General features: G+C 71.7%; 370 protein-coding genes, 3 tRNA genes and 2 pseudogenes (2 of these 375 running past the window's edge). 200 read left to right on the forward strand and 175 right to left on the reverse strand.

Annotated features, from left to right (window positions below; translation table 11 throughout):
• The 10 genes from OV090_RS36365 to OV090_RS36410 form a co-directional block, all read left to right on the forward strand.
• On the forward strand, positions 1–1,374 hold the 3' portion of the coding sequence (locus OV090_RS36365) for a hypothetical protein (RefSeq protein ID WP_267709312.1). 723 nt of this gene lie to the left of the window's left edge; the window shows 1,374 of its 2,097 coding nt (coding positions 724–2,097); its start codon lies off the left edge, out of view; the stop codon is at positions 1,372–1,374.
• Positions 1,375–1,627: 253 nt separating this feature from the next.
• Entirely contained in the window at positions 1,628–2,377 is a 750-nt protein-coding gene (locus OV090_RS36370; RefSeq protein WP_267709313.1) for a MerR family transcriptional regulator, read from the forward strand.
• Positions 2,374–3,600, forward strand: a complete 1,227-nt coding sequence (locus OV090_RS36375; RefSeq protein ID WP_267709314.1) for an IscS subfamily cysteine desulfurase — start codon at positions 2,374–2,376, stop codon at positions 3,598–3,600. Before OV090_RS36370 ends, OV090_RS36375 begins: the two co-directional genes overlap by 4 nt.
• A 67-nt stretch (positions 3,601–3,667) precedes the next feature.
• Complete coding sequence (gene iscU / locus OV090_RS36380; protein WP_267709315.1) at positions 3,668–4,075, forward strand: Fe-S cluster assembly scaffold IscU; 408 nt, start codon at positions 3,668–3,670, stop codon at positions 4,073–4,075.
• Positions 4,076–4,080: 5 nt separating this feature from the next.
• The gene (locus OV090_RS36385; protein WP_267709316.1) at positions 4,081–4,413 is read left to right on the forward strand and encodes an iron-sulfur cluster assembly accessory protein; all 333 of its coding nucleotides are present in this window, start codon (positions 4,081–4,083) and stop codon (positions 4,411–4,413) included.
• Between the two features lie 126 nt (positions 4,414–4,539).
• Positions 4,540–5,052 (forward strand): Fe-S protein assembly co-chaperone HscB, encoded by a 513-nt coding sequence (gene hscB, locus OV090_RS36390; RefSeq protein ID WP_267709317.1) that lies wholly within the window; start codon positions 4,540–4,542, stop codon positions 5,050–5,052.
• The gene (gene hscA / locus OV090_RS36395) at positions 5,049–7,067 is read left to right on the forward strand and encodes a Fe-S protein assembly chaperone HscA (RefSeq protein ID WP_267709318.1); all 2,019 of its coding nucleotides are present in this window, start codon (positions 5,049–5,051) and stop codon (positions 7,065–7,067) included. Before hscB ends, hscA begins: the two co-directional genes overlap by 4 nt.
• Before the next feature lie 6 nt (positions 7,068–7,073).
• Complete coding sequence (locus OV090_RS36400) at positions 7,074–7,418, forward strand: 2Fe-2S iron-sulfur cluster-binding protein (protein ID WP_267709319.1); 345 nt, start codon at positions 7,074–7,076, stop codon at positions 7,416–7,418.
• Positions 7,419–7,857: 439 nt separating this feature from the next.
• Complete coding sequence (locus OV090_RS36405) at positions 7,858–9,111, forward strand: Xaa-Pro peptidase family protein (RefSeq protein WP_267709320.1); 1,254 nt, start codon at positions 7,858–7,860, stop codon at positions 9,109–9,111.
• 109 nt (positions 9,112–9,220) lie between these two features.
• Positions 9,221–9,397: a helix-turn-helix domain-containing protein gene (locus OV090_RS36410; RefSeq protein WP_267709321.1), complete on the forward strand. Its 177-nt coding sequence runs from the start codon at positions 9,221–9,223 to the stop codon at positions 9,395–9,397.
• Between the two features lie 130 nt (positions 9,398–9,527).
• On the opposite strand, the gene OV090_RS36415 is transcribed toward OV090_RS36410, so the two are convergent.
• Complete coding sequence (locus tag OV090_RS36415) at positions 9,528–10,319, reverse strand: enoyl-CoA hydratase/isomerase family protein (RefSeq protein ID WP_267709322.1); 792 nt, start codon at positions 10,317–10,319, stop codon at positions 9,528–9,530.
• A 22-nt stretch (positions 10,320–10,341) separates the two neighbouring features.
• On the opposite strand from OV090_RS36415, the gene OV090_RS36420 reads away from it, so the two are divergent.
• Positions 10,342–10,779 (forward strand): thioesterase family protein, encoded by a 438-nt coding sequence (locus OV090_RS36420; protein WP_267709323.1) that lies wholly within the window; start codon positions 10,342–10,344, stop codon positions 10,777–10,779.
• An 81-nt stretch (positions 10,780–10,860) separates the two neighbouring features.
• Here OV090_RS36420 and OV090_RS51175 read toward each other — a convergent pair whose 3' ends face one another.
• Genes OV090_RS51175 through OV090_RS36445 form a run of 5 tightly spaced genes read right to left on the reverse strand, consistent with a single transcriptional unit; the run spans position 10,861 to position 15,857 of the window.
• Positions 10,861–12,225, reverse strand: a complete 1,365-nt coding sequence (locus OV090_RS51175; RefSeq protein ID WP_267709324.1) for an ATP-binding protein — start codon at positions 12,223–12,225, stop codon at positions 10,861–10,863.
• Positions 12,222–13,589, reverse strand: coding sequence for a sigma-54 dependent transcriptional regulator (locus OV090_RS36430; RefSeq protein WP_267709325.1), 1,368 nt, complete (start codon positions 13,587–13,589; stop codon positions 12,222–12,224). The genes OV090_RS51175 and OV090_RS36430 overlap by 4 nt, the downstream gene beginning before the upstream one ends.
• A gap of 7 nt (positions 13,590–13,596) precedes the next feature.
• Positions 13,597–13,815, reverse strand: a complete 219-nt coding sequence (locus OV090_RS36435; RefSeq protein WP_267709326.1) for a hypothetical protein — start codon at positions 13,813–13,815, stop codon at positions 13,597–13,599.
• Positions 13,816–13,862: 47 nt separating this feature from the next.
• On the reverse strand, positions 13,863–14,582 hold the full coding sequence (locus tag OV090_RS36440; RefSeq protein WP_276604802.1) for an ABC transporter ATP-binding protein: 720 nt from the start codon (positions 14,580–14,582) through the stop codon (positions 13,863–13,865).
• 18 nt (positions 14,583–14,600) lie between these two features.
• Entirely contained in the window at positions 14,601–15,857 is a 1,257-nt protein-coding gene (locus OV090_RS36445) for an HlyD family efflux transporter periplasmic adaptor subunit (protein ID WP_267709328.1), read from the reverse strand.
• Between the two features lie 215 nt (positions 15,858–16,072).
• Between OV090_RS36445 and OV090_RS36450 the strand changes: the two genes are divergently transcribed.
• The 4 genes from OV090_RS36450 to OV090_RS36465 all read left to right on the forward strand — a co-directional run bounded on the left by OV090_RS36450 (position 16,073) and on the right by OV090_RS36465 (position 20,957).
• A complete protein-coding gene (locus OV090_RS36450) occupies positions 16,073–16,759 on the forward strand; it encodes a DUF2293 domain-containing protein (protein ID WP_267709329.1) in 687 nt (228 codons plus the stop codon).
• A 318-nt stretch (positions 16,760–17,077) separates the two neighbouring features.
• Positions 17,078–18,487 carry a TIGR00366 family protein gene (locus OV090_RS36455; protein WP_267709330.1) on the forward strand — a complete coding sequence of 470 codons (1,410 nt, stop codon included), beginning with the start codon at positions 17,078–17,080 and terminating at the stop codon, positions 18,485–18,487.
• 155 nt (positions 18,488–18,642) lie between these two features.
• A complete protein-coding gene (locus OV090_RS36460; RefSeq protein WP_267709331.1) occupies positions 18,643–19,971 on the forward strand; it encodes a radical SAM protein in 1,329 nt (442 codons plus the stop codon).
• On the forward strand, positions 19,968–20,957 hold the full coding sequence (locus OV090_RS36465; RefSeq protein WP_267709332.1) for a pyridoxal phosphate-dependent aminotransferase: 990 nt from the start codon (positions 19,968–19,970) through the stop codon (positions 20,955–20,957). The genes OV090_RS36460 and OV090_RS36465 overlap by 4 nt, the downstream gene beginning before the upstream one ends.
• A gap of 96 nt (positions 20,958–21,053) precedes the next feature.
• Here OV090_RS36465 and OV090_RS36470 read toward each other — a convergent pair whose 3' ends face one another.
• Complete coding sequence (locus tag OV090_RS36470) at positions 21,054–22,385, reverse strand: radical SAM protein (RefSeq protein WP_267709333.1); 1,332 nt, start codon at positions 22,383–22,385, stop codon at positions 21,054–21,056.
• A 206-nt stretch (positions 22,386–22,591) separates the two neighbouring features.
• Here OV090_RS36470 and OV090_RS36475 point away from each other — a divergent pair, with 206 nt between their 5' ends.
• Entirely contained in the window at positions 22,592–23,335 is a 744-nt protein-coding gene (locus tag OV090_RS36475; RefSeq protein WP_267709334.1) for a hypothetical protein, read from the forward strand.
• A 44-nt stretch (positions 23,336–23,379) separates the two neighbouring features.
• Here the strand turns inward: OV090_RS36475 and OV090_RS36480 are convergent, their stop codons facing one another.
• The 3 genes from OV090_RS36480 to OV090_RS36490 form a co-directional block, all read right to left on the reverse strand.
• Positions 23,380–24,033 carry a glycerophosphodiester phosphodiesterase gene (locus tag OV090_RS36480; protein ID WP_267709335.1) on the reverse strand — a complete coding sequence of 218 codons (654 nt, stop codon included), beginning with the start codon at positions 24,031–24,033 and terminating at the stop codon, positions 23,380–23,382.
• 96 nt (positions 24,034–24,129) lie between these two features.
• Positions 24,130–25,359, reverse strand: a complete 1,230-nt coding sequence (locus tag OV090_RS36485) for a DUF4215 domain-containing protein (RefSeq protein ID WP_267709336.1) — start codon at positions 25,357–25,359, stop codon at positions 24,130–24,132.
• A gap of 13 nt (positions 25,360–25,372) precedes the next feature.
• Positions 25,373–26,041: a hypothetical protein gene (locus OV090_RS36490; RefSeq protein ID WP_267709337.1), complete on the reverse strand. Its 669-nt coding sequence runs from the start codon at positions 26,039–26,041 to the stop codon at positions 25,373–25,375.
• Between the two features lie 106 nt (positions 26,042–26,147).
• On the opposite strand from OV090_RS36490, the gene OV090_RS36495 reads away from it, so the two are divergent.
• The 7 genes from OV090_RS36495 to OV090_RS36525 all read left to right on the forward strand — a co-directional run bounded on the left by OV090_RS36495 (position 26,148) and on the right by OV090_RS36525 (position 34,606).
• On the forward strand, positions 26,148–28,478 hold the full coding sequence (locus tag OV090_RS36495) for a hypothetical protein (protein WP_267709338.1): 2,331 nt from the start codon (positions 26,148–26,150) through the stop codon (positions 28,476–28,478).
• A gap of 82 nt (positions 28,479–28,560) precedes the next feature.
• The gene (locus OV090_RS36500) at positions 28,561–29,034 is read left to right on the forward strand and encodes a hypothetical protein (RefSeq protein WP_267709339.1); all 474 of its coding nucleotides are present in this window, start codon (positions 28,561–28,563) and stop codon (positions 29,032–29,034) included.
• Between the two features lie 47 nt (positions 29,035–29,081).
• Positions 29,082–29,987, forward strand: a complete 906-nt coding sequence (locus tag OV090_RS36505) for an HTTM domain-containing protein (RefSeq protein WP_267709340.1) — start codon at positions 29,082–29,084, stop codon at positions 29,985–29,987.
• 532 nt (positions 29,988–30,519) lie between these two features.
• A complete protein-coding gene (locus tag OV090_RS36510; RefSeq protein ID WP_267709341.1) occupies positions 30,520–31,095 on the forward strand; it encodes a hypothetical protein in 576 nt (191 codons plus the stop codon).
• A 567-nt stretch (positions 31,096–31,662) separates the two neighbouring features.
• Positions 31,663–32,508, forward strand: coding sequence for a dienelactone hydrolase family protein (locus OV090_RS36515; RefSeq protein WP_267709342.1), 846 nt, complete (start codon positions 31,663–31,665; stop codon positions 32,506–32,508).
• Complete coding sequence (locus tag OV090_RS36520; RefSeq protein ID WP_267709343.1) at positions 32,505–33,380, forward strand: M48 family metallopeptidase; 876 nt, start codon at positions 32,505–32,507, stop codon at positions 33,378–33,380. Before OV090_RS36515 ends, OV090_RS36520 begins: the two co-directional genes overlap by 4 nt.
• A 14-nt stretch (positions 33,381–33,394) precedes the next feature.
• Positions 33,395–34,606, forward strand: a complete 1,212-nt coding sequence (locus OV090_RS36525) for a hypothetical protein (protein ID WP_267709344.1) — start codon at positions 33,395–33,397, stop codon at positions 34,604–34,606.
• An 87-nt stretch (positions 34,607–34,693) separates the two neighbouring features.
• On the opposite strand, the gene OV090_RS36530 is transcribed toward OV090_RS36525, so the two are convergent.
• A complete protein-coding gene (locus OV090_RS36530; protein ID WP_267709345.1) occupies positions 34,694–35,554 on the reverse strand; it encodes a hypothetical protein in 861 nt (286 codons plus the stop codon).
• Positions 35,555–35,781: 227 nt separating this feature from the next.
• On the opposite strand from OV090_RS36530, the gene OV090_RS36535 reads away from it, so the two are divergent.
• From OV090_RS36535 to OV090_RS36570, 8 genes are all read left to right on the forward strand, one after another.
• Positions 35,782–36,810: a hypothetical protein gene (locus OV090_RS36535; protein WP_267709346.1), complete on the forward strand. Its 1,029-nt coding sequence runs from the start codon at positions 35,782–35,784 to the stop codon at positions 36,808–36,810.
• Positions 36,811–36,849: 39 nt separating this feature from the next.
• A complete protein-coding gene (gene msrA, locus OV090_RS36540; protein ID WP_267709347.1) occupies positions 36,850–37,473 on the forward strand; it encodes a peptide-methionine (S)-S-oxide reductase MsrA in 624 nt (207 codons plus the stop codon).
• 164 nt (positions 37,474–37,637) lie between these two features.
• Positions 37,638–38,285: a sigma-70 family RNA polymerase sigma factor gene (locus tag OV090_RS36545; RefSeq protein WP_267709348.1), complete on the forward strand. Its 648-nt coding sequence runs from the start codon at positions 37,638–37,640 to the stop codon at positions 38,283–38,285.
• Positions 38,282–39,685 carry a hypothetical protein gene (locus OV090_RS36550; protein ID WP_267709349.1) on the forward strand — a complete coding sequence of 468 codons (1,404 nt, stop codon included), beginning with the start codon at positions 38,282–38,284 and terminating at the stop codon, positions 39,683–39,685. Before OV090_RS36545 ends, OV090_RS36550 begins: the two co-directional genes overlap by 4 nt.
• Positions 39,682–40,497, forward strand: a complete 816-nt coding sequence (locus tag OV090_RS36555) for a hypothetical protein (protein WP_267709350.1) — start codon at positions 39,682–39,684, stop codon at positions 40,495–40,497. Before OV090_RS36550 ends, OV090_RS36555 begins: the two co-directional genes overlap by 4 nt.
• 79 nt (positions 40,498–40,576) lie before the next feature.
• Complete coding sequence (locus OV090_RS36560) at positions 40,577–41,893, forward strand: hypothetical protein (RefSeq protein ID WP_267709351.1); 1,317 nt, start codon at positions 40,577–40,579, stop codon at positions 41,891–41,893.
• A gap of 33 nt (positions 41,894–41,926) precedes the next feature.
• Positions 41,927–43,123 carry a hypothetical protein gene (locus OV090_RS36565; RefSeq protein WP_267709352.1) on the forward strand — a complete coding sequence of 399 codons (1,197 nt, stop codon included), beginning with the start codon at positions 41,927–41,929 and terminating at the stop codon, positions 43,121–43,123.
• Between the two features lie 220 nt (positions 43,124–43,343).
• The gene (locus OV090_RS36570) at positions 43,344–45,068 is read left to right on the forward strand and encodes an N-acetylmuramoyl-L-alanine amidase (RefSeq protein WP_267709353.1); all 1,725 of its coding nucleotides are present in this window, start codon (positions 43,344–43,346) and stop codon (positions 45,066–45,068) included.
• 55 nt (positions 45,069–45,123) lie between these two features.
• Here the strand turns inward: OV090_RS36570 and OV090_RS36575 are convergent, their stop codons facing one another.
• Positions 45,124–46,026: a hypothetical protein gene (locus OV090_RS36575; protein ID WP_267709354.1), complete on the reverse strand. Its 903-nt coding sequence runs from the start codon at positions 46,024–46,026 to the stop codon at positions 45,124–45,126.
• Between the two features lie 329 nt (positions 46,027–46,355).
• Here OV090_RS36575 and OV090_RS36580 point away from each other — a divergent pair, with 329 nt between their 5' ends.
• Positions 46,356–47,009, forward strand: a complete 654-nt coding sequence (locus OV090_RS36580) for a 2-hydroxychromene-2-carboxylate isomerase (protein WP_267709355.1) — start codon at positions 46,356–46,358, stop codon at positions 47,007–47,009.
• A gap of 1 nt (position 47,010) precedes the next feature.
• Here the strand turns inward: OV090_RS36580 and OV090_RS36585 are convergent, their stop codons facing one another.
• Complete coding sequence (locus OV090_RS36585) at positions 47,011–50,241, reverse strand: efflux RND transporter permease subunit (protein WP_267709356.1); 3,231 nt, start codon at positions 50,239–50,241, stop codon at positions 47,011–47,013.
• A gap of 33 nt (positions 50,242–50,274) precedes the next feature.
• Positions 50,275–51,528, reverse strand: coding sequence for an HlyD family efflux transporter periplasmic adaptor subunit (locus OV090_RS36590; RefSeq protein WP_267709357.1), 1,254 nt, complete (start codon positions 51,526–51,528; stop codon positions 50,275–50,277).
• 246 nt (positions 51,529–51,774) lie between these two features.
• Here OV090_RS36590 and OV090_RS36595 point away from each other — a divergent pair, with 246 nt between their 5' ends.
• Complete coding sequence (locus OV090_RS36595) at positions 51,775–53,496, forward strand: serine/threonine-protein kinase (RefSeq protein WP_267709358.1); 1,722 nt, start codon at positions 51,775–51,777, stop codon at positions 53,494–53,496.
• A gap of 8 nt (positions 53,497–53,504) precedes the next feature.
• Positions 53,505–55,538: a carotenoid oxygenase family protein gene (locus OV090_RS36600; RefSeq protein WP_267709359.1), complete on the forward strand. Its 2,034-nt coding sequence runs from the start codon at positions 53,505–53,507 to the stop codon at positions 55,536–55,538.
• Between the two features lie 469 nt (positions 55,539–56,007).
• Here OV090_RS36600 and OV090_RS36605 read toward each other — a convergent pair whose 3' ends face one another.
• Positions 56,008–56,184, reverse strand: coding sequence for a hypothetical protein (locus OV090_RS36605; RefSeq protein WP_267709360.1), 177 nt, complete (start codon positions 56,182–56,184; stop codon positions 56,008–56,010).
• Between OV090_RS36605 and OV090_RS36610 the strand changes: the two genes are divergently transcribed.
• Together OV090_RS36610 and OV090_RS36615 are read left to right on the forward strand one after the other, a co-directional pair.
• Complete coding sequence (locus OV090_RS36610) at positions 56,165–56,851, forward strand: hypothetical protein (protein ID WP_267709361.1); 687 nt, start codon at positions 56,165–56,167, stop codon at positions 56,849–56,851. The two genes, OV090_RS36605 and OV090_RS36610, sit on opposite strands and share 20 nt — an antisense overlap.
• Before the next feature lie 544 nt (positions 56,852–57,395).
• Complete coding sequence (locus OV090_RS36615) at positions 57,396–58,496, forward strand: hypothetical protein (RefSeq protein ID WP_267709362.1); 1,101 nt, start codon at positions 57,396–57,398, stop codon at positions 58,494–58,496.
• A 4-nt stretch (positions 58,497–58,500) separates the two neighbouring features.
• On the opposite strand, the gene OV090_RS36620 is transcribed toward OV090_RS36615, so the two are convergent.
• The 3 genes from OV090_RS36620 to OV090_RS36630 all read right to left on the reverse strand — a co-directional run bounded on the left by OV090_RS36620 (position 58,501) and on the right by OV090_RS36630 (position 61,405).
• Positions 58,501–58,857, reverse strand: coding sequence for a hypothetical protein (locus tag OV090_RS36620; RefSeq protein WP_267709363.1), 357 nt, complete (start codon positions 58,855–58,857; stop codon positions 58,501–58,503).
• Between the two features lie 43 nt (positions 58,858–58,900).
• A protein-coding gene (locus OV090_RS36625; RefSeq protein WP_267704949.1) for an IS3 family transposase occupies positions 58,901–60,081 on the reverse strand; the annotation gives its coding sequence in 2 pieces (ribosomal slippage) (positions 58,901–59,826 and positions 59,826–60,081; 1,182 coding nt in all).
• 58 nt (positions 60,082–60,139) lie between these two features.
• Entirely contained in the window at positions 60,140–61,405 is a 1,266-nt protein-coding gene (locus OV090_RS36630; protein ID WP_267709364.1) for a hypothetical protein, read from the reverse strand.
• Positions 61,406–61,742: 337 nt separating this feature from the next.
• Here OV090_RS36630 and OV090_RS36635 point away from each other — a divergent pair, with 337 nt between their 5' ends.
• The gene (locus OV090_RS36635) at positions 61,743–62,114 is read left to right on the forward strand and encodes a hypothetical protein (protein WP_267709365.1); all 372 of its coding nucleotides are present in this window, start codon (positions 61,743–61,745) and stop codon (positions 62,112–62,114) included.
• A gap of 210 nt (positions 62,115–62,324) precedes the next feature.
• The gene (locus OV090_RS36640) at positions 62,325–63,110 is read left to right on the forward strand and encodes an SDR family NAD(P)-dependent oxidoreductase (RefSeq protein ID WP_267709366.1); all 786 of its coding nucleotides are present in this window, start codon (positions 62,325–62,327) and stop codon (positions 63,108–63,110) included.
• A 167-nt stretch (positions 63,111–63,277) separates the two neighbouring features.
• On the opposite strand, the gene OV090_RS36645 is transcribed toward OV090_RS36640, so the two are convergent.
• Positions 63,278–64,651 (reverse strand): MFS transporter, encoded by a 1,374-nt coding sequence (locus OV090_RS36645; protein WP_267709367.1) that lies wholly within the window; start codon positions 64,649–64,651, stop codon positions 63,278–63,280.
• A gap of 358 nt (positions 64,652–65,009) precedes the next feature.
• Here OV090_RS36645 and OV090_RS36650 point away from each other — a divergent pair, with 358 nt between their 5' ends.
• Positions 65,010–66,110, forward strand: coding sequence for a hypothetical protein (locus OV090_RS36650; RefSeq protein WP_267709368.1), 1,101 nt, complete (start codon positions 65,010–65,012; stop codon positions 66,108–66,110).
• A 195-nt stretch (positions 66,111–66,305) separates the two neighbouring features.
• Here OV090_RS36650 and OV090_RS36655 read toward each other — a convergent pair whose 3' ends face one another.
• From OV090_RS36655 to OV090_RS36690, 8 genes and pseudogenes are all read right to left on the reverse strand, one after another.
• Complete coding sequence (locus OV090_RS36655; RefSeq protein ID WP_267709369.1) at positions 66,306–67,214, reverse strand: hypothetical protein; 909 nt, start codon at positions 67,212–67,214, stop codon at positions 66,306–66,308.
• A 214-nt stretch (positions 67,215–67,428) separates the two neighbouring features.
• The gene (locus tag OV090_RS36660) at positions 67,429–68,526 is read right to left on the reverse strand and encodes a DNA ligase (protein WP_267709370.1); all 1,098 of its coding nucleotides are present in this window, start codon (positions 68,524–68,526) and stop codon (positions 67,429–67,431) included.
• Positions 68,527–68,621: 95 nt separating this feature from the next.
• The gene (locus OV090_RS36665) at positions 68,622–69,809 is read right to left on the reverse strand and encodes a hypothetical protein (RefSeq protein WP_267709371.1); all 1,188 of its coding nucleotides are present in this window, start codon (positions 69,807–69,809) and stop codon (positions 68,622–68,624) included.
• A 50-nt stretch (positions 69,810–69,859) separates the two neighbouring features.
• A complete protein-coding gene (locus OV090_RS51180; RefSeq protein ID WP_346660435.1) occupies positions 69,860–70,813 on the reverse strand; it encodes a cyclic nucleotide-binding domain-containing protein in 954 nt (317 codons plus the stop codon).
• Between the two features lie 149 nt (positions 70,814–70,962).
• Positions 70,963–71,934 (reverse strand): annotated as a pseudogene (locus tag OV090_RS36675) (serine/threonine-protein kinase); the annotation flags it as partial.
• Between the two features lie 155 nt (positions 71,935–72,089).
• Positions 72,090–72,461, reverse strand: a complete 372-nt coding sequence (locus OV090_RS36680; RefSeq protein WP_267709373.1) for a response regulator — start codon at positions 72,459–72,461, stop codon at positions 72,090–72,092.
• Complete coding sequence (locus OV090_RS36685) at positions 72,458–73,768, reverse strand: ATP-binding protein (RefSeq protein WP_267709374.1); 1,311 nt, start codon at positions 73,766–73,768, stop codon at positions 72,458–72,460. Before OV090_RS36685 ends, OV090_RS36680 begins: the two co-directional genes overlap by 4 nt.
• A gap of 207 nt (positions 73,769–73,975) precedes the next feature.
• Positions 73,976–74,437, reverse strand: a complete 462-nt coding sequence (locus tag OV090_RS36690) for a hypothetical protein (RefSeq protein ID WP_267709375.1) — start codon at positions 74,435–74,437, stop codon at positions 73,976–73,978.
• 270 nt (positions 74,438–74,707) lie between these two features.
• Here OV090_RS36690 and OV090_RS36695 point away from each other — a divergent pair, with 270 nt between their 5' ends.
• Complete coding sequence (locus OV090_RS36695) at positions 74,708–77,047, forward strand: S9 family peptidase (RefSeq protein ID WP_267709376.1); 2,340 nt, start codon at positions 74,708–74,710, stop codon at positions 77,045–77,047.
• Positions 77,044–79,059, forward strand: a complete 2,016-nt coding sequence (locus tag OV090_RS36700) for an ATP-dependent helicase (protein WP_267709377.1) — start codon at positions 77,044–77,046, stop codon at positions 79,057–79,059. The genes OV090_RS36695 and OV090_RS36700 overlap by 4 nt, the downstream gene beginning before the upstream one ends.
• 247 nt (positions 79,060–79,306) lie before the next feature.
• Here OV090_RS36700 and OV090_RS36705 read toward each other — a convergent pair whose 3' ends face one another.
• Together OV090_RS36705 and OV090_RS36710 are read right to left on the reverse strand one after the other, a co-directional pair.
• Positions 79,307–79,504 carry a hypothetical protein gene (locus tag OV090_RS36705; RefSeq protein WP_096326703.1) on the reverse strand — a complete coding sequence of 66 codons (198 nt, stop codon included), beginning with the start codon at positions 79,502–79,504 and terminating at the stop codon, positions 79,307–79,309.
• 464 nt (positions 79,505–79,968) lie between these two features.
• Positions 79,969–80,523, reverse strand: coding sequence for a tRNA (adenosine(37)-N6)-threonylcarbamoyltransferase complex ATPase subunit type 1 TsaE (locus OV090_RS36710; RefSeq protein WP_346660436.1), 555 nt, complete (start codon positions 80,521–80,523; stop codon positions 79,969–79,971).
• Between the two features lie 133 nt (positions 80,524–80,656).
• Here OV090_RS36710 and OV090_RS36715 point away from each other — a divergent pair, with 133 nt between their 5' ends.
• The 7 genes from OV090_RS36715 (at position 80,657) to OV090_RS36745 (ending at position 90,901) form a co-directional block, all read left to right on the forward strand.
• Entirely contained in the window at positions 80,657–82,789 is a 2,133-nt protein-coding gene (locus OV090_RS36715) for a M1 family metallopeptidase (RefSeq protein WP_267709379.1), read from the forward strand.
• The gene (locus tag OV090_RS36720) at positions 82,786–83,559 is read left to right on the forward strand and encodes a hypothetical protein (RefSeq protein ID WP_267709380.1); all 774 of its coding nucleotides are present in this window, start codon (positions 82,786–82,788) and stop codon (positions 83,557–83,559) included. Before OV090_RS36715 ends, OV090_RS36720 begins: the two co-directional genes overlap by 4 nt.
• Before the next feature lie 399 nt (positions 83,560–83,958).
• Entirely contained in the window at positions 83,959–85,788 is a 1,830-nt protein-coding gene (locus OV090_RS36725) for a TlpA disulfide reductase family protein (RefSeq protein WP_267709381.1), read from the forward strand.
• Between the two features lie 326 nt (positions 85,789–86,114).
• Complete coding sequence (locus OV090_RS36730; RefSeq protein WP_267709382.1) at positions 86,115–87,899, forward strand: TlpA disulfide reductase family protein; 1,785 nt, start codon at positions 86,115–86,117, stop codon at positions 87,897–87,899.
• A gap of 291 nt (positions 87,900–88,190) precedes the next feature.
• Entirely contained in the window at positions 88,191–88,640 is a 450-nt protein-coding gene (locus OV090_RS36735) for a hypothetical protein (protein ID WP_267709383.1), read from the forward strand.
• A gap of 492 nt (positions 88,641–89,132) precedes the next feature.
• Positions 89,133–89,765 (forward strand): cobalamin-dependent protein, encoded by a 633-nt coding sequence (locus tag OV090_RS36740; RefSeq protein ID WP_267709384.1) that lies wholly within the window; start codon positions 89,133–89,135, stop codon positions 89,763–89,765.
• Positions 89,762–90,901 (forward strand): HAMP domain-containing sensor histidine kinase, encoded by a 1,140-nt coding sequence (locus OV090_RS36745; protein WP_267709385.1) that lies wholly within the window; start codon positions 89,762–89,764, stop codon positions 90,899–90,901. Before OV090_RS36740 ends, OV090_RS36745 begins: the two co-directional genes overlap by 4 nt.
• Positions 90,902–90,952: 51 nt before the next feature.
• Here the strand turns inward: OV090_RS36745 and OV090_RS36750 are convergent, their stop codons facing one another.
• The 5 genes from OV090_RS36750 to OV090_RS36770 all read right to left on the reverse strand — a co-directional run bounded on the left by OV090_RS36750 (position 90,953) and on the right by OV090_RS36770 (position 98,157).
• Positions 90,953–94,069: an efflux RND transporter permease subunit gene (locus OV090_RS36750; RefSeq protein WP_267709386.1), complete on the reverse strand. Its 3,117-nt coding sequence runs from the start codon at positions 94,067–94,069 to the stop codon at positions 90,953–90,955.
• The gene (locus tag OV090_RS36755) at positions 94,066–95,433 is read right to left on the reverse strand and encodes a hypothetical protein (RefSeq protein WP_267709387.1); all 1,368 of its coding nucleotides are present in this window, start codon (positions 95,431–95,433) and stop codon (positions 94,066–94,068) included. Before OV090_RS36755 ends, OV090_RS36750 begins: the two co-directional genes overlap by 4 nt.
• Before the next feature lie 137 nt (positions 95,434–95,570).
• Positions 95,571–95,771: a hypothetical protein gene (locus OV090_RS36760; protein WP_267709388.1), complete on the reverse strand. Its 201-nt coding sequence runs from the start codon at positions 95,769–95,771 to the stop codon at positions 95,571–95,573.
• 139 nt (positions 95,772–95,910) lie between these two features.
• The gene (locus OV090_RS36765; RefSeq protein WP_267709389.1) at positions 95,911–96,957 is read right to left on the reverse strand and encodes a hypothetical protein; all 1,047 of its coding nucleotides are present in this window, start codon (positions 96,955–96,957) and stop codon (positions 95,911–95,913) included.
• A 270-nt stretch (positions 96,958–97,227) separates the two neighbouring features.
• Positions 97,228–98,157: a hypothetical protein gene (locus tag OV090_RS36770; protein ID WP_267709390.1), complete on the reverse strand. Its 930-nt coding sequence runs from the start codon at positions 98,155–98,157 to the stop codon at positions 97,228–97,230.
• Positions 98,158–98,289: 132 nt separating this feature from the next.
• On the opposite strand from OV090_RS36770, the gene OV090_RS36775 reads away from it, so the two are divergent.
• The 4 genes from OV090_RS36775 to OV090_RS36790 all read left to right on the forward strand — a co-directional run bounded on the left by OV090_RS36775 (position 98,290) and on the right by OV090_RS36790 (position 102,035).
• On the forward strand, positions 98,290–98,706 hold the full coding sequence (locus tag OV090_RS36775; RefSeq protein ID WP_267709391.1) for a CBS domain-containing protein: 417 nt from the start codon (positions 98,290–98,292) through the stop codon (positions 98,704–98,706).
• Positions 98,707–98,864: 158 nt separating this feature from the next.
• Positions 98,865–99,095, forward strand: coding sequence for a hypothetical protein (locus tag OV090_RS36780; protein ID WP_267709392.1), 231 nt, complete (start codon positions 98,865–98,867; stop codon positions 99,093–99,095).
• Positions 99,092–100,705: a hypothetical protein gene (locus tag OV090_RS36785; RefSeq protein WP_267709393.1), complete on the forward strand. Its 1,614-nt coding sequence runs from the start codon at positions 99,092–99,094 to the stop codon at positions 100,703–100,705. Before OV090_RS36780 ends, OV090_RS36785 begins: the two co-directional genes overlap by 4 nt.
• A 115-nt stretch (positions 100,706–100,820) precedes the next feature.
• Complete coding sequence (locus OV090_RS36790) at positions 100,821–102,035, forward strand: FHA domain-containing protein (protein WP_267709394.1); 1,215 nt, start codon at positions 100,821–100,823, stop codon at positions 102,033–102,035.
• Between the two features lie 63 nt (positions 102,036–102,098).
• Here the strand turns inward: OV090_RS36790 and OV090_RS36795 are convergent, their stop codons facing one another.
• Positions 102,099–102,644: a hypothetical protein gene (locus OV090_RS36795; protein ID WP_267709395.1), complete on the reverse strand. Its 546-nt coding sequence runs from the start codon at positions 102,642–102,644 to the stop codon at positions 102,099–102,101.
• An 82-nt stretch (positions 102,645–102,726) separates the two neighbouring features.
• Entirely contained in the window at positions 102,727–103,719 is a 993-nt protein-coding gene (locus OV090_RS36800) for an NDP-sugar synthase (RefSeq protein WP_267709396.1), read from the reverse strand.
• 255 nt (positions 103,720–103,974) lie between these two features.
• On the opposite strand from OV090_RS36800, the gene OV090_RS36805 reads away from it, so the two are divergent.
• Positions 103,975–104,325: an Hpt domain-containing protein gene (locus OV090_RS36805; RefSeq protein ID WP_267709397.1), complete on the forward strand. Its 351-nt coding sequence runs from the start codon at positions 103,975–103,977 to the stop codon at positions 104,323–104,325.
• A 146-nt stretch (positions 104,326–104,471) separates the two neighbouring features.
• On the opposite strand, the gene OV090_RS36810 is transcribed toward OV090_RS36805, so the two are convergent.
• On the reverse strand, positions 104,472–106,469 hold the full coding sequence (locus OV090_RS36810) for a hypothetical protein (protein WP_267709398.1): 1,998 nt from the start codon (positions 106,467–106,469) through the stop codon (positions 104,472–104,474).
• 56 nt (positions 106,470–106,525) lie between these two features.
• Between OV090_RS36810 and OV090_RS36815 the strand changes: the two genes are divergently transcribed.
• The 7 genes from OV090_RS36815 to OV090_RS36845 all read left to right on the forward strand — a co-directional run bounded on the left by OV090_RS36815 (position 106,526) and on the right by OV090_RS36845 (position 118,686).
• Positions 106,526–107,836: a UDP-glucose/GDP-mannose dehydrogenase family protein gene (locus OV090_RS36815; RefSeq protein ID WP_267709399.1), complete on the forward strand. Its 1,311-nt coding sequence runs from the start codon at positions 106,526–106,528 to the stop codon at positions 107,834–107,836.
• Between the two features lie 495 nt (positions 107,837–108,331).
• Positions 108,332–109,738, forward strand: a complete 1,407-nt coding sequence (locus OV090_RS36820; protein ID WP_267709400.1) for a hypothetical protein — start codon at positions 108,332–108,334, stop codon at positions 109,736–109,738.
• Between the two features lie 478 nt (positions 109,739–110,216).
• Positions 110,217–110,774 (forward strand): hypothetical protein, encoded by a 558-nt coding sequence (locus OV090_RS36825; RefSeq protein ID WP_267709401.1) that lies wholly within the window; start codon positions 110,217–110,219, stop codon positions 110,772–110,774.
• A 158-nt stretch (positions 110,775–110,932) separates the two neighbouring features.
• Entirely contained in the window at positions 110,933–111,781 is an 849-nt protein-coding gene (locus OV090_RS36830) for a hypothetical protein (protein WP_267709402.1), read from the forward strand.
• Between the two features lie 4 nt (positions 111,782–111,785).
• The gene (locus tag OV090_RS36835; protein WP_267709403.1) at positions 111,786–112,265 is read left to right on the forward strand and encodes an SRPBCC domain-containing protein; all 480 of its coding nucleotides are present in this window, start codon (positions 111,786–111,788) and stop codon (positions 112,263–112,265) included.
• Positions 112,266–112,600: 335 nt separating this feature from the next.
• Positions 112,601–114,163 carry a hypothetical protein gene (locus tag OV090_RS36840; RefSeq protein ID WP_267709404.1) on the forward strand — a complete coding sequence of 521 codons (1,563 nt, stop codon included), beginning with the start codon at positions 112,601–112,603 and terminating at the stop codon, positions 114,161–114,163.
• A gap of 128 nt (positions 114,164–114,291) precedes the next feature.
• Complete coding sequence (locus OV090_RS36845; RefSeq protein ID WP_267709405.1) at positions 114,292–118,686, forward strand: DEAD/DEAH box helicase; 4,395 nt, start codon at positions 114,292–114,294, stop codon at positions 118,684–118,686.
• Between the two features lie 130 nt (positions 118,687–118,816).
• On the opposite strand, the gene OV090_RS36850 is transcribed toward OV090_RS36845, so the two are convergent.
• Together OV090_RS36850 and OV090_RS36855 are read right to left on the reverse strand one after the other, a co-directional pair.
• Positions 118,817–119,506 (reverse strand): hypothetical protein, encoded by a 690-nt coding sequence (locus OV090_RS36850; RefSeq protein ID WP_267709406.1) that lies wholly within the window; start codon positions 119,504–119,506, stop codon positions 118,817–118,819.
• A 193-nt stretch (positions 119,507–119,699) separates the two neighbouring features.
• The gene (locus OV090_RS36855) at positions 119,700–120,656 is read right to left on the reverse strand and encodes a hypothetical protein (RefSeq protein ID WP_267709407.1); all 957 of its coding nucleotides are present in this window, start codon (positions 120,654–120,656) and stop codon (positions 119,700–119,702) included.
• Positions 120,657–121,015: 359 nt separating this feature from the next.
• Here OV090_RS36855 and OV090_RS36860 point away from each other — a divergent pair, with 359 nt between their 5' ends.
• The 4 genes from OV090_RS36860 (at position 121,016) to OV090_RS36875 (ending at position 124,754) form a co-directional block, all read left to right on the forward strand.
• Positions 121,016–121,849: an MbnP family copper-binding protein gene (locus tag OV090_RS36860; protein WP_267709408.1), complete on the forward strand. Its 834-nt coding sequence runs from the start codon at positions 121,016–121,018 to the stop codon at positions 121,847–121,849.
• Between the two features lie 10 nt (positions 121,850–121,859).
• Positions 121,860–122,360, forward strand: a complete 501-nt coding sequence (locus OV090_RS36865; RefSeq protein ID WP_267709409.1) for a hypothetical protein — start codon at positions 121,860–121,862, stop codon at positions 122,358–122,360.
• A gap of 1 nt (position 122,361) precedes the next feature.
• A complete protein-coding gene (locus OV090_RS36870) occupies positions 122,362–123,486 on the forward strand; it encodes a methanobactin export MATE transporter MbnM (protein WP_267709410.1) in 1,125 nt (374 codons plus the stop codon).
• A 194-nt stretch (positions 123,487–123,680) separates the two neighbouring features.
• Positions 123,681–124,754 carry a hypothetical protein gene (locus OV090_RS36875; protein ID WP_267709411.1) on the forward strand — a complete coding sequence of 358 codons (1,074 nt, stop codon included), beginning with the start codon at positions 123,681–123,683 and terminating at the stop codon, positions 124,752–124,754.
• Here the strand turns inward: OV090_RS36875 and OV090_RS36880 are convergent.
• The 4 genes from OV090_RS36880 to OV090_RS36895 all read right to left on the reverse strand — a co-directional run bounded on the left by OV090_RS36880 (position 124,723) and on the right by OV090_RS36895 (position 130,649).
• Entirely contained in the window at positions 124,723–125,097 is a 375-nt protein-coding gene (locus tag OV090_RS36880; RefSeq protein WP_267709412.1) for a hypothetical protein, read from the reverse strand. The two genes, OV090_RS36875 and OV090_RS36880, sit on opposite strands and share 32 nt — an antisense overlap.
• 219 nt (positions 125,098–125,316) lie before the next feature.
• The gene (locus tag OV090_RS36885; protein WP_267709413.1) at positions 125,317–126,291 is read right to left on the reverse strand and encodes an NADPH:quinone oxidoreductase family protein; all 975 of its coding nucleotides are present in this window, start codon (positions 126,289–126,291) and stop codon (positions 125,317–125,319) included.
• A gap of 280 nt (positions 126,292–126,571) precedes the next feature.
• Positions 126,572–128,521 (reverse strand): serine/threonine-protein kinase, encoded by a 1,950-nt coding sequence (locus OV090_RS36890; protein WP_267709414.1) that lies wholly within the window; start codon positions 128,519–128,521, stop codon positions 126,572–126,574.
• A gap of 277 nt (positions 128,522–128,798) precedes the next feature.
• The gene (locus tag OV090_RS36895; RefSeq protein WP_267709415.1) at positions 128,799–130,649 is read right to left on the reverse strand and encodes a serine/threonine-protein kinase; all 1,851 of its coding nucleotides are present in this window, start codon (positions 130,647–130,649) and stop codon (positions 128,799–128,801) included.
• Between the two features lie 524 nt (positions 130,650–131,173).
• On the opposite strand from OV090_RS36895, the gene OV090_RS36900 reads away from it, so the two are divergent.
• The 4 genes from OV090_RS36900 to OV090_RS36915 all read left to right on the forward strand — a co-directional run bounded on the left by OV090_RS36900 (position 131,174) and on the right by OV090_RS36915 (position 136,828).
• Positions 131,174–132,952: an SUMF1/EgtB/PvdO family nonheme iron enzyme gene (locus OV090_RS36900; protein ID WP_267709416.1), complete on the forward strand. Its 1,779-nt coding sequence runs from the start codon at positions 131,174–131,176 to the stop codon at positions 132,950–132,952.
• 256 nt (positions 132,953–133,208) lie between these two features.
• Positions 133,209–134,186, forward strand: coding sequence for an archaemetzincin (locus tag OV090_RS36905; RefSeq protein ID WP_267709417.1), 978 nt, complete (start codon positions 133,209–133,211; stop codon positions 134,184–134,186).
• 449 nt (positions 134,187–134,635) lie between these two features.
• The gene (locus OV090_RS36910; protein ID WP_267709418.1) at positions 134,636–135,928 is read left to right on the forward strand and encodes a DNRLRE domain-containing protein; all 1,293 of its coding nucleotides are present in this window, start codon (positions 134,636–134,638) and stop codon (positions 135,926–135,928) included.
• 168 nt (positions 135,929–136,096) lie between these two features.
• Positions 136,097–136,828, forward strand: coding sequence for an alpha/beta hydrolase-fold protein (locus OV090_RS36915; RefSeq protein ID WP_267709419.1), 732 nt, complete (start codon positions 136,097–136,099; stop codon positions 136,826–136,828).
• A 50-nt stretch (positions 136,829–136,878) separates the two neighbouring features.
• Here OV090_RS36915 and OV090_RS36920 read toward each other — a convergent pair whose 3' ends face one another.
• Positions 136,879–137,793, reverse strand: coding sequence for a hypothetical protein (locus tag OV090_RS36920; protein ID WP_267709420.1), 915 nt, complete (start codon positions 137,791–137,793; stop codon positions 136,879–136,881).
• A gap of 676 nt (positions 137,794–138,469) precedes the next feature.
• On the opposite strand from OV090_RS36920, the gene OV090_RS36925 reads away from it, so the two are divergent.
• Positions 138,470–139,690 (forward strand): hypothetical protein, encoded by a 1,221-nt coding sequence (locus OV090_RS36925; protein ID WP_267709421.1) that lies wholly within the window; start codon positions 138,470–138,472, stop codon positions 139,688–139,690.
• 28 nt (positions 139,691–139,718) lie between these two features.
• Positions 139,719–140,267 (forward strand): hypothetical protein, encoded by a 549-nt coding sequence (locus OV090_RS36930; RefSeq protein ID WP_267709422.1) that lies wholly within the window; start codon positions 139,719–139,721, stop codon positions 140,265–140,267.
• 33 nt (positions 140,268–140,300) lie between these two features.
• On the opposite strand, the gene OV090_RS36935 is transcribed toward OV090_RS36930, so the two are convergent.
• The 3 genes from OV090_RS36935 to OV090_RS36945 all read right to left on the reverse strand — a co-directional run bounded on the left by OV090_RS36935 (position 140,301) and on the right by OV090_RS36945 (position 145,449).
• On the reverse strand, positions 140,301–141,092 hold the full coding sequence (locus tag OV090_RS36935; RefSeq protein WP_267709423.1) for a thioesterase family protein: 792 nt from the start codon (positions 141,090–141,092) through the stop codon (positions 140,301–140,303).
• A gap of 163 nt (positions 141,093–141,255) precedes the next feature.
• Complete coding sequence (locus tag OV090_RS36940; protein ID WP_267709424.1) at positions 141,256–142,437, reverse strand: lipid-transfer protein; 1,182 nt, start codon at positions 142,435–142,437, stop codon at positions 141,256–141,258.
• A gap of 33 nt (positions 142,438–142,470) precedes the next feature.
• Positions 142,471–145,449 carry a peroxisomal multifunctional enzyme type 2 gene (locus OV090_RS36945; RefSeq protein WP_267709425.1) on the reverse strand — a complete coding sequence of 993 codons (2,979 nt, stop codon included), beginning with the start codon at positions 145,447–145,449 and terminating at the stop codon, positions 142,471–142,473.
• 175 nt (positions 145,450–145,624) lie between these two features.
• Between OV090_RS36945 and OV090_RS36950 the strand changes: the two genes are divergently transcribed.
• From OV090_RS36950 to OV090_RS36970, 5 genes are all read left to right on the forward strand, one after another.
• Positions 145,625–146,818, forward strand: coding sequence for a hypothetical protein (locus OV090_RS36950; protein ID WP_267709426.1), 1,194 nt, complete (start codon positions 145,625–145,627; stop codon positions 146,816–146,818).
• A gap of 66 nt (positions 146,819–146,884) precedes the next feature.
• Positions 146,885–147,367: a hypothetical protein gene (locus OV090_RS36955; protein ID WP_267709427.1), complete on the forward strand. Its 483-nt coding sequence runs from the start codon at positions 146,885–146,887 to the stop codon at positions 147,365–147,367.
• Positions 147,368–147,729: 362 nt separating this feature from the next.
• Positions 147,730–147,803 (forward strand) — tRNA-Glu (locus tag OV090_RS36960).
• Positions 147,804–147,810: 7 nt separating this feature from the next.
• A tRNA-Glu gene (locus OV090_RS36965) sits at positions 147,811–147,883 on the forward strand.
• An 11-nt stretch (positions 147,884–147,894) separates the two neighbouring features.
• Positions 147,895–147,966 (forward strand) — tRNA-Asn (locus tag OV090_RS36970).
• Positions 147,967–148,023: 57 nt separating this feature from the next.
• Here the strand turns inward: OV090_RS36970 and OV090_RS36975 are convergent.
• Positions 148,024–149,514, reverse strand: a complete 1,491-nt coding sequence (locus OV090_RS36975) for an ankyrin repeat domain-containing protein (protein WP_267709428.1) — start codon at positions 149,512–149,514, stop codon at positions 148,024–148,026.
• 399 nt (positions 149,515–149,913) lie between these two features.
• Between OV090_RS36975 and OV090_RS36980 the strand changes: the two genes are divergently transcribed.
• Entirely contained in the window at positions 149,914–150,540 is a 627-nt protein-coding gene (locus OV090_RS36980; RefSeq protein ID WP_267709429.1) for a hypothetical protein, read from the forward strand.
• A gap of 13 nt (positions 150,541–150,553) precedes the next feature.
• On the opposite strand, the gene OV090_RS36985 is transcribed toward OV090_RS36980, so the two are convergent.
• From OV090_RS36985 to OV090_RS37005, 5 genes are all read right to left on the reverse strand, one after another.
• Positions 150,554–151,537 carry a glutathione S-transferase family protein gene (locus OV090_RS36985; protein WP_267709430.1) on the reverse strand — a complete coding sequence of 328 codons (984 nt, stop codon included), beginning with the start codon at positions 151,535–151,537 and terminating at the stop codon, positions 150,554–150,556.
• Positions 151,538–151,628: 91 nt separating this feature from the next.
• A complete protein-coding gene (locus tag OV090_RS36990) occupies positions 151,629–153,482 on the reverse strand; it encodes a hypothetical protein (RefSeq protein ID WP_267709431.1) in 1,854 nt (617 codons plus the stop codon).
• Between the two features lie 246 nt (positions 153,483–153,728).
• On the reverse strand, positions 153,729–155,237 hold the full coding sequence (locus tag OV090_RS36995) for a hypothetical protein (protein ID WP_267709432.1): 1,509 nt from the start codon (positions 155,235–155,237) through the stop codon (positions 153,729–153,731).
• 282 nt (positions 155,238–155,519) lie between these two features.
• On the reverse strand, positions 155,520–156,284 hold the full coding sequence (locus tag OV090_RS37000; protein ID WP_267709433.1) for an SDR family oxidoreductase: 765 nt from the start codon (positions 156,282–156,284) through the stop codon (positions 155,520–155,522).
• Entirely contained in the window at positions 156,281–157,177 is an 897-nt protein-coding gene (locus OV090_RS37005; RefSeq protein WP_267709434.1) for an NAD(P)-binding domain-containing protein, read from the reverse strand. Before OV090_RS37005 ends, OV090_RS37000 begins: the two co-directional genes overlap by 4 nt.
• A 118-nt stretch (positions 157,178–157,295) precedes the next feature.
• Here OV090_RS37005 and OV090_RS37010 point away from each other — a divergent pair, with 118 nt between their 5' ends.
• A complete protein-coding gene (locus OV090_RS37010; protein ID WP_267709435.1) occupies positions 157,296–158,162 on the forward strand; it encodes an AraC family transcriptional regulator in 867 nt (288 codons plus the stop codon).
• Positions 158,163–158,180: 18 nt separating this feature from the next.
• Here OV090_RS37010 and OV090_RS37015 read toward each other — a convergent pair whose 3' ends face one another.
• The gene (locus OV090_RS37015) at positions 158,181–159,911 is read right to left on the reverse strand and encodes a cytochrome c (RefSeq protein WP_346660408.1); all 1,731 of its coding nucleotides are present in this window, start codon (positions 159,909–159,911) and stop codon (positions 158,181–158,183) included.
• A 129-nt stretch (positions 159,912–160,040) separates the two neighbouring features.
• Entirely contained in the window at positions 160,041–160,691 is a 651-nt protein-coding gene (locus OV090_RS37020; protein WP_267709436.1) for a hypothetical protein, read from the reverse strand.
• Between the two features lie 119 nt (positions 160,692–160,810).
• Here OV090_RS37020 and OV090_RS37025 point away from each other — a divergent pair, with 119 nt between their 5' ends.
• A complete protein-coding gene (locus OV090_RS37025; RefSeq protein ID WP_267709437.1) occupies positions 160,811–161,542 on the forward strand; it encodes a VOC family protein in 732 nt (243 codons plus the stop codon).
• 109 nt (positions 161,543–161,651) lie between these two features.
• Here the strand turns inward: OV090_RS37025 and OV090_RS37030 are convergent, their stop codons facing one another.
• On the reverse strand, positions 161,652–162,110 hold the full coding sequence (locus OV090_RS37030; RefSeq protein ID WP_267709438.1) for a UPF0158 family protein: 459 nt from the start codon (positions 162,108–162,110) through the stop codon (positions 161,652–161,654).
• Between the two features lie 92 nt (positions 162,111–162,202).
• Entirely contained in the window at positions 162,203–163,849 is a 1,647-nt protein-coding gene (locus OV090_RS37035) for a hypothetical protein (RefSeq protein ID WP_267709439.1), read from the reverse strand.
• Between the two features lie 139 nt (positions 163,850–163,988).
• Here OV090_RS37035 and OV090_RS37040 point away from each other — a divergent pair, with 139 nt between their 5' ends.
• The 4 genes from OV090_RS37040 to OV090_RS37055 are packed head-to-tail and all read left to right on the forward strand — an operon-like array spanning position 163,989 to position 168,109.
• Positions 163,989–165,212: a hypothetical protein gene (locus OV090_RS37040; RefSeq protein WP_267709440.1), complete on the forward strand. Its 1,224-nt coding sequence runs from the start codon at positions 163,989–163,991 to the stop codon at positions 165,210–165,212.
• Positions 165,209–165,817: a sigma-70 family RNA polymerase sigma factor gene (locus OV090_RS37045; RefSeq protein WP_267709441.1), complete on the forward strand. Its 609-nt coding sequence runs from the start codon at positions 165,209–165,211 to the stop codon at positions 165,815–165,817. The genes OV090_RS37040 and OV090_RS37045 overlap by 4 nt, the downstream gene beginning before the upstream one ends.
• Positions 165,814–166,593: a hypothetical protein gene (locus tag OV090_RS37050; protein WP_267709442.1), complete on the forward strand. Its 780-nt coding sequence runs from the start codon at positions 165,814–165,816 to the stop codon at positions 166,591–166,593. Before OV090_RS37045 ends, OV090_RS37050 begins: the two co-directional genes overlap by 4 nt.
• Before the next feature lie 40 nt (positions 166,594–166,633).
• Positions 166,634–168,109 carry an RCC1 domain-containing protein gene (locus OV090_RS37055; RefSeq protein WP_267709443.1) on the forward strand — a complete coding sequence of 492 codons (1,476 nt, stop codon included), beginning with the start codon at positions 166,634–166,636 and terminating at the stop codon, positions 168,107–168,109.
• Here the strand turns inward: OV090_RS37055 and OV090_RS37060 are convergent, their stop codons facing one another.
• A complete protein-coding gene (locus OV090_RS37060; RefSeq protein WP_267709444.1) occupies positions 168,110–169,723 on the reverse strand; it encodes a hypothetical protein in 1,614 nt (537 codons plus the stop codon). It abuts the gene before it with no gap.
• Between the two features lie 426 nt (positions 169,724–170,149).
• Between OV090_RS37060 and OV090_RS37065 the strand changes: the two genes are divergently transcribed.
• Positions 170,150–170,716, forward strand: a complete 567-nt coding sequence (locus OV090_RS37065; RefSeq protein ID WP_267709445.1) for a type 1 glutamine amidotransferase domain-containing protein — start codon at positions 170,150–170,152, stop codon at positions 170,714–170,716.
• 7 nt (positions 170,717–170,723) lie between these two features.
• Here the strand turns inward: OV090_RS37065 and OV090_RS37070 are convergent, their stop codons facing one another.
• A complete protein-coding gene (locus tag OV090_RS37070; protein ID WP_267709446.1) occupies positions 170,724–172,385 on the reverse strand; it encodes a hypothetical protein in 1,662 nt (553 codons plus the stop codon).
• A 74-nt stretch (positions 172,386–172,459) separates the two neighbouring features.
• Between OV090_RS37070 and OV090_RS37075 the strand changes: the two genes are divergently transcribed.
• The 5 genes from OV090_RS37075 to OV090_RS37095 all read left to right on the forward strand — a co-directional run bounded on the left by OV090_RS37075 (position 172,460) and on the right by OV090_RS37095 (position 175,688).
• On the forward strand, positions 172,460–173,761 hold the full coding sequence (locus OV090_RS37075) for a hypothetical protein (protein WP_267709447.1): 1,302 nt from the start codon (positions 172,460–172,462) through the stop codon (positions 173,759–173,761).
• Positions 173,762–173,871: 110 nt separating this feature from the next.
• Positions 173,872–174,339, forward strand: coding sequence for a VOC family protein (locus OV090_RS37080; protein WP_267709448.1), 468 nt, complete (start codon positions 173,872–173,874; stop codon positions 174,337–174,339).
• The gene (locus tag OV090_RS37085; RefSeq protein ID WP_267709449.1) at positions 174,329–174,670 is read left to right on the forward strand and encodes a metalloregulator ArsR/SmtB family transcription factor; all 342 of its coding nucleotides are present in this window, start codon (positions 174,329–174,331) and stop codon (positions 174,668–174,670) included. The genes OV090_RS37080 and OV090_RS37085 overlap by 11 nt, the downstream gene beginning before the upstream one ends.
• On the forward strand, positions 174,667–175,176 hold the full coding sequence (locus tag OV090_RS37090; RefSeq protein ID WP_267709450.1) for an SRPBCC domain-containing protein: 510 nt from the start codon (positions 174,667–174,669) through the stop codon (positions 175,174–175,176). Before OV090_RS37085 ends, OV090_RS37090 begins: the two co-directional genes overlap by 4 nt.
• Before the next feature lie 14 nt (positions 175,177–175,190).
• Positions 175,191–175,688 (forward strand): hypothetical protein, encoded by a 498-nt coding sequence (locus OV090_RS37095; RefSeq protein ID WP_267709451.1) that lies wholly within the window; start codon positions 175,191–175,193, stop codon positions 175,686–175,688.
• Here OV090_RS37095 and OV090_RS37100 read toward each other — a convergent pair.
• A complete protein-coding gene (locus tag OV090_RS37100; protein ID WP_267709452.1) occupies positions 175,675–176,325 on the reverse strand; it encodes an SIMPL domain-containing protein in 651 nt (216 codons plus the stop codon). The two genes, OV090_RS37095 and OV090_RS37100, sit on opposite strands and share 14 nt — an antisense overlap.
• A 284-nt stretch (positions 176,326–176,609) precedes the next feature.
• Between OV090_RS37100 and OV090_RS37105 the strand changes: the two genes are divergently transcribed.
• The 3 genes from OV090_RS37105 (at position 176,610) to OV090_RS37115 (ending at position 180,684) form a co-directional block, all read left to right on the forward strand.
• Entirely contained in the window at positions 176,610–178,295 is a 1,686-nt protein-coding gene (locus tag OV090_RS37105) for an MXAN_6577-like cysteine-rich protein (protein ID WP_267709453.1), read from the forward strand.
• Between the two features lie 152 nt (positions 178,296–178,447).
• Positions 178,448–179,224, forward strand: coding sequence for a response regulator transcription factor (locus OV090_RS37110; RefSeq protein ID WP_267709454.1), 777 nt, complete (start codon positions 178,448–178,450; stop codon positions 179,222–179,224).
• A gap of 14 nt (positions 179,225–179,238) precedes the next feature.
• Positions 179,239–180,684, forward strand: a complete 1,446-nt coding sequence (locus OV090_RS37115; RefSeq protein ID WP_267709455.1) for a HAMP domain-containing sensor histidine kinase — start codon at positions 179,239–179,241, stop codon at positions 180,682–180,684.
• A 111-nt stretch (positions 180,685–180,795) separates the two neighbouring features.
• Here the strand turns inward: OV090_RS37115 and OV090_RS37120 are convergent, their stop codons facing one another.
• The 3 genes from OV090_RS37120 to OV090_RS37130 form a co-directional block, all read right to left on the reverse strand.
• Positions 180,796–181,446 (reverse strand): alpha-ketoglutarate-dependent dioxygenase AlkB, encoded by a 651-nt coding sequence (locus OV090_RS37120; RefSeq protein ID WP_267709456.1) that lies wholly within the window; start codon positions 181,444–181,446, stop codon positions 180,796–180,798.
• The gene (locus tag OV090_RS37125) at positions 181,443–182,264 is read right to left on the reverse strand and encodes a GNAT family N-acetyltransferase (RefSeq protein ID WP_267709457.1); all 822 of its coding nucleotides are present in this window, start codon (positions 182,262–182,264) and stop codon (positions 181,443–181,445) included. Before OV090_RS37125 ends, OV090_RS37120 begins: the two co-directional genes overlap by 4 nt.
• 245 nt (positions 182,265–182,509) lie before the next feature.
• Entirely contained in the window at positions 182,510–182,839 is a 330-nt protein-coding gene (locus OV090_RS37130) for a hypothetical protein (protein ID WP_267709458.1), read from the reverse strand.
• A 602-nt stretch (positions 182,840–183,441) separates the two neighbouring features.
• Here OV090_RS37130 and OV090_RS37135 point away from each other — a divergent pair.
• The gene (locus OV090_RS37135; protein ID WP_267709459.1) at positions 183,442–183,888 is read left to right on the forward strand and encodes an NADAR family protein; all 447 of its coding nucleotides are present in this window, start codon (positions 183,442–183,444) and stop codon (positions 183,886–183,888) included.
• Between the two features lie 112 nt (positions 183,889–184,000).
• Here the strand turns inward: OV090_RS37135 and OV090_RS37140 are convergent, their stop codons facing one another.
• On the reverse strand, positions 184,001–184,687 hold the full coding sequence (locus tag OV090_RS37140) for a hypothetical protein (protein WP_267709460.1): 687 nt from the start codon (positions 184,685–184,687) through the stop codon (positions 184,001–184,003).
• A gap of 506 nt (positions 184,688–185,193) precedes the next feature.
• Between OV090_RS37140 and OV090_RS37145 the strand changes: the two genes are divergently transcribed.
• Positions 185,194–185,709 (forward strand): NADAR family protein, encoded by a 516-nt coding sequence (locus OV090_RS37145; protein ID WP_267709461.1) that lies wholly within the window; start codon positions 185,194–185,196, stop codon positions 185,707–185,709.
• Between the two features lie 43 nt (positions 185,710–185,752).
• Here OV090_RS37145 and OV090_RS37150 read toward each other — a convergent pair whose 3' ends face one another.
• The 3 genes from OV090_RS37150 to OV090_RS37160 all read right to left on the reverse strand — a co-directional run bounded on the left by OV090_RS37150 (position 185,753) and on the right by OV090_RS37160 (position 188,393).
• Complete coding sequence (locus OV090_RS37150) at positions 185,753–186,487, reverse strand: hypothetical protein (protein WP_267709462.1); 735 nt, start codon at positions 186,485–186,487, stop codon at positions 185,753–185,755.
• A gap of 14 nt (positions 186,488–186,501) precedes the next feature.
• Positions 186,502–187,140 carry a hypothetical protein gene (locus tag OV090_RS37155; protein ID WP_267709463.1) on the reverse strand — a complete coding sequence of 213 codons (639 nt, stop codon included), beginning with the start codon at positions 187,138–187,140 and terminating at the stop codon, positions 186,502–186,504.
• Positions 187,141–187,613: 473 nt separating this feature from the next.
• Positions 187,614–188,393: an SDR family oxidoreductase gene (locus OV090_RS37160; protein ID WP_267709464.1), complete on the reverse strand. Its 780-nt coding sequence runs from the start codon at positions 188,391–188,393 to the stop codon at positions 187,614–187,616.
• Positions 188,394–188,464: 71 nt separating this feature from the next.
• On the opposite strand from OV090_RS37160, the gene OV090_RS37165 reads away from it, so the two are divergent.
• Entirely contained in the window at positions 188,465–188,839 is a 375-nt protein-coding gene (locus OV090_RS37165) for a helix-turn-helix domain-containing protein (protein WP_267709465.1), read from the forward strand.
• Between the two features lie 45 nt (positions 188,840–188,884).
• On the opposite strand, the gene OV090_RS37170 is transcribed toward OV090_RS37165, so the two are convergent.
• The 3 genes from OV090_RS37170 to OV090_RS37180 form a co-directional block, all read right to left on the reverse strand.
• Positions 188,885–189,700, reverse strand: a complete 816-nt coding sequence (locus tag OV090_RS37170) for a hypothetical protein (RefSeq protein ID WP_267709466.1) — start codon at positions 189,698–189,700, stop codon at positions 188,885–188,887.
• A gap of 109 nt (positions 189,701–189,809) precedes the next feature.
• Positions 189,810–192,356 carry a polynucleotide kinase-phosphatase gene (locus tag OV090_RS37175; RefSeq protein WP_267709467.1) on the reverse strand — a complete coding sequence of 849 codons (2,547 nt, stop codon included), beginning with the start codon at positions 192,354–192,356 and terminating at the stop codon, positions 189,810–189,812.
• On the reverse strand, positions 192,353–193,753 hold the full coding sequence (locus OV090_RS37180; protein ID WP_267709468.1) for a 3' terminal RNA ribose 2'-O-methyltransferase Hen1: 1,401 nt from the start codon (positions 193,751–193,753) through the stop codon (positions 192,353–192,355). Before OV090_RS37180 ends, OV090_RS37175 begins: the two co-directional genes overlap by 4 nt.
• A gap of 432 nt (positions 193,754–194,185) precedes the next feature.
• Here OV090_RS37180 and OV090_RS37185 point away from each other — a divergent pair, with 432 nt between their 5' ends.
• From OV090_RS37185 to OV090_RS37195, 3 genes are all read left to right on the forward strand, one after another.
• Positions 194,186–196,156: an ATP-binding domain-containing protein gene (locus OV090_RS37185; protein WP_267709469.1), complete on the forward strand. Its 1,971-nt coding sequence runs from the start codon at positions 194,186–194,188 to the stop codon at positions 196,154–196,156.
• A gap of 481 nt (positions 196,157–196,637) precedes the next feature.
• Entirely contained in the window at positions 196,638–198,005 is a 1,368-nt protein-coding gene (locus OV090_RS37190; RefSeq protein WP_267709470.1) for a cytochrome P450, read from the forward strand.
• 35 nt (positions 198,006–198,040) lie between these two features.
• On the forward strand, positions 198,041–198,661 hold the full coding sequence (locus OV090_RS37195; RefSeq protein ID WP_267709471.1) for a hypothetical protein: 621 nt from the start codon (positions 198,041–198,043) through the stop codon (positions 198,659–198,661).
• 180 nt (positions 198,662–198,841) lie between these two features.
• Here OV090_RS37195 and OV090_RS37200 read toward each other — a convergent pair whose 3' ends face one another.
• A complete protein-coding gene (locus tag OV090_RS37200; protein ID WP_267709472.1) occupies positions 198,842–200,551 on the reverse strand; it encodes an ankyrin repeat domain-containing protein in 1,710 nt (569 codons plus the stop codon).
• 761 nt (positions 200,552–201,312) lie between these two features.
• On the opposite strand from OV090_RS37200, the gene OV090_RS37205 reads away from it, so the two are divergent.
• On the forward strand, positions 201,313–201,846 hold the full coding sequence (locus OV090_RS37205; RefSeq protein WP_267709473.1) for a hypothetical protein: 534 nt from the start codon (positions 201,313–201,315) through the stop codon (positions 201,844–201,846).
• A 205-nt stretch (positions 201,847–202,051) separates the two neighbouring features.
• On the opposite strand, the gene OV090_RS37210 is transcribed toward OV090_RS37205, so the two are convergent.
• The 3 genes from OV090_RS37210 to OV090_RS37220 form a co-directional block, all read right to left on the reverse strand.
• Entirely contained in the window at positions 202,052–203,794 is a 1,743-nt protein-coding gene (locus OV090_RS37210) for a hypothetical protein (RefSeq protein ID WP_267709474.1), read from the reverse strand.
• A gap of 288 nt (positions 203,795–204,082) precedes the next feature.
• On the reverse strand, positions 204,083–204,544 hold the full coding sequence (locus tag OV090_RS37215) for a hypothetical protein (RefSeq protein ID WP_267709475.1): 462 nt from the start codon (positions 204,542–204,544) through the stop codon (positions 204,083–204,085).
• A 59-nt stretch (positions 204,545–204,603) separates the two neighbouring features.
• Positions 204,604–205,437: an alpha/beta hydrolase gene (locus tag OV090_RS37220; protein WP_267709476.1), complete on the reverse strand. Its 834-nt coding sequence runs from the start codon at positions 205,435–205,437 to the stop codon at positions 204,604–204,606.
• 211 nt (positions 205,438–205,648) lie between these two features.
• On the opposite strand from OV090_RS37220, the gene OV090_RS37225 reads away from it, so the two are divergent.
• Both OV090_RS37225 and OV090_RS37230 read left to right on the forward strand, forming a co-directional pair.
• Positions 205,649–206,236 (forward strand): hypothetical protein, encoded by a 588-nt coding sequence (locus OV090_RS37225; RefSeq protein WP_267709477.1) that lies wholly within the window; start codon positions 205,649–205,651, stop codon positions 206,234–206,236.
• 274 nt (positions 206,237–206,510) lie between these two features.
• Positions 206,511–208,043 (forward strand): hypothetical protein, encoded by a 1,533-nt coding sequence (locus OV090_RS37230; protein ID WP_267709478.1) that lies wholly within the window; start codon positions 206,511–206,513, stop codon positions 208,041–208,043.
• Between the two features lie 108 nt (positions 208,044–208,151).
• Here the strand turns inward: OV090_RS37230 and OV090_RS37235 are convergent, their stop codons facing one another.
• From OV090_RS37235 to OV090_RS37245, 3 genes are all read right to left on the reverse strand, one after another.
• Positions 208,152–209,579 carry a serine hydrolase domain-containing protein gene (locus OV090_RS37235; protein ID WP_267709479.1) on the reverse strand — a complete coding sequence of 476 codons (1,428 nt, stop codon included), beginning with the start codon at positions 209,577–209,579 and terminating at the stop codon, positions 208,152–208,154.
• A gap of 176 nt (positions 209,580–209,755) precedes the next feature.
• The gene (locus OV090_RS37240) at positions 209,756–211,057 is read right to left on the reverse strand and encodes an Hsp70 family protein (RefSeq protein WP_267709480.1); all 1,302 of its coding nucleotides are present in this window, start codon (positions 211,055–211,057) and stop codon (positions 209,756–209,758) included.
• 294 nt (positions 211,058–211,351) lie between these two features.
• The gene (locus tag OV090_RS37245; protein ID WP_267709481.1) at positions 211,352–212,287 is read right to left on the reverse strand and encodes a LysR family transcriptional regulator; all 936 of its coding nucleotides are present in this window, start codon (positions 212,285–212,287) and stop codon (positions 211,352–211,354) included.
• Between the two features lie 94 nt (positions 212,288–212,381).
• Here OV090_RS37245 and OV090_RS37250 point away from each other — a divergent pair, with 94 nt between their 5' ends.
• On the forward strand, positions 212,382–213,440 hold the full coding sequence (locus OV090_RS37250) for an NAD(P)-dependent alcohol dehydrogenase (RefSeq protein WP_267709482.1): 1,059 nt from the start codon (positions 212,382–212,384) through the stop codon (positions 213,438–213,440).
• A gap of 91 nt (positions 213,441–213,531) precedes the next feature.
• On the opposite strand, the gene OV090_RS37255 is transcribed toward OV090_RS37250, so the two are convergent.
• Complete coding sequence (locus OV090_RS37255) at positions 213,532–215,100, reverse strand: proprotein convertase P-domain-containing protein (RefSeq protein ID WP_267709483.1); 1,569 nt, start codon at positions 215,098–215,100, stop codon at positions 213,532–213,534.
• A gap of 455 nt (positions 215,101–215,555) precedes the next feature.
• On the reverse strand, positions 215,556–217,112 hold the full coding sequence (locus OV090_RS37260; RefSeq protein WP_267709484.1) for a hypothetical protein: 1,557 nt from the start codon (positions 217,110–217,112) through the stop codon (positions 215,556–215,558).
• A 944-nt stretch (positions 217,113–218,056) separates the two neighbouring features.
• Between OV090_RS37260 and OV090_RS37265 the strand changes: the two genes are divergently transcribed.
• Positions 218,057–219,544: a hypothetical protein gene (locus OV090_RS37265; protein ID WP_267709485.1), complete on the forward strand. Its 1,488-nt coding sequence runs from the start codon at positions 218,057–218,059 to the stop codon at positions 219,542–219,544.
• A gap of 2 nt (positions 219,545–219,546) precedes the next feature.
• On the opposite strand, the gene OV090_RS37270 is transcribed toward OV090_RS37265, so the two are convergent.
• Both OV090_RS37270 and OV090_RS37275 read right to left on the reverse strand, forming a co-directional pair.
• The gene (locus tag OV090_RS37270; protein WP_267709486.1) at positions 219,547–221,361 is read right to left on the reverse strand and encodes a DUF4157 domain-containing protein; all 1,815 of its coding nucleotides are present in this window, start codon (positions 221,359–221,361) and stop codon (positions 219,547–219,549) included.
• Positions 221,362–222,267: 906 nt separating this feature from the next.
• Positions 222,268–222,489, reverse strand: a complete 222-nt coding sequence (locus OV090_RS37275; protein WP_267709487.1) for a hypothetical protein — start codon at positions 222,487–222,489, stop codon at positions 222,268–222,270.
• A 528-nt stretch (positions 222,490–223,017) separates the two neighbouring features.
• On the opposite strand from OV090_RS37275, the gene OV090_RS37280 reads away from it, so the two are divergent.
• The 3 genes from OV090_RS37280 to OV090_RS37290 all read left to right on the forward strand — a co-directional run bounded on the left by OV090_RS37280 (position 223,018) and on the right by OV090_RS37290 (position 227,464).
• Positions 223,018–225,951, forward strand: a complete 2,934-nt coding sequence (locus OV090_RS37280) for a serine/threonine-protein kinase (protein WP_267709488.1) — start codon at positions 223,018–223,020, stop codon at positions 225,949–225,951.
• Positions 225,952–226,446: 495 nt separating this feature from the next.
• Positions 226,447–226,590, forward strand: coding sequence for a hypothetical protein (locus OV090_RS37285; RefSeq protein WP_267709489.1), 144 nt, complete (start codon positions 226,447–226,449; stop codon positions 226,588–226,590).
• Positions 226,591–226,840: 250 nt separating this feature from the next.
• A complete protein-coding gene (locus OV090_RS37290; RefSeq protein WP_267709490.1) occupies positions 226,841–227,464 on the forward strand; it encodes a hypothetical protein in 624 nt (207 codons plus the stop codon).
• 117 nt (positions 227,465–227,581) lie between these two features.
• Here OV090_RS37290 and OV090_RS37295 read toward each other — a convergent pair whose 3' ends face one another.
• The gene (locus OV090_RS37295; RefSeq protein WP_267709491.1) at positions 227,582–228,115 is read right to left on the reverse strand and encodes a hypothetical protein; all 534 of its coding nucleotides are present in this window, start codon (positions 228,113–228,115) and stop codon (positions 227,582–227,584) included.
• A gap of 275 nt (positions 228,116–228,390) precedes the next feature.
• Between OV090_RS37295 and OV090_RS37300 the strand changes: the two genes are divergently transcribed.
• The 3 genes from OV090_RS37300 to OV090_RS37310 all read left to right on the forward strand — a co-directional run bounded on the left by OV090_RS37300 (position 228,391) and on the right by OV090_RS37310 (position 231,300).
• Positions 228,391–229,380: an alpha/beta hydrolase gene (locus OV090_RS37300; RefSeq protein WP_267709492.1), complete on the forward strand. Its 990-nt coding sequence runs from the start codon at positions 228,391–228,393 to the stop codon at positions 229,378–229,380.
• Positions 229,381–229,510: 130 nt separating this feature from the next.
• The gene (locus OV090_RS37305) at positions 229,511–230,053 is read left to right on the forward strand and encodes a hypothetical protein (RefSeq protein WP_267709493.1); all 543 of its coding nucleotides are present in this window, start codon (positions 229,511–229,513) and stop codon (positions 230,051–230,053) included.
• A gap of 113 nt (positions 230,054–230,166) precedes the next feature.
• A complete protein-coding gene (locus OV090_RS37310; RefSeq protein ID WP_267709494.1) occupies positions 230,167–231,300 on the forward strand; it encodes a radical SAM protein in 1,134 nt (377 codons plus the stop codon).
• A gap of 126 nt (positions 231,301–231,426) precedes the next feature.
• On the opposite strand, the gene OV090_RS37315 is transcribed toward OV090_RS37310, so the two are convergent.
• The 5 genes from OV090_RS37315 to OV090_RS37335 form a co-directional block, all read right to left on the reverse strand.
• Positions 231,427–231,846: a DUF6508 domain-containing protein gene (locus OV090_RS37315; RefSeq protein ID WP_267709495.1), complete on the reverse strand. Its 420-nt coding sequence runs from the start codon at positions 231,844–231,846 to the stop codon at positions 231,427–231,429.
• A 52-nt stretch (positions 231,847–231,898) separates the two neighbouring features.
• Positions 231,899–232,894, reverse strand: coding sequence for a hypothetical protein (locus OV090_RS37320; RefSeq protein ID WP_267709496.1), 996 nt, complete (start codon positions 232,892–232,894; stop codon positions 231,899–231,901).
• 112 nt (positions 232,895–233,006) lie between these two features.
• Entirely contained in the window at positions 233,007–233,564 is a 558-nt protein-coding gene (locus OV090_RS37325) for a hypothetical protein (protein ID WP_267709497.1), read from the reverse strand.
• The gene (locus OV090_RS37330) at positions 233,557–235,041 is read right to left on the reverse strand and encodes a hypothetical protein (protein ID WP_267709498.1); all 1,485 of its coding nucleotides are present in this window, start codon (positions 235,039–235,041) and stop codon (positions 233,557–233,559) included. The genes OV090_RS37325 and OV090_RS37330 overlap by 8 nt, the downstream gene beginning before the upstream one ends.
• An 86-nt stretch (positions 235,042–235,127) precedes the next feature.
• Positions 235,128–236,057, reverse strand: a complete 930-nt coding sequence (locus OV090_RS37335; RefSeq protein ID WP_267709499.1) for a LysR family transcriptional regulator — start codon at positions 236,055–236,057, stop codon at positions 235,128–235,130.
• A gap of 66 nt (positions 236,058–236,123) precedes the next feature.
• Here OV090_RS37335 and OV090_RS37340 point away from each other — a divergent pair, with 66 nt between their 5' ends.
• Positions 236,124–236,744 (forward strand): glutathione binding-like protein, encoded by a 621-nt coding sequence (locus OV090_RS37340; protein ID WP_267709500.1) that lies wholly within the window; start codon positions 236,124–236,126, stop codon positions 236,742–236,744.
• A gap of 102 nt (positions 236,745–236,846) precedes the next feature.
• Here OV090_RS37340 and OV090_RS37345 read toward each other — a convergent pair whose 3' ends face one another.
• Positions 236,847–237,971 (reverse strand): tetratricopeptide repeat protein, encoded by a 1,125-nt coding sequence (locus OV090_RS37345; RefSeq protein WP_267709501.1) that lies wholly within the window; start codon positions 237,969–237,971, stop codon positions 236,847–236,849.
• A gap of 135 nt (positions 237,972–238,106) precedes the next feature.
• Here OV090_RS37345 and OV090_RS37350 point away from each other — a divergent pair, with 135 nt between their 5' ends.
• Positions 238,107–238,712, forward strand: a complete 606-nt coding sequence (locus tag OV090_RS37350; RefSeq protein WP_267709502.1) for a hypothetical protein — start codon at positions 238,107–238,109, stop codon at positions 238,710–238,712.
• Between the two features lie 119 nt (positions 238,713–238,831).
• On the opposite strand, the gene OV090_RS37355 is transcribed toward OV090_RS37350, so the two are convergent.
• Both OV090_RS37355 and OV090_RS37360 read right to left on the reverse strand, forming a co-directional pair.
• A complete protein-coding gene (locus OV090_RS37355) occupies positions 238,832–240,961 on the reverse strand; it encodes a sulfatase (RefSeq protein WP_267709503.1) in 2,130 nt (709 codons plus the stop codon).
• 499 nt (positions 240,962–241,460) lie between these two features.
• Positions 241,461–242,408, reverse strand: coding sequence for a hypothetical protein (locus OV090_RS37360; protein WP_267709504.1), 948 nt, complete (start codon positions 242,406–242,408; stop codon positions 241,461–241,463).
• A gap of 456 nt (positions 242,409–242,864) precedes the next feature.
• Here OV090_RS37360 and OV090_RS37365 point away from each other — a divergent pair, with 456 nt between their 5' ends.
• From OV090_RS37365 to OV090_RS37395, 7 genes are all read left to right on the forward strand, one after another.
• Positions 242,865–243,386, forward strand: coding sequence for a hypothetical protein (locus tag OV090_RS37365; protein WP_267709505.1), 522 nt, complete (start codon positions 242,865–242,867; stop codon positions 243,384–243,386).
• Positions 243,383–244,609 (forward strand): collagen-like protein, encoded by a 1,227-nt coding sequence (locus OV090_RS37370; RefSeq protein WP_267709506.1) that lies wholly within the window; start codon positions 243,383–243,385, stop codon positions 244,607–244,609. Before OV090_RS37365 ends, OV090_RS37370 begins: the two co-directional genes overlap by 4 nt.
• Positions 244,610–245,116: 507 nt before the next feature.
• The gene (locus OV090_RS37375) at positions 245,117–245,659 is read left to right on the forward strand and encodes a hypothetical protein (protein ID WP_267709507.1); all 543 of its coding nucleotides are present in this window, start codon (positions 245,117–245,119) and stop codon (positions 245,657–245,659) included.
• The gene (locus OV090_RS37380) at positions 245,656–247,374 is read left to right on the forward strand and encodes a collagen-like protein (protein WP_267709508.1); all 1,719 of its coding nucleotides are present in this window, start codon (positions 245,656–245,658) and stop codon (positions 247,372–247,374) included. The genes OV090_RS37375 and OV090_RS37380 overlap by 4 nt, the downstream gene beginning before the upstream one ends.
• Before the next feature lie 70 nt (positions 247,375–247,444).
• Positions 247,445–247,897 carry a hypothetical protein gene (locus OV090_RS37385; protein WP_267709509.1) on the forward strand — a complete coding sequence of 151 codons (453 nt, stop codon included), beginning with the start codon at positions 247,445–247,447 and terminating at the stop codon, positions 247,895–247,897.
• Positions 247,898–247,930: 33 nt separating this feature from the next.
• Complete coding sequence (locus tag OV090_RS37390) at positions 247,931–248,611, forward strand: hypothetical protein (protein WP_267709510.1); 681 nt, start codon at positions 247,931–247,933, stop codon at positions 248,609–248,611.
• Between the two features lie 529 nt (positions 248,612–249,140).
• Positions 249,141–250,337, forward strand: coding sequence for an acyl-CoA dehydrogenase family protein (locus tag OV090_RS37395; RefSeq protein WP_267709511.1), 1,197 nt, complete (start codon positions 249,141–249,143; stop codon positions 250,335–250,337).
• Positions 250,338–250,431: 94 nt separating this feature from the next.
• Here OV090_RS37395 and OV090_RS37400 read toward each other — a convergent pair whose 3' ends face one another.
• Positions 250,432–251,634, reverse strand: a complete 1,203-nt coding sequence (locus tag OV090_RS37400) for a DUF1552 domain-containing protein (protein WP_267709512.1) — start codon at positions 251,632–251,634, stop codon at positions 250,432–250,434.
• A gap of 1,624 nt (positions 251,635–253,258) precedes the next feature.
• On the opposite strand from OV090_RS37400, the gene OV090_RS37405 reads away from it, so the two are divergent.
• The gene (locus OV090_RS37405; RefSeq protein WP_267709513.1) at positions 253,259–253,849 is read left to right on the forward strand and encodes a hypothetical protein; all 591 of its coding nucleotides are present in this window, start codon (positions 253,259–253,261) and stop codon (positions 253,847–253,849) included.
• Complete coding sequence (locus tag OV090_RS37410) at positions 253,813–255,435, forward strand: M4 family metallopeptidase (RefSeq protein ID WP_267712116.1); 1,623 nt, start codon at positions 253,813–253,815, stop codon at positions 255,433–255,435. Before OV090_RS37405 ends, OV090_RS37410 begins: the two co-directional genes overlap by 37 nt.
• Positions 255,436–255,537: 102 nt before the next feature.
• On the opposite strand, the gene OV090_RS37415 is transcribed toward OV090_RS37410, so the two are convergent.
• A complete protein-coding gene (locus OV090_RS37415) occupies positions 255,538–256,386 on the reverse strand; it encodes a hypothetical protein (protein ID WP_267709514.1) in 849 nt (282 codons plus the stop codon).
• 166 nt (positions 256,387–256,552) lie between these two features.
• Positions 256,553–257,896: a PQQ-binding-like beta-propeller repeat protein gene (locus OV090_RS37420; protein WP_267709515.1), complete on the reverse strand. Its 1,344-nt coding sequence runs from the start codon at positions 257,894–257,896 to the stop codon at positions 256,553–256,555.
• 370 nt (positions 257,897–258,266) lie between these two features.
• Between OV090_RS37420 and OV090_RS37425 the strand changes: the two genes are divergently transcribed.
• The 6 genes from OV090_RS37425 (at position 258,267) to OV090_RS37450 (ending at position 266,340) form a co-directional block, all read left to right on the forward strand.
• Entirely contained in the window at positions 258,267–259,697 is a 1,431-nt protein-coding gene (locus OV090_RS37425) for a hypothetical protein (protein WP_267709516.1), read from the forward strand.
• Between the two features lie 107 nt (positions 259,698–259,804).
• Positions 259,805–260,464 (forward strand): glutathione S-transferase family protein, encoded by a 660-nt coding sequence (locus tag OV090_RS37430; protein WP_267709517.1) that lies wholly within the window; start codon positions 259,805–259,807, stop codon positions 260,462–260,464.
• 179 nt (positions 260,465–260,643) lie between these two features.
• Entirely contained in the window at positions 260,644–261,570 is a 927-nt protein-coding gene (locus OV090_RS37435; protein ID WP_267709518.1) for a DUF808 domain-containing protein, read from the forward strand.
• A gap of 96 nt (positions 261,571–261,666) precedes the next feature.
• The gene (locus OV090_RS37440) at positions 261,667–262,140 is read left to right on the forward strand and encodes a hypothetical protein (protein ID WP_267709519.1); all 474 of its coding nucleotides are present in this window, start codon (positions 261,667–261,669) and stop codon (positions 262,138–262,140) included.
• Positions 262,141–262,377: 237 nt separating this feature from the next.
• The gene (locus OV090_RS37445) at positions 262,378–264,519 is read left to right on the forward strand and encodes a hypothetical protein (RefSeq protein WP_267709520.1); all 2,142 of its coding nucleotides are present in this window, start codon (positions 262,378–262,380) and stop codon (positions 264,517–264,519) included.
• A 168-nt stretch (positions 264,520–264,687) separates the two neighbouring features.
• Positions 264,688–266,340, forward strand: a complete 1,653-nt coding sequence (locus OV090_RS37450; RefSeq protein ID WP_267709521.1) for an MFS transporter — start codon at positions 264,688–264,690, stop codon at positions 266,338–266,340.
• Positions 266,341–266,400: 60 nt separating this feature from the next.
• Here the strand turns inward: OV090_RS37450 and OV090_RS37455 are convergent, their stop codons facing one another.
• Both OV090_RS37455 and OV090_RS37460 read right to left on the reverse strand, forming a co-directional pair.
• Positions 266,401–266,598 (reverse strand): hypothetical protein, encoded by a 198-nt coding sequence (locus OV090_RS37455; RefSeq protein ID WP_267709522.1) that lies wholly within the window; start codon positions 266,596–266,598, stop codon positions 266,401–266,403.
• Positions 266,598–268,001, reverse strand: coding sequence for a hypothetical protein (locus tag OV090_RS37460; RefSeq protein WP_267709523.1), 1,404 nt, complete (start codon positions 267,999–268,001; stop codon positions 266,598–266,600). Before OV090_RS37460 ends, OV090_RS37455 begins: the two co-directional genes overlap by 1 nt.
• 501 nt (positions 268,002–268,502) lie before the next feature.
• Between OV090_RS37460 and OV090_RS37465 the strand changes: the two genes are divergently transcribed.
• Positions 268,503–269,624, forward strand: coding sequence for a 3-oxoacyl-[acyl-carrier-protein] synthase III C-terminal domain-containing protein (locus tag OV090_RS37465; RefSeq protein WP_267709524.1), 1,122 nt, complete (start codon positions 268,503–268,505; stop codon positions 269,622–269,624).
• 587 nt (positions 269,625–270,211) lie between these two features.
• The gene (hflX, locus tag OV090_RS37470; RefSeq protein WP_267709525.1) at positions 270,212–272,383 is read left to right on the forward strand and encodes a GTPase HflX; all 2,172 of its coding nucleotides are present in this window, start codon (positions 270,212–270,214) and stop codon (positions 272,381–272,383) included.
• A gap of 121 nt (positions 272,384–272,504) precedes the next feature.
• Here the strand turns inward: hflX and OV090_RS37475 are convergent, their stop codons facing one another.
• Complete coding sequence (locus tag OV090_RS37475; protein WP_267709526.1) at positions 272,505–273,023, reverse strand: SIR2 family protein; 519 nt, start codon at positions 273,021–273,023, stop codon at positions 272,505–272,507.
• A 659-nt stretch (positions 273,024–273,682) separates the two neighbouring features.
• On the opposite strand from OV090_RS37475, the gene OV090_RS37480 reads away from it, so the two are divergent.
• The 5 genes from OV090_RS37480 (at position 273,683) to OV090_RS37500 (ending at position 279,886) form a co-directional block, all read left to right on the forward strand.
• On the forward strand, positions 273,683–274,738 hold the full coding sequence (locus OV090_RS37480; protein ID WP_267709527.1) for a hypothetical protein: 1,056 nt from the start codon (positions 273,683–273,685) through the stop codon (positions 274,736–274,738).
• A 242-nt stretch (positions 274,739–274,980) separates the two neighbouring features.
• Positions 274,981–275,622, forward strand: coding sequence for a hypothetical protein (locus OV090_RS37485; protein WP_267709528.1), 642 nt, complete (start codon positions 274,981–274,983; stop codon positions 275,620–275,622).
• A gap of 26 nt (positions 275,623–275,648) precedes the next feature.
• Positions 275,649–276,770 carry a serine hydrolase gene (locus OV090_RS37490; protein ID WP_267709529.1) on the forward strand — a complete coding sequence of 374 codons (1,122 nt, stop codon included), beginning with the start codon at positions 275,649–275,651 and terminating at the stop codon, positions 276,768–276,770.
• Positions 276,767–277,060, forward strand: a complete 294-nt coding sequence (locus OV090_RS37495; protein ID WP_267709530.1) for a hypothetical protein — start codon at positions 276,767–276,769, stop codon at positions 277,058–277,060. The genes OV090_RS37490 and OV090_RS37495 overlap by 4 nt, the downstream gene beginning before the upstream one ends.
• Positions 277,061–277,579: 519 nt before the next feature.
• Entirely contained in the window at positions 277,580–279,886 is a 2,307-nt protein-coding gene (locus OV090_RS37500; protein WP_267709531.1) for an ATP-binding protein, read from the forward strand.
• 199 nt (positions 279,887–280,085) lie between these two features.
• Here the strand turns inward: OV090_RS37500 and OV090_RS37505 are convergent, their stop codons facing one another.
• Positions 280,086–281,261 carry a GNAT family N-acetyltransferase gene (locus tag OV090_RS37505; RefSeq protein WP_267709532.1) on the reverse strand — a complete coding sequence of 392 codons (1,176 nt, stop codon included), beginning with the start codon at positions 281,259–281,261 and terminating at the stop codon, positions 280,086–280,088.
• A 331-nt stretch (positions 281,262–281,592) separates the two neighbouring features.
• On the opposite strand from OV090_RS37505, the gene OV090_RS37510 reads away from it, so the two are divergent.
• Positions 281,593–282,141 carry a hypothetical protein gene (locus tag OV090_RS37510; protein WP_267709533.1) on the forward strand — a complete coding sequence of 183 codons (549 nt, stop codon included), beginning with the start codon at positions 281,593–281,595 and terminating at the stop codon, positions 282,139–282,141.
• Between the two features lie 376 nt (positions 282,142–282,517).
• Positions 282,518–284,041 (forward strand): hypothetical protein, encoded by a 1,524-nt coding sequence (locus OV090_RS37515; RefSeq protein ID WP_267709534.1) that lies wholly within the window; start codon positions 282,518–282,520, stop codon positions 284,039–284,041.
• Positions 284,042–284,168: 127 nt separating this feature from the next.
• Here OV090_RS37515 and OV090_RS37520 read toward each other — a convergent pair whose 3' ends face one another.
• From OV090_RS37520 to OV090_RS37535, 4 genes are all read right to left on the reverse strand, one after another.
• Positions 284,169–285,872, reverse strand: coding sequence for a serine hydrolase domain-containing protein (locus OV090_RS37520; RefSeq protein ID WP_267709535.1), 1,704 nt, complete (start codon positions 285,870–285,872; stop codon positions 284,169–284,171).
• Positions 285,873–285,934: 62 nt separating this feature from the next.
• Entirely contained in the window at positions 285,935–286,189 is a 255-nt protein-coding gene (locus tag OV090_RS37525) for a DNA-directed RNA polymerase subunit alpha C-terminal domain-containing protein (RefSeq protein WP_267709536.1), read from the reverse strand.
• A 278-nt stretch (positions 286,190–286,467) separates the two neighbouring features.
• The gene (locus tag OV090_RS37530; protein WP_267709537.1) at positions 286,468–287,988 is read right to left on the reverse strand and encodes a cytochrome-c peroxidase; all 1,521 of its coding nucleotides are present in this window, start codon (positions 287,986–287,988) and stop codon (positions 286,468–286,470) included.
• A 716-nt stretch (positions 287,989–288,704) separates the two neighbouring features.
• Positions 288,705–289,928 (reverse strand): hypothetical protein, encoded by a 1,224-nt coding sequence (locus OV090_RS37535; protein WP_267709538.1) that lies wholly within the window; start codon positions 289,926–289,928, stop codon positions 288,705–288,707.
• Positions 289,929–290,478: 550 nt separating this feature from the next.
• Between OV090_RS37535 and OV090_RS37540 the strand changes: the two genes are divergently transcribed.
• The gene (locus OV090_RS37540) at positions 290,479–290,931 is read left to right on the forward strand and encodes a hypothetical protein (protein ID WP_267709539.1); all 453 of its coding nucleotides are present in this window, start codon (positions 290,479–290,481) and stop codon (positions 290,929–290,931) included.
• 114 nt (positions 290,932–291,045) lie between these two features.
• Here OV090_RS37540 and OV090_RS37545 read toward each other — a convergent pair whose 3' ends face one another.
• The gene (locus OV090_RS37545) at positions 291,046–292,125 is read right to left on the reverse strand and encodes a hypothetical protein (RefSeq protein ID WP_267709540.1); all 1,080 of its coding nucleotides are present in this window, start codon (positions 292,123–292,125) and stop codon (positions 291,046–291,048) included.
• A 495-nt stretch (positions 292,126–292,620) separates the two neighbouring features.
• Between OV090_RS37545 and OV090_RS37550 the strand changes: the two genes are divergently transcribed.
• The gene (locus OV090_RS37550) at positions 292,621–292,749 is read left to right on the forward strand and encodes a hypothetical protein (protein ID WP_256254071.1); all 129 of its coding nucleotides are present in this window, start codon (positions 292,621–292,623) and stop codon (positions 292,747–292,749) included.
• Positions 292,750–292,936: 187 nt separating this feature from the next.
• On the opposite strand, the gene OV090_RS37555 is transcribed toward OV090_RS37550, so the two are convergent.
• Positions 292,937–293,284 carry a hypothetical protein gene (locus OV090_RS37555; RefSeq protein ID WP_267709541.1) on the reverse strand — a complete coding sequence of 116 codons (348 nt, stop codon included), beginning with the start codon at positions 293,282–293,284 and terminating at the stop codon, positions 292,937–292,939.
• Between the two features lie 368 nt (positions 293,285–293,652).
• Here OV090_RS37555 and OV090_RS37560 point away from each other — a divergent pair, with 368 nt between their 5' ends.
• Positions 293,653–297,375 carry an ATP-binding protein gene (locus tag OV090_RS37560; protein ID WP_267709542.1) on the forward strand — a complete coding sequence of 1,241 codons (3,723 nt, stop codon included), beginning with the start codon at positions 293,653–293,655 and terminating at the stop codon, positions 297,373–297,375.
• Positions 297,376–297,443: 68 nt separating this feature from the next.
• Here OV090_RS37560 and OV090_RS37565 read toward each other — a convergent pair whose 3' ends face one another.
• Positions 297,444–298,535, reverse strand: a complete 1,092-nt coding sequence (locus OV090_RS37565; RefSeq protein ID WP_267709543.1) for an STAS domain-containing protein — start codon at positions 298,533–298,535, stop codon at positions 297,444–297,446.
• 209 nt (positions 298,536–298,744) lie between these two features.
• Complete coding sequence (locus OV090_RS37570; protein ID WP_267709544.1) at positions 298,745–299,611, reverse strand: hypothetical protein; 867 nt, start codon at positions 299,609–299,611, stop codon at positions 298,745–298,747.
• A gap of 135 nt (positions 299,612–299,746) precedes the next feature.
• Between OV090_RS37570 and OV090_RS37575 the strand changes: the two genes are divergently transcribed.
• From OV090_RS37575 to OV090_RS37590, 4 genes are all read left to right on the forward strand, one after another.
• Complete coding sequence (locus tag OV090_RS37575; RefSeq protein ID WP_267709545.1) at positions 299,747–301,492, forward strand: UvrD-helicase domain-containing protein; 1,746 nt, start codon at positions 299,747–299,749, stop codon at positions 301,490–301,492.
• A gap of 29 nt (positions 301,493–301,521) precedes the next feature.
• Complete coding sequence (locus OV090_RS37580) at positions 301,522–301,821, forward strand: hypothetical protein (RefSeq protein WP_267709546.1); 300 nt, start codon at positions 301,522–301,524, stop codon at positions 301,819–301,821.
• Between the two features lie 75 nt (positions 301,822–301,896).
• Positions 301,897–302,589, forward strand: a complete 693-nt coding sequence (locus tag OV090_RS37585) for a trypsin-like serine protease (RefSeq protein WP_267709547.1) — start codon at positions 301,897–301,899, stop codon at positions 302,587–302,589.
• A 7-nt stretch (positions 302,590–302,596) separates the two neighbouring features.
• Complete coding sequence (locus tag OV090_RS37590) at positions 302,597–303,313, forward strand: hypothetical protein (protein WP_267709548.1); 717 nt, start codon at positions 302,597–302,599, stop codon at positions 303,311–303,313.
• Between the two features lie 723 nt (positions 303,314–304,036).
• Here the strand turns inward: OV090_RS37590 and OV090_RS37595 are convergent.
• On the reverse strand, positions 304,037–304,369 hold the full coding sequence (locus OV090_RS37595) for a hypothetical protein (protein WP_267709549.1): 333 nt from the start codon (positions 304,367–304,369) through the stop codon (positions 304,037–304,039).
• Between the two features lie 679 nt (positions 304,370–305,048).
• Here OV090_RS37595 and OV090_RS37600 point away from each other — a divergent pair.
• Positions 305,049–305,447, forward strand: coding sequence for a hypothetical protein (locus OV090_RS37600; RefSeq protein ID WP_267709550.1), 399 nt, complete (start codon positions 305,049–305,051; stop codon positions 305,445–305,447).
• Between the two features lie 550 nt (positions 305,448–305,997).
• Positions 305,998–308,142: a hypothetical protein gene (locus OV090_RS37605; protein WP_267709551.1), complete on the forward strand. Its 2,145-nt coding sequence runs from the start codon at positions 305,998–306,000 to the stop codon at positions 308,140–308,142.
• A gap of 24 nt (positions 308,143–308,166) precedes the next feature.
• On the opposite strand, the gene OV090_RS37610 is transcribed toward OV090_RS37605, so the two are convergent.
• The 3 genes from OV090_RS37610 to OV090_RS37620 form a co-directional block, all read right to left on the reverse strand.
• Positions 308,167–308,922 (reverse strand): ferritin-like domain-containing protein, encoded by a 756-nt coding sequence (locus OV090_RS37610; protein WP_267709552.1) that lies wholly within the window; start codon positions 308,920–308,922, stop codon positions 308,167–308,169.
• Positions 308,919–310,127, reverse strand: coding sequence for a hypothetical protein (locus OV090_RS37615; protein ID WP_267709554.1), 1,209 nt, complete (start codon positions 310,125–310,127; stop codon positions 308,919–308,921). The genes OV090_RS37610 and OV090_RS37615 overlap by 4 nt, the downstream gene beginning before the upstream one ends.
• Positions 310,128–310,579: 452 nt before the next feature.
• Positions 310,580–311,299 carry a hypothetical protein gene (locus OV090_RS37620; protein WP_267709555.1) on the reverse strand — a complete coding sequence of 240 codons (720 nt, stop codon included), beginning with the start codon at positions 311,297–311,299 and terminating at the stop codon, positions 310,580–310,582.
• A gap of 449 nt (positions 311,300–311,748) precedes the next feature.
• Between OV090_RS37620 and OV090_RS37625 the strand changes: the two genes are divergently transcribed.
• Together OV090_RS37625 and OV090_RS37630 are read left to right on the forward strand one after the other, a co-directional pair.
• A complete protein-coding gene (locus OV090_RS37625) occupies positions 311,749–312,468 on the forward strand; it encodes a hypothetical protein (RefSeq protein ID WP_267709556.1) in 720 nt (239 codons plus the stop codon).
• A gap of 163 nt (positions 312,469–312,631) precedes the next feature.
• Positions 312,632–313,723 carry a CehA/McbA family metallohydrolase gene (locus OV090_RS37630; protein WP_267709558.1) on the forward strand — a complete coding sequence of 364 codons (1,092 nt, stop codon included), beginning with the start codon at positions 312,632–312,634 and terminating at the stop codon, positions 313,721–313,723.
• 257 nt (positions 313,724–313,980) lie between these two features.
• On the opposite strand, the gene OV090_RS37635 is transcribed toward OV090_RS37630, so the two are convergent.
• Positions 313,981–315,531, reverse strand: coding sequence for a benzoate-CoA ligase family protein (locus tag OV090_RS37635; RefSeq protein WP_267709559.1), 1,551 nt, complete (start codon positions 315,529–315,531; stop codon positions 313,981–313,983).
• Positions 315,532–316,110: 579 nt separating this feature from the next.
• On the opposite strand from OV090_RS37635, the gene coaA reads away from it, so the two are divergent.
• Positions 316,111–317,052, forward strand: coding sequence for a type I pantothenate kinase (gene coaA, locus OV090_RS37640; protein WP_267709560.1), 942 nt, complete (start codon positions 316,111–316,113; stop codon positions 317,050–317,052).
• Here coaA and OV090_RS37645 read toward each other — a convergent pair.
• The 3 genes from OV090_RS37645 to OV090_RS37655 form a co-directional block, all read right to left on the reverse strand.
• Positions 317,049–318,299, reverse strand: coding sequence for a hypothetical protein (locus OV090_RS37645; protein WP_267709561.1), 1,251 nt, complete (start codon positions 318,297–318,299; stop codon positions 317,049–317,051). The genes coaA and OV090_RS37645 overlap by 4 nt on opposite strands.
• Complete coding sequence (locus OV090_RS37650; RefSeq protein ID WP_267709562.1) at positions 318,296–320,155, reverse strand: ABC transporter ATP-binding protein; 1,860 nt, start codon at positions 320,153–320,155, stop codon at positions 318,296–318,298. Before OV090_RS37650 ends, OV090_RS37645 begins: the two co-directional genes overlap by 4 nt.
• Positions 320,156–320,608: 453 nt before the next feature.
• A complete protein-coding gene (locus OV090_RS37655) occupies positions 320,609–323,497 on the reverse strand; it encodes a serine/threonine-protein kinase (RefSeq protein WP_267709564.1) in 2,889 nt (962 codons plus the stop codon).
• Between the two features lie 387 nt (positions 323,498–323,884).
• On the opposite strand from OV090_RS37655, the gene OV090_RS37660 reads away from it, so the two are divergent.
• The gene (locus tag OV090_RS37660) at positions 323,885–325,033 is read left to right on the forward strand and encodes a serine/threonine-protein kinase (protein ID WP_267709565.1); all 1,149 of its coding nucleotides are present in this window, start codon (positions 323,885–323,887) and stop codon (positions 325,031–325,033) included.
• 226 nt (positions 325,034–325,259) lie between these two features.
• A complete protein-coding gene (locus OV090_RS37665) occupies positions 325,260–327,245 on the forward strand; it encodes a BRCT domain-containing protein (RefSeq protein ID WP_267709566.1) in 1,986 nt (661 codons plus the stop codon).
• Positions 327,246–327,477: 232 nt separating this feature from the next.
• On the opposite strand, the gene OV090_RS37670 is transcribed toward OV090_RS37665, so the two are convergent.
• The 5 genes from OV090_RS37670 to OV090_RS37690 all read right to left on the reverse strand — a co-directional run bounded on the left by OV090_RS37670 (position 327,478) and on the right by OV090_RS37690 (position 333,836).
• Entirely contained in the window at positions 327,478–328,830 is a 1,353-nt protein-coding gene (locus OV090_RS37670; protein ID WP_267709567.1) for a hypothetical protein, read from the reverse strand.
• Positions 328,831–329,057: 227 nt separating this feature from the next.
• Entirely contained in the window at positions 329,058–329,525 is a 468-nt protein-coding gene (locus tag OV090_RS37675; protein WP_267709568.1) for a hypothetical protein, read from the reverse strand.
• Between the two features lie 114 nt (positions 329,526–329,639).
• Positions 329,640–330,575, reverse strand: coding sequence for a hypothetical protein (locus OV090_RS37680; protein ID WP_267709569.1), 936 nt, complete (start codon positions 330,573–330,575; stop codon positions 329,640–329,642).
• A 70-nt stretch (positions 330,576–330,645) separates the two neighbouring features.
• Positions 330,646–330,861: a hypothetical protein gene (locus tag OV090_RS37685; protein ID WP_267709570.1), complete on the reverse strand. Its 216-nt coding sequence runs from the start codon at positions 330,859–330,861 to the stop codon at positions 330,646–330,648.
• Positions 330,862–330,911: 50 nt separating this feature from the next.
• The gene (locus OV090_RS37690; RefSeq protein ID WP_267709571.1) at positions 330,912–333,836 is read right to left on the reverse strand and encodes a serine/threonine-protein kinase; all 2,925 of its coding nucleotides are present in this window, start codon (positions 333,834–333,836) and stop codon (positions 330,912–330,914) included.
• Positions 333,837–334,529: 693 nt separating this feature from the next.
• On the opposite strand from OV090_RS37690, the gene OV090_RS37695 reads away from it, so the two are divergent.
• The 4 genes from OV090_RS37695 to OV090_RS37710 all read left to right on the forward strand — a co-directional run bounded on the left by OV090_RS37695 (position 334,530) and on the right by OV090_RS37710 (position 338,551).
• Positions 334,530–335,636, forward strand: a complete 1,107-nt coding sequence (locus OV090_RS37695; RefSeq protein ID WP_267709572.1) for a hypothetical protein — start codon at positions 334,530–334,532, stop codon at positions 335,634–335,636.
• A gap of 163 nt (positions 335,637–335,799) precedes the next feature.
• Positions 335,800–336,516 (forward strand): MYXO-CTERM sorting domain-containing protein, encoded by a 717-nt coding sequence (locus tag OV090_RS37700; protein WP_267709573.1) that lies wholly within the window; start codon positions 335,800–335,802, stop codon positions 336,514–336,516.
• A gap of 104 nt (positions 336,517–336,620) precedes the next feature.
• Positions 336,621–338,411: a carboxypeptidase-like regulatory domain-containing protein gene (locus OV090_RS37705; protein ID WP_267709574.1), complete on the forward strand. Its 1,791-nt coding sequence runs from the start codon at positions 336,621–336,623 to the stop codon at positions 338,409–338,411.
• Between the two features lie 2 nt (positions 338,412–338,413).
• A complete protein-coding gene (locus tag OV090_RS37710; RefSeq protein ID WP_267709575.1) occupies positions 338,414–338,551 on the forward strand; it encodes a hypothetical protein in 138 nt (45 codons plus the stop codon).
• Positions 338,552–338,556: 5 nt separating this feature from the next.
• Here the strand turns inward: OV090_RS37710 and OV090_RS37715 are convergent, their stop codons facing one another.
• Both OV090_RS37715 and OV090_RS37720 read right to left on the reverse strand, forming a co-directional pair.
• The gene (locus OV090_RS37715) at positions 338,557–340,011 is read right to left on the reverse strand and encodes a hypothetical protein (RefSeq protein ID WP_267709576.1); all 1,455 of its coding nucleotides are present in this window, start codon (positions 340,009–340,011) and stop codon (positions 338,557–338,559) included.
• Between the two features lie 246 nt (positions 340,012–340,257).
• A complete protein-coding gene (locus tag OV090_RS37720) occupies positions 340,258–341,376 on the reverse strand; it encodes a hypothetical protein (RefSeq protein WP_267709577.1) in 1,119 nt (372 codons plus the stop codon).
• A 260-nt stretch (positions 341,377–341,636) separates the two neighbouring features.
• Here OV090_RS37720 and OV090_RS37725 point away from each other — a divergent pair, with 260 nt between their 5' ends.
• Positions 341,637–343,388, forward strand: a complete 1,752-nt coding sequence (locus tag OV090_RS37725; RefSeq protein ID WP_267709578.1) for a VCBS repeat-containing protein — start codon at positions 341,637–341,639, stop codon at positions 343,386–343,388.
• A 55-nt stretch (positions 343,389–343,443) separates the two neighbouring features.
• On the opposite strand, the gene OV090_RS37730 is transcribed toward OV090_RS37725, so the two are convergent.
• Positions 343,444–343,725: a hypothetical protein gene (locus OV090_RS37730; RefSeq protein WP_267709579.1), complete on the reverse strand. Its 282-nt coding sequence runs from the start codon at positions 343,723–343,725 to the stop codon at positions 343,444–343,446.
• A 141-nt stretch (positions 343,726–343,866) separates the two neighbouring features.
• Here OV090_RS37730 and OV090_RS37735 point away from each other — a divergent pair, with 141 nt between their 5' ends.
• From OV090_RS37735 to OV090_RS37745, 3 genes are all read left to right on the forward strand, one after another.
• On the forward strand, positions 343,867–344,136 hold the full coding sequence (locus OV090_RS37735; protein WP_267709580.1) for a hypothetical protein: 270 nt from the start codon (positions 343,867–343,869) through the stop codon (positions 344,134–344,136).
• A 127-nt stretch (positions 344,137–344,263) separates the two neighbouring features.
• A complete protein-coding gene (locus OV090_RS37740) occupies positions 344,264–345,157 on the forward strand; it encodes an MbnP family copper-binding protein (protein WP_267709581.1) in 894 nt (297 codons plus the stop codon).
• The gene (locus OV090_RS37745; protein WP_267709582.1) at positions 345,157–346,278 is read left to right on the forward strand and encodes a methanobactin export MATE transporter MbnM; all 1,122 of its coding nucleotides are present in this window, start codon (positions 345,157–345,159) and stop codon (positions 346,276–346,278) included. Before OV090_RS37740 ends, OV090_RS37745 begins: the two co-directional genes overlap by 1 nt.
• A 405-nt stretch (positions 346,279–346,683) precedes the next feature.
• Here OV090_RS37745 and OV090_RS37750 read toward each other — a convergent pair whose 3' ends face one another.
• From OV090_RS37750 to OV090_RS37760, 3 genes are all read right to left on the reverse strand, one after another.
• Complete coding sequence (locus OV090_RS37750) at positions 346,684–347,310, reverse strand: carbonic anhydrase (protein WP_267709583.1); 627 nt, start codon at positions 347,308–347,310, stop codon at positions 346,684–346,686.
• Positions 347,311–347,735: 425 nt separating this feature from the next.
• Complete coding sequence (locus tag OV090_RS37755) at positions 347,736–349,247, reverse strand: DUF488 family protein (protein ID WP_267709584.1); 1,512 nt, start codon at positions 349,245–349,247, stop codon at positions 347,736–347,738.
• 275 nt (positions 349,248–349,522) lie between these two features.
• Positions 349,523–350,614, reverse strand: coding sequence for a hypothetical protein (locus OV090_RS37760; RefSeq protein ID WP_267709585.1), 1,092 nt, complete (start codon positions 350,612–350,614; stop codon positions 349,523–349,525).
• Positions 350,615–350,914: 300 nt separating this feature from the next.
• Between OV090_RS37760 and OV090_RS37765 the strand changes: the two genes are divergently transcribed.
• A complete protein-coding gene (locus OV090_RS37765) occupies positions 350,915–352,132 on the forward strand; it encodes a cytochrome P450 (protein ID WP_267709586.1) in 1,218 nt (405 codons plus the stop codon).
• Positions 352,133–352,294: 162 nt separating this feature from the next.
• Here OV090_RS37765 and OV090_RS37770 read toward each other — a convergent pair whose 3' ends face one another.
• Positions 352,295–353,641: a multiheme c-type cytochrome gene (locus OV090_RS37770; RefSeq protein WP_267709587.1), complete on the reverse strand. Its 1,347-nt coding sequence runs from the start codon at positions 353,639–353,641 to the stop codon at positions 352,295–352,297.
• 630 nt (positions 353,642–354,271) lie between these two features.
• Between OV090_RS37770 and OV090_RS51185 the strand changes: the two genes are divergently transcribed.
• Positions 354,272–354,433 carry a hypothetical protein gene (locus tag OV090_RS51185; RefSeq protein WP_346660409.1) on the forward strand — a complete coding sequence of 54 codons (162 nt, stop codon included), beginning with the start codon at positions 354,272–354,274 and terminating at the stop codon, positions 354,431–354,433.
• Positions 354,434–354,773: 340 nt separating this feature from the next.
• Complete coding sequence (locus tag OV090_RS37780; protein ID WP_267709588.1) at positions 354,774–355,019, forward strand: hypothetical protein; 246 nt, start codon at positions 354,774–354,776, stop codon at positions 355,017–355,019.
• A 125-nt stretch (positions 355,020–355,144) separates the two neighbouring features.
• Here OV090_RS37780 and OV090_RS37785 read toward each other — a convergent pair whose 3' ends face one another.
• A complete protein-coding gene (locus OV090_RS37785) occupies positions 355,145–355,903 on the reverse strand; it encodes a lysophospholipid acyltransferase family protein (RefSeq protein ID WP_267709589.1) in 759 nt (252 codons plus the stop codon).
• 815 nt (positions 355,904–356,718) lie between these two features.
• Between OV090_RS37785 and dbpA the strand changes: the two genes are divergently transcribed.
• Positions 356,719–358,143 carry an ATP-dependent RNA helicase DbpA gene (dbpA, locus tag OV090_RS37790; protein ID WP_267709590.1) on the forward strand — a complete coding sequence of 475 codons (1,425 nt, stop codon included), beginning with the start codon at positions 356,719–356,721 and terminating at the stop codon, positions 358,141–358,143.
• Positions 358,140–358,382, forward strand: coding sequence for a VF530 family protein (locus OV090_RS37795; protein ID WP_267709591.1), 243 nt, complete (start codon positions 358,140–358,142; stop codon positions 358,380–358,382). The genes dbpA and OV090_RS37795 overlap by 4 nt, the downstream gene beginning before the upstream one ends.
• A 13-nt stretch (positions 358,383–358,395) precedes the next feature.
• Here OV090_RS37795 and OV090_RS37800 read toward each other — a convergent pair whose 3' ends face one another.
• Positions 358,396–358,611: a hypothetical protein gene (locus OV090_RS37800; RefSeq protein ID WP_267709592.1), complete on the reverse strand. Its 216-nt coding sequence runs from the start codon at positions 358,609–358,611 to the stop codon at positions 358,396–358,398.
• Positions 358,612–359,407: 796 nt separating this feature from the next.
• Here OV090_RS37800 and OV090_RS37805 point away from each other — a divergent pair.
• Entirely contained in the window at positions 359,408–359,608 is a 201-nt protein-coding gene (locus tag OV090_RS37805; protein ID WP_267709593.1) for a hypothetical protein, read from the forward strand.
• An 18-nt stretch (positions 359,609–359,626) separates the two neighbouring features.
• On the opposite strand, the gene OV090_RS37810 is transcribed toward OV090_RS37805, so the two are convergent.
• Positions 359,627–360,181 (reverse strand): isochorismatase family cysteine hydrolase, encoded by a 555-nt coding sequence (locus tag OV090_RS37810; RefSeq protein ID WP_267709594.1) that lies wholly within the window; start codon positions 360,179–360,181, stop codon positions 359,627–359,629.
• A 111-nt stretch (positions 360,182–360,292) separates the two neighbouring features.
• Positions 360,293–360,880, reverse strand: a complete 588-nt coding sequence (locus OV090_RS37815) for a hypothetical protein (protein ID WP_267709595.1) — start codon at positions 360,878–360,880, stop codon at positions 360,293–360,295.
• A 393-nt stretch (positions 360,881–361,273) separates the two neighbouring features.
• Here OV090_RS37815 and OV090_RS37820 point away from each other — a divergent pair, with 393 nt between their 5' ends.
• Positions 361,274–362,563, forward strand: a complete 1,290-nt coding sequence (locus tag OV090_RS37820; RefSeq protein ID WP_267709596.1) for a hypothetical protein — start codon at positions 361,274–361,276, stop codon at positions 362,561–362,563.
• A gap of 100 nt (positions 362,564–362,663) precedes the next feature.
• On the opposite strand, the gene OV090_RS37825 is transcribed toward OV090_RS37820, so the two are convergent.
• Positions 362,664–363,122, reverse strand: coding sequence for an Lrp/AsnC family transcriptional regulator (locus OV090_RS37825; protein WP_267709597.1), 459 nt, complete (start codon positions 363,120–363,122; stop codon positions 362,664–362,666).
• Between the two features lie 156 nt (positions 363,123–363,278).
• Here OV090_RS37825 and OV090_RS37830 point away from each other — a divergent pair, with 156 nt between their 5' ends.
• Positions 363,279–364,673 carry an alpha/beta fold hydrolase gene (locus OV090_RS37830; RefSeq protein WP_267709598.1) on the forward strand — a complete coding sequence of 465 codons (1,395 nt, stop codon included), beginning with the start codon at positions 363,279–363,281 and terminating at the stop codon, positions 364,671–364,673.
• A gap of 279 nt (positions 364,674–364,952) precedes the next feature.
• On the forward strand, positions 364,953–367,199 hold the full coding sequence (locus OV090_RS37835) for a hypothetical protein (protein WP_267709599.1): 2,247 nt from the start codon (positions 364,953–364,955) through the stop codon (positions 367,197–367,199).
• Positions 367,200–367,262: 63 nt separating this feature from the next.
• Here the strand turns inward: OV090_RS37835 and OV090_RS37840 are convergent, their stop codons facing one another.
• The 3 genes from OV090_RS37840 to OV090_RS37850 all read right to left on the reverse strand — a co-directional run bounded on the left by OV090_RS37840 (position 367,263) and on the right by OV090_RS37850 (position 369,350).
• The gene (locus OV090_RS37840; protein ID WP_267709600.1) at positions 367,263–367,601 is read right to left on the reverse strand and encodes a hypothetical protein; all 339 of its coding nucleotides are present in this window, start codon (positions 367,599–367,601) and stop codon (positions 367,263–367,265) included.
• 45 nt (positions 367,602–367,646) lie between these two features.
• Entirely contained in the window at positions 367,647–368,051 is a 405-nt protein-coding gene (locus OV090_RS37845) for a hypothetical protein (protein WP_267709601.1), read from the reverse strand.
• Positions 368,052–368,135: 84 nt separating this feature from the next.
• Positions 368,136–369,350 (reverse strand): 2-dehydropantoate 2-reductase N-terminal domain-containing protein, encoded by a 1,215-nt coding sequence (locus tag OV090_RS37850; protein ID WP_267709602.1) that lies wholly within the window; start codon positions 369,348–369,350, stop codon positions 368,136–368,138.
• A gap of 238 nt (positions 369,351–369,588) precedes the next feature.
• Between OV090_RS37850 and OV090_RS37855 the strand changes: the two genes are divergently transcribed.
• The 3 genes from OV090_RS37855 to OV090_RS37865 all read left to right on the forward strand — a co-directional run bounded on the left by OV090_RS37855 (position 369,589) and on the right by OV090_RS37865 (position 372,391).
• Positions 369,589–371,007 carry a hypothetical protein gene (locus OV090_RS37855; protein ID WP_267709603.1) on the forward strand — a complete coding sequence of 473 codons (1,419 nt, stop codon included), beginning with the start codon at positions 369,589–369,591 and terminating at the stop codon, positions 371,005–371,007.
• A 330-nt stretch (positions 371,008–371,337) separates the two neighbouring features.
• Positions 371,338–371,889 carry an NAD(P)H-dependent oxidoreductase gene (locus OV090_RS37860; protein ID WP_267709604.1) on the forward strand — a complete coding sequence of 184 codons (552 nt, stop codon included), beginning with the start codon at positions 371,338–371,340 and terminating at the stop codon, positions 371,887–371,889.
• A gap of 142 nt (positions 371,890–372,031) precedes the next feature.
• Positions 372,032–372,391, forward strand: a complete 360-nt coding sequence (locus tag OV090_RS37865; protein WP_267709605.1) for a hypothetical protein — start codon at positions 372,032–372,034, stop codon at positions 372,389–372,391.
• Positions 372,392–372,475: 84 nt separating this feature from the next.
• On the opposite strand, the gene OV090_RS37870 is transcribed toward OV090_RS37865, so the two are convergent.
• The 6 genes from OV090_RS37870 to OV090_RS37895 all read right to left on the reverse strand — a co-directional run bounded on the left by OV090_RS37870 (position 372,476) and on the right by OV090_RS37895 (position 378,336).
• Positions 372,476–373,282: a hypothetical protein gene (locus tag OV090_RS37870; protein WP_267709606.1), complete on the reverse strand. Its 807-nt coding sequence runs from the start codon at positions 373,280–373,282 to the stop codon at positions 372,476–372,478.
• Positions 373,279–373,842, reverse strand: coding sequence for a sigma-70 family RNA polymerase sigma factor (locus OV090_RS37875; RefSeq protein ID WP_267709607.1), 564 nt, complete (start codon positions 373,840–373,842; stop codon positions 373,279–373,281). The genes OV090_RS37870 and OV090_RS37875 overlap by 4 nt, the downstream gene beginning before the upstream one ends.
• 33 nt (positions 373,843–373,875) lie before the next feature.
• Positions 373,876–375,081 carry a hypothetical protein gene (locus tag OV090_RS37880; RefSeq protein ID WP_267709608.1) on the reverse strand — a complete coding sequence of 402 codons (1,206 nt, stop codon included), beginning with the start codon at positions 375,079–375,081 and terminating at the stop codon, positions 373,876–373,878.
• 106 nt (positions 375,082–375,187) lie between these two features.
• Positions 375,188–376,000 (reverse strand): hypothetical protein, encoded by an 813-nt coding sequence (locus OV090_RS37885; RefSeq protein WP_267709609.1) that lies wholly within the window; start codon positions 375,998–376,000, stop codon positions 375,188–375,190.
• A 108-nt stretch (positions 376,001–376,108) separates the two neighbouring features.
• Positions 376,109–377,074 (reverse strand): hypothetical protein, encoded by a 966-nt coding sequence (locus OV090_RS37890; RefSeq protein WP_267709610.1) that lies wholly within the window; start codon positions 377,072–377,074, stop codon positions 376,109–376,111.
• A gap of 245 nt (positions 377,075–377,319) precedes the next feature.
• The gene (locus OV090_RS37895; protein ID WP_267709611.1) at positions 377,320–378,336 is read right to left on the reverse strand and encodes a rhomboid family intramembrane serine protease; all 1,017 of its coding nucleotides are present in this window, start codon (positions 378,334–378,336) and stop codon (positions 377,320–377,322) included.
• Between the two features lie 208 nt (positions 378,337–378,544).
• Between OV090_RS37895 and OV090_RS37900 the strand changes: the two genes are divergently transcribed.
• The gene (locus OV090_RS37900; protein ID WP_267709612.1) at positions 378,545–379,213 is read left to right on the forward strand and encodes a hypothetical protein; all 669 of its coding nucleotides are present in this window, start codon (positions 378,545–378,547) and stop codon (positions 379,211–379,213) included.
• Positions 379,214–379,432: 219 nt separating this feature from the next.
• On the opposite strand, the gene OV090_RS37905 is transcribed toward OV090_RS37900, so the two are convergent.
• Positions 379,433–379,867 (reverse strand): YciI family protein, encoded by a 435-nt coding sequence (locus OV090_RS37905; protein ID WP_267709613.1) that lies wholly within the window; start codon positions 379,865–379,867, stop codon positions 379,433–379,435.
• A gap of 390 nt (positions 379,868–380,257) precedes the next feature.
• Here OV090_RS37905 and OV090_RS37910 point away from each other — a divergent pair, with 390 nt between their 5' ends.
• The gene (locus OV090_RS37910) at positions 380,258–381,757 is read left to right on the forward strand and encodes a CocE/NonD family hydrolase (protein WP_267709614.1); all 1,500 of its coding nucleotides are present in this window, start codon (positions 380,258–380,260) and stop codon (positions 381,755–381,757) included.
• A gap of 31 nt (positions 381,758–381,788) precedes the next feature.
• Here OV090_RS37910 and OV090_RS51190 read toward each other — a convergent pair whose 3' ends face one another.
• The 3 genes and pseudogenes from OV090_RS51190 to OV090_RS37920 form a co-directional block, all read right to left on the reverse strand.
• Entirely contained in the window at positions 381,789–382,175 is a 387-nt protein-coding gene (locus OV090_RS51190; RefSeq protein WP_346660437.1) for an ester cyclase, read from the reverse strand.
• A gap of 21 nt (positions 382,176–382,196) precedes the next feature.
• A pseudogene (locus OV090_RS51195) lies at positions 382,197–382,865 on the reverse strand (isochorismatase family cysteine hydrolase); the annotation flags it as partial.
• A 275-nt stretch (positions 382,866–383,140) separates the two neighbouring features.
• Entirely contained in the window at positions 383,141–385,003 is a 1,863-nt protein-coding gene (locus OV090_RS37920; protein WP_267709616.1) for a S8 family serine peptidase, read from the reverse strand.
• A 522-nt stretch (positions 385,004–385,525) separates the two neighbouring features.
• On the opposite strand from OV090_RS37920, the gene OV090_RS37925 reads away from it, so the two are divergent.
• Entirely contained in the window at positions 385,526–386,815 is a 1,290-nt protein-coding gene (locus OV090_RS37925) for a hemolysin family protein (RefSeq protein ID WP_267709617.1), read from the forward strand.
• A 182-nt stretch (positions 386,816–386,997) separates the two neighbouring features.
• Positions 386,998–387,717, forward strand: coding sequence for a hypothetical protein (locus OV090_RS37930; RefSeq protein WP_267709619.1), 720 nt, complete (start codon positions 386,998–387,000; stop codon positions 387,715–387,717).
• Between the two features lie 157 nt (positions 387,718–387,874).
• Here OV090_RS37930 and OV090_RS37935 read toward each other — a convergent pair whose 3' ends face one another.
• On the reverse strand, positions 387,875–388,708 hold the full coding sequence (locus OV090_RS37935; RefSeq protein ID WP_267709620.1) for an oxidoreductase: 834 nt from the start codon (positions 388,706–388,708) through the stop codon (positions 387,875–387,877).
• A gap of 117 nt (positions 388,709–388,825) precedes the next feature.
• Here OV090_RS37935 and OV090_RS37940 point away from each other — a divergent pair, with 117 nt between their 5' ends.
• Positions 388,826–389,749, forward strand: a complete 924-nt coding sequence (locus OV090_RS37940) for a LysR family transcriptional regulator (RefSeq protein ID WP_267709621.1) — start codon at positions 388,826–388,828, stop codon at positions 389,747–389,749.
• 75 nt (positions 389,750–389,824) lie between these two features.
• Here OV090_RS37940 and OV090_RS37945 read toward each other — a convergent pair whose 3' ends face one another.
• On the reverse strand, positions 389,825–390,667 hold the full coding sequence (locus OV090_RS37945; RefSeq protein ID WP_267709622.1) for a hypothetical protein: 843 nt from the start codon (positions 390,665–390,667) through the stop codon (positions 389,825–389,827).
• Positions 390,668–391,588: 921 nt separating this feature from the next.
• On the opposite strand from OV090_RS37945, the gene OV090_RS37950 reads away from it, so the two are divergent.
• Positions 391,589–391,966 (forward strand): hypothetical protein, encoded by a 378-nt coding sequence (locus OV090_RS37950; protein ID WP_267709623.1) that lies wholly within the window; start codon positions 391,589–391,591, stop codon positions 391,964–391,966.
• 59 nt (positions 391,967–392,025) lie between these two features.
• Here OV090_RS37950 and OV090_RS37955 read toward each other — a convergent pair whose 3' ends face one another.
• On the reverse strand, positions 392,026–392,427 hold the full coding sequence (locus tag OV090_RS37955) for a hypothetical protein (protein WP_267709624.1): 402 nt from the start codon (positions 392,425–392,427) through the stop codon (positions 392,026–392,028).
• Between the two features lie 785 nt (positions 392,428–393,212).
• Here OV090_RS37955 and OV090_RS37960 point away from each other — a divergent pair.
• Entirely contained in the window at positions 393,213–393,932 is a 720-nt protein-coding gene (locus OV090_RS37960) for a hypothetical protein (protein ID WP_267709625.1), read from the forward strand.
• A gap of 256 nt (positions 393,933–394,188) precedes the next feature.
• Here OV090_RS37960 and OV090_RS37965 read toward each other — a convergent pair whose 3' ends face one another.
• On the reverse strand, positions 394,189–394,830 hold the full coding sequence (locus OV090_RS37965; protein WP_267709626.1) for a hypothetical protein: 642 nt from the start codon (positions 394,828–394,830) through the stop codon (positions 394,189–394,191).
• A gap of 97 nt (positions 394,831–394,927) precedes the next feature.
• On the reverse strand, positions 394,928–395,854 hold the full coding sequence (locus OV090_RS37970; RefSeq protein WP_267709627.1) for an NAD(P)/FAD-dependent oxidoreductase: 927 nt from the start codon (positions 395,852–395,854) through the stop codon (positions 394,928–394,930).
• Between the two features lie 503 nt (positions 395,855–396,357).
• On the opposite strand from OV090_RS37970, the gene OV090_RS37975 reads away from it, so the two are divergent.
• Positions 396,358–398,052, forward strand: a complete 1,695-nt coding sequence (locus OV090_RS37975; RefSeq protein WP_267709628.1) for a DEAD/DEAH box helicase — start codon at positions 396,358–396,360, stop codon at positions 398,050–398,052.
• A gap of 61 nt (positions 398,053–398,113) precedes the next feature.
• Here the strand turns inward: OV090_RS37975 and OV090_RS37980 are convergent, their stop codons facing one another.
• The 5 genes from OV090_RS37980 to OV090_RS38000 all read right to left on the reverse strand — a co-directional run bounded on the left by OV090_RS37980 (position 398,114) and on the right by OV090_RS38000 (position 401,660).
• Complete coding sequence (locus OV090_RS37980; RefSeq protein WP_267709629.1) at positions 398,114–398,680, reverse strand: hypothetical protein; 567 nt, start codon at positions 398,678–398,680, stop codon at positions 398,114–398,116.
• A gap of 77 nt (positions 398,681–398,757) precedes the next feature.
• Positions 398,758–398,958 carry a hypothetical protein gene (locus OV090_RS37985; protein WP_267709630.1) on the reverse strand — a complete coding sequence of 67 codons (201 nt, stop codon included), beginning with the start codon at positions 398,956–398,958 and terminating at the stop codon, positions 398,758–398,760.
• Positions 398,955–399,350 carry a hypothetical protein gene (locus tag OV090_RS37990; protein ID WP_267709631.1) on the reverse strand — a complete coding sequence of 132 codons (396 nt, stop codon included), beginning with the start codon at positions 399,348–399,350 and terminating at the stop codon, positions 398,955–398,957. Before OV090_RS37990 ends, OV090_RS37985 begins: the two co-directional genes overlap by 4 nt.
• Before the next feature lie 149 nt (positions 399,351–399,499).
• Positions 399,500–400,816, reverse strand: a complete 1,317-nt coding sequence (locus tag OV090_RS37995) for a PQQ-binding-like beta-propeller repeat protein (RefSeq protein WP_267709632.1) — start codon at positions 400,814–400,816, stop codon at positions 399,500–399,502.
• A 301-nt stretch (positions 400,817–401,117) separates the two neighbouring features.
• Positions 401,118–401,660 (reverse strand): hypothetical protein, encoded by a 543-nt coding sequence (locus tag OV090_RS38000; RefSeq protein ID WP_267709634.1) that lies wholly within the window; start codon positions 401,658–401,660, stop codon positions 401,118–401,120.
• A gap of 535 nt (positions 401,661–402,195) precedes the next feature.
• Between OV090_RS38000 and OV090_RS38005 the strand changes: the two genes are divergently transcribed.
• Complete coding sequence (locus OV090_RS38005; RefSeq protein WP_267709635.1) at positions 402,196–403,305, forward strand: hypothetical protein; 1,110 nt, start codon at positions 402,196–402,198, stop codon at positions 403,303–403,305.
• Positions 403,306–403,320: 15 nt separating this feature from the next.
• Here the strand turns inward: OV090_RS38005 and OV090_RS38010 are convergent, their stop codons facing one another.
• Positions 403,321–405,009, reverse strand: a complete 1,689-nt coding sequence (locus tag OV090_RS38010) for a hypothetical protein (RefSeq protein WP_267709636.1) — start codon at positions 405,007–405,009, stop codon at positions 403,321–403,323.
• A gap of 39 nt (positions 405,010–405,048) precedes the next feature.
• Positions 405,049–405,828, reverse strand: a complete 780-nt coding sequence (locus tag OV090_RS38015) for a hypothetical protein (protein WP_267709638.1) — start codon at positions 405,826–405,828, stop codon at positions 405,049–405,051.
• Between the two features lie 372 nt (positions 405,829–406,200).
• Here OV090_RS38015 and OV090_RS38020 point away from each other — a divergent pair, with 372 nt between their 5' ends.
• A complete protein-coding gene (locus tag OV090_RS38020; protein ID WP_267709639.1) occupies positions 406,201–407,205 on the forward strand; it encodes a hypothetical protein in 1,005 nt (334 codons plus the stop codon).
• A gap of 51 nt (positions 407,206–407,256) precedes the next feature.
• Here OV090_RS38020 and OV090_RS38025 read toward each other — a convergent pair whose 3' ends face one another.
• Positions 407,257–407,808 carry a hypothetical protein gene (locus tag OV090_RS38025; protein ID WP_267709640.1) on the reverse strand — a complete coding sequence of 184 codons (552 nt, stop codon included), beginning with the start codon at positions 407,806–407,808 and terminating at the stop codon, positions 407,257–407,259.
• 810 nt (positions 407,809–408,618) lie between these two features.
• Here OV090_RS38025 and OV090_RS38030 point away from each other — a divergent pair.
• Positions 408,619–409,704, forward strand: a complete 1,086-nt coding sequence (locus OV090_RS38030; RefSeq protein WP_267709642.1) for a Gfo/Idh/MocA family oxidoreductase — start codon at positions 408,619–408,621, stop codon at positions 409,702–409,704.
• A gap of 55 nt (positions 409,705–409,759) precedes the next feature.
• The gene (locus tag OV090_RS38035) at positions 409,760–410,473 is read left to right on the forward strand and encodes an MIP/aquaporin family protein (protein WP_267709645.1); all 714 of its coding nucleotides are present in this window, start codon (positions 409,760–409,762) and stop codon (positions 410,471–410,473) included.
• A gap of 49 nt (positions 410,474–410,522) precedes the next feature.
• Here OV090_RS38035 and OV090_RS38040 read toward each other — a convergent pair whose 3' ends face one another.
• Positions 410,523–410,981 (reverse strand): hypothetical protein, encoded by a 459-nt coding sequence (locus OV090_RS38040; protein WP_267709661.1) that lies wholly within the window; start codon positions 410,979–410,981, stop codon positions 410,523–410,525.
• Between the two features lie 149 nt (positions 410,982–411,130).
• Positions 411,131–413,068, reverse strand: coding sequence for a hypothetical protein (locus tag OV090_RS38045; protein WP_267709663.1), 1,938 nt, complete (start codon positions 413,066–413,068; stop codon positions 411,131–411,133).
• A gap of 421 nt (positions 413,069–413,489) precedes the next feature.
• Here OV090_RS38045 and OV090_RS38050 point away from each other — a divergent pair, with 421 nt between their 5' ends.
• Positions 413,490–413,954 carry a hypothetical protein gene (locus OV090_RS38050; protein ID WP_267709665.1) on the forward strand — a complete coding sequence of 155 codons (465 nt, stop codon included), beginning with the start codon at positions 413,490–413,492 and terminating at the stop codon, positions 413,952–413,954.
• 107 nt (positions 413,955–414,061) lie between these two features.
• Here the strand turns inward: OV090_RS38050 and OV090_RS38055 are convergent, their stop codons facing one another.
• Both OV090_RS38055 and OV090_RS38060 read right to left on the reverse strand, forming a co-directional pair.
• Positions 414,062–414,544, reverse strand: coding sequence for a hypothetical protein (locus tag OV090_RS38055; protein WP_267709667.1), 483 nt, complete (start codon positions 414,542–414,544; stop codon positions 414,062–414,064).
• Between the two features lie 181 nt (positions 414,545–414,725).
• The gene (locus tag OV090_RS38060) at positions 414,726–415,868 is read right to left on the reverse strand and encodes an SMP-30/gluconolactonase/LRE family protein (protein ID WP_267709669.1); all 1,143 of its coding nucleotides are present in this window, start codon (positions 415,866–415,868) and stop codon (positions 414,726–414,728) included.
• A 77-nt stretch (positions 415,869–415,945) separates the two neighbouring features.
• On the opposite strand from OV090_RS38060, the gene OV090_RS38065 reads away from it, so the two are divergent.
• Positions 415,946–416,509, forward strand: coding sequence for a hypothetical protein (locus OV090_RS38065; RefSeq protein ID WP_267709671.1), 564 nt, complete (start codon positions 415,946–415,948; stop codon positions 416,507–416,509).
• A gap of 271 nt (positions 416,510–416,780) precedes the next feature.
• Positions 416,781–418,583: a DNA mismatch repair protein MutS gene (locus OV090_RS51200; protein WP_267709673.1), complete on the forward strand. Its 1,803-nt coding sequence runs from the start codon at positions 416,781–416,783 to the stop codon at positions 418,581–418,583.
• 16 nt (positions 418,584–418,599) lie between these two features.
• Here the strand turns inward: OV090_RS51200 and OV090_RS38075 are convergent, their stop codons facing one another.
• Entirely contained in the window at positions 418,600–419,352 is a 753-nt protein-coding gene (locus OV090_RS38075; RefSeq protein ID WP_267709675.1) for a hypothetical protein, read from the reverse strand.
• On the opposite strand from OV090_RS38075, the gene OV090_RS38080 reads away from it, so the two are divergent.
• From OV090_RS38080 to OV090_RS38095, 4 genes are all read left to right on the forward strand, one after another.
• The gene (locus OV090_RS38080; protein ID WP_267709677.1) at positions 419,347–419,874 is read left to right on the forward strand and encodes a hypothetical protein; all 528 of its coding nucleotides are present in this window, start codon (positions 419,347–419,349) and stop codon (positions 419,872–419,874) included. The genes OV090_RS38075 and OV090_RS38080 overlap by 6 nt on opposite strands.
• A gap of 467 nt (positions 419,875–420,341) precedes the next feature.
• On the forward strand, positions 420,342–420,764 hold the full coding sequence (locus tag OV090_RS38085; RefSeq protein ID WP_267709679.1) for a hypothetical protein: 423 nt from the start codon (positions 420,342–420,344) through the stop codon (positions 420,762–420,764).
• Positions 420,765–421,502: 738 nt separating this feature from the next.
• The gene (locus OV090_RS38090; protein ID WP_267709680.1) at positions 421,503–422,315 is read left to right on the forward strand and encodes a hypothetical protein; all 813 of its coding nucleotides are present in this window, start codon (positions 421,503–421,505) and stop codon (positions 422,313–422,315) included.
• 13 nt (positions 422,316–422,328) lie between these two features.
• Entirely contained in the window at positions 422,329–424,209 is a 1,881-nt protein-coding gene (locus OV090_RS38095; RefSeq protein ID WP_267709686.1) for a serine/threonine protein kinase, read from the forward strand.
• A gap of 60 nt (positions 424,210–424,269) precedes the next feature.
• Here the strand turns inward: OV090_RS38095 and OV090_RS38100 are convergent, their stop codons facing one another.
• Complete coding sequence (locus OV090_RS38100) at positions 424,270–425,988, reverse strand: hypothetical protein (protein ID WP_267709688.1); 1,719 nt, start codon at positions 425,986–425,988, stop codon at positions 424,270–424,272.
• A gap of 109 nt (positions 425,989–426,097) precedes the next feature.
• On the opposite strand from OV090_RS38100, the gene OV090_RS38105 reads away from it, so the two are divergent.
• Positions 426,098–427,960: an amidohydrolase family protein gene (locus tag OV090_RS38105; protein WP_267709690.1), complete on the forward strand. Its 1,863-nt coding sequence runs from the start codon at positions 426,098–426,100 to the stop codon at positions 427,958–427,960.
• A 77-nt stretch (positions 427,961–428,037) separates the two neighbouring features.
• On the opposite strand, the gene OV090_RS38110 is transcribed toward OV090_RS38105, so the two are convergent.
• The gene (locus OV090_RS38110; protein ID WP_267709692.1) at positions 428,038–428,640 is read right to left on the reverse strand and encodes a hypothetical protein; all 603 of its coding nucleotides are present in this window, start codon (positions 428,638–428,640) and stop codon (positions 428,038–428,040) included.
• A 213-nt stretch (positions 428,641–428,853) separates the two neighbouring features.
• Positions 428,854–429,135, reverse strand: a complete 282-nt coding sequence (locus OV090_RS38115; protein WP_267709694.1) for a helix-turn-helix domain-containing protein — start codon at positions 429,133–429,135, stop codon at positions 428,854–428,856.
• Positions 429,136–429,330: 195 nt separating this feature from the next.
• On the opposite strand from OV090_RS38115, the gene OV090_RS38120 reads away from it, so the two are divergent.
• A complete protein-coding gene (locus OV090_RS38120; RefSeq protein ID WP_267709696.1) occupies positions 429,331–430,083 on the forward strand; it encodes a glucose 1-dehydrogenase in 753 nt (250 codons plus the stop codon).
• A 236-nt stretch (positions 430,084–430,319) separates the two neighbouring features.
• Positions 430,320–432,146: an SBBP repeat-containing protein gene (locus OV090_RS38125; RefSeq protein WP_267709698.1), complete on the forward strand. Its 1,827-nt coding sequence runs from the start codon at positions 430,320–430,322 to the stop codon at positions 432,144–432,146.
• A gap of 55 nt (positions 432,147–432,201) precedes the next feature.
• Here the strand turns inward: OV090_RS38125 and OV090_RS38130 are convergent, their stop codons facing one another.
• The 4 genes from OV090_RS38130 to OV090_RS38145 all read right to left on the reverse strand — a co-directional run bounded on the left by OV090_RS38130 (position 432,202) and on the right by OV090_RS38145 (position 436,531).
• Entirely contained in the window at positions 432,202–434,016 is a 1,815-nt protein-coding gene (locus OV090_RS38130; protein ID WP_267709700.1) for a serine/threonine protein kinase, read from the reverse strand.
• Between the two features lie 431 nt (positions 434,017–434,447).
• Complete coding sequence (locus OV090_RS38135; RefSeq protein WP_267709702.1) at positions 434,448–434,822, reverse strand: VOC family protein; 375 nt, start codon at positions 434,820–434,822, stop codon at positions 434,448–434,450.
• Positions 434,823–434,913: 91 nt separating this feature from the next.
• Positions 434,914–435,360 (reverse strand): NUDIX domain-containing protein, encoded by a 447-nt coding sequence (locus OV090_RS38140; RefSeq protein WP_267709704.1) that lies wholly within the window; start codon positions 435,358–435,360, stop codon positions 434,914–434,916.
• A 217-nt stretch (positions 435,361–435,577) separates the two neighbouring features.
• Positions 435,578–436,531 carry a LysR family transcriptional regulator gene (locus tag OV090_RS38145; protein WP_267709706.1) on the reverse strand — a complete coding sequence of 318 codons (954 nt, stop codon included), beginning with the start codon at positions 436,529–436,531 and terminating at the stop codon, positions 435,578–435,580.
• Between the two features lie 92 nt (positions 436,532–436,623).
• Between OV090_RS38145 and OV090_RS38150 the strand changes: the two genes are divergently transcribed.
• Complete coding sequence (locus OV090_RS38150; RefSeq protein WP_267709708.1) at positions 436,624–437,811, forward strand: NAD(P)/FAD-dependent oxidoreductase; 1,188 nt, start codon at positions 436,624–436,626, stop codon at positions 437,809–437,811.
• A gap of 403 nt (positions 437,812–438,214) precedes the next feature.
• Here the strand turns inward: OV090_RS38150 and OV090_RS38155 are convergent, their stop codons facing one another.
• Positions 438,215–439,120: an AraC family transcriptional regulator gene (locus OV090_RS38155; RefSeq protein ID WP_267709710.1), complete on the reverse strand. Its 906-nt coding sequence runs from the start codon at positions 439,118–439,120 to the stop codon at positions 438,215–438,217.
• Positions 439,121–439,250: 130 nt separating this feature from the next.
• Here OV090_RS38155 and OV090_RS38160 point away from each other — a divergent pair, with 130 nt between their 5' ends.
• The 5 genes from OV090_RS38160 (at position 439,251) to OV090_RS38180 (ending at position 444,869) form a co-directional block, all read left to right on the forward strand.
• Positions 439,251–439,697, forward strand: coding sequence for a nuclear transport factor 2 family protein (locus OV090_RS38160; protein ID WP_267709713.1), 447 nt, complete (start codon positions 439,251–439,253; stop codon positions 439,695–439,697).
• On the forward strand, positions 439,697–440,518 hold the full coding sequence (locus tag OV090_RS38165) for an NAD(P)H-binding protein (protein WP_267709714.1): 822 nt from the start codon (positions 439,697–439,699) through the stop codon (positions 440,516–440,518). The genes OV090_RS38160 and OV090_RS38165 overlap by 1 nt, the downstream gene beginning before the upstream one ends.
• A 134-nt stretch (positions 440,519–440,652) precedes the next feature.
• A complete protein-coding gene (locus OV090_RS38170) occupies positions 440,653–442,479 on the forward strand; it encodes a hypothetical protein (RefSeq protein ID WP_267709715.1) in 1,827 nt (608 codons plus the stop codon).
• Complete coding sequence (locus OV090_RS38175; RefSeq protein ID WP_267709716.1) at positions 442,446–442,574, forward strand: hypothetical protein; 129 nt, start codon at positions 442,446–442,448, stop codon at positions 442,572–442,574. The genes OV090_RS38170 and OV090_RS38175 overlap by 34 nt, the downstream gene beginning before the upstream one ends.
• A 357-nt stretch (positions 442,575–442,931) precedes the next feature.
• Entirely contained in the window at positions 442,932–444,869 is a 1,938-nt protein-coding gene (locus tag OV090_RS38180; RefSeq protein WP_267709717.1) for an FG-GAP repeat protein, read from the forward strand.
• 52 nt (positions 444,870–444,921) lie between these two features.
• Here the strand turns inward: OV090_RS38180 and OV090_RS38185 are convergent, their stop codons facing one another.
• From OV090_RS38185 to OV090_RS38195, 3 genes are all read right to left on the reverse strand, one after another.
• Complete coding sequence (locus OV090_RS38185; RefSeq protein ID WP_267709719.1) at positions 444,922–445,677, reverse strand: hypothetical protein; 756 nt, start codon at positions 445,675–445,677, stop codon at positions 444,922–444,924.
• Positions 445,678–445,771: 94 nt separating this feature from the next.
• The gene (locus OV090_RS38190) at positions 445,772–447,286 is read right to left on the reverse strand and encodes a hypothetical protein (RefSeq protein ID WP_267709721.1); all 1,515 of its coding nucleotides are present in this window, start codon (positions 447,284–447,286) and stop codon (positions 445,772–445,774) included.
• A 335-nt stretch (positions 447,287–447,621) separates the two neighbouring features.
• Entirely contained in the window at positions 447,622–449,127 is a 1,506-nt protein-coding gene (locus tag OV090_RS38195; protein WP_267709723.1) for a VWA domain-containing protein, read from the reverse strand.
• A gap of 192 nt (positions 449,128–449,319) precedes the next feature.
• On the opposite strand from OV090_RS38195, the gene OV090_RS38200 reads away from it, so the two are divergent.
• The 3 genes from OV090_RS38200 to OV090_RS38210 all read left to right on the forward strand — a co-directional run bounded on the left by OV090_RS38200 (position 449,320) and on the right by OV090_RS38210 (position 454,713).
• Entirely contained in the window at positions 449,320–449,931 is a 612-nt protein-coding gene (locus OV090_RS38200) for an RNA polymerase sigma factor (RefSeq protein WP_267709725.1), read from the forward strand.
• A gap of 6 nt (positions 449,932–449,937) precedes the next feature.
• Positions 449,938–453,405 (forward strand): serine/threonine-protein kinase, encoded by a 3,468-nt coding sequence (locus OV090_RS38205; protein WP_267709727.1) that lies wholly within the window; start codon positions 449,938–449,940, stop codon positions 453,403–453,405.
• A 366-nt stretch (positions 453,406–453,771) separates the two neighbouring features.
• Positions 453,772–454,713 (forward strand): hypothetical protein, encoded by a 942-nt coding sequence (locus OV090_RS38210; protein WP_267709729.1) that lies wholly within the window; start codon positions 453,772–453,774, stop codon positions 454,711–454,713.
• 3 nt (positions 454,714–454,716) lie between these two features.
• Here OV090_RS38210 and OV090_RS38215 read toward each other — a convergent pair whose 3' ends face one another.
• Positions 454,717–455,430, reverse strand: coding sequence for a serine/threonine-protein kinase (locus tag OV090_RS38215; protein ID WP_267709731.1), 714 nt, complete (start codon positions 455,428–455,430; stop codon positions 454,717–454,719).
• 305 nt (positions 455,431–455,735) lie between these two features.
• Positions 455,736–459,059 (reverse strand): serine/threonine-protein kinase, encoded by a 3,324-nt coding sequence (locus OV090_RS38220; protein ID WP_267709733.1) that lies wholly within the window; start codon positions 459,057–459,059, stop codon positions 455,736–455,738.
• Between the two features lie 142 nt (positions 459,060–459,201).
• On the opposite strand from OV090_RS38220, the gene OV090_RS38225 reads away from it, so the two are divergent.
• Complete coding sequence (locus OV090_RS38225; RefSeq protein WP_267709735.1) at positions 459,202–459,363, forward strand: hypothetical protein; 162 nt, start codon at positions 459,202–459,204, stop codon at positions 459,361–459,363.
• A 277-nt stretch (positions 459,364–459,640) separates the two neighbouring features.
• Here the strand turns inward: OV090_RS38225 and OV090_RS38230 are convergent, their stop codons facing one another.
• Positions 459,641–461,373, reverse strand: partial view of a c-type cytochrome domain-containing protein gene (locus tag OV090_RS38230; protein WP_267709737.1) — the 3' portion only. It continues 160 nt past the right edge of the window; only the last 1,733 of its 1,893 coding nucleotides appear in the window; its start codon lies beyond the right edge, outside the window; it ends in the stop codon at positions 459,641–459,643.

Here is a 461,373-nt window from a genome sequence, read left to right on the forward strand (position 1 = left end):
TTCGGGCTCGACAAGCCGGCCGGCGGCGCGACGCTCCACATCAGCGCCCCGCCGGACGCCAAGGAGATGGTCACCACCCTCGCCCCGGGCCAGGCCGACCTTCTGAAGTTCGCCCCGGCCGGCACCGGCTTCCTGTGGATGAAGCTCGACCTCGACGAGCTCAAGAAGAAGGGCCTGAACGAGGTTCCCCCGCCGTTCAGCGCCACAGTGGGCGCCTTCACCGGCGAGGTCCTGTTCGGCGGCAGCGCCGATCCGGCGGCCCTGCAGGCCCGCTTTGGCTTCAGCGACACCAGCTCGCTGGCCCCGCTGGCCGATCTCGCGGTCGCGTTCGGCGGTCCGATGATCCACAACAAGCCGATCCCCGACGTCCCCGGCAGCAAGGTCTCTTTCAAGGCCGAGAACGTGTCTTTCGGGACAGACAAGATCAAGGCGCTGCACCTCGGCGCCAGCGGCGTGCCGCAGGCCAAGGCCCTGGCCGACCAGCTCGGCCTCTCGCTCGACGCCTGGGTGTTCCCGGCCGAGGGCACCCTCGCCGCGGTCGTCGGCGTCGACGCCGGCAAGGTCGGCCTGGTCAAGGCCGCCGCCAACAACGAGGCCACCATCGCCGCGCTGCCGCCGGCCCTGGCCGCCTCGCTGCGCGCCGGCGAAGTCGGCTTCGTCACTCACGTCCCGCTCGACGGCCTGCAGAGCCCCGCCCTGCTCAAGCTCCTCGACGGCGCGCTCGCCAGCCTGCCCGGCTACTCGTCGAGCACCGCCCGCTCGGCCCTCAACGTGCTGGCCCCGCTGTCGAGCACGACGATGTGGATCAGCGAGCACCAGAACGCCGGCGTGATCCACTTCGCCGTCCAGACCATCGGCAACACCACCGACGAGGAGGGCAAGGCGGCCCTCGCCGCGGCCGCCAGCCCCGACCCGGCCAAGGCCTTCAGCGACCTCGCCGCCAAGTACCCGAGCTCGCCGCGGATCGCCGCTTACCAGACCCGCGCGGGCCAGGGCGGCGCGGGCGCGCTGGTCGGCGGCTCGGCCCCGGCGCTGCTGCTCGCCGCCGGTGGCATGGCCGCCTTCCTCCGCCCGGCGATCGACGCGCCGACGGCCCCGCCCGTGGTGGCCGAGGTCCCGGCGGAGGAGAAGAAGGTCGAGGAGAAGAAGGTCGAGGAGAAGAAGGTCGAGGAGAAGAAGGTCGAGGAGAAGAAGGTCGAGGAGAAGAAGACCGAGACTCCGAAGACCGAGACCCCGAAGACCGAGACCCCCAAGACCGAGACCCCGAAGACCGACGAGACCCCGAAGACCGAGACCCCGAAGACCGGCGGGCTCAAGATCGACTCGTCGAAGGTGGAGCGGGTGCCGCCCAAGCGCGTCGGCCGCTCGGAGTGACGGCGGGGCGCGCGCGAGTCCGCGCAGAATTTTCCCGGCCTCGTACTCGCACGTAAGCTTCTGCCCTGAGACCTCGGGCGATCGCGGACCGGCCCCGGCCATTCCGCGGTCGCCCTTGGCCTTTTTAACCGCGTTTCCTCGCAGGGAACGGCGGTTGACAGCGAAGCGCGCGCGTGTCAGTTTTTGTCCACCGCCTCAACTCTTACGTGTACGTAAGAGATACTTTCCTCCCGACGGACAGCTTGAGGGCCCCATGAGCATCAGCGAAGCCAAGTCCACGCTCGCACCCACGGCCGGCGTGACGCGGCCCGGCCGGATCAAGATCGGCGAGCTCGCGCGCAAGACCGGAAAGACCCCGCGGGCGCTGCACCTTTACGAGGAGATGGGCCTGCTCGTCCCGAGCGCGCGGACCGAAGGCGGCTTCCGCCTGTACGGCCCCGACGAGGTCGCGCGGGTCTACTGGATCACCAAGCTGCAGGACATCGGCTTCAGCTTGCCGCAGATCCAGAGCCTCCTGGGCACCGTGGCCGCCTCGCAGACCGCCCCCGAGGCGATGAACAGCGTGCGCGAACTGTTCCGGGGCAAGCTCGACGACACGCGGGCGCAGGTCACCCGGCTCTTGCAGCTCGAGCGCGACCTGTCCGAATCTCTCGCCTACCTCGAGGGTTGCCGCCTCTGCCAGGAGCCTGCCAAGCCGGACGCCTGCACCAACTGCATCAGCGAGCGCCGCAGCGACGAGCCGACCCCGTCGCTGGTGGTCGGCATCCACCGCAAGCCTGGCGCCGAGCCGGTCGCGCGCCCGTGCGCGATCGAGACCGCGGCCTCCGGCGGCCGGCTCGCCGACCTGTCCTCGAGGACATCCGACCTGTCCCCGCGGACATCCGCTCCCGACCTGTCCGCGCGGACATCCGGCCCCGAGCTGGCCGCGCGGCCCGGCGAGTTCGCCGCCCGCCCCGCCGAGCGATCTGCCGCCCCCACCGAGCCCGAGGGGACCTTCCCATGACCGACACCAAGCGCCCGATCTACCTCGACTACGCCGCGACCTGCCCCGTGGACCCGCGTGTCCTCGAGGCCATGTTGCCGTACTTCAGCGACCGCTACGGCAACGCCGCCAGCCGCACCCACGTGTTCGGCTGGCAGGCCGAGGAGGCCGTCGAGGCCGCGCGCCGCGAGATCGCCACCTCGCTCAACGCCGACCCGAAGGAGATCACCTTCACGAGCGGCGCCACCGAGTCGAACAACCTCGCGATCAAGGGAGTCGTCGAGTACCTGGCCGAGACCGGCAAGAAGCACATCGTCACCGCGGTCACCGAGCACAAGGCCGTCCTCGACACCTGCAAGCACCTCGAGCGCCACGGCTGCGAGGTCACCTACTTGCCGGTCGCGGTCGACGGCCGCATCACGCCGGAGCAGGTCGCCGCGGCGCTCCGCCCCGACACCGCCATCGTCTCGCTGATGTTCGCCAACAACGAGACCGGCGTGCTCCACCCGATCACCGAGATCGGCGCCGCCTGCCGGGCCGCCGGCGTCCTGTTCCACACCGACGCGGTGCAGGCCTTCGGCAAGATCCCGGTCGACGTCGAGGCGATGAACATCGACCTCGCCAGCCTCAGCGCCCACAAGCTCTACGGGCCCAAGGGCGTCGGCGCGCTCTACATCCGCCGCCGCAAGCCGCGCGTCCGGATCGCCCCGCAGATCCACGGCGGCGGCCACGAGCGCGGCACCCGCTCGGGCACCCTCAACGTCCCGGGCATCGTCGGCTTCGGCTACGCGGCCAAGCTGGCGCGCGAGGAGCTCGCCAGTGAGTCGGCCCGCGTGTTCGAGCTGCGCGAGCACTTGCGCCGGCGCCTGGTCACGGAGATCCCGCACGCGATCGTCAACGGTTCGCTCGAGCATCGCCTGCCCGGAACCCTCAACATCAGCTTCGCCTACGTCGAGGGCGAGAGCCTGCTCATGGGACTCAAGGACATCGCCGTCTCCTCGGGCTCGGCCTGCACCTCGGCCAGCCTGGAGCCCAGCTACGTCCTGCGAGCCATGGGCCTCGACGACGAGCTGGCGCACTCCAGCCTGCGCATCACGATCGGTCGGTTCACCACCCGCGAGGAACTCGACTTCGTGGCCGACCTCATCGGGCGCGAGGTCGCTCGCCTGCGCGACATGTCCCCGCTGTGGGAGATGGTGCAGGAGGGCATCGACCTGCGCACCATCGAGTGGACCCCGCACTGATTGACTTTACTGGCCTCCGGGCCCAAATCCCTACCCGGTCCCGCCCGGGTCCGCGAAGAGAACCGCCATGGCGTACAGCAACAAAGTCATCGACCACTACGAGCACCCGCGCAACGTCGGCAGCCTCGACAAGGGCGACGCGAGCGTCGGCACCGGCATCGTCGGCGCGCCCGCCTGCGGCGACGTCATGAAGCTCCAGATCAAGGTCGAGAACGGCGTCATCACCGACGCCAAGTTCAAGACCTATGGCTGTGGATCGGCCATCGCCAGCTCGAGCCTCGTCACCGAGTGGGTCAAGGGCATGAGCGTCGACCAGGCCATGCAGATCAAGAACAGCCAGATCGCCGAGGAGCTGTCGCTGCCGCCGGTGAAGATCCACTGCTCCGTCCTCGCCGAGGACGCGATCAAGGCCGCGATCCGCGACTTCCAGCAGAAGCAAGGCGCCCCCGGCTCCGAGGGCGAGTCCAAGCACTGACCGTCATGCCCAGCGTCACCGTCACCTCGCGCGCCGCCAAGGTCATGCGCGACCAGCTCGCCCGCCGCGGCACCCCGCAGGCGTCCATCCGCCTCGGCATCCGCGGCGGCGGCTGCACCGGCTACTCCTACCTGTTCGAGTTCGAGGACAAGCCGCCGCGGGCGAACGACCTGGTCGTCGAGCAGGACGGCGTGCGCGTCGTCGTCGACCCCAAGAGCCTGTTCTACCTCGACGGCACCGAGGTCGACTTCGAGACCGGCATGCGCGGCCACGGCTTCAAGTTCAAGAACCCGAACACCAAGGACTCGTGCGGCTGCGGCGAGTCGATCTCCTTCTAGCCCGCCGCCCGGCAACCGCCCAGGCCGCGCCCACTGCCCGTTCGGGCCTGTTCCTTCGGCCCTGTCCAAACGGCCCTGTCTGAACGGGCCTGTCCTTTCGGACCTGCTCTCTCCGACCCTTCGGCCATGTCCGTCGACACCGACCCCTTCGCCCTGTTCGACCTGCCGCGCCGGCACGCCGCCTCGCGGGACGTGATCGAGCAGCGTTACCTCGAGCTGTCGCGGGCGGCCCACCCCGACAACGTCGTCGGCGAGGGCACCGCCGCCCGCCGCGCCGCGGTCGAGCGCGCCAGCGCCGTCAACGCCGCCTACCGGGTCTTGCGAGATCCGGTCCTGCGCGCCGAGGCCCTGGTGAAGCTCGGCGGCATCGACCTCGACAGCACCGACCCCGAGCGCGGCGCCCCGCACCCGACCCAGGCCTTCCTGCTCGAGATGATCGACCTGCGCGAGCGCCTCGACGACGGCGGCCCGGACGGCGTCGCCGCCCTGCGTGACGACGTCGAGGCTCGCTGCGACGCGGCCCTCGACGCCGCGGTCGACGCCCTCGACGCCGGCGAGTTCCGCCGCGCCGCCGAGCACCTGGTGGCCCGCCGCTACTTCCAGCGCTTCCTCGACGAGACGGACAGCAGCGCCCCATGACCAGCGTCCCCATCCACGACACCGGCGCGCTGTTCCAGATCGCCGAGCCGACCGACCAGCGCCGCGCCCAGCGCCGCCCCGGCCGCGGGATCGGCATCGACCTCGGCACCACCAACAGCCTCGTCGCCCTCGCCCCGCACGGCGCCGCTCCGCGTGTCCTTCGGGACAGCTCCGGCAGCGGCCTGGTCCCCTCGGTGGTCGCCTACACGGTCGACCCGCCGCTGGTCGGCCGCGCCGCCCAGGCGCTGCAGGCCGAGCACCCGTCGCAGGTGCTGAGCAGCGTCAAGCGGCTGATGGGCCGCGGCCTGTCCGACATCAATTTCGCCCACCCGTATCACCTGTCCGAAGAGACAGCCGGACTTTTGCGCATCGATGTCGGCTCGCCTCCCGGCTCGCAGGTGGGCTCGCAGGTCGGCGCACCGACCGGCGCGTCGCGGCGCGTGACCCCGACGGAGGTCTCGGCGGCGATCTTGCGCGAGCTCAAGCTGCGCGCCGAGGCCGAGCTGGGCGAGCCGTGCGACGGCGCGGTGATCACGGTGCCCGCCTACTTCGACGACGCCCAGCGCCAGGCCACCCGCGACGCCGGGCGGATCGCCGGCCTCCAGGTCTACCGCCTGCTCGCCGAGCCGACCGCGGCCGCCCTCGCCTACGGCCTCGACCGCGGCGGCGAAGGTCTGTTCGCCGTCTACGACCTCGGCGGCGGCACCTTCGACGTCTCGATCCTCCGCCTGCACAAGGGCGTGTTCCAGGTGCTGGCGACCGGTGGCGACAGCGCCCTCGGCGGCGACGACTTCGACCGCGCGCTCGCGGCCCGGCTGCTCCAGCGGTCCGACGTCGGCGAGCCCACGCGCAACCAGCTCGACGCCGCCCGCCTGGCCGCCCGCGCGGCCAAGGAGCGCCTGACCGAAGAGACAGCCACGCGCGTCGCCCTGCCCGGCCTGCCCGAGCTCGAGGTCACGCGCGCCGAGTTCGAGGCGCTGGTCGAGCCGCTGGCCCAGCGGACCCTCCGCGCCTGCCGCCAGGCGCTCAAGGACGCCGGCCTGCGGGCGCCCGAGCTCGACGGCGTGGTGCTCGTCGGTGGTTCGACGCGGGTGCCGAAGATCCGTGAGCTCGTGGCCGAGACCTTCAAGCGCCCGCCGCTGGCCGACATCGACCCCGACGAGGTCGTCGCCTGGGGCGCGGCGATCCAGGCCGACATCCTCAGCGGCTCCGCGCGCGAGGGCGTGACCCTGCTCGACGTCGTCCCGCTCTCGCTCGGCCTCGAGACGATGGGCGGCATCGTCGAGAAGATCATCCCGCGCAACGCGACGATCCCGATCGCCGCGCGCCAGGTGTTCACCAACTACGCCGAGCACCAGACCGGCATGGTCATCCACGTGGTCCAGGGCGAGCGCGAGCTGGCCCGCGACTGCCGCAGCCTGGCCCGCTTCGACCTCAAGGGCATCCCGCGGCTGCCGCCGTCGATGGCGCGCGTCGAGGTCACCTTCCAGCTCGACGCCGACGCCCTCCTCACCGTGTCGGCGCGCGAGCTGATGACCGGCGTGCGCCAGTCGGTCGAGGTCAAGCCGACTTACGGCCTGTCCGAAGAGGAAGTCGACCGGCTGGTGATGGACAGCCTCGACCACGCCGGCGACGACTACGCCCGCCGCAACGCCGCCGAGGCCCGCGTCGAGCTGGGCCGCGTCGTCCTGGCCCTGCGGACAGCCGTGGCCGAGGTCGGCCACCTGCGCGAGCTGCTGCCCGACGACGAGCGCGCCCGCCTCGAGGCCGCGCTGGCCGACGCCGACGCAGTCATGGCCGACGCCGACGCCGTCGCCGAACCGATGAACCGCGCCCGCACTGCGCTCGAGAAGGTCAGCGAGCCGTTCGCCCGCCGCCGCATGGAGCGGGCCCTCAACGCCGGCATGGCCGGCAAGAGCCTCCACGACATCGAGCGGGCGCTGGCCGACGAAGACGCGCTGCAAGAGAAGCGCGCCGGCCACACCCCCGAGCTGCTCGAACCCGAAGAGCCCTGAGAACGCATGCCGAACGTCACCTTCATCGGCCCCCATGGCACCACGGTCGTCGAGGCCGCGCCCGGCGAGTCCCTGCTCGACGTCGCCGAGCGCCACGACATCATGATGGGCTCCGCCTGCGGAGGCGTGTGCGCCTGCTCGTCGTGCCACTGCTACGTCCGCCAGGGCCTCGGCACCCTGCCCGAGATGTCCGACGCCGAGAGCGACCGCCTCGACATGGGCTTCGACGTCCGCCCCTACAGCCGCCTCGGCTGCCAGGTCAAGGTCGGCACCGCCGACCTCGTCGTCGAGCTCACCCAGGAGTCGATCCGCACCTGGTACGACGAGCACCCCCAGGCCCGCAAACCCTGAGCCGCCTGCGATCCCGAGCGAGTCGAGCTTCACGCGCGGCGGCGCGGCGCGCTCCACGATGCACGGTCATGCATCGCCGGTGCGCCGAGCTCGCCGCCTTTGACGTTCGACGATCTCGCGGCGCTGCGGGCCAGGTGCCGCCACCCCTTGCCACCACGCTGGGGGCGCTCTCGACGAACGATGTTCGTGCCGGCGCTGACCCGCGCACGTTCTTCGTTCTTCGATTTTTTAAAAAACCTCGCGGGCGCTGCGGGCGAGGAGCCGCCATCTGTCGCTTCCGCTGGGGGCACGGAGATCGGGCCCCGACTTTCGAGGACAAGAGCGGTGTTGTCGGCCGCGGCGCCCGCGAGGTCTGGCGATCGTAGGTCGCGTGCGTGATCTGAAGAAGACCACCGCGTGACGGCGCACGCGCCTGCGGGCCGGGGGCTATAGTCGACGCGTGCATCGTCGCGCGTTCGTCACCGGCACGCTCGCCGCTCTGTCTCTTGGGTCATGTCGCGCCACACGCTCGACGACGCCTCCGGCCGTCGACCCGCGCTTCGCCGCGCTGGCGGGTCTCTGCGACGGCGTCGCCCCGATCGGCGACGACGAGCGGGCGCGCCGGCGCGAGCGGGCCCAGGAGCTCATGCAGGAGCATGGCTTTTCAGCCATGCTCTTCGAGCCAGGTGACTCCCTCATCTACTTCGCCGGCATCCGCTGGGGGCGGAGCGAGCGGCCCATGCTGTACCTGTTGCCGGCGCGCGGGCCTGCGGCCCTCGTCGCGCCCGCGTTCGAGACCCGGACCTTGCGCGAGCGGGCCGGCGACGCGCTCGCGCAGCACCTGTGGCACGAGCACGAGTCGCCGTTCGCTAAGCTGGCCGAGGCGCTGCGGGCCGCGGGGATCGAGCACGGCAAGCTCGGCGTCGATCCGTGGACGCGCGCTTTCATCGTCGACGGCGCGCGCGCGGCCTGCGAGGTCGAGATCGCTCCGGCCACGTCGGTGCTCCGCGCCTGTCGCATGGTCAAGAGCGCGAGCGAACTCGCGCTTCTCCGCCGCGCCAACGAGGCCACCAAGGCCGCGCTCAGGGCCGTTTCCGCGCATGTCTCCGAGGGCATGTCCGAAGGTGAACTCGCCGGGCTCGTGCATGCCGCCCAGACCGCAGCTGGCCTGACGGACACCTGGGCGCTGGCGCTGTTCGGCGCCAACGCCTCCTACCCCCACGGCACCCAGGGCGAGAAGCGGCTCGTCCGCGGCGAGCTCGTGCTCGTCGACGCCGGCGGGGCGCTCCACGGCTATCAGTCGGACGTCACGCGCACATGGCCCTTCGGACCTGTCTCTTCGGCGCAGTCGCGCGCGTGGCAGGCGGTCCATCGCGCCCAGACGGCGGCGCTCGCCGAGCTGCGACCGGGTCGCACGTGCGAGGCCGCCGACGCCGCCGCGCGCGCGGCGGTCGCCGCGGCCGGCTACGCCGCCGACTACGGCAACTTCACGCATCGACTCGGCCACGGCATCGGCCTGCAGACCCACGAGGACCCCTACCTCGTGCGCGGCAACCAGGACCTGCTGCGACCCGGCATGACCATGTCCGACGAGCCAGGTGTCTACTTGATTGGTGAGCTCGGCGTCCGCCTCGAGGACATCGTCGCCATCACCGAGGGCGAGCCCGAGATATTCGGCCCGCGGGCCGGTTCGATCGACGCGCCGTTCGGGTGATGAGCCTCGCTGCCACGTGCGCGACCTTGATCTCCAAGAGCGTTAGCCAGGGTGGTATAGGCCCTGACACACCGGAGAGAGGAAATTGCCGCAGCTCATCCTTGAAGACTTGAACCTCGAGACCGCGGAGCGGCGCCTGTGCTCCGAGGCGCTCAACACCGCCGGCAACATCGTCGGCGCTGCGGACCTGCTGGGCATCACCCGTCACGCCTTGAAGCGGCGGATCATCAAGCTCGGCATCGAGTGGCCGCCCGCCCGTGGCAGCCGTCCCGAGCCCAGCACCTAGGTCATGAAGCGCGGAACGGCGGCGCGTGCGACATGGCTTTTGGGCCAGGTGAGCACGGGCGCCGACGCTCCGCGAACGACGAGCGCGCGGACGCGGGCGCCCGCGCGCGCGGACCGGTTCAGCGACCGGTTCAGCGTCCGGTGAAGTTCGCCGTCCGCTTCTCCACGTACGCTGCCAGGCCCTCGATCGCGTCGTTGCTCTGGAACAGTCGCTGCTGCAGCTCGCGCTCGAGCGCCAGCCCGTCGAGCAGGCTGAGCTCGCCGCCCGTCTGACAGGCGCGCTTGAGCAGGCCGACCGCCAGCGACGCCTTGGCCGGCGGCACGAAGCGCTTCGCGTACTCGCGGACCTGACCGACGAAGTCGGCGGCGCTCGGGGCGTCGAACACCTTGTTGACGACGCCGAGCTTCTGCGCCTCGTCGAAGTCCATCGTCCGGCCCTCGGCCATCAGCTCGATCGCCGCCGACTTGCCGATCAGCCGCGTCAGTCGCTGCGTGCCACCCGTCCCCGGCAGCACGCCGAGCGCCACCTCGGGCAGGCCGCACTGACCGGCGCCGCGGCGGGCGATGCGGATGTCGGCGGCCAACGCGATCTCGAGGCCGCCGCCGACGCAGTGGCCGTTGAGCGCCGCGATGACCAGCTTCGGCGTCTGCTCGAGCCGCGCGATCGTCTCGTTGGCGTGCAGGCAGAAGTTGTACTTGAACGTCGGGTCGGCGCCCTTGAGCATGCGGATGTCGGCGCCGGCGCAGAAGAACTTCTCGCCCGCGCCGACGACCACGATCACGTGCGCCTCGGCGTCGAAGCGGGCGCGCAGGATCGCCGCGTCGAGGTCCTGCATCATCGCGTACGAGTAGCAGTTGGCGGGCGGGACGTTGATCGTGAGCTGGGCGACGCCGCCCTCGGCGTGGTATTCGACGTGAGGCATGCCCGGGCTTATACCCGATCCTGTGCACGTCCACCGCGTCCGCGTCGGCTTCGGCGATTGCGATCCCGCCGGCATCGTCTACTTCCCGCGCTTCTTCCACTTCTTCCACGAGGCGATGGAGACGTGGTTCGACGAGGTGCTGGGCCTCCCCTACGCCGAGATGATCCGCGGCCGCGGCCTCGGCTTCCCCGCCGTCCACACCGAGGCCGACTTCGCCATTCCCTGCGCCTTCGGCGACGAGATCGCGGTCGAACAACGCGTCGTCGGCCTCGGCCGCACGTCGATCCGCTTCGCCTACCGCGTGCGCACCCACGGCGAGCCCGACTCGCCGACCCGCCTCACCGGCGCCACGGTGTCGGTCGTCATGGACCTCGACCCGCGCCGCCCGACCTTCCGCCGCCCCGTCGAGCTGCCGCCCGACCTGCGCGCCCGCATCGAGCCGCTGGTCGTCGCGCCGTGACGACGTGTCGCTACCGCGGCGATGCGAGCGATCGTCACTGCTCGCATCGTCGAGTCGTCGCGCCTTGCGAGCGGGTCGCAGCTACGCCGACTGTGACAGCGGCCGCGCCGCGCTCGTGCCGATCGTGACGCACGCCTCGCAACCGCGGCGGCCGTCGCCGCGGTTGGTCAGCGACAGCGCGCCGTCGTGAGCCTCGGCGATCTGGCGCGCCAGCACCAGGCCGATGCCGCTGCCGTCCGGCTTGGTGGTGAAGAAGGGGACGAACAGGTTGGCGGTCTCGGCCAGGCCCATGCCGTCGTCGACCACCACCAGCGCGAGCTGACCGGCATCGACGCGCCAGCGCACCCGCACCTCGCCCGCCCCGGCCTGAAGCACCGCGTCGGCGGCGTTGCGCAGAAGATTGATCAGCAGCTGATCGAGCTGATCACCGTCGGCCTGCAGCACCGCGTCGGGCCCCGGCTCGACGATCACCCGCACGCGTCGCTCGAGCGCCGCCACCCGACCGGCCCACGCCGCCACCTCGACCGCGGCGAACGTCGGCGGCGGCAGCCGGGCCAGGCGCGCGTATGCGGCGAGGAACCGGGTCAGGCTGGCCGAGCGGCGGGCGATGACCTCGAGCCCGCCCGTCAGATCCTCCTCGAGGTCACTCGCCCGCTCGCCGGGCGGCCGCGCCAGCTGCTCCCGCAGGTGCTCCGCGATCGAGCGGATCGGCGCCAGCGAGTTGTTGATCTCGTGGCCCAGCACCCGCACCAGCCGCTGCCACGCCAGCCGCTCCTCCTCGCGCAGCGCCCGGCGCAGGTCGGTCAACACCACCAGAGTGTGCGGCAGGCCGCGCTGGCGAAACTGACTGCGCCGCAGCTCCCACGGCCCGGCGCCGCCGGGAAACACGGTCATCAGGGTGCGCGGCACCTGTCCTTCGAGACATGCCGAAAGTCCGAGAGTCCCCGCCGCGCGCCCGAGCACGCCACCTGTCCCGGAGAGCAGGCGCTCCGCCGAGCGGTTGGCCAGCCGCACCGTGCCCTGCGCGTCGAAGGCCAGCACCGCGACGTCGATCTCCGTCATCACGGTGCGCAGCAGCGCGTCGGCCTCGAACGCGCCCAGCCGTTGCTCGCGCAGGGTGTCGGCGAGCCCGTTGATCTCGCGCATCACCCCGGTCAGCGCGTCGTCGCCTCCGTCGTCGCGCGGCACTCGCCCGCGCAGCGAGAAGTCCTCCTCGCGCAGCGCCGCCAGCAGCGCCGACACCAGGTGCAGCGAGCGCGTCACCCTGGCGTACAGCGCCGCAGCGCCGCCGAGCCACGCCGCCAGCGACAGCGACGCCAGAGTCCAGCGCACCTTCGGCGAGTGCTCGTCGATCACCAGCAGCGTCAGCGCCACCACCAGCGCCGGGGCCCCGGCCGCGAGGGCGAGCAGCACGACGCGCGTTTCGTGCCGCCGCGTCCAGCTCACGGCTCGAGCCCGTAGCGCGCCAGCCGGCGGTAGAGCGCGCTGCGCGACAGGCCGAGCCGCTGCGCCGCCTCGCTGACGTTGTTGTTGGCGCGGGCCAGCGCCCGCACGATGAGGTAGCGCTCCGCGTCGTCGAGCGTCATGTCGTCGAGCGCAGTGGCGCGCTCGCTCCCGCCGGCGCGCAGCACCAGGTCCTCCTCGCGGATCGCCGGGCCCGACGCCAGCAGCAGCGCCCGCTCGACCACGTGCTCGAGCTCGCGGACGTTGCCCGGCCAGCGGTGCCCCAGCAGCGCCTTCTCGGCCTCCGGCGTGAACTCGACCACCTTGCCGCCGTAACGCGGGCTGCGGACCTGCAGGAAGTGCTGCGCCAGCCGCAGGATGTCGTCCTTGCGCTCGCGCAGCGGCGGCAGGTGGATCTCGACCGTGTTGAGGCGGTACAGCAGGTCCTCGCGGAACGCCCCGCTGCCCGTCAGCTGAGCCAGCGGCGCGTTGGTGGCCGCCAGCGCCCGCACGTCGACCTTGCGCAGCTTCGACGAGCCGACCCGGTGCAGCTCGCCGGTCTGCAGCACGCGCAACAGCTTGGCCTGCTGACCCGCCGGCATGTTGGCGATCTCGTCGAGGAACAGGGTGCCGCCGTCGGCCAGCTCGAAGCAGCCGATGCGGTCGGCGCGGGCGTCGGTGAACGCCCCCTTCACGTGGCCGAACAGCTCGCTCTCGAACACCCCGTCGCCGAGCGCCCCCGCGTTGACGGCGATGAACGGCCGGCTCGCGCGCAGCGACCCCGCGTGCAGCCAGCGCGCCACCACTTCCTTGCCGGTGCCGTGCTCGCCGGTGATGAGCACGCTCGCGTCCGACGGCGCCACGCGCTCGACGATCCGCAGCACCGACTCCATCGCCCGCGAGCCGGCGACGAGCCGCGGCAGCTCGCCGCCGGCCGCCAGCCGCTCGTTGGCCTCGGCCAGCTTGCCGCTGCGTCGCAGCGCTCGCGCCAGATCGATCTGCGTGCGCAGCGTCAGCAGCAGCCGCCCGTTGTCCCACGGCTTCTGGATGTAGTCCCGCGCGCCGCGGCGGATCGCCTCCACCGCCCCGTCGACGCTGCCCCACGCCGTCATCACCAGGATCGGCAGCGTCGCGTCGACTGCCGCGATGGTGGCGATCAGGTCGAGGCCCTCGCGCCCCGACGTAGTGTCGCGCGTGTAGTTGAGGTCCATCAGCAGCGCGTCGAACTCGTGCGTCTCGACGGCCGCCACGATCTCCGCCGGCGAGCGGGCCAGGTGGAGCTGGAAGCCCTGACCCTTGAGCAACAGCCGCAGCGCCTCGAGCACGTCGGCCTGGTCGTCGGCGATCAGCACCCTGGCTTCTGGCATCGGCGGCTCATTCGTGGCGCAGCGCCACCCTCGGATCGATGCGCGTGGCGCGTCGCGCAGGAATATACGCCGCCCGCAGGCCGACCACCACGAGGTCCAGCGTCACGCCGGCGTGGGTCGAGGGGTCGGTCGCGCCGCTCTGGCCGGCAAGCAGCGCGATCGCCACCCGCGACAGCGCCACCGCCCCGCGGCTGCCGAGCCTCACGCCGGCCAGCACCAGCGTCATGCCCCGGCGGACCCCCCGGGCGCGCCGGCGCTCCCACCGCCATGCCCCTAAGCAGGCCGCGCATGCAGCTGCTCCTCGACCACGCGGCCGTCGAACAGGTGGATCGTCCGCTGGGCCTGGCGCGCGTACTCGGGGTTGTGGGTCACCATCACGATCGTCGTCCCGGCGCGGTGGAGGTCTTGCAGCAGCGCCATCACTGCGTCGCCGTTCTTCGAGTCGAGGTTGCCGGTCGGCTCGTCGGCCAGCAGCAGCGGCGGCTCGCCCGCGACCGCCCGCGCGACTGCCACGCGCTGCTGCTGCCCGCCCGACAGCTGCGCGGGCAAGTGGCGCTGGCGATGGGCCATGCCGACGCGCTCGAGCGCCGCCTCGACCCGCCGGCGCCGCTCCGTCGCCGCCATCGCGCGGTACGTCAGCGGCAGCTCGACGTTCTCCGCCACCGTCAGGTCACCGATCAGGTTGAAGCTCTGGAACACGAAGCCGATCTGCTCGTTGCGCACGCGGGCGCGCTCGGTCCCGGACAGGTTCGACACCTGGCGGCCGGCGAGCGCGTACGTCCCCGACGTCGGCGTGTCGAGCAGCCCGATCAGCGACAGCAGCGTCGTCTTGCCCGAGCCCGACGGCCCGGCGATGCACACGTATTGCCCGCGCGGGATCTCGCAGTGGACATCGGCGACCGCGTGCGTCTCGAGCTCGTCGGTGTGGAACACCTTGCGGATCGCCTCGAGACAGATGAGCGGCGCGGCGTGCGTCGGACTCGGTGCATTCATCGGAGCCATCCCTTCGCGCTATTCGAATTTGACGCGGTCGGTCGCGTCCCATTGAGTCATGTCGGACAGGATGACGCGGTCGCCGACCGACAGCCCGGCCACCACCTCGACGGTCGTCGCCGACAGCCGACCGATCTGCACCGGCACCCGCGTCGCGTAAGCGCCGTCGGCGTCGACCACGAACAGGCCCATCGTCGCGTCGGGCTGCACGAACGCCGGCCGGCGCACGTGCACGACCTCGGGCAGTCGCTCGAGCTCGACGCGGCCGACCACGTTCAGATCGGGTCGCGCCCCGCGGGGCAGCGCGCCGGTCAGCGCCACGTCGACGGTCACCGTCCCGCCCGACGCCGCCGGGTCGACCCGCACCACCTCGCCGTCGACGATCCCGTTGCGCGTGTCGACGCGAGCGACTTGCCCGGTCGCCACGTCCTTCGCCAGAGTCTCCGGGATCGCCAGGCGCGCCTTCAAGCGATCGGGGCGGGCCACCTTCGCCAGCAGGCCGCCCGGCTGGACCCACTGGCCCGGCTCGAGCGGCAGCTCTTGCAGCACCCCGGCCACGCCGGCGCGGATCGCCAGCCCCGCCAGCTGCTCGCGGCGGAACTCCGCGATCGCCACCAGCCGATCGATCTGGGCCGCGTGCGCCGCGATCCGCTGCTTCAGCCCGTCGCCCAGCACCGCGACCCGCTCGGCCTCGAGGCCCATGCGGCGGTCGATCGACTCGAGCTGCGCCTGCGCCGCGTGCTCGTCGTCGCGGGACACATAGCCGCGGCCGCCGAGCTCCGCGCTCGCGACTGCCTTGCGCTGCGCAGTCGATTGCTCGATCTGCAGCGCAGTCACTGCGACCTCCTGCTGCAGCTTCTGCCCGCGCATCGTCGCCCGGATGTTGGCCAGCTCGGCCCGCGCCGCCGCGACCTGCCGCTCCGCCTCGAGCGCCTGCAGCTCGAGCTCCGGGTTGCGCAGCTCGAGGATCACCGTGTCCGCCGCGACCTCCGTGCCCGGTCTGACGAAGATCTGCTCGACCCGCGCCGCCGACAGCGCGGTGATCCACTGGATGTGCTCGGGCACCAGCTTCCCGTTGCCCTGGACCTCGCGCAGCATCTCGCCGCGCTCGACCGTCCCGAACCACAGGCTCGCGCGCGTGACCGTCGGCGGCTCGGCGCGCAGCTGACCGATCGCCACGGTCGTGATCACCAGGCCGCCCGCGATCACGAGCCCTGCGAGCAGCTTGCCGCCGTGCCGCGCGAGCCATCCGCGCCGACTGCGAGGGATGTCCACGCCACCTCTCTCGCAAGCCCCGCGCCACCAACGATTTCACGAGCTTCGCCCGCGGCAGCACCCCACCCTGTCCGGATCTGGCACTCCGTCGTCCCACTTCCGAACACGGCGAGCGCCCCGAGAATCGTGCCGCAGCGGCCTCCCCGCCGCCGACGCGACGCGCGGGCGCTTGACCCTCGACAGCCCGCGCGCGGATTGGCACAGTCCGCCGCACGATGAGCGAGTCGCTGACCCTCGCCCCGACCGCCGATCCGCGGGTCTTCGTCGCCCCCGACGGCCGCCGTCTGTCGCCGCCGCCGGGCTGGGCCTGCCTGCCGCCGGGCGACGCAGCCCTGACCCGACGGGTCAAGCTCGCCGGCCCGTCGTGGGCAGTGGTCGAGAAGAAGGGCCGCAAGGCGTTCTCCAAGGGCCTGTGGGCGCCCGCCGCCACCATCGAGTCCTTGCGCGCCGCCCTCGAGGCCGAGCGCTCGACCGAGTCCCACGCCAAGAAGCGCGCCGCCGACGTCGCCCGCCGCGAGCGGACCCAGGCCACCTACGTCGTCACCTTCGAGCAGTCCGTGCTCGAGTTCCTGCGCTTCTCTCCGCGCTGGGACGCGCTCGCGCAGACCGTCGCCGCTCGCGTCACCCAACACGCCACGCCGGTCGGCAGCGGCACCGTCGCCCGCACCGAGCGGATCCCCGTCGAGGAACGGGCCCGCGCCGCAGTCATCGCCTGGATGCGCCACCAGACCACCGGCTACGACGACATGCAGATCGCCCGGGTCAAGGGCGCCCGCCGCGAGGTCCGCCGCGAGCTGGCCGAGATCTCCCGCGCAGTGCTCGACCTCCACCGCCGCGACGAGCCCCACGCCGCCCGCGCCTGTCCCCTGTGCCAGGCCGCCGCCGCGCCCGCGACCGCCTGACCTTCGAGGCATGCCCGAAAGCGCATGCCCTAAAGGACATGGCTCGGAGGGCATGCCCCCGGGGCCATGTCCTCCGGACCACGTTCACGCGGTGAGGCCGAGCGCCGCCGCGAACGCGGTGAAGTCGGGCGGCGCGACGATCCACCGGTTGCCCTCGCGTCGCCGCGGTCGACAGCCCAGCCTGCCGTGCCGACGCCGCCCGGGTGGCTGCAGCGACGCCACCTGCGTGGGGCATGGCTGCCCCGCTCCTCGCTAGGCCACCGAGGTCGCCGGCCCGCGGGTCCCACAAATTGCCGCCCGGCGCTACCATCACGGGTGGTGCCTCGTCTCCCTCCGCTCGTCCGCCTCGGGCTCGCAATGCGTCGCGGCTTCGGTCGCTTCACGCCTGACCCGTTCGTCGTCGCGGTCGGCATGACCCTCGTCACCCTCGTCGCCGGCGCCCTCGCCGTCGGCGACGGCGGCCTCGTCCGCGCGGTGCGGCTGTGGAGCGCCGCCGGCGGCCTGTGGTCGCTGCTCGCCTTCGCCGGGCAGATGGCGCTGATGCTCACCCTCGGCACCGCCCTCGCCGCCGCGCCGCCGGTGCGCCGCGGCCTGGAGGCCCTGGCTCGCCTCGCACCCGGCCCGCGCCGGCTCGTCGGCCTCGTCGCCTTCGTCTCCTGCACCCTCTGCCTCTTCAACTGGTCTCTCGGCCTCGTCTGCGGGGCCATGTTCGCCCGCACTGCCGGCGACGAGGCCCGGCGGCGCGGCCTTCCGCTGCACTACCCGCTGCTGTGCGCCGCCGGCTACGCCGGCATGATGGTGTGGCACGGCGGCCTGTCCGGCACCGCCCCGCTCAAGGCCACCACCCTCGCCGACCTCACCGAGGTCCTCGGCCCCGAGCTCGCCGCCCGCGTCGGCCCGATCGGCTTGAGCGACAGCCTGCTCGGCGGACTCAACCTCGCGGTCACCATCGGCCTGTGGCTGCTCGCCCCGCTCGTGTTCATGGCCCTCACCCCGGCCGCCGGCGCCGACCCCGACCCGCACCCGGCCCCGCCTTCGGGACATGTTCTAAACGACATGCCCCCCGAGACCGGTCCCGAAGCACATGCCCCTTCGGACACCACCGGCCTCGACCGCCTCGAGCGCTCGCCGCTGGTCGTGTGGTCGCTGGCGCTGCCGGCCGCCGCCGCGCTGGTGTTCGCCGTCGGCGACACCGCCGGCGCCGCCATCGACCTCAACGCCATCAACCTCGCCCTGTGGGTGCTCGCGCTGGTCCTGCACGGCCGCCCCGACGCCTTCGTGCGCGCCTGCGACGCGGGCGCTCGGGCCTCCGCCGGCATCTTGCTGCTGTTCCCGCTCTACGGCGGCATCATGGGCGTCATGAAGGGCACCGGCCTGGCCGCCGCGCTGGCGGGCCTGTTCGCCGCCGCCGATCCGCGCGTGTTCACCACCCTCACCTTCGTCTCGGCCGGCTTCCTCAACCTCTTCGTCCCCTCGGGCGGCGGGCAGTGGGCCGTGCAGGGCCCGATCGTCATGAGCGCCGCGCTGGGGCGCGGCGTCGACCCGACCCACGCGATGCTGGCGATCGCCTACGGCGATCAATGGACCAACATGCTCCAGCCGTTCTGGGCCGTCCCGCTGCTCGCTATCACCGGCGTGCGCGCGCGCGACATCATCGGCTATTGCACGCTGTGGATGTTCGCCGGCGGCCTGTGGATCGCCGCCTGCCTGCTGCTCGCCTCGCTGTGATCCCGCGATTCATGCACCAGGGGTGGTGAACGCTCCCCCTCGTCCCCGTTCGCGCGAATGCCCGCACGTGGACCCAAATCGCGCCGAACCGCGCCGATTTCGCGGCCTGCGCGCGGCTGCCGGCCTGCGATCGCCGTGGTAGATTGGCGCCGGTCATGGACAGCGGCTTCCCCCGGGCGACGGTGTATCACGTCGTCACGCTCAGCAATTTCGCGCGCGGCTTCGACAAGTACCAGCGGCGCTACCGCAAATCGCTGATCTCCGAGAGCACCTATCCCGACGTCGTGCACGTCCTCGCCGCCGACGAGCTGGCGATCGGCGTACGCAAGGCTCGGGGCCTGCTCGCGCGGCTGGCCCTGCCCGGCGACGCGTTGGTCGCCCTCGAGGCGCGGCTCCCCGCCGGCGAGCTGCGCGTCAACGAGCGCAACGGCCTCGGCCGCGTGTGGCCCTCGGGCGACCTCCCGATCCAGCGGGTCTACGCCATCGACAGCGACGGTCAGCTCGGCGCCGCCATCCCGCTCGAGGACGCCACCGCCCGCGCCCTCGCCCTGCACGCCGCCAGCTTCGCCCCTTATCCGCGCATCGCTCCGCGATCGATCTCCTTCCTCCCGATCGCGCGCGGTTGTCAGGCCAGCTGCCCGTTCTGCTTCTCCGAGGCCTCGGCCTCCGCCGAGCAGGCCGGCGGACGCCTCGACCTCGAGCTCGCCGCGCGCTGGCTGGCCGCGGCCCGCCGCCGCGGCGCCGAGCGGGCAGTCATCACCGGCGGCGGCGAGCCGACCCTGCTCGCGCGCGATCGTCTGCTCGGCCTCGTCGGCACCTGCCGCGAGTTCTTCGCCAAGGTCGTGCTCATCACCAACGGCGTGCGCTTCGCCGGCGCCGACCCGGGCGAGCGGCGGGCGTGGATCCTCGACCTCGCGGCCGCGGGCCTCGGCGTGCTGGCCGTCTCGCGGCACCACTGGGACGAGGCCGTCAACGCCACGCGCATGAACCTCGAGACCCACACCGAGCGCGTCCTCGAGGCCGCGCGCGGCTCTTCCTTGCGCACGCGCCTGATCTGCGTCCTTCAGCGCGGCGGCGTCGAATCGGTGGCCGACATCGACGCCTATGTGCAATGGGCCGCCGCCCGCGGCGCCCACGAGGTCTGCTTCAAGGAGCTCTACGTCTCCACCAGCCGCGAGTCGGTCTATCACTCTCTGGCCGCCAATCAGTACAGCGCCGATCACCAGGTCCCGCTGTCGCGCGTCCACGAGTGGGCCCGCACCCGCGACTTCGCCGAGCGCGAGCGCCTCCCCTGGGGCGCGCCGATCTACGCCGGCACGCTCGCCGGCAGCCCGATGCGCGTGGCCGCCTACACCGAGCCCAGCCTGTTCTGGGAGCGCACCCACGGCCTCGCGCGCAGCTGGAACGTCATGGCCGATCACACCTGCCTCGTCTCGCTCGAGGATCGGGCCAGCGCGATCGGCCTCGACGAGGCCGCGGCATGAACTTCCAGGAATTCCTCGCCTGGAGCGGCGGCGTGCGCGAGCCCTGCGTCTTGCGGGCCTGCGAGACGCGGATCTCCGCCGCCTTCGCCGACCTGCGTCCGCCGCTCGTGCGCGCCGAGCCGCCGCGCATCGTACATCGCTGCGACCTCGCCCGCGCCTGGTGCGAGCTGCGCGGCCTTCCGCCCGCTGCAGCCCGCGGCGCCATGATCTGCGCCGGTGTCCGCCACGCGCTCTCGCTGTTGTTCACCCACATGGCGGCCGCCGGCCGGCGCGTCGCTTTGCCGACCGACGTCTACCCCGTCTACTGGGAGCTCGCGCGCGCCGCCGGGGTGGACGCGGTCGGCGTCGCCACCTTCCCCGAGCTCGCTATCGACGACCTCCTCGAGCGCGCCACCGGTGCCGACGTCGCCGCGCTCGTCTTGCCCGATCCGCTCAAGCTGCACGGCCGTGGCCTCGGCGCCGACGAGCGCGCCGCCCTGCTCGCCTGGCTCGCCCGCGATCCGCACCGCCGTCTCGTCCTCGACGGCGTCTACAGCTTCGGCCGCCGCCTCTCGCCCGCCACTCTCGAGCTGCTCGCCAGCGGCCAGGTGCTCTACCTCGATTCGCTGTCGAAGGGCTGGCTGTACGCGAGGGTGTTCGGCGTGGCCCACCTGCCGGCTCGCGACTTCGACCACCTCGGTCCGCTGTTTCGCGCCGCCGCCCCGCCGCAGGCCGACCTGTGGCTCGCCGCGCGCCTGCTCGCCGACCACGCCGAGCTCCCGGCCGCGCTCGTGGCCGCGATCGACGAGCGCCGCGTCAGGCTCGTCGACGACCTGCGCGCCCGCGGCCTCGCGCCGTTCCCCGTCGAGCGCGGCTACCTCGTCGGCGTCGACGGCGACGCCCGCGAGCTGTTGCGCACCCACCGGGTCCTGCTGATCCCCGGCAGCGTGTTCGGCGAGCCGCAGCGCCCCGTCGCGCTCGCCAGCGCGCTCCCGCCGGCCCCGTGACGTCGCGCCGCCGAGCTGTCCCCGAGGACAGCTCGCAACCAGGTCCGCAGGCTCAGCCGTGCAGCGCTTCGGGACATGTCCCTTCGCACATGTCCCTCACGACAAGGTCTCGCCCGCCCGCTCGAGCGGCGTTCCGGCGCCGAAGAACGCCACCTCGCGGCCCGTGCGCGGCCCCTCGATCGTCACCGGCAGCGCGCCCGCGACCTTCGGCTCGCGCACGATCTGGAACAGCCCGTGCGCGAACGCCTCGTCGTCCGCGCCGGCCACCTGCTCCACGCGCTCGCGCAGCCCCATGCGGTCCATCTCGAGCGCGCGGTGGTGACAATACGGGTTGTTGCCTGGCCGCCCGAGCAGCGGCTCGCTCATCGCGGTGCAGCCGCCCATGCACGTCTCCGCGTAGTAGCAATCGCGGCAGTAGCCCCACAGCGAATCGACGCCGCGGTCCTCGACGTAGCGGATCTCCGGCGCCCGCTCCCACAGCGCGCGCAGGCCGTGGTCGCGCCAGTTGCCGCCGGCGTTGACCGCTCCGCCGAGGCTCGGGCACGACTTGATGGTCCCGTCGGCCTCGATCCCGAGCCCCGTGCGGCCGGCCGAGCAGCCCTTGTAGTGGCCGTCTTCCTGCTGCAGGCGCCGCAGCTTGCCCTCGAGCGGGCCGAAGTAGCCGAGGTTGTTGCCGGGCCAGAACCTCATCCTGCGCGCCGCGCAGCGGGCGATCACGCGGTCGAGCGCGGGGAACAGCTCGAGCAGCTCGAATGGTTGCAGCAGCAGCTCGGGGTGGTCGGCCGCGTTGCCGTGCGGCATCGTCAAGAACATCTGCCACACCTCGACCCCGGCGTCGGCCAGCAGGTCGCACAGCGGCAGCAGCTCGCGCCAGGACAGGCGATTGATCTGGGTGTTGGCGGCGATCCGCGCGCCTGCCTTGCGGCTGTGCGCCAGCGCCTCGAAGCAGCGGCGCCAGCCGCCGGGCGTCCCGCGCAGCGCGTCGTGGCTGGCCTCGAGCCCGTCGATCGACACCGACACCAGCTGCAGCCCGGCCTCGACCAGCGCATCGGCGCGCGTCTGCGTCAGCCCGAGCCCGCCGGTCGTCATCGAGCAGCTCATCCCGCGCTCGCGGATCCGCCGGATGACCCAAAGGACATCCGCGCGCAGGTACGCCTCGCCGCCGATCAGCGCCACCTCGCCGACGCCGAGCTCGGCCAGCTCGTCGACCAGGCGAAGCGCCTCGTCGGTCGACAGCTCGTCGGGCCGCGCGACTCCCGCACGGGGTCCGCAAGCCTTGCAGCGCTGGTCGCAGGCGCGCGTGAACTCCCAGACCGCCAGCGCCGGCCGCTGCACCGCGCCCCGCGGCGGCGGCAGCACGCGGCGGCCGCGACCTGGCGGCAACGACTCCACCACGGGCAAGCGCCGGCGCGCCTCACGGAGCTTCACCAGAGCCAGGCTAGCACGGCGCAGACGCGGCTCTGCGGGGTGTGACCCAAGTCGGCCCCGGCGAGCTGCGAACGTTCTTGCACACCCGCCTCCTCGCCCTCACGTTCCAGGAAAGCATGGCCATGCGAGCGACCGAGCCTCCCCCGCGACCCGAGACGACGACTTCCCGTCTTCGAGAGCCACCCTTCACGTTACTCCGCAGGGCGATGGGCGACGGTCCGACGCGGCGCCGCAAGCTCTTCAACCTGGCCCTGGCGCTCCGCAGTTATGGCGACGAGCGGCAGGTCGTGCCGCGGCTGCAGCGCCTCAAGGAGCTGGGGTGGGTCGAAGAGATCCCGACGCGGCTCCAGCGGATGCTCGGGGCGATCGACATGCTGCGCTTCTTCATCGTCCCTTGCGCGGCCGACTATTACCGGTCGAAGGGCATCAACTTCTATTTTCACACCCTGCTGCGCTTCCTCGACGACCCGGCGTCGCTGATCGACCCGACGGGCCTCAACAGCGCGCGCGACACCATCATCGGCCACGTCCTCCAGGTCGTCCACGCCAACCCCGACTACGACCTGCAGCTGCTCGAGTCCTTCCCCGACGGCCTGCACGCGATGGAGGAGCAGATCGTGGCGATCCTCGGCGGCACCCACCCGCGGGCCGCCTCGCTGCTCGCCACGGTCGAGGACCCCGAGTACCACGACCGCCTGCTCGCCTACGTGCGCGAGTTCCGGCGCCGCCAGCCGATGACCGCCTCGCTGGTGCGCGAGAACATCCTCGACGACGACCACTTCCGCGTGCTCGAGCGGACCTTCGGCGAGCTGCCGCGGGCCATGCGGTACTTCACCAAGCTGCCCAAGAGCCCGCTCGGCGCGGCGCGCCACCTGCTGTCGGTCCGCCGGTTCCCGCTGCACCTGGCCGAGGCGCTCTACACCGAGCGGCCGGCGCGGGTCGGTACATGACCCTCACGCCATGCGCGTAGGGCCATGTCCCGGGCGACATGTCCTCACGGACAGTCGGTGATGATGCGGTCGACGCCCCAGGCGGCGACCTCTTGCTTGCGCAGCAGGCTGTTGACGGTCCACACGCCGACGACCAGGCCCTGCGCGTGGTAGCGGGCGACCGTGGCGGCGGTGGTGAGGCGGTGGTCGAGGTGGACCGCGCCGCAGCCGAACGCCTGGGCGCTGACGTAAAGGAACGGCGGGCTCTGGGCCGCGAGCAGCAGCGCGTGCTCGTAGGCGCTGCCGGCCGCGCGGGCGGCCAGCAGCAGGCGCGGGTCGAAGCTCGACAGGATCACCTTCGGGCGGCCGGCCAGCAGCGCGACGGTCTTCTGGGCCACCGCCGGGCCGCCGGCCTTGAGCTCGACGTTGAGCCAGCGGTCGGTCGGCCACACGTCGAGAAGGTCGGTGAGCCGGGGGATCCGCTGGTTGCGGTGGAGCTGCACCTGCGCCAGCTCGTCCCACGTGGTGTGCTCGATCCGCTGCTGGCGGCCGGCCAGGCGCGCGAGCTCGGGGTCGTGGAACACCACCACCTCACCGTCGCGGGACAGCTGCACGTCGAGCTCGACGCCGTCGGCGCCGCGCTCCAGCGCGTGGAGAAACGCGGGCAGCGTGTTCTCGAGGTGGGTATCGCTGGCGCCGCGGTGCGCGAGGATCATCATGGCCGGGTTATGGCACGACTTCAGCGCGCGCTGTAGCCCTCGCCCGCCCCCGAGAGCGCGTCGTCGACTCACGGCGATCGGCCGCCCGGCCGCGGCTCACGGGTGCTTGTCGCCGATGTCGCAGAGGAAGCGGTAGCTGCTCGCGCCCTCGCCGAAGCTCACGGTCGTGTAGCTCTTGGCGGTGCCGTCGGGGTTCCACTTGTAGAACATCGAGCAGCCGGCGCAGTGGTCGGCGTCGGGCTGGTCGGCGTAGGGCGTGTCGCGGACCCAGTACGGTTGGTCGTCGCCGGCGCGCCAGCCCGGGCAGTCGGTCGAGTTGAGGGCCTTCAGCTCGCACGTGGCCCCCGGCGTCGTCGGATAGATCGCCAGGATCGCCAGGTAGTCGATCCCCGCGGGCACCGTGCCGCCGCCGACCGGGGCGACGTTGGCGGTGGTCGCTACCTCGTAGGACGACATCACGTGCGCCGGCGTGCGCGTGACGAGCAGGTGCATCCCGTACTTCTTGCACACCTCCTCGGCCTTCTTGGCGCCCTTGTCGCTCTCGAGCCCGAACTCGGTGTCGACCTTGAGGAACGTGTAGCCGCCGCCGTCGCTGTCCATGTCGCACCACACGTCGACGCTGTTCTCGCTGCCCAGCGCCTCGGGCCAGATGCGGTACTGGCCGGTGCTCGCCTCGGGCAGCGCCGTCTTGACCTGCAGGCAGCTCTTGGCCTCGACGCACGACGACATGCAGCCGTCGGTCTCGTCGGTGTTGTTGTCGTCGCAGTCCTCGTCGCCGTTGACGAGCGCGTCGCCGCAGCGGGGCCCGCGGACGCAGCCGGTGGTGCAGCCCTCGTAGGCCTGGTTGTCGTTGGCCGGGCCGTCGTCGCACTCCTCGCTGGCCGCGTGGACGAAGCCGTCGCCGCAGCGGGCCCACCGGCACGTGCCGACGCACGCGTCGGAGTCGTCGGCGTTGCCGTCGTCGCACTCCTCGCCGGCCTGGACCACCCCGTCGCCGCAGGCCGTCGGCGTGCAGTCCGACTTGCAGGCGTCGAGGTCGTCGGCGTTGCCGTCGTCGCACAGCTCGTCGCCGGCGACCACCCCGTCGCCGCAGGTCGGCGGCGGCTCGGTCGTCGAGGTCGGCTCCGTCGACGTCGTCAGCGGCGGCGTCGACGTCGTCGTCTCGGTGGTGGTCGTGTCCGGCTCGCCGCTGGTGTGGGTGTCGGCCAGCGCGGCGCAGGCGTAGTCGCTGTCGCGACAGCCGGACGAGTGACAGCCGGGCGCCGTCGCGGCCGCCAGCGCGGCGGCGACGAGGCCGGGGAGGAGTACGCGGGACGCAGCGGCCATGGCGAGTCGAAAGTCAGAAGCGCGCCACCAGCCCGACGCCCAGCGGCGCGCCGGCGAGCGACGCGCGGCCCGGGCGGACCAGCCGACGGGCGACGAGATAGCGGGTCAGCAGCGCCACACCTGCCCCGAAGGCCAGGCCGACGCCGGCGCCGATGAAGGCCGCCGCCGCGGCTTCGCGCCGCATCGGCGTCAGGTCGAGCGCCGCGTCATCTTTGCCGCCGTCGTAGAGCATCTTCTGCACGCGCTGCCACTCGGTGACGTACCACGCCACCCCGGCGATGGCGAGCGTCCCCCCGATCGCGACCTCGCTCCACAGCGCCCGGTCGCGCGCCCCGAGCCCCGCGGTGAGCGCACTCGCCCCGAGCCCGAGGCCCGCGCCGATCATCCCCGAGCCGGTGTTGGTCGCGGTCACGGCCGCGACATAAGCAGCGTTGTTCGGCGCCGGCACGAACGCCCGATACACGTGACGGTCGCGCAAGGCGAGGCCGATCCCCGTCCCCATCATCAGGCCGCCGGTCAGGCCGAGGCCCATCCCGAGCCCCAGCCGCGCGTCCGGCGACAGGCGCACCTCCGCCGCGTCCCCGCGGCGCGGCGCGCGACCGGGCGGCGCGGCTGCCTGCGGGACAGCGGGAGACACGGCGACCACGAGCGACAGCGCCGACGCGACGACCGAACCGACCATCCGCTCTCGGCAATAGCACCCTTCCTCGCCGCTTGCACCCCCGACGCCGACGCGCGGGCGCGGACAAGCGAAGCAGGACATCGCCTGCATGTGGTACACGCCTCGTATGGTCTCGCCCCAGGACCCGAGCGCGCCGGGTCTGTCCACGTCGCCCCGTCCTGTCCCGCGCTGGTCGCTCGCCGCCCTCGCGCTCGTCCACGCGTGCATCTTCGCCTGGGCCGCGAGCGTGCTCCCGTGGCAGCGCTGGACCGCGTTCGCGGCGATGACCGCCGTCCTCGCGCTCGCCCACGCAATCACTGCCGCGTTCGCGCTCGTGGGCAGCCGCCGGCGCGGCCTCGTGTGGCGGATCGGCTCCGCCCTGTCGCTGCTCTATCTCGCCATCCAGACCCTCATTGCCGCGCGCGCCGGCACCTACGTCGCCGCGCTCTACGGTGGCCTCGGCAAGGGCGTGTTCGCGGCCCTGGCCGCCGTGTGGGGCGTCCTCGTCCTCCTCACCCTGCCCTTCGCGGTGTGGGGTCTGGCCGCCACCGGTGGCCTCGGCTCCGGCCCCGGCCTGCGCCGGCGCGTCACCGGCGGCCTCGCGGTGGCGATCGCCTTCGTCACCTTCTCGCTGTGGCGCGCCGCCTCCGCGGCTGCCCCCGAGCCGATCGCCGTGATCGATCACGACCCCGCGGCCCTCGCCGCCGCGATCCAGGACGTCCTCCCGCGTCCGCGCCCGCGGCCCGACGGCGACCTGTCCTTGTGGACACGTGCGCCGATCACCTGCGACTTCCCAATCGATCGCCCCACCGCCTTCGTCGTCTACCCCGTCGCCGACAGGCCGGCGCAGAAGGGCAAGCCGGCCAAGCTGCGCCCGGCCGCGCGTTGCGTGCAGGCCGAAAGCGCCGCCGAGCTGGTCACCGCGCTCGGGGCCGTGGTCGCCGACGCCGGCGCGCCCGGGCCGATGAAGATCGACGTGGTCAGCGGCGCCCAGCCGCTGCGCGACGGCTTGCCCGGCCCGTTGCCGCTGCTCCTGCGGCCCGGCCTCGACGGCGCCTGCGACGGCGCGCGCTGCCTGCTCCCGTGGCAGCTGCTCGGCCTCAATCAATTCCTCACCTACACCCCGCTGCCGTTCATCGAGGACCTGCGGTTCGGCGCCGCGCCGGCGGCCCTGCGCAAGGCCCTCGCGCGCAAGGCCGACCCGGCTCCCGAGCCCGACGTCGGCGTCGACGGCCTCACGCGCCTCGCCACGGTCAGCCTGCTCGTCGATCGCACCGGCCGCGTGCGCCCGCTGCCGCGCCAGCGCGACCCGATCGAGCGCCTCGACGCCGAGCGCCTCGCCGCCTCCGTCGCCGGCGCCGAGGCCCACATCCTCGCCGCCCAGGCCGACGACGGCCGCTTCCGCTACCTCCTGCACCCGTTCACCGGCAAGGTCACCTGGCGCGGCTTCGCCGTCCCGCGCCAGGCCGGCACCACCCTCGCGCTGTGCGAGCTCGGCAGCAAAGCCGCGGTGCCGGCCGCCCGCAGCTCGCTCGCCATGCTCGCCGGCCTGCGCAAGGACTACCCGCAAGCTGGCTATTCGGTCCTGTCCTATCAGGAAGGTCGCCCGCCCGTCCTCGGTGACCTCGGCAGCACCGCCTTGCCGCTGATCGCCTTCCTCACCTGCCGCGACCGCACCGGCCCGCAGCACGACGAGCTGATCGGCGCGCTCGGCCGCTACCTGCTGGCGATGCAGCGGCCCGACGGCGGCTTCCATGCCCGCGTCACCCTCGCCACCGGCGAGGCCCACGTCGGCCCCGACCTCCTCTACGCCGCCGGCCAGGCCGTGTACGCCCTGGTCCTGCTCGAGCAGCTGAGCGCGAGCGCGCCGAGCGAGCTGTTGCCGCCGCACGCCGAGGTCCAGGCCGCGGTCCAGCGGGCCATGGACTACTTCGCCGACGACTACTGGGCCCACGGCCTCTACGGCTTCTTCTTCCTCGAGGAGAACTGGCACTGCCTGGCCGCCCGCGCCGCCCTCGGCGTCCACCGCCACGCGGGTTACGAGCGCTTCTGCCTCGACTACGTCGACTTCAAGCGGCGCCTGATCATGGACGAGTCGAGCGGCGTGGCCCCCGAGCTGGTCGGCTCGTACGGGTTCGGCAACGTGCTCGTGCCGCACAACACCCCGTCGGCCGGCTTCGGCGAGGCCCTCGCCGCGGCGATGGCCGTGCGCGCCGCGGACGACCAGCAGCGCCCCGAAGACGCCGCGCTGATGACGAAGGTCCTGACCTTCCTCGTCGAGCAGCAGTGGTCCGCCGCCAACTGCTTCGCCTGCTCGCGCGAACAGAAGGTCGCCGGCGGCTGGTCGGAGTCGGTCGGCTCGCTCGACGTGCGCATCGACTACACCCAGCACGCCTGGTCGGCCCTCGGCCACGGCGGCCGCGAGCTCGGCCTGCTGCCGCGGAGCCAGGGTGGCTGACCCCCGCGGCGCCGACGAGCGAGCCTCGCCCCCGCCCGGCGGCGACGCCTCCTCGCGCCCGCCCTCACATGTCCCCGAAGACATGTCCTCTGCGCCACCCCCGACCAGAGGCCCTGCTCCCTGGCCGTGGCTGGTCGGCCTCGTCCTGCTCGGCCTGTCGCTGTCGCCGATGCTGCGCCCGCTCGGCTACGACTCCTTCCCGTTCTCGAGCTTCCCGATGTTCGCCCACGGCCGCAAGGACGCGGTCACCACCGTCCACCGCGCCGTCGCCGTCCTGCCCGACGGCACCCACGTCGCCCTGCCCCCGCGCGCGCTCGGCAGCGACGAGGTGCTGCAAGCCGACGTCACCCTGCGCCACGCGATCCGCCGCGGCAAGAAGGCCAGCGCCGCGCTGTGCAAGGCGGTCGCCCGCCGCGTCGCCGCCGACCCCGCCCACGCCGAGGCCGTCGCGGTCGAGCTGCTGACGGAACGCCACGACGCCCTCGCCTACTTCGCCGGCGACCTCACCCCGCTGGCTCCGCCCAAGCGGCAGGCCCGCTGCAAGCTCCCGCGATGAATGACATGTCCCATGCGACAGGTCCGCAAGGACATGGCCTCTCCGACATGCTCTCACGGGCAGCCCGGGCCGTGGACCGCTGGTACCGCCCGGTCGCCCCGCCCGAGCGCCTCGCGGCCCTGCGCCTGCTCGTCGGCGGCTTCGCGGTCGTCTACCTGGCCGCGCGGATGCCCAACCTGCTCGGCCTGCACGGCCTCGGCGGCTTCCGCCCGGTCGGCGTCGTCTCGCTCCTCGGGGCCCCGCTCCCGCCGGCCGCGGTGCTCGTCCAGGCCCTCGTCGCCCTGCTCCTCGGCCTCGCCTTCGCCCTCGGCCTCGCCTTCCGGATCACCGGCCCCGCGTTCGCCCTGGTCCTGCTGTGGGTCCTGAGCTACCGCAACGCCTGGGGCATGATCTTCCACACCGAGAACCTGCTGGTCATGCACGTGCTCGCGCTCGGCTGCTCGCGGGCCGCCGACGCCTGGTCGCTCGACGCCCGCCGCGCCCGTCGCCGCGGCGCTCCCCCACCTGTCCCTTCGACCACGTACGGCTGGCCGGTGCGCCTGCTCGCCCTGCTCACCGTCGGCTCCTACTTCGTCGCCGGCGTCGCCAAGCTGCGCCTGTCCGGCCTCGGCTGGGCCACCTCCGACCTGCTGCGCAACTACATCGCCTACGACAACCTGCGCAAGCACCTGCTCGGCGACTGGTACTCGCCTCTGGGCGCCTGGCTGGTCGGCCACGCCTGGCTGTTCCCGCCGCTGGCCACCGCCAGCCTGCTGCTCGAGCTGCTGGCCCCCGTCGCCCTGCTCGGCCCGAAGTTCGCCCGCGTGTGGTCCCTGCTCGCCTGGGCCTTCCACTTCGGCGTGTGGGCGATCATGGCGATCTTCTTCCCCTACCCGCTGCTCGGCCTCGCCTTCGCCCCGCTGTTCGCCGTCGAGCGCCTGTTCCTGTTCCGCCGCCTCGCCCGCCCCGCCTGACGCGCCCCGCGAGCCAGAAGGCCCTGTCACGTCGCCCTGTGGTCAGGCATCGCAGTCACACCGTCGATCCCTCGCGGCCCTGTTCATGACGCTGCACGAGCAGCTCATGGCCCGCGGCATGGTCGGCCTGTTCGCCGGCCCGCCGTCGAATCGCTGCGCGAGCCAGGCACCCCGGTCACACCGTCGGCTTCCGCGGGCCCTGCTCCAATGGCCGCGCGAGCCGGCATCGCAGTCACACCCGCGGCCCCTCGATGGCCCCTGTTCATGTCGCTGCGCAAGCCGAGCATCACCGCCGCGTTCGCGTCGCCGCGCGGGCCGACCTCGCAGCCCGCATTCGGTCTGCTCGGAAGCCCTCATCATTCGGCGGCCGCGAGCCCCCACGCACCGCCTGCGTGCCCCCATTCTTAAAAACATGTCCCTTCGGACAGCAGCCGTCCGCACCGCTGGAGCGACGTCCTGGCGCCGCGACCGCCGCGCCTGAGGCCCTCCAGCCCTCGACCTGCGAGCTGCGCACGGATATCTTCCTCCGGCTTTGCGACCGCTGCTCGAGACCGAGCCGGCCTTCAAGGCCAGCGTGCTCAAGATGATGCTCGAGCACGTCGACGAGCTGCCCGAGGCGCCCGAGGTGCGGCGGCACATCGAGCCGCAGGTCCAGCGCGAGATCGCCGAGGCCTCGCGGACGCAGTGGCTGCCCGGCGCGTGGGGGCCCGCCATCTACGAGGCAGTCGCCGCCGTCCTCGGCGAGACCGGCGTCTACGAGCTCGCCGCCGAGATGGTCACCGCCGCCCCCGCGATGCCGATGTTCCAGCCGCTGCTGCGCGGCGTGATCCACATCTTCGGCCGCGAGCCCGTCGAGCTGCTGCGGGCCTACCCACACGCGCAGAAGTTCACCGCCCGCAACTGCGGCACCTGCGAGGTCCTGTTCGCCCGCCCGACCACCGTCCGCTTCCAGCACGTGCCCGAGCTGCTGCGCCGGCGCGTGTGGCAGGTCGGTCAGCTGGCCGTGATCGAGGCGATGCTGGTCCTCGCCGGCGGCAGCGGCAAGGTCGAGATCGACGCCGCCGAGTTCGCCACCACCGGCACCATCGACTTCCTCGTCCACACCTGACCTCGGGGACAGGCTCGCACGAGCGCCCCCTGACGAGCGCGGCTTGCCGCTTCGCTCATCCATCACCTGTCGCTTCGGGCGCCCGCGACCGGCGCTCCCTTGTCGCGCACATGTCCCTTCGGACAGCGTGATCTTCACCTCTCGGCCCAGCAGCACCATCGCACCCTCCACACCTCGCTCATGTACCTCCAGACAGCCTGAGCATCGCCGGCGGGCGCATCAAACATGGTCCTCAGGACAGCTTGTCCCGCTCGCGCCCGCTCTCTCGGGCCCCGCGCCGGCCGGCATCGCCCGCACCTGCCTCTTCGGCCAGCTAGCAGCCGCCCCTCCGCCCCGGCCTCGGACATGTCCCTTCGGACATCCTGATCCACACCGTCGCTCATCTCCACCTGACCCTTCGGCCATCTTGTTCGGGCGCGCGCGCGTCGGCTCCGCCACCATCAGCCTCACACCTGCCCCTTCGACCAGCCGCGCCGTCCGGCTCTTGCGCCCGCCCGTTTTCCTACCTGTCCGCCGGCCGCGCGCCCCTGGACCGGGCCCGCGCGGTGTGCCACGCTACGCGCGCCGATGTCCCTGCGCTTGCGCGTCCGTCACCTCCTCCTCGCCGCGCTGGCCGCCTGCGACCCGCCAGTGGCGCCAGCGGCCGCCAGCGTCCCGTCCCCGGCGCCGGCCCCTGCTCCTGCCCCCTCTCCGGCCCCGACTCCCGCCCCCGCTCCGGCTCCCGCTCCGCCCGCCACCGCCCCCGCGCCCGCCTACCGCGCGCTCGCCGGCGTCGAGTACGTCGAGTTCGTCACCGGCAAGGCTGACCCGGAGGCCAGGTTGCCGCTGGTCATCGCCATCCACGGCCTCGGCGATCGTCCCGAGCGCTTCTCCGTCCTCGTCGACGACCTCCCGATCGCCGCTCGCGTGATCCTCCCCCGGGGCATCGACCCGCTCCCCGAGGGCGGCTACTCGTGGTTCCCGATCCGCGCGCGCAGCCCCGATGTCAGCGGCCTGTCCGGCGGCATCGCCCGCGCCGGCGACGCCCTCGTCCCGTTCGTGCGCGAGCTCGTGGCGACGCGGCCCACCGTCGGCAAGCCGGTCGTCACCGGCTTCTCGCAGGGCGGCATGCTCTCGTTCTATTTGGCAGTCCGCGCGCCCGAGCTGTTCGCGGCGGCCTTCCCGGTCGGCGGTTGGCTCCCGCCGCCGCTGTGGCCGCGGCAGAAGCCGGCCGGCGCCCCGCCGATCGCCGCCCTTCACGGCGCCGTCGATCAGGCAGTCAAGCTCGCGCCCACCGAGCAGGCCGTCGAGCACCTGCAAGACCTCGGCTGGCCGGTCACGATCAAGGTGTGGCCGGACGTCGGCCACGCCGTCCCCCCCAACATGCGCCGCGATCTGCACCAGCGCATCGAGAAGACCCTGCGATCGCCATGAACGACCCCAACCTCAACCAGGGTGCGGCCAGGAAGCAGCGCAAGCTGCGGACCTACCCCGGCCTCGGCCCCCGCGACTTCATGCACCCGTGGGACATCAAGGCCACCGCCGCGCTCCACCGCGTGCCCGGCTTCGACCGCCTGATCGCCAAGGTCATGGAGTACGGCCTCGAGCGGATCCTCTACCTCGAGAACATCGCCGACAACGTGCGCGTGACCGAGAAGATGTTCCCGCGGCTGTACCGCTACCTCAAGTGGAGCTGCGCGATCCTCGGGGTCGAAGAGCCCGAGATGTACGTCAGCCTCGATCCGGTGCCCAACGCCTACACCTACGGCCACACGCGGCCCTTCATCGTCCTGACCTCCGGCCTCGTCGACGTGCTCGGCGAGCAGGAGCAGTTCTACGCGGTGGCGCACGAGGTCGGCCACATCAAGTGCGAGCACTCGCTCTACACCACGGTGGCCCGCAACATCGCCGCGGTGATCGAGATCTTCAGCCAGGCCACGCTCGGCCTCGGCTCGCTGCTGGGCAAGGGCATCGAGCTGCCGCTCTATGATTGGATGCGCAAGAGCGAGCTGTCGGCCGACCGCGCCGCGCTGATGTGCGTACAGGACAAGGACGTCGCCCTCCGCACGTTCATGAAGCTGGCAGGCGGGGCCCAGAAGCTCTACGCCGAGATGGACCAGGACGAGTTCCTGCGGCAGATCCGCGCCTACGAAGAGGCCGACGAGTCGACCCTCAACAAGGTCTACAAGTTCCTCATCACCGCCATGCGCACCCACCCGTTCCCGATCCTCCGCGCCAAGCACCTCGACGAGTGGATCACGAGCGGCGACTACGACAAGCTCGCGCGCACCGCCGGCGCCGAGTGACGCCCCTTCGCATCGTGAACCCCGAGCTCGAGCGCGACGGCTGGACGGTCACGCGTGCGGCCGGGTCGCTCGTCCTGACCCACCATGAGCGCGGCGAGGTCGTCCTGCTCGGCCTCGCCGCGAGCCTGTTCGACCTCGTCGACGGCCGGCGCAGCCCGACCGAGCTGGCGCGGCTGCTCTCGGCTGTCCCCGAGGACATCTTCTGCGCCCTCGACGAGCTTGCCGATCACGGCCTCTTGCGCGCTCGCGTCAGCCCACCCGCTGCAGTCCGCCCCCTCGGCCGCCGCGAGGTCCTCGGCGCCCTCGTCGGCGCCGCCGCGGCCGGCGTCGTCCTCACCGAAGCCGTCGCCACGCCGATGCTGGATCAGCCAAACATCCCGCCACCGATCGACGCCGCCTCCCAGCGCCCGCCACACGAGCACGTCGACAAGGAGCACCGCAATAAGGCCGAGCAGCACCGCAAGCTCGGCGCCTCCAACCTCGCCGCGCCGCTGCAGCTCGTCACCGCCGAGGAGCACGTGAAGGCCGAAGCCGACCTGCTCGGCGCCTACGAGTCCGCGGCCAAGCGGGCAGACTCCCCCGCCGAGGCGGCCGACAAGCAGCGCGTCGAGCTCGCGCCCGGACTCGCCGCGGCCCACGAGGCCGACCGCAAGCAATCCGTCGCCCCGCTGCTCGCCGAAGAGCAGGCCGCCAAGACCGAGGTCGACCGCCTCACCCGCGACCTCGTCGGCCCTGCCGCCGCGCTGTCCGCCCGCGAGCAGCACGCCAAGCTGGCCGGCGAGTTCGGCCCGGCCCACGAGCAGACCCACAAGGCCCTCGTCGCCGCCCTCGCCGAGCGCCGCCTGCAACCCGGCGAACAGCGCGACAAGCAGGCCCAGGCGGCCCAGGACGCCCGCTGGCGGGCCGACGTCGCCGGGCCCCGATCCGACGAGCAGGACGACAAGGCCGTCCTCCGCGCCGCCACGACCCCCGGCCCCTCGCGGGACCAGGATCGCCAGCGAGCCGAGGCCGCGCGCGAGCAACACCGCGCCGACCGCCTCGCCGAGTTCCAGCAGCGCCAGACCACCCTCGTCCTCGAAGCCCGCGAACGCTCCGCGCAAGCCGCCCGCAGCGAGTCCGCCGAGCAGTCGCTCAAGACCCGCGCCGTCGAAGAAACCACCAAGCGCGACACAGTCCGCGTCGAGCTGCGAGCCCGCGAGCACGCCGCCAAGTCGCGCCCACGCTGAAATTTCGGACATGCCTCAAAGAGCATTCTCTGAAGAACATGCCCGAAAGAGCATGCCCACCAGAACATGTCCGAAGGGAAATTTTATTTAAATCTCGAGGAGGTGCCTCGATTTCTCCAGCAGGTGCCCCAGCATCGCCCCCGCGACGTCGATCCCGCCGACCACCTGCGCCTGCGGGAAGTAGCACGGGAAGTTGGCCTCGAGCAGGTACAAGCGGCCGCTCGCGTGGGCGAGGATGTCGACCCCCGCGAACTCGCGCCGGATCGCCCGCGTCGCGGCCACTGCCAGCTCCGTCAGCGGCGACGGCGGTGGCACCTCGTAGTCCGCGGGGTCGTTCGACGGCCCGCTGCGGAAGTCGTCGGGATACGGATGATTGCGATAGGCCGCGACCGCCCGCGACCCGACCACCACTACCCGCCAGTGGACCGCGTCGGCCACGTACGTCATCAGCTGCGGCGTGCGCCCGGCCGCGAACAAATGGTCGAGCACCGACACCAGCGACGCCCAGCTCTCGAGCAGCATCACCCCCACGCCGCCCTCGCCGCCCGGCACCTTCACCACGAGCGGCAGCCCGCCGAGCAGCTCGACCGCGCGGCGCTGCTGCGCGCGATCGTTGCGCAGCAGCGTGACCGTGCGGGGGATCGGCAGACCGCGGCGCGCGAACAGCAGCGGCGCCGCCGCGCCGTCGAAGCACAGCGCCTCGCCGCTCGCGTAGAACGTCGCCACCGAATCGGCGAACAGCGCCTGCTCGACCCGCACCGCCGCGTACGACACCGCCGGGCGGAACAGCAGATCGCCGGCCCGCAGCCAGGCCTCCTCGCACGGGTCGAAGCGCCCGACGTCGACCGGCACGTACGCCACGCCCCGCGCCGCGCAGGCTCCCGCCAGCAGCTCGGTCGTCGTCGCCGGCACGGTCGCGTCGGTGACGCAGTACAGCGGCGGCGGCATGACCCGAAGGACAGTAGGCCGCGAGGCCCCGCGACTCAAGGCCCCGCCTCGCGCGCGCTCCCATCCGCGCCATCACAAGTCCGTGAGCCCCGCCGCGCCGCCACCGTCGCAAAAGCACCGAAGCCAGGCTGCACCTGCGACCACGCTCTGCGAACAGCTCGGCGCAGCAGTCACCGAAACCACCTCCCGGGCCTGCGCGCCGCGCGGGTGCGCTACCATGCGCAGCGATGGCCCGGCGCGAGCTCTCGCTCTGCACCTCCTGCGGCGCCTGGTCGCCCGGCGGCCCTCGTTGCGGCCACCCCCGCGACCCTCGCCTCGTCTGGCTGCGCCCGCCGTGGTGGGACGGTCTCGGCGACCTGCTGCTCATGGCCCTCTTCGCCGTCCTGCTCGCCGCAGTGCTCATGGGCATAGGTCCGCTCTTGTGGTGGCTGTATCCTTTCTGGCCGCCCGAATCGCCTCTTCACATCGCCGGCGCGCTCTGCATCGGCCTCGTCGCCCTCCCGAGCTCGATCTTCGGCATCGGCGTCATCCTCGCCATCCCCGAGCTCTACCGCGGCCGCTGCTGGCACCTGCGCGACGCCGCGGCCAGCGACGACGACCGCGTCGTCGGCCAAATCTTCGTCCGCGTCCGCGCCCCCGTAAGCGGCGGCGTCGTCCACACCGTCCGCTCGCCAGTGCCTGCGCCTGACTGTTCCGACATGTCCTCCGAGTCAGCCGCGCGGCTCACCGGCGACCCGTCGCTGGTCCTCGCCGCCGCGCTCGCCGGGCTGGCCGCGCGCGGACGGATCGCCCTCACCCGCGTCGACACCAGCGGCTGGAACCTGCACCGACGAGGCCCCCCGCTGGCGATCCGCAGCTCTGCAGTCCATATAAGAAGCCTGTCCCCGAGGACAGCCGACGACCCATGGCTCGAGGGCGTCCTGCTCGATCGGCTCGCCGACGATCGACCCGTCGAGCTGCGCCCGGTCCTGCGCGCCCTGCTGCTCCGTCTCGGCGCCGACGACCACCCGCGCCTGGTCTGGCCCGTCGACGCCGACACCCCGCCCGACGTGGCCCTGCGCGCCGTCCCCCTCGGCGCCCCACCTCGCCCCGACGATCCCGCCGCCGTGCGCGCCGTCCTCGCCGCCTGGCGCGCCCGCGATCCCGAGCGCGTCGCGCCCGTCCTCGAGCTCGTCGCCAGCCTCACCGCCGAGCTCCTGCCCGCCCCCGCGCCTGAATCGCGCCCGGGCGCTTTTCCGCCCACCTCGCCCGTGTAACCTCGTCGCCCCCGCCCGCGTAGCCCAGAAGCGCTCGCCATGCTCACCACCACGCGAAGACTGTTCATCGGCCTGATCGCCCTCGCCGCCGCCTGCGGCACCACCGAGTCCAACCACAAGAAGCCCGCGCCCGCCGCCGCGCCGACGCAGACCGCCAGCGGCGCCACCGAGCTCGGCTACTTCGCCGGCGGCTGCTTCTGGGGCGTCGAGCACTTCCTCGAGCAGCTGCCGGGCGTGATCGACGTCGAGTCGGGCTACATGGGCGGCCCCGTCGACGCCCCGACCTACGAGCAGGTCTCGAGCGGCGTCACCGGCCACGCCGAGACCGTGCGCGTCACCTTCGATCCGCAGCAGATCGGCTACGAAGCGGTGGCCAAGCGCTTCTTCGAGATCCACGACCCCACCGAGGTCGATCGCCAGGGCCCCGACATCGGCCCGCAGTACCGCACTGCAGTGTTCGTCACCGGCCCCGAGCAGCGCGCGATCGTCGACTCGCTGATCGCCCGCCTCAAGGCCAACGGCTACGCCGTCGCCACCACCGTCGAGGACGCCGGCAAGTTCTGGTCCGCCGAGGAGTACCATCAAAATTATTATGTGCGCACCCGCAAGACCCCGTATTGCCACATGCCGGTGCCACGATTCGACCAGCGCGCCAGCTCCTGATCGCCGCCGCGATCCTCCATCGCACTGACGCGAGCGCCCGCGCGATCGCAGCCGCGCGACCCCTTCGCTACCGCGCTCCCACGCGCGTCCGCGCGCCCCTCGGTTTTCTGCACCTCGCGTGTAATGCCCCCGCGGCTCGCGGTAAGACGCCATGAAGCCCTCGCATGAGCGTCCCGAGCCCACGCGCTGCCCGTCTGGCGGCCAGTCACCTCCGCGCGGTCGAGCCCGCCGCGGGTGATTTCGCCGCCCCGACGCCCGCGCTCGTCACGCGCGCCTGCGAGGGCGACGTCGGCGCCTGGGCCCACCTCTACCAGCTCTGTTATCCGGCCGTCTTTCGCCAGCTCCGCTACTACACCGGCGACACCTGCGTCGCCGAGGAGCTCGCGCAGGAGGCCTTCGCCCAGGCCATGGCCAGCCGCGAGCGCTTCGACCCCGCGCGCTCCTTCCAGGGCTGGCTGCACGGCGTCGCCCTCAACGTCGTGCGCAAGTACTGGCGACGGCAACGCAACACCTCCGCCGCGCACGCCCGGCTCGAGGCCATGGGCCGCAGCTGTCCGCCTGCCGGCGTCGGCCCCGACGACGCCCACCTCCAGCGCGAGCGCAGCCGCGTCCTCTACGCCGTCCTCGCCGAGCTGCCCGAGCGGCTGCGCGAGGCCTTCCTCGTGCGCGAGCTGCAGGGCCTCCCGAGCGAAGAGGCCGCCGCGCTCCTCGGCATCACCACCGGCAACCTCCACGTCCGGGTCTGCCGCGCGCGCGCCCAGATCCACGCCGAGCTGCGCCGTCTGGGCTGGCTCCCCGGAGGTGAGCCGTGACCGACGAGCGCCGCCTCGATCCCTTCCTCGACGCCGCCGTCGCCGAGGCCGAGCGCGCCACCACGCGCCCGCCGCCCAGCTTCGCCGCAGTCCTCGCCCGCGCCCACCGCCTCGCCCCCGGCACCGTACCCCCGCCGGCCGTCGCCCCCGCGCTCACCGCCTTGCCCTCCGGACATGCCCCATCCGCCATGCCCGATCGGCCAGGTTCATCAGCCATCGCCGCCACGCCGCCCCCGACCGCGCGCACGGCCCTGCCCTCCGGACATGCCCCATCCGCCATGTCCGATCGGCCAGGCATCGCCTCCGCACCCTCCGGCCAGGCCCCCATCGCCGCGCTCGATCGACCTGCCGGGGCTCCCCCGCGCTCGGCCGCGTCTTCCGGGCATACCCCCCCCGGCGGCCCCGCTCGGCCCGCATCCGGCCCCGCGCGCACCGCCGCCTCCGGCCGTGGCTCCTTCGACATGTCCGATCGGCCAGACACCGATCGACACGCCGCCGACCTCGCGCCCTTCCTCGTCGCCGCGCGCGCCCTCGCCGACGTCGACGTGGCCGTGCAGCTGCGCCGTCCGCCTCCGCCGCTCCCGCGCCCTCGCTCGCGCATGCCTCTCATCGTGTTCGCCGCCGCCGCCGCGCTGCTGCTCGTCGCCGGCGCCGGAGCCTGGCGCCGCCTCGCCGATCCCGCCCAAGGCGCGCTCACCGGCGCCCAGGCCGACGACACCCTGAATGACCGTCCGCAGCAGCACCAGCCCCGATCCCGCGGATCTCTGCCATATGTCCATGTGGACATGTCCTCGAGGACCTTGTCTGAAGGCCACATCGAGCAATCGTCGGCTGGCGACCTCGCGGCTCGCCCCTCCGCCGGCGCCGACTCGAGCCCGGCCGAGGCAGCACCCGCGCGACCCGCCGTCAGCGGTCGCTCCCCTGAGCAATCCTTCCCCGCTCCCGAGTCGCCCGTCCCTGCTTCACCTGTTCCTTCGACCAGCAAGCACTCCTCCGCTTCGCCTGTCCCATCGACTCGCAAGCCTCCCGGCGACTCGCTGGCGGAAGAGCTCGCGCGCCTCGACGACGAGGCCGAGGCCTTGCTGCTGGCCGGCGCGCTCGACGAGGCCGACGCGCGCTACCGCCAGATGATCGCCATCGGGGGCCGGCGAGCCGCGGTCGAGCACGCCTTCGCCGACCGCTGGCTGCTCGCCCGGCGCCGCGGCGACGACGCCAATCACCGCGAACTCCTGCAGACCTATCTCAAAAAATTTCCGCGCGGTCGGTTCGCCGACGAGGCCAGCGCTGGCGTCTGTCGGCTCGCCGACGCCGACGCGCGCCCCGACTGCTGGCGGGCCTACAGCGAGCGTTTCCCGGGCGGCGCTTACCGGCGCGAGGCCGACGAGGCCACTGTCCCATGAACCTCCCCTGTCCTCGCCTCTTGCCGTGGCTCCCGCTGCTCTTCGCCTGCGGCATCGACACCTACGTGCTCGAGCTCGAGAGCGCCGGCGGCGATCCGCTCACCACCTCGTCTGCCACCACCGTCGATCCGCAGACCACGGGCGAGCCGACCACCACCTCCGACCTCCCGCTCACCACCACTGGCACGGAAGACAGCACCACCTCCGCCAGCACCGACGACAGCACCACCTGCGCCATTCCCGGCTGCGGCCCCGGACCGGACGGCGCCTGCGATCCGGACGACCCGCTCGACCCCGACTGCGACGACGATCTGTGCAACTTCGGCGATCCGCTCGACCTCGACTGTGACGACGGCTGGTGCCCCGCCGACAACCCCATGGATCCCGACTGTCACGACGGCGATTGCAACCCGCAGAACATGGGCGACGGCGACTGCGACGACGACATCTGCGACATCGTCGACCTCGACGACCTCGACTGCGACGACGGCATCTGCAACCTCATGCTGGACCCCACCGACCTCGACTGCATGGACGGGGTGTGCGACGGCATGGGCGACCCCGATTGCAACGACAACGTCTGCAACCCGATGGATCCCAGCGACCCGGACTGCCAGTGCAACTCCGACGCCGACTGCGCGATGGGCCAGCTGTGCGTGAACGGCGTCTGCGCCAGCGACGGCATGTGCGATCCCAACACCCCCGGCGATCCCGACTGCATGGACGGCGTCTGCGATCCCATGAACCCGCTCGATCCCGATTGCACCGACGGCGAATGCGACCCGATGAACCCCTCCGACCCCGACTGTTGAGAGTTCCCCTTTCTTAGAAATTCGTCTGCGGACCCTGTGAGGCGTCCGCCTCTCGAAAAAAGAAACTTGGAGAAGTCCCATGCGTACCTTCTTGCGCCTTCCATCGTCCGTTTTCTCGCTCACCCTGCTCGTCGGCCTCGCCTGCCAATTCGACATCAAGGGCGGCGACACTGCCGGCCTCGACGAGGACACCGGCGGCGACCAGCCCGTCTGCGATCCCAATCAGGCCATGGACCCCGATTGTTGGGACGGCGAGTGCGACCCGAACAACGCCGACAACGACCCCGACTGCTGGGCCCCGCCCGGCGACGGCGTCTGCTCCATGGAGCCTGGCGATCCGGACTGCCAGCCCCCCTGCCCCGATGACAGCCCCGATTGCCCTGACAACGTCTGCGACCCGATGAACCCCGGCGACCCCGATTGTCCGAACGGCGGCGGCGACGGCTGGTGCGACGACAAGATCATGGGCGACCCCGACTGCAACGACGGTCAGTGCAACCCGATGAACCCCGAGGATCCGGACTGCCAGAGCTGCGACCCGAACCTCCCCGGGTGCAGCGACGGTGTCTGCAATCCCATGGACCCCGCGGATCCCGACTGCCAGAACCAGTGCAACGCCGACGCCGACTGCCCCGAAGGACAGGCTTGCATCAACGGCGCCTGCCAGTGCACCGATCCGATGGGTCCGAACTGCAACGGCAGCGGCGACGGCTGGTGCGACATCGACGTCATGGGCGACCTCGACTGCGGGGACGGCCTGTGCAACCCGATGAACCTCGAGGATCCGGACTGCCAGAACCAGTGCGACGACCCCTCCGATCCCGGCTGCCCCGACGGCATGTGCGACCCCAACGTCCCCGGCGATCCCGACTGCGGCAACTGCCCGCCCGGCGACCCCAATTGCCCCGACAACTGGTGCGATCCGATGAATCCGATGGATCCGGACTGCTTCTGGACCTGCTACACCGACGCCGACTGCCTCATGGGGCAGGTGTGCACGGACGGCTTCTGCTCCTGCACCGACCCCTACGACCCGCTCTGCAACGGCTGCCAGCCTGGCGATCCCGACTGCCCCGACGGCGCGTGCGATCCGATGAACCCGGCCGATCCGGACTGCAACCAGTGCGATCCGAACGTCGACCCGATGTGCCTCGACGGCTTCTGCAACCCCATGCTCCCGTTCGACCCCGACTGCGGCTTCGTCTGCACCAGCGACGCCGACTGCGGCCCCGGCAGCCTGTGCGAAAACGGAGTGTGCGTGTGCGACGGCGACTCCTGCCCCGACAACGTCTGCGATCCCAACGCCCCGCAGGACCCGGACTGCGGGCCCGCGCCGTGCAACACCGACGCCGACTGCGCCCCCGCCCAGGCGTGCATCATGGGCCTGTGCCTGTGACCGCGCCGCGCTGCTAACATCCGCCGCCCTCGCATGACGCAGGCGGCGCTCCTCCTCGCGGCGCTCCTCGCCGCTCCCGCTCCTCCGGCGGCCACCTCGGCGCCGCCGGCCGCGGCTGCGCGCGCCCCCACGCTCGTCGTGCGCGCGCGCGGCCTCGACGAGCGGGCCCTCGCCGACGCCTTGCGACCGCGCTCCGGCGGCGCCGACGTCGTCTTGCTGCGCGACGTCGCCAGCGTCGACCCCGATCATACCTTCGTCGACGTCGAGCTCCAGGCCGGCGAGCTGGCCGTCACGGTCATCCTCCGCGACGGCCGCGTGTTCGTCCGTCGCGGCCCCCGCGGCGGTCCGCGGGACGCCGCCCGCCTGTGCGCCTCGATGTTGGCCGCCATCGCCGACGACGCCCTCGCCCCGCTGCCCGAGCGGGCCGCCAGCCCGGCTCTTGCCGCAGCGCCTTCGGGACAGGTCGCCGAGGACATGTCCCCGGAGACTGCCGAGCCGACCGCCGACCCGTCCGTCCCGCCGCCCGCCGACGATCCCGTCGTCCCGCAGCCCGCCCCGATCCCGATCGCTCCTGTCCCGAAGGACATGTCATCCCCCCCAGCGACCGACGACCTCGTCGAGCCGCCGCCCGGCGCTCCGCCATCACCTGTCCTCGAAGACAGGCGCCCGATCCTCAGCCTCGCGCTCGCCGGCGGCCCGCTGTTCGGCTTACGGCCCGACCCCGGCGTGCGGGGGGGCGGCGGCGAGGTCCGCGTCGATCTCCGCGGTTCGCGGGTCTGGCTGGCCACCGCCGGGGTGCGCGCGGCTGGCCACACGGCTGCCGGCATGGGTCCGGAAAATCGTGAAGAGCGCTTCGGGCTCGCGCGCGTGCGCCTCAGCCTCGGGGCGGGTGCGTGGCTGACTCGCGGCCGGTTCGAGCTGCGCGCGACCGCGAACCTCTCGGTCGAGCCGTGGTTCGTGACTCGCGCAGGTCGTCGCGTCGAGTTCGGTGCATCGACCGATCCGGCGCCGCTCCTCGGCGGGCACATCCGTATCGCCCCGACCTACGCCGTCACGCGTCGCCTCGACCTGGGTGCGTTCGCCGAGGTGGCTGCCAGCGCGACCCCGACCGGCAACGCCGTACGCGTCCGCTTCGGCGAACCGCGAATCTTCACTTTGGGCGGCGTCGAGGTGAGCCTCGGCGTGGAGCTGCGCGTGCGAGCGTGGCCGAAACCGACAAAACAGCGCTAGCCGGCCCGCGCTTGCGAACGTCCTGCGGGCATCTGCATTCGTGATCCATCCGCGAAGTCCGGCGACGGTGAAAGTCGACGAAGGCCGGTGAAGGAAGTGTGACGTGGACTACGGCCCCCGCGCATTGCGGGGTCGTCAGGGCTTCGCCACCCTCTTGTTCTTGCGGAGACATTGGCCTATAGCGGCGATGATGCTGCGGACCGTCTGTACACGCACCCTCATGATACTTCCCCTGCTCGCGGTCGCCTGTGAAGGCGACGACGGCGGGCGCTTCGGGGACGAGACCGGCAATCAGGGCATCGACGTGCCCGATCCCGTCGACCCGCCGGAGGCCGACCCGGGCGAGTACCTCGAGGGCATCGACGGTGAATTCATCCGCGCGTCCGAAGAGTTCGGCGTCCCGGTCTCGCTCCTCAAGGCCGTCGGCTTCGTCGAGTCGCGCTGGGAGATGGTCGAGGGCCAGGTCGAGTTCGAGGGCCGCGACGCCGCCTTCGGCACCATGGCGCTGCGCGGCGTCAACCTCGAGCGCGCGGCCAAGCTGCTCGGCGTCGAGGTCGAGGACATCAAGGCCGACCGCGAGACCAACATCCGCGCCGCAGCAGCTGTCCTTCGGGACATGGCCGACGCCGAGGGCATCGACCGCGACGACCTCGGCGCGTGGGCCCCGTCGATCGCCGCCATGGCCGACATCGGTGACAAGGCCGCCTCGATCGCCTACATCCACTACGACGTCTACGGCGTCATCAAGAACGGCCTCGTCGTCACCGACAACGACGGCAACGTGATCTCGGAGATCCAGCCCGAGCCGACCGTCGAGCCCAACTACGACGGCACGGGCGGCCCGGTGCTCGCCACCAACCCCGACTACCCGGGCGCGATCTTCCGCGCCTCGCCGTCCTCGAACTACGGCAGCCGCGCCGCCAACAGCACCGGCAAGGTGCGGATGGTCATCATCCACTCGTGCGAGGGCGCCTACTCGGGCTGCTGGGGCTGGCTGGTCAACTCGCAGTCCAAGGTCAGCGCCCACTACGTGGTCAAGGAGGACGGCTCGGAGATCTCCCAGCTCGTCAAGGAGGACAAGCGGGCCTTCCACATCGCCGCGGCCTACAAGAAGAGCCTCAACGGCGGCCAGGAGCCGCAGCTCGAGGGCGTCAGCAGCAACCACTTCACCGTCGGCATCGAGCACGCCGGCTTCGCCAAGCAGGCCAACTGGAACGCCAACCTGATCGAGCAGTCGGCCAAGCTGGTCTGCAACATCACCAAGCGCCAGGGCGTCCCGATCGACAAGTACCACATCGTCGCGCACGGCCAGCTGCAGCCCAACAACCGCATCGACCCCGGCCCGAACTGGCCGTGGGCGACCTACTTCAACAAGATCACCGCCGCGTGCGGCGGCCAGCCCGCGGACCCGCCCCCGGTGGAGCCGGATCCGAACGACCCGGTGCCCGACCCGATGCCGGATCCCGAGCCCGATCCCGAGCCGGACCCGATGGATCCGCCGCCGCAGGGCACCGACCCGGCCGAGATCATCATCGACAGCGCCAACGGCAACAACAACGCCGCGCTCGCCAAGTTCAACGCCTCGGCCAACTGGGCCGCCACCGCCTCCACGCCCGGCTTCTACGGCAGCAACTACCTGTTCGCCTCGGTCTCGCCGATCAGCGACGCCGCCGAGTTCTCGTTCTTCCTCAACAAGGCCGGCAGCAAGAAGGTCGAGATCTGGTACACGGCCGGGGCCAACCGCGCCCCGGACGCTCCGGTCGTCGCCTTCGACGCTCAGGGCAAGAACCTCGGCACCGTGAAGGTCAACCAGCAGGCGGGCGGCAAGCAGTGGGTCGCCGTCGGCACCTTCAACTTCACCGCCGGCTGGAACAAGGTCGCGGTGTCGCGCTGGACCACCGGTAACTTCGTCGTCATCGCCGACGCCATCCGGATCAGCAACTGATCCGGGCGGCGCTCGCCGTCAGAGGCCCGCCTGCGCCGCGCGCAGGCGGGTCTTCTCATGTGTCGTAGTCGTAGTTGACCGAGTACTCGACGCACGCGTCGGCCAGCGCCTGGTCGACGCGGATGAACAGTCGCGCGTTGTTGGGGTTGAGGAGCCCGCAGCCGAAGTTGAAGTTGAGGTTCATGACGCCCTCGCCGCAGCAGCCCGGGTGGCCGCCGCTCGGCGAGTCGGTCTCGGTGGTGCCGTTCGGGCAGTTGAAGTCGGCGGTGCCCTGGTCGCAGTCGGTGAACACGCACAGGCGCACGTCGTCGCTGGCGGTCAGCGTGTGGCGCGTGTTCGGGCCGACGATGCAGAGCCCGTTCCACACCCCGTGGTACGAGAACCAGTCGATGTCGTCTTCGCCGTCGAGCACGCCCTCGACCGTCTCCGCCATCGCCCCGCAGCCCTGATCGCCGAGGTCGATCGCGTTGGCCTCGCTGCCGTTCGGCTCCGGCCCCGGATCGTCGCACGTCGCCCCCTCGGTGGTCGTGTCCTCGCCGGTCTCCGTGCTGCTCGTGCTCGTCCCCTCCGTCGCCGTCCCCTCCGTCGTCGTCCCCTCCGTCGTCGTCGTCGTCGTCACCCCGTCCGTGCTCGTCGAGGTCGGCTCCAGCGTCCCGTCGCTGTTGGAGTTCGAGCCGCCGCCCTCGCACTCGCACTGCCCGTAGCTCTTGCCGTCGGCGTTGCACTCCTGCGAGCCCATGTTGCCGTTCGGGCACGTACACCCGGCGCTCGACCCCGGCACGCACAGGTTGTCGCTCTGGGTCGTGGTCGGCGTCGCCGTCGTCGACGTGTCGGTGTCGGTGCCGGTGCCGGTCTCGGTGCCGGTTTCGCTGGCCCCGTCGGTGACGCTCGGCAAGGGGTCGGCGTTGCACGCCGCGGCCGTCAGCGCAGAGAGAAGGACGAAGGGAGAGATCCGCATGCTCTCTCGATTATCACAGCGGCACCGCGCCCACGAGCGCGTTCGTGCGAGCCCCCGGCCCACACGTCATTCGTGGGCCTCAGGGCCGCCTCGGTGCGACGAGTTCGGCCGCCCGAATAGCTGTACTCGACTTCGTAGTCGACGCAGCCGCACGGCGCGGCCGCGAAGAAAACGAAGGAGACACACTCGCCTCTTCGCCGACTGCCACCCCGCGCGCAGCGCCTGAAGGCCCGCGGGCCCGCGCAGCCGCGTTCGCGGCCTCGCCGGAGCGTCCGCATTCGCTGCGCGCGGGGGCTCCCCACCGCATTCGCAATTGCTAACCTCGCTGCATGGCCGACACGATCGAGTTCTTCTTCGACGTCATCTCGCCCTACGTGTACCTCGCCGACGCCATGCTGCCCGGGCTGCGCGCGCGTCATCCGGACGTCGTGATCGTCCATCGACCGGTCCTGTTCGCCGGCCTGCTCAAGCATTGGGGCCAGCTCGGTCCGGCCGAGATCCCGAGCAAGCGCGTGTTCATGTTCAAGGACATCCTGCGCCGCGCCGCCGAGCAGGGCGTGCCGCTCCGCGGGCCCGCCTCGCACCCGTTCAATCCACTCACCGCGCAGCGGGCCATCCTCGCCGCCGCGCCGGAGCAGCGGGCCGCGGCCACCACCGCGATCGCCCGCGCCGGCTGGGGCGAGGGCGCGGAGCTCGGAGATCCGGCAGTCCTCGTCGCCGCCTTGGGCCGCGCCGGCCTGCCTGGCGCCGCCCTCGTCGCTCGCGCCGGCGATCCGGACATCAAGGCCGGCCTCGTCGCCGCGACCGAGCAGGCGATCGCGCTCGGCGTATTCGGCGTGCCGAGCTTCCTCGTCCGCGGCGAGCTCGTGTGGGGCCAGGACCGCCTGCGCGACGTCGAGGCGGTCCTCGCAGGCCGCGACCCGGTCACGCCCGAGGCGGCGGCGCAGCTGCTGACCCGCCCCGCCTCGGCGAACCGCCGCTGATTCACACGTCGAGCGGGTAGTTCTCGAGCGACTCGGGCCCGCGCGGCGGCGGCGGCTTCTTGCCCTTCACCAGGTCCCACCACGCGCCGATGCCCGCGCGCAGGTCCTCGACCGCGAGGTACAGCGCGGGCACCAGGACCAGAGTGATCCCGGTCGCGAACATCACGCCGAAGCCGAGGCTGATGGCCATCGGGATGAGGAAGCGGGCCTGCACCGACGGCTCGAGGATCATCGGCATGAGGCCGAAGAAGGTCGTCACCGACGTCAGCAAGATCGGCCGGAACCGGCGCACGCCGGCGGAGATGACCGCTTCGAAGTGGCTGAGGTTGCGGGTGCGGCGGAACTCGTTGGTCGCGTCGATGAGCACCAGCGAGTCGTTCACGACCACGCCGGACAGCGCCACCATGCCCATCATGCTCATCATGCTCAGCTCGTAGCCGAGCAGGACGTGGCCGCCGATCGCCCCGACCAGGCCGAACGGGATCGCCGCCATGACGATGAGCGGCTGCACGTAGCTGCGGAACGGGATCGCCAGCAGGGCGTAGATCGCCAGCAGGGCCATCAGCGCGCCGGTCTTCAGGCTGCCGAACGACTCGGCCTGCTCGCGGTTCTCGCCGCCCATCTGCCACGACAGCCCGGGGTACTTCTGCGGCAGCTGGTCGAGCAGCTCGCTCTTCAGCTTGCCGTTGACCATGCCCGGCGTGGCCTCGCCCTCGCGCAGCTCGGCGGTGACGTGGACGATGCGCTTGCCGTCGGCGCGCTCGATCGACGGCCAGCTGCGGCCGCGCTCGATCACGGCCGCCTCGTGGAGCGGCACCTCGCCGCCCTGCGGCGTGCGGATCAGCAGCTCCTCGATGTCGTGCTCGCTGCGCCGCTCGTCGAGCGGCAGGCGGGCGATCACCCGCACCTCGTCGCGGCCGTCCTGCTGACGCAGCGCCTCGGCGCCGAAGAACGCCCCGCGGACCTGGCGGGCGATGTCCGTCGACGTGAGCCCGAGAGTGCGCGCCTCGGCGGTCAGCGTCAGGTCGAGCTGCGGCTTGCCGAGCGCGACCCCGTTCTCGACGTCGTGCACGCCCGCGTAGCCGCGCAGCACCGTCGTGACCTCTTCGGCGGCCCGCTCGAGCACGTCCTCGTCGGCGTGGCTGAGCTCGATGTCGACCGGCTTGCCGGCGCTCGGGCCCATGTTGGCGCTGAAGTTGATCGTCTTGGCCTCGGGCACCGGCCCGACGCGCCTCCGCCACTCGGCCGCGAAGTCACCCGTCTTGAAGTCGCGCAGGTCGCTGGGCACGAAGAACACGCGCACGTTGGCGACGTGCCCGCCCGACGCGCCGCTCGAGCCGCCGGGGCCCATCACCGGCCCGCGCGAGCCGACCTGGGCGAACACCCCGCGCAGCACCGGGTCGCCGCCGTACTCCTTCACCACCTCCTGGGCGGTGCGGACCAGCCGCTCCTGCACGCGGCGGGTCTGCTCGACCGACGAGCCGTAGGGCAGCTCGACCGCCGCGGTGACGACGTCGCCCTCGATGCCAGGCAGGAAGCGGAACCCGATCAGGCCCGACGCGACGTAGGTCAGCGTCAGCACCAGCGTGGCGAAGCCGAGCGTCAACGTGAAGTAGCGGAACCGCAGCGCGGCGCGGGCGAGCGGCGCGTAGACCTTCTCGATGAAGCGGTCGAGGGCGACCACGAAGCGCTGCTGAAACTTGAAGATCGCGCCGTAGATGCCGCCCTCGGGCTTGGTGAGGTGGCCGAGGTGGGCCGGCAAGATGAACAGCGACTCGACCAGCGAGAAGATCAGGACCGTGATCACGATGATCGGGATCACGTTCATGAACTTGCCCATGAACCCGGGCAGGAAGAAAAGCGGCGTGAACGCGGCGACCGTGGTGAGCACCGAGAACACCACCGGGATGCCGACCTCGCGCGTGCCGCCGATCGCCGCCTCGATGTACGTCTCGCCGCGCTGGGCCCGCTCGAAGATGTTCTCGCCGATGACGATCGCGTCGTCGACCACCATGCCGAGCACGACGATGAACGCGAACAGCGAGATCATGTTCACCGACACCCCGAGCAGCGGCATCAGGAACAGCGCGCCGAGGAACGACGTCGGGATGCCCCACGCGACCCACAGCGCCACGCGGATCTCGAGGAACAGGCTGAGGCACAGGATCACCAGGATGAGCCCGCTCTGCGCGTTGCGCATCAGCAGGTCCATGCGCTGGGCGTAGATCTCGGACATGTCCTGCCACTGGGCGATCTTCACGCCCTCGGGCAGCTGCGCCGTGAACTTGCCGGTCAGCTCGCGCACCGCCTCCGCGACCTCGAGCGGCTTCTGCGAGCCGATCCGGTACACGCGGATCATCACCGCCGACATGCCGGCGAAGCTGGCCGACTCGTCGGTCTCGGCGAACGTCTCGCGCACGCGGGCGATGTCGCCGAGGCGGACCTCGGTGCCGGCGGTGCCGGTGACCACCGGGATCTCGGAGAAGCCGCGCTCGTCCTCGCGGCGCTCGTCGGTGCGGACCAGGACCTCGCCGGTGGCCGTCTTGACCCCGCCGCCGGGCAGCTGCAGCGACGTCTGGCTGACCTTCTGGGCGATCTGCTCGAGCGTCAGGTTGTGCACCCGCAGCTGCTCGCGCGGGACTTCGATCGAGATCTCTTTCTTCGGCGCGCCGGCGAGGTCGGCCTGGGTGATCCGCGGATCGGAGAGATACGCGTCGCGGGCCTGCTCGGCGATCCGGCGCAGCACCCGCAGGTCCTGCTCGCCGTAGACCACCATCGAGATCACCTCGGAGCGGTTCGTGACCAGGCTGACGACCGGGCGCTCGGCGTCCTTCGGCAGCGACGTGATGCGGTCGACCGCGCTCTTCACGTCGGCCAGCACCTTCTCGTCGTCGGCGTCGATCGTCAGCTCGGCGTTGATGCGGGCCGAGCCCTCCGACGCGACCGCGACCACGCGCTTGACCCCGTCGATGCCGCGGACCGCCTCTTCGACCGCGAGGACGATGCCCTGCTCGACCTCGGCCGGGCTCGCGCCGGGGTACGGCACGCTGATCGAGACCATGTCGAGCTCGGTCTCGGGGAACACCTCCTGCTTGACGCGGCCGGCCATCAAGAGGCCGCCGACCAGCAGGAGGATCATCAGAAGGTTGGCGGCGACCGGGTTCTTCGCCATCCACGCGATCGGACCGGTGCCTGCGACCATGCCGGACGAACCTGACGAATTCGAGTCCATGGCGCTCCTCGCTGCGTCCGCAGTGTCTCGGGTCTAGAGCTTCTTCGCGGGGGGTTGGTTCGCCGCGATCAGCTCCGGCGAGTCGCCCTCGATCGTCACTTGCATGCCCTCGGTCGGGGTCGCCAGCGGCGTGGTCACGACCGCCTCGCCGGCCGCGAGGCCGCGCGCCAGCACCGTGGTCGCCGAGCGCCACACCACCTCGATCGCGCGCAGCGTCAGCTTGCCGTCGACCACCAGCCACACCTTGTCGTCGTCGACCAGCGCCACCCGCGGGACCTCGGTGGTGTCGGCCAGCGGCTGGCCGGCGAGCTCGACCCGCACCGAGCTGCCGAGCAGCAGCGGCAGCCGCGGCGCCGGCACGGCCGCGGCCGGAGCGTCGCTGACCTTTGGGACCTGTCCGTAGAGACCTGTCCCGAGGGGATCGGGCACCGCCACCAGCAGCCGGGCCATGCGGCCGCGGGCGTCGACCTGGCCGAGCAGGCGCTCGACGTAGCCCTCGCGCTCGATGATCACGCCGGCGCCGGCGTCGTGGATGACCCTGGCCGGCGAGCCGCGCAGGCCCGTGCTGTTGACGCCGGGGATCTCCAGGTGCACGAGCTGGGACACCGGCACCGCGATCTCGACCCAGTAGCGATCGATCGCCACCAGAGTGGCGAGCTGGGTCTGCGTCGTGACCACCTGTCCGAGCTCGACGGTCGCGTCGGTCACCATCGCGTCGAACGGCGCGCGGACCATCGTCCGCCCGAGGTCACGCCTGGCCCGGCCGAACTGCTCGCGGGCGGCTTCGACGTTGGCCTGGGCGCTGCGCACGTGGACGTCTCGCAGCGCGAACTCGCGCGCGTGATCGGCCAGCGCGTCGGAGCGGCCCTGCCACTCGTATTCGGCGACCGACTTGCGCCCGCGCTCGTCGGCGAGGGCGACCGAGGCCTGCTCGAGCGCGGCCCGCTGCGACGCGACCTGGGCCGACACGTCGCGGGCGTCGATGCGGATCAGCGGGTCGCCGCGGTGGAGCAGGCCGCCCGGCGCGAGGCCGTCGCTGCGCTCGACGACGCGGCCGTTGACCTCGGAGGTGACGCGCAACTGGTGGACCGGCTTGACCTCGCCGAGGCCGCGGACGGTCACCGGATGGGCCCCGGGCTGCGCCCGTCGCACGACCACCGGCACCGAGCGGCGCTCGCTGGCCACCGCCTTGACCTCGGGCTTCATGCCGCGGATGACGCCCATCATCACGAACGCGACGACGATGACGATGACGATCAGGACACCTTGAGCCAGCGCTCGCTTCATCGTCGGGGGGGCTCCCTTTGCCCGTGGGGCATAGCGCGGGCGCCTCTGGAAGTACATCGTTTCCTAAAAGCCGGTGACGTCGGAAACCTCCGGTCCCGGCGGCGAAACCGGCGCCGTGTCCGGCGGACGCCTTCGCGTGGGCACCGGGGGTTTTCTCTTGCGACCGCGGGACGATCTCGCGCCGCCCGGCGCCGCGCTGCGGTAGTCTCGGCGAGCACGCCGAGGCGTCGGGCTCGGGCGACGGACATGACGCGAGACCACGGCGACAACAAGCGCGGCCCCCTCGCCTCCGGGACAAAGTCCGAGCCCGGCGACTGGCGCGACAGCTACGCGGCCGCGTTCCCCGGCAGCTCGGCCGAGGAAGTCACGGTCGACACGCTGGCCAACATGTCGGCGCTGCCGGACTCGTCGCACGGCCCCGACACCGACGCCGAGGACGAGCTGTCGGAGCCGACGCGGCGGCCCGGCTACCTCGGCGAGTCGGCGCGGATCGGCAAGTACGCCGTCCTGCGCCAGCTCGGCGAGGGCGGCATGGGCGTCGTCTACTCGGCCTACGACGAGGAGCTCGACCGTCGCGTCGCCCTCAAGCTCATCCGCCCCGGCCGCGACAACAGCCCGGCCAACCAGGCCCGCATGCAACGAGAGGCGCGGGCGATGGCCCGCCTCTCCCACCCCAACGTCGTTCAGGTCTACGAGGTCGGCCGCTGGGAGCAGCAGGTCTACCTCGCCATGGAGTTCGTGCAGGGCCGCACGCTCGGCAGCTGGCTCAAGGCCCAGCCGCGCACCTGGCAGCAGGTCCTCGACGTGATGGTGCAGGCAGGCCGTGGTCTGTCGGCCGCACACCAGGCCGACATCGTCCACGGCGACTTCAAGCCCGACAACATCCTCATCGACGAGCACGAGCACGCGCGGGTCATGGACTTCGGCCTCGCGCGCGCGGCCCCGCGGTCGGAGCCGGGCCTCAGCGCGTCGGGCCTGCGACGCGACGCCGCAGCGGCAGATCCCGGGGCGAGCGGCCGCGCCAGCCTGACCGGCGGCGCCGTCGGGGCCGTCGGCGGCGAGCCGGAGCACCGCCACACCTCCGAGCCGGACGAAGGCGTGCCGCTGCCCGACCCGAACCGCACCCACGGCGGGCGGGTCGCCGGTACGCCCGCGTACATGGCGGCCGAGCAGCACGCCGGCCGCCAGCCCGACGACCGCACCGATCAATTCAGCTACGCGGTCACCCTCTACACCGCGCTCTACGGCCACCACCCGTTCGCCGGCGGCAGCCTGCTCGAGCTGGTGATCAACGTCAGCGACGGCAAGATCCGCCCGCCGCCCGCCGACTCGCCGGTGCCCGCGGGCGTCCACGCCGCCATCGTCCGCGCCCTCGACCGCGACCCCGAGTACCGCTTCGCCAGCATGGCCGAGCTGCTCGACGCGCTGAACCGCGGCTCCGGCCGCGCCCGCGACCCCGAGTTCGACCTCTCGGTCGCTCGCCCGCAGCGCGTCATGCTGTCGATGATCATCCCCGCCAGCATCCTGGCGATCACGGTCGTCCTGATCATGTACAGCCCCGAGGGCAGCCTCCTGCCCTCCGCGGCCAGCAACGCGATCGCCGGCGCCGTCATCAACGTGGTCCTGTTCGGCCTCATCTTCGCGTTCCGCGGCTCCTTCTTCAAGAACACGATCAACCGGCGCGTCATGGCCTGGCTGGTCGTCTCCTCGCTGGCGATGCTGGTCCACCGGACGGCCGCGGTCGTGCTCGCCACGCCGGTGGCGACCACCATGGTCAACGACCTCCTGATGCTCGGCGCCATCGCCACCATGGCGGGGATCGCCATCGAGCGCTGGATCTGGTACGCCGCGGGGGTCATGCTCGCCGGCGCCCTGCTGTGCGCCGCCTTCCCGGCGGTCTCCTCGCTGATCCTGGTCGGCTCGCTGGTGGCGGTGTTCCTCCTCGCCTTCCGCTTCTGGAGCCGCTAGTCCGCGCCATGTCCATCAGCGCCCAAACCTTCACCGAGCAGGTCGAGCGGGGCCTCCTGCACGCCTACCACGGCGACGTCGTCGACCACGCCGCGCGCTACGCCGTGCGCACCGGACATTACCCTTCGGACCTGTCCGGAAGGACATTCACCACCGTCTTCCCGTACCAGGCGATCCACGAGCACCACGAGCTCAACGTCAACCCGCACATGCTCACCGCCAGCGGGCGGCTCCTGATCCTCGACCTCGAGCCCCACCGCGACGGCGGCAACGTGTTCATCCGCGCCGCCACCCGCTTCATCGAGAACCAGAGCTGGCACCTGCGCAAGCTGGCCCCCGAGGCGTTCGTCCGCACCGACTTCGCCGAGTTCTCGTGGTTCGGCACCTCGAACCTCACCAACACCTCGCCGATCCCGACCTTCCCGGTCGGCGCGCTCGACGGCAAGGCCGGGCGCCGCCTGCTGCTGTCGTACGACGCCGGCCGCCCGGTCGAGGTCTCGCCGAAGACGCTCGAGCACATCACCCCGGTCGGCCGCCCCGGCGACTACCACACCGCCGTCGGCAGCTCGTTCAGCCCGATGATCATGACCACCGGGCACCCGGTCTACGACCCCGACTTCGAACCGGGCAAGCCGCGCCTCCTCTACACCAACATCGTCCCGCGCGTCGCCGACTTCGTCCACGTCAACAAGCCGATCCGCGCCGACCTGTACATCACCACCTGGGACGGCGGCCCCGCCCCGCCGACCCCGCCGCTGCGCGTCACCGTCGACGGCCAGGGCGTGATCCTCGGCCACGCCAGCGTCCACCAGATCTGCCTCACCCGCAATTACCTGGTGGTCTTCAACGCCAACCTGGTGCTCAACACGTCGTCGCTGGTCGAACCACTCACGCCGCTGCTGTGGAAGTGGCTGGTCGAGAGCCGCACGATCGAGGTGCCCCGCAACCTGCGGGTGCTGTACCGCTGGCTGCGGATCCGCCTGCGCGAGGCCACGCCCGACCACGTCTGCCCGGTCTACTTCATCCACAAGGACGACATCCGCCGCGCCCTCAAGTCCGGCGCGCGCGAGCTGCCCGCGAAGCGCGTCGACCTGATGTGGGAGCTGACGCATGCGCTGACCGACTACGACGACGACGACGACGTCGTCACGATCTTCGCCCAGCACAACGTCGGCGCCGACCCGGCCGATCAGATGGAGGCCGGCGACCGACTGATCGGCGGCGGCATCGTCCCCGACAGCCTGCTCGGGATGTTCTCGTCGGCGACCGACCTCAACCAGGTCCGCCGCCACGTGGTCGACCTGCGCCGCGGCACGGTCGAGACCCGCGCGTTCCCCCACCCCGACGACCGCGAACACTTCCCGCTCGGCCTCAACATCCTGCCGCCGCTGCAGATCTCGCCGTACCTCTCGGAGCACGACACGTCGGCGACGCCGAACCTGCTCCGCACGTGCCGACGCCTCGACGCGACCTACTGGGTAGCCGGCGGCTGGCTGCCGCAGACGATGAGCGCGCGAGTGTTCGCCAACTTCCGCCGCGGCCGCCCCGACGACAACTGGCCGCCCCGCCGCCTGATCCCGGTGCCGGAGTTCATCGAGCGGATCTCCGACCCGCAAAACACGGTCCGCTTCTACCGCCTCGACCACGAGATGCGCCTCGACAGCGCCTACGCGTTCGAGCCCGGGTGGTTCATGGCGGCGCCGATCTTCGTGCCGCGCCCGAACAGCCAGAGCACGCGCGACGGCTACATCGTGGCGCTGGTGTGGGGCCCCGACCACCCCGACATGGAGATCTGGATCTGGGACGCGGCCCAGCCGCTCGACAACGGTCCTATCTGCACGCTCGGGCCGGGGCCGCACGAGCAAGGCATCCGCCCCGGGTTCCCGCTCCACAGCGCTTGGGTGGACCGCGGCGGCATCGACGAATGGGAGCGGCCGCCCTACGAGGTGCCGACGATCGAGATGCCGACGTACCTCAAGCTGCTAGAGCTCGGGACGATCGGCGCAGGGGTGCTGCGCCGGCTGTGGCAGCAGGGGCGCTGACCTGGTCTTCGGGACAGGCTGCGTGAAATCGGCATGAGTGCGAGCTCTTGCTGGTGCTTCGCGAATTGCCGACTGCGCCTCGCGGGGGGTCCGGGGAAGGGCGGTCGGCGAATCCCGCCGCTCGAAGCGAGCGCGCTCCGCCGCCGCCGCGAACAGGGCCCGCGGTCTCTCCCACCGCGACCACGCGGCCATCGTCTCGGCGAGCGCCACGCGGCCGACGCCGATCCTCGCAAGGGTTCGCGTGCTGCTACTGGCCAACGTTCGGCCTCCCTGCGGACAGAAGTGGCGGTAGGGCGTCAGCTCGCTGGCGCTGGGCCGGGCAGCCGTCACTCAGGCGCGATGACGGCACTGGAGCGATGGCGCTGTGCTGGCGGCAGGGCTGTGCCAAGATGCCCGCCATGAAGTACAGGCGCACGATATCGAGCCTTTTCATCCTGGCGGTGGCTTGCGGAGACGACGGGTCGATGACTCAGACCTCGGCCACCACTGCACCGACGACGAACCCAGCGACCACGAATAACCCGCCGACCTCCGACACGGACGACGACACCAGCTCGAACGCGACTGCGACGGACGCGACCAGCTCGACGCCGACGACCGGCACGACACCCGTCGAGGGAGCGCCGATGTTCCTCAGCTTCGGCACGAACGTCGCCACGCTCACGCAGGACGAATCGGTGACGTTCAACGCAATCCTGACCGACCCCGACGGCGTCGCGGACATCGTCGGCGGGACCCTCCGCAGCGCCGACGAGTCGCTCGAGTTCGGGGTCTTCGTCGCCGCAGGACAGCCGGGCGCCTACTCGCTCTCGCTGTCGTGGGCGCAGATCCACCAGACGCAGCCAATCGAGTTCGACAGCGGCGAGAGCCCGCGGGGGTTTCGCGCAGTGTTCTTCGATCAGGGCGGGCTCAAGGCGACCGACGACCTCACGCTCGATCTGGTCTGCGCCGGTGGTGCGGCCTGTGACGGCAACTGCACCGACCTCGCGCTGGATGGCCTCAACTGCGGTACTTGTGGCCGCACGTGCGACGCTGGCGAGGACGGCTGTGAATCGGGAGCTTGTGTCCCGAATTGGAGCCGGTGCGTGAACTACAACGAAGGGTTGGAGACGTGCATGGTCATCTGTCAAGAAATTGGCGAAACTTGCGTGGAGGACGGCTGTCTTGGTGAGAACACTGCCGTATATTTTGATTCCCTCGACCAGTGTGAGGAGAACGGCGGGCCTGCGAATATCCCGGTTATGTGCAATGAGATGCACGAATGGGACATCAGCTCATATGCCGTCAAGTGCTGCTGTACCGATACGAAGTGAGTGCACCGCGCTGCTTAACGCCCGATCGCCCTCGGCCGTTGAGACAAACAGGACGCGCCGTGGGGCCATCGACTCGGCGAGACTGAGGCCGAGCCACGCGAGGGTCCGTGGGTTCTTGCTGGCCATCGTTCGGCCTCACTTCCAGGTAGGGCTCATGCCCTTCATGCCCTCGACCACGGCTTTGAGGCCGGGCCGGCGGTAGGTCGGTGATCTTGAGGCCCAGCTCGGCGAGATCCTCGTCCATGTGGCCCTTCACAGCCTGAAGCAGCTTGCCGCCCGGGTCCTTCTTCAGCTCGTTGGGCTCGCCCATCCGAGGCGGACACGGTAGTTGTCCTCGGGCGCCGGGTGCCGCTCGCGAACACGGTCGGGTAGGTAGGTCACGCTCCGTTGGTCGTCCGCCCGCGGGCACGAGCCCGCATCCCACCACCACGATGAAGGATGCGCCGACCGGAAAGCGGCTCCTGGCCTCCAAATCAGGGGCGTGGCCGCTCAGTCTGCGCGCTGTCGGCTGTTTCCAGCCCCAGACTGCGCTATTCTGCGCGTCGTGGGGCGCCCCGCCACCCTCGCCGCCGCCGTCGGCCTGGTCGCCACCGCCTGCAACGGCGGCAGCGGCCAGGAGACGGGCTTCAGCTCGAGCATCACCACGGCGCCGCCGGGGACCAGCTCGAGCGGCTCGGGCACATCGAGCTCGACGTCGACCTCCACCAGCGCGGGCGAGGACTCGGCGGCCGCCAGCTCGGCTGGCTCGACCAGCTCGACTAGCTCGGCGAGCTCGAGCGGCATCCCCGACGTCGGGATGATCCCGGACGGCGGCGACGGCCCCCCGCCGGGCTGCAAGGGCAAGGTCGACATCGTGTTCACGATCAGCTCCGCGAAGACGATGGAGGTCGTGCAAACGCGGCTGAAGGCGAGTTTTCCAGGCTTCGTCACCACGCTCGAGAGCGAGTTCGGGGACTTCGACTATCACATCCTGTCCGCGAACACGTCCGCGCTGTGGGGCCATCCTGTTCTCTGCGCCGACTGCAAGGACGTATGTCCCGAGGTGCCCGAATACCCCTGCGGAGTCACTCCCGAGCCGTGCGACACCGTCCAGGGCGCCGGCGTCACCTACCCGATCGGCAAGAACGCGAGCAACAAGCGCTGCGACCTCGCCAGCGGCCTCCGCTACATCACCCCCGGCCAGCCCGAGCTCGAAGAGGCTTTCACCTGCGTCGCGTCGATGGGGACGAACGGCGCTGACCAGGTCGCAGAAGCGACCGTCAAGGCCCTCGCGGACGGCATCAACGGCCCCGGCGGCTGCAACGAGGGCTTTCTTCGGGATGACGCGCTCCTCGTCGTCGTAGCCATTCAGGACACCTACGACCAGGAGAGTGAGGGCACGCCAGAAGATTGGCGAGACGCGCTTGTCGTCGCCAAAGGCGGCGATGCGGACGCGGTCGTGCTCCTCGTGATCTCGACCGACAAGGACGATCCCGCCGGACTGTGCGGCTACAAGCCGAGCAGCGAACACGCGCTCCGTACCTGGACCGAGCTCATGCAGCCGAACGCGAAGTTCGGCTCCGCGTGCGCGATGGACTACGTGTCGTTCTTCGATACGGCGGCAACGATGATCAAGTCGCAGTGCGACGTGTTCGTGCCTCAGTGAAGGGCTACGGATAGAGGCGCAGCGCGAACGCCCGCGGCTGCAACGCCTCGAACTCGCTGCCGGCGATGTACGTGTAGCCCCACGCGTCGATCGCCAGGCCCGCGGCCTCGTCGGGACCTTGACCGGGCCCGTTGCGGACCACCTCCCACGCGGTGGCGCCGACCGGCCCGGGGACAGCGAAGATCCAGGCGTTCGCGTCGGTCATCGGCTGCTGGAGTGCTCCCGCGATGACGATCTTGCCCTCGCGATCCTCGCCGACCGCGAAGCCGATCGCGTCGTTCGATGGTGTCGGCTCGACCCGCGCAGCACCCGCCTCGCCCGCGGCGGAAAACCATCGCGTCAGCACCTGACGGACGGACAAGGTGTCGCGCCCTGGGATTGCCCCGAAAAAGTGGACACTTTGCTTATGCCGCTCGAGTCTGCGCCTGCTCGGCGTAGAAGCTCTCCTCGTAGGCGATCGGGGTCGAGTAGCCGATCGACGAGTGGCGACGCTGGCGATTATAGAACACTTCGATCCACTCCGATATGGTCGTCCTCGCATTCTCGCGGGTGAGGAAGATCGTGCGGTGGACGAGCTCGGTCTTCAGCGTGCTGTTGAAGCTCTCGGCGACCGCGTTGTCCCAGCAGTTGCCCTTGCGGCTCATGCTGCACGTCATGCCTGCCTGGCGTAGGGCCTCGCGGTAGTCGTCTGCGGCGTACTGGGAGCCGCGATCGGAGTGGAAGACCAGCCCCTCGTCGGACGGCTCACGGTGTCCCAGAGCGGCCCTCAGCGCGCCGAGGACCAGCTCCGTGCGCATGTGGTCGGCCATCGACCAGCCGACCACGCGGCGCGAGAACAGGTCGATGATCACCGCGAGGTAGAGCCAGCCCTCGAGGGTCCACACGTACGTGATGTCGGCGACCCAGGCCTTGTCGGGCTTGCTGGCGGTGAAGTTGCGATCCAGGACGTTGTCGGCCACGGGGAGTCTGTGGTTCGAGTCGGTCGTCCTCGTGAATTTCGGCCTACGACGGCCCTGGATCCCCTCTTCGCGCATGATCCGGGCGACTCGCTTACGACTGACCTTGCGGCCACGTCCTCGTAGTTCGCTGCGGACTCGCGGGCTCCCGTAGGTCCGCCTGCTCGCGGCATGGATCTCCGCGACCTCCTGGGCGAGCGCCGCGTTCTCCTGCGCTCTCGCCGATGGTTCACGTGTCTTCCATGCATAGTAGCCGCTCCGCGAGACCTCGAGGCTCTCACACATCATACTGACCGGGAAACTGGCCTCCTCCGCCGCGATGACCTGGAAGACGGTCACGTCTCCCTGGCGAAGAAGGCCGCCGCTTTTTTTAAAAAATCGCGCTCCATCTCGACCCGCTTCAATTCCTTGCGCAACCGGACGAGCTCGGCCCGCTCATCCGTCGTCAGCGGTCCTCGCGGGGCCGGGCTCTGGTTGATCTCTTCCTGCCTTGTCCAGTTCCTCAGCGCGCTCACCGTCAGGCCCATCTCTTGGGCCACCTGCGTGACCGATTTGCCTGAATTCTTCACGATCTTGACCGCTTCCGCCTTCTGCTCCGGCGTGAATGCTCTTCGCTTCTTCTTGCTCATGCCCTTCAACCCTCTCTACTCCGGACTCATCGAGGGTGTCCACGAGATCGGGGCAGCTTCACCCCCATCCGGTCACGACAAAACCACCTGCCCGCAGCGGCGCAACGGCCATCCCCCCGTCGTGGTCCAGCAACTCGCCCGGCGAGGTCCACTCGGCCAGTGCTTCGCCGTCCAGGCTGTAGCGCAGCACCACGGTCCGCGGGACGAGTTCGTCAAGGTCGTTCTTGGTCTCGCGCTCACCGACCGCGACGACCTCGCCGCCCACGATCGCCACGCCGCGCGCGACCTCGTCCCACATGTTCGTCTGATCTTCCACTAACGACGCCGCGAACGTCGCTTCGTGCAGGAGCTCGCCGCTCACCGCCGAGACCCACCAGACCTTGAGGTCATGTGTGCCCGGGCTGACCTCGACCGCACCAGGGAGGATCAGCACCTCGCCAGCGACGGCGAGCGCGTGGACCGAGGTCCCGAGCGGCCCCGTCCACGTCGGTCCCTTCCCCTCGCCGAACGTCACACGCGACACGGCCCACCGCCTCGACCCGTTGTCCGGCCGCGTCCAGGCCACGAACGCTGTGTCGTCGCCCGCGACGGCGATCGCCGGCCCGCGGCCTCCGCCCGTCACTGCGACAGGGCCGAGCAGGATCGGAACCCCCTCGGGCTGACCCTTGGTTCCATCGATGCGCACCGCCACCGCCTCGAGCGCCTGGTTCGTCTCGAAGTACCCCCCGACGGCGATGCCGTTGCCGAGCATCGCGGCGCTGGTGAAGCCGTTGATCGGCCCGGCCTTCACGTAGGGCGGCCAGACGTCGGTCCCGCCGGGCTGGACGTCGATCAGCAGCTCCTCCGCGTCCTCGCCGCTGACGCCGTCGGCCGCGCGCGCGACGGCGCGGATCATGTGCATGCCGTCCCCGGGGATGTCGTCGGACGTCACCTCGAAGACGTGGACGGGGAGCGCCGGCGCAGCGCCGAGCACCAGCGGCGTATCGCCGTCGAAGATGTCGATCGACGCGACCGGCCGCGACGTCCACACCGAGACCTGCACCTCGCCGACGTCGATCATCGGCGAGGGGGTCAGGACCACCTCGACCTCGACCGGCAGCGCCTCCTCACCGCCCGCTCCCGACCCGCCGCTCCCGTCGCCCGCAGTGGTGCTCGAGCCGCCGCTGTCGCTGTGTCCGGTCACGGTCTGGATCCCGTCGCCGCTGCTCGGAGGGTCCAGGCTCGACGACCCCGTCATGCAGGCATCGACCTCGGCGCAGCCCACCAGCGGGGGCCACGGCGCTGTGCATGCCGCGACCAGGACGAGCACGAGGGGGAGCAACACGGGGACAGCGGTGGACATCTGGGGCCTCACGGGCATTGGCTCAAAAACGAGCACGGAAAGCAACTCCGCCGGGAACGGGGACGAGGGCCGTTTGCGACGACCCCCGAGCCATGCGGTGGCCGCCCACTCCCAGCAACACCGCGCCGACGACCACCGATGTGCCACCCGCGAGCGCGAGTGCGAGGCTCGGCGGCCCCAGACGCCGTAGTCCTGCCCCAACGCGGCGTCCTGGGCGAGTCGGTCGGCCGAGGCGCCGAGGCATCCGGAGCCGGCTCGCCCCCATTCTGCGACACAAGTCTGCGGCCTGGTCGACGGCACCATCGACCACGACGCGTTCATGGCCTTCGACCGCCAGCGCCGGGCGCTCTACCGCGACGGCTCGGACGACGAGACGCCGGACGAGCCGCTGTTCGCGTTCCTGTCCGAGACCTCGCTGCTGCTCGGCGGCACCGACTTCGCCGGCGACCACTGGATCGAGTTCCCGGGCGGCGCGCTCTGCTCATGGACGCAACGCGCGTGGGGCGAGTGTTTGCGCCACTGGGCCCGCGCGGCCAGGAAGCGGGGCGAGCTGCACGGGGCATGGCTCGCCCGCATGGACCACGTGTTCTTCACCTACTACGCCTATACGGCTGAGCCTCGCTATGAGGCGTGGTGCCAGGCGGCGCTCGAGGTCATCCGTCGCAAGTGTGAACGCCAGCTCGACGAGTGACGATCACAGAGCAGCCCCGGCGACCCGCGCACTCACATGACCTTAAAGACATGTGAGCAATGAGATTGTGAAGTCATGCTCATCCGTGCGACCCGCGGCTACCGCGCGAACCGGCTGACGGCCGAGCCCGCTCGCGGCCGGTCCGCCGCGGATGTCGGGCGCGCGGCGACCCCTGTCAGATAGACCCGAGCGTCGAGTTAGCCTGGCCGCATGACCGCACGTCAGCCGCTCGCCCTCGTCACCGGGGCCAACCGGGGCCTCGGCCTCGAAGTTTGCCGCCAGCTCCGCGACCGGGGCTACCGCGTCGTCCTGACCGCTCGCCAGGCGGAGCACGGCCGCGCGGCGGCCCAGGAGCTCGGGGTCGAGTTCGTGGCGCTCGACGTCCGCGACCCGGTCAGCGTCGACCGCCTGGTCGCCGAGCTGAAGCGCGTCCACCCGGAGGGCCTCGATGTCGTGATCGCCAACGCCGGCGTGGCCCTCAACGGCTTCGACGGCCAGGTGGCGGAGACCACGATCGACACCAACTACTTTGGCGTCCTGCGGGTGGTCGAGGGCGTGCTCCCGCTGCTGCGGCCCGATGCGCACCTCGTCCTGGTCTCGAGCGGCGTCGGCCAGCGCGACCTGTTGTCGGCCGAGCTGCGCGCGCGCCTCGACCTCGACTCGCTCACGCGCACCGAGCTGTCGGCGCTGATGCGCCAGTTCGTGACCGACGTGAAGGACGGTCGCCACCGCGAGGCCGGCTGGCCGGGCACCGCCTACGGGACCTCGAAGATCGGCGTCACCGCGCTGGCCCACCTGCTCGCGCGCGACCTCGCCGACGACCCGCGCCGGCTCGACACCGTGGCAGTGTGCCCCGGCTGGGTCCGCACCGACATGGGCGGCCCCAACGGCGAGCGCGACGTCGAGACCGGCGCCGGCAGCATCCTCGGCGGCCTCGACGTCCCCCGCGACGCCCCCCACCGGTTCTACCGCGACGGCGCCCCCGCGAACTGGTAGCCCGAGCGACGGCATGTCCCTCGGAGCATGTCCCGAGGGTCATGTCCTGTTTCAGGGCCGTTCGGCGTCGTCGACGACGCTCGTGGACATGTCCGAATGAGCCTGTCCCCGAGGACAGGCTCATGTCGATCATGCGCGTGATCTTTCCATGAGCCCCGCGCCACCGATCAAGCAGGCCGGTGCCCCGCCGCCGTGATCCCCGCCCAGATTCCGGGCCGGCGGATGTGGCCGCGGTCGCCGGGCTTGAGGTCGTCGATCTCCGGGGTGCGCCAGATCAGCAGCACCGCGCCGGCGAGCAGCAGGATCAGCGTGAACACGCCGACGCCGAGCTGCACCGCCAGGCCCGGGCCGCCACCGAGCTGCGCCGCCAGCCAGTCGCCGAGCAGCGCCGACAGCACGCTGCCGACCGGCATCGCGCCGAACATCGCCATGTTGAACAGCGACAGCACACGCCCACGCATCGCGTCGGGGGTCAGGAGCTGGACCGAGGTCATCAGGCTCGAGAAGGCCCAGATCCAGAAGAATCCCGACACGAGCAGGCACGCGGCCGCCCACGCCGGCTCGGTCAGCGCGCAGTAGAGCGTCATCGACGCCCCGGACATCAGGAGCGCCAGCGGGATGATGTGGTGCCGCGGGTACCACGACGGCAGGCGGCCCAGGGTCAACCCGCCGAGCACCGCCCCGGCGCCGACGGCCGACAGCATCACGCCGTAGGTGGCCTCCTCGGCGTGGTACACCTCCGACACGAACAGCGGCAGCATCCGCTGCAGCGGCGCCGCCAGCATGCTGAGGAGCAACAGGCCCAGCATCACCCGGCGCGCGCCGACGTGGTCGCGGACGAACCGCAGCGCCTCGCCGACCTCGCGCCACGGCTTGTGCGCGCCCGTGCTGGCCGGGGGCGCCGGCGCGGTCGAGCGCACCGCCCACATCACGCTGACGAAGCTGAGCGCGTTGAGGGTGAACAGCAGGGTCGCGCCCCACCTGGCCATCAGGACACCTGCGAGCGCCGGCCCGGCCACGCGCGCGAGGTTGAACTGCATGCCCATCAGCGCGATCGCCTGCGGCAGCTCCTCGCGCGGCACCAGGCGCGGGCTCAGCGTCTGCCACGCCGGCGTGTTGAAGGCCATGGCGATCCCGTTGACGAGGCCCAGCCCGATCAGCACCGGCGGCGTGGCCCAGCCGAGCGCGTGGGCCACCGCCAGCAGCGCGGCGATCGCCATCATCGCCACCTGCGTGATGAGCAACATCTTGCGCCGATCGACCCAGTCGACGAGCAGCCCGGCCGGCAGCCCGAGGAGAAGCATCGGCCCCAGCTGCGCGACCGCGAGCGCGCCGAGCATCAGGGTCGAGGCTGTCTGTTCGGCCATGAGCCACTGGACGCCGACGCCCTCCATCCAGGTGCCGAGCGACGAACCCATGGCCCCCAGCCAGACCCGGCGGAAGCCGACGTGGCGCAGGACCCCGCGCCACGCCAGGCCCGGGGCCTCGACGCCCATGTCGACCTGCGACGCGCTCGGATCGACCTGCAGGTGCTGGACCACGGCGCGAGCATAGCCCGTCGCCCGAGCCCGCGCCGCATCGCCGCCCCGCATGAACTTTCGGACATTTTTCACACGAGCGCGCTCCGGCGCCCGTCACGTCGTGGTCGCAGCGGCGGCGATGTGCCACGCTGTCGCTCGCGGCCTCGCCGCCGCGGACGCGCTCCGCGCAGCGACCTTCGCCCGCGGAGCGCCCACGCGCTCATGACTCTCCAGACATGTCCCTCGGGCCATATACGAAGTCGGTCCCGCTCGCGCGACTCGCCCCGCCATACACGCGTCCATGACCATCCGGACATGTCCTCTCGACCAGCACGCCCCTGATTCAATGTCCCCGTCCCGCCGACCGCGGTCCTGACCGATGACCCGCCCCGCCCGCGCGCTCGCTCTCCTCCCGCTCGTGGCTGCCACGGCGGCGCTGGCGGTCCCGCGCCCGGTGCACGCCTGCGACTGCGCCCTGCTCGGCCCGACCTTTCACCCGCCGTACGTGCCCGAGGCGTTCGCCGCCGCCGTCACGACCTCCGAGGAGGTCGCCGGCCTCACCTGCCGTCCGGCCAGGCGCGGCCGGCTCGCCTGCACGTGGGCCGCCCGCTACGTGCTCACCCGCGCAGTCGCCGGCGACATCCCGCTGACCTTCGCCTACCCGATCGGCGCCGACGTCGTCGTCCGCCTCGATGGCGAGGTCGTCGCCGACTCTGTAGCGAGCCTCGATCCGCGGTTCGGCGTCGCCCAGCGCGAGCTGTTCGTCACCTGGCCCGCGGGACAGGCCAGCCGCGCCGTCGTCGAGCTCCGCGCCGACCTGCTCGTCGGCCCGGCGGTGTGTGGCTGCGACGCCGGCAAGACGACCAACCGCCGCCGCCACCCGAAAGTCTCGCCGGCAGGCCTCCCCCACTACGCCGTCGTCTACCAGCCGCAGGCGCAGCCCGAGCGCGTGCGCCTCAGCCTCGAATTCCGCCGCCCGTGGCGCGAGCACCGGCCGTCGCTGTTCCCGGGAGGCAAGGGCCGCCGGATCACCCGCGACATCGCCAAGGACGGCGACGACCCGGTGAGCATCGGCTTCAAGGCCCCGTTCCGCCTCGACCCCGGCGGCCCGATCGCCGGCGTCGGCCTCGGCTTCTCGCCCGAAGGCCTGCGCCCGCGCCTGCGTCTCGGCTGGGAGCTCGCGTGGCCTCAAATTTGGGTCCACAGCCTGGTGGTCGAGACCGACGCGCGCGCCCGCGTGGCAGTGATCCCGGCGTGGGAGCTGACGTATCCCCGCGTCCCGCACCCGCTCGTCCCCGACAGCGGCATCGGCGTCGGCGCGCCGATCCAGCTGGCCCCGCTGGCCCGCCCCGGCGTCCGCGTGTTCGCCCGCCTCGGATGGTTCTGGTGCCACCTGCTCGGCACCCTCGACGTCTACCCGGCCTTCCGCGGCGCCCCGCCCGAGCGCCTCGGCTCGCTGATGCTGCAGTTCGGGATCTGACCCGCGCTGTTACATGTCCGAAAGGACATGCTCTTCAAGACCGGTGCGATCCCAAACTTCAACGTCTTCAGACATGCTCTTCAGCGCATGTCCTTCGCGCCCGCTCGCGACGACGCCCGCCGCACTCGGGGGAGTGGGCGGGCGCTATCGGGCCGTCAGGCCGCCGTCAGGCGTGGTTGGGGGGTCGGAAACCGCTCACTTGGAGCCGGCGCACTTGGCGTCGGCCTTGGTGATCCAGCCGTCGAGCTCGGCGTCCTTCAGGTTGTACTTCTTGACGGCCTTGTAGACCTGCTCCACCTGGTACTCGCAGATGAGCATCTTGTCGACCTGAGCCGGCAGGATCTTCTTGCCGAGGTCGACGTAGCAGCCCTTGGCGACCTCCTGCAGCTTGTTCTTGGCCCAGTCCGAGGTCAGCTTCTCGAGGTCCTCGACCGCCATGCTGCACTGGAAGGGCACCTCGTTGGTGCCACCGTCGAGGTTCTTCTTGGCCTCGTCGAGGGCCTCCTTCGCGCGCTTGCCGGCCTCGACCTCCTTGCACAGGGCGTCGGCCTTGGTCTTCTCCTCGGGCGACACCTTCTCGGCGGTCGCCTGCAGGTCGAAGCACTTGCTCAGGCCGTCGCCGCCGCTGTCGCGGATGCCCTCGAGCTCCTTGATCGCGGCGTCGATCGACTTCTTGAACAGGTCAGCGCACAGCTTCTTGACCTCTTCGTCCTTGATGTCGCTGTACTTACAGGACGACAGGGCGTCCTCCATCTTCTCGCCGGTCTTGAGCGCGCCCTCGACTTCCTTCTTGATCCGGATGGCCTGCTTCTTGTCGCTGAGCTCCTGCTGGCACTTCTTGTACTCGTCGCAGGCGCTCTTCTTGGCGCACTCGAGGTCGGCCTTCTCCTCCTCGGGGTCGCGGTCCTTCTTCTCGCGACAGTCCTTCATCACCAGGTCCTTCAGGCCCTCGACGAGCGCCTTCTCCTCGGGCGAAGCACACTCCACGGCCTTGTTGAAGACCGTCGAGCAGTAGTCGCCGCCGCCGCACCCGGAGGTGGAAGACATGCCGAGACCGAAGGCCACCAGGCCCGAGGCGAAAAACATGCGATTGAACGTGTTCATGGAGTGTCCGTGGGGTCTTTCGTGCTGATGGGTCGACGAATTCGCAGGTACGCGGCGGCGAAAGTCAAAACCTGGGGGGAGTGGATCAATTCGACGGACGGCCTTTTGTTCAGTGCGAATTCGCGCTGCGCAAGTACCATATTTGCGCGCGCGAGACAACTACGGCCGCATCCCCCCGAGCCCGCTCACGCCCCGGAGACCGCCCTGAACAGCGTCATCGGCTCGCCTTCTTGGCCGGGGCCGCGCCCGGCGTCCACGCCACGTCGTGGCGCACCCCGACGAACGACGGGAAGCGCGGCACCCCGCCGTCCGACAGCTCTTGATAGCGGAACGTGACGATCGTGCCGACCACGGGCGGGTCGTTGCGGTCGGCGTCGGACATGCCGGTGCCGAGGGCGAACCGCGTGCCGTCGCGGAGCTCGACCAGCAGCGCCCCGAGCCGCCCCTTGTGCTTGCCGGTGCCCGGCTGGTGCCCGACCACCCGCGCCTCGTCGTCGTGGAACGTCTTGACCTTGAGCAGCGAGTGCGAGCGGCCGGCCTCGTAGCGCGAGCCGGGCCGGCGCAGCATCAGGCCCTCGCCGCCGAGCGCTTCCACCCGCATAAGCTCACGCTGCAGGTGCTCCGCGCCGGTACAGATCTCGTGCGCGAGCGCGCTGGCGAACGCCGGTCGGCGCCGCTCGAGCTCCCCGTGGTAGTGGCGCATCCGCGCCTCGAAGTCGCCCTCGTGCCCCGGCGCGTCGAACACCAGGAACCGGATCTGCCGCCACGCGTCGCCGCCGTCCTGCCGCCGCACCACGCTCACGGTGCGCTGGAACGCCTTGCGATCGAGCCACAGCTCGCCGTCCAGCGTGAAGTCGGGCAGCCCGGCCGTGAACCACTCGGGCGCGTGATAGACGTTGCCCAGCCGCGACACGAACCGCTTGCCGTCCCAGTAGGCCCGCACGCCGTCGAGCTTCTCGCTCATCCACCAGCCGGTCGGGTCGACGTCGGGCTCGTACACGTGCGCCAGCAGCAGCGGCGGCGCCTGCTCGCCCGCCTCGTCGCCGTCCTCCGAGCTGGTCTTGGGGCCAGCCTTGCTGGCCTTCGGGACAGCCGACTTCGGAGCCCCGGCAGGCGCGCCGATCCGCGCCAGCTCGACCGCCTCGCCGCGCAGCCCCTTGAGGTGCTTGCACGTGCGCCGATCGATCGGCCCGCCCGCGTTACGCCACGCCGGGCAGCTGCACGAGTACACCCCGCCCACGTTCTTCAGCACGTACGGCTTCGCGCCGGACCCCTTGACCTCGACCGAGTCCCCATCTGCCAGATCGGGCATGTCCCATCCTTCGCCTTCGCGGCCGGCCGAGACTACCCGCTCGCGGCGATCCGCGGCAGATCGGGCCGGCGCGGGCGCTCGGTCGATATCGAGCGCTACGGCGTCAGCAGGTCGAGCATCTTCGGCGCCAGCTGATCGCCGGAGAGCAGCGCGCGCTGCAGCACGAGCACCTGGAACCGCGGCGGCGGCCGGCCGCACACGCGGAACGCCCTGGTCATGATCGCGCGCTCGGCCTGGCGCACCCGCCCGTCGAGCACGCACGCGATCACCAGCGTGTGCAGGGCCGACTTCTGCTCGGCGGGCAGCAGCCGGCGCAGGCACTCGATGAAGCGCGGCACGTCGTCGAGCGCCTCCGCGTCTGTCTCTCCGATCCTGCTCTTCAGGTCATCCAGCAATTCGATCAGGTTCGGGTGGAAGTCGCGCGAGCGGACCACCGCGGTCCCGATCGCCCGCATCAGCGCCTCGCGCAGCCCCGGCGACGGCTCGGGGTGCGGCGCCAGCACGAAGCCGAGCAGCTCGTTCGCCGCCGACGGCCCGATCGCCCGCAACCTCGCCTCGCGCAGCGCCCGGCGGCACACCAGCGCGTCCCACAGCGCGGTGATCGGCACGGCGACGAACGGGATCCAGGCCCGCAGCGCCGCGCGGCCGAAGATCCGCGTCAGCAGGGTGCGGGCGACGAACTTCGTCAGGCTGACCTTCGCCTTGTAGACCAGCGTCGCCATCAAGATCCGCAGGCGCGACGCCTCGCGCCGCGGATCGATGCCGAACATCGGCCGCGGCGGGTTCGGGATCTCGAGCGCCGCGCGGGCCAGCACCGCGGCGAAGATCTCGTCCTCGTCGTCGACGATGTCGCCCGCGTGGCGGACCACGTCCTGCCCGACCTCCTTGGCGCGGAACAGCGGCAGCCCGGCCGCGGCCGCCAGCTGGTGCACCGAGTCGATCGCGTTCCAGTAGATCAGCGACAGCTCGATCGCCACCAGCGGCAGCGCGGCCAGCAGCGTGAGCAGCATGAACTCGGCCCACCGGCCCCAGCTCGCGCTGCTCGGGTCGTCGCCGAGCAGCGGCTGCAGGGCGACGTTGGCGATCGCCCCGAGCCCCGCGCACACCGCCCCGACGATCGCCGCGCGGCCGACCGCCAGGTACTCGATGCGGCGCAGCGCCCGGCGCTCGTCCGGGTTGAGGAAGTGGACCGCGTCGCGGGCGTCGGGGTGCGCCGCCTTGCCCGCGCGGCGCTTGAAGTACCGCACGGCGAGCGCCTCGACCACGCGCCGCTTCTGCGTCACAGGCCCGAGATGCTAGCGCATCTGCGGCGGCCGGTGCGGCGCGCTGGCGCTCACGGCAGGGCCAGGTCGACCTTCTTGGCCAGGATCGTCTTGGCCAGCGAGCGCAGGGCCGCCTCGCGCTCGGTCGCCACGCGCAGGCGCTCGGACAGCACCTCGATGACCGCGAGGCCGATGTCGCCGCTCTCGCGCACGATCTTGCGGAAGCGGTCGGCCCCCAGCATCAGCGCCCGCACTGGCTCCTCGGTGGCGAACACCCCGGCAGTGCGCGCCGACTGGCTGAGCACCGCGACCTCGCCGCACACATCGCCGGGCTTGAGGCGGTTGATGACGGCGCCGTCACGCACGACTTCGACCGTGCCCTCGAGCAGGATGCACAGCGCGTCGCCTGGCGCCCCCTGTTCGAACACCGCCTGCAGCGGCGCGAACGCGACCTCGTGGCAGGCCTCCGCGATGGCAGCAGCGCGGCCGTCGGCACCGCGTTGAACAGGCTGATCTTGCGCAGGAACATGATGCGGCCGATCAGCGTGCGCAGGCTGTGCGGCGCGCGCGAGGCGTCGATCTCCTCCTCGTCGTCGCCGCACAGGGTGCTGACCACGTTGAGCCACGGGTCGTCGATCGCCGGCCCCGGCCGCTGCAGCTCGGACGTCGTGATCGGCGACAGCTCGCGCGAGCGGGTCAACCTCCGCCCGGCGCGCACGATCCCGCTGAAGCACTTCTGGCTCAGCGTCAGCAGCAGCTCCATCGCCACCTCGCGCGTCGGGCCCGACGTCGGCGTCGACGACGGGTAGATGCGCATGAACACCCGCCAGTACACGTCGCCGCCGGCGTCGCCGAGGCTGTCGACATCGCTGTCGCTCTCGAGCCCGCGCAGGATCAGCAGCGCCGCCTCGCGGTAGACCGCCATCAGCTCGCGGCGCAGGTCGGCCAGGCCCCGCTCGTCCATCATCCCAGTGCCCGCCACCGCGTCCTCGTCGCGCGGGCGCCCGGCCAGCCAGTAGTCGCACTCCTCCTCGAGCGGCCGCAGGCGGTCGATCAGCAGGTGGGCCGCGTCGAGCGAGCGGCGGGCCAGCTCCGACCGGCGCATGCGCTCGCGCGAGCCCTCGAGGTACGCGTCGAGGTCGGCCAGCAGCTCGACCACCGAGCCGTAGCGGTGCTCGCGGTTCTTGCTCAGCGCGCGGCGGCAGATGTCCTCGACGCCCGGGGGGATCGGCCGGTTCGGCGCGCGCCTCGACGGCGGCTCGAGCTGCTCGACCATCACGCGCATCAACACCTCCTTGGCGTTGGCGCCCTGGAAGGGCTGCGTGAGCGTGAGGATCTCGTAGAGGATCACCCCGAGCGACCAGATGTCGCTGCGGACGTCGAGGTCGTGGCCGGCCTTGGTGATCTGCTCCGGCGCCATGTACTCCGGCGTGCCGGCGTGCATGTGCGCCCGCGCCTGCCTGCGCCCCTGCGGACCCATCACCTGCGCCAGGCCCCAGTCGACCAGCACGACCTCGCCGTACTCGCCGATGAGCACGTTCTCCGGCTTGAGGTCGCAGTGCAGCACCCCGCGCGCGTGGGCGTAGGCGACCGCGCGGCACAGCTCGATGAAGCAGCCGAGCAGGCGGTACATGCCGAAGCTGTGCGTCGTCGCCGGGTCGCCCTCGTGCAGCGCGTCGATGATCTGCGACAGCGGCCGCCCGGTCAGCCGCTTCATCGTGTAGTAGAGCCCGAGCGTCGGGCTGCAGCCGAGGTCGTAGGCCGGCACGATGTTCGGGTGCTCGAGGCCGCCGGTGATGATCGCCTCCTCGACGAACGCCTGCACCCGCACTGGGTCGTTGACGTGGTGCGGCGACAACACCTTGACCGCCACCGTGCGCCGCATGCTGCGGTCGGCCCCCAGGTAGACCACCCCGCCCCCGCCGCGGCCGAGCTGATCGCCGACGGCGTAGCGACCGTCACCGATGCCGTCGATCGGCGGCCCGAGCTCGTCGAGGCCCGGGCTCACCTGCGGCTCGACCTCGATGTCGCGCAGGTAACGGACGATCTGCGGTTCGGTCCCGGTCACCGTCGGGCGGAGCTCCGCCATGACCGGCTCGTCCTCGTGGTCCGGCTTGTCCCACGGCCATCGCTTCGTCCCGCTCATGCGCGGACCGCAGCATAACAAAGGACGCGGGCGCGCGATCGCGCTCCATGCCGCCGAGGGCCGCGGCGACCCGCCCGCGCAGGTGTCCGCTCGCGGCGCGCACCGCTGGCTCCGGGCCGTCTGCAGCCTTCGCTGCCCGCGCAGTCACGCCGCGGTCACGCCTCCGCTCGCGGCGCCGCCTCGGCCACCGCCGCCAGCAGGTCGCTGATCTCGAACGGCTTGGCGATGCAGGCCGCCGCCTGCAGCTGCGCCGTCCGCTGTGACGCCCGGGTGTCGCCCGTGATCACGATGGTCGGGATGGCCGCCATCGACGGGTCGCGCAACATCTGCTCGCGCAGCTCCCAGCCGCTCATCACCGGCATCATGAGGTCGAGCAGGATGAGGCTCGGTCGCAAGCCGCCTTGCAACAGGAGCAGCGCCTCCTTGCCGTTGGGCGCCGTGACGACCTCGTAGCCCTCGCCCTCGAGGACCAGGCCCATCGTCTCGCGGATGTCCCTGTCGTCCTCGACCACCAGCACCGGGCTCACGACGAGGTCTCCCGGCGCAGAGCTGTCCCCTCCACCACCAACCCCTGGACGGCCGGCGGCGCCAGCGGGAGGTCGACGGTGAACGTCGCCCCGACGCCGGGCCGCGACTCGACCGCGATCCGGCCGCCGTGCATCTCGACGAAGCGGCGGGCGATGTAGAGCCCGAGCCCGAGCCCGCCGTGGGTCTCGACCGGGGCCGCGCGCTCGAACGGGTCGAAGATCCGCTCGAGCGCCTCGGCGGCGATGCCGATCCCGCGGTCGATCACCTGCAGCCGTGCGCCCTCGCCGTGGAGCGTGATCGTCACGTCGATCGGCCGCCCCTCGCCGTACTTGATCGCGTTCGTCAGCAGGTTCGTGACGATCTGATCGAGGCGCGCCGGATCCCACTCACCCACCGCCGTCTCGGCCCCGTGCAGGCGGATCTGCCCCGGCGCGCCGGTCTCGCTGGCCGACAGCAGATCGATCACCGCGTCGGTCACCGCCACCAGATCGACCTGCGACCGCTCGAGGCGGAGGCGACCGATCTGCAGGCGCGTCGCGTCGAGCATCTCCGACACCAGAAGCTCGAGCCGGCGGAGCTGGCGGTGCAGCACCCCGACCGAGCGCTGCGCCGCCTCCGGCAGCTCCGCGCTCTCGAGCCGGCGCAGCGCCAGCTTGGTCGCGGTCAGCGGCGTCGACAGCTCGTGCGAGGCGATGCGGATGAACTCGTCGCGCACCCGCAGCTGCCGGCTCTGCTCGCGCTCGATCGTCAGCACCCGCTCCGCGTCGAGCGACAGCGGCAGCGGCGTGCGCTCGGTCGGCAAGTCGACCACCGCCTCCCAGCTCTCGACGTCGCCTCTGGCGAGGTCGAACTTGTGCTGCAGCGTCTCGAACGACTTGCCGAATTCGGCCAGGCCGTCATGCACGACCGCGTTGAGCGGGCACGAGATGAACGGCTCGCTGCCGGCGGCGACCAGCCGCTCGTACGCGCGGAGCCCGAGCAAGCGGTGCCAGCGGGCCTGGATCAGGTCGTTTTCCCACCTCACCACCTCGAGGTCGACGAACCCGTGCTCGACGAAGAAGCCGATCGTCTTCTCGAGCACCTCGTGGAGCGTGCGCGGCCCGCCGAAGTCGTAGCCGACCTCCTCGAGGTATTCGCGGATCCGCCGGCCCATCTCGCGCACCAGCACGCGCACCGACGCCGGGTCGTAGAGCGACAGCGTGCGCCCGAGGCCGTACACGTACGCCTCGTAGAGCGACCGGCGGAACTCGGCCTCGCGCGACGCCTGGGCCTCGCGGGCCGCCAGCGCCTGCTCGAGCTCGGCCACTCGCTGACGGAGCGCACGAACCTCGTTCTCCGTGTCCCCGGATGCAGCAGCGTCAGCAGGAGCCGGAGTCGCCACTTCGTCTCTCCCTGAGGCTCACGGTATCACGACCCACCGGGGCCGCAAGCGATGCGCGCGCGGGGCCGAACGCGCCGCCAGGGCCTGCCGCGCGCGCCCGCTCGTCCGGGAAGCAGCGGCCGAGTCCGGCGCTCAGCCGACGAACGGCGCCAGAGTGCGCGCCAGCCCCGGCACCGCGATGCGCACGTGAGCCTCGGCCGAGTCGCGCAGGCGGTCGTAGGTCTTGCGCAGGGGGCCGCTGGCCTTGGCCGCGCGGCGGTCGGTGACCGTGAGCAGCGCCTGGGCGACGCGGGGCGCCTCGGTGGTGACGTGGGCGGCGAACACCTCGGGCAGCGGCGCGCCGGCGCGGGCGGCCTGCTCGCGGCTCTCGACGTACGCGGGCTCGAGCGCCACCGCGAACTCGGGCAGCAGGCGATCGACGACGTCGGCCACCATCGACGGGCGGATCGCCGCGACCAGCTTGTAACCTGCCTTGATGGCCAGGGCCGAAAGGCCAGTCTTGCTCTTCACCTCGGCGTCGATCAGCGAGGCGCACGCGCGGACCACCTGCGGACGAACCTCTTCTCGGGTCAAGATCTCGACTAAGGTGGCCATGGGCACGCTTTATGGCCGATTTCCCGCGGCCGCGCAAGCCGACGCGCGCGCAACATCGTCGCCTCGCGCCTCGCTTTACACCCGTCCGAGGCGCCCGCGTCAAAGTGGCACGCACCCGCTTCGCCTCGCGGCTCCACACGCGCCCCGCCGCGGCGACTCGGTGCTTCCGCACACGCCGCCGCGAAACCGCGGCAGCGGGCGCCTCGGCGGGCCACGGCGCTCGCCGCGACCGCGTTCACGGCGGGCGCGAGTGTGCCAAGATGCACGCGCGTGCCGTCCCCCCTGAACTTCGACGCACCGTTCGTCCGCGGCCTCGCGCTCGCATGCCTCGCGCTGACCGGCGCGTGCGGTCGCGACGACGCGCGTCACGAGCCGCCGCCTCGCCCCGTCATGACCACGCCTTCCACCTTCAAAGCCCCGCTCCCGCTCGAGGAGGCCGCCGCCTATCCGCTGCCCGGCCTCGTCGGTCCGCAGTCGATCACCTTCACCCCCGACGGCAGCGCGCTCGCCTACTTGCGCAGCCCCGAGCGCACGCTGGTGCGCCAGCTCTACCGCCGCGACCTGAAGACCGGCGAGGAGAGCCTGCTCGTCGCCCCGCCCGGCGGCGGCGCGACCGAGGCCAACCTCTCGCTCGAGGAGAAGCTGCGGCGCGAGCGGTCGCGCCAGCGCGAGCTCGGCGTCACCTCGTACGCGTGGGCCGAGGACGGCGACACCATGCTCGTCCCGCTCATCGGCAAGATCTACGTCAAGCGGCCCGCGGACAGCGAGCTGCGCCTGCTCGTCGATCCCGGCCCCGGCGCCCCGCCGGCGCTCGACGCCAAGCTCTCGCCCGACGGCGAGCGCGTCGCCTATGTCCACGACGACGAGCTGTACGTCGTCGACGTCGCCGGCGGCCAGCCGAAGCAGCTCACCCGCGGCGCGCGCGGGACCGGCAAGACGAACGGCCTCGCCGAGTACATCGCCCAGGAGGAGATGCACCGCAGCCACGGCTTCTGGTGGTCCGACGACGGCCAGCAGCTCGCGTTCGTCGAGGTCGACGAGACGCACATCCCGGTCTACCGCATCGTCCACCAGGGCAAGGACCAGGTCGGCGACGGCGCGCAGGAGGACCACCGCTACCCGTTCGCCGGCAGCCCCAACGCGCGCGTGCGCCTCGGCGTGGTCCCGGTCGCCGGCGGCCGCGTCACCTGGATGGACCTCGGCGAGTTCGAGTACCTCGCGCGCGTCAAGTGGTTCCCCGACGGCAGCCTCAGCGCGCAGTTGCAGGACCGCAGCCAGCAGCACCACCGCTTCGTGCGCCTCGACCCGCGCACCGGCAAGCGGACGCTCCTGGTCGAAGAGACAGCCGCCCCCTGGTACAACCTGCACGACGACCTGCGCCCGCTCGAGAAGGGCGCGGGCGAGCTGGCCGGCGCCTTCCTGTGGTCGAGCGAGCGGACCGGCTTCCGCCAGCTCGAGCTGCGCGCCGGCGACGGCCGACTGATCCGCGATCTGACCTCGGGGACATGGCCCATCGACCATGTCGTGACCGTCGACGAGGAGCGCGGCCGGGTCTACTTCACCGGCTGGCGCGAGCGCCCGACCGAGCAGCACCTGTTCATGGTCCCGCTGGCCGGCGGCGACGTCGTCCAGCTGACGCAGGAGCCCGGCGTCCACGGCGTCGTCGTCGACCGGGCCAAGCGGCGCTTCGTCGACGTCCACAGCAGCGTGCGCCACCCGACCCGCCTGTCGCTGCGCAGCCTCGACGACGGCGCGCTGATCGAGGAGCTGCCGACCGAGGACGACCCGCGCCTGGCCAGCCTCGATCTCCCGCCGCCGGAGCTGGTCAGCTTTCGCAACCGCCACGGCGACGAGCTGTGGGCCGCCGTCTACCGACCTGACCCTTCGGCCATCCGCGCCGACGCCCGCGGCGCCCCGGTCCCCGCCGGCCCGCCCTACCCGACGCTCGTCGCGGTCTACGGCGGCCCGCACGCCCAGCGCGTCGTCGACACCTGGGGCACCACCGTCGACATGCGCGCGCAGGCGCTGCGCAGCCGCGGCTATCTGGTGATCAAGATCGACAACCGCGGCAGCGCCCGCCGCGGCCTCGCCTTCGAGGGCGCGATTCACCGCGACCTCGGCCGCGTCGAGCTCGAGGACCAGGTCGACGGCGTCCGCCACTTCACCAACCTCGGCCTCGTCGACCCGGCGCGCGTCGGCATCTACGGCTGGAGCTACGGCGGCTACCTGTCGGCGATGGCGATGGTGCGCCACCCCGACGTGTTCCGCCTCGCCGTCGCCGGCGCCCCGGTCACCCACTGGGACGGCTACGACACCCATTACACCGAGCGCTACATGGGCACCCCGGCGGACAACCCCGAGGGTTACCGCGAGAGCAGCGTCATGGCCCACGCCGGCGAGCTGCGCGGCGCCTTGATGCTCGTCCACGGCCTCATCGACGAGAACGTCCACTTCCGCCACACCTCGCGGCTCATCGGCGCCCTCATCCGCGCGCGCAAGCCCTACGAGCTGCTGCTGTTCCCCGACGAGCGGCACATGCCGCGCGGCCTCGAGGACCGCGTGCACATGGAAGAACAGATCCTCGCGTTCCTGCAGAAGCACCTCGGATGAAGTACGTCCTCAAGTCGAGCGCCCCGACGCGCGTACCCTTCGACCTGTCGCGCGAGCTCAACCCGCAGCAGCTCGCGGTCGTCGAGGCCGATCCGGGCGAGATCCTCGTGCTCGCCGGGGCCGGCACCGGCAAGACCCGCACGCTGACCTACCGCGTCGCCCGCCTGGTCGCCGGCGGCTGCCACCCTGAGCGGATCCTCCTGTGCACATTCACCAATCGCGCCGCGCGCGAGATGGTGGCGCGGGTCGAGTCGCTGCTCGGCGTCGAGATGCGGCGCTGCTCGGCCGGCACCTTCCACCACGTCGGCAACCGGATCCTCCGCCGCTACGGCGCCGCGATCGGCCTCTCGCCCGACTTCGGCATCCTCGACCCCGAGGACGCGCGCACCCTGCTGAGCGCCGTGGTCGCCGAGTTCGGCCTGCAGACCCTGACCGCGCGCCGCTTCCCGCAGCCCAAGGTGCTGGCCAACCTGATCAGCCTGGCCGCCAACACCCGCAAGCCGCTGCTGCAGGTGGTCGAGGAGCACGGCCTGCGCCTGCTCGATCAGGCAGTCATGGTCGAGGAGGTCGCGGTCCGCTTCGCCGAGCGCAAGCGGCACATGAACGTGTGCGACTTCGACGACCTGCTGATCCACTGGCTGCGCCTGCTCGAGGACCCGCGCCTGTCCGAGGTCGCCGCGCTGGTGCGCTCGGCCTACGACCACGTGCTCGTCGACGAGTACCAGGACGTCAGCGCGATCCAGGGCGCGCTGGTCGACGCCATGGCCAAGGAGCACGGCAGCCTGGTGTGCGTCGGCGACGACGCCCAGTCGATCTACGGCTTCCGCGGCGCCGACTTCGCTCAGATCGCCGAGTTCCGCGGCCGCCACCCGCAGGCCCGGCTGTATCCGCTGACCATCAATTACCGCTCGACGCCCGAGGTGCTCGCGCTCGCCAATCGCAGCATCGCCCGCAACGTCAAGCAATACCCCAAGGAATTGGTGGCGGTGAAGAAGTCGGGGCCGAAGCCGGCAGTGATCCCGCTGCGCGACGTGTTCCAGCAGGCCGAGTTCATCGCCCAGCGCGTGCTCGAGCTGCACCACGAGTACGACCTGCCGCTGTCGCGCATGGCCGTGCTCTACCGCAACCACTCGCACAGCCTCGAGCTGCAGGTCGAGCTGACGCGGCGGCAGATCCCGTACACCGTGCGCAGCGGCCTCCGCTTCTTCGAGCAGGCCCACATCAAGGACGTGGTCGCCTACCTGCGCGCGCGCCAGAACCCGCAGGACAGCCTGTCGTGGATCCGCCTGCTGCGCCTGTGGCCGGGGGTCGGCGCGCAGACGGCCGAGCAGCTGGCGGTGCTCCTGGCCAAAGAGACAGCCGCGGGCACCGCCTCCGCCGGTCAGGTGCTGGCGGAGCAGGCGGGTCAGGCGCGCGGGCGGGCCCGGCCGGCGCTCGAGCGGCTGGCCGAGCTGTGGGCGATCCTCGAGAACCCCGAGCTGCGCAGCCCCGGGGCGATGATCCGCGAGGTCGTCGCCCGCCACTACGGCGAATACACCGAGCGCAACTTCCCCAACGCCGCCGCCCGCAAGGACGACCTCGAGCACCTCGCCGGCTATGCCGAGCGCTACGACGGCGCCAACGAGTTCCTCAGCGAGCTCGCGCTGGTCCAGGGCATGAGCGCCGAGAACGTCCTCGGCGCCGAGGAGCCCGACGACATGCTGGTGCTGTCGACCGTCCACCAGGCCAAGGGCCTCGAGTGGCCGATCTGCTTCATCTTGTGGCTGGCCGAGGGCCGCTTCCCGATGGCCACCGCGGTGCGCGACCCGGCCGACCTCGAGGAGGAGCGGCGCCTGTTCTACGTCGCCGCCACCCGCGCCGCCGACGAGCTGTACTGCTGCTATCCGGTGATCGAGGAGACCCGCGACGGGCCGTCGCACATCATGCGCCCGAGCCGCTTCCTGGTCGAGATCGACCACAACCCGGCGGTGTTCGAGCGCTGGCAGATCGAAGAGTCCCCGGCGACCGGCTGACCTCGCGGGCATGTCCGCGCGGACATGTGCCCAGGAGCATGTCCGCTCGCACATGCCCCCTCGGACACACCGAGGATTTGCCGCCCGCTCCGCGGCCGATCTCGCCGCAAGAATTGCCGGAGCGTACGAGTCGGCGGGGCAATCGTCGATCGCCCGTCCGGCGAATCGCCGAACGCACAAAAAAAGGCCGCTCCGGACAGGAGCGGCCTTTTTATTCGCTGCGTGCGACCCTGGAGGGTCGAACGGCCTACAGGTCGTAGGGGCGAACGGTGCTGCGGTTGTTGCTCTTGCAGCGCTCGATCGCGGCGCCGAGCAGCTCGTGGACCTTGTCGGACACGGCCTGGATCAGCTCGCCATCGCTGCGGAGACCCGCGTCACGGATGACGTCCTTGACCTTGCTGCCGACGACGAGGATTTCCTTGGGTGCCTTGTTCTTGGTTGCCATTGTTGGTTCTTTCGCTCGTACGTCCGTGCGGACGAGAATGTGGAGGAGGTCGCGGTAGATCGGAGAAGCCCGACCTCGTTGCTCGGCAAGGACCATAATCCGGAACATCTGCTCTGCAAAGGCAAATTTGCAGCGTAGGAGCCAACTTTTTTCGGGGAGGGCCAGCGGGGAGGGGGTAGCGGCCCGTGTACCTTAGGTGTCGCGGACCTGTCGGCGCCGCCCGATCGCACCTTCGACGACGCGCTTGCGAGCTCGCTAAATCGGCGAAATTCCATGAATCTGGCCGCCTACGCGCCGCCGCGGCCGCCGAATTGCTCGACGTCGGCGCGCCGCATGTCGATGCTGCGAGCAGAGTCCGATCTCCCTGAAGCCCGCGTCACAGCCCGTGAGGCCCAGAAGATCGCATCTGCCCCGACGGCCGTGTACTCGCCGGCCAGGTCTCTCGCGACCTTGCCTTCCTTCCTTTAAGAGGAGGAAGAGAGGCCCTCGCAGGCGACCGACCATGCGGACAGCAGCGCAGCCGCACGGGGGCCAGTGGCCGCGGCGAACAGGGATCTGCGGTCCGCGGACGGACGCGTCAGCGTGATCGCCAGGTGATCCGCAGGTGGTGTACGCCACCGAGATCCCCACTCGACGATCATCGCCGCCCCGCGCGAGAGGCTCGGCTGTTCGGCCGCTTCGCCGAACGCACCGGCCTCGAGGAGCAGCTCCTCGAGGTCGAGGGAATCGAAGCCTGCGCCGCCGCCGAGGCCCTCGTCGCCGTCGCCGCCGAGGCGGAACAGATCGACGTGGACGAGGCTCGGGCCGCGGCCGTGGTGGACCATGCAGAGCGTGAAGGTCGGGCTCTGGACCCGAGCGGGATGAGACACGCCGAGGCCGACGGCGATCGCACGCGTGAGCGTCGTCTTGCCGGCGCCCATGGGGCCGTGGAGCAGCACCGAGTCGCCGGCCTGCAGACACGCCCCGAGCGCGCGCCCGCGCAGAGCCAGGGCCTCCTGGTCGAGGTCGGTGAATTCCAGCGATCGTCCGCCGCCGTCGTCGGCACCTGCGCCCCTGTCAGTCGGCCCTGCGCTCACGCCGCGAGTGTACACGCCGTGCGCCGAAGGAGCGGCCTTGTGCGCCGCGAAACTCCGGTGGTACAGGGCTGGTCCGATGCTCGCAGTGGGCTCTCGTCTCCTCCGTCGCGCCGCCGCGTGCGCCCTCGCGGGCGTCGTCGCGTGCGAGCCGGGGGCGGCGCCGGAGCGGCGGGTGCCGGACCCGGCCGATCCGCTGCGACCGCAAGACGTCCGCGGCCCGATCCCCGCGGGCATCAAGCTCGCCGACTACGTCCTCGACGCCAGCCTCGACGCCGACAAGCACACCGTCAGCGGCACCGCGCGGATCACCTGGCGTAACCACACGCGCGCGCCCGTCGACTCGCTGGTGCTCCACCTCTATATGAACGGCTTCCGCGCCGAGGACACCGCGTGGATGGCCGAGGCCCGCGGAGCGCACCGCGGCGCGCGCCAGGACAAGGGCGAGGGCAAGTGGGGCTACATCGACGTCCGCGCCGCTCGCCTGCTCGCCCACGGCCCCGCCGTCGACTTCAAGGCGCCCGAGCAGCGCGACGCCGCCGCCACGCCGCTCGCGCTGGTCGAGGGCGCCGACCCCAGCCTCGGCACGATCGCCCTGCCCCGCCCGGTCGGCCCCGACGAGGCGGTCACCGTCGAGCTCGACTTCTTCACCCAGCTCCCGCGGGTGTTCGCGCGCACCGGCTACGACGGCGACTTCCACATGGTCGGCCAGTGGTACCCGAAGCTGGCGGTGCGCCACGACGCCGGCTGGCAGGCCCACGTGTTCACCCTGCACAGCGAGTTCTACGCCGACTTCGGTGACTACGAGGTCCACCTGGATGTCCCCGAGGACATGGTCGTCGGGGCGACCGGCGTGCTGGTCGAGGAGCGGCCGCCGGAGGGCGGGCGCAAGCGGCTGCACTACCGCGCCGACACCGTGCACGACTTCGCGTGGGCGGCCTCGCCCGACTTCCTCGAGTACGACGACATGTGGCACGACGTCAGGATCCGCCAGCTCATCCCGCGCGCGCTGGCGGCCGACGCCCAGCGCCACCTCGAGGCCCAGGTCGCCGCGCTCGAGAGCATGGACGCGCGCTTCGGGCCCTATCCGTGGTCGACGATCACGATCGTCCACCCGCCGGAGTCCGCCGGCGGGGCCCAGGGCATGGAGTACCCGACGCTCTACACCACCTCGGACATCCTGCGCCTGCCGCTGCCGCTGCGCCTGCTCGGCATCCACGAGCTGCTCACCGGCGAGTTCACCACCATCCACGAGTTCGGCCACCAGTACTTCCAGGGCCTGCTCGCCTCCGACGAGGCGACCCAACCGTGGCTCGACGAGGGCATCAACTCGTTCTCCAACACCCTCGTGCTCGACGACTGGTTCGGCGGCGACGCCACGATCGCGCGGATCGGCAACCAGCGCGTCTCGACGGTCGACATGATCCGCGTCGCCCTCTCGAGCAGCGCCGAGCTCGACGCCGTCGACCGCCCCGCCGAGGCGTACCGCGACTTCACCGGCACCTTCGGCGGCACCGTCTACCGCAAGACCGCCGCCGTGTTCCACACCCTGCGCGCGCTGGTCGGCCCCGAAAAATTCGACCGCGCCTTCCGCGTCTACTGCGACACCTGGCGCTTCCGCCACCCGACCGGCGCCGACCTGCGGGCCGTGCTCCTGCGCGAGTTGGGCCCGAAGGTCAGGATCTCCGAGACAGGTCCCGACGGACAGCCGGTCGACCTCGACGTCGCCGACTTCCTCGCCCAGGGCCTCGAGACCACCGCCTCCGTCGACTTCACCGTGGCCAGGATCGCCAACCGGCGGGCCGTCGGCGGCGGCGGTTGGCGCCGCGGCCAGGACGGCGCGCTGGCCCTGATCCAGCCGGAGGCCGAGCCCGCGGGCGAGGAGCTGGCGGACGAGGCCAGCGAGGGCTTCGCGCTGATCGTGCGCGAGGGCGAGTTCCGCCTGCCGGTCGAGCTCGAGTTCGAGTTCAAGGACGGCGAGCGCGAGCGGCTGTGGTGGGACGGCCAGGCCCGCTACCGCGTGTTCACCTTCCCCGGGCGCAAGCTGGCCGGCGTCACCGTCGACCCCGACGACAAGCTCCTGCTCGAGGGCGAGCGCCTCGACGATCACCTGCGCGCCCCCGGCTCGCGCAAGCCCGACGGCATCAGCGACCCGCTCTCGCGCTTCAGCGAGGCCGTCGACCTCGCCCTGCTCGGAGGCATCGGCCTATGAGGTCGCTGCGCCGCGTGCTCCGCGTGCCCGGCCTGTGGCTCGGCCTGTGCGCCCTGCACCTCGGCCTCGCGTGGGGCCTGGCCCTGCCGGTCGCCGGGGCCGTGCGCACCGTCATGGGCGGGCGCGTGTGGACCGACCCGCACCGCCTGATCGCCGCGCTCGCCGAGCTGCTGGCCCAGAGCCCCGCGATCGTCGCCGTGTTCGCGGCCGCCACCCTCGCCAGCGGCCTGCTCGGCGCCGCGATCGCCCTGCTCGTCCGCGGCGGCGCGCTGCTCCGCCTCGACGACGCCAGCGACCGGGGCACCCGCGCCTGGGCCGAGTTCGGCCGCGCCAGCCTCGGCAACCTCCCGGTGCTGGCCCTGATCGGCCTCTACGGCCTGGTCCTCCGCCTCGTCCTCAGCTTCGTCACCAACGTATTGGCCGCCTCGCACGCCCTCGTCGAGCTGGTCGTGCTGATCCTCGTCCTGACCTTCGCCACCTGCGTCGGCGACCTGGCGGCCGCCCGCCGGGTGCTCCGCGGCGAGCGCGGCGTCCACCCCCGCGAATACGTCCGCGCCTGCGTCGACGTGGCCAAGAGCCCGCTTTTGTGGCTGAGCTCCGGCGCGCTCACCCTCGCCCGCTGGGCCGTCGCCGCCGCGATCGTCCTGGTCGCCGTCCACGGCACCGGCGAGGCCTGGGCGTCCTGGTCCGCCCGCGGCCTCGCCTGCGTCGCGGTGTTCCTCGCGCTGTGGCGCATGGCCGTCGCGGTCGAGGCCAGCCGCCGCGCCTGAGCCGGGCTCGCCTGTCCCTCGAGGCAGCTTCTCACGCGCGCAGATCGGCCTGTCTCTCGGGACAGCCATCGCACCGCCACGCGCGCGAGACATCGCCGAAGCATGTCCAAAAGAACATGTCCTCATGGACACATGTTCCATTTCCCGCGGTCCTCATGTGTCCCCCTGAGCCAGCGCGTCACTCGGAACGTGTCCCGCGAAACATGTCCTTATAGACATCCTCTAAACCACGCAGCCATGACAAAATGTCCGGCCGCGCCGCCTCGCCCCGACGCAATGCCCCTCGCGCCAGCCCTCTCGCGTCGCTTACGGCGTGCTTACGGTCTGACGGACGCGCCGATCTTTCTGACCGTCGGACACCTCGGCTCGCGCCGCCGCGGCGTGCTAGCCTTCGCCTTCATGCGCGTTGGTATCCTCCCCTGGTTGTTCGTGCTCGCGGCCTGCGGCGCCGCGGCCGACGCACCGGCCCCGGCGGCCCCGTCTCCCGTCATAGCCACGACGACGCCCCTATCGACCCCGGCGCCCGCACCGGCAGTGAGCGCCGTCGGCGGCCGCCTCCGGGCCCACGACGGCTCCCCCCTGCGCACGGGCAGCTTCGCCCTCCAGCGCAACGGCTTCATGAAGCCGGTCGTCAGCGGCTCGCTCGCCGCCGACGGCAGCTTCCGCGTCGAGGTCGAGCCCGGCCTCTACACGCTCGTCATCGGCGCCGTCGATCACGCCCAGATCTCGCGCCCCCTCCTGCTCGCGGGCGCCGTCGAGGTCGAGGGCGAGCTCGGCACCTATCCCCGCCCCGAGCCGGGCGAGGTCCTGCAGCTGCGCCTGCAGTGGCTCGACGCCGAGGACAAGCCGCTGGCCGAGGAATGGCGGCCGGCCGCCCGTACGCCTGCCGGCACCTATCGCCTCGGCCTCGCCGACCGGCCCCAGCGCGCCGCCAAGCTGCGCTACCAGCTCAGCCGCGAGTATGGCACCCACAACGGCCCGGTCGCCGACAGCTACGAGAGCGACGGCGGCGGCGACTTCTGGTCGGTCCTCGCCCTCGCCGGGCGCGACGCGCTCGAGCTCGACCTCGCAGCGCTCCCGCCGGCGGGCAAGCCGGCGCGCATCGAGTGGCGCGGCGAGCCGCCGGACCAGCGAGCAGTTCGGCTCTACCGCGAGACCTGGGAGCCGCGGAGCGCCGCGCTCCAGCGCAGCATGATGGCCCCGGACGGCAAGCTCCTCGAGCCGACCGCGGCGCAGCGGGCGACCCTGGCCGCGCTGGCGGCCGAGGCGCGCGCCGAGGCCGACGCCGCCGGCGACGACGACACGCGCATGTTGCTGCGCCTCGCCTACCTCGACGTGTTCCCCGTCCTCGACGACCCCGCGGACGCGCGCGAGCAGGCCGACTGGGTGCTGGCGCGCGTCGATCCGCTCGACCCGCGGCTCGGCCTGTTCTCGTCGGTCCCCTTCCACCTCGGCCGCGTGCTCGACACCGCCGACGAGAGCTTCGCCGCGCGAGCGGAGGCGTGGCTCGGCCACGCAACCGACCACCCCGACGCCGAGCTCGCGCTCGCGGCCCTCCAGCAGCTCCTCTTTCGCGCCGACGCGCGCGGCCTCGACGACCGCGTCGCCGCGCTGTACACCCGCGTCCGCGAGCCGCGGTTCGCCGGCAACCTCACCGCCGGGTTCGTCACCAAGCAGTTCGACCCGGACCGCGCGCTCCAGCCGGGCAAGCTGTTCCCCGACTTCGAGTTCCCTGCGCTCGCCGCCGGCGCTCCTGCGGTCAAGGGCGCCGATCGCCGCGGTCGGCCCTACTTCATCGAGTTCTGGGCGACCTGGTGCGGCCCGTGCGTCGCCGGCATGCCCGAGCTCCACGCCGCCTACGCCGCGGTCAACAACCTGCAGGCCGGGCCCGGCGAGGACGCCCTGCGCAAGCTCGGTCCGGCCGAGCGCCCCGACATCGAGTTCGTGTTCGTCTCCCTCGATCAGAAGCCCGGCGACGTCGAGGCGTTCCGCGCCCAGCAATGGTCGATGCCGTGGACGCACGCGATCGTCGGGCCGGAGGACGCCGGCGGCGTCTGGGAGCGCTTCGGCTTCATGGGCATCCCCATGGGCGTCCTCGTCGACGGGGCCGGCACCATCGTCGCGCTCAGCAACGACCTCCGCGATCACGAGCTGCTGCCCACCCTCCAGCAGGCGGCCCGGGCGACCCCGGCCGCAGCGCTCCCGGCGCGAGCGATCGGCCGCCCGTGAGCGTGAACATGGCCTTATCGACATGCCCTGAAAGACATGTCTTCATGCCCATGCCCTTATGAGCATGCCCTGAAGGCCATCCTATGCGATCGCAGCGGCCTGCCGCGGGAGGATCCCTCCCTCTGCTCCAGCCGCCCCCGACCTGCGCCTCGTGCCGGGGCCATGCTCCGCGCACCAGGCGTCGATCCCTGCCTCTCGCGACGGGCCCATCCGCCATCTCGCGGATCCTCCGAGTCGGCGACAGCCCCCCATTGCCCGGACCGGAGCACGCCCTCCGATCGCGGCGCATCGCCTCCCGTGTTATGGTCCACCGCATGCGTATTGGCATGATCTCCTGGCTATTCGTGCTCGCTGCCTGCGACTCTGCAGGCCACGCTCCGGCCCCTCCGGCCGCGGCGCCCGTCGCCACCGCGGCCACGCCGGAGCCGGCGCCCGCCCCGGCCGCGAGCACGATCGCCGGGCGCCTCCGCGCTCACGACGGCTCTCCGCTGCGAGCAGGCGTTTTCACCGTCTCCCGCAACGGCTTCATGAAGCCGGTCGCCAGTGGGGCGCTGGCCGCCGACGGCAGCTTCCGCGTCGACGTCGAGCCCGGCTTTTACTGGCTCAGCGTCGCCGCGGTCGATCACGCCCAGGCCGGGCAGCACCTGCTGGTGAACGGCCCCGTCGAGGTCGAGGGCAACCTCGGCACCTACGCCCGGCCGCAGTCCCCCGAGGCGCTGCAATTGAACCTGCAGTTCCTGGGCCCCGATCACCGCCCGCTCGCAGTCGAGTCGAAGACCGTCGCGCGCACTCCGGCCGGCACCTACCGGCTCGACCTCGCCGGCCGGCCGAAGCAGGCCGTGCAGCTGCGCTACCAGCTCGCCGGCGGCGGCGGGCGCACCTACAACGGCCCGCTCGCCGACAGCTACGAGCCCGACGGCGGCGGCGACTACTGGTCGGTCGTCGACCTCGCACGCCGCGACGCGCTCGAGCTCGACCTCGCCGCCCTGCCGCCCGCGGGCAAGCCGGCGCAGCTCGAGTGGCGCGGCGAACCGCCCGGGCTGCGCGCCGTCCGGCTCTACCGCGACGCCTGGGAGTCCCGGGTCTACGCGCTGCAGCGCAGCATGATGCGCAAGGACGGGAAGATGCTCGCCCCCGACGCGGCCCAGAAAGCGACCTTCGCCGCGCTGGCCGCGGAGGCGCTCGCCGAGGCCGACGCCGCCGCCAGCGACGACGAGCGCATGCTGTTGCGCCTCGCCCACCTCGATCTGTTCTTCGGCCACGACGACCCCGCCGACGCCCGCGAGCGCGCCGACTGGCTGCTGGCGCGCGTCGATCCGCTCGACCCACGGCTCGGCGTGTTCTTGAACATCCACAACCTCTTCGCCTACGTGCTAGGCACCGCCGACGAGACCTTCGCCGCGCGGGCCGAGGCGTGGTTCGCCCGCTCCGAGGCCCATCCCGACCCCGAGATCGCCCTCGGCGGCCTGTCGCAGCTCCTCTACCGCGCCCGCGATCGCGGCCTCGACGCCCGCGTCGCCGAGCTGTACGCCCGCGTCCGCGAGCCGCGGTTCGCCGGCACGTTCACCGCCAAGCACCTCGCCGAGCAGTTCGACCCCGACCGCGCGCTCCAGCGCGGCAAGCCGTTCCCCGACTTCGAGTTCCCCGCGCTCGCCGCCGGTGCGCCGCCGGTGGTGCAGGCCGATCGCCGGGGCCGGATGTACTTCGTCGAATTCTGGGCGACCTGGTGCGGCCCCTGCGTCGCCGACATGCATGACCTCCACGCCGCCTACGCCGCCATCCACGGCCTCGAGGCCGGCTCGGGCGCCGACGGCCTGCGCAAGCTGGGCCCGGCGGAGCGGCCCCGGATCGAGTTCGTGTTCGTCTCCACCGACCAGCGCCCCGGCGACGTCCAGGCCTTCCGCGACAAGCACTGGTCGATGCCGTGGACGCACGCGTTCGTCGGCCGCGGCGGCGAGGCCGCCACCATGGCCCGCTTCGGCTTCTCCGGCATCCCCACCGGCGTCCTCGTCGACGGCACCGGCACCATCGTCGAGGTCGGCGCGGCCCTCCGCGGCGAACAGCTGCTGCCCACCCTCGAGCGGGTGCTCGCGGCCACGACGCCCGGATGACCCCGCTCGAGGCATGGCTCTCCGGGCATGTGCCAAGAGACATGTTCTATCAGACATGCTCTTTCAAACATGCTCTTACGAGCATGTCGAATCCACCCCCATGCGAGTGAGCGGGCCCGAGGTCCGCGGCCGACTCGTCCGCTCCTCCCCATGCGCGCCCCCACTCTGCGCGCGGCTGGCGGCTCGAAGCCGACCGGACCGCGCGGCGCCGACCCTCCCGCGCGACATGCCCTCCATCCGCGTGCGGTCGTGCGCCCATTCCGGCATCCAGATTTCTCTATGCTCGGCGCCATGCCTGCGCCGAAGTTCGCCCTCTTCCTGCCGCTCCTGCTGGCCCTCCAGTCGGCCTGCGGCGGTCCTGCGAGCGGGGACACCGGCACCCCCGGCGACGCCACCAGCGGCGGCGAGAGCAGCGACAGCAGTGGCTCCGCCACCGCGGACGGCACCACCACCGGCGCCGCGACCGACGCCACCACCACCGCGACCCCCACGACCTCGACCCCTGCACCCGGCACCACCGACGCCGACCCGACCACCGGCACCACCGGCGACGAGGCCGAGGACATCGCCATCGGTGAGTGGACCGACCTCCCCGGCGCCTGCCCCGACGGCACCACCCGCGTCGATCTGACCCGGTCGACGCACCGATCGTGTTCGTCGGCGAGAGCCGCGACGGCGTGCGCCTGCGCGGCCGCGTCACCTTCGCCGAGCAGGGCAGCCACGTCGTCCTCCGCAACATGACCTTCGACATCGGCGGCTTCGCCAAGGCCCCGTCGTCGAGGCCGCCCCTTGTTCGCCGACCCCGCCGCAGGTGACTTCCACACCGCCGCCCTCGAAGTCACCGCCTACGGCGCCTATGCCGACTGACGGCGCTGGACCTTCAGCGTCGGGTCGAGGGCCGAGGCTCCCCTGACGCACACATGATCTTTTCGCCATGTCCTCCAAGACATGTTCAAAAGGTATGTTCCAGGCTGGACCTCCTGCCGAGCGCCGCGTGACCTCGACGCGGCCTCGTCCTCGCCGCCCGGCCGCGACCGCCGCCGTGGTTGCAGCGGGCTCGGCGATTCATGCGCTCCGCTCGAACCAGTTCGGCGCCCCTCGCCGGCAGGGGCTCGGCGGCTGAACCGCCGACGTCGGGCTCGCCGGGAGCGCCGGCGGCCGGATGCTACGCTCACCCGTGGCCGTCTACGGCGAGGGCGAGCGCTGCATCCTCCACGGCGCAGGGGTGCTTTCGTGACTCTTGAACCCACCCAGGGTGACCGCTTCGCGTTCGCGCTGCTGGCCGGCGATCGACCGGGCGCCCTCGCCTGCGCGCGCGAGGCGTTCGCGCGCGGCGTCGGGCACTTGTACGAAGACGTCGTGCGGCCCGCGCTCGCGCGAATCGGGGACATGTGGATGCGCAACGAGATCACGATCGCCGATCAGCAGGTGGCCACCGCCTTCGCACAGTCGGTGCTGGGCGCGCTCTACCCCGAGTTTCCGTGGCCGCCGCCGGGGCCGCGGGCGGTCATCGCCTGCGTCGCGGGCGAGCGCCACGAGCTGGGCGCGCGCATGGTCGCCGACCTGCTGACGCTCGACGGCTGGGACGGCATGTTCCTCGGCGCCGACGTCGCGGACGACGCGCTGCTCGAGGCAGTGGCGCAAACGCGGCCCGGGCTGGTGGTCCTGTCGTTGACCATGCCCACCCGTCGCCGCGCCCTCGCGCCGCTCGTCGCCGGCTTGCGGCGCCAGCCTTCGAGCCCGAAGATCCTCGTCGGCGGCTCGGCGATGCTCGGCAGGGAGCTCGCCGATCTGCCCGAGAGCGAGGGCACGGTGCTGTCGTCGGCGCGCGCGGCTGTCGAGTGGGCGCGGAGGTGGAAGTCATGAGCGACGGCTCGCTGCTCGCCGCGCTCCTCGACCACCCCCACGGCCTCGTCGTGCTCCACCTCGTCGACGGCCGGATCGCCGCCGCCAGCCCCGCCGTGATCGCCCTGCTCGGCGCACGCGCACGCGTCGGCGAGCGCATGGACGCGCTGGTCGAAGCGACGTCGCGCCGCAAGCTGACCGCCGCGTTGACCGCCGACGCGGCCGCCGTCTACGAGCTGCAGGTGATGCCGGACGACGGAGACTCGCGGCCGCTGCGATTCCTGGTCGTGCCGCTGCGGGCGCGCGAGCACCTCCTCGTCGCCGCGCCGCTCGATCCGCGCTACGGCGTGGCCCTCGAGGCGCGGCTGTTCGCCAGCAACACCGAGCTGGCCAACCTGACCCGCGACCTCAGCCGCCGGGCCTCCGAGCTCGAGGCCGCGCGGGCCGGGCTCGAGGCGCTCGGCTCGTTGCGCGACGACTTCATGGCCGCGATGGCCCATGACCTGCGCGCCCCGCTGACGACGATCGGGCTCCAGGCCGACATGCTGGCGCGGGCCGCCGATCGCCCGTCTCCGGCCGAGGTCGGCCGGCGCAGCGGCCTCATCGCCCGCAACGTCGCGCGGATGGACGCCTTGATGACGCGGGTCCTCGAGGCCGCGCGGCTGGGCGGCGGCGTCGTCGCGCTCGAGCGCAGCCTGGTCTCGCTGGTCGACCTCGTCCACGAGGCCATGGAGGCGGTCCAGGGCGCCGCCGAGCGGGCCAGAGTCGCCCTCGAGCTGCGCTGCCCGGCCGCCGATCCGCGGCTGGTCGTCGACCCCGTGCGGATCGGCCAGGTCCTCGGCAACGTGCTCGAGAACTCGGTGCGACACACGCCGCCGGGCAGCACGATCACCGTGACGGTCACCGACGCGTCCGCTCGCGTGCGCTGCACCGTGTGCGATCAGGGCCCCGGCGTCCGGCCCGAGCTGCGCGACCAGATCTTCGAGCGCTTCGGTCGCGGCGAGCACGCCGGGATCGCCGGCCTCGGGCTGTACATCGCCCGCAAGACCGCCCGGCTCCACGGCGGCGATCTGTGGGTCGAGGACGCATCACCCGTCGGCGCCGCGTTCGTCCTCGAGCTACCGCGCGGCCCGCCGGACGCGCCTCAAAAGACATGACCCTCCGGACATGCCCATGCGAGCATGCCCTGAAGGCCCTGTTCTTTCGACCTACTCTTCTTCGTCGCCCGCGAACGGCTTCGGCGCCAGGCCGACGTCGGCCAGGACCGCGTACGCCGCGGGGATGACGACCAGCACCAGCACCGTCGACGCCGCCAGGCCGAACACGATCGACGCCGCCACCGGCACCAGCGACTGCGCGTGGCGGCTGGTCTCGAACATGATCGGGAACAGGCCGGCGATGGTCGTCGCCGACGTCAGCAGCACCGCGCGGAAGCGGTCGCGGCTGGCCTGGCCGGCGGCGACCGCGGGCGAGTCGCCGCGGACGCGGGCCATGTTGATGAACTCCATCAACAAGATCGAGTCGTTGACCACCACCCCCGAGATGGCGATGAGGCCGAAGATGCTCTGCGACGACAGCGGCATGCCCATCAGCAGGTGGCCCCAGATCACCCCGACGAACGCGAACGGGATCGCCAGCATCACGATGAGCGGCGCCACGAAGCTGCGGAACTGCAGGCTCAGCAGGGCGAACACCGCGAACAGCCCGATCATCATCCGCGTCAGCATCGAGTTCAGCGCCTCGGCCGACTGCTTGGCCGCCCCGCCGGCCGCCAGGCGGACCTCCGGGAACTCGCGCTCGATCTCCGGCGCCGCCTCGGCCATGAAGCGGCTCATCACCTCCGACGCGTTGGCCTCCTCCGCCGACACGCTGCCCGTCACCGTCACCGTGCGCACGCTGTCGCGGCGGTTGAGGCGGGCGAAGCTGCTCGTCAGCTCGATGGTGGCGATCGACCCGAGCGGCATGTTGACGCCGGGCGCGACCGTGACCGGCATCAGCTCGAGGTCGGCCATGGTGTCGCGACCGCGGTGCTCGAGCTCGACGTAGAGCTCGTAGTCTTCGCCGTGGGTGTGGAACGTCTGGACCGACACGCCCGTCAGCGCCGAGCGGACCTGTTGGGCCACCGCGCTGCCGGTCAGCCCGTGGGAGCCCGCGCCCGGGCGCAGGCGCACGCGCACCTGCTCGCTGCCCGGGTCGAGGTTGTCGCCGACGTCGAACACCCCGGGGTTCTGCATGAACCACGCCTGGATCCGCTGCGACGCCTCCTTCGCGCGGTCGAGGTCCTCGCACTGGATCTCGACCTCGATCGCGTTGCCGGCCGGGCCGCCCTTGGTGCCCTCGGCGAACTTCGTCACCGCCGCGCTCGGCAGCGGCCCCGTCTCCTCGCGCCACGCCTTCGAAAACCCGTCGAGCGTGGTCGAGCGCGCCTCGATGCTCAGCAGGTCGACCGACACCGTCGCCAGGTGCGGCCCCGACTCGTCGGTCACGTCGGCGTTGTAGTTGAAGCGGGCCGACACGTTGCGGACCAGCGGCTGCTGCTCCGGCTGCTCCGGCGTCAGCTTGTCGTTGACACGCCAGGCCGCGGCCACCACCCGGTCGACCTCCTGCTGCGTGCGCTCGAGCGGGGCTCCGGGCGGCAGCGCCAGCCGGAATTCCGCCACGTCGCCCTCCGCCGCCGGGAACGCCACGTAGCGCAGGCGCCCGCTCGACAGCATCCCGACCGAGCCGAGCAGCAGCGCCACGATCAGCCCGAGAGTCGCCCAGCGGTGGCGGATGGCGAAGTCGACCGCCCCGCCGAGCCGGCGCTCGCGGAAGCGGGCGAACCCTTCGTCGAACCACGCGCGCGCCTTGCTCTTCGCGTTGGGGTCGACGTCGCGGAACGTGTGCGCGAGGTGGTTCGGCAGGATGAAGAACGCCTCGATCAGGCTGACCGCCAGCACCGCCACCAGCACGATCGGGATCACCTGCAGCACGCGGCCGATCCGGCCCTCGATGCCCATCAGCGGCACGAACACCGCCACAGTCGTCAGGAACGACGAGATCACCCCCGACGCGACCTCCTTGACCGAGTCGACCGCCGCGCGCATCGCCGAGGCCCCGCGCTCGCGGTGGGCCGCGAAGTTCTCGGCGAACACGATCGCGTCGTCCATCACCAGGCCGAGCGCGACCAGCATTCCCATCATCGTCATCATGTTGACGGTCTGCCCGAGCTGCCCGAGCACCCACAGCGAGCCGAGCACCGACACCGGCAGGCCGGCCGCGACCCAGAACGCCAGGCGCACGTGGAAGAACAGCCACAGCGTCACGAACACCAGCAGGAGCCCCTGCCACGCGTTGGTGAACAAGAGCCCGATCTGGTCGGCCACCGCCGAGGCCACGTTCTGCGTCAGGGTCAGCTTGACCCCGGTCGGCTTGCGCAGCTCCTGGTCGGCGAGGAACGCCTCGATCGAGCCGAGCACGTCGAGGCTGTCCTGCCAGGCCGTCTTGGTGATCCCGAGCGTGCACGCGCGCTCGCCGTTGAACTGAGTCTGCTCCTCCTCGACCGCGAACGTGTCCTCGATCCGGGCCACGTCGGCCAGCCGGATCTCCGCGCCTCCGGCCGCGCCCTTGACCACCAGCTCGGCCAGCGCCGACACGTCGGTGCGCTTGTCCGAGTAGCGGACCAGGATGTCGCCGCCGGCGCGCTCGATCGTCCCGATCGGGCTGTCGACGCTCTGGGCCTGCACCGCGGCCGCCACGTCGGCGACCGACAGACCGTGACGGGCCAGCGCCGACTGCTTGAGCTGGATCAGGATCTGATGCGTCGAGAAGCCCGCGATCGTCACCTGGGCGATGTGCTCGTCGCGCAGCAATTCGCGGCGGAGCTGCTCGCAGTACAGCTTGAGGTCCTGGGCCGACATCGGCCCGGTCACCGCGATCGAGGCCACCGCCGCGCGGCGGGTCGCCGCCGCCACCACCGGCGGGTCGAGGTCGGGCGGCAGGTCGCGCAGGCCGTCGACCGCCGACTTGACGTCGGCCAGGACGTCGGCGAGCGGCACCTTGTCCTCGACGTCGATCGTGATCGACGCCGAGCCCTCGCGGGCCTGCGACGTCATCACCGCCACCCCGTCGAGCCCCGCGATCGCCTCCTCGATGCTCTGGACCAGCGTCTCGTCGACGATCTCCGCGTCCGCGCCGGGGTAGGCCGCGCTGATGCGGATCTGCGACGGCTCGAACTCCGGGTACGACTCGCGGCGCAGCCCCGGCAGCGCCACCACGCCGAGGATCACGAACACCAACATCAACAGGTTTGCGGCCGTCGGGTGCCGCGCGAAGTAGACGATCACGACGCCTCCCCGCGGGCCGCCCGCTGCAGCGCGGCGGTCCCCTCGTCATCGACGCGCGGCGCCAGCAGCATCCCTGCCAGCGCCGGCACCAGGTCGGTCAGCACGATCTTGTCGCCGGCCTGCACCTCGCCGGTCACGCACACGTACTCCTCCTGCACCAGCGTCGCCTCGACCTTGCGCAGCTCGAGCTTGTCCTCCGCGCCGACCACGTACAGCGTCCCGTCGTGGTAGGCCGCGCGCGGCACCGCCAGGCAGTCGGCGCGCGGCGGCCCGCGCAGCTCGACCTCGACGTACAGCCCGCGGTTGAGCCGCGGCCCCTGCGGCTGCGACCCGGGCTCGCGGTTCTCGTCGACCTGGACCACCGCGATCATCATCCGCGTGTTCGGGTCGATCCCGCCGAACCGGCGGAACTTGCCCTTCCACGCCCGCTGCACCCCCTGGCCCTCGAGGCGCACGATCGCCTCGATCGACTCCATCCGCGACGGCGCCCCCGGCTCCGGCCGCGGCTCGTCGGGCTTGCGCGGCGGCAGCAGCGAGCCGAGGCTGCCGACCGGCACCTGCGCCGGGATCTCGAACACGTCGATGCCGTCGCCGACGATCAGCGCCTGCCCCCCGGTCACCACCTGCTCGAGCGCCGCGTTGACCTCGCGCAGGCGCATCGTGAACGGCGCCACGATCTCCGTCTTCGCCAGCTCGAGCTTGGTCGTCGCCACCCCGGCCTGCTGCTGCTCGAGCTGCGCCTCGAGCACGCGGCGGGTCGCCGGCAGCTCGCCGAGCGTGTTGCGGAACGTCTGCACCGTCTTCTCGGCGACGATCACCGCCTTCTCCGCCACCTCGACGTCGGTCAGCGGCGCCGCTCCTTGCTCGTACAACGAGCGCACGCGCCCTAACTCGCCGCGGGCCAGCTCGAGCGAGCGCTCGTCGATCTTCAGGTTCGACGCCGCGCTGGCCTCGCGCGCCTTGATCTCGGCGATCTGGGCCCGCACCGCCTTCACCACCGCCTCCGAGCGGCCCTGCTCGATCGCGTAGCTGCCGGGGTCGATCTTCAGCAGCACCGTCCCCTCCTGCACGATCCGCCCGCTCTCGAGCCGGTCCGCCACCTCGACCACCGTGCCCGACACCTGCGCCAGCGCTTGCCACTCGCGCTGGGCCTCGACCGCGCCGTAACCGACCACCCGCGGCACCACCTCGAGCGGCGCCAGGTCGAGCACCCGCACCGGGCGGCCTTGCTCGACCGCGGTGCGTTGGCGGGGCGCCGCGCGGGTCGCTTGCAGCCAGCCGTACACGCCGACGCCGACCAGGACGAAGGCGACGAAGGTGGCGACGCTGCGGAACAGGGGCTTGTCGTTGCTGGGATTCGACATGCGTCGACGCCGACTTTACACCGCCGCCCTCGCCGTCGAGCGCAGCCGCGCCGCCGCCGCCGCCGCGATTACGATCCCGTTACAACATGTCCGAAGAATCATGTAGTCTCCTACACGCAGCCGCCGCGGAGATTCCCCTACGACGCCGCACGGGCCAGCGCCGAGAACTCGTCCCGGTGGTACGGGTGGACAGCCGGGTCGTCGCGCTCCGCGTCGCGCGCCATCGCCCGGCCGAAATCGGCCCCAAGGAGCCCGCGGAACCGCCGCAGCCGCCCTGCCAGCAACCAGTCGAGCCGCGGCCCCGACTTCAAGATCCACGCGCAGCAGAAGGGCATCACCGCCGGCCCGAGCGGCGGCCTCCCGGTGCGCGTGGCCCCGATCTCGTAGGTCCGCGCGGCACCGACGCGAGGGCGCCGAGTGCACCTCGAGACATGCCTCTTCAAACATGTCCTCGAGGTCATCTCATGACGGCGGGCGTCACAGGCACTTGGCGCCGGTGAGGGTGCCGAGGTCGAGGTCCACCTGCGACTCGCTGCAGATCTCGCCGGGGCCGCAGTCGCCGTCGCTGGAGCACTCGCCGCACACGCCGAGCTCGAGCAGCCCCATGACGGTCGCGGCGCCGCAGTGACCGGAGCTGCAGGCCGCCTCGCCGCCGGGGGCGAGCGAGCAGCCTTCGTCGTTCCCCACCGTCCCTTCGGGGACGCAGCCGTTCAAGCCGGTGAAGTTGGGGATGTCGTAGGCGGGGGTGCAGATCTGCGAGTTGCTGCAATCGGCGTCGGTCGTGCAGTGACCGCAGGTCTTGACGGTGAGGATGCCGGGGATGTCGAAGATCTCGCCGCAGACGGCGTCACCGTTCTGGCAGACAGCGTCGGTCTCGCAGCCCTGCCCGTAGCCGCCCTGATTGCATTTGGACCCGAGCCCCGCGATCGGGTTGGGGACGGTGCAGCCGAAGCCTTCGCAGTCGGCGTCGCCGTTGCACTCGCCGCAGAGGCCGCCCAGCACGGGGATGACGAAGCAGCGGCCGGAGCTGCAACCGCAGCCCGACTCGTCGGTGCACGCGGCGTGGTTGGCCTGGTTCGGCGGGTCGCTGCAGAGGCCGGGGTCGGTGGTGGTCTGCGGCGAATCGGTCGTGCTCGTGCTCGTGCTCGTGCTCGTACTCGTGCTCTCGCCGGTGCTCGTGCTCTCGCCGTCGGTGCTCGTTTCGGGGTCGGCGGTGCTCGTGGTACCGACGCCACCGCTGCCGCACGCGGGCTCGCCGGGGAACAACATCGCGAGGGTGGCCAGGGCCGACGCGCACGCTTCGAGGCATTGCTCGCCGGTGCTGCTCTGCCAGCAGGTGCCTGAGGGACCGAAGCTCGCCTCGGCCTCGGGCAACGCCGCGGGAGTGACGACGCCGATGCACGCGAGATACTGCTCGCACGCTGCCTGCCCCTGTCCCCCCGTGGTGCCGCTCTCGCTGGCGTTGCCGTCGGTCGGCTCGCCGCTCGGGCCGCCGCTCGGCCCACCGCTCGGCCCACCGCTCATGCCGGTGGCCGATTCGAGCGGGTCCTTGTCGTTGCCGCAGGCCGCGAAGAGGTGCGCGGACAGAAATGCACACGCGAGGATACGGAGAGGGCGAGCTAGTGGGCCACGGTTCGGGAGCCGCGGTGCCGATATTTCCGGGCCCGACGCGCGAGGGACGACGATAGTACGCACGGGCGGACGCTATCAAAGGCGTCTACCCCTCGCAAGGCGACGCCCGGAACCTGTCCTTATGGGCAGATCTGGCGCGCCGCCCCCACGAAAGCCTGCGACCTAGCGCTCGAAGCGGTGGCCGCAGTTGGCCGGCGTCATCCCGTTCTGCGGCGAGCCGAGCCACATGTCCTCGAGGACAAGTTGACTGCCCTCGATCGAGAATTTGCCGACCCCCTCGACGTCGGCCGGCACGTAGTTGCCGCCCGTCGGCGTGATCGTCAGGTCGCCGGTCTGCAGGTCGTAGGTGTAGTCGGACCAGTAGTCGAAGTAGACCTCGAACGGCGACCACGTCACCTGGACCTCGCCGCTGGCGCGGAACCACAGCTCCTGGATCGCCTGCTCCGGCGCCACCTCGGCCCCGCCGCCGCACGGCAGCTGCGCCACCTCGTGCCAGATGCCCACGAACGGGTTCGTCTCGGGCGTGTACACGAACACCTCCGTCGTCAGCACCTTGCGGCCGGCCTCGACGTCCGCAGTCACCGTGAACACCGTGCCCGGCGCCACGTCGCCCGCGATCGTCAGCGCCCCGACGGCGTTGATGGTGGCGCCCTCGGCGGGGCTGACCGAGTAGGTCACGCAGGCCTCGACCGTCTGCTTGATGTAGCAGCACTCGATCGCGCCGACCGACAGGTCCAGCATCGCGCCCGGCTTCGCCTCGTAGCTCTGGCCGAACACGTTGAAGCCGAGCGCGTTGACGGTCTCCTCGGGCAGCGGCGGCAGCGCGCACACGCCCTCGGTCGGATCCTCGGTGGTCGAGGTGCCTGCAGTCTCGTCGGTGGTCTCGCCGGTGGTGGGGCCAGTCGTGGGACCGGTCGTGTCCGTCGTCGTCGTCGTCGCCGTCGCCGAGGTCGTCGTCGACGCCGAGCCGTCGCTCGTCTCGGAGGTCGTCGTCGTCGGGTCCGAGGTCTCGGTCCCCCCGGTCTCGTCGCCGGAGTCTTGCGGGCAGGCAGTCAGGGCCAGCGCCGCCATAAGGGTCGTAAGTCTCTGCATGGCGCGCACCCTACCACACGCGATCTTCGCAGTCGCCGGCGACCTCTCCCATACCGGCCCGCAGGCCCCCCTGCGGGCCATTTTGGCGCGATCGCACGATCCAGGTCAGACTGTCGCCAGGAGGACTTCGCAATGCGCCGGTCTCAGCTCACTGTCGGCCAGTTCATGACCCGCAATCCGGCCGTCATCGACGGCGGCCTCAACCTCGTCGACACGTACACGCGCATGTTTCAGCTGCAGGTCCGGCACCTCCCGGTCTACAGCCAGGGTCACCTCGTCGGCATCGTCTCGGACCGCGACATCGGCCACACCCTGGGCGTCCAGGGCCTCGACGCGCAGCACACCACCGTCGAGTCGGTGTGCACGCCCGACCCCTACGTCTGCGACCCCGACAGCCCCCTGGCGAGCGTCGTCGCGGACATGTCCGAGCGCAAGATCGGCGCCGCCCTCGTCATGCGCGGCGGCGTTCTGCAGGGCATCTTCACCGTCGTCGACGCCCTCGAGGTCCTGCTGGTGCTCCTCAACGAGGAAGCGCCGGCGGCCGCCTGACCTGTCCCTGCGGACATCTCGAGCGCGGCGGACTCGCGGGCGCGCAGCCGCGCCCGACCTGTCCTTCGGACCACCTGGTCCGGAGGACATCTCTCGCGCGTCCGCGCGCTCTGCCACGCCGGCTTGAGGGCTCGCCGCGCCCTCGCTACTCTCCGGCCATGCTCCGGTCGAGCTCGCTCGCCCTCGCCCTCTTCGCCTGGCCCACGCTCGCCGCCGCCGACGTCTTGCCCGACGCCGAGCGGCCGCACGACTGGGAGCCGCGCGATCCACCGACCCCCGCGCCGCCGCCCGAGAAGGAGCTCCCTGCCCTCGCGCTGTGGCTCGCGGCGCTGGCTGCCGCTGCCCTCGTGACGGGCACGCGCACGCGCCTGCAGGAGCGGCCGCGATGACGTCGCCGCGCGTGATCGCCGACCGCTTCGAGGTCGTCACCAGCGGGCGCAGCCTCAAGTCGCTGTGGTGGGAGCAGCACTACAACGACCGGCCCTACGGCGAGGACGACCTGTGGACCCTCGCCGTCGACCGCCGCACCGGCGCGCGCGTCCGCGTCCTCGAGCCGCCGGACGGGCCCGTCTGGTCGTGGGCCGCCGACATGTGGACCGAGTCCGTCGCGCACCACGTCATCGCCGCTGCGATGCCGCACACCGTGCCGATCCTCCACGTCGGCCCGGGCGTCGTGTTCGCCGAGCCTCCGCCCGCCGTTCCGCGGCCGCGGCTGCGGCCCGCGCAGGCGGCCGCGTGCGCGCTCGCGGCCTGCGAGGTCGTGGCCCGCCTGCACGCGATCGGCTGCGGCGGCGAGTGCGGTCGCACCGCGCGAGGTTTTCCCGCCCACGACCTGACGACGCCGATCGGCTTCGGCCGACACAATCTCCGCATGACCCAAGAGTCAGGTGAGTGGAAGATCGCCTGGCTCGTCCCCGGTCACCTCGCCCTCGCCGATCTCGACGATGACCCGCCGGCCAGCGAGCCCGACGCATTGGCGCGCGACCTCCAGGACCGCCTCGCCGGATCGATCCTCGACGAACCGCCGGGCGACTTGCCGCCGAAGTACGACCCGCACTGCGACCCAATCGCCCGCGACCTCGCGCGCCTGGCCGGCTTCTACCTCTCGCTCGCTCCGCCCGCGCGCGGGCAACCTGCGGCCGTCGACGCCATCCGCCGCCTGGCAGCGGGCGAGCCCGTCGTCCGCGACGTCGCCGGCCTCGCGCGCCTGCTCGTCGAGCTCGGGCCCGCGGGCGCCTGGGACGCCCGGCTGTCCGCGCTCCCGGTCGTCGACGTCCTGCCGCCGCCCGTGCTCGACTGGGACCACGTGATCGCGGCCGGCGAGGCGCGCCTGCCCGACCTCGTGCCGCGGCAGCGCCCCTACGTCGTCTTGCCGCTGGCCGTCGCCTACCACCGCCGCGCCAGCCTCCGCGCCGCGCTCGCGCCGGACGACGCCCTCCGCGACGTCGATCGCGCCGTCGAGCTCGACCCGATCGCGCCGCATCACGTCACCCGCGCCGTCCTCCTCGATCGCCTCGGCCGCCGCGACGAGGCCCGCGCGGCGATCGCCGCCGCCTTCGCCGCGCCCGAGTACACCGGCGCGCCCACCGAGGATGTCGACGGGTTCCGCCTCCTCGACGCACCCGCCGTCGTCCTCGGCGATCGCGAGCGCGCGCGGGCCCACGCCACGCGCGGGACGATCGCCCTCCGCGACGGCGACCTCGCCCTCGCCGAGCACGACCTGCGCCGCGCAGTCGACCTCGAGCCCACCGCGGCCCACCTCCACGCGCTCGCGGCGGCGGTCTACGCCCGCGGCGACCTCGCCGGAGCGGCGGCGCTCGAGGCCCGCGCAGTCGAGCTCGAGCCGACCAGCGCCCGCTATCGCTGGGATCTCGTCGTCAGTCTGCATCGGCTCGGGCGGCGCGACGAGGCTCTCTTCCACGCGCGAAAGCTCGAGGCGATGGAGGCCGGAGACCCCAACGGTCGAGCTCGGCGAATTCGCCTGCTCGGCGGCGCGTGAACATGTTTCTGCGGCCTCGCACCACGGTCGCGCGAGCGCTCGTGATTCGCCGCGGTGTCGCCGTTTTTCCCCGCACCTGTTGACTCTGCAAGCGAATGCGGTTGCCATGCGGGGCATGCAGAAGGTCAAGCTCCAGCTCGGCAGCGCCTCCGTTCAGCTCGACGTCGGCAACCCGCGCGTCCTCCTCGGCCGCGATCCGACCTGCGGCCTCCCCACCAGCGAGGTCAGCGTCTCGCGGCGCCACGCCGAGGTCGCGTTCGTCGGCGACCGGCTCGTCATCCGCGACATGGGCTCGTCGAACGGTACGTGGATCAACGGCGAGCCGGTGGGGGCCGACCCGCAGCCGCTGGAGCCCGGGCAGCAGGTGTTCCTCGGCCACATCCCGCTGCTGGTCGAGTGGCAGGGCGGCGGCCAGGGCGGCGCCACGGTGCTGGGCGAGATGCCGGCCGAGCTCAAGGCGCTGATCGAGTCGCGCAAGGCCGCCAAGATGGCCCCTGCGAGCCCGGTCGCGGCCGTCGCGGCGGCCTTCCAGGATCCGCCCTCGCAGGGCGGGCCGATGAAGACGATGCTGGGGATCGGCGGCACCACTGCGCCGAAGGCGGCCGACTACGCCTACCGGCGCCAGGGCTCGAACAACAACGGCGTGCTGCTGATCGCGCTGCGCGGCGACACCTTCACCAACGCCGCGGTCATCGACGGCTACCTCGAGTTCACCGCGCTCGACAACGAGACCGTCGCCTCGATCTTCGTCGAGCTGGTCGAGCACCACAAGCGCGGGCCCAAGAACGGCCACGTCTGGGATCGCGTGCTGGTGCGCCAGGGCCCGTGGCGGACCGCCAAGAACGAGGTCCTGCCGCTCACCTTCCAGCTGCGCGTGCCGCCGGGCACCTCGCCGTCGGGCCGCGACGTCCACTGGGAGGTCCGCGGCTACGTCGACATCGAGTGGGCCTACGACATCGCCGCGGCCAGCCAGATCACCGTCCGCAACCTCGACATCGAGAAGATCCGCGACGCCCTCGGCGCCCTCGATTATCGCCTCGCCGAGCTCGACCCCGAGCCGCTCGGGCAGCGCTTCACCGGCAAGTTTCAGCCGCCGGTCCAGCTGCGCAAGGACTTCGGCGTCACCGACATCAACCTCGCCGTCGAGTACCTCGGCGCCAACCTCCAGCTGAGCATGGAGGTCGAGAAGACCAGCCTGTTCAAGTTCGACAAGCAGACCAAGCTGGTGTTCGAGCTGGCGCAGTTCCGGGTGTCGAGCACGCAGCAGCTGTCGGAGTTCCTGCGCGCCAAGATCGACGAGCTCATGGGCCGCACCGAGGCGCAGTCCTGAATTGCGCGAGCCCCCCGCGAGCGAACGCGCGGGGGGCCCTGTCCGCGGGACGCGGGTCGTCGCTCAGCTGCAGGACGCGAGCACGACGATCTGCATCTCGTTCTCTTCGCCGCAGTACCAGTTGTCGCCGTTCTCGTCGCAGCAGCCCTCGCCGGTGAGGCCGGTGGTGGCGCACGGGTCGCCCTCGACCAGGCCCGTGGGGCACGCGATCGGGTGGGTGCCCTCCGGATCCTCGCCCTCGAAGTTGCAGCTGTAGTAGTTGTCGCGCGGGCTCCAGCCGCACAGGGCGCCACCGGTGTCGGTGGTCGTCGAGGTGGTCGTGGTCGTCGTGGTCGTCGTCGCGTCGGTCGTCGTCGGGGCGGTCGTCGTCGTCGGCGTGGTCGCCGTGCCATCGGTCCCGTCGGAGTCGGTCGCGGTGCCGTCGGTGCTGTCGGTGCCGGCGGTGGTGTCGGTCGTCTCGGTCCCGGCCGTGCTGTCAGTGGCGGCGGTCACGGTGGAATCGCTGCCGAGGCTGGTGATGTTCGTGTCGGTGCCGCCGGTGCCGATCACGCAGCCGGACAGCGAACCGGCGACCAGCGCCGCGCCCAGGGTCATTTTGAAAAGATGCATCGGCCGGACATAGCGGACCGGCGCGAACATCGTCAAGGTATCGGCCGAAGCGCGCGCGCTCGCGACCGCCCGCGGTCCCCGCTCAGCCTGTCCCTTCGGACAGCACTGCGCACTCGACATCGCGCGTCACGTCGAGCCCGTCCCACACGATCGCGTCGCGCAGGCGCACCCCGGGCGCGATCACGGCCCTGTCACCGATCTGCACTCGCGGTCCCACGTGCGCCCCCGCGCCGATCACCGCCCCTTCGCCGATCCACGCCGCCGGGTCGACGTGCGCCCCCGCACCGATCGTCGCGCTGGCGGCCACGCCTCGCAGATGCCGCTCCGCGTACGGCAGGCGCACCCGGCCCTCGAGCACGTTGGCCACGCCTTGCAGGTAGCGCTGCACCGTCGAGTGCTCCCACCAGTAATCGCGGGTCACCACCCCGGCGAGCCCTGTGCCGCTGTGGAACAGCTCGGTGTACGCCGTGCGGATCACGCACTGCGGGCCTTGCGGGGGGATGCGGTCCAAGAACCGCGGCTCGAGGACATGAACCCCCGTGAACATCAGCGGCTCGGCTGCCTCGGCGCCGGGCCTGTGCGCCCCGAGCAAACCCACGACCTGTCCGGACGCGTCGACGCGCAAGCTCCCCCAGCGCTCGGCCTCGGGGTCGGGGCGCAGCACCATCGTCGCCTCCGCCTTCGCCGCACGGTGGGTCGCGAGCACGCGGTCCAGCTCGAGCTCGAGCAAGATCTTGCCGTTGACGACCACGATCGGCGCGCCGCTGCCGTCGTCGAGCAGGTGCCGCGCGTGACGGAGCGCGCCACCTGTCCCGAGGATCTCGCCGTCCTCGCGCGAGTAGGCGATCGCCATCCCGAGCTTCGACCCGTCGCCGAGCTCGGCCTCGATCTGGTCGCCGAGGTGATGCAGGTTGACCACCACCTCGCGCACCCCTTGCGAGCGCAGCCACAGCGCCACCCAGCGCACCAGAGGCGTGCCGCACACCGGCAACATCGGCTTCGGGCGCTGGGCACTGAGATCGCCGAGACGCGTGCCGAGGCCGGCGGCGAGGATCATCGCGCGCGGAGCGTTCATGGCGCCGCACCATAGCACGCCCGATCCGGCGCCCAAGGAATCGGCCGGAACCGCGTCCCGGCCCCCCGCAGCTCGCGCACGCCGCCGCCGATCGGCCATCGCCGAGCTCGCCGCGATCGCGAGCAACAACGTTCTCACGGGCAAACCACGCGTCGTCGACGTCGGCGCGATTGCAGCGCCGCGAGCCGGGCTGTAGCTCGCCTCGCCACGCGCCGCGAGCTTGCGCCGCGCGCCGAGATCCGCGAGGATGAACACGTGCAAGCGCCGCCTCCTGTAGAGGTCGACGAGGCTGAACTGCTCGCGCGTCTCGGCGGTCGTCGCGACCTGCTGGCGATGCTCGTCGGCCTCTTCTCCGCCGATCTGCCGCAGATCCACGAAGAATTCACCGCCGCGCTCGCGGCCGGCGACGCCGCCGGGGTGCGACGGATCGCCCACCGCGTGGTCGGCACGCTGGCCAATCTGTCGGGCGGCCCGCTGCTCGAATACGGCCGCGACATCGAGGAGCTGTCGGTCCCCGAGAACCTGCCCATCCTCGGCCCGCGGATCGACGCCTTCCGCGCCGCCCTCGACGAGCTCGAGCAGCTCCTGCGCAAGGCCTTCGCCTGACGTTCTCTTCTCTTTAAAAACTGTCCGAACGGGCATGCCCGTCGGGACATCTTATAAAAAGATGCGCAGGCGCATGTCCGCAGGGACATGCTCCGACGAGCAGGCCGCGCCGGCGCTCGCCGCCTCGATCGAACATGACCCTTCGGTCATGTCTGCCAGAACAGCTTGTCGAGCACCGCCACCGTCAATATCAGCCCGAAGGCCATCGACGCCAGCAGCCCGAGCGCGCGCCACAGCACCGCGCGCTGGGCCTTGCGGACCTCGGCGGCCACCTCCGGGCCTTGCCCGAGCATCTCGCGGGCCAGGCGTTCGGCCGCGCCGCGATGGCTGACGACGATCAGCAGCGTCGTCACCGCGAGGAACAGCCCCCCGCCGCCGAGCAGCAACAGGCGCACGCGATCGGCCCACAGCCGGCGCTGCGCCGCCATGTCCGCGTCTTCGCGGCTGCGGGTGGACAGCGCCGTCGGCGGCCCGTGGATCTCCACCGGCAGCGTCCCGATCAGCCACGCCTCCGCCAGCTTCTGCGCCTCCGGGTCGAGGCTCACCGCCGCCAGCGCGTCGAGGTACTTGCCCTCGAGCCCGGCGTCGAAGTCCTTCTCGACCCGCGGCATCGCCAGACGCTCGCGCTGCAGCGCGACCAGGCTCGACAGCGGCGGCCCCTGCCCCGGCGCCGGCCCGAGGACCACCCGCGCCAGCGCCGACGATTCGCCCGGCGCATTCGTGAAGTGATACGCCTCGACCTGCACGAGCCCGGGCTGTAGCCCCGCCGACGACCACGTCCGCGGCGGCTCCGGCCCCACCACCGGCGGCTCGAGAGTGTCGACCCACGCCCCGTCGGGCCCGCGCACGTCGACGAACACCGCCCGCTTGGGCCGCAGCCCGCGCGCCTTGATCGTCAGCGCGTCGCCGGCCCCCGCCGTCCACGGCGCCACGTCGACCGTCACGGCCCCCGCGAAGCTGACCATGCGAAACTTCCGCGCCGCGATCGCCGACTCCGAACCCGCCCCGGCCGCCTCGCCCTCCTTCGCACCCGCCGCCTCGCCCTTCGCTGCGTCCGAGCCCTTCGCCCCCGCTGCGCCCGCGTCGCCCCCAGCGTCCTTCGCTCCCGCGTCCTTCGCTTCTGCGCTCGCGTCCTTCGCTTCTGCGCCCGCGTCCTTCGCACCTGCGCTCGCGCCCTTCGCACCTGCGCTCGCGCCCTTCGCTCCGCCGCTCGCGTCCTTCGCTCCCGCTCCGTCCGCCCCGCTCGCGTCCTTCGCTCCGCCGCCCGTCGCCTTCCCCTTCGCACCTGCCCCCACGGCCATGTCCTTCGCGCCAGGCTCCTTCGCACCTGCCGCTTGAGACATGTCCTCTGGACCAGCCAGCGCCCGCACCTCGAAGCGGACCACGTCGGTGGCCAGCAGCCCGTCGACGCGGACCAGCCCGGCCGCGTCCGTCTCCCCGCGGCTGACCACCGCGGGCACCTCTCTCGTCGCCTTGTGGTGGCCGAACTCGCCGTCGAGCAGGCGGACCTCCACCGGCCCGCGGCGCGGCTTGCCCTCGGCGTCGGTCACCCGGGCGACCAGCGCGTTCTCGAAGCCGGCCGCCAGCCGGCCCAGCGGGCGCAGCACGATGCGCAGCTTCTCGGGCTGCGGTTCGGTGTCATCTGCGTAATTTTTCGTCGAACCGGACACCGTCGGCGTCCCGCGGCGGGGCGCGCGGGACGCGACCAGCTCGACCTCGACCGTCTCGCGGAACTGCTCGTGCCCCGCGATCGCCAGCTCGAGCGTCGCCGGGCCCGGAGCCCACGCCGGGGCCGTCAGGCGGCCCTGCGCCGTCCCCACCGCCGCCGCGTCGCGCAGCGTCCCGAGCGCCGCGCGCTCTTCGCCGCGGCGCAGCGTCGCCTCGACTCGCGCGTCCGGCACCGCCTGACCGCCGCCGTCCAGCACTTGCACGCGCGCCGCCACCGGCTCGCCTGCCACCCACTGCGGCTCGACCTGCACGATCGCCGAGTGCGTCACGTGCCACCCTGCGATCGCGAACGACGCGAAGATCGCCGCGCCCATCCCGAGCGGCGCGCCGATCACGGGCAGCAAGTACACGAGCCGCGACAACGCGGCGGCGCGAGTGATCTCGGCGGGTTCGCTCGGCTCGCTCGGCGTCGCCACGGGTAACGGCCACCGTAGCAGACGCGGCGGCGTTTCGGTATCCTCCCGCGCGCCTCATGAAGCTCAGCGTCATCGGTACAGGGTACGTCGGCCTCGTCGCCGCCGCGGTGTTCGCCGACTACGGCAACGATGTTCTGTGCGCGGACATCGACGCCGCCAAGATCGACTCGATCAAGGCCGGCAAGCTGCCCATCTTCGAGCCCGGGCTCGAGCCGCTGGTCGAGCACAACATCCAGGCCGGGCGCCTGCGCTTCACCACCAGCAACGCCGAGGCCGCCGTGCACGGCGACGTCATCTTCCTCGCCGTCGGCACGCCGACCGCCGCCGACGGCAGCGCCGACCTCTCGTACCTCTACCAGGCCGCGAGCGAGATCGGGCGTCACATCACCCGGCCGACGATCATCGTCGACAAGAGCACCGTGCCGGTCGGCACCGCCGAGCGGATCGCCCGCATCGTCGGCGAGCAGACGCGCGTCCCGTTCACCGTCGTCTCGAACCCCGAGTTCCTCAAGGAGGGCGCCGCGGTCGACGACTTCATGCACCCCGACCGCGTCATCGTCGGCACCGACGACCCCCACGCGCGCGAGGTCCTGCACCGGCTCTACCAGCCGTTCTGCCGCACCAGCGACCGCATCCTGTTCATGGACGCGCGCTCGGCCGAGCTCACCAAGTACGCCTGCAACGCCTACCTCGCCGCGCGCATCAGCTTCATGAACGACATGGCCAACCTCGCCGACGCGCTCGGGGCCGACATCGAGCTCGTGCGCCGCGGCATGGGCTCCGACCCGCGGATCGGCAACAAGTTCCTCTACCCCGGCGTCGGCTACGGCGGCTCCTGCTTCCCCAAGGACATCCGCGCCCTCCTCACCACCGCCCGCGAGTTCGGCCACTCGCTCGAGATCGTCGCCAGCGCCGAGCGGATCAACGAGGCGCAGAAGCTCGTCATCGTCCGCAAGCTGCGGCAGCGGCTCGGCAGCGACCTCGCCGGCAAGACCTTCGCCGTGTGGGGCCTGTCGTTCAAGCCCAACACCGACGACGTGCGCGAGGCCCCGGCGCTGAAGATCGTCCGCACCCTCGTCGGCGACGGCGCCCGCCTGCGCCTGCACGACCCCGAGGCCGGCAAGAACTTCGTCGCCAGCCTGCCCCCGCACGTCGCCGCCGCCTGCACCCTCGCCGCCGACCCCTACGACGCCGCCGAGGGCGCGCACGCCCTCGTCCTCGCCACCGAGTGGCGAGAGTACCGCAGCCCCGACTTCGAGCGCCTGAAGCGGATCATGGCCGGCTCCCTGCTGCTCGACGGTCGCAACCAGTGGGACCGCCAGCACGTCGAGGCCCTCGGCTTCGAGTACGCCGGCATCGGCCGCTGAGCCGCCCGCTCCGCACCAGCCCGAACGGACATGCTCGATCGAGCATGTCCCGAAGCACCGGTCCTCTCGGACCTGCCCGAAAGGCCACCCGCGCCGCGAGCCGCCGCCTGCGCCTGACGCCGGCCCGGCCGCGTCGCCCGGCCCGACCGTGATAGCGACCCTCCGCGGGCCTCGCTCGCCCCGCCGCGGCCGCGCGCGAGCGGACGGCCGCCGGGTCTGCGCGGCGAGACGCCACGGCCGCCCGCGATCGAGCCGAGGCGCGCGAGCATCCGCCGGGGCGAAGCCGCGAACCCCGGGCGCCTCGCCGACGCGTCGCGGCCCGTGAATCACGGCAGCGCCGGTCATACATGTCGGATTGTTCGCCGCGGACAATCGCCCCATACGGGATCGAACTTCGACCCGCCCGCAGCCACGCCTGCGGGCTCTGCCGCGATTGCGACGACACGCTCGATGCAATGCGCTCGCCGTGCTCGTCGCGCTCGCAAGGAGAACCTCATGATCCTGCAAGCGACCCTCGTGACCACCCTGCTCCTGCACGCGACGGCCCCCGCGGACCCCGGCGCGCCCACGGCCCGCGCCCGCCTGTCGAGCCTCCTGGCCGCGCAGCGCGACGCGATCCTCGCCAGCGAGCCGGCCCTCGCCGCCGCCGACGAGCCCGCGGCCGCCGACCCGAGCATCAGCGCCGTCTACCCCAACCGGGCCTTCCTCGAGCGCACCCTCGACGTCACGATCAGCGGCGACGACACCGAGTGGACCGACGCCGTCGCGGTCGACTTCGGTGACGGCATCCGCGTCGACAGCGTGCGCGTCGCCAGCCCCACCGGCCTGGTCGCGCGCATCACCATCGACGAGGACGCCGCGCTCGGCGCCCGCGACGTCACCGTCCGCGAGGGCGAGGTCGAGGCCGTCTACGCCGGCGCCTTCACGCTCCAGGCCCCGCTCGCCTTCAAGGTCCTCAACGGCACCCGCGCGCCCGGATCGATCCTCAACGGCAAGCTCGTCCAGCACGACATCTCGACCCCGTTCGATCCGGTCGAGAACACCCTCTACGTCGACGAGCCCGGCTTCACCGTCGATTACTTCTACGCCCAGCAGTACGGCGCAGAGTTCGCCCTCCTCGTCGACGTCCCCGTCACCCCCGGCACCTACGACCTCCACGTCGTCAGCGGCGCCACCGGCTCGCAGGTGCGTTCGACTGGGCCGGACATCCTCCCGATCGCCGCTCGCACCCCGCTCCCGCTGAAAGAGGGCGACAACGTCGGCACGCTCAAGGAGCCGTACGGCACCGTCCTCTACACCTTCACCCCGCCCGTCGAGCCGACCCGGCTCACGCTCACCGTCACCGCCAGTGTCCAGGGCGCCACCCCGATCCTCGCGGTCCTGCCCGCCAGCGGTCGCTTCGCCGACCTGCTCGGCGCCGAAGCCCGCGTCGTCGTCGACACCGACGCCGCCGAGCCGATCTACGTCATCTACTGGGATGCCGCCGGCGCCGAGAAGCACGACTACACCATCAACCTCGTCGCCGCTCCGCCGCCCCCGCCCGAGACCGAGCCGAACGACGAGTGCAGCGCCGCCAACCGCGTCGCTGCCTCGTCGTCGACCCTCGGCTCGCTGCGCGACGTAAACGACGTCGACTGGTTCGTCTTCACCGTCGAGGAGGCCGACGTCGGCAAGACCGTCCACGTCCTCACTCAGCCCGGCGAGCCGACCACCGACACCGTCGTCGAGGTGTTCGCCAGCGACTGCACCACCTCGCTCGGCGGCCCGTCGCCTGATTACGCCTACCACGAGGACTTCACCAGCAGCCCGGTCACGGCCGCCGGCGACGTCTACGTCAAGGTCAGCCACAGCCCCGACGCCTCCGAGGCGGCGGATTACGAGCTGGTGATCGCCCTCGAGTGATTCGCCTGCCGGCCGTCCGCCGCCGCGCCGACCGCGAGCACCCGCGCGTGCCCGTGGCCGGCGCGGCCGTTTGTGATACTCCGGCCTGTCTCACGCGCCAGCCCGGCCTTCGTGGCGGGCGAGCGGCGGTCCGCGACGGCGGCGGTCCGGGCGCGCCGGCCCGCGCGAGCCCGGCGGACGGGCGCCGGGGCGATGGCGGTCAATCGTCACTGTCGCGCGACGACAATGTCGCCACGCGATCGCCGGCCACGCGCACGCACATGTCAGTTTGTGCCGGCCCGGGAATCGGCACATACAGCGAATCGACCCCCGGCATGCCCGCAGGAGACACACGTGTCCGCTCGATCCGTCGTCCGGCGCGGGCGACCTCGGCCGCCAATGGTGACACTTGCGCCCGCCGGGCTCGACCTCGATTGCGACGGCATGGTCAGCCCAATGCGATCGATTTTCTCGCCCTCACGGCAAGGAGACTGAAACCATGTTGGTCCGTACTGTCCTGACCCTGCTCCTCTTCACCACCTCGACGGTCGCGGCCGCCCGCGAGCCCGCGCCGGTCCGCGGCTACTCCGGCGGCCTCGCGCCGGGCCTGCTGGCCGCGCGCGCGGCTCAATCGCCGGCCACCGGCGAGCCCGTCCTCACCGAGCCGAGCACCCCCTCGTCGGTCAGCCCGCCGAGCGCCACCCCGCCGCCGCAGAGCATCCGTCCGCCGCGGATGCAGGCCAGCGAGTGGGAGCGCGAGGGGCGGAAGCTCAAGGCCCAGACCGCGGTCTCGTGGGTGCTCACCACCGTCGGTGTGGTCGGTACGGCCGTCCCGCTGGCGATGCTGCGCCGCTGCGACGAGGCCGACCGCACGCGCGTGATGGACTGCAGCGACGAGCGGCGGACCGCCGCGATCGCGGCCCCGATCTTCGGCGCCCTCACGCTCGCCTCGATCATCCCGGCGATCATCTACTCGACCCGCCTCTCGCGCCACAACCGCTACAGCGGCATGGCCCGCTTCAACGTCACCCCCGGCGGCGTCCAGCTCCGCTTCTAGACCGCCGCCGCGCCCGGGTTTGCGCCCGCGGCGCGGCGCCGGGGTCACCAGGCCCCGCCCGATCGGCCTCGGAGGAGCCGCCCGGGCCGCGGCGGACCGCATACACTACGCAGGTCCGCCGCGCCGCCCGGTGTCCGGCGGCGAGCGCCTCCTGTCCCATGCGACATGTCTTTTTCAACCTGTCCCTGAGCACATTGCTCGCCTGCGGCGGCGGCGACCCGCCGGGCGAGGACGGCAGCACCACCGCCGGCGAGCCCGCGACCACCGACGCCGCGACCGCGACCGGCACCACCACCGACGAGCCGCCCGGCACCACCGGCACCACCACCGACGTCGGGCCGACCACCGGTCTGCCATGGCCCGACCCCACCGCCACGAGCGGCACCGACGGCCCCGTCGACAACGGCCCGTGCCCCAACTACGCCCTCGTGCTCGACCGGCCCGGGCCGATCTTGTGGGCCACCACCGACGGCAGCGTCTGGGAGTCCGCGTTCCTCCAGCCCGGCCAGGGCTTCAACTGCGTGCGCGTCGAGTTCGACCTGCAGACCCTCGACAACCTCGACGAGATCGTCGCCATGGATCCCGAGGGCTGCCCCGAGTACTTCGGCATCGCCTCCGTGTTCGGCACCCAGCCCGCAGGCAAGGTCCTGGCCACCGCCTTCTATCACCCGATGGATCGCGTCCGCGGCGAGTGCATGCTCGGCGCCAGCCGCCTCGAGGTCGGCAACCACCTCGCGTACACCGCCGACACCGCCGGTCCGTGGGCGCCGGGGCAGGTGTGGCACGTCATCCTCGAGGCCAAGCCGTGGCTCACGCGAGTCACCGTGTTCAGCGGCGGTCAGCAGGTCGGCCCGACGATCGCCGCCGCCCTCGACCCGCTCGACGTCGCGGTCACCCGCGATCCTCTGATCCGCCTCGGCCTGCCCGGCACGGTCGAAGATCGCTTCTACCCGTGGTACGGCGCTACCTGGGCCAATTTGCAAGTCTGGGCCGACGTGGTCCCGTGAACCCATGCCGCGACCTTTCGCCGAAGCAAGCATCGACATCGACGCCCCGCCCGCGCACGTGTGGGCGGTCATGCTCGACCTGGCCCGCTACCACGAATGGAACCCCTTCATCGTGGCCATCGATCACGTCGGTTCCCCCGCGCTCGGCGGCGCGCTGCGCCTCCACGTGCGCTGGAATGACGGCACCGGCGCCAGCTCGGGCGAAGAGATCACCGAGCTCGTCGCCCCCGACGGCGAGCGAGCGGGCCGCCTCGCCTATCGCTTCACCGGTCTACTACCCACATTCGGCCTGGTCCGCGCCACCCGGGTGCAGCAGGTCGCCTCGCTGCCCCGCGATCGCACCCGCTATTTCACCCGCGAAGAATTTACCGGCCTTTTGACCCGCTTCCTCCCGCTGGCCAAGGTCCAGGACGGCTTCGACCGCCACGCCCGCGCCCTCAAGGCCCGCGCCGAGGCCCTCGCCGCCGCGCAAGACGGTCGCTGACGGCCCCGGCGGCCGCCGGGCCGCACATGGGGGATGTGTCTCTCAAGACATGTCCTGAACACCATCTCTCTCGCGCGCCGCATCGGCGCGAGAGATTCGCCTCGCGCCTGAAGCGCAATCTGACGTGGGCGCAGTCGATTGTCATGTTTTTCCAGACCTGTCCCAATGATCATTGGGCGTCCATCTCGCGCGCGCGCGCGCGGCGGTCACGTGACCGCAGGGCGGCTCCGCGCGGCGATATGGCTGGCCCCAGCGGCGCTGGAGCGGCGAGACCATCGGACCTCCGGCGGAATGCGTCACCTGCGCGTGGAGATTTCGTTACCATCGCGTTCCACATGATGACTACACGCAATAGGGATAGGCACCTGGATTGGCTCGTCGCGGCAGTGGCCGTGATGCCGGTGATGGCCGTGGGTTGCGGCGACTCGACCGCGAGCAGCGGCACCGACAGCGACACCGATGGGACTGGCTCCGAGTCGGACACCGAGACTCTGCCGACCACCACGGCGGGCCCGCCCGGCCCGCCCGGAGAGCCCGGCGAGCCCGGCGAGCCCGGCGAGCCCGGCGAGCCCGGCCCCGAGGGTCCGCCCGGACCGCCCGGAGACCCCGGCCCGGGCAGCGACCCGAGCATCAGCAGCATCGTGCCCGGCAAGGTCTATCTCGAGCGCACGCTCGACGTGGCGATCAGCGGCTTCGGCACCCAGTGGACCGACGCGGTCGCCGTCGACTTCGGCGAGGGCGTCACCGTCAACGGCCTGACCGTGGCCAGCCCGACCGGCATCCAGGCCAACATCACCGTCGACGTCGGCGCCAGCATCGGCGCGCGCGACGTGACGATCAGCGAGGGCGGCACCGATCTGGTCTATACCGGCGCCTTCAAGATCGAGGCCCCGCTGGCGCTCGGCCCGATCGCCGGCACCCTCGCGCAGGGCTCGATCCTCGTCGGCGACGCCAAGCAGCTCGACGTCTCGACCCCGTTCGACACGACCCAGGCCGGCGACGGTCTGTTCGAGCCGATCACCTACCCGAACCTCCTCGTCGGCGGCAGCGACCCCGGCCTCTACGGCGACATCAACACCGCCAACCTCTACGGCCTCAACTACCTGCTGTTCGTCGACGTGCCGGTGGCCGCCGGCTCCTACGACCTCAGCGTGCTGAGCGGCCCGCAGGGCTCCGAGATCTCGTCGACCGCGCCTGGCTCGCTCGCTATCGAGGCCCGCGATCCGGTCGCGCTGGTCGAGGGCACCGAGGAGGTCGGCTCGATCGCCGAGGCGCTCGAGTCCAAGCTGTACACCTTCGTCCCGCCGCCCGAGCCGAAGAAGGTCACCTTCGTCATCGCCTCGGCCGACGCCGAGGCCAGCGCGCGGGCGATCGCCCTGCCCGCGAGCGGCAGCTTCGCCGACCTGATCAAGTTCGACGACGAGATCTCGGTCTACACCAGCTCGGAGGACCCGCTGTACCTGGTCTACTGGGACAACAGCGGCTACTCGGGCTACGACTACACCATCAACGTCACGGTCGCCGACCCGCCGCCGCCGGAGACCGAGCCGAACAACGATTGCGCCCAGGCCAACGAGCTCACGCTGCCGTCGACCACTCTCGCCTCGCTGCCCGAGCAGACCGACGTCGACTGGTTCAAGTTCACCGCCGGCGACGCTGACGTGGGCAAGGTCATCCACGTCGTCACCGCCGCGGGCGACGCCACCACCGACACCGTCGTCGAGGTGTTCGAGGCCGATTGCACCACCTCGCTCGGCGGCCCGTCGAGCGACGACGACTACCACGAGGACTTCACCAGCGACGCGATCCCGGCCGCCGGTGAGTACTTCGTCAAGGTCAGCTACTCCGACTTCGGCTTCTCCACGCCGAACTACGAGCTGCTGGTCGCGATCGAGTAGTCGCGCGCGTAACCGGCTCGGCGCTCGCTCCGCGGCCCGCGGACGAGCGCCGCGTCGCGAGCCGATTCGCTGTCTTACCGCGGCCTGGCGCACTGTACATCCAATCAGCCCCGGGCTATCCTGCGCCCATGACGGACGGTTCCGCGCCTCTCGGCTTCGATCCTGTCGACGTCGCCGGCCCGCTGCCTGCATCTTCGGACATGCCCTTCGGGACAGCCTTCTCGGCCCCGGTGGCGCGGTGGTTCGGCGAGCGGTTCAGCGGTCCGACCGAGGCCCAGCGGCGCGGCTGGGCCGCGATCACGCGCGGCGAGGACACCCTCGTCATGGCCCCGACCGGCTCGGGCAAGACCCTCGCCGCCTTCCTCGCCGGCGTCGACGCCCTGGTCCGCCGCGGCCTCGCCGGCGCCCTGCCGGACGGCGTCGCCATCCTCTACATCTCCCCGCTCAAGGCGCTCGGCGCCGACGTCGAGCGCAACCTGCAGCAGCCGCTGCGCGGCATCGAGGCCGCCGCCGCCGCCCTCGGCACTCCCCTGCCGAAGATCCGCACCGCCCTGCGCACCGGCGACTCGACCTCCAGCGAGCGCGCGCGGATCTTGAAGCAGCCGCCGCACCTCCTCATCACCACCCCCGAGTCGCTCTACCTCCTCCTCACCTCCGACCGCGGGCGGGCCATCCTCGGCGGCTGCGAGCAGGTCATCGTCGACGAGATCCACGCCCTCGTCGGCAACAAGCGCGGCGCCCACCTGGCCCTCTCGCTCGAGCGCCTCGACGCCCTGTGCGGCCGCAAGCTGCAGCGGATCGGCCTGTCCGCTACCGTCGAGCCGCCCGCCGAGGCCGCCCGCTTCCTCGTCGGCCACGACCTCGCCGGTCTATCGGGACATGTCTCCGTGGACATGCCTGTCGAGACATGCCCCGAAGCGCATGTCCCGGAGTTCATCCCGCGCGCGCGCCCGTGCCACCTGGTCGACGCCGGCCGGCGCCAGCCGCTCGACGTCGCGGTCGAGGTGCCGCAGGAGACGCTGTCGGCGGTGGCCTCACGGACCGCCTGGGACGACCTCTATACGCGCATCGAGGCCTACCTCGGCGAGCACCGCACCACCCTGATCTTCGTCCCGAGCCGGCGCCTGGCCGAGCGGATCGCCCACGACCTCGAGCAGCGGCTCGGCGAGGGCGTGGTCGCGGCCCACCACGGCGCGCTGGCCAAGCGGACCCGGCAGATGGTCGAGCTCAAGCTGCAGACCGGCGCGCTCAAGGCGGTGGTCGCCACCGCCTCGCTCGAGCTCGGCATCGACATCGGCGACGTCGAGCTCGTGGTCCAGGTCGGCTCGCCGCGCTCGATCAGCGTCCTGCGCCAGCGCATCGGCCGGGCCTGCCACGCCGTCGGCGGCACCCCCAAGGGGCGGATCTTCGCCACCACCCGCGACGACCTGATCGAGTGCGCCGCCGCGGTGCGGGCGATGAAGGCCGGCCGCATCGACCGCCCGGTCCAGCGCGAGGCCCCGCTCGACATCCTCGCCCAGCAGCTCGTCGCCACCTGCAGCGCCGAGGAGTGGGACGTCGAGGCGCTGTGGGCCCTCGCCCGTCGCGCCGCTCCCTACGCCCTGCTCACGCGCCGCGACTTCGACCAGGTCGTCGCCATGCTCGGCGACGGCATCGCCACCCGCCGCGGCCGCGCCGGCGCGCTGCTCCACCTCGACCGGATCCACGGCCGCGCCCGCGGCCGCCGCGGCGCCCAGCTGGCGGCGCTCACCTCCGGCGGGGCGATCCCCGACAAGGCCGACTACACCGTCGTCGAGGACGCCAGCGAGGCCGTGGTCGGCACCGTCGACGAGGACTTCGCCATCGACAGCATGGTCGGCGACGTGTTCCGCCTCGGCTCGCACGCGTGGAAGATCCGCCGCGTCGAGGCCGGCCGCGTGCGCGTCGAGGACGCCCGCGGCCAGTCGCCGGCGATCCCGTTCTGGAACGGCGAGGGCCTGGCCCGCAGCGAGGCGCTGTCGGCCGAGGTCGCCGGCCTTCGACATGAACTTTGGGACATGCTCGAAGGGCAATCCGACGACCGCGCCCGCGCCGTCCTGGCCGGCGACTGCGGCCTGTCGCAGCCGGCCATCGACCAGGCGATCGCCTACGTCGCCGAGGGTGCGCGCGCCCTGGGGGCCGTGCCGACCCAGGAGTGCCTGGTCGCCGAGCGCTTCTTCGACGAGTCGGGCGGCATGCAGCTCATCATCCACGCCCCGTTCGGCGCCCGCATCAACCGCGCGTTCGGCATGGGCCTGCGCAAGAAGTTCTGCCGCACCTTCGACTTCGAGCTGCAGGCCGCCGCCACCGACGACGCGGTGCTGCTGTCGCTCGGCCCGCAGCACTCGTTCCCGCTCGAGGCGATCTTCCACTTCCTGCACGAGGAGGCGGTCGACGAGGCGCTGACGCAGGCCGCCCTGCAGTCGCCGATGTGGGAGACGCGCTGGCGGTGGAACGTCACCCGCGCGCTGGCGGTGCTGCGTCACCAGGGCAGCCGCCGCACCCCGCCGCCGATCCTTCGCATGAAGGCTGCCGACCTGCTGGCCGCGGTGTTCCCGGCCCAGGCCGGCTGCCAGGACAACCACGGCGGCGAGACGATCGAGCCGCCCGACCACCCGCTGGTCCACGAGACCACCCGCGACTGCCTGCACGAGGCCATGGACGCCGACGGCCTCAAGGCCGTGCTGCGGCGCCTGCACGGCGGCGAGATCCGGGCCCTCGCCCGCGACACCGTCGCCCCCTCGCCGTTCTCGCACGGGATCCTGGCCGCCAACCCGTTCGCCTTCCTCGACGACGCCCCGCTCGAGGAGCGCTGGGCCCGGCAGGTCAAGACGGCCCGCCCCGGCGAGCTCGCCCTCCGCGGCGGCGACCTGCTCGGCCTCGACCCGCGCGCGATCGAGTCGGTCGTCGCCGCGGTCGCCATCGACGGCCCCGCCGGCCCGCGCGACGCCGACGAGCTGCACGACCTGCTGTGCGCCCCGCGGCTCTTGCCCCCGCGCCCCGAGTGGGCCGAGCAATTCGCCGCCCTGGTCCGCGCCGGCCGGGCCGCCCTGCTCCGCCGGCCCGCAGCAGATGTCCCGGAGGACATGTCCTCTGCGCCATTGTACATAGCGGCCGAGGTCGTCCCGCTGGCGCGCGCGCTGTGGCCGGCCGCCGCGATCGAGCCGAGCATCGCCCTCCCGCCCGCGCTCGCCGGCCCCGTCGACCCCGAGGAGGCGGCGCTGCGGCTGGTCCGCGCGTTCGTGCAGACCGCGGCGCCGCTGACCGCCGCCGCCCTCGCTACCGCCCTCGGCCTGGCGCGCGCCGACACCGAGGGCGCCCTGGCCCGCCTCGAGCTCGACGGCATCGTCCTCCAGGGCCAGTTCACCCGGCCCACCACGCCCGAGCCCGAGTGGTGCGAGCGCCGGCTGCTGCAGCGGATCCACCGGCTCACTCTCGGCCGCCTGCGCGAGGAGGTGCGGGCGGTCGCGCCGGCCGAGCTGGTCCGCTTCCTCGCCCGCTGGCAGCACGTCCAGCCCGGCACCCAGCTCCACGGCCCCGAGGGCCTGCTCCGCGTCATCGAGCAGCTCGAGGGTCTCGAGCTGCCGGCGCAATCATGGGAGCGCGATGTCCTGCCGCGACGGGTCCACGGCTACGACCCCGCCTGGCTCGACGAGCTGTGCCTCGCCGGCGAGGTCGCCTGGGGCCGCCTCACGCCCTTGCCGGCCGAGGGCCTCGAGCCCGGCGAGCTGCCGCGCGGGGCCGGCAAGGTCGCCCTGTTCCTCCGCGCCCACGCGCCGACCCTCGTCGCCCCGAGCCCCACCCCGGCCCACGAGTGGCCGCACCTGTCGCAGCTCGCCCGCGAGGTCGCCCGCGTGCTCGAACGCGGGGCCGCCTTCGCCGCCGACCTGCGCGCGGCCACCAGCGCCGGCCACGATGACCTCGAGGAGGCGCTGTGGGAGCTCGCCCGCGCCGGCGCGATCACCAGCGACGGCTTCGCCGGCCTGCGCGCCTTGTGCGAGACCGTCGACCCGCGCAAGGGCCCGCGCCGGCTGCTGCGCGGCCGCTGGTCGCTGCTGGCCCGCGACCTGTCCGAGCGGCCAGATCCGTTCGGCGACGGCAGCCCGGTCGAGCTGGCCCGCCTGTACCTGCGCCGCTACGGCGTCGTCGCCCGCCCGCTGCTCACCCGCGAGACCGGCGCGCCGCCGTGGCGCGCCCTGCTCGACGTCTACCGCCGCCTCGAGGCGCGCGGGGAGATCCGCGGCGGCCGCTTCGTCGCCGGCCAGCAGGGCGAGCAATTCGCCCTGCCCGAGGCCATCGAGGCCCTGGGCGCCCTACGCCGCGTCCCGGCCGACGCCGAGGAGCTCGAGGTCGCCGCAGTCGACCCGCTCAACCTCGTCGGCATCATCACCCCCGGCCCGCGCGTCCCCGCCGTCCGCGGCCAGCTGCTGCGCTACCGCGACGGCGCCCCGGTCGCAGTCACCCGCCCGCTCGCCGGCGCCAGCCTCTCAGGACTTGTTTATTAAAACATGCCCGATCGGGCATGCCCGCTTCGACATGTCCCCGAAGCATCGGCCGCCGTGGCCTCGGCGCCGGTGCACCCGACAAGCTCGGCGCTACCTGTCCCCTGGGACATCCACCGCGCGGCCCCGTCGCTCACCCGCCGACGCGGATCCGCCGCAACAGCACCTCCTGCGACACCGGAAAATTGTTGGAGCCCCCGACCGCGACCTCGCCGACGTCGACCGCATACGCGTGCTCCGCGTCGATCGGCAAGCTCCCACGGTGGTGCGCGCCCAAGTGCAGCTCCGCCTCGCCTGGACCGCCGAGATCGATCTGCCCCGGCGCCCCGCCCTCGGTGTCGCCGGCCTCGCAGGCCTGCGAGTAGCCGTAGCTCAGCGGCAAGAACGCGTCGGCGTAGCCTGAATTGTTGTCGGTCCCGCCCGACACCGCCACCACCAGGATCTCGTCGTCTGCCGCCGCGCGCAGCTGCACGATCCGCTTGGTCGCGAACTCGAAGTTCTTCTCGATCCGCAGGCGCACCGCCAGCCCCGCCTCCCAGTCGACCGGACCTTCCGCCGCCACCGCGAAGCGCAGCGACGCCGGCTCCGACGCCCCGTCGACCTCGCAGGTCATGGCCGTCGTCACCGCGTCGCCCGCCACCGTCACCGCATCGATCGCGCACGGGACGTCGACGTCGGCGAACTGACCGGCGTCCCACTCCTGAAAGCTCAGCTCGAACCCCGCGTCCGCGGACGGATCGGCCTCCTCGCATCCCGCCGGCGACCCGTCGCGGTCGGTCTCCCCGTCCTTCGGGGCGCATGCAGCCAGCGTCGCCGCCACCATTCCGTAATGATAATAAGAATAAGAAGCTCTTCTCACACCTCGAGTGTGTATCACGTTTGCGTCCGCGTCAATCGAGCGCGCACCTCGTCATGACACCGTGATGCCCCATGGGACATGTTTATACAAACATGTCCCATGGGGCATCGATCGCCCACCGCGATCGATGCCTCCGCACGGCCACCCTCGCGCCGGCTCACTCGCCGACGCGGACCCGTCGCAGCAGCACCTCCTGCCACAACGGGTAGTGCGGGGACCCGTCGTTCCCCACCTGGCCGGCGTCGACCGCATACGCGTGCTCGGCGTCGATCGGCAGGCTGCCACGGTGGTGCGAGATCAGGTGCAGCTCCGCCTTGCCCGGGTCGGAGAGATCGATCTGCGCCGGCGTCCCGTCGCCACCCGTGTCCCCTGCCCCCTCGCACACCAGCGAATAGCCGTAGATCAGCGGCAAGAACGCCTCGGGATACCCCGAATTGTTGTCCATGCCGCCCGAGGTCACCACCGCGAGGATCGCGTCGTCCTGGGCCGCGCGCAGCTGCACGATGCGCTTGGCCGCGAAGTCGTAGTCCTGCTCGACCTTCAGGCGCACCGCCAGCCCCGGATCCCAGTCGACCGCGCCCTCGGGCGCGACCGCGAAGCGCAGCGACGCCGGCTCGGACACGCCGTCGACCTCGCAGGTCATCGCAGTCGTCACCGCCGCGTCGGCCACAGTCACCGCGTCGACGACGCATTGCACGTCGTACTCGAAGGTAAAAAAATTGTCCTCGTCCCAATCCTTGAACACGAGCTCGAACGCCGCGTCCGCGGCCGGATCGGCCTGCTCGCACTCCGCCGGGGACTCGCCCTCCGTCTCGCCCTCCGACTCGCCCACAGTCGTCGGGCCCTCCGTCTCCGTCTCGCCCGCCGTGACCGGGCCCTCCGTCTCCGTCTCGCCCTCCGTCTCCGAGCCTTCCGTCGCCGGCCCCTCCGTCGCCTGGCCTTCCGTCGCCGGGCCCTCCGTCGCCGGGCCTTCCGTCGCCGGGCCCTCCGTCTCGCCCGCCGTCGCCCCGCCTTCGGTCTCGCCCGGCTCGCCGGTCTCTTTTCCGCCGCCCGGGCACGCCGGGAGCGCCAATACCATCGTCCATGCCATCAATTGATTAAGGCTAATCTGCATGAACACAGTCTACGGGCGGCCGACCCCGTTTCAAGCCCGACCTGTTGGTTCGTCCGGCTCGCGCAGTGCGTGGTCCGGCCGGCGAATACGACCTGTCTCTTCGGACATCTCGAACGCACCGCGCCCCGCGGCACCGCGACAGACACGTCATACCGCGGTCGACCTCGCCCGGATCCGACGCGCGCAATCGCCCTTCGGCTGTCGTCCGCTGCGCAGGCTGCAGGCCACATGTCCCGAAAGACATGTTTTCGCCAGCCCCCGCCGGCGAAAGTGTCCTGCGACACCGGGTCGCACGCCCTGCGCGCTGCGACCGCCCGTCGCATCGGCGGCCCGCGCCACCTTTTGCTATTCGAGTGCGAGTGAAGCTCCGCGCGCTGTCTCTCCTCCTCCTCCTCGCCCCGGCCTGCGCCGCCGGTGACCGTGAAGTCACCCTGCGCTTCGACCCGCGGTTCGGCAGCGAGCCGTTCGCCTGCGGCCGCGACTTCGCCGGCATCGGCACCACGGGCGCCAGCGTCACCCCGCTCGACTTCCGCGTCTACGTCCACGACGTCGCGCTCGTGCGCGCCGGCGGCGAGCGCGTGCCGCTGACCATCACCGATGACGACACCTGGCAGCACGACGGCCTCGTCCTGCTCGACTTCGAGGACGGCAGCGGCGCCTGCATGACCGGCAGCCCGGGCACCAACAATGAGGTCCGCGGCACCGCGCCCGATCACGACGACTACACCGGCGTCGAGTTCATCGTCGGCGTGCCCGACGAGCAGAACCACCTCGACGGCGCCACCGCCCCGGCCCCGCTCAACGCCCAGGGCCTGTGGTGGAGCTGGGCCGGCGGCTACAAGTACGTCCGCCTCGACGTTCGCCCCACCACTCAGACCGAGTTCTTCTACCACCTCGGCGCCACCGCCTGCGCCGGCGACGTCGCCCAGGGCTTCACCTGTCAGTACGACAACCTCGCCACCGTCCGCCTCGACGGCTTCGATCCCGACAGCGACACCATCAAGGTCGACGCTGCGGCGATCCTCGCCGGCGTCGACGTCGACAAGATCCCCGACGGCATGCCCGACACCCTGCCCGGCTGCATGGCCTTCCCCGGCGACCCCGAGTGCCCGGCCATGATGGCCCCGCTCGGCCTGCGCTTCGAGAGCGACGATGCCGGGGCCGCCCAGACCGTCTTCTCCGTCGTCGACTGAGGTTCAAGTCATGTACCGCGCCCTGCTCACCCTCGCCCTCGCCGCCCCGCTCGCCTGCGACGAGCCCGCCGACCCCGCCCCGTTCATGGGTGACGACGAATTCGTCCGCGACCCCGCGCTCGACGTCGAGCTCGTCAGCGCCCACGGCGACGCGATCAGCCACGCCACTGGCGACAACTGCATGCGCTGTCACCAGGAGAACGGCCCCGGGCCCGGCCGCTTCACCGCCGCCGGCACCCTCCACGACGAGGCCGGCGCGCCCTACCCCGACGGCCTCGTCGAGCTGCGCAGCGCCCCTGACGGCATGGGCGACCTCGTCGCCGCGCTCGAGGTCGACGGCCTCGGCAACTTCTACACCACCGAGGTCCTGCCGCTGCCGGCCTCGGCGCTGTTCCCCACGGTGTACAGTGCCGATGGTGCGCGCAAGAACTTCATGCCGTTCCCCACGAGTTCGGGCGCCTGCAACGTCTGCCACGCGGGCAGCTTCGGCGTGCGCCTCCCGGAGGGCTGACGTGCGCCGCGTCGTCGCTGTCTGTTTCGCCATGCTCCTCGGGGCATGTCCCGAAGACCAGGCGCCGGACGAGGCACCGTGGGAGTGGCAGCTGCCGCCGGGCTTCCCCGAGCCGTTCGTGCCCGAGGACGACCCGATGAGCGCCGCCAAGGTCGAGCTCGGCCGGCACATCTTCTACGACGAGCGCCTGTCGTACAACGAGACCATGGCGTGCGCCACCTGCCACGAGCAGGCGCGGGCCTTCACCGACGGCAAGGCCACCCCGATCGGCTCGACCGGCCACGCCCTCCCGCGCAACGTCATGAGCCTGACCAACGTCGCCTTCCAGTCGATCTACACCTGGGCCAACCCCAAGCTGTCGACCCTCGAGGAGCAGGCGCTGGTGCCGATGTTCGCCGACTTCCCGCTCGAGCTCGGCGTCCAGCAGGACACCGACGCGATCGTCCGGCGATTCGCCGACGACCCCGAATATCAAGAGTTGTTCGCCGCCGCCTGGCCCGCCGACGACGACCCGTTCACCGTCGAGCGCGTCGTCCAGGCCCTCGCCTCGTTCCAGCGCACGCTGATCTCCGGCGACAGCGCCTACGACCGCTTCATCTACGGCGGCGACAGCACCGCGATGTCCGAGTCGGCCCAGCGCGGCATGGCCCTGTTCTTCTCCGAGACCGGCGAGTGCTATCATTGCCACGCCGGCGCCAACTTCTCGACGTCGTTCCGCAGCGCCGGCACCGAGCCCGGCCCGCCCGACTTCCAGAACAACGGCCTCTACAACCTCGACGACGCGGGCGCCTATCCCCCCGGCAACGGCGGCCTCTACGAGTTCACCGGCGACCCGCGCGACCAGGGCAAGTTCCGCGTGCCCACCCTGCGCAACATCGCAGTCACCGCGCCGTACATGCACGACGGCAGCATGGCCACCCTCGCCGAGGTCATCGACCACTACGCCGCCGGCGGCCGCCAGACCGCCGATGGCCCGCTCGCCGGTGACGGCCGCCAGAACCCCAACAAGAGCCCGCTGGTGCGCCAGGTCGAGCTGTCCCCGCAGGACCGCGCCGACCTGGTCGCCTTCCTCGAGAGCCTCACCGACGAGGCGTTCCTGACCGACCCGAAGTTCGGCCCGCCCTGACTCGGCACCGCGCGAATGCGTCGGACCGGCCGCGGCGGACGAATCATAGGAGTCGGCGCGCCGATCGATGGCGGTCGATCGGCGCAGGCGGCTCCGTCTGCGCCCATGACCGGGACCGCGCGCCGCCGAGGACGGACAGGACCGAGCCGCATCGCGCGGTTGACGGCCCCGGACGCGCGTGGTGAAGTCGCATCATGCGTCTCACGCCGACGGCGCTGCTGCTGAGCGTGGCGCTGGCCATCGTCGCCGAGGCCGAGGCCCGGGCCTGTTCGTGCGGGCGAGAGATCGTCGGCGCCGGTCGCCTCTACCTCGGAGCCGGCGGCGTGCTCCCGCCCGACGCCCCGGGGTTCCCGTGGACGGGCCCGGAGCCCCTCGCCGGCGCGGCCGATCGCGTGAAGGTGACGCGCATCGCGGGCGCGCGACGCGTGCCCGTGAAGTTCACCATCACTGGCGACGGCGGGCCCGAGTTCATCACCCCGGCGCAGAAGTTCGCGCCGGGCCAGGTCTACGAGGTGACGATCCGCGAGAGCGCCAGGGCCGGCGAAGCGCGCCAGTACTACACCGACAAGAGCTCGCTGCCGCCGGCGGAGGTCACGACGCGCGTGACGATCGGCGCCGGGCCGCTGCGGCTCACGCAGGCGAGCCTGCGCGCTGGCCCGCAGACGCACGAGGACGCGAAGGTGGCGGCCGCCGGGTCGTGCTGGGAGGATTTCGCCGCGGCCAAGGTGCCGATTCGCGTCGAGCTGCCGCCGGAGGTCGAGCCGCTGCGCGACTACCTGCTCTACGTGACGCGCTTCGACGGCCACACGTGGCGCCGCAGCTCCAGCCTGTGCTCGTGGCTCGACCCCGGCCGCACGTGGACGGGCGAGGCCGGCACGGACATGGTCTTCGCGGTGTGCGGCCCGCGAGACGCCGACGCGGTGCGGAGGACGGAGCGCTACGGTCCACGCTCCGACTTCCCGGAGCCCGGCCGGCACAGCGTGGAGGTGATCGTGGTCACGCCGGACGGGTCGCAGTCGATCAAGACGCCGGCGATCACCATCGACCTCTCTTGCGCGCCGCCCCCGGCGCAGCCGACCGCCCCGCTCGAAGCACCCGCGGCTTCGGGGCCGCTCGCGCCGCTCGAACAGCCCGAACCGCCGACCGGCGAACCTCGCGGCTGCGCGATCGGTGAGCCCGGCTTCGCGTGGCTGCTCGGCGCGGCGTGGTGGCTCCGGCGTCGCTCTGCGCGACGGGCTAGGAGCGCCGGGTGCTCCGCACCGCCATGACGGTGAACATCAGGAACGCGAGGAGGCCGCCGCCCACGAATGGATAGACGTTCGGCACCTGGGCCCGCGAACCCCGGATCGAGTCCGTGTGGATCTGCATCATCGACATCGCACGCTGGTACCGCGAGCGATCGGCGTCGACCACGTTCCCCTGCTCGTCGTACTTCACCTTGGCGAGGGACGCCTCCGCCTCCACGAGCTGGTCGCGTGAATTGGCGATGTTGTTCTGGATGCGCAGGTAATCGCTGAAACCGACCCAGGCGACGCCGAGAGCGACGAGCGCGAGCAACGCAGAGAGGAGGGTGTTCAACGTGAAGGAGCGACGGGCTTGGGACGAGGACATCTCGTGGAGGAAGGACGACCGCTTTCGTCCCAGGTCGCACCGAAAAGCCCGGTGAATTGTTTTGAGGGTTCATCTGCAGATGCAGAACCGGCGCTCCCGGACGAAGGCTCCCCCCTCCGCGTGCTCGGCACACGCGAGCCGATGAGACAAGCAGCCGATGTTTTCGACATCCCATGTCTCAAGGGACATGTCTTTATAGACATGTCCATAGAACCACCCTTACGGCACCAGCACCAGCTTGCCCAGCACCTCGCGCCGCTCCATGCGCGCCAGCGCCTCGCCGGCGCGGGCGAACGGCAGCGACGCGTCGACGTGGGGGTGGAGCTGGCCGGCGGCCACGGCCGCGAGGATCCGCTCGGCGTTCGCATGGTTCCTGGCCGGATCGCGGGCCGCGAACGCGCCCCAGAACACGCCGACGATCTGGCAGCCCTTGAGCAGCACGAGGTTGAGCGGGATCTTGGGGATCTCGCCGGCCGCGAAGCCGACCACCAGATAGCGCCCTTGCCACGCGATCGCCCGCAGGGCCGGCTCGGCGAACGGGCCGCCGACGGCGTCGTAGACCACGTCGACGCCCTCCCCGTCGGTCAGCTGCTTGCTGCGCTCCTTGAGGTCTTCGCGGGCGTACTCGATGCCCTCGTCGGCCCCGTGTGTGCGGCAGAACGCCAGCTTCTCCGCCGTCGATGCCGCCGCGATCACCCGCGCTCCCAGCAGCTTGCCGATCTCGACCGCCGCGATGCCGACCCCGCCGGCCGCGCCGAGCACCAGCAGCGTCTCGCCCGCCTTCAGGTCGGCGCGGTCGACCAGCGCGTGCCAGGTCGTCCCGTACGTCAGCAGCGTCGCCGCGGCCACCTCGAAGCCGACCCCGGCCGGCACCTTCACGACCGCCGCCGCGGGCACCACAATCCGCTCGGCGAACGCCCCGTGGACCAGCGTCGTCGCCACCCGATCGCCGATGCCGACCGCGGTGACGCCCTCGCCGACCGCAGTCACCACGCCCGCCGCCTCGCCGCCCGGCACGAACGGCGGCGCCGGCTTGAACTGATACTTGCCGTATGACAGCAGCACGTCGGGGAAGTTGACCCCCGCGGCCCGCACCTCGATCAGCACCTCGCCGGGGCCCGGCACCGGCTCCGGCACTTCATCGACGCGGAGGCCCGAGGGCCCGACGAGCTCGTGAACACGGACTGCGCGCATGCGCCCGGCACTCTAGCAAGCGCCGCTCCCCCCGTCGAGCAGCCGCGCTACACGGCCGCCCGCCCCCGCCAGCAGGAGGCCGCATGTCCCCGAGGACAGGATGAGACCAAGCTCCCCCGCGCTGCCATGTCCCAAAGGACAGGGCGCGCAGCCCGTCGCGCTCACCCTGCCCCGAAGACTCGTGCCCCTCGCGGCGCCGCGCACCGTCGCCGGCGGTCTCACCACATGACCCGATGGACATGCCCCGATGGACATGTCCCTTCATGCATTCTCAACCCTGTCACTCCGCCCCGAGCTCGTGCAGCGCCTGGGCCACGCGGCGCTCGTGTTCGGCGGCGTCGTCGCGCACCTCGAGGCCGAGCTCGACCGCGCGGCGCAGCAGGTGCTCTGCCTCGAGCAGGCGGTGGAACGACTGCGCGCGCTCGTCCTCGAGCGCGCGCAGGCGGTCGAGCCCGACCAGCAGCTCCTCGCGGCGCTCGGGGGACTCGCGGCGGGCCTCGCTGGCGGCCAGCGCTCGCACCAGGGCGCCCTCGTCGAGCCTGGCCAGGTCGGCGTCGATGCTGCGCAGGCGCTCCACCTGCCGCGCGATCAGCTCGACCAGCGGCTTCAGCGAGCCGGCGATCATGTCGAGCTCGGCGCGCGCCCCCGGGGCCGCCGCGCGGTGGTCGACGAGTCGCTGGACCGCCAGCGCCAGCTCGCCGACGATCTCGCGCACCTCGGCCGGCGTCTCCGGCGTGAGCAGCCCGGCCAGGCGGGCCACCAGCGGGTCGGAGGCCGGCAGCGCCGCCGGGGCCGCGCGCAGGCGCAGGAACGTCGGCCGCTGCTTCTTGTGCGCGGCCGAGACGGCGAGGAACACGATCAGCGCGATCAGCAGGCCGAGCGAGCCGAACACGATCGGCACGAACACCGGCGCGCTCACGGCCACAGTCAGCGCCACGATCGCCCCGGTGATCCCGCCGGTCCAGCCGAACGTGCGCACGGCCAGGCGCCGGCGTTCGCGCGGCGAGCGGTCGACCACCGCGACCTGCAGCTTGGCCGCGGCCAGGCGCGCGCGCAGGCGCTCGGCTGTCTCCGGGGACAGGTCGGTGAACAGCCGCAGCGGCAGCGCGTGGCGCCGCTCGAGCTCGGCCTTCGAGTACATGCGGGCGTCGCCGATCACCAGGTTGAGCGCCGGCACCTCGCCCTCGGCCAGGGTCTGCAGCTCGCCGGACAGGCGGGCGAAGAACTCGGCGTCCTCCTTGGCCGCGCGCAGATCGACCGAGCAGGTGCCCGCCGCCGTGTGCTCGAACTGCACGCCGACGCGGCCGCAGGCGAGGCACAGCCGCTGGCCGAGGCGCAGCCGCGCGCCGCAGTGCTGGCAGATCGTGCGCGCCCCGCTGGCCCCGGCCGGGCCATCGCCGGCCAGCGCGGCCGCCAGCTCGCGCGCCGAGGCCGGGCGCGCACCTGGCTCGAGGGACAGGCAGCGCATCACCAGCGCGTCGAGCTCGGGCGGCACCTCGGCCCGCAGGGCGCGCGGCGGCGCGGGCGAGGCCTCGCCGAGGAACGCGGGCCCCTCGCCGCGCGGCAGCAGCCCCGTGAGCCCGCGATAGAGGATCACGCCGACGGCGTAGAGGTCGGCCCGCGGGTCGAGGGCGGTGCGCGCCAGCTGCTCCGGCGCCGCGTAGGGCGAGCCCTCGAGCAGCAGGCTCGAGGCGGTGCGCGTCGACAGGATGTCGACCCGCGCCAGCCCGACGTCGGTGAGCCACAGGCCGTCGTCGCCGCGCACCACCAGGCGCGGGTGCAGGTCGCGGATGACCACGCCGCGCGCGTGCAGCCCGGCCAGCAGCTCGCACAGCGCGATCGCCAGCGCCACCACCTCGTCGACCGGCGCCGGCGCCCGCCGCCGCAGCCACTGCTCGAGCGTCTCGCCGCGCGGGTCGAGCCGCAGCCGCCACGGCGGCGGCGCCCCCGGTGCGCGCGGGTCGTCCGGGCCGGCCGCCAGCACGGGCGCGACCCCGGGCGCGTCGAGCTCGCGCAGGCGAGCCACGTCGCGCACGTAACGGCGCCGCATCGCCGGCTCGCGCGCCAGCTCCGGCGCCAGCCAGGCCAGCACCGCGTCGCGCCCGTCGCCGAGCCGGATCCGGCACCGCAGCTCGGAGCCGGCCCGCTCGGCCGCACCGACGACCTCGGCCCTCAGCTCCGCCGGCAACGCCGGGATCGCGGGCACGCTCATGCCTGCCCCTTTCGCCATGCTCTATCGGACATGCTGGAATGAACATGCTCCGAGCGACATGCTCGGAAGAGCATGCCCGAGAGGACATGCCCGTCGCCCGCCGCCTCACGCGCGACGCTCGTCGCACGCTGCCCGCTCGCTCGCGCGACGCTCGTCGCCCGCCCACCGCTCGCCGGCGCAACGATCACCACCTGCTCGCCGCTCATCCTCATCCGCGCGCCGGTCATCCCCGCGCCAGGCCCGAAGCATGCCCGAAGAGACATGTCCCTTCTCCCATGTCCCTGAAGCCAGGCCATCACGCCCCTCGCCCTCCGCGCTGGACCTCTTCGAGCGCCTCGACGCGGGCCCGCAGGTCGGCCAGCGCCTCGCCGTCGCCTGCCCCGCCGCCGGCCCGCGAGCGCGCCACCCGGGCGGCCAGGCCGTCGAGCGCGGCCGTCAGGGACAGGAGCCGCGCGGCCCACGTGTCGCGCTCGTGGAGGGTCGCGCGCACGGCCTCGTCGCCGCCCTGAATCCCGCGGGCCGCCAGCTCGCGGTCGAGGGCATCGAGGCGGGCCGCCGCCGCCGTCGCGGCAGTGACCGCCTGCGCCAGCTCCTCGACGGGCGCCTCCGGGTCGCCGGTGGCCGGCCCGAGCGCGGGCGCCAGCGCCAGCGCTCGCCCGACCACCGCGCGCAGGCTGTGACGGTGACGCGCCTCGTCGATGGTCGGCCCGACCCGCTCGACCTCGGTCAGCGCGCGCTGCAGCGGCGGCGGCAGGGCGGCCGGGCGCTCGCCCTTGCCCGTCACCTGGCGCAGCGACGACCACGTCGCGCCCACGGTCACCCCGACCAGCAGCAGCGGCGCGAGCACGAGGATCGCCTTGCTGCTCATCACCCCGACCGACGACGCCACCGCCACCGCGAGGCTGCGACCGACCAGCGCGCGCGCCTTCTTGCGCATCGCCGGCGACTTCAGCGGCCCGCCGCGCACCACCTCGACCTCGACCCCGATCTGCCGCAGCGCCTCGCCCACGCCCCGCGCAGTCGCCTCGGACACCCCGCGCAGCAGCGTGAACGGCACCCGCGGGATCCGCTTGTCGAGCAGCCCCGGCGTGACCCGAAGACCAGGATTGCCGGCCACCCACCGCCGCAGCGCCTCCCGCAGGGCCACGTCGAGCTGGTCGCCCGGCTCGCCCGGCCCCGCCACCAACACCGTGTACGGCCCCGACTCGGCCCGCGCCGCCCGCAGCCCGCAGTGCAGGCACACCGCCAGCGCCGCCGGCCGCGGCTGCCCGCAGCCGGCGCACGGCGGGTCACCGCCGCCGCGCTCGCCCGTGAACACCGCCAGCGCCGAGGTGCTCCCGGCCGCCAGCTGCTCGAGCAGCGCCGCCACCTGCGCGGCCCCCTGCGGCCGATCGCCGGGCGCCTTGGCCAGCAGGCTCTGCACCAGCGCGCGCAGCGGCGGAGAGAAGCTGTCCGGAAGGACAGGTACCGGCGCGCGCCGGTGGGCCTCGATCACCCCGAACGCGGTCGCCCCGGCGAACGGTGGCCCGCCGGTGGCCATCTCGTACAGGATGCAGCCGAGCGCGTAGAGGTCGCTGCGGACGTCGACCGCGAGAGGGTCGAGGCACTCGGGCGCCATGTAGTCGGGCGTGCCGAGCACGGTGAGCGCGCTGCGATCGACCCCGGCCAGCGACGTCGCGCGGGCCATGCCGAAGTCGCCGATCTTCGGCGTGTGCCCGCCGGCGACCAGGATGTTCGCGGGCTTGAGATCGCGGTGGACCACCCCGGCCGCGTGCGCGCGCGCCAGCCCGCGGGCGATGCCGGCCCCGAGCGCGGCCAGCCGCGCCTCGCCGAGCGGCGCCTCGCGGGCGATCAGCTCGGCCAGCGTCGGCCCCTCGACCAGCTCGAGCAGCAGCACCCGCTCGCCGTCGATCTCGACCACGCCGAACACCTCGACGATGTGCGCGTCGCAGACCCCCCGCAGCAGCTCGGCCTCCTGGGCGAAGCGCGACTGCGCCGCCGCGTCCTGCCGGTGCGACGCGTGCAAGATCTTGCCCGCGAACTGCCGCCCGTCGCTCGCCTGGACGCGCACCACCGTGGCCACCGCGCCGCTCCCGAGCGCTTCGCCGAGGCGCAGATCGGCGGGGTTCGGAGGCGCGGCCTGCATGCGAGTAGAGCACTCTAGCACGAGCAGCCGCCCGCCTGCCACGCCCGCCCGGGCGCAGGCGCCGCGAGCCGTGGCCGCGACTGCGCACGGCCGGCGATCTCCTCGCCGCGCCTCTTCAGGGCCCGGGCGCCGCCTGCGGCTTACCTGTCCTTCAGGCCATATTATTTCTGTCTCACACATCGCCTCCCCTCCGGCTCGCGCGCGCACGCGCGACACTCCGACCGAACCTCCTCGCATCGCGTCAGAAGGTGCGGCTCTCCGGATCTGATCGGCGCAAGGTGACAGCGACCGCCACTCGCGAGCAAAATCGGTCGCATGACCGCGAGCGTGACGAGGATCGCCGCGACGAGCGGACCTCCGCTCACGACAGACATGTCTCTTGGACCATGCCATCGCCCGCGCTCCGCACCGACCGCGGAGGCGGCGAGCCAGGCGATCAGGGCGGGCCTGGGCAGCTCATGCATCGCCGGGGTCCCGCTCGCGCACGGGCCCGAGCTGGAGCGGAGCGCCCTGTGAGACGAGCGATGAGGATGAGCCTCGCCGGCCTGGGCACTGCCGCGGTCTTGCTCGCGTGCGGACCGGAGCTGCCGCGGAGCGTGAAGCCGGTCGGCCAGAGCGGGGTAGACGTGTGGCCGGACGTGGCCGCGCCGCTGCCGGCGCGCCACGACGGCCGGCGCGACGCGGCCTTGATCGTCAGCGTCGAGGATTACACTCACCTGCCCGATCGGCCAGGCGCGCACGCCGTCGCGGGCGCCTGGTACCGCTACCTGCACGACGTCCGCGGCCTGCCGCACCGGCGGATCCGCTGGCTGCGCGCTCCTGGCGGACCGGAAGCGGTCGGCGCTGCGCTTTCAAAAATGCACTGGCGAGTCAAGCGCGACGCCACCCTCTGGCTGATCGTCATCGGCCACGCGGGCACGCCGATCGGCGGCTCCCCGGTGCTGCTCGGCCCCTCGGCGAGCGCGAGCGACTGGCGCGGCGGGATCCCCCTGGGCCCGGTGCTGCGCTTCGCCGGCCACGGCATGCACCGCGAGCTCGTCGCGGTGCTCGACGGATGCCTGCCCGAAGGGACAGCTCACCGCGGCAGCTCCGGCCTCGCGGCGCCCGGCCTGCCGTCTCCGCCGGACTACGCGGCCCCGCAGCGCATGACGGTCTCCGAGGTGTCCGCCGGCCTCATCGCCATGGTCGAGGAGACGCTGATGCGCGTGATGGAGGACACCGTCCAGCGCGGCCGCGAGCCGGCCGACGCGGTGATGTTCACCCCGGGGCTCGGGGCGCACTGCCGCGAGCGCCTGCCGGGGACCGACACCCCCGCCCTGTCCTATCTGCTGCTGGGGGCGCTGCGCGGGTGGGCCGACGCCGATCGCAACACCCGGGTGAGCGCGGTCGAGGCCCTGCGGCACATCGACCTGCTCCTTCGGGCAGGTGCCCACAAAGATCCCGAGCGGCCGCGGCCGCAGGCGCGCGGCTCCGACCTGACCCTCGCCCGCGGGGTCAGCGAGCGCGGGCCGTCGCCGACGGGCGGTCACTCGCCGGTCGACGAGGCGACCCTGCTGGCCGACGGCGGCCAATTCATCGACGAGCGCATGCAGAAGATCGATCGCGGGCGCTTCACTCTCGGCTGCCGCAGCCGCCGCGACCCCGACTGCGAGGCCGACGAGCAGCCGGCGCGGCAGGTCCACCTCGACAGCTTCATGATCGATCGCCACGAGGTCACGTGGAAGGACTACGCGGCTTGCGTGGCCGGCGGCGGGTGCTCGACGATCGCCACCGCGCGCTGCGAGGTCTGGACCGGCGACGCGTTCGTCCGCGGGGCCGCGCTCGCGCCGGCGTTCCTCGGCGAGGATCATCCGGTCGTGTGCGCGACCTGGCAGCAAGCCGGCGATTATTGCGCGTGGAAGGGCAAGCGCCTGCCGACCGAGGCCGAGTGGGAGCGCGCGGCCCGGGGCCCCGAAGCGCGCGCCCAGTACCCGTGGGGCGACTCACCGCCGACCTGCGCGCGCGCCCACACCCACGAGTGCGGCGCGACCACTGCGCCGATCGGTCAACACCCCGCCGGTGCCAGCCCCGACGGGGTCCACGACCTCGCCGGCAACGCCTCGGAGTGGGTCGCAGACTGGTATGACAAGAGGGCGTACCGTCACGACTCCCGCCGCAACCCGGCCGGGCCGCAGCGCGGCGAGGTCCGGGTCGTGCGCGGCGGCAGTTATTATGATGGCCTGGGCAACCTGCGGACCTCGTACCGCTACGGCCTGTCGCCGCAGTGGGGCTACGGGACGGTCGGCTTCCGCTGCGCGCGCTGATGCCATCGCGCCCAGGTGTAGACAATTCGCGTCTTGGCTACCGCGCGAAGGCAGCAGGCCCAGCGGCAACCCGCGAAGTCAGTCCTCGGCCCGCCGCCACAGCGACTTCAACCTGTCCTTCAAGACATCCACGTCGCCACGCCACCGCCTGTCTCAACGACCAGGTTGACTCAGGACCCCCCCGCGCGCCTCCGCCCCGCGACGACCTGACCGCCGCGTGGAACACCGCCGCCGGCCTCGCGCGTAGCAGGCAGGCATGCCAATCCCGCGTCGCTCGCTCTTGCGGGCCCTGCTCGCCGCACCCGTCGCCCTCGCGCCCTCGCTGGCGCAGGCCCGCAAGTTCAGCCCGCCCGACCGGACCGCTCGATGGGCGGCCCTCGGCGCCCTCGACCAGCTCCCGCCCGACCTCCGCGCCGCCTTCACGCCCGGCGACGACGATCGCCCCATCCCGCGGCCGGGGCCGCAGGACTGGCTGGCCGAGCACGGCGAGCCCGGCCAGACCTTCGCCCAGTTCGTCGGCCAGCGCCACAATCGGCCGACCGAGTCACGGCGCAAGCTGAGCTTCTTGCCGATCGGCGCGCTCACGGGCAGCGAATGGCCGGCGCTGGCCGTCGTCGGCGACTTCGCCGCCCGGTACCTTCAAATACCCGTCGAGCGCCTCGATCCCACCACCATGGCCGCCCTCGAGGCGCGTGGGCGCGACCGCGGCGACTATTATCAATACGACACCCGCACCATCCTCTCCGGCATGAAGCGCCGCGTGCCCGCCGACGCCTACGCCCTGGTCGCGGTCACCACCGCCGACCTCTACCCCGCCCCCGGGTGGAACTTCGTGTTCGGCTACGCCAGCTTCGACGAGCGCGTCGGCGTCTACAGCTTCGCCCGCTTCGACCCCGCCTTCTACGGCCAGACGCGCGGCCCCGGCGTGAGGGCGAAGATCTTGCGCCGCTGCCTCGGCCTGCTGGTCCACGAGGTCGGGCACATGTACGGCCTTTACCACTGCGTGCACTTTCACTGCATCATGAACGGCTGTAACCACCTCGACGAGAGCGACCGCGCGCCGCTGCACCTCTGTCCGGTGTGCCGGCGCAAGCTGCAGTACGCGATCGCCTTCGACCCCGCCGTCCGCGAGCGCCAGCTCGCCGAGTTCTTCCGCGCCCACGACATGGCCGACGACGCCGCCCGCAGCGAGCGCCTCCTGGCCGCGATCGTCGCCGCCGCGCCCGCGCCGTGACGCGGTTCGAGCGCCGATTCTCGATGCCGCCATTCCTGGTTCACGGGACATAACATCATACCGGCGCGCGTCCGCAGACGACCGCATCATCGTCGGCCGAGGTCTCGCGCTGGCCTCATTCATCGGTCCCGCCGCCTCGGCAGCGGCGAATCGCTCCTGATCTGTGATCCGCACCGCACGATCGGCGGACCTGCCCCGGAACCTGCCCGCGAGGCCTGGAATCACCCGTTCTGCCGCCGCCGCGGCCCGACGAACGCCGCTCCGTCGCCGCACCGCCCGACCCCGCGGCCTCCAGGAGCAATGATTCGTGGTCCGCGTCACTGGCGCCGCAAACGACCCGCCCGCTCCCGCGCTTGACCCGACGATTCGTTGCGTCATCGTGCGAGTGCCGGCACCTATTCACGCTGGCTGGGAGCAGACCGATGTCACGTCATTCGTTCGTATCGCTATTGTCCACAGTCGCGACCTTCGTCACCGGCGCCTGCGACGGGCCCGATGCAGTCGACGCCGGCGCGCCTGCGGCCGCCGACGTCATGGCCGAGACTGCGCAGACCGACCTCGAGGCCGACGAGCCCCCCGCCGAGGGCCCGCCGCCGTTCCCGCAGGCGCTGCTCGTGTCGCCCGCCGCCGCCTGGACGTACCTCGTGCAGCCGGCCGAGGGCTCGGGCGACGAATGTCGCGTGCCGGCCGGCGGCGACGACTGGCGCAACCTGGTCGGCTTCGACGACAGCGACGACGCCGGCTGGGCCGAGGGCCTCGCCGAACTCGGCTACGGCGACGGTGACGAGCGCACCGTGATCCCGTTCGGCGACGACCCGGACGCCAAGTGTATCACCCAGTACTTCCGCCACGAGTTCACAGTCACCGACCCGACCCTCTATGCCTCTCTGGTGGTGCGGATGATCCGCGACGACGGCGCGGCCGTGTACCTCAACGGCACCCGGGTCGTGCGCAGCAACCTGCCCGTCGTTTTCGGCCCGGACACCGTCGCGCAGACCACCGTCGAGGGCAGCGACGAGGACCGCTTCTTCCAGTTCTCGGGCATCAGCAACCTCCTCGTCGCCGGCGCCAACCTGATCGCGGTCGAGGTCCACCAGCGCTCCGACTCCAACCCCGACGTGTCGTTCGCGCTCGAGCTCGCCGCCGCCCTCGCGCCGCCGGCCGTCGGCGTCGACCGCAGCACCGTCAGCTTCGCCTCGATCGAGGCGACCATCGACGAGTCGAGCCGCAACACCAACTTCGGCACCCACGCGCAGTGCCGCATCGACGGCGCCTCCGGCGAGGACAACAGCAGCACTCTCGAGCAGGTGTGCCTGGCCCGCTGGGACGTCGCCGCCATCCCGGCCGGCGCGATCGTCCGCGCCGCCCACCTCGACACCAACGTCACCAACAGCACCCCCGATCGCTACGGCCTGCACGTCCTGACGACCGAGTGGACCGAGGCCGGCGTGACCTGGGAGGACCGCAACGGCGCGGCCGCGACCGACTGGCAGACCCCGGGCGGGGTGGTCGGCGGCGAGTTCGGCGCCGACGATTTCGAAGACGCGCCGCTGACCGTGGTCAACGCGCTGGCGACCGGCGAGCGGATCGTCACCCTCCCGCCCGAGCTCGTCGCGGACTGGCGCGCCGCCCCGGCGAGCAACTTCGGCCTGGCGTTCCTCGACTTCGCCAACGAGAACGGCCTCGATTTCTCGACCGCGGGCGCGGGGATCGAGCTGGTCGTCACCTACGACGTGCCGTGAATGCCCCTTCGGGCATGCTCTACAGGGCATGCCCGAAGGGACATGTCATGTTTGCGAGCGAAACCTGCCGGAAGCATGGCGCGCGCGTCAAGGGCCCGCGACGGCCGCGTCGGCGAAGTCACGTCCGGGCCCACGCGACGCGCGGCCTGCTATCCTCCGCGCGTCCGCGTGCACGACCGCATCCACATCTTCGGGGTGTTCCAGATCCCCTGGCTCAAGGGGCCCCGGCCGGTCCGCGTCTACGTCCCCCCCGACACCGGCGCGCCGCCGCCGGTGCTCTACATGTTCGACGGCCAGAACATTTTTGATGACGAGCCCTCGCACAGCGGCGGCTGGTACCTGCACCACGCCGCGCGCGATCTATGCGCGGCAGGCGGGACTGCCCCGCTGATCGTCGGCATCGATCATGGCGGGATCTACCGCATGCGCGAGCTGTCGCCGTTCCGGATGCGCCAGCGCGGTCAGGCGCCGCACCTCGTGCGCTGGATGGTCGACGAGCTGCAGCCGCAGATCCGCCGCGCCTTCCACGTGCGACACGACCTGGCAGGCACGGCCGTCGGTGGCTCCTCGCTCGGCGGCCTGGCGGCCCTCTACGCCCACTGGCACCGCCCCGACGTGTTCGGCGCGGCCCTGTGCATGTCGCCGTCCCTGTGGGTGGCGCGCGAGAAGATGCTGAAGTTCGTGTCCGAGCGAAAAAACCCCCTGGTGTCGCGCCTCTACCTCGACGCCGGCGGCAACGAGCCGCGCGTGCGCCCCGCCACCGAGCGCATGGTCAAGCTGCTGCGCAGCCGCGGCTACGGCCCCGACCGGATGCGCTGGGTGTTCGACCCCGGCGCCGTCCACCACGAGAGCGCCTGGCGCCGCCGCGCCCCCGAGGCGCTCGCGTTCCTGTTCGGGTGAACACGCCCTCCGTGACACGGCCGTAGAGCAGCCGATTCCTTCCGGCGTCCTCACCACTTCTCTAGCCGCACGGTGACGTCGGGCGACAGATCAGAATGCGAGCCGATCCGAACGTAATGCTTGCCCGCCGCCAGCTGCACAGCCTTGCCGTGGACCTCATCGTCGAGAAAGATGCCCTCGTCCTCCCACGGGCAGCCAAAGCACGGACCGACGCGTAGCCACGCATCGCTCGTCTCGTTGATGTAGAGGAAGTACGTCCCGCCCTCTGGGACTTCGACTGTGACGGCGCGAGAGCTGGGCCACGCATAGCCTGGCTCGATCCCGCCGACGACCTCTGGATCTTCGCAATCCATCGAGCCCTCGAACCGCCAAAATCCCTCGCTCTGCCAAGGGATCGTCGGGCCGGTGCACTCGGCCACGAGGAGCGGGAAACTGTCGTCACCGCACTCTGGGACGCCCTGCAAGAACGTTTCGATCTCTTCCTCGAGCTCAAGTCCATACGCATCGCGGAACTGCGCAGCGATCCAGGACATGGTCGCAGGACCTCCGAGGCGACGGTAAAACTCGCCGAATCGCTCGGGCCCGTGCTGCACTAGGAGGTAGGTGACGAACACGGCGGCGGTCGCAAATTGTACCTCCTGGCTGCGGATCGCCGTCATCGTCGACCGCGGATCAACGCTCCCATAGGCAAACGCCTCCTCGCTGAAGTACCTCGGCCCCCGGCCATCCCCGAGGACCTCCATGGCGACGGCGGCGCCTTCTGTGAAGAATCTCACAGGCATGCCCCCGGTGACAAGATGCGTCAATTCATGAATCGAGAGGGGTGAGCCACTCCATCCGTGCCGTCCGACGGTGAGTCCGCTGCTCTCTGCGAAGTCAGCTAGCGGTTGATCCTGCGGCCTCAGCCACGACAGTCTTAGTGATTCAGGCGCGGAGACGCCAAGCTGATCCTCCAGGAACGGCACCCACCGATCAGCGTACGTTGCGTTGCCAGCGCACGCATGCAGATTCGCGCTATATTCGTAAAGGATATGCTCTCCTTGCACCTGTTCAAATCCAGGCAGGCAACTGAGCAACATCAAGTTCCCCCCGATCCCTGGTAGGCAGAGCCACGACCGTCGCATGCGTAGCCTGAATCATATCGAAGGCTGTTCTCGGGACCCGCTCTCCAACGTTTGGCCAGACGGGAGATTCCTCACCCACCACCACCCGAGCGGAGGCATCGCAGTGCCACGATTGTGGTATCTACCTTCTAGCAGGACGCTGAAAAATCGCTCCGGAACCCGCGAGGCCGCCTGCACGATCATCCAAAAGTGCCGTGGCGGAATAGGGCTATGTTCTGTCCAAAAAGGCATGACGATCCCGGCCGGTCGGGACCTTTCAGCGACCTGCCAGATTATTAAGTGACAATCCAGACAACCGACGATTTGAGGAGAGCATCATGAGAAGTTCTACCCATCATTCGCGTTCATCACGTCCTCCATTCTGTTTGGTCCCGGCTGCATCACGGAAGGGAAATATCAGAAGCACATCACTTGTCAGTACCCCAACCCGAATCACGATCCAGCAGATCCGAATTCGGAGGAGCATGAGACGCGGGACTTCTGCGTGGTCGCCGGCCCCTTGTGCTGGAATGACCCGATGCCGAACGATACCGAGTTGTGTTCGTGGAACTGGTTCGGCGACAACGATCACTTGGGAATGATGGAGGTTCTCCATTCTGAAAGGGTCGCCAGTTGCATCGGCGATGGGGGTTACCCGCAAGGGAACTTCCCCGAGTGGTACAGCCCGCCGCACGACGAGGGCTGCGTGGGCCAGGCGCCCGGCGGCGGCGACGAGGGCGGTCAGTCGTCAGCCACGAGCGGCACCGAACCGACCACCGGCGCGCCGACCACGACCGAGGCATCGAGCAGCACCACCGGTGAGGACGATGACGGCCCCGGGGACTACTACTGCAGCCTCCTGTCCCGGTACAAATGCGCCGATATCACTCCCGACGACGCGCTCGGCACTGACCTTCACTACAATCGCGACCTTGCCCAATATCCGAGCGATGCGCTCTACGACGCCTGTTGGACAAGCAAAATCACGTACAGCGGAGCTCCGCAATGGACAAAATGCGTGTACAACGCGCTTGACGTCGACGACGCGAGATCGAAATGTCAGGATGCGTGCGAAGCTTTGAATACAGATCTGGATGATAAATGCGATAATGTTGGATGTAGTTTCCAACCGATCGATTGTGTCCTAGATGGAAATTGGACCGATGAATTCGGCACCCCCCATGCAAACGACAATTTTGAGAAGCCTAAGAAAATCGGCACCATCGACGGCTATGAGTGCGACGGCGAGGTGCTCGTCATCGGCGAGGGCCCGTTCACGCAATTCGAGGGTAGCGGCACCATCATCACCCCCGACGGCCACTCGGCGGGCATGACCGACGTTCGGGGTTTCCTGAGCTACTCGCTCTCGAGTTGTTCTTCGACCACCTGCACGATCACCATCGACACCCTTGTCGGTCTCACCAGCCATGCCGAGGGCGGATACACGGACGCGGCCGGCAGCGGCGGCACGTACGAGTTGCAGCAGATCGGGTTCCAGATCCGCGCCCCCTTCTCGGGCACCTGGGACAAGATCCGCAAAAATATCACGTTCCCGACCGACGTGATGCAGGCCCAGTTCTGGGGCGGGCCGGTCTTGATTGACGGCGTCACGGTCACCGACAACGCCGGGGTCCTCAACGCCGAGATCGATCAGATCGTCGGCAGCCTCCAGAGCACGACGGGCCCCCTCACGTTGAACTTGACCTACCAGATGTCGCTGTTCGGCACGGCCTCCGCGTCGTTGCAGACGGTACCGTAGCTCTGCCGTCTGCTAGGCTAGCGACGCCATGCTCCTCCCGATGGCCTTCGCCCTGCTGCTGCAGGCGCCATCTCCGCCCACGACGACGGAAGCCTTCCGTCGGCTCGTCTTCGCCAACCACTACAGCCTCGAGTGGAGCGTCGTCTCGGGCACGCCATCGGGCCAGGTCTCGCTTTTCCTCGGCTCCTCGCTGCGCCCCCGCAGGGACCGCAAGGGACAGCTGTGGAAGTTGGCCCTGGGTTACGAGCTTGGCGTGGCCGTCGGCGGAGCCGAGCGCGGGACGGCCTTCCTGAGTTGGGGTGGCAACTATGGAATCGCCTACCACCGGCACCACCTCGCCGCGCTCGGTTACGGCGGTCCGAAAGATCGCCTCTACTATCAGTTCGGCGGCGGTGTGCTGATGTGGCGCAGCACGCCGGTCGCGCTCGAGGCGGACGTGCGGCTGGGCGTCGTGCTCGGCGTGCAGCGCTCCACGCGAGTCAAGGGCGTCGTGGGCGGCGAGGCGCGCATCGTCGGCATCCTCGACGGCGTGCCGCTGCCGCACTTCGGCGTGTTCGCCGGTCTCTTCTTGTTTTGAACAGCGCCTCCACTCGAGGCCGGCCGACCCGCTTCAGCGGATCACCGCGAACGTCTGCTGGTTGAGCGCCAGCAGCTCGCCGGCGGGCGACCACAGCTCGCGGAACTCCACCGAGTAGCCCGCGCGCATCGCCACCGCGCGGGCGCGGTGGTACACCGGCTGCGTCGGGTCGAGCTGCGCCACGTCGGCCAGCGGCTGGAACGTGAACGTCAGCGTCGCGGTCGGCCGCGGCGCGGTCAGGCGCGAGAACGCGGCCGGCCACCAGCCGTCGCACAGCATCGCCAGGTAGGCCGCGTCGCGCACGCTGGGCGGCCGCTTGAAGCGGAACCAGCCCTCGGCCCGCGCCTCGTCGCCGCCGGTGAACAGCGGCGCGTGGACCGGGCGGAACTCGCAGTGCTGGGCGAACACCGGCCCCTCCTCGGGCGCGCCGAACGGCAGCCCGCTCGGCGCCGTGAACTCGGGCGGCCGCAGCTCGGTCCACTGCAGGCCGGCGTCGCGCGTGCGCGCGTGCACGGCCACCGCGTGGGCCTGGACCTCGCCGGCCTGGACCAGGCGGACCGCCAGAGTCGTCACCCCGGTGCCGGTGCGCAGGGCGTCGACGAAGATGTCCGCCGGGCCAGGTTGAGTCGGCCCGCACAGCTCGGCGCCGAGCGACCGCAGCGGCCGCGTCGGGTCGGCCGCCACCGCCGCCGCCGCGCGGACCAGCAGTGCGATGACCAGGCCGCCGAACGCCCCACGGCCCTGCTGCCAGCCGTCGGGCACCTCGGCCCGGAATTGGCCGGGGCCCGTGGGGGTGAGCGCGAGGAGGGCGTCGAGGTCGGACATCGCCGCGACCTTAGCAAATGCGGCCCCCGCCGCCCGCCGCCCGCTCGTGAGTCGCCGCGCCGGCGCCCGCCCCGATCTGCCCAAAAAAACATGGCGCAGAGGGCAGGTCCCTTCGGACCTGTCCCGCGCGCCATGCCTTATAAAGCCTGTCCTGGCGGTCAGCTCAGTCGCGGCGGTACATCGTCACCACGCAGGCGCCGCCGAGGCCGAGGTTGTGCTGCAGGGCGACCTTGGCGCCCTCGACCTGGCGCTTGTCGGCCTGGCCACGCAGCTGCCACACCAGCTCGGTGCACTGCGCGAGGCCGGTGGCGCCGAGCGGGTGGCCCTTCGACAGCAGGCCGCCGGACGGGTTGGTGACGAACTTGCCGCCGTAGGTGTTGTCGCCGTCCCACACGAACTTCTCGGCGCCGCCCTCGGGGCACAGGCCGAGCGCCTCGTACGTGAGCAGCTCGTTGGCGGTGAAGCAGTCGTGCAGCTCGACCACCTGGACGTCCTGCGGCCCGAGGCCGGCCTTGTCGTAGACCGCCTCGGCGGTCTTCTTGGCCATGTCGTAGCCGACCATCTTGATCATGCTGTTCTCTTCGAACGTGCTGGGGAAGTCGGTGCGCATCGCCTGGGCGGCGATGTACACCGAATTGGCGATCCCCTTCTTCTTGGCGAACGCGTCCGAGCACAGCACCGCCGCCGCCGCGCCGCAGGTCGGCGGGCAGCACTGGTAGCGGGTCAGCGGGTCGAACACCTCGGGCGAGGCGAGGATCTCCTCGACGCTGAGGAGCTCGCCGAACAGCGCGTACGGGTTGCGGTTGGCGTGCTTGCGCGCCTTCTCCGACACCTTGGCGAACGTCTCGCGGCGGGTGCCGTACTTCCAGCGGTACTCGCGGCCGGCGCCGCCGAACATCTGCGCCGCGGGCGGGGCCTGGTTGAAGCCCTGCACGCGGTCCATCGTGCCGGCGAAGTTGTCGAGCGGCCCCGGCCGGTCGTTGAACTTGCTGCCGAGCGCGCCCTTCTCCATCTGCTCGAAGCCGACGACCAGCACGCACTCGGCCTCGCCGGCGAGGATCGCCTGGCGGCCGAGCCACAGCGCGGTCGACCCGGTCGAGCAGTTGTTGTTGACGTTGACGACCGGGATGCCGGTGAGGCCGAGCTCGTAGACCGCCCGCTGGCCGCAGGTGCTGTCGCCGTCGACGTAGCCGGCGAACGCCTGCTCGATGTCCTTGTAATCGACGCCCGCGTCCTGCAGCGCAGTGCGGGCCGCGTTGGCCGCCATCACGTGGTAATCGTCGCTCGCGCCGGGCTTGGCGAACTTCACCATGCCGACGCCGATCACGTTGACTTTGTTGCTCATGGCTGTGATTCCTCGCTTGGTTCCGTTCGTCCGTCAGTTGCTCTGCTCGAGCGCCGCGAGCAGGTGCGCTGCCGCGACGTCGCCGTCGACGCGCAGCTTGCCGCGCTGGTAGAGGGTGGCGAGCTTGGCCTTGCCCTGCGCGAGCGCGGCCAGGTCCTCGTCGGCCACGGTGACCGTGGTGGTCGCCGGGCCCGCGGCCTTGTCGACCAGCTTGCCGCCCTGCGGCCCGACCTGCACGAAGAACACCGCGTCGGGGCTCTTCACGCGCAGCTCGATCGTGACCTCCTGGGCCGACTTGAGCCCCGCCAGCTTCGCAGCCGCCTGGTCGAGCACCGCCGGCGCCTGCGCGGTCTTGGGAGCCGCGGCGGCGGCCGCCGGAGCCGCCGCCTTGGGCGCGCTGCCGGCCTTCACCTTGCTCATGTCGATCTTCTTGAGGAAGCCGAGCTTCATCGACGCCATCAGGTCGCCGCCGATCTTCAGCTTGCCCTCGCCGAACAGCTTCTGCGGGTCGGCCTTGCCGGTGGTCATCAGGATGAAGTCGCTGTCGCTGAGCTCGAGCGTGCAATTCGCCCCCTCGACCTCGCCGGCGTAGACCTTGCCCGGGTTCGACTTGAGGTCGAACACGTAGCTCGAGTCGGGGTTCTTGAGGCGGAACTGGAACACCGTGGCGACCTTGCCCGGCAGCTCGGCGTTGCCCTTCACGAACTCACCGATCGCCGCCATGTAGTCGGCGCTGGTCGGCGCCGACGGGGCCTCCGGCGCCGCCGCGGCCGCACCACCGCCGCCCGCGCCTGCCCGCGCCCGCGCGGCCGCCATCACCGTGGCCGGGTCGAGCTTGGTCAGGAAGTTGAGCTTGGTCGACGCCATCAGGTTGCCGGCGATCTTCATCTTCCCGCCCATGTACAGCTTCTGCGGGTCGGCCTTGCCGGAGCACATGTCCATGAAGTCGGCGTCGGTCAGCTCGAGCGTGCACTCGGGCGTCGCCGCCTCGCCGGCCGCCAGCTTGCCGTTCTTGAGGTCGAGCGTCCACACGCTCTCGGGGTCCTTCAGCTTGAACTGGAACACCACACCTGCCTTCTTGGCCAGGTCGGGGTTCTTGCCCAGGAACTGCTCGATCGCGGTGAACACGTCCGCGCTGGTCGGCGTGACCTCGGCGCTCGCGCTGGCAGCGGCGGCCACCGGCTTGGCCTTCGGCTTCGGCTGCGGGATCTCCGAATAGAACTCGATCGCCGCCTGCGACAGCACCACCTTGTCGCGCTCCTTCAGCTTGCAGCGCAGGATCACCCGGTTGTCCGCCTCCTTCCACATCTCGGTGACCAGCGTCTCGCCGGGGAACACGCTCTCGCTGAAGCGGACCTTGATGCTCTTGAACTTGCGCGGGTCGCCGGCGGCGAAGTGCTTGATCACGTGGCGGGCGGCCACGCCGAGGGTGCACAGGCCGTGGAGGATCGGCTTGGGGAAGCCGAACGCGCCGGCGAACGCGGGGTCGACGTGGAGCGGGTTCCAGTCGCCCGAGAGGCGGTAGAGCAGCGCCTGGTTGGGCCGGATCTGCTCCTCGGCCACGGCGTCGGGCTTGCGGTCGGGCGGGGTGTTGCTGTCGCCCGACGGGCCGCGGTCGCCGCCCCAGCCGCCCGCGCCGCGGATGACCGCGCCGAGCTCGTTGTAGGCGATGACCTCGCCGGACTCGTCGGAGCTCTCGGTGGCGAACACGATGAACGCGTTCTTGCCCTTGTCGAAGATGTCCTTCACCCATGTCCGATGGGTCAGCTTGGCGTGCGGCGGCAGCGGGCGCTTGAGCTCGGTGTACTGCTCGCCGTGGAGCAGGCGGTCGAGGCCGAAGTTGAAGCCGGGCGCGGTGTGGCCGTCCTTGAACGCCTGCATGATGCCGGTCTGGGCCGGGATCACGGCGAAGGTCGGCAGCGGCCAGAAGCCCTTGCCGTGCATCTCGTAGACGTAGCGCAGCTCGGTGTCGTCGAGCGGGTCCGCGGCCGCGCCGACGCCGAGCGCGTACATCGACAGGTCGCGCTCGTCGTACTCGGTGGTGACCTTCGGCATCTCGTAGCCGAGCGCCTGGTCGACGTCGACGAACTCGTTGCCGCCCTTGCTCGCGCCGGCGTTGACGTTGTCCATCACCGGGCTGAGCGCGGCGGCGACGTCGGCCGGGTGGGTGGCCTTGGCGAAGTCGACGATCGTGCTCCACTTCGACTTGACCAGCTCGGGGGTGATCGCGCGGCCGAGGCGGACCGTGTGGCCCTGCGTGCGCTCCCACCGGAGCTTGCTGAAGAAGCCGCCGCCGACCTCGAACAGGCCGCCGGTGTCCTCGCACGACTCGTGCGACAGCCACGCGACCAGCGGGCTGACGTACTCCGGCCGCAGCGCGTCGATGAGCTCCTTCGGCAGGATCGTCTCGGTCATGCGCGAGCCGGCGATCGGCGCGATCGTGTTGGCGCGGACGTTGTACTTGCGGCCCTCGAGCGCGAGCGTGTTGCTGAAGCCGACCAGCGCCAGCTTGGCGGCGCTGTAGTTGGCCTGGCCGAAGTTGCCGTAGATGCCGGCGGCGCTGGCCGTGAAGATGATGCGGCCGTAGCCCTGGTCGCGCATCTTCGGCCACGCGGCGTGCGTCACCTTGAACGCGCCGTTGACGTGGACCCGCTGGATGATGTCCCAGTCGCCGTCCGTCATCTTGTGGAACGACACGTCGCGGAGGATGCCGGCGTTGTTGACGACGATGTCGACGCGGCCGAACGCGTCGATCGCCGTCTGCACGATCTTGGCGCCGTCCTCGACGCTGTCGTAGTTGGCGACCGCCTCGCCGCCCGCGGCGCGGATCTCCTCCACCACCTTGTCGGCGGCGGTCGAGCTGCTGCCGTCGCCGCGCGTGCTGCCGCCGAGGTCGTTGACGACGACCTTGGCGCCCCGCGAGGCGAACAGGAGGGCGTGGGCGCGACCGAGCCCGTTGCCGGCCCCGGTGATGATGGCGACTCTTCCGTCGTAGCGAAGCTCGTTGGACATGATGGCACACGCGGCATATCGAGCCGCGCGAGCGTCGTCAACCGCCCGCCCGGGCCGCGGACGAACCGCCGATCCGCGATGCCCCCGGCACGCGACGGGCAGCCGCGCGCGCTCGCGGAAGGCGCGGCTGCGGGCCCCCGGCCCGCCCTTCGCCGGCCTCGTGTTACGCTCGCGTATGATGCGGACCGACGAGCTGCGACGCCTGCGAGACCTGCTGGCTCGCGGCGGCGGACCCGAAGTCGTGTTCATGTCGCTGCGCGACCGCTCGCTGCAGGGCCCCGCGCTGACGCGGGCCCTCGGCGACGAGCTGCGCCGTTGGCTCACCGTCGCCTCGCCCGAGCGCTACGGCGGCAACCCCGACGCGCAGGACCTGGCCAAGCAGTTGCAACGCGCGCTCCACCAGCACCACGCCGAGGCGCTGCAGCGGCTGCAGGACTTGCCGCCCGGCCCGCCTGCAACGCTGCAGTCCGGCCCTGCGATGCTGCAGCAGGATCATCCCCCGGCGGCCGCGCCGGCGCATCCCTCTGCGGACCCGGGGCCCTACCGAGCGGCGGCCCCTCCGCCGGCTGGTCTGCGAGTCGAGGTCGCGGGCGTGGCGCGGGAGTTCACCGACCACCTCGGCGACGGCGACCTCGCCGCGATCTGGCGCGCCCCCGGCGAGGACGGCGAGGCGTGCGTCGCCAAGGTCGCGCTCGCGGCCGCCGACAACGACCTGCTGTTCAACGAGGCCGAGGTGCTGCAGCGGCTGCACGCCGGCGAGGCCCGCCAGCGCGACCTGCTGCCGCGCCTGCACGGCCGCTTCTTCACCGCCGACGGCCGCGCCGGCAACCTGCTCGGCCTCGTCGAGGGCCTCGACGGCGCCGCCCTGCGCGCCCGCCTGCCCGCCGGCGTGCCGCCCGAGCACATCGTCTGGATCGCCCGCCGCACCCTCAGCGCCCTCGGCCACGCGCACAGCCTCGGCATCCTGCACGGCAACATCGAGCCGGCGCACCTCATCGTCCGCCCGCGCGATCACCGGGTCGTGCTCCTCGACTGGTGCTACGCGATCGTCGAGCCGGCCCGCACCGGCCAGGGCTTCCGCGCCGTCCACGACGAGTACAGCGCCCCCGAGGTGGCCCAGCGCGGCCCGCCGACGCCCGCGGCCGACCTGCTGTCGGTCGGCCGCACTCTGGCGTTCCTGCTCGGCGGCGACCCGCAGAGCCTCGAGCTGCCGGCGCACGTGCCCGAGCCGATCCAGCGCTTCGTCCGCTACCTGGCCCGCCCGAGCCGCCTGCAGCGGGCCCAGGACGCCTGGGACATGTACGCCGAGCTCGAGCGGATCCGCGAGACCGTCTACGGGCCCCACGTGTTCCGCGAGTTCGTCGCATGAGCGTGAGGACATGTCCTTGATGACCTGTCCTATATGACCTGTCGCTTCAAACATTCTTTAAAAAACATGTCCATTCGCGCAACCTGCCTGCTCCTCGTCGTCGCCGCCTGCACCAGCGCGGAGCCGCGGCTGCTGCGGCCGCTCGACACCGCCGACGCGACGAGCCCGTGGCAGGAGCGCTGCGGCCGGCGCGTGTGGTCGGCGGCGGCCGAGGCCGGCGAGCCCGGGCTGGCCGACGCCGCGGTGAGCTTCGCGGAGCTGCACGGCGACAACTTCGTCTACTACGCCGTGACGCTGCGCGGCGCGGGGCCGGAGGGCCTCGTGCTGCACATCGATCGCAAGCACCTGCCGCTCGCCGACGAGCACGCGGACGGCTGGCGCCACGAGGTCACTGCGGCGCGGGTCCGCTGGCGCCGCGAGGACGGCATCACCCGCGCCGAGCTCGACGTTCCCGCGAGCGGGCCATGGGCCGAACGGACCCGCGAGCGCCTGCTCGCCGCGGCCGACGCCTGCATCGCCGACGCCTTCGACCCGCCCGCCGCGAAGTGACGGGCGCCGCCGGGACTCCCCGCCCCCGCGAACCTCAGCGCTGATGCCCAGGCCGTCGCGGCTCGCCTGTCCTGCGGGACATCCTCCATGCGGTCACCGGACCGCGAGCCGGAATGTCCACACCCCGCGCGCTTCTGACCTCATACGAATTATCGACGTACCACCACGAATGGACTTGACGCCGCGCCGGACCTCGCGGATACTCCCGATCGCCATGTCGCGCCTCAATCCCAATTCGAGCAATCCTGCTCGCTTCCGCGTCCTCAACGAGGAACGGGAGCTGGAGCGGGTCCTGCGCGGGGTTTGAGAGTGATGGGCCCGCGCAGGAGAATCTCCTCCTCTCTTCATTGAGAGAAACAGACGCGGGCGTCGTCCAACCGGCCAGGATTCGGGAACCTCACTCCCGAGACGCAGGGTTCGAGTCCCTCCGCCCGCGCATCGTCGCTCTGTTCGGCCAGCGGTCAGGCCACCTCGCTTTCACCGAGGTCCGCAGGGGTTCGAATCCCCTACAGAGCAGCACTCCTCCCGGGTCGGTAGCTCAGCGGGAGAGCGATGGATTGTTAATCCATCGGTCGTGGGTTCGATCCCCACCCGGCCCTCTCCGCGGATCCGCGAATCGCATGCTCATGCGATTCGCGGGTCGCAGCATTGGCGCATCACGCCGGCGCCACGAATTTCGCCAGCAGCACCCGGCGGGTCCCGCCGAAGTCGATCGTCAATTTGCGCTGGTCGCCCGCCGCGGCCTCGACTGCGACGATCGTCCCGAGGCCGAACTTGGCGTGGGTCACGCGCTCGCCGACGGCGTGCGGATCGACGGGCTTCGGCGGCGGCGCCTTCGGCCGCGACTCGGCGGCCAGCATCGTGCTACAGGCGCGCGAGTCGGGGGCCGACGAGCGCCGCGCCAGCGCCAGCGCGGTCTTGCCCTCGGGGCCGCGGCGATCGGTCGCGCCGCGGGCCAGCAGGACGCGCACCGCGTCGGCGTTGCCCTGCGAGGCGGCCACGTGCAGAGCGGTCCAACCGTCGACGCCGCCGAGCGAGTGCGTGCGGTCGATGTCGGCCCCGGCGTCGAGCAGCGCGATGATCTCCTCCGCCGACGCGGTCCCGGCCGTGCGCACCAGGCCTTCGGTGATCGCCATCGGCTCGGCGCGCGCGGCCAGCCAGGCGAAGATCGCCACGCCGACCTGCGAGCGCGTGCCCCAGAACGTCGACGCGTCGATCGGCGCGCCTGCGGCCACGATCGCCTCCACCGCGCGACGATCGCCGGAGCGCACCGCGGTGGTCAGCGCCGACATGTGGCCGTTCGGCTCGGCGTCGCGCGGATCGGCCCCTGCAGCCAGGAGCGCCTCGACCAGCTCGGGCCGCCCGCAGCTCGCGGCGAAGAACAGCGCGCCCGGGGTCGCCCGCGCCCCGCGAGCGAGCCGCAGCAGCGCCAGGTCGACCTGCCGGCCCGCGACCTGGGCCGTCAGCCGCCGACGGTGCTCGACCCGCGACAGCCGGGCGCCGCTGAAGAAGCGGTCGAGCGGGCCCTCCTCGGGCGCGTGGCCGTCCGGATCGGCGCCCGCGTCGAGCAGCACCTCCGCGAAGCCGACGTCGCTGGCGTGGTCGAGCGCCGACCAGCCGGCCCGGTCGACCGCGTCGGCAGCGACGCCCGCGGCCAGCATCGCCCGCGCGACCTCGGCCTGCTTGCCGATGCGGGCCGCGTGGTGCAGCGCAGTCGCCCCGTTCTCGTCCCGCGCCGTCGCGTCCGCGCCCGCGGCCAGCAGCATCGCCACGATCGCCAGGGTGCGCCGCGACCGTTCGTCGGCGTCGACGTGATACACCTGGGCCCCCGCGGCCACGAGGACCAGCGAGCCCGGGCCGGCCGGCGCGGCCGCGAACGCCGGCGACAGCGTGCGCCAGAACGACGCCCGCAGCAGCGCCGGCGGGGTGCTGTCGACCCGGGCCCCGCGCGCCAGCAGCAGGCGCACCACCTCGACCTGCAGGTGCCGCACCGCCTCGTACAGCGCGGTCCGGGGGTCGACCACGCCGTGGCGGTTGAGCTGGGCGATGCCGTCGACGTGGGCGCCGCGGGTCAGAGCCGCTGCGATCGCGTCGAGGAGGCCGTCGGCCGCCGCCTCGACCAGCGCGAGCTGCGGATCGATGGGCACCCAGCCTCTGTATCACAGCCCGTCGCACCCGACACAGACATGCTCTTTCGGACATGCTCCTTCGAGCATGCGCGGCGCGTGGCCGCCTTCGCGCTCGCGGCCCGGTCCGCGGATGACTGGCGACGGCAAGCACTCCGAGCGCGGCGGCCACGTCCATCGCCCGGTCGAGGCGTGGATCGACACGGGACCCCGACCGGCAGGGCTCGAAAAAGCGCTCGCAGGCCGATGACCGGAAGGATCCGCGACAGCGTGCTCAGCAGCAGCGAAGTCGACTCACCGAGCCGACACGACGGCGCAGACGTGAGGCGACGAGCGACGCGAGGCGTGCGGGCAGCCCCTCACATGGCGCTCCGAGGCTCGCCGATCGCGGGCCCAGGCGACCGGGTGTTAGGGTTCGCCATGCTCCGCCGATCGCCGCTCCTGCTGCTCCTCATGGCCGCAGCCTGCTTCTCCGACGCGCCGCCCTCGGGCCTGTCGACGAGCGGCAGCGTCAGCGCGAGCTCGACCGGCACGACCGCGCCCGGGCTCGACGCGACCGGCCCCGACTCGACCTCGACCTCGACCTCGACCTCGGGCACGCCGGTGACGACCTCGGCGACGACGACCACCACCGAGGCCCTGACCACCACCGAGGCGACGACGGGCGAGCTGACGACGGACGAATCGACCATGGGCGCGACGGTGACGAGCACGAGCGGCCCGGGCACCACCGACGCCGACCCGTACGCCACCTGCGGGGCCGCGCCGACGAAGTTCGAGTGCTTCGACTGCTGCCGCAGCGAGGGCGACTGGGAGGTGTTCCGCGGCAACCTGGCAGGTTGCGTGTGCCCGGACGCCGAGCACCCGTGCTTCGCCGGTTGCTTCGACTCGCTGTGCAACACCGACACCCTGGCGGAAGCGTGCTTCGGCTGCTTCACCGCGAACGACGCCTGCGTCGCGGAGGCGGTCGACCAGTGCGTGAACTACCCCGAGTGCGCGGCCTACGTCGGCTGCCTCGACGGCGCGGCCTGCTACGACAAGCCGTGAGCCGGCGCCGCGCTCACGACTTCGCCGCGAACGGCTCGCCGCCGAAGCGGCCGCGGTCGTGCTTCTGCTCGAGCGTCGAGATCGGGCCGAGCGGGACGATGCGCGTCGGGTTCACGTGCGGGTGGCTGCGGTAGTAGTGCTCCTTGATGTGGTCGAGCCGGCACAGCTCGGCCACCCCGGGCAATTGATAGAGGTCGCGCAGGTACCCGGACAGCTGCGGGTAGTCGACGATCCGCCGCAGGTTGCACTTGAAGTGCCCGTGATAGACCGGGTCGAAGCGCAGCAGCGTGGTGAACAGGCACAGGTCGGCCTCGGTGACGACCTCGCCGCACAGGAACCGCTGGTCGGCGAGCACGCCCTCCCAGCGGTCGAGCGCCGCGAACAGCTCGCGCACCGCCTCCTCGTACGCGGCCTGCTCGGTGGCGAAGCCGGCCCGGTACACCCCGTTGTTGATGGGCTCGTAGATCTGGTCGATGGTGCGGTCGATGCGGCGCTGCAGCGGCTTCGGGTACAGCGTGATCCGCCGGGTGTGCAGCGCCGCGAACTCGACGTCGAGCATGCGCAGCACCTCGCGCGACTCGTTGCACACGATCGTCGCGCGCTCGCGGTCCCACAGCACCGGCACCGTGGTGCGGCCGCTGTAGCCCGGGTCGGCGCGGAGGTAGATCGAGCGCAGGAAGCGAGCGCCGAAGATCGGGTCGGGGACGCAGCCGTCGCGCTCGGTGAACGCCCAGCCGTCGTCGCCCATGAAGGGGTCGACCACCGAGATCGAGATCGCCTGCTCGAGGCCGAGCAGGCCGCGGGCCAGCAGGGTCCGGTGGGCCCACGGGCACGCGTGGGCGACGTAGAGGTGGTAGCGGCCCGCCACCGCCGGGTGCCCCGAGCTGCCGTCGGCGGTCACGCGCTCGCGGAACTGCGACTCGGAGCGCACGAAGTTGCCGGCCTCGTCCGGCTCGTACCACTTCGTCGTCCACACCCCGTCGATGAGCATGCCCATGGCCCCGGTCCTCCGCGGCCGCAAGCATGATCGAATTCGTCGGCCGGGCCAGCGCCGCGGCCATGCTCGCGGCCCGGCGACGCATGCAGCGTCAGGGCTTGTACCGCCGGAGGCCGGCGAGGATCCCGGGCCCGACGACGAGCTCGCCGCTGACCAGCCCGACCTCCGGCTCGCTGAAGTGCATGTACACGTCGTCGAGGCCGCGCCCGAACGACCGCGGCAGGCTGCCCGCCTCGAGCACGCCGAAGTGGACCAACACGCGCTCGAACCAATCGACGGAGCGGGCGAAGTCGGAGGCCATCAGCACGTTGGCCCCCGAGGCGCGGCGGAGGAGGCCGGTCAACCTCGCGTCGTCGCGCAGCGACGCGCCGCCCTCGCGGGCCGCGAGCGTGCGACGCAGCAGCAGTTCCTCGGCGCCCGGGGCGATGACGAAGTGGACCTGGCCGCCGACCTCGAGCCGGTCGATGTTCAGGCCCTCGGTGACCAGGGACGGCGCGACGGCGCCGAGGTCGTCCGCGGCCTCGGACCCGAGCAGGCGAGACAGGCGGATCGTCCAGCGATCGACCGGGACCCCGTCGATCGCATACGCGCCCGGGGTGAACGACCACGGCAGGAACTTGCTCGCAGCGGCCCCGAGGACCACCTCGGCGGAGAACCGGCGCGTCCACGCCAGCCAGGCGGCGCGCGCGTCGGCGCCGGGGAGCAGCCGGTGCGTCGACAGGATCCCGAGCCCGAGCGGCGAGCCCGGCTGCTCGAGCAGCAGGTGAGCGACGTGCCCGTCGTACAGGGCCGCCTCCTCGGCGACCTCGCGCCCGACGCTCTCCGGGCTCACCCGTGAGCCGCGCAGCGCCGACATGGCCTCGGCGACGGCGCGCTGGCGCAGCTGCACCTCCGGCTCGGTCGCACCGCCGGCGCTGTACATGCTCCACGCCCGCACGGCCCGCAGATCGAGGTTCTGGGCCAGCAGCATGAGCGCACCGTCCGGCAGCGCCTCGACGAACCCCGCGTCGAGCTTGCGCCCGCGCGACACGCTGGCGCCGGGGAAGCGCCCGCCGGCGACCGGCACGAACTGCCACGCCAGCGCCGCGCCGTGGTCGCCGATCGTGAGCGCGAAGCTCACCTGCTCGTGCTCGGCGAGCTCGCGCACGTTGAGGGCGTCGAACTCGCGGTCGGCCAGCTGGAGGATCTCGAACCCGCGGCGGATCGACGCCGGCGCGCTCGCCAGCGTCTCCTCGATGCGCGCCTGCTTGCGCGCGTCGGGCGTGGCCGCGGCGGCCTCGATCACCGCGCCGTAGCGGCCGAACACGTCGTGGCTGAACACCACCACCTCGACGTCGGCGCGGACCTCCGGCGCGCGGGCGACGATGTTGCTCGCCAGGTACGCCTGCGCGCGCGGGAAGAAGTCGCGGGCCCCGCTGATCGCCACGTTCTGGCCGAGCGCGTCGAGGTACAGCGCGGTCCCGCCGGTCACGAGGCCCGCGTGCCCCTCGACGTCCGTGCTCGCGCCGAGATCGCGGACCAGCGCCGCCGCCCCGCCGACGTAGCCGAACGTACAGACGAAGTCGCCCGGATCCTGACCGAGGTCGCCGAAGACGCAGGCGAGTGGGCGCTGCAGGTCGACGCGCGCGGCCACGACGGGGTTCAGCCCGGCGCGTCGCACGATCCGCTCGGTCAGCGCCTCGAGCCGCAGCTTTGGCGCCGAGTACTCCGGGAACACGCGCTCCCGCAGGTCGGCGAACAGCGCGGTCCCGCTCGGGATCAGCACGTGGCCGAGCACCGGGGCGCCGTCGCGCGCGAGGGCGCGAGCGGCCGGTGGTTCGGACGGGCGGGCGGCTTCGGACGCCGCGGACCGAGCCGCCGGCGCGACCGAGGCGCTGTCGTGGCGGCTACAGGAGGGACAGGCGAGCGCTACGAGGACCGGCAGCCCGGCGAGGAAGCGCGACATGTACGGCGGGATCCTTTCAGGGCCGGGCGCGGAGCAGCCAGCCCGAACGATCGCGTAGCGACGGGCCGCGCCGGATCACGCCCCGGCGCATGCGCAAACCCGTGTCAGCGCCTGTCATCGCGTGTGCGACGCCAGCGCACGAGAGTCGGGCGTGAACCACGAGGCGCAGCCTCATCGTCGATCCGCACCTGTCCCTTGGTGCAGATCGCGGCAAGCGGCCCTGCGATGCGAATCGGCGCGGACGCGTCACGGGGTGTAGCTGGTGACGGCGTTCTTGCTGAGGACGTGGAGGCGAGCGTCGGGGCCGAACAGGGCGTCGTAGACGTGCTCCCCGGGCGCCAGCCGGGTCCACACCGGCTCGCCGTCGGGGTCGAGGCGGGCGATGGAATGGGCTTTCTGGTCGCCGAAGACAGCGCTGGCGACGAGGAAGGCGCCGCCGCCGGACGCGGGCACAAGGAGGCCGGGATAGACCCGCCACGGAGCCGGCACGCTCCATTCCTTCCACCACAGCTCGTCGCCGTCGAGGTCGATGGCCAGCAGGTCGTGTTCGGGGCTGCCGGGCTCCTCGAGCCCCTCGATCGAATAGCGCGTGACGGAGACCATGAGCCGATCGCCGGTGAGGACGATGTCGCCGACCTCGACGCCGGCGGGCTCGCCGGGCGAGCGATCGAGCTGCCACAGCGGGGTGCCGTCGCTCGCGAATGCACGCACATGCACGCGAAAGTCGAGCGGCAGATCGTCGGTCGCCTGATAGCGGGGGCCGGCGAGGTAGACCGCGTCGGCGTCGGCGGTGACGCCGGCGTATCGCGTGATCTGCGGGAACTCGAGGGAGTCCTCGGCGAACGACCACAGCAGGTCGCCGTCGCCGTCGAAGCGGTGGACCTGGGCGGTGGTGATACCGCCGGTGAAGCCGACGGAATTGCCGACGAGCACGAAGTCGCCGTTCGGCGCGATCTCGAGGTCGTTCGGGGCGATGCCGATGTCGGGGAGGCGATGATCCCAGACGGGGGCGCCGTCGGGTGAGAACCGGGCGATCCACAGATAGCCGCCGGTGTCGGGCTTGACGATCTCGGTCCACACGACGCCGGCGACGATGATGTCGCCGTTGCTCGCGGTGACGGCGTGCCACGGATCGAGGCCGTTGGGCGCGGCGTCGCCGGTCCACGTCCACTCGGGCTCGCCGGCGGGCAGGTTCAAACGGCGGATTTGCGCGATGTACTGCTGGCCTTGCCAACCGGACGAGCCGAGCACGAGCGCGTGCTCGGAGCCGGGCAACAGGGCCTCGTCGATCGCGGTGAAGCAGTACCAGGCCTGCTGCTGCGGCAGCGCGGGCAGCGGCAAGAGTTCACCCTGATGGCCCGGACCGAGGATGCAGGACGAGAGGCACAGGTCGTCCTCGTCGCGGTCGCCGTCGTCGCAAGCCTCGCCGGGATCGAGGACGCCGTTGCCGCACAGGTCGTCGCCGGTGGTGCCGGTGGTGGTCGTCGTCGTTTCGCCGAGCGTGGTACCGGTGGTCGTGGTCGTCTGCCCGGTCGCCGTGGTCGTGGTCGTGCTCGTGGTGTCGAGCGTATCGCCGACGCCCGCGGTGGTCGTGGGCGCGACCGTGGTGCCGGTGGTGCTGTCGCCGATCGTGCCAGCGGTGCCGTCGGTCGCGTCGCTGCTGCTGCCTGGCGCCTGGTCGGTGGTGGTGGCGCCCGAACCGGGACAGGCCAGGAGGAGCTGCGCGAGGGCGAGGATGCAGGCGCGAGAAGCCATAAAAACCTAGCAGAGCCGCCAGGATACCCCGATGGGAAGGCCCGGCCAAGCGCGCGTGCGCCGTGCCGGTGGCCGATGGCAGCCGTCGCTAGGGTCGCCGGGTTCGTCGCCCACGCGAGGGTCGAGCGTCGCGGCCGATGCCGGCAACGTTCGTCCTTGCGGCCAGCTCGCTGCCGAGCGCCGCCGCGTGGACACCGGCGCGCCGACGAGCACGCAAGGACATGCTCGAATGGGCATGTCCTTTAAAACATGCCCATTGGGGCATTACCTAAAGAGCATGCCCTAAGGTGCATGCTGCTGCGGCGGCGACAGCTGCTGGCCCAGGCCGCCGTCGACGTACAGCTCGGTGCCCGTCGTGAAAGTCGCCGCGAAGGCGAGGAACAGCACCGCGCGGGCCACCTCCTCGGGCGTGCCGATCCGGCCCATCGGCGTGATCGCGTCGCCCTCGCGCTCGAAGGCCGCGCGCTCCTCGGGCGTGCTGCTGGCGGTGCCCATCGTCGGCGTGCGGATGAAGCCGGGGCTGACGGTGTTGACGCGCACGCCTCGCGCCAGCAGCTCGGCCGCCATCACCCGCGCGAACGCGCCGATGGCCGCCTTGCTGGCCGAGTAGACCGCCATGCCCGCGGTCCCGCTGGTGCTGGCGATCGAGGTCGTGAACACGATCGCCCCGCCCTCGCGCACCAGCGGCGCCAGCCGTTGCGCGGTGAAGAACGCCCCGCGGGTGTTGACCGCGAACGTGCGGTCGTACGACGCCGCGGTCACGCGGTCGAACGGCTCGAGCTCGGCCACCCCGGCGTTGATGAACAGCAGGTCGATCGCCCCGAGGCGCGCCCGCACCTGCTCCACCAGGGCGTCGATCGCCTCGAGGTCGGCGATGTCCGACGCCACCACCCGCTCGCCGAGCTCGCGCCTCGCCGCCGCAGCGCTCGCCTCGCGGCCGGTGACCAGCGCCTCGGCCCCGCCGGCGAGCAGCAGCTCCGCCGTCGCCAGCCCGATCCCGTGCGTCCCGCCGACGATCACCGCCTGCTTGCCCGCGTACGCGCTCATCGCTCCGCTCCTTCCGCGGCCGACGCCGCCCGCAGCACCTTGATCATCGCCGCCGGCGCCTCCTGGCCGAGGCCCGCCGCCATCCCGCGCTGGAACATCGCCGCCGCGAAACCGGGGAAGCTGGCGTCGATCGCCGCCTCGCGGGCGTGTCGTCCGAGCAGATCCATGCTGCGCCAGCAGATCTCGAGCGAGGCCTCGGGCGCCTCGTAGCGGCCGTGGTGGATCGCCTCGGCGTCGATGCGGATCATCTCGCCCATCGCCGGTGCGGTCGCGGCCATCACTTCGCCGAGGCTGTCGACCGGCAGCCCCTCCGACTCCATCAGTCGGGCCCCGTGGTAGAAGCCGAGCAGCGCCCCGAACAGGCTGGCGAGCACGCCGAAGTCGAGCGCCGCCGCGGCGCCCGGCGGCTCGCCGGCGAAGCGGACCGCGCCCATGTCGGCGAGCAGCGCCTGCGCGGCCGCGAACGCCTCCGGCGCGCCCGACGTCATGATGTTCGCGTGCGGTCCGCCGATCTGGCTCGGCACCGCCAGGATCGCGCCGTCGAGGTAGCGCGCGCCTCGGGCAGTCGCCCACCCCGCGAGCTCGCGCGCCTCCTGCGGCGTGCCGGTGCTGAGCTGCACCAGAGTCTTGCCGGCGAGCTCGACCGACTCGAGCAGCGAGCGGGTCGCCGGGTAGTCGGTGACGCACACGATCACGACCGGGCTGGCCGCCACCGCCGCGGCCACGCTCCCGGCCACCGTGACGCCGGCGGCCTCGAGCGGCGCCGCCTTGGCCGAAGTCCGATTCCAGACAATGATGCGGCGGCCCTTCGTCGCCGCCGCGCGAGCGAGGGCCACGCCCATCGCTCCCAGGCCGATCAGGGCGGCCTCGTGGGTTGTGGAGTGCGAATGCATGCCCCCAGAGATAGGCCGCCCGCCCTCCGTCGTCGCGCACGTTCGGACGCGACCCCGACACGATCGGACACCGATCCGCGGGTCAGGTCGCCCGCGCCCTCGGGTAGGATCGTCCCCCATGCCCGGGACCGAGACGATCGCGGCGCGCACCTCCCTCACTCCGAGCCTCGGCCTCGAGACCTTCGCGGCCGGGTTGGCCGTCCTCGCCGAGTCCGCCGACCACCGCGTGCGCATGCACGTCGGTCGGCCCGCGCGCGGCCAATGCAAGCACCATCGATTCGTCCACACCGCCGGCGAGATCGACGTGTTCCCCGCCGGCGTCGCCGACGAATGGCATCAGGCCGAGGCCAGCACCGCGCTCGTCGTGTCGCTGACGCAGTCGCTGCTCGGCCGCGCCGCCGCGGAGACCGGCCGCGATCCGGCACACCTCGAGGTGCCCCAGCGCCACCAGATCCGCGATCCGCAGATCGAGCACATCGTCCGGGCCCTCGACGCCGAACACGCGGCCGGCCGCCCGGGCGGCGCGCTGTTCAGCGAGAGCCTCGGCCTGGCGCTGGCCGTGCGCTTGCTCGATCCGGTGGCCGCCCCGCCCCGCCCCGCCCGCGGCCTGACCCCGCAGCAGCTGCGGACCATCACCTCTTACATCGAGGAGCACCTCGATCACGACCTGTCCCTGGCGACCCTCGCCGACGTCGCAGGCATCAGCGCCTCGCACCTCAAGACCCTGTTCCGCCGCTCGCTCGGCCTGCCGGTCCACACCTACGTGATCCACCGCCGGGTCGACCGCGCCCGCGCCCTGCTGCTGCGCGGGCGCATGGCCGCCAGCCAGGTCGCGCTCGAGGTCGGCTTCTCGCACCAGAGCCACATGGCCCGCTGCATGCGCCGCGTGCTCGGCGTGACGCCGACCTCGCTCACCCGCGCGACCGGCGAATTGAAGTCGGCCAATTCGAGCCCCTCGCTCGCCGCCTCGAAGCACGAGCTGTGAGCGCGTCGCGGCGAGCCGTCACAGCGTCTTCAAGTATTCGACCAGCGCCCGGCGGTCGTCCTCGGCCAGCTGGGTCCCGTACTCGTGGCCGCGGTTCGAGTTGCCCTTCACCGCAGTGTCGACCACGAACGGGCCCTCGCCGTCGCTCACGTAGCCGACCTTGTGCGGGTCGAACTCCCAGCGACCGACGGCGAAGCGCGCGGGTCGCTGCGCCGCCGGCAGCAGCAGGTCGTGCAACGTCGGCACCGAGCCGTTGTGAAGGTACGGCGACGACGCCCAGATCCCGTTGAGCGGGCGGGCCTTGTACGCCTGCAGCGACACCGTCGGGTCGCTGTCGCTGCGCGGGTGGTCGCCCTGCTTCGGCGTCTTCACGAGCTCGTGCCGCTTCGCGTTGACGATCGCCCGCCCCACCGCCACGGGGTTTTTCGCCAGCGAGCGCGCGACCAGGTCGCCGAGCAGCGTCAGCGCGGTCAGCTTCGCCCCGTAGCGCTCGCCCTGCGGCGACACTGCGCCCTCGAGCATGCCCGCGGGCACGCGCGCGTCGGCGACGTTGCGCGCGCTGGTCGGGTCGGTGCCGACGACCTCGAGGCCGGTGATCTGCGCGACCACCCGCCGGTCCGGGTCGGCGCGATCGATCAGCGCGTGGCACGACACGCACTGCTGCTCGTACAGCTCCGCCCCGCGGGCTGCCAGCGCGCGGTCGATCGCCGGCAGCACCTCCTCCGGCCACACCGGCGACTGCAGCCGGCGCAGGCTCTCCTCCATCGCCACCAGCGCGTTCATGTCGATCGTCGATTCATAGCCGCGCCGCGCCTCCTTCTCCGTCTCGTAGTGCCGCGGCTCGACGCGCCCGAACACCCCGATCACCTCGCCCGCGTTGCGCCCGAGCGAGCCGGCCTCGGCGTTGGCGGCGAAGCCGATCCATTGCACATAGTCGTGGCGCGGCGCGTCCCACAGCAGCGGGTAGCTGGTCGGCGCGTTCGGCTCGAGGCTGTTCTGCGCCCCGCTGGTGAAGCGGATCGCCTGATTGATGATCCTGCCGATGGCGTCCATGCGGCCGAAGCCCTCGGTCGTGGTCGAGTGATTGGCGGCGTTGTAATCGGAGAACCACGCCAGAGTCGCCTGCAGGCTGGTGCGAGCCGCCGCGCGGGCCGCCTCGTCGGCGCCGCCGCCCGTCCGCGCCGCGGCGAAGCGCGCCAGCTTGGCCTCGTCGGCCAGCGTCGCCCGCAGCGCCGCCTCGACCTCGCGCAGGAACCCGGCCACGTCGGCCAGCGCCGGCGCCCCGTCGATGCGGATCGCGGTGCCGCGGTAGTTGACCTGCGACGTGTGACAGGCCGCGCAGGTCAGGCCGACCTGGTCGTCGTGGCGCGCGAACCCGACCGGCAGGCCGTCGGGGTTGTTCGGCGTCGCGTACTGATTCAGGAAGCGAAACCGCGTCATGTGCTCGGGGCTGACGAACGGCTGCTCGCTGCCGACCTGCTCGAGGTGGAGCAGCGTGTCGTACGGCATCAAGACCGAGCCCTGATCGGCGTGGTAGAACCACAGCGTCTCGGCCGGGCCCCAGCCCTGCTCGAGGTACACCAGCTCGGTCGCCCCGTCGCCGTACGCGTCGTGCGCGAGCACCCGGGCCGAGCGCTCGCGGAGGCCCTCCAGCAGCCCCGGCGGGCCCTCGTCGGCCGAATCGGCCGCCCCGCGCGAACACGCCAGCGATAACACCAAAGGAATGACTTTGACGATCCATCGCGCCACGACACGCTCCTCGATACGGACCGTGAAGGGGTAACATGCCGGCCCCGGCGCGAAAATGGCGGAAGATCGGTCAACCGGTGGCACATTCCGGCCACCTCGCCGGACGGCGCCGCGGCCGGCCTGCGCGGCTCATTTCGGCACGAACTTGGGCCGGGCGCCGACGCCCTCGATGCGCGTGTAGCCGGTGGGCTTGCCATCCTCGTCGGTGCGCACGCAGACCTTCTTCAATCCGAGCAGGTACTCCTGCAAGCCGACCTCCGGATCGATGAGGAAGCGGCAGCAGCCCTGCTTGCAGTCGATCTGCTCGCCGAAGTCCCACAGGCCGAGGATCGCGCCCTTGCGCAGGTCACGGTCGAGGGCGATGAGGCCGTCGAGGCCGATCACCTTGGTGGTCTTGCCCGGCTCCGTGCCGTCGCACACCCCGCAGTCCATGGCCACCTCGATCTCCGACGTCTGGTCGAGCAGCGCCGGCACCGGCGCGTCGCGTTCGGACAGCCACGCCGCGAGCTGGCGCGCCGCCGCCTCCGCGGTCGCCGGCACGGGCGCTCGCGGCACGATGTCCGCCTCCGTCACCGCAACTGCCTCCACCTCTGCATCCGGAGCGGGCGCCTCGTCGACGGCGGGCTTCGCTGCGGAATCCTCCTCGACCGCGACTTTCGCCTCCTCCGCCCGGACGACGACGGTGCCCTCGGTCACGACATTGCCGCGAACGGCGGGCTCGCCGCAACTCACGAGTACGAGCAGCGCCGAGAACATCCACGACAGGTTCGGTGATCGCATTGCTTTGAAAACGGCCCCGTCGAGGTTCGTACCACCGGCCTCCCGCGCCGCAATCGTGGCGGGGCGACGCCGTGGCCCGCGCTTCTGCTACCCTGCGCGCCGCCCCCAGGAGCCCCGCGATGCACACGTTCTGCTGGTACGAGCTCAGGACCACCGACCCGGCCGCCGCGCGAGCCTTCTACGTCGACGCAGTCGGCCTCGTCGTCGCCGCGGGCGACGCCCGCTGGCGCCTGCGTTCGGACGGGCCCGAGCTGGGCGAGTTTGCCACCCTGCCGGCGCAGGCGGCCGCTCGCGGCGCCCCGGCGCACTGGCTCGGCCACGTCGCAGTCGCCGACGTCCCCGCCGCGGTCCAGCGATTCGTCGCTCTCGGCGCGAGCCCTCTGGGACCTGTGCAGACGCGTCCCGGGGGTCACCTCGTCGCCGCGCTGCGCGACCCGCTCGGCGCAGTGCTGGCCGTCACGTCGCGGCCCGCGACCCCCGCGAAGCTCGCCTGGTGTGATCTACACACCCGCGATTCCGCCCCGGCCGCGGCGATCTATGCATCGATGTTCGGCTGGGCGTCGGGTCCATCGCACGACCTCGGGCCGCTCGGCACCTACCGCGAATTCGCGTGGCAGCCCGGCGGCCCCGGCGTCGGCGGCATGTCCGACGCGGCCCGGCGCCCCGAGGTCCACACTCACTGGTTGTACCACTTCGCGGTCGCCGACCTCGACGCGGCCCTGGAACGCGTGCGCAGCGGCGGCGGCCGAGCGCCGGGCGAGCCGATGCGAACCCCTGACGGCGCGCGCGTGGCCGCCTGCGAGGACCCGCAGGGCGCCGCGTTCGCGCTGCACGAGGCCGCTCCGGGCTGAGCCGCATCCGCTGCCTCGAAGCAGCGGCTGCGATGCCGCAGATGCATCAAGCACGCTGCGTCGTCGCTCTCGCGGAAATATAGCGAGTGATTCGCGCCGGCGCCCGCCTTCAATCGCGCCGGGCCCACGGCGGCGCTGCGCGGACCGGCAGGTCGCGCGCCGCGAACCATTGCTCGATCGCCCGGCGCAGCGCCCTCGCGTGATACGCGAACCACCGCTCGCGCTCCTGCGGCGCCGTCAGCAGCGCGTCCTTGAAGCGGCGGAACGGCGCGCGGCCCTCCAGCGCGCGCAGCAGCCGCTCGCGCAGCAGCACGTCGCCGACCTCCTCCGTGGCGAAGCGGGCCATCCACTGGTATTGCTCGTGCGACGGCAGGCGATCGATCTCGAGGTAGCGCTGCGGGTCGGAGTCGATCCGCTCCCGCTCGCCGGGGTCGTCCTCGAACGGCCCGGTCACGCACACCTCGCCCGTCATCGTATCGTAGTAGGAGCGCGACTCGAGGTCCGCGCATTCGAACGCGAACTCGAAGGAGTCCCAGTCGGGCGTGGGGGCGTCGGCGGCGAGGCGCATGCCCTCGCATTTGGCGCGAAACCGCGCGCGGCGTCAAGCATTTTGCGCGAATCCGCGCCAAAAGGCGCGAACTCGCCCGTCTGCGCGACAATTCAGCGATCGGTCTCCGGGTGGACGAAGGCCCGGCGGCGGCCGTGATCGGCGCGGCGGAGGGTGTGCATTTCGGGGGGCGGCGCCGGGGCACCATTGGCTCCGCCGGCGTCGGCCGGGCACAACCACGGCAGGCCGCCCTCGCCCTTGGCCTCCTCGACCGCGAGGCCGGCGAATCGCACCTGCGGGTCGGTCGACGTCGCCGAGCCGAGCGCCACGGTCAGCGCCGCGTTCGGCACCGTCAGCACGATCGAATAGTCCTGGGGGAACGCGCACGGCGTCGCCACCGCGGCCAGCGCGGTCTGCTCGGAGACCTCGATCGTCACCATCGACGGCGGGTCCAGCACGGCCGACAGGTTCAGCAGCACCTCCGATTGCTGCGGCTCGGCGGCCAAATAATAGAACCCGCCGACCCCGAACGAGCCGATGATCCAGTCGAAGCGGACCGCGATGCGCGTGTAGTCCGGGTCCTTCATGTGGGCCAGCATCGGCTCGATCTGCTCCCCCACAGTCGCGTTGCGCTCGGCCACCGCCGCCTGCGCGGCGGCCTGCGCCGCGGGGTCGTCGACCTGCGGCGTGCCGGCCAGCTTCCCCAGCAATTGATCGGCCGGACCGGCGCCCTTCTCGACCGCCAGCTCCCAGTCGGGCACGCCGGCGCGGCGCAGCAGCAGGCCGGCGACCACGCCGAGCTCGTAGGGCTCGAGGTCGCTGCCATAACCCGCGCCGCTGCTGAGGAACAGCCCGTCCGGCAGGTGCGACAGCGCCAGGGCCAGCACCTCCGCGTCGGAGGCGTCGCACCCGAGCTCGGCGATCGCGCTCATGATCAGGCTGACGTACTCGGCCGAGCCCTCGGTGCAATCATAGCTGCGGATCGTCTTCATCTCGGCCGCGTACTCGGTCTGCAGGCGCGTGTACCAGTGCGCCGCCGCGTCCATGCCGGCGCCCTCGGCCAGCACCTCCGCCGCCAGCGCCCCGATCAGCTGCCGCCGCAGGTAACGCGGCTCCCACGGCTCCGGGTAGGGCGCCGAGCGGCTGCCCGCGCCGGTGCTCCAGTCGTCCTGATCGCCGAGGAAGTGGAAGCCCTCGTGGAACATCAGCGACGCGGCGAAATCGGGCCACAGCGTGCCGCCGTTGTTCACCCACCACTCGTTCTGCGCCTGCGTCTGGTCGAGCGAGATGCCCAGCGACTTGACGCCGTCGAGCTCGCTCACGTTGAAGTACGACGTCCACTCCGGCGGCAGCTCGTCGAGCGGGCGCTCGCTGACCACCGGCGGCGCCCCGTCCCCGCTCTGGTCGTTCCACACCCACGCGAGGTCGTCGAGCTCCGACGTCAGCACCACCTGGCGCTGGCGGTAGTTGGCCGCGACGTCCGGCCACGCGCGCTCGGGGCAGCGGTACATCGCCTCGTCGAGGGCCGCCAGCAGCCGCTCGACCCGGGTCTGCGGCTCGCTCTCGGGCCTGTCCTCGGGGACAGGCACGTCGACGCTGGTCGCCCCGGTGTCGTCATCGCCGCCGAGTGTCGCCGCGCCGCTGCTCGTGGTCCCCGAATCGGTGGGGTCGGCCATCGGCGCGCCGGAGTCGCCCGGACAGCCGGCGAGCGCGGCGCTGGCGACGAGCACGACGCGGGCGGTTCGAATCGATGCGGTCATACGATTTCAAGCGTCACACCACTCGCAATGTTGTCCAGGCGACGCGGCGCCGCCGAGACGACCGCTGTCGGATCCACCACAACACCGGCCGCGCGGCGGTCGCAGCTCGCCGCGCCGGTCCTGATGTAGGATGGCGACGGTGACGGATCGATCCGGCACAGCGAGACCGGCGACCCGCAGGTCGTCGATCGTGGCGCTCGCGGCCGCGGTGCTCGTGCTGCCGGCGACGGCCGCCGGCGCCGACGACTCGTGGCAATTGTCGTGGCAGGCGCCGCCCGAGTGCCCGCGCGCGGCCGAGATCGAGGCGCGGGTGACGGCGCTGCTCGGCGGCTCACCCGGCGGACCGCAGCTGCGGGTGCGCGCCGCGGTCGAGCGCACCGGCGACGAGTGGCGGCTCCGCCTGCTCGCGCGCCGCGGCGGCGCCAGCCAGCGCCGGGTCCTCCGCCACCGCGACTGCGCCACCCTCGGCGAAGCGACCGCGTTGCTCGTCGCGCTCGCCGTCGACCCGGTGGGCACGAAGATCGACCCGCGGCTCATGGCCCTGCTGCGCGCCCCCGCCGGCCCCGCAACCCCGCCGCGGACTGCGACGCCGGTGCAGCCGGCCACGCGTGAACCTGAACCTTGGGTCAGCCAGCTCGTGATCGATGTACCCGTCGAGCGACGATCGCCCGCCGCGTCGACGCCGAGCCCCACACCGTCGCTCACCCCGGCCCCGTCGCCCGCGACCGCTGCCGCTCCCACACCGTCGCCCACACCCGTCAGGCCCGCGACCGCGACACCTGCGGCCGTCGCGAGCCCCGCGCCTGCGCCCGCACGCGCTGCGCTCGAGCGGTGGGCCGCGCTGCGGATCGGCGGCGGCGCGGCCCTCGGGGCGACCCCCGGCGTCAGCGGCGGCTTCGTCGGCGCCGCGGGCCTCGGCCTCGGCCGACGCGGCCGCCTCGAGCTGACCGCGAGCTGGTGGGCGCCGACGCGGACCCGCCTCGCGGCGAGCCCCGGGGCCGGCGCCGACGTCTCGCTCGCCACCGGGGGCCTGCGCGGCTGCTTCGCCCCCGGCCGCGCATGGCTCGAGGTCCCGCTGTGCCTCGGGGTCGAGTTCGGCAGCATGCGGGCCCGCGGCTTCGGCGTGGCGGACGCTCGCGTCGAGCGCAGCCTGTGGTCGGCGCTGACGCTCGGGGCCGCGGTCGCGCTGGTGCCGGCGCCGCGCTGGGCGGTGTGGTTGGCGGTCGACGGCCACCTGGCCCTTAACCGGCCGCAGTTCTTGATCGACGGCGGCGGCGAGGTGTGGCGCGGCGGCCGGGCCGGCGTGCGCGCGACGCTCGCGCTCGAGGTGAGGTTCCGCGCCATGAAGTCGCGACTGCCGTGACGGAATCCCTCGAGCGGCGGACACAGGGCGGCGTGATGGCCGACGCGCTGCTGCCCGCGACCGCCGCCGAGCCCGCGGAGCCCGACCGCACCCCGGTCGCCCCCGCGGCCGCCCCGCGGATCGACGAGGTCTTCCGCGCCCACCACGACTTCGTGTGGCGCTCGGCCCGGCGCCTCGGATGTCCCTCGGGACAGGTCGACGACGCCGTCCAGGAGGTGTTCCTGATCGCCGCGCGCAAGCTCGCCGAGCTCGCGCGGCCCGAGGTCGTGCGCGCCTGGCTGTTCCGGGTCGTCGTCCACGTCGTGCGCAACCATCGGCGCAGCCACCAGCGCCGCGAGCAGCGCCAGGCCGTCGCCGTCGGCTTCCAGCCCGACTGCGCCCCCGACCCGTCGCGCCGCTACGAGGCCGCCAGCGAGCTGTTCGAGCTGCTCGAGCGGCTCGACGACGACCGCCGGGCCGTGTTCGTGCTCGCCACCTTCGAGCAGATGACCGCCCCCGAGATCGCCGCCGCCCTCGACGTCAAGCTCAACACCGTCTACTCGCGGCTCCGCAGCGCCCGCGAGACGCTCGAGCAGGCCGTCACCGCCCGCCGGAGGACGCCGTGAACGATCCGAAGCAGCTGCTCGAGCAGTGGATCGACGCCGAGCGGGCCGCCGAACCCTCGCCCGCCACCCGCGCGGCCAACTGGGACGGCCTCCAGAGCCGCCTCGCGGCTGCAGCGGCCCCGACCGCGACCGCCGCCGGCGGCTTCGGCAAGCTGTTGGCCGCCGTCCTCGCCGTCGGCGGCGCCGGTCTCGTCGCCCTCGCGCTGACCCGCGGGCCCGCGCCGGACGCGGCGACGACGGATGCACATGTCCTCGAGGACAGGGATACGCCTCCGGCGGAAGAACCTGTCTCCGAGGACATGCATGCTTCCGCTGCATCTGTCCCGCAGGACATCCAAGCCCCGCACCTCGCACCCGTCCAGGCTCGCACCCCACATGTCCCGGAGGACATGCTGATCCCACCAACACCTTCGCCCGAGCCTCACACACCACATGTCCCCGAGGACATGCCCGAATCAACACTCGGATGGGACGCCGAGCTCGCCCTGCTGCAGCGGACGCAATCTGCCCTGCGCGACGGCCGGGCCGCCGAGGCCGTCGCCCACGCCGACGAATACCGCCAGCGCTGGCCGCGAGGCGTGTTCATCGAGGAGATCGAGGCCGCGCGGGTGCTCGGCCTGTGCGCTCAGGACGACCCCGCCGCCGCGCGCAAGGCCGCCGCCGGCTTTCACCGCGCCCGGCCGCACTCGCTGTACGCCGCCAAGATCGACCAGAGTTGCCCCGGCTCGCGCGCCCGCGCGCGACGGACCGACGAAGCAGCGGACACCACGCATTAGAGGACGCCGCATGCGTATCCACTGTATCCCCGCCTTCGCCTTGTCCCTCCCCCTCGCCGCCTGCGGCCCCAAGCTGCTCGGCAGCCTCGACACCGACAGCGCCTCCGAGCCCGCGAGCACCGGCGAGACCACGCAGGCGCCCGGCGACGCGAGCACGACCACTGCCGCCCCCCCGAGCACCACCGGTAGCGACGACACAACCACCACCACCGCCCCGCCCGACACGACCCTCGCCACCGACACGACCGAGAGCACCTCGACCTCCGGTGGTTCCTCCTGCGAGGATTGCCCGGCGGTCCTGCAGGTCGCAGGCTCCGGCAATCACACCTGCGCCCTGGTGGAGGGCGGCCGCCTGCGCTGCTGGGGCCTCGGCCAGTACGGCGCGCTCGGTTTCGGCAATACGCAGAACATCGGCGACGACGAGCTCCCCGCCGGGGTCCCCGACGTCGACGTCGGCGGCGAGGTCGTCGAGGTCGTCGCGTACGGCGGCGGCGCGGTCACCTGCGCCCGCCTCGCCACCGGCGACGTCCGCTGCTGGGGCGGCGAGACGCTCTTCGAGGGGCTCCTCGGGCGCAAAGACCCGGCGTGGATCGGCGACGACGAGCTGCCGTCCTCGATCGCCCCGATCGACATCGGCGGCCCCGTCGTTCAGCTCACCCTCGGCAGCTCGCACGCGTGCGCCCGACTCGAGGGCGGCGCAGTCCGTTGCTGGGGTGCCGGGACCGACGGGCGCCTCGGCTACGGTAATCCTCAAAACATCGGCGACGACGAAGATCCGGCCGACGCGGGCGACGTCGACGTCGGCGAGCCGGTGCTTCATATCGCCGCCGGCGGCGTCCAGACCTGCGCCCTGCTCGCAGGCGGCCGCGTCCGCTGTTGGGGCAATGGTGCCAACGGCGCCCTCGGCTACGGCATCTTCGATCCCGAGGGCCCGCCTCAGGACGCGTGGATCGGCGACGACGAGACGCCCGCGTCGATGGGCGACGTGCCGGTCGGCGGCTTCGTCACCCAGATCGTCACCGGCGTCGCGCACACCTGCGCCCTGCTCGACACCGGCGGCGTGCGCTGCTGGGGCGAGCACGACTTCGGCGGCCTCGGCTACGGCCCGGCGATCGAGGGCGAGCCCGCGATCGGCGACGACGAGACGCCGGCGTCCCTCGGCGACATCCCGCTCGACCACCCCGCGATCCAGATCGGGGCCGGCTACGACCGCACCTGCGCGCTGCTCGACACCGGCGCCCTGCGCTGCTGGGGTTACAATTGGTACGGCGCGCTCGGGATCGCCAGCTCACTGACCGACACCAAGTTCATGACCCCGCTCGAATTGCCCGACGTCCTGGTCGGCGGCGACGTCGCCTCGATCGACCTGTCGTTCGAACAGACCTGCGCGATCCTGACGACCGGCGCCTTGCGCTGCTGGGGGCGCAACTTCTGGGGCGAGCTCGGCTACGGCCACACGCAAGACATCGGCGACGACGAGCACCCCGCCGACGCCGGTGACGTGCAGTACCTCTGATCACCAGCTCTCGAACGGCAGGATCGCGTCCTTCGTCAGCGCGTAGACCCGCTCGGGCGGGCCGAAGAACAGCAGGTCGCGCACGTCGCCGCCCGGCCGCTTCGTCGTCCACAGCACCGCCCCGTCCTCGTCGATGCGGAACACCCGCGTGCGCGACTCGTCGCCGTCGTGCTCGCCTGTGCCGATGAACATCCCGCCGAACGGCTCGCTGTCGACCGGCCCGGCGTGGACCGCCCAGCCGTCGGGCGGCGCCCACTCATTCCACCACTGCTGCGCGCCGTCGGCCGCCGCGAACTTCGCGTAGCCGAGCACGCTGTCCTCGGGGACATCTCCGTCGAATTGCGTCATCGCCACCGCCAGCGCAGTCTGGCCCGTCACGGTCACGTCGGACGGCAGCGCGTGCGCGTGCGTCGGCGACGGCAGGGTCGCCTCCCACAGCACCAGGCCGTCGGGCGTCAGCGCCTCGAGGAACACCTGATCGGAGGACGCGTCGTCGGCGTGGCGCTCGCCCACCGCGTAGATCATGCCGCTGTTGTCCTCGATCGCCACCCCGCGGTAACGGACGCTCCAGCCGACCCCGACCGGCGCGTCGTGCTGCCACATCAACGCCCCCGCGCCGTCGAAGCGGAGCACCCACGCCCCGGCCGTGCCGGCCGCATGATTGCCGACCAGCGCGATGTCCCCGCCCGACCAGTTCATGTCGGTCACCGCGATCGGCAGCTCGGGGAACTCCAGCGACCACTCGGTCGAGCCGTCGCCGCCGACGCTGGTCTGCCACAGGTGCCCGCCCGAGCCCGGCTCCTGCGCCTCGGTGTCGATCATCCCGGCGACCACCACGTGCCCCTGGACCCCCTGCGCCTGCAGCGGCACACGCCCGTGCTCGCCGGCCCACTCGGTGATGTCCCAGAACGCCGGATCGTCGCCGCCGGGCAGCGACACCTCGAACAGCTGCGACGCGGTCTGCTCTTCGGGCCCGAAGTCCGCCAGGGCGCGGCCGACGATCATCGCCGACGCGTCGAGGAACCACCCCGGCAGCGGCGCCATGCAGCGCAGGTCGTCGGCCTGCGCGGGCTTCGGCAGCACCAGCGGATCGACCGGCGCGCCCATGCCGAGCTCGCAGGTCGGCAGGCAGCCGTCGTCGTCGTCGGCGTTGCCGTCGTCGCACGCCTCGCCGGGCTGGACGACCCCGTCGCCGCAGCCCGGCGGCCCGCCCGAGGTCGACGTGTCCGGCCCGGTGCTCGTCGACGTGTCCTCGCCCGTCGTGCTCGTCGACGTCGTGTCCTCGCCCGTCGTGCTCGTCGACGTCGTGTCCGTCGTGCTCGTCGTCGTCGTGTCCTCGCCCGTCGTGCTCGTCGACGTGTCGGTCGCGCTCACGCCCTCGGTGGTCGTGCTCTCGCCCGTCGTCGTGCTCTCGCTGGTGTCGCCGGTGGAGCTCGTCGTGCCGGTCGGCAGGCTGGTGGTCGGCGGGTCGCCGCCCGTCGACGGATCGGTCTCGCTGCCCGAATCGGTCGCGGTCGCGCCGTCGGTCTCGGTGTCCCCGGGGACAGGTTGCGAAGGACAGGCCGTCAGCAGCCCGCCGACGAGGATCGCGGTCGAACGATAAACAATCGCCATTCTTCATAAAGTACGCGCGGGCCCTGCCGCCGACAAGCCGCGGGCCATACGCGCCCGCCACGCGATCCGCCCGATCGACGAATACGCGTACGGTCATGCCTGCCCCTATTTCGATTCGCCGGCCTCAATGACCACAGCGCGGTTCATCGCTGCGACTTCGCCGATCCGTCACACCGGGGCGACAACGCCCCGTGAGTTCGCCGGTCGCGTCGGGCCCCCCGCACGCCATCGCCGCTCGCCCGCGTCATCGTCGAGCTCGCCGGAGTTCGAAGCACCGAGGTCTCGCGCACCGACGTCCCCGCGGCGCCGAGCTCTCCACGGCTCGCGGCGCTGAACCGGTGACGGCCGAGCCCGCCGCGCCGCCCCCGCGCGCTTGCGGATCGCCGGAACTGCCGCATGCCATGGCCGGGAGAAAAAATTTCAAACATGGGTTCCACACCGCTGCAGGGCAAGAAGGTCGCGATCCTGGTCACCTCGGGGTTCGAGCAGGTCGAGCTGGTCAAGCCGCGCGAGGCGCTCGACGCCGCGGGCGCGGAGACAGTGCTGGTCTCGCCGGAGTCGAAGCGCGTGCGCGGGTGGGAGTTCAAGGACTGGGGCGATTGGTTCCCCGTCGATCTCGAGCTGAGCGAGGCGAAGGCGGTCGAATTCGACGCCCTGCTGCTGCCGGGCGGCGTCATCAACCCCGACAAGCTGCGCATCGACGAGGCCGCGATCAAGTTCATCCGTCACTTCGTCGCCAGCGACAAGCCGATCGCCGCCATCTGCCACGGGCCGTGGCCGCTGATCGAGTCGGGCGGGGTGCGCGGGCGCAAGCTGACCTCGTGGCCGTCGCTGCGCAGCGACCTCCGCAACGCCGGCGCCACCTGGGTCGACGAGGAGGTCGTGCACGACCGCGGCCTCGTCACCAGCCGCAAGCCGGACGACATCCCCGCGTTCGTCCGCACCCTCCTCGACGTGTTCGCCGCCGCCGGGCCGGCCACCCACGCCGCCTGAGCCGCGCTCACGGGTAGTCGGCGCGCACCACGATCCCGTTCGGCCCGCGCAGGAAGCTGCGCCCGGCCCCGTCGACGCGGATCGTCAGGCCCTCGTCGAGGTTCACCTCGGTCTCGCCCTCGCCGAGCAGCTCGCCGAGCGGCGAGTAGGCGAAGTGGTGGACCACGCGGTTCTGCTGCGGCGTGATCCAGTTGTAGACCTCGCCGAGCACGAAGTCGTCGCCGCGCACCGGGATCTCCTGGTGCCGGCGGCGGAACGAATCATAGCAGTGCCCGCCGTCCCAGCCCTCGAAGTCGATCGTGGTCCGCTGCACGTCGGCCACGTCCGTGCCGTCGGCCGCGAAGAACCGCATGTCGAGCGTCGTGCCGCCCGAGCGCCACAGGAACACGAACTCGCTCTCGTCGTTCATGCCCACGGTGTAGCCGTCGTACCAGTAGTGGTAGTTGACGGGCAGCTGCACCGGCCCGGGGTCGATCCAGCCGGCGCCGCCGGCCTGGAAGCGGCGGTAGTAGATCCCGTTGCCGCTGTGCTTCTGCGCCGCGACGATGCCCTCGCCCGTGGCCTGGTTGAGCGCCACGTGGTCGCCGTAGGAGGCGTCGATGTCGAACGCCTCCTGCTGCGCGCCCGCCAGCCCGTCGGCGTCGACGAAGTTGATCAGGGTCTGGTTCGGCGAGGCAGTGATCACGCTGTTGCCGACGGCGTCGATCGCAGCGTCGTGGAACTCGAAGTAGCCATCGGCCAGGGCGAGCGCGGTCTCGCCGGTGACGATCGGCTGGCACTCGTTCGACAGCAGCGAGTAAGCGATGCGGTGGTTGGCCGGGTTGCCGCCGGCGTCGAACCACGTCACCAGCACCTTCTGCGCGTCGCGGGCGATGTGGATCTCCGGCTTCGCCCCCAGCCCCTGGCCGGCGTCGTAGCTGCCGGCCGTGAACTCCGGCCGGCGCACCGTGCCGTCGCCGTTCCAGCACGTCACCTTGAGCGCGCCCGCGTCGCCGCGCACGACCACCAGCGCCCCGTCGGCCGCCACGTCGTAGTCGTCGATCGGGGTGTCGATGCCGAGGTCGACCTCGTCGTCGCACGCGTCGGGGGTGCCGTCGTTGTCGACGTCGACGTCGTCGGGCCCCGCGAGACAGAGGTCCTCGCCGTCGCACACCCCGTCCATGTCGCTGTCGTCCGCGGGGTCGTCCGGGCAGACGTCGCACGCGTCGGCGACCCCGTCGCCGTCGCCGTCGAGCGCGTCGTCGCCGCCCTGGCACGCGTCGCACGCGTCCGGCACGCCGTCGCCGTCGCCGTCGGGCCCGTCGTCGCACAGACCGCCCGTGGTGGTGTCCGTGGTCGAGCTCGTGTCCTCGGTGGTGCTGGAGCTCGTCTCCGCGGTCGTGCTCGGATCGGTCGTCGTCGTCTCGCCCGTCGTCGTCGTCGTCTCACCGGTCGTCGTCGTCGTCTCGCCCGTCGTCGTCGTGCCGGTCTCGCTGTCGCTCACTGCGCTGGTGGTCGGCGCGCCGGTCGTCGGCGCCTCGGAGGTCGGCGCGCCGGTCGTCGCGTCCTCGGTCGTGCTCGTCCCGGGATCGGTGGTCGAGACCGACTCGGTGGTCGCGGTGGTGTCGTCGCCGCAGGCGACGCAGGGCAGGAGCACGGACAAGAACCAAGACGTACGGCCACGCATCATCGCGGCACTATAGCCCGCGGCCGCGTGTGCATGCGCGCGTCCCCGCGCCCCGGGCGTGTGGCATAGTCGCCCGCATGCGCCGATCTCCCGCCGTCTCCCGCGGCTTATTATCTGTCCTTTTAGCCCTGTCTCTCGGGGCATGTGAAAAGTCGACCACGAGCCCCCCCGAAGCTGGCGGCGGGGCCGGCCCGAGCAGCGCCGCCCCGGCCGGCAAGCCGGCGAAGAAGGGCAGCTACGCGGACCTCGCGGGGCAGTTCGAGCAGGCCGCGGCCCAGCCGGGCGGGGCCGGCAAGCCCGAGCTCGACCGGCTCACGCCGCCGCTGCTCGACGCCGCCTCCAAGCGGCTCAGCGAATTGGCGATCGTCCACGAGGTCGAGCGCGGCGACAAGGTCGCGGCGCTGTGGATCAGCGCCGAGAGCGGCTCGCCGCTCGGGCGCCTGTCGGAGCAGCTGCGCGCAGGCGGCGACACCCGCATGGTCTACGACCTCGGGTACTTCCGCGATCACCCCGGGCAGCCGGGAGGTTACGACGCGCCGGCCAACGTCCTGCGCCTCGAGCACGCGGCGATCCAGCGCGGCGGCGATCCCGACGAGCCGCGCCTGCGCCACGAGCAGGCCCGTGCCGAGGTGTGGGGCCTGCTCCGCCGCGGCGAGCCGTCGCCGTATCACTTCCGCCTGCTCGCCGGCAGCGGCGCCGACGAGGTCGTGCGCGGCGACGAGGTCCACGCCCGCGCCCGTGACCTCGTGCGCGAGCTGCAGGGCGTGCAGGACCTGCTGATCAGCCCCGACGACGCGCCGGTCACCCAGGCCGACCTGGCCGCGGTGCTCACCGCGAGCGAGGGCGGCCCTGCGATCGCCCGCCCGCTCACCGAGCTCGAGCTCCGCTTCGGCCGCCTCGCCACCGCCGCCGCGCGCGCGGCCGCCGACACCGCCAAGCTGCAGCCGCAGCTCAAGCAGGCCCAGGCCAAGGCCAAGGCCAAGAACGCGGCCCAGGCCCAGACCGGCCCGCGCGGCGCGGCGCTGCTGCTGCAGCTCGACCCGGTCAAGGGCGACCCCTCGGGCATCGCCCACGCGCTGATCGTCGACCTGGCCGAAAGTACAGGTCCAGAGGACCCCAAGAACGCGGCGCTGCTGCGCACGCGCCTCGGCGACGTCACCAAGGCGGTCGACCGCCACGCGGCCCACTTCGCCGCCGTCGTCGAGCTGCTGCGGCGGATCGCCGGCACCCCGTCCGGCAGCGAGCGGCGGGCGCTGTTCAAGGCGCTGGCGACCGTGATCGAGCCGGTCGCCGAGGACGCGCCGGCCAAGACGAAGGCCCAGGCCGCCTACGTCAAGCGCTTCGACGAGGCCCTCGCCGGGCCCACGCCCGCCAAGTGATTCGGGCTCCTGCGTGAATTCCAGGCCTCTTGGCCCTGGAGTTCACGCGCTTGACAATGGTTCTCTCTCGGGTTAACTATTTCTCGAACCCGCAACGAACGGAGCACCTCATGAAGAGCACGCCGGCCGGATGGCCCCGCATCTCCTCCTGCATCTTTTACGAAGAACCCGCCGCCGCCATCGACTGGCTGTGCCGCGCGTTCGGCTTCGAGGTCCGCCTCAAGGTCGAGGGCGAGGACGGCGACATCGCCCACTCGGAGCTGGTGTTCGGCGAGGGCCTCATCATGGTCGGCGGCACCAAGCGGCGCGACCCGGGCCGCGAGGGCTACCAGCAGAAGCACGTCAGCCCGCGCTCGCTCGCCGGCGGCAACACGCAGACCCTGTGCGTCTTCGTCGACGACGTCGACGCCCACTGCGCGCGCGCCCGGGCCAGCGGGGCCGAGGTGTTCCGCGAGCCCAGCACCGAGGACTACGGCGACGACTTCTGGGCCGACCGCAGCTACGGCGCGCTCGACCCCGAAGGCCACCAGTGGTGGTTCATGCAGCGCGTGCGCGACCCGAGGCCGAGTGGCAGCTGACCTCGACCGCACCCTCGCGGCGCTCGCCGACCCGACGCGCCGCGGCGTCGTCGACCTGCTGCGCCGCGCCCCCCGCCGCGCCAGCGAGATCGCCGAAGCGCTCGACATGACCCGCCCGGCCATGAGCCGCCACCTCCGGGTGCTGCGCAAGGCCGGGCTGGTCCGCGAGGACGCCCAGGACGACGACGCCCGCGTCCGCGTGTACCGCCTCGAGCGCGAACCGTTCGCCGACCTGCGCGGCTGGCTCGACGAGGTCGAGGCGTTCTGGGCCGACCAACTGCAAGCATTCAAGGCCCACGCCGAACGCCGGGCCCGCGGGAGAAAAGCATGAGCACGCAGCTGCGCGGCGACGCGGCCAATGTGTCGGTGTCGGTGGCGGTGCCGCCGGCGCTGGCGTTCGAGATCTTCACCGAGGAGATCGATCAATGGTGGCGCCGCGGCAGCAAGTACCGGGTGGCCGGCAAGCACCGCGGGATCATCCGCATCGAGCCGCAGGCCGGCGGCCGCCTGTTCGAGTCGTTCACCACGGAGGACGGCACCCGCGTGGTCGAGACCGGCCGCGTGCTGGTGTGGGAGCCGCCGACCCGCCTGGTGTTCGAGTGGCGCGCAGCCAACTTCGCCCCCGGCGAATCGACCGAGGTCGAGGTCGAGTTCACCCCCAGCGGCGACGGCACCCTGGTCCGCGTCCAGCACCGCGGCTGGGCCAGTATCCGCCCCGACCACCCCGTCCGCCACGGCCAACCCGTCCCGGCGTTCCTCCGCGGCATCGGCCTGTGGTGGGGCGAACTGATGACCTCGCTGCGCGAACACGCGGCCGCGCGCCCGCCCACGCCCTGAGCTATCCTCGCCGCGTGCGCTCGCTCGCGATCGTCCTCGTCGCCCTCGCCGGCTGCGCCCCCCAAGCCGCCGGCTCCACAGTGACCCCGCTGCTGGGCCCCGCCGAGCCGCCCGCCGCCGACGGCAAGCCGGACGAGGAACCTGCCCCTTCGGACATGACGCCGCCCGCCGCGGCCCCCGGCGGGGTCGAGCCGCCCGTCGACGATCCTCCGGGAGAGGTTCCTTCGGACATGCCCGCGCGGACAGGTACTCCGGGACAGGCGCAGAACGACCTGCGCGACCACCTGCCGATCGGCATCCCCGCCTGCGACGCGTACATCATCCGCTACGCCGCCTGCGAGCCGCAGCTGAAGCCCGAGATCATGAGCGGCCGGCGCCGCTTCCCCGTCAACGAGGCCGCCTGGCTCAAGCACATGCGCACGGAGGTCAAGGACCCCGGCCTCGCCGATTCGTGCAGGCGGATTCTCGAGGAGCTGCAGGTCGCGTGCAAGCCTTCGATCAAGTCGCCTTGATCTCGTAGATCACGCGCACGCGCGAGGTGATCTCGACCCGGCCGGGGATGATCGGCGTGGCCGCCCCGATCTCGTCGGCCGCGGCGAAGTGGTACTCGATGAGCGGCGGCGGCACGACCTCCATCACCTCCGCCATCAGCGGTCCGTCGAGCTTGGTCCCGAGCGCCTTGGCGACCGTGTGGATCTCGTCGATCGCCATCTTGGTCGCCTGCGCCAGCCCCTCGCGGCGGTACTTCTTGTCGTCGTCGACGACGTAGCGCAGCCCGCTGGCGGTGTTGACCCCGGCCGCCACGCTGGTGTCGTAGACCGCCACCGCCTTGCCGATCGGCGTCGTCACGGTGATCACGTTGGTGGCGCGGTAGCCGACCAGGATCTCGGTCTGCGAGTCCTCGTCCCACTTCGTCACCGACTCGAGCTGCAGCTCGGCGGTCTGGATCGCCGATTCGGGGATCTTCTGCTTCTTCACCGCCGCGATCACCTTCACCATGCGATCTGCGTTCTGCTGCACCGCCTCGGCCGGCAGCTCGGCCTGCGTGGTCACGCCGAGGCGCAGGACCGCCGCGTCCGGCTCCGCGCGCACGACGCTGTTCCCGATCGCCTCGATCTTCTTCGTGTTCACGAACTCTCGTGGTTGCATAAGCGGGAGCGTGGGACGTGCCGCCGCCGCCGGCGGGCGATCGACGATTGGCCGCCGCTCGTCGCAGCGCGCGGCGACGCCTGGGACATCGCCTTCAAACTGCGGACGGGGCGCCCCGGGGCACGCGCAGCCACGCGCACGGCCACGCGCGCGGGCGCTCAGTCGGCCCCGGGGCCGGCGCCCGGATGGCCCCCATGACATGTCCGTCGAGACATTCACCAGAGCGCACGAGCGCCTGCGCGCGGTCGGCTTGCGCCCGCCGCCCAACCGATCGATCGTGGGCCGTGCCCGCCCGCCCTCTGCTCCTGTTCGCGCTCCTGTGCGCCTGCTCCTCCGCCTCCGGCACCACCAGCGAGGACAGCACCGGCTCGACCGGCAGCGCCACCGCGGCGGCCACCGGCGAGCCGACGTCGACCGTGACGAGCTCCGACGACCCGACCGGCGCGGGCGGCTGCTCCGCGCCGCTGGCGGTCTGCGGCGACGCCTGCGTCGACCTGGCCCACGACCCGGCCCACTGCGGCGGCTGCGACCAGCCGTGCGACCCGGGGCTCGCCTGTCTCGCGGGCCAGTGCAGCGTCGCCTGCGGCTCCGGCTCGCAGGTCTGCGACGGCGCCTGCGTCGACGTCGACGTCGACCCGGCCCACTGCGGCGAGTGCGGCCACGCCTGCCCTGACGGCGTCGCCTGCGTCGCCGGCGCGTGCGCCCCCGACTGCGAGGCCGCCCAGACCCTGTGCGGCGAGGCCTGCGTCGACGCCGGCAACGACGAGGCCCACTGCGGCGGCTGTGACAGTCCCTGTCCTTCGGGACAGCCGTGCGTCTACGGCCAGTGCGTCGGCGTCGGCCTGCACCACCTGCTCATCAGCGGCCAGAGCCTGTCGACCGGCTCCGGCTCGGTGGTCGTGAGCATGGAGCAGCCGTTCACCAACGTCTCCTTCAACACCGGCGTGCGGGCCGGCGGCGCCAACCTCACCAGCTTCATCCCGCTGGTCGAGACGTGGAACGGCGGCGAGGGCGAGACCATCGCCTCGGGCGCCGCCAACCTCGTCAGCCAGCTCGAGCAGGATCGCGGCGCTGCTCACAAGCTCCTCGCCTCCGCCCACGGCGTCGGCGGTCAGCCCTACGCCGCGCTCAAGAAGGGCACCGCGCCGTACGCCAACGGCCTGGCCCAGGTCACCGCCGGCGCGGCCCTGGCCGCCATGAGCGGCGAGGCCTACGCGGTGCGGGCGGTCGCCATCGTCCACGGCGAGAGCGACCACCTCGGCGGCAACCTGGCCTACGCCGAGGACCTGCTGGCCTGGCAGAGCGACTACGAGGCCGACGTGCAGGCCATCACCGGCCAGTCACTCCCGGTGCCGATGTTCCTGTGCCAGATGTCGAGCTGGACCATGTACGGCAGCAGCGTCTCGCGGATCCCCGGCGAGCAGCTGGCGGCGGCGCGGGCCCGGCCCGACCGGATCTTCGTCGTCGGCCCCAAGTACATGCTGCCCTACGTCGACGGCGTCCACCTCACCGGCGAGGGCTCGCGCTGGCTCGGCGAGTACTACGCCAAGGCCTATCGCACCGTGCTGATCGACGGCCTGCCGTGGCGACCGCTGGCCCCGCGGTCGATCACCCGCGCCGGCGCCGTCGTCACCGTCGACTTCGACGTGCCCGTCCCGCCGCTCGTGCTCGACGAGGTCCTCGTCACCAACCCCGGCAACTACGGCTTCGAGTTCACCGACACCAGCGGCGCCCCGCCGGCCATCGCCGCGGTCGCGCTGGTCGGGCCCACCACGGTGCAGCTCACCCTCGCCGCCGAGCCGGTCGGCGGCAACCAGCGCGTCCGCTACGCCGCCACCGGCACCCCCGGCGTGTGGGGCGGCCCGACCACCGGCGCGCGCGGCAACCTGCGCGACTCCGACGCCACGGTCAGCCGCCACGGTTACGGCCTTCAGAACTGGGCCGTCCACTTCGACGAACCGGTCGAGTGACCGGTGCGCTCCTACCGCCAAGCCCTCGCGCAGTTCGCACACGGCGTCGACCTCGGCCGAAATGGCCCCGAAGGGCCCTCTCTCCGCGCCGAGCCTGGCCGAACCCGCATACCTCACCTTGCGCAGGTGCGCGAGCCGCCTATGCCCCCCATATGCCGCGAGTCCTCATAGTCGACGACGAAGAGCCGCTGCGCGCCAGCCTCAGCTATGCGCTCACGCGCGAGGGCTACAGCGTCACCACCGCCGAGGACGGCGCCAGCGCGCTCGAGCAGACGCGCCATCGCCTCCCGGACGTCGTCATCCTCGACCTCATGCTGCCCGGTATCGACGGCATGGAGGTCTGCCGCCGCCTGCGGGCCGTCTCGGACGTCCCCGTCGTCATGCTCACCGCCCGCGACCGCGGCCAGGACAAGGTCGACGGCCTCACCGTCGGCGCCGACGACTACGTCACCAAGCCGTTCGACACCCCCGAGCTGATCGCGCGGGTCGGCGCCGTGCTGCGGCGGCGGGCCAGCGCCCAGCGCCTCCTCGACGAGGACCGCATGCTCGTCCAGCGCATGGAGGAGCTGCTGCGCCACGCCCCGATCCCGCGCATCGCCGCCCAGGAGCGCCCGCAGGCCCGCGGGCGCCTCGACGGCGGCCGCGTCGTCGTCGACCTCGACAGCGCCACCGTCCTGGTGCGGGGCCGGCCGATCACCACCTCGGCCGCCGAGTACGCGCTGCTGCGGATCCTCCTCTCCTACCCCGGCCGCGTCGTCACCCGCACCGAGCTCATCGAGCGCACCTGGGGCCCCGGCGCGCCCGACGGCCACACCCTGCTCGCAGTGCACATCCGTTGCCTGCGCGAGAAGATCGAGGAGGACCCGGCCGAGCCGCGCCTCGTCATCACCGTCCCCGGCATCGGCTTCCGCTACGACCTGCCGTCCTGAGCCCGCCCAGCACCATGCCGGCCACCCCGCGCGCGCAGCCCCGCTTGGGGCGGCTCAACGTCCGCCAGCGGCTGTTCGTCACCACTCTCGGCCTGCTGGTGCTGTGCGCCGGCGCGCTGGTGTCGGTCGTCTTGTGGTCGTTCGAGCGCTTCTACCTCGCCTCGGCCGCGACCGACCTCGGCGCTCGCACCCACGCGATCGCCCAGACCGCCGGCGACCTGCTCGAGCAGGGCGACCTGGTGCGCCTGCGCGTCCTCATCGAGCGCTACGGCGCGCCCGACGACATCGCCTTGCGGGTGATCGCGCCGGACGGCCGCCTGCTCGCCACCTCGCAGCACGAGCCGGCCGAGAACGCGATCGTCTGGCCGACCGTCCCCGGCATGGCCGAGGCGCTCGCCGGGCGGGCCGTCACCGGCATCGCGCCCGGCCTCGTCGACGTCCAGGACCGCATCTATCACGCGGTCCCGATCGTCCGCGGCGACCGCCAGCTCGGCGTCGTCCGCATGTCGCGCTCGCTCGCCCAGCTGCAGGCGCACACGCGGGCGACCGTCATCAGCGTGCTGGCCGCGCTGGCCGTCATCCTCGCCGTCGGCGCCGGCCTCGTCGCCTGGTTCGCGCGCGGCCTGGCGTGGCCCATCCAGCAGATGCGCGACTTCGCGGTCGCCCTCGGCCGCGGCGAGTTCGGCACCCGCCTGGCGATCGCCCGCCCCGACGAGCTCGGCGACCTCGCGGCCGAGCTCAATCGCATGGCCGAGCGGCTCGCCGCGCTCGAGGGCGAGCGGCGCTCCTTCCTCGCCAACGCCTCGCACGAGCTGCGCACCCCGGTCTCCAACCTCCACGTCACCTTGCAGGCGCTCGACGGCGGCGCCGGCGACGACCCCGAGCTGCGCACCCGATTCTTGCGCACCGCCGTCGACGAGACCACGCGGCTGCGCACCCTGATCCAGGACCTCCTCGACCTCGGGCACCTCGAGGCCGGCTCGACCCGGCTGGCGTGCGTCGACTCCCCGCTGCGCGCGGTCCTCGAGCGGGCCACGCGGGCCGTCGAGGGCCGCGCGCTCGACCGCGGCGTCTCGCTCGTCGTCGACCTCGACGAGGAGCTCACCGTCTGCATCGACCCCGAGCGGATCGCCCAGGCCCTGCTGTGCGTCCTCGACAACGCCCTCAAGTTCTCCCCGCGCGGCGGCGGCATCGAGGTCATCGCCCGCCGCCGCGGCCATCGCGTCGAGGTCGTCGTCCGCGACCAGGGCCCCGGCATCGCCGACAGCGACCGCCCGCACGTGTTCGAGCAGTTCTACACCGCCGACCCGGCCCGCCGCCGCGGCGGCTCCGGCCTCGGCCTGGCGATCGCCCGCCGGATCGTCGACGCCCACGGCGGCACGATCCACGTGGGCGCATCCCCGGGCCGCGGCGCCGCCCTCGTCATCACCTTGCCGCTCGCCGCACCGGTCCCGGGGTGATTCCTGTCGCCGGACTGTCGAGCCTGTCCCGAAGGACATGCTGTGATTCGGCCGTTCACGGGCCGACCTTGGCTGCGGACGATGTCCGAAAGGTCAGGTCGACCGCCGCGCTCAGTCGTCGGCGCCGTCGGGCCAGCGCACCCCCCGGCTCGCGTGCGCCACCGCCGGCTGCGGCGCCGGACCGGACAATGTCCGAAAGGTCAGGTTGATCCGCGGCTCCGTCACCCCCGGCTCGCGCGGCACCTTGTGCTGGTGCGTGTGCTGCAGGTCGCCGCGCATCACCAGCAGGTCGCCCGCCTGCAGCTCGAGCGTCAGGCACGGCGCGCTCGCGCCCCGCGGCCGCACCAGGAACGTGCGCGTCGCCCCGAACGACAGCGACGCGATGATCGGGTCGCGGCCCACGCCCGGGCTGTCGTCGGCGTGCCAGTTCACCCCGTCCTCCCCGTCGCGGTACAGCTGCACGATCAGCGCGTTGAAGCGCGCCTCCGCCTGCGCCTCCGCCTGCGCGCGCAGCTCGGCCAGCAGTGGCGTCCACGGCAGCGGCGTGAACACCAGCCCCGAATAATCATAGGACCGCTCGCCGTAGTTGACGGTCAGCCGCGGCAGCTCGCGCGGGCGCCCCTCGTTCTCGTAGCGCACCGCCAGCCACGGCGTCTCGCGCAGCAGCGTCGCCATCAGCTCCGCCGCGCGCGCCTGCGCCACGAACCCGCGGGTCAGGCGGATCCGGTCGTCGAGCAGGCGCTCGCATGCCGGCGCGCTCACGGCGACGGCTCCAGCCCCGGCCCCGGCCGCACCAGCGCCACCTTGTGATAGACCAGCGCGAACCCCATGCGCGCCGCGTTGCGCTCGGTCGGGATGCCCGGACGCGAATGGATGCACACCACCGCGCAGCCGCGGGCCTGGGCCGCGCGCAGCCGCAGGGCGATCAGCGCCTGCTGGATGCCGCGCCCGCGGTGGCTCGCGCGCACCGACGTCCCGAGCAGCGCCGCCACCCCCTCGCCGACGTCGAGCGTGCCGCCGCCGACCGCGACCTCCCCGTCGAGCGCCAGGATGCACTCCGTGCGCGCCTGCGCGATCATCCGCCGCGACGCCTCCGCCAGCTCCTGCGGCACCGGCGAACCCTCGGGGCGGAAGCCGCAGGTCGACGCGTCGATGAACGCCTCGACCTGGGCCGCGTCCCGCGGGTCGACGCGGACGAAGGTGATGCCCGGCGGCCAGCCCTGCGCCGGCGCGAATGCCTCGCCGGGGGCCAGCTGTCGGGCCAGCACCGCCTCGAACTCGCGCAGCACGAACCCTCGCGCCGCCAGGCCAGCGAGCAGCGTCTCGTCGGCGAACGCGCTCACCTCGATCTTCGGCTCGATGCCGCGGCTCGCGTAGAACTCGACCAATCGATCGACCTCCGCCGTCTCGACGGGCCCGGCCAGACCGAGCCCGCAGGCCTGATTGGTCCACGAGCCCACGCCGCTGACCGACATGAAGCCGCCGGCGATCGGCTCCGACACGAGCGCGGCCGCCACGGTGCATTCGGCCTGCCGACGCTCTTCGAGCGCGGCGATGTCCCTCGGCGTCAGGTTCGACATGACGCGCGCGAGGGTACGCCAACTCGCGCCGCGCGCCAAGCGGGCCCCGGCACATGACCCTCGGGACAGGCTGTCCTCCCCTCCGCGTGACGGGGACCGGCATCACCCGTCCCGAGGCATGTCCCTTCGGACAGCTCACGGACGCGCGCCCGGCCAAAGTCTGTCATGGTCGATGAACGGCGCGGTCGCGTGGGGCTGACGCGCGGCGGAGCTGGGGTGCGCGAGGACCGGCCGCGCGAGCCGCGTCACGCGTCGACTTCGCGGCCGTAGAACAGGTGCATGCCACCGTTGACCATGTTGCCGTCGATCGTCTGTCCCGCGGTGAAGACGATGCCGTCGGGGTACACTTGATGCCCGGACCCACCGCCTACGGTCCGCATGAAGGCCACGAGCGAACCGTTGCGGTACAGGCTGATGTCGCCGACGCTCCAGGCGTACACGGTCCACGCCGTCAGTACGAACAGCTTGCCGACGGGCACGGTATACATCGGCGTCTGCGCCGCCGGCCACGGGCCCTCGAAGGCGATGACGCGCGAGTCATCCGGGTCGACGCAGCAATTGTCTTTCTTCCCCATGGCACAAATCCAATGCGCACGAATTCGCGGCTCGAAATGAGCGTAGCGATCGCCGCCCCGTCACGGTAGCCGAGCGGACGCACGATTTCAAAGGCCGACTGCGCGCCTACCAGAGCGGCGTCTCGGCCGTGCGGCCGCAGCCAGGACCGCACGGCGGGACGGACGCCGCACGCGCGGACTTTGCCGCGAGCGCAGAGCGGATTGATAGGAGAGCACCGAAGCACGACAGGCCCGAACGGTCGCCGAGGAGGCGATCGCCCGCTGCGGAGCGGGCCGTGAGCACGCCTTCGACACGACGGCCGAGCTCACCCGTTGGACGATCATCATCGAGCTGGACGCTCTCGCCGGGATGGATCGTGATCTCGATCCGGGCGTGGGGTGCGGCTCGCACTTCGCCAGGGCGCGGCGGAGGCTCGATCTTGCTGCGGAGCATCAGGGCCGAGCCCGCAGGCTCCGGCCCGCGAGTCGAGGCTTCCGCCGGCACCGGCACGGCCGTCTCCGCGCCCCCGAGCTCGCAGCTGGAAACGGGCCGTTCGGAGGCCCGCGGGCGAGCTCGAAGGCTGGCGCCGCGCCCCGGTCTCGGCGATCCTCCGGCCACCGCCATGCCCGACGTGATCGAGTTCTACCTGCCCGCAGATCCGTACGGCGAGCTGTCCAACTTCGCCCCGTTCCCGATCAAGCTCGGCGGCAAGAGGTGGCCGACCAGCGAGCACTACTTCCAGGCGCAGAAGTTCGCGGGCACGTCGCACGAGGAGGAGATCCGTCGCGCCAAGAAGCCCAAGCTCGCGGCCGAGATGGGCCGCGACCGCAAGCGACCGCTGCGGCGCGACTGGGAGTCGGTCAAGGAGCGGGTCATGCTCGACGCCCTGCGCGCCAAGTTCACCCAGCACTCCGACCTGCGCGAGCTCCTGCTCGGCACCGGCGACGCGCGCCTCGTCGAGCACACGGCCAACGACGCCTACTGGGGCGACGGCGGCGACGGCAGCGGCAAGAATCGCCTCGGTCAATTGCTCATGCAGCTCCGCGCCGAGCTGCGAGAGAGTCGATAGCCCGCCCCGCGCCCGCGCCGCGAGCGTGAGGGTCGAGCCTCTTACCGTATGACCTGCAGCGGGCGACTCGCAACGCAGTCACGCGAATCGCCCGCCTCGATCGAATCGGGCTTCAGAACTCGAAGCCGCAGCACTCGAACGCGATGTCCGCCTTCTCGTACGGCTCGAGGTCGCAGAACCCTTCGGAGGCGCCGCACGTGCCCATCGCCTCGCCGTCGACGAGGCAGGTGCAGGTGTCGCCCTCGCACGCGATCTCCTCCGCCGGCGCGTTCGGGCACACGTAGCCGTACGAGCACGAGTCCGGGCCCGCGCTCGAGCTGAGGTTCTGGCAGTCCGGCTCCCCGCACGCCTCCGGGAGCGCGTCCTCCTCCGCGGCGCAGCTGGGCCACTCCTCGGCCACCAGCTCCTCGCACGTCAGCCCGCCGACGCACTGGTAGAGCGCGACCGAGGGCGCGATGCACATGCCGCCGGGGGTGTTGTCGGCGCAGTCGAGCTTGCAGGAGGCGACGTCGCGGTACTGGGGCTCCCAATCACAGGCGATGAACTTCTCGCACAGCGACTCGCAGGCCGCGTCGAGCTCGGGCGGGACCACGTCGCCGGTGGTGGTGTCAGGATCCTCGGTGGTCGCGTCGGTGTCGCCGTCGGTCATGGCCTCGGTCGCTCCCTCCGTCACGCCGTCCGTCGAGGTCGGCGCAGTCGTCTCCGTGGGCGACGTCGGCTCGGCGCTCGTCGTGTCGGTCGTGGCGTCGCTGCCCGCCGTGGCGTCGGTGCCTGCAGTGGCGTCCGTGTCGGTCGTCACCGGCTCTCCCGCGGGGCACGCAGTGAGTGCGAACACTCCGGCGAGCAGGGAAGCGCGAGCGAAAGAAAGAGAAGGCGTGTTCATGCCGGGCGGAGTAGCCGGACCCGCGAGAAAAATTGCGGCGTCCTTCGCGCAAGCGAAAACGAAGACGCAACGCCCGTGGACGCCACGCAGCGCCCTTCGCCGCGCATCACGAGCGGCGGCGAGCGAGATGAGCTTCCTCCCGCAGATCGCGGCATCATCCCGGGAAATTGCGTAAGCCCGGTCCCTGGCGCCGAGCGAACTCTCCGGTCCTCCCACGAAGTGGCACGAATCGCGCTGCGCGTCGTGAGCTCGCGTCACGTCCGCTCGCGCGCTCGCTCACGACGACGGACACCCGCTCCCCGTCGAGTTCTTTCATCCGGGCACGAGTACCGCGCCAGACGCGGCCCTCCGGTCAAAGGGCGCACCGTCATCGGGGCTGCGCCCTCGACCTCGCGCGAACGTCGCTGCTATGGTCGCCGCGCATGCGACACGACGAATTCGACGGCTCGCAGGTGATCGAGACCGAGACGATGGTGCTGTTCTGGCAGCCGCCGGCCGCGTTCGGCCAGTGGACCCCGTCGCGGTTCGAGGTCGACGGCGTGACCTACGGCTGCGCCGAGCAATTCATGATGGCCGAGAAGGCGCGGCTGTTCGGCGACGAGGCCACGCGCGCCAAGATCCTCGCCACCGACTCGCCCAGGCAGCACAAGGCCCTCGGGCGCGAGGTCGCCGGCTTCGTGCAGGCGGTGTGGGACCGCGAGTGCCTCGAGATCGTGGTGCGCGGCAACCGGGCGAAGTTCACGCAAAACCCGGACCTGCGCGCCGCCCTGCTGGCCACCGGCGACAAGCTGCTCGTCGAGGCCAGCCCGCTGGACCGCTTGTGGGGCGTCGGCCTGCGCGCCGACGACCCGCGGATCCACGACCCCGGCCAGTGGCGCGGCAAGAACCTGCTCGGCGAGGCGCTGATGCGCGTGCGCGCCGAGCTCTCGACCGCGTGACCGCGACACCGAGCGGCCCGCGGGGGTTGCTCATGCTCTTGATTCACGGACTCGCCCTGCTCTCTGAATTTCGCGGGGGCCGTGTCTCACACGACATTGTCAGGTAGGGAGGTCCGCTCGGGCGGCTACTCGCTAGCGGGTGGCCACGCCGGGTCTTCTGTGCAGGCCGAGCTCCGGCGCGGCAGGCGACTGGTCGCCGCCCGAGGCGATGCCGTCGCGCATCAGCGCCACCTTGGGGAGCGTCAAGTGCTCGCGCCGCAGTCTGGCGCCGAGCGGATGCGCGGACGAGCTTGGTAAGGCCGATGATCCCCAGGACGCCCAGGGCCTTCGTCCACCAGCCTGGGTAGAAGATGAAGAAGAGGAACGCGAGATTGACGACGTGATGTACCAGGCGGTCGTACCTTCCGAACCACCGGGTCATGAATTCCTCGTAGTCATCGAGGCCGCTCAAACGAGAGACGGGCGCAGGTACTTCCTCTGGCGAGGAGGACTCTATATCCGCATCAGCAACCAGCATGCGCCGATGCCGCTGGGCGAGCCGCTTGCGGGTGAGCCGCTCCACGAGCCCCCCCCAGAGTTGATGGTATAGGTAGAAGCCCAGCGCGGTCTGCCACCAAACCACCTTGAAATGCAGCGTGAGCGGAAAGATAATGCCGAAGAAAGGCAGCCAGAAGATGAGCGCGATGGGCGTCAGCAATGCCCGCGCCCAGAATTGGTCAGTCGGCAACCAGCCCCACGGCTGGGGAGGAAGCGGCGTATGAACCTTGAGCACAGGCATGGTCCCGTCTTGGGCTAGTTCTGCGCACTCGTGCATTTGTTATGCACGATGGCCCCGGTTTCCTTCCCCAGCCCACCGCCCAGACCGAGACAGGCGGCGGTGCCAAGACCCACCGTCCCCAATTCACAGCCAGCGAACACGCCGGCGGCGATTGCGAGGCCGCTGATTCCGGCCGCGATACTGCAAAGGAGCCCTCGCGACTGCGCCAGGACCGTGATGACCACATCGTGGCCCCAGACTTGATAGACGCTCGCGGCCAGGAGATACGCTTCCTCACCGGAGAGAGCACCGAACGCCGTGGTCACCGTGGAGACTTCGCCCTCCACGAATTGCTGCTCGGCGAGCACGCGCTGGTCGAGAGTCAGCCGCGCCACGCCGGTACCATCCTGGTCCATGCGCGTGGCGATGGTCACGTGACCGAGCGCGAGGTGATAGTCGACCTGCATGTGGAGTTCGTCCGCGGTCTCCACGAAGGCGTCGACCTGATGAACATCGATCGGCAATTCGAGCCTACTCAACACCGTCTCCACGTCAGCCTCGGCGGCAGCGTCCCCTGTGGGCGCCCTGTCCGAAACCTCAGCCAGCTCGCGCGGCGGGGGACTGGCCGCGGGCGCCGCGAGGAGCGAAACGGTGATGACGAGCTCAGTGAGCATAGCCCGCCATGGCAAAGGCTGGGCCGATCACAAGCGGACGGCAACAGATTCCCGGCCGCGAGCGCCGAGCGCCGCGCTCTACAGGCTCTTCCGGTATTTACGGCGGCCCTCCCTTTTCCTACTCGGAGCCAGCCGCGCGCCGACCCCGGCCGGTGCGCCCACCGTCGCGCTCAGGACTCTTCGAGACGCGCCGCGGCAACTCCGCTCGCTGGGGGTTGCTGCTCCGGGCTGCCGTCCAGGCGATGCGCGCGCGCTCGAACGGGCTCGGAGCGCAACCCAAGACGCCTGCGCCGACCGAGCCTACAGAGTCGACCACGTGACGCGAGAGTCGGGCGGCCGTCAGCGCACTGAGGAAAGGGCCGGGTCCGCTCGTGCTCAGAAAAGAGCTTGGCTCTTGATGAGCTTTTGATAGAGCGGTTATCGACTGTCACACGACAACCGCACGTCGAGACCCCGCAGCCGCCGCGCTGCGCTCACAGCCGATAGCCGCCGGTGACCTCGATGCGTTGCCCGGTGATCCAGCGGCTCTCGGGCGCGAGCAGCATCGCCACCGCGCCCGCGACGTCCTCCGGCTCGCCGAGGCGCCCGAGCGGCGTCTCGGCGGCGACCACCTTCTGCAGCTCGGGGTCCCGCATCACCCCGCCGCCGAAGTCCGTGGCGATGCCGCCCGGCGCGACGACGTTCACCGCGATCCGCCGCGGCCCGAGCTCGACCGCGAGCGCGCGCGTGATCACCTCGATCGCGCCCTTCACCGCGCCGTACACGGAGAAACCCGGGGACACGAAGCGGGCCAGCCCGGTCGACATGTTGACGATGCGCCCCCCGTCGGCGAGCAGCGGGAGCAGCTTCTGCGTCAGGAAGAACGGCCCCTTGAAATGGACCGCGACGAGCTCGTCGAACACCGCCTCGCTCGTCTGCGCGATCGGCGTGTAGCCGCCGATCCCGGCGTTGTGGACCAAGAAGTCGAACGCTTCGCGGTCCCACGCTCGCCGCAGCTCGCCGCGCACCGCCGCCGCGAACGCCTCGAACGTGCCGGACCTGCCGACGTCGAGCTGGAGCGCGACTGCGCGGCGACCCCTGGCCTCGACTGCGCCGACGACCTCGTGCGCCTCGCGCTCAGCGGACAGGTACGTGAGGATGACATCGACGCCGCGCTCGGCGAGCAGGAGGGCCGTGGCGCGACCGATACCGCGGCTGCCGCCGGTGACGAGCGCGATCGGGGGGACGGCGTGAGGGACGGGCTGAGCTTTCATGCCCTGGTGATGCCGTACGGCCTACGTGGCGGCTAGAGACGCTTTCGTCCTATAGTGACCAAAAGGTAACCATGCCCGTCTTCAAGGAGCTGCCTCTCGTACCGGCCGAGCGCGCGATCAAGGTGCTCGGCGGGCGCTGGAAGGTGTTCGTCCTGTATTTTTTGTTCGACGGCCCCAGGCGGCTCTCCGAGCTGCGTCGCCTGATCCCCGGAGTCAGCCAGAAGGTCCTCGTGCAGGCGCTGCGCGAGCTGGAGGAGCACGGCATCGTCCACCGCGAGGTGTTCGCAGAGGTGCCGCCGCGCGTCGTCTACAGCGCGACCGACCTCGGCCTCACCTTGCGCCCGATCGTCGGCTCGCTGTGCGAATGGGGCCGCCTTCACGCTGCCGAGCTCACCGGGCTCGACGAGCCCGCGTCCGCCGCTCGACGTCGCCGGCCCTCGTCGTGACCGGCGCTCGAGAGCCGTCGCGGTCCCCGCTCCTCGGCGCCTCGATCACGCCTCGTCGTCGCCATCCTCGCTCACGTCGTAATCGTCGTCGAGGTCCTCGACCGCGCCGCGCAGCCCCGCCGCGGTGAACGCCAGGCGCGACGCCTCACCCGAGCCGTTGCCGGTGAGCACGATCCGCTGCAGCTGCCGCGCCTCCGGACAGGCCGCCAGGGCGATCAGCGCCGCCTCCCCGAGGTCGTTGTGCGACAGATCGATCCATCGCAGCGCCGGCGCACGGCGCAGCAGCTCGATCAGCGCCGCCGCGGGATCGTCCCAGCTCGCCAGCGCGTGCGACAGGTTCAGCGCGTGCAACCCCGCGAGGAACGGCGCAGCCAACAGCAGCTCCGGGCTCTCGAGCCAGACCATCGGGCCCGGCGAATAGGGGTTGTCGTCGGAGAAGAACTCCATGTCGAGGCTGCGGAGCGCGCCGAGCTCCCGCGCCTGGAACACCCGCTCCTGCTCGGTGCGCGCGTCGGCGACCAGGTCGTCGTATTCGTCGCCGAGGATGTCGTGCGCGTCGTCGTCGCGCTGCGTCAGCGGCCGGAACTCCTCGAAATGCGTCATCGCCCAGCGGTCGCTCAGCAGCAGCGCGTTCGCCAGCGCCGCCTCCGGCAAGCTGCCGCGCGCCGCCAGGCGATACGTCCACTGCAACGGCAGCAGCCGCCGCACCGAGTCGGGCCAGCGCGCCAGCGCGGGGGCCAGCGCCTCGGCCCACGCCGCCAGGTCCTCGCCGGCCGCCCGCCGGGCCTCCAGCGCCGCGGTGAGCTCGTCCCACGCCGCTACGCTCGCCTCCCCGCGCACCAGTTCGAATTCGCGCTCCATCCCCGACGGCATGCTGCACGCTGCCAGCGATCGTCACGCGCCGTCAACGAGCCATACACCGACGCCGGCGCGAATCACCGCAGTCCGCGGCTCCCGTGATTGCGACGCATCACAATCGCGGATCGACCGGCTCGCTCTCGAGCGCCAGCACCGCGAACACGCACTCGTGCACGCGGCGCAGCGGCTCGCGGCGGACGAACCGCTCGAGCGCCTCGAGCCCCAGCGCGAACTCGCGGATCGCCAGCGAGCGCTTGCTCCCGAGCCCGCGGGCGCGCAGGCGCCCGAGGTGCTCCGGCGCCGTGTACTCGGGCCCGTAGATGATGCGCAGGTACTCCGGCCCACGGCACTTGATCGCCGGCTGCATCAGCCCCTTCGGCCCCTTCGCCACGAAGTCGAACGGCTTGACCACCATCCCCTCGCCGCCCGCCGCGGTGAGCTCTTCCCACCAGGCGATCACCGCCGCGCAGCCCTCCTCGTCCTCCGTATCCACCACCCGATACGGCGTCGCCAGCAGCATCTCCGGCGCCGGCGCGCACAGCCGGGCCAGCGTCTCCATGTGCCACACGTGATCGCGGTCGACGTGGACCCGGCCCTCGCTCGCCAGCAGGTGGAACGGCGCGATCTTGTAGTCGCCCGGGCCCTGCACCGGCCAGCAATAGCGGCGATACGCCTGCCTGTACTTGCGGACATCTTCGAGCCGGCGCTCGTGCGCCGCCAGCAGCCCCGCCACCTCGGTCCCGCGCTCCGCCGCCGCTCGCAGCGCCGCCACGCTCGCCTGCAATCCCGCCTCGCCGGCCGCCCCGGTCGGCGCGTACTGCTCGCGCAGCAGCGCCTGCGCCTTGGCCGACCACGGCAAGATCTCGCAGTCGAGGCACAGCCAGTCCGTGTCGAGCTCGCCCCACAGATCGATCTGCGTCGCGCTGCTCGCCACGCGCTCCAGCAGCGCCGCCTCGAGCGCCGCGTCCGCGAAGAACGGCCGCCCCGTGCGGCTGTAGATCACCCCGTGCGCGGCCGTCTGCGCCCCGAAGCGCCGCGCCAGCGCCCCTGGCGAGCGGCCCACGATCATCACCGCCCGCGAGCCCATGTGCTTCTGCTCGCACACCACCGCGCCGACGCCCGCCTCGCGGTAGTACGCCAGCGCCTCGGCCGGGTGCTCGAGCAGGCCCTCGCGCTGCGACGTCTCGCTCGGCGACATCGTCGGCGGCAGATAGATCAGCCACCGCGGATCGACCGCGAACCGGCTCATCACCTCGAGCGCCGCCGCGCTGTGCTCCGCGGAGATCGTCAGGCTCGGCCGCAGCCGCGTCGACAGGTTGCGCTTGCCGAGCAGGTCGGCCAGGTCGAGCAACGCGTCGTGCTCTTGCTGGGCCGAGCGCTCCGGCGGCGGCTGCAGCGGCTTCACCGATTCGCAGTAGACCCTCCGCGCCGGCTCTGCCACCACTTCCAATTCGGGGTACCGCAGCGCCGTCAACGCCCCGCCGTAGACGCAGCCGGTGTCGACGCAGATCGTGCGATTGAGCCACTCGGCGACCGGCACCGGCGTGTGGCCGTAGACCACGATCGCCCGCCCGCGGTACTCGCGGGCCCAGTCGTGGCGGACCGGCAGCCCGAATTCGTCGGTCTCCCCGGTGGTCTCGCCGAACAGCGCGAACTGCCGCACCGCCCCCGACGCCCGCCCCTGCAGCGACTCCTTCAGCCCGGCGTGGGCCACCACCAGGCGCTCGCCGTCGAGCGTGTAATGGCTGACCAGCGAATCGATGAAGCGCTCGACCCTGCGGCCGAACTCCGGCGGCGCCGCGGCCAGCTGCGCCGCCGTCTCCGCGAACCCGTGGTTCGGCTTCACGTCCGAGCCGCGCAGGTATCTGTGCAGCTTCATCTCGTGGTTCCCAGGCACGCACAACGCCGCCCCCGCCGCGACCATGTCCATCACCAGCCGCAGCACCTCCACGATCTTCGGCCCGCGGTCGACCAGGTCGCCGAGGAAGATCGGCCGCCGGCCCTGCGGATGCGTCACCCGCAGCGCCTCGCCCTCGCCCTCGATCGCGTAGCCCAGCCGACCGAGCAGCGCCACCAGCTCGTCGAAGCAGCCGTGGATGTCGCCGATGATGTCGAACGGCCCGCGGTCCTCGCGGCGGTCGCTCCACAGCCGCGCCCGCTCGATCGTCGCCGCCTCGATCTCCTCGCCGCGCAGCACGTACACGTAGCGGAAGCCCTCGCGCTTCAGCTCGCGCAACGACTGGCGCAGCAGGCTGCACTGCTGGCGAATCAATGGCGCCCCGAGCGAGCGGTCGCTGCGCTGCTGCGACCGCTCGAGGCACACCTTCGTCGGCACGTCGAGCACGATCGCCACCGGCATCGCGTGCTTCTCGCGGGCCAGCGCCAGCACCGACTTGCGCGCCTCGGTCTTCACGTTCGTCGCGTCGATCACCGTCAGCAGCCGGCGGTCGAGCCGCTTGCGGGCGATCGTGAACAGCAGGTCGAACGCGTCGCCGGTCGCCTGCTGATCGTTCTCGTCGTCGGACACCAGCCCGCGGCAGAAGTCGGACGACAGCACCTCGGTCGGCTTGAAGTGCTTGCGCGCGAACGTGGTCTTGCCCGAGCCGCTGGCGCCGATCATCGCCACCACCGCGAGCTCGGGGATCACGAGCGCAGTCATCGCCGGAACACTCCCATCTGCGTCGGCGCCCCCAGCTCCGGATCGACCGGACCGACCGGCCGCAGCTCGACCGCGTAGCCGTGGCGCTCGCCGACCGCGCTGGCCCACGTCGCGAACTCGGCCCGCGTCCATTCGAACCGGTGGTCCGCGTGGCGGAGCTGCCCTGCCGCCAGCTCGGCGAACTTCGCGTTGTACTCCGCGTTCGGCGTCGTGATCACCACCACCCGCGGCCGCGCCCCGGCGAACAGCGCCCGCTCGAAGCTCGCCAGGCGCGACGGCTCGACGTGCTCGATCACCTCGACCGCCGCCGCCGCGTCGAAACCGTCGAGCCGCGCGTCGCGGTACACCAGCGAGCCGTGCAGCAGCGTCACCCGATCGCGTGTCCTTTCGGACATGTCCTCGAGGTGCAGCCGCTGCGCCGCCCGCTCGAGCACCGTGTGCGCCACGTCGACCCCGACCAGCCGCGTGAACTGGCGCAGCTTGAGCAGCCGGGCCAGCAGCTTGCCGCTGCCGCACCCGAGGTCGAGCACCTGCGCCGCCCCGCTGTCGACTAGCACCTCGGTGACCGCCCGCATGCGCTCCTCGTCGAGCGACAGCGGCCGCTCGAGCGCCTCCTCCGCACGGTCGCGGCTGGCCAGCGCCGCCTCCTCGGCCGCCGCGTCGGCCTCGCCCTCGGCCAGCCGCTCGAGCGCGCGGCGGGTCAGGCTGGCGCGGTGCTTGAGGTAGCGGCGGGCGATAGCCTCGCGCTCGGGGTGGCCCGCGAGCCAGCCCTCGCCGAAGCGCAGCAGCTTGTCGACCTCGTCGTCGCCGATGTAATAGTGCTTGTCGTCGTCGAGCACCGGGATCAGCACGTACAGGTGCGTCAACAGCTCGCGCAGCGGCGCGGTGCGACGCAGCTCGACCGCGAAATACGGCGTCCGCCCCCACGCCGCGTCCTCGTCCGCGCTCGGCAGCGGCTCGGCCCGCACCTCGTAGCCGAGCGGCTCGAACAGCGCCCGCAAGAGCCCCTCGCCGCCGCGGCACGCCAGCACCGGCAGCGCGGCAGTCAGCGCCAGCGGCTTGTCGACCAGCTCCGGCCGCGCCTTCGCCTGCCCGGTCAGCGCGCTGCGCAGCACCTGGGCGATCGCCACGCTCATGAACGACGACGCCGCGTACGGCCGATCGTTGACGTACTGCGCCAGCAGCCCCTCGGCCTGCTCCGACCCGCCTCGCACCAGCCGCACCGGATCGATGTCGAGCAACATCGCCGCGGTGCAGGCCGCCTCGCTCACCTCCGGGTAGAACACGTGGACCTGGCCGAAGCTGACCTCGAAGCTCTGCACCTTCTCGGGGTGCTTGTGCAGCAGCCACCCGAGCTCGTCCGCCGGCGCCTGGGTGTTGCGGATCGTCAGCAGCACCCGGCCAGGGTACCAGAGCCGCGCCGCAGGGCGGTGACGCGCGCCCTCGCCCGCAGCCTCTGCCTGTCCCGCGAACCGCGAGTCGCCCACATTCGACGAAAACCTCGAGCCTGAGCCGGCCGCTCGACCCTCCCCGCACGAGCGACCGCTCGGATCACCATTCGCCCCCGCCGACGCGATCTCCGAGCAATCCGCCTCGCCCAGCAACCCGCCGCCGCCGCGATCTCCGGCCCCCTGCTCGCTCACCCGCGCCAACGCGCCGCGAATCCGCCGAATACGCCGCCTCGCTCACCCCACATTCGAACGATATCACATTCCCTCCCGCCGACCAGCCCGCGCATCGTCCTGCCCGCCGCGGCGCCGCGGAGGATCCGCACCTGTCCTGCCCCTGCCCTCGCTCGCGCGGACCGGCCGCGGTGTCATGTTTCGCCCATGAACAGGCCGCTCGCGCCGCCGGAGTCCGACCTCCTCGCCGAGGAGCGCCGCGTCCTTCACGACCTCGCCGCCGCGCTGCCGGACGCCCGCTACTTCGGCCGCCTGCGCGTGCGCACCTCCGCGGGCGAGCGCGACGTCCTCCTCGCAGATCGGTCGTGGGTCGGCGACGAGCTCGCGCTGGTCGACTGGCGCACCGCCCCGCTCGCCGAGGTCTTCTTCACCTGCGACGTCGGCGACGACTACGAGCTCGAGCGCGACGATCGCCTGCTCCGCGGCGTCGTCGTGCGCCGCCACCTCGTCCACCTCCGCGCCGGCGAGCTCGTCGGCATCGACCTCGCCGATCGTCGCCTCCGCCGCGACACCGGCGACCACTGGCTCGCCGACGACCGCCCCGGCCCGCGCGTCGCCCCGCGCCCGCCTGCGAGCCGCACCCGCCCGCTGTCGCCCGCGCGTGTCGAGCTCGACCCCAATCAGCGCGCCGCAGTCGAGCTCGCAGCCCGGCGCTCGCTGCTCGTGCTCGGTGAGGCCGGCTTCGGCAAGACCACGGTCGCCCTGCACCGCCTCGCCTTCCTCTCCCGCGCCGCCCACGAGGCGCGCCGGCCGTTCCGCGCCCTCATGCTCGTACCGACCCCCGGCCTGCAGCGCCTGGCCGTCCGCATGCTCGCCGAGCTGGGCGTCCCGCGCGTGCAAGTCGACACCTTCGAGCGGTGGGTCACCGCCCAGGCCCGACGCCTGTTCCCTCAATTGCCGCGCCGCCTCAGCGAGCACGCCGGCCCCGGGGTGCGCACATTCAAGCGCCACCCCGCATTGCGCGACATCCTGCCGCGGATCGTCGCCGGCACCGCCGCCATGCGCGAGGTCGAGGCCGGCTACCGCGAGCACGCCACCGGCCTGCGCGACCTCCTGCTGCACCTCTACGGCGACCGCGAATTGCTGGCCGAGGCCGCCGCGAGCGCCCCCGACGAGCTCGGCCCGACCGTCCTGCGCGACGTCCTCGCCCACACCAAGATCCAGTTCAGCGCCACCACCGAGCGGGCCATGAGCCACGTCGACGCCGAGCGCCTGCAGACCCTCGACGGCCGCCCGATCGACGCCGGCACCCCGCTCGCCGACGCCGACAGCATCGACGTCGAGGACTTCGCGGTCCTGTTCGCCCTGCACCATCGATTCACCGGCGGCGACCGCACCCCGCACGGCGCCCTCTCGCATTATCAACACATCCTGCTCGACGAGGCGCAGGAGCTGGCGCCGATCGAGCTCGAGCTGCTGGCCCGCGCGGTCGCCCCCGACGGCACCGTCACCGTCGCCGGCGACGAGCGGCAGCAGGTCGACGCCTCGACCGCCTTCGCCGGCTGGCCCGCGGTCCTCGCCGAGCTCGGCCGCGACGACGCCACCACCGCCGCGCTCACCGTCAGCTATCGCTGCCCGCCGGCCATCGAGGACGTCGCCCGCGCAGTGCTCGACCCGACCCGGCGGCCCCGCGACATCGCCCACCGCGACCACCTCCTCGTCACCCGCCACGACAGCCCCTGCCACCAGGTCGCTGCCCTCATCGACGCGCTCCTGACCCTCACGCGCGACGACCCGCACGTCCACGTCGCGGTCGTCTGCCGCCACGTCGAGACCGCCCTGGCCCTCCACGGCGCCCTCGCCCGCGCCCTCCCGGCCCGCCTGGTCGTCGACGACGGCGAGTTCCGCTTCGCCCCCGGCGTCGAGGTCACCACCGTCCAGGACGTCAAGGGCCTCGAGTTCGACGTAGTCGTCGTCCCCGACCTCGACGCCGCCACCTACCCCGACCGCCCCGACGCCCGCCGCGCCCTCTACGTCGCCACCACCCGCCCGCTCCACCGCCTGTGGCTGGCCAGCGCCGGCCCGTGGTCGCCGCTGCTACCTACATGGCTTTCTGACCATGTCCGACAGGACATGTCTCAAACGAACATCGCATTGTCCGAGCGCCGAGCCTCGTGAGGCCTGTCCTCGAGGACAACTCATTCCATACGCGGCGACCGAGGGCAACCGACCTCGCGACGCCTGTCCCCAAGGCCATCTCATTCCCTGCTCGGCGACCGAGGACAACCGGCCTCGCGACGCCTGTCCCCGAGGACATCTCATTCCATGCGCACCCGGCGGTCGAGGACAACCGGCCTCACCTGGCTCCGGGGACATCTCGTTCTCGGGAGGACGCGTCGCCCCGACCACCGCGAACCCTGTCATCCTGTCCCGGGCGCGTCGCGCCCGCGCTACCGCAGCCAGGGACGCGCGGCCGCGATCGAAGCCCGCGCGCTCCCGCCTCGGCGGGCGAGCGCGGTGGATCGAGTTCACCCTCAGGGCTTGACGAAACGCACGGTATCGGCGGGACACCGTCCCCGTGCCGACGCGGCCCGCCGCGCCCCTCGTGGGGTGGGTCCGCCCCGCACGCGGCCCGGCGCGCGGTGCTACGTTTGCTCGCGTGCCGCAGCCCGACGCCCTCCCGCCCCGCACTTTCGGCCTGCCGCTCGTCGGCAACACTCTCGGGATCATGCGCGATCCGATCGACTTTCAGCGCCGCGGGCATCGCCGCCACGGCCCGGTCTTCTCCGCGCGGATCTTCGGCACCACCCTGACCTTCGTCGACCCGGTCGGCGCGCCCCAGCTGTTCGAGCAGGTCATTCGCACGCCCACCGATCAGCTCAGCCTCGTCGCCGCCTACAAGCACCTGGTCGGGCGGATCCTCGAGCCCGAGCTGTTCACCGAGATCGACAAGTCGATGCGCGAGGGCCTCTCGGTCAAGTACATCGGCAAGCACGTCGCGCCCACGGTCGCCTTCGTGCCGCAGGTGCTCGCGCAGCGGCTGCCCGGCGATCACGGCACCCTCGACGGCCTGCGCATGGCCAACGACGTCGTGCTCCACGTCGTCGCCCACTACGTCCTCGGCCACGGCGGCGCCGAGCGGCACGCCGACGAATTGGCGGAGGCCATGCACGTGCTCGAGAGCGACTTTAGCATCCTCGGCATGATGCTGCCGATCGAGACCGCCTCCGCGCGCCGCCGTCGCGCCGCCTTCGACCGCATGATGGGCCTCATCGAGGCCGAGGTGCGCGCGCGCCGGGCCGACCGCGGCGAGCACGACGACTTCCTGCAATTCGCCATCGATCACATGTCCTCCGAGGGTGCCGAGAAGGACGACATCCGCTGGCTCGGCCTGCGCGTCCTCGGCACCATCTTCGGCGCCCACACCAACACCGCGATGTCGGTCGCCTCGACGCTGTCCGACCTGGTCGAGCACCCCGAGGCCCTCGCCCGCGTGCGGGCCGAGATCGCCGCGCTCCCCGCCGACGCGCCGATGGACCTCGCGGCCATGCGCACTCTGGTCCACCTGCACCGCGCGATCAACGAGAGCATGCGCCTGCGCAGCAACGGCGGCCTGTGGCGCATGGCCATGTGCGACCTCGACCTCGGCGGCTACAAGCTGCCGAAGGGCACCGTCGTCGGCGCCAGCATGGGCCTCGTCAACCTCGACCCCGCGCGCTACGACGGCTCGCACGACTATCGGCCCGCGCGCTTCGAGGCGATGTCCACCGATCATTACCAGAGCCCGTCGGTCGGCTCGACGCCGCTGCAATTCGGCGCCTTCGGCACCGGCCGCAACCTGTGCTCGGGCCGGCCGCTCGCCTACGCGATGCTGGCCGCCATCCTCGTGCCGCTGCTGCGCGACTACGAATGGGAGGTCGTCGCCCGGCCGCGTCGGTGGTTCACGCTGCTCACCGGCGGCCTGTCGCGCCCGATCGGCGGCCTCACCCTGCGCTATCGTCGGCGCGTCTCGCCGCCCCGCGCTTGACCGCGCGCGCGGGGCCGTGACACCGTCGTCGCCGCATGCGCACGGCCCCATCGCTGCTCCTCCTCGTCGCCTCTGCGGCCTGCGCCAGGCCGGCGCAATCCGGCACCGCCGCCCCCGCCAATCCACCGAACGCGCCGCCCGACTACACCACCGCGCGCACCGGCGACGTCCACGACTTCGACTACTTCGCCGGCGGCTGGACGACGGTGCAGCGGCGCCTGAAGGCCCGCGGGGTCGGCAGCGACGAATGGGAGGAGTTCCCGGCCACCCTGTGCATGACCCCGTACCTCGGCGGCATGGCCACGGTCGACGAGCTGTACTTCCCGACCAAGGGCTGGGCCGGCCTGACCCTGCGGACCTTCGACCTCGCCAAACGCCAATGGTCGATCTACTGGGTCAGCAGCGAGACCGGCCTGCTCGGCACCCCGGTGGTCGGCGGCTTCCAGGGCGACCGCGGCGAGTTCTACGGCCCCGACGAGGACGCCGGCCGCCCCGTCGCAGTCCGCTACCGCTGGACCCGGCTCGACGCCGACCACGCCCGCTGGGAGCAGGCCTTCTCGTACGACGGCGGCGCCTGGGAGACCAACTGGACCGCCGACTTCACCCGCGCCGACCCGGCGAGCGTGTGCGAGGCCGGCCGTCCGAAGCGCCTGTGAACCGCCTGCGCTCGCGCTGCGACGGCCTGTCCTTTGCTGAGTCGGCCGCGCGGAGCGATCCCGCGTCGGGCCGACGACGCTTCGCCACGCTCGACGCGCCACGCTCCGAAGGTCTCATCGGATCGATCGCGGCGACCTCGACCCGACGACGCTGCGCTCGCCGACGACGCGTCGCCTCGCTCACCGCGACTTCGTCAGCTCGGCCAGGGCCGTGCGCCCGTCGCTGCGGTACACCCGGCCGGCCTCGCCGTCATAGCGGAAGCGGTCGCGGAACGGCGCCAGCGGCGAGATCGTGAGCAGCTCGCGGAACCCCGCCACGACGCGTTCACGGAGCCCCGCATCGGGATGCACCGCGAGCGCCACCGCGACCTCGCGCGCCTTCCAGTCGCACACGTGCAGCGCCAGGCTCACGCCGTCGACCGCGCCCACGAACCAATATTCGAATGTCGACTTGTACTCGTCCCCGCGCTCGTGCGGCGGGCCGACCAGGTGCTCGAGCTTCGCGCGGACCACCGCGATCGCATCGCTGCCGAGCCCGCCCCACCCCGGGCCGGGCACCTGCGTCATCTCGGCCCGGACCCCGCCCGGCTGCGGCGTGAAGCAGATCCCCGCCACCTCGTAGTGGCTCGCGCGCGCCAGCGTCTCGTCGATCCGCGCCTGCCACACCGGCAGCGCCGGCGCCTTCTCCGGCGCGACGACGACGGCGACGGCGTCCACGTCCTCGACCGCCACCGCGCCGACCTCCTCGAGCCATTGGGAGATCCAGCGCTCGCCGCGGTCCGCACCCGGGTCATGAGTCACCACGCGGGCGAGCGCCAGCGGATTGCGCCCGTTCAGACGCCCCGCGTTCGCGTCGGCCCCCGCGCGCAGCAGGTCCTTGATGAAGAACGTCGACGCGCCGCTGTTCATCGCCAGGGCGATCGCGTGCAGCAGCAACGTCGACCCGTCGGGGTAGCCTGCGTTCACGTCGGCCCCCGCCGCGATGGCCGACGCGAGCATCGCGTATTGCCGGTTGCGGCCGAGCGCCAAAATTAGCGGGTCGCCGTGGCGGTCGCGCGCGCTCACGTCGAGCCCCGCCGCGATCAGGAGCTCGAAGACGACGTCGTCCGGCGCAGCGATCGCCGCCCACGTCAGCGCTGCGCTGTCCGTCACGCGGGCCCCGGCCGCGAGCAGCCGGCGGACCACGCTACGGTGCCCCTGCGCCACCGCATGATAGAGCACCGAGCGCACCTCGCCCGACGAGTACCGGGCGCCCGGCTCGAGCGCCGCCGCAGCGTCGACGTTCGCCCCCGCGGCCAGCAGCGCCGCCACGCTGTGCAGCTTGCCCTTCGCAGCCGCGCGCGCGAGCAGCCAGTCGCGGTCGACCTCTGCTCCCGCGAGCAATACCGCGAGCACCTCGCCGGACCCCGCCTCGGTCGCCTCGAGCACGAGCCGCGAGCGGGCCTCGCCGTCGAGGCGCTGGACCGCCGCTGCCAGCCCCTTCGTGGCCCCGGCCGCGATCGCCAGCTGCACCCCGGCCCTCGCCCCATCGCTCGAGTCGGCCGCCGCGAGCGCCGCCTCGGCGCGCTTCACCGCCGCCGCCGTCGTCTTCGGCCCGAGCTCGACCGGCCACTCGATCGCCTTGCGCAGCTTCTCGCCGTCCGGCGCCGCCGCGAGCGCATCGACCCGCCCGGCGTCGACCAGTTGATTCATCGCCACGCGCAGCACCTCGGGCACGAACTCGCCGAAGCTCACTGCGAACCCGGTCGGCTCGATCACCGCCACGTGCTTCGGCTTGTGCTCCCACCGGAGCAACCGCGCGTCGAACGTCACTCCGCTCCTGGTCGTCAGGCGGACCCGGCCGTCGGCCGCGCTGAAGATGATGATTTTCGTCGAGACATCGCGGCCCATCGCGTCGACTCCGTGTGGCCTCCGTGCTCGCACGGCCGCCCGCCGCAGGCAAGCACGTCTTCCCTGCGAGGCAGCGAGCGTCACTCCGGCCGAGACGTCGCGCAGCGGCCCGGACGGCCTTCTCACCGGGCCTCTCCGACGGCCCACTCATGGCTCCTGACGATCGCCGCGGAGATCGTCCAGAGCGACCGCGAGCCGGCGCGCGTCGGCAATGACTTCGAGCGCCCCAGAGCTACCGCGAGTGACTCGGCGCGCCGGCGTGCCGGCTCTGCGGGCGGCTGGCGAAGCCGGCGGGTCCGCGACTCGAGCGCGGCGCCACCCCACATCCTTGGACTCTGGTGATTCGCGGCTCGGCCGGATCTATACACAACGAGCGCATGGCAAGATCGCCGGCCCCGTCGTGCCGGTCACCGCTGACGCGCGGTCACGACGGCGCGCCGGCGACTGCCGCGCCGCAACCGGGCGAGCACTCGATGGATTTTAGTTGGAAAAGACCCGCGAACTCGAGTTCGCGGGCGGGAGGAGGGACGACGACACGGGCGCAGCGTCGGCGTCGACGGGTTCATGGTAGGGCAGTCGGCGCCCCGGCACGATCCGAATGCTCACCGCCGCGTCCGTTCCCCACCGCACCCGCTCGTAGAACACACCGCCTGGGCTTCCAATCGACGGAGCGTCGCCGGTGACTGGCATCGAACTGCCGGCCGGATCACCCGGAGCCGCCGCGAACCTCGGACACAGTGTTCAGCGTGATGGTACATGACATGCGGAACAAGATCATTGCGCTCGCCTCCACCCTTTCGCTCACCGGCATGCTGGCGACCTCGGTGGCCCTGGCGGCCAGCGTGCACTTCAAGGGCGGCCCGAACGCCGGGCCGAGCTTTCGTGACACCGGCCTGGCGCTGCGGGCCAGCGGGGCCCTCGCGGGGCTCGGCAACGAGGACATCTTGATCCGGCTGGTGGCCACCGGGGACGCGACAGCGACCTGCACCAACCCGTCGGGCACCACCCAGCCGCCGGGCCAGAACCCCGCCGAGGTCGTCCTGACCGGCCTCCAGCCGATCCCCGCGTCGGAGATCAAGAACGGCAACGTGTCCTTCAATGTCAGCACCGCGGCGCCCGATACTCCGGTCCCGGGCGCCCCCGACTGCCCCAATTCGAAATGGCGCGAGGACATCCTGGACGTCAGCTTCACCAGCGCCGTGCTCACCGTGGAGCAGCCCGTGGGCACCGTCGTGCTGGAGGTCGACTGCACCTTCCCCGGCGGCACCGACGACGGGGCCGTGATCTGCGGGTGAGCACACCGGCGCCGATTCGATGACCGGCGAACCGTCGCGCCTGCGCGACGGTTCGCGCTCCCGAGCCAGCCGTCGCGCGATCAGGGGCCAGATGCCCCTGGTCGTCGGTCACGGCGCCTCGCCCGCCGCGGAGCTGCCCACGGCCGATTCATCGTCGCCGACTCACAGTCACGCGCATCATCCCCGGCCTATCGCGCCTCGGGCCTCATTGCGGCCAGTCGCGACCGGTCGGGATCGTGAACTCGATCCCGCCCGACACCCCGCCGACGAAGAACGGCCTGGCCGTCATCGCCCCTGCGAAGCCCTGGGCCACCAAAGACAGCCACGGCGTCAACGACACTCGCGCCCCGCCGTTCACCGTCATCACGCCGGCCGGCGCCGCGCACGGCTGCAGCACCTGGGCGCACGTCATCGGCCCGATCGGGATCAGCGCCCCGAACGACGCCCCGATGTACGGGCGGAACACCTTGTGCGGGCGGTAGACCCGCTCGTAGCGGGCCATCGCCAAGATGTAGCGCCAGCGCGGACCGTAGCCGGCGTATTGCGCATAGGCCACCTCGAAGCCGACCTCGTGCACATAATTGACGCGACCGAGCACCGACCCGCCGAGCCCGTAGCCCTGGGGGATCCACCGCGGCTGGAAGCCGACGCTGATCGCCTTGCGATACGAGCGGCGGTCGATGAGGCTCCGGCCGATCTGGCTGTCGACCGGCGGTGGTTCCCCCGCGGCCGCGGTCGAGAACGACGGCAGGCTGGTGCGGTCGCCGCGGCCCAGCCGCCGTTTGGCTCGTTCGACCGCGCGGATCCGCGGATACGCGTCCGCCGTCAGGCCCTGGTGCGTCACCAGGAAGCTGGCCGCCGCGCGCTCCTGGGCCGCGACCGGCACCCCGCGCAGCTCGAGCAGCACCCGCAGGTTGTCGTAATCGTGGATCATCCGCGCCTCGCTCTGGCGCAGCGCCGAGGCGTGGTCGCGCCAGCGGTCACACAGCTCGCGCGCCTGCGCCAGGTACGGATTGTCCTGCTCGATCGCCGCCAGGGCGCACCACGCCTCGGTGTGGCGCTCCGGCGTCGCTCGCCGGTCGGCCTGCACCTTGACCGCGACGTCGTAGGCTTGATGGGCCGCCAGGCTGCCCGACAGGTCCGTCGATTGCACCTCGCGCTTGTCGAGGTCGGGCGGCCGGAGGAATTGCTGCGACCCCGCCAGCGCCTCGGCGTGGGCCGAGATCGGCGCCACCTCGAGGCGGATCGGCGCGGTACAGACATTGCGGCGCGGATCGTCGGCCGCCGCCACCTGGGCGCACGCCTCGAGCATGTTCGGCGGCGACTCCTTGAGCACCTCGATCGTGTCCTCCGACGACCCCGAGAACCCGGCGCCGCCGCCGTTGCGCGCGCTGTCCTCGACCGACGACAGACGAAACGCACCCAGGCTCACGCCCGTGACCACGTGCGTCGCGCGGGCGCACTCGGGCCCGCCGCTCAGCTCCGCCGCCGTGTACGCCGGTCGCGGCGCCTCGTAGCGGCCGACCACCACCATGTCGAGCTCGAGCGCCTCGCCGCGCTCGACCCGCCCGCCGAGCTGCGCCAGCCCGAGCGGAATGTTTATTAAAAGTTCGTCGAGCGAGCCGATGTGAATGCTCTGCGAGCCGGTCGTGGTCTGCGCATACGAGTATTGCCCGGGCGCAGTACAGCCGCGCAGCACCTCCATCTCACAATCCTCGTAGCGCACCGCGACCACGCCGCGCAGCAGCCTGGCCTCGAGCTCGGCCGCGTCCATGCCCGACCACTCGACGATGAGCGGCTTGTCCGGGTCCTTCACCACGCTACACCGCGACTGCCCGGCCGCCTCGAGCTGCGACGCGGTCAGATCGCCGGCGTCGCGCAGGCCGCTCCGCGAACACCCGACTGCTAGGAGGTGCAGGACTGCGAGAAGACAGCCGGAGCGTCTCATGGCGGGGTACGGCAGTATTCACGATGCCCCGGCCGCGCGCACCTCGAACCTCGCGGGCCCGCGGCCGGCCCCGCACCGCCGCCAGGGCAACGTTCCTCACGGTTCGCCCCGCGCGCGTTTTCGCCCTCTTCCCGATTCGGGCACCTGCGCAGGCGCCGGGCGAGCCCGCCGTCCCACTTCGCCCCTGTCTCAGCCCCGCGAGCGCCTCGCGGTGCGCCTCGCCGTCACGCCTCGCCCCGACGAGCCGCCCGGACATGCGCCCGCGCCTCATCGCTCGCACGACCCCCTTCATTCCCACGGGTCGCCCATGATCACCCGCTCCCCCTTCGTCGGCTTCTTCGGCCCCTCGAGCGGCTTCGGCGGGCACGGTTCGGGCGCTGACGCCACGCGCGACGCCGCCTCCGGAATCACCGGCGCCGGCCGCTCGATCGGCGCCGGCTCCCGCTCCCCCTCGATCGCAGGCGCGAGCCGCTGCGCCTCGGGCGTGTGCGGAGCGCAGGCGACCAGGGCCATCGCCGCCGCCGCAGGACCGAGGCGCGGCGGTTCGCGCCGGAACAGCGGGAGGCCGTCGTCGCCCACGCGCATGCGGACGCACGATCGCCGCCCCGCCAGCAGGCGCCTGGCCTGCCGCTCGGTGAGGCCCGACAGATCGATCACCTCACGGCTGCAGGCCTGGCAGCGCCGCCCGACCTCCGTCGGTTCCATCGTGTCCCAATTCTCGTGACAGGGCGCGAGGACGCGGAGGCGCATGCGATCGCCTTGTACGCTCCGCCCGCGCCCCCGCTCTACCCGCGCGCAGCCGGCGAGGCTCACGAGCGAGCCGCGGACAGCAGCCCCGCAGCGCGCAAGAACGCCACCAGGGCCGCGTCGTAGGCGGCGCGGTCGCGCGGGAAGTCGTTGTGACGACCCGGCAGCTCCACGTACGTCGACCCCGGCGCGCTCGCGTGCAGACCGCGGCCGTGCGCCACCGGAATCACCTCGTCCTCGCTGCCGTGGAGGATCAGCACCGGCCGCTGCAGACCGGGCAGCACTCGATCGGTGCGGAACGGGTGACGGCACAGCGCCTCCGGCAGCCCCTGCGAGCGCGCCAGCGCGGCCAGGCTGGTGAACGTCGACTCGAGGATCAACGCGGCAGGCGGGCGGACGGCCGCGAGCGCCGAGGCCACCCCGCCGCCGAGCGAGCGCCCGTGAAACACGATGCGAGCAGGGTCGATCTCGGGCCGCGCCGCCAAATCATCGTAGAACCGCACCATGTCGCCGACGATCGCCGCCTGCGACGGCGTCCCCTCCGAACGCCCGTACCCGCGGTACTCCGGCAGCAGCACCGACACCCCGCGCGCCACGTACGGCGCCGCCAGCGACAGCTGATGATCGATGAGCTCGCCGTTGCCGTGAAAGAACACCACCGCCGGCCCCGGCTCGTCGGCGCTCGCCCCCCTCGCCGGGATGAACCACGCCTCGACCTGCGGCCCGTCGGGAGCGCGGCTCCACAGCTGCGTGACGCCGACCGGCGGCCGCTCGAGCGCGTGCTGGTTGGCGTATCGCCGGGGAAAGATCAGTCGCTCCTGCAGCGTGCAGCTCGCGGTATACGCGAGCCCGCCGGCGAGCAGCACCACCACCAGAGCCGCGGGCACGGACGCCATCGTGCGGGCCTTTTACCATCGCGCGACCGACCGCGCCCGCGAGCTCGAGCAATTCGCGGCGCATGCCCGTCGCGGAGCCCCGCGCGCGAGCCAGCGCCCGACCCGACTCGGAACCGGCCTCGCCTTCGCGCTGCGCCCACTCTCGCGCGACGCCTGCTCCCGCGAGCCGAGACGGCGAGCGCCCGCGACCTTGCGTGCTAGAACCGCGCCCGTGCCGGTCCTCGTGATCGGGTGCTCCCTGCTCGCCGCCGCGCTCCTGCTCGCGGCGCACCTGGGGACGCGCCGGTCGCCGCAGCGAATGCTGCGAGCGTTCCGCGATCCACGGCTGCTCGCGCGGCTCGACGCGCTCGTCCGCGAGCTGACGCGGCGCGGCTGGACCGCGACGCCGCCGCGCGCCGACGATCCGCCGACGCTGCGCCGCCTCACCCGCGACGGGGCGCTGACTCTGACTGTCGGCTGCGCCCCGTGGAGCGACTGGTGCAGCCTCGAGCTCACGCGCGCGTGCGGGCTGGCGCCGGACGACCTCGTCGCGCCGCCCCCGTTCGACCGCGACGGCGTCCCGCAGGCGCCGACCGACGTGCACCAACCGGGAGGACGAGGCTTCGTGGTCCGCCCGCTCGCCGCTCACGCGCGAGTCTCCGCCCCGCTGCGCGCGCTCCTCCACGCCTGGCCACCGGCGTGGGACCTCCGCATCACCGGCGATCAGGTGTCGATGCGCGCGCAGGTACGAGGCATCGCCGAGATCGAAGCAGTGGTCGAGGATGTCTTGGCGCGCTTCGCCGACGTCGGAGCGCAGTGACAACATGTCCTTCAGGACATGAGTTTTTGCAAGAACTCGATCTGTCTCTTCAGACATTCATGGATGGAGCGACACCGGCGTCCACCATGGTCGCAGGCGCCTGGGGCTCACGAGGCATCATGGCTCCAGTCCAGTCGTTCGTTGAAATACGGTGGCTGATCTGGCAGGGATCGCGGCTGTTACTGGTGTCGTGGCCCCGCCGCTGGCAGCTGCCGCCGGCCCCCGCCCCCACGGCAGTGGACGCCCCCCGTTCCCATGTGCGAGCGTCTCGGCGGTGACCGACTGGACCGACCTCCCGGACTACCCTCGCACCTTCGCCTCGCAGTGCGCCCCGTGGGGCAGCAGGGTCCGTCTGGTCAACGGCGTGCAAGACGTGAAGGGCGGCAAGCCCGTCATCCTCTCCGGCGGCAAGGCCTTCCTCCAGCGCCTCGAGGCCGACCTCATAGCCGGCCGCCCCGGCGCCGCCGACGTCGCGACCCTCGTGAGCAGCGTGCTCGAAGCGCACGCCCGCCACATCGACATCGTCGAGTGGTGCCGCGTCAAGGGCGACGAGCTCGACCTCTCGCTGCGGGTCTACGGCACACGCGGCGGCCAGCGCCTGCACCTCTCACTGCTCGGCCCAATCGGTCGCTACGCCGACCAGCCGCTGCCCGAGCACGCGCCGGTGAAGAAGCCGCGGGCAGGCGCCCGACGAGTCGTGCCCGCGACTGCACCCGCGCCGGCCCCCGTCGCCGCCGCCGCTCCGCCCGCGACCGCGCTGGTGCTGCGGCCCGTGGTCCCTTACGCCCGCCCGAGCTACGGCGACCCGCTCGCCCGCGACCTCGACGGCCGCATGCACCTCTTCGTGCGCCTGCCCGACCACGACGTCTGGGCGTGCATCGATCCGTCCGGCAAGGTCACCGTGACCCCGATGACCACCCGCGAGGCCCTGCGCGCGACCGACGTCGGCGCGCGCACCGGGGCCGTGAATGCCAGCCTGTACACGACGGCCGCCGGCCTCGTCCGCATCGACCACTACGAGAACGCCAGCGGCGAGCAGGAGCGCGTCGGCCACCGCGACCTGTGGCACGCCGCTCGCCGCGGCCTGTGGAACTCCGAATGGACCCTCGGCGTGTGCGACGATTGGTTCTTGCGCGCCATCGTCCACGATGGCAAGGCCACCCTGATCGGCGTCCAGCTGACGACCGGCAAGAAGACCCGCGTCCGCCTGCCCGAGGGCCTCGACCTGCGCGGCGCCGCGGTCGATCGCAGCGGCGCCGGAGACGTGCTGCGCCTGCTCCACGGCACCACCGAGGAGCACCACATGCACCTGCGCGCCGGCAAGACCCTCGAGCTCGAGCCGGCCGCCACCCTCGCCCACGGCCTCGAAGGCCTCGTCCAGCCGTTCGCGAACAGCGGCTGGGTCGTCGCCGCGGACCGCCGCCTGCGCCTCGTCCGGCCCGACCGGACCGCAGTCGACCTGTTCACTCTCCCCGCGGCGTTCACTGCCGCCGACTACCGCCCGGGCAATTACCCGACGGTCACGCAGGTCGGCTTCGAGACGCCGGCCTGGCTGGTCGAGCTGAACTTCATGTCCGAGAGCGGCCCGTGGTGCCGCGGCGCCCTGGTGTTCACCGCCGACGGCGCCGTCCGCAACCTCGCCCTCGTCGACGCCGCCGGCGTGCTGCAACTCGGCGCCACGAGCCTGCCGCTCGGCCCGAACGAGCACCCGTGCGGCTACGCGGCCGGCCCCACCGGCGACCTCGCCGTCGCCCTCTCCCTGCAGGACGGCCTCTCACTGGTCTGGTCCCCGCCGCGCGCGAGCTGAAGTCGACGAGAAACTCGACCGCGTTGACGGCCGCCCCCGCGGCGCGGCATCTCATCGCCTTCGTCTTCTCTTCTGTAAAAAAAGAGTATCGCGCGATCGCCGGGAGGCTCACCCCGCGGGCAAACGTACACCGATGAATTCGGCCGCGTTGACGGCGGCCGGGTGACCGCGGTTGCACAGCACCACCGTCGCGTAATTATTATAAATCGCCAGCTCGCCGTTGACCCCGGGCGCGCCGCCGCCATGCCCATGGAAAGTCGCGCCGTTGCGGCTCCGCACCGCCACGCCGAGGCCCCAGTGGGATGTCCCCGCCACCACTCTCGGCGTCGTCATCGCCGCGAGGGTCGAGGCCCCGAGCAGCGCGCCGCGGCGCAGAGCCACGACGAACGCGTGCAGGTCCTCGACCGTCGAATAACCGCCGCCAGCCGGCAGCCCCGCGTAGGGCGGCAGCGCCTTGCGACCGGTCGCCCCCGCTCCGGTGTACGCAATCGCGGTCGCGCGCGCCGAGGCGAAGCTCGGCGACGTCGCCTGCATCCCCGCGGGCCCGAAGATCCGCTCCTGCACCACCACGTCGTAGGGCTTGCCCGTCACGCGCTCGAGGATCGCCCCCAGCAGCACGAACCCGTAGTTGCTGTAGCCCCACCGCGACCCCGGCTCGAACACCGGCTCACGCGCCCCGTAGAAGCGCACCAGCTCGGCCGGGGTCTTCAGCGCGTCGGCGTTGGCGTCGTACTGCGGCCCGAAGATATCGCCGGTGCCGCCCGTGTGCGTCAGCAGCATCTCCACGGTCACGCGCTCGGCCAGGCTCCTGTTCGCATAGTCGGGCAGGTGCTTCGCCAGGGCGTCCGCCAGGTCCAACCGCCCCTGCTCCACCAATTGCAAGATCGCCACCGCGGTGAACATCTTGCCCATCGAGCCGATGCAGAACCGCGTCGACGGCGTCACCGGGACCGCCCGGGAATCGTCCGCCGAGCCGTGGCCGACGCGGAGCAGCACCTGCTCGCCGCGCGCGACCAGCACCGCCCCGTTGAAGCGACCGGCCCGCGCCTCCTCGCCGAGCTTCGCCTCTGCCGCGGCGAGCGCCGCGGCCTCGTCGAGCCGCAAAAACGTCTCCTCCGCGGGAGCGCCGGCGAAGGCGATGTCGTCCAGTTTGTCCGGGCCGGCCGCGGTCAACACCACCTTCGAGCGCCGATCCCACGCGCGGTCCTTCACCCACGCGGTGATCTCCTGCGGGCCCGTCACCTGCGAGCGGAACATTTCAAAACCTCCGGTGACCTCGCGGACCCCCAGGTCGTCGTCGACGTACGGCCGCACCGTCGGCGCGTGCGCCTCGACGAATTTTTTATAAATGCGCAGGTCGGGATCGTTGAACGCGGCCAGCCAGCGCTCCAGCCACACCTCGAGCACCGGCGGCGGTTCTTTCGTCGCTGGACTCGTCGGCTCGGGGCGAGTGGTTCGACATGCGCCGAGCGAGGCCCCGGCGACCAGCCAGCCTGCGCCCTTGCCCACGGAGACGAGAATGTCGCGTCGCTTCACGAGGTGGGCGTCATCCTAACCCGGTGGAGCGCGCCGACCACGAAAATGCGGCGCGCCGCGGCCTCGCCGAGGTTCTCCGGAGACCCCGCTGAGGATCCTCCGGAGGTTGCGGCTCGCGACATACGTCGCATGGTCAATCTCGCATCCTCGGAGGACGCGACCGCGACTCGCGGCGCTCAGCCCGGGTCGGGAGCCGCCGCGCGCAGGGCCAGGCCCGACGCGATCGACATCAGCTCGTCGCCGCTGCGCAGCTTGTCTGCGCCGAAGCGGGTTTCGAACAGCGCGCGGATGACCGGCACGAACGCGGTGCCGCCGGTCATGAACACGCAGTCGACCTCGGCCGGGGTCACCCCGGCGCGGGCCAGAGTGTCGTCGAGGCAGGCCGCGATCGATTCCGTGATCGGGGCGATCCAGCGCTCGAAGTCGCGGCGGGTCACTGCCGCGTGGATGTCGATCTCGCCGTCGCTGAAGTCGAACTTCGCCTGCTTGCTCTTCGACAGCTCGACCTTGGTGCGCTCGACCGCCTTGTGCAGGTGGAAGGCGCCGTTCGTCTCGATGATGTGCATCAGCTTGGCGATCCGCTCGGGGTGCCGCGCGCCGCGGCGCAGGCGCTCGAGCTCGGCGCGCACGCGGGTGCCGGCGAGGAACGGCAGGTGATGCCAGCGCGCCAGCTTGTAATAATACGAGTTGGGGATCGACCGCTCCTTCCCCATCTCGAGGTACGTGTCGCCCTTGCCGAGCGCCGGGCACACGAGGTGCTCGATCAGCGCCGCGTCGAGGTCGTCGCCGGCCGCACCGACACCGCCGGTGGCGACGATGTCGCGAGCGCGGTCGTTGCCGCGGCCCGTCGGGCCCATGCGCATCAGACAGAAGTCGGTGGTGCCCGCGCCGAAGTCGGCGACCAGCGCCAGCTCCGGCCGCGTCAGCGTGCGCTCGTAGTGATGCGCGGCCGCCACGGGCTCGAACTCGAGGCGCGCGTCGCGGAAGCCGGCCCGGCGCGCCGCGGCCAGCAGGCGCTCCGCCGCCAGCGCGTCGGCCTCGGGCGTGGTCCCGCCGGCGAAGTGCACCGGCCGCCCGATCGTCGCCGACTCGAGCGCGACCCCGAGGTGCTGCTCGGCGCGCTCGCGCAGCCGCTGCAGGAACAGCGCGATCATGTCGTCGAGCCCGATCGCGTGGTGGGCCACCTGCGTGCGCCCCATCGACTCGGTGGTCAGGTGGGTCTTGAACGACTGCAGCAGCCGGCCCTCGCCCATGCACTCGAGGTAGGCCTCGATCCCCTCGCCGCCGGCCGTGTACAGGATCGGCTGCTGGACCTCCTGCTCGTCGGGCTCGAAGAACAGCAGCGTGCGCCAGCTCGGCGCGAGCGTCCCGAGCGTCGGCAGCTGCGCGAAGCGGACGCGGCCCTCGGCGTCGACGAGCGCGAGCGCCGAGCTCGAGGTGCCGAAATCGATCCCGACTCTGGGGGCGCTGGCAGGCATCGTGAGGGGCGGGTTTGTACCGCGAACCGCCGGCCCGTGGGCGTGCTCGCGGGTGAACTCGCGGCGTCGGATTCGCCGGCGCGCTCCTGGCGCCGCACGCTTCGCCCGGGCGCTTCGGGCCTCGTATGCGGCCTCGATCGCCGGCCACCCGACGACGCGCTCGCGGTCGCGACGGCGGATCTGCAGAGCGCGACGCGCGAGTCACTCGCTCGCCGAGATCTCTTTCTCCAGCGCGTCGAGCTTCTTCAGGTAGTTGCTCGCGTCGATGGTCCGCGCGGCCTCCTCGCGTGAACCTCACCGCGGCGCGCCGCCCTCGCTTTCCTTGGTGCGCAGCGCGGTCGTCACCTCGCGCGCAGTGTCGATGAAGGCCCGCAGCGCCGGTGACACCTGCGCGCGGCTCGGGAAGTACAAGAACAGCCCGGGCACCGCCGCGGCGAACGGCTCGAGCACCAGGCGCAGGCTGCCGCGCCGGAGCTGCGGCTGGATCGTCGGCTCGAACGCGTAGACGAGTCCCAGCCCGGCCTCGGCCATCGCGAACATCACGCGCTCGTCGTTGGTGGTGACGCAGCCCTGCACGGGGATCCGCCAGCTCTTCTTGCCGCGCTCGAGCTCCCAGGCGTAGAGCGCCCGCGTGGTCGACGAGCGGTAGGTGATGCACTCGTGGGCCAGCAGATCCTTCGGGCTCTCGGGGGCGCCGCGCCGTTTGAGGTAGGCCGGCGCCCCGGCGACGACGAAGCGCGACGGCTGCGTCAGCCGGACCTGGACCATGTCGCGCTCGATGAACTCCTCGAGCCGGACCCCGGCGTCGAAGCCCTCGGCGACGATGTCGCGGCGGAGGTTCTCGACCTGCACCTCCACCTCGACCTTCGGGTGACTGGCGACGAACCGCGGCAGCACCGGCGTGATCACGAACGGCACCGCGATCGAGGGCACCGTGAGGCGCACCCGACCCGTGACCTCGTCCGCCTGCGCCGACGCCGACTTGAGCGCCTCGAGCGCCTGCGCGACCCCCGGCCCCGCCTGCTCGAACAGCCGCCGCCCCGCCTCCGTCAGCGCCACGCTCCGCGTGGTCCGCGACAGCAGCGCCACCCCGAGCCGCTCCTCGAGCTGGCGCACCGACTGGCTCAGCGCCGACGGCGAGATCGTAAGCTCCGTCGCCGCGGCCGCGAAGCTCTTGTGCCGCGCCACCGCGAGGAAGGCGTTCAGGGCGTTCAGGGGCGTGAAGGCCATTGTGAAGATTTACTACATGGCGTGTTCGCATTCTACGCGTTCCCTCCACCCCACCCCGCGCCTACTCTCACCGGCCCGAGGAGAGCAACGACCCATGCTGAAGACCTCCGCCTACGCGGCCGCCCACGCCAGCGCCGCGCTCGCCCCCTACACCATCGAGCGCCGCGAGCCCGGCCCGCGCGACGTGCTCATCGACATCCTCTACTGCGGCGTCTGCCACTCCGACCTGCACCAGGCGCGCGACGAGTGGGGCGGCGCCATCTTCCCGATGGTCCCCGGCCACGAGATCGTCGGCCGCGTCAGCCGCGTCGGCGCCAAGGTCACCAAGCTCGCCGTCGGCGACCTCGCCGGCGTCGGCTGCATCGTCGACTCGTGCCGCGAGTGCGAGGTGTGCCGCCGCGACCTCGAGCAGTTCTGCGAGAAGGGCTCGGCGCAGACCTACAACAGCACCGAGATGGACCGCAAGACCCCGACCTACGGCGGCTACTCGACGCGGATCGTCGTCCCCGAGCACTTCGCCCTCAAGATCCCCGCCGGCCTCGACCCCGCCGGCGCCGCCCCGCTCCTGTGCGCCGGCATCACCACCTACTCCCCGCTGCGGCAGTACGGCTGCAAGCAGGGCGACCGTGTCGCGGTCGTCGGCCTCGGCGGCCTCGGCCACATGGCGGTCAAGCTCGCAGCGTCGATGGGCGCCGAGGTCACGCTGCTCAGCACCTCGCCCGCGAAGGAGGCCGACGCGCGGCGGCTCGGCGCCCACGCCTTCGCGGTCACCAAGGACGAGTCGACCTTCACCAAGCTCGCCGGCCGCTTCGACCTCATCATCGACACCGTCTCGGCGCCGCACGACTACAACAAGTACCTCGGCACCCTGCGCGTCGGCGGCTCGATGGTGCTCGTCGGCGTCCCGCCGGAGCCGACGCCGGTGAGCGCGATCGGCCTGATTTGGGGCAACAAACGCCTGGCCGGCTCGGGCATCGGCGGCATCGCCGAGACGCAGGAGATGCTCGACTACTGCGCCGCGCACGGCATCGTCAGCGACATCGAGATCATCCCGATCCAGCAGATCAACCACGCCTACGAGCGCCTGCTGGCGGGCGACGTGCGCTACCGCTTCGTCATCGACATCGCCAGCCTCGCGCAGCCGGCGGCGTGACCCGCGAGCGACGCGAGCGAGCGACAGACCGGCTCGGATGGGCCGCGAGCCGAGCCGTCCACGACGGACTCGGCCGCGGCCCGGGCCGCGTTCACTCGAACTCGATGCGCCAGTCGTCGATCCGGCGGTCGGCCTCGTCGAGGTGCGTGAAGTTCGAGGCGACCTTGAGCTCCCACACTCCCTGGCGCGGCAGGTTGGAGCGGAAGAAGATCGTCTTGACGTCGCCGCTGATCTTGCCGGCGTTGTCCGCCGGGTTCTGCAGCGTGTATTCGACGCCGTCGGGGGCGACGAGGTGAATGTGCAGACCGCCGGTGTCGTGCTTGATGTCGACGTGGACCCGCACGCGGCTCGCGGTGCCGGCCCCGAGCGTGGTGATCTTGCTCGACACCCATTCCAGCGGGCCGAGGCCGAGGCCGCCGCGGGTCGGGATCGTGACGTCGGTCGAGTTCTCCCAGCCGTCGACCTCGACCTGGCTGACCACCGCGGCGCGGTGACCGGTGGTGGTGGCCATCACCCGCGCGATCTGCTGCGGGGTCAAGTCGTGGTAATCGCCGAAGCAATTGTGGAAGTAGCTCATCACGTTGCGACGGTCGGGCGTGAACTCGTAGCTGACAATCGTGTCATGGGGTGAGGGGAACGCGACAGGCACGGAGATGCTGTCCTCGCTGAGGGTGCAGGCGTTGCCGTGGATGGCCGCGAACAGCTTGGGGCCCGGGTCGGGCGGTGTATCGTCGATCGGGAAGCTCGCCAGGTACGCGTAGTCGCCGGTGAGCGGGACGAGGGAGGCGTCGGGGTCGTACAGCGCCTCGAGGATCTCGGCGCCATCCTCCGGCTCGAGGGGGGTCGAGTTCACGAGGCTCTTGATCTGGCTCTGGACGGCGGCGAATGTCCCGGCCTCATTGAAGGTGTGCGGCGCGCAGAAGTAGTGGCCGAGCTCGTGCGCGAGCAAGGTGCCGGCGCCGAAGTTACTGATCATGTTGACGACGGAGCCGCTACACGAGGACGAGCTCAGCGTGATCGAATAGGTCTCCCACATCGACGTCGCAGAGTTCCATCGGACGCCCCCGGTCCCGTTGCGGGAGAACACGGTCACCGCGCCGTCCGCTCTGTTTAGCGCCGCGGTCGTGTTCGCAGTCCGGTGGTCGTAGGATTCCGGACACAGCGTCGTCGGGTCCGCGCCGGCGCCCTCGCTCGCGAAGCCCGGCACCGGCGTACAATGGTTGTTCAGGCCGCTGTTGTCGCGGTGACCGATGAAGTCGCTCTCCCCGTCGATGTGGAAGCGCAGCGCGCTGTCGCTGCGGTAGTGCAGCGCGTTGGCCCAGTCGACGGCGCTCTGCGCGTTGCCCCGAGTGAGAACGGAGCATTTGGTGCCGTCGTCGTCGCAGAGCCTGATGAAGCGCAGCGGCGCCTCCTGGTAGTAGCGTTTGACCGCAGTGCCGTATTGAGGCGGAGGCAGATCGGGGTCCGGATCGATGGGGCCGAGGGTGGTAAGGCCCTGCAGGGGCTCCGGCTCCGGGGCGGCGAGTTGGTCCGCCGCCGCCTCGCCGTCGGCGGGGGGAGCGGCGTCGCAGAGGAACACGTCGGCGTCCTGGCCCGCCCCGGGCTCGGCCAGCGCCTCCTCCGCGAGCTCTTCCCCTGGGTCGCAGCCGGCAAAGGCCATGAGAGGTAGCGCCAACGCGACGCTCGTGATGGGGATGATGCGAGAGAGATGAATGCGATTCTTCATAATAAATCTCGTCCTTCCGAGCTCCTCCCTAGCACGCGGCGTGCCAACGCCACGCGGCGCGAAGCCCCGCTCCGACGCGCTCGAAGCAATGGTTCGCTACGACCCGGCCGCGGTCCGTGCCGGCCCTGTGCCGGCACAGTGCCGAACCAAGTGGCCGTGGACGCGACCGACCGCATCGCACCCGCCCATGGCGGCGTATCCGTGCCGCGTGGTTCCCCCTATCGGAGCGTACGGCTCTGCGCCCGGCTCGGAGGGAATGCCGCGCCGCCTCACGAGCGCGTCTGCTGAATGGTGCCGCGCCCCTGCTGCGCTGCGACACGCTCGCCCGTCGCGGCCGGGAGCGACGGGCTCGTGAGCCGCCCGTTCGCCTCGCACCGGCAGCGCACGCCTCAGTCCTCCGCCTCCGCGTCGCGGGTCGAGGCGGCGAGCGCCTGCGCCGCTGCAGCGGCGGTCCGCGACAATCCGCGCTCACGCGCCTGCTCGAGCACGACCTCGAGATCGTCGGCCGGCTCGGGCGACGCTTCGATCATGCCGGCGAGCGCCGCCTCGAAGCGCGCCCACAGCACCGCCGGCGCGTCGTCTTCGGTCGCGCGCTCGGCGAGCCCACCGAGCGCGCGCACCCACTCCGGCGTGGTCGCGGCGGCCCAGCCGGCCACCATCGCCGCCTCGGCGAGCGCCGCGGCCCGTCCCTTCTCCGGCCACGCCTCGCGGAACGAGCCCCTCCCGCCGAACAGCGGCCCGCGCACGCTCAGCGCCGGTTCGAGCGCCGCGAGCGCCTCCTGGACCCGCCCCGCACGCAGCAGCGCAGCGCCTCTATGGCGCGTGGCCGACAGACCGCGCGATCGATCGCCGAGCGCCTCCGCGAGCGCCTCCGCGGCCCGGGCCGCCACCAGGGCTTGATCGATCTCCGCGTCCTCGAGCGCCCGCCGGACCAGCAGCAGCAGCGCGTCGACGTGCAGCGCGCTGGCCGGCTCGGCGATCCCGACGTCGCCGACCAGCGCGAGCGCCACCGCCAACGCCCCGTCGCTCGTGTCGTTCAGCGCCGCCTCGTAGCGCGAGCGCAGCCCGCCCGGCTCGTCCGCCGGCGCCTCCGTCGACCATCGCAGCAGCTCGGGCCCCAGCGGCTCGCGCGGGCGCTCGCCGGCCAGCTGCCACAGCGCGGCCAGGCGGCGCCCCGCGTACACCTCTTCGCTAGCGATCCGGGCCGCGCGCGCGAGCCATCCGCCCACGTAGCGCTCGCTCAGCGCCACGAGCTCGGGGCTCAGGGCCGCGGAGAACAGGCTGACCGCGTCCATCAGCGGCGTCCCGCCCTCGTACGCGTACGGCTCCGCGTGATCGAGGTTGTCGAGCAGCTGATCGATCGTCGCGCTCAGGCTCTGCAGCTCGTGATCGATCATCACCTGCGGCGCCCCGATCTCGTACAACTTGCGCAGTCGGCCCGCCCGGTTCACGATCCGGCGGTACGGCTCGTGGAGCGTGAGCGAGGAGAAGCCGCCGTCCTCCTCGCGCTGCAGCACCTCCTCCGGCGAGCGGGCCCGCAGCAGCGGGGCGATCACCGGCACCGACCACCACACCAGCTGTCGCGGTCGCCAGCCCTGGATCGTGCGGCCCTCGGCCTCGGCGCGCTCCACTCGCGCGACCAGCTCGCCCGGCCCGGAGATCGCCAGCTCCGCGAGCTCCGTCTCCGACGCCCCCAGCAGCGCCGCGAGCAGCGGGCGAGCCGGCCGCGGCACCACCGGCGCTGCCAGCTCGACGTGACCCGTGCGGCCCGGCTCGTCGCCGAAGATCGCTGGGCAGAACAGGCCGCCCGGCTCCGGCGCCCCGGCGCGCACGTTGAACGTCTCCGACCTCTTCACCTGTCCCGAAGACCAGGATGGCGAGCGCTCCGCCGTCGCGGGAGTCAGCACCAGCTCGTCGCCGTCGACCACGATATCGAGCCCCAGCAAGCGACTGACTGCCCGCAGCCGCCGAAATTTGAGCGATGTCAGGGAAGCCTCGGGGACGATCACGCTCCCCCGGTTTTCGCGCGAACCGCCGGACCCCGTCAACACCGCGGACGCCCACGTCGTCGCCACCGAGCACGCCGCGCACGTCGATTTTCGTGACGCGCCCCGGCTCGGCCGGCCCCTCGCCCTGTCACTGCAATCCTCGCCCCGACCGCGATCGCCGACCACGACGAATCCAGAGCCTGCGGCCGAGCATGCATGCCTTTGCGACGCGCGGACGAGCGCCGCCGAATTTCTCGCTCGACCGCCGCGACATCGGAGCCGGGCGCCTGTCATCCCTCCCGGGACCTGGGCACCGCGCCCGTCGATATGCGCACGGGCGACCTCCGAACCGCCTCATGTCGCCTCCGCGCATCGGCCAACGACTCGACCCTGCGGCCGCGCCTCGCCCGATCGCGCACTCACTGCACCCTTCGCCCGCCTCCTCGCGGTGCCCACATGTGCACGATCCGCACGCCCGCAGGGTAGCCGCGTTCGCACCGGCTCACCAGCGACCCGCGTTCGCGCGGGCTCGAGCGCGTGGGTCATCGCCAAGACATTTGTCTGATTGGACATGTCCATGAGGGCATGCACCACCGCGCGGGCGGCCCGGCGTCGCGAAGATCGCGCTCGCGGGCGAGGGGGACAGCGGTTATCATCGGGGAGTGAGGCGGCGAGCGTGCGTGCAAGGGCTGATGGGGTCGCTCGGGCTCGCGTGCGCGGGCACGAGGGCGGGCCTGCCTGCGCCGGCCGGAGCGGGTCGGTCGGACCCGAATTCGCCCGCCGCGAGCCCGCCGGGCGGGCCGTCGTCGCCGCTGTACGCGGCGGGCTTCCGCTTCGGTCGCGTGGTGCAGGGGAGTGAGCACCCGGACGAACTCGTCATCGAACCCGATGGCCCGCGACGCATGACGGACGGCCTTGGGATCCGCGCGCCCACGGTCGGTGCGATCGCGGAGCATCAGGCCGAACTGGCTGCGGCGGCGAGGATCCCCGTGCTCGAGGTCCAGCAGCCGCTGAGCGATCTGCGGGCGCTCACCGGCCTGACGAACGTGGCGAGCCTGCGCGTGTCGTGTCGCGCGCGCGACTTGACGCCGCTGCAGGCGCTGTCGGGGCTCGTACACTTGCATCTCACGGCCGACTCGGTGCTGGGCGAGCCGACGAACGGATGGGCCCCGTTGCCGGCGCTGCGGCGGCTGTGTGTCCACGGGTACGTCGGGCCGCGCGGCCCGCTGCGGCTCGACTGGTTGCGTCATTTCCCGGGCCTGGAGTCGCTCGAGCTGGGGAGCGTGGTCGGCCGCCCCGTCGACCTCGACGGGTTGCGCTCGCTGCCGCGTCTGCAAGAGCTGCGGCTGACTCGATTCATCGTGGCCGATCTGCGGCCTCTCGCCGAGCTGCCCTCGCTCCGACGCGTCGTGATCGGTCACTCCCAGATCCGCTCGTTCCGCGGGCTCGAGGCGTGGGACGGCGCCGCCTCTTCGCTGGCGTTGGAGCTCGCAGGGTCGAACTTCGTCGCGGCGGAGCTGGCGAGCGCGGCCGCACGCGCGCCCCGGATCGCTGTCGCGGTGCCGACCGCCGATCCGCCGCCGCTGCCGCCGCCCGGCGAGTGGAGCCCGCGAGAGGAGGCGCCGCCGCTGCCGTCACCGCTGCACGAGGCGGGTCTTCGCCTCGCGCGACGGATCTTCCGCGACGACCTCCTGGCGCTCGACACCGACGACGAGCGGCCTCCGCTCGACCAGCCGGTGCTCGTCGCGCCCGATCTGGAAGTCGTCGCCGCGCACCGGGCGAGCCTGGCGAGGCTGCCCCACATCGCCGCGCTGATGGTCCAGGCGCCGGTGCTCGATCTGCGCCCGCTGGTCGGTCTCGACAACCTCGCCGGGCTGTGGGTCCATTGTGTGGATCCCGATCTCACGCCATTGCGGGCGCTGCCGCGGCTGGAACGATTGTATGTTCGCTGGGGATCGGTGGTGTGCCGACCCGCCGAGTTCGGGCCGCTGACGCGTCTGCGTCGGCTCGTGATCGCCGGATATGTCGGGCCCGACGGGGGCGAGGCCGATCTCGAGTGGCTGCGCGCGATGCCCCGGCTCGAGCGCCTCGAGATCGAGGGCGGCAGCGACCGCACGCTCGACCTCTCGGGGCTGACGAACCTCCACGAGCTACGAACGCTGCGCCTGCGCGGGTTTCGGATCGCGCAGCCGCGGCCGATCGGGGAGCTGCCGCAGCTCCAGGCGGTGGAGCTCGAAGACGGCGAGGTCGCGTCGCTCGCCGGTCTGTTGCCGTGGCGGGGCAAGTCGATGTCGCTCCGCCTGCGTGCGACGCGGGTCCCCGCGCGCGAGCTGGCGACGCTGCAGGCGCAGGCGCCCGGGCTGACGGTCGAGGTCCACGAGCCGGGGTGAGATCATTTGCGCCGCAGCCTCACCGTGAACCTGGGGCCGGGGTCGGCGCCGTCGGTGAAGAAGCCCGCGAGCGCGACCTCGGATTCGCCGGGCGGGAGCGTGATCCGGGTCCCCTGGACGAACGGCGCGATGGCCGAAGGTCGGTTGTCTTCGACGGAGACGAAGGTCAACACCGGCGCGGCGAACACCTGCCTGGAATCAGGAGGGACGACCAGATCGGTGTCGGTGGTCTTGACCCGCTCGGGCGGGAGCTGCCCGCCGCCCGCATCCCAGGTCGCGCTGAGGACCCGCACGGCGTGCTGCTTTCGCCGCACCATGAAGCCACCGTCGGGGCCGACCGGCTGGTCCCCGAAATCGGCGCGGGCGGGCTCGATGAATTCGACGCGGAGCCCCTCGAGGTAGGCGCGACCGCGGAACCCCTCGACGTCGAGCGCCGCGTCGTGCTGTGACCCGGCCATCTGGACGATGCAATGGAAGCTGAAGGCCCATCGATCGGCCGCCGACAGCGCCGCGGCACCTCCGAGCAACGCGCGGTCGGTCGACCCAGGGGAGTACTGCGGGCGGCCGGCCGGGACGTCGACGAGGCTGACGACGGGGTTGTTCTCGACGGACAGCGGGCCCGCGTACGCACGCGGCTGCTCCGGGTCTTCAGGGGCGACGATCGACCCTGCGCCGTCCATGAACTGGGCGAACAGCACGTTGACGGCCTGCCCGCCGGACACGAAGCCGCCGCGCAGGATGACGTGCTTCGCGGGAATGCCCAGAGTCCGGGCGAGCAATGCCAGCAGATCGGAGAAGTGCACGCAATTGCCGACGCGCCGGTCGTAGAGATCGAGCGCCGAGGCGGGCCGCCTGGCGTTGGGGTTGTAGTCGATACGGTCCCGGCCGCGAATCCCGCGGCGCAACGCGGCGGCGGCGTCGGTCCCCGATCGGGCGCCCCTGGCATACGCCGTGGCTCGCTCGGCGGCGCGATACTCCACGGCCGCCAGCCCGGCGGGAGGGGCGAGGCTGTGGAAGGCGCGAAGCACCGTCGATTGTAGCGACTGCACGCTGCCGTCGGCTCGGACGAGGTCCCAGCCGAGGACGTGGTCCTGCTGGCCGACGGCCGGACTGAGCAAACGCACCGCGACTTCGCCGGGACCGCCGGCCTCGACCTTCGTCTCCGCGAGCGGCAGTGAGCCGTTCACGGTCTGCTCGGAGACCCGCAGGACGGCCGGCTCGCCGACGTCGGCGAGGGTCACGGCGAGGGTCACGGGGGCGCTGCGAGGCACGAGGGCGCACGGCAATCCATCGACGGGCGCGTCGACCAGCGGGGTCGGCCCGCGCACGTCGAAGGCGACGATCCGCGGACCGACCGCGCCGATGCCGGGGTCCGGCGATTGCTCGACGGCCTCGGTGGTGGGAGACGGGGCCCGAGCGGCGAGCGAACGCTGGATGGGGAGCGACGAGCCCTGTTGTTGGAGCGTGTGCGTCAATTCGTGGGCGAGCAGGCGACGGCCGGCGGGTTGCTCGGGTCGGTACTCGCCCTGGTTGAAGAAGATGTCACGGCCGACGGTGAAGGCGCGGGCGTGGATCCGTTCGGCGAGGTGGGCCGCGCGAGCGTCGTCGTGCAGGCGCACGCGGTCGAGCCGGGCGCCGAAGCGCGACTGCATGAATTCCAGCGTGTCGCCGGCGAGCGGCCGTCCCTGGGCGGCGCGCGCCCGCTGGAGCGCGCGGTCGAAGCCGGACGGGGTGGCGCTCGCAGGAGCAGCCGCGCCGGGGCGCGGGGCGCGTTGAATGAGGTCGTCTTCGGCCTCCTGCTCGCACGCGGTGCACATGCGTCGAATCGTGAGGGGCGAGGGCGTCGCCGACGCGGCGACGGGCGGCGCTTCGGCTCGCATGACTCGGTCGGCCGCGGCGTCCGCCTCTCGTTCGAGCCGATCGCCCGGCGCCCCGAGGGTGAAGGCAAACGGCGCCGGTCCTGGGCCGGGCGGCGCGCCCTCGATACGCGAGGCCTTCGCCGCGGGGCTGGGCCTCCGCTGAATGGTGGCAGTATTCGGTCGGATCGCAGGTCGACGAATCAGCGGAGCGTAATTGGACATGGCGACTCCCGCAGTGCATGGAAAGCGACCTCGACCGCGGGGCATCCGGCGAGGTTTTTCGACGCTAGGCGACCAGCTTCTCCCGTGCAAGGCGCGAGTCCGGGCGACAGGACGGACCCCGGGCCGGTGCGCGCGACGCGGGCCGCGGGTGGTCATCGGCGGGTGAGTGCACAGACCCGTGCCGCGGACTTCGCTGAATCGCGCGTCGCCAAGGAGCGCCGCGGGACGCAGATCGCGTTCGGCTGGCCGGCCGGTCCCCGCGCGGCGTTCGCGGGCCGAATCACCGCAGCGGCACGCCGATTGGTGAAGCAGGTGCCGCGGCCGGGGCCTTCGCCACGAGCGCGAGGTAGGCCGTCGCGCGTTCACCACAACGCTGTAGGTCACAAACGGCAACCGAAGGTCCCGCGTCGTCCGCTCGTGGGAAGCACGGGGCCTGATGAGCGCCGGCGGCGTGGCGCTCGCGTGCAGTCTCTCGCTCGCCGGTGTGGCCACCTACACGGGGGCCGGTCTGCTCGAGACCCGCCGCGAAGCGCGTGCGCTTCACGGCATGAGAATTTGGTTGAGCACGGTGCCCATACTTTAAATTCCAGGATGCGGAGACAAGCGAACCGCGGGGAGAACCGCAATCAGGTATGCCACATGTCACCAGCGCCTGCCGCCGCGAGCGCCGGTGGCGCTGCCCTCGCCGCTGTCCGGGAACCTGTGCCGGAGGCTGCGGGTCGCTCCGGACTGCAAGCCCTGACCGCCATCGGCCACGGCGTTCGGGTCTCCGCCCTTGGCCACCACCACCGCCTGGTACCACTCCGCGGGCTTTGCCCATAACTCCTCGTCGTATTCATCATCGATCGACGTGACGACGAGCAAGGCGCAAGAAACCCTCATTTGCATCCGCCCGGCCCGTCGCTTTCCGGCGCGACGGCAGCGCTCAGCGCGTCGCCGATCGACGGGAGACCACAGCGCCCGCCTACGCGAGCGGCAGACTCGAATTGACCGAGTAGATCGGGCTCCTCCGACGTAATGTCGGACACGTCCCCCATTGGCGTGCACCCGGCCTCCTACATGCCCTAAAAGACATGTCTGAATCGGCCTCTCCGATGGCGACCCTCCCCCGCGCCTCACCGTCATCGCCCGAGCTGCGCCGACCCGCGGCCGCTCGCGGGCGTCGCCGTCGCCGGCCGCGTCCTCGCGTTCGCGTCACCCGGTGCGGCGGCCGACCGCGCGGGCCCGCCACGCCGATCTCATCCGTGTCCGCCCGACAGATCCACCGGGGTCTTGGCGCGTCGCGGCCAGACCCCGCCTGCGGACCGCTGCGGACGGGGTCTGCCTGCGCGATCGCGGTCGGGCAAAACTGCCCGCGCCGGGCGTCGGCGGCCTCGATATACTGCCTCGCTGGTGGAGGACCGGGCCTACGCCGATACGCTCGCGCTGACGCGCACCGCGGTCGCCGACGACCCGGTCGCGCCGCAGCCGCTCGACCCTGACGCCCCGCTCGAGCGCGGCCAGCTGCTCGGGCGTTACATCATCCTCGAGCGGGTCGGCGCCGGCGGCATGGGCGTCGTCTACGCCGCCTTCGACCCCGGCCTCGACCGCAAGGTCGCGCTCAAGCTGCTCGGCCGGCCCGAGGGCAAGCGCGAGGACGACAGCCACGGCCCCGGGGCTCGCCTGCGGCGCGAGGCCAAGGCCCTGGCCCGGCTGGCCCACCCCAACGTGGTCGGCGTCCACGACGCGGGCGAGGTCGACGGCCGCGTCTACGTCGCCATGGAGTTCGTCCCCGGCGTCACCCTGCGCCACTACCTGGCCGAGCACAAGCTGCCCTGGCGCGACGTCCTCGCCCTGTTCGTCGCCGCCGGCCGCGGCCTGCAGGCGGCCCACGCCGCCGGCCTGGTCCACCGCGACTTCAAGCCCGAGAACGTGCTCGTCGGCGACGACGGCCGCGTGCGCGTGCTCGACTTCGGCCTGGCCCGCACCAGCGAGCTCGAAGAGCCAGGTCCCGAAGGACATGTCCCGAAGGCCAGCGGCGACGCCCCGCCGCCGTGGGCCTCCGGCCTGCGCGAGCGCCTCCCTCTCGAGGCCTCGGGCCTGCGCGAGCGCCTCCCCCTCGAGGCCTCCGGCCTGCGCGAGCTGCTGCCCGAGGCCTCGGGCGCCCACTTCGACATCGGCTCGCTGGTCAGCGTCGACAGCCGCCTCACCCGCGTAGGCGCCCTGGTCGGCACCCCCGCGTACATGGCCCCCGAGCAGTTCATGGGCCTGCCGACCAGCCCGCGCACCGACCAGTTCAGCTTCTGCGTCGCCCTGTGGGAGGCGGTCCACGGCGCCCACCCGTTCGGCGACGGCGGGGCGGTGGCGCTGCTGCAGGCGATCTCCCGCGGCAAGCTGCGACCTATCCCGAGAGACAAGCGCACCCCGGCCTGGCTGCCGCGCGCGCTGGCCCGCGGCCTCAGTGTCGACCCGCGCGCGCGCTGGCCCGACGTCGGCGCCCTGCTCGACGTGCTCGAGCGCCGGGCCCTGCGCTCGCGGCGAGCCCGGCGCTCCGGCGCCGCCGGCCTCGCCCTCGGCCTGCTCCTCGGCGCCGGCGTGTGGGGCTACGCCCAGTCCGACGGCGACGACGAGGTGTGCCGCGGCGGCGCCCTCGCCCTCGCCGGTGCGTGGGACCCGACCCGCCGGGCCCAGGTCCACACCGCCCTGCTCGCCACCGGCCGCGCTCACGCCCGCGCCACCGCCGACCGCGTCGTCGCCACCCTCGACGCCTGGACCGCCGCCTGGCTGGCCGCCCACGCCGACGCCTGCCGGGCCACCCACGTCCGCCACGAGCAGTCGCAAGGCCTGCTCGACCTGCGCATGACCTGCCTCGACGAGCGCCGGCGCGAGCTCGCGGCCCTCACCGACCTGCTCGTTCGGACAGGTCCCGACGTCGAGGGCCGCGCAGTCCAGGCGGCCGCCGCCCTCACCCCGGTGCAGCGCTGCTCCGACCCGGCGGCTCTCGCCGCCCCGGCCGCCCCGCCGGCCGACCCCGCCGCGCTGGCCCAGATCCTCGCCGTCCGCCAGCAGCTCGCCGACGCCAAGGCGCTGTTCGACGCCGGCCGCTTGCCCGACGGCCTCGCCCGCGCCGAGGAGGCCGCCGCCACCGCCGCCCTCCTCGATCACCCCCCGCTCGCCGCCGAGGCGGCCTACATCCTCGGCCTGCTGCAGAACCGCACCCGCGACCCGCGGGCCGCCGAGGTCACCCTGACCCGCGCCGCCCTCGCCGCCGTGGCCGCCCGGCTCGACGAGCTGGCCGCGCGCGCCATGGTCGAGCTCATCGCCTGCGTCGGCGTCTACCAGAGCGGCACCGACGAGGCCGTGCGCTGGTCCGAGCTCGCCGGCGCCATGGTCCAAAGGCTAGGTCCCGAAGGACATGTCCTCGAGGCCAAGCGGCTCGGCCACACCGGCATCGTCCGCCAGATCCGCGGCGAGTTCGCGGCCGCGCGCGAGCTCCACGAGCGCGCCCTCGCCCTGCTCGACCGCCCCGAGCGGCCCGACCCGCAGGCGCTGATCGGCACCCTGAGCAACCTCGGCAACACCCTCACCGAGCTAGGCCTGCACGTCGAGGCCGAGGCCACCCACCGCCGCGCGGTCGCCCTCGCCGAGGAGTTCTTCGGCCCCGATCACCCGCACACCGCCATGCTCACCGGCAACCTCGCGGCCGCCCTGACCGACACCGGCCGCGACGAGGAGGGCGCCGAGCTGCACGCCCGCGCCCTGGCGATCAAGGAGCGCGCGCTCGGCCCGGACCACCTGTCGGTCGCCGCGTCGCTCCGCCACATCGCCCGGATCCGCCTGCGCCAGGGCGCGCTCGGCGAGGCGCAGGCGATCCTCCGCCGCGCCCTGGCGATCCGCGAGCGCACCCTCGGCCCGACCCACCCCGAGCTCGCCGACCTGCTGCACGACCTCGGCGAGGCCGCCCGCCGCGAGCGCCGCTTCGCCGCCGCGCAGGCGCTGTTCCGCCGCGCCCTGGCGATCGCCGAGCCCCGCGGCGACAGCCACCCCCAGGTCATGCCGCTGCTGCTCGGCCTCGGCCGCACCGCCCTCGACGCCGGCGACCCCAGGGCCGCCCGCGAGCCGCTGCGCCGCGCCCTCGCGGCCGAACCGAAGGACCACGCCCCCGCCCGCCCCGAGGTGGCCGCTCGCCTGCGCCTGCACCTCGCCGAGGCGCTGTGGCCCGACCCTCCCGCCCGCGCCGAAGCCCGCGCCCTGGCCACCGAAGCCCGCACCCTGCTCGGCCCCGGCGACGGCTTCGCCCCGCTGCGCCGCGAACTCGACGCCTGGCTCTCGGGACATGTCCTATAATAAAAGAGACCCGCCGCGGCCGCACTCGCCTCTCCGCGGATTCCGCGGACTCAGCGTTCAAGCCCGACGAATCAGCGAGACGATCGGCTGACTCTCGGGACAGATATTGCGCGTGGCACCGCAGGAGCACGCCTGCTACTCTGACTCCGTGGCCATATCTCGGGCTCTCCGCCCCGTCTCGCCCCTCTGCTCCTCGCTCGCCCTGACGCTCGTCGCCTGTCGCCCCGCCGCGAGCCCGTCGACGGCCGCGACCACCCAGCCGACCGCTGGCCTCGATACGCCGCCCGGCGCCAGCCAGTCCGGGGCACAGAGCGGCCCCGCCGGCGCCGACGAGCCGCGCGGCTCCCTCGACAAGGACGAAATCCGCAAGATCGTCCGCGCCGGGCTCGCCGATGTCCGCGCCTGTTACAACGCAGGCCTGAGCAGCGACCCCGAGCTCACCGGCCGCGTGGCGATTCACTTCACGATCGCCGGCGACGGCAAGGTCGCCCAGGTGTGGTCCAGGAGTCGACCCTGCCTGCCTGGGCGCGCTCGGTCGCCGACTGCATCGCCGCCGTCGCAGGTCGATGGCAATTCCCTCCGCCCGAGGGCGGCGGCACCATCACCGTCCTCTACCCCTTCGTGCTCGTGCCGGGGTGACGCGTCCCGCGGACGAACCGGGCCCGCGGATCTCGGGTGGCGGCCGACGCTCTGCGCCGCGAGCTCGCCCCCCGGCTCTCGGGACATGGACCCCCGAGGATGGCGGCCCATGACTGTGTGACGCGTCCTCAGGCCCCTGCGGCCGTTCGCGGGAACGAGGGGCAGCCTCGCAATCTTGCGATCATGAATTGCGCGCATGCGACACCTCGTCTGGTCATTTCGCGCCGCGTCGTGCCACCCTGCCGCGCCCATGGTCCGACTCGCCCGACTCTGTGCATTCACCCTGCTCCTCGCCTGTGACGGCGGCGCCCCCCCGGCCGCCGACAAGCAGCCCGGCGCCGACAAACCCGCCGACAAACCCGCCGACAAACCCGCCCGCGAGGAGGCCAAGGACCGCAGTCAGACCCCGCTCGTCACCACCAGGGAGACCGTAGGCGGCCTCGCCGTCTCGATCGACATCCCGGCCGGCCTCAAGCGCGACGCCAACGAGCACGACAAGTACGTCAACTGGACCTTCACCGACGGCAACCCCTTCATGGAGCCCTCGATCACCATCAAGTTCGTCGAACCGATGATGGCCCCGAAGGACCTGCCCGCGTTCGTCCGCAGCGCCACCCCGAAGACTCAGGACAACCCGCCGCCGGTCGTGGTCCGCCAGGAAGAGCTGCCCGGCGGCGGCATGATCGTCGTCGCCGAGCGCAGCGACCGCCTGTTCTTCAAGGTCGACGCGCTCCACCGCAACGGCGACAAGCTGGTCCGCTGCACGCTGCTCCAGCGCACCGGCACCGGCAAGCCCGACGACCTGCCGATCCCCGGCTACCCGGCCACCCGCGCCTGGGCCGAGAAGATCTGCGAGTCCGTGAAGATCGAGTGAGAGCCATCCGGTACCGCCGCGAGCGCGTCCCAGGGCCGCCGAAGGGGAGCGCCTCTCGACCTCGTCGCATGCTCGCCCCGTCGTGCTAGCGGAGGCCGTACCGCGGCCGGGCCACGCTCACGGCTCGCGGTCTCGCATCGCCTCCGCCGACTGGACCCGGACCGACACCGTGCCCTCCATGCCGGCGACCTCGACGGAGATCCGGCCCGCGCACGCATGCCAGCCGGCGCCGCTGCCGACCTCCAGCGCACCGCAGCCGCGCAGCTTCGCGGCGACGGCTTTCGCCCCGCCGACGCCCGGCGGTGGCGCCTGACCCAAAATAGGCGGCAGCACCTGGCCCTCGAACACCACGCCGCCGATCTCCGCGAACGGCGCGAGCACCGTCGACATCCCCCCGTCGCTGTCGGTGAAGGCCACGAAGTACGGGCCGGCGTACGCGTTCGCCTCGGAGAAGCCGGGGCGCACCGTCAGCCCGGCAGCCGCCGCGGCCGCCTCGCACTGCGCGCGCGTCATCCCGACCGCGAACGGCCCGATCCCGACATCCGCGACCAGGCGCGGCACGCCGCCCTCGAACCCCGGAGGCTGCACCGCGGGCTCGCAAGCGGCAGCGAGACCGACGAGCACGAGGCAGCAGAAGCGGCGGGCCGGCATGCCGACCACCTTACCAACGCCGGCGGCCTCCCCCCAGCCACGCACGCGCCGACAGCTCGAGGCCCCCGGGCCCCACGTCCGTCCAGGGCGGCGACCTGCACCGCGCCGTTGCGCCCGCAGCCGCCTCCTGGCCACCTCCGCCGTCAGCAGCGACCTGCATTGCCCCGTCGCGCTCGCGGCCCCCTCCTCGCCCCCTCGCCGCGTCCTCCGCCCCATGCGCAGCTGCCTGCGCCGCCCCGTTGCGCTCGCGGCCCGCTTTTTGCCACCCTCCCCGCATGCTCCGCCCCGCCGTCGCCCTCCTCGCCGCCTCGCTCCTCGCCTGCGCCGGCGAGGCCGCGAAGCCGGTCGCCCCCGAGGTCGCCGCACCCGCTGCTTCACCGCCTGCGCCCGCGCCCGCCCCACCTGTCCCCGAGGACAGCCCGCCCCCCGCGCTCGAGCGCGCCAGCGTCTCGGTCGGCGGCCACAGCATCGCGGTGCACTTCAAGCGCCCGGCGGCGCCGTGGGGCGCGATCGTCCTCGTCCACGGCCGCACCTGGAGCGCCCTGCCCGACTTCGACCTGCAGGTGCCCGGCGCGCGCGTCTCCTTGATGGACAACCTCGCCGCCGAGGGCCTCGCGGTGTACGCAGTCGACCTGCGCGGCTACGGTGCCACCGCCCGCGACCCCAGCGGCTACACCGACCCGATCCAGGCCGCCGACGATCTCGCCGCAGTGGCCGGCCTCGCCGGCGCCGACCTCCCGACCCGGCCCGCAGTGCTCGGCTGGTCGCTCGGGGCCCGCGTCGCCGCGCTCGCGGCCCAGCGCCACGCCGACGCCTTCGGTCCCGTGATCCTCTACGGCTCGCCGTGCCCGCCCAAGGCCCCGCCGAGCCCGCCCGCCACGCCACCGGGACCGCCGACCAGGGCCAGCAACACCGAGGTCGCCGCGCGCTCCGACTTCATCACCCCCGACGCCCTCGAGCCCGGAGTCGCCGACGCCTTCGTCGCCGCGGCCCTGGCCGCCGATCCGGTCAAGGCCGACTGGCGCGACCTCCACGTGTGGGCCGACTTCACCCAGCTGCGCGCGCCCGTGCTGGTGATCCACGGCGACCGCGACCCGGTCGTCACTCCGTCGTGCCTGCAAGAGCGACTGGCACAGCTCCCGGGCGGCGCCCAGCTCGAAACGCTCGCCGGCTACGACCACGCGGCCCACCTCGAGCGCGCGGCCCCGCGGTTCGTCGCCGCGGTGGTCGGCTTCGTCCGCAAACACAGCGCCCCGCGCGGCTGAATCCCCGGCGCGCCGCGACAGGCCGAGCAGCAATCTAAAAATTTGACGAAGACGCGGGTCTTCGATGGATCGAGACCGTCGTCCACGCGCATCGGTCTCCGCTCTTCCCGCACACGGAGTTGCCCGGGCAATGGTCGCGGAGAACACGCTGCGGCCACATGGAGACGCAAGCGCGACGCGTGAACACGCAATTGATCTCCCCCGCGCCGACACCATTCGAATGGACCGCATCGAAAGCGTAACCCATGAAAAAAACGATAAGCACCTGATCTTTGTCTCTCTGCTGCTCCCGGGCGTGGCCCTCGCCGCCACCAAGGCCACCGGGATCTGGGAGGGCATCGCCTACAATGCCGACGGGCTCGCCGACCTCGATTACGAGGCTCGACTGGTCATGAACTGCGGTGCGACCGAGGGCACCGCCGAATACACCTATTTCAACCTGAACGACTTCGTCTGCGAGAGCACCCTGACGCTCGAGAGCAGCTCGACCAACTCGTGGACTTACTATAACGAGACGAGCACCCCCAACTGTGGTGACGGCCGGGTGACGCTGACCTGGTATGCCAGCCGACCCGACTCGATCCACTTCCAGTGGCTGAACCTCAACGACGAGGTCGAAACGCACGCCTGGCTGCCGCTGGCCGGCTCGCTCGTCTGCCCCGTCGTTCCCTGACGAGTCTCGCCCCACGGCGCCCCACCCATCGCCAATCATTCGCTCGGCGGCGCGGCTGCAGGCACAACCGACCCGGCAGCCGCGCTCGTCGACGGGCCCCACGAGACAACCTCATGTCGACCTTCTCCACCCTCTATCCCGCCTTGCCGATCGCCGAGCTCGTCCAGCTCTCGCTCGCCACCACCGCCGCGACTGTCATGAAAATCCTCCGCCGCGGCCACGCCGAGAGCCTCGAGGAGGTCGCCGCCCTGCTGTCCCCGGCCGCGATCCGGGCGCAGGCCGCCGTCGCCGAGCGCTCCGGCGAGCTCGCCCGGCGCAGGTTCGGCCGCGCGATCCGCCTGTTCGCCCCGCTCTACCTGTCCAACGAGTGCGTCAACGTCTGCACCTACTGCGGCTTCTCGCGCACCAACCAGATCCCGCGCATCACGATCTCCGTCGAACAGGCGGTGCGCGAGGTCCGGCTGCTGCGCGCCCGCGGCATCGGCTCGCTGCTGATCGTCGCCGGCGAGCACCCGAAGTTCGTGTCGAACGGATTCGTCGAGGAGGTCATCCGCGCGGTCCTGCCGATCATGCCCGACGTGTCGATCGAGATAGGTCCGCTCGAGAGCCCGGCCTACGCGCCGATGGTCGCGGCCGGCTGCGCCGGCCTGGTGGTGTATCAGGAGACCTACCACGAGCCGAGCTACCGCGCCGTCCACACCGCGGGCCCGAAGAAGCGCTACCACTGGCGCATGGACGCCGCCGAGCGGGGCCTCGCCGCGGGCTTCCGCCGGCTGGGCATCGGCGCGCTCTACGGCCTTCACGACTTCCGCTTCGAGGCGCTGTCGCTGGCCGCCCACGCCGACCACTTGCGAAGCACCTGCCCCGAAGTTCAGCTTGCGATCAGCGTCCCGCGCCTGCGCCCGGCCGCCGGCGCGTTCCAGCCCGACCCGCGCCACGTCCCCGGCGACTCCGAGTTCCTCGCCATCATCTGCGCGCTGCGCCTGTTCCTGCCCGAGGCCGACATCATCGTCTCGACCCGCGAGTCGGCCGAGCTGCGCGACCGCATGGTCTCGATCGGCGTGACCACCATGAGCGCCGGCGCCAGCACCGAACCCGGCGGCTACAGCGATTTCGAACAGGACGGCTGGACCCCCGCCCGCGACCAGCCCGGCGAGCAATTTCACATCGCCGACGAACGCCCACCCCACGCGGTGGCCGAGATGATCCGCCGCCGCGGCTACCTGCCGATCTGGCAGGGGATTTGACCACCGCTGCATCAGCAGCATCCACACGTTCCGCCGCCGCTCACGGCCCCCGCGCGGTCGAGCGAGTCATCGCAATCGCCCTCCCGCGTAGCCACCCCAGCAGCGAGCCCGGCTCGCCGCCCCCGCTCACCGCCCCGCGCGACCCTCGTCGCGGATCGCTCGCAAGCGCCGCAGCAGCGCCACGACCTGGCCCGACGCGACCACCGACGCGAAGTGCCCGCCGACGAAGCGGTCGGTGCGAAGATGCATCGTGATCAGCCTGCAGACATCGATCAGCGGCGCGCGGGCCAGCGCCTCCGGATCGCGCTGGTAGTGCTCCGCCTCGGCGCGCCACGCCGGCAGGTCGAACGCGACGACGAAGCCCGGTCGCGCGAGCACCTGCTGCAGCTGCCGGACCTCGGGCGCGTCGACCAGGCGCGGCAACCACGAGCCCTCCCGCGCCCACCGACTGGCCTGAAAGTCCGGACGCTCGAGCACCGGCAAGAACGCCAGAGCAGCGTCGATGTCCGCCGCGGATGGAGCCGGAGGACCGCCTGCCTCGACCATGCGCTCGAGAGGACCACGAGCCGCCGCCCCTGGCAACCGCCGCGCTCGCGCATCAACGCAGGCGCCGGTCCGCTCGACACGTCCCGGCGTCGAGATACACCGCAGCGTCCGCCACGTCGGCAGTGACGAACGTGCGCCCCTGCACCGCCAGGTTGAGCGCCGGCAGCTGTTCGGTCAGCAGGTCTGCCGGACACGCCACGCTGCAATCGACCTGCCTGTCGCTGGCGCCGGTGACCGACATCCGCCCCGAGGCCCAGACCTGACCGGGCGCGTGCGGGCGCGCCCACAGGCCCGTGCAGCGCGAGCAGCGGCGCGTGCTGCCGTCGCTGCAGCGCTCCTCCTGCGCGCTCTTCTCGCCGCACTCGATCGTCAACGTGTAGGCCGCCTCGCCGTAGTACGCGGCCTTGCGCGTGACCTCGAAGACGGGCCGCTCTGCGAGCGTGGCGAAGGAGCCGAGGCCGAAGACCCCGTCCGTCTGCCAGCGCCCCCGGGCATCGCGGGCGAACACATCGCCGTGCGGTCCAGAGGTCGAGATCCCGCTCGCAGTGATTTCGACCGCCTCGAAGCGCACTGTCTTGACGTCGCCTTCGATCTCCGCGACCTCGCGCGCGCGGCCGAAGAACCCGTCGTCTTCCCACGCCCCGCGGACCGAGAAGCAGCGGTCGCCGCGGGCCCGGACCCACAGCTTGGACCGACCGGCCGCGAGCCGCCGGAACTCCGCCCAGCGCTCGGGCGTCGCGCTGCCCTCCCGATGCTCGACGAGCTCGGGCATCACCGCCACCGCCCACGCCCAGCGCGCCGCGAGGTCCATCGCCTGCACCTCGGCGAGCAACCCTGCCGCCGGGTCGACCTGCCCCGCGGGCTGCTGCGCCGGCGCTGCCTCCCGCGCCGCCTCGCCCTGTCCCTGCGCCGCTGCCGGCGCGGGCGAGGACGTCGCGCCGGGCGTCACGCTCTGCGCCGCCCCGCCCGGCGCGACGGCGCAGGCCAGCGCGACTGCAGGACCGACGAGAACGCTGCGAGCTCGCATCATCGCGCCGAACGCGGTCACGCGCGCCGATATTCCCCGCGAGGCGCATGCACAGCCCACACCTCGCCGAATGTGCTCATGCGCCGTCCTCGACACATACGACGACATCCTCCGAAGTACGCCCCCGGCCCGCTCACCCGTGTTCCTGGGCGATCAGGCACAGCCGGCCGTCCTGCTCGTACACCAGGGCCCACGCGTTTACGTCGCTGTCGCGGAAGAACCACACCCGCGCGCCCTCGTCGGGGGCCGGCTGGAACTCAGCGCGCTCCCCGGCGACAAACGCGGTCACACGGACGCGCAGCGGTGGCAGCACCTCTTCGTCGTCGCCACCGATGAACCACTCGAATTCCTCGCGCCAGCCCGCATCGGCGACTGCATCCTCGGGCGTCGCCAGGCCGAGACGCGCGACGATGGCGTCGACCTCGGCGGCATCGCAAGGGAGCGCGACGTGGTGTCGATCGAACACACCGGTGCCGCCGCTGTAATAGCGCAGGTCGTAACGCAGACCCTCGACCCTGCGCGGCGCCGGCAGACCGAGCAGCCCCGCCACCAGTGCCAGGCCGCGCTGGCGCCGCGACGGGTCCTCGTCCGCATCGCAGAACCGCCGCTCCACGTCGTCGTAAGGGTGAAGATCGGAGCTCACGCGCCCAGCATGACGGACCCACGCACCGATGACCAGCGCGTCACCCACGAGGCCGAGCTACAGCGAGCTCGACCGCCGGCTCCGGGGCCCGGCTCAAGCCCGACTGACAGTGTTCGCGAAATTCCTCCTCGACCCCCAAGACAACGGCGAGGCGCGCGAGATCGAGACGCCGCAGCAGGTCGGTAGTGATCGGCCGCTTCGCGTCCCAAAACACGAACGCCGAAAAAAACTCCTGCGCCACCGACGACCCCAGCAGCCGACCCAGCAGCTGCGCCTCGGCCTCGGAGGCGCAGGGCAAGAAGTAACAGGTGTCGTCCAGCACCACGGGCTTCCCCGCGAACGGACCTATCACCTTGAAGTCGAGCTTCTTGTACAACCCCGAGATCGCGACCTTCCAGGGCGAGAACGTGTAGTCGCCCACGCCGAACACCGAGAAGGGCGGCTTGCCCTTGTAGATCGAGCTCGCGCGCCTGTCGAAACGGGCCCTGTGCCGGCTCAAGTACGCCCAGGTCTTCGGCGCCGACTTCGCGATCCGGCCCGTGTCCTCGCCCACGAACGTCTGCGTGACGATCATCCAGCGCCGCGGCACGGGCTGCCCCTCGCGGGCCACGTCCGAGCTCTTCAGCATCGGATACAAAAACCGCCCCTCGATGTCGACGCTCCGCCCTTCGCCGTCGATGAACCCGCCGTCCTCGGCGCGCGCCAGCTCCATCACCGCGGCGCAGTCGTGCTTCACGCCCGATCGCCACTTGTAGTGCGATTCGCCGACGAGCGACTTCCAACGGTCGTACAGCCCCGTATCGGCGATCAGCGCGCCGTCACGGTGCCCCAAGGACCCCGACGGGCTCGTCGCGCGCAGGGACGGAAACACTGCGCAGACCTGCCGCTCCGAGGCCCCCCCGATCTCACAGACGAACAGGCACGCATCCACGCCGGCCCCGAAGTGCTTCGCGCTGTCGATCCGGTGCATCGCCGCCGCCCCTATTTTAAACTCGCGCTGCCACCCGAACAGCAGCACCTTGCGCGCGACGGCCGTCTTGCACAGCATGGCGATCGTCGCCCGCCGCCCCTCGAGCCACGACATGAGCTTGACGAGCATCCACTCGGAGATGTCGAAGTTGCTCTTGCCGGTGATCGCATCGAGCCCCGCGCGTCCGTGGAAGTTGGCCTTCTCCGGGATGTTGTGGCTCTTCAGGTAACCCAGGTCGGCGCTCGTCACCCAGGGCGGATTGCCCACGAACAGGATCGGCTCCGGCAGGCCGGCGATCCACGACGGCCAGTCCGCTTCAAAAAAGTTCGCGCGCTCGACTCTGGCTCGTACGCTCTCACCGAGCTCGGCGATCCTGGCCCTCGCGACGCCCACGTACGCCTCGTTGACCTCCATCCCGTGGGCCACCCGGATGTCCGGGAACGCATTCAAGGTAGCCACGAGCAAGTTCCCGACCCCGCAGGTCGGCTCGACGACGGAGCCCGGAGCGACGCCTCGGGACGAGAGCAGCGCGCAGACCTCGTCGGCGAGCCCCATCGGAGTCTGAAAATCCCCGAACTCGACCTTGCCGGCGTCGCTGCGTAACTTGCCCACTCGCCTCCTCGCCAGACCTCACGCGCCGCTCACGACTGCACCGGCGGCTTCGGCAGGCACCCCGGCCACACCGACAGGAACCGCTGCAGCGCTCCGACGAAGCTGCTGAGCCGCGCCGGCACGTGGCGGCTGCGGGCATAGACCGCGTACATCTGCTCCACCGCCGGGCAGTAATCCTCGAGCACGGATACCACCCGACCCTCCGAGATGGCGGGCGCCGCCATGTATTCGGGCAGCCTGGCGATCCCGCAGCCCGACACCGCGAGGTCGCGGATCAGCGGCCAGCTGTTGGCGGTGGCGTGGCGATGGACGATGGCCGCGCGGGCCGAGCCCTTGGAGAACCGCCAGGTCGTAGCCTCGCGGCGGGTGCCCATCACCAGGCACACGTGCTTCGCCAGCTCGCGCGGGTGGGCCGGCGTGCCGCGGCGCGCCAGATACTCCGCGCTCGCCACCATGCGGTACTTGGCCGGCGCGCCGAGCTTGCGCGCGACCAGCGACGCGCTCGCGGGCGGCTCGGCCTGGATCACGACGTCGAAGCCGTCGCGCAGCGGGTCGAGCTGGCCCGCGGCGAGCTCGATCTCGACGTCGACGTGCGGGTGCTCCTGCGTGAAGCGGCCGAGCACTCGCCCGAGCACGCCCTCGCCGAAGCCGCTCGGCGCGGCGATCCGCAGGCGCCCGCGCGCCTCCCCGCGCGCCTCGGCGATCGTGCGCTCGGCCTCGGTGACGACGTCGAGGCCGGTGCGGACCTGCTCGAAGTACCGCTGGCCCTCGTCCGTGAGGCGCACGCGCCGGGTGGTGCGCTCGAACAGCCGGGTGCCGAGCCGCTCCTCCAGGCGGCTGACCTGGACGCTGACGGTCGACACCGGCGCCGCCAGGGCGAGGGCCGCGGCGCGGAAGCTGCCGGTCTCGGCGACGCGGACGAACGCCTCGATCGCGGCGAAGTCGGGGCGGCTGTTCATGGCGCTGAACAGATTGATCAATCGCCCGGCATTGTTCAAGCGCCGCCGGTCGCGTAGACCCGACGCATGACCGAGCCGCTGCAACTGTACTACTATCCGGGCGTCTGCTCGCTGGCCCCGCACATCGCCCTGCGCGAGGCGGGCGCCAGCTTCGAGCCGGTGCGCGTCGACCTGCGCACCCGCAAGACCGAGGCCGGCGACGACTTCGCGCGCATCAACCCGAAGGGCTACGTGCCGGCCCTGCGGCTACCGGACGGCAGCGTGCTGACCGAGACCGCCGTGCTGCTGCAGTACGTCGCCGACACCTGGCCGGAGGCCGGCCTGGCGCCGCGCCACGGCGGGATCGAGCGGATCCGCTTCGACGAGCGGCTGATCTTCATCTCCACCGAGCTGCACAAGGGCTTCGCGCCGTTCACCATCATGCCCAACGCCGGCGAGGAGGCCAAACGCTGGGCGGGCCAGCGCCTGGCCGCGCGCGTCGACCTCCTGGCGCAGGATCTCGGCGAGCGGCCGTTCTTCCACGGCGAGAGGTTCACCGTGGCCGACGCCTACGCCTTCTTCGCGCTCCGCACCTACCACAAGCTGTTCGCCGGCGAGCTGGCGCCGAACCTCGCCGCCTTCCTGGCCCGCGTCGCCGAGCGGCCCGCGGTAGTCGCGACCTTCGCGGCCGAGGGGCTGAAGGCGTGAGGGGCGGAGAGCATGATGCGCAGGCCTGAGTCGCGAACACCGTGACGCGCGGGGTCTGCGGGCCAGACCCGCCCCGCCGGCTCGCGTCGTGACGCGTGGCCCTCACTCTGCGGCTTCCACAGCCGCGTCGTGCAGGCGGAGGCTCTCGACGATGTCTTCGCGGATCTCCTGATAGAGCGCCTCTTCTTCGACGAAGTCCTCGTCGCTCTCGTCGGCCTCGTCGAGGCGTCGCGCCGAATCCCACAGCTCGAGGGCTTCGACGAGGCGCGCCCGCTCGCCTCCGGCATGCTCGTGGAGATGCACTGCGAGCACCCTGCGCGTCGCAGCTTGGTCGGGTCGCTGCGCCAGCGCGACGCGGAGGCGCTCCTCGGCCTCGGGGTGGCGGCCGAGCTTGTCGCAGATCATGGCGAGCAGGCGCTGCAAGAAATTGTTATCGTCGAGGTCGACCTGGCCGAGCCAATGCTCCACCTCGACGATCGCCTCGGCCGCCAGCTCCGGGTGGTCGTCGGCGAGCCCGAGGGCCCGGATGCCCAGGCGCACGCACTCCTCACCGAGCGGGAGTCGGACGCCGCCGATCTCGCCGGCGCTGTCCGGGCCGCCCCTCGCGCGCGCTGCCGCGAGGAAGCGGAGCAGACCGCCGAGTCGTCCGGTCGCGTCGTGGTCCGGCAGATCGTCGGCGTCCGCGAGGAGCGCCAGCAACGACTCGAGCGGCGGCGCTTCCGGACGGAGACGGCGCCACAGCTCGACTGCGGCGAGCCCGAGGAAGTCGCGGTCCGGCGCCGACAGCGAGCGCGATCGAACGGCGGGCAACCAGTGGATCCGGGACATGCGCCAGGCAGAGCCTCCGGCCGGCATCCGGGCGATGTGGGCCAGGACCTCGGCCCGCGACACGACGAGGCCGCGCTCGGCGAGGGCGCCGAGCAGGGCGTCGTCGGCGAGCGCGGCGACCTCGGCGTGCGTCCAGAAGCCCGGCATCTCCCGCCGCCAGCGCCACGGTGTGCCGCGGACGAGGAACTCACGCTCGCGGTAGCGATGGCTCAGGTACGGATGCACGACTGTCTCCTCGTCCACGCTCGGCACGAGGTCGTCAGGCCCGCGCCGACGCAGCACGCCGGGCGCGCCGGGGCCGTCCTGCTGCGCGACGGTCCGGGCCCGCCGGCGCTCGACCTCCCGGCGATGTCGCTTCTCGGCCCGGCGCTGAGCGCTGCGGTGCTGTTTCTGACTCATGGCGCGACAAATAGCCCACGGGCGTTTTCGCGCCAACCGCCGCGACCCGCGAGCGAGCGCCTCTAGATATTTGCTCCGCTCGACGCTCTCGCCGGCCGGTGTCGCTGCGCATCACCTGATACGCTGGTGCGAACGATGATCGCCGGACCCCCCCAGGAAGATCGCGGCAGCCTGCGCCTCTTCGCGTTCTATGTCGGCAACGGCACGCTCTTCTTGCCGCTCGAGCGGGGCTACGACCGGGTCGACTACCTCGACGCGCTGACCCGGCCCGGCCCGGCGCTCGGGCAGCTGTTCAGCGTCTACGCCCACGCCCGCGCGGCCGAGCTGCGCAGCGCCTCGCTCGCCCCTGGCGGCCCGAGCCAGCGCGCGGCGCGATGGTTCCGCAGCACGTTCCGGCCGGCGCAGACGCTCGAGCCCCCCGTGAGCGCGGCCGAGCTCGTGCCCGGCTGCGGGGTGCCGTGGCTCGACGCGGTGGCCCGCTTCGCGGCCGCGCTCGGCGAGGGCCGGCTCGCGCCCGAGCTGCTCGCGGGCCGCGAGTACGTGTCGCTCCTGACCTGCGACGGCACGGGGGCGGGCAGCACGTTCGAGCTCATCATGGCGATCTTCACCAACGTCCTGGCGCTCACCGGCGACGAGGCGGCCGCCGTTCGTCGGACCGCGCAGCACGTCCGCAGCCTGGTCGACGACGACTACGAGGTCGAACCGGAGCTCAGCGAGGACGAGACGGTCCAGGAGCTGTGAGGCAAGGCGGCGCGGCCAGGGCCCGCGCCTGCAGCTGACCGGCGAGCCGTCGGGCATGTCCTCCAGGACATGTCTTCTCGGGCATGTCTCCGAGAGCATGCCCGTTCGGACATCTCCGATCAGTCGACGAAGTTCGGCGGCCCCGTGCGCTCGAGGTACTGGTCGAGCGCGTCCTGCAGCCGCTCGACCTTCGGCTCGCCGTACGGCAGCGGCTTGTCGCCTTGCTGCTTGCGGGCCGACAGCGCCTCGTCGAGCAGGTTGCACACCAGCTTGTACGTGCCGTCGAACACCGTGACCATGTTGTGGGTCGCCTCGCCGTTGGCGACGAAGCGCCAGGTCTCGGCGACCAGCACGCGGTTCTTGTTGGACGCGGGGTTCGACAGGATGCCGGCGAGGTCGCGGCCGTCGAGGCCGTCGGGCGCGGGGGTCTCGGTCCACTTGAGGATCGTCGGCATCACGTCGACGGTGCCGACGAGCTGCTTCGAGGTGGTCCCGGGGGCGAAGCCGGGGCCGCGGACGACCAGCGGCACGCGGATGTCGTCCTCGCCGACGCCGACGCCGTGGGTGCGCCGCTTGGCGCCGAGGCTCTCGCCGTGGTCGGCGGTGATGATGACGGCGATCTCGCGCTCCTTGGCGAGCTCGTCGATGCGCTCGAGCAGGCGGCCGACCTGCTTGTCGGTCCACGCGACCTCGTGATCGTACTTGCCGGCGACGCTGTTGCCCCAGCGCGGCACCCCGCGGTGCCACGAGTGGCCGCCGTGCGGGCCGAAGTAATGGGCCCACAGGAAGAACGGGCGGTCCTTCGGCTGCGCGTCGAGGATCTTGAGCGCCGCGTCGGTGACGGCGACGTCGAGCGACTTGCCCGAGACCTCCTGGTACTCGTCGAAGTCCGGGTATGCGCCGGTCGAGGCGTCGAGGAAGCCGGTCGAGCCGTCGTCGATGACCGCGGCGGTGTACATGCCGCGCCGCTTCAAGAAGGTCTGCAGCGGCACGTACTTGTCGGGCGCCGGCAGGCCGAACTTGAGCTTGACCAGCTCGCCGTCGTCGAGTTGGTCCATCTCGGTGCTGCGCAGCAGGCGGAACTTGTTGGTCTCGTAGAAGGGGTTCCACACCAGCCGCCGCGGATACACCCCACGGAACAGCGAGGACAGGGCGAGGCTGGTCCACGAGCCGCCGGTGTAGGCGCGGATGAAGCGGGTCCCGCTCTCGGACCACTTCTTCATCTCGGGGGTGGTGTTGCGCTTGCCGCCCCAGCTGACGTGGTCGGCGCGCAGGGTGTCGATGGTGATGAGGATGACGCTGGTCGGCGGCGGCTTGTCGGGCACCGGCGGGTCGGCCGGCGGCGTCTCGACGGCCAGATCGCCGAGGACGCAGTTGTCGTCGACGCCGTTGCCGGGCAGCTCGCGCGCGAACGGGTGGACCGCGGCGTTGAACGGGGCGCAGTCGCCACCGCCGAGGATCGGCGAGTAGCCGTCGCGGTCGACGTCGCCGAGGTTCCGCAGCGTCCGCAGCGACAGGCTCGAGAACGGCCGCGCGAGCAGACCCGCGAGCAGGTCGCGATCGCCGTCGACGACCACGAGCGCCCACACGAACGGCAGCGCGAGCAGGCCGGCGCCGACGCGCCGCCCCCACGCGGGCAGGCGCAGGCGCAGGGGCCAGTAGCGCATGCAGATGACGCCGGTGATGGTCAGCATCAGCACCGCCATCACCCGCAGTGCAGTGTGCGCCGCCGGGTAGTTGTCGACGCCCACCTGACGGTCGGCGACGATGAAGCCGATCGCCGCCACGGTGAGCAGCGGGCCGGTCCACAGCGGCCGCTTCCGCGTGCGCGACAGCCAGGCCGCCTTGTCGGCCGACGGCTGGGCGACGAACCCGAGGACCGCCAGCCCGAGGCCCGCGCCCACGCCGGCGATCGCCGCGGCCACGGCGTCGGCGTGGTCCTTGCCGCCGAAGCGGGCGAACACCCCGAGCTGGTCCATGAGCCAGGCGGTGAGGCCGGCGCCGATCGCCAGCCACGCGAGCGCCCGCCCCCACGTCGGCAGCCGCCGGAGCCCGCGCAGCACCCCGGCGAACACGCCTCCGAGCACCGCGCCGGCGCCGACGCCGACGCCGAGGGCAGCCAGCGCCGCCGACACACCCACACCCTGCCCCCCGCCGAGGAAATCGATCAGGGAGGCCAGGCCGGCGACCGCGGCGGCAAACGGAATATGGGCCAGGAACGCCGTTCTGGGCGGATCTTCGACGGACATCGCGGCAGCGCCGCATTGTGCCCGACGTCGCGGCGTGACGGAAGCGTGACGATGTTTGCCGGCGCTCACATATGCAGAGGTCGGTACGGCCGCCGGCCCGCCAGAGGCCCTTCAGGCGGCCTTTCGGCCCCGCTCGGGTCCAGAAGGCCGGTTGCATGTTGAAGCGCACGCAGGTAGCGATCGCCCCGCCGAGGAGGCGCCATCGCGCGCGACGCGCGACGCGCTGCGCGCGATGGCCCGTCGCTCCGCCTGATGTTTTTAAAGACATGCCCCGAAGGGCATGTCCTTGCAGCCATGCGAGCGAGGCCCGCCGCCGATCCGCATGTCTCTTCAGCCATACGAGCGCAACCCGCCAGGCCGCTCATTGCGGTGAGCGCCACCTCCTCGCCCCGTCGCTCGCAGTTCGCTCCTGTCGATCGGCAGGGCGCCTCGCTCCGCAAGCGCGGCGAGGTCCCATGAACATGTCTTTCTTTTTTAAAGACATGTCCCGGAAGCCATCTCAGTTCTTCTCGTCCCCGTCGTCCGCGTCCTCGTCGTCCTCGAACTCCTCGTCGTCCTCGTCGTCCTCGTCGGCGTCGCCGTACGGGTCGTAGTCGTCCTCTTCGATGCCGGCGATCGAGCGCATCTCGGCGATCTCCTCGTCGCTGACGGACAGCACCTCGGCGAGGCTGGCCCACGGGAAGCCGCCGGACTGGGCGATCCCGAGGTACTGCGTGATAATTTCGGGGTCACGCGCGTGGCCGCGGCCCTGGTAGCACTTGATGCCGACCAGCGCGCCGGCCTTGACGTGACCGAGGTCGGCGGCCTTGCGGTACCACTGGAACGCGACCGCGTCGTCCTGCGGCACGCGGTCGCCGGTCTCCGCGTAATAGCCCTCGTTGAACATCGCCCGCGGCTGCCCGAGCGCGGCGGCCTTGGCGTTGTAGGCGCGGCCGGCGTCCGGGTCGCTGCGCCCGACCAGCACCGCGGCCTCGAACAGGCCGTCGGCGTTGCCCTTCTCGGCCGCGCGCACGGCCGCGGCGCGGGCCTCGTCCTCGTCGCCGTCGCTGCCGTCGGGCCCGCCCAGCCCGCGCGTCCACATGTAACTGATCAGCACGTCGAGCGCGCCGGTCTCGTCCGCCGCGGCCTGGCGCGTCAACGCCGGCCACGCCGCGCCTGCGAGCTCGGAATCCTCGTGCTGCAGGACCCGCCGCGCCAGGCCGATCGCCGCGTCCGTGTGGCCGCCCGTCGCGGCCCGCTTGAGCGCCTCCAGCGACAGCGCGCGCAGCTCATCGACCAGCGCCTCGTCGACCGGCGGCAGCCCGGCGATCTCGTCGGACTGGCGAAAATCGAGGGCGACCTCGGCGATCCGGTGTTGTTCGTACAGCTCCTCGGCGGCGCCCGTGCGGGCCAGCGCGGCCTTCAGCGCCTCGATCTTCTCGCGCGTGTCCTTCTCGCGTTCGTCCATCGCGCGACGCTACCGCGACCGGCGCGGGATTTCGCGGCGACGGCGTGTGAGGAAGTCCGCCTCTGCTTCGCCACGATCTCGCCGCCCACATCTCGCATCGGCGTCCGCCCGAGCCGTGCCGCCACCGGCTCGATCGAGGAGCTGCCCCTTCGGACAGGCCGTGGCCGGCCCCCGGACATGTCCTTCGAGACATGCCGCTGCGGCCCGATCGCCGTTCGCCGCGAGGCGGGGCGGCGCCCGGTCCAGGGCCGGGCCGACCGCCCAACCGGCCGCGGTGAAATGGCCACACTGCGGCCCCCGGCGCCGACCCGAAGCCGCGCGTGATTTCGCGCATCCTCGATCTCGACGGCCTGCCGCGGCCGCCCGAAAGGCCCTTCGCGGCGCACGGCGTCGCGGCTACTCTCCGCTCGCCGGCGGGCCCTGAGCGGCGCCGGCGGATTGGCTAGAGGAGCAACGATGCAGCTCATGGGATCGACAGGAACGGGGGCCCACGGCCCGCCGCGGCCGGGCTGGTGGGCGAGCTTCGCCGCCGCCGCGCTGCTCGTCGGCTGTGCCGACGACACGACCACGGTGACCGACACGGCGCAGGGCACCACCACGCAGACCACGGACGAATCGACCGTCACCACGGACGAGCCGACCACCACCGTCGCGCCGACCACCACCGTCGCGCCGACGAGCACCAGCACCGACTCGACCACCACCGTCGCGCCGACCACCACCGATTCGACGACGACGACGACGACCACGACGACCGGCAACACCGACACCGGCTCGACGGACACCGATACCACCACCGGCGACCCGCTCGCCGGCAATTCGATCACCCAGACCGTCAACAGCGGGACCGTGGCCACGAGCCCCAACTTCCGCATGATCTTCACCCTGGGTCAGCCGACCCAGAACCAGGGTCATTACACCTCGAATAACTTCAGCCTGCGCGGCGGCCTGATCGGCGCCAACGGGAGCCCTCCATGACGATGCAACGATTCGGACTGTCTCTCCCGCGCCGATGGCTCGCCGCGGCGCTCGTCGTCGCCACCCTGACCCCGACAGAGGCGCGCGCGCTCGCGGTGCCCGAGCTCGTGACCCACCAGGGCCGCCTGTTCGACAACACCGGCTCGCCGGTCGACGGCACCCAGGACCTCACCTTCACCATTTACGACGCCGAGGTCGCCGGCAACGAGCTGTGGTCCGAGACCATCACCGTCGACTTCGACGAGGGCTACTTCTCGGTCCGCCTCGGCGAGCAATTGGTCCTCGACGAGAACGTCTTCGACGGCTCCACCCGCTGGCTCGGCATCACCGTCGGCGCCGACCCGGAGATGACCCCCCGCGCCGCCATCGTCAGCGTCCCCTACGCCATGTTCGCCGGCGACGTCCGCGGCGAGATCAACCCCACCAACGTCAATATCCAGGGCTTCGGTCCGGTCATCGATCAGAACGGTCAATGGGTCGGCGATCCCTCGGGATTGATCGGACCCGCCGGCCCGCCCGGACCTGCCGGCGCCGCTGGTCCCGCTGGCCCCGAGGGTCCCGCCGGCCCCGAAGGCCCCGCCGGTCCCGCCGGTCCTGCCGGCCCCGCCGGCCCCGAGGGCGCCCCCGGTCCCGCGGGTCCCCAGGGCCCGATGGGCGCCGCCGGTCCGATGGGCCCCGCCGGCCCCGCCGGTCCTGCCGGGCCCGCAGGCGCCACCGGCCCCGCGGGTGCGGCCGGGCCCGCCGGCGTGCAGGGCCCGCAAGGCCCGCAAGGCCCACAAGGCCCGCAAGGCCCCGCCGGCCCGCTCGGCCCGCAGGGGCCCACCGGCATCGTCGCCACCGCGAGCTTCGCCGGCGCCATCGACGACGTCCCGCTCGACCCCGCGTGGGTGTTCATCGGCCCGACCGTCGTCATCGTCGCCGAGGCCGGCCAGCGACTGACCGGCACCGCCACCGCGGGCCTGGCCCACGGCACGACCCTCATCTGGCGCCGGGTCGACCTCGACCTCTGTTACCGCGAGGGCGCACAGCCGCTGAAGAACTTCAGCGGCGTCAACTTCGTGTCGCCGCGCATCGAGCAATTCGCCAATTCGTTCTCCGCCGCCGGCACGGTGCTGCCCGGCGCCGGCACCTGGACCGTCGGCATGTGCATCCGCAACAATTACGGCGGCGAGGTGCTCGACGAGAACAACCGCGTCAACGGCTGGGTGCTGCTGACGAATTGATCGGTGCGACGAGGCCCCCGCGCCTCGACATGTCTCATGAGCCAGCCCGCGCGGTCGTGCATTGCAGCGACCACGCATCATTCGCGACTGCCCACATTGAACCCGGCAATCCGCCGCGCCCGCTGCGAATTCGCGCAGATCCGGCGGTCGCTCGGGCCCGCCGGCCGGGGCGAGGCGCGGCGGCGATCGTCCCGGCGAGCCCCCAGCGCCTGCGCGCTCTCGGGCGCTTTCGAGCGCGTAATGTTCACACTCCAGCGACGGATCCTGGAGCTCGTGGTGGCCGCGGAGAACCGCGCAAACCGGCGAATCGACCCGACCGGCCCGCGCCGCCCTCGATTCGCGCGAGGCCGCCCCCGCGCGGGCGTCGCGACTTTCGCCCCGGCGCCGGGCGCGAATGTCTCCGCGCGACCACACTCGGAGACCTTCAGCATGCTCGGGCTTTGTGGATAGTCTGGCGACCACCGGCGGACCTGTGTGTGCCGTCGGCAGATTGCATAGGGAGCGAGGATGCACTTGATGGCATGGATTGGAAGTACGGCCCATGGGCCGCCGCGCCCGTGGGCGGCGCTCGGCGTCGTCGCGCTGCTGGCGAGCGCGTGCGCCGACGACACGACCACGGTCACCGACACCGCGCAGGGTACGACCACGCAGACGACGGACGATTCCGACACTGAATCGCCGCCGACCACCACGGTCCCCGGGACCACCACGGAGACACCGCCGACCACCTCGGTGACGGGCACCGATTCGACCACCGCGGTCGACCCGACGGAGCCGACCACCACCGAGACCACCGACACGACGACGACGACCACGACGACCACGACCACGACCACGGACACCACGGATACCGACACCGACGGCACCACCGGCAACGAGGTCGTCGGCAAGTCGATCACCCAGACCGTCAACAGCGGGACCGTGGCCTCGAGCCCCAACTTCCGCATGGTCTTCACCCTGGGTCAGCCCACCCAAAACCAGGGCGTCTACACCTCGGACAACTTTCGCCTGCAGGGCGGCCTGATCGGCGCCAACGGGAACCCTCCATGACGACGCAACGCTTCGCTCCTGTCTTGACGATGAAAAAATGGTGGCTCGGGGCGGTCCTCGCGGCCGCGTGGGCGACGCCGATCGAGGCCAGCGCGCTCGCCGTGCCCGAGCTCGTGACCCACCAGGGTCGCCTGTTCGACGGCACCGGCTCGCCCGTCGACGGCACCCAGGACCTCACCTTCACCATCTACGACGCCGAGGTCGCCGGCAACGAGATCTGGTCCGAGACCATCACCGTCGACTTCGACGAGGGCTTCTTCTCGGTCCGCCTCGGCGAGCAGTTGGTCCTCGACGAGAACGTCTTCGACGGCTCCACCCGCTGGCTCGGCATCACCGTCGGCGCCGACCCGGAGATGACCCCCCGCGCCGCCATCGTCAGCGTCCCTTACGCCATGTTCGCCGGCGACGTCCGCGGCGAGATCAACCCCACCAATGTCAATATCCAGGGCTTCGGTCCGGTCATCGATCAGAACGGTCAATGGGTCGGCGATCCCTCGGGATTGATCGGACCTGCGGGCCCGCCCGGACCTGCCGGCGCCGCCGGTCCCGCCGGCCCCGAGGGTCCCGCGGGCGCCGAAGGTCCCGCCGGCCCCGCCGGCCCCGCCGGTCCTGCCGGCCCCGCCGGCCCAGAGGGCGCTGACGGCCCAGCCGGACCCGAAGGCCCCGCCGGCCCCGCCGGTCCCGCCGGTCCCGCCGGCCCCGAAGGTCCGCAGGGCCCCGCCGGCGACGTCGGCCAGGTCGGCCCCGCCGGTCCTGCCGGCCCTGCCGGTCCCGCCGGCCCCGAAGGCCCGCAGGGTCCCCAGGGCCAGCAGGGCCCCCAGGGCGCACAGGGTCCCCAGGGGCCCCAGGGCGAGACCGGCCCGCAGGGCGCCCAGGGCCCGCAAGGCGAGCCCGGCCCCGCCGGTCCGCAAGGCCCGCAGGGCGAGACCGGCCCGCAGGGGGCCCAGGGCGCGCAAGGCGAGCCCGGTCCCGCCGGCGCCCCGGGTCCGCAAGGTGAGCCCGGCCCGCAGGGCGCCCAGGGCCCGCAAGGCGAGCCCGGTCCCGCCGGTCCCGCCGGCGCCGAGGGCCCGCCCGGACCGGCCGGCCCCGCCGGTCCCACCGGTCCCGCCGGCCCTGCCGGCCCCGCCGGCCCCGCCGGCCCGATCGGCCCGATCGGCCCCATGGGCCCCGCCGGTCCCGGCGGCGCCACCGGCCCCGCCGGCCCGGCCGGCCCCGCCGGCCCCGCCGGCCCCGCCGGCCCCGCCGGCCCCGCCGGCCCCACCGGCCCGCAGGGTCCCCAGGGCCCGCAAGGTCCCACGGGCATCGTCGCCACCGCGAAGATCAGCGGCCTCGCGCCGGCGCTGATCACCGGCGCCGTCAATCAGAACCTGCCGTGGCAGTTCATCGGGCCGACCGTATCGATCACGACCGTGGGCACCCAGCGGCTCACCGGAGTCGTCGCCGCGGGCCTCGGCCATGGCACCGCCGACTTCTACATGGCGGTCGACATCGACCTCTGTTATCGCAGCGGCGGCAATGCGCTGACCAACTTCGCGGGCGCCGCCAACTACCAGAGCACCTACACCGAGTGGCTGCCGTTCACGCACACGGCCTCGGGGACGGTGGTGCCGGGGGCAGGCACCTGGGAGGTCGGCTTCTGTGTGCGCCACCGGTACAGCACCGTGGCGCTCGACGCCAACGACGCGATCAACGGCTGGGTCCAGGTCACCAACTGAACCGACAGCCCTGCGCGCCCTGCTGCTGCTGGCAGCAGGGCGCGCGTTCAGGCACCCTTACCGCCTCTCCGTGTCGACCCCGACGGCAATCCTCCTGGCTGGCGCCATGCTCGCGCTGGCCCTCTTCTTCGGTCTCCGCGGCCTGAACCCGGCCGCGCCCGCCGCTCCGCCGGCCCCTCCGCCCGAGCCTCCCGCGCTCGTGTCGGCGCCCGCGTCGCCCCCGCCGGTCGACCTCGCGGTCGCGCGCCAGCACGCCGCCAACGCCCTCGCCTATCATCGCGGCGCGCTGCGCCAGAGCTGCTATTTGCCCGCGGTCGCCGGCGAGGCGACGCCCCCGACCATCTCGTTCACCTTCAACTTCACCTTCGACCCCGAGGGCGTGCAGATCGCCCGCGGCGTGGTCGAGACCCGCGACGAGGCCCGACAGGCGATCACCCAGTGCGTACTCGCCCAGCTGCCGCCGCTGCGGATCCCCCGCCCCGGCCAGGTCGTCACGGCCGACCTCCCCCTGTCCTTTCCATAATGTCCTGAGAGACATGTCCCAAGGAGCATCATCATGGCCTCGCGCAGCTTCTACCTCGTGAGCGCGGCGCTGCTCGCCGGCATCGGGCTGCTCGCGTGGCAGCTCGTCGGCGACGCGCCCGCCACCGCGCCCGGCGCCGAGGCCTCGGCCGCGAGCGCGGCCGCGGCCGACGACGGCCGCAAGCTCGGTGTCGGCGCCGCCGACTACGACCCGGCCCGCGCCACCGAGCGCCATTCCATGCCGGTCGGCACCGCCGACCCGGGGACGCCCGCGTCGTCCGCAGTCGCCACCCGGGAGCGGCCCGCAGCCGAGCCGGTCGCCCCGTCCCCGCCCCTGACGGGCAGCCCCGGCCTGAACGCCGCCAGCGAGGCCAGCGAGGCGGCCCGACCCGCCGTCGAGGCGGCCCTGCGCGCCGACTTCCAGGCCCGCCGCGACAGCCTGCGCAAGAGCTGCTGGCCCCCGGGCTCGGACTACGCCGCCACGTTCACGGTCGAGGCCACCTACACCGCCGAGGGCCAGATGGTGGCGCTCGGCGTCCCCGACGTGCCCGGGATGCCCGGCGTCGGAACCTGCCTGATGGGACAGATCGCCCAGACCCCGCCCGCGCTGCCTCAGCCCCCCGGCGTCGACGTCTCGGTGGCCGTGCCGATCGCCTTCGACGGCTCACAAGCCCCGCCGCCGCGCGAACGACCGAACCCCGAGGCGCAAGGCTGACGCGAGCCAGCGCCCTGCGTATTCGACACACCTGCCCCGAAGGACATTCGCATCGAGCGCGCTCGAGCGCGGGCCGGCACCAGCCCGCCGTTCGCTGCCACCATTCCGGGGACCCGCCGCCGGCGGCCGCTCAGGTCCCGGCGAGCACCGACCCCTGCCGCCCCGCCAGTCGCTGCCGCCATTCCCGCAGAGCTGCCGGAGGCGGCCGCTCGGGTACCGGCGAGCGCCAGTCCGGTGCCGCCGGTCGCTGCCACCATTCCTGAGGGAGCCGCGGAGGCGGCCGCTCGGGCGCCGGAAGACCCGCGCGGTGCCGCCGGTCGCTGCCACCATTCCCGCGGGAGCGGCCGGTTTTGTGAAAGCGCGGGCCCGACCGCCCTGGCCTCGCGGACAGGGAGCTGAACCCGATTCACTGCGCCGCGCCCGATCTGCCGATCTGCGAACGCGCCGACGCGCGCAGCTCTTGCGCGCCGTTTCGCCCATTGTCGCCGCGGCGCGACACCTAACAGCGATTCATAACACAGTTCGGGGCATGCTCACCTCGAGCAACCTCGGTCCCGCGTGCTTGCCCGATCGGCCCTGGCGCAAGACGATGGCTGCCATGAACAGCGACCCCGGGTATCTTCAGCGCGCGCGGCGGATCGTCGAAGAAGTCGTCGCCCCGCACGCTTGCGACGTCGATCGCGGTCAGTTTCCGCGGACCGCCATGCGCAGCCTGGGGGCCGCCGGCCTGCTCGGCCTCACGAGCGCCGAGGACGTGGGTGGCGCCGGCCTCGGCCTGCGAGCCGCGGCCGAGGTCGTCGAGCTCGTCGGCGGCGCGTGCGGTTCGACCGGCATGGTCTTGTGTATGCATTATTGCGGGACTGCGGTGATCGAGCGCCACGGTCCGCGCGCAGTCCGGGCGGCCATCGCCGCCGGCGAGCACATCACCACCCTCGCCTTCTCCGAGGCCGGTTCGCGCAGCCACTTCTGGGCCCCCGTCAGCACCGCGCGGGCGGTCCCCGGTGACAGGATCCGCCTCGACGCCGAGAAGAGCTGGTCGACCTCCGCGGGCCAGGCCGACAGCTACGTATGGTCGAGCCAGCCGGTCGCCGCCCAGGAGCTCAGCACCTTGTGGCTGGTGCCCGCGAACGCCCCGGGTCTCAGCGTCCCGCGCCCGTTCGACGGCCTCGGCCTGCGCGGCAATTCGTCGGCGCCGATCCGGGCCGAGAACGTCCTCGTCGACGCCTCGGCCATGCTCGGCCTCGACGGCGGCGGCCTCGACATCATGATGACCACCGTCCTGCCGCACTTCCAGGTGCTCTCCGCCGCCTGCTACGTCGGCCTCGTCGACGCCGCGGTGACCGGCGCGGTCGCCCACGCCAGCCGGGCCCGCTTCGCCCACATCGATCAGACCCTCGCCGACCTGCCGACCATCCGCGCCTTCGTCGCTCGTTGCATCGTCAAGCGCGACATGGCCCGCGCCCTCCTGGCCGACACCCTCGCCGCCCTCGAGAGCAGCCGCCCCGACGCCCTGCTGCGCGTGCTCGAGGTCAAGGCAGCCGCCGCCGAGGTCGCCACCGAGGTCACCGAGCTGGCCATGCGGATCTGCGGCGGCGCGGCCTACCGCAAAGAAGTAGGCGTCGAACGCCAATTCCGCGACGCCCACGCGGCGACGGTGATGTCGCCGACGACGGACCTGCTCTACGACTTCATCGGCAAGCACGTGTGCGGCCTGCCGCTGCTGTGAAGCAACCCCGCTCGCAACGCCCCATGTCCGCGCCCTGGGCTTCCTGTGCACCCGGACGGCGTTCTGAGCGCAGAGCATTCTGCCGCACGCGGCCTCAGGCCAGGCTCAGGGCGCCGGTGCAGTACTTGGGGTTGCCGAAGCTCATCTCCTCGATCCCCATCGCGTGCATGCAGCCGACCCAGAGGTTGTTGTGCGGCACCTCGCCGTCGACCCGAAGCCAGCGGCCCGTCTTCACCGCGCCGCCCGCCTTCCCGGCGAGGACGTAGGGCATCTGGTTGCGATCGTGGTTATTGCCCTTCTGATGCTCGTTGACCCACACCACCAAGGTGTTGTCGAGGACCGTGCCGTCGCCTTCGGGGATCGCCCTCAATTTGGCGAGCAGGTAGGCGAACTGTTCCGCGTACCAGGTGTTGATCTTCGTCAACTTCTCCTGCGCGTCGTCGTCGCCGTCCCCGCGGTGAGACAGCTCGTGGTGCGCCTCGTGGATCGACAGCCACGGGAACGGGTCGATATTCGAAGAGTTCGCCCACATGATCGATGCCACTCGGGTCAGATCGCAGGCGATCGCCATGGCGAGGAGATCCATCTGCAGCTTGCCGAGCGCCGGGACCTTCGCCAGCGTCTGCAGATCGGGCTCGTCGGAGAGCTCGGGCGGCACACACGCGCTACTCTCGTCGTACCCGGACTCGAGCCGCCCCTCGATGTCGCGGACCGCCTCGAGGTGCGCCTCCAGCTTGATCCGGTCGGCCGCCCCGACCCTCGGCAGGAGCCGCTCGTAGTCCGCTGCGACTGCGTCGAGGACCCTGCGACGCTCGGCGATCTTGCGCGCGCGCTCGTCGGCGGACAGATGGAGGTCGCCGAAGATCCGGGCGAAACCCGCCGCCGGATCGACCTCAGGCGGGAGCGGCTGGGCCGGGCCGCGGTAGGAGATCCGCGAGCTGACCGTGGCGCCCTTGATGCGGACCCCGAACTCGAGCGAGCGAAACTTCGTCGAGCCCGCGATCGCGTCGGCGATCTTCTGATCGATCGAGATCCCGTCGGCCCAACCGGCAGTGAAGTCGCTGCTGCCCTTGAAATTGCCCTCTTGCAGCTGGGTGCCGGTCAGTGCCTGCCCCGTCCCCTTCTGGTGGGCATCTCCCGGCCCGTGATAGGCCGACAGCGCGTCGACGCCATCGACGATAACGAGCTCCTCCTTGTAGGACTCCAGCGGCTGCAAGATGGGCGAGAGCTTGAATGCGTCCTCGTCGCCCGATGGCCGCCAATTCTTCATCACCGTGCCGTTCGGCGTATAGAACACGATAAAGCGCTGCGGATGGGCCGATCGCGGCCGCGGACCCACGCCGCCGGGTCTCGCCATGGCTTCGAGAAAGGGTAGCGCTACGCACACGCCAGCTGCGCCTCTGAGCATCGTTCGTCGAGAGAGAGTGAATCTGTTCATGACTTTATCCTTCGCCCGCGCGAGCGCGGCTATGGACATTGCTCTCGGTCCCGGCCCGAACGGCGTTCATGCTGTGCATGCATTCCGCCCGGTTCAGGGGCGGCTCCGCCCCGCCCTGGGGGCGACGGGGAGACCCGCAACTCGATGAATGAACCACCGCCTCGTCGTAAGGTGTGTTCGCTAGCAACCACGGCAGTCCCCGCCGGCGCGACCGCGGCGCGCAGCGGGGCTCTCGGCCCCGGGAGCGCGCCGACGGCCGCACGCCATCGACAGCGCGGCGAGCGCCATCGTCACCCGTATGCCCTCGGCCCATTCCCACCAGGTGACTTGGGAGGCATGAGCGAAAGCGGCCCTGGACGTCGACCGACGAGCCCACTCTTCACCGGAAGAGACAAGCAGGTCCGGGGCTCGGGGCGAGAAGCGGGCAGGGCGATGAGCCGCAGCCTCCGGCCCGTGGATTCGATGAGACTACGTCGTTGCTGACTCGTCGCATCGGCGCCCGACGACCTCGCCCCGCTCACCCCCTGCCTACTCGATTGCGCTTCGTTGCCGCTTCTCTTGATGGTTGGGTTGCTCATGCTCTTGAGTCACGGACTCGCCCTGTTCTCTAAATTTCGCGGGGACCGTGTCTCACACGACATTGTCAGGTAGGGAGCTGAAGGCCGTCGCCCGGTGGTCGATCACGTCGCCGAATCGAAGCAGCTCTCGCTCCCCGCAGACGGCCCGTGCACGTTCATCGGCCTGCATAGCGAGATCGTCTGGGTCGTACAGGCGCGCCTGAAGCACTCCGAGAGGAAAGAGTGGAGCGCGAGCCAGGTGCTTGAAGTACGGCCTGGCAGACCGCGCGGCGGGGTGTATCGGCGCGCATGACGTGATGGATCGAGGACCGATGCGAGCCCGCGCCCGCATCGTGAGGGGCCAGGTGCCGCGACGACAGCACCGGCCGGGCCGCAGGCCACTCCGGGGCACATGTGCTCGCAGTCGGCGCAGAGGGGGTGGCCCCACAGCGGGCTCTTCAAGGAGGATCGCGGCGTCGAAGATCGAGCGGATCTGGGGTCCGCAGCCCTGACCGTTCGTGCCCGCGCGGGTCCCACCCCGCATTCGACGAGCACCCGCCCCGGCATCGGCCATCTGCGGGCCTGCGCATTCTCCGAGTACCCGGCCAAACACACACCGGCCATCGGTGGGACCTGCGCAATCGCCGAGCGCCCGCGCGGGCCGTCTCGGGGGCCGCGCATTCGCGGAAGATCCGGCTCGCAGCGGGCCGCCACGCGCTCCGCGACGCGTCGCTCCGCCAGGCGACCGCACGGGGCCGTGGTCGGCGCGGGAGATTGTGGACACAGGTCACCTCTGGTATGGTGCTGCTGTCATAGGGGTCGTGCTGACCCTCTTCCTTGCCTCTGGGCAAGGGTGCTTCGGACATGTTCCACGGGACAGGGCCATTTCAAATGGGCCCTGAATACCCGCTGGAGGAGGACTGCGCATGCTTCGTACCGCTGGAGTCGTCTCGTCGATCGTCTCGTGTTTCCTGCTGTCGGCCTGCCTCGAAGGAGGTGGTACCGCGGGGGACGATGGTTCCACGGCGGAGCGCATCGTCACCGCCGAGGATCTCGAGGGGCTCGGGGCGGGGGGCCTGCTCGAGCTCGACCTGGGAGTGGAGGCGGTGCGGTTCTCGTTCGCGGCCGGGCCGATCGACTTCGCCAGGGTCGTCGTGGTCGGTGAGGATGGGCGCCGCGCGCGGCTGCAGGACCTGCTGGCGCAGCGCGGCGAGGCATGGGGCGTGATCCCGGCGCGGCTCGAGCTGGGTGACAGCTTCCTGGTCGACGCCGGGATGGTCGCCGACGCGGCGAAGCAGCGTCCGACCAGGCTGATGGTGGTGCAGGAGGCGGCGCTGTCGCGGCTGCCGCGGATCGATCAGGTCGTGACTGCGGGCGACGGGGTGCCGTCGTGGTCGCGGGCGACCTCGGGTTCCTGCCGAAGGGCGAGCCGCGCGCGGCGGCGCAGACGTTCCTGCAGGATGTCGCGCCGGTGTTCCGCATGCACGCGGCGACCGACCTCGAGCCGCTGCGCGTGAAGAGCGACGAGCGTGGCCAGGTCCACGTGAAGTTCCAGCAGTACCTGCACGACCTGCCCGTCATCGGCGGCGAGCTGACGGTTCACGCCGACGGGGTCAGCGGGCGCGTGCACGCGGTGAGCGGGCGGTTCATCGCCGGCGAGGACCTGGCGAGCGAGCCCGAGGTCGAGGGCGAGGCGGCGCTGGCGACGGTGCTGAGCGGTCTCCCGGCCGACGCGGCCAGCACCGACGCACCCGACCTCGTCTATGTGGTCACCGAGGATTCGGTGGCGCTCGCGTGGATGGCCGAGGTGACCTACACCAGCGCCGACGGGCCCGAGCGCGACTTCGTGTTCGCCGACGCCCGGACCGGAGAGCTCGTGACGCGCCACCCGCAGCACCACCGGGCGCTGGTGCGCAAGGTCTACGACGCCAAGAAGGGCGAGAACCTGCCCGGCAGCGAAGTCGCCAATCCGGGCAGCTCTGCCGACCTCTCGGTCAAGGACGCCTTCAACTACGCGGGCACGACCTACAACTTCTACAAGGATCGGTTCGGCCGCGACTCGTTCAACGGCGCCGGCGCGACGATCCACTCGTCGGTGCACTTCAGCGTCGCCTACGACAACGCGTTCTGGAACGGCCAGCAGATGGTCTACGGCGACGGCAGCGGGCAGTACTTCTCGTCGCTCGCGCGCGACCTCGACATCGTCGCCCACGAGCTGACCCACGCGGTCACCCAGTACGAGGCGAACCTCGTCTACCAGAACCAGTCCGGCGCGCTCAACGAGGCCCTCTCCGACATCATGGCGGCCTCGTTGCAGGCCCACGTGGCCGGCGGCGTGGTCTCGGCGGCGACGTGGAAGCTGGGCGAGGCGTCGTGGACGCCGAACACCTCCGGCGACGCGATGCGCTACATGGACGACCCGATGAAGGACGGGCAGTCGTACGACTATTGGCCGACCCGCTACCAGGGCGCTCAGGACAACGGCGGCGTGCACCTGAACTCGGGCATCGCCAACCTGGCGTTCAAGCTGCTGGTCACCGGCGGGGTCCACCCGCGCGGCAAGACGGCCAACAACGTCACTGGGATCGGGATCACCAAGGCGAGCAAGATCTTCTACGACGCCCTGGTGACCTATCTGCAGGCCAACGCGACCTTCCAGGACGCCCGCAACGCGACGGCCCAGGCGGCCACGGCGATCCACGGGGCGGCCTCGGCGGAGGTCGCTGCGGTACACGCGGCGTGGACGGCCGTCGGCGTGCCTGGCGACCCGGGCAGCGGCGGCGGCGGCGGCGGGAGCTGCTCCGGCACGCAATACCAGGGCACCCTGTCCGGCGCGGGAGCCCAGCAGGCCCAGCCGAACGGCTCGTACTATCAGACGACCGGGACCAAGACTCACAAGGCCTGCCTGACCGGGCCGAACGGGACGGACTTCGACCTGTACCTCCTCAAGTGGAACGGCAGCGGGTGGGCCCAGGTCGCCGCGTCCGAGACCGCGACGTCGAGCGAGTCGATCTCCTACGTCGGCACCGCGGGCTACTACACGTATACGGTAGCGTCGTACGCCGGCGCCGGAAATTACACGCTGACCCTCGGCGTGCAGTGATCGCGTGACGCGTGGGCGGCCTCTTTCGCGGCCGCCCAGCGCGAGATCGACGCGCTCGCCGACTCCCACGACGCCTACGCCCTCGCCGAGCCGTGAACCTGCTCAGAGGGTGTAAGCGTCCGTGTCGGCCTCGAGGTCGTCGTCGACGCTGCGCAGCTCGATCTTCACGCGCTTCCCCAGCGGCGAGGCCTTGGCCAGCTTGAAGAGGCCGTCGTCCTCCGGCATGGGCCACAGGCACAGCCGGCGCAGCGTCGGCAGCGCCTCGCCATCGAGCAGCGGCTGGAGCGTCTTCGCAGGCCAGACCAGCGATGCATACATGGCCTCGTCGTCTTCGACGCCGAAGCCCAGGTGGAGCTCCTGCAGGCTCGGCAGCGACGCTTTTGCCAGTGAGGCCACCGACGACGGCCGGGCTCCCGTGCGCGCGTCCAGCACCCGGAGCGTGGGGTGATGGCCGATCACGAATCCAGGGCAGAGCAGCCGCAGAATCTCCAGCTGCGGACAGGCCCGGGACAGGGCGGTGAGGTCGCCGCAGTTGCGCTCCTCGAAGCCGACCAGCTCGTCCTGACCCTCGGGCAGAAAACCAAGACGCAGCTCCCGCAACGCCGCGAGCGGAGGCCCCTCGGCCAGCACGCGGATGGCCTTGTCGGCCTTCTCGTCGATGTCGACGACGGTGAGCGTCTCCAGCTTCTGCGCCACGGGGTGCTTCACCAGCTTGGCCAGGATCTTGAGCGGCCCCGAGAAGGCCACCTTCCGCCAGGCCGTGCCCTCACGGTCGGTGGCCGGCGATTTCATGTCGTAGGCGTACGAGATCAGGTTGTCCTCGATCTCGCTCAGCACCTCGTCCGTCGGCGGACTCTCCGCAGCCTTGCTCGCCGTGGCCTTGCTCGCCGCGGCCTTGCGGGTCGTGGCCTTGCCTGAAGTCTTTGGCTTCGTCGTCTTGCTCTTGGCCATTCGCGGTCAGCATACGCAAAATCTTTACCCGGGGAATCGGCCGGCGCCGGCGCGGTTGGGCGTGCTCCGTGGCGTTCACGTGCCGCCGACGATGACATTGCCGGCCCGATCCATTCCATCGGCAAGCACGCGTGCGGCCTGCCGCTGCTGTGAAGCAAGCCGCAGCTCACCGCGCGAACGCGAACATCCGCAGATCCGAGAAGCTCTCGAGCAGGATCAGCTCGCCGCAGCGGCCCCGGAGGCTGCGCACCCACGAGGTCGTGTCGGGCACCAACACGCCGGGCAGCGGATCGACGGCCAACAGCTCGCCGGCGAGCGACACTTTCCGCAGCTCGAGCGTGTGCGTGCTCGTCTGGATGTCGTGGTGCCACTTGCTGCGCGACACGGGGATCGTGAAGCCGTCGCCATCGACCAGCATGTCCTGGGCCCACGCGGTCATGTCGCCCTCGGGCTCGGCGACGGTCAGCTCCCAGCGGGTCTCGCCGGTCGCTACCTCGACGGACAGCAGCTCGGCGCGCGTCGAGAACTCGACGGTCCCGCGCAGCACGACGAGCTGGTCGCCCGGGGCGAAGTGCAGCGCGGTGATGTCCTCGTAGACCGGGACGGTGATCACGCGGTCCCAGATCGGCGCGCCGCCGGCGTCGAAGCGCCACAGCCGCAGGGTGTCCTCCTCGTCGCCGACGAAGTCGGCGTGGGCCGCGACCGCGACGTCGCCCTGCGGCCCGATGGCGATCTGGCGCGGGATCAAGTCGCCGGGCCCCGCGAGCTCGCGCTTCCACAGCGGCGCGCCGGTGTCGGGCGCGAGCCTCGCGACCTGCCGCGCGCCCAGCTGCGCGTCGTGGCCGGCGACCGCCAGCACGTCGCCGGCCACGGCCATCACCGGTTTGACCAGCACATCGGGCGACGGGAAGACCAGCTCGATCTGCGACAGCACCTCCATGTCGGCGCTGAAGCGCGTCAGCTTGTGGATGGACCCGTCGCCGGTGTCGAAGTGCTCGGCGAGCACCAGCGGCTGGTCGTCCGCGCCGATGCGCAGGACGTGGACCTCCACCGGGGAGGTGCCCAGCGCGGCCGTCTGCGGGCCGAGCAGCGCACCGTCCGGCGCGAACAGCAGGAGCGCCAGGCCGCTCTGCTCCTGGGTGGGTTGGAAGTTCATAGCCACGACGATCCGACCGTCCGCCATGCGCCCGATCGGCCCCATGCCGCTGTAGAATCCGAACGACATCGGGGACGGCTCGAACTCGGCGGTCCACAGCGGCGCGAGGTGCTCCTGTCCCTCGGGACAGTCCGCTGGCAAACCGGTGGTCGACTCGCCCGTGGTCGGCTCGCCCGTGGTCGGCTCGCCCGTGGTCGGTCCGGGCTCCTCCGTGGTCCCGGACCCTCCCGTGCCCTCGGTGCTCGATTCGCCGCCGGACTCGCTCGCACTGGCGCTCTCGTCGCCGCTCTTGGGGCCGCACGCGCCAGTCAGCACGAGCGCCCCCGCGATCATGCACAAAGCTCTGCTCTTCATGACGGCAGAGTGCACGGGGTCGGCGTGGCTCGACCAGTGACGGCGATCGGACCTGCAAACGCAACGCCGTCCCGAGCGCCCTCGCTGACCGTGTGTCGGAATCGGACCCGCACGGCAGCGTGAGCGGCTCGGTCAGGCTCTCTCGCAATTGAGAGCGCTCGAGCTGCCGCGTCTGCTTCCTGTCGCTCGTCGGATGCTCGTCGAGCTCGCTGACGGGTCGGGGTTCGCTGCGACCTGCTCGGCGCCGAAGGGCTCTCGAGGGGGCGCGGCTCCGCGCGAAAAACTCGCGTGCATTTTGTCTGCGACATCCGGCTGCGACCCGGGTCCTCCGAGCGACGAGGCGCGCTGCCGCCTCGCGAGGCAGCTCCACATGACTCGACCACTGCAACAGAGGATCACGACATCCACTTCGGCCGCGCACGGCGGACGCCCGCTCGCACTCGTCGCCGCGTTCCTGCTCGGCGCGGCCTGCGGCGGCTTCGCCGACGACGCTGACACGACGGCCAGCACCGGGCCCCAAGACCCCGACGATCCCTGCACCGCGTTCACCGACTGCGTGGAATGCGGGGACGCGGGCCTCGAGTGCGCCTGGTGTGCGGGGACATGCAGGGGCCGTCCTGACGGCGTCTCGATCAGCGACGACTCCTGGTGCGAGTGGGGCTTCGCGGAGGGCGGCAAGGCTTGCAAGGACATCGACGGCGTCAGGCTCGTCGAGAGCACGCTCCCGATCGATTGTCGCTCGTCGGTGAACGAGGAAGACCCGCGCTGTCGGGTCCCCGACGACGACAACGCCGCCGAGCTCGGCGCGGGCCCGGCCTTCCCCGGCGGCCTCGGCGGCCTCTTCGGCGGCTACCTCGACGGCGCCGGCAACCGGGTGATCCTCGGCGCCATGACCAATCGCCCGGGCGACGAGCTCGGATCGATCTGGACGGCCGACCTCGTCACCGGCGATCGGGCGCTCGTCTCGGGCGCCACCGAGGACCCGATCGTCGGCTATCTCGAGCGCGGCGCCGGCCCGGCCCTCGGCACGCGGGTGTTCGACATCGACCTCGCCCCCGACGGCGCTTGGATCGCGTACGCCGACGCGGGCCTGTTCCGGGTCGACCCGGACTCCGGCGATCGCACTCGACTCTGGTCCTACGAGACCACGCCGTGCGTCCATGTCGGCATCGCCTTCGCGCCGAACGGCGTCGACGGCAGCTCGGTCGCGGTCGGCCCCGACGGCACGATGTACATCGCCTCCGGCGAGGACGAGAACGTCGATCCAGCCCCGGACAACGGCGTGTTCGCCATCCAGCCCGACGGCTCGTGCCGCATCCTGACGATGACCTCGTCCGCGACCGAGCGCGTGGTCGGCGAGGGCCCGCTGGTCGGCGGTGATTACCGCGGACTGGTGCTGCAGGCCGACAAGCTGCTCGCGCTCGGCATGCCGGGCGATATCCACGAGATCGACCTCGCTACCGGCGATCGCCGCCTCGTCACCAGCGAGACGAAGAACGTCGGCGAGGGGCCGCCCGCCGACTATCAATACCTCGCAGTCGCGAGCACCGGCACGCTGCTCGCCTCGGGCGACAGCGTCGACTCCTTCGCCGACGCGACCCGGGCGATGACGGAGATCGACCCCGGCTCCGGCGATCGCAAGCTCCGCTGGGCTTACCGGGGACCCGCGACGTCCTCGCCCCGGCTGACGTGGCTCGCGCCGCACCCGGACCTGCCGGGGATCTACGTCGCGGTCGAGGACGGCCACTCCCTCGTGCTCTACGAGCCCGCGAGCGGCAACACGAACCTCCTGTCGCACTGACGGGCTCGCTGCCCCGAGCGCGAGCAGACGATCGCGATGCGCCGGCCGATGGTGTGGCACTCTGCACACCATCGGCCGGCAGCTCCGGCCGCCGAACGGAGGACGACATGATCACGCTCTATGGCTTCGGACGCATCTTTCCCGAGGGGCGCGGCGAGACGAAGGACCTCCGGGCGCAGTGGGCGCTCGAGGAGACCGGGCTGCAGTATCGAGTCCACGCGCTCGACCACACCGGCGGCGAGCTCGACGGCGACGCCTTCAGCCGGATCAGCCCCTTCCACCAGGCGCCGGTGATCGACGACGACGGCTTCATCGTCGCCGAGTCGGCGGCGGTGGTGCTCTACCTGGCCGAGAAGGCCGGCAAGTTGATCCCGGGCGACGTCCAGGGCCGCACCCGCGTCGTCCAGTGGTGCTTCGCCGCGGTCAGCACCGTCGAGCCGACCCTGGTGTGCCTCGATTTCATCGACATCTTCGACCGCGACGGGGCCGCTCACAACGTCAAGACGGAGGCGCGCAAGATCGCCGGCCGCTGGCTCGCCGACGTCGAGCGCCGCCTCGAAGGCCGCGAGTGGATCGCCTGCGACGACTTCACGGCGGCCGACATCATGATGGCCGGCGTCCTGCGCGGCATCCGTAAGACCGATCTGATGGAGCCGTATCCGCGGATCGAGGCCTACTACGAGCGGGCCTTCGCCCGCCCGGCCTGGCAGCGCACCCTCGCCCTCTACGCCGAGCGCGTCGGCGTGAGCGTCGCCGACATCCGCTAGCGCCCGGCGCGGCCCGCGACCGCCGCTGCGGGCCCGCGGCGTCGTTCGCTCGACATTCCCGAAGCAAGCACTTCAGTACGTGCTCCCGGATTCATGATTGTCGACGCGCAAAAACCCGCGCTCACGACAGGGGCACGGCCCGCATAGTACGGTGGTCCGACTCGCCCGAGCTACCACGCATGGCAGGCACCACGCTCTTCACCCTCCTCGACGACCTGGCCGCGCTGCTCGACGACGTCGCCGTCCTGACGAAGGTGGCGACCAAGAAGACCGCCGGGGTGCTCGGCGACGACCTGGCCCTCAACGCCGAGCAGGTGGCTGGCGTCATCCCCGAGCGGGAGCTGCCGGTCGTGTGGGCGGTGGCCAAGGGTTCCCTCGTCAACAAGGTGATCCTGGTGCCGCTCGCCCTGCTGATCAGCGCCGTCGCCAGCTGGGCCATCACGCCGCTGCTGATGCTGGGCGGCGCCTTCCTGTGCTACGAGGGCTGCGAGAAGCTCGCCCACCGCTACCTCGCGCCGGCCGCGGACGCGCGCCGCGAGGCCGCGCTGGTGCGGGCGATCGCCGACCCCGCCGTCGACATGGTCGCGTTCGAGCGGGACAAGATCCGCGGGGCCGTGCGCACCGACTTCATCCTGTCGGCCGAGGTCATCGTGATCTCGCTCGGCGCGGTCGCCTCGGCGCCGTTCGCCACCCGCGTGCTGACGCTCGTGGCGGTCGCCCTGCTCATGACCATCGGCGTCTACGGCCTGGTCGCGGGCATCGTCAAGCTCGACGACGCCGGCCTGCATCTCAGCAAGCGGACCGGTCCGACGCGCCGCTTCGGCGAGCTGATCCTGCGCGGCGCGCCCTACCTGATGAAGGGCCTGTCGATCGCCGGCACCGTGGCCATGTTCCTCGTCGGTGGCGGCATCCTCGTGCACGGGATCCCCGGCGCCGAGGCGCTCGGCGAGCGGCTCGCCGCCGCCGTCCCGGGCGCGGGGTTCGTCATTCCCAGCCTGTGGAGCGGCCTCGTCGGCCTGCTCGCGGGTGCGCTCCTGCTCGCAGTCGTCACCGGCGTCCAGCGGCTCGTCCGCGGCCCGCGTGAGGCCACCGGCGGACAGCCGTGAGCCACACCTGAGCGACGCCGCCTGCACCGTCCTGTTCTGCCGCCGACTCTGGGAGCGATGGTTGTAGGCACCAGCCAGAGTGAGTATGCATGCGCCGTGAGCTACTCGGGCACGCAGGTCTACTTCCCCCCCTCGACCTCGTTCGACGCGATCGGCACCGCGCTCACGACTCGGTTCCCCCTGGCGACGCGGACCGCGAGCGGCAGCCAGGTCGTGCTCTCGTTCGGCGGCGTCAAGGTCGTCCGCGTCGCGCACGAGGCCTACGATTACGTCGCCGAAGAGGCGCAGTGGCTCGGCACGAACGCGGCGCCGGACATCCGCGACGCCCTGGCGCGCGCGACCCATCGCGTCGTGATCACTCCCGACGATCCGGCCGCCGACCCCGACGACCTGTACAATGAGCTGCTGTCGGTGTTCGAGGCGCTGTACGCGATGCCCGACGCCGTCGGCGCCGACCCGTTCGACGGCTCGCTCCATCGCGCTCCTGCGAAGGACGCGGTATCGACGAAGCAGCGCGCCGCGAAGAAATCGGCGAAGCCCGCGGCGAAGAAGCCAGCGGCAAAGAAGTAGTCGGTCCTGCTCGGCTGCGGCACCACCCTCTTCGGTGTCGCCGTTGGAGTGATCGGGTCGTGCAGGATCGGGCGCGGAGGCGCCCGGTTTCGCTCGCGCCGGTGAGAAATCGGGGGGTCAGGCCCAATTGATCCGCGCGCGGGGGCCACAGCCGTAGGTAGGCACTGCACGATCATGCACCTTATCACCCGCACTCTCTCGCTCCGCGCGCCTCGACCAGGGGCGCCCGTAGTCCCTTTGTCGGCCCATTCCCCTCGCGCGATCGCCCTCGTCGTCGGCGTCCTCGTCTGTACCGCGACGGCCGGCGACGCCAGCGCCTTCCATTACGACATTCACGGCAACATCATCGACGACGGCCTCGACTTCCTCAACCCCGGCGCTCGCAGCGAGATGAGGGACGAGCAGTACTTCCTCGATACCACGACCCTCCTCTCGTACAAGATCCACTTCGACGCCTGTAATTTCTCCAACGCGATCGGCGTGATCAACGATCACTACTTCGATGACATGTTCGCCGGCGCGGGCGGCGTGATCGCCGAGTTCGATCCGGAGGATCCCTCGCCGTTCGACGCCGCGGACGAATTCGGCCAGCTCCTTCACACCCTGCAGGACTTCTACTCCCATTCGAACTGGGTCGAGATCGGGCGGACCGACATCCTCGACGGCGGAACCGGCGAGTGGTCGCCGCTCGAGCCGTGGTCGCTCGTCCGCAGCGACGTCATCGTCATGGAGGGCGAGACCTTGCCGGACGGCTTCACCGCCTCCTCGGGGACCGGCTTCGTCCCGATCGTCACCGACCCGGACATCGGGCCCCTGTTCGGGCTCTACAGCGGCGTCGTCGACGGCACGACCAGCGACGAGTGTATCGACAGCGTCCACTTCGAGCACGACGAGATGAGCAAGGACGAGGCCGGCCGGCCCGGCCACGAGGCCGCGCGCAGCCTGGCCGTCGACCAGACCCGGCACGAGTGGTGTCGCCTCCTTCACCTCCTGGACCACGAGTACGGCGCCGCCGGCCCGGCCACGGCCATGGGCCTGTGGTTGTCGAAGACGGGCTCGCCGCACCCCGAGGGGACGCCGTGCGCGGTCAGGCCCGGCGGCGCGCTCGAGATCACCGTCCACGCCCTCGACGCCACCGTGCTCGAGGACACCGACGACTTCGGCGACGGCGAGATCAACCTGCGCACCATCCTCTTCACGCGCGACCTCCGGCGCTCGGCCCGTTCGCAATCGCCGCGCCAGATCATCGACGAGCCCGTCTCGGTCACGCCGCCGCCGGACGTCAAGCTCTGCGTCGACGCCACCGACGACCTCGCCCTCACCATGCAGGGCTGGGACGACGACGACATCGGCGATCCCGGCGACGACGGCATCCCCGGCGAGATCGACGACCACGGCAACGACGACGACGAAGCGTTCGCCGGCGTGACCTTCGACCTCGGCCCCGCGGCCGACGCCGAGGGCGTCTACACGGACAGCTCCACGCACATCGACGTGCAATTCCAGGTCACCATCACGCGGACCGACGACGACGGCGACGGCCTCTCCAACTGCGAGGAGGTCGTGTTCGACACCGACCCCGACAACCCGGACAGCGACGGCGACGGCCTGGGCGACGCCGAGGAGGTCAGCCTCGGGCTCGACCCGAACGATCCCGACACCGACGACGACGGCCTCCATGATTACGACGAAGTGTTCGTCTGGGGCACCAACCCGTTCGAGCCCGACACCGACAACGACGGCCTGGAGGACGGCTTCGAGGTGGACCACGACCTCGATCCGACCGACGAGGACACCGACGACGACGATCTCGGCGACGGCGAGGAGCTGCTCACCTACGGCACCGATCCGAAGGACGACGACAGCGACGACGACGGCCTCGAGGACGGCGCCGAGGTCTTCATTCACAATACCGACCCGAATGACGAGGACACCGACGACGACGAGCTCGGCGACGGGGCGGAGGTCAACGTCCACGGCACCGACCCGTTGAACCCCGACACCGACGACGACCTCCTCGAGGACGGCTTCGAGGTCGCCCACGGCACCGACCCGCTGAACCCCGACAGCGATGGCGACGGGATCATCGACGGCGCCGACATCGAGTTCATCGAGTCCGTGCTCGACGCGCTCCCGCCCGGCTCATTCCAATCGGGCGGCAATCAGAACGCCTTCTCCTCGCAGCTGAAGAACGTCGAGAAGGACGTGGCCAAGGACAAGATCACCAACGCGCTCGCCAAGCTGGCGCAGCTGCGCAGTCATTGCGACGGCTGCGGCAGCGGACCCGACGCCAACGACTGGATCGTCGACTGCGCGGCCCAGGCCGAAGTGCGCGCCGTGCTCGATCTCCTGGCCGCCAATCTGCCGCAGCTCCCCTGATCCGACGACCGGGCCGTGCGGGGCCTGGCCTGGCACCGCTCGCCGGCGCGCTCGCGCGACGAGAGGCACCTTCGGGCTCGGCCTGGCCGCCGCGCGTCCAGCTACGTCTCGACGTCGGCATCGAGTACCATGGCGACCGCACCTGGCGGACTGTCGTCCTGCCCACCCATGAAGCCGGCCGAACGCAAAGTCGTCATCGCCTCCTCGCTCGGCACGCTGTTCGAGTGGTACGACTTCTTCCTGTACGGCGCGCTGGCGGCGGTCACCAGCAAGCACTTCTTCTCGGCGGTCAACGACACCGCCGCGCTGATCTTCGCCCTGCTCGCCTTCTCGGCCGGCTTCATCGTGCGCCCCTTCGGGGCGATGGTGTTCGGGCGCCTGGGCGATCGTTCGGGCCGCAAGCGCACCTTCCTGATCACCATCGTCACCATGGGCCTCGCCACCGTGTTGGTCGGCTGCCTGCCCTCGTACGAGCAGATCGGCCTGGCCGCCCCCGTGTTGCTGATTTTTCTGCGCCTGCTGCAGGGCCTGGCGCTGGGCGGCGAATACGGCGGAGCGGCGATCTACGTCGCCGAGCACGCCCCGGCGGACCGCCGCGGCGAACACACCGGGTGGATCCAGACCATGGCGGCTGGCGGCCTGCTGTTGTCGCTCGGCATGATCGTCGCCACTCGCGCCTCCGTGGGCGAGGACGCCTTCGCCGAGTGGGGCTGGCGCGTCCCGTTCCTGCTGTCGGCGCTGCTCCTGGCGGTGTCGATTTGGGTCCGGCTGTCGCTGGACGAATCGCCGGTGTTCCGGCGCATGCAAGCCGAGGGTCGGCTGTCCAAGGCGCCCTTGCGCGAGGCTTACGGGCAGTGGCGCTACCTCAAGCTCGGCCTCGCCGCCTTGTTCGGGATCATCGCCGGACAGGCCACTCTCTGGTACACGGGCCAGTTCTACACCCTGTACTTCCTCACCCAGACCCTCAAGGTCGACGGCCTAACCGCGAACCTCCTGGTCGGCGTGGCGGTGGCCGTGTCCGCGCCGTTCTACGTGCTGTTCGGCCGCGTATCCGATCGCATCGGGCGCAAGCCCCTGATCGTCGGCGGCTGTCTGCTCGCGGCGCTGCTGTACCTGCCGATCTTCAAGGCGATCACGCACCACGCCAACCCGGCGCTGGAAGCAGCGCGCCATTCGGCGCCGGTGGAATTGGTCGCCGACCCGGCGCGCTGCGCCTTCCAGTTCAACCCGATCGGCGAGGCCGACTTCATCAGCTCGTGCGACATCGCCAAGAGCGTCCTGGCGCGCAACGCTGCGAGCTACACGAACGTGCCGGCGGCGCCCGGGAGCGTGGCAGTGGTGCGCATCGGCGGCCTCGAGCTCCCGGCCTTCGAGGGCGACGGCATGGACGAGGCGGCGCGCGAGGCCGCGATCGCCCGCTTCGACGCGCAGGTCGTCGCCAGCTTGCGCGACGCGGGCTACCCCTCCGAAGCCGACCCGAAGACGCAAAACAGGCCGGTCCTGGTCCTGCTGCTGTTGGTATTGAGCATCCTCTCGGCGATGACCTACGCCCCGGTGGCAGCGACATTGGTCGAGCTGTTCCCGGCGCGCATCCGCTACACCGCGATGTCGATCCCCTACCACGCCGGCAACGGCTGGATCGGCGGCCTGCTGCCGCCGATGGCCTTCGCCCTGGTGGCTGCCACCGGCGACCCGTACGCAGGCCTCTGGTACCCACTCTTCTTCGCGGTGCTCACGGTCGTCGTCGGCACCCTGCTGCTCCCCGAGACACGCGGCGCCGACATCGACGCCGATCGCGACGCGGCATCGAAGGTGCTGTAAATGACGGCTGCCGAAGCGGGCCGCGAGCGTGTGATGCGACAAGCGACGACTGGGTATGCGTCATGCCCGCCTGGCCGCGGATGAGCTTAGCAGCTCGGGCAGCTGCGCGAGGTTGCGGCTCATCGCCGATTGCGTGATGTGCAGCCGCAGCGCGACCGACAGCCGCAGCTCGCTCATCGCCGCCGGCAGCGTGACACGCTCGATCCGCTGCGCCGGAGCACATGTCCCATGAGACATGCGCAGTTCGACCTGGGCCATCAGGCGTGCAGCAGGAGGACCGCGTCGGCGCCGAGCCATCGCTGGACCGCCTGCGCCTCGAGCCGGCTGAGACCGCGAGCGCACAGGCCCGCCACGACTTCGTCGGCGGGCGTCGAGCGCGGGAGCGATGCCGCGGCGAGGCGCGCGACGAGCCCCTCCGCCTCCCAGTAGCCTCGCTTGGGCCAGTACCACACGAACGCGGATTCGGCCCCCCGCGTGATGTAGTGCGCGACGGTGCCGAAGGAGCGCCGCTCGCCGCGGTCGACGAACACGACCTCGGCCCTGTCCGACGACGTGCCGGGTTCCTGGATCAGGAACGTGCTGCCCTCCGCCTGCAGGTCGTCGAACATCGCCACGAACTCGTCGGCGTCGGACGCATGCCAGCGGAACGCCTCGAAGCCGAGCAGGTTGAGCCGGCCCCCGTGGTTGCCCGCACCGCTGCTGCCGACCTCGGCCAGCATGTCCTTGAAGACCCAGCCGAAGTGCATCGGGCCGGCCTCGGCGGCGAGCGCGTGCGCATGCGCGGGGAGCCGGCTGGCAAGCGCGGCGAGAGCGGCCGCGGAGACGGGGGAGCCGACATTGTCGTGCAGGACGTGAATGTCCGGACGCATGGAGAACACGCGGATCCAGCAACGAAGCAGCTGCGCGAGCGTCAGGCCGTAGGTGTCGACCTGCGCGGCGCGCAGATCCTCGCTCGCGCGCGTCACGGCCGCCGGATCGCCGGTCTTCTGGCGCAGCAAGCCGACATCGAGGTCGGCCCGCGCCTCGACCTGCCGTTCGGAATCGGAGAATGCGGACGAAGCAGCAGGATCGGGGCGGCCGTCGCGCTGCGCGTCTGCGACGGCGATCCAGCGATCATCCCGCTTGAAGACGAGGCCGCCGTTCTGGAAGTCGACGTCCTCGTACATGAAGCGGACGCACATGGCACCGTCGCGGTCGACGGCGCCCCAGCGGTCGCCCTCTCGCCAGGGGAGAATGCCGTTCGTCCGGTCGAGGACGCTGTCGTGGGCGTTCGTCCACGCGATGACATTTTCACCGCTCTCGTTGTACGTGGCCAGCAGCTTGTGGAGATACCAATGCTCGTCGTCGCGCTTGAACGTGTAGATATTGCCGGGGTCGGCCTTGAGCCACCCGTCGACCTGCTCCGACTTCAGCTGGTCGCCGACCTTGATGCGGGCGAGGTGCGCGGGATCGCTGAAAAAGACCTCCAGGTGATAGGAGGTCGGGAGCTTCATCGCCGCGATCATCTTCTCGAGGGCGGCGTCGTGATCGATGTTCTCCCAGTCGATGTAATTCTCGATCGCGGTGATGCGCGTCCTGGCGATGAACTTGTCGACGTTCTGCAGATCCAGGAGGTACTCCCCTTGTTCGTGCAGAGACAGCGGCGCCAGCAGCGGCTTCAAGGCCCGACATATGGCGAAGTCACCGCGGCGACTCCACGCCAGGGTCCTCAGGACGAAGAATCGCGAGACCGCCATTCGCCGGACGCCGTCCGTGCTCTTGATCTTGAAGGTCACCGACGATCTTTCGGAATCTACCTCGGCGACCTCCAACGAGAATTTTGTCGACATGAGTCGTGTTCGCTCGCGGCAGCGCTGGTAACACGCAGGGGTGGTGGCGTCAACGACGGGACATGATCGATCCGGTGATGCCGAGCGATTGCGAGCCGCCTTGACGTCGACTTGACCGCGCTTGCGCTCGAACGCCTCGCCTCAATATGCACACGACACCGCCCCGGTATCGCCCACGGGCCGAGATGAAATATGTCCGCAATTGTTTGCGGGGCGGTGGGCACTTACCGAGACGAGTCGACCGCGTCCCGCGCGCGCTCCGGCTCGGCGAACCAAGCGCCGTCACCCATGATGACGCGAATGTCCTCGGTCGAGAGGACGGAGGCCTTGACCATGTCCGAATCTCTATACTTCGATTCCACGCATCCGGCCGCGGAGGCGGCGTCCGAACCCGGCAATCTTCCGGCGGCGAGCTTCAGCCCGATGCCGTGGCCGGTGCAGCCGCGTATCGGCGGCCTCGCGGTCGCGCGACCGGGCCGCGTATTGTCGCAGGACGACGCACTCGCGCTGTTTGGGCTCGCGGGCGACGCGTTCGCCGAGTCGTTGTTCGCGCGCTCGGGCGTCCGCTCGCGCCGGCTCGCCCTGACGCCGGAGCTGTCGAAGACCACGCTGCAGCAGCGCACCGAGCACACGGAGGAGCAACTGCTCATCATGGCGAGCGAGGCCATCGACCAGCTCGGGATCGATCCGTCGCGGATCGGCACGGTCATATCCTCGACGCTCTGGTCGCTCGGCGGCCCCTCGCTCGCGCATCGCCTCGTCGAGCGCTACGGTCTGCGCCCCGACACGGACAAATATCATATCGTCGGCGTCGGCTGCGTCAGCTCGGTCCCGCTGCTCCGGCTCGCCGCGCAGGCGCTCGCAGCCGACCCGCTGCGGCAGGTGCTGGTCGTCGCGGCCGAGTGCTCGAGCGGCCTCTTGACCGCGGTACGCGCGGACGAGCGGACCAAGATCGTCGGCTCGGCCCTGTTCGCCGACGGCTGCGCCGCGGTGCTCCTGTCGGCCGGACCGGGCGCCGGCGGCCCCGCCGTGCTCGCTACTCGCGTCCATCAGGTCCCCGGGAGCCTCGACAAGGTCCACATCAAGGTGGCGGGCGACGAGAGCAGCATGTTCATGACGCGCGAGCTGCCGAGCATCGTCGACGCGCAACTGGGCGGCGTCACCGACAGCTTCCTCGCGCAGCAAGGCCTGCGCCCGGCCGCGATCCGCCACTGGCTCGTGCATCCCGGCGGGCCGGGCATCCTCGAGGCGGCGCAGCGCTCGCTCGGGCTCACGCGCGAGCAGCTGTCGGCGAGCTGGGACGTCCTGGCCCAGCACGGCAACATGGGGACCGCGACGAGCCTGTATGTCTTGGACCGGACGCAGCGGCAGCACACGCCGCGCCCCGGCGACCTCGGCCTGATGATCACCGTCGGCCCGGGCATCACGATCGGCCACATGCTGCTCCGCTGGTGAGCCGCGACCACGGCTCACCCGCGTCGCGGTCGCGGACCAAGGCTGCGACGCGGCGGCATGCGGTGAGAAGCCTGACCCTTGGTTCAGGTGATGCCGCCAGACGGTCCGCCCGGGCTCAGGCCGCTGAGAGAGCGTCGATGCCGGACCGCATGCGTTGACGCAATTCGGCGACGAGCATCCCGGTCCGGGCAGCGTGCCCCGCCAGTCGCCGCCCCTCGCGCGAAATTGGGGCTTGCGCGAGCGGGCCTGGTGATGTCATTCTGTCGGCGACATGTTCGCGTTCATTCGCCTGCGCTGAGCTTCGCAGTACCGCCCGCAGATCGCGTGCTCCGGTCGATCCGGCGCGTAGGTCGCGAGTGCGAGTGCTGCGGTGCCGTGCCCGCATTTCCGTCCCTTCAGTCCCACGGAATGCCCGGGCGCGGCGTCTCATGCCGCCGAAAGACGCAGCCGCGTCGAGACGTCGTCTCGCCGCGCCGGGCACATGAGCCGCGCGCACGGGCTTCCCAGCTCGCTCGGGCCTACGGGCCGCGAGCGGAGGAGTCCATCGTATGACCAAACATTCCAGGCATCCTTCCACCGTGCGCTCCATGCCGCGGGCCCTCGTGCTCGGCCGGCAGTTCCCTGGCGACACCGACGCATCCGTGCACACGGCCCTCGAGGAGCTCGAGAACCTGCTCGCCCAGCTCGAGGTCCGCGTCGTCGCCACCCTGATCCAGCGCCACCGGAGCGCCGATCCTACCCTCGGCGAGGGCAAGCTCGCCGAGATCGCGGCGCGCGTCGCAGAGCTCCGCGGCGACGCCCAAGAGGAGGAGAAGCTCCTCCTCGTCGTCGACGACGCGCTGAGCCCCGTCCAGCTCCGCGCCCTCGAGGACGCGCTCGCGGACGTCGAGGTGATCGACCGCGCCAGCGTGATCCTCCGGATCTTCGAGAAACACGCGCGGACCCGGGTCGCGCGGCTCGAGGTCGAGATCGCCGCGCTCACCCACGCGCTCCCGCGTGTCCGCGAGGACAGGTCGCTCGGCGGGCGCGAAGGCGGCGGCGGCGGCCGTGGCGAGCGCGGTCACAGCAACGTCACCCTGAAGAAGCAGGAGCTGCGCGAACGTATCGCCGGCCTGCGCCGGGAGCTCGCGGGCCTGCGCGCCGCCGAGGAGACGCAGCGAGCGCGCCGCAAGGACCTGCCTCGCGCGGCCCTGGTCGGCTACACCAACGCGGGCAAGTCGTCGCTGATGCGCGCGCTGACGGGGAGCGAAGTGCTGGTCGAGGACCGGCTGTTCGCCACCCTCGACACCACCGTGCGGGCGCTGTCGCCGGAGACCGCCCCGCGGATCCTGGTGTCGGACACCGTCGGCTTCATCCGCGAATTGCCGCACGAGCTCGTCGCGTCGTTCCACGCGACCCTCGCCGAGGCGCGCGACGCCGGGCTCCTGCTCGTCGTCGTCGACGCGTCGGACCCGCAGTGGCGCACGCAGCTCGCGGTGACCCGCGAGGCGCTGGCGACCATCGGCGCGGGCGCGGTGCCCTCTCGGGTGCTCCTCAACAAGATCGACCGGGTCGACGCGGCGACCCGTGCGGCGCTGGCCGAGGAGCTGCCGGCGGCGCTGCAGATCTGCGCGCACGCGCCGGAAGACGTCGCACGCCTGCGCGCGGCGCTGATCGAGGCGTTCGACGCGTCGCAGGTCGACGACGTGCTCGAGGTGCCGTTCACGGAGGGGCACCTGCTCGGGGAGATCCGCGCGCACGCTCACGTGCTCGCGGAGACGTACACCGAGGCCGGGGCGCTGCTCCGCGTGCGCGCGCTGCCGGCGGCGCTCGAGCGCTGGCGCGGCCTGCTGTCGACGGTGCGGCCGATCACGAGCCCGGCGGAGCTGCTCGCGGTCATCTGCCGGCACGGGCTCGAGCTGCAGGCCGAGGACGCCGACTTCGATCGCACGGGGCTCGATTTCCTCGTCGTGCATGCGCGCGACGAGGCGGGGACGCCGTGGATCGTGCGGACGCCGCGTCGCCCCGACGTGACTGCGTCGGCCTACGTCGAGGCGCGGGTGCTCCGGCTGGTGCGCCCGCGCCTGCCGGTGGCCGCTCCCGAATGGCGGGTGCATGCACCCGACGTGATCGCGTACCCGCGGATCTCCGGCACCCCGGCGGTGACGATGACGCCGGAGGGCCCGCAGTGGAACATCCTCGATCCGGCGGCGCCGTCCGAGGCGTTCATCGAGTCGTTCGCGCACGCGCTCGCGGCGTTGCAGTCGATCACGCCGGAAGCTGCGAGCCGCGCGGGCGTGCCGACGTCGACGATCGCGGAGGTGCGCGCGGCGCTGTCGCGGTCGATGGACGCGACCCGCGAGGCGCTGCAGCCCTCGGAGGCGGTGTGGCAGCGCTGGCAGCGCTGGCTGGCCGACGACGCGATGTGGCCGCAGCACGTGGCGCTGGTGCACGGGGACCTGCACCCGGGCCACATGCTCCTCGGGGCAGACGGGCGACTGGTCGGGATCCTCGACTGGACGGAGGCTCGGGTGACCGACCCCTCGATCGACCTGGCGCTGTTCTGCGGGTGCTTCGGGCGGCCGGCCCTCGCGCAGCTGGTCGAACGCTTCGCGCAAGCGGGCGGGACGACGTGGCCGCGCCTGGTCGATCACGCCGCGGAGCGCTGGGCCGCCTTCCCGATGCTCATCGCCGAGTGGGCGCTCCGCACCGACAATCCGACGGTGCTCGAGCACGCGCGCGGACAGCTCGCGGCGGTCACTGCCGAGACCGCCGCGTAAGCGCGGCGAGTGTCGTGCCGACGACGCTGTCGCCGACCTGGCGCTCGAGACAGGTCAGGTCGGCGGCTTCGACTCTTCTGCGCCGTCGCGGAAGGGTAGTTCCGTTCAACCGGGAATTACCTCAGCCCCGCTCGGTGAAGCATTCGCCGCCCCCGACCCTGGTCGGGCCGAACTCGCCAGCCCCCGGCGGCGGCGACGGAGCTTGCATGTTCAGCGAGCTCGTCAGTCGCGGGAAGCAGCGCGTGCGTGCGTCGCCGAGCTCGCGGACGAGCTGGACGAGCGGCGGGCCGAACTCGTCGAAGGTCACCAATTCGAGGTTCAGCTCGGCGACTCGCGGCGACAGCCGCTCGCACTCGTCGCGGTGCACGAACGCATAGTGAGGGCCCGTGCTGCCTCGACAGTCGTCGACCACCGCGAGCAGCTCCGCGAGAAGACGCTCGTCCATGAAGCCGAAGCCGAAGAACGCGAAGCTCTTGTGCGCGAGGAAGCTGCGCAGGGTCGCCAGGGCCGCCGAGAACCGCCTCTGCAGCGAGGCCGAGTACAGGCGATCGTAATCCTCGGACGTCAGGATGATCGAGTCGAGCTGCTGGATCATGCCATGAAGGTGCCAGACGGCCGGCTTCTCGGTCCTGCCCGCCAACGCGGCGAGATAATCTGCGGGTACTCCCGTCGGCCAGTACTCGCAGGCCGGCGGGCACCCGGTCGTAATTCGTAGTCACGACCACGTTGCTGCCGAGCGACCAGATCGATTCGGCCCACGCCAGAGTGCTCCGATCGATCTCGGCGATGTCCGGATCGAACTGATGCAGCAAGAATTCTCGCCACCCCCGAGGGAGCCTCGAGCGGGATGCGTCGAGGCGGATGGCCTACTGCGCGATGGTTGCGAGGCACGCGCGAGGGTGAGGGTCGCGGAGGCTGCCGCCAGTGGCGGAATGGCGCAGGTTGGCCCGCGAGCAAACGCCGACGGACACGCCGCGCCGCAGCCCTTCCGCATGCAGGGACGACCCTCGCGCATCGTGCCGGGCGCCAGGTGCGCCTGACCGCGAACCGCGTTTCATGGATCCGTCCGCGCTCGACCTCGAGGACCTCTGGATCAGCCACGACTGCTCGATCCATCGGCCGACGATTTTCCGCGGGGGCTCTGACCGACACATCCCAGCGCCGCGCGCCTCGTCGCCCAAAGGAATGCGGCCTCTCCCCAGAGCACGAAACACAAGCCGCTACCGGCTCGTCCGCGCACCTCGACCGCGAGCCAGCGTCGATTCAGGCGCCGCGGGGCCTGTGTTACAAGCTCGGGTCATGCGCTTCACTTTCGCCCTGACCTCGCTCTCGCTCGCGCTCGCGCTCTCCGCCTGTGGCGACGACGGCGGCGACACGACCACCGACGCGGCGACGACCGACGACACCTCGACCGGCACCACGACCGGCGAGCCGACGACCGCCGCGCCGACCACGGGTCCGACGACCACCGGCACGACCACCGGCGAGCCCGGCACCAGCACCACGACCACCGGCGAGCCCGACACCACCACGACGACCACGGACGAGACGACCGGCGACGAGAACGCGCCGATCGTCGTCGAGGGCTTCAGCCACCCGGAGTCGATCCTGATCGACCCGGTCGACGGCGTCTACCTCGTGAGCAACATCGGCGGCAACCCGGACGCGGTCGACGACAACGGCTTCATCAGCCGCGTGCTCCCCGACGGCACGATCGAGGAGCTGCAGTGGATCTCCGGCGAGGCCGGCGACTTCACGCTCGACGCCCCCAAGGGCATGGCGATCGTCGAAGACATCCTCTACGTCGCCGACATCACGGTCGTCCGCAAGTTCGACCGCGTCACCGGCGAGCACCTCGGCGACATCGAGGTCGAGGGCGCGTCGTTCCTCAACGACCTCTCGCCCGACGCCGACGGCAACGTCTACGTCAGCGACACCAATACCCAGTCGATCCACAAGATCGACCCGCTGGACGCCGTCTCGCTGCTGATCTCCGATGATCAGCTCGCCGGCCCCAACGGCCTGTATATCGACGGCGAGGTCGTGATGGTCGTCGGGTACGACGGTCAGACCGTGTGGCGCATCGGGCTCGTGGACCCGATGCCGTACGACTTCACCCTGCTGCCGACGGGCGGGCTCGACGGCATCGTCGGAACCGGCTTCGGCTGGCTGGTGTCGAGCTGGGACGCCGAGGCGGTCTACTACAGATCCGACATCATCCAGCGCGACCTCGAGACAGTCATCGAGGGCATCAGCTCGCCGGCCGACATCGAATTCGACTCGGCCAACAATCGCATCCTGGTCCCGCGCCTGCTCGCCGACACGATCGAGTTCCACTATTTCACGGGCATCTGATCGCTCCGCGGCGCCTGCGGGCATTCGCCTGCTGTCATTTTTCCGGCTGCACACGGCCGCGGCGGACCCGGCGACGCTCCCCTTCTGCTGACCCGGCGATCGTGCTCTGCCGGCCGGACCCCGGGCTCGCCCTGAGCGTCCACGCCGCGGCCCACCGTGCAGTCGCCAGCGCCTCACGGGAGCCGTCCCGGCCCGGCCCGCCGGTCCTTCTAGCGCGCCGCCGCCTGCGGTACCCTGGGCGCATGCAGGGGCACCGTCCCACTCTCCTCGCCGTCAGCCTCGCCCTCGTCGCGTGCGCCGGCGAGCTGCGCGAGCCGGCGACCCCCGTGTTGCCGCCGACCACCGTCGCCACCCCCGCTCCGGCCTCTTGCGAGCCCGCCCCCGCCCCCGCGCCCACCGCCCGCGAACGGCGTCGCCGCGAGCGTGGCCCGACCGACGGCAACTTCGTCTTCTCGCACTTCAGCGCCGGCGTGTTCAGCACGATCCTCATCCAGCCTGCCACCTACTGGGTCGCCACGCGCGTCGGCGAGACCGGCCACGGCCTCGGCCCCGCGGTCGGCGCCCTCGTGCTCGGCGCCTTCCTGCCGCCGATCCTCAACTACACCGTGCAGTGGGCGGTCGGGCGCTCGATCGCCCCGGGCCGCGATCGCTTCTGGCCGGGCTTCCTCGTCAATCAGGTCTCACACCTCGGCATCTTCATCGGCGCGGTGGTCGGCGGCGCCGACTTTCGCAACCTCGGCCACGCCACCGCGATCGTGCTCGGCGAGGCGTTCCTCAACAGCGGCCTGGCGACGATGACCGCCGAGCTGACCCGCCGGCCGCGCGCCGCCACGGCGGCCACTGCGACCACGGTGATCGTACCGGTCCTGGAGTTCAAGTTCTGATGCAGCGGCTGGTCCTGTCCTGTTGCATGGTCGCCTCCCTCCTCGGCGCCCGCGAGGCCGCCGCGGCCTGTCCGGCCGGCGTCACCTGGCCCGCGGCCGACTGGCCCGAGGCGCTCGCCGAGGGCCCGACCGTCGCAGCCGCCGACGAATATCTGTTCACGCTCACCGGCCGCGACGAGGACCGCGAGGGCATCCGCACCGACGGCGTCGTCATCGTCCACCGCGGCCGCGTCATCTACGAGCGCTACGCCCGCGGCTACGCGCAGCACAACCGCCACCTCGCCTGGTCGGTGTCCAAGAGCTTCCTCAACGCCATGGTCGGCGTCGGCGTCGGCCGCGGCGCCCTCACCGTCGACGACTCGATCTGCGATCATTACGACGCCGACGGCGAGCTGTGCGACATCACCGTCGGCGACCTGCTCGACTGGGGTTCGGGCATCGACTGGAACGAGGGCTACGAGGACGATCCCTATTATCTGTCCTCGGTGATCGCCATGCTGTACGGCATCGGCTCCGGCGACATGGCCGCATTCGTCGCCGCGCAGGGCCTCGCCGAGGCCCCCGGCACCATCTATCGCTACAGCTCCGGCGACACCGTGCTGCTGTCCGCGGTGCTCGCCAGCGCCCTCGGCTCCGACCTCGCCGACGATTACCCGTGGGAGTTCATCTTCGACCCGATCGGCATGCAGAGCGCGATGTTCGAGCGCGACCAGGTCGGCACCTACGTCGGCTCGTCCTACGTCTACGCGACCCCGCGCGACCTGGCCCGCTTCGGCTACCTGTTCCTGCGCGACGGCTGCTGGGACGGCCAGCAGATCGTCCCCGAGGGCTGGGTCGCCGCCAGCACGCAGCCCAACCCGTCGTTTCAGATGGGCAATTCCTACGAACATTTCCTGCGCGACGGCGACGCAGTGCCCGGCCGTCACTGGTGGCTCAACCTGCCGGTCCCCGACCTCGCGCACGAGCGCCGCTGGCCCGCCGCGCCGCCCGACACCTTCGCCGGGCTCGGCCACTGGGGGCAGACCATCTTCGTCGTCCCCTCGGCCGACCTCGTCCTCGTGCGCACCGCCGACGACCGCGAATCGGGCTTCGACCAGAACCGCTACCTCGAGCTCGCCCTCACCCTCGCCGCGGAGGACTCGCCGTGACCCGCCGCGCCCTGCCCGTCCTCGTCGCCCTCGCCCTCGCCGCGTGCAACGCCGAGGCCTACGACAACAACGACGCCGAGCTCGCCGTGCGCCAGAAGGCCAAGGAGATGTGCTCCTGCCTGTTCGTGATGGAGCTGACCGAGCAGGAGTGCGCCGCCTGGACCCGCGTGTCCCCGAACGTCGCCAAGGCCACCATCGACCGCCAGAACAAGCGCGTCCACGCGGTCGCGCTCGGCTTCTGGGCCGCCGACGCCCGCTTCGACGGCCGCCACGGCTGCGTCCACGATTGATCGCGGGCGAATGCGCCGAGTCGCCTCGCCGGTCGAGCGTGACGATCGAGGTCCGCCGGACGCAGCTTCCGGACAGGTGTCATGATTCCCCGCGCGGGGGTGGACAGCCTCTGGCGAGCGCGGCCAGCGATCGCAGTGGCTGTCCGAAGAGCCAGATCTCCCCGAAGCTGGGCGGCGCGGCGGGCGATCGCTGGCGCTCCGCCCGCCGCGAATGATGAGGCTTCTCCCGAGGCTCGTGCCGGCGCTCCGATCCGTCGCTCCGTGAGCAATCGGGTCGGTGCTGCGGAGCACGACGTCCTCGTGTGATTGGGGCGAAGAGGAGGTGGATCCCCTCGTGCGCCCATCGCCGAGCCCGCCCTGCGACGCAACCACGCCATCACGTACGACGCGTCAGGATGGGGCGCGGAATCTGCGCCCCGCTCGCCCGAAAGATTACAGGGGATGTCTTCTGCGCCATTTCTCGATAGCAGCGAACGACCCCCTAGCCGAAACCCCAGCCACCGACAGGGAGTGGGAAGCATGAGTGCTCTGGCAGAGCTCATCGAGCGACAGAAGGACCGCGTACTGGCCGCGTGCGAACAGCACCTCGCAGCGCGCGGCATACGCGCCGAGCACGTCCCGCAGCACCTGGACACGCTGTGCCAGGCTTTGCGGGGCTCGGGGGATTCGCAGGAGTCGAGCCTGCCCGACGAGGTGCAGGAGATCGGCGCCCTCGTCGACGCGGTGATGGAGCTGCCGGGCGCGGCGCCGCAGGACGTCCGGGACCTGGCGGTCCTCGCCCGCTGGAGCGCGGCCTGCAGCGCCGGCGCGGTCGCCGAGCGGTTCCGGGCCGACTCTCGCCGGCCGCTCGAGCTGTTCGAGCAAGCGCCCGGGTTCGTCGCGTTTCTCCGCGGGCCCGAGATGGTGTTCGAGGTGGCCAACGCCGCCTACCACCAGCTCGTCGGCCACCGCCAGGTCGTAGGCAAGACGGTCCGCGAGGCGCTGCCCGAGCTCGAGGGGCAGGGCTACTTCGAGCTGCTCGAGCACGTCTACGACAGCGGCGAGCCGTACATCGGCACGCAGCGCAAGGTGGTCCTGCAGCCGAGCCCGGACGAGGACTCGTCCGAGGCGTACCTCGACTTCATCTATCAGCCGATCCGCGACCCGCACGGTCAGGTGACCGGGATCCTCGTGCAGGGGCAAGAGGTCACGCAGGTCCGGCTCCTCAACCAGCGCGGCGAGCTGGCCGAGGCCGCCCTGCGCGCCTCGGAGGAGCGCTACCGCCGGCTGTTCGCCTCGATCGACGACGGCTACTGCCTGCTGCAGATGATCGTCGACGCCAATGGCGAGACCGTCGATTATCGGTTCCTCGAGGCCAACTCGGCCTTCGAGACGCACACCGGCCTGACCGGGGTGATCGGAAAGACCGCGCGCGAGGTGGTGCCCGGCCTCGACGACTCATGGTTCCGCCTCTACGGCCGCGTCGCCGAGACCGGCGAGACCGCCAAATTCGAGAACCACGCGCCCGCCATGAATCGCTGGTTCGAGGTCTACGCCACCCGGGCCGGCCCCGCGGAGCTGCGCCAGGTGGCGCTCGTGTTCAAGGACGTAAGCGAGCGCAAGCGCATCGAGGCGCACCGCGCCGAGCTGTTCGCGCTCGAGAGCGCGGCGCGGCGCGAGGCCGAGACGGCGACCCGGCTGCGCGACGAATTCCTGGCCACGGTGAGCCACGAATTGCGCACCCCGCTGACCTCGATCCTCGGCTGGGCGCAGATGCTGCAACTCGACGGATTGTCGGCCGAGCAGCGACGCCACGCGATCGACACCATCGAGCGCAACGCCCGGGCCCAGGCCCAGCTCATCGAGGACCTCCTCGACGTGAGCAGCATCCTCGCCGGCAAGCTGCGCCTCGAGGTCCAGACCGTCAACATCCGCGAGATCGTCGAGGCCGCGCTCGAGACCGTGCGCCCGGCCGCGGAGGCCCGAGGCGTGCGCCTGCAGGCCACGCTCGCCTCCGGGGCGACGGTGATGGGCGACCCGCAGCGGCTGCAGCAGGTGGTGTGGAACTTGCTGAGCAACGCGGTGAAGTTCACGCCGCGCGCGGGCCGGGTGCAGGTGCTGGTCGAGCGGCGCGACTCGTCGGTGGAGATCGTGGTGGCCGACACCGGCAAGGGCATCGCCCCCGAGTTTCAGCCGCACGTGTTCGAGCGCTTCCGCCAGGCCGACGGGGCGACCACGCGACGCCACGGCGGGCTCGGCCTCGGCCTGTCGATCGTCCGCCAGCTCGTCGAGATGCACGGCGGGACCGTCGGCGTCTTCAGCGAGGGCGAAGATCGCGGCGCCAGCTTCACGGTGCGGATCCCGCTGGCGGTCACGCTCCGCCGCGAGATCGAGGCGCCGGAGACCCTGCGCAAAGAAGCCGCGAAGCAGGACCTGCACTGTCCGCCCGAGCTCGCGGGACTCCGGGTCCTGATCGTGGACGACGAGCGCGACACCCGAGAGATGCTGGCAATGCTGCTCCGGCGCTGCGGGGTGGAGGTGTTCCTGGCGGCCTCGGCGGCCGAGGCCCTGCGCCGGATCGAATCGGAGCCCCCCGACGTGCTGATCTCCGACATCGGCATGCCGGGGGAAGACGGCTATTCGCTGCTCGAGAAGGTCCGAAGTCTGCCCCGCGAAGCCGGCGGCAACGTCCCCGCGGTGGCCCTGACGGCCTACGCGCGCTCGGAAGACCGCACTCGCGCCCTCCTGGCAGGATTTAATAACCACGTGGCAAAGCCGGTCGAACCCCTCGAGCTGCTGGCGGTCATCGCCTCGCTGTCGTGGCGGACTCGCAAGGCCTCGACGTGAAGCGAGGCGCGGAGCCCCGCGGGATTCGTGTGGGCTGGGGAGTCTGGGCAGCGGTCCGACTCCCGCGGTGCCGTCGGTGGTGGTCCCTCCGCGTAGCGACGCTCGCGCAGTAAGACTTGCTTCTCATGGACATGCTCTTTAGGGCATGTCCTTTGGCATATGTTCTCGAGGACATGCCTTTAAAAACATGTTCGCGGGGTCAGAACATGTCGCTCATCCACGGGGTGCCGCCGGCGAACACGCCGGCCGCGGCGCGCAGGACCGCCGGTTCGCCGGACACGAGGCCGAGGACGGCCGCCTGGGCGGGGGTGGCGTAGCCGCTGTACATGCAGGCGAGGCCGCGGGCGGTGGTGCGCAGGTCGCCGCGGCCGCCGGGCTCGACGACGGCCTGGCCACCCTGCACGCGCAGGACGAAGCGGCCGTGGTTGGCGGGCACGAGCGGATCGTCGACGTCGAGGTGGACGTCGGCGTGCACCGCGGGCGAGTAGCCGCGGGCCGCGAGGGCGCGCGGGACGTCGACGATCCGCAGCAGCCACGAGTCGAGGAGCTCGCTGCGCTGTCGTTGCTGCGGCAGCAGCTCGAACAGCGGGTGCGTCGGCCCGCCGTGGAACACGAGGTCGACGCCGGCCATCGCAAAGTTGGCGAGGAACTCGATCAGCCGCCGACCGGCCCACGCCTCGGTGAAGGCGAGGTCGGACAGGAGGATGTCGAAGACGCCCAGCGAGCGCTGCGACTGATGGAGGTAGAGATATCCGGCGAGCCGGCCGTCGTCGTCGCGCGCACCGAAGCCGAGGTACTCGACGCCGCGGAACTTGTGGATGCGATGCCAGATGTACGGCCCGCGGTCGAGCGCGCCGTCGTGCAGCGCGCCGAAGGCAGCGTGGCAGGCCCGGACCTCGGGGCGGTCGTCGTCGGCGAGGGGGACGACGCGGCCGCGGGTCTCGCGGGCGGCGAGCTGGGCGAACGGGATGGTGTGGCGGAAGCGATAGCCGGCGTGCTCGAAGCCGACGCCGCGGTAGAGGGTATGGGTCGAGGCGTACAGGCCGGCGAGCGGCCAGCCGGCGGCGGCGGCCTCGGGGACGAAGGCGTGCATCAACGCCCTGGCGTGGCCGCGGCCGCGATCTTCGGGGGCGACGGCGACGCCGGCGACGCCGAGCATGGGGACGCTGACGCCGCCGAAGTACTGACCCATGGCGATCTGCAACAGGCACGCGGCCGGGCGCTCGCCGTCGCGGAGGACGCGGAGGTTGTCGAAGCCGGCGAACTCCATCCAGCTCTCGATGGACTCGTGCGTGGCCCCGAACGCGAGCGCGAGGTTGCGGACGACGGCGGATCTGTCGCCCGCGCGGAAGTCGGTCAAGGCGCGCTCGTGCATGCCGCAGCATACCTCGAGGGACCGGAGATGGCGCGAAATAGCGAGGGCCTTGCGAGTCCGGGGCGCTCGACGACCATGATGCCGTTCTGGTCTTTGGGACACGTGCTGACGCTGTGGTATTCGACCTGCGGCCATCTCGCAGCCTTGTCACCCAAATCACCGATTCGTGACAGTGTTCCAATCCCAGCCGCAAATGGTCTGGGCCACAGCAAGGCGAGGCTCGCCCCATGGTCGCGCCGGGCCCGGAAGATGTTTCCTTCGCGCCGTGCGTCGGGACCCCGACGCGCCTGCGCTGCTGGACAGCGGCGGAGCTCTGCGAGAGGTTAGGCGCATGCTCGCCCTCACCCATGAGCCTGTCGCCTCCCTCGCAGACGACGAGCGCCGCGTCCTCGCGGCGAGGGCCGCGGTGCTCGTGCTCGGCGTCCTGCTCGTCTGGCCGATCGTCGCGGCGCTCGTCGCCGGGCTCGAGTACGCGTCCCTCGACCTGTCCCGCGGCGCCATCCCCACGCTCGCCGAGCGGGCCACTCTGACAGTGTCCGAGGGGCTCGCCCGCCTCGTCGTGATGCTGCTGCTCGTGCGCCGCGCGACGCAGGCACCGCGGGCCGACGCTCGCCCCCTGTCGCTGCTCGGATGGCTCGCCCTCGCGCTGCTCGTCGCCGCGTCGGTCGGCGCCCACGCGGCGCTCGTGTGGCTCCCGGCCCGCGTCGCCGAGGCGATCGGCGCGCTCGGGGTGGAGCCGCTCGCTGCGTGGCTGGAGCAGACCACCGACTTGACACTCCTCCGGCTCGCGCTCGACATGGCGGCAGTCCTCGCGGCGTTCATCTACGCGGTCGTGCGCTGGCAGTCCGCACAGCGACGCTTGCCGGGCACCGCCCTCTAGTTCAGCCGACGCCTTCGAGCGCCTCTGGACCGCCTGCTGCAGACCGCGGCTCGACGGCTCCGCGCCGGGCCGCGGGCACCGAAGCCGCAATCGACGCCGAGTCGCGGTGTACGTCACCGGTCCCTTCCCCCAAGCGATGACGATCGACGGCCACCCGCTCACCGCAATCGCGGATCACGACACGGTGCTGACGAAGCTGTGCCCGTGATTCGAGCCCGCACGGGACCCGACCTGCCGCCTGCGAACCCTTCGCTGCATGGATAACCCCAGCAAACTCACTTGGGTCTCGCGCACCGGTCCCCTGGTGAATGCCCGAGCCACGTAAAGCCGCTTGCGCCGCTTATGGCCCCTCGGTATGCTCCGGGCGAAAATGCGCGTGTTCAGATTATTCTCGACCTTCTTGGGCCCACTGGTGCTGGCGAGCGGATGCGGCGGCGTCGATCCGGCCGCCACCACCGGCGAAGCTTCGCTCGATCCCTCGACCGGCAATCCCTCGACGAGCACGAGCACGACCACGACCACGGGCCCCGGAGACACGGCCCCGACGACGAGCACGAGCACCACCACGACCACCAGCGAGAGCACGGGCGTCGGTCCCACCACCGCGGACACCGAGGCGACCAAATTCGACCTCGGCGCCGGTGAGACCCAGGGCGAGACCGAGGGCGGCTGCCCCGTCGCTCCGAACGACGCCAGCATCACGGGCACCGTCTACGCGCCCAACCAGGTCATCCCCGTCAGCGGCGCGCTGGTGTACGCCACCGACACCCAACCGGAGGGCATCCCCGACGAGGTGTACTGCACCGAGTGCGTGCAACTCGCGTGCGAGACTCAGTTCGCGCTGACCAAGCCGGACGGCAGCTTCGACCTGGCCGTGCCCTCGGGGTCGAAGTACGTGGTGGTGCAGAAGGGCCAGTTCATGCGCGTGACGGAGATCCAGCTCGCCGCCGGCGTCAACCCGCTGCCCGTCGAAGTGACCTCCCTGCCGGACCACCGCGACGCGGCGAACGGTCTCTACATCCCCAACATCGCGCTCGGGCTCGGCTCGTACGATCGCCTGGAGGACGCGCTCGGCAAGCTCGGCCTCGCCGACACGCTCGTCGACCCGGGCTCCTACTCCGAGACCCTCGTCGAGGGGACCCAGCAATTCGACATGTGGGACAACGGCGGCGACGGGCTGTACTCGACGGTCGGCTCGGTCGGCGAGCTCGTGCTCGACTACGCCAAGCTGTCGAAGTACCACGTCCTGTTCATGCCCTGCTCCTCCGATCCATACCTCTCCGAGTTCTTGTCGGAGCTCGGCAAGGAGAACCTGCGCAAGTGGGTCGCGGCGGGCGGCAAGTTCTACGTCTCCGATTGGTCCAACGAGTACCTGTCGGCCGCCTTCGACCAATACCAGACCTTCTATCAAGACATGGACTTCGGCGGGCCCGACCTGTTCTCGCCGTACGACTCGCTCGGCACCGTCCTCGACTCCGACCTGCTGGCCTGGCTCGAGGCGCTGCCGCCGGCCCTGAAGGACATCAACCCGCTGAACGGCGGCTTCGGCCACCCCGTGATCTCCGCGCTCCCGCAGATCGAGACCGTGGACAACTGGTCCGGCGTGGCCGCGACCCCGCCGGTGCTCGTCGACGACGGTATGGGCGGACAGATCGACGTGGGCCACAAGACCTGGATCGAGGGCCCCGGCGACGGCTACAACGCGCCCAGCGACCCCCCCAACCCGCTGACCATCACCGGCCACTACGGTTGCGGGAAGATCATGTTCACCACCTACCACATGGCGGAGGCCTCGGACTCGTACATCGGTCTGACCCCGCAGGAGCTGGTGCTGTTGTATCTGATCCTCGAGATCGGGGTCTGTCAGGAAGCGTTCGAGCCGCCCCCGCCGCCGCGCTGATGAAGCCGCCTGCGCTTCTGGACAGGGGGTGAAGCTCTGCGCGAGGGTGTCGCGTGCTCGCCCCCGTTCATGAGCCTGCCGCCTCCGTCAGGGACGAGGGGCGCCGATCGACGCCGGGCGCCCTCGTTCACGGCCCGGCGCCGGCGCGGTCCCAGTCGACCTCGCACAGCGCCTCGATCAGCAGCGAGCGCCACAGGTCGTAGGCTGCGCCACACACCTCGCTATCCCGGTGACAGTCCTGGCTGTACGACTGGTTGAATGCGACCACGACGTCCACGCCCGCGGGGATCGAGGTGCAACGCGCGGTCCCGGTCGCGGCGCCGAAATCGTAGCGACCGGTGTCGGGCGCCAGCGCGACGACCGCATAATCGACCGGCATGCCGACGAATTGCCCGACCCACGCGGTCGCACCGCCCAGGTTGCCCCCGTGCTGCCGATTGACCGGACTGTCGAACAGCTCCCGCGAGCGGCCATAGAAGGGCGTGCCGTCGTCGTGGCCGCCGGGCATCACGCGGCCCAGCCAGTAGCGCTCGAGCAGCTCGAGCAGCACCGGGGCCTCGGCGGCCAGCAGACCGGTCGATACCGGCGCGCCGATCCACTCGTACGAGAGCGGAACCCGCCGCCGCTCCCAGGCGTAATTGACAGGACGGCGACGGTCACGCCATTCGTCGAAGGTGCACCGGCCGTCGCCCCCGAGGATGCAATAGGGTCGCTTGGGATCGTCGTATTCGGGGTAATACGTGCGCCGCCCCGGCGTCCACATGCGATAGCGCGGCTCGGCCGGGTCGCGCGCCTCCGGGTACGGATGGCTGAGGCCGATGCCGTGCCGCGAAACGCGGCCCGAGGTCAGGCCGAGCTCGTCGCGCAGCAGCGAGTCGAGCAGCGAGTCGTGGTGCGACTCGACGTCGCCGCCGCGCGCGACCTCGTCGCGACCGCTGACGGTGGCGGCGACCAGCGAGAGGACATCGAAGCCGAGGTTCGAATAACGAGCGCTCGCCCCCGGATCCGAGCGCAGGCAGGTCGAGCCGAGCGCCAGCACCCCCTCGGCCAGCTCCGGCGGCGCCACGAAGTAGCCGTCGCGCCCTGGGCCCTGGCGGATCGCCCGACTCGGGGGCGCGAGCGCGGCCTGTTCGGCGGCGAGCGCCTCGCGGCTCCACAGCTCGCGCAGCACCTGCAGGCGGTCGCCGCTCAGCAGGTCCGGGCCGGCGAGCGGCAGGCCGGCGCGATGCGACAGCAGGTGACCGATCGTGACGTCGCGCCAGCGCGGATCGGCGCGCGCGTCACAATCTCCGCCGATGGCGAACACGGGCGCGCGCTGGCCCAGCAGCGTCTCCTCGATCCGCGGCGGCAGCAGGCGCAGAGGCCCGCCGACCAGGGGCAGCGCCTCGATCGCGGCGTCGTCGGCAGGCAAGCCGGCGGCCACGAGCGCGTCGCGCAGGACCCGGCGCACGAGGATCGCGTCGATGTTCTTGCCGACGCTGCCGATCCGCATCGGCGTGTCCGGCTCGACGGTCACACCGCCGGCGAAACGGTCGCGCCCGAAGGCGCACTCGCGGCTGGGCGGGCCGTCGCGGTAGCCATAACCCCGCGCGGCCAGGACCTCGCCGTCGCGCGCGACCGCCAGCACTCCGGCGCCGATGCACAGCTGGCTCATCACCCGCACGACGACATCGTCGACGCCCTCCAGCTCCGTGTCGAGCCGGCCGGCGGCCGGGATGTCGTGCCGCGCGGGCCGATCGTGGCAACCTGCCCCGAAGGACATGCCGAGCACACCCTCGACTACGGCCGCGACGAAGGTAGCGGGTCGCGAGGTCGCGCGGCGGCGGGGCATCGTCTCGAGGATAGACGGGACGGCCTTCGAAGCGCACCGCCGCGGGACACCTCGCTCACGCCTCAGGGCCGGGCCACCGGCGCCCCGTCGGGCCGCTTCCACTCGGGCAGCTCCAGGCCTAGCGCGAAGCCCATGCTGGTGACGTACTCCCGCAGCTCGTTGACGACCTTCTGGCCCGAGGAGGGCCGGTCCAGGAGGTCCTCCGGGCGCCACTGCACGAGCTCGCCGAGGTAGACGATCCCGGCCTGGTGGAGGATGTTCCAGCTGCGGACCGAGATCTCGAGTTCTTCGACCAGGATATCGAGGCGCTCATCCATGGCGCGTGACTTTGCCGAGGCTTCGCAAGCCGTGTCAAGCAGCCGCGGCCGCGTCCGGCCCTGGCGCTCACCTGTCTCTCGAGGCAGCCGCTCACCCAGGGCGCCGTGGCCCCCGCTCGGCTCACGCGCCAGCGGCTTCGACGCGTCGGCGTGAGTCGGCTCCCGGCCGACCTCGATCGCAAGCAAAGACAAAGCTCGCAGGGACCTGTCCCTGCGAGCATGTCCTTGTGTTCAGGCTGCCCGCCCGTCATCCGGCGGCGCCCGGCCGCGTGTGCGGCTCAGAGATCGACCGCCAGCCCGCTCGGCACCGTCAGCGGGATCAGGTGCGAGAAGTCGGGGCCCGCGTCGTCGCTCAGCGCGTGCATGAACGACGCCAGGTAGTCGGCCGTCCACCAGCCGTAGACGTCGACGGTGGCCATGAGCGGGTCGACGCCCTCGGCGATGATCGCAGCCCGATTCTCGAGGAATTGCGAGTGCATCGCCACCTCGTCGACGCTGTCGGTGATGTCGTAGTCGAGCAGCGCGTCCACCGGGTCGCCGTAGTGGCGGATGAAGTCCTTGATGTCGTTGTAATGGCTCTGCCGACCCCAGGGCCCGGTGTACATCACGTTACGCAGCGGCGGGGTGCGCCACGCGTACTTGTCGTCCGGGTCGCCGGAGATCCGCATGCGCCCGAAGTCGTCGAGGCCGCCCGGGCCGTCGCCACCGGGGACCGTGTCGCCGGGCCCGAACTGCGGCGCCAGCGTCTTGTGGAAGTCCTCGTCGGTGAACCCGTTGCCCGCGTGGCACGACGTGCAGTTGCCGCGGTCGCTGTCGAGGAAGTGGCGGGCGCCGACGAGCTGGTTGTAGGTGAGCGCGTTGTCGTCGGGCGGGATCAGGAGGCCCGTGGCCGGGTCGTAGCGGCCGACGAAGCGGTCCCACGGGGTGTCGTTGGAGAAGAAGGCGCGGAACTCGTAGGCCGCGATCGCGTTGCCGGCATACGCGAAGTGCATGTCTTCGAACGCGACGCCGGGGTAGGCCGCCTCGAACATGTCGACGTAGTCCGGGATCGCGCCCAGGCGGTCCATCATCATGCCCCACGCGCAGATGACGAAGTTGAGCGGCGGATTGTCGAGCGCGCAGACGGTGGTGAAGTCGTTTTCGTTCGGGAAACCGAGCATCTCCTGGTCGGTCACCTGCGGCATCATCGCCTGCCCGGCCGCGGCCCGCATGTCGGGGTCGAACGCGTCGTCCTGCCAGGAGAACGGGATGAAGGGGCCGCCCAGCGGCATGACGTAGCCGGAGGAGTCGATCGGCACCTTGTGGTCGACCGCCAGGCCGGTGCTGAGCTTGTGGAGGTTCCACAGCGGCTGCGTCGTCCGCCCCCCCACCAGCGCGCCGACGCGGGACGGGCCGATCCCGACGCCGCGGATGCCCCGGTTCATCGTCAGGTGATCGGTCGTGGCGAGCCGCGGGTGATGACACGTCGAGCACGACGTGTCCATGTTGCCGCTCAGGATCTTGTCGTAGAAGAGCGCCTCGCCGAGCTCGACCAGCTCGTCCGACGACGACGGCGGCAGCTCGAGCGGCGTGATGCCGTTCTCCGTGATCAGCGCGCGGACCTGCCCGATGAGGTAACTCCGCGAACCGTAGGTGGTGAGCTCGCCGAATCCCTCGGTCTCGCTCTCGGTACCGACTCCGGTCTCGGTCCCGGTCTCACCCGACCGCAAGCCGACCGGCTCGCTCGCCGGGTCATCGTCGCACGCGACCATGGGGATCATCGACAGCCACAGAACCGCCACAACACGATGCTTCAGCATGACACGCTCCAAGCAGGAGAACGACCCGGAATGCTCCGCAGAGCCCGTACGTCGAGGTTCACTTGTTCGGCAACTCGCCGTATCGCTACGTCACCTTTTCACTCACTCCCAGCCCTGTCTCCGCGATCGCCCGCCGACCTCCTGCCCGCGCCACGAACCGTCTGCACGAATGCCCCGCGGCCCACAAAAAGCTGGACGAACATTTTGCACGAACTATCCAGGTCGTCAAGCCGCGAGCCGGGGATCGAGCATTCTTTTCGTTTCACGAGTGTCCACAATGTACCCCCGCTCCCTCCATCACGCCCACACGCATCAGGACTTCTCCGTAGTGAGAGGCCCAGACTCACCGGCCTCGATCGCGCTCACCGAGTCGCACTCGCTCGCCGCTTTCAGCCACTGCGCTCATCCTTCAGTCCATCGTTTTTTTCTGCCCCTGTCGCTTTCACCTCGCGTCCTCACCCGCGCCCCTTTCGCTCGCAGATGCCTCCCGAGGCCCCCGGACGGCGCGCACGCGGGCAGACCTCGTGACGCAGGTCGCGTTGCATCATCTTGACGCGCCGACGCGCGGTCCCGGCGGTCCTGCCACGAACGCGATGTAGTCTGCAGAAATCGCGGACGAGACTGGATTTTCCGGCGACGTCTGGTTTCGCGTCATTGCCGGCTCTCGGCAATGCCGACTCGCGGGCCCGCGCGTCCGCAGCGCGAATCGTACGCCCTCACTTGCCCGCGCCGACCAGCCCCTCGGTGACGTAGAAGAAGCCGATGCACATCTCGTCGTCGGTCCCGTAGCCCCAGGTGGTCGTCGTGTCGCGGCTCGTGGTGTCGTAGGTGCAGTCGATGCGCAGCGTGGTGCCCGCGCGGACCGGCCGCGGCTGCTCGTAGAACGCGAACTGCTGCCAGTGGAAATGATAGTCGTCGACCTGGGCCAGGCACGCCTCGTCGCCGGGGCCGGTCGCGGTCACGCGCATCTGCCGGCCGAGGCCGTGCATGTGCGGCCACACGCCCCACAGAGTGAAGTCCTCGTGGAGCTCCTCGGTGCCCGTCTCGACCACCGCCTGCTCGCCCGGCGGGAGCTCGAGGAACACGTCCTCGACCCGCTGGATGTAGGCCTCGTGCGGCACGCTCCTGGCCAGCCGCAGGTCGACCGCGGTCTGGTCGGGGAACGTGCCGTGCACCCGGTTGTAGTGCATCTGCAGCACGGTCTTGCGCCCCGCGCCCATGCGCAGCCCCGTGCCCGCCGGCAGCTCGCGCCCGCCGTCGCTCGGGCCCGCGCCCACCAGCCAGCGCGACGGCACCAGCGGATCGCCGAAGCAGGTGTAGCCCGGGCCAGGGTCGGCCTCGTCGAGCGCGGCGGCGTCCGCCTCGTCCTCCGCGTAGTCGAGGGCGTAGAGCGTGAGGTGGTGGACCATCTCGGGCTGGCCGAGGCGGATCTCGAAGGCCACCGCGAACGCGTCCTCGGCGAGCTGCGGGTCGAGGATGAAGCAGCGGTAGATGTCGTCGAGCGCCTCGTCCGGCGTGTAGGGCTCCGGCATCGCCAGAGTCAGGTCGACGCGATCCAGCCCCCACGGCTCCGGCGGCTCCGGCGGCGCCTCGACGAGCTCGCCCGCGGGCGCGCCCGCCTGGGCCCACGCGGCGAGGGTGGCGATGTCGCCCTCGCCGAGCCAGCGCGCGTCGACGTAGGTGTTGCAGGCGCCGCTGTTGTCGAGGTTGAAGGGCGGCATGCTCCGCGCGCCGGTGACTGCGGCGATCGACGCGGCCCGCGGCGCGACCTCGTCGTACGTGGTGAGGGGAAACGGCCCGATCCCGCCCTCCTTGTGGCACTCCACGCAATTGTCGGCGAGGATCGGCGCGACGTCGCGGTGGTACGTCGGCCCGTCGCGGTCGACAGTTGCGTGGCAAGTGGCGGCGGACCCGGCAGCGAGCGCGAGGCGGAGCAGCATGCGCGCAGACAAAGCACGAGCGCCGGCCGCAGCCAGGCCGGCCCCCCGCTGCGGTCTGCGAGGCGCACGAGGCCGCCGCGCCGAACGCCCGTGGCAGCCAGCGGGGGCCTCGCCGCCGGGCGAGCGAGCCGACAGCGTCGGCGCGCGTCGATCCGGCGACCGGGCGGCGCGAAGCGGCCGACGTCCCCCACGTGGCTCGTGACGCGATCTCGGTGCGAACCTGGGGACGACGATCCCCAATCCACGTCCGAGGAGCTTTGAATCGGTCAGCGACACCGCGAATGCGCGCATCGCTAGGCGCATCGTGCCACCCACCTGCGAATGACGTGGGCCCGGCGAGCCTCAGACTGTCGGCGCCTGACCGCAATGACGAGTGGGCGAGTGGGCGAGTGGGCGAGTGGGCGAGTGGGCGCGCGGTCGCACCCGGCCCGAATCGATCGATCATCACACACGCAATACGTGGAAAAGAATGCGCAATGCGCCGGCTCACGCGCGCGAGGCCGACGCGGTCCGGCCGCGCGGCCGCCCGCTCTCGGGTATCGTCGGCGGCATGATCTTTCGCTCGCTCGCTTCGCTTCTGCTCCTCGCCCCCCTCGCCTGCAGCCCCGAATCGAAGGACGACTCCACGGCCACCGATACGAATGCTACCACCGACACCACCCGCACCACCGATGACCCGACCTCGGACGCCGGGACGGAGGCGCCCGGACCCTCGCCGGAGGCCAACGAGGTCTGCACTGCCGCCTGCGAGAAGTTCAAGTCGTGCGCCGACGACCCGGCGATGTTCGACACCGCGGACTGCGTCTCCGGCTGCGAGTCGGGCATCGTGTTCCTCGGCATGAACAACCCCGGCACCCACTGCGCCGACACCGAGCTGAACCGCCAGGACTGCCTTTCGAAGGCCACCTGCGAGGAGATCGACGCCTACGTCTCGCCCGACGACCCGCCCGGCCAGGTGTGCCAGGAGTGGGACACGAAGCTCGGCGAGTGCGCGATCGAGTGACCATTCACATTCTTTTCAGGGGACTTGCTCTGACGGCATGTCTCAGTCGCCTCGTTCAGTTGGCGGCCTCGTCACCCCGGGGCCGCTCGGAGCCCGCGGCCGAGCGAGCGACCCTCACCGACCGAGGGAATCCCAGAAGAGCGCGAACAGGAGCCCGAGCGAGAGCGCGCCGGCGACCAGCCAGAGCTTGGCGTGCCTGGTGTCGCGGACCTCGGCGGGATCGGGATGCGCGTCGAGGCGGGCCCAGGCGGTCGCGGTCATCATGCTGGCGACGAGCCACAGCATCACCGCGATCACCCCGAGAAGGACCAGCAGGCCCTCGTGGTCGACGAGCGCGCCGAGCCATGGCAGCACCGTCGCCACGAAGCTGCAGACACCGAGGCGGCGCGCGGCCGCGGGCAGCGGGCTCGCACGCCGCGGGGGCGGGCCCGCGACGTCCATGCGGCGGTACGGCAGTCCCCCGACGGGCACCTGCTCCGGCCTGTCTCCGCCGATCGACGGCGGGCTCGCGGCCTGCTTCTCCCGCCGGAAGCCGACGGCGCCGACGCCCACCGCGATGAACAAGACGCTGACCGCGGCCAGGGTGGCGAGCGCGCCGACGACGCCGTTCATCCCCGAGAGCGGCCCGCCGCTCCCGGGCGGGATCGAGGACAGCTCGTAGCCCCAGAGCCCGAGGCACAGGGCGAGGGCGAGCAGCCCAAATGCCGCCAGGAAGTAGCTGAAGCCCGCTCCCAGGGCCTCGGACGGCCCGTGGAGGTGCGGCGGTGGATCGGGGGCCCGAAGGTTCCAGACGGCCAGGAAGTGCACGACGGGCGCGTCCTCGAGATCGACCCGGTAGAGGAACGGAATCCGGGTGGCGTCGGCGAGGATCGACGCGATGCGCCAGGCTTCCGCGTCGTCGGCGACCGTGAGCCTGTCAGGCTGCCCGGGGACCCGTGAGAGCCGCGGCAGCGCCGGCATCGTGGGAAGCGCCCATCCGGCGGTCAGGAGCTTGGTGTCCCGGCTCAGGCTGGCGACCAGCATGGCGTCGGCGACGGCGCGGCAGGTCCGGTCGACGTACCATGTCACCTCGGGCGGCTCGTGGCCGAACAGCGCATGTCCCCCGGCCGCGCCGAGCGTGGCCAGTGTGTCTTCGAGCTGGCGCAGGCGGTCGAGATATTTTCTGGCGAGGTCGCTCCCCTGTCCAGCGTCCATCGGGCTCACCGTAGCACGGCGAGCTCGCCCGAGTCATAGACTAGGCAGAGGCCCAGGCCCCCGAGCGGTATTGGCATTGTCGCCGCTGTCGAGGTTTGGCCGACCCGATTCGATCAGTCCGTAGCAGCCCGCGACGAGACGTGCTCATCCACCCCGAATGCTCGAATGCGAATCCATGAACGAGCCTTCAACCACGCATGGCCGCGCGTCGCCAGCGCCGTCTTCGCTCCGCTGCGACCTGCCACGTACCCCGGCGGTTGCCGCCCCGACACCTGCACCGAGCTGGAAGAAACGCTCATCGTCCTCGCCGCCGGCGCGTCGGCTGAACGTCACCGGCGCGACTTGGGGGTCCACAGGCTCGTCGAGCAGTTCATGCTCTCGCGCTCGCGTGAGCACGATGGGTGTCTGTAACTGTAGGCCCAGGTCCGCCCGCTCACCGCGGATCGCACTTCGCGCACTGGCGCGCGAGCAAAAACCGGCCAAATCACTCTCACCATGAGCAAACTTCTACGAGGTGCTGTCGCGGGTGTTGGGGCTTGGAAGCTCGGCGGTGGTGTCATTGGCACCGTCCTGATCTTCATCCTTTTGTGGATCGTCCTCGGCAACTTCGACATCTTCAGATGATCGTCCGCGGAGCGGCCCCGCCGCCGCGCGCGTCGATTACGCCGGTCGTGCGGACCCTGTCCAGCAAGGAGGCGGATCCTGTGCAAGTTCGGTAAGAGCTGGGCTGCATTTGTTGCAGCGGCACTTGTCCTGGCACGTGTCGACTCCGACGGCATGTCTCCGTCGCCTTGAGGCGTGCTGACGCGGCTCACCCGCAGCCCCACGCGATCTCGGCGCAGGTCAGGACGCGCCCGCCCTCCGCGCTCTCGCACGAGCCCGCGTCCTCGCAGGCGAACGAGCCGTAGGCCGCGTCGGTGCCCGGCGGCACGCAGCCGCACGTCGAGTCGTCATCGCAGGCTGCCGGCAGCGGCACGCACGTCGAGCACCGGTCCGAGCCGCCGACGATGCACAGCTCGGTCGCCGCGTCGCAGGTGCCGCCGTTGTCGCCGCAGGGGAAGGTGCCCTCCTCTCCGGCGGTGGCGCTGTCCTCGCGACCTTCGGGGCAGCCGCTCAGCAACAACAAGCACAGGGACCATCGCGGGCGTAGCTCGAGCATCGGCCCACCCTACACCCGGCCGCGGCCGACGGGGCGCTCGAGCGCGCGCACCGGAGCGGCCGCGGCGCGCCTGCGAGCCGGCCGCGGCGGAGCGCGAGCGTCGGGACCCACTCGTCGCGCATCGATCATGTCCTTCCAGACATATCCAACGAGACATTTCACATATCCACTCGGACATGTCCTTTTAGACATATGAGATGACATCCTCGCCGCCGCCCGCCGGAGCGCCGGCCCTTGCGAGCCGGGCAGAGCGGCCGGGCCGCGCGTCCTGCGGCCTGGCGGGGCCTAGCGGACGCCCCGCCGCGCGACCGCGAGTATAGACATCGGACCCCCCGCGGGACAGCGGACCCATGCGATCGGACACCGACATGCGCAGCAGCGGAGTCTGCCACTGGCTTATCGGCGGCGGCGACATGGGTTGCAAGATCCGCGAGTACGACTGGTCTGGCACCTCGCTGGGCCCGATCGACGACTGGCCGGCCAACGTGCGGACCATCGTGCAGCTGTGCGTCGCCACCAACTTCCCGATGGCCCTCACGCTCGGCCCCGGCAACCTCATGCTGTACAACGACAGCTACCGGCCGATCTGCGGCGGCAAGCACCCGGCGGCCTTGGGCTCCGACTACAGTCGATGCTGGGCCTCGGCCTGGCCGGACATCGGTGATTCGTTCGCCCGGGCGCTGGCCGGCACCGGCGTCTATCTCGACGATCTGCAGATCTTCCTCGACCGCTACGGCCACATGGAGGAGACCTTCTTCGCCTTCTCGTTCAGCCCGATCTTCGACGAGCGCGGCCAGGTCGGCGGCGTCCTCGTGCCGTGCATCGAGACCACCGACAAGGTCCTCGGCGAGCGCCGCACGCGGGCGGTCCGCGACCTCGCCGCGCGCACCGCCGGCGCGCAGACCGTGGACGACGCGCTCGTCGCCGCCGCGGCCGCGCTCGGCGAGTACGCGTGCGACGTCCCGTTCGTGCTGGCGTACGTGGTCGGCCGGGACGACGTCGCTCGCCTCGTCGCCAGCGCCGGGATCGCGGCCGGGACCGCGGCGAGCCCGATCACCGCCACGACCGCCGGGCCCGCCCCGTGGCCGCTCGCCGAGGTGGTGCGCACCGGCAAGCCGGCCCTTATCCCCGACCTCGCGGCCACCTGCGGCCCGCTGCGCTGCGGGCCCTACCCCGAGCCGCCGCGGCGCGCCCTCGCCGTCCCGCTCATGCTGCCCGGCCACGCCCGACCGGCCGCCGTGGCGATCCTCGGGATCAGCCCGCGCCTGGCGTGGAACGACGCCTACCGCGACTTCTACGGCCTCCTCGCCGGCGCGGTGACCGTGTCCCTCGCGGGCGCGGTCGCGTTCGCGGAGGAGCGCCGACGGGCCGAGGCGCTGGCCGAGCTCGACCGGGCCAAGACCACCTTCTTCTCCAACATCAGCCACGAGTTTCGCACCCCGCTGACGCTCATGCTCGGGCCGCTCGAGGAGATGCTGAGCGACCGTGACTCGCCGCTGGACTCGAGCCAGCGCGAGCGCCTCGAGGTCGCCCACCGCAACTGCCTGCGCCTGTCCCGGCTCGTCAACGCCTTGCTTGAGTTCTCGCGCATCGAGGCCGGGCGCACCGAGGTGTCCTGTCAACCGACCGACCTCGCGCATTTCACCGCCGAGCTGGCCAGCAACTTCCGCTCCGCCTGCGACAAGGCCGGCCTGACCCTGAAGCTCGACTGCCCACCGCTGCCGGACCCGGTCTACGTCGACCGCGGCATGTGGGAGACGATCGTCCTCAACCTGGTCTCGAACGCGTTCAAGTACACCCTCGCCGGTGAGATCGAGGTGGCGTTACATCGGCGCGGCGCGGTCGTCGAGCTGACGGTGCGCGACAGCGGCGTCGGCATCCCGCGCGAGCAATTGCCGCGGCTGTTCGAGCGCTTCCACCGGATCGAGCACACCCGCGGGCGCTCGCTGGAGGGCTCGGGGATCGGCCTCGCGCTGGTCCGCGAGCTCGTGCGCCTGCACGGCGGAGAGGTCCGCGCGGACAGCTGCCTGGGCGTCGGCAGCGTGTTCACTGTGACGATCCCGGCGGGCCACGAGCACCTGCCCGCCGACCGCCTGCGCCCCGCGCCGGCGGGCCCCGGCGCCGCGCCGTACGTGGCCGACGCCCTGCGCTGGCTGCCCGAGCCGGACGCCCGCGGGCTCGCGCTCAGCGACTCGCCGCGCCCGCCCGGAGCGCGCCCGCGGATCCTCGTCGCCGACGACAACGCCGACATGCGCGACTACGTGCGCCGCCTGCTGGGCGCGCGCTACGACGTGATCGCAGTCGACAACGGCGCCGAGGCCCTCGCCCGCGCCCGCAGCGACCTGCCCGACCTGATCCTCGCCGACGTGATGATGCCGCGGCTCGACGGCTTCGGCCTGCTGTACGCGCTCCGCGGCGACCCGCGCACGCTCGAGGTCCCCGTCCTCCTCGTGTCCGCGCGCGCCGGCCAGGAGGCTCGCGTCGAGGGCATGCAGGCCGGCGCCGACGACTACCTGACCAAGCCGTTCGGCGCCCGCGAGCTGCAGGCGCGGGTCGACGCCCACCTCGCCCTGGCGCACCTGCGGCACGAGGCCGGCGACTCCCTGCGGGCCAGCGAGCAGCGCTTCCAGGCCTTCATGGACAACACGCCCGCGGTCGCCTTCATCAAGGACGAGGCCGGGCGCTACGTGTTCGTCAACCGCGAGCTGGTGCAGCGCCTCCGGCGCGACGACTTCCTCGGCAAGACCGACCACGAGATGTTCCCGGCCGACTTCGCCGACATGCTCTGCCGCACCGACCGGCTCGTCCTGGCCCAGCGGCGGGTCGTTCGCGTCATCGAGACCGTCCCCGTCGACGGCGAGCCGCACATGTACCTCTCGTTCAAGTTCCCGCTGCCCGATCGCGGCGGCCGCTGGCTGCTCGCCGGCATCGCCATGGACATCACCGAGCAGAAGCACGCCGAGGCCGCGCTCGAGGCCGCCAACCGCAGCAAGGACGAGTTCTTGGCCATGCTGTCGCACGAGCTGCGCAACCCGCTGGCGCCGCTGCGCAGCGTCGCCGACTCGCTGCGCCGCTGCGACCTCACCGGCCCCGCCCGCGCCCGCGCCTACGCGATCATCGACCGCCAGGTCACGCACCTCACCCGCCTGGTCGACGACCTCCTCGATGTCTCGCGGATCTCCCGCGGCAAGACCGAGCTGCGTCAGCAGGTCGTCGACCTGGCGCAGGTCGCCGAACAGGCGGTCGAGATGGCCCGCCCCGCGCTCGAGGAGCGCCGCCACGCGCTGGCACTGGCCCTGCCGCAGCCGCCGCTGCAGGTCCAGGGCGACCCGGTGCGGCTGACCCAGGTGGTCTTCAACCTGCTCGGCAACGCCGCCAAGTACACCGAGCCGGGCGGGCACATCTGGCTCACCGTCGCGCGCGAGGGCGACGAGGCGGTCGTGCGCGTGCGCGACGACGGCATCGGCATGCCGCCCGAGCTGGTGCCGCGGGTGTTCGACCTGTTCGCCCAGGGCGAGCGCGCCCTCGACCGCGCCCAGGGCGGCCTCGGCCTCGGCCTCACGCTCGTCCACCGCCTCGTCGAGATGCACCACGGCAGCGTCAGCGCCAGTAGCCCCGGCCCCGGCCAGGGCAGCGAGTTCGCGATCCGCCTGCCCGTCCTCGCGCACCAGTCGGCGACCGTCCCCGCGCCGCCCCCCGCCGCTCCCGGTCCCGACGGTTACGCCGCGCGGATCCTCGTCGTCGACGACAACCCGGACGTCGCCATGGCGCTGCAGATGCTGCTGGAGGCCCACGGCACCGCCGTCCGCGTCGCCCACGACGGCGCCGACGCGCTGCTCGCGGCCCGCGACTTCCAGCCCGAGGTGGTGCTTCTCGACATCGGCCTGCCCGACATGGACGGCTACGAGGTCGCCCGCCGGCTCCGCCGCGAACCCGGCATGGACCGCGCCCTCGTCATCGCGGTCACCGGCTACGGCCAGGACGACGCCCGCCGCCGCTCGCAGGAGGCCGGCTTCGACTGGCACCTCGTCAAGCCGGTCACCATGGAGGACCTCGAGGCCGCCCTGCGCCGGTTCGCCCCCGCCGCCTAGGCGTCCCGAAGGACATGTCCCATCACACATGTCCATCCAGACATGCCCTTCAGGGCATGTCCCTACGCTCAGCGTCGGCCGGCGCGCAGGCAGGACGCGAGCGCGTCGCGCAGCTTGGCGTGGACGACCACGCGGGACAGGTCGACGCCGAGGCCGACGATCGTCTGCGCGATCGACGGGCGGATGCCGGTGAGGATGCCCGCGGCGCCGAGCAGCGCGATCGCCTCGATCATCTTGATCAGGTGGCTCGCGGTGCCGGTGTCGACCACCTCGACGCCGGTGAGGTCGAGGATGGCGAAGCGGGCCCGCGTGCGCGTGACCGCCTGCAGCAGGGCGTCCATCAGCTCGGCCGCCCGCGCAGTGTCGACCAGGCCGACGATCGGCAGCGTCAGCACGCCGTCCCAGACCTCGATGATCGGCGTGGCGAGCTCGTGGATGACCGCCTGCTGGCGCTCGACGAGCTCGAGCTTCGCGCGCAGCTCGATCTCCGCCAGGGCGGCCTCGCTGATGTTGAGCGACACGCCGACCAGGCGCGCCTCGGTCCGGTCGTCGCGCACCGGGATGTACCAGGTGTCCCAGTACTGCCCGTACAGCGGGGCCGAGCGGGTGTGGGCCGGCTCGCCCGCGATCGCCCGCGCGATCAGCTCGCCGTTGCCCTGCGCCTTGTACAGCTCGAAGATGTTCTTGCCGATCAGGAAGTCGCGCGGCACCCCGGCGCGCTCGTTCGCCTTGCCGGCCTGGTGGAGGAACACCCCGCGCTCGTCGACCGCCCACAGCACGATCTCGAGGTTGTCCTGGATCGCCGCCAGCAGCGTCGACTCGAGCGCCGCCCGGGCCTCGGCCGCCCGGCGCGCGCCGACCTCGTGGCCGTACAGCCGGACCGCCCCGCCGTCCGCCACGCGCTGCGAGCACGCCTCGAGCCACCAGGCCCCGTCGGGCCGGCGGATCGGCCACACCCGCGGCGCGTCGTCGCCGGAGGCCAGCGCCGCCCAGCTGCCCGTGGCCAGCGGCAGCACCTCGGCCATGGCCTGCCCCACCGCGGCGGCCCTGGCTGTCCCGAAGACCCGCTCGGCGCGGCGGTTCCAGCGGGTGATCACCCCCGCCGCGTCGACCTCGATCACCACCAGCGGCGCTCCGTCCAGCTCGTCCCCTGCGTCCATCTGCGGGTGGTGTATCCGAGACCGCGACCGCCGTCTTCCTCCCCATTCGCCAGCCGGCCCGCTGCGAATCTATTGCCCTAGCGCCTGTCCCGAAGACCAGGTCACTCACCCCCGGCCCCGCAGGCCGCCTCACTCCCCTTGCGGCCCCCTCCATTCGCCCGCCGGCACCCGCGAATCCATGACCCTGGCGAGCTGTCCCGAAGTACAGATCAGCCGGCCCCGGAGGCCGCCGCACTCGCGGCTGCCGCCCTCTCGCCCGCGAACGCGCGCGCCCCCAGGTCCGCGCGGCGCACCAGCTCGCAGGCCCGCCGCACTTCCCCCGGCAGCCGCGCCAGCGTCAGCGCCGAGCCGATCCACAGCAGCCGCTTCCAGCCGGCCCGCCGCAGCGCCGCTCCGGTGACGCGCGAGCCGACCACTGCGAAGGTCGCCCGGCGCAGCTCGACCCCCAGGACCGCGCTCCCGCGCCCCCGCGAGCCGAGGCCGCAGGCCAGGCGCCAGCCGTCCGCCACGTGGCTCTCGCACAGCTTCGTGCGCGTGAGCTCGGCGATGACGACGGCCAGCACCGCGCCTCGGTCGACCTCCGCCTCTCGCCCGGCCAGCGCCCGCCGGACCGCGTCCGTGGCGATCGCCAGCACCGCGGCTTCGGCTCCGGCCGCCACCAGCGCCCCGCCGATCGGCCCGACCGTCAGCTCCAGCGCCGTCGCGGCCGCCCGTACCCCGCCCGCAGCCAGCACGTGCCCCGCCCGTCCCCCGACCCGGGCCCGCACCCGCCCGACCCGCGCAGCAGTCCACGTCCCCGCCGCCGACTCCCGCACCCGCCGGGCCTGCTCGGCCGTCCACGCGCCCGCTGCCTGCGCCGCCGCCGACTCCCGCACCCGCCGGGCCTGTTCGGCCGTCCACGTCCCCGCCGCCTGCGCCACCGCCGACTCCCGCACCCGCCCGGCCTGCTCGGCCGTCCACGCCCCCACTGCCTGCCCCGCCGCCGACTCCCGCACGCGCCCCACCTGCGCGGCCGTCCACGCCCCCGCCGCCGACCCGCGGACTCGCCCGACCTGCGCGGCAGTCCAAGCCTGCACCGTTTTCAGCGCCCGCACCGCTCGCGGCTCCCTGCGCACCTCGGTCATCGCCGCGATGGTCGCAGAAAGTCCTGACGATCGCGCGCCAGCAAAGCGACCTTCTCGCGACGTGGCCTGCTAGCCTCCCCGCCTCGCATGCACTGGACCGCCGAACAGCAAGCGATCCTCGCGCACCCGCTCGACGCGCACGCCCTCGTCCACGCCGCGCCCGGCGCCGGCAAGACCACCACCCTGGTCGGGCGCGTCGCCCGCCTCGCCGAGCGGGTCGACGGCGAGCGCATGCGCGTCGTCATGTTCAACAAAGCGATCCAGGAGACCTTCAGCGCCCGCCTCGAGGCCGCGGGCATCGCCGGCGTCAAGGTCACCACCTTCGACGCGCTCGGCCTCGAGGTCCTCGGCCGCGCCGAGCGCCGCGGCCTGCTCACGCGCCCGCTCGAGGTCGCTGCGTTTCGCACCCGCGAGTGGGCCCAGCTCGTGCATCGCAGGTTCGCCCGCAAGATCGAGTCGGCCGACGACATCGCCGCCGCCGTCGGCTTCTGGAAGGCCCACCTCGTCACCCCGAACCGCGCCGCCTGCGAGGACGCCCCCGAGCTCGTCGAGGCCTACCAGGCGCTCGAGGAGCTGCGCACCCGCGGCGGCCAGGCGCTGCAGGTCGACTTCCCCGACATGGTCTACACCGCGGTCGCAGTGCTGCGCCGCTACCCGCGGCTGCTCGGGCCGATCGATCATCTGCTGGTCGACGAGTTCCAGGACGTGAACCCCGCCCGCGTCGAGCTGCTGCGCCTGCTCATGCACGAACACACCACCCTCATGGCCGTGGGCGACGCCGACCAGGCCATCTATGAATTTTCGGGCGCGCACCCGCGGTTCTTCCACGACTTCGCCGCCACCTTCACGCACCGGCCCACGCGCACCTATCCGCTGTCGCACAGCTTCCGCTTCGGCGAGACGATCGCCGCCGCAGCGCGGGCGCTCATCGCCCACAACGACGAGCGCTTCCCGATCGAGGTCGTCGGCCGCGGCGCCGTCCCCGGCACCATCACGCGCACCGACGACGTCCCCGGCACCATCACGCGCCTGCTGGCCGCCGGGCACCGGGCCGACGAGATCGCCGTCCTCTACCGCGGCCGCCTGCAGGGCACCAGCGTGCTCGCCGAGCTGGCGGCGCGGCAAATCGGTATGGAGACCGACGACCTCGACTTCGTCCGCAAGGGTCGCGGCCCCGAGCTCGCGCTCGCCTACCTCCGCTTCGCCACCAGCGACGCGCCCATCGGCTTCGACGACGCCTGGAACGTCGTCTTCGCGCCCGACCGCTACATCCGCAAGGAGGCCTTCGCCGACCAGGTCCGCAAGCTCGGCAGCAAGGGCCTGCGCGCGGTCCTCGGCAACAAGAAGGCCGCCCGCGACGCCGACCAGCCGCGCGGCGCCATCGAGTCGATGAGCGCGCTCGCCGACCTGCTCGCGCGCATGGGCAAGTGCCGCACCGCCGCCGCCGCCCTCGACCTGCTGGTCAGCGGGACCGACGTCATGGGCCAGCTCGCCGGCCGCAAGCGCAGCGAGGTCGAGCTCGATCAGGCCGTCGCCGGCTTCGAGGCCGTGCGCACCTTGCTCAAGGGCCTCGCGGTCGCCCCCGCCGAAGCCGCGCAGCGCTCGCCGACCTCGACCCGCGCGCCGGCAAGCCCGCCGAGCAGTGCGTGTGGGTCTCGACGATCCACAAGGCCAAGGGCAAGGAGTGGCGCGCAGTCCTGCTGCCGCGCCTCGCCGAGGGCCTGTGCCCCGCCAACCGCGAGGACCGGACGCTCGGCACCGTCGAATCACCCGCCGGCGTCGACCAGAGCGACCCGCTCGAGCAGGAGCGGCGGATCTTCTACGTCGGCCTGACGCGCGCCAGCGAATGTGTGCACCTCGAGGTGACCCCGCACGCCCCGAGCCGCTTCGTCGCCGAGCTCGGCCTCGCCAAGCCCGCCCTCGTCGCTCCGGCGAGCCGGCCTCGCGTGCGCAAGCCGGCGGCCGCGGTCGCCAACACCGGCGCGTGGAAGCCGATCGAGGACGCCAGGCTGACGGCCGCCCGCGACGCCGGCGAGGACCTCGACGAGCTCGCCGAAGCCCTCGGTCGCAGCCGCGCCGCCGTCGATGCCCGCCTCGAGATCCTCGACGCCATCCGCCAGCGCACCGAGGCGCGACGCCGACGCTTCGAGGAAGAGGAGTGAGCCCCCGCCGCTCTGCGGAGAGAATCATCGCAGGCGTCTCGACGACCGTGGCGGCCTGCTCGGAAAGAGACGGGCGTGTCTTCGAACGGAATCAACCTGTACGCCAACTCGTCTTCTTGCTCGGGTGCGCTCATCGGTCCCAGACACGTGTTGACGGCCGCGCACTGTGTCTGGGAAGACGGGGCGCTCTTGAAGGTGCGCGTGGTGCCGGGGCAGAACGGCGACGGAACTTCACTTTCAGACATCCCCTTCGGGACGTTCTGGGTCTCGCACTACTTCTTACCAAAGGGGTGGCTCAACGATCCTGCCCCCGGCAACTTGCGCTACGACTACGCCGTACTCGTGCTGGGCGAGGAGCCGTACCTCGGGTGGCTCGGGTTTGATACGTCAAGCTACTCCTCCCTGAAAAATGTCCTGCATGAGGCCACGGGGTACCCGGGGAACTTCGACGAGGTCCAAACCTTCATCGGATGCGACGATAGCCCATTGGCCGTGGGCACCCCGCCTCACTTTTGTTTCGGCTATCAGTATACGCAATCTGCGCAGATCGAGCGAGTATACACGAACGAGCTGAGATCCAAGCATGATGCTGCCAACGGTCAGAGTGGGAGTCCAATATGGAAGTTCTCGACTCAGTACGTGAAGGGCGTCTTGACCAAAGGCAGCAGCTCCTGGACCAAGATCACTCGGATTCGCACAGGGGTGTTTGACTTCATCTGCTCCGCAATCGCGGCAACTCCAACGCAGGGCATCCATGGCTGTTACTAGCAAATCCTTGATCGGCAACATCGTGAGGCTGTGGCCACTCGCGCTCGTGTTTCGGCTCATGCCGGCGTGCGGGGAAGAGCCGTGCGACCTACGCGCGTCGATGCCCAACATCGCATTGCAGGATGCCCGTGGGAACCTGGTGCCACAGGCGACCATCGCCGTGACGTGGACGGGGGAAGACAAGCATGTCGTAGAGTTCGAGTTCTCATGTGGTCTCCCCGCGACGCCGGAGTCCGGAGACGCCGACACGTGCTCCTTCACCGTCGACTATGGTCGTGAGCCTGGGAGATACGGCGCTGGGACATTGGCGCTTCGGATCGATGCCCCAGGTTTGGTACCCCTGGAGAAGGAATACAGCCGTACGGTGAACGGCTGCGAAGTCGAGCCCCAGATCAATGAGTTTCTCACCCTCGCGGACGAATCTGATGTGAGTGCGCTATGCACATCCATGTGCATGGTGGATGTTCAGTGCGATCTGGACTCCGGTTGGACCGCCGAGGAATGTACATCAGCCTGTGAAGGGGATCTCGAGCTGGCAGGCGATGCAGCAGCAGACAGATGCCGTCCCGCGTTCGCCGCGCTCCATGCATGCACCGGAGAGCTGTCGTGCGCCGAGTATTTGGCGTTCCTCGCGGGCGAGCCGAATCCCTGCTCCGCCGTGGAAGAGCAGGTCGCCACGTGCGAGGAGCAAAGCCCGTCGCAAGGAGTGGAGCCGTCGCCCTGAACCCGCCCGCGCTGACGGCGTTCACAGCAGCGCGAAGAGAATGCCGGCCTCCGCCGCCCGGCCGTGCTCGCCGCCACGAGCCGGAGGTGAGGACCGGGCGCCGCCGGGCGGGCGTTCCCTGATCGCGGGCGTAGCCCAGGGCCTTGGCCAGCGGCGCGCCGTCGAGGGCGAGCACGGCTTGCTGGTCGCACCCGAGGAAGAATGCGTCGACAAGCGGCTTCGACTTCGCCTGGCGGACCGAGTCTCGCTCCTTTCGGGGCGCGTCGCCAGCGCGGGCTCGATCTCGAAGAGCGCCTCGATCAGCGACAGCGCGTGCCTGGCCAGCTCCGGCTCCGCTCGAGCCTCCGAGGCGCTTGGTCGCTCCTGGAGGCCGAGCCCGCCACGATGCGGTTCACCGTACGGTTACAGACCGAGCAGGATGGCGAAGAAGTCGACGAAGGAGGCGGCAGCATCCAACGCCTCACCATATAAAGAGACAGTGTGAGAATGCCCTGTGCGGGTCGACATGGAGGCATCGCGCGAACAAGCGCAGCCGGACGCGATCGCCGCAGAGACGGCTGTCGTCGCGGGGCTGGCCTTTTTAGCCTCGGGTTTCGGCCACGACCCGTGATTCTGGCTCCCAGAGTCGCTCCTGGAGCGGTGGGCTTCGGGCTCCAGGGCCGCTTTTGCTCGTTACGGCCCGAGCTTGTCCTCGTCCGCGAGGGGCGTGCCGTCATCGCCGGCTCATTGCGAACGGCCCCGGTCGTCATGCCGGCCCCAGGCGGTCAGCCCGAGCAGCAGCGCTGCGACGCCCGCCGCCACGAACACGGAGCGCGCCGCGGGCCACTCGGCGAAGCCCAGCAGCCAGGGCAGCGCGACGAGCAGCGGCGCGAGCGACGACTCGAGGATCCCGTGCGCGCTGTAGCGGACCGCGCAGACCGAGCCCCACAGATAACAGCTGAGCTGCGACAGCAGCCATAGCCCGAGCATGAGCAGATAGCAGGCGATCGTGGCGACGCGAGGCGTCCCCGCCGGAACCCCCCCGGGGGCCAGGGCCAGCGCGAAGATCAAGGTCATGTCCAGAGCGCCGTGCGCTCCGGACGGCAATGCTCGTACGCCCGTCGAGCGGCCCATACAGGAACCCTGGCGCGAGTTCCGGCGCCTCGCATGGCTGGCGAAATCCCCTGCCTTTCCGCCCCGCCGAGCCCGCCGAGCCCCCATTGCTGACGAATCCCCTGCAGCCCGACTCTTCGCATTCTGGCGAAATCCTCTGTCCTCGCCTCGCCGAGCCCGGCTCCCCGCATCGCTGGCGACATCCCCTGTCCTCGCCTCGCCGAGCCCGGCTCCCCGCATCACTAGCGAAATCCCTGCATCTCGCCGAGCCCGCCGAGCCCGCATCGCTGGCGAAATCTTCTGCCCTCGCCCTGCCGAGGGCCACCTTTTTGCATTGTCTGGCGAGGTTTCTGCCCTCGCGCCGACTGCGGACATCACGGCCGTCATCCCCGCCGCGCGCCAGCAGCCGCGCTCGCACGACGGGTATCGGCTCGCGGACCGCAGCGCCCCCGCAGACCCGCCACGCCGCGACCCGCGGCCCCGCGAGCCAGTCGAGCCTGGCCCGGCTCGGCCCCACGGACGCACGACGCGAGCCTGCAGCCCGTCCGCCGCGCCCGGCCGGGGCTTGCCCCTCCACCGATTGTCTTCATCACTAGTCGAGAACCAGCCGCAGGCCCGGCCGCGGCCAGACCGGGAAAAAACCATGAGATTCGTCTCTCCGCGCGTGCATGGCGTCCTCGACTATTTGTTCGCGGCGCTGTTCCTGCTCGCCCCGTTCTTGCTCGACTTCAGGAGCGACGCCGCCCAGCTCGCCGCCTTCGTGTTCGGCTGTACGTTGCTGTTGATGTCGCTCCTGACCCGCTATCCGCTCGGCGTCTTGCGCCTGATCCCGTTCCCGGTCCACGGCGGCGCCGAGCTGGTGGGCGCGCTGGTGCTGATGACCCTGCCGTGGGCCGCCGGTTTCCAGGGCTTCGGCGCGGCGCGCAACTTCTTCGTCGGGACCGGCATCGTGCTGTTCGGCCTGTGGGCTGTCACCGACTACAAGGCCGTCGAGGCCGGCAAGCGTGGCGTCATCGGCAGCCAGCTCCGCAGCGGCGCCTGACGGACGAATGCGGCCCGGCCGTGTCGACGCGGAACGACGTCCGCGGCCCCTGTTCGAGCCGCGCGCGCCAGCGGCGGGCGAGCGACCGCGCCGCGACGGACCCGCCCCGCGAACCCTCCCGCGAACCCTCGCGCAGGCCTGCGAGTGTACGTGAGAGAGGCGCTGTCACGCGATTGTCAAGCCTGAAAATTGAAGAGAGCCAGGTTCCCGAATCACACAACCCCGCTCGCTCGCGCACCTCCGAGCCGGGTCTGCAGACGAGAGCGACTTGGCAGGCGACAGCGCCGTGATTCGCCGGACTGCGCCGCGAAAGGCGGGCACTCAGCGGCTGAGCCCGGTCGAGCGCAAATGACCCGAGGGGGCTGTAAACCCCGAATCTCCACTGTCCGAAGCGCCCGGTTTTATGCCGGTGATCGGTGTCCTAAAGGCGTGCGATTGTTGCGGACCGGGCACTGCCGGCTATCGTAACATCCCCCCTGGACACATTCCCCTCATGCAAAAATACCATCTTGACCGTAACATCTCATTGGTCCTCACCAACGTGCTCGTGATGGCTCTGTCGGGATGCAACAATCCGACGCCTGGCGAGACCGAATCGGGCACCACGACGGACACCACGACTGACGGCACCGACACGGACGCCACGGACACCAATCTGACGCCCGGGCAGCCCACCGACACGTTGCCGCCGACGTCGACCGAGCCCGCCACGGACACCGAGCCCCCGACCTCGACCACGGTCGGCCCGACCACCGAGACCGGCCCCGCGACCGACACCGACACGACCGACACCGACACGACCGACACCGAGACCACGGGTGAGCCGGCGGTCGAGGTCGTGCGCGTGTGGGCGACCGCCAACCCGCCGCTGCTCGAGCAGGACCGGATCGTCGCGCTGACCCCGGCGCTCGACGCCGCCACCGCGACCCTGACCGTGGCCGGCGACGTCGTCAGCATCCAGAGCGTCGCGGTGACCCAGCAAGGCCACGCGATCGTCAGCTACGACGCGCCCGGCACCACCGGCGGCGTCATCATCAAGACCGACCTCGCCGACAACCCCGAGAACGGCCCGCTCGGCCTCGGCGACCGCGTCATCCGCGGGCCGGCCACCGGCCTCGTGGCCCCGAAGGGCGTCGAGGTCGGGCCGATGGGCTCGTTCCTGGTCGCCGACACCGGCGCCGCCGCGATCAAGGTGTTCGAGTTCGACGCGGAGGGCGACGCCGCCCCGACCTTCGAGATCACCGATCTCGGCAGCTCCGAGGCGGTGTGGGACGTGCATTACGTCGCCAACGCCGACGTGCTGTACGCGGCCGGCACCAACGGCGAGGTCCAGGTCTACGAGGACTTCTCGAACGCGATGGGCCAGACCGGTCCCGACCGCACGATCGTCCCCGTCGAGGCCGGCGCCAAGATCTCGGTCAACCTGCACGGCATCACCATCGTCGGCGACAACCTGTTCCTCAGCGACGTCGGCGACCCGATGGAGAACACCGACGGTCTGCTGTTCCGCATCGCCGACCCGGCCAACGCCGAGGGCGACGTCGAGGTGGCGCAGAAGATCGAGGGCGGCGACCTCGGCAACCCGGTCGACCTCGAGGTCACCGGCGGCATGGCGAGCACCCTGTGGGTGGCCGAGAAGGCCAACGACAAGCTGCTGCGCTTCCGCCCGCCGCTGCTCGGCGAGGACTTCGAGCTGGTCGACAGCGTCGACGTCACCAAGCCCGAGTCGGTCGCGCTGGCCACCAACAACCGCCTGATCCTCGCCTCCAACCCGGCCGGGCTCGACCTCGACGGCCTGCTCGAGGTCGAGGTGCCGCTCATCGGCGCGCCGACGATCTCGGCCACCATCGACCGCCTCGGCTCGATCACCTCGATCCAGAGCATCGCCCTCGCAGGCGCGGGCGACGGCCTCGTCGGCTTCGACGGCACGCCCGCGTCCGACGGCGCCGGCGTGTTCTCGGCGGCCGCGATCGTCGACGCCGAGGACGGCGCCGCGATCGACGCCATCGGCACCCGGATCTGGGGCCCCGGCACCGGCCTCGTGGCGCCCAAGGGCATCACTCTGAACGCCGCCGGCGACCGCCTGTTCGTCGCCGACCTCGGTGACTCCTCGATCAAGGTGTTCGACCCGGTGACCTTCGGCGACGCCCCGCCGCTGTTCGTGTTCGCCGAGCTCGGCGGCGGCGCGGTGTGGGACATCGACTACGACGACGCCAACGACCGGCTGTTCGCCGCCGGCGTCGACGGCACGGTGCGCGTGTTCGACTCGGCGCTGGCCGACGAGGGCGCCAACGGCCCGGCGCGCACCTTCACGCCGGCCAACGACAACGACGAGGTCATCGGCGTCAACCTCCACGGCATCCAGTACGACCCGGTCGGCAACAACCTGTTCTTGACCGACGTCGGCGACGCGATGTCCGACACCGACGGCGCGATCTACGTCATCGCCGGCGCCGACGCGGCCGAGGGCAACGTCGCGGTCGCCACGCACATCGCCGGCGACCAGACGCACCTCGGCAACCCCGTCGACCTCGCGTTCGACGGCACGCACCTCTACGTCGCCGAGAAGGCGCAGTCGCGGGTGCTCCGCTACAGCGACATCCTCGGGCTCACCGGCGCCCAGAACGTCGCCGAGGACGCGTTCATCGAGGTGACCAACGCCGAGTCGGTCCGCCTCGAGTTCAGCAAGCCCTGAGCGGTCCGACCCGGGCGCACGGCGTCAGCTCGCGCGCGCGAGCTCGCCGTGCGCCGCCGTCTCGGCGTGGGCCTTGAGCCAGCGCGCGACCGAGGCGGCGTGCAGGTTCTCCTGCGCCAGCGCCAGGCGGCATTGCGCCGCCAGCTCGCCGTGGCCGAGGCTCTCGGCGAGCATGGCCAGCAGGTCCCAGCCGGCCACGTCGGCGAGCTCGGCGAGCTGCTGCGCGTGCAGGGCCTGCGCCAGGCCCGTGCGTGGGTCGGAGATGACCTGCAGCACGCCCACGCTCTCGACCGCGGTGAGGTCGGCCGACGGCGTCATCGCCGTCGCGTCGGCGCCCAGCGCGGTCATCGCCTCGACCATCCACTCGAAGTGGCGCGCCTCGTCGGCGCGGAACGCCACCAGGTCCTCGAGGGTCGGCCCGCCCGACCACGAGCCCGACGCCTCGAGCTTGAGGATCAGCCCGTCGTACAGGCGCACGCCGGTGCGTTCGAACGCGAGCCGCTCGCCGAGCTTGTCGAGCAGCACGTTGCCCTTCTGGCCCTTGAGCAGCGAGGCCGCGGCCCCGGCGACGCCGCGCAGGCTCAGCGGCGGCGGCATGTGGCCGATCTCGCCGGCTTCGACGGCATAACGGAATCGCAGCACCGCGGCGTCGCGCGCCGAGCCGGCCGAGCTCGGCGCGGTCGCGGTCGCGCCCTCGGTCATGCGCGGGCCGTCGAGGGGCGACAGGGCGATGCCGGTGCGATTGATGCCGATGTCGGTGGGACGATCGTTCTTGCTCATTGGGCTGCCTCCTCCTGGACCAGCGAGACGAACTCGGCCTCGCGCACGCGTCGATCGGTGAGCTCGGTGCCCGGCTTCCAGCGGTAGCCGGCGGCCACCAGCTCCGACGGCGAGCCGCTGGCGTTGAGCTGCTCGCGGTAGGCGAGCGAGGCCGGGCTCTCGAGGTCCGGCGGCACGATGTCGAAGCCGCGGGCGCGCAGCAGGACCTCCTCGGTCAGCGTCTGGCGCACGAATTCGCGGTGGCTGCGGAAGCTCAGCGGATCGGGGAACTCGGCCGGCAACAGCTCCGCCGGGTCGCGCTTCTCGACCTCCTCCATCAGCTCTCGCACGAGCCGCAGGTGGCCGAGCTCGTAGCTGAGGAAGCGCTCCCAGATCTGCTTGATCCGCGGGTTCTGCTCCTGCGAATAGCAGCTCCAGTAGGCGTACACCTCGGTCGCCTCCTGCAGCAGCCACTTCTCGAGCCAGGTCTCGCTCGGGTCGGACAGCGCCTCGTACTGCGTCACGTGCTGCTCCTCGATCGCGGCGATCTCGGCGTACAGCTGGCGCGCGACCGGGTCGGCGAAGGTCGGGCCGATCGTCAGGTAGTAATCGCGGGTCTGCCACTCCGAGCCGGTGATCAGCGCCGCGTGGATCTTCGTCAGCGGCGCGGCCTGCGTCTTCTCGTAGTGGCGCCGCAGGTCGTCCTCCGGCGCGCGGTGCTCGACCGAGGTCGGCCGCCCGGGCATGACGTCGGTGTAGCTCTGCAGGATGTTGTTGGCGTCCTTGCCGCACAGCCGGTCCATCAGCGCGGCGTAGCGGTACAAATGGTCGAAGTCCTCGAGCAGGCCGAAGCGGTACACCTGGGCCATGTACGGGTCCGGCTCGACCGAGGCGACGTGCGCGGTCACCTCGATCGCCACCTGCTCGAAGCCGATCGTCGTCTCGAGCGGCGACTGGTCGCCCGGCATCAACCAGTTGACCATGGTCGCCTGGAGGTGCTCGACGCGACGGACCCGCGCGAGCGGCAGGCGCAGGTCGGGACAGAACCGCGCCGCGAAGTGTTTCAAGCGGCACGCCTCCTGCTCGACGCCGTGCATCAAGATCTGCCGCACCCGCGTGAAGGCGTCGTCGTCGAGCTTGCTGTACGGCTCGCCGGCGATCTCCTTCCACGTGAACTTCTGCCGCTCGAGCGGCGTGCCGCGCTCCTTCGTGATGTCGAGGCTCACAATGCGTACTCCTTGGCCTGAGACCTGCGCGGGGACTGTTGGGGGGGCGCGCGGGCCCGGCAAGCCAAAGTCCGGCGCCACGCGCCTGCAGGTCCACCGGCACCGCTCGCCCTGCTTCCCACCCCGCCCGGGCGGCCGTGCCGCCCCTCCCCGCGCGCTCGACCGGCGGCTCGACGAACCCACTGCGCGAGGAATTTCCCCGGCCGCGCGGCGCGTCGCGTCGACGACCGGCCCGCTCACGACGAGCACGGCCCATTCGCATCCACCACGGCGAAAGCCGCGAGGATCGCGGACGCCGTCGGCACGATCCTATACGCGCATAGGAGCCCGCGAGAGCGCTGGCGCGGACCCGCCTGCCCGTCGAGCTGCGGCGATTCTCGTCGATCGATCACGGGATGCTGCGATTGACGACGAGGCTCTCCTCGTCGGGCCGATGAACCACGCGGCGCCGGTCATGCGCCGGCGCAGCACTCATCCAGCTTGTCGAAGATCGCGTCGCCCTGAGCGCACACGCCGTCGGACGGGCACTGCGCGACCTCGACGCCGTCCTGCAGGCAGACGCAGGTGTCGCCCTCGCAGCTGATCTCGTACGTCGGCAGGTCGGGGCAGATCAGCCCCAGGCCGCACACACCCTCGCCGCCTTCATCCATCGAATGGATGCATTCCTCGGCGCCGTTGCCGCAGATGGCGTGCGCTTCGAATGCCTCCATGCACGATTCGTCCACGGGTTCGTTCGGGGCACAGAACAGCTTCGGGAGGCACTGAAGAAAGGCGAGGTGGTTCGCCACGCATTCGGCGTCGATCTCCTGGAACTCCGAGGTGCAGTTCAGGACGCACTCGGCGACTTCGTCCTCGCCGGCGCCCTCGCACGCGGCGGTCTGCTGGCAGGAGGACTCGCAGGCGCTCTGGTGCTCGGGATCGACGGGGCCGCTGGTGCCGCTCTCGGTGTCCTCGCCGGTGGTGGCCACCGTCGGCTCTTCGTCGGTCGACGTCGAGTCGCCGGTGGTGGCGCTCGAGGTCGGAGCATCGTCGGTAGTCGAGGCGTCGGTGGTGGACTCGCCGGAGGTGGAGGTCGAGCCGGTGGCGCTGTCGGATTCGCCGGTTTTGGGGTCGCAGGCGTTTTGGAGGAGCAGGAAGGCAACGGCGAGCAAGGAAAGGTTGAAGCGCAACATGACGATCTCCGTGGCGAGCGGCGAGCCGGTCCATTCCGCCGTCGCGCCGCTCGGCCGTGGAGTCGCCGCAGCCGGGAGAAAAATTGCCGGCGCATCGCGATTCGTCGAGCTGCTCGCGGCCCCCGGGGGCGCCCTCTGCGCGTTGGGGCGCATGCGTCACCTCCATGAGCTGAGCAACACGACGTGCGAGCCCCAGTTCATCGAGGACCCAAGGGTCGCGCCTGGGCGCCGCGACCGACTCGGCCTCGCGCACGACGGTGCCGCGACGGTGCCGCCGCGACCTCGACGCCGGACGGTACCAGCGGCCCCCATGATGTTTGTATTTTTAAAAGTGGCGTACGTTCGCGCCGCGCTGAGCGTCCCGGGCCGGGTTGTTATCCTGCCGCGTGATGTCTTCCCGCAGCACGGCGCAGAGGAGAGCCCCCGAAGCCGGAAGCGCCCGCGTCTTCATGAGTCCTCGCGCCCGCGCGGCGTCGTGGCCGTCCCTCGTGCGCTGCCTGCTGGGCCTCGCCGTCGCCGCCGCGTGCAGGCCGGGCGGGCGCGATTCAGCATCGTCTTCGCCCGACGTCGACGCAGTGCTGGCGGCGCCGCTGCCCCGGTCGGCGCCGATCGAGGCGGCCGAGCTCGCTCCGGAGCCGGCCCCGACGACGACGCGCCCGCCCTCGCGGCGGCTCGGAGAGACGCTCGTGGACGGCCCGCTGGTCGAAGCGGCGCCAAACGAGCCGTGCCCGCAACAGCGCCCCTGTACGATGACGCGGGTCCCCGCGAGCTTCCGCGTGCGCGCCCGCATCGATGGCGGAGGGCGCGAATCAGCCGCGCTCCTCGCCCAGATCGATCAAAACACCGAGGCCTTTAAAAAATGCATGGACGCCAGCTTGCGCCGCGATCGCTGCATTCGCAGCGGGCTCGCGCTGCTCGTTCGATTGCAGGCCTCCGGGGCGCCGGAGTGGATCGCCGTCGACGGCGCCGCGGGCGATCGCTCCCTCGCGTGCCTCGATCACGAGCTCCGCGGGCTCCACCTGCACCGGTTCGTGCCACCCGGAGCCGGCCCCCTCGAGCTACGAATCGTCGCCACGTATCGCCCCGCCCATCGCGCTTACTACCGCGACGACGGCGTCGGCCTGGCGCAGAGCGAGGCCGCCGACGATCCCCCGTGCTCCTCGCGCTGAGCGCTGCAGGCCGGCTCGCCGAGCGCTCCCTCCGAACGAAGTGCCCGCGCACCCGCCGCGAGCCGCGACGGCCGCCGCTCTGCCGGCGCCCATCTCGCAAGGCGTCGCCGGCCGCTCCGTCGCTGCCAGGTTCGGCGCCCGCGCGTGATAGGTTCGCCACGCCATGCGCGCGCTCGCCCTCGCCTCCGCGCTGCTGCTCGGCCAGGCCGCGTGCGCCGGTCGCTACCCGAGCGCCCACGATCGCGTCGTCGAGCTGACCGGGCCCGCCGAAGCTCCGGCGCCGCCGCACGACTGCCTGGTCGTCAACCACGTCCACACCCTGGTCTCCGATCGCTACAGCCACGCGCCGACCGCCGCCAACGAATCACTCGCCTACGATCCGGCCGGCCTGCGGGCCGCGATCGCGGCGTTTCACGGCGACGGCGTCGACGCCATCGTCGTCACCGATCACAACAGCCCGCACGCCGGCTTCGACCCCGCAGTGGCGACCGCCCCGCTGACAGTGATCCCAGGCATGGAGTGGACGACCCGCCGCGGCCACGCCCTGCAGATCGGCCTCGCGCTCGACCGGCCCGCCGACGCCATCCTCCCGCCCGCGTGGCGCACCCGCGTCGTCGCCGACGATTTCCGCCGCATGGTCGCCGAGACGCACCGCCACGGCGGCCTCGTGATCATCGCCCATCCGCGGGTCCCGTTCCGCACCTGGCCCGACGACACCTTCGGGGCCGACGGCGTCGAGGTGTGGGGCCTCGACAGTGTGGTGATTCGCAATCGCCAGGCCGTGCGCTGGTGGCACGATCGCCTGGCCCGCGGCGAGCGACTCGTCGCAGTCGCCGGCACCGACCTCCACCCCGGCGCCTGGCTGCGCCACCATCGGCGCCCGCTCAATCGCGTCACCGCCCCCACCTGCGGCGCGGCCGACGTGCTCGCCGGTCTGCGCGCCGGCCACGTCCTGCTGGTCGACGACCGCGACGCGCCCCGGGTCGTGCTCGCGGTCGACGACGGCGCGCGGCCCGGGGACACGGTCGAGCTGGCCGGCCGCACGGAGATCTTTCTAAAGCTGCGGGTGCTCGCGGGCGCGGGAGCTCGCGTCCGCCTGCTCGGCCCGGCCGGCGAGCTGTTCACGCGCGAGCTCGCCGGCCCCGACACGACCGTGCGGCTGCGCCTGCGCGTGCGTCCGGGCGAGTTCGTGCGGGCCGAGCTGCACCGCGGGCGCAAGCCGCTGGCGCTGACCAACCCGGTGTACTTCCGCTGACCCGGGGTCGCCGCGTCGGTGCTCGGGCGCTGTCACGCTCGACCGGCGCTCGCCGCCCGCCTCGCTACGTTCACGCTCGACCGGCGGTCGCTCTCAGCCGCTCGACAAGAAGGACCCTCCGAGGCGCTCGAGCGCCTCGGCGACGCCCAGGTCGCCCGAGTCGATGGGTGTCCTGGAGGACATGTCTCATTCATAATGTCCATTACGACATGTCCTCTTCCACATGTCCGTTTCGCCATGGCGCCGGGTCCGCCCGCTCAGCGCAGGCGGAACCGCTGGATCTTGCCGGTCGCGGTCTTCGGCAGCTCGGCGACGAACTCGATCCAGCGCGGGTACTTGTAGGGCGCCAGGCGGTCCTTGACGAACCGCTGCAGCTCGGCCGCGAGCTCCGGCCCGGCCACGGCCGGCTCGCGCGCGACCACGAACGCCTTCGGCTTGACCAGCTCGTCGGCGTCGGCGTGACCGACGATCGCGGCCTCGAGCACGGCCGGGTGGGCGGCCAGCGCCGACTCGACCTCGAACGGCGAGACCCAGATCCCGCCGACCTTGAGCATGTCGTCGGCGCGCCCGCAGTAGGTGTAATAGCCGTCGGCGTCGCGGGCGTAGCGGTCGCCGGTGCGGGTCCACGGGCCGTGGAAGGTCTGCAGGCTGCGCTCGCGGTCGTTGAAGTACGCGGCCGCGGCGGTCGGGCCGTTCACCCACAGCGCGCCCTCGGCAGCGCCGGCGATCGCCGCCCCGTCGTCGTCGAGGAGGCGCAGCTCGTAGCCGGGGACCGGCAGGCCGGTGGTGCCGTAGCGGACGTCACCTGGCCGATTGGACAGGAAGATGTGCAGCATCTCGGTCGAGCCGATGCCGTCGAGGATGTCGCTGCCGAAGCGGGCCCGCCAGCGCTGGCCGACGTGGCGCGGCAGCGCCTCGCCGGCCGAGGTGCTGATCCGCAGCGCCGGCAATCGCACCTCGGCGTGGGCGGCGTCGGCCAGCATCGACGCGAACAGCGTCGGCACCCCGCAGAAGACCGTGCACGCGCGCTGCTGCAGCGCGCGGAACACCGCCGCCGGCGTCGGCCGCTCGTTCAGCAGCACCGCGGTGGCCCCGAACGCCAGCGGGAACGTCAGCGCGTTGCCGAGGCCGTAGGCGAAGAACAGCTTGGCCGCCGACAGCACCACGTCGTCCTCACGCATGCCGAGCACCGCGCCGGCGTACAGCTCGGCGGTACGCCGCAGGTGCGCGTGCAGGTGGACCGCCGCCTTCGGCTTCCCGGTCGAACCCGACGAGTACAGCCAGAACGCCACGTCGTCGGGCCCCGTCGCCGCCGCCGCGACCTCCGGCGCCGCCCGCTCGAGCAGCGCGCCGAGCCGCGGGTGACCGTCGTCGGGCCCGCCCTCGGGGCTGTCGGCCACCACGGTCGCGGTCAGCCACGGGCTGCGCGCCCGCGCCTCGCGGAGCTTCGGCAGCAGCGCGTCGCTGACCACCAGCACCCGCGCCCGGCTGTCGCGCAGCAGGTGCTCGTAGTCGGCCGGCGCCAGCAGCGTGTTGACCGGCACCGGCACCGCGCCGATCTTGATCGCCCCGAGGAACACCGCCACGAAGTCGACCGTGTCCAGCAGCACCAGCAGGACGCGCTGCTCGATCTGCACCCCCAGCCCGCGCAGCAGGTCGCCCGCCCGGTCGACCCGCTCGGCCAGCGCCGCGTAGGTCACCGGCCCGAACGCGTCGACGTAGGCGATCTTGTCGCCGAGGCCGCGCGCCAGGTTGCGCTCGATGAGGTCGACTGCAGCGTTGTACTCGCGCGGGAAGCTCCCGACCATCGCCCGATCGTACCAGGCCGCCGGCGCGGCGTCAGGACCGCCCGAGGACCCCCGCGCGAGCGCCTCGGCACGAATCACGAACCGGCGGCCGTCGCAGCGCCTCGCCGATGCACCGCGGCACGGCGAGCCACGCGGGCGCCCTCGGCGATGAGTCGTGGACCCGGCCGCCCTCGCGGAGCGCATCGACCCTGAAGCGCGGACCCGGCCGCCCTCGCGGAGCGCCGCGATGAGAGCCGACGCCCGCGCTCGACCGTGCAGGACGTCGCGCGACCTCGCGGCCGTCGCCTCCGGAGCGACCGAACGGGCAGGCGCCAGCGGACGCAGGCGTCGGCGTCCCGCCCGAGCCGCCGACGTCGCGAGCGCAGTTCGTGGACCGCCGACGAGCGACGCTCGCCGTTCGCACGCTCTCCCGGCGGCTCCTACGAATCGGCGGTGCGGCGAATCGATCGATATGCGCATTCGCGGTCGTCGCCGAGAATGCCTCGCCGCCGCGGGGGCCGACCGGCCGCGTTTGACCACCCCCGGCCGCGTGAACTCGCTCACCCAGGCCGCGGGCGCGCGTGTGCGAGACTGCGGAAAATGACCTCGAGGGCCCCCTTCGCCACCTTCGACCGCGACGCGTGGGCGCGGCTGCGCGAGCAGACCCCGCTGACGCTCAGCGAGGCCGACCTCGACGCGCTGCGGGGCATCACCGAGCGCCTGTCGCTGGACGAGGTCCAGGCGATCTGGCTCCCGGTCACGCGTCTATTGAATCTCCGCTTCGCTGCGCTGCGCGAGCTCCGGCGGGTCACTCAGACCTTCCTCGGCCGCACCGGTCCTGACCACGCCTCGCCGTTCATCCTCGGTTTGGCCGGCAGCGTCGCCGTCGGCAAGAGCACCGCGGGGCGCGTGCTGCAGACCATCCTCTCGCGCTGGCCCGAGCACCCGCGGGTCGACCTCGTCACCACCGACGGCTTCCTGTTCCCCAACGCCACCCTCGAGGCGCGGGGGATCCTCCAGCGGAAGGGCTTCCCCGAGAGCTACGACCTGCGCGGCCTCATGCGCTTCGTCGCCGACGTGCGCGAGGGCGCCGAGGAGGTCTCGGCCCCCGTCTATTCGCACCTGTTCTACGACATCGTCCCCGACGAGCGGCAGCACGTGCGCCGGCCCGACATCCTGATCGTCGAGGGCCTCAACGTCTTGCAGCGAGGCGCCCACGCCACCGGTCGCAAGGGCGTCTACATCTCCGATTACTTCGACTTCTCGATCTACGTCGACGCCGAGGAGGCCGCGATCCGCGAGTGGTTCTTCCAGCGGTTCCGTCGCCTGCGCGAGACCGCCTTCCGCGACCCGCACTCGTACTTCCACAAGTACGCCAGCATGCCCGAGGCCAGCGCCATGCAGCTCGCGCACACCGTGTGGGACACGATCAACGGCGTCAACCTGCGGCAGAACATCGCGCCCACGCGCGAGCGCGCCGACCTCATCCTCGAGAAGGCCGCCGACCACACCGTCCAGCGCGTCCGCCTGCGCGTCGGCTAGCGCGGCGCGGCCCACAGCCGGTGCATCGTCGGTCCCATGCCGACGATGTACAGGCAACAGAACCCGACGCCCGCGGCGTAGGCAGTCAGCTCGCGCGGGCCGACGGCTGACGGCTCGGCCGGCCCGAACCGCGGCAGGCAGGCGCACGCCGCCTCGGCCGTCGCGCTCGCGCTCACCGCGGTCGCCCACGCGATCGCCACCGGCAGCAGCGGCGCGACGATCACCGCGGTGGCGAACGCCAGCAGGCACCACTCGGGCCGCACGCGTCGCCACGCGGCCAGCGGCGCGGCGACCACGGCCACCGCCGACACCGCGACCAGGCTCGCCAGCCACAGCTTGCGCGTCGACCACGTCCCCGGCACCCAGCCGATCGCCATCGACGTGTGGACCACGAAGAACAGGCCGAGCGCCACCGCCGGGCCGACGGCGCGGCCGCGGCGGTCCTCCCACAGCGCCAGGAACGGCACCACCACCGCCGCGCAGGCCAGCAGGTACAGCAGCGCGCGCAGCGGCGGGCGGGGGAACACGCGCGCCACCGCGTACAGGTGGAGCCGCTCGATCCGCACGATGTCCTCGCTCGGGCTCGCCGCCGGATCGTGGCAGTGCTTCTCGATCCACACCGCGCTGCGCGTCGCCGCCGGTCGGGGCCCGCGCGGCGGTCGTCCGCTGTGACCGCGCGCCCGCGCGGCCTCGATCAGCCGCGACGCTCGCTCGCGCAGCCTGGCGACCGCGGCGGTCTCGCCTGGCTCTTGCGCCGGCGCGGCGCCGAGGCAATGGTCCGCGGCCTCGACGATCGCCAGGGCCACGCCGACGTTGTCGTCGTGGGCGGCGATGCGGGCCGCGCGGGCGCGCATGCAGCCGTCGACGACCAGCGGCGGCCCCAGGATCGCCGCCACGCAGCCGAGGCGCAGCAGCGCCAGCGCGGCGATCCGTCGGCGCGCCAGCGGAGCGAACGACACCAGCGCGCGGGTCTGGTCGCGGATCCACAGCACCAGGAACAGCACCGCCACGAACAGCAGCGGCCACACGAACGAATCGATGGTGCGCAGCGGGTCCTCGGCCTCGACCCGCGGCAGGCTCACGATCACCGCCCCGGTCAGGCTGAGCAGCGCGCTGGCGGGCGCGATCCAGTGGATTCGCGTCTGCCGCAGCGCCGGCCGGCGGACCAGCACCGCGCGGTCGTATCGCTGCAGTCGCTGGCGGACCGCCGCCCACGCGTCGACCAGGCGATGGATCGCCACCTTCACGGCCGGTCCCCCCAGAACATGCGCATGTGCGAGCCGCTGATGTCGCGGAAGTAGACCGGCGGCTCGCCGAGCACGCACAGCAGCTCCAGCACCTCGCGGCGCGACACGTGGCCGCCGACGCGGAGCAGCGTCACGCTCTCGCGCTCGCGCAGGCAGCCCGGGCCGAACTGCGCGGTCAGGCGGTCGCGCGTCGCGTCCTCGAGGTGGCCGCCGATCTCGAACAGCGCCCCGCGGCGGGCCTGCTCGAGGTCGAGGACGCCGCCGTGGAACCACACCGCGCCGTCGTCGCGCAGGCCGACCACGTCGTCGGCGATCGCCTCGAGCTCGGGGATGTGCTGCGAGCTGACCACCGCCGCCAGCCGCAGCGACGAGCTCGAGACGATGTCGCGCAGGTCCTGCAAGAACCACTGCTGCGCGCGCGGGTCGAGGGCCACCAGCGGCTCGTCGACCAGCAGCAGGCGCGGCCGGCCGACCAGCGCGCGCGCCAGGGCGACGCGGGTCTGCAGGCTGCGCGACAGCTCGCGCCAGCGGACTTGACGGCAGTGGGCCAGGCCGAGGCGCTCGAGCCAGAAGTCGACGGTGTCGACGTTCTCGCCGCCGCGCAGCCCGCAGGCGCCGGCCCACGCGTGCAGGTACTCGTCGAGGCGGCCGCGGAACCGCGGCAGGCGCTGCGGCACGTGGGCGATCCGCGAGCGCACCACCGGCCAGTCGATGTCGTCGTGACGCGGCAGCGCCGGGTCGAGCTGCGGGTACGAGATCATGCCGTCCTCGACCCGCAGCTCGCCGGCCAGGACCCGCAGGAAGGTCGTCTTGCCGGCGCCGTTGGGGCCGACCACCGCCACCACGGTGCGCGGGAACACCGTCAGCGACACGTCCTTGAGCACCGGCGGGCCGCCCTTGCGGTAGCGCAGGGCGAGCCCGTCGCAGCGCACCAGCGGCCCGTACTCCGGCGCCGCCCCGGCGTGCAGCGACGTGCGGGCCGCGGCGTCGAGCGAGGCCGCCAGCCAGTGCTCGCCGAGGCCCTCGAACGGGCCCGGCGCGGCCGACCGCACGATCTCGTCGGTGAGCGCGAGGATCGCCTGCAGCAGCGCCAGCCACTCGCGCCGCTCGCTCGCTTCGAGCCTGGCCTTGAAGACATGTCTCGTACGCCATGTCCCGGCGCGCGCCGACAGCTCGAGCGCGCGCCGGCGGACCTGCGAGTCGCCGAACCGCTCGGCCAGGTCGAGCAGGCGCAGCGCGGCGCGCTTGCCGTCGGCCCGGCGCACGTGGGCCTCGATCTCCTCGCGCAGGCGCAGCGCGTCGGGGTGGGCCGCGACCGCCTCGACCGCGAGGCTGCCGCTCGACGCCTGCGCGCTCATCGACGCGGCGAGGTTGGTCAAGCGGCGGGTGATCGCCACGCGGCGGTCTCCGCTGGCCTCGCCGCGCTCGCCGGCCTCGCGCTGCCAGCGGTGCAGGTCGGCGACCGCCAGGTTGAGCTCGCGGCGGTCCCCGGACGTCGTCGTGCTGGCGCGCTCGAGCTCCTCCAGCTTGCGCGCCGCCGCGGCGTCGCGGTGGGCCGACAGCAGGCTCGCCACCGCGAACGCCTCCGGCTCGCTCACCCCGAGCTGCGCCGCGACGTGGCGCAGCTCGCCGGCCAGCTCCGGCCGCGAGGCCGCCAGGTAGACGAGGAAGCGCCCGAGCAGCGGCCCGTCCAGCGCCGCGAGGGCCGCGTCGACCAGCCCCTCGAAGCCGACCTCGGGCCCGGGCAGCCGCGCCCGCAGCCCGCCGTCCTCGACCGCGAACGCCGACAGCCCGCGCCGCAGCTCGTCCGGCGTCAGCGCCCGCAGCAGCAGCGCCCGCAGCGGCGCGAGGCTCATGCTCCGCCTCCGCGGCCGTCGGCCCAATCGCAGCAGCGCCGCGCCGGCGCGCTCGCGGGCGACCACGCCGAATCGACGGGGCGACGAATCGAGCGACGAGCTGCGGGCGCTCGATCGCGGGCCGATCGTTCCATATCGATCGAGTGGGCGAACCCGAGCGATTGCGCAAGGGCGCGGCCCGCCCCGCCTCGCCCCGCCGCGTTGGGCCCGCGGTCGCGGCGTCCGCCGCGGCCTGCGCCGGCCCGAGGCCACCCGGCGCCGACCGCTCGGAGCGAGCGACGCTCGTGGCATTCGCGGCCCCTCGCGCCCGCGGCGCGGCCCCTCGCGCCGGCGCAGCGCCGCGATCCGCGGGACCGTGGTGTGATGATTCGAGTGCCGCCCGGCGACGTCGCCGCTCGCGACCTGTCGCCGCGCGGGCGGGCTGTCGTCGCATTCGTCCCGGTCATCGTCGGTTCACCAGCGATCGTCGCGGCGATGGGGCCGGGTGTGCAGCCACTCGTCGAGCGCCGCCAGCTTCGCTTGCGGCGGCGCCGGCAGGGCCGCGTACGCCTCGCGGGCGCGCAGCGCGTGCGGCAGGGCCTCGGCCGGCGACGCGGCGCGCAGGGCCGTGAACAGCGCGTAGTGCAGATCCGCGGCCCGCACGTGGGAGCTCGATCCGCTGGCCTGCCACGAATCGAGGGCCGAGCGAATCATCATAGTCGCGGCCCCGGTCCGACCGCGTCGCAGCAGCGCCGCGCTCTCGGCGAGCGCCAGGTCGACGAGCAGCGCGGGGGCCTCCGCGGGTTGGGTTTGGGGGACGAACGAGCGCGCGGCGGCGGCGAAGCGGAGCACCAGCTCGTCGGCGCCGGCCTCCTCCGCCAGCCTGGCCGCGCTCGTGTAGGCGTGGGCCAGGATCGGGCCGTAGGACGGATCGTGGCCCTCGGGCGCGCCGAGCAGCTCGAGGTAGGGCGCGATCGCGGCCCTCGCACCACCTGTCTCGTAGGACACACGGGCGACGAGGTCGAGGACCTCCGGGCGATACAGGCGCTGATTGGCCGTGCGCCCCTCGACGCGCATCGCGTTGCGGGCGCTCTCCGCCAGCGCCAGCGCGCCGCCGAAGTCGCCGCGCGCCTCGGCCACCCGCGCGGCGAAGAACTGCGCCAGCGACAGGAGCGGCGAGCCGGGCTGAGCCCCGGCGATCGCTAGCGCCAGACTCGCCGCGGCTTCGGCCTCGTCGACGAGCTTCAGCTTCAGCAGCGCGTCGATGTGGTTGAGCAGCGCCGGCACGAGCCGCGGGTGAGCGGGCCCGAGCTCCGCCTCGACGATCCCGCGCGCCTCCGCGAACTGCTCCTGGGCCGACGTGAAGTCGCCGCGGAGGAAGAACATGCGCCCGAGCCCCATCAGCGCCGGCGTGCGCAGCAGCGGCCACTCGCCGGCGCGACCCGCGAGGGCCTTGAGGAACTCCTCCTCCGCCAGCGGCAAGTCATCCTCGGCGAGGGCGACCAGGCCGAGGTAATCGTGGGCCTCCACCTCGCGCGGATCGCCCTCCGCGCCGACGCGGGCCAGTCGCCCGCGCAGCACGTCGTACCAGACCCAGCCGTCGTGCGGGTGCTTGCTCTGATAGACCGCGAAGCGGAGCCGACGCAACGCGACGTCGGCGGCGAGATCGGGCAGGTCGTACGCGACCGCCAGGAGGTCGGCCTCGGCCAGGGTCGCGCCGGCGAGGGCCGCCCGCGGTCCTGAATCCTGCGCGCGCGACAGATGGTAGAGCGCGAGCGCCACGGTGGGCGGATGGCCGAGCTCGTTGGCGTCGCGGACCGCCGCGGTCGCCAGCGCCTCGCTGTCGCGGTAGTGACCGGCGAGCCACGCGACCTCGGCCTCCGCCAGCTCGTCCTCGATCCGCCGCAGCGCCCCGGGATCCATCACGACCGCGTTCATCGCCGTCTCGGCGCGATCGAAGCTGCGGACGCACCCGGCGAACTTCGCCGGCGACGGCAGCTCGCGCCACTCGAGGTCGGTCTGACCGTGGGCGAGCGCGGTCGCCAGGCGCAGCAAGAATTGACGGTGCGTCGTCAGGCAGCGCGAGCCCCGATAGAGCATCTCGTCGGACAGCAGGCCGCTCAGGCGGCCGCGGCACAGATCGCGCCGCGCCTCCTTCCACTTCTCGACCAGCGCCAGCACCTGGGTGTGGACCGCCGGCGCCAGCGCGGCGGCGGTCTGCTCGTCCCACACGTCCTCGAGATCGGCGGCCACTTCGGCGTCACAGCGCTCGGCCGGGCCCGGACCTCGCACCGCGCTCAGCCACACGCCGAGCACGAGGGTCGCCAGCGCCACCGCGATCGTCGTGCGCATGCGGGCCGGTCCGTCGCGGTCGCGGTCGAGCTCGGCGAGCAGCGCGGTCATCGACGGCCACCGCGCGGCCGGGTCCGGCGACAGGCCGCGCACCACCGCCGCGTGCAGCCACGCCGGCACCCGCGAGTCCGCCGGCGGCGGGCGGATCTCGCCGCGCTCGCTGGCCTCGAGAGCGTCCCACGCGCTGGTGCCCGCGAACGGTCGCACCCCGTAGAGCGCCTCGTACAGCGCCACGCAGAAGCTGAACTGATCGGCCCGGGCGTCGCAGCGGCGGCCGTTGTACTGCTCGGGCGCCATGTACGCCGGCGTACCGAGGATGTCGCCGGTCATCGTCAACGGCGTCTGGAGCACCGGCGGGTTCGGCACGTCGTGCAGCGATTGCGACGACGACGACGACGACGGGCTGGGCGCGTCGTCGGCGAGCGAACCCACCAGGCCGAAGTCGAGGACGCGCACGCGACCGTCGAAGCCGATCATCACGTTGCTCGGCTTGAAGTCGCGGTGGACCAGGCCGACCTCGTGGGCCGCCGCCAGTCCGCGGCCGGCGGCGCTGAACACGTCGAGGATCTGCCGCCACGTCCGCGGCCCGTCGGGCCCGCGCAGCCACGCGTGCAGCGTCTTACCGTCGACGAACTCCATCGCCACGAACAATCGGCCCTCGTGGTGACCGACCTCGAAGATCTGAACTACGTTCGGATGCGACAGGCGCGCGAGGGCCTGCGCCTCGCGCAACAGTCGCGGGCGCGCCTCGATGTCCGTGTCGAGCGCCGCGCGCATCAGCTTGATGGCCACCGAGCGCCCGAGCTCGCCGTCGAAGCCGGAATACACCACCCCCATTCCGCCCTCGCCGAGGCGGCCATGGATGTGGAATCGACCGATCCGCGGCGGCAGGGCCCCTCCGCCGTACGAATCGCCGGGGACCGTCCGCTCCACCGACGGCCAGTCGCCACCGCTGTCGTAGACGGTCGAGCCCGACGTACCATCGTGCTCTTTGCGTCTCTTGTTGCGCATCTCGGCGCCGCTCCCGCGGCCGATCCCTGGTCGCTCCGAGTCCAAAGGTGAAGAGCGTGGGCGCCCCGGTCAACCTCAGCGATGCCCGGGCGACCTCCCGCGCGAGCGCCGGCGCGACGAGACGTCGCAGCATCACCGCCGAGAGGCGCGAGCGCGGCGCTTTCGACGGGTCGCGCCGCGGCGAGAAATCATATGTCCTTTTGACCATGTCCATACAAACACCTGATGCTGCGCGGTGAGCGAGCGCGAGCCCGTCGGCTCGCGCCGCGTCGGCGGGTCGATTGGGAGAGATCGATCCCGGGGCAGTTCGGACCGCAAGCGCGGCACGCCTCGCACGGCGCTCGCCCCGCGTCGATCGCCGGCGCCGACTCGCGTACCATGACGGGCATGGCGGAGTTCACCGCGGGCGAGCGGGTCGTCGGCCTGAGGTCGGCCTACGTCGTGGGCGAGCGGCTCGGCGAGGGCGGCTTCGGGCTCGCGTTCGTGGCGACTGCGGACGACGGCCGGCGGGTCGTGCTCAAGCAACTCCGGGTCGCGCGCATGGGCGACTGGAAGGCCATGGAGCTGTTCGAGCGCGAGGCCCGGGTGCTCGCCTCGCTCGCGCACCCCAACATCCCGCGCTGCCACGAGTTCTTCGCCACCGACGGCGTCCGGGCAGTCGACCCGACCGACCTCGCCGGCCTCGGCGACGACGTCTCGCTCGTGCTCGCGCAGGACCACGTCGACGGCGCCTCTCTGGCCGCGCGCGTGACCGGCGGCGCGCGCATGACCGCCAGCGAGGCCGAGGCGCTGCTGCGCAAGCTGCTCGGCGTGCTGGCCTACCTGCACGACCTCCAGCCGCCGGTCGTCCACCGCGACATCAAGCCGGGCAACATCGTCGTCACCGCTGCGGGCGAGCCGATGCTCATCGACTTCGGCGCCATCCAGGACCGGGCCCGCCGCGACTCCGAGATCGGCTCGACCAGCGTCGGCACGTTCGGCTTTTTCCCGCTCGAGCAGGTGCTGGGCAAGGCGCGGCCGGCCTCCGATCTGTACGCGCTGGCGATGACGATGGTCGTCGTCCTCACCCACCGCCAGCCCGACGAGCTGCCGCTCGATCCGTCCACCAGCAAGGTCGACGTGCGCCGCGCGTGCCCCGGCCTGCCCGAGCGGCTGACGCGGGCCCTCGACGGCATGCTCGAGCCGGCCGTCGGCCAGCGGTTCGCCGCGGCCCGCGACGTCCTGGCCGTGCTCGACGGCGAGGCGCTCGCGCGCCGCGAACCAGCGCTACCTGTCCCTCAGGCCAGGTCGTTGCCGGCCCTGGTCTACAAGGTCCCGCTGTACACCGGCGGGGCCGCGGCGATGCTGTTGTACGGGTTTCTGTTCGACAACTTCTCGGAGTCCGACCTGGTCGCGCTGAGTTTCACCTGGCTGCCGCTGGTGGCCTTCGGCCTCGGCGCCCGCCTGCGCGACTCGATCGCCGGCGGCCTGCGCTGGGCAGTGATCGCCACCCTGCTGCTCGGCGTGTTCCTCCTCGCAGTGTTCCCGGCGCTGTGACGCGGACGAGGCGACGCTCCGGTCGCTGGCATTCACTGCAGGCGGGTCCTCTTCGTCCCAATCCCGGCGCAGTGACGATGGGCATCCTCGGCGTCGAATGCCCGGAGAGCAGTCGTTTCAGGTCAGGCTGCCGCCGAGTGGAACGGCGCGGCCGCCTTGCCCGCGTGATACCGCGCGCCTCGGGGCTTGCTTCCGCGCGCTCTCTCTTCGTGCGAAGGTCGGCGGGATGAAGGCTCAGGACCTGATCGGCAAGACAGTGGTGCTCACCGGCAAGTTCAGCGACCTCGACCGCGCCGAGGCCGAGGCCGCGCTGGCCCGGCTCGGCGTGACGATCGGCTCCGGCGTCACCAAGGCGACGCACGTGCTGTTCGTCGGCGAGCGCGCCGGGTCGAAGCTCGCCAAGGCGCGCACTCTCGGCGTCGAGGTCCGCGACGAAGCGGCGCTCAAGCTGCTGCTGTCCGCGGCGCCGGCCGCCGCCCCTGCCGCCCCCGCGAGCGCCCCCGCGAGTACGCCCGCAAGCGCCACCGCAGTCTCCTGCCCGGGCCTCAGCGGCAAGACAGTCGTGTTGACCGGCACCTTCACTCTGATGAAGCGCGCCGAGGCGGCGCGCCTGCTGGCCGAGGCGGGCGCCACAGTCGGCAGCAGCGTCGGCAAGTCGACCGACATCCTGATCTACGGCGACGACGCCGGCTCCAAGCTCGAGGCGGCGCGCGGCCGCGGCGTCGCCCTGATGACCGAGGCCGAGATGGTCGCGCTGCTGACCGCCGCGGGGATCGGCGGCGGCCTGCTCGCCGGCGCCGACGACAAGCTCGCGCGCAAGGCCGCCGAGGACGCCGCGAACGCCACCGAGATGACCCGCGTCGTCGCCGAGCTGCGCGCCTTCCTCGACCAGCTGCGCGCCCGCCCCGACATCACGGTCACCGTCGCCGAGCTCGGTCGCAAGGCGGGCAAGGCCAAGCTCGACCAGCTGCGCGCGCTCCGGGTCCCGCAGGACCTCGTCGACCTCTACGCGGAGATCGACGGCTTTCGCATCGAGTGGCGCTTCATCGAGCCGCCCGGCGAGGGCTGCATCCGCGTCCCGTCGGTGACTCAGTGGACCCAGTTCACCGGCGACGACCAGCACTACATGAACTTCGGCGACGACCAGGAGGCCATGCTGCTCGACGCGATCACCGCCGAGGGCAACACCTGGTTGGTCCGCGCGCGCAAGGCCCCGCGCGGCAGCAGCCCGCGCGACGCGTCGATCATCTTCGCCTCCGCCGCCGAGGGCGCCGAGGGCATCACCGCCGCCTCGTCGCTGCCCGAGTACTTCCGCGCCGCCATGGCCAGCGGCTTCGTGCCGTACTGGCCGCGCTGCTTCAAGGCCAACCGCTACGTCTCGTACGCCACGCAGGAGGCCGCGGTCACGCGCTTCCGGGCCAAGCCGGTCGCCCCCACGCCGATCGTCGCCGGCACGCGCGTCGAGTTCGAGTACTTCTCCGAGGGCGGCCGCGGCGAGGCGCTCGGCCTGCACGAGGTCCCGGACTCGCGCAACGCCGAGTTCACCGGCCGCGAGTTCGTGCGCGTGCGCCTCGACGAGGGCACCGTCGCCTGGCTGCCGCAGAAGTGGACGAAGGCGCTGGCCGGCCGCGACGCCTACGAGCGCCTGCGCGAGGCCGAAGGGCCGCTGGTCGTCGCCGACCTGTCGGCGCGCTTCGACGAGCTCGCGCGCGCGATCGGCCCGCTCGCGCACTTTGCCGGCGGACCTGTCGGCACCCTCCCGAGCAACGCCCGCCGCGCCGCGGGCGTGCTCGCCACGCGGCCCTTCGCCGACGCCCTGCGCCAGGTGCTCGACCTGCGCGACGCGGCCGTCCACGCCCGCCTCGAGTTGCAGGAGTCGCGCCCGCTCACCCAGACCGGCGACGAGTTCGGCCCCGCCGAGCTGTCGCGCTTCAGCTGGCGCTACAGCCTCTCCGGCGTGCTCACCGGCCTGCTGGGCGGCCTGCAGGTCCTCGCCCACCACGAGTCGGCGCGGCGTGGCGTCCCCGGCCGCGAGCTGGTCCCGTCCGAGCTGAGCGCGCGCCTGGCCAAGATCGACGCGGCCGCCGAGCTGCGCGAGCGCCTCGCCAGCGCCGAGGTCCTCGCCGCGCCGAAGTGGCACCACGCCGGCAGCGACGCCGCCGAGCTCGGCCTGCCTTCCAGCGAGCCGGTGCTGTCCGGCACCGGCTTCTGATCGCCGCGCACGAGGCGACGACGCGTCACACCGTCGCCTCGTTATTTTGGCGTCACTCGATTCGCTCGGTGCAGGCCGTCGTGCCGAACGCGGACGAGGCGGCCACGCACTGCGCCGTCGCCTCGTGATTTCCGTGTCGTCCTGCGCAATCGATGCAGGCCGTCGTGACGAACGCGGACGAGGCGACGACGCGTCACGCCGTCGCCTCGCTACCTTCGTAGCACCGCGTCACTCACTCGGTGCAGGCCGTCGTGTCGAACGCGCCGCAGCCGGTGGCGCAGGTCAGGGTGCCGCCGCCGAAGCCCTGGCTCTCGCAGGTCGCACCGCCGAGGTCGCTGCCGTCGCAGGTCTCGTCGGCGTCGATCTGGTTGTTGCCGCAATCGTTGCACTGCGACAGGTCGAAGTCGTCGCATTGCTCGGTGCAGGCGAGGGTGCCGCCGAAGAAGCCCTGGGTCTCGCAGGTCTCGCCGTCGAGCTCGCTCCCGTCGCACGGCTCGTCGCCGTCGAGCTTGTCGTTGCCGCAGCCGACGCAGCCCGAGGTGTCGAACGCGCCGCAGCTGTCGGCAGCGCAGGCCAGCGTCCCGCCGTCGAAGCCGAGCGACTCGCAGGTGGCGCCGTCGAGCGCCGCCCCGTCGCAGGTCTCGCCGGGGTCGAGCTCGTCGTTGCCGCAGCTGTCGCACTGCGAGGTGTCGAACGCGTCGCAGGTGGCGCTGCAGGTCAGCGTCCCGCCGCCGAAGCCGAGCGACTCGCAGGTCTGGTTGGCCAGCGCCGCGCCGTCGCAGGTCTCGTCGTCGTCGATCTGGTCGTTGCCGCACGGGTCGCACTGCGACACGTCGAAGCCGCCGCAGTCGGCCGCGCAGGCCAGAGTGCCGCCGCCGAAGCCCTGCGACTGGCAGCTCTCGCCGTCGAGGTCGGCCCCGTCGCAGGTCTCGCCGTCCTGCTTCTGATCGTCGCCGCAGCTGGTGCAGCCGGCGAGGTCGAAGCCTTTGCAGGTGTCGCTGCAGGCCAGGGTGCCGCCGGCGAAGCCCTGCGATTGGCAGCTCTCGCCGTCGAGGTCGGCCCCGTCGCAGCTCTCGTTCTCGTCGAGCTGGCCGTTGCCGCACGACTCCAGCACGCACAGGCTGGTATCGAAGGTGCAATCGTCGCCGCACGCCAGGGTGCCGCCGCCGAAGCCGAGGCTGGCGCAGTCCTTGCCCCCGAGGTTGTCCTGATCGCAATCCTCACCGGCGTCGAGGATGCCGTCGCCGCAGCTGCCCGGCGCGGTCGTCTCGGTGTCCGTATCGGTGGTGGTCGTCGTCGAATCGGTGGTCGTCGAATCGGTGGTCGTCGTCGACGTGTCGGTCGTCTCGCCCGTGGTCGTCGTCGTCGTCTCCGTCGTCTCCCCGGTGGTGGTCGTCGTCGACGTATCGGTGGTCTCTCCCGTCGTCGTCGTCGTCGTCGAATCGGTGGGGTCGACCGTGGTCGTCGTCGTCGACGGATCGATCGTCGTCGTCGGCGCGGTCGTCGTGGGCACCCCCGTCGAGGTGTCCTGCTCCGTGGTCGAGGACGTATCCGTCGTCGTACCGTCGGTGTCAGAACCCTGCACTACGTCGCCGGAACAACCAGACAGCGCGGCCAGGAGGAACAAACCGGGAAAACTGCGAAAATAACGCATCCGAAAAACCCGAGCTTTCTGCTGAAAGACAGCGGCTGCATCCTGCGCTGAACCGTGCGCACATGACAGCGACTGGGGACGTCCACCGACGTGAGCGTCCGCTCGAGTAGACCGATGACGGATTCAGCGGTCTGCGACAACACAACTCATGGAGTCCATCAGAACGCTCGGCACGACGCGTCGGCCAGGAACAGCACCGCGACAACCCCGTCGAGTTCGATGATTTGGCCGTCGTCGCAGCGACCGGAGACGCCGATGCCCAGCGCCGCCGCCGAAGGGTCGTTGGCCAGGCGAAACCGGCCGCGCGACAGCTCGGCGAAGCCGAGGCCGCGGGCCGACACCAGCGCCTCGAGCCAGACCTGCAGCGGCACCAGCCCCTCCTCCGGCGTGGCGATGTCGATGCGCCCGAAGTCGAGGGCGCCGCGGCGACCGTCGAACTCGAAGACGACCGGATAATCGCCGTCGAGCTCGACGAGCACCGATTCACCGCGCTCCAGCTCCCGCAGGTCGCCGGCGGTGATGCTGGTGAACAGCGGCGTCGCGGTGGCCACGCCGCCGCTCGAGAGTACGTCGTCGCACCCCGCCACCGCCAACGATAGTGCCACCCACGACGCCCGTGTCCACATGGCCCCTCCTGCCGACGCACGCGCGCCGGGCTCTGTCGCTCGTCGTATCGGCCGGCCGCGGACCACCGACCATCCGGTGGCCGACCGCGGCCGATCACCACCACCGGGCCCGGTTCAGCTCTCGTCGACCACGGTGTCCTGCGGCAGCAAGTACAGCTCGACGTTGCCCTTGCCGTCGGGCCGCACCAGGTCGGGGCGGATCCCGGCCTCCCGCAATTGCGCCCGCAGCCGCCGCAGGTTGCGGTCCCAGTTCTGCCGCATGATGCCGCGGTCGGTCTCGTCGCCCCAGATCTCGCGCGCCACGGCCTCCCACGAGACGAGGCGATTGATGGTCGCCAGCTCGCTGACGATCCGCGCCAGCAGGCCCGCGATCACGCACTCGGGCCGCCCGGGCATGCGCACGTAGACGGTGTCGTAGCGGGCGACGATGGTCAGCGGCGGGTCGTTCTGGCCGATGCTGCGGGTGCTCAGCGCCCCGTCGCCCAGCGGCCTCGCCTGCACCGCGAAGTGATGCCCGCGCAGCTCCCACGACGTGCCGGCCGCCAGCTCGACCGGCTCGCGGTCGCCGACCCGCAGGGTGAAGCCGTCCGAGGTGCCCCAGATGTACGCCTCGGCCCCCGGCAGATACTCGGGGTGCAGCTTGTAGCTCGGGGTCTGCGACGGCCCGCTGTTCGCTGTCACGATCGAATAGACCGACTCGCTGAGGGTGCACTGCTCCTGGCCGTCGCCGTACAGCACCATCACCCGGTCCGGCAGCTCGACCGCCTCGACGTCGAGCGTCACGTTCTGCGACAGCCGGATCCGCTGGCCCGGCGCGAGGATGATCGACGACTTGCGCTCGCCGTCGAGGATGATCCAGCGCCGCAGCGACAGGATCTGCAAATGCCGGCCGCGCATGCTGATGAACGCGTGCGCCTCCGACACCTCCGGGCTCTCGATCCGCAGCTCCGCCGTCGATGCGCGGCCGATCAGACCGCCGGCGGCGACCTGGGCGGTGCGCCCGTCAGGGAGGCGAAAACGGACAAACGGGGTGTAGCGACCTTGCAACACGGCGGGCCTCCTCTCGAGCGGGACGACGATTGTACCAGCAGACGACAGCGCAGCGGACCTGCGCGCGCGATCACAGCGACGGCGGGGCGTTGATGCCCGCCGGCGGCCGGGCGCGGAACTTGGCGCGAGTGGCGCAATCGCTGCAGTTGCCCTCCATCGGGCCCGCGTCGTCGCGGAGCGTGGTCGGCCCTGCCTGGGTCGCGGCGACGCGTTGGACCACCTCGTCGCAACCGGACACGGCGGTGAGGGCGAGGGCGGCGAGAGCGAGAGTGACGGTGCGAGACATAAGTACCTCCAGACAGGTTGTTCGGGACATGTTCTTTGGGATAGGTTAAGTCAGGAAGGCGGACGGAGCCAGCCGGCCAGCTCGGCGGCGCGGCGCGCCCCGGCCTCGCCGAAGCGGGCGTAGAAGCGATCGGCGGCGGCGCGGCGCTCGGCCGCGGCTCCGGTCTCGCCGAGCGCCGCGAGGGCCTCGGCGAGGCACCACTGCGTGTCGGCGACCTCGCGGAAGTCGCTGCCGGCGCTGGCCCACACGGCCGAGGCCTGGCGCAGCGCCTGGGCGGCGCCGGCGTGGTCGCCCCGGATCAGCCGGGCCTGACCGATGCCCTTGAGCACGAAGCCCTGGGCGTCGCCGTCGGCGTCGTCGATGCGAGACAGCAGCGCCTGGGCCTGGACGAACCGCGCCTCGGCCTCGTCGGGCTGGTGCAGGCCGAGCAGCGCCTCGCCGGCCTTGGCGTGGGCCCGCGCGACGACCTCGCCGCCTGGCCCGTGCAGCGCGGCGGCCAGGGTCAGCTCGCGCTCGGCGGCCGCCAGCGCCTCGGCGTAGTTGCCGAGCAGCACGTGGGCCTCGCCGAGCACCGCGAACACGCCGTCGTCGGCGCTGCCGGTGGCGTCGAAGATGGCCCGCGCGGCCTCGCCGTGGGCCAGCGCCGAGGAGGCCAGGCCCTCGTAAAGGTCGACGCGGGCCAGCGCGAGGTGCAGCTCGAGGACCTTCCCGTGGCTGTCCCCGAAGACATATCGCGCGACCGCCAGCGCGCGCTCGCAGGCCGCTCGCGCGGCGTCGAGGCGGCCGCGCTGCTCCTCGAGCAGGCCGAGGTTGTACAGCGCGACCAGCACGTACGGGTGGCGCGGCCCGAGGGCGGCGACGAAGCCCTGCTCGGCCTCGACGTACAGCACCGCAGCGTCGTCGCCGCGCCCCTGGTCGACCAGCGCGGTGGCGAGGTTGAGCTTGAGCTTGGCGATCGCCACCGCGTCGGGGGCCGGGCTCTGGGCCCAAAGTGACAGCGCCTTGCGGAACGCGGCCTCGGCGGCGCGCGGCTGCTGGCGCCCGCGCGCGACCAGGCCCTCGGCCTGCAGCGCCCGCGCCCGGCTGTCGGCGGCGGGCCGCCCGAGCCGCTCGGCGCTGGCCCGCGCGCGCCGGACCCACTCGAGCACCGGCAGGCCCGAGCGCCAGTGCAGCGCGCCGACCTCGACCAGGTACTGCCACACCTCGGCGACCAGCACCTCGTGCCGGCTGGCCTCGGCCAGGTCGACCGCCTCGCTCAGGCTGGCCACCGCGGCCTCGCTGCGCCCGAGGTAGTGCTCGACGCGGCCGCGCTGGTACAGCGCCTCGGCCAGCACCGGCGGGTAGTCGAGCCCACGCGCCGCCCCGACCGCCTCCTCGGCCATCGCCAGGCTCTGCGCGTACTCGCCGGACACCTCGCGCACGCGGGCCCGCTCGAGCCCGACCCGCAGCGCGGTCACCCGCGGCCGCTCGTGCGCGTCCGGCGGGCGCAGGCCGAGCGCGAGCATCTGCCGGTCGTCGCAGTCGGCCAGCGCCGGCAGCTGCGCGGCGGCCCGCGCCGCGTCGTCGACGTCGACCCGCGACGAGCTGGCGAGCAGCTCGACCAGCGCCGTGAAGCGCATGCGCGGGTGCTCGAGGCAGGTCGCCCGCGCCCGCAGCTCCTCCGAGGCCGCCGCGTCGGCCTGCCGGGCCCCCGCGCACACCGCCTCGCGCCGGACCTGCCAGCCGGTCACGTAGTCGTCGAGCGCCGACTCGACCCGCGCCCACCGCCCGGCCGCGCCGGCGAACTTGGCCTGCAGCCCGCCGCGCACCTCGGGCGTCCACGCGGCCGCCAGCGCCTCGCCGGCCGCGCCGCAGCGGTCGACCGGAGCTGCCCACCAGGACATGCCCCCGAGGACACCCACGAACGAGCCGGCCGCCAGCGCCCACTGCCACGACCGCATCGGCCGCTCGGCGGCGATCGCCGACAGCTCGGCCAGCAGCGCGTCCATGGTCGGATAGCGGGCCGCCGGGTCGCGCGCGAGCCCGCGGCGCAGCACCTTCCACAGCTTCGGCGGCACCACCGAGCCCTTCGGCGGATCCTGCGGCCGGTCCTGCAGCAGCGCGCGCCGCAGCGCCGCCGCGTCCTCGCCGACGAACGGCCGCCGGCCGTACACGCCCTCGTACAGCGCGACGCAGAAGCTGAACTGATCGGAGCGGGCGTCGGACGGCTGCAGCTTGAGCCGCTCGGGCGCCATGTACGCCAGGGTGCCGACCGGCCCGCGGCTCGAGGCGACCGTCGAGCTGCCGTCGCTGGCCCCGCCGCTGCCGCGCCGCGTGGCCCCGGCGTCGCTGATCTCGCCGCTCACGTCGGCGCTGGCGACCTCGTGCACGCGCGCCAGGCCGAAGTCGCTGACCATGGCCCGCCCGCGCGCGCCGACCAGCACGTTGTCGGGCTTGAAGTCGTGGTGCACGAGGCCGGCCTCGTGCGCCGCCGCCAGGCCGCTGCCGGCCTGGACGAACAGCGCCAGGACCTCGCGCCAGCCTCGCGCCTGTTCTTTGAGCCATGCCCGAAGGGTCACGCCCTCGACCAGCTCCATGGCGACGTAGACGCCGCGGTCGCACACGCCGACGTCGAACACGCCGACCACGTTGGTGTGGGTCAGCCGCGCCATCGCCTTGGCCTCGCGCACCAGCGACGCCGGGACCAGCGCGCGCGACGACTCGCGCAACATCTTGACCGCGACCTTGCGATCGAGATCGGGGTCGTAGGCGAGGAACACGTTGCCCATCGCCCCGTGCCCCAGGTGCTTCATGATCACGTAGCGCCCGGCGCGGAACGGCTCGAGCTCGGCCTCCACCGCCCGCGTCGCCGCCTCGTAGGCGACCGCCCCACGCGCGGCGTCGACGTACATCCGCCCGAAGTCCCCGCCCTCGCTGCTGCCCCCGATCGCCTCGAAATCCCCCGAATCCCGGCTCCTGTCGGGGTCCGTGCGCATCCGCGCTGAGTTGGGGGTGGCGTCGAGGGAAGACATGAGACTGCGCACGAAGCTGAAATCACAATACCAACATTCACGCCGTTACGTGATCCGACCCCGATCGGAACGAGAGAAACATCCTCACAGGCGGACTTGCCGCCGATTCCCCCCATCGGCCCGCGCGTTCTCGCGCAAACCCCATCAAGCGGACTTCTATAAGCCCCGGGCGAGCCTTCCCGGCGCACCTCGGCGCGCCCCGGAGCCGTGACGCAGGTGAAGCCGTCCGCCGCCAGGCCCCAGACGAAGACCGGTCTTCACCCGGTCTGCCGGCGGCTTTCTCGTTGACTCGCGCCCCCTGGCGCCGGGGCCGAGCGCCCACTCCCGCACCCGGCGCCCGGGCGCGCGACCCCTCGGCGACCTCCGCCCGAGCGGCGGCGCGCCGCCACGCCGCCGAGCGCCATGCTCGACCTCTCGGCGGTCCCCGTCGCGAGCCCTGCGTCTCCGCAGCTGTCCCCTGAGACATCCTCGTGGATGCCGCATGAGACAGGCCGCATCGCCGTCCCGCGGGCGAGGCTCAAGTCCGCGGATCTCCAGCAGACCGCGGCCTGGAACGGCGGCTGCTCTCCGTGCATCGCGGCCGACCGATGCCCGGACGGACCTGACTTCGACCTTACGACAGAGAGCAGAGATCGCATGCAAAGAATCGTTTCATCCTTGTTGTTCGCGGCCGTCACACTGACCGCGAGCGAGGCCTGGGCGTGGCCGACCGCGCAGATCGGCGGGGTCACTTACGCCGGGCCGCAGGTCCAGGGTTACGCGTGGAAGGACCAGGGCGGCGGCGCCTGGACCAAGTGGAACAGCATCGCCTATCGCGACTCGAACGTCGGCGACCTGAAGATCGCCCGCCGCTCGGCCTCCAGCGCCAGCCCGACGTGGAGCGCCTGGTCGCTGGAGACGATCGACAGCGCCGCCAACGACGTCGGCAACGGCGCATCGATCGCGCTCGACGCCGACGGCGTCGAGTACGTCTCCTACGTCGACTCGACCGGCGAGCGCCTCAAGGTCGCAAAGCGTGTCGGCGGCGGCGCCGGCACCTGCTTCGCCGGCAGCAACTGGGACTGCGACACCCTCGTGTTCGGCGACGTGACCGACCAGACCGCGATCGGCCTGACCTACGACGCCGCCACCTTGCAGTACACCGTGCACGTCATCTTCGTGAAGGAGGACGCCGGCGTGTACGACCTGTGGTACGCGCGGAAGATCGGCACGGGCAGCTGGACGACCGCGTGGATCCGCGAGGCCAACAGCATCTCGCTGGCCCCCGACGCGCTCGCGTTCACCAGCGGCAACCTGCCCCGCGTCGCCTACGGCGAGTCGCTCGCGGGCATCCGGCTGAGCGCGTTCGTCGGGCCGGCGCAGGGCAACTGGACCACGAGCACGATCGACGCCAACGGCGTCGGCCCGGCCTCGCTGGCGATCCGCTCGTTCGTGCAGAACATCGCCTATCGCAGCGCCACCGGCGACCTGCGGTTCGCCGCGCTCAACATCTTCTCGGGCAGCTTCGTGCTGAGCACCGTCACCGGCTCGGCCACCCGCATCTCGCTGGCGCTGGACGACGACCTCGACCCGCACATCAGTTACCAGGAGGGCGGCGCGGCCAAGCGGGCCAAGCGCAAGAGCGGCTCGTGGACCCTCGACGTAGCCGACGCCAGCGCCGCCGGCTACGGCACCAGCATCAAGATCGACACCCAGCCGGCGACCGACAAGGCGCTCCTCAGCCACACCGACGGCTTCGGGCACATCAAGGTGTCGGCCGAATAGCCGCGCCCCGGGCGGGGCATCCGGTGGATCCGCGCGCCCGCGTCGGCAGCACGACCGCGGGCGTGGGCGCGCGACCACATGCCCGAGAGGACATGTCCGTCGCTACATCCGCGCGCACTCGTGCCCGTGTCGGCCGGCCCGGCCCTGTGGCATCCTCGGGCCGATGCGCCCCCTCGCCGCCGCCCTCGCCGTATTGTTGCTCCCGCTCGCCGCCCGCGCCGACCTACTGCCCGACGGGCACAAGGGCGTCGAGCTGTCGATCCGCGTCGACGCCCAGGTCCCGAGCGGCAAGGTCCTGGTGCTGGCCAACACCTTCGAGGGCGGGACTTTGATCGTCCCCGGCACCGACCAGAAGATCTCGTGGCACCCGCTCGGCGGCGAGCTGCAGCTGCGCCTCGTCGCCGCCGGCGAGGGCGACAAGATCAAGAACGCCGGCGCCGACCTCGACCGCGACAAGATCAAGCCGCTGCTCGCCGCCGCCGCCGTGTGTGCCCCGCCGTTCGCCGGCGTGCGCACGATCGTCGACACCTCGCCGGCCACCGAGGTCCGCTGGACCTACCGCGCCACCATCGACGGCAACAAGTGCAGCGCCGAGCTGGTCAAGCAGGAGTACCTCGACGCCACCGGCAAGGCCGTCCCGGCCCCCGGACCCGCCGAGCCGCCCAAGCCCGTCAACGCCCCGCTCGCCGACCCGCCCAAGCCCGCCGACGCGCCCTCGCCCACCACGCCCCCCGCTCCTGCCCCGGCCCCCGTCAAGGCCGAAGGTCCGCCCGCCGCCAAGGCCCAGGAGTCCGCGAGCGGCTGCGACGCCGGGGGCTCCGCCCCGGGCGGCCTCGCCGGCCTCGCGCTGGTGTGGCTGCTCCGCCGGCGCCGGCGCTGAGCTGTCCGCCAGGACATGCCCCCTGCGTCATGTCCTGAAGGACAGCTATCGCGTCGGCCTTCCAGGCGACGCGCGCCCCTGCTACGCTCCCCGGCACCTGCAGCATGCGCCCCGGTCTGCTCCTGCTCTCCGTCCTCTTCGCCTGCGGCGCCGCGCGAGAGAGCGGTCCGGGGCCGTCGCCGGGACCGGACGCACCGACGAGCCCGGCCGACCCGCCGTCGCTCGCTCCGACCTGGCGCGAGCACGTCGACGGCGACGGCATGGTGCGCGTTCGGGTCCGCGATCTCGCCGGCTCGGCGATCCCCGCCGCGTCGGTCTGCGTGGCGCCCGAGGCCGTGCCGCATGCGCTCGAGTGCGGGTTCACGGACGAGGCCGGAGAGGCTGCGCTCTCGGCCCGCACGGGGGACTGGCGGCTCCACGTGGCTCATCCGGACCTGCTGGCGGCGACCTGGCCGGCCCCAAACGACGCCCCGCTGGCGTGGCCGGCGAAGGGCGGCGCGCTCGAGCTTCGGCTCGCCCGGGAGGGAATGGAGCTCCAGGGTCGAGTGACCGACGTCCGCGGCAGCGCGCTCCCGCGGGCGTACGTGGTCGTGCAGCGAGCGAACGACATCCTGGCGGTCGCGGCGGTCGACTCCAGCGGGCGCTTCGGCGTCCGCGTCCCGTCCGGGCGAATGACGAGCCTGTTCGCGTACGCCCCGGGACACGCGCGACGGGTGGTATATCCATACCCGCCGGACGCAGCGCTGCACCTCGCGTTGATCGCCGAGTCGACGATCAAGGGCCGCGTCGTCGACGGCGAAGGACGACCGCTGGCGGGTGCATGGGTCGTGAGCCATGCACCGCTCGCTTACGTCGAGCGCCAGCGGCCGCGGGCTCGCACGAACGAGGCGGGTGACTTCGTGCTCGGCGGGCTGACTCCGGGCCGCTATTCGCTGCACGTGAGCGCAGCCAACGCGCGCCGCGTGGAGCCGGTGGTCGTCGCCCTCCCCTACGCGGCCACCGTCGAGCTCGAGCCGATCGCTACCGAGCCCGGCCACGCTCTGGCGCTCCGCCTGGTGGACCCGTCCGGTCGCCCCTGCGTCGACGGATTCGCCAAGTTCGAGGGCCCTGGCGGCCTCTGCCTGAGCCGCGCCGACGGGTGGTGCTCGTTCGGGGCCGTGCCGCCCGGCGACAGGGCCATCACCGCGTCGTGCCCGGCTTCTCTGCAGATCCGGCGGACCATCGCCGTGCAGGGCGACGTGCGCGAGACGTGGACGTTCGAGCGCGGCGGTTCGCTCACGGGGGTCGTGCTCGACGATACGAACGCCCCCGTCGCCGACGCCGAGGTGAGAGCCCCGGACGAAGACCTGCAGACCACGACGGATGCTCACGGCCGGTTCGTCCTCGCCGGGCTGTCAGGGCGGCGCGTCGACATTCAGGTGGTGTCGCTCGATCACCACGACGAGCGCCGGAGCGTCGAAGCGGGCGCCGATGTGCAGTTAGTCCTGCGGCGTCGGCCCGCGGTGGCCTTTCACGTCAGCGACCGCAGCGGGCGCCCGGCGCGTGGCGTCGCGCTGCGCTGGGACCATTCGACGGTGTTGCTCGACCACGAAGGCCGAGGTTCGACGGCGAATTTCGTCGCCACTGCCCCCGCGCACACGCTCGCCGTGCATTCGGCGCACGGACCGACCCCTTACATCGACGGCGGCAAATCCACGCTCCACGGTGAGTCCCGCTGGCGGCCCGGAGATCCCCAGCCGATCGAAGTCGTGGTCGGTCCCCCGATCGCGAGCTCCGCGGGCGTGTGCGCGCGGCTGACGGCGGGCCGGCGCCCGACGTCCTCGTGCTCGCGTCCCCCACGTCCGGCGCGCCCGGCACGTGCGCGCGCACGCTGCTCGACGACGCCGCGACGCTGACAGTGACGGACGCGCGAGGCGAGTTTCGTCTCGGCGCGCTGTACTCGGTCGCTTACAGCCTCATCGCGCTCGACTCCACGGGCTCTGCCGCCTGCGTCGGCGTCGACGCGGACGATGCCAGCGTCACCCTCTCGCTCTGAGCCCCTCAGTTACACGTCGGCCCGTACGACAGGTCGTTGATGCTGATCTCGAGGTCCGGCAGCTGCATGTAGTCGTTCGAGCCGTCGAGCGTGATCTGGTACAGCTCGTCGCCGTTGTTCGAAAAAACCTGCTTGCTGACCGGGTCGAATTCGAGGCCGACCGAGTTCCACTGGCCCTCGGGGATGTCGGCCACCACGGTGCCCTCGCCGGTGTTCGGGTCGACGCTGAGGATCCGGCTGTTCTGGCCGTCGGTGACGAGCATGCGCTCGCCGACGCAGTCGACCGCCATGCCGCAGGCCTGGATGTTGACCCCGTCGCCGTCGAGCGTGAGGGGCTTGGCGTCGGTGACCTCGCCGGTGGCCGGGTCGAAGGTGACGAGCTCGTCGGCGTCGGCGTCGATGCCGTAGAGGGTGCCGTCGTCGAGGAAGCCGAGGCCGCAGATCGATCGCCCGTGATCGGCCAGCTCGGTCGGCGTGTCGCCGCTGCAGTAGTCGACGACGATGAGGATCTGCTTGGCCGACTGCGAGCAGTAGATCGTGCCGTCGGCCGGCGAGATCGCGCAGGTGATCACCGCGTACGGCGGCGCCAGCGGCCCGAGGTCGACGCTGGCGAACGGCGTGACGGCGCCGGTCTCGACGTTCACCTCGGCGAACTGGCCGTCGTCGAACGCGGTGTAGAGCAGGCGATCGCCGGGGTTGATGTCGGCGTTCGAATCATAGCAGTCGGAGCCGACGTCGACGCCCGGGTCGACGCTGCTGTCGCCCCAGCCGTCGCCGTCCTCGTCCTTCATGCACTTCTCCGGGTCCTCGACCTCGGCCGAGCCCGGGAAGGTGCTCGGGTCGTCGTCGTCGCAGTCGGTCCCCGGCGTCACGTCCGGGTTCATCGGCATGCTCTCGCCCCAGTCGTCGCCGTCGACGTCGGTCATGCACGCCGTCGGGTCGTCGTTCGGCGCCGCCCCGGGGAAGGTGTGCTCGGAGCCGTCGTCGCAGTCGTCGTCGTTGGGCACGAAGCCCGCCGGCGGGTCCTCGCCGGGCTCCTGCGGCACGCAGTTGGCCGGGTCGCCGAACCCGTCCCCATCCTTGTCCTCACACCACACGCCGCCGCCGCCGCCGGTGATCGTGTCGCTCTCGCTGTTCGAGTTCGAGTTCGAGTTCGAGTTCGAGTTCGAGTTCGAGTTCGACTCGCTGTCGCTGTTGCTGCCCTCGGTCGCGCTCCCCTCGGTCGCGCTCCCCTGGCTCGCGCTCCCCTCGGTCGGCGCCGTCATCGTCTGCCCGTCGGTGTCCGACTCGCTGCCCTCGGTCGCCGTGCCTTCGGTCGCGCTCGCCGTCAGGCCCGCGGTCATGCACGCCTCGAGCGACTGGTTGAACACCGCCCCGTCGTCGACGCAGGTCTGCGAACAACCGGGAGCGTGGCAGAGTCCTGCCGCGAGCAACCAACCGAAGCGACGCATGGAGGCCATGCGTCGACCGTATCGGGCCCGCCACGAGCCCGCAAGAGCGCGTCACGCGGACCGATCGTTACCGCGCCCCGCTCGCACGCCGCGTCGTCGTCATCGCGTCTTTCACCACGCTCCGCGTCGCGAAGCCCTTGCCTGTCGCATCGCGCCGGCAACCGGGGTGTACGCTCGACACGCCCCAAGATGGGGACGCCGCCGATCCCGAGGTTGACTCGTGGCCTCGGATTCGAGCCGCGAGCCGCCGAACGCTCACAGCCGGCGCACGCGCAACTCCGGCGACGCCCAGTCCTCGTAGGCCTCGTCGCGGCGCCATACCCATATCTCGTAGGTCCCCGCCGGCAGCTCCAGAGCTCCGTCTTCTTCACCGAGGGGAACCATCGAATCCGGCACCGGACCGACGCTGTCATCGTGCGTCACCTGCCACGGCAGCTCCGGCAATTCATCCTCGTCGGCCGGTTCGGTCAGACAGCGCATCAATCCAAAAGGCCGTCCGCCGGTCTCGAACACATAGCGCCCCTCCGTCGCCAGCTCGATCGTGGTCCGTTCGCGGCCATTGTATCCTTCCAGCGCGTACCATCCGCCGGCTTCGCAGGAGCCGTCGACGTACCACTCCGCGGAGTCGCCCTGCCACACCGCACGCGGGGCAGTCCCGCAAGCGAGCGCGCCCGCCGCGGGATAATATTGCTTCGAGTGCGTCGAATAGTCGAGCATGACATCCTGCGACGAGCTGCCCAGGACGTCCAGGAACAACGCCGAGACCGCAGCGGGCGCCATGCCCCGCGAGCTCCGGACGTACAGCTCCATGAAGCGCTCGACCCCGTAGGACTCGATCAACCAGGCGACGAAGTGGCCGGCAGAAGGGTACTGGTCCCACGAAACTTCCGCTGACAGATCTTCGACAGACAGCGCTTTCAGGGTCCGCTGCGCAGTCCCTTGTAGACGGACCGCGATGCCTTCTTGCAGCAGCGGCAGCGGCTTGCTCCTGGCGGACGCCGTCCATGCGTGCACGATCTCGTGGGTGGCCACCTCGAGGGTCGTCCGCACCACCGGATCCTGATAACAGCCGCGGAGCTCGCCCTCTCTACCGCAGTCCGCCCCGATCGCGTCCCACTCGTCGTCGGCGTACAGGTAGAGCCAGGCGTACTCGCGCGAGATCCCGAGCATCGCCTCGATCGCGTCGATCTGCGCCTCCCACACGTCCATCACGCCGCGGCACACCTCGGCCTCGAAGCTGGTCCCGATCCGCAGCCGCTCCGTCTCGTAGCGCGGCTCGAACGGCGGCTCGGCCTCGGCCGCGCAGGCCGCCGCCACCAAGGCACACCCGGCGAGCCAGCTCGCCCGGTTCTTCCGAGATGAATCGTCGCGCATGAACAAAGACTTCGCCTCCGCTGAACACCTCAGCAGGTGCTGTCTTCCCGGTCAACACCCCGCCGTTGCATCGCCTGTGCATCGAAGTCTTCGACGCCTCGGATCGCCCTCGGCTCGCCGTTCGGTCGCGGGCCTCGGGGACAGGTCGCGGCCGTCTTCTCCACCGCCCAGCCTCGCCCCGCCCCGCTGCGAACAGCCGTGATGACTCCCACGGCCCCCCGCGTTGACGCGCGCGCGGGCGTACGCGAGCCTGCTCGAAGATGCCCCGTCCGCAAGCGTTCGCCCTCCCGCTCCTCGCCCTTGGAATCGTGCCTGTCGCCTGCGGCGACTCCACGGCCAGCAGCACCGCCTCGCTGACCACCACCGGGGTGACGAGCGCGACCGCCTCGACCGGCACCGCCACCGATTCGCCCACGGCCACCACCACCGGCGTGCCGACCACCAGCGCCGGCAGCGAGAGCGCCACCGGCTCCACCTCCACCTCGGCCAGCACCACCGACGAGGTCTCGGCCAGCGGCAGCAACACCGGCTTCAAGTTCGACACACCGCAGGGCGGCGACATCGGCGACATCGAGACCGACGGGCCCGCGCCGACCTGCCACGTCGTCGACGACATGGACGCGATCGGCGACTGCAACAAGGAGGCCCCGCCCGACAGCTTCGAGCCCGAGGTCCAATGGTCGTGGGGCAATCAGAACAGCGGCGGCAGCTCTTCGACCCCGCTGGTCGCCAACCTCACCGACGACAACGGCGACGGCTCGATCGACCTGTGCGACGTCCCCGACATCATCGTCGTCACCGGCGGCCCCCTCGGCGGCAAGATCCACGTCCTCGACGGCGCCACCGGCGTCGAGCACTTCGCGGTCGCCACCCCCGTCGACGGCTTCGTGACCCCCGCCATCGGCGACATCGACAACGACGGCCTGCCCGAGATCGTCGCTGCCACCCCCGGCGGCACCTTCCTCGGGCCCAGCGCGCTCGTGGCGTTCGAGCACGACGGCGCGCTCAAGTGGACCTCCGCCGACAAGTTCAACCACGACCAGGGCGGCGCCGTCGCGCTCGGCGACCTCGACAACGACGGCGACGTCGAGGTCGTGTGCGACGACCTCGTCGTCGACCACGAGGGCAAGACCCTGTTCATCGCCCCCGAGCAGGCGCTGTGGGACATCGTGTTCCACTGCACCGCGACCGTCCTCGCCGACCTCGACGGCGACCTCGACCTCGAGGTCGTCCTCGGCCAGGCCGCCTATCATCACGACGGCACCGTCTATTACAACGACGTCTCGCTCAAGCCCGGCTTCCCGTCGGTCGCCAACCTCGACCCCGACCCGATGCCGGAGATCCTCCTGACCAACAACAATGGCATCACCGTGCTCGAGCACGACGGCAAGGTGAAGTTCAAGGACATCAAGCCGACCGGCGACAACGGCATCGGCGCGTGGTTCCGGCCGTCGACCATCCACGACTTCGACGGCGACAAGCTCAGCGAGTTCGCCACCAGCTCGGCCGCGCATTATTCGATGTTCGAGGCCGGCGGCAAGGTCGCCTGGACCGCCAACGTCCAGGACGGCAGCGGCTGGGCCGCCGGCACCGCCTTCGACTTCCTCGGCGACGGCATCGCCGAGGCGATGTACGCCGACGAGGTCAAGCTGTTCGTGTTCGACGGCGCCGGCAAGCCGCTGCTGTCGGTCCCGCGCAGCTCCAAGACCTTGATCGAGTACCCCGTGGTCGCCGACGTCGATAACGACGGCTCGGCCGAGATCGTCGTCGTCTCCGACGTCGGCTACGACGACCTCCAGACCGCGCCCACCGTCCAGGTCATCCGCGACAAGCAGGACCGGTGGATCCAGGCGCGACGGATCTGGAATCAGCACACCTATCACGTCACCAACGTCCGCGAAGACTCGACCATCCCGCAATACGAGCCGCACTCGTGGGAGCTGCTCAACACCTTCCGCACCAACGCGCAGATCGAAGGCGGCGCGCTGTGCAAGCCCGAGCCGCCGATGTGACGCAGAGGGCCGCCGAGCACGAGGCCGAGCCTTCTTCTCGGCAGCTTCTCTACGACTACGACCGGGCGGACGGTAGCCGATGACTCACCTCGGGCTCGAGCGCCGAACAGAGAAGCCGCGAAAAGTCCTCTGACGCCTCGCTGCTGGGGTTCACCTCGTGGATAGGCCGGAGCCCTGCGAGCTTCGGCAAGAGCTGTGTGCAGAGCTGGTAGAGCGTTGCCCCGAGCAGGTACACGTCCAGATCGCCGAGGCCGTAGGTCGCCAGGCCGCTGCGCGTGAGGCGATACACCGGCTGCATCGCCGTCAGCGAGAAGCGGCGGTGGTTGTACGAGAGCACGGGCGCGAGGCCCTGGTAGTCGCCATGTAGCTGTGCCGCTCGCGGGAGCGCCGTTTCTCGCGCGGGGGGTGCTTCAGGTCGGCTATCGCTTCGATGTCAGGCCTCGCCGTCGTCGCATGCGGCCATGACCCACGGCATGATATGTCCCGAGAGACATGTCCTTTAAGGCTCAATCAAACCGAGCACCGCTGCGACAGCCTGTCGCACGTCCGCGCGTGCATGCTGACCAACTGCCACGACATCTATCACGGGACCTGGGGCGACGATCACCACGAAGCCGAGGAGATGTGCGCAGCCGCTGCGGAGGCGTTCTCGGCCGACGTGCTCACCTGTCGCCTGATGCAGTGCGAGGCCGCCGTCGGCGACGAGGCCCTGTGCGAGGGCACGTTGGCAGGGCTCCCGTGCGAGTGACCATCAAGGCGCACTCGAGCTCGGCAGAGCTCACCTCCATGCGGCAGCAGACCCGCGACATCACGTCGCAGAGACAGCGCTCTCGATCCTCCGTATGGTCGGGGCCACTGCTCAAGGATCTCGAACGATGCAACTGTCCCGCCTCGTCGCCCTCTTCCCGTTGCTCATCCCCGCATGCGACTCGCACGAGCCGGGCTTCACCGACGAGCCCGTCGAGATCGTGTTCGAGGGGCGCGTCGGCGGCGAGCCGTTCGCCTGCGGCCGGAGCTACAGCGGGCTCGGTACGGACGGCGCCACAATGACGCCGCAGGACTTCCGCTTCTACGTCCACGACGTCCGGCTCGTCACCATCGAGGGCGAGGAGCACCCGGTCACGATCGAGGACGACGGCGTCAACCAGGGCAGCGGGGTCGCCCTCATCGACTTCGAGGACGGCTCGGGCTCCTGCACCAACGGCACCCCGGAGCTGCACACCACGATCAAGGGCGTCGTCGCGGCGCAGCCGCGGCATGGCGGCGGCGCCCACGACTTCGTGGCGCTCCGCTTCAAGATCGGCGTGCCGGAGGAGCTGAACCACACCGACCTCACGCAGGCCCCGGCGCCGCTCAACGACACGACCATGTCGTGGAGCTGGAACTACGGCCACATCTTCTTCACGGCCTGGGGCGTCGTCGAGGGCGACGCACCGTCCACGGTCGGCCTGCACGTGGGCAGCATCGGCTGCGAAGGCGACGCGATGGCCGGCGAGATCGTGTCCTGCGCCAACTCGAACCGGCCGGAGATCGAGCTCGACGGCTTCATCGCCGAGACTGGCAAGGTCTCCGTCGACTGGGGTGCGGTATTCAGCGGCCTCACGCTGGCGACCCCGTCGACCGAGTGCGAGGAGATGGAGGGCAAGACGACCTGCGCCTGTCACTCGTTCGGCCCCGAGGCGCTGTGTTCGTCGATGTTCAGCCCGTTGGGCCTCGACTGGACGAACGGCGACAGCACCGCCAACCAGGCGATCTTCCGCGTGCAGTGATGCGTGTCTCGCTCGCGCTGACGGCCTGCCTGGCGCTCGCCGCCTGCGACGACGGCGAGCCTGCCCAGGGCTACGCCTGGCAGCTCGGCGTCGGCCTCCCGGTGCCGCTCGTCCCCGAGGACAACCCGATGACTGCGGAGAAGGTCGAGCTCGGGCGCCATCTGTTCTACGACACGCGGCTGTCCGGCAACGAGACGCAGTCGTGCGCGACCTGCCACCGCCAGGAGCTCGCTTTCACCGACGCCGAGGTGCTCTCGACCGGCTCGACCGGCCAGCGCACCCTTCGGAACTCGATGAGCCTGGCCAACGTCGCGTACTCGACGACCTACACCTGGGCCAACCCGCTGCTCCTCGATCTCGAGAAGCAGATGATGACGCCGCTGTTCGGCTTCGATCCGGTCGAGCTCGGGCTCCGTGGAATGGAGGACGTGCTGATCGAGCGGCTGCGGGAAGAGCCGCGCTACGAGGCGCTGTTCTCCGAGGCTTTCCCGGACGACGACGACCCCTTCACAATGACCCACGTGACGCGCGCGCTGGCCTGTTTCGAGCGCAGCTTGCTGTCAGGAGATTCGCCGTACGATCGCTACCTCGGCGGCGACCAGGACGCCGTCTCGGAGTCGGCGAAGCGCGGTGCGAGGCTGTTCAGCTCGGAGAAGTTCGAGTGCTTCCATTGCCACGCCGGCTTCAACTTCCAGGACAGCATCGCCTACGAGGGCAGGCCGCCGCGCAACGGCATCTTCCACAACACCGGCCTCTACAACATCGACGGCAAGGGCGGCTACCCGGCGGGTAACACCGGCTTGCACGAGTTCACCGGCGTGGCCGCCGACATGGGGCGGTTCCGGGTGCCGACGCTGCGCAACATCGCCGTGACGGCGCCGTACATGCACGACGGCAGCATTGCGACCCTCTCCGAGGTCCTCGACCACTACGCCGCCGGCGGGCGCACGATCGCCGACGGCCCGAACGCCGGGGTCGGCAGCGCCAACCCGTTCAAGAGCAGCTTCATCCGCGGCTTCGACCTGACGGACGACGAGCGCGCCGACGTGCTCGCCTTCCTCGACAGCCTCACCGACGACACCTTCTTGACCGATCCGCAGCTCGCCGATCCATGGCAGTGAAGATCGCGTCCGAACGGCCAGGTCGCGGCTCCGCCGGCGGGACAATCCGAGAGCACACAGACGATGAGCAGGAGACCTCGGCGCACGCGTCGCCAGCGTAGCGAGCTCGAGGCGGTGGGCCCATTCTTCGCGGCGAAAGGCGACCCGGGAGGATACGGCGCGAGGGGGGGAATGCTCACCGCGGTGGGAAGGGGCTCGTCGGTCTCGACGATCGTCCCCGCGAGGTCGAGCCGAAGCCGACGCGGCGAATCGAGGTCCACGAGCCACAGCCGTCGTTCGTCCCAGGCGCCGATGCGCAGCCGGCTCGCGCTCACGATCGCGACGGGAGTCATGGCGTCGGCATATCACCGATCTCCGTGACCGCGAAAGTACAAGTTGCTCCGCCTCGTCGCCGGAGCGGACGCGTCACGCGGCCGGCAGCACTTCGCGTAGCTCCGCAGGCACGTCGAGGAAGTCGACGTGACCCGTCGTGATGTCGTACACCGCGCCGACGATCACCAGCTGCCCGCTGTTGACCATGTCCTCGAGGATGCGGCTGCCGTGGCGCAGGTGATCGACCGCGTTGCGGACGTTGGCGCGGATCGCATCGCGGAGCTGACGCTCCCGCGAGTGGTCCTTGCCGACCTCGAGCACCGTCTGCGCCGACGAGCGGATGCGGTCGACGATGTCACGGATGTTGTCGCTGGCCACCGTGCTCTCCCCGCGCAGCACCTCGAGCGTCGCCGTCACTGCGCCGCACGACGAGTGCCCCATGACGACGACGAGCCGGGTGCCGTAGGTCGCCGCGGCGAACTCGGCGCTGCCGATGCCGGACGGCGCGACGATGTTGCCGGCGACGCGGATCACGAACAGGTCACCGAGCCCCTGGTCGAACAGGATCTCGGCCGGCGCCCGCGAGTCCGAGCAGCACAGCACGATCGCAAACGGGCTCTGACCCGCCGCCAGTCCGCCGCGCTGCAGCTGGCTCGCCAGAGCGGTGACGCTGCGGGTGTCGTTCTTGTAGCGTTCGTTGCCGGCGACCAGCCGACGCATCGCTTCAAGGGGGGACGGGGGAGTCTGAGTCATGGTGGAGCTCGGGGTGCGCAGTCTGCGAAATTGCGCGCGCAGGGTGCGACGGATCGCCTCCAGCGGCAAGCCACCTCCGTCTCACGGTGGGCGAAGCATTCCTTCGTGACTGGCCTGCCCGCGGCGGAGAGCGGTGCGCACGACTTTTCCGAGCAGATTCCGCACAGTCGAGCGGCACCGAGATCCTCGAGACGCTTCGTCCCGTGACCTGGCGCATCCTGGAACTCGCCTTCGCCCGCGGATGCTCTTATGAATGGACCTCATGGTTCGGACATGACGCAGCTCGGCACACACCCTCTCGACGACGAGGTCATGCGCCTGCTGTCGGACAGAGCCTGTCCTTCAGGACAGATTCCGCGCCGCAACATCGCGCGGTCGTCCGCGCGACGCGCTCACGCCCGGCCCGCGCCCCGCGAGCGGACGGAGCCCGGCGCGCGCTTCGGCGGCGGCGCCGCGTGAATCAGGCCCCGCGCCAGCATGTCGCCCCCGAGCGCGCAGAAGTAGAGATAACCGCGACGATCGCCGAAGCGCTCGACGTCCAGCGGAGCATCCGCGGCGACGCGCATCAGCGTGCCGAGACCGCGAGCCACCCCGACGTCGCCCGGCGGAAACACGTCGAGACGACCGAGGCCGCGCAGCAGCACCAGGGCCGCGCTCCACGGGCCGATGCCGGGCAGCTCGCCGAGCGTCGCTAGCGCGTCGGGCGTGGCCAGGCCGGCGATCGTCGCCTCCGCCAGCTCGCCGGACGCGATCGCCCGGGCCAGGTGGCGCAGCACCTCGGCCTTGCGCGCGCTCAGGCCGCACGCGCGCAGCGTATCGACGCGAGCCGCGGCGACCGCCTGGGCGGTCGGGAAGGCATGAAAGCGGCGACCCGCGCGCTCGATCGATCTGCCGAAGCGCTCGACGAGGCGAGCGACCACCGCGGCGCCGGCGTCGAGGCTCACCTGTTGGAACGGCACCACGTTGGCGAACACCTCGAACCATTCGGCGAACCGCGGCGGCCGCATCCCGCGCAGCGCCAGGCCGGTGGGGCGGAGCCTGCGATCGGCGGTGGTGAGCCGCAGGAGCGGCGCGGGATCGACGTCGAGGCCGAGCACCTTGCGCAAGACGGCCGCGAGCTGCGGACGCGCCGCCGGCGACACGTCACCGTGCGACACCAAGTATCGCAGGTCGGGCGCGTCGACCGTCCCGCGATCCTCGACCTCGACCAGTACGAGCTCTCCGGCGATTGTCAGCACCCGCTGATAACGGCCCTCGTCCCACACGTCGACGCGATTGCTCGGCCGACGCTGCAGTACCCGGACCGTCGCTTCGAGATGGAACGGCGCGGGTGTGGCGAGCGCCTCGCCGCCGTCGCGCTCGCCCGGATAGGTCACCCGCGCGCCCTCGACCACCGCAAAGGGGGTCATACGATGCGGCGAGGAGCGCGAGAGGCCGGTGATGTGCTCGACCCGGGCCCCGCGGGCCGTGAGCGCGTCGGCGACGAGCGAGCGGTGGCAACGCCACGGCACCGCCTCCGCGCACATCAGCGCGACGCTCCCCTTCGCGGCCCAGCCGCGGAGCTCGGCCAGCCCGGCCGCGAATTCGTCGGTCTGCATATAATCGGCGTAGCCCCTGAAGCTCCGATTGCGCCACGCGCTGTTCGTCGCGTCCTTGCCGGGGCGCCGCAGACCTCCGAGGCGCGGGAGGTGCACGTATTGCAGGCGCCGGCGACGAAGGGCCGCCTTCAGGACGTCGCCCTCGAATTGCGGGTTGTGCCGCGAGCGAGGGATCGTGCGGATGTCCGCGACCACGGCGACGTCGAACGAGCGCAGCAGCGCGACCAACTCGTCGAAGGTCCGCGTCGAGTGGCCGATCGTGTAGATCGGCACCCCCTTCCAGCGATTGCTCGCACTCGTAGGCATCGCACCCCGGGCTCGCGTCGGCGAGCCTCGCCCGAGATCTAGCCGAAGTGTCGCTCCACCTCGGCGCGCCCGGCCGTCGCGCCCCTTCACGGTGAGCGGAGCGCCACGCCACGAATCGGCGAGCTGCAGCGGCGCAGGGCGCGCAATCGCGCATCGGCCCAACGCCGGCCGGCGACCGTGCTGTCGCCTGCCGCTCGAACTTGCTGTCTCGCTCCACTCCGCTTGTCTCGACGGCCCAGCGACCGCGCCTCACCATCGACGCCGGCGCTCACGGTTCATGTCGGTATCCTGCCGAGAAAATAGTCATCGCCTTCAGGCTTCACGTCGCAATAGATGTGTTTGCCGTCGCAGACCGCCTTGATGGAGCCTATCTTCCGGGACGGCCAGACGGCGAGCTCCTCGAAGACACCTCCCTCGCTCGGCACGCGAAGCACTGCCTGCACCGAGCTTCGCCCGGGATCGAGCGGCCGCTCCGCCATGATATAGAGGGACTTGCCGTGAATGATGAGCTCCTCGAGGCGCCCGAAACCGTGCCTGGGGGCGGACAGGTAGGGCGCCTCGTCCGGGCACGCGAAGACCTCCTCCCAGGTCGCCGTCGAGCGGCCACCCCCGCCGCCCGGTGGGTCGATCACGAGCTGAGACGCCTCGCCCTCCGCGGAGAGACGCAGCAAGTTGTTGCTCCGCCCGTCCACGAAGTACACGTATTCGTCGTCGCTCGCCAGACCCGAATCTGCGTCGACCCCCACCATCGCCACGTCCGCGGCTCCGCCCGCGCGCGGGATGGTCGCTATGGCCCAGCCGTCACCGGGCCAGAGGGCGCGACCCGGCACGATCGAGGCGAAGATACGATCGCCGAGGAGCGCGAGGTACTGCCCGCACCCCTCGGGAAAGAGCAGCCCCGAGGCCAGCTCCTGCGCGGCCCCGCCTCGCTTCGGGCACGTCATGACGCGGCAATCCCAGACATCGTAGGGGCTCTCCTCGTTCACCCAGTAGATCGCGTCACCGACCAGCGCGAGCGTCTGGATCCCTCGCTGCTCCCGGACGACCACCTCGGCGGCGCCACCTTCACGCGGCACCCTCCGCAGATCGCACTCGTTGGAACTGCGGCCCGCCTTGAACCACGGAGGCACGCCCCGGCTCACCCAGTAGACGTGGCGCTCGTCGACTGCGAGCTGGATCGCGTAATAGTTGGGGACCTTGTCGAGCTCCGTGATCTCGGCGGTCCGCTTGTCCACCCGGTAGACCGCGTCGCCCGACGTGAAGTAGACGGCCTCGTCGTCGACCGCCAGATCTTCGGGATCGAGCCGCTGTGAGGGGCTCAGGGAGAGGTTTCGAAAGCGCTCGGGCCAGCTCGTCGTCATCGTCATGATTCCCTCGGTCCGGGGCCGACGCGGCCAGCGAGCGAATCCGGTCGACCGTCGCCAGCGCGGCGACCTGCGCACGGAGAGGGCGCTCCACGGTCGCGCAGGAGTATCCCGCCGCCGCGCGTCGGGCACAAGCGAGCACGGGCCAGCGACACGGTGAAGGCCACTTCGCGCGGCCGTCCCGCGGGCGACCCCCCCAGGCACCACTTCGCCGGCGGACCGCGCAGGTCCGCGCATTCCTCGATGCATCGCCGGAGGGTAATCTGGCGCATGGCCACGGATCTCAGCACAGCCTTCAATCCCATGGCGCCGGATCAGGTCGACGATCCGTATCCCCTGTACGCGCGGGCGCGCCGCGAGCAGCCCGTATTCTTCGCCGAGAGCCTGGGCGCATGGGTCGTGACCCGCTACGCCGACATCGCCGCGGTCACCCGCGACACCGAGCGGTTCTCCTCGGCCAACGCGCTCGAGTCCTCGGCCGTGTTCCCGGACGAGGTGATGGACATCCTGCGCACCGGTTATCTGGAATTCCAGTCGCTGGTCCAGAGCGACCCGCCCGACCACACGCGCGTGCGCAACGTCTTCAACAAGGCCCTGTCGCCGCAGCGGGTCGCGGCGCTCGAGCCGAAGGTCCGTGCGCTCGCCGACGAGCTGATCGACGGCTTCGTGCATGACGGCGAGGTCGAGCTGATCGGGCGCTTCGCGTTCCCGCTGCCCGGCACCGTCATCGGCGAGCTGCTCGGCGTCCCGCGGTCCGATCTGCCGCGGCTCAGGAGCGGCTCGAACGCGAAGCAGATCCTGCTCGCGGGCGCCGCTCCGCCGGCGCTGCTGGCCGAATGCGCCCGCGAGTTCGTCGACCTGCAGCGCTACTTCGGCGCGCACATCGAGGCCCGGGTCCACGAGCCGCGCGGCGACCTGCTGACCCTGCTCGCGCCGATCGACATCGGCGGCACGGCCCCGCTGACGATGCAGGAGGCCGTCTCCAACGCGATCGACCTGCTCGCCGCGGGCCACGAGACGACCACCGACATGATCGGCCACGGCATGACGCTGCTCATCGCCCACCCCGAGCAGCTCGCGGCCCTCCGCGCCGACCCGTCGCTCGTCCCCGACGCGGTCGACGAGATCTTGCGCATGGAGGCGCCGGTGCGCGGGATGTTTCGCCGCGCGACTGTCGATACCACGCTCGCGGGCGCCGCGCTGCCGGCCGGCGCGCGGCTGTTCCTGGCGTACGGCTCGGCGAACCGCGACGAGGAGGCGTACCCCGACCCCGGCGTGTTCGACATCCGCCGCCGCCCCGCGACCCCGCACCTCGCGTTCTCGAAGGGCATTCATTACTGCGTCGGCCACGCGCTCGCGCGCCTCGAGGGCCGAATCGCATTCGAACGCCTGCTCGCGCGCCTCCCCGGCGTCCGCCTCCACCCGACCCAGCCGGCGGAGCGCCGCGCGTTCATCCTCCTGCGGGGATATGAGCGCCTGCCGCTCGCGTGGGACGCGGCGCCCCGCGGGGCGAACGCATGAAAACCTGGCCGGCCGCGGCGAATCCTATCAGGCTGCCCACCGCGCTCGCCGTCGACCTCTCAGTCTTTCATGGTCGGTAGGACAGCGATGGAGCACGAGGCCGTGGCTCGCGCAATCATGAGAGTCGCCACGGCCGCGCACAGTATGTCGTCGCGCCAGTGGTCACGGCGGACGGAGCTCGACGCTGGTGCGGTCGCGCGAGACCTCGTGGATCTCGAGCCTGGCGACGTACTCGTCGAGGCCGAGGGCGCGCAGCGCGGTGGGGGAGAAGGCGCGGAACAGCACGCGCGCCTCGGCCGATAGCGGTCCCCGAGCGGCGCGTATCGTCGGCACGCGGAGCCGGAACTCCCGCTCGCCCAGCGGCCCCAGCGCGTTCGAGACGTGCTCGGTCGCGCGCCAGGGAAACAGCACCGGCTCTCCGCGCTCGTCGACGAGGATCGAGCCGAGCTGCAGGAGCTCGGCGGTGCCCGGCCCCGCGCGGGACGAGCCGCGCGGCTCCCCGTCCGCGTCGAGGGTCCCGGTCGCGAACACGATTCGATCCGCGCCGTCGCGGACGACGACCTCGATCCAGGCCTGCCGATTGAAGGTCGACCCGGTGGGAAAGTTGTGGGCGGAGATGTTGTTCTCGACGGTGACGAGCAGGTCGACGACCTCGCCGGCGCGGACGGACGTGGCCGCCGCGGTGATGTCGACCCGCGCGGACCCTGCGAGCAGCCGCTTGACCTCCGCGCGCACCGACGCCTCCTCCTCCGCCGTGACGAAGCCCTCCAGGAGCGGGATGCCGGCGCCGATCCAGGCGTGACGGTGGAGCGTGCGCGTGGGCCCGCCGGCGACTGCCTGACCCTCGTAGCTGGGCATGTGGCAGCCCTGGCACTGGACGCCGGCCGCCGCCGCGGGAGACCCCAGCCATTCGCCGTAGGGGCGCTCCAGCACGAGGCCGCTGACCTCGCGGAGGTCGTGACAACCAGCGCAGAAGCTCGCGTCCCCGTGAAGCGGCGAGAACTGTGATTCGTGGGCCGCGCTGACGGCCGGCTCGGCGATGGTGCCGCGCATCGGCCCGGCCGGGTCGAGCACGTGGCCGCTGTTGTAGGGTCGAGCCAGGGACGCGACCTTGTGGCAGCTCTCGCAGGTCACGCCCTCGAGAGTGATCGGCTGCAGGTCGGCGAATTCGAAGCCCGGCACGATCTCGCCGCCGCGGGTGCCGATCGGGCTGTGACACTGCAAGCAGAACATGTCCTGCTTGCCGCCGTAGTGCTCCTGGCGAACGGCGACGAACGCCCGGAACACCGGATCGATCATGGCATAGGCGTGACCCGAGGTGCTCCATTCGCGGTAGTGCGCCTCGTGGCACAGACCGCACTGCTCCGCCGAGACGAAGCCGTCGAGGGCGACGGTGGGCTCCCGGGGCATCGAAAGCGCGTCGAACAGGAGCTCGTCCGGGTCGCTCGGGCTGCCGCCGCCGCCGCAGGCGAGCGGAATCAGGGTCAGGATCGTGCGGAGCGTTTTCATGCGTCCCTCGGGCTCGAGGCCGATCTCGACGTCGAGTCGCCAGGATGTTGCGCGGCAGATGTATCACCCGCCCATTGGCGGGCAACGGACGCGCCATGCGCCGGTGAGGGGTGACACGGCGCGCCATTCGCCCGTATGCGATGGATGTCTCGAAGGACATGAAACAAAGAGGACCTGTGGGACACGGTCGACCGAAAGTCTGCACACGAGTCCGGCGAATGGCATGCCCGTCTCGAGCCGAGAGCGTCGAGGGCGTGAATGCGCGCCCCCCATTTTAAAATGTCATGAGCATTGATTCGTACGCCCAGGTGCTCCGCGAACCCACGAACGTCTGTTCATGGCTCGACAGCCGCCAGCGGCGCCGTACGTCTGCGCCGCGCGCGGGCCGAACTCGGCGGAGCCGCCGGCTGCACCGCGTCGGCACGGCGCCCGTGGAAGCTCCAGCGCGCTCGAGGCGCGCGAGCCTCGCGGCCGCCGCCCGTCGAGCCTCGCGCACGCCGCAAAAGGCCGAGGACGTGACGTACCGAGGAAGACTTCGTCGGCCACGTTGCAGGTACTGTCGATGCCGACCCCGACGCACGCTGGATCTTCGTCCTCGACAATCTCAACACCCACAACTCGGAGGCGCTGGTGAGATTCGTCGCCGCCCGCTGCGGCCTCGACGCGCCCCTGGGAGTGAAGGGGGAGAGCGGCATCTTGCACAAGATGGAGACGCGCGTCATCGCCTTCTTCAACAAGTGCATGGCCAAACCCTTCAGGTGGACCTACAAGGGCAAGGTTCTGGCCGCATGAGCGATAACGCCCCGCACTTGCGCCCGGCAGCACTAGTCGACGCACGTTCGGCAACATCCGTCGGGGTGACCGCTGCGTCGCCTGTGGCCACGGCGAGGGCTGCTCGATCGGCCAGGCCACTGATGGCCTGTTGCGCGCCGAGCTCGAACAAGCGCCGGAGCCGAGCTGGCGGTGCGGACCAGAGGTCGGCGGTCGCTGGGCATGTCGATGCGGAGCTGAAGCCCCGACCTGCGATGAGCTCGAGCATTCCTGGACGTGCCCGTTTCGGCCCCGTCTCGGGGCGGATGCCTGCGAGTCGTACAACGTCGCCGACGGGCTGCACCACTTCCCCGCCCCCGACGTGCCGTGCGATCGCCAGCTCGCGGCGGCGCTGGCCGCCGAGGGGCAGGCGATCGTCGCCGAGATCGAGGTGTGCGACGAGCTCGCGTGCGACGCGGCGCCCTTCACGTTCGCCGCCGAGGTGCGGGTCGCCGCGCCCGCCGAGCGCGCGGGCCTCGTCCTCGCGCGCTTGCAGGCCGAACCTGAGGCCGACGGCCTCGCCGTGCTGGTCCGTGACTATCGCACGCGCTGCCCCGGCGGCGATTGAACATTCGAACATGTCCATAACGACATGTTCCAGAAAACACCTTGTTCGAGCGCCCGGGTCGACGACGCGATCCGCACGAGTGCTGACCCCGCCGTCGTCCGCGCCGCTCCTGAAAACGCGCGGGCTCACGCGCTCGCAGGACGCTCCCGGGGGAAGCCGGTCTCGACGAACTCGTGGATGTCCGCGCGCATCTCCTCGATCACGACCGCCAGCGCCTCGTCGTCGAGGCCCGCGGTCTCGACCTGCGGCCCGATCCACACGCTCACGGGCCCGCGTGAGAACAACCAGGTGCCCTTGCGATTGACCTGGTAGGCGCCGTGGACGGCGATCGGGACCACCGGCGCGCCGGCATCGCGGGCCATGAAGAAGACGCCCTGCTTGAACCGCTGGACGTGACCGTCACGGGTCCGGTGGGCCTCGGGAAACACCAGGATCGAGATCCCGCGCGCCATGCGGTCGCGGGCGGCGGTCATCAGCGCGGCCGTGCGTCCGCCCGCCTCGGAGGGCACGGGGATCCCGCTGGTGATCCGCATGATCCAGCCATAGGCGGGGATCTTGAAGTGCGAGGCCAGCATCAACCCGCAGAACGGCCCGGGGATGACCCGGCAAGCCACGTGAGCGTCCATGAAGTTGACATGGTTCTGACAGAACACGCTCGGGCGGGTCGGGTCGAACCCGGGGTCGTGGATCACGCGAAAGCGCGGGTAAGCGAGGCGAGTGACGTGCGACATCAACTGCGCCGCCTTGCGGTTGAGCCGAGGCCCACCGCCGCGCACGAGCGCAAAGACGACGAGGTAGAGGATGACGCCCGTCATCCACGCAAACCCGAGCGTCCAGACGAGGATCGAGGTGAGATAGCGGATGACCCGCGCTGGGAAGGACATGGGCACCTGAGGGAGCGAAGTGAGCTCGAACCTGAAGTCCGGGCTTGAACGGTGCTTTTACCAGAGTATGCCCGGCAAAACGGCGAGAACCCGTTCTCGTCGCGCGATTCACCGCACAGATGCAGACCCGCCGAAGGACGCCGAGGATCGCGCCGCTCGCCGGGGCCAACCTCGCGCAGCCTATCCGCCCACCGCCGCGCGCTCGCCAGCGAGAACCTATTGATCATAGCGCGCCGACCGATGCCGCCCGAAAGCTGCATCCCTCCGACGACAATGCGCAAAGAATCGACGTCCCCCTGCGTAGCGAGCGTTCCCCGGACAGCTCGTCGACGCTCGGATGCGCGGCCGCACCGGGGTCGATCGCGGCTACAGCCGCGACATTGTCCGCTGGGATCTCCGCGAGTCGATGACCGCGCGCGACGTCGAGTGCATCCTGCTGCGCCCGCGAGCGGGTGCCCGAGGCTCGACCTCGCATCGCCACCGACAACGGCCCGCAGTTCATCGCCCGCGACTTCCGGCATGACGCATGTCCGGATCTCACCCGGCTATCCCCAGTCCAACAGCAAGCTCGAGCGCTGGCACACGCGAGCGGGAACTGCTTCCTTGCTCTGCCAGAGAACGAGGCCCGGGCGGACCTGTTTTTTGGCCACCGGACGGCCACCGCCAGAGCTACCCGGGCACCGTGAACCTGGGCGCGATGCGCGATGCGCCGGCCGACGGCTCGCGTCGGGCTTGCGGGGGGCGTGCCCCCTGGGCTAGGGTGCCCGCCGGCTCAGCGGAGCGGGTTCCGCTCTGAATGTGGCGCCGCGGCCGGCATGACGGACTCGACGACGACAACGCCTGAACCATCGGCAGCCACGCCGGGCCCGCAGGAGACCTTCGCCGCGCTCTCGCTGGCGCCTCCGCTCGCCCAGGCGCTCGCGGTGCTGGGCCTGTCACACATGACGCCGGTCCAGGCGCACGCGCTGCCGAGCCTGCTCGAAGGCAAGGATGTGATCGCTCAGGCCAGCACGGGCAGCGGCAAGACCGTGGCGTTCGGCCTGGCCCTGCTGGCTTGCGTCGACGTCGACCTCGCCCGCGTGCAGGCGCTCGTGCTCTGTCCGACCCGGGAGCTCGCCGATCAGGTCAGCACCGTCCTCCGGCGCCTCGCGCGGTTCATCGCCAACCTGAGGGTGGTGACCCTGTGCGGCGGCGTGCCGGTGCGGACGCAGAAGCCGGCGCTGCAGGCGGCTCCCCACATCGTCGTCGGCACCCCGGGGCGGATCCTCGATCACCTGGCGCGCGACAACCTCGAGCTGTCCGGCCTGCGCGTCCTGGTGCTCGACGAGGCCGATCGCATGCTCGACATGGGCTTCCTGGAGTCCATCACCGCGATCGTCGAACAGGCCCCGAGCTCGCGGCAGACGATGCTGTTCTCGGCGACCTATCCCGAGGACATCAGGGCGCTGAGCCGCCGGCTGCAGCGCAATCCCGTGACCGTCACGGTCGACGACGTCGTCAGCCGCGCCGACATCGAGCAGACCTTCTTCGCGGTCGAGCCCGCTCGCAAGCTCGACGCGCTCGCCGCCTTGCTGTCGCAGCACCGACCCGAATCGGCGCTGGTGTTTTGCCACACCCGCAACGATGTCCGGGAGGTCAGCGCCCAGCTCGCCAGGCGGGGCTTCTCGGTGCTGGCGCTGCACGGCGAGCTGGAACAGCGCGAGCGTGACGAGGTGCTGTTGCGCTTCGCCAACAAGAGCTGCGCCGTGCTGGTGGCGACCGATGTCGCGGCCCGCGGCCTCGACATCCAGGAGCTCTCGATGGTCGTCTCGTGGGAGCTGCCCACCGATCCCGATGTCCATCTGCACAGGATCGGCCGCACCGGCCGCGCGGGGCGCAAGGGGCGGGCGCTGGCGCTCTGCTCGCCGTTCGAGCGCGAACGGGTCGCGGCGCTCGAGCGAGCGCAGGGGACGCCGCTCCGCTGGGAAGCGTTGCCCAGCCCCGACGACGACAGGCCGACGCGGCCGCCGATGACGACCCTCGTCATCGAAGGCGGCCGACAGGACAAGCTGCGCGCCGGCGACCTGCTCGGGGCGCTCACCGGCGACATCGGCCTCCCGGGCGAGGTCGTCGGCAAGATCGACATCCTGGCCCGCCATACCTACGTGGCAATCCGCAGCGACCGCGCAGAGCTGGCATTGAAGGGGCTGCGCGCCGGCAAGATCAAGGGCCGGTCGTTTCGCGCCCGGGTGCTGAAGTGACGACGAGCCCGAAGTCCAAAGATCCGCTGCACGGCATCACCCTCGAGGCCATGGTCAACGACCTGGTGGCATTCTTCGGCTGGGAAGAGCTCGGCCGGCGCATCTCGATCCGCTGCTTCACCAGCGAGCCGAGCGTGACGTCGAGCCTCAAGTTCCTCCGCAAGACCCCCTGGGCCCGAGAGAAGGTCGAGAGCCTGTATCTCTTCGTCCAGCGCGAGCGCAGGCGGCAAGGATTGTAGGTAGTCGTTCGAGCTACCCGATCACGCCGCCGGTGAGCTCGGAGATGCTCTTGCCGGTCACGACGGAGGCCAGGCTGAGGCCCCAGAGCACGACCAGCGCCAGCAGCAGCAGCGGCTTGTAGACGATGTACTCGCCGCGACGCTTGCGCACGATGACGATCTGCAAGCCAAAGCCCAGCAGCATCAACGTGGTGAACCCAAGCAGCAAGTACGAGACATCGGCGGACATGGCTCGGTGAGTAGCACGTTGCAGCGTGCGCGAAGGCATCCGCAGCGGGTGATCTTCTTCACGAATCGAATCAGCACAGACAGAGAGACTGACCCCCTCCTGATCCGTCTGGGTATCCCCTCACACGCTTGCTTGCCTCTTCAGAGGCCATTGCCTCGGCTGACGCTGAAGCATCGCCTTCGTCCCCCTTCGCCCGCCGCATGTCCAAGGCCCTGTCGATCTGCTCGAAGCAGTCACGGATGTCAGGTGGGATGTCGTCGCGGTGCAACGGCAACAGGGTCTCGCGGCGTCTTCCCGAGCTCGCGCAAGACGGCTGGCAGGTCGCCATGGTCGTCGTAGGGGATGACCTGAATATTCATCTCGCGGTCCCATCGGCCCCAATCGTTCGGGCTAGCGCCACCACCGGCGAGCGCATCGTCGTCTCCACAGCCTCCTGTCCTCCGAGACAGGCAAACTCGGCGACGATCGCTAGCGGTCGACTGATGGTGCCGGCGAGGGACTCGACGGCGCTCACGCGCCAGGGCGACGTGCGATACGCTGGACACGTGCAGCGTAGCGCTGTCGCTCGCCGCGAAGGACGAGGACGACCTCGAGCGGCTGGCCGAATGGCCAGCGCAGCGCCGACCTCCGCCGTGAGCACGACGCGGCCGGGTCGGCATTGCAAGTCGGGCCCGGGAGCTCGCGGCAAATCACGCGCGTATCGTGCAGGCTGCAGGTGTGCCAGGTGCTCGAAACGCCGTGGATTGGGCTGCCTTGGCGATTGGGTCGTCGGCGTCGAGGTCGAATCCGACTCTCGTTGCGACGCAAGGACCTGTGGATCGCGCGCCACGCCCCTGACGCGACCCGTATGTGGACGTTCGAGCAGGTCTTCGGACCGGCCAACGAGGCCGAGGGCTGGCGCATCGCCGCCGCTCCCAACGGCGACGTCGTCGTCGTCGCCACCTTCAGGCTCGGCGACGGCTACGCGAACTGGCTCGGCCGGCTCGCCGGTGGATGACGCAGGCCGCGAGGTCGTTCAACGGCGAGCGGCACGCGCCGGCCACTCCGCGCACGTGAGGATCTCCGCGCCCCTGCTGCGAAAGACGGTGTCGACGAGGAGCTCATGGACCGCCGGGTCCTGGTCCGCGCATCCGTCACGGAGCACGGTCAGCCCGTAGCCGCGGTCCGACGCGTCGTACAGCGTGGCCGCGACCATGGCGCTCGTCGCGACTCCGGTGAGCGCGAGCGAGTCCACGCCGCGGGCGCGCAGCACCAGATCGAGATCGGTCCCCGCGAACGCGCTCGTGCGTCGCTTGAGCACGACGACGTCGTCCGCGGTGACCTCGAGCGCGACCTCCGTCCCCGGCGACCCCTCGTGGAAGAAGTCACCGGCCCGATGGAAGGCCGCGAAGACCTCACCCGCCAGGTCCGCGCCGTTGGCCCGAAACGCGGTGCGCACGAACACGACCAGCACGGCGGCCGCCCGGGCTCGCGGCAGCAGTTCGGCCACTGGCGGCACCACGGCCCTCGTGAACGGGTAGTTGTCGAGAATCCCGGCCTGGAGGTCACCGACGATCAGCGCGCTGCTCACGGCGCGAGCTTCTCCAGTCGGAGGCCCACCGTCAACAGCATCGCAGCGAAGCGGCGACCCGTCGCGCGTCTCGGCGGCACCATCGTCCCGCCGGCACCGACCGCTCCTCGCTCATGGAGATGGAGCGATCGGGCTGCCGCCGGTCGCGTTGTACCATTCTCCGAAGTCGATCACCGTGGTGACGCCGCGCTCGACCCGGAAGTAGCCATTGACGTCGGCCTCGACGGGCCCGCCATGGGTCGGCACCGTCTGCAGCATGATCTCATGATACCCGTCGCGCAAGGGCGGCAGCGCGATCGACCACGGGGAACTGGAAGCGCCCGCCCTGACGGGGACGATCGGACCGGCGATCGGCGGCACGGCGTCTTTCCAGTCGTCGCCGACGATCCGCACCGAGGTGCGGATCTCGAGGTCCGATTCGGTGTTGTTGTGGAAGGCCCCGTGGATCGCCGTCGGTGTGAACTCGACGGCCGCTTCGAGCGCGCGCTGCTCCCCGCCGCTCATGCCGGGCTCCGGCGCTACGCTCATGGCGGGCGCCGGCGCGACGCTCTGTTTGGCGGCGCAAGCGGAGAGCGACGCGGCGAGGAGGAGCGCGAGCAGAGCAGCAAAGTCGTGCATGCGGAGCCAGGGTAGCCGCAGCGGCGAACGGGACGGCCGGGCGGGCCGGTGAGTTTGTGCATGTGCCGCCTGCGAGCACACGAATCAGCGCATGCGCTCGGCGCGGCTCAAGCGGCGGGCGATCCGGACTCCTACCATGCTAGACTCCTCGCCTACGCCGAGCTGAGGGGATTAGAAATGTACAAAGAGACATGTTTGCTTGGGCTGGTGTTTGTTTCGTGTGCGCCGGCGGGGACGACCACGAGCGCGACGGGGTCGACGGGGTCGACCCACACCGGGACGAGCGCACCGACCAGCAGGGCTTCGACGACGGACGGACAGGGCGACGCGACGAGCCCCACGGACACGGGGAGCACGGGCGGACCGCCAGGAGGGAGCACGGAGAGCACATCGGCGGACAGCACCGGCCTCTCGTCGACGGGGAGCACCTCGGAAGGGAGTACCGGCGCGACGACGGGCGGCGATGCTCCCCCTGTGCTGTGCGGCGACGAGATGCTGTGCGTCGACGACGCGTGCTCGGGGCGGCTGCTCGGTGAGGAGAAGTACACGGTGGGGCTCCGCGTGGCGCTCGACGAGTGCGGGGACATCGTCCTCACGGGTCGGCATCGGGACCCCGAGCCGAAGCTGGGCTTGCCCGAGCCGGCCGGGCTGGATGATGCCTTCGTGGTGCGGATGGATCGCGCCGGAAATTTGAAGTGGTCGCGCTCGTTCGGCGCGGTCGACGAGCTCAACGCGGCCACGGAGGCGAGCTTGACGACGCTCCAGCTCGGCCCGGACGGGAGCGTGTTCGTCGCGGGCCGGACCTATCATGACTTCGCCGTCGACGGGGTCATGTGCGAGGTCGACGAGCCGTCGCTCTTCATGCTCAAGCTCTCCGCCGACGGGGTCGCGCAGTGGTGCAAGACCCTCGCGGACTCTGGGGTCGTCGTGGTGTCCGAGATGGTGCTCGTCGACGATCTTGCCGTCGTCGTCGGTACATGCGTGGATGAACTCAATCACCTCGAGCTGTTCGTCGCCCGGTCGTCGCTCGACGGCGCCGGCGAGATCGACCATGTGTGCATCGGCAACGGTGACCATGCGTTGCTGTCCGGGGCGACGGTCGACGCCGGGCAAGTGGTCGTGTCCGGCGAGTTCCATGGTCCATTGAGCCTCGGGCGAAAGCAGATGGTCGCGGCCGATCACGACCTCTTCATCGCTCGATTCGACCCGCTCCTGTGGGAGCCGAACGCGCCGCCGCCGTGGGACTTCGTCGAGCAGGTCGGAGGCCCCGGGCTCGATCGCGGAGGGGGGATCGCGCGTGGGCACGACGGGTCCCTTGCGCTCGTCGGCGCGGCGACCGACTGGCCAGAGTGCGAGAACGGGGACGGGCTGCCGAAGGGCGGCTATGACGCGCTCTTCGTGACCTTCGAGCCCAGCGGCGACGAGTACGTGCGGACGCGGACGCTCTGCTACGGCTCCGCGGCGGATAGCATCGGCTATTACCCGGTACCGCTGCCCGACTCGGGGTTCGCGTGGCTGGGGCGCGAAGAGGGAGGCGTCGTGTTTGCCCCGCCCCACCAGATCGGACCGGACGCCGACCCGAAGTTCTTCGTCGCCACGTGGCTCGCGGGGGTGGGCGTGACCGCGACGCATGCGCCGTCCGGGAGCGATTTGACCGCGACCAGTGCCCTCGCGGTCGACTTGCTCGGAGCCGTGGTGACCGGCTCGTCGGACAATCACCTGTTCCTGTTGCGACTCCGGCCCGACCTGACCATCGCGCCATAGCAATCGAGGTCCACCCGATCGCGCTCGGCCTGTTGCGTATGCGGGCAGGACTGACGGCCTCGACGCTCCACGTCGATGTCACCTCACTGTCCGGACCCGCTCATTCGACGGCCAGGCTCGAGCGCGAGAAGGAGAACACCAGAGACGTCTCGATCCGGCTCACCTCGGGGCGGCTGGTGAACGAGCGGATCGTGAGGACGCGCAGGTGCTCGGTGTCGCGGCACGCGACGTGGACCAGGAAGTCGGTCGCGCCGCCGAGGCAATACACTGCGACAGTCTCGGGCAACGAGCGCAGGTGATCGCCGATGCTGTTGAACGCCTCGCCGACGTGGAGGCGGAGCTGGACCGCGATCAGAGCCTGCAGGTCGAGGCCCAGCGAGCGCGGCGCGAGCTCGGTGCGGTAGCCCGTGATCACGCCCTCGGCCTCGAGCCGGCGCACCCGGGCGAGGCACGACGACGGCGCGAGGCCGACGTTCGCGGCCAGCTCCTTGTTGGAGATCCGAGCATCCTTCTGCAGGAGGCCGAGCAGGGCGCGATCAATTCGGTCGAGGGTGGGCATCTCCGGCTCCGTGTCGAATTCTATTCGGTAGAATATCCGGTAGTTCGAGAATATTCTTCGGCCTCGATGCTTGTTTCCCGACTTTTTGCCGGTCTGCTCGCCCTGGCCTCGCCCCCGGCACCCCGGGCCGGGACGGTCTCGCTCGAGCCCGCGGCGGTGACCACGGCCGCCGGGGAGAAGGTCCAGTTCGAGCTCGGCACCCTGCACGTGCTCGAGAATCGCGCTGCGCCGAACAGCCGCGTGATCGACGTCGGGTTCGCGCGACTGCGGGCCGCGCGACCGACCCGCGCCGCCCCGATCGTGTTCTTGCCCGGCGGGCCGGGCAACAGCTACCTCGACGCGTTCACCGAGACCGGCGAGAACGCCCGCCGCCGGCTCGAGAACTTCCGCCGCTACAGCGCGGTCGCGGACGTCATCGTGCTCGATCAGCGCGGGTTCTCGCGCCGCGGCACCACCCTGCGCGTGCCCGATGCCGTGCCCGCGCCGCTCGATCGCCCGAGCTCGGTGGAGGCGGAGAGCGCGGCCTATCGCGCCTTCGCGGCCGCGGCGATCGCCGCCAACCCGGACCACGATCTGTCCGGCTACCACGTGCGCGAGTGCGTCGAAGACGTCGCCGAGCTGCGCCGCGCCCTCGGCTACGCCAAGCTCAACCTGCTCGGCGGCAGCTTCGGCTCGCAGTGGAGCTTCGCGGTCCTGCGGCTGCACCCGGAGATCGTCGAGCGCGCCGTGCTGTACGGCGTCGAGCCGCTCGACGACGGCATCGACATGCCGTCGTACCTGTTCGCCGCGCTGCAACGGATCGCCTTCGACGGCGACCGCGCGCCGAACCTGCAGCCGTACCTGCCGCCCGGCGGATTGATGGCCGCGGTCCGCGAGCTCCGCGACCGGTTCGCCCGCGCTCCGGTCACCGTGAAGGTCCGCGTCCCCGAGACCGGCAAGACCGAATCGGTGGTGCTCGGCCTCGCCGACCTGCAAAATGCGCTGCTCCCCGACGACGCCGACGCGTGGCCGGCGTTCATCCTGTCGCTGTATCACGGCCACTACGAGGCGTGGGCGCGGGAGGAGCTGTCGCGCCGCCGCAGGTCGAAGTTCTCGTCGGTGATCCTGCCGCTGATCGATTCGGGGCTCGGCGTCAGCGCGACGCGATCACACCGCCTGCACAACGATCCGGCGACGCACTACCTCGGCACGTGGAGCTTCGAACCGTACGAGAGCTCGCGCCCGGCCTGGCCGACCCCCGACTTCGGCGACGCGCTGCGCGCTCCGGCGCCGAGCGAGGTCCCGGTGCTGCTCGTCAACGGCGACTGGGACACCTCGACGCCGATCGAGAACATGCTGCAGATCGCGCCCTACTTCCCGCGCGGCCGCGTCATGATCGTGCACCGCGCCGTGCACGAACAGCTGACCCGGATGACCCGCCATCAACCCGAGGTCTTCGACGCGATCCTCGAGTTCTATCGCTCGGGCGCGACCGCCAAGCTGCCCGCCGAGATCTCGCTGCCGGCACCGACCTTCGTGACGCCGGCGTTCCCGCCGCCCGCGCGCCGCTGAGAACCTCTGCAGGGTTCATCGTTCAATCCACGGGCACCTCGCGCGGATGACGGCCATGTCCCTCACGACATGCCCTTTCAAGCATGTCGAAATGATCATGTCCTGAAGGCCATCATCATCGCATGTCTTGCCCCGCGGATCCTCTTGCCTGATCGTCCGGGGGTTCCGCTCGTGGCGAGCGCAGGCATGCGGCTCGGGAAACCCCGCGAGGGATGCGGTCGCGCGTGTAGCGATCGCGGCGCTTGTCGCGGCGCCTGCTGCCGGTTTAGAACCGCCGCCATGTCGCCCCCCCGCCCCACGTCCGTCCCGGAAACCGCAACCTTCGACGACAACGACCAGCTGTGGGAGCTGGGCGAGCGCGACCCCGAGGCCCGGAAGATCGGAGCATGGATTTACTGGCGTCCGGACGGCAGCAAGGAGTGCGAGGAGACGTGGGGCGACGGTCGCACGCGTCTGACCTACCGGCGCTTCCACCCTGACGGGAGCGTCGCGCAGAGCGGCGCGAAAGACCTGGTGCGCGACCTCTGGGTCGGCCGCCCGCGCTGGACCCGGATCGAGGGCGACAGCCCCGAGCACCGCCACTGGCCCGTCAGCGGCACCCCGGCCGCTCGCGCCTACGAGATGACGATCGACGACGACGGCTGGGTCGTCGACGAGCGCCTGTTCGACGCTGCCGGCGCCCGCATCACCCAGGGCGGCGCCCCGTTCCCGCCGATCCCCGAGGGCCTGCCCGACAACGCCTTCCTCACCAGCGGCGATCGCCTGTGGGTGTCGCAGTCGCGCTCGCTCGACAACGCCCGCCGCCGTGGCGCTTACGCCGTCTGGGATCGCAACGGCGTCCTGCAGGAGCGCCAGCAATACGACGACGCCGGCGCCGAGAAGCCGCTGCGCCGCGAGCAGTACAAGAGCGGCGCGCTGTGGAGCCTCCTCGAGCAGCGCGGCGCCGAGCGGGTGCAGAGCTTCTTCCGCCGGCAGAGCGGCGGCGAGCCGGTCCTGCGCTCGAGCACGATCTACCGCGACGGCGACCAGGACCGCGAGGAGACGCTCTACGACGAACACGGCGTCCGCCGCTACTCCGTGCGCATGGAGAAAGTGAGCGCCGGCCACGTCCGCCGCTACGACGACGGCCAGCTGGTGTTCGAGGCCATCTGGGACAGCGACGCGCCCGCGGTGCCGCCGCAGAAGGTCGCGTACTACGGCGAAGACGGCGGCCTCCTGGTGGACTACCGGTCGCTCGGGGACGGCAAGGGCGAGCTGCGCCTCCACCTCGGCGGCGCGCCCCAGGCCTTGCCGATCGACGACGAGGCCGACCGCAACAAGTACGGCAATTGGAGCCGACTTTTGCCCGGCTTCGCCCACTACGAGGCCGACCGGACCCAGCGCGACTGGCAGGTGGTGACCGAGCGGTTCCTCGCCGCCCTCGACGAGCACCGCTTCGCCGAGTTGCTGGCGGCGCAGCCGATCCCCGACGCGCTCGCCCCGACTCTGAAACGCGTCAAGTGGGCCAAGATCCGCGCCGTGGGCGATGGTCCCGCGATCGACAAGTTGCTCGTCACCTTGCTGGGCGACGACGCCGCTGCGGCCCAGCGGGCGCACGAGCTGCTGTGGGGCCGGATCGAGCAGCAGGACTGCGTCTTCGCGGCCACCTACGCGGTCGCCGAGACCCTGGCGCGACTCCTGCCCCTCGTGACCGGAGAGGCGCCCCGCCGCCGCGTGCTCAAGAACCTCGCCGACATCGTCAGCTTGCCGGCCCTCGCGCACGAGGACGAGCGGCGCTTCGCCGACGTCGTCGCGGCCGCGCGGGCGGTGCTGCCCGAGCTCGCCGCCTTCGTGCGGACCGCGGACGACGCCGACGGTCGCGCGGTGATGCATCTGCTGGCCCTGCTCGGCGAGCCCGAGGCCTTGCGCGCGCGCCTCGACGACGCCGGAGCCTCGCTCGAGACCCGCGCCTTCGCGGCGTGCGCTCTCGCTGCCTGCCGCGACCTGGCGGAGGCGCAGCGGGCCGAGACGGTCCTGCACCTGCGTCGGGTCTTCGACGGCGAGCCGGACCCCGGCCTCAAGGTCATCCTCGGCCTGCTCGTCCGCCTGACCGGCAGCGAGGACGCCCCCCGCGACCCCGCAGTCGACGCCCTGCTCGTCCACTACATCCTGCACCCCGCGGAGCAGGACCGGCTGTTCGCCGCGTGGCGCCCCGTGATCGGCTTCCTCGGCGACGACATCCCTTCGATGTTGATGCGCGCGATTCCTCCCGAAGTGCGACTCGAGCACATCGACGCCATGCTCGATCGCCTGCCGACGCGCGGCTCCCTCGATCAGGCCACCGACCTCGACATCCTGTTCGCCACCCTGTTCCCCGCGGGCGCCGACCAGGAGCTCTCACCGCTGCACCGCAAGGCGCTGCGGATCGCCGCCGACCTCGTCGACGCGCACCCCGGCTTCGTCAATCACGGCGAGATCTTCCCCAAGCACGCGCTGCCGTGGGACAGCTTCCGCCTGCGCGAGCTGGCCCGCGCCGGCGCCGAGTAACTCAGCCGCGTCGCGTCGCGGCGATCCGCGGCGCCATCGACCTCTCGGGCCTCATTGTCCACACTAGGTGGGCGGGCCGGGATACACGCCCCACGGCACATAGGGGTTGCGCTCGTGGCCGCGGACCCGCTTCGCGGCCATCGTGATCAGGAGCTCCCCGCTCTCCATCGCCAGCACGCGCGCCCCGACCCACGACGCCACCGCCGACGGCGGGCCCACGGCTATCGGCGGTCGCGCCGGCCCGTCTTCGAAGCGGACCGCGACCAGATGGCCGGCGGCGTCGAGCGCGAGGGACACGTCGCGCATCGCCGGCGCCGGCGAGCGCACCTCGCTCGAGCGGATGCGCAGGGTGTCACCGGCGGGCTCGTACAACACCGAAGTCGCGGCGTGGGGAGGCTGCATCGGGCCCAACCTATCACGCGAGGCGGCGAGAAAGCCATGCCTCCTCTACGAGTCGTGGTCGGTCCCCACGCACCCGCAGTCCCATCGACAGACCTCGTCCTTCACGGGCCTGCACTCGCCATTGATGTTCTCGACGAGGGAGTGGAGCACCCAGTACGCCTCGCAGGAGTCGGCCTTGTTGCCGCAGGCGAAGAAGTCGAGCAAGGCGGGGGCGCACTCGGGCGTCTCCCAGTGCGACAGCCGCATCTCCTGATCGAGAACGCAGGCGTTTACCGTCGGATAGCTCGGCCCGTATCCACACTCGATCAGCAGATCGCAGCGCCGCTGCAAGATCTCCTGCTCCGGCGCGCCCGTGGTGGAGCTCGAGTTCCCCGAGTCCGTCTCCTGTTCGACAGGACGATCGGTACAGGCGAGAAGGAAGACAGCGACGAACACCAGGGCGCGGAACATCGGGGTTTCCTGACCAGGATACCCGCGAGAAGGTAGCACCCGCGAGAAAGTAGCACCCGCGAGAAAGTAGCACCCGCGCGGCGCCTACGGGCGCACCGCGAGCAGGGCTCGGGTGTGGTCGGGGGCCACCGCGCTCATCATGTCGATCAGGGTGCGCGACTCGCCGGGACCGGCGGCGCCGGTGCGACGAATCGACGGGCTCCGGCTCATCGCCCACAGCAGCGCGGCGGTCGCTACGGTGGGCACGCGGCTGTAAGTGACCATCGCGGCGGGGACGATGGCGTCGCCGAGTTGGCGCACCAGGCGGAACCCCTCGTCGGACGCGCGGGCGAGCGCCATCGCCTCGGACCAGGAGATGCCGGCGCGGCGCTCGTGGGCTCGCACGCTGGCGATCATGCCGGGCACGACGAAGGCCGCGTGGGTGCGCAGCCAGCCCTGCATGTCGGGCTCGACCACCGTCGGAATGCCTGCGGCGGTGAAGACCCGGGCCCAGGCGGGATCCGAGACGGGGGTGAGCAGCGGGCCGCGAGTGACGATGCGCGTCGTCAACACGCCGTCGTCGAGCCAGGCAAGGATCGCCGGGAAGCCGAAAGCGGCGCGCTCGGGGCCGACTGCGTCGCGCAAGCGGTCGAGCGGCTCGAACGTGTTGAACATGAACATAATGGTCCGCGCCGCGCTGGCGGCGAGCGCCGGCAGCACTGCGTCGACCTGGGACGCCAGCACGGTGACCAGCACGAGGTCCCACTCGGTCGCGGGATCGAGGGCGCCCTGGACGCGGACTGCTGCGCGCTCTCCGTTTTTTTTGACGATCGCCTGCTCGCGCTCGAGATGGGCGAGGCGGGCACCGCGGGCGATGACGGTGACATCATGGCCTGCGCGTGCGAGCTGGAAGGCGAAGGTGCTGCCGATCCCTCCGGGACCGAGGATGGCGATCTTCATGGGCTGCGCATAGCACACGTGCACGGTCCACCTGACAGCGGGACTCTCGACAGAGCGCAGAGCGCCGAGATCGAGACCGCGCGGGACGTCGTCGCGCTCGCGGCGGGCGTGACGTACCGACCGACCTGGCACCTCCCGGCGGTCTCGCGGGTGTCGATCTTCCGTGAGCAGCACGGACGATGACGCGCACGAACACGCGCGGCGCCGCCGATACGGCGCGGCCTCTTCCCAGCGTGGAAAACAGCTCGGCGCGGCGACCGAACCCTCGCAGATTTGCGAGCCCCAGTGGCACAAACGCGACTGGCACATGATGTGGGCTCGGGTACGGTACCCGCCATCCGCATGACAACCGAACGACACGCCGCAGGAGCAGGACAGGTCGTCCCGCCGCCGTCTTCTGGGGGCTCCTGAAGCGAAGGGGCTGCCTGCGGCCCCACGTCGCTCCCCGCTCGTCTCCGTCCCGCCGCGTGCGCGGGCGGAGCTCTCCTGCCCCGAACTCCTTAGCGAAAGACTCATTCCCATGAAATCGATTGCATTGTCGGCACCGCTGCTTCTCCTCTCCTTCGCCTCCGGCTGCGACACGCCCGGTGGGACCCCCGTGACCAATCCGCCGCCGGAGTGGACCTGCGACGCCGCGCGCTTCGACGCCGCCGACGGCTGCGACTGCGGCTGCGGTGCGCCCGATCCGGACTGCGACGGCGCCGGCTCGGCCGAACCCGGCACCGGCGTCGACAACTCTGCCTGCGACGCCTGCGTCGACGGCGACGGCCAGGCGCAGCGGTGCGTCAGCGTGACCGCGGCGCTCGAGGCGGCCGGCTTCATCGTCAGCCCGGCCGGCACCAGCGACGACGGCGCCGAGCTCTACGATCTCACGCTCCTGCAGAAGAACGATCATCAGGACGCGCAGTCGGGCACCCACGAGCAGCACCTCACGCTCATCCACCGCAGCTTCGACCTGCCCATGAACCTGATCTCCACGGGCTACAGCAATTACCTCGGGTTCACGGAGGACGAGCTGACCACCCTCCTCGGCGGCAACCAGCTCATCTTGGACAAGCGCTTCCACAATGGCAACGGCGACGACTACGCCCACTTCACGCGCAAGCAGGTCGCCGACGACGCCCACGACGTCGTCGTGCGCCTGCGCGACCTTTATACCGGCGCGTGGCTCGGCTCGGGCCTCAGCAACGGCGGCGTCGACATGGTGAGCTTCCGCCAGCACTACCCCGACGACGTCGACGCCACCGTCGCCTTCGGCGCGCCCTTCATGGTGCCCGAGGACGCGCGCTTCCTGGCCTTCTTCGACACCGTCGACGCCACGTGCCAGGACCGCCTCGAGGCCATCCAGCGCGCCGCTCTCGGCACCCAGCGCGCGGCAGTCGAGCCCGCGGTGATGGCCTCCGTCGCCGACGACTTCGGCGACACCTTCGACCGCGTCGAGCCTGCGCGCGCCTTCGAGGCCGCCGCGCTCTCCTACCCGTGGCTGTTCTGGCAGTACTTCGGCACCCCCGACGACTGCGCCGGTCTGCCCGACCCGGCGATCGCCACGGCGGAGGAGCTGACCTCCGCGTTCTACGGCGTCACCAGCATCTTCGGCACCTACCCGATGTCCGACGCGTACCTGGCGTTCTTCGGCGCCTACTTCTACGAGGTGCAGCGGAGCAGCGGCTGGCCGGCCTTGCCGCGCGCCGAGCTCGTCGCCGAGGGCCTCATCCCCGCCGACCTCGTCGACATGGAGCGCGGGCTCGTGCCCGACGGCGTGACAGTGCCGGAGTTCGACGCCGCCGAGAACAGCTCGCTCGAGGAGTTCGCCCGCCTCGGTGACGGCATCGCCTTCGTCTACTCCGAGCACGACCCGTGGGCCGCCGGCGCGGTCACCCCGGCGCCGATGAGCGGCAACCTCCGCTTCGACGTCAGCGACGGCAATCACCTCGCCATGTTCTCGTCGCTCTCGGAGGCCGATCGCGCCGCGCTGTCCGCCTTCCTCGAGACGAACCTCGGCATCGAGATCCCCTGAGCGCGACACCGTCGCATCAGCACGAGGAGCGCCTCTCGCCGAGGCGCTCCGCCGACAAAATGACAGCACTCATTGTCGGCAGCCATTCGCACGCAGCGCACCTCGCTCGATCCCGATACCGCACACATCGGGGTCCTACCCGTCCCCTGCTCGCGTCGCGCCTTCGACGCGACGCCCTCGATCGACGCAGCGGTCGGTCGCGGCGGCTCGGCGTTCTCGCGGTCCCTGCGGGCGCAACGAGGTCGCCTCGACGGGGCGACTTCCCGCGGTTGCGCACCCGGCGAAGGGTGGTAAGAGCTCCTCGCTCTTTCTCGAGCACGGAGTTCTTCCATGAGCCGATACAACATCGCGGTCATCGTCGGCAGCCTGCGCCGGGAGTCGTTCAATCGCAAGCTGGCGACCGCCCTCGCCCGGCTCGCGCCGCAGGAGTTCACGTTCAAGCAGCTCGAGATCGGCGACCTGCCGCTTTACGACCAGGACGACGACGCCGATCAGCCGGCGCCGACGAAGCGGCTCAAGGCGGAGATCCAGGCCGCGACCGGCCTGCTGTTCGTCACCCCCGAGTACAACCGCTCGATCCCGGGCGTGCTGAAGAACGCGATCGACCACGCCTCCCGGCCGTATGGCCAGAGCGCGTTCGCCGGCAAGCCCGCGGGGGTGATCGGCGTGTCGGTCGGGGCCATCGGCACCGCCATCGCCCAGCAGCACCTCCGCGGCGTCCTCGCCTATCTCGACATGCCGACTCTCGGTCAGCCGGAGGCGTTCGTGCAGGCCAAAGAGGGCCTGTTCGACGAAGCGGGCGACATCGGCCCCGACAGCCGAAAGTTCTTGCAGGGGTGGGTGGACAAGTACGTCGCGTGGATCCGCCACCACGCGAAGTGAGCCCCTCCGCCGCGATGCACCGCCCCGAAGAGGCTGCGAGCCACGAACGCGCCATTTCTCGGCGGAGCCTTCGTTCGATAGAGCCATGCGGGAGCGCTATGGCTCATCGACGCTGCTGGGTCAGCCTGTTAGGATGTGGGCAATGCGACGGCTCGCCCTCTTCCTGGCCCTGGCGACCGGGTGTACGCCGATCCCCGTCGGGACATGGACACCGCGCGAACCAAGGGTCAGCGCCAGGACGGCCCACCCGGAGATCTACACCGAGTGCGAAGCCTTCATCGGGTTTCGTCAGTGCCGCCTCGCCGAGGTGAAAGACGGAAGGGCCAGCGACTCGGAGTTCGCCAAGGTTACGCAGGCCATGCGCGCCATGATTCGCCAGAGCTCCGCGCCGCAGTCAGCAACCTCTTCGAGCGGGCCTGCGCGCGCGAGTACCCTGTTCTGGGGTCATGTGGCCCAGTCCGCCTTGACCGCGCTTCTGAAGCCGTTCACCTCGTCCCGGTGAGCCTCGAAGTCACGCAGTGAACGCTCCGCTGCGCCCTTGCTGGGCCGACGAGCGGCGACCGGCGGCGCGGAGGCTCCACGCGAATCACTCGCCCTTGCTCTTCGGCCGCTGCACCGGCACCAGCCGCTCGCCCACGCACGACCCGCGCAGCCGCGGCAGGAACAGCCCCGGCCCGCCGCGCAGCAGCGCCTGAGCGACCGCCTCGGCCTCGTCCGGCCGCTGCTCGGCGCACAGCACCAGCACGCGCAGCACCTCGCGCTCGTCGGCCAGCAGGCCGCGAGCGAAGCGGCGCGCGTGCTCGTCCAGGCTCGCCAGCGCCGCCGCCGGCGCCCCGCGCTGCAATGCCGCCTGAGCCGCCTCGAGCAAGCGCCGCTCGGCGCCCGGACCCTCCTCCGCGCTCGCTGCATCCCCACTGCTCCCCGCGACGCCGCCGCTCTCCGCCGTCCCGCTGCTCCCCGCAGTCCCGCTCCGCCGCCCCGCCTGCTTCGTCGGCGACGGCTCGCTCGGCGGCGACGCCTCGATCGCAGTCGACGTCTCCGGGCTCGGAGCCTCGATCACCGCCGGCTCGCGCGGCGCCTCCGGTCGCGCCACCACCGCCGCGGGAGCGCTCGGCTCGGGGCGCGTCAACCAGCGCCCGCCGACCACCGCCGCCCCGACCACCACCACCGCCGCGATCGCCTTGAGGCTCGCCGCCGTCGCCGCCTTGCCGGCCAGCGCCTGCGTCGCGTTCGCCAGCGCCTCCGGGTCGGGCACCTCGGCCCCGCCGTCGTCGGGTCCCGCGGGCGGCGGCGCTTGCAGGCGCTGCCACACGCGCGCGAGCGCCTGCTCGTCCGGCGCGACGCGGCGGGCCTGATGAATCAATCGCTGGATGTCCTCTTGTTCCTGGCTCATCGAACATCCTTCCCCAGCAGCCGCCGACGCGCGTGCGCCTTGGCGAACGCCCGCTTCGCCTCGCGCAGCCGCGAATACACGGTGTTGACATTGACCTCGAGGATCGCCGCGATCTGCGGCGCCGACAGCTCCTCCACTTCGTGGAGCACGAACACCTCGCGCTTGTCCTCGTCGAGCTCGGCCAGCAGCGAGTCGAGCATGCGCAGCGCCTCCGCGTCGAGCAGCACCTGGTCGGGCCCGCGGTCGTGGCTCGGCCACTCGACGGGCTCCGGGTCGAAGCTGTGGCGGCGCGCCCGGTCGCGGGACTTGCGGGCGATCCGCACCGCGATCGCGTACAGCCAGGTCCGGATCGCCGCGCGGTGCTCGAACTCCGGCAGGCGCCGCTGCACCACGATGAACAGCTCGTGCAGCGCGTCCTCGACCGCCGCCGGCTGGACCCCCAGGCGTCCCAGCGCGCGCCACAGCTCGCGCGCGTGCGCGCGGTACAGCGCCGCCACCGCCTCGCGGGTCGGCGCGCCCGGGGCGGGCGGCGCGGCGGACTGCGGGCGGGCGGCGGGCATCGACTCCTTCGTCCGGCGGCGGCGACCGATCCGTCAGTTTTTCTCGCGGCCGAGGTGGACCTCGAGCCCCACCGCCGCCCGGAAGCCGACGACGCCGGTCCGGATCAGCTCTGGCAGCGGCTCGACCGCGAACGAGTCGCGGGTGAGCGGCACCACCAGCGCCACGCTGCCCCACAGCGCGGTCCGCCGCGAGAACCGCCAGACCGCCCCGGGCTGCACCTCGACCGCCGCCCACAGCGTCCGCACCGTGCGCGCGCCCGTGAACCCCGAGCCGCGCACCACCAACGCGCCGAGCTCCACCCCCGCGCACAGCGGCAGCTCGACGAGCCCCGCGCCCGTCTTGCCCGCCCGGCGCAGGCGCGGCGTCGGGCACACCCGCAGCGCCGCCGCCCCGATCTGCGCGGCCGCGCCCACTCCCGCCGGCTCCGCGTATGCGCGCCGCCGCCCCGGCCACCAGCTCCCCGTCAGCTCGACCCGCACCCCGGGCAGGCGCAGCGCGTAACCGCCCAGCAGCCCGGCCCCGGCGCCCGGCAGCACCCCGGCCTCGAGCCCGACCGCCAGGCGCAGCGCGTGCCCGACCGCCACCCGCGGGCGCGGAGGCGCGAGCGGCTCGGCGGGTTCCACCGACGCCGGCGCGATGTCGCTCTCGCGGGGCGCGTCTTCGCGCGCGAGCGCCGGCTCGGACGGCGGCGGCGCTGGGATCTGCGGGCCCGCCGGGACCGTCGCGGCCGGCGGCGCGGGCTCCGGCACCGTCGCGGCCGGCGGCGCGGGCTCCGGCACCGTCCCGGCTGCCGGCGGCGCGGGCACCTGCCCCGCCTCCGGCTCCGGTCCGGCCCCCGCCTCCGCGCCGGACAGCGCCTTCTCGATGGCGATCGCCAGCGCCAGCGCCCCCGAGCGCGCCAGCTCCTCGCAGTCGCGGCCGCGCAGCGTCTTCTCTCCGCGGCTCCCGTCGCGCGCGATCACCAGGCGCAGGCGCCAGCCGGCCCCCTCGCGCTCGAGCACCCCCTGGCTCGTCAGCCCGGGGTAGCCGGACGGATCGGCCGCGGCCCCCAGATGTCCCGCGAGCCAGGCGCGGACCTCGTCGCTCTGCGGGCACCCGGGCGGGGCGCTCCACGCCAGCGCCGGCTGCGACGCCACCTGCCCCGCCGCCGGGCTCGCGTGGACCGGCCCGGCCGACAACGCCGCCACCAGCGCCCCACAGGCGCCTGGGCCGAGACGATGCAGGCGAGCGCCGGGCACGGACGCGCTTCTTATCGTCGGCGCGAGGCGCTGTCCATCACGAGCCTCCGCCGCGCAGCTCGGCGCACTGCCGCGCTCCTCGTCGTCGCGCAGGCGACCGCTCCCCTCACTCGCTGCAGACGTCCCACAGCGCCTCGAGGTACGCGACGCGCAGCCCGTCGGTCGCCACGAGCACGAGCGTGCGGCCCCAGCTGCCGTAGCCGTCGGCGTCGTAGCAGCTCCACGCGTGTCCGTGCGCGAAGCGGTCGCCGTCCTCGCCCTCCTGCCCGCGCAGCCCGAAGCACCGCGTGTCGGCGCCGAACAGGCGCACGAACGCGGCGGCCGCCTCGTGCCTGCCGCCGAGGAGGTGGCAGGCCAGGGCGCGCGCCCGGACGTCGCCCAGCGCCTCGAAGCCGATCGGCTCGGCGTTCGCGGGCACCACCGCGGCCAGGACCGCGTCACGCCGCCCGGGCTCGGCCAGCCAGCCCTCGTCGGCGACCACCCCGAACACGCGATCGGCGAGGTCGTCCCGGGGCAATGCATCGTCTGTCTCGAAGGACATGTATGGATAGACCCCCGGCGGCGCGCTGCGGCGGCCGCACGGCGCGTCGTCGATCTCCAGCGGCCAAGCCCGCCGCAGCGCCGCGATGCACGCCTCCGCGGTGAGCCGCGCGTCCTGGCCCGGCAGGGCCCTCGCCACCGCCGGCAGGAGGCCCGGCGGCTCGGGCTCGGATGGCTCCACAATCGCGCCGCCACGGCCGAGCCACGGATACGCGGCGCGGACGTGGCGCAGCCCGGCGAGCAGCATGCCGACGAGATCGACGACATCGACCTCCGCGTCCTCGCGCGTCGTCTCCGAAGCGACCCCGTGGGCGCGGAGGAAGCGCTCGACGTGGCCGCGCAGCGCGGCGACGGCGACGGCAGGGACCCGCGGATGCACTGCGCCAGGTGTATCACGCGCCGCGGCGCCCGACACTCGCGGGCGCACGCCCACGCGGCCCGCGACGCGCCTCCTGCCATGCCCAGGCGGAGGCGCTCGCCGCTCGCGTCACGGACCGCACGCGCAGTCGCACAGCGCCGGGCTGTCCTCGGCCCAGCACTGCTGGTAGCCGAGCGGCTCGAACTCGCACGGCACGTCGTCGAGCAGCTCGAGCTCCACGCTCGGCGGCACGTCGTCGCTCACTCGCCCCCAGTACGGGGTCTTCACCGCGTCGACCGGGTCGCACGAGTCCGGCGGGTTCAGGTCCAGGCAACCGAGGTCGGTGCGCAGATACACCGGAATGCAGCGACCCACCGGCGGCTCGGCGTTGCACACGGGCTCGGCCGCGACCTCGTGCGTCGTCTCCACCCACAGGCAGCCGTTGAGCCCCGGAGAGCCCTGGAACTGATCGCAGCTCGCCTCGTCGGTGAGCGCGTCGCAATGGGCAGCCAGCGACCCGCACGCGGCCTGTCCGACGTTGATCGCGAAGTCGTAGCACCCGAGCGCCAGGCCCTGGACCTCGCAGTCGCACGCGCCCCAGTCCGCGGGGAGGTTGAACGGATCGAAGGGGAACACCACCGGCACCCCGTTGGGGTCGCAGTGGAGCGCCGGCGCTTCGCTGCCGCCGATCTCGCTGGCGCAGAAGCCGAACTCGCCCTCGCTCCAGTGGCAGCCGTCCGCGTCGACCTCGATCGCCTGGCCGCCGGCGAACTGGCAGCCGGCCGCCACGCACGAGGCTTCGTCCGCGTATTGGGAGCAGTCGTCGACGCCCTCGGTGGTGGTCGACGGCTCGTCCGTCGTGTCACCGCTGGTGGTGTCGGACGGCTCGCCCGTGCTGTCGGGCGGCTTGCCCGTGCTGTCGGACGGCTCGCCCGTGCTGTCGGGTGGCTCGCCCGTGCTGTCGGACGGCTCGCTCGAGCTGTCGGAGGACTCACCGGCGGTGTCGGTCCATTCACCGAGGGAGTGCTTGTCGAGGCAAGCCGGCGACAGCGCAAGGAACATCAAGCTCAGGGGATAGGCGATAAGAAGACGCAAGGTACACCTCGTAGGTCGAAAGGTTCGGGGGAGCGCGGCGCGCGGCAGGTCGCTGCCGGTCGTCACGGTCCTTGAGTCCTGCCGCCCGCGTCGATCCATCGAAATTTTTTCTCGCCCCGTCTTTTTTTTCCGCGGGCGATCGCGCGCGCGGCCCGGTGAGGCGTGCACCGCGCTCGAGGCCCGACTGCCGCGAACATGGGCATGTCTTTTCAAACATGCCCCATCAGACACCCGCGCCACGGCCGTCAACGCTCGAACAGCAGCACCCCGGCCGCGATCAGCAAGAACCACAGCGGCACGTACGGCGTCACGAATTGCCGGACCACCCGGCGAGCCCCGCGAATGTTCTCACTGGCCCAGCTGCCGTCGGTGAACTCTGGCGCGTCGACGCGGTCGCGCAGGTGCCCGACGTAGACCGGCACGCCCGCCAGCAGCCCCGCGACAAGCCCCCCCGCGTGGCCGATGTTGGCGATCGATCCGAGCAGCCCGGTCCCGCAGGCCACGAACCACAGCATCATCAACACTGCAGAGCGGTCGTCCAGGTGGTAGCCGCGCCGGGGGGCGTAGCGCGCCTGCATCCACACGAAGCCGAACAGACCGTAGACCACCCCCGACATCCCGCCGAAGCTCGGCCCGGTGACGAGGTACTGTCCGATCCCGCCCGGGACCTCGCTCAGCAGCACCAGGCCGATCAGCGCCAGCGAGCCGTGGTTGTGCTCGACCTGCCGCCCGAGCTGCCACGTCCACATCATGTTGAAGATGAGATGGAGCGGACCGAAGTGGATCAGCATCGGCGTGACCAGCCGCCACACCTCGCCCTCTCGCACCCTTTTTAAAAAATCGGGCGAGTCCCACGGCTCGATGCTCAGGTTCTGGATCGTCATCGTCAGCGGATCACCGAAGTCGCTGTACAGCGCGACCAGCACCGAGCCGATCACCAGAAACAGAGTGACCGGGCCGACCCCCTGCGCCGGCCCGTCGCGCCATTGATCCGCCACCTGGACCATGCGCCGGCCGGCCCGCGACTGCCGGCGCTCTCGCTGCTCGCGGATCGCCGCGGCCGCGCTAGCGACGTCCGACCCAGCAGCGCCCGGCGTGAACTGCCCTGCGACCTGCCGCGCACGCGCGAGGTCGTCGTCGTCGAGCACCCACACCTCCCACGGCTCGCGCGTGCGGACCTCGCTGTCGATCCCCGCCACCAGCAACGCGTCGACCAGACGTCCTGCGTCGCCCTCGCTCGTCAGCTCGGTCAGCTTGCGCATCGGCCGGGCGACCATACCCACCCGCGTCGACGCCGGCAATCGCACCCGCTTCGCCGCCGCGCCGGGAACCTCTCCGCGGGTGGGCCGATCGCGTGCCGCGAATCGGCCGACGAAGCGCCCCATGCCCGGCGGCCCGCGATTCGCCCCGCAAAAATCGTGAACCCCCGAACTCTTGTCGGCCAGCTCTCGCGCGTGCCAAGCTGCAGCCATGCGTGCCTGGCTCCCGCTCCTGCTCACCCTCGCCTGCGCCCCCAAGCAGGAGCCCGGCGACACCGACTCGCAGTCGACGAGCACGAGCACGAGCACGAGCACGAGCGAACCGGCGACCACTACCACGAGCACCCCGACGACCGGCGCCGTCGACATGATGACCGAGGCCGCCTGCCTCGAAGACATCCATCCCGGCGACCTATGGCCCGGCGTCGATCTGGCGCTGACCTGCGGCGGCCTCGAGCTGTGTCCCGGCGACGACCCGATCGTCTTCCAGCTCGACGGCCCCGAGCTCGCGGACGACCTGTCGTCGCCGACCTCCGTCGAGACCGACCTCGAGCGCGCCCGCTGCCTCGCCACCGCGCTGCGCGACCGCACCCCCGGGCAATTCTTGTTCATGCCGGTCATCGGCTCCGAGATCCCGTACGTGTTCGGTCTCGAGATCGTCGGCGAGCTCGTGGTCGCGCGCAGCGATCGCGGGAGCTGCGAGGCGATCGAGCCCGAACCGAAGTCGTGCCACGTACACGAGCGCCTGCGGGTGCTTCGTCCGCCCGAGTACTTCGCCGACTGTATCGACGGCGACGCCCTCGCGCTGTGGCGCTGCCTCCTCGACCCGGTCGAGCCCGAGCCGGCCTGCGCCGCCGGCCCGCTGGCGTGCCCCCCGTAGCGCCGCCGGAGCGCCGAGCTCCGCCGACTCTCGTCCTCACGGCGCGCTCACTGCCTGCTGCGCGCTGCTCGACGCCCGGCCAGCGCCGCCAAGGGCGCTGCTGCCGCTCCTGCGCTACATCCTGCGCTGACCCGCGGCAACGAGCGCCTCGAACGACATGACTAAGTGGACATGTCTGTAACGACATGTCCCATGGAACACACGCCCAGGCGGGCTCGCCTACGCCTTCTGCCGCTGCTCGAGCTCGGCGCGGAGGCGGTCTTCCTGCGCGCGGAGCTCCGGCGTGAACTCGGCGCCGAAGTCCTCTGCCTCGAAGATCGGGCGGATCTCGAGCTCGGACTCCTCGTTCGGCATCGGGTCGGGGCAGCGGCGCGCCCACTCGACCGCCTCGTCCATCGACCGGACCTGCCAGATCCAGTAGCCGGCGATCAGCTCCTTCGTCTCGGCGAACGGACCGTCGACGACCGTGCGCTTGCTGCCCGAGAACTGGATCCGCTTGCCCTTCACGCTCGGGTGGAGGCCGTCGCCCGCGAGCATCACCCCCGCTTTGACCAGCTCCTCGTTGAACTTGCCCATCTCGGCCATCATCGCCTCGCTCGGCATCACGCCCGCTTCGCTGTTCTTCGTGGCCTTCACGATCACCATGACCTTCATCGCCTTTGTCCCTTTCGCTGCGGCGCCGCGCGCCGGTGGTTGGTTCATACACGCGACGAACGGCGCCCGGCCCGATCGACACGCGCCGAACTTTTTTTTCGGGGCTCCGGCTCCTGTGAAATTTTCCCTGCGAAAACAACGACTTCGACTTTTCGCGCCGGGAACGGCCCGGTGCCCCCCGACCACCGGGGTCGCTCGAGCGTCGGCTCCCGATCGAGGTCGGGCACCTCGCTGCCAACGACTCGCCGCGCGCACAATCGGTCTCGGTGCTCCGCGAGCTCGTCGTCAGAGGCACAGCGTCGAGCTCGCTACGAACATCGACGCGCGCACCACCGCGTGCAGACGTCGGCCGCGGTGACTCTCGACCGCGAAGCCGGTAGAGTCGGCGTCATGCAGCGTCCTGCCCGCATTCCGCTCGTCCCGCGTCGCGCGGGTTCCCTGCTCGTCCTGGCCCTCGCGGGCTGCGGGAGCGACCCGGCGGCGACCGACAGCCACGGGAGCACCACCGCGTCGACCAGCGACGCCACGAGCACCGCCCCCACCAGCACCGCCCCCACCAGCACCGCCCCCACCAGCACCACCACCACGAGCGACGCCACCACCGACGCCTCCACCAGCGACACCGGCGCCCCCGGCGAGTGGCAGTTCGTCACTCTCGCCGAGCAGACCTTCCCGCTCAACAACACCGACGTCCTGGTCGAGTTCATTCGCGCCGAGCGGCCAGACGGCGGGCGCTCCTTCCTGCTCTACCAGCACGCCCCTGCTGCCAAAGCGCCGCTCGTCATCCAGACCCAGCCGTACGCCGGCATCGACTGGACCGGCGAGGAGGTCGACGAGCGCTGGGCCCAGCAGGGCGACGGCAGTCATCCCGACGTCGACGCCCCCGATTACAATGAATCGGACAACATCGCCTACCAGCTGCAGGACCCGGCGGAGGCTGTCGGCGCGAACAACGTGTGGGCGTTCAACGGCTTCGCGGCGATCCACGCCTACGGCCGCTTCTACGCCGGCGGCACTCTGGCCGACGACGCCCTCGACGCGGTCGCCCCCTACGCGTTCGCGCGCACGCGGCCCGACGAGATCGACCTCGAGCGGATCGGCGCCTTCGGCTCGAGCTGGGGCGGGATGATGGCCCTGTTCGGCGCGAGCCAGGCCCCGCCAGACGCCGCCCCGCGGGTGGTCGTGCCGATCTCCGCGCCCTCGGACTTCGTCGCGCTGTGGACGTGGTCGAGCGACACCTTCCTGTCGCAATCGAACAACCCCACCATGGTCACCGGCTTCTATTCGCCGTACTGGCGGCGCGCGACGCCGATCCTCGGCAGCCCACCCGCGGGCGCTGCCGCCGAGCCGTATACCCACGCCGGCCTGTGTCCGGGCCTGCCGGGCACCCTCATCCTGCCGCACGACGCGTGGGATGCCATCATTCCGATCACGCAGACCCAGGGCCTCGCGGCCGCGTGCGCCAACGTCGAGCCGATCTACTGGCCACGCGCCACCCCGCTCGACCTCGAGACCGCGACGATGACCCACGGCCCGTTCGCCGGCGAGGGCCTGGTCCCGAGCGTGCTCATCTACACCTACGCCGCCCTGGCCCTCCAGCTCGCGCCGCCCGAGGCCGCGAACGTGTACTCGGTGACGAGCGGGCCCTCGCTGGTCCTCCACCTCCAGCTCGTCCTCGCCGAGCAGAAGGCGGGCAAGGACGTCGCGTGGATCCTCCCGCGCCTGCGCGAGCTCGCCGATCCGCGGCTCCAGACTCTGGTCGCCGAGCTCAATCAATTGCAGCCGAGCGCCGCGGTCCTGGCGAGCGCAGTCAACGAGGTGTGGCAGACCACCTTCGACGCCGACAGCCTGCGCGCGCAGCTCGAGCTCGGCCTGCCCGACCCGCCGTGACGTCTCGAATCACATGTCCTGAGGGACAGATCTATAATTCGACGCCGATCTGCCGCAGCAGGCCGAGGAAGTCGGCGAACACGCGGACCTCGGTGAGCTTGCCGCCGGCGACGCGGTAGTGCGTGCTGCCGCCGATCTCCACGGTCCGACCGGTGGCGGCTCGCCCGCGGAAGGGGCCCCGGTGCGTGCCGCGGAGGGTGAAGCGCGCGGCGACGCGGTCGCCGTCGACGACCAGCTCCTCGACCGTGTAGCGCAGGTCGGGGAACGCGGCGCGCAGGCCCCGGATCGCCGCGATCACGCCCTCGGGCCCGCGCGCGGTGCCGGTCGCCGGGTTGAAGTAGGCGACGTCGGGCGCGAGCAGCTCGCTGAAAGCCTCCTCGCGGCCGGCGTTGAGCGCCTCCTCGTAGAAGCGCAGCACCGGCCGCTCGACGGTCTCCGGGGCGCCCGCGAGCGCGGCGATGACGTCGGCCGAGGACCCGACCGAGCCGGCGATGCCGCCCTGGGCCGCGATCATGTCGAGGGTGACGCGGTGGTACTCGGGGAAGTAAGAGGCGACGCAGTCCGCGAGCACGAGGCAGCGGAAGCCGCGGTCGTTGGCCTCGCGCACGGTGCTCTGCACGCACACCTCGGTGGTCACGCCGGCGACCAGCACAGCCTCGATCCCGTGGTTGCGCAGGATGGCCTCGAGGTCGGTGGCGTGGAAGGCCCCCTTGCCGGGCTTGTCGATCACCGGCTCGCCGGGCGCCGGCGCGAGCTCGGGCACGAAGTCCCAGCCGGGCTCGCCGCGCACGAGGATCCGCCCGCGCGGCCCGGGATCGCCGATCCGCAGGCCCGAGCGGCCGTGCGCGCGCTTGGCCGGCGGACAGTCGCTGAGGTCGGGGCGGTGGCCCTCGCGCGTGTGCACGACGAGGAGGCCCGCCGCGCGCGCGGCCTCGAGGACTGCGCGGGCCGGGGCGATGGTCCGCTGCAGCTCGCGCACGTCGTTGCCGAGCGCCTCGCCGAAGCCGCCGGGGAGCAGGAAATCGCCCTGCATGTCGATCACGAGCAGGGCGGCTGCGCGGGGTCGGAAGCGGAAGGGCGCGGGTCGGGCGGGGACGTGCAGCTCCACGCGGCGAGGGTAGCGGGGCCGGGGCTCACGGTCGAGAGCAGAGCGGCTTTGTCGGACAGACCCGGGGCCCTGCGCGTGAGCTCGCAGGCGAGCCGATGTCGTGCCGCGGTTCACATGACCTTCGAGACAGGCGCGCTGTCCGCCCTGCTGGTGAAACATGCGGCCTGCGCTTCGGCGATCGGGTCGCCCTCGACGCGGGCAGCGCTGCGACCGTGAAGTCGTCGGCGGTGACGTGGCGGACGGCGAAGCAGGCGCCGGACGACTCGGCGCACGCGCTACGCGAACGAACGCCGGCGTCGGCGCGGCAGGGCTGCGAGGAGCAGCAGCAGCCAGGCCGAGCGCGCGTCGCTCGCGGTCGCGCAGCCGCAGCCGCCGTCGCCGGAGGCCGGCGCGCCGCTGTCGCTCGCCCCGTCGCTCGTGCTCGTCGCCGCCGCCGAGGTGCTGCCCTCGCTGGCGCCCTCGCTCGTGGTGCCGGTCGGCGCATCCCCCGTCTCGCCGGTGCTGCTGGCCTCGCCGGTGGTCGGCGCGCACGCCGGATCGCCCTCGCCGTCGCAGTCGTTGTCGATGCAATCGTCGGGCAGCTCCTCCCCGCCCGGCCAGCGCGCCGGGTCGGCGTCGTCGCAATCGCCGGCGCACAGGCGGACCCCGTCCCCGTCCCCGTCGGCCTCGTCGGCCGGCAGCGCCGCGTCGCAGTCGTTGTCGCGCCCGTCGCACACCTCGGACGCCCCGGGGTGGCTCGCGGGATCGTCGTCGTCGCAGTCGTCGCCGCCGCAGGTGGCCGCGTAGTGGCCGTCGCCGTCGCCGTCGACGCAGGTGCAGTGCAGGCCCGCCGCCGCGAGGCCGTCGACGAAGCCCCAGCCGAGGTCGTTGTCGGGCGCGTCGGGCTGCGTCGCGGTCGCGCGCAGCAGCGCCAGCATGCCGGCCGGATCGAGCTCGGGGTAGGCCTCCAGCAGCAGCGCGGCGACGCCGGCGACCAGCGGCGTCGACAGGCTCGTGCCCTGCGACGCCTCGTAGGCGACCAGGCTGTCGGAGCGGGCCATGTACACGTCCTGGCCCGGCGCCACCAGGTCGGGCTTGATCCGGTCGTCGGCCGTCGGCCCGCGCGACGAGAACGGAGTGACCACGCCGTCGAAGTCGGTCGCGCCGACGGCGAAGACGCCGTCGACGTCCGCCGGCGCGTCGAGGGTCTTCGGATCTGGACCGCCGTTGCCGATCGCCGCGAACATGATGAGCCCGTTGGCGACCGCCACAGTCGCGGCCTGCGACACGACCGCGGTCTTGCCGTCGAGCTGCTGCGGCTCGTACCAGTCGGAGTAGCCGAGCGACGCGGTGAAGATGTCGGCGCCCATGCCCTCGATCCACTCGAGGCCGGCCACGTAATAATCCTCCTCGTACGGCTCCTCGACGTCGATGCGCTCGGTCTTGGCCAGGATCACCGACACGCCGGGCGCGACGCCGGAGAACACCTCCCCGTCGTCGGCGACGATCAGCGACAGCACGCCGGTGCCGTGGTGTTGCTGCCCCGGCGTGTCGCCCGCCTCGTCGGCGACGACGTCGTCGCCCTGCACGAAGTCGCGGGCCGCGATCACCTGCACATTGGCGAACGCCTGGTGCTTCAGCACGAACCCGGTGTCCTGCACGCCGACGACCACCCCGGCGCCGGTCAGGCCGCATTCGCGCAGCTCCGGGACGTGCAGCGCCGACAGGTGCGGCCAGGACAGGCCCTTGGCGCGCGAGCTCGGCGTCTCCTCCGTCACCGGCAAGGGGTGCTCGTGACGCCGCCCCCGCGCCACCGGGCGCACCCCGGCGACGAACGGCAGGCGAGCGATCGCCGCGCGCTGGGCGGCGTCGGCGTCGACGCTCACGGCATTGAGCCAGCGCGAGGTGGCACGAATCCGGACGCCGGTGGCCGCCACCGATTGCACGTAGTCCGGCGCCGGCGGCACGTCACGGACATCGACGCCCCGATCGCCGCGGACCCGCGCGCGTCGACGCAGGGCCCGCGGCGCGAGCTCCCGCTCCTGCCGCACCAGCGCCGCCTCGAGGTCGGCCCCCTCGACCTGCTTGTCGCGGAAAAACACCCACGTCGGCGGCTCGACCAGGCTGGTGGCGATGGCTAGCGCGGCGATCTGCAGCATCTCGGCGTCCTCGTCCTCGCGGCCATTGTCGCCGCGCCGCCTCCCCGGCGCAGCCCGTCGCCTGCGCGAGCGGGTGAGGCAGGTCTCGGGGTGAGGCGCGACGGAATCGTGCCCGGCCGGCCGCGACGCCCACCGGACGCTCGCCGAGGCATGCGAGAGAACGCCAGGCCCCCCGTCATCCGGCCCCTGATGATTCGGACGCCCGGACGGGAGCGCCATCGTGAGGCACTTCGCTCCGTCGCCGGACATGTCCCTTCGGACATATTTTTGAATCCGTGTCAGGTTCGTGCGAACCATAATGATGCGAGCACAGGGCGACCGGCCCTTCACACCGACTGTCGCCGCATGTCTCTCGGGACATGTCTTTTCTTTCTCAAAAAATGACAAGAGCGGGCCGGGCAGCCGCCGGGAATTCCCTTGCAGCGATCGATCCGCCGAGGCCGCCGCCGGGCATGTCCGACGCTCTGTGCTAACAGCACGGGCGGAGGTGTCGTCGCCATCGTCGTCGAGCTCGCTCTCATCGTGCTGCTCGTCCTCGCCAACGGCGTGTTCGCGGCCGCCGAGATCGCGGTCGTCTCGTTGCGACCGTCGCGCTTGCGGCAGCTCGTGGACGAGGGTCGGCACTCGGCCCAGGCGGTCGCCGAGCTGCGGGCCGAGCCGGAGCGGTTCCTCGCCACGGTGCAGGTCGGCATCACCGTCGTCAGCACCACCGCCGCCGCGGTCGGCGGCGCCGACCTCGCCCGGCAGCTCGAGCCGGCCTTGCGCCGCATTCCTGGCGTCGAGGGCAGCGCGCCCGAGCTCGCCCTCGCCACGGTCGTGATCGGCGTCTCCTATTTGAGCCTCGTGCTCGGCGAGCTCGTGCCCAAGTCGCTCGCCCTGCGCTGGGGCGAGGGTTATGCCCTCCTGATCGCCCGGCCGCTGCACCTGCTGTCGCGCGCGGCCCGGCCCGTCGTCTGGCTGCTGACCGCCAGTTCGAACGCCATCCTGCGGCCGTTCTCCGACCGCACCGATTTCATGGAGACGCGGATCTCCAAGGAAGAGCTGAAGCAGATGGTCGAGGAGGCGACCGAGACCGGCGAGGTCGCCGAGGAGGCCGGCGAGCTCGCCTCGCGCGCTCTCGGCTTCGACCGCTTGCCGCTCGGGACAGTGATGATTCCGCGCAACCGCATCGACGCAGTGGCGCTGCGGGCTCCTCCGGAGGAGCAGCGGCGGGCCATCCTCGCGGCCCGGCGCTCGCGCACCCTCGTGTACGATCCGGACCCGGACGACATCGTCGGTTACGTCAGCGCCAAGGACATCCTGGCCCGCACCTGGGACGGGCGAGCGGTCGAGCTGGGGCCGCTGCTGCGGCCGGTCAAGATGTTCCCGGAGACCGTGCCGGCGACCGAGGTCCTGCAGTTCATGCGCCGCGAGCAGGCGAGGCTGGCGATCGCGGTCGACGAGCACGGCGCGGTGTCCGGCATGGTCACCTTCGAGGACCTCATGGAAGAGCTCGTCGGCAACGTCTTCAGCGAGCACGAGGAGGCGCGCGAGCCCATCGCCCGCCAGGACGACGGCACGGCCGTGGTCCAGGGCCAGACCCCGATCCGCGACGTCAATCGCGAGCTCGCGCTCGGCCTCGAGGAGCCGGACAATGTCAACACCATCGGCGGCCTTTGCAGCCACCTGGCCTGCGGCTTGCCGAACCCCGGCGCTCGCCTGGCCGCCGGCGACGGCAGCGTGCTGGTCGTCCTCGACGCCACCGCCCGGGCCGTCGGCCGGGTGCGCCTGATCCCGTTCGCTGCACGCCGGAGCGCGCCGCCTCCGCCATAGCGACCCCGCGCGCGCGAGCTCGCCGCGCCGCAGCGGCCAAAGCTGCCGCGAACGTCACGGACGAACACGGTGTCGGATCAGTTCCGATTGCGGTCCGTAGAGCGGCGATTCGCCAGTGATAGCCTCGCTGTCGAGGAACAATGATGTCACTTAAAAATGCATGCAGTCTCGCGTTTGCCCTCATGATCGCCTGCGACGGCGGGGGGAAGAACCAGAGCGGCTCCGAGACCGGTGAGAACCCCGGCACCGACGGCTCGTCGAGCAGCGAGGGCGAGTCCGGCTCGACCACGAGCGCGGGGGCCTCGGAGCCGACCTCGAGCGGGGCCACCGAGTCGAGCTCGGGCGGGACCCCGCCCACCGCGACCAGCGGGGAGACCGCGCCCAGCGAGGAGACCTCCACCACCGACCCCACGGCCACCGGCGGAGAGCCGCCCGCGGGCCCGTGCGAGGCGTTCTGCGCCCAGAGCATCGCCTGCGAGCAAGAGGCGACCCCGTTCGAGGCGTGCGTGGCGTTTTGCGAGGCCGACCTGGCGTTCTTCGAGGGCGAGTGCCACAACGTCTGGATCGCGGGGCTCGAGTGCAAGGCGGGCCTGACCTGCGAGGAGCTCGCGGCCCTGAACGACGGCGAACCTTCCGCGTGCGACGCGGTGGTCGGGCAGCAGGCGGAGTGCGCCGCGGGCTGTTCCGTCGGCGGCGGCGGCAGCATGGACGGCTCGTCGTGCCAATGGATGCTCGAGTGCCCCCTCGAGCCGCTCCTGGAGATGATGTGCGACACCGAGACCTGTCTGTGCTTCGAGGACGGCGTGCAGGTCGGCGAATGCCAGGCCGAGGGCACCTGCCTCCCCATCGAGGCGCTCGCCGACAAGGCCGAGGCCTGTTGCGGGATCCCCGACATCGGCTGAGCGAAACCTCGACGCGCCCGATCCCTGCGCTTTCGGACATGTCCTTCGGGACGCATCTTCCGCGCGACCTGAAGAGCGCGGCAAACCATTTGCCCGGTGATGCGCAGCGTCGACGACGGGCCCGACGATCGGTCGGGCCCGTGCTGCGCGCGGCCTTTCACCCGGCGAAGCCTCGCACTGCCGCGACCTCGCGCCACGCGGCCAGCTCGGCCGCCACTGCGGCGTTCTTCGCCTCGACGCGGGCGAACGCGTCGGCGCCGATCGGCACGCGCACCGGCGGGCGCTCGGCCGCCGCCACCTTGAGGATCACCTGCGCCAGCTGCTTGGGGTCACCCGGCTGCGCGCCGTCGTGGCCGTCGGCGAACTCGCGCACTGCGCCGACCGTCGCCGCATAGTCGGCGATCTCGCGCCCCACCCGGCCGAGCGAGCCGCCGGCCAGGAACTCCGTGCGGAAGAAGCCCGGCTCGAGCACCGTCGCGTGGATCCCCAGCGGCGCGAGCTCCTGCGCCAGCGCCTCGGTGATCGCCTCGACCGCGAACTTGCTCGCGCAGTACAGGCCCCAGCCCTGGCCCGACGCGTAGCCGCCGAGCGACGACATGTTGAGCACGTGGCCCGCACGCTGGCGTCGCATGTGCGGCAGCACTGCGCGGATCACCGCCAGCAGGCCGAACACGTTGGTGCCGAACAGCGCCTCGACCTCCGCGGCCGAGCCCTCCTCGATCGCCCCCAGCAGCCCGTAGCCGGCGTTGTTGACCAGCACGTCGATGCGACCGAAGCGCAGGGCCGCCGCCGCCGCCGCCGCGTGCGCCTGCGCCTCGTCGCGCACGTCGAGCCGCACGAACATCCGCCGCGGGTGCTCACCCGCCGCCGCCATCGCCCGCTCCGGGTCGCGCACCGCCGCCACCACGATGTCGCCGGCCGCCAGCACCGCCTCGGCGATCTCCTGCCCGAGTCCCCGCGAAGCCCCAGTGATGAACCAAACTTTCGCCATGTCCCTGCTCCTTGTCCGGCCGGCGTCCGCCCCGTGCGGGCGCCTCGTTGGCCGCCTTGTGAAGAGCAATGTGGACCCTTCCCGCGTGAAGAAAAATGGGCTTAACCTTCCAGGACTGTGAATCAGCGCTTCACAATCCGCCCGACCGACTTGCCGGCGATCGCCGCCTTCGAGTGTGTCGCTCGCCACTGCAGCTTCACCCGCGCCGCCGCCGAGCTCGGGGTCTCGACCTCGGCGCTGTCGCAGACCGTGCGCAAGCTGGAGCGCCACCTCGGCGTCCTGTTGCTGCGTCGCACCACCCGCAGCGTCGGCCCGACCGACGCCGGCGCGCGCTTCCTCGCCGGCGTCGGCCCCGGCCTGGCGCAGCTCGCCGAGGCCTGCCAGTCGCTCGAGGGCGAGGGCGACGCCCCGCGCGGGCTCGTCCGCGTCGCCCTGTCGCGCGTCACCTACGCCCTGTTCATCGCCCCGCACCTGGCCCGCTTCGCCCGCGAACACCCGCACATCCGCCTCGAGTTCGGCCTCAGCGACGGCCTCAGCGAGGTCGTCGGCGAGGGCTTCGACGTCGGCGTGCGCCTCGGCGAGGCCATCCCGCGCGACATGATCACCGCCCCGCTCGGCGGCCCGCAGCGCCTCGTCATCGTCGGCGCCCCCGACTACTTCGCCCATCACCCGCGGCCGACCGCCCCGCGCGACCTGCTCGACCACGACTGCATCCGCCTGCGCTTCGTCACCAGCGGACGGCTCCAGCGCTGGTGGCTCGGCGACGGCGACGACGACGTCGAGCTCGACGTCGACGGCCGCGTGGTCCTAAATGACATGCTGGCGATCGTCGACGCCGCGATCGCCGGCCTCGGCCTGGCCCAGGTGTTCGCCGGCCTGGTCCGCGCGCCGCTGGCCAGCAAGCAGCTCGTGCGCGTGCTGCAGAGCCACTGCGCCGAGTTCCCCGGCTTCTCGTTCTATTATCCGAACCGCGCCCACATGCCGGTCAAGCTGCGCTGCTTCCTCGATTTCTTTCGCGCGGCCAACCGGCCCCGCGGATGAGCGGCTCGAGCACCGCGCCTGCTGCTCGCTCCGAAAAGCGAGCAGCGAACGCGACGCTCGCGGCTCACGGCCGCCTCATTCGACGTCGGCGACCATGCGGAAGTGGAACCGGCGGGGGCCGCCCGCGTCGACCCAGACGTTGACCCACCGGCAGTGCGTATCGTAGATGTCCGGGTCGTCGGTGGTGCAGGAGTAGTTGGTGTAGATCACCGAATTGTGGGTGTGCTGGGGGACCGCCCAGCCGCCGTCCCCGCCCCCGCCGGTCTTCAGGCGCAGGACCACGTCGCCGCGGTTCGGGCACACCGTCCCGCGCGTCTTGAAGGCGTGGTCGACCCATCCGGAGGCGCTCGTCACCTGCTCGACGCACACCGCGTAGTCCCTCTCGAGCCCGCCGCCGACCTCGCACGCCGACTCCGGGTGCTTGAAGAAGGCAGTGTCGCAATACCCCGCGACCGCCGGCGACGGATCTGGCAGCGCGGCGGCCAGCGGCAGGTCGGCACGCGGACCGACCACCGGCGCGTCACCCAGCGCGTCGGCGACCTCGGCCAGCGCCGCAGGCATCGCCGCCTCACCGGCCGCGTCGGCCCACAGTTCGGGCAGCGAGCGGCCCGCGAGCGCGCGCGCCTTGAGACGGGGCCCATTCACCGGCGCCCCCGCCAGCGAGATCAGGAGCTCGCCCGGCGCGGGCTCGTAGATCTGCAGCAACTCGTCGGGCTGGACCTCGACGCGGGCCAGCAGGCGCAACCCCGGCTCGAGCTCGCGGTTGGCCTCGACGATCCGCCGCGACACCGGGCCCAGCGGCCGACCGATCGAGTCGAGCAGCCCGCCCCGCTCCCCCTCGTCGATCTCGCTCCCGGCGTCGCACCCCGTCACCGCCAGCACTGCCACGAAGATTCTTTTAAAAAAGTTGTCGCGCATGTCGTCTCCGCTTTGAAGCACCGATCCTCGCAAGGTCGACGCTGCGCGGTCATCCGCGGAGCGCCTGCGAGGTCGTCGAGGGGAGTCCCCGCATCCCGACGAATCGATTGGTCGCCATGGCAAAGGCCCAACTGGGGAAGACCTCGAGCGCGTGACCCCACGCGCCGACCCTCGTCCAGTGCGCCTCGCGGGCGAATCAATTGGTGCCCCTGATGCGGACCTCTGCCGACGAATCGGACGTCCGCGACGTGTCCGGCCGGACGAACCCCCGTCTGCCCACCTCCGCCGAAATCCATTCGCCAGAGTGCAATCTTTTCTCGCCCCGCGGCGCGCGAGCCCTCACAGCAACCTGTCCCCGCAGAAAGCCAGGGAACGGCCCGAGGGCTGCACGGCTGAAGACCGAGGTTCGGCCCTCCCGCCACGGTCCACGCCAAATCCGTCGCGGCACGAGCACATCCTCGGGGAGCGCCCCTATCGCAGGCCCGGCCGACAACAGGCGCGCCTGAAACCGGAGCCCTTTCAGAGGCGCTCGCTGTCGGGGCCGGCACTGCGGTCCGACTGACATGCGGCCACAGTCGCGGGGCGGCCACGACGTAGAGCCCTGCAGCGACGATCATACGCCGCTCGACGAGCGACTCGCCGGTCCATTCATATCACCGCAACACCAAACGCAACACCAGTGCATCGAAGCCGCACCGGCCCTGCACGGCCCTGGGGCGCCCGCCCGCCGCCCGCCCGCGCCCGCGACCGCCCGCGCTTGCCACCAATGTGCATTTCCGGCCCGATCCAATTGGCTTGACGACACGGCAGAGCAGGCATTACTTTCCCGGAGCGATCGCTGACGGGCGACGGCGCACGAGCGCTCGTCGCAATCGTCGGCGCATTTCAGCGCTCACGAGGAAGCATGGGGAGGGTCAGAGCATGACGACGATTCAGCGAGTCGAGCCGAAGCAGCTCTCGGACGAGGACAACCAGAAGTTCGCCGCGGCGGGCCGCACCCTGCGGGCGAACGCCACCGGAGGCCCCGACGACCAGAGCTTCCAGGCCTTCGTCGATTACGCGTGGAGCCAGGCCGAGCAGGCCGGCAACGACGAGTTCGATCGCTTCCTGGGCACCTGCTCGAGCCTGTTCGCGGGCCAGGGCTGGCAGGTCGACGTGTCGTTCGCCGTCTATCTCGACGTGCAGCAGTCGACCAGCTTCGACATCTGGTTCAGCCAGAACGGCGGATACTCGACCACGAAGCAGGGCCGGGGCGGGAACAGCCCCAAGACGATCCTCTACTTCGTCAACTTCAAGTAGCCCGCGCTGCAGCGGTGCCGCCCTCGCGGCACCGCTGCAACGAGTAGCGACCCGGCCCCTCACCCGGGCTTGACGAGGCGCACCTCGATGTCGATGTCCCAGCCGGCGGTCTCGTTGTTGGTCAGCCGGTAGAGCGTCCCGTATTCAATGCGGCGGATGATGTAGCTCGTCGACATCGCGCCGCCGCGCTGTCCCTGCATCACCTTGATCTCGAGCTGGCTGGGTCCGCGGAGGACCACGAAGTCGCCGCGCTCGGACAGCCGCACCGCGCCGTCTTCGAGCAGGTCGAGCCCCGCGCTGTCGTCGATGAAGAACACCAGCGACGCCTCCTCGCGCGCCGCGTCGCCGGACTCGTCGGCGACGACCACCTCGTCGAGGTCGATCAGCGGCCCCTCGGGCTGGGCGGGCGTGGCGAACAGCGCCGTCAGGAGCGCGGTCGTGGCAGCTTGGAAGATCCACATGAGCATCATCTCCTTGCAGGAATGAGGGCACCGCCCGTTCGACGGCCCCGCAAGGTTGAGGCGCCTCGCGGGAGCGTCCAGCGAGCGACCGCAGAATTTATCGCCCGACCGCCCGCCAGGGGCCGTCTGCACGTCCGCCGCGGCGAGCTCTGCCCGCTGCGCGAATCATGGCAGCGCATCTACCCCGGCCTCGGGCGCCCATCCATGATCGCAGCGCACTGGCCTCTTCGATCCGCGTCTCGTGGATGCGATGGGCGCGGGGAGTCGGAGCCTGCCCTGGCGCGCGCCGGCGACCCGTTGTTCGCCCACGACCTCGTCGCAGAGTGGGACCGGGGGGGCCATCGTCGGCAATATGCTTTTCGCGGGTTCTCACCAGAGCGAAAAAAATACCCCGATCGAAATGGCCCATCGAAATGGCCGACGGTCACTCTTCCCAGCCGCGGCCGATCACAGCTCGTGCGTTTTGCAGCGTGATCGAGGGATTCCCCTCGGGTGCGAGGACGATCCCTGTTGCTGCCTCCAGACCACGGTTGTGGCATTTGCGCCGACGCAGCCTCCAGGACGCCATTTTGGGGCCACGGCTGCGCTCCGGGCCGCCATCGCGCGAGCCGGTCTCTGCAGCGAATCGCAGCCCCACGCGCGATCGTTTACGCCTCTGGCACCGAGGTTTCACGCGATCGAGCGGACCTTCCTCTCGCTCGATTGCAGGGACTGGTCGCGCCAATTGGCCAGCTCGCGACGCATCCTCCATGACCCTTCCATCACCGAAGGGTTACGGAGAAATCATGCGCAAATACCTTAGGCATCTCACCCACCTCACTCTCACCCTCAGCGCCGTCATGGCCTGCGATTCCGAAGATCTGACGCCGCGGAAGGGCGAGCTGCCCAGCGCCTGCGGCGGCTTCCTGGGCCTCGAGTGCCCGGGCGACCTCGTCTGCGTCGACGATCCGAGCGACGATTGCGACCCCTCGAAGGGCGGCAACGACTGCATCGGCATCTGCGTGGATCCGGGGCCGGCCCCCTGCGGCGGCTTCCCGGGCACGCCCTGCCCCGAAGGACAGGTCTGCGTCGACGACCCGGCCGACGACTGCGACCCGCAGAACGGCGGCTCCGACTGCATCGGCATCTGCGAGGACGCCCCGCTCGCCTGCGGCGGCTTCCCGGGCACGCCCTGCCCCGAAGGCCAGGTCTGCGTCGACGACCCGGCCGACGACTGCGACCCGCAGAACGGCGGCTCCGACTGCATCGGCATCTGCGAGGACGCCCCGCTCGGCTGCGGCGGCTTCGCCGGTGATGCCTGCCCCAAAGGCCAGGAGTGCGTCGACATCCCCGACGACGGCTGCGACCCGCAGAACGGCGGCGCCGACTGCCCCGGCGTTTGCCAGGAGGACGGTCGGCAGTACGTCAGCTACGACCCGGAGGAGTGCAAGGCGATGAAGTTCCCGTGCCCGAAGGGCATGGTCCACTTCTTCGACGCGACCGGCTGCGGCTGCGAGCCGGAGTGACCTGAATCGGCGGTGCGCGGCGCCCGTCGCCGCGCACCGCCGCGTCTGCGAGCGGCCGCACGCTCGAGCTCGCCTCGGCGTGCGGAATGCAGCGAGCTCCGCTGGAATCACAGCAGAGCCCGCTTCAAGCCTCTGTGCGCGCGAAACGCAGCGACCGCTGCCGCACCGCGGCAGCGACCGCTTCCCTGCTCACACGAAAGCAGCGACCGCTGCCGTCACCGCGGCAGCGCCCGCTTCGCGCGCTCCTCGGATTGCGCTACCCGGCCCGCTGCTCCGAGCCGCGAGTGACCGAAGCTTGCGCCCGCCGGGGCTGGCGCAGGCGGTCGGCCAGGTGCTCGATCCCCGCCACCGTCGCGCGGAAGGCGCGAGCGAGCGGCCGATGCGTCGCGGCTTCCAGCGCCCGCTCCGGGTGCTCCGCGAACCAGGACAGCGCCTGCTCTGCTTCTTGGAGCAGGGCCACCCGCCGCTCGAGCCATGCTGCGCACCAGTCGGCCAGTTCGACGGCCCCGTCGCGCCGGGCCACCTGTTCGAACAGGATCATCAGATCGACCCCGTGGCGCATCCCGAGCAGCGTGCCGCGATACGAGCGCTCGAGGCTGAGGAACATGTCCGCGACTTGGTTGCGGACCACCGAGAACGCCGTCCCCACCGCGCGTCCGCCCGTGCTGACGGGGAGGCCGTGCTGTTCGGCCAGGCGGGGCAGCTCGGCCAGCGCCGACTCGGCGTGGGCTGCGATCGCCCGCAGGCGATGGGCCGGCGGCACGTCTCCCAGGCGCTCGGCTTCGAGGCGAGGGTGACGCTGCGCCGATTGTTCGGTCTGGAACAGCTCGCGCGCGAGGTTGGCGAGCCAGGTGTGGGCTTCGGTCGCCGGCTCCTCGATGGTTCGGTCTTCCTGCATGCCCCCACTATGGATGATGTGCGCCGACCGGCAATCGACCTCCTGCCACGAATGCGGCGCAGGCCGCAGTTGCGCGGGCGATCGTCCGGACAAGCGATCACTTCCCCCGCGACGCCCGCGAGCCCCGGCAGATGCGCTCGGCCAGATCCTCCGCCTGCAGCTCGACGCCGATCGTCATCCCGGCCACCGCGCCCTCCGCCGCCGCCACGATGGCGAACATCACGTCGCGTGAGGCGTCGCCGGCGAGGAACAGCCCAGGCACGCGGGTCGACTGGCGCCGCCCGGTCTCGGCCCCGTGCTTTTCGTCGACCGGGAGCGCCAGCTTTTCGGCCAGATCGGAGCGCTGGCGCTGCGGCAGCTTGAGAAACAGCGCCCGCCGCGGCTCGGCGTCGCCGCCCGCGAACACCACCCGCTCGAGGATCCCGTCGCGTCCGACCAGGCGCTCGATCGGCTCCTCGCGCACGCGCACACCCGCCAGGGCCAGGCGTTCGGCGTCGTCGGCCGCCAGCGGACCGCCCCCGTTGGTGAACAGCACCACGTCCTCCGACCAGCGGAGCAGCGACAGCGCGAGCGCGGCTCCGTCGCCGCCGCAGACCGCCAGCGGGGCCCCGCGGACCTCCCAGCCGTCGCAATAGGGGCACACGAACACGCTGCGGCCCCACAGCGGCTCGAGCCCCGCGATCTCCGGCAGCATGTCGACCAGGCCGGTGGCGAGCAGCAGCTTGCGGCAGCGGACGCGCCGGCCGTCGCCGAGGCTCACCAGGAACCCCGGCGGCTCGCGCACCGCGTCGGTCACCGCGGTCGCGGCGAACTCGACGTCGTAGGGCCGCAGCTGCTCGCGGCCGAGCCGCCGCAGCTCGTCCGGCGCCGTCCCTTCGCGCGCCAAGAAGCCGTGGACCGCCCGCGACGCGTCGTTGCGATGGTCCCCGCGGTCGCACACCAGCACGCTGCGGTCGCTCCGCCCGAGCACGAGCGCCGCGCTGAGGCCGGCGGGCCCGCCGCCGATCACGATCACGTCGTACATGCCATCACGCTCCGCTGCGAAGCGGCGGGACGAATTCGCGGGCGACCGTACTCGTGCAAAGCGACCTCCGTGGCGCCGGTCCTCGGCAAGACCTCGCCGCAGTGCCCCGACCGCCGCGAAGATGCGCCGAACCGTTGCACCGGCAAGGACCTGCGCCGGCCGCCTGCGATCCTCGGCGACAATCACCGCGCGCTGGCGAGGGCGCAGGTCGCGACCTGGGGTCCTTCCTCGTCGAGAGCGCCGCCCGAACCCGCGGGCCCGTCCTCGCCGAGGACCCCCTCACCCGTCGCGGTCGAAAGCCCCCCGAGCCTTGCGCCGCCGCGGCGAAGCGTGCGACCGCCAGTGCACCGCGGCGAGGTCATCCGCAAGGGCCGGCCTGCACTCGCGCAACGGACCGCCGGCCCGGCCGCCTCCATCCCCACGCCATGGGGACCCGCTGGCGTGTAAAACGGCACGCCGCCGCGGGCCCCGCGGCCTTTTTAATCGGGTAGAGCTTCCCGCGCATGAGCGCCGACGAAGACCTCCCCCAGCCCACCGGCTTCGCCGCGCTCGACCTGCCCGAGCCGCTGCAGCAAGCGCTGCGCGACCTCGGCTACGAGACCCCGTCGCCGATCCAGTCGCAGACCATCCCGCACCTGCTCGCCGGGCGCGACCTCCTCGGCCAGGCTCAGACCGGCACCGGCAAGACCGCCGCCTTCGCCCTGCCGATCCTCGCGCGCCTCGATCGCAGCCGGCCCATCCTGCAGGCGCTCGTGCTCACGCCCACGCGCGAGCTGGCGATCCAGGTCGCCGAGGCGCTGCATCGCTACGCCGCCCACCTGCCCGGCTTCCGCGTCATGCCGATCTACGGCGGCCAGAGCTACGGCCCGCAGCTCGCCACCCTCGCGCGCGGCGTCCACGTCGTGGTCGGCACGCCCGGGCGGATCATCGACCACCTCCACCGCGGCTCGCTCGACCTCTCGCACCTGCGCCACGTCGTGCTCGACGAGGCCGACGAGATGCTGCGCATGGGCTTCATCGACGACGTCGAGACGATCCTGAGCGCCACGCCGCCGACGCGGCAGACCGCGCTGTTCTCGGCCACCCTGCCGCCGCCGATCCGGCGCATCGCGCAGATGCACCTGCGCGAGCCGGTCGAGGTCACGATCGCCGGCAAGAGCCGCACCGCCGACAACATCCGCCAGCGCTACTGGGTCGTCAGCGGCGTGCACAAGCTCGACGCGCTGACGCGGATCCTCGAGGCCGAGACGTTCGACGCCATGATCGTGTTCGCCCGCACCAAGCTGGCCACCGACGAGCTGGCCGAGCGGCTGCAGGCCCGCGGCTTCGCGGCCGCGGCGATCAACGGCGACCTGCCGCAGGCCCAGCGCGAGCGCACGATCGCCATGCTGCGCGACGGCGCGATCGACATCCTCGTCGCCACCGACGTCGCCGCGCGCGGCCTCGACGTCGACCGGATCAGCCACGTCATGAACTACGACGTGCCGACCGACCCCGAGAGCTACGTCCACCGGATCGGCCGCACGGGCCGCGCCGGCCGCAGCGGCGAGGCGATCCTGTTCGTCGCCCCGCGCGAGCGCGGCCTGCTGCGGATGATCGAGCGCGCCACCCGGCAGCCGATCACCGCGATGGAGCTGCCGACCGTCAAGATGGTCAACGACGTCCGGCTCGCCCGCTTCAAGCAGCAGATCCGCGACAGCATCGCCGGCGGCGGCCTCGAGCCGTTCCAGAACGCGATCGAAGAGCTCGAGCGCGAGGACAACATCCCCGCGCTCGAGATCGCCGCCGCCCTGGCCAAGCTGGTCCGCAAGGGCGAACCGTTCATGCTCGCGCCGGAGCGCCGCGAGCCCGAGGAGCGCCCGCCGCCCCGCGGCCCCGAGCCCGGCATGGCCGCTTACCGCGTCGAGGTCGGCCACCTCAACGGCCTCAGGCCCGGCAACCTGGTCGGCGCGATCGCCAACGAGGCCCGCCTGACCTCCAAGCAGATCGGCCGCATCGACATTCAAAAAGATCACACCTACGTCGAACTGCCGGCCGAGCTGTCCGACGAGGTGCTGCAGCACTTGAAAAAAGTGTGGGTCGCCGGCGGGCAGCTGCGGATCACCCGCGACGGCGAGCCGCCGGACGACGCCGGCAAGCGCCCCGTCAAGCGCAGCCTGCTGCGCGGGCGCCTGTTCGGCAAGCCGCGCAAGCCGTGAGCGCCGGGCAATCTTTCGGACATGTCCTGAAGGACATGGAGGGCACCACGACGCCTCGCGCCTACGCGATACGCGGAGGCCGGGAGACGCGTGACCCTGACGCCTCCGCGAGCGCCGGCCCCGGCTGGGTAGCGGCCGCGAGCTCTCGGCGTAGCAGCCGGCGCTGCCACGCTCCGAGGCACAGGGAAATGACGAGCAGCAGTGAAAAGGCCCCGACCCACACGAGCCCGGAGGGGTAGAAGAACGCCATGAAGAAGAGGAAATCGGTCAGCCTGGCGGCGACCCCTCTCGCCCGGCCGAACAGCCGTAAGAACGCGTAGTCCCAGAATTCATGCGTGGCGAAGACCGGCAGCTTTTGCGGCAGGGCCGGCGGCGGGACGGGCGCTTCCTGTGCATCCTCGAGTCCGCCTTCGGTCAGCGCCCGCATGCGCCGCCGTGCGAGATACCCACGACTCCAGCGCTCGACCAGGCCGGTCCAGAGGACGGCAAAGGCCATGCACGCGAGCCCGTTCTGCCACCACGCCCCTCCGAGGAGGACGAGGCAGTCATGAAAAATGAAGGCCGGGATCCAAAACGCCAACATGATCGGCGTGAACCACGCGAGGTGCCAGAATTGCTCGGTCGGCAAGAACCCCCACCGTTGCGGGGGCAGGGGTCCGCGCGAAGGAGCGAGCTGCTGCCACAGCTCCATGGTCCCGCTGTCCATCACTTGTTCTGCGCTCCGTTACACTTGTCGCTGATATAGTCCGCGATGGTCGTGTGAACACCCCAGCCAATCCCGAGGCACTTTGTCTTCTTGGTCGCAAGGCCACATCCGGCGGCGACCGCGACGCCCATCGTCGCCCCGGCGATCTTGCCGGCCCACCAGCACTTGAAGTCCCGGTCGTCTTCCAGCGCCTCGATCACGGCGTCGTCGTGCCAGACCTGTAGAAGGCTGGCGACGACGGCCACGGCCTGCTCGGGGCTGAGGATGGCGAAGTGCTCGTCTGCGAGACGACGGCGCCGTCGACAAAGCCGACCTCCGTCACCACGGCGTCCTCGACCTTGACGAGGCCGACACCGGCCCCTGCATCGTCCTCACGAATGCTCATGGAGACTGCTCCGACCTCCGGTAAATAGAAGCGGATCTCGAGCTGGCTGTCGGCCGCGCCAGCGCGGACGTCTTCGAGGACGACGGGCGCTTGCAAGTCGGCGAAGAGCTCCTCAGCAGCAGCGGGCGGGAGCAGTTCCGCGGCGCTCTCAGCGGCGCCTGGTGCCGCGGCGAGCGCGAGTGACAGGACGATTGCGGTGTGGTGCATGACCCTCCATGTGCCGCTACCGCCTGCCGCCGAGCGCGCGAGCAAGCAGAGGCCGGCGCAACCGCCTGCGAGTCGCCTGCGCGGGCGGCTTCATCTTCCGCCGGGGCCCGCGCCGGCGCCACGCCGTGGTGGCATCGCCCGGTCGCCCCTCACTGCGCGAACGTGCCGAACCACACGTTCTGTCTCTCGCCGGCCACCACCACCAATTCGCCGCACGCCCCGCGTGCGCTGAGCACTCCCCAGTATGGCAGCAGGCCGGGCGGCACCGCCAGCGGCAGCGATTCGAGCAGCTGGCCGTCGAAGCTCACGCGCTGCACCGAAGTGGCCCCGAGCGAGAGCTCGTCCGCGGCCGCGTCCAGCACCGGGATGCTCAGCGCGTCGGCGTCGACGTGGATGAAGCGGCCGGACAGGCGCGCCGGCGGCTCGGCTGCGGCGACCTCGACCTCCCACTGCAGCGAGCCGTCGGCCAGGTCGCGGGCCACCAGGTCGAGGCGGCCGTCGTCCGTGCCGAGGCGCAGCGCCGCGACCTGCCCGTTCGGCAGCAGCGCCAGCGCGGGCGTGTACGTATAGGCCGGCACCGCCTGCGGGCTGTGCCACACCAACCCGCCGCCCGCGCCGATCCGCCACAGCTCGTGATTCGTCGGGTTGCTGATGTCGTCGCCGCTGCGGCCCGCCACCACCACGTCGCCCTCCGGTGTGGGCACCAGCTCGTCGAGCAGGAGCTGCCCCGCGTCGCCGAGCTCGGTGCGCCACACCAGCGCCCCGGTCGCCACCACCACCTTGGCCACCACCATCTTCATCGCCGACCGGTCGAGGCCGGCGAGCACCGCAGTGTCGCCGAACAGCGCCAGAGCGTCGCTGGCCACCGGCACCGCGAGCTCGACCTCGGTCAGCTGCGAACCGTCGGCGGCCACGCGCAGCAACCCCGGCCGGGCCGTCATCCCGTCGACGCGGAGCGCGGGCGCCACCAGCCCCCCGTCCGCGGCGACGACCATCTCGCCGAGGCCGAAGTTGGTGGCAGGTTCGCCGGCGGCCAGCGTCAGCACCTCGCCGCTCGCCGACGCGAACAGCACCGCGGGCGCCACCGGCCCGCCCTCCTGCGCGGTGCCCAGAGTGCCCCCGATCGCCGCCCGGCCGTCGGGCAAGATCGTCAAGACATCGCGGTGCGTGCTGGCGAAGAAGTCGTCCGGCACCGCCAGGTCGGTCGACCCGAGCAAGCTCCACGGCTGTCCTTCGGGACATTGCCCCGGCTCCCCCGAGGTGGACGGCAGCGCCGGATCGCCGGTGCCGCTGGTGGGGACGTCGGGCCCTGCCGTGCCCGAAGTGCCGTCCGTGCCATCCGTGCCTGGGGGACCGCCCGTGTTCGGCTCGCCCGCCGTGGTCGAGCCGTCCGTGGTCTGCTCGAGGACGTCGGGGATACACGCAGTCGAGGGAACGAGGGCGAGGAGCAACGAGATCGTGCGCATGTTGCTTTAGTGGCGAGCCGGTCCCGAACGAGTGGGACCTCGATCGGACCCCGCGCGACGGCGTGCCTGGCTCTTCGGACATGTCCCCTGCGCGCCGAGCCTCTCGTCGACGCCGCGGCGGCGGCGCGGGTTTTAGGCTGGGAGGTCCTGACGGGCTCGCGGCCCGCGCCTCTCACGCCTCGTGGTAGTGTCCAGTGCGTGCGAAACCGGCCTCCCCTGCTGCCCTGCCGGCGCTGGGCACCCGCGACGGCGCTCCCATGCCGCGGCTCTGCCTGTCGCTGTCACGGTTCGGAGAGCGCGGTTACTCGCGGCGGGCGGCGGCGAGTCGGACCTTGACGGCGTCCCAGCTCGGGGGCTCGGTGGCGGTGGACTCGGTCCAGTGGGTGGTCTCCCACCCACTGGTGTACTTCAGGCCGTTCTTGATCGCGGCGCTATGGACCTCGCCGAACACGAACTTCTTCCGCGCGGCCTCGTCGCGCCAGAGGGTCACGGTCCGCCCGCTTCCGCAAGCCTCGGAGTAGGCGAAGCTGGCCCCGAGAAGGCCGTCGTGGGTGAAGACATCCATCATCGGCGGGGTGTTGTGACTGACGACGGCGTCCCGGTTCTCGGGAGTGTGCCAGCCCGCAGTGGTGGCGACGATGTGCGGCACGGGCAGGGGGGCGAGGAGGGCGCCGTTGTCGTCGAAGGCGGGGCCCTGGAAGGGGATCCGCTCGAGGTCGTGCTCGTCGCAGGCCGCGAGTTCGGCGACGCTCGGCTCCTCGGCGTGGGTGGTCGTGCTGTCGCTGTCCTGGGACCCGCAGGCGACGAGGAGCGAGAGCGTTAAGAAGATGGCTCGGTGGGACATCGCAGATCCAACACCGCGAGGTTCGCAAAGTGTCACCCGGTGAATCCAGATGGAACGCGAAGAGGACTTCGGAGCGGCTGTACCAGCAGCGGCAGCCTCGATACTCCTGGCGGCCTGCTCCGAAACATACCGTCGGGGACGAGACGACTCAAAGCTCGACGACACACGATTCGGGGACGACAGCGTCGGTCGAGCATGATCGCCCGACACGCCAGCCGTGCCGGGCAGCCTTCGCCGCTGCAGGCTCCCGGCTGCAGGCCCGGTCTGCTGCTCCGTGAGGCAAGCACAGAGGCGGGCCTCGCAGGAGCGGCGCTCTCCGCGGCCTCTCCAGCCGGGGCGCGTGCGAGGGAGAGAAACGCGACGATGATGGTGTGGTGCACGGCCCTCCATGTCCTGTCTCGACCGGTCGCCCGGCGAGCGGCTGGCCCCAAGCCGCGCCCCGACAAGACACAACTTTTTCGAAGAACGTGGGCTCGGAGCCCGCGAGCCGCCGCGGGCTCGACAGGCCCCGGCGACGCCGGTTAAGCTGAGAGCCGTGCGCGCGCTCGCTTCGCTCCTGCTCCTCGCCGCCTGCCAAAACGGCCCGGCGCAGCCGGGCTTCTCGACCGACCCGGGAGAGGGTCCGACCGGGCCCGCCGCGTCCACCGACCCGAGCAGTTCGACGAGCTCGACCACCTCGACGAGCTCGACCACCTCTACCAATGCGAGCGGCTCTGCCGGCGAATCGAGCACGACCCAGGCGTCGGCCCCGGACATGGGCACCACGCCTGACTTCGGGACCCACCAACCCATCGGCTGCAAGGGCAAGATCGACTTCGTGTTCGCGATCTCCGACCTCTTCACCATGGAGCAGGAGGAAGCGGCCCTGCTGGCGAGCTTCGACGGCTTCATGAAGACGGTTCGGGAGGACTTCGCGGACTTCGACGCGCACATCATCGTCCCCAACGTGGATGGATTTTGGAGCGGCAGCGCCTGCGAAAGTAATCGCTGTCCCGAGTACTACCCCAATTGTGGTCCGGACGCGGAAGAGTACATGTGCGGCTCACAGGGGCTGGTCTCGCTCTGCGAGACCGTGATGGGCGCGGGGGTCCTGTTCAACGCCGGCCCGCACGCGACCAACTACCCGTGCGAGCTCCCAGGAGGCCGGCGCTACATCGTCGTCGAGGAAGAGCCCGACCTCAACGAGCAGTTCAAGTGCATCGCCAGCGTGGGCCTCTTCGGGGCCGACACGCCGATGATGCGGGCGATCGCGGCCACCGTCGCGCCGGAGATCAACGGAGAGGGCGGCTGTAACGAGGGGTTCTTGCGCCCCGACGCGCTCCTCGTGATCGTCATGGTGATGGACTCGGCCGATGAAAAGTCCATCAAGACTCCGGCCTACTGGTTCGAGAAGGTGCTCGCCGCGAAGGGGGGCGACCTCGACGCCATGGTGATGGCCGCGATCATCAACCCCCTGCCCGAAGATCCGCCCAAGGCGGACTGCGCGTACGACGACGGCAACCCGAAGATCAACCCTCTGCGGATCTTCGCCGAGCTGTTCCCCCACCGCGCCATCGGCGACGTGTGCGGAGACACCTTCGCCCCCACGTTCGCCGATGCGGCGGCGCTGGTCAAGGAGACCTGCAGCGCCTTCATCCCGCAGTGACGCGAACCGCCCGCGCTACGGATGCAGGCGCAGGACGTAGCCCTGGGGCACGCCGCCCATCGTGACGTTGCCGCCGCCGAACGGCCAATCGTAGGGCCCCACGACCACGGAGGTCGCACTCGACGACCCCGCTCCCGGAAAGACCACCGGGGCGAACGCCTGCTCCGTGCCTTCCCGTCCGAACAGGAAGCCGTGCGTCGTGCCACCCTCCTTCATCGTCGCCGCGATGAGGACCGTCCCGTGCGTGGTGCTGGCGATGGCGTTGCCGGCGGAAATCCCATTCGGCAGGGTCTCGAACCCCCACTGGGGGATGCTTGCAAAGTTGTATCGCGTGGCGATGACGCTCTGCCCCAGGCACATCATGTCGCACTGATAGCCGGTGACCAGCAGCCCCTCGGGCTCGAGCCACGCGCCATGGAACGTGCTCTGCTTGATATCTCCATTGGGCGGCCGGACGAGGACCGGGCTGAGGTGTTCGAACGTGTCGATGTCCACGTGAAGGATGACCGCTCGAATCTCCGAAGCTGGCTCGTTGAGGTTGTGCTTGCCACGCGACCCGCCGACGATCCAGGCCTCGTCGGTGAGCCTGTCGACCACGACGTCGAATGCCAGATCGCTGAACTTTTCCAGTCCGTCACCCGGAACATAGTCCCACGGATAGCCCGACAGGATCGGCATCCCCTCGGCCGTCACGTGCCACACCAGCATGTCGGCGTCCCCGTAGATCGTCGTGAAGAACCCGGCGCCGAAGCACCCCCCCGCGCTGGTCGTGTCGATCGCCTGGATCGTCGCCCCTGGCTTCTCGAGCTGCGCGTCCTTCGGCGCCATCTCCGCCGTGAACAGCGCCATCCTCGCCGTCCAGACGTTGCCGTCCTTGACGTTCATTGCGACCCACACCTCGCCGTCCTGCGTCACGGCGATGTCGGCGATCGATCCCTCGCGGGCATCGATCACACGGGTCCCCTCCGGCCACACGTCGTTCCCCGTGATCGGGTCGCGCAGGCGGATCGCGGGGTGCGCGACCCCGTTGATCGTCAGCGCCCCGCCTTCGTAGACAAAACCCTCGGAAGTCACGGCCAGCCGCGCATCCTGGGTGCCCGCGCCGCCGAATTTCTCCCACGCGAGCGCGCCTGCGGGCGGGGTCGCCACGTCGAATTTCCGACCGAGCTCGTCCTTGAGACCACCGCGTCGCACGGTCGCCACGAGGCTGTGCGGCCCGTTGTCCGCGCTCCCGTAGATCGGGATCACACCGGAGAACAGGTCCGTACCGTCCTGGTCGGCGTCCCCCTCGTTCTCGAGAAAGAACGTCGCCTTGCCGTCGAGCGTGACCTCCGCCGAGAGTGCATGCTTCGCGTGGAGCGAGACCTGCATCGGCCCCGCGGTCGTGACTTTGACGGGGACGATCAACCCCTCGATCGAGGGCGGCTCGACCGGCGCATCGCCCATCGAGTCGGTGCCGATGGACGTGGGCCCGAACGACGTCGCCGCTGGACCCTCCGAGCTCGCGTCGCTCGTGCCCTCGCCGCCGCTCGTCCCCGTGGCCTCGCTCGTCTGCTCGCCCGCGTCCCCCGTCCCGGTCGTCCCGGTCGACGTCGACTCCCAGGGCGGGACCGCCTTGCCGGCCGCGTAGAGCGCGTCCGCCTCGTTGCAGCCGGCGAGCGGGGCCAGGGTGACGGCCAGGGCAGGAGCGAGCCAGGAGCGCATGATCCACCGTAGCACGAAATCGCCCCTCGCCATATCGCGCTAGAAGCGGCCCGACAACGAAAGCCCTGCCTGCCGCCCACCAGCGAATGGTGACAGGCTCACACGCTTCGGCTTCTCTGCCCTCTCACTCCTGACCCACCACGCGCCCACGCTGAACAGCGCCGCCGCGAGGACCCCGCCGCCGATCGCCAGCCCGACGCCCAGCTTGTGGTTGCTGTGGCTCAGATCGAGGAGCGCGTCGTCTTCGGGCAGGCGATAGCCCTGACCCTGAATCGCTCGCACATGGTCGCGCAGCAGGCCCTTGTTGAATGCCGCGAACACTGCGGCGCCGACGGTGAACGCCGTCATGACTCCAGCCCCGCCGAACAACACCGCGGCGTCTTTGGACATACGCGGTCTTCGACGGAGGTCGCCCCCCGGTGCTCGTCGCGAACCTGGCTCCTGTGCGGCCGGCTCCGACCCTGCGGGCGGAGTCGAAGCGCTCCCCATCGCAGTCGGGCCGGACGGCACACAAATCCGTTTGGCCTCGATCCGCACCTGGTACGCCTCTTTGATCGCGAGATCGGGGGCGTCTTTGCGGGACGACAGGAGCAGCTCCGCGTCTTCGAGCAGCGCGCATGCGTGCCAGCGATCGCCCGTCCGCTCGTAGGCCACGGTCCGCGCCGTATGCACGTAGTTCATGAGCCGCTGCAACACCGGCCTCGGCGCGTACTCCAGCGCCTGGCCCGCTTCCTCCGCCACCTTCACGAGATCTTCCACGGGCCGGACTTTGTCCTCGGGCGCGTGATCGGGGTGAGCGGCCTCGATCGTCGCCAGCATACGCTCGAGGTCCTGGTCCGTGGGGCGCCCCGACGGAGCCGCGAGGGCCGGGCTCGACAGCAGGAGCGAGAGGCATGCGGCTCGGGCGTGCATGCCCATCCTTGTATCACCAACCACCACGATCGACCATGCCAGCCTCGCCTCCGCACAGGCGGGCCTCGGCTCTACGGTATTGCGCGCAGTTGCGGAGCCTCCCCGGCGATCTGCACTCTTCGAGCGGAGCCTGTCCACGACTCGCGCCGTATCGCCAGGACCGGCGTCGGAGCCCGGCGGGTCGAGGTCGTCGGGTACCGTGCGCCTGGGGAGACCCGCGTCCGAGTCATCCACGTCACGACGAGCGATCGGCGGTGGCTTGGGTTAGCATGCAGCGCCATGAGCTCCGACAGCGCCCTCTCGCTCGTCCCGTTGTCGACCCTTCCAGATGCGACGAAGAAGCCGGCGAGCTCGATCCTGGCGCTCGTGGGCCCCGTTTCACCGGCGATCGGCGCTCCGCTGTTCGCCTTCTCGGAGGTCGATCACGGCGGCTACAACGTATCGACGCTCGGCCGCCGGGCCTCCCCCCTGCAGCACTGGATGAAGGCCTTCAAGCCGGCGCTCGCGATCGGGCTCGTGTTCGGAGGCCTCGTCGGTTCGCTCGTGCTGCTCGTCCAGCGCCGCATGGACTCGCTCCCCGCGGTGATCGGCCTCATCGCCGGGCTGACGCTCCTGTTCACGTTCCTGTTCCGACCGAAGCGTCAAGGCTTCAGCGCGGTGGTGGGGAGCGACGGGCTCGACGTCGGCGTCGTCGACGGCAGCAGTCTCTCGAAGGTGGTGGTACGCTACGAAGACGACGATTATCTCTTCTTCGAATATGGCACGAACATCTACACGCGCCGAGCCGGCCATCCGAAGCCCGCGACCCCGACGAACGTCGAGATGGTCCTGTTCCTCCGCGACCGCGCGAGCCTCGAGCTCCGCGCGACGATGAAAAGCGTCTGGCATTTCCGCGATCCAATGGAGGGCCGAGCTCCCGCCCATCGCGCCGGTGTGTACTTCGCCCTCGTGGAGCACGGCTATCCGCGGCGCATCGAGCGGGCCGCCGCGCGGCTTCAGCGGGGCGAGCCCGTCGATCTGCCGATCGTCGATGGCCGCACGCTGCGTATCCTACCGGCCCCGGGCGTGGCGGGCATGCCCTGGGCCGTCGAGCTCCTCCGGGGCGGGGCGTGCGAGCTCCGCGTGGCGGAGCTTGCATTGCGCGAAGGCCAATATCGCCTGGCAGGCGACGGAAGGAGCGCCCGCATCGGCCGCGAGCAGGTGGGCGACGCATTCGTGCTCGACGCTCTCGTCATCGCTCCGACCGGCGCGGCGATGAGCCCGGTGGGCGACAGCGCCGACTGAACAGAGGCCGAGCAACGCGCACCGTCGGTGTCCGAGTAGAAACTCGACCGCCTACCGCTCCCCCTGCTCGGACTCCGGGAGACCCGGCGCTGCCGACTCATCGCCGGATGCGAGCCGCCTCGCTCCGGAGGTGCCCCGCCACAGGGTCGCAGCGATGAGCACGCCCCCGCCGACCGCCGCCCCCCCGAGGACAACGAAACTGGCCCGCAGGAGCAGCAACACGGTCAGGGTCCCGGAAACGACCGCCATCGAGAGCATGAGGGCGCGGCCGACCTGCGCGCCGTGCATGACGGGTGGCGGGGCGTCCGCGATGTCCGGCATGCGACGCAGCCGCGCCCCCTTGCGCACACGCCTCTCGACCAATCCCATCGTCAAACAGGAGATCACGAGATTTGGCACGATCGAGACCCACGGTTCAAGCCCTACCCACATCCTGAGCGCGTCGCATACGAGGAAGGCAGGGACTGCAAAGAGCAACACGAAGGGCAGGAGCAGGCGCTGGCTGTCCCAATTGTTCCAAAACCAGATCGTCGGCAAGAGCCCCAGCCGCTGCGGCCGATCGAGCAACGAGCGGCGAGCAGGTATCGTGGGTGCGCTCTCCATGCCCTCTCCTCCTTGCCGACTCAGACGCCGTCGCCCGCACTGTCTCGCGGAAGACAGGGCAATGCAAGCGGCGGAGCCCACGGCCAGGCCTCGGGCTCCGCCGCGACCCGGTGTCGCTCACGCCGTGCGTTCGTTCGGTCCGAGCCGCACACTGTAGATTGAACATGTCACGCCGTACGCCTCGTGCGGCGCTGAGTTCGATCGCTACCGCTGCCGGGTCGCCGTGCATGTCTCTTCGGACATGTTCGAGGTGGCCGGTCGACAGCGCCTCCATTTTGATGAACCCGGGGCCCCGGAGCCCGGGGCCAAAGCTCCCGCAAAATCTTCCGCACGGACGAAACAGCGGCACGGAGCGCAAAAACGCGCACGCTGCTCGCCGTACATTTTGCTTGCATACTTCCAGTTTAATGGAATTCTATTCACTCGATGCAGGGCCAGGTCCACGAGCTCCACGCGGGTGCAGGGTCGACGGCGCAGGCGCGCCGTCCCGGGCGCGGCGCGGGCTCGGCGTGTCGAGCCGGCCGCTGTCGTCGCTGTCGTCGCTGTCGTCGCGGCGTCTGACCTCGTCGCACCGCGCCGGCGCTTCGACGGCTCCTCGTCGCAGTGTCGACCGCGTGCGTGCCCAATCACCCACGCCAATCGAACCACCCGAGCGCGGGTGCGGTTCGCGGGAGACTCCTATGTTGACACTGATCATTCTCGGCTGGCTCGCCTCCGCCCGGCGGCGCGCCCTGCCGGCGAGCACATAACGGTGCGCACGGACGAATCACAGCAGCGCGGCTGCGAGGGAGCGGTATGAGCGACTCTGACGTGAAACGGAAGATCCGGGTGGGCATCATCGGCGCCAGCCCGAACGCGAGCTGGGCCGTGCAATCTCATCTGCCGGCCCTGGTCGGCCTGCCGGCGTTCAAGCTCGAGGCAGTGGCCACCACCCGGCAGGCCAGCGCCGACGAGACTGCGCGGCGGTTCGGCGCGACGCATGCGTTCGACCGCGCCAGCAAGCTGATCGAGCACCCCGACGTCGACCTCGTGGTCGTCTCGGTGCGCGCGCCGGAGCACGCGCCGCTGGTGCGCGCGGCCCTCGCAGCCAAGAAGCACGTGTTCAGCGAGTGGCCGCTGGGCGTGTCGTCGGCCGAGACGCGCGAGCTGGCCGCGCTGGCCGAGCGGGCCGGCGTGCGCACCGTGATCGGCCTGCAGCGGCGGCTGGCGCCGAGCATCCGTTACCTGCGCGACCTGCTGGCCCAGGGCTGGCTCGGCCGCCTGCGCTCGGCCACGCTGCACGTCGCGGTGCCGCAGCTCGGGGCCACGCGCCCGCAGAGCTACGCCTACACCGCCGACGCGGCCAGCGGCGTCAACACCCTGGCGACCGTCAGCGCCCACTTCCTCGACACCGTGCTCGCGGTCGTCGGCGACTTCCACACCCTGTCGGCGGTGGTGGCCCGCCAGTTCGAGGAGACGCGGATCGCCGAGACCGGCGAGATCTTGCCGGTCACCGCGCCCGACCAGGTGCTCGTCAGCGGCACGCTGAGCAGCGGCGCGGTGCTCTCGGCCCACTTCGAGGGCGGCAAGCGCAACGGCCCGATCGTCCAGACAGTGCTCACCGGCACCGAGGGCGACCTCGTGATCGGCCCCGACCTCGCGCTCTCGGGCGCCCGCGGCGACGGCCAACCGCTCGCGCCGCTGCCGACGCCCGAGCGCTACTCCTGGTCGCCGCGCGGCGACCTCACGGACGACGCCCACCAGGTCGCGGAGCTGTACACCGCGTTCGCCCGCGACCTCGCCCGGGGCACGTCGATCGCCCCGAGCTTCCGCGACGCAGTGAAGCTGCACCACCTCGTCGACACCATCGCCGAGGCCTCTGCGAGCGGCCAGCGCAAGCTGTGGCAGCGCCTGTGAGGCCCGTCGCCGCGAGGATGGACCGGCCCGGCGCGCCCGGTCTATCCTCGCGGCGATGACCCCCTTCGCCGGCGAGCTCCTCGGCACCGCGATCCTCATCGTTTTGGGCGACGGCGTGGTCGCCAACGTCGCGCTGGCCAAGACGCACGGCCACGGCGGCGGCCTCGTGGCCATCACCGCCGGCTGGGCCGCGGCGGTGTTCGTGGCCGTCTACGCGGCCGCGTCGGCCAGCGGCGCGCACCTCAACCCGGCAGTCACCCTGGCGCTGGCGCTGCGCGGCAAGTTCGCGTGGGAAGCTGTCCCTTCGTACATGTGCGCTCAATTGCTCGGGGCCTTCGCCGGCGCGGTGATCGTGTGGCTGGCTTACCGCCGCCAGTTCGACGCGACCGCCGACCCGGCCACGGTGCGCGGGGTGTTCTGCACCGCCCCGGCGATCCGCGACCTCGGCCACAACTTCCTGACCGAGGCGATCGCCACCTTCGTGTTCGTGCTCGGGGTGCTGCAGATCGCCGCGCCGACGCACGGGCTCGGGGCCCTCGACGCGCTGCCGGTCGCCCTGCTGGTGCTGGCGATCGGCCTGTCGCTCGGCGGGCCGACCGGCTACGCGATCAACCCCGCGCGCGACCTCGGGCCGCGGCTGGCCCACGCGGTCCTGCCGCTGCGCCACAAGGGCGACAGCGACTGGGGCTACGCGTGGGTGCCGATCGCGGGACCGCTGGTCGGCGCCGCCGCGGCCGCGCTGCTGCACGGAATCGCTATCGCGGGGTGACACCTCGCGCCCGCGTCGCCTCGGGCTGCGGCGACGCGGGCGCGCGGCATCACTTCGCGGCGTGGATGGGCGAGCCGTCGCGCTGCTGCGACGGCCCGTGGTCGGCGACGCTCGTGTCGAACACGGGATCGTCGCCGAGGCGGACCCCGTCGATCCAGGCGGCCGTGAGCCCGGCCAGGACGTCGGGGTGCGAATAAGCAGTAGGAGACTCGTACGGGTAGGACCCGGCGCGCGTGTCTTCGCAGAGCACGGAGCGCCGGTCGAGGTCTTCCAGCTCGAACGCGGCGGGGCCGTCCGTCGCGGCGGTGCGGCCCGCGTCTGCGGCCCTGGCCCCGAATGCGAGGACCCGGACCTCCGCGCCGCCGACAGGCCGGCCCCGGCGATCCAGGGCTGCGTCAGCGAGCGCGTGCTTCGTCTTGATAGGGGGAGTGCGAATAGAGGGAGTGCTCGCCTCGGCGTCGGAGATAGCGGCGACGGAGAGGTCGGCAAATAGCGCGGGCCAGCGCATCCGCGGGCAGATAGAGATACTGCGCATGACAGGCCTCGGTTATGCCAAGGATGACCAGACTCGGACGGACCGCCACCGCCCCCGCCCTACCTGTGTGATACCCGCCGCCCCCTGGCGGCGGGCATCGGCACCCCGTCCACACTGGGGCGTCAGGGACCCTGTTCGACCACGAATTCGGCCGGCAACGCCGGCGCGCCCACGACCCGGATGAACCCGGTTTCGTCGCCCTCGACAGGCTCCCGCTCGACGCGGCAATCGACGTTCGGAACGCCGCTCCGGCAGCGCAGCTCGGCCAGCCAGTGGAATCGCAGCACCAGCGCCTCGGTCCCGGGCGCGGGCTTCGCCGCCGAGACCGCGAGCCGGCCGAGCCCCGCCTTCACCTCGCCGCTGCCGCCCACGACGTAGCCCGTCGGCCGGCGCACACGGTAGGCGCGATAGCGTCCGCCGACGATCCCGCGCGGCTCCAGCAGGTCGAGCCGGCGCTCGATGGCCGGGATGTGCGGCACCGACATCAGCACGTAGGCGACGTTGAAGGTCTGCAGGTAGCGCTCGAGGCCCTCGCCATAGCGCTCGTCGCTGTCGGTCCAGTGGAACAGGTTGGCCTGCTCGTGGATCGTGCGCCGATCGGGGAATCCGCCGAGGATCGGGCGATCGGTGGCCCAGCGCAGGTACTCGCCGAGGGCCCAGTAATGCACGAGGACGCGGCCGTCGTCGGGCTGGGCCGCGACCCACGCGGCGACCTCCTGGAAGTCGTCGCTGATCGGCCGCAGCCGCATGCTCGGGAAGAACTGCTCCTCGAGCACGGCGCTCTGGAGGAAGCCCATCGGCGACACGTCGACGCCGGGCAGGAAGGTGGCGAGCTGGGCGTAGACCCGCGGGGCCAGCAGCACGAGCAGGCCGATCGTCAGGCCGCGCAGGCTCGCAGGTACTTGCGACCATGTCTTTCGGGTCAGGTTGTCGGCCAGCCACGGACCGGCCAGCACCGCCGCCCAGCAGGCCATCGGCGCCGCGAACCGGTACGGCTCGGTGGCCGGCACCAGCGGCAACAGGGCGCCGACGTAGCTGAGCCCGAACAGCCACACGAGGGTGCCGCCGGCGTAGCGCAGGGCCGGCGCCCGCGCGCGTCGCCAGGCGACCAGAGTGCCGATGGCCGCCAGCACGGCGACGGTGCGGACCAGAGTGCGCTGGCGGACGAACCCGGTGGTGAGCGGGTCGACGAACACCTCGAGCAGGTCGTAAAAGAAGAAGTCGGGCGTGGCCTGGCCGAGCTTGTGCGACGGCGCCATCAGCTCCATGTGCGTGAGCGCGGGCCACAGCCAGTAGGCGTTGATCGCTACCGTCAGGGCCGCGAGGGCCCACACGCGGACGTGGTCGACGAACTTGAGGACGCGGGCTCGCGCGAGGTAGAGCCCGATCATCGGCCCTGCCAGGGCGGCGAAGCTCCACACGTGGGTCAGCAGCGCCAGCGGCAACAGCACCAGCAGGACTGCCCAGCCGCCGCGCACCGGCGAACCAGCGAGCTGACGCCAGAACAGCGCCAGGACCAGCACGCACAGGTGCGAGACGGTGGCGAACGAGATCATGCCGCCGCCCCAGAAGAAGCGGATCAGCGACTCGAAGTGCCACAGGAGCACGCCGAGCCCGAAGCTCCACGCCTGCGCCTTGGCCGACACGCCGAGCAGCCGCGCCGCCAGCCACAGCGAGATCGGCATGGCGAGCGCCGAGACCAGAGTGAACAGGTTGAACGCGGTCGCCAGCGGCACGCCCAGCCGGTGCAGCACGGTGCAGAACAGGAAGTGGGCCTTGTTGTCGACGTCGAAGAACAGGCCGGCGGGATAACCGGCCAGCATCATCGGGTCGTAGACCCACAGCCGACCCTCGGCCAGCGCCCGCGTGAGCGTGTGCGTGTGCTGGAAGTGAGTCTGGTAGTCGGGCCCGCCGAACGGCTTGGCGCCGAACACCACCCGCAGCGGGATCGAGTTGAGCACCAGGGCGGCGTGGACGGCCGCGAAGCCGACGAACATGCCCCCGTGGCCGCGCAGCCAGGCCCAGCGCGTGCTCCCGGCCGCTGCAGAGGGGTCGGTCATCGGCGGCGCGACGATACGCCGGGCCCGGCCGCGACGTCAAAGGTGCCCGCCGGGCGCGGCCGCCGCGAGGAGGCGCGCGACGCCGCGGACAACCCGATTCGCGCGCGACGCGCGGGGCCAGACGACCACTGCGAAGCAGCGCATCGACCTGGCCCGAGAGACATCCTCGCAGGAAGTCGCCGAGAGCGTCCCGCGATTCGCCGCGGCGCTGCCGTCATTCAGCGATGGCACCCGTGGAGATGCCGGCGGCATCGCCCGAGTCGCAGGGGATGTCCGGAAGGACAGGTTCGAGGCCCGGCGTCGAGCGGTCGAGTCTGCTATCGTCGTCCAGACGTACCGCTTGGACTCGCCGAACCTCCCCGTACCCCTGTCGACCTGGACCGTCCGGCTGGCGGCGCCGCGAGAAGTGGTCCTCGCGGCGGTGAGCGCCGCGGGTGGCGACGACATCCGGCTGGTGCTGCGCGACGACCCGCGCCTCGTGTTCACCCGCGCGGGCCGCGAGCCGGCGCCGCGCGTGGCGGTCGACGTCCGGGAGCGCGAGGACGGCTCCGAGTTGGTCGCCACCTTCACGGGCGCGAGGCGCACGACCGCCGGCTGGAAAGCCTGGCTGCTGGTCGCCATCAACCTTTTCGTCGGCTTCTCGATCGCCCACGCGACGCTGCTCGGCGTCTACATGCTGGTCGCCGGCTGCGTCTCGGCGCTGCTGCTGCTGCGCTGGCAACGACAGGCCGCCCGCGCGCGACGAGCCGACTTCGCGGCGATCGCCGGGGCGATCGACCGCGCCTGCGCGGCGCTCAAACCCGCGCAGGAAGGCCACGCCTACCGGGTCGCGCCGCCGGGGCCTGAACCTGCCCCCAAGGACAGGCGCAAGCGCTCTCGTGCTTGATGCCCGGCAGCCGCCCGCTCTGCAACCTGCCCCCGAGGACAGCCAGGCCTGCACCTCGCCGCCCGGCCGTCAACCTGACCCCGAGGACAGATCGGGGGGCGACCGCTCTACGGCAGCAGCCAGCCGAGCCGCTTGCGGTTCGTCAGCAGCGCATCGCTAAAATCCTCGGCGGTCTGCGGGCGGCGCAGGGCGAGGACATCGCCCGGGAAGAACTCGTACGGCATCGCCTCTGCGAGCCGGTCGCTCAGCGCGCCGTGGCCCTTGTCCGCGATGGTCTCGTCGACCCGCGCGAACGCCAGGTTGAGCGCCGCGGCCAAGCCCTCGAGGTAGGCGGGCACGCGCGGATCTTCGAGGTGCTCGGCGGCGACGATCGTGACCCGCTGCTCCTTGATGTCGCGCATCGATCGCTCCTCGCCCTGCACGTCCCAGCCGACGAGCCGGACCGTCGCCACCAGGCCGCCCTCGGGCGTCGCCGAGCGACCGCCGTAGACCTCGCCGGAGTCGGCGTCGACGCTCTCGTCGACGAGCTCGAGCGAGTGATGCTCAAAAGAGATCGGGAACAGCTGGCTGAGGGCTTCCACAAGCGACATCGCGCGCATGGTACCGAACCCGCGGCGCCGGAAGCGGCTGCCTCGCGCGAATCGGCCCGATTTACCGACCCGCCCCGTACGCGCGCCTCAGGGGCCTTCCGGCGATTCGCGCGGGACCGGCCCCTCTCGCCGCGACGATCCGGCGGTCGCGCGGCCGTGACGCGATCTGCAACCTCTTGACCTACGCGCCGGCGCCCTGAACCTTGAGGCGGATCCGGTAGACCCGCGCCTGGGCGGTGATGAACAGCGCCTTGCCGTCGGGGTCGCCGAACTTGCAGTTGGTGACCTGCTCCGGCACCTGGATGGTCCCGAGCAGCTCGCCGGCGGGCGTGACCACGCGGACCCCACCGCCCCCGCTGACGAACAGGTCGCCGAACGAGTCGACCGCCATGCCGTCGGGGTTGCCCGGCTGATCGCTCTGCAGGTCGACGAACACCTGGCCGCCGACTGCGTTGCCGTCGGCCTGGACGTCGAACACGCGCACGTGCTCGGCGTTGGTGTCGGCGACGTAGAGCAGGCTCTCGTCGGGCGACAGGGCGATGCCGTTGGGGCGGTCGAAGTCGTCGGCGATGAGCGACAACTGACCCTGCGGGTCGATGCGGAACACGCCCTGGAAGTCGAGCTCCTGCTGGTTGGGCTGGATCCCGTACGGCGGGTCGGTGAAGTAGATCGTGCCGTCGCTGCGGACCGCGATGTCGTTGGGGCTGTTGAGGCTCTGGCCCTCGAACTCGCCGGCCAGGGTCTCGGCGTTCGGCTCGCCGACCACGCGGCGGGAGATCCGTCGCCCGCCGTGCTCGGCTGCCAGCAAGCGGCCCTCGAGGTCGAACGCGAGGCCGTTCGAGTTGCCGCTCGGGTTGATGAACGCGCTGGCCTGCTCGCCCTCCGACCAGCGGAAGATCGTGTTGGCCGGGATGTCGCTGTAGAGCAGGTAACCATCGGGGCTCCAGATCGGGCCCTCGGTGAACATGTGGCCGTCGGCGATCAGCTCGAGCTCGCCGTCGACGACGTCCTCCAGCGACATCGGCGGATCGATCGCGCCGGTGGTCGTGCCGGTGGTCGTCGTCGCGTCGGTGGTGGTCGCGTCCGTGCTCGTGCCGGTCGGCGGCGTGCCGGTGGTCGTCGTGTCGCTCGTGGTCGTCGGCGCGGTCGAGGTCGACGTGTCGGTCGTGTCGGTCTCGCTGCTCGTGCCGGTCTCGCTGCTCGTGCCGGTCTCGGTGCTCGTGCCGGTCTCGGTGCTCGTGCCGGTCTCGGTGGTGGTCTCGCTGCCGCCGCCGCCGCACGCGAGCGCGAGCGAAAACATGCACGATGAGGCGCGCTTCATCATGCCTCCGGGGGTATCACGCCGGCCGCACGAGCACCAGGCGCGTGGCGATCGCGCGACCCTCACGCTACCATCACGTCATGGCGAAGGTCGGGCTCGTCGCGCTCATCGACATGGACGGCACCCTCTGTGATTACCAGGGCGCGCTCATGCGCGACCTGGAGACCCTTCGGGGGCCCGCCGATCCGCCGCTGGGTGGCGACGACGACAGCCCGCCGTGGCTGCGCGCGCGCGAGACCGTGATCCGCCGCCAACCCGGCTGGTGGCGCTCGCTGCCGCGGCTGCAGCTCGGCTTCGACGTGCTCGCCGAACTGCAGGCGCTGCGCTTCGAGACCCACGTGCTCACCAAGGGCCCGGTCGGCACCCCGAGCGCGTGGACCGAGAAGCTCGAGTGGTGCCAACAACACCTCCCCGGCGTGCCGGTGACGATCACGATGGACAAGGGCCTCGTGTACGGCAAAGTCCTGGTCGACGACTGGCCGCCCTACGTCGAACGCTGGCTGGAATGGCGCCCGCGCGGCCTGGTCGTCCTGCCGGCCCAGCCGTGGAACGCCGGCTTCTCGCACCCGAACGCGATCCGCTACGACGGCCACAACCTCGGCGAGATCCGCGCGGCGCTGCGCCGGCTGTGCGATCTCGAATAGAATCAACATGGCCGAATAGGCATGTTCTTCAGGACATTCTTGTTCGGACATGTTTTTTAAAGCATGTCCTTGCTCGCCGAGCGAGGAGGCGCATCCGAGGCTCTGCTCGCCTTCTCGTCCTCCTGCGCGAGCGGTGAGGCGCGGCCGGGCTTCGTTGCGCTCGCGGTCCCTTCTCTTACCTGGCCCGGAATCACAGCGGTCGGCTGCTGCGCGGCCTGCGGGCGCGCGAGTTCTCGTTGTAATCCGGCGCGGGTGCGGCATCATCCCGCGGGTGTCCGACCCGCGCAGCGAGTACCAGCGCCGGCTCGCCGCGCGCCAGGCGGTGGTCGATCGCGTCGACCGCCAGATTCGCCGGATCTCCGACTGGCGGCTCGGCGTCTTCGTCGTCTTCCTGGTCCTCCTCGGCTTCGGCCTGGCCGACCGGCCGGCCGTGCTGGCGGCCTCGTTCGCGCCCCTGTTCGGGTTCTTCGCCCTGGTGGTCGTCCACGAGGGCGCGTATCGCCGCCGCGCTCGCGCCGAGCTGGCCGTCGAGCACTACCGGCGGGCGCTCCGGCGCCTCGACGACGAGTGGCGCGGCGAGGGCGTGCAGCACCGCGAGTTCGTGCCCGCCGATCACCCCTACGCCGCCGACCTCGACCTGTTCGGTCCGGCCTCGCTGTTCGCGCTGCTGTGTGCCGCGCGCACCCGCGGCGGCGAGGCGACCCTGGCGCGCTGGCTGCTGCAGCCGGCCACGGTCGACGAGGTCGCGGCGCGCCAGGAGGCCGTGCTGGCGCTGCGCGAGCGGCTCGACCTGCGCGAAGATCTGGCGCTGCTCGGCGGCGACGTGCGGGCCGCGGTCGCGCCCGAGGCGCTGGTCGCGTGGGGCAGCGCGCCGCCGCAGCTCGACGCCGCTCGGTTCGTGCCGCTGCGCCTGCTCGCCTCGGCGCTCGCCCTCGCGGGCGTGGTCACTGCGGTGCTGGCATTCGCCGCGGACCTCGGGTTCGTGCCGCTGCTGGTCGTCGCGGTGCTCGAGGGCGTGGTGATGCGCGCGCTGCGTCCGCGCACCGCGGCGATCGTCGCGGCGGTCGAGGGCCCGCGGCGCGACCTCGACGTCATCGCGCAATTGCTGGGCCGCGTCGAACGCGAGCCGACCGCCGGCAGCCGGCGCCTCGCGGAGCTGACTGCGGAGCTGCGCGCGGGCGAGGTCGCCGGCTCGGCCGCGATCGCCCGCCTGGCCCGCGCGGTCGACTGGCTCGAGGCGCGCAAGAGCGGCCTGTTCGCGCCGATCGCCTTCTTGCTGATGTGGGAGCTGCACGGCGCGCTGACGGTCGAGCGCTGGCGACAGACCCACGGCCCCGCGATCGCCCGCTGGCTGGCCGCGCTCGGCCAGCTCGAGGCGCTGGCGTCGCTGGCGACCTACGCCTACGAGCGCCCCGACGACCCGATGCCGACGGTCGTCTCCGGCGAGCCGCGGATCGCCGGCGAGGCGCTGCGCCACCCGCTGCTCCGCGCCTGCGTGGCCAACTCGGTCGAGCTCGGCGAGCCGCTGCGCGTGATGATGGTCAGCGGCTCGAACATGTCGGGCAAGAGCACGCTGTTGCGCACGCTCGGGATCAACGTGGTGCTCGCATTGGCGGGCGCGCCGGTGTCGGCGAAGTCGATGACCCTGAGCCCGCTGCAGATCGGCGCGACCCTGCGGATCGAAGACTCGCTCCAAAACGCCCGCTCGCGCTTCTACAGCGAATTGCGCCGACTGCTGCAATTGCGCGACCTGGCCCGCGCCGCCGCGCCGCCGCTACTGTTCCTGCTCGACGAGATCTTCCACGGCACCAACTCGCACGACCGCAAGATCGGCGCGGAGGCGGTCCTGCGCGCGCTGATCGAGGAGGGCGCGATCGGCCTGTGCACGACGCACGACCTGGCCCTGGCCGAGGCAGTCGCCGACCTCGGCCCCCGCGCCTGCAACGTCCACTTCGCCGACGAGGTGGTCGAGGGCAACCTGGTGTTCGACTACCGCATGCGCCCCGGCCTGGTCGGCCGCAGCAACGCGATCGCGCTGATGCGAGCGATCGGCCTGCTGCCGGCGAGCGGTTGATTCGCCGGCGGGCAGCTCAATCCGACGACGATCCGCGCCCGCCCGACGGCGCGTTCGCAGCGGGCCCCGGGCGAATGTCGCCTGGGTCGTGGGCGCTGATCCGCACGAGCTCGCGCGGATCGACGGAGCGCCAGTCGTCCTCGGCGATCCACTGGAACTCTTCGGCAGCGGAGCTCCAAGCCAGATACAAATAGCGAAAGGTCCCGTGAACGGCCGCCAGCTTCGCCGCCTGTTCGCGCCCGACTCGCAGCTCACAGCGGTGCGGCCGCGCGAAGCAGCCCGCGAGCCCGAGCGATCCGAAGCTCCGTTCGCCGCAGCGGACGACATGCACGCGCAGCGGCACGGAACCGTCGCGGTGCCCGCCCTCGCCATAACGAAAGCCGCACTCCCAGGACGCACAGGTCCCGCCGTCTTCGACGTCGTCTCGCGGCTCGAGGCAGTGGGAGACGCACGCGGCGTCGGCCGTCAGGCCGTCGGGCAGGGCCTCGGTGCCCGCCAGCGCAGCCAGCCATGCGTGAGCGCGGCGCGACGCGTCCTCGCGCGAGAGCGTGCAGGCGGGACGGTCTTCCTGGGGTGGCTCGGAGGGTTGCGTCGGCTTCCCGTTCTTGTCCGGGCACGGGACCGCCTGACAGGCGACCGCGACGAGCCCGAGGAGGAAGAGACGCATCGGCGAGCGAATCGCAGGACGACCATCCGGCACGGAAACGAGCATACACCGCGTTTCCGACGTGTGCCCGGCCGCGACCGTTGCTACCTTCCGGCCGTGCATCCGCCTCACGACGCACCGCCCCCCCGTGCCTCGCGCGTCCGCTGCGTCCCGTTCGCGTTCGCAGTCTTGCTCGCTGCCTGCAAGCCCCCGTGCACGCGCTCGGCTGCCCCCGAATCATCACCGCCGCCGGTCGCCGCCTCGCAGCCCGCACCGCCCGTCGACCCGAGCACGCCTCCTTGCGAGGCCGTGCTGCGCGCCGCTCACGACGGCGGGCTGTGCCGCGCCGTCGGCACCTACGCGCTCCGAACGTTCACCGCGAAGGGCGGAGGGGCCGTCCTCGACGTCTGGCCGGTCGTGATCCTGGCCGACGGCCAGGCGGTGCTCCTGGAGAGCCTCTGGCACGAAGAGACCCGTCCCACACCACAACAGATCGCCGACCTCGAAGGCGAGCGCGTCGAGGTCGTCGGCGTGTTGCAGCCCGAGCCGCCCAAGCGCCCTGAGCTGGGCGCCCAGAACTTTATGATGCCCTGCCTCTCGCCGATCCACTCGATTCGCGTCCTCCCCGCCCCTCGCCCGGAGTGACGCCGCGAGCCACGCACGGGACGTCGCCGGGATCACGCGATCTTTCAAACATGTCCTCCGCGCCAGCGGGACTCCGCGCGCCACGCACCCCGAGAGTCCGCGCGCCGAACCCCGCGAGCGACTTGCTCGCACGCACATCAGCCCGGCCCCGCTGACTCGCTGACGCGGCGTCCCCACGCTGCCGTAAATAGGTGCGGTCCAATCGATAGCCCGCTCCGCGACGGCTTCCACCGGGGAGACCTGTGGCTCCCATCACCTACCCACCCCAGGGCTCGCGGGACATCCATCGATCGGCGCTCCGACAGCGCCTGGCGATCGAATCTCGAGAAGCAAAGCAAGGAGGAACCATGACACACCCGCATCACTCCGCCCGCGGCAATCGCGGGCGAACGCTCTCCCGGTCGGCGATCCAGCTCCCCCTGATCATGGCGTGGATACTGGCCCAACCTTCACCTGCGAACGCCGCGATGACCAAGATCGAGGCCGAGGGGGTCTACGACACCGAGGGCCTGTGCCCGCCTCCGCCCGCGCCGTTCGACGACTTCGTCGACTATCCCCCGATCGTGATCAGCGGCGACCTGGAGGGCTGCTGGTACACCAAGATCGACACTTTTAAAGATAACGGCCCGCCCAGCGGCATCTATTTGGAGACCGGCCGCGAGCTCTTCATCGGCGAGCTCGAGGGCGAGCCGATCCAGTTCACTACCACCTACAAGTTCGAGTCCAAGTGGGACCCGGAGATCACCGGCGGGGTCGAGGTGCACGGCCGCTGCCAGCACCCGATCGCCGACGGCTCCGAGGAGTTCGGCGACGTCACCGGGCGGCTGGACTTCAAGGACATCGTGGCCGAGGGCACCTTCGACATTCGGGGGCACATCCGCCGGCTCTGATGCCATCACCCGGTCGCAGACACCGCGAACTCGACTAGCGGACCGGGGCTCGGCACAGGCCCCGTGCGCACGAGGCTGGAAGGCGCGAATCTATTCATCAGCTCCCGAACGACGAGGAAGCGAAGTCGGCGTCGTGTTTGGGAAGGCAGGGCCGACCCCGGCCGACATGACATTTTCCTGGTTTCCAGGCAGACACAGGTTCAACTCTCCTCCCCGGGGATCAGGCTCGCAGACCCATCCAGCCGGACAGGATAAGACGTTGTCGCAGACCGTGATACAGATCTGGCCCAAAAGCTCTACCTGGTCGTCCTCAGGCGTGAGACACGTCGGTTGAAGGTTATCGAGTTTAGCGTGAGGTTCGCAGAGAGCTCCTTCTGCCTCACACTCGATCGTGCAATACCCTCTCTCATCCCCCGGGGTGGGTTGAAAGCAGAGACGGTTCTCGGGTCCGTCACCTACCACTCCCTTGCATTCCTCGTGCGAATAACAGATCGACCCATAGAGCGCGAAATCGCTCTGAAAACAGGCGCCCGTGCCGACGCACAGGAGCACCGATAGAAGCGCGCGTTCGAACATGAACGAGGATAGTAAAGGACCCGGGCGAGACTTCCAAGAGACGGTTGCGACCGCCCCCGCGATCCGGCAACCTGAGCCGAGATGCTCGGGTCCTGTAGTCTCCTATTCGGGCTGGCGCTCGCGACCGGAGGCGTCGCTAACTCCGCTCCCGATCCCAGCGCCTTGTACAAAGAAGCGGGCCGCTTGCGGAAGTCCGGCGACCTCGCGGGGGCCTCTCGCGCCTATGGACAGGCCCACGACGTCCTTCGCGCGAGCAATTTCGACCACAGCAACGTCCTGGACAGTCTCCTCGAGTCGGTCTCGCTGGCACTCCAGGTACACGGCGTGAAGCCGGACGTTCCGCTCCTGTGCGGCGCGCAAAAGCGCGTCACGGACTACGCAGCGGCCGCCGCCGCGCATAAAGCCCCTGCCGGGCCCGAGGTGGTCGATCTCATCGAGCAGGTGGACGCAGCCCTCGAGCGCTCGAAAGGCTTCTGCCATCTCCCCGCGGAGGCGCCCGCAGTGCCAGCCCCTGCGCCCTCCGAAACCTCGACTCAAGCAATCCAAACCCGCACATCCGACTCACCTCCGGCGACGGATACTCCAGAGGAGGCGAAGGCACAGCCAGAAGGCCCGGTCCCGCCGGATTCGTCACCTCCACCCGTCCCCCACCACCGACTATCTCCATTGCAAATCGCAGGCTACAGCAGCCTCGGCGTAGCAGGAGCCGGGGCCGTCTTGCTGCTCGTCGGCGTGGGAGTGGGCCTCAAGAAAGAACGCGACGGCGGCGATTACGGGCCGACGCAATATGGCTACGCCAGTTGGCTACAAGAAAACGTGATCCGCGGCGGCGGGCGAGCGAACCAAGTCGCCATCGCAGGCGCCACGATCGCGTCCGTCGCGGCGATCACGGCAGTGGCGTTGCTGGTCACTGCCCGCCAAAAAACTCGCAACTCGGCCCGGGTTCAGCTCGCGCCGTTACGCGTGAGCTTCTAGCCCTTCGAGCAACATGCAAGAACCCGCCCTCATCGGCTCGGTCCTCGATGGCCGCTACAAGATCCTCGATCGCCTCGGCGCTGGCGGTATGGGGGCAGTGTACCGGGCCGAGCACGTGATGCTCGGGAGTCAGGTGGCCATCAAGGTACTCCTGCCGAAGTTCGCCCACGACTCCGAATGGGTCCGACGTTTCCTGCTGGAGGCCCGAGCCGCGTCTCGCCTTCGTCACCCTCACATCGTCCAGGTCCACGATCTCGCCGCGCCCCATCAGGGTCTCGTTTACATGGTGATGGAGCTCCTCGAAGGCGAGAGCCTCCACGCGCTGTCTCGACGCGAAGGACCGCTGCCGTGGCAGCGCGTCGCGCGATTGAGCGAGCAGGTGGCCGACGCGCTCGCGGCCGCCCACGCTCGCGGCATCATCCACCGCGACATCAAGCCGCCCAACGTCTTCCGGATCGGAGGCGCGAACGACCCTGACTTCGTGAAAGTGCTCGATTTCGGGATCGCAAAATTCCTGGCGGACGCCAGCGGGGACGGCGAGGGCCCGCACACTGCGAGCGACATCTTGATGGGGACGCCGGAGTACATCGCCCCCGAGCTGATCGAGGGATCGCGTCCGGACGCCCGGGCGGATGTCTATTCGCTGGGCGTCATGATGTACAAATTGCTGACAGGGCGGGTCCCTTTCGTCGGTAATCACATCGTCGTCGCGTATCAGATCAGGAACGGCCCTCCCGCACCGCCGAGCCGACACCTGCCGCCCGGCGTCGTGCCCCCTGAAGTGGACACCTTGATCTTGCGAGCGATACGCCGAGAACGCGAAGAGCGCACTGCCAGCATGACGGAGCTCATCGCCGCGCTTCGCGCCTGCCGCGACATCCAACCGGTCGCACCGGACCCGCTCGCAACCACGGATCTGCAGGCGGCCCTGTCCGCCGCTGCAGCACCCACCCGGGTCACGCTGCAGCCCGTCGCCCCCGAGCGCGCGCGGCCCGACATCGTCGAGCCGCCGCCCATCGAGCACGACCTGAGCGAGGAGTCGACGCTGCGTCGTGACAAGTCGTTGCCGGCCGAGCCGATCACCGACGTCAAGGCGGCCGCGCAAAGCTCGGTCGTCGCCGAGGTTCAAACGGACAGAACCTCGCTACCCGAGCGCGCGTCGATCCCCGAGGCTCCTCCGCGGTCGCCGGTGCGAAGCCGCGTCGCCGTGGCTGCTTCCGTCGCCTTCTTCGCAGCCTTGACCACCACTGTCATGAGATGGGGCAGGAGCGACGATTCTGCGGGGAGCGGCGCGCTCGCGGACGATGGCCCGCCTCCGCTCATGATCGCGTCCTCACCGACAAGTGTAAGCGCCCCGCAGCCGATCACGACGACCATGACGGAGCCGGCCGAGGCGCCTCCGAAAGCTCCTGAGCCGGTCCCACCGCCGTCCACGGAGCCGGTAGCGACGACCTCGACGGAGCCAGCCGAGACGCTGCTGAAGACCGCTGAACCGACCCCACCTCCCCCTTCGGAGCCAGTCGCGGCTCCCCCTGCCCCGGTCGACCCGGTCCGCCCCAAGAGCGGTCCCTCGACCCGAAAGCGGCGCAGCGGCGGCTCCGCGACGGAAGTCAATCTCTCGCAGTCGCTCAGCAGTGCCGCGATCGTTCGCTACCTCGAGGCAATGGACGCCAAGATCCAGAAGGATTGCTTCCAGGCGCACAACGTCCTCGCGGAGACCACCGTCCAGGTCGCCGTATCCGTCGACCCCTCCGGACAAGCCCGCGTCAAACCGAACAAGCCGCGCTCGTGGCCGTCCGTCGCCTGCATCGTCAAGCTGGTCGAGAAATATACCTTCCCGCAGACTCAGCAAGGAGGAACGGGAGAGCACGTCTTCACTGCGCAAGGTAAATGACGCATTCGCGCCGAGCCCCTCCTCGCATCAATTCCTTCGCGCCAGCCCGGCGGCGCAGCGTCACTGCCCCGCCGCGGTCGCGAACCGCACCGCCACCAGGCTGTGCGGCGGCAGCGTCACTTGCACGCGCTCGCCTTCCTGCACGTATTGCGCCGGCTCGGGCGCGATCGGGAAGTACAGCGTGTTGTGATCGGCGGCCGGCGGCGCCCACTGACTCGCCGCGGTCGCGGTCCAGCCCGGGGGCAGGTCCAGCGTGAACGTGTGGCTGCGCTCGAGGTCGCGGTGCAGCGCGACCAGGCTGCCGGTCTCGCCGGCGGGGTCGACGAACGCGGCGGCGTGGACCAGCGGGACCGTCACCTTGTCTGTCCCGACGGTCATGTCTTGATCGATCTGCTTCGAGAACTCGAGCGGGGCCGCGCGCTCGAGCAGGTGTTCGCCGACGAAGCGGGTCGCCGCGTAGCTGGCCATCGGCGTGACCGTCTCGTTCTTGCCCTTGCGGAACGGGTTGTACCAGGGCTCGAGCAGTGGGTCGCGGTCGGGGCTGTCGATCGTGTCGTAGTCGAGGGCGGCGTGCTGGCAGGCAGCTTCGACCCCGAGCTGCGCGTACAGCAGCAGCATGCCGGCGAGGCCGAGGCCGACCACGGCCTCCCGACCGCGCTCGAACTGGCCGCGCGAGGACGTGCCGGCGACGTGGTACTCGGTGACCACCAGCTCGAGCCCGGGGCGCACGGCGTCGAGGGCCGCGCGGGCGCGGGCGAAGCCGGGGCGGAACACCTCCGTGCCGGCCAGCGCGAAGAACAGATCGTTGGGGTCGGTCCAGCCGAGCGCCTTGGCGTCGTCGACGAGGTAATGATGGACCACCGCGCCGGCGACCGCCGGGTCCTTCAGCAACGGCGCCAGCGCCTGCACTGCCGCCTCGACGCCGCCCCACCCGTCCATCGACGCCTGCGCGAGCGGGACCCAGAAGCGGGCCTCGGGCTCGACTGCCTTGACCGCGGCCACGTACTCGAGCGCGCGCGCCGCGAAGTCGGCCGCCGAGGCGCTCGGCTTGCCCGACCACTTCGGGTCGCCGCCGTGCTTGGCCTCGGGGTTGGCGTACGCGTAATCGCCGTCGGCCGAATAGCCGGTGTTCCACGCGGCGTAGGGCTCGCTGCCGAGCTCGAACAGGGTCTGGCGATACGGCTGGTCCTGACCCCAGTGCAGGCGCGCGGCCACGTCGACGTCGTCCGCGTCGGTGCCGTTGAGGTGGGTGACGTACGCGGCCGCCTCGGCCGCGGTACCTGACCCGAAGTTCAGGGTCACGATCGGCGCCGCGTCGGCGTCCTGCATCAACGCGAAGTACTCGAAGGTCGCCATCTCGTCGCCGGCCGCCGGCGCGTGGCCGGGCTCGACCCAGCGATAGAAGTGATAGCCGTCCTCGCCGCGCGCGCCGTCGATCTGCAGGCCCGAGAAGCGCATCAACGGCGCCCGCCCGTGGCCCGGCCGCGCCTCCGCGAACGCCTGCGCCGCCGCGACCTTGTGCGGCGTCCGCCACTCGGGGTGCAGCGGGTCGCTCTCCGGCGCGTAGGCGGTGCCGCGGCCGAGGTTCCAGCCGACCAGGTCGCCGACCGGCTCGCCCGGACGGGTGAAGTCGAGGCTGGCGTGCACGTCGCCCATCATCACCGGCGCGTCGTCGGTCGAGCTGCCGAGCACGCCGAAGGTCGTCTGCGGCGGCGGGAGCGAGTTGCACGCGAGCAGCAAGAGACCGGGGACCAGCGACGCGACCCGACCCATGGACATCGCGCTGTGAATACCACGATCAGGGATCGCCGTAGAAGCGCTTTCGCACGACCTCACCGGACCTGTCGCGCTCTCTGTCCCGGAAGTCATGTGGTATCGGGGGGGGCCCATGCGCCTTCGCTCGCCCCGCACGGTCCTCACATTCGCGGCCCTGGCCGCGCTGGGTTGTCCGCGGCCCTCGGCGAGCGAGGCGCCCGCGCGGACGTCCCCGCCGATCGCCGCCGACCTGGTCATCCGCGACGTCCGCCTGTTCGACGGCGCGGCGGTGGTCGCCCGCACCTCCGTCGCGGTCCGGGACGGCGTGATCGTGGGCGTCGGCCCCGACCTCGCGGTCGCCGACGGGGCCACAGTGGTCGACGGCGCCGGCCGGACCTTGCTGCCGGGGCTGATCGACGCCCACACGCACATCCAGTCGCCGGTCCAATTGCGCCAGGCGCTGGTGTTCGGGGTGACGACCGAGCTCGACATGTTTACGCTGCCGGCCGTGAGCGGGCCGCTGCGCAAGGCCGTCGCCGGGGCCGGCGGGCGCGCCCTGGCCGACTTCCGCAGCGCCGGCATCCTCGCCACCGCGCCGGGCGGCCACGGCACCGAGTACGGGTTTGCGATCCCCACCCTCACCGGCCCCGACCAAGCGCCGGCGTTCGTCGCGGCGCGCCTGGCCGAGGGCGCCGACTACCTCAAGATCGTGCTCGACGACGGGTCCGGCTTCGGCCGCAGCATGCCCACCCTCGCCGTCGACACCGTGCGCGCCCTGGTCGAGGCCGCCCACGCGCGCGGCCTGACGACCGTGGTCCACGTCAGCAGCCAGCGCGAGGCCACCGCGGCGCTCGAGGCCGGCGCCGACGGCCTCGCCCACGTGTTCCTCGACGGCCCGGCGCAAGGCGCGTTCGTGGCCCTGGCGCGCGACAAGCGGGTGTTCGTGGCCGACACCCTGGCGGTGGTGCTCGGCCTGTGCGAGCCGGGCCGCGGCAAGGCGGTCGCCGAGGATCCGGAGCTGAAGCCGTTCCTCGGGCCAGCCGACGCGCGAGCCCTGTCCGCGACCTGGCCGAGGCCTCTGCCGGCGAGCGCGTGCGAGGGCGCTCTGGCGACCGTCGGCGCGCTGCACCGCGCCGGCGTGCCGCTGCTCGCCAGCACCGACGCGCCCAACCCGGGCACGGTCCACGGCGTCTCGCTGCACGACGAGCTGGCCCTGCTGGTGCGCGCCGGTCTGCCGGCGACCGCGGCGCTGGCGGCGGCCACGTCTGTCCCCGCGGACAGGTTCAAAATGGGCGACCGCGGCCGCGTGATCGCGGGCAAGCGCGCCGACCTGCTGCTGGTGCGCGGCGATCCGACCACCGACATCACCGCCACGCGCGCGATCGAGGCGGTGTGGAAGGCCGGGCACCGGCTCGACCGCGACGGCTACCGCAAGGCGGTCGCCGACGAGTACGCCGCGCTGGAGGCCCGGCGCGCCGCCCCGCCGCCGCCCGGATCGGAGTCGGGCAAGATCGCCGCCTTCGAGGCCGGCAAGCTCGCCGCGGAGTTCGGCGCCGGCTGGCAGCCGGCCACCGACGCGCTGATCGGCGGCACCTCGACGGTCGAGCTGAACCTCAGCAAGAAGGGCGCGCGCAAGAGCAAGGGCGCGCTGCGGATGAGCGGCGCCGTGGCCGAGGGCGAGCAGCCGAAGTGGGCCGGGGCGATGTTCTTCCCCGGCGCCGCGCCGATGCAGCCGGCCAACCTCGGCAATTTCACCAAGCTGGTGTTCGCGGCCCGCAGCGACGGCGCGAGCGCGCTGACCGTGATGGTGTTCGCCGAGCAGCTCGGCATCGCGCCGCTGCGCAAGGAGATCGCCGTCGGCCGCGAGTGGGCCGAGCACACAGTCACCTTCGCCGAGCTCGGCGGGCTCGAGCCCCACGACGTCCTCGGGCTGTTCTTCGGCGCGACCCAGGCCGGCCCGTTCGCGCTCGAGCTCGACGACGTCCGCCTCGAGTGAGAGCGAATGTCCCTCGAGACATGTTCTCGGGGACACGCTGCCTCACGCGCCGAGAGTGGCGCGCGCTCCGGGCCCATTCAGGGCAGCCAGAGGATCGCCACGAGCTCGTCGCTGACGCCGACGATCGCCGGCTCGGGCGGCCCGTACTCGTCGGGCGCAGGGGCCCACCAGGTCGGCTCGACGCCCTCCCACAAGCCATGGGTAAACCACTCGCGCAGGGCCGGGAGGTCGATCATCAGGCCTGCGAGTGCCGGCTGCCCGAGCGCGTGGAGGTAGCCGCCGGCCTCGGCGGCCGCGCGCGCGGCCGCCTCTTCGTCCTCGATCTCGGCGATCCGCTCGGCCGCGCCGGCGAGCACCGCGTCGATGCAGCGCTGTGGCTCGTCGCCGACCCGCGGCTCCCAGGACGCGTCCATGAAGTCGCCCCAGCGCGAGTCCTCCGAGGTGTTGTCCCGGAAAAAGACCGCGATGAAGGCCTGCACGATCTGCCGGTGCACTGCGAGCCGCGCCTGCGGATCGGAGCCGGCTGCTGCCAGGGCCTCGCGCAGCGAGGCGTCGAGGACTTCATCCAGCAGCGCGGCCTTCAACCACGCGCCGTCGTGGCGCGGATACCACAGCTCGCGGATGTGCTCGACCAGCGCCGCCTGCCGGGCTTGCCGGGTCGGTCCCGGTTCTCGTTGCATCGGGCGACTGTATCCCGGCGGCGAGCGCGGCACGCGAGCTTCGGGCTGCGCCGCCTGCCGTCCCCGCCCCCACCTGCCCGCTCGGCCGCGCGCCCGACCTCGACGTCCCGGCGGCGCTGCGGGCGCTTGACTTCATCCCATGTAACATTTAGACGTTAACCTAAACGTCCAAATGAACGCAGTCACGACAACCCGGGAGGTGCCGGCTGGCGCTCACAGTTCGGCGAGGCGCGCCAGGTAGGCGCGCCAGACGTCGCGCTGGAACACCACGTGGGCGAACTTGCCGTCGCGGACGATCTCGACGAGGCCCGCGGTCTCGAGCTCCTTGAGGTGGTGGGAGATCGTCGCCTGGCTGACCCCGTGGCACTCCACGATCGCCGCGCAGGGCATCTGCTGCGTGCGGTCGGCCGCCAGGTCTTGCAAGATCCGGAAGCGCCGCGGCTCGGCCAGGGCGCTCGAGATTCGCTGGACCTGCTTGTCCGTCAAGCGGAGCATCGCTGACAGCGTAACACGGGGACCGCCACGGCTCTAGCCGGGGCGGTCGGCCGTGTGCGCGGTCACGAGGGCTCGAGCGGGCGAGGCCGGCGCGGACGAATCGAAGAAAATCTGGGACGCGATTTGACTTCGCCCGGATCGTCATTTAGACACTCATCGAACGGTCGAACTGATAACACAACGAGGAGAGCGAAGATGGTCGAGTCATTGAAGGGCAAGGTCGCGGTCGTCACCGGCGCGTCCAAGGGCATCGGCGCGGGCATCGCCCGCGCGCTGGCGGGCGCCGGCGCGGCGGTGGTCGTCAACTACGCCAGCGACAAGGCGGGCGCCGAGCGGGTCGTCGCCGCCATCACCGAGCAGGACGGCAAGGCGTTCGCGGTCCAGGGCGACGTGTCGAAGGCGGCCGACGTGAAGCGGCTGTTCGCCGAGGCCAAGCGGGTGTTCGGCCGGCTCGACGTGCTGGTCAACAACGCCGGGGTGTTCCGCTTCGAGCCGTTCGAGGCCGTCACCGAGGCCGAGTACCGGCGCCAGTTCGACATCAACGTGCTCGGGCCGCTGCTCGCGGTGCAGGAGGCGCTGAAGTACTTCGGGCCCGAGGGCGGCAGCGTGATCAACATCGGCTCGACCGTGACGCGCAAGCCGGTCCCGGAGTCGGTCGTCTACACCGCCAGCAAGCACGCGGTCGACGGCCTCACGCAGACCCTCGCGCTCGATCTCGGGCCGCGGAAGATCCGCGTCAACTCGATCAACCCCGGCGCAGTCGACACCGAGGGCGCGCGCACGCTGCAGATCCCCGAGTCCGACTTCGCGCGCGAGCTGATCGCGGCCACCCCGCTCGGCCGTCTCGGCCAGGTCGACGACATCGCCTCGGTGGCGGTGTTCCTCGCCTCTCCTGCCTCGGGCTGGCTGACGGGCGAGCTCCTCAGCGTGTCCGGCGGGCTGCGCTAAAAGCCTGCCTGGGAGACGCGGGACTGAGGGCGCGAGGCCGTGGAGGGCGACAGGCTCACGGCCTGGCGCCGGCCGCGATGAATTTGCGGAGGGGCGCGATCGACACACCGGCGGCGATCACTGGACGACTGGAGGCGGTCTGCGCCGCCTCGCGCGAGGCCGGCGGCGCCGCGTCGCAGCGGCTCGCGGGCACCGTCGTGCTGCCGGACCTGCGGCGGCGAGAACAGAGACTTCTTATGCGAGCCACGAGCTTATTGCGTCTCCTGAACCGCACCCTCCCCGCCTTCCTTCCGACGCTGCTGGTCGCCTGTCCCGGCGATACCGGCGACTCGACCGCGAGCGAGCCGAGCGGCGGCACCGACTCGACGGGATCGACCGGCACCACCGAGCCTGTGAGCACCGACCCGACCACCACCGGGCCGACGACCACGAGCCCGGACACCACGACCGACACGACGACCACCGGCACCACTGACCCGACCACCCTCGACACCACCTCCGACACTTCCACCTCCGACACCACCACCGACACCACCGACACGGGCACGAGCACGGAGACCACGGCCGTGGACCCGGGCGAGTGTGTCCCCGGCGAATCGCGGTCCTGTTACGGCGGGCCCGACGGCACCGAGGGTGTCGGCAATTGCGTGGCCGGCCAGCAGCAGTGCGGCGACGATGCGCTGTGGGGCCCGTGCGAGGGCGAGGTCGTGCCGGCGCGCGAGACCTGCGAGGAGATCGGCGACGAGGACTGCGACGGCGTCGACGCCTGTGCGCCTCCCGGCGCGCTCGCGTGGGGAATGACCTTCGGCCAGGGCGGTCACGAGGTCGGCACGCGCGTCGTCTTCGACGCCGCCGGCAACATCGTCGTCGCCGCGTGGGGTACCGGCCCCGTCGACTTCGGCGGCGGGACGCTGAACAACCTCGACCAGGACGTCTTCCTGGCCAAGTTCTCGCCCGCCGGGGACCTGCTGTGGGGCAAGCGCTTCGGCGAAGCCGGCGATCAGGGCGGGGCCGACTACGGGCTCGCGGTCACGCCCGCCGGCCACATCGTGCTGGCGGGCGACTTCGCCGGCGCCATCGACTTCGGCGGCGGGCTGCTGGAGAACGTGACCGCCACGAACGACCTGTTCCTCGTCGAGTTGACCGGCGACGGCGATCACGTGTGGAGCAAGTCGTTCCACGGCGGCGACGCGCTGATCGGGACGAAGAACCTCGTCCTCGCCGACAACGGCGACATCCTGATCACCGGCTTCTTCTTCACCTCGCTCGAGCTCGGCGGCGCTCCGCTGATCGCCGACGACAAGGCCGACGCCTTCGTCGCCCGGTTCACGCCCACCGGCGCGCACGTGTGGAGCCGCCGCTTCGGCGGCAGCGACTATCAGCTCGGCGGCGCCATCGACCTCGACGCGGACGGCAATGCCTACGTGACCGGCTGGTTCTGGGACTCGATCGACGCCGGCACCGGTCCGCTGGTGTCCACCGGCGCCGACGACCTGTTCCTGGCCAAGCTCGACCCCGCGGGCGCCACGGTGTGGGCCAAGCACTTCGGCGACGCGGGCAACCAGCGGGCCCGCGGCCTGGTGGTCGACAGCGGCGGACGCGTCACGATCGCGGGTCCGAACAGGGGCAGCGTCGACTTCGGCGGCGGGCCGCTGGCGGCGCCCCAGGGGTCCGGCTTCCTCGCCCAGTTCGACGGCGACGGCGCACACCTGTGGAGCCGGCTGCTCTGCACTGACGGCTCGAACGCCAGCGACCTCGCTACCGACGGTTTCGACAACCTCATCACCACCGGCAACTTCCTCGACACGTGCGACCTCGACGGCGAGGTGCTGGTGTCCCTCGACCAGTACGACGCCTATCTCGGCAAGTTCAGCCCGCAGGGCCAGCTCGTTTGGGGCAAGCGCTTCGGTGGTCCCGACGCCCAGCTCGGCGCCGGCGTCGCCGGGTCCGCCACGGGCGTCGTGGCCGTCACCGGCACCTTCCTGCAGAGCATCGACCTCGGCCAGGGCATCCTCGTCAGCGAGGGCAACCGCGACGGCTTCCTCGCCGCGTTCGAGCCGTGACGGGACGGCGGACACCACAACGACATGCAGCATTCCCGGCGCCGCGGCCGCGCCATCAGCCGCAGGTGAAGAGATGGTGCAGCTTGCCGCCGTTCTGGCTCTCGGGGAATTTGGCCTTTTTCAATTTGCTGCCGAGACAGTCGACGAAATACGGGTCCGAGATGCCGATCATCTCATGGCTCGCCGTCCCTTCGCTGGTAATGGAGACGACCAGCGTGGCGCTCCGTCCCCGAGGAACTCCCCAATTGAGGCATTCTTTCTCGATCCTCCTGAATATCCCGCTGACGTCACGCTCGGTGAGCACCGCAGGCCGCGGGTCGAGGACCGGAGGCTCGGGCTCCGGCTTGCGCGGCGAGGGCCGAGGCTTCGCAGGGCGGTTAGGCGTCGCAGATTTTTTGGCCTCGCTCGTCTTCTCGATAGACGGACCCGGCGCCGGCTGAGGCGGCGCGAGGGGAGTCGAGGGTGGAGCCGGATCTCCCAGAACCGGGGGAGACGGGCTCTCCGGCGCCGGGGCTAGAGATGGTTCTGGCGCCGAGACTGGCGCAGGTTTGTTGGCAGAGGGTTCCTCGACCTCGACGGAGGGAGCGTCGAGGGCAGCCTCGACCTCCGGAGTCGGACGCGCGGTCACCTGCCATACCACCGCGACAAGGGCCATGGCTGCGGCCAAGGAGCCGGCAACCAGCGAAGTTCGTCCCGGTCCCCGCTTCGCCGGCGTGACCTCGGTGGTCGCGACCGGCCCTCGTCCAGCAGAGATGGCGCCTTTCGGTTTGAGCGGCACCACCCGCGGGCGATCCGTTATGGTGGGAGCCGGCTCGCCGTCCATGGGCGCATTGTCGGCAGGAGGGGTGGTCACCGAGGCAAGCGAACGGACGGCGATCGGAGCGACGGGCGCCGGCGAACTGCTGGGGGGCGGAGTCCGGCCGGCCGGGGTGCTGTCGGCCGGGAGAATGCGCTTGCGTATCAACGTCGGCTCGTGGTCCTCCCTGTCGGTGCTGCTCGACTCCTCGGTGAGACTGACGAGAGTTGCAGCGATTTCCCCGCGCAACGCGGCCATGCTGGGCGTTCGTGAGTTCAATTCCGGCGCGAGCGCGCGTAGCACCAGCGCGTCGACCTCGGCGGGAATCTCTCGGTCGGGGGCGCGCTCGCTGGGAGGCCGCGGGCCGCGTCGGGACTGTTCGACTGCGACCTCGAGGTGAGAGCCACGGAACGGCGTTTCGCCGGTGATGAGCTTGTAGAGCAGGACACCGAGGGCGTAGATGTCGACCCGTGCATCCGGCGGTTCGCCGCGGTACATCTCGGGCGCCATGTACTCGGCGGTCCCCATCCATACACCGGTGGCTGTCTTCGGGACCCGCGCGTCCTTGTCCGCTGCAGCGGTGAATTTGGCGATGCCGAAGTCGAGGACCTTGATGAAATCGGGATCGCCACGCGACGTCGTCCGGACACAATTGGAAGGCTTGATGTCGCGGTGGATGATCCCGCGTGCGTGCGCAGCCTCGAGGGCGGCGGCGACCTGAGCGGTCATTCTCAGGGCGCGTTCCCAGTGAATCACCCCTTCGCGCCGCAGCAGGTCCGCCAGACTCTCGCCCGAGATCGCCTCCATCACCATGTACACGAGGCCAGGCTCCGGGCAGGCGAAGTCCTTGATCTGGACGACGTTATCGTGGCGAATCCGAATAGCGGCCTGAGCCTCCAACAAGAATCGCTCCACCCACTCCGGATCGAAGGCGAAGCGCGGGCTCAGCACTTTCACCGCACAGACCTCACCGAGATACACATGCTCCGCGAGATATACGGCCCCCATACCGCCGACACCGATCAGCTCGAGAAGCCTGTAACGGTTCTCGAAGACCTGCCCGAGCCGGCCCATGGGCTCATCTGTCCGCATTCGTCCCTCCCAGAGTATTCTAACCCCAATGCGGCGGGGTGCGGCTGATCAGGGCGCCGCGCGGATCCGCTTCTTGAAGCGAGCAGATGGCATGAAAACGACGATTCAAGCCAGTGAGCGCACCGCTCCCGTCAATACGTCCGCCGTCCTCGAATCCCCTTCAAGCCCCCAATCTCCCCGCGCAGCCACTTCCCTTCGACGCCCTGGCGTCATCCGGGTCGAACTCGAGCTCGGGCCAGGGATTCGTGCGCGAATTTCCAGCGGTCCAGCGCCCCATCTCGGACATGCTCCGAGGAGCGGAGCCCGCCGCTCGGCTGGCTCTCGAGGCGCACAGGCACGCGCACACGGGCGGCCGGCGGTCCGCGTGCGGACCCCGGTCGATCCTCAAGTGCGGTCGGCGAGGCGCGACCGACTCACGGCCACACGTTGGTGCCCGGCGCCCCGGCGAGCGGGCGGCGGGCGTTGATGATGCAGAAGCGCTGGCCGGTCGGCGCCTCCATCACCACCCAGCGCGGCCCCTTGGCGATTTGCCGGGCGCCGAGGCGCTCGAGCCGGGCGACCTCGGCCGGCTGATCGTCGGTCTCGATGTCGAGGTGGAGGCGGCTCGCATGACTGACCCGCTGGACCTCGATGTGCAGGTCGCGAGCGCTGGCGTCGAGCACCGCGTACCCGTTGCCGTCGTCGCCCTCGGAGGCCATGCCGAGCGCGCGACTCCAGAACGCGGCGGCGTCGTCGGGCGGGGTGTCCTGACAATCGATGATGAATCCGGCGAGGCGGCTGTGGTGCATCGCCCGGGTGTACCAGAGTCGGCGACGCGTCGACCACCGGCCGGGCGCGAGCTACTGCTTTGATCGGCGAGCGGGCTCGACAGGCCGCGGCTCAGCGACGGTGCCCGTAATAAAACCGCGGGAAGGCGCGGGCCTGAAACTCGGCGATCAGGTCGCGCGGGAAGAACGGCAAGGTGTGCAGCTCGGCCAGGGGGACCCAGACGAGGCCGATCTGCGACGGATCGGGCGCGAGCATCTGCAGGGTCTGGCCGGGCAGCAGGCGGCCGTACACGAACACCTCGACCTGATGAAAGCCGCGCGGCAAGTTGGTGACGGTCAGGCGGTCGGCGATGATCTCGCGGATGAAGGCGACCGCGCCGAACTCGGCCTGCACGCCGAGCTCCTCGCGCAGCTCGCGGTGAAAGGCCTCCTCGATCGTCTCGTTCTCGTCGACCCCGCCGCCGGGGGTCACGTACCACGACTCGTTCGCGTCCTGGAATTGCTCGAGCAAGATCTTGTCGTCCTCGATGAGGATGGCGCGGACGGCGAGACGCGGCATGGCGAGACCTACGATACCCGCTCGCCGCTCACGACGGTACCGGTGATGGCCCATCTTTGAATGACACTCGGCGCCCGGCGCCGCGACCCGGCGATGAATTTCGGGCGGTGGGCAGGCCGTCGGTCACGGCGGTGGCGTCGCGGGTCATCGGTCGCGCAGAGAGAGGCTCAAGGCGTCGTCGTTCCACCGGAACGAAGCCCGCGGCAGACGGCGAGCCTCACGCGCGCGCTCGACGGCCGCGCTTGCTCGCCGGGCGCGGGCTCGCCAGCGCGGCGATCACCAGCTCGCGGAACGCCCGCGCCCCCGCGTCGAGGTGCGTGCGCTCGTGCCACACCAGGTCGATCGAGAACGCCATCGGCGGGCCCGGCAGCGCCAGCGGCGTGAGCGGCAGGACGGGCGCCAGCGCCTCGGCGACCCGGCGCGGCAGGCCGCACGCGTAGTCGGAGTTGGCGGCGACCACCGCGGCGGCGAGGAAGCTCGGCACCACCACCGCGACGTCGAACGCGAGACGCTCGCCGGCCAGCCACGCCCGCGCCGCGCGGTGACCGATGCCGCCGCGGCCGAGCGCGAGATGGATGTCGACGTGACGCAGCGACGCCCACACCTCGCGCGTGACCGGCTTGCCGGCGGCCGGGTGACCTTGGCGGACCAGCAGCACACCTGCCTCTTCGTACAGGTGATGCGAATGCTGCCCGGACTGCGGCGCGGTGGCGGGAGCGACCGCCGCGTCGACCTCGCCGCCCGCGAGCCCGCCCACCGCCTCGAAGTGATCGATGCTGACGATCCGCAGCTGCGCCCGCGGCATCGCGGCCGCGAACGCCCGGGCCACCCGCGGGAGGTCGCAGATCTGGTGGGCGTCGGACAGCGCGAGCGCGAAGCTGCGGGTGGTGGTGGCCGGGTCGAACCGCTCGTTGCCGGCGACCACGCGCTCGAGCTCGCGGACCGCCGCGCGCAGGTGCGGCGCCAGCTCGAGCGCCCGCGGCGTCGGCACCAGCCCGCGCCCGCTGCGGACCACCAGCGGGTCGCCGAGCTGCGCCCGCAGCTTGGCCAGCGAGTTGCTGACCGCTGACGGCGTGACGTGCAGCCGCCGCGCCGCCGCGGCCGCGCTGCGCTCGACGAGCACGGTGTGGAGCACGAGAAGCAGGTTGAGGTCGAGCGCCGCGATGTTCACTACCAGTGATGTTTACCGTCACGATTCGTCACTTGCAATGATTGTCGTGGGAGCGAATCCTCGCGCTCAGGAGGTGCGAAGTGACAATTTCGATGCGTGCGCCGCTCCAGCGAGCGCTGGTGGTCGGCGGCGGGGTGGCCGGGCCGACCGTGGCGATGTTCCTGCGTCGGCTCGGGGTCCAGGTCGCGGTGCTGGAGGCCCGCAGCGAGGCGGCCGGCGACGCCGGGGCGTTCCTCGGCCTGGCGCCCAACGGGCTGCAGGTGCTGGCGGAGCTGGGCCTGGGCGCGGAGGTCCGCGCTCGCGGAGCGGCGTGCGCGGGGCTGCGGTTCCTCAACGCCCGCGGCCGCTGCATCGGCGAGATCGATCACCGCGACCACGCGCAGCGGTTCGGCGCGCAGATGGTGATGATCCGCCGCGCCGAGCTGCACCGGACGCTGATGGCAGCGGCCACCGAGCGCGGCGCCGACTGTCGCTTCGACGCCAGGGTCGTGGCGCTCGCCGAGCGGCCCGGCGAGGTCGTCGCGCGGCTCGAGAGCGGCGAGGCGCTGGCGGCCGACGTCCTGCTCGGCTGCGACGGCGTGCGCTCGCGCGTGCGGGCGCTGGCGCTGCCGTCATCGCCGGCGCCCGCCTTCACCGGCCTGTGCGACATCGGCGGCTTCGCCCGCTGCCCCGGCGCGCCGCTGGAGCCCGGGTGGACCGTGATGACCTTCGGCCGCCGCGCCTTCTTCGGCGCGTTCGCGGCGCCCGGCGGCGAGGTGTGGTGGTTCCACAACAACGGGGCGCGCGAGACGATGCAGGTCGTCGACCCCGAGCAGCGGCGCGCGTCGATCCTGGCCCTGCACGCCGGCGACCCGCCGTGGATCGCCGACGTCGTGCGCGCGACGCCGACGCTGCTCGGCCCGTGGGCGCTCCACGACATCATGACCCTGCCGCGCTGGCACGCCGGCCGCGTGTGCCTGCTCGGCGACGCTGCCCACGCGACGTCGCCGTCGGCCGGCCAGGGCGCCTCGCTGGCGCTCGAGGACGCCCTGGTGCTGGCGCGGTGCCTCCGCGACGCCGCCGATCCTCCGGCCGCCTTCGCCCGCTTCGAGCAAGAGCGCCGCGTCCGCGTCGAGGCCGTCGTCCGCCAGGCGCGTAAGAACGGCGACGGCAAGGCCCCCGCAGGCCCGCTGGCGGCCTGGTTCCGCGACCGCATGCTGCCGCTGTTCCTCCGCCTCGGCGCCGCCGCGCAGGCGCGCTTCTACGAGCACCGCGTCGAGTGGTCACCGCCGGCGGAGTGACGCCGGCGAGCGGCGGAGGAACACGTCCTCGGGGACGGCCAGCCGTGACCTCAGGACCCCGGGGACAAGCGCGGAAGGCAGCCGCCGCCACGACCACCTGTCCTCGGGGACACACGCCAGAAACCCCTCGAACGCATGCCCGCGAGACGACGCGCCGAAGGTCGCCGCGAGCGCGACGACATGTCCTCGGAGACATGCGAGGAAGCTACAGCCGCTGCAATCACCTGTCCTCGGGGACATGATCCGAAGACTGCCGCAAGCGCCCCCCTATGTCCTCGAGGACATCCTCGTCAGCCGCCGGCAGGACCCCATGTCCTCGGGGACATGCGAGGAGGGCAAACACCGAGGCTCTGACGGCATGCCCCTTACGACATGTCCTTTCCGATCCCCCTTGTAAAAACCGTCACGCCCGCCGCAGCGCCCGGCGGTAGGCCTGGGGCGCGGTGCCGCGGGCGCGGACGAACGCGCGGGTGAACGCGGGCTCGCTGGCGTAGCCGACGCGGGCGGCGATCGCCTTGATCGGCGCGTCGGTGGTCGCGAGCAGGCTGGCGGCGCGGTCGAGGCGCAGGCGGCGGAGGTAGCTGCCGACCGGCTCGCCGAGCAGCGCGGTGGTGCGGGCGGCCAGCACCGAGCGCGACATCCCGACCTGGGCCGCCAGCTCGCCGAGCTCCCACGGCTTCTCGGGCTCGGCGCGCAGGCGCAGCAGCGCGGCGACAAGTCGGTCGTCGCGCAGCGCCTCGGCCCCCGGCAGCGACGCGCTCTCGGCCCGCAGCGCCTGGGCGAACAGCGCCTGCGCCCACGAGGCGGTGATCGTCTCGCGCAGCGCCGGCGACAGCGCGCGGGCCCGGCCGAGCAGCGCCAGAGTGTCCGCCAGCCAGCGCCCGAGCTCGCGGTCGTCGCGGGTGATGTGCACGACCGCCGGCAGCAGCGACAGCCACGGCGCGTCGGCGTGATCGATCTGCAGGTCGACCGTCACCAAAGTGGTCGTCGGCGTCGCCTCGCTGGCCCACGCGTCGGCCGCAGTCTGCTGCATGCCCACGCAGGCGCTGCCGTCGCGCGGCACCAGCGTCGCGGCGCTGTCGCGGATCACGTGCTCGTCGGCGCGCGGCAGGAAGGCCAGCTCACCTGGCCCGAGAGACATGCGCGCCCCGGCCACCTCCAGCTCGCCCCCGCCGTGCAGCGCGGCGTACAGCTTGGCGCTGCCGCGGCTGGCCCGGCGGTGCTTGCCCCACCGCCCGCCGAGCTCGAGGCTGGTGACCTCGCTGCCGAGGACGACGAGGGAGCGCGCCAGGGCGTCGAGCTCGGTCATCGCCCCGGAGCATAACCCACGCGGGCGCGAGCCGGCCGAAACCGGCCCGCAGCTGGCACCTCGGCCGATCCGGACGCGCGGATCGGCGATCCGGACGCGCGGTGCAGCCGCCCGAACTAGCTTGGCCGGCATGCAACACCCCGACACCGAACCCATGCGCGCCGCCGCAGCGCTCGCGGCGCACCTCGAGTGGATCGCCCGCGACATCGAGCGCTGGCTGCAGCTGTTCGCCGACGACGCAGTCGTCGAGTTCCCCTACGCCGTCCGCCTCGGGATGCCGCCGCGGCTCGCGGGCAAGCCGGCGATCGCGGCCTACTTCCGGCGCACGCCGGCGGTCTTCCGCGACCTGCGATTCTCCGACCTGCGCGTGTACCCCACCACCGATCCCGACGTGATCCTCGCCGAGGTCCACGGCTCGGCCACCCTCGCCCCCACCGGCGAGGCCTACGAGCAGGACTACGTGATGATCCTCGAGTGCAAGGACGGGCGGATCGTCCGCTACCGCGAATACTGGGACCCGACCGCGACCAGCAGCTTCCGCCAGGGCAGCGTCCGCGACGCGCTGGGAGGTGAGTGATGCGCGTGCTCGTCACCGGCGGCACCGGCAAGACCGGCAGCGCGGTCGCTCGCGGCCTGCGGGCCCGCGACGTCGCGGTCACGATCGGCAGCCGCGCTCCTCGCGGCCCCGATCAGGTCCGCTTCGACTGGGCCGACCCATCCACCCATGACGCCGCCCTGGCAGGCGTCGACGCCGTCTACCTGGTCGCGCCCGCGATGGTCCCCGACCCGGAGCGGCTCATGGTGCCGTTCATCGACCGCGCCATCGCCCGCGGCGTGCGGCGCTTCGTGCTGCTCAGCTCGTCGGCCATCGACGCCCGCGCGCCCGGCCTCGGCGCGGTGCATGCGGCCCTGCGAGCGCGCGCGCCGGAGTGGACCGTCCTACGCCCGTCGTGGTTCATGGCGAACTTCGTCGACCCGCAGCACGCGATCGGCAGCGGCATCCGCAGCGAGCGCGCCTTCGTCAGCGCCAGCGGCCAGGGCCGGGTCGGCTTCATCGATCCGGAGGACATCGCCGCTGTCGCAGTGGCGACATTGCTCGCGCCGGCCGACGCGGACCTCATCCTCACCGGCCCCGAGGCGCTGTCCTACGACGAGGCGGCGGCGATCCTCTCGGAGGTGCTCGGCGAGCCCGTCGTGCATCGGGCGATCTCGGTCGACGAGTGGTGCGCCCGCCTCACCGCCGCGGGCATGCCGGCCGAATACGCGGCGATGCTCGGCGCGCTCGAGCAGGCGATCGCCGGCGGGGCGGAAGACCGCGTGACCGACGAGGTCCTGCGCCGCACGGGCCGGCCACCGCGCTCGCTGCGGGAGTTCGCCCGCGCGGCGTTCGCCTCGTGAGCGGGCGCTTGCCCACCAAGTCCGGTACCCAACCACGGTTGGGGACGCCAACCAGCCCTGCGTCTCGGAGTGACGCAACCCCGGGAAAGAGCCCCGACAGACGTGGCACGACGCTTGCCTAGGCCCGGCGCATCATGTCAAGCCGCGCCCGCCTCTATCCGCTCCTCACGCTCTGCACCCTGCTGGGTTGCTCCCTGCCCGCCGAACCGGGCGACGCCACCGCCGCGTTGGACGAATCGACGAGCGACGCGAGCTCGAGCACCGGGGCCGAAGAGTCATCGATCACCGAATCGATCCTCACCTCGACGAGCTCGAAAGACACCACCAGCGACACCGCCGGGGACGAGGCCGACATTCCTCTCGCCACGCCGTACCTCTATGTCGACTATTCGCCGATCAAGCGCTACGAATTTTCGTGGAAGCCGATCGCCGGCGCCGAGTACTATCAGTTGCTCGAGCGTCCCTACCCGGAGGACGGCGGTTGGTCGCAGCTCGGCAGCGATCTGGCCGGCACCTCGACCACCATGTCGATGCCGCTCCACCTGCGGCTATCGGCGGCATATAAGCTCCGCGTCTGCAACCAGGCCGGCTGCAAGGAGTCGGATCCCGTTCAGGTCGACCCGGGATTCGACGGCGCGATCGGCTACTTCAAGGCCTCCAACGCCGAGAGCGAAGACTACTTCGGCCACAGGCTCGCCATCTCGGCCGACGGCACCACCATGGTCGTCGCGGCCCCGGGTGAGGACAGCGGTGCGCACGGCGTCAACGGCGACGAACTCCACAATTACGCCCCGAACAGCGGGGCGGCCTACGTCTTCGTGCGCGAGGGCGACGGGTGGAAGCAGCAGGCCTATCTCAAGTCCTTCAACGTGGACGCCGACGACGAGTTCGGCGCAGTCGCCATCTCTGCGAACGGCGACACCATCGCTGTCGGCGCGCGTTATGAGGACAGCGCGGCGACGGGCGTCGGAGGTGACCGCAAAGACGACAGCGCGGAGGATTCCGGCGCGGTCTACGTGTTCGAGCGCAAGGCCGGAGCGTGGTCCCAGACCGCATACGTCAAGGCGCTCAACACCCAGCCGTTCGCCGAATTCGGCGCGGCGCTGGCGCTGTCCCCCGCCGGCGACATCCTCGTCGTCGGCGCGCCCAGGGAAAACAGCGCCGCGACGGGGGTCGACGGCGATCCCTGGCTGGGCGCAGTCGACAAGGCCGGCGCGGTCTATGTCTATTCCCACGAGAATGGTCAATGGGCCCACCGCACATACCTGAAGGCGTCCAACACGGGCCAGTCGGACCAGTTCGGCTCGGCCCTCGCGCTCTCCGCCGACGGCAACACGCTCGCCGTGAGCGCGCCATGGGAGAGCGGCAAATCCGCGGGCGTCAACGGCGATCAATCCGACGGGGCGACGTACTCGGGCGCCGTCTACATGTTCACCCAGCAGGACGGCGCCTGGTCGCAGCAAGCGTACATCAAGGCTTCGAATCCGCAGCAGTTCGATACCTTCGGTTATGCGATCGCGCTCTCGAGCGACGGCGACACGCTGGCCGTCGGGGCGCCCTGCGAGTCTTCTGCCGCGACCGAGCTCGACGGTGACCAGGCGAACGACGACACACCGAGCGCGGGGGCCGTCTACCTCTTCTCGCGTCAGGGGCAGGCCTGGCAGCAAGACGCGTACGTCAAGGCCCCGAACCCGGGAGAATGGGCCGTGTTCGGAGCGTCCGTCGCGCTGTCCGGAGACGGCGGAATTCTCGTCGCCGGCTCCCCGGGCGAGGAGGGCGGCGGCGTGGGCAGCTTCGCCGAGTTCTTCGGAAAAACCCAGCCGACTCCGGCGCCGCCCACGTGTTCACGCGCGTGGTCGGCACCTGGACTCACCGGCGTTACCTCAAGGCCCCGAACTCTCGCAGTGACTACCAGTTCGGCTCGGCCGTGGGCATCACGGCCGACGGTCGCGACCTGGTGATCGCCGCTCCTGGCGAGGCGAGCACCGCGACCGGCATCGGCGGCAACCAGCGTGGCAAGCCCGGCACCGAGGTCGGCGCGGTGTATATGTATTGACGGCCATCGAAATGACTGGCATCCGGACATGGCCACGCCCGACATTCATGGTCGGGCGTGGCCATTGTCACGTGCACTCGAGGGCCGCCTCGACGGCGCGCGCCCTCGGCGACGGTGAGATTCGCCTGCGTGGTGACGACCTCCGAACCCGGCGCCGGCGGCAGCGTCCGAAGAACGGCGATGCCAGGCGTGCGCGGGTCGAGATACCCGGCGCCTCGGACCCCTGCCAGGCCGCACCCAAGTCCGGTACCCAACCGCGGTTGGGAGCGCCAACTCGGCCTGCCCTGCCGGGCGATGCAACCCTCGAAAACCCAGCACCAGCGACCTGGCACGGCGCTTGCCTTGGCCTCGCCCGTCATGTCAAGCCGCGCCCGTCTCTATCCGCTCCTCACGCTCTGCACCCTGCTGGGTTGCCCCATGCCCGCCGAACCGGGCGACGCCACCGCCACAATGGACGAATCGACGAGCGACGCGAGCTCGAGCACTGGGGCCGAAGAATCGTCGACCGGCGAGTCGTTCCCCACGACGCTCGCGGAAGAGCCCACCAGTTCCAGCAGCACCAGCGACACCACCGGCACCGGAGATGACGCCGAGCTCCCTCCGGCCGCCCCGAGCCTCTCCATCGACTACTCGCCGATCAAGCAATTCGACTTCTTGTGGGCTCCGGTCGCCGGCGCCGAATATTATCAGCTGCTCGAGCGCCCCTATCCCGAGATCCCCGGCTGGTCGCAGCTCGGAGGCGACCTCCTCGAGGCCTCGATCACCCTGTCGATGCCGATCCACCTGCGTCTCGCGGCCGAATATTCGGTCCGCGCGTGCAACCAGGCCGGCTGCAGCCAGTCGGAGCCCGTCCAGGTCGACCCGGGGGTCGACGGCGCCATCGGCTACTTCAAGGCCTCCAACGCGGAGGGCGGCGACTACTTCGGCCTCAGCCTCGCCATCTCGGCCGACGGCGCGACCATGGTCGTGGGAGCCCCGTTCGAGGACAGCGGCGCCCACGGTATCGACGCCGAGCAGTCCGACAATTCGAGCGTCCATAGCGGCGCCGCGTACGTGTTCGTGCGCGAGGGCGACACGTGGAAGCAGCAGGCATATCTCAAGTCTTTCAACGGGGACGTGGAAGACCGATTCGGCGAGGTCGCCATCTCCGGGAATGGCGATACTATCGCGGTCGGCGCCATGTATGAGAGCAGCGCGGCGACGGGCATCGACGGCGATCCAAGCGACAACAGCGGGCTTGATTCGGGGGCTGTCTACGTGTTCGAACGCAAGGGCAGCGCATGGTCGCAGACTGCGTACATCAAGGCGAGCAACACCCAGTCCTACGCCAATTTCGGGCGGCGCGTGGCGCTCTCCGTCGACGGCAACACCCTCGCGGTCGGCGCTCCGAACGAAAGCAGCGCCGCGACGGGCGTCGACCGCAATCCCTGGAAAGGCATCATCGAGGACTCCGGAGCGGCCTATGTCTATTCGCGTAACGGCGGCAGCTGGGAGCAACGCGCTTATCTCAAGGCATCCAACACGGGCGAGTCAGACAACTTTGGGAGCGCGCTCGCGCTCTCCGCCGACGGCACGACCCTCGCCGTGGCTGCGCCGAATGAAGAGAGCAAGTCCGCGGGGATCAACGGCGATCAAAACGACAACTCGCTGGAATCCGGCGCGGTCTACATGTTCACCCTGGAGGACGGCGCCTGGTCACAGCAAGCGTACATTAAGGCGTCGAACCCAGGCAAATCGGATTCGTTCGGCTTTACCGTCGCGCTCGCTAGCGATGGCGACACACTGGCAGTCGGGGCGCCCTCGAAGGATCTGGCCGCCACCGAGGTCGACGGGGACCAGCCGAACGGCGCGGCGAACGCCGGGGCCCTCTACGTCTTCTCGCGCCAGGGACACGCGTGGCAGCAGGAAGCCAATTTGAAGGCACCGAACGCGAAGGAAGGGGACTACTTTGCAGGTGCAATCGCGCTGTCCGGAGACGGAAGCATCCTCGTCGCAGGAGCCTCGGGCGAGGACGGCGACGAAACCGGCAGCTTCGCCGACCCCTTGGCCCAGGCCGGAAATAGCTCCGGCGCCGCCTACGTATTCACGCGCGTGGCCGGTACTTGGACGCACCGGCGCTACCTCAAGGCGCCGAACTCCCACAATGACTGCCAATTCGGCGCGGAGGTCGGACTCACCGCCGACGGCACCACGCTGGTGATCGGGACGGCGATCGAGCAGAGCAGCGCCACCGGGATCGGCGGCGATCAACACGCTCTGACAGGCGCCCAGATCGGCGCGGTGTACATGTATTGACGGGGCCCGTCGCGCGATGTGCTGAACGCTCGGGATGAGGCTGTTCAGGAGTCTACAGCGGGACGGTGACGCGCTCCAGGAGCCGGCGGATGCCCGCGCGGATGAATTGCCCGTAGCCGTCCTCGGCCAGATCGCGCGCGGCCGCCAGCGCCTGTTCGGCAGAGGCTCGAGCTCCTGCGAGATCGCCGACCACGCGGCGGGCCTCGCCGAGGTTCAGGTGCAGCGACGGATAGAACTCGCGCAGCGACAGGGACGGGTGCAGGCGCTTCAACGCCGCGTCCGTCAGCCCCTCGGCGGCCTGCAGCGCCCGCTCGTCCCACTGCAGCACCGCGAGCGGATCCTCGTGAGTGTCGGCGAGGTAGTGCGCCAGCACGCAGCGGGCGGCCGAGTCGTCCGCGAGCTCGTGCCACAGCGCGAGCAGCTGTGCGCGCGCGCCAGGGCGATCGCCGGCGTGGAGCGCGACGATGGCGGACAAGATCCGCTCCAGCCTCGCTTCGTCCCGTTTTTCAAAAGACTCGGCGAGCCGGCACAGCGCGTCGGCCGACTCGTCACCGCTCAAATTCAACGCCACGAGCGTGACGCCCTTTGCCCCCTGTCCCTGCTCCGCGCCCGTCTGCCACGGCCAGTCCTCGAGCTCGAGCGTCCAGTCGGTGACGTGCGCCTCGTGGACCCACCGGCCGCGGCCCGCGAGGCGCAGCGCGTAGGCCGGCTCGGGCCAGTTCTCGTCGCCCGGGTCGAACACCAGCGCCCCGTCCGGCACCTCCGCCCAGGCGACCACGTCGCCGACCTCGTATGTCCGATCGGTCATGTCGCCTCGTACGCGCCACGATAGTCGAGGGCCCGGCCCCTGCGCCAGGCCTGCGCCGGGCTCCACGACGACTGCGACGCGATCTCGTCTTCCATCACTCGGTGTCGACGATCCACACTGCGATCTGCGCGTCGGGCAGCGTCGAGCGCGTCAGCAGCCACAGGGTGTCGTCGCCGACCACCGCGTCGACCACCAGCTCGCTGCGCTCGAAGCCGAGCGGTCGCCGCCACGTCTCGGTGCGCAACAGGGTGTCGAGCGCGTCCGGATCGGGCGCCAGAGTGCTCGCCACCAGCTCGCACGGCTGCTCGACGATCTCGCCGGCCTGCGCCTCGCAGCGGCACTTGTCGCACAGGCACAGGATGTCGAAGTAGGAGCCCTCCTGCCACGTGAGGCTCACCTCGTGGGGGCACTCGAGGTGCCACGCGCGCACCACCTCGGGTCCGTTCTGCAGGCCGACGCCCCAGGCCTCGGCGCGCGACTCGACGCACGGCGGCGCCGCCTCGCAGCCCCCGGCACACGTCGGCGTCGGGCATTCGACCGTCACGCCGCCGAGGATCTCCTCATAAAGCCACGGCTCGCCCGCGACCAGGCGCGTCGGCTCGCCGAGGTCGCGCTCGGTCATCACCACCCCGTGCGCGCCGTCGCCGAAGGACGAGATCACCGCGGTCAGCGGCCGCCCCCCCGCGAAGTCGCCGATCCGCACCAGCGGCGCGCCGGGCTGGTCGGCCGGGGCCTCGAGGTCGCGCACGAACAGAAACGTCCCGTCGAGCTCGGCGGAGTATTGCGACCAGCTCATCTTCAGCGCGCCAGCGACCTCGTGCAGCCAGATCGTCCACGCCTCGGCCCCGGCGATCAGCGGCTGCTCGACGCGCCCGCCGGGCAAATCGTACAGCGCGTGAATGTCGGCCTCGCCGACGGTGAAGTACGCCATCGGCACGTCGTCGGGGCGCGTGCGGGTGCCGAGGAACCACTGGATGTCGTCGCGCACCGCTGTCGGGATCGAGTAGCCCTCCGGATCGATCTCCGCGTGCGGCGGGTAGAGGATCGTCGGCGGGCTCTGCCCGTCCTGGAACCATAGCTCGATCTGCCCGCCCTGCCCCGGCATCAGCTCGCCCGAGCGCCCGCCGAACGTGTTCTCCGTGACCCACATGTCCGCGAAGGCGCTGCCCTGCGCGGTCAGCAAGAACGCCTCGTGCTGGATGCCGAAGGTCGGCACCGCCTGCGTCTGCACGTACAGCGCGGCGTCGCCGAGCGGTGCCGCTGCCAGGTGGGGGTAGAAAGCGGCGCCGTCGCACTCGAGGCGCAGGACACCCCGGATCTGGCAATCCTCCGCGCCGGCGCAGGCGGCCTCGTGCAGCTCCAGGGCCGGGATCAACTGACAGCGCTGGATCGGCGCCGGCCCCGGCGGCTCACCGGTGGTCGGCAGCCCGCCGGTATCGCTGCTCGTCGTGACGGCGGTGGTCGTGCCGGTGGTCGTCGGCGCCAGCGTCGTCTCCGGCGGCTCGCCGGTCGTCGAGGTCGTGATCGTCGTCGTAGTCGCCGCGCCGGTGGTCGCGTCGGTGTCGAACTGGGACAGGTCGACGCAGCCGACGACGAGCATTGCTGGCATGACCCTAGCGACATGTCGCAAAGTACAGACAAAAATCGCGGGCCGGACGCGCGGGCGGGGCGAGCTGAATAGAGGCATCGCCATAACATAGTAAGCACACCCGGCGGCCGGCCCGCGAGCCGCGCTCGGCCCGCCGTGGCGGCGATCACCGAGCCCGGGCAAAATCGGGCGAAGATTCGTATGTCTTTGCGGGTCGGTGTAGGGCCGCGCCGGCGATCACCGAGCAAAAACGGGCGAGGATTCGTATGTCCTTGCGGGTCGGTGTAGGGCCGCGGCGCCGGCGGGGCCGCGGCGACCTACAATGTTCATAGCAGCGGCAATGACCGGACCGCGCGTCAGAGCGCTTGCAAGATCTGGCGGATCTCCGCCAGGTCGGCGTCGCCGGGAAGCGCCGCCTCGGCGCGCTCCAGGGCCGCGAAGGCCGGGTCGAGCGCGTCGGTGGTGGTCACCGCCTCGCGCACGGACTTGAGCGCCTCGGCGTAGGCGAACACTGCCGCGCCCTTCTTGAGCATGGGCGACTCCGCGGCCAGCACCTCGCCGAGCTGCAGCGAGACCTCGACCTCGCGCTGGGCGAAGGTCACCGCGTCCTTCCACTGGGCGACCACGGTGAACTCGGCGTCGAGGTCGAACTCGGCCGGGGCGCAGGTCTCGATGGTCTGGTGGAACACCATCGCGTCGTTCGGCGCCAGGTGTTGCGGCTCGATCTCGGCCGGGTCGGCGGAGAACTCCTCGCCGCTGAACTTGACGATCGAGAAGCCGGGCGGCATCTCGAGGCGCACGCGCACGTCGCGGGCGGCGACCGCCATCGTCTGGACGAACCGCTCGCCGAACATCCGCCGCGCCTCCTCGGCCGAGGGGATGAACAGCGAGGCGCCGCGGCCGACGTCGGTGACGGTGTCCATCAGCGAGTCGTTGTAGGTCTCGGGGAAGCCGACGCCGACGCCGACCAGGTAGATACCCTCCTGGTCCTGCGCGCCTGCGCCCTGGGAGATGATCCCGGTGTCGGTGACGCCCGCGTTCGCGCCGCCGTCGCTGACCAGGACCACGCGGTTGAGCTTGGTCGCGTCGAAGTGCTTGTGCGCGAGCTCGTAGCCGGCAGTCAGGCCGCCGTTGAGGTCGGTGCCGCCGCCCGCGGCGAGGCCGTCGCACACCTCGACGAGCGCCGGATCGTCGGCGCCCGCGACCGCGTGGCCCGACAGCTTGATCGCGTTCTCGGTGTCCCAGCCGACCACCGACACGACGTCGCCGGCGCGCAGGCTGCCGGCGATCTCGCGGCACACCGCCTTCTGCATGTCCATCGGGAGGCCGTCCATCGAGCCCGACTCGTCGAGCACGAGGGTGACGTTCATCAGCCGCCGGTCGGCGTTGCCGATCGCCTCGCCGGCGACGCCGATCTGCATGACGTACTGCCCCTCCGGCATGCCGTCGACGCGCGTCAGCTCGGGCGTCACGGTGATCTGGCCGGGCTGGGCCGTCGGATACTTGAACGAGTAATAGTTGAGGAACTCCCACGTCCGCAGCGGCACGCTGCCGAGGCTGCGGCCGTTCAGGATCGCCTCGCGTGCCTGCACCGGCGACGACGTCGAGTTCGAGTCGTCGGGCGACAGGAAGAGCGTCACCGGCGTCTCCATGTCACACGCCGGACCGTCACCCGCCTGCGCGTCGTCCGGGAGCTTCGGCGTCGGGTCCTCCTCCGGCGTCTCGCCCCAGCCGTCGTAGTAACCGCCGCTGGCACCGTCGTCGCCGCAGGCGCCGGTGAGCGCGGCCAGCAGCGGAAGAATCAGCGCGCCCCGTCGACCGGCGCGCGCAAGTGCAGTGCAATGAAGGTGTAAGCCAAGCATGTTCGCCCTCCCCCGCGAAGTAACCGCGGCGGCCGGGCGAATTGCGGCGCGCGAGAAAAACCGCCGCGGCCCGGCCGACGAGCGCGGCGGCCTCGGCAGGAGCGGCCCGGGGACCGCACGGCCCGCGGGCGCGAGGGACGCTCCGGAGCGCTTCTTGCGGGTCGGCGCGCCGGTCTGTTACCGTGAACACCCGTGGCGGACGCCAGCGATTCGCAGCTGCTCACGGCCTGGCGGGGCGGCGATCAGGCGGCCGGCGAGGCCCTGTTCGCCCGTCACTTCGCGTCGATCGCCCGCTTCTTCCGCAACAAGATCCACGGCGACATCGAGGAGCTGATCCAGCGGACCTTCCTCGGCTGTCTCGAAGGACAGCAGCGGTTCAGCGGCGAGGGCAGCTTCCGCGGGTTCCTGTTCGGGATCGCGCGCAACGTGCTGTACAACCAATTGCGGACGAACCACCGCCACGGCGCGCCGCTCGACCTCGACGAGGTGTCGCTGTGCGAGCTGGGCCCGACGGCCAGCGCGGTGGTGGCCAAGGAGCAGGAGGAGCAGCTGCTGCTCGACGCCCTGTTCCGCCTGCCGCTGGCCCACCAGTTGGTGATCGAGCTGTTCTACTGGGAGGAGCTCAGCGTGGCCGAGATCGCCGAGGCGCTGGGGGTGCCGGTCGGCACCGCGGCGACCCGGCTGCGCCGCGCCCGGCAGCTGCTCGAGGAGCAGATGGCGATGCTGACCAGCTCGCAGGCGGTGCGCGAGCGGATCCCGTTCGGCTTCGAGACCTGGGCCCGCAACCTGCGGGCGCAGCAGTAGGCCGCCATGGACCCGGAGCGCCCAGGCCCGCGCCCCGGCGCGCTGTCGGACCTCGAGGCGAAGCTGCTGGCGGCGAAGGTCGGCGGGCGGCTGTTCCAGCGGCCGGCCGAGCCGGTGCAGCTCGGCCGCTACCGCCTGCTCGGGCGGCTCGGCCAGGGCGGGATGAGCGTGGTGTTCCGCGCCCAGGACCCGCAGCTCCGCCGCGAGGTCGCGGTCAAGCTGCTGCACTCGCCGCGCGGCCAGCCCGACCCCGAGCAGCTGGCCCGCCTGCGCCGCGAGGCCCAGGCGCTGGGCCGCCTGTCGCACCCCAACGTGGTCCAAGTGTTCGAGATCGGCGAGGCCGACGGGCAGTCGTTCGTGGTGATGGAGTTCGTGCGCGGGACGACGCTGCGCGAGTGGCTGCGGGCCCGCCCGCGGGCGCTGGCGGAGGTCGTGGCGATGGTGTCGCAGGCCGGTCGCGGGCTGGCGGCCGCGCACGCGGCGGGCATCATCCACCGCGACCTCAAGCCGGAGAACGTGCTGGTCGGCGAGGACGGGCGCGCCCGCGTGGTCGACTTCGGGCTGGCGCGCGCCAACCCGGGCGCGGCGGACACGTCGACGGGCAGCCTCGACGCGCCGCTGACGAAGTCGGGCACGGTGCTGGGGACGCCGGCGTTCATGGCCCCCGAGCAGCTGCGCGACCCGGGCCGCGCCGACGCTCGCTCCGACCAGTTCAGCTTCTGCGTGATGGCCTACGAGGCGCTGCTCGGCGAGCGCCCGTTCGAGGACCTGGCCGCGGTGGCCGCGGGCCGGCTGCGCCCGCCCCCGCCCGGGACGCCGGTGCCGACCCGGCTGCGCGAGGCGCTGCTCCGCGGGCTGCGGACCGACCCGGCCGAGCGCTGGCCGACGATGGACGCGCTGCTGGCCGCGCTGACGGCCGCGGACGGCGAGGCGAAGGCCGGGCCCCGCCGACGCCGCTGGCTGATCGGGGCCGGGGCGCTGGCGCTCGTGGTGGCGGCCGTGCTGGCGGGGCGGGCCTGGTCGGCCGACCGCGAGGCGCGGGCGATCGAGGCGCAGGCGACCGCGCTCGAGCAGCGGTTGGCCCGACTGCTGGCCGCCGGAGAGGTCGCGGCGGCCGACGCCCTGCTGGCGGACGTGAGCGAGGCGCAGGCCGGCCGGGCCTGGGCGAGCTGGGCCCGGCTGCTCGAGCAGGCTCCGGGGCGGTCGACCGGGGCGGCGTGGGCCCACGCGTACGTGTTCGCGGGCTCCCACGCGCAGGCGCGCCGTGCGGCGCTGCTCGGGCTGGCCCGCGCGGCCGTGGCGAGCCGCGACGCGGGGCGCTCGCGCGCGTCAGGGCCGGGGCGCGTGCGCGCGGACGCGCATCCCGGCGCATCGGAGCCGACGCCCACGCGCGCCGACGCGCCTCCCGACGCCTCGGAGCCGGCCACCACGCGCGCCGACGCGCATCCCGGCGCCCAGGAGCCGGCGCCCAGGCGCGCGGACGCGCTTCCCGGCGCATCAGGACCTGCGCTCGCGCGCGCCCACGCGCCTCCCGGCGGCAATGAACCGACGCCCACGCGCCTCCCGGCGGCGACTCGGCTGGCCGGCGCGCTCTCTGGCTCCGACCCGACCCCGCCGCGCGCCGACAGCCGTATCGACCCGGCCGGGGTGCTGGCGCTGATCACCGCCGAAGCGCCCGAGCTGCTCTCCACCCCCGAGCTGGCGCCGCTGCACGCCGCGACGCGGGCCGCGGGGGCTCCCGCGCTTCCGGCGGGCCCGCGACCCGACCTCGAGGAGCTCGCACGACAGCTCGGCGACGCCGCGGCGCCGCCCGAGGTCATCGCCCTCGCGCGGGCGGGGCTGCTCGACCTGGCGGCGGCGACCCTGCTGACCCTCGCGGGCCGGGCGGAGGCGCCGACGCGGGCGCGCTGGCAGCTCGCGGCGGCGACGCTCGTCGCGGCCGCCGGCGACGGGCCCCGGGCGCTGGCGCTGGCGACCGCCGCGGCGCAGGAGCCGACGGTCCGCGCGGCTGCGCTGGGCCAGCAGGTCGCGCTGCTCTCGCGCGACGGCCACATCGAGGCGGCCGCGGCGGCCCTGGCGGCCCGCCTGGCCGAGACGAGCCTCGACGACGCGGCCCGGCGCGAGACCGAGGCGCTGCGCGACCGCCTGGCGGCGATGCTGGGCGCCCGCTCGCGCCTGCCGCTGCGCTTCGGCGAGACGGACGCGTGGATCGACGTCGACCCGGCAGCGCTGCGCGGCGACCCCGTCGATCACGCGCTGGACGTCGCCGGCGACACCGGCCTGCTCGCGGCCTGGTCGCTCGAGCTGCGCGCCGATCGCCTGCTCGTGGAAGTGGACCTCACGGCGTCGTCGCTGACGCCCGGGGCCGCGTTCGCGGTCGCGGTGACCGGCGCCGAGGCCGAGGCCCAGGTGGGCCTGCGCGTCGTGACGGGCGAGGACGAGGCGCCGGAGCTCGCGCTGACCTGCGGCGCCGCGCCCCGCACCGACGACGCCAGCGCCGCGCCCTCCACCGACGCCAGCGCTCCCCCTCGCCGTGGCGCAGCAACGCCCACCGACGCCGGCGCTGCCCCTCCCACCGACGCCGGCGCTCCTCCTCGCCGCGGCACTGCAGCGCCCACCGACGCCAGCGCTGCCCCTTTCGGCGTCCACGACACGCGCCTCGGCCCCGCGCCCGCCGACCCTTCCTCCGTCCCGCGGACCCTGCAGCTCGACCTCGACCTCGCCGCCGGAACCGCCACCTGTCGCGTCCGCGACGCGCAGCGAGCCACCCACGACATCGTCGCGCTGCCGGGTGCCTGGCGCGCGGGCCCGGCGTCGCTCGAGCTGCGGGGCTCCGCGGCGCCGGCAGTGCCCATGCAGGTGCGCCTCCGCGGCGTCGAGCTGCTCGGCGCCACGCTGGGCGTCCATAAACCGGCCTCGCCGCTCCCGCGGGCCGCGGCGCTGCTGGTCGACGGCGATCCGCTCGCGGCGATCGACCTGCTCGCGGACGTCGCCGCTTCGCGCGCCCGGCTGTGGCAGGCGCTCGCGGCGATCCGGCTGCACCGCGGGCGCGACGTCGCGGCCCTGCTGGAGCGCGCCCTCGCCGACGAGCCGGCCCTCGAGCTCGAGCTGCAGCGATGGCTGCGGAGCGACCCCGACGGCCTCGCCCCGGCCCTGCGGCACGCGCTGGGCGAGGCGCGCTACCTCCAGCTATTCGCGCGCGCGTGGAGCCACGAGACAGGCGCCTCGCGCCTCTCGCCCGCGATCGTGCGTCGGCTTCTCGCCGAGCTCGGCGGCCTCGACGAGCGCTGCGCCGGCGCTGGCGCGTGCGCCGAGCTGCACCGCGCGCACGGCCGGGCGCTGGCCCAGATCGGCGAAGCGACGCGGGCGCGGCGGGCCTTCGAGGCCGCGCTCGCGGTCGCGCCGGCCGACGCCTCGGGCCGCGCGCTCGCCAGCCAGCTCGTCCTCGATCTCGCGCTGGTCAAGGCGCCATGACCCGGCGTGAGGCAGCCGTCGCGCGCGGCCGCGAGGTCGTCGCCGCGAGCCCTCGGCGCGGCTCCGGCCGGTGCGCGACGCCGATGTCCTCGTCGCGGGCCCTCGCGCGGCTCCGGCCGGTGCGCGACGCCGATGTCCTCGCCGCGGGCCCTCGCGCGGCTCCAATCGAGCGCGACGCGGATGCCGTCCCCGCGGGCCCTCGGCGTGGGCTCCAGCCGGGGCGCGACGCAGATGCCGTCGCCTCGGCGCGGCCCCAGCCGGGGCACGACACCGATGTCGGGCTCTCGCCGCGGGCTCCAGCCGATGTGGCGACGCGTCGCCCGCAGTTGACGGACCTGCACCCGCATGCTGTGCTTCCCACCGGCGATGCGCAGGACATCCTTATTATTAGGTCTTTGCGGCGGAGCGCTGCTGAGCGGCTGCGGTGACGACGGCAGCGGCGTCACGACCGGCGGGCAGATGATGTACACCACCCACGGCAGCGTCAGCGACGGCCTCAGCCCGGTGGGCGATGTCATCGCCGCTCCGGGCGACGGCGTGTTCGGCGTGCAGAGCGGCGGGGGGGTCGGCCAGATCCGCGACGGCTGGACCGTCGAGTACCAGAAGATCCTCGTCTCGCTCGGCACCGTCACCTTCACCACCGCCGCCCAGGACGACATCGAGGTCGCCGCCGACTTCGTCATCGACCTGCAGAGCCTGCCGGTCGGCGGCACCCTGCTCGAGCGCACCGATGTCCGCGAGCGCGCCCGCAAGGTCGCCTTCACCCTGCCGCAAGCGAGCTCGGGCCGGACCCGGCCGCTGGCGCCGTACACCCTCGAGCAGGACGCGAAGCTGATGGTCGACGGCGGCTACGCGATCTACGTCGAGGGCACGATCGAGAAGGCCACCGGCATGTCGTGCAGGCCCGACGTCCCCTCCGACTGCGTGCCGGCCCCGCTGATCCGGTTCCGCTGGGGCCTGCCGCACGGCGTGGCCTACGACGATTGCGAATGGATCGACTCGACGGTCGCCAATCCGAGCGTGACTTTGACGTTCCCCGCGATCGACTGGCTGCACACCGCCGTCGGCGCCGACAGCCCGACCTTGCGCGCCCAGTGGATCGCCGACGCCGACCTCGACCGCGACGGCGAGACCACCCTCGACGAGCTGCAGGCGATCGACGCGGCCACCCTGCTGACGCGCCGCCGCGGCTACGACCTGTCCGGCGCCATCGACCCGATCGCCACCGTCTACGACTTCTTGCGCGAGCAGACGCGCGCCCTCGGCCTGCGCAGCTGGGGTCGGTGCGGCTCGGCCAGCAACCTCTGAGCCTCAGCGCGCCTCGCGGCCCGGCACGAACAGCGCGAGCGCGCCGGCCAGCGCGTCGACCGTGGCGAAACGCTCGTGGCGGTCCTTCTGCAGGCAGCGCAGGACGATCTGTTCCAGGCCGGGCGGCAAGTCGGGCCGCCACTGCGACAGCCGCGGCGGCTGGGCGGTCAGCACCTGGGCGCAGACCTCGGTCATCGACTCGGCCTCGAAGGGCCGGATGCCCGAGAGCATCTCGAAGAGGATGACCCCGAGCGACCACACGTCGCTGCGGACGTCCGTCGTCGTCGCCTCCACCAATTGCTCGGGCGACATGTAATGCGGCGAGCCGGCAGTATCGAGCCCGGACGCCGCGTCCTTCGGCGCCGCCTCGTCCGGCTGCCACGGCCTCGCCACCCCGAAGTCGAGGACCTTGACGATCGGCGGGCCGGCCTCGCTGCGCGCCAGGAACAGGTTCGACGGCTTCAGATCGAGGTGGAGGATCCCCGCCGCGTGGACCTGCGCCACCCCGAGGCACGCCTGGTGCAGCAAGTCCGCCGCCTCGCCCGCCGGCAGGCTCCCGCGCCGCTCCAGCAGGGTGTCGAGGTCCGTCCCGAGGAGGCGCTCCATGACGATGAAGGGCGCCCCGTTGCCGAGGTTGCCGGCGTCGAGGATCTGCGTGACGTGATCGCCGTGGACGCGCATCAGCACGCGGGCCTCGCGGACGAATTTCTCGAGCATGTCGGCCTCGAAGCGGGCGTCGGGCAGCAGGAATTTCGAGCCCGATCACCGCCGGCCCTGGCGTGACCTGTCCGAAAGAACATCCATGCTGGCGCCCCGCCCGCCACGAGCGCCTCCGCGCTTGCCGGGCCTCACGATACCTGTCCGAAAAGACATTCGCTACCGGGCCGCCCCGCGGCCTGCCAGCGCCGCAGCCCGACCGCCCTCAGCGTCTCCGCGAGCGAACCGGAGCCGAGACGATACCTGTCCGAAGGGACATCGCACCCGTCCGCCGGCAAGCGCCTCGGCGACTGCTCCCCGCCCTGCTAGCGCTGCAGCCAGGCCTCGACCATGCCCAACTCCTCCGCGAACGCCGAGCCTTCCTCGCGCAGCGTCGCGGCTGCCTGTTCAGCCAGGTCACGGCTGCGCGGCGGGTCGCTGGTGGCCAGGGCGCGGGCCAGGCGGAAGCGGGCCTCTGCGAGCTGGTGCCTGGCGATCCCGCCCTTGCTGCGGATCTGCACCGCCCGCTCGAGCAGCGGCGCCGCCGCCTCGGGTCGCTCGCGGGCCAGCTCGAGCTCGCCGAGGGCGACCAGCACCTCCGCGACCTCCGGTGTGTCGCGGCCGAGGCTCTCGCGGATCGCCAGCGCCTCGGTCAGGCTCGCCTCGGCCTCGGTGCGGGCGCCGCGGGCCAGGTGGGCCTCGCCGAGGCGCAGCAGCGACGTCGCGGTCGCCGGGTGCTTGCGCCCGCGGGCCCGCGCCGAGATCGCCAGCGCTCGCTCCAGCGTCGCCACCGCGGCCGCCGGGTCGCTGCGGCGCTGCAGCATGCCCAGAGTGTTGAGCAGCGGCGCCAGGTCGGGGTGACTCGCTCCGAGCGCCTTCTCGGCCATCGCCGCCGCCTCGCTCGCCTGCGCCAGCGCCTGCTCGCGCTCGCCGCGGGCCGCCGACACCAGCGCCAGGTTGCGCAGCGAGCTGGCGATGTCGGGGTGACCGGCAGGCAGCATGCGCTGCTGGATCGCCAGCGCCCGCTCGTGCAGCGCCTGCGCCTCCGCGTAGCTGCCGATCCGGTAGTTCAGGGTGCCCAGGCTGTCGAGGATCGCCACCACCTCGGGGTGCGACTCGTCGAGCTTGCGCTCGCGGATCTTCAGCACCCGCTGCAGCAGCTCGCGGGCCTTCAAACGGTCGCCCTCGAGCAGGGCGAGCAGCCCGAGGTTCTGCAGCGTCACCGCGACGTCGAGGTCGTTCGGCCCGAGCCGGGCCTCGCGGATCGCCAGCGCCCGCGTCAACAGGGCCCGGGCCTCGGCGTAGCGGCCGCGCACGTGCTGCAGGCGGCCGAGGTTGTTGAGCGCAGTCCCGACCTCGAGGTCGTCGGGGCCGAGCGCGTGCTCGGCGACCGCCACCGCCTCCTCGAGCAGCGGCAGCGCCGCGTCGTAGTTGCCGCGCTGCTGCTCGAGCAGGCCGAGGTTGTTGGCCGAGACTCCGACCGCAGGGTGGTCGGCGCCGAGGGCCTCGCGGCGGATCGCCAGCGCCCGCGTCTGCGCCGCCAGGGCCGCGTCGAGCGACTCGCGGGTGCGGTGGATCCCGCCGATCACGTCGAGCGCCACCGCCACCGTCGGGTGATCGGGCCCCAGCAGCTCCTCGCGGATCGCCAGCGCCTGCTCCATCTCCTTCAGCGCCAGCTCGTACTCGCCGCGCGACGCGTGCACCAGCGCCTCGTTCTGGGCCAGGCTCGCGCCCAACAGCCCGCGCGTCTCGCCGAGCCGCTGGACGATCACCTTGGCCGGCAGGGCCCACTGCAGCGCCTCGGCCGCGCGGCTGCGGTCGCGGCCGATCGTGCCGACCAGCTGGATCGCCGCGCCGGCCGCCACCTCGTCGGCGCGCAGCGCCTCCGCCTCGACGTAGACCTGACGCAGCGCCTCCTCCGCGCGGTCGAACGCGTCGCCGCACTCGGACAGGTCGGCCACCAGGTCGCGCGCCGCCACCACCAGCGGCGCGTGCGGCAGCGCCTCGGCCGCGGCCAGCATCGCCTCGGCCTGCGGCAGCCCGCTGCAATCACCGGCCGCCAGGCGCCCGCGGGCCTGCTGCAGCTCGCGGCGCAGCGCGTGGACCCGCTCGCGCGTGGCCGCGTCGTCCGGCGGCGCCGGCATGCGCTCGAGGTAGCTCTTCTCGGCGCACGGCTCCAGCTGCGCCAGCCCGGCCACCGCCGGCACCAGGCGCTGCACGTTCCCGACCGAGTCGGCGGTGAACACCTCGAGCAGCGCCGCCAGCGTCTCGCGCTGCTCGTCGAGGCACGCCACGGCCTGGCGGTACAGCGCCGGCGAGCGCGTGCCGTCGACCTCGGCCTCCGTGCACACCTGCGAGCGCAGCTCCGACCACGACCCGGCCCAGCGATCGATCCGCGGCAGCGCCTTCTGGTACGACGACTCGGCGAACGGCGCCCCCGTGGCCAGCAGCGCCGTGTGCAGGGCCGCCTGGGCCCGCTCGTTCCAGACCGCCTCGATCTGCCGGCCCGCCGCCGCGCAACCGGCCACGCTGCGGGCCCGCAGCCCGAACACCCCCAGGGTCAGCAGCACCGCCGCGAACAGCCCGAGCACCAGCGGCCGCCGCCGCTGGCGTGCAAGCCCCCGCTCCAGCTCGGCCAGCAGCGCGTCCATCGACTCGAACCGCCGCGACGGCGAGCGCTGAAGCCCGCGCTCCAGCACCTTGCCGAGCCACGCCGGCGCCCGCCGCTTACCCTCCGGCGCCCGCGCCAGCGGCCCCTCGGTGACCGCGAACATCAGCTCGTGCACCGACTCGCCGCGGAACGGCCGCTCCTGGTACAGCGCCTCCCACAGCGCCACGCACAGCGCGAACTGGTCGGTGCGCGCGTCGACCTCGTCGTCCTGCCACTGCTCGGGGGCCATGTACGCCGGCGTCCCCAGCCGCGTCCCCGCGCGCGTCAGCCGGACATCGGTCGCGCTGGCGCGCAGGTCGCCCGGCAGGCTCGGCTCGCGCGACAGCCCGCCGAGCCCGGCGCGTGCCAGGCCGAAGTCCATCACCCGCACGCGCCCGTCGCCGTCGACCATCACGTTGTCGGGCTTGAAGTCGCGGTGGACCAGGTCGACCCGGTGCGCGGCCGCCAGCCCGCGGGCCGCCGCCCCGAACACCTCGACGATCTCGCGCAGCGAGCGGGTCCGCTGGCGCAGCCACGACCGCAGCGTCACCCCGTCGACGAACTCCATGGCGATGAAGACCTCGGCCTCCTCGCCGTCGCCGACCACCCCGACGTCGTGGACCGCGACCACGTTGGGGTGGGCCAGCCGGGCCAGCGCCCGCGCCTCGCGGATCATCCGCGCCGCCTCGCCGGGGCTGGCGTCGGAGCGCAGCAGCTTGAGCGCGACCTTGCGGTCGAGCTCGGGGTCGTGCGCGGCGTAGACCGCCCCCATCCCGCCGGTGCCGAGCAGCGACAGGACCACGTAGCGCCCGACCACGTTGCCGCGCGTCCGCGTCGGCCGGGCCGCCTCCTCGCCGGTGGCCCCGAGCCCGCCCGTCGCCGGCAGGGTCTCGGAGATCCCCAGCAGCGCGTCGCGCTCCTCCGACGGCCGCCCGCTGGGCGGCGACACCTGCAGCAGTGTTCGTTCGTCGTGGTCCACGGAGCGGCGGCCGATCGTCATGCGGACCTTAGCCCGGGTGGAGTACCCGCGGCCCGGGAAAAAATTGCCCGCCGGGTGCAAAAACTCCGAGGTGGCGGATCCGCCCACCCGCGGCGAGGACGCCCGCGCGGCAACGGCGGCACATCGATGTGCTCCTAAAAACATGTCCGCAGGGACATCTTATTCTTGCGGCGCAAGACGCCTGCTGCGTGCCGTCGGCCGCCAGCTGTCGACCGAGAATTTCATCCTCCGCCAGCACACCTGGCACACGGAGATGGTCCGCCGGCTCTTCCGGCTGAGCGAGAGCAGGATGGTGACCTCGTGAACGACCAGAAGAAAAAGCCGCCGCCACCGGTAACCTCGCCTCGCATCTGGCCCACCTCGCACAGCCCCTACACACGCCTATTCCGCGCCTCTGAGCCAAATCGGCCGAGGCTCGTGCGGACTGGGCAGCCGATAGTTATGGACCCGCGCGGTCACTGTCTCGTCGAATAAAAATTCACTACGCGCGTTCGCCGTTGTAGCAACCCGGGGAGAGCGGAAGCGTCTCCAGCCCGCCCGGGAACGCACAGGAACAGCGCAAGGCGAGTCCGCCGAACGGCCTACTTGCAGGCCTTCGTGATGCCGACCTTGAGCTGGCAGATCGCATCGGCGTAGGCGGCGGTGAACACGTCGCGGGGGACACCGGTCGGGCTCTTGTCGAGGTCGTCGAGGGCGGGGCTCAGCTGCCCGAGCTTCTCGCGCAAGGTCGTCTCCGTGGTCCATAGCTCGGCCGCCGCGCGGCGGAGCTCGACGGCCTCGTCGAAGGCGTTGAACACCGTGACGATCGGCTCCTTGTCGCCGCCGACCGGGACGCCGGCCGCTATGATGGCGGAGACGAAGCGGCCGGAGTCGAGCGCGAGCAGGGCGTTGAACGTGTCGCGCTTCGGGTACAGGGCGCGGATGGCGTCGAGCTGGTTGTCGTCGAAGTCGCCCTGACCGAGGTTATGGTCGACCTCCCAGCGCAGGTCGTCCTCCTTGTTGATCATGCCGACGCTGTGGCAGCCCATGCACGACTTGCCGTTGCGAACCACGCCGTCGGGCGCGTTCTTGTCCTGCACGATCTGACTCGGCGCATCGTCGAGGCGGTTGCCCTCGGCGTTGACGATCATGTAGCCCTGGAGGCCGTTCGGTAAGCTGTAAATGATCTCGCTGGCGTCCTCGACGAAATTGAACGGATCGAGGAACACGTTGGCGTCGCCGGCATTGCTCTGAAAATCATGGGTGATCCAGTAGACGCGGTAGCTGGCGTTCGGGAAGGCGTGGCGCTCGATGACACGGTTGAACGCGGACACGCCCGACTCGTGGAACGCAGCGCGCCCGACCCGGTCCGGGTTAATCTCGATCTCCTGGGTGACGTTGGCGTCGACGTCGATGCCGAAGCTCGCCTCGAGCTCGAAGCGCGTGGCCGGGATCCGCAGGATGTCGTGATAGAGCGGCGGCTGGGCGGACACCTCGACGAACGCGTCGGCCTGCAGCAGGAAGAACTTGGTGTTGGTCGCCTGCTTCACGTCCTCGGCGCGGTCGCCGATGAACTCGAGCGCGTACGGGTCCTTGTCGGCGATGAGCTCCCAGGTGTCGGGGAACTCCTCGACGAAGGTGTTGGTAGCGACATCGAGCACGCGGCCCGCCGCGTCCCAGCCGTAGTCGCGGATGTCGATGCGGAAGATCAGCTTGTCCGGATCGATCGGGACCGGCGGCACGACCACAATCTCGTTCGACAGGCTGTTGGCCAGCTTCGACAGGGCGTGGCGGTAGATCTCGATCTGGTCGTCGCACCAGCCGTAGTTGTAGAGGTGGACCAGGCTGAAGTAGCGGATGAAGGGCCGCGCGTCCTGCGGGATCTCCTGGGTGTTCAGCAGGTCGTTTTGGATCAGGTCGATCACATGCGTGCGGGTCATCCACGGGTTCTGGCCGCACCCTGTCACCGCAGCGCACTCGGCGATCCACTGCTCGACCGCGCGGATGTCGTCCTCGCTCGGCCGCGGCTCCTGGCTCTCGGGCGGCATCGGCAGCATCGTCGCACTCATGCGCCGATAAATCGCCGAGTTGTTCGGCTCGCCCGGCACGACCTTGCCGTTCCAGATCAGCGCGTCGAGGTTGGTGATGTAGTTGATGCTGCCGAGGGCCGCGCTGTCGGGCCCGTGACACTGCTTGCAGTTCTTGTCGAGGATGTCGAGGGTCTGCGCGGCGAGTTCGCTGCAGCTTGCCTCGGGCTGTTCGTCCTGCCCAGTACTGGCGGTGCTCGCGTCGCCAGGGTTGCCGGGGCCGCTGGTGCCGACCGTGCCCTCGGTCT

The organism is Nannocystis sp. RBIL2 (genome assembly GCF_026626745.1).
In the GTDB taxonomy this organism is placed as follows: Bacteria; Myxococcota_A; Polyangia; order Nannocystales; family Nannocystaceae; genus Nannocystis.

What these genes read in the sequence shown, in the direction of transcription:
- OV090_RS37900 (WP_267709612.1), top strand. Translation starts at nt 378,545, where the DNA reads ATGCGTGCCTGGCTCCCGCTCCTGCTCACCCTCGCCTGCGCCCCCAAG.
- OV090_RS36520 (WP_267709343.1), top strand. Translation starts at nt 32,505, where the DNA reads ATGAACGACCCCAACCTCAACCAGGGTGCGGCCAGGAAGCAGCGCAAG.
- OV090_RS38065 (WP_267709671.1), top strand. Translation starts at nt 415,946, where the DNA reads ATGGCGAAGGTCGGGCTCGTCGCGCTCATCGACATGGACGGCACCCTC.
- OV090_RS37110 (WP_267709454.1), top strand. Translation starts at nt 178,448, where the DNA reads ATGCCGCGAGTCCTCATAGTCGACGACGAAGAGCCGCTGCGCGCCAGC.
- OV090_RS38140 (WP_267709704.1), bottom strand. Translation starts at nt 435,360, where the DNA reads ATGCCGCGTCTCGCCGTCCGCGCCATCCTCATCGAGGACGACAAGATC.
- OV090_RS37595 (WP_267709549.1), bottom strand. Translation starts at nt 304,369, where the DNA reads ATGACCTTGATCTTCGCGCTGGCCCTGGCCCCCGGGGGGGTTCCGGCG.
- OV090_RS37995 (WP_267709632.1), bottom strand. Translation starts at nt 400,816, where the DNA reads ATGCGCACGATCTCGTTGCTCCTCGCCCTCGTTCCCTCGACTGCGTGT.
- OV090_RS36585 (WP_267709356.1), bottom strand. Translation starts at nt 50,241, where the DNA reads ATGGACTCGAATTCGTCAGGTTCGTCCGGCATGGTCGCAGGCACCGGT.
- OV090_RS36475 (WP_267709334.1), top strand. Translation starts at nt 22,592, where the DNA reads ATGGGCGACGGTCCGACGCGGCGCCGCAAGCTCTTCAACCTGGCCCTG.
- OV090_RS37265 (WP_267709485.1), top strand. Translation starts at nt 218,057, where the DNA reads ATGACGGACGGCCTTGGGATCCGCGCGCCCACGGTCGGTGCGATCGCG.
- OV090_RS37825 (WP_267709597.1), bottom strand. Translation starts at nt 363,122, where the DNA reads ATGCCCACCCTCGACCGAATTGATCGCGCCCTGCTCGGCCTCCTGCAG.
- OV090_RS36905 (WP_267709417.1), top strand. Translation starts at nt 133,209, where the DNA reads ATGCCAATCCCGCGTCGCTCGCTCTTGCGGGCCCTGCTCGCCGCACCC.
- OV090_RS36865 (WP_267709409.1), top strand. Translation starts at nt 121,860, where the DNA reads ATGTACCGCGCCCTGCTCACCCTCGCCCTCGCCGCCCCGCTCGCCTGC.
- OV090_RS36935 (WP_267709423.1), bottom strand. Translation starts at nt 141,092, where the DNA reads ATGTCCGACCTCGACGCCCTCCTCGCGCTCACCCCCACGGGCCCCGGC.
- OV090_RS36995 (WP_267709432.1), bottom strand. Translation starts at nt 155,237, where the DNA reads ATGGCTTCTCGCGCCTGCATCCTCGCCCTCGCGCAGCTCCTCCTGGCC.
- OV090_RS37100 (WP_267709452.1), bottom strand. Translation starts at nt 176,325, where the DNA reads ATGCAACCACGAGAGTTCGTGAACACGAAGAAGATCGAGGCGATCGGG.
- OV090_RS37500 (WP_267709531.1), top strand. Translation starts at nt 277,580, where the DNA reads ATGAGTGCTCTGGCAGAGCTCATCGAGCGACAGAAGGACCGCGTACTG.
- OV090_RS37090 (WP_267709450.1), top strand. Translation starts at nt 174,667, where the DNA reads ATGAGCACGCAGCTGCGCGGCGACGCGGCCAATGTGTCGGTGTCGGTG.
- OV090_RS37150 (WP_267709462.1), bottom strand. Translation starts at nt 186,487, where the DNA reads ATGCCTGTGCTCAAGGTTCATACGCCGCTTCCTCCCCAGCCGTGGGGC.
- OV090_RS37715 (WP_267709576.1), bottom strand. Translation starts at nt 340,011, where the DNA reads ATGGCCTCCATGCGTCGCTTCGGTTGGTTGCTCGCGGCAGGACTCTGC.
- OV090_RS37560 (WP_267709542.1), top strand. Translation starts at nt 293,653, where the DNA reads ATGCGCAGCAGCGGAGTCTGCCACTGGCTTATCGGCGGCGGCGACATG.
- OV090_RS36890 (WP_267709414.1), bottom strand. Translation starts at nt 128,521, where the DNA reads ATGGCGAAAGGGGCAGGCATGAGCGTGCCCGCGATCCCGGCGTTGCCG.
- OV090_RS37295 (WP_267709491.1), bottom strand. Translation starts at nt 228,115, where the DNA reads ATGCCGGCCCGCCGCTTCTGCTGCCTCGTGCTCGTCGGTCTCGCTGCC.
- OV090_RS37860 (WP_267709604.1), top strand. Translation starts at nt 371,338, where the DNA reads ATGAGCCGATACAACATCGCGGTCATCGTCGGCAGCCTGCGCCGGGAG.
- OV090_RS37435 (WP_267709518.1), top strand. Translation starts at nt 260,644, where the DNA reads ATGGCAGGCACCACGCTCTTCACCCTCCTCGACGACCTGGCCGCGCTG.
- OV090_RS37625 (WP_267709556.1), top strand. Translation starts at nt 311,749, where the DNA reads ATGAGTCCTCGCGCCCGCGCGGCGTCGTGGCCGTCCCTCGTGCGCTGC.
- OV090_RS37390 (WP_267709510.1), top strand. Translation starts at nt 247,931, where the DNA reads ATGGCCTCGCGCAGCTTCTACCTCGTGAGCGCGGCGCTGCTCGCCGGC.
- OV090_RS37300 (WP_267709492.1), top strand. Translation starts at nt 228,391, where the DNA reads ATGCTCCGCCCCGCCGTCGCCCTCCTCGCCGCCTCGCTCCTCGCCTGC.
- OV090_RS36465 (WP_267709332.1), top strand. Translation starts at nt 19,968, where the DNA reads ATGAACTTCCAGGAATTCCTCGCCTGGAGCGGCGGCGTGCGCGAGCCC.
- OV090_RS36895 (WP_267709415.1), bottom strand. Translation starts at nt 130,649, where the DNA reads ATGCAGGCCGCGCCTCCGAACCCCGCCGATCTGCGCCTCGGCGAAGCG.
- OV090_RS37630 (WP_267709558.1), top strand. Translation starts at nt 312,632, where the DNA reads ATGCGCGCGCTCGCCCTCGCCTCCGCGCTGCTGCTCGGCCAGGCCGCG.
- OV090_RS36535 (WP_267709346.1), top strand. Translation starts at nt 35,782, where the DNA reads ATGGCCCGGCGCGAGCTCTCGCTCTGCACCTCCTGCGGCGCCTGGTCG.
- OV090_RS37910 (WP_267709614.1), top strand. Translation starts at nt 380,258, where the DNA reads ATGCAGCGTCCTGCCCGCATTCCGCTCGTCCCGCGTCGCGCGGGTTCC.
- OV090_RS38055 (WP_267709667.1), bottom strand. Translation starts at nt 414,544, where the DNA reads ATGTCGCTTGTGGAAGCCCTCAGCCAGCTGTTCCCGATCTCTTTTGAG.
- OV090_RS36485 (WP_267709336.1), bottom strand. Translation starts at nt 25,359, where the DNA reads ATGGCCGCTGCGTCCCGCGTACTCCTCCCCGGCCTCGTCGCCGCCGCG.
- OV090_RS37690 (WP_267709571.1), bottom strand. Translation starts at nt 333,836, where the DNA reads ATGCGCACGGACCCCGACAGGAGCCGGGATTCGGGGGATTTCGAGGCG.
- OV090_RS37075 (WP_267709447.1), top strand. Translation starts at nt 172,460, where the DNA reads ATGCGCCGATCTCCCGCCGTCTCCCGCGGCTTATTATCTGTCCTTTTA.
- OV090_RS37195 (WP_267709471.1), top strand. Translation starts at nt 198,041, where the DNA reads ATGCGCACGGCCCCATCGCTGCTCCTCCTCGTCGCCTCTGCGGCCTGC.
- OV090_RS36370 (WP_267709313.1), top strand. Translation starts at nt 1,628, where the DNA reads ATGAGCATCAGCGAAGCCAAGTCCACGCTCGCACCCACGGCCGGCGTG.
- OV090_RS37755 (WP_267709584.1), bottom strand. Translation starts at nt 349,247, where the DNA reads ATGCCTACGAGTGCGAGCAATCGCTGGAAGGGGGTGCCGATCTACACG.
- OV090_RS36580 (WP_267709355.1), top strand. Translation starts at nt 46,356, where the DNA reads ATGGCCGACACGATCGAGTTCTTCTTCGACGTCATCTCGCCCTACGTG.
- OV090_RS36840 (WP_267709404.1), top strand. Translation starts at nt 112,601, where the DNA reads ATGATGACTACACGCAATAGGGATAGGCACCTGGATTGGCTCGTCGCG.
- OV090_RS37185 (WP_267709469.1), top strand. Translation starts at nt 194,186, where the DNA reads ATGAACAGGCCGCTCGCGCCGCCGGAGTCCGACCTCCTCGCCGAGGAG.
- OV090_RS37835 (WP_267709599.1), top strand. Translation starts at nt 364,953, where the DNA reads ATGTCGCCCCCCCGCCCCACGTCCGTCCCGGAAACCGCAACCTTCGAC.
- OV090_RS37240 (WP_267709480.1), bottom strand. Translation starts at nt 211,057, where the DNA reads ATGCCTGCCAGCGCCCCCAGAGTCGGGATCGATTTCGGCACCTCGAGC.
- OV090_RS38060 (WP_267709669.1), bottom strand. Translation starts at nt 415,868, where the DNA reads ATGATGAAGCGCGCCTCATCGTGCATGTTTTCGCTCGCGCTCGCGTGC.
- OV090_RS36500 (WP_267709339.1), top strand. Translation starts at nt 28,561, where the DNA reads ATGTCCTCTGCGCCACCCCCGACCAGAGGCCCTGCTCCCTGGCCGTGG.
- OV090_RS38170 (WP_267709715.1), top strand. Translation starts at nt 440,653, where the DNA reads ATGTCAAGCCGCGCCCGCCTCTATCCGCTCCTCACGCTCTGCACCCTG.
- OV090_RS38135 (WP_267709702.1), bottom strand. Translation starts at nt 434,822, where the DNA reads ATGCACCACAGCCGCCTCGCCGGATTCATCATCGATTGTCAGGACACC.
- OV090_RS36610 (WP_267709361.1), top strand. Translation starts at nt 56,165, where the DNA reads ATGTTCCTCAGCTTCGGCACGAACGTCGCCACGCTCACGCAGGACGAA.
- OV090_RS36790 (WP_267709394.1), top strand. Translation starts at nt 100,821, where the DNA reads ATGCAGAAGGTCAAGCTCCAGCTCGGCAGCGCCTCCGTTCAGCTCGAC.
- OV090_RS36635 (WP_267709365.1), top strand. Translation starts at nt 61,743, where the DNA reads ATGGCCTTCGACCGCCAGCGCCGGGCGCTCTACCGCGACGGCTCGGAC.
- OV090_RS37930 (WP_267709619.1), top strand. Translation starts at nt 386,998, where the DNA reads ATGATCGCCTGCGACGGCGGGGGGAAGAACCAGAGCGGCTCCGAGACC.
- OV090_RS38075 (WP_267709675.1), bottom strand. Translation starts at nt 419,352, where the DNA reads ATGCACGGCCGGAAGGTAGCAACGGTCGCGGCCGGGCACACGTCGGAA.
- OV090_RS37000 (WP_267709433.1), bottom strand. Translation starts at nt 156,284, where the DNA reads ATGAGCGCGTACGCGGGCAAGCAGGCGGTGATCGTCGGCGGGACGCAC.
- OV090_RS37430 (WP_267709517.1), top strand. Translation starts at nt 259,805, where the DNA reads ATGATCACGCTCTATGGCTTCGGACGCATCTTTCCCGAGGGGCGCGGC.
- OV090_RS36785 (WP_267709393.1), top strand. Translation starts at nt 99,092, where the DNA reads ATGACGTCGCCGCGCGTGATCGCCGACCGCTTCGAGGTCGTCACCAGC.
- OV090_RS36560 (WP_267709351.1), top strand. Translation starts at nt 40,577, where the DNA reads ATGCGTACCTTCTTGCGCCTTCCATCGTCCGTTTTCTCGCTCACCCTG.
- OV090_RS38120 (WP_267709696.1), top strand. Translation starts at nt 429,331, where the DNA reads ATGGTCGAGTCATTGAAGGGCAAGGTCGCGGTCGTCACCGGCGCGTCC.
- OV090_RS36690 (WP_267709375.1), bottom strand. Translation starts at nt 74,437, where the DNA reads ATGGCCACCTTAGTCGAGATCTTGACCCGAGAAGAGGTTCGTCCGCAG.
- OV090_RS36430 (WP_267709325.1), bottom strand. Translation starts at nt 13,589, where the DNA reads ATGCCAGAAGCCAGGGTGCTGATCGCCGACGACCAGGCCGACGTGCTC.
- OV090_RS36600 (WP_267709359.1), top strand. Translation starts at nt 53,505, where the DNA reads ATGTCCATCAGCGCCCAAACCTTCACCGAGCAGGTCGAGCGGGGCCTC.
- OV090_RS37745 (WP_267709582.1), top strand. Translation starts at nt 345,157, where the DNA reads ATGCGTGTCTCGCTCGCGCTGACGGCCTGCCTGGCGCTCGCCGCCTGC.
- OV090_RS36955 (WP_267709427.1), top strand. Translation starts at nt 146,885, where the DNA reads ATGTCCATTCGCGCAACCTGCCTGCTCCTCGTCGTCGCCGCCTGCACC.
- OV090_RS37345 (WP_267709501.1), bottom strand. Translation starts at nt 237,971, where the DNA reads ATGAGTCAGAAACAGCACCGCAGCGCTCAGCGCCGGGCCGAGAAGCGA.
- OV090_RS37485 (WP_267709528.1), top strand. Translation starts at nt 274,981, where the DNA reads ATGCAGGGGCACCGTCCCACTCTCCTCGCCGTCAGCCTCGCCCTCGTC.
- OV090_RS37425 (WP_267709516.1), top strand. Translation starts at nt 258,267, where the DNA reads ATGACTCGACCACTGCAACAGAGGATCACGACATCCACTTCGGCCGCG.
- OV090_RS36745 (WP_267709385.1), top strand. Translation starts at nt 89,762, where the DNA reads ATGAGCGACGGCTCGCTGCTCGCCGCGCTCCTCGACCACCCCCACGGC.
- OV090_RS37505 (WP_267709532.1), bottom strand. Translation starts at nt 281,261, where the DNA reads ATGCACGAGCGCGCCTTGACCGACTTCCGCGCGGGCGACAGATCCGCC.
- OV090_RS37555 (WP_267709541.1), bottom strand. Translation starts at nt 293,284, where the DNA reads ATGCTCGAGCTACGCCCGCGATGGTCCCTGTGCTTGTTGTTGCTGAGC.
- OV090_RS36850 (WP_267709406.1), bottom strand. Translation starts at nt 119,506, where the DNA reads ATGGTGGCGGCGACGCTGGCTGCATGCGCCCCGAAGGACGGGGAGACC.
- OV090_RS37210 (WP_267709474.1), bottom strand. Translation starts at nt 203,794, where the DNA reads ATGAGACGCTCCGGCTGTCTTCTCGCAGTCCTGCACCTCCTAGCAGTC.
- OV090_RS37950 (WP_267709623.1), top strand. Translation starts at nt 391,589, where the DNA reads ATGACGACGATTCAGCGAGTCGAGCCGAAGCAGCTCTCGGACGAGGAC.
- OV090_RS37510 (WP_267709533.1), top strand. Translation starts at nt 281,593, where the DNA reads ATGCTCGCCCTCACCCATGAGCCTGTCGCCTCCCTCGCAGACGACGAG.
- OV090_RS37250 (WP_267709482.1), top strand. Translation starts at nt 212,382, where the DNA reads ATGCTGAAGACCTCCGCCTACGCGGCCGCCCACGCCAGCGCCGCGCTC.
- OV090_RS38130 (WP_267709700.1), bottom strand. Translation starts at nt 434,016, where the DNA reads ATGGGCCGGCTCGGGCAGGTCTTCGAGAACCGTTACAGGCTTCTCGAG.
- OV090_RS38105 (WP_267709690.1), top strand. Translation starts at nt 426,098, where the DNA reads ATGCGCCTTCGCTCGCCCCGCACGGTCCTCACATTCGCGGCCCTGGCC.
- OV090_RS37905 (WP_267709613.1), bottom strand. Translation starts at nt 379,867, where the DNA reads ATGAAGGTCATGGTGATCGTGAAGGCCACGAAGAACAGCGAAGCGGGC.
- OV090_RS37380 (WP_267709508.1), top strand. Translation starts at nt 245,656, where the DNA reads ATGACGACGCAACGCTTCGCTCCTGTCTTGACGATGAAAAAATGGTGG.
- OV090_RS37960 (WP_267709625.1), top strand. Translation starts at nt 393,213, where the DNA reads ATGCGCAAATACCTTAGGCATCTCACCCACCTCACTCTCACCCTCAGC.
- OV090_RS38110 (WP_267709692.1), bottom strand. Translation starts at nt 428,640, where the DNA reads ATGCAACGAGAACCGGGACCGACCCGGCAAGCCCGGCAGGCGGCGCTG.
- OV090_RS38095 (WP_267709686.1), top strand. Translation starts at nt 422,329, where the DNA reads ATGCAAGAACCCGCCCTCATCGGCTCGGTCCTCGATGGCCGCTACAAG.
- OV090_RS36480 (WP_267709335.1), bottom strand. Translation starts at nt 24,033, where the DNA reads ATGATGATCCTCGCGCACCGCGGCGCCAGCGATACCCACCTCGAGAAC.
- OV090_RS36735 (WP_267709383.1), top strand. Translation starts at nt 88,191, where the DNA reads ATGCCTGCGCCGAAGTTCGCCCTCTTCCTGCCGCTCCTGCTGGCCCTC.
- OV090_RS37665 (WP_267709566.1), top strand. Translation starts at nt 325,260, where the DNA reads ATGAAGGCTCAGGACCTGATCGGCAAGACAGTGGTGCTCACCGGCAAG.
- OV090_RS36555 (WP_267709350.1), top strand. Translation starts at nt 39,682, where the DNA reads ATGAACCTCCCCTGTCCTCGCCTCTTGCCGTGGCTCCCGCTGCTCTTC.
- OV090_RS37685 (WP_267709570.1), bottom strand. Translation starts at nt 330,861, where the DNA reads ATGTCTCGCACCGTCACTCTCGCTCTCGCCGCCCTCGCCCTCACCGCC.
- OV090_RS38045 (WP_267709663.1), bottom strand. Translation starts at nt 413,068, where the DNA reads ATGACCGACCCCTCTGCAGCGGCCGGGAGCACGCGCTGGGCCTGGCTG.
- OV090_RS37990 (WP_267709631.1), bottom strand. Translation starts at nt 399,350, where the DNA reads ATGCACCACACCGCAATCGTCCTGTCACTCGCGCTCGCCGCGGCACCA.
- OV090_RS36835 (WP_267709403.1), top strand. Translation starts at nt 111,786, where the DNA reads ATGCCGCGACCTTTCGCCGAAGCAAGCATCGACATCGACGCCCCGCCC.
- OV090_RS37525 (WP_267709536.1), bottom strand. Translation starts at nt 286,189, where the DNA reads ATGGATGAGCGCCTCGATATCCTGGTCGAAGAACTCGAGATCTCGGTC.
- OV090_RS38025 (WP_267709640.1), bottom strand. Translation starts at nt 407,808, where the DNA reads ATGGAGAGCGCACCCACGATACCTGCTCGCCGCTCGTTGCTCGATCGG.
- OV090_RS36730 (WP_267709382.1), top strand. Translation starts at nt 86,115, where the DNA reads ATGATCTCCTGGCTATTCGTGCTCGCTGCCTGCGACTCTGCAGGCCAC.
- OV090_RS38165 (WP_267709714.1), top strand. Translation starts at nt 439,697, where the DNA reads ATGCGCGTGCTCGTCACCGGCGGCACCGGCAAGACCGGCAGCGCGGTC.
- OV090_RS36515 (WP_267709342.1), top strand. Translation starts at nt 31,663, where the DNA reads ATGTCCCTGCGCTTGCGCGTCCGTCACCTCCTCCTCGCCGCGCTGGCC.
- OV090_RS37870 (WP_267709606.1), bottom strand. Translation starts at nt 373,282, where the DNA reads ATGAGCCAGGAACAAGAGGACATCCAGCGATTGATTCATCAGGCCCGC.
- OV090_RS36755 (WP_267709387.1), bottom strand. Translation starts at nt 95,433, where the DNA reads ATGTCGAATCCCAGCAACGACAAGCCCCTGTTCCGCAGCGTCGCCACC.
- OV090_RS37655 (WP_267709564.1), bottom strand. Translation starts at nt 323,497, where the DNA reads ATGCGCAACAAGAGACGCAAAGAGCACGATGGTACGTCGGGCTCGACC.
- OV090_RS36545 (WP_267709348.1), top strand. Translation starts at nt 37,638, where the DNA reads ATGAGCGTCCCGAGCCCACGCGCTGCCCGTCTGGCGGCCAGTCACCTC.
- OV090_RS37395 (WP_267709511.1), top strand. Translation starts at nt 249,141, where the DNA reads ATGCTCACCTCGAGCAACCTCGGTCCCGCGTGCTTGCCCGATCGGCCC.
- OV090_RS38220 (WP_267709733.1), bottom strand. Translation starts at nt 459,059, where the DNA reads ATGACGATCGGCCGCCGCTCCGTGGACCACGACGAACGAACACTGCTG.
- OV090_RS37725 (WP_267709578.1), top strand. Translation starts at nt 341,637, where the DNA reads ATGCCCCGTCCGCAAGCGTTCGCCCTCCCGCTCCTCGCCCTTGGAATC.
- OV090_RS38000 (WP_267709634.1), bottom strand. Translation starts at nt 401,660, where the DNA reads ATGTCCCACCGAGCCATCTTCTTAACGCTCTCGCTCCTCGTCGCCTGC.
- OV090_RS38115 (WP_267709694.1), bottom strand. Translation starts at nt 429,135, where the DNA reads ATGCTCCGCTTGACGGACAAGCAGGTCCAGCGAATCTCGAGCGCCCTG.
- OV090_RS36570 (WP_267709353.1), top strand. Translation starts at nt 43,344, where the DNA reads ATGATACTTCCCCTGCTCGCGGTCGCCTGTGAAGGCGACGACGGCGGG.
- OV090_RS36725 (WP_267709381.1), top strand. Translation starts at nt 83,959, where the DNA reads ATGCGCGTTGGTATCCTCCCCTGGTTGTTCGTGCTCGCGGCCTGCGGC.
- OV090_RS36925 (WP_267709421.1), top strand. Translation starts at nt 138,470, where the DNA reads ATGCCGAACGATACCGAGTTGTGTTCGTGGAACTGGTTCGGCGACAAC.
- OV090_RS37705 (WP_267709574.1), top strand. Translation starts at nt 336,621, where the DNA reads ATGCGCCCCGGTCTGCTCCTGCTCTCCGTCCTCTTCGCCTGCGGCGCC.
- OV090_RS38215 (WP_267709731.1), bottom strand. Translation starts at nt 455,430, where the DNA reads ATGCTCGAGAAATTCGTCCGCGAGGCCCGCGTGCTGATGCGCGTCCAC.
- OV090_RS37635 (WP_267709559.1), bottom strand. Translation starts at nt 315,531, where the DNA reads ATGGTCGGGAGCTTCCCGCGCGAGTACAACGCTGCAGTCGACCTCATC.
- OV090_RS37970 (WP_267709627.1), bottom strand. Translation starts at nt 395,854, where the DNA reads ATGTACGACGTGATCGTGATCGGCGGCGGGCCCGCCGGCCTCAGCGCG.
- OV090_RS37350 (WP_267709502.1), top strand. Translation starts at nt 238,107, where the DNA reads ATGATCGCCGGACCCCCCCAGGAAGATCGCGGCAGCCTGCGCCTCTTC.
- hscA (WP_267709318.1), top strand. Translation starts at nt 5,049, where the DNA reads ATGACCAGCGTCCCCATCCACGACACCGGCGCGCTGTTCCAGATCGCC.
- OV090_RS36505 (WP_267709340.1), top strand. Translation starts at nt 29,082, where the DNA reads ATGCTCTCACGGGCAGCCCGGGCCGTGGACCGCTGGTACCGCCCGGTC.
- OV090_RS37270 (WP_267709486.1), bottom strand. Translation starts at nt 221,361, where the DNA reads ATGTGCACCGCGTGCGAGCAGGAGGCCGAAGACGACCTCATTCAACGC.
- OV090_RS38085 (WP_267709679.1), top strand. Translation starts at nt 420,342, where the DNA reads ATGACCAAGATCGAGGCCGAGGGGGTCTACGACACCGAGGGCCTGTGC.
- OV090_RS38155 (WP_267709710.1), bottom strand. Translation starts at nt 439,120, where the DNA reads ATGACCGAGCTCGACGCCCTGGCGCGCTCCCTCGTCGTCCTCGGCAGC.
- OV090_RS37010 (WP_267709435.1), top strand. Translation starts at nt 157,296, where the DNA reads ATGCCCGGGACCGAGACGATCGCGGCGCGCACCTCCCTCACTCCGAGC.
- OV090_RS37370 (WP_267709506.1), top strand. Translation starts at nt 243,383, where the DNA reads ATGACGATGCAACGATTCGGACTGTCTCTCCCGCGCCGATGGCTCGCC.
- dbpA (WP_267709590.1), top strand. Translation starts at nt 356,719, where the DNA reads ATGACGGACTCGACGACGACAACGCCTGAACCATCGGCAGCCACGCCG.
- OV090_RS37035 (WP_267709439.1), bottom strand. Translation starts at nt 163,849, where the DNA reads ATGACCGCATCGATTCGAACCGCCCGCGTCGTGCTCGTCGCCAGCGCC.
- OV090_RS36830 (WP_267709402.1), top strand. Translation starts at nt 110,933, where the DNA reads ATGCGACATGTCTTTTTCAACCTGTCCCTGAGCACATTGCTCGCCTGC.
- OV090_RS37455 (WP_267709522.1), bottom strand. Translation starts at nt 266,598, where the DNA reads ATGGCCCAGGTCGAACTGCGCATGTCTCATGGGACATGTGCTCCGGCG.
- OV090_RS37070 (WP_267709446.1), bottom strand. Translation starts at nt 172,385, where the DNA reads ATGATGCGTGGCCGTACGTCTTGGTTCTTGTCCGTGCTCCTGCCCTGC.
- OV090_RS37675 (WP_267709568.1), bottom strand. Translation starts at nt 329,525, where the DNA reads ATGTGGACACGGGCGTCGTGGGTGGCACTATCGTTGGCGGTGGCGGGG.
- OV090_RS37955 (WP_267709624.1), bottom strand. Translation starts at nt 392,427, where the DNA reads ATGTGGATCTTCCAAGCTGCCACGACCGCGCTCCTGACGGCGCTGTTC.
- OV090_RS37620 (WP_267709555.1), bottom strand. Translation starts at nt 311,299, where the DNA reads ATGTTGCGCTTCAACCTTTCCTTGCTCGCCGTTGCCTTCCTGCTCCTC.
- OV090_RS37310 (WP_267709494.1), top strand. Translation starts at nt 230,167, where the DNA reads ATGTCGACCTTCTCCACCCTCTATCCCGCCTTGCCGATCGCCGAGCTC.
- OV090_RS37660 (WP_267709565.1), top strand. Translation starts at nt 323,885, where the DNA reads ATGGCGGAGTTCACCGCGGGCGAGCGGGTCGTCGGCCTGAGGTCGGCC.
- OV090_RS37255 (WP_267709483.1), bottom strand. Translation starts at nt 215,100, where the DNA reads ATGGCCTTTGCCGGCTGCGACCCAGGGGAAGAGCTCGCGGAGGAGGCG.
- OV090_RS37760 (WP_267709585.1), bottom strand. Translation starts at nt 350,614, where the DNA reads ATGACGATGACGACGAGCTGGCCCGAGCGCTTTCGAAACCTCTCCCTG.
- OV090_RS38010 (WP_267709636.1), bottom strand. Translation starts at nt 405,009, where the DNA reads ATGCGCTCCTGGCTCGCTCCTGCCCTGGCCGTCACCCTGGCCCCGCTC.
- OV090_RS37895 (WP_267709611.1), bottom strand. Translation starts at nt 378,336, where the DNA reads ATGCGCAAGCTGACCGAGCTGACGAGCGAGGGCGACGCAGGACGTCTG.
- OV090_RS37175 (WP_267709467.1), bottom strand. Translation starts at nt 192,356, where the DNA reads ATGACTGCGCTCGTGATCCCCGAGCTCGCGGTGGTGGCGATGATCGGC.
- OV090_RS36440 (WP_276604802.1), bottom strand. Translation starts at nt 14,582, where the DNA reads ATGAATGCACCGAGTCCGACGCACGCCGCGCCGCTCATCTGTCTCGAG.
- OV090_RS36530 (WP_267709345.1), bottom strand. Translation starts at nt 35,554, where the DNA reads ATGCCGCCGCCGCTGTACTGCGTCACCGACGCGACCGTGCCGGCGACG.
- OV090_RS36980 (WP_267709429.1), top strand. Translation starts at nt 149,914, where the DNA reads ATGCTCCGCCGATCGCCGCTCCTGCTGCTCCTCATGGCCGCAGCCTGC.
- OV090_RS36800 (WP_267709396.1), bottom strand. Translation starts at nt 103,719, where the DNA reads ATGAACGCTCCGCGCGCGATGATCCTCGCCGCCGGCCTCGGCACGCGT.
- OV090_RS37845 (WP_267709601.1), bottom strand. Translation starts at nt 368,051, where the DNA reads ATGTTCCGCGCCCTGGTGTTCGTCGCTGTCTTCCTTCTCGCCTGTACC.
- OV090_RS37450 (WP_267709521.1), top strand. Translation starts at nt 264,688, where the DNA reads ATGAAGCCGGCCGAACGCAAAGTCGTCATCGCCTCCTCGCTCGGCACG.
- OV090_RS37765 (WP_267709586.1), top strand. Translation starts at nt 350,915, where the DNA reads ATGGCGCCGGATCAGGTCGACGATCCGTATCCCCTGTACGCGCGGGCG.
- OV090_RS37375 (WP_267709507.1), top strand. Translation starts at nt 245,117, where the DNA reads ATGCACTTGATGGCATGGATTGGAAGTACGGCCCATGGGCCGCCGCGC.
- OV090_RS36565 (WP_267709352.1), top strand. Translation starts at nt 41,927, where the DNA reads ATGACGCAGGCGGCGCTCCTCCTCGCGGCGCTCCTCGCCGCTCCCGCT.
- OV090_RS37155 (WP_267709463.1), bottom strand. Translation starts at nt 187,140, where the DNA reads ATGCTCACTGAGCTCGTCATCACCGTTTCGCTCCTCGCGGCGCCCGCG.
- OV090_RS37605 (WP_267709551.1), top strand. Translation starts at nt 305,998, where the DNA reads ATGGCTCTGTCGGGATGCAACAATCCGACGCCTGGCGAGACCGAATCG.
- OV090_RS36950 (WP_267709426.1), top strand. Translation starts at nt 145,625, where the DNA reads ATGATGCGGACCGACGAGCTGCGACGCCTGCGAGACCTGCTGGCTCGC.
- OV090_RS36945 (WP_267709425.1), bottom strand. Translation starts at nt 145,449, where the DNA reads ATGTCCAACGAGCTTCGCTACGACGGAAGAGTCGCCATCATCACCGGG.
- OV090_RS38125 (WP_267709698.1), top strand. Translation starts at nt 430,320, where the DNA reads ATGCGAGCCACGAGCTTATTGCGTCTCCTGAACCGCACCCTCCCCGCC.
- OV090_RS36655 (WP_267709369.1), bottom strand. Translation starts at nt 67,214, where the DNA reads ATGAACACGTTCAATCGCATGTTTTTCGCCTCGGGCCTGGTGGCCTTC.
- OV090_RS37160 (WP_267709464.1), bottom strand. Translation starts at nt 188,393, where the DNA reads ATGAAAGCTCAGCCCGTCCCTCACGCCGTCCCCCCGATCGCGCTCGTC.
- OV090_RS38100 (WP_267709688.1), bottom strand. Translation starts at nt 425,988, where the DNA reads ATGTCCATGGGTCGGGTCGCGTCGCTGGTCCCCGGTCTCTTGCTGCTC.
- OV090_RS38225 (WP_267709735.1), top strand. Translation starts at nt 459,202, where the DNA reads ATGTCCGCAGGGACATCTTATTCTTGCGGCGCAAGACGCCTGCTGCGT.
- OV090_RS37355 (WP_267709503.1), bottom strand. Translation starts at nt 240,961, where the DNA reads ATGTCCGTCGAAGATCCGCCCAGAACGGCGTTCCTGGCCCATATTCCG.
- OV090_RS37700 (WP_267709573.1), top strand. Translation starts at nt 335,800, where the DNA reads ATGCGCCCCCTCGCCGCCGCCCTCGCCGTATTGTTGCTCCCGCTCGCC.
- OV090_RS38015 (WP_267709638.1), bottom strand. Translation starts at nt 405,828, where the DNA reads ATGCTGGCGACGATCGAGGCCGCTCACCCCGATCACGCGCCCGAGGAC.
- OV090_RS37800 (WP_267709592.1), bottom strand. Translation starts at nt 358,611, where the DNA reads ATGTCCGCCGATGTCTCGTACTTGCTGCTTGGGTTCACCACGTTGATG.
- OV090_RS37575 (WP_267709545.1), top strand. Translation starts at nt 299,747, where the DNA reads ATGCACTGGACCGCCGAACAGCAAGCGATCCTCGCGCACCCGCTCGAC.
- OV090_RS38195 (WP_267709723.1), bottom strand. Translation starts at nt 449,127, where the DNA reads ATGCTTGGCTTACACCTTCATTGCACTGCACTTGCGCGCGCCGGTCGA.
- OV090_RS36490 (WP_267709337.1), bottom strand. Translation starts at nt 26,041, where the DNA reads ATGGTCGGTTCGGTCGTCGCGTCGGCGCTGTCGCTCGTGGTCGCCGTG.
- OV090_RS37650 (WP_267709562.1), bottom strand. Translation starts at nt 320,155, where the DNA reads ATGAGCCTCGCGCCGCTGCGGGCGCTGCTGCTGCGGGCGCTGACGCCG.
- OV090_RS37720 (WP_267709577.1), bottom strand. Translation starts at nt 341,376, where the DNA reads ATGCGCGACGATTCATCTCGGAAGAACCGGGCGAGCTGGCTCGCCGGG.
- OV090_RS36575 (WP_267709354.1), bottom strand. Translation starts at nt 46,026, where the DNA reads ATGCGGATCTCTCCCTTCGTCCTTCTCTCTGCGCTGACGGCCGCGGCG.
- OV090_RS37420 (WP_267709515.1), bottom strand. Translation starts at nt 257,896, where the DNA reads ATGAAGAGCAGAGCTTTGTGCATGATCGCGGGGGCGCTCGTGCTGACT.
- OV090_RS37290 (WP_267709490.1), top strand. Translation starts at nt 226,841, where the DNA reads ATGGTCCGACTCGCCCGACTCTGTGCATTCACCCTGCTCCTCGCCTGT.
- OV090_RS37785 (WP_267709589.1), bottom strand. Translation starts at nt 355,903, where the DNA reads ATGTCCTTCCCAGCGCGGGTCATCCGCTATCTCACCTCGATCCTCGTC.
- OV090_RS36770 (WP_267709390.1), bottom strand. Translation starts at nt 98,157, where the DNA reads ATGCAGAGACTTACGACCCTTATGGCGGCGCTGGCCCTGACTGCCTGC.
- OV090_RS37215 (WP_267709475.1), bottom strand. Translation starts at nt 204,544, where the DNA reads ATGCGCCTCCGCGTCCTCGCGCCCTGTCACGAGAATTGGGACACGATG.
- OV090_RS37545 (WP_267709540.1), bottom strand. Translation starts at nt 292,125, where the DNA reads ATGGACGCTGGACAGGGGAGCGACCTCGCCAGAAAATATCTCGACCGC.
- OV090_RS36400 (WP_267709319.1), top strand. Translation starts at nt 7,074, where the DNA reads ATGCCGAACGTCACCTTCATCGGCCCCCATGGCACCACGGTCGTCGAG.
- OV090_RS36775 (WP_267709391.1), top strand. Translation starts at nt 98,290, where the DNA reads ATGCGCCGGTCTCAGCTCACTGTCGGCCAGTTCATGACCCGCAATCCG.
- OV090_RS37550 (WP_256254071.1), top strand. Translation starts at nt 292,621, where the DNA reads ATGAGCAAACTTCTACGAGGTGCTGTCGCGGGTGTTGGGGCTTGGAAG.
- OV090_RS36450 (WP_267709329.1), top strand. Translation starts at nt 16,073, where the DNA reads ATGAGCGAGTCGCTGACCCTCGCCCCGACCGCCGATCCGCGGGTCTTC.
- OV090_RS37735 (WP_267709580.1), top strand. Translation starts at nt 343,867, where the DNA reads ATGTCCCGAGAGACATGTCCTTTAAGGCTCAATCAAACCGAGCACCGC.
- OV090_RS36845 (WP_267709405.1), top strand. Translation starts at nt 114,292, where the DNA reads ATGACGGACGGTTCCGCGCCTCTCGGCTTCGATCCTGTCGACGTCGCC.
- OV090_RS37415 (WP_267709514.1), bottom strand. Translation starts at nt 256,386, where the DNA reads ATGGCCAAGAGCAAGACGACGAAGCCAAAGACTTCAGGCAAGGCCACG.
- OV090_RS36885 (WP_267709413.1), bottom strand. Translation starts at nt 126,291, where the DNA reads ATGCGCGCAGTCCGTGTTCACGAGCTCGTCGGGCCCTCGGGCCTCCGC.
- OV090_RS36795 (WP_267709395.1), bottom strand. Translation starts at nt 102,644, where the DNA reads ATGCATCTTTTCAAAATGACCCTGGGCGCGGCGCTGGTCGCCGGTTCG.
- OV090_RS37945 (WP_267709622.1), bottom strand. Translation starts at nt 390,667, where the DNA reads ATGCGCGACAACTTTTTTAAAAGAATCTTCGTGGCAGTGCTGGCGGTG.
- OV090_RS36855 (WP_267709407.1), bottom strand. Translation starts at nt 120,656, where the DNA reads ATGCAGATTAGCCTTAATCAATTGATGGCATGGACGATGGTATTGGCG.
- OV090_RS36640 (WP_267709366.1), top strand. Translation starts at nt 62,325, where the DNA reads ATGACCGCACGTCAGCCGCTCGCCCTCGTCACCGGGGCCAACCGGGGC.
- OV090_RS36900 (WP_267709416.1), top strand. Translation starts at nt 131,174, where the DNA reads ATGAGGATGAGCCTCGCCGGCCTGGGCACTGCCGCGGTCTTGCTCGCG.
- OV090_RS38020 (WP_267709639.1), top strand. Translation starts at nt 406,201, where the DNA reads ATGAGCTCCGACAGCGCCCTCTCGCTCGTCCCGTTGTCGACCCTTCCA.
- OV090_RS37965 (WP_267709626.1), bottom strand. Translation starts at nt 394,830, where the DNA reads ATGCAGGAAGACCGAACCATCGAGGAGCCGGCGACCGAAGCCCACACC.
- OV090_RS37410 (WP_267712116.1), top strand. Translation starts at nt 253,813, where the DNA reads ATGCACGCGGCGACCGACCTCGAGCCGCTGCGCGTGAAGAGCGACGAG.
- OV090_RS37975 (WP_267709628.1), top strand. Translation starts at nt 396,358, where the DNA reads ATGAGCGCCGACGAAGACCTCCCCCAGCCCACCGGCTTCGCCGCGCTC.
- OV090_RS37405 (WP_267709513.1), top strand. Translation starts at nt 253,259, where the DNA reads ATGCTTCGTACCGCTGGAGTCGTCTCGTCGATCGTCTCGTGTTTCCTG.
- OV090_RS37520 (WP_267709535.1), bottom strand. Translation starts at nt 285,872, where the DNA reads ATGCCCCGCCGCCGCGCGACCTCGCGACCCGCTACCTTCGTCGCGGCC.
- OV090_RS36820 (WP_267709400.1), top strand. Translation starts at nt 108,332, where the DNA reads ATGATCCTGCAAGCGACCCTCGTGACCACCCTGCTCCTGCACGCGACG.
- OV090_RS37335 (WP_267709499.1), bottom strand. Translation starts at nt 236,057, where the DNA reads ATGAACAGCCGCCCCGACTTCGCCGCGATCGAGGCGTTCGTCCGCGTC.
- hscB (WP_267709317.1), top strand. Translation starts at nt 4,540, where the DNA reads ATGTCCGTCGACACCGACCCCTTCGCCCTGTTCGACCTGCCGCGCCGG.
- OV090_RS36815 (WP_267709399.1), top strand. Translation starts at nt 106,526, where the DNA reads ATGAAGCTCAGCGTCATCGGTACAGGGTACGTCGGCCTCGTCGCCGCC.
- OV090_RS36660 (WP_267709370.1), bottom strand. Translation starts at nt 68,526, where the DNA reads ATGCCCGATCTGGCAGATGGGGACTCGGTCGAGGTCAAGGGGTCCGGC.
- OV090_RS37535 (WP_267709538.1), bottom strand. Translation starts at nt 289,928, where the DNA reads ATGCTGCTCCGCCTCGCGCTCGCTGCCGGGTCCGCCGCCACTTGCCAC.
- OV090_RS37315 (WP_267709495.1), bottom strand. Translation starts at nt 231,846, where the DNA reads ATGGTCGAGGCAGGCGGTCCTCCGGCTCCATCCGCGGCGGACATCGAC.
- OV090_RS37200 (WP_267709472.1), bottom strand. Translation starts at nt 200,551, where the DNA reads ATGGGCCGCGATGTCTCGACGAAAATCATCATCTTCAGCGCGGCCGAC.
- OV090_RS38180 (WP_267709717.1), top strand. Translation starts at nt 442,932, where the DNA reads ATGTCAAGCCGCGCCCGTCTCTATCCGCTCCTCACGCTCTGCACCCTG.
- OV090_RS36875 (WP_267709411.1), top strand. Translation starts at nt 123,681, where the DNA reads ATGCGTCTCACGCCGACGGCGCTGCTGCTGAGCGTGGCGCTGGCCATC.
- hflX (WP_267709525.1), top strand. Translation starts at nt 270,212, where the DNA reads ATGCCGCGGGCCCTCGTGCTCGGCCGGCAGTTCCCTGGCGACACCGAC.
- OV090_RS36705 (WP_096326703.1), bottom strand. Translation starts at nt 79,504, where the DNA reads ATGGCAACCAAGAACAAGGCACCCAAGGAAATCCTCGTCGTCGGCAGC.
- OV090_RS37935 (WP_267709620.1), bottom strand. Translation starts at nt 388,708, where the DNA reads ATGGCGAAAGTTTGGTTCATCACTGGGGCTTCGCGGGGACTCGGGCAG.
- OV090_RS37060 (WP_267709444.1), bottom strand. Translation starts at nt 169,723, where the DNA reads ATGGCGATTGTTTATCGTTCGACCGCGATCCTCGTCGGCGGGCTGCTG.
- OV090_RS36720 (WP_267709380.1), top strand. Translation starts at nt 82,786, where the DNA reads ATGAGGTCGCTGCGCCGCGTGCTCCGCGTGCCCGGCCTGTGGCTCGGC.
- OV090_RS36435 (WP_267709326.1), bottom strand. Translation starts at nt 13,815, where the DNA reads ATGACGCTGGTGCTGGCCGGCGTGAGGCTCGGCAGCCGCGGGGCGGTG.
- OV090_RS36460 (WP_267709331.1), top strand. Translation starts at nt 18,643, where the DNA reads ATGGACAGCGGCTTCCCCCGGGCGACGGTGTATCACGTCGTCACGCTC.
- OV090_RS37540 (WP_267709539.1), top strand. Translation starts at nt 290,479, where the DNA reads ATGATCTTTCGCTCGCTCGCTTCGCTTCTGCTCCTCGCCCCCCTCGCC.
- OV090_RS37165 (WP_267709465.1), top strand. Translation starts at nt 188,465, where the DNA reads ATGCCCGTCTTCAAGGAGCTGCCTCTCGTACCGGCCGAGCGCGCGATC.
- OV090_RS36650 (WP_267709368.1), top strand. Translation starts at nt 65,010, where the DNA reads ATGACCCGCCCCGCCCGCGCGCTCGCTCTCCTCCCGCTCGTGGCTGCC.
- OV090_RS37080 (WP_267709448.1), top strand. Translation starts at nt 173,872, where the DNA reads ATGAAGAGCACGCCGGCCGGATGGCCCCGCATCTCCTCCTGCATCTTT.
- OV090_RS37305 (WP_267709493.1), top strand. Translation starts at nt 229,511, where the DNA reads ATGGTCGCGGAGAACACGCTGCGGCCACATGGAGACGCAAGCGCGACG.
- OV090_RS37245 (WP_267709481.1), bottom strand. Translation starts at nt 212,287, where the DNA reads ATGGCCTTCACGCCCCTGAACGCCCTGAACGCCTTCCTCGCGGTGGCG.
- OV090_RS36590 (WP_267709357.1), bottom strand. Translation starts at nt 51,528, where the DNA reads ATGAAGCGAGCGCTGGCTCAAGGTGTCCTGATCGTCATCGTCATCGTC.
- OV090_RS37005 (WP_267709434.1), bottom strand. Translation starts at nt 157,177, where the DNA reads ATGCATTCGCACTCCACAACCCACGAGGCCGCCCTGATCGGCCTGGGA.
- OV090_RS37465 (WP_267709524.1), top strand. Translation starts at nt 268,503, where the DNA reads ATGTCCGAATCTCTATACTTCGATTCCACGCATCCGGCCGCGGAGGCG.
- OV090_RS37330 (WP_267709498.1), bottom strand. Translation starts at nt 235,041, where the DNA reads ATGGGGCTCGCCGACGAGGTCTGCGCGCTGCTCTCGTCCCGAGGCGTC.
- OV090_RS37065 (WP_267709445.1), top strand. Translation starts at nt 170,150, where the DNA reads ATGGGTTCCACACCGCTGCAGGGCAAGAAGGTCGCGATCCTGGTCACC.
- OV090_RS36495 (WP_267709338.1), top strand. Translation starts at nt 26,148, where the DNA reads ATGGTCTCGCCCCAGGACCCGAGCGCGCCGGGTCTGTCCACGTCGCCC.
- OV090_RS38150 (WP_267709708.1), top strand. Translation starts at nt 436,624, where the DNA reads ATGCGTGCGCCGCTCCAGCGAGCGCTGGTGGTCGGCGGCGGGGTGGCC.
- OV090_RS38160 (WP_267709713.1), top strand. Translation starts at nt 439,251, where the DNA reads ATGCAACACCCCGACACCGAACCCATGCGCGCCGCCGCAGCGCTCGCG.
- OV090_RS37360 (WP_267709504.1), bottom strand. Translation starts at nt 242,408, where the DNA reads ATGGACGAACGCGAGAAGGACACGCGCGAGAAGATCGAGGCGCTGAAG.
- OV090_RS36825 (WP_267709401.1), top strand. Translation starts at nt 110,217, where the DNA reads ATGTTGGTCCGTACTGTCCTGACCCTGCTCCTCTTCACCACCTCGACG.
- OV090_RS37020 (WP_267709436.1), bottom strand. Translation starts at nt 160,691, where the DNA reads ATGCGATCACCGAACCTGTCGTGGATGTTCTCGGCGCTGCTCGTACTC.
- OV090_RS37565 (WP_267709543.1), bottom strand. Translation starts at nt 298,535, where the DNA reads ATGGACGCAGGGGACGAGCTGGACGGAGCGCCGCTGGTGGTGATCGAG.
- OV090_RS36415 (WP_267709322.1), bottom strand. Translation starts at nt 10,319, where the DNA reads ATGCCTCACGTCGAATACCACGCCGAGGGCGGCGTCGCCCAGCTCACG.
- OV090_RS36385 (WP_267709316.1), top strand. Translation starts at nt 4,081, where the DNA reads ATGCCCAGCGTCACCGTCACCTCGCGCGCCGCCAAGGTCATGCGCGAC.
- OV090_RS38190 (WP_267709721.1), bottom strand. Translation starts at nt 447,286, where the DNA reads ATGCCAGCAATGCTCGTCGTCGGCTGCGTCGACCTGTCCCAGTTCGAC.
- OV090_RS37030 (WP_267709438.1), bottom strand. Translation starts at nt 162,110, where the DNA reads ATGCGCCTCGCCGCCGACGCCCCCACGCCCGACTGGGACTCCTTCGAG.
- OV090_RS37170 (WP_267709466.1), bottom strand. Translation starts at nt 189,700, where the DNA reads ATGGAGCGCGAATTCGAACTGGTGCGCGGGGAGGCGAGCGTAGCGGCG.
- OV090_RS36930 (WP_267709422.1), top strand. Translation starts at nt 139,719, where the DNA reads ATGCTCCTCCCGATGGCCTTCGCCCTGCTGCTGCAGGCGCCATCTCCG.
- OV090_RS36595 (WP_267709358.1), top strand. Translation starts at nt 51,775, where the DNA reads ATGACGCGAGACCACGGCGACAACAAGCGCGGCCCCCTCGCCTCCGGG.
- OV090_RS36780 (WP_267709392.1), top strand. Translation starts at nt 98,865, where the DNA reads ATGCTCCGGTCGAGCTCGCTCGCCCTCGCCCTCTTCGCCTGGCCCACG.
- OV090_RS37740 (WP_267709581.1), top strand. Translation starts at nt 344,264, where the DNA reads ATGCAACTGTCCCGCCTCGTCGCCCTCTTCCCGTTGCTCATCCCCGCA.
- OV090_RS37750 (WP_267709583.1), bottom strand. Translation starts at nt 347,310, where the DNA reads ATGCGTCGGCTGGTCGCCGGCAACGAACGCTACAAGAACGACACCCGC.
- OV090_RS38185 (WP_267709719.1), bottom strand. Translation starts at nt 445,677, where the DNA reads ATGACCGATCGGACATACGAGGTCGGCGACGTGGTCGCCTGGGCGGAG.
- OV090_RS38205 (WP_267709727.1), top strand. Translation starts at nt 449,938, where the DNA reads ATGGACCCGGAGCGCCCAGGCCCGCGCCCCGGCGCGCTGTCGGACCTC.
- OV090_RS37340 (WP_267709500.1), top strand. Translation starts at nt 236,124, where the DNA reads ATGACCGAGCCGCTGCAACTGTACTACTATCCGGGCGTCTGCTCGCTG.
- OV090_RS36715 (WP_267709379.1), top strand. Translation starts at nt 80,657, where the DNA reads ATGCTCGCAGTGGGCTCTCGTCTCCTCCGTCGCGCCGCCGCGTGCGCC.
- coaA (WP_267709560.1), top strand. Translation starts at nt 316,111, where the DNA reads ATGACCTCGAGGGCCCCCTTCGCCACCTTCGACCGCGACGCGTGGGCG.
- OV090_RS37865 (WP_267709605.1), top strand. Translation starts at nt 372,032, where the DNA reads ATGCGACGGCTCGCCCTCTTCCTGGCCCTGGCGACCGGGTGTACGCCG.
- OV090_RS37530 (WP_267709537.1), bottom strand. Translation starts at nt 287,988, where the DNA reads ATGCTGAAGCATCGTGTTGTGGCGGTTCTGTGGCTGTCGATGATCCCC.
- OV090_RS37130 (WP_267709458.1), bottom strand. Translation starts at nt 182,839, where the DNA reads ATGGGGAAGAAAGACAATTGCTGCGTCGACCCGGATGACTCGCGCGTC.
- OV090_RS37115 (WP_267709455.1), top strand. Translation starts at nt 179,239, where the DNA reads ATGCCGGCCACCCCGCGCGCGCAGCCCCGCTTGGGGCGGCTCAACGTC.
- OV090_RS37840 (WP_267709600.1), bottom strand. Translation starts at nt 367,601, where the DNA reads ATGCAGCCTCCCCACGCCGCGACTTCGGTGTTGTACGAGCCCGCCGGT.
- OV090_RS36700 (WP_267709377.1), top strand. Translation starts at nt 77,044, where the DNA reads ATGAAGTACGTCCTCAAGTCGAGCGCCCCGACGCGCGTACCCTTCGAC.
- OV090_RS37875 (WP_267709607.1), bottom strand. Translation starts at nt 373,842, where the DNA reads ATGCCCGCCGCCCGCCCGCAGTCCGCCGCGCCGCCCGCCCCGGGCGCG.
- OV090_RS37610 (WP_267709552.1), bottom strand. Translation starts at nt 308,922, where the DNA reads ATGAGCAAGAACGATCGTCCCACCGACATCGGCATCAATCGCACCGGC.
- OV090_RS37220 (WP_267709476.1), bottom strand. Translation starts at nt 205,437, where the DNA reads ATGGCGTCCGTGCCCGCGGCTCTGGTGGTGGTGCTGCTCGCCGGCGGG.
- OV090_RS37770 (WP_267709587.1), bottom strand. Translation starts at nt 353,641, where the DNA reads ATGAAAACGCTCCGCACGATCCTGACCCTGATTCCGCTCGCCTGCGGC.
- OV090_RS36880 (WP_267709412.1), bottom strand. Translation starts at nt 125,097, where the DNA reads ATGTCCTCGTCCCAAGCCCGTCGCTCCTTCACGTTGAACACCCTCCTC.
- OV090_RS36940 (WP_267709424.1), bottom strand. Translation starts at nt 142,437, where the DNA reads ATGAGCAACAAAGTCAACGTGATCGGCGTCGGCATGGTGAAGTTCGCC.
- OV090_RS36375 (WP_267709314.1), top strand. Translation starts at nt 2,374, where the DNA reads ATGACCGACACCAAGCGCCCGATCTACCTCGACTACGCCGCGACCTGC.
- OV090_RS37365 (WP_267709505.1), top strand. Translation starts at nt 242,865, where the DNA reads ATGCAGCTCATGGGATCGACAGGAACGGGGGCCCACGGCCCGCCGCGG.
- OV090_RS37145 (WP_267709461.1), top strand. Translation starts at nt 185,194, where the DNA reads ATGCGACACGACGAATTCGACGGCTCGCAGGTGATCGAGACCGAGACG.
- OV090_RS37920 (WP_267709616.1), bottom strand. Translation starts at nt 385,003, where the DNA reads ATGCTGCAGATCGCCGCGCTAGCCATCGCCACCAGCCTGGTCGAGCCG.
- OV090_RS37490 (WP_267709529.1), top strand. Translation starts at nt 275,649, where the DNA reads ATGGTCGCCTCCCTCCTCGGCGCCCGCGAGGCCGCCGCGGCCTGTCCG.
- OV090_RS36990 (WP_267709431.1), bottom strand. Translation starts at nt 153,482, where the DNA reads ATGTCGCGCTTCCTCGCCGGGCTGCCGGTCCTCGTAGCGCTCGCCTGT.
- OV090_RS36765 (WP_267709389.1), bottom strand. Translation starts at nt 96,957, where the DNA reads ATGAGCGGTGGGCCGAGCGGTGGGCCGAGCGGCGGCCCGAGCGGCGAG.
- iscU (WP_267709315.1), top strand. Translation starts at nt 3,668, where the DNA reads ATGGCGTACAGCAACAAAGTCATCGACCACTACGAGCACCCGCGCAAC.
- OV090_RS38210 (WP_267709729.1), top strand. Translation starts at nt 453,772, where the DNA reads ATGCGCAGGACATCCTTATTATTAGGTCTTTGCGGCGGAGCGCTGCTG.
- OV090_RS36985 (WP_267709430.1), bottom strand. Translation starts at nt 151,537, where the DNA reads ATGGGCATGCTCATCGACGGGGTGTGGACGACGAAGTGGTACGAGCCG.
- OV090_RS37125 (WP_267709457.1), bottom strand. Translation starts at nt 182,264, where the DNA reads ATGTCGAACCTGACGCCGAGGGACATCGCCGCGCTCGAAGAGCGTCGG.
- OV090_RS38035 (WP_267709645.1), top strand. Translation starts at nt 409,760, where the DNA reads ATGACCCCCTTCGCCGGCGAGCTCCTCGGCACCGCGATCCTCATCGTT.
- OV090_RS37205 (WP_267709473.1), top strand. Translation starts at nt 201,313, where the DNA reads ATGCGGAACAAGATCATTGCGCTCGCCTCCACCCTTTCGCTCACCGGC.
- OV090_RS37135 (WP_267709459.1), top strand. Translation starts at nt 183,442, where the DNA reads ATGCCCGACGTGATCGAGTTCTACCTGCCCGCAGATCCGTACGGCGAG.
- OV090_RS37025 (WP_267709437.1), top strand. Translation starts at nt 160,811, where the DNA reads ATGCACACGTTCTGCTGGTACGAGCTCAGGACCACCGACCCGGCCGCC.
- OV090_RS37480 (WP_267709527.1), top strand. Translation starts at nt 273,683, where the DNA reads ATGCGCTTCACTTTCGCCCTGACCTCGCTCTCGCTCGCGCTCGCGCTC.
- OV090_RS37600 (WP_267709550.1), top strand. Translation starts at nt 305,049, where the DNA reads ATGAGATTCGTCTCTCCGCGCGTGCATGGCGTCCTCGACTATTTGTTC.
- msrA (WP_267709347.1), top strand. Translation starts at nt 36,850, where the DNA reads ATGCTCACCACCACGCGAAGACTGTTCATCGGCCTGATCGCCCTCGCC.
- OV090_RS38040 (WP_267709661.1), bottom strand. Translation starts at nt 410,981, where the DNA reads ATGCGCTGGCCCGCGCTATTTGCCGACCTCTCCGTCGCCGCTATCTCC.